Consider the following 461,373-nt stretch of genomic DNA (forward strand, 5'->3'; position numbering starts at 1 on the left):
AATCTGCTCCCGGAATGTTGAATGCCAATTTTATAACCCGTGTATTTGAAAAAGGCGGTGATTTTAGTATCGATATGCAAAGAGTGAAGTTTGCTCCTTATCAGTCATTTGTTGGGATACAAATGCCGGAATCGGAGAGAGGATGGTATTTAACGGACACAGATCATGAAATTCAAATTGCCACAGTAAATTCTGACGGAGCTCCTGTTGACCGGAAAGATTTGGAAGTGAAAGTTTACAAGATTGACTGGCGTTGGTGGTGGGATGCAGGCGAGGAAAATCTGGCTTCGTACATTAGTCGCTCATCAACCAGGATTGTTTCGCATCAAAGGGTAAGCACCAAAGGTGGAAAAGCGAAATTTAAGTTGAATATAAAATACAACGATTGGAACGATTACGGACGTTATTTAATTCGGGTGACTGATCCGGTAAGTGGACATTCAACCGGCGAAACAGCTTATTTTTCGAAATGGTATGGCCGCACTCCTGAAGGAATGCCGGGCAATGCCGCAATGCTTTCTTTTACTTCTGATAAAGACAAATACAGCGTTGGCGAAAAAGCTACGGTAACAATTCCTTCTTCAAAATCGGGAAAGGCTTTGGTAAGTATCGAAACCGGAGCAAAAGTTTTACAAGCATTTTGGATTGATACAAAAACCAATGAGTCTGAGTTTTCATTTGAGATAACTTCGGAAATGTCACCCAATGCATATGTTAGTGTAAGTTTGGTTCAGCCTCATGCTCAAACCGAGAACGATTTGCCAATTCGGATGTATGGTGTGATTCCAATTTTGGTGGAAGATCCAAATACCAGATTAAATCCGGAAATTAAAATGCCTGATGTGTTGGAGCCGGAGAAAGAATTTGAGGTGACAGTTTCGGAGAAGGATGGAAAGGCAATGACTTATACTTTAGCGGTTGTTGATGATGGTTTGCTTGATTTAACACGCTTTAAAACACCAAATCCCTGGAATACATTTTATGCCCGCGAAGCTCTTGGAGTGAAAACCTGGGATATGTATGATTTAGTGATGGGGGCATTTGGTGCCAGATTGGAAAAAGCATTCGCTATTGGAGGTGATGAAGATTTGGGTGAAAAGAAGCAAGCCAAGGCAAATCGGTTTAAACCTGTGGTAATGTTTTATGGTCCTTACACATTACACGCCGGAGATAGCAAATTGCACAAAATTTCCATGCCTAACTATGTTGGATCTGTTCGTACTATGGTAGTTGCAGGAGATAAGGGAGCTTATGGTTCTGCCGAGAAAACGACTCAGGTCCGCAAGCCTTTAATGATACTGGCAACCTTGCCTAGAGTGGTTGGTCCTGCCGAATCAGTAAAATTACCCGTTACTGTTTTTGCTATGGATCCTAAAATTAAGAACGTAAAAGTAAGAATCGAACCCAATGAATTTCTCATCAGCGAAGGCGGTCTTGAAAAGAGCGTGGTTTTTGCAAAAACGGGAGAGCAGGTAATTGATTTTGATTTGAAAGTGGCTTCTAAATTGGGTGTTGCCAAAGTAAAAGTTTTTGCGGAAAGTGGAAATGTAAAAACAACATATGATATTGAATTGGATGTGCGTAATCCGAATCCACGTGTGGTAAATGTATGTGACACTTTGTTAAAAGCGGGTGAGAGCTGGGTTAATATATTGAAACGACCCGGAATGGAAGGAACCAACAAAGGGATTTTGGAATTGTCGAATATTCCACCCATCGATTTTGGCCGTCGTTTAGAGTACCTTATCGGATATCCTCATGGATGCATTGAACAAACAACTTCGTCGGTTTTTCCTCAGTTATTTTTAGATAAAGTAGTGACTCTGGATTCAGAACAAAAAGCCCGGATTTCTAAAAACGTTCAGGCAGGATTGAATCGGTTGTTGAGTTTTCAAATGCCAAACGGCGGATTCAGTTACTGGCCGGGAGGAGATTATGAAAGTGATTGGGGAACCAGTTATGCGGGGCATTTTATGCTGAAAGCTCAGGAGATGGGCTATACTTTACCAATTGGCTTGAAATCTGCCTGGTTACGATATCAAAAATCTGCGGCTAAAAGCTGGGAGAGTTCTTCTTATCGTGGAGGTGTTTACTATTCCCGTCATGATTTACTGCAGGCATACCGCTTGTATACTCTTGCCGAAGCTGAAATGCCTGATTTAGCTTCAATGAACAGGATGAGAGAACAAACAAAACTTTCATCAGCTGCAAAATGGAGATTGGCAGCAGCTTATCGTTTAATAGGACAAACAGAAGTTGCAGAGAATCTGATTGAAAATCTGGGAACGGAAGTGGAAGCTTATCGTGAAAATTCAGGTTCTTTTGGGTCTGATACCCGTGACAGAGCGATGATTCTGGAAACTTTAAGTTTGCTTGATAAAAAAACTAAGGCTTTTCCTTTGGTTCAGAAATTATCAGCAGAATTATCAAGTAAGTCCTGGATGAGTACACAAACAACAGCATTTTGTTTGATTGGGATGGCCGAGTTTGCAGGGCGCGGAGAATCAAAGCAATTGAATATTTCCTATTCCCTAAATGGTGGTGAAATGCAGGAATTAAAGAGCAATAATCCGCTTATTCAAATTCCTTTGGATTTAAAAACAGGGAAACCAAGTGTAAAAGTCAACAACCTATCCGATGGTGTTCTTTATGCGCGGGTAAGTATGAGTGGAATTCCTGCAACAGGAGATCAGACTTCTGCCGAGGAGAATCTGAAAATGAAGATTTCTTACAAAGATATGCAGGGAAATTTGATTGATGTGAAAAACCTGCATCAGGGAACTGATTTTAAAGTAGAAGTTCGGATTGAAAATCCGGGTGTGATGGACAATTATGAACAAATGGCTTTAACTCAGATATTCCCATCGGGCTGGGAAATTGTAAATACTCGTTTCGGCGATGTTGATGAGCTTGTGAAATCTGATGTTCCCACTTATCAGGATATTCGTGATGACCGGGTGTATACCTATTTTGATTTGGATCGAAACAAGAGCAAAACTTTCTCGATTACTATGAATGCCGCTTACGTTGGAAAATATTATCTGCCAACAGTAAACTGTGAAGCTATGTACGATGATCGTATTCATGCCCGCAAGCCGGGTCAATGGGTTGAAGTTGTGAAATAGAGGTAATAAGATAACCTGTCAGAGTCTGAAAGACCTGACAGCGTTATTGTGTTGAAATACAGTAAATCCGAAAGGATATTTTCTTTGTTAAATGAAAATACCAAAAATAAAATATTGCCAATCTAAAAAATGCCGCATTTTTATGTTGGCATTTTTGTTGTTGGGGCTCGGATTTTGGTTTTCTCTGCCATCAAAATTATTTCACGATCCCACATCAACTATTCTTTATAGCAGAGAAGGAAAGTTACTTGGAGCCAGAATTGCTGCTGATGGACAATGGCGGTTTCCCGAATCGGAACAAATACCGGAAAAGTTTGAGCAATCACTTTTGGCATTCGAGGATCAGTATTTTTATTACCATCCGGGAGTGAATCCGGTTTCGTTAGGACGAGCTTTAATTCAAAATATGAAGGCTGGTCATGTAGTGAGCGGTGGAAGTACGTTAAGCATGCAGTTGGTTCGTATTTCCCGCAAAGGCAAGAGCAGAAACCTCTATCAGAAACTGGTTGAGATGATAAAATCGATTCGCTTAGAGTTGGGATATTCTAAAAAGGAGATTCTTGCCTTGTACGCTTCTCATGCTCCTTTTGGAGGAAATGTGGTTGGATTGGAAGCTGCTTCGTGGCGTTTTTTTGCACGAAATGCCAAAGATTTATCATGGGCAGAAGCTGCCACTTTAGCAGTATTGCCAAATGCTCCCTCATTAATTTATCCGGGAAGAAACAGCAGGAAACTTCGTGATAAACGAAATCGCCTTTTGGATCGGTTGGTGGAAAGAGGAATTATTGATTCCATGACTTGTAAATTGGCAAAATTAGAAGAAATACCTTCTAAAATTCATTCATTGCCAATGTTGGCTCCCCATTTATTGGATCAGGCAAATGTTGAACATACAGGCGAACGAATTACAAGCTCTTTAAACTATCGGCTTCAATTGCAGGTAAATGCGTTGGTCCGAAAATATCAGCGGAATTTAGAGGCCAATCAAATTCACAATATGGCTGTTTTGGTTTTAGATGTGGAAACCGGTCAAAGCATAGCTTATGTTGGAAATACCGCTAAATTGGATGAGGAGAATCATGGAAATCAGGTAGATGTTATTCGTGCTGCGCGAAGTACAGGTAGTGTTTTAAAACCATTTTTATTTGCCGGTATGCTGAATAGCGGAGAAATTCTTCCCAATACCCTCATTCCCGATATTCCAACTCAGATAGCAGGCTACTCGCCTAAGAATTTTAATCTTCGCTACGATGGTGCCGTTCCAGCTCAAAAGGCGCTGTCCCGGTCTTTAAATGTGCCTGCAGTTCGTATGCTTCGCGATTTCGGTGTAGAGCGGTTTCACCACCTATTGAAGATATTGGGAATGAGTACACTTAATCGTCCGGCAGGACATTATGGATTGTCTTTAATTTTGGGAGGGGCAGAAGGTACATTGTGGGATTTATGCGGGATGTATTCCGGACTGGCAAGAAGTTTAACTCATTACAATCAATACAATAAAACTTATTATACGAATGATATTCGCGAACCGGTTTACCGACTTCAGGATTCTGTGAAGAAAGGGAATCTTGAAATCCAATCAAGACTAAGTGCTGCTTCCGTTTATCAAACATTTGAAGCCTTGCTGGAAGTCAACAGACCGGATGGTGAAAATGGGTGGAAATCTTTTTCTTCATCACGTAAAGTGGCCTGGAAAACCGGAACCAGTTTTGGCTTTCGCGATGCCTGGGCCATTGGAACTACACCTGATTTTGTAGTTGGGGTTTGGGTTGGCAACGCTGATGGAGAAGGCCGGCCGGGCTTAACAGGTGTAAGTTCAGCAGCTCCTGTCATGTTCGATGTATTTAATTTACTTCCTTCAGGTTCTTGGTTTGATATCCCGTTTGAGGAGATGGAAGAGATTCCTGTATGCAGGCAAAGTGGATACAGAGCAGGAAGGTGGTGCGAGACTGTTGATACAATGTTGGTTTGTGAGACAGGTTTGAAGACCAATTCCTGTCCTTATCACAGACTTGTACATTTGGATGCAAGCAAGAGGTATCAGGTGAATTCTGAATGCGAGAAAGTGACTAATATGCAACATGTAAACTGGTTTGTTTTGCCCCCGGCAATGGAATGGTATTATAAAAAAAGAAATGCGTTGTACCGACCTTTGCCCCCCTTTCGGGATGATTGTTCCGGGACTCAGAATCATGAAGTGATGGAGCTGATTTATCCGAAGGGAAACGATCAGATTTTTGTTCCCATCGGTTTGGATGGAATTCGTGGAAAAGTTGTTTTTGAGATGGCTCATCACGATCCGGAAGCTGAGGTTTTTTGGCACCTTGATGGTGATTTTATAGGAACTACAATTCTTCTCCATCAAATGGAATTAAGTCCTGATGAGGGAGGACACCTGCTTAGTTTGGTTGATAATCATGGCAATACATTGTATAAAAAATTTACCGTGGTTGGTAAAAAGGAGAATGAAATTGATTAATACTAAAAGGAATAAATTCATTGTTAATTCAAGATGTTGAATAGTATATTGCTATTTTTTAAGCGTTAAAATTTAAGTAAATTACAAAGAGAGATTTACTTAAAAAAAACTGATTAATGCTTCTTCTTATATTTTATTTATTCCTTGCACTTGTTGTCTCCTTTCTTTGTTCTGTAATGGAATCTGTTTTGTTATCTACGCCTCTTTCATTTCTAAATGTTCGGAAAAAAAGCGGAGACAAAAGAGCGATTCCATTCATAAAACTCAAACACAATATCGATCGACCTTTGTCTGCAATTTTATCTTTAAATACAGTAGCTCATACAATTGGAGCGGCTGGTGTCGGAGCTCAGGCCACAAAATTATTTGGAGACGTTTATTTTGGAGTCATATCTGCTATCTTGACTTTACTTATTCTTATTTTTTCAGAAATAATTCCTAAAACCATAGGTGCAAGATATTGGAGGAACATAGCCATGAGTTCTGGATTGATAATGAACGCTATGGTAGTTACAACTTATCCTTTGGTTATTTTAACGGGTTACATTACGAAATTATTTTCACGAAAAGACAAGACAATGTCAGTAAGCAGAGAAGAGTTATCGGCAATGGCACATATTGGAACAAAGGAAGGTACATTTGAGGAAAATGAGAACAAGATAATTCAGAATTTAATTCGCCTTAAAACGGTTAGTGTCAACGAAATTATGACACCACGAGTTGTGGTTTGTATTGCCGATGAGGAAATGAGCCTTAGAGAATTTCTTCATCAAAAAGAGTTTTTATACTATTCAAGAATTCCTGTATTCTCTCAAAGGAATGATAACATTACGGGATACGTGTTCAGACAATCTGTTTTTGAATATCTGGCCGAAGGCAAAAGTAATTTACAATTGAAGGATATTAAGAGATCAATAGTTGTAGTTCCAAAGTTTCAAACTTTGCTTAAGGCATGGGAAAATTTATTAGATAAAAAGGAGCAAATAGCTATGGTTGTAGACGAATATGGGGGAATGGATGGTATTGTGAGCATGGAGGATATTATAGAAACACTTTTAGGATTTGAAATTGTTGACGAGCGGGATAAGATTGTTGATATGCAGCAATTCGCAAGAGAGAGGTGGAATGAGCGAAAAGCGAAATATAATATTTTTGAAGAGTCAGAAGATTCGTAAAATCCTTTCAGATAAGGTAATGAAAGAAAAGTTTATTTGCCTATCTTCCTGATGGTATTATCTTTACTGTTCGTTTTATAATTGTTGTGAAAAAACAATACAAATACTCCTGATGTCAAAACTTAAATTTGAATATAAAATTCTTATTTCATATTTATTGATAGGAGGATTATGGATCTCATTCTCTGATCAATTGGCGAAAAAGATAATCTCTGATCCCAATTATCTGACAGAAATACAAACTTATAAAGGTTGGTTTTATGTTTTGGTGACTGGTATTTTGTTTTACTTCTTACTAAAGAAGCATTTGATTAAAATTCGAAATGCAGAAAAGAAAGCCAGAGAGAGCGATCAGTTGAAAACTGCTTTTTTGCAGAACATATCGCATGAAATAAGAACACCTATGAATGGGATTGTAGGTTTTGCAGGCCTTCTAAAAGAAAACGATCTGACCAAAGATCAAAAGGAAATGTACCTTGATATCATTACTAAAAGTTCGGATCAATTGCTTAATGTAGTTAATGATGTATTGGATGTTTCATTAATAGATTCGGGAAATGTGATCATTAATAAAACTCAATTTAATCTTAATGAATTTCTGGAACAGATTCATTCAGTTCACAGCACAATTTTAAGGAAAAATATTTCTCTTCGGTTAAATAATACTCTTTACAGTTCAGATCACATTGTCTTTTCCGATAGTGTAAAGTTGGGACAAATTTTGGATAATCTGATTAGTAATGCAATAAAGTATACTCCAAAAGGAGAGGTTGAATTGGGGTGTGAGACGAAGGAAAATAAACTGCTGTTTTCTGTAAAGGATTCAGGAATTGGGATTGCTCCGGAATATCATGAGAAAATTTTTGATCGTTTTCACAGGGCAGAGATTGAAACAACAAAAACGATTGGTGGAGCGGGCTTAGGCTTAGCCATTTGCAGAGGGAATGTGAATTTATTAGGTGGTGATATTTGGGTAGAATCCAATCTTGGAATTGGTTCCAAATTCTATTTTACAATTCCTGGTGATTTCGTTGTTCAGAAACCTGCAGTAGAGGAAAAAGCAGATTCGAAGAGTGTTTTAAGGCCGGGTTGTGTGCTTGTTGCAGAGGATGAAGAATATAATTTTCTTTATATATCAAGAATATTAAACGATGCGGGAATCGATTTTTTAAGAGCGAAAAATGGACAGGAGGCAGTGGACATTTGTCGGAAGAACGCAAATTTAGGATTGATTTTGATGGATATTAAAATGCCGGTTTTAAACGGTTACGAAGTAGTTAAGATAATTAGGGAGTTTCGTAATAAAATCCCTATTATTGCTCAAACTGCTTTTGCCATTGGAAATGAAAAAAAGAAGGCTTTGGATGTTGGGTGCAATGATTACATCGCAAAGCCTTTTAAGAGAGAGGAACTGTTGAATAAGATTAGGGAAAATACAAAGGCGATTACTGACCTTTGACTAAAAAGAGGACATAATTTTCGGTTGATTGATAGCTTTTCAGCATTATTTCCAATAATAATCAATTTAAGAAAGCCGGGAATTGCATTATGGCTCTCAATCACCACAAAATATAAATTGGAAGGGAATCAGATCAAAATCCTTATTGTCTTTGTATTGCATATGGAAAATAGAGTACTGTAAACTCATTTTAATCTATTAGGATTTTACCGTTCAAAATGTAACTTTAAGCCAACTTAATAAGCTGGTTTATGGAATACCAAAAGATATTTACTGAGATTTTAAAAAAGATGGACGATTATAAGGATTCCGGGAGTCCTGCGTCTTATATTCCAGAACTTCGTGATGTTGATCCGGATAAATTTGGAGTTCATTTAATTACAAATACGAACCAAAATTATAGTTTGGGAGATTCAGAAGAAAAGTTCTCCATACAAAGTATTTCAAAAGTTTTGTCCTTGGTAATGGCATACAAGTTGGAAGATGAGGATTTATGGAAGAGAGTGGGGGTTGAACCATCGGGTACTCCTTTCAATTCCTTGGTTCAGTTAGAATACGATCAGGGAATTCCGCGTAATCCATTCATAAATGCAGGAGCGTTGGTAATTTGCGATGTTTTAGTGGAACATCTTGAAAATCCTAAGGAAGAGTTTCTTCATTTTGTGAGAACTCTATCAGGTAATTCATCTCTTGAGTATTGTTCCCGTATTGCCGAATCTGAAAAATTAACAAGTTATCGAAATGCTGCTCTAATCAATTTAATGAAGGATTTAGGGAATATCCGTAATGACATTGATACAGTTTTGGACTTTTATTTTAATTTGTGCTCCATCGAAATGACTTGTAGTGAGCTGGCAAGAACATTCCTTTTTCTGGCTTCGTATGGGAAAAATCCTATAACTAATGAGAAGTTTTTAAGTTCCAGTAAATCGAAAAGAATTAATGCTGTAATGCAATTGTGTGGTTTTTACGATGAAGCTGGTGAATTCTCGTTTAAAGTTGGTTTGCCGGGGAAAAGTGGCGTTGGTGGTGGTATTGTTGCCATTCTTCCTAATCAATACAGCATTGCAGTATGGAGTCCAAGGTTGAATAAAAAGGGAAATTCGAGTAAGGGAATGAAATTTTTGGAACTGTTTACCAGCGAAACTGAATCTTCAATTTTTTAATTCATGTTAAAAACTCAAATCAAATTGAAACCGGTAGTATCAGCCAAATGGCTTTCTCAGCATTTGCATGATCCTAATCTGCTTATTCTTGATGCTAGTCTAAAGGATAATAAGGCCGGGTTAAAATCAGAATACGAAGGTGTTCAAATTGAAAATGCGCGTTTTTTCGATTTGAAAAATACATTTTGTGATCCTGACAATCCAATTTCAAATATGATTCCAAGTCCGGATCGTTTTACCGCAGAGTGCCGTAAACTGGGAATTAATAAGAATAGTAAAATAGTTGTTTACGATAATTTAGGTACTTATTCAAGTCCAAGGGTTTGGTGGCTGTTTAAAGCAATGGGGCATGATGATGTTGCTGTTTTGAATGGTGGTTTGCCGTGTTGGAGTAAAGAAAATTTTGCCGTTGAGAGAGAGAAATCCATCGAATTGGAACCGGGCGATTTCCAAGCTGATTTTAATCTGGAATCAGTTTTGAATTCTGAACAAATTCTCGAAAATATCAATAGTGAGCAGAGCCTTGTGATTGATGTTCGTTCAGAAGATCGGTTTTTGGGCAGAGTTCCCGAACCCAGGGAAAATGTGAAAAGTGGTCACATTCCAAAATCCATTAATATTCCTTTTAGCAGCGTTTTGGCTAATGGAATGTTTCTGCCGAAAAATGAATTAAATGAGATTTTTGAACGCTTATCTGTAAAGAATAAACCCTTGGTTTTTTGCTGCGGATCGGGAGTAAGTGCTTGTATTGTTTTACTGGCCTGTGAGCTGGTGCGAACAAACAGCAAATATCTTTACGATGGTTCGTGGGCGGAATGGGGACAGTTGGAAAATTATCCGGTCGAATAATTCTTCTTTGTATTTCTGATTTGCACAGAAGAATCATTTGGCTATCTTTAGAATCATTCTAAACCATACCACTCTAAAGTGATGATTTTTTAGTGGAAAAGAAATAGCTATTGTAATCATGAATCGACTGTTACCTGTTAATTGTATTGAGGATATTTTGCCGGAATATCGACAAACACCCATTGGATTGCTGCTGGAGTTCCATAACTTAAAACGGGCTTTTGCCACTTATACCGAAGCCCAGCTTTTGGTTGGTATGTGTATGGATAATCGCAAACATCTGCATATCCCTGAAAATTTCTCTTATATTATCCGATCAGGAGGAGCCAATTTAAGATATAGTGAGTTTAAAGTTTCATATGCTATTTCTGTTGGTAAAATTAAGCACATAGCACTCATTGGCCATGATAACTGCGGCATGGTTAATCTGCATTCCCGAAAAGATGAATTTATACGTGGTTTGGTTGGTACTGCAGGTTGGACAGCAGAAAGAGCGGAAGAACATTTTACCAATTTTGCTCCCATGTTTGAAATTGGAAATGAAATAGAATTTGTAGTGACTGAAGCCAAGCGATTGCGTGTGAAATATCCGAAAATTACAGTTGCTCCTTTGTTTTATCATGTGGAAACCAACCGCTTGTCGATTGTAGAAGAGTAAAAATTTAGACAATTGGTGAACGGGTAACAATACTGTCGACTCATTGCAATGCCGCGCAAAAGATTAATGTGTGTATAATAACGCTTTTAAAGCTTGCTTTACAGTTTCGTTTTCAATTATTCAATTGCATCGAGTCAGAAATGCAATCCTGCAGAACTTCACCTGACTCCTTGAAGATTTATATTAATTTCCTTGTATCTGTAAAATACAGCTTTGGTTTTTTCCTTTATTTGCTGTTTTTTTTGTAAAATTGATGATGCTGGATAGATGAGTGTCCGGGGTGTTTTTAGTCCCATTGGTTTTTATTTGGTTTTTTGGTTCTAAAAAACATACAATTAACAGTTTGATGGTATACAAAAATGCAGGTACAGCCTGCCAAAGGAAAATTTTGCTCATCACTAATTTCAATGTGACTGGTTGTTACAATCATATAATAAACAAAACAAAATGGGAAAAATGTATCTGGTAGTTTGTTTCTGTTCGCTGAGTATATCCATAATGGCTCAGAATACAAACAGTTCCAAACAAGTAAAAATTGAGAATGGAATAATCGAAGGAGTTAAAGATCCTCAAAAAGGTCTTGGTCTGTATTTTGGAATTCCATTTGCAAAGCCACCCGTTGGTGAATTGCGATGGAAAGCTCCTCAGCCATTGGACAATTGGGACGGAATTTTAGAGACTAAAAAATTTGGAGCAAAGCCCGTTCAAACGAATGTTTACGGTGATATGAAATCCCGATCGGAGGGTATGAGTGAGGATTGTCTTTATCTTAATGTTTGGACTCCTGCCAAAAAGGGCGATGGGAAAGAATTGCCTGTTCTGGTCTATTTTTATGGGGGTGGTTTTTTGGCCGGAGATGGTTCTGAACCGAGATATGATGGTGCAGCCATGGCTCAAAAAGGAATTGTTGTAGTTACCGTAAATTACCGTTTGAATATTTTTGGTTTTTTTGCTCATCCGGAACTTAGTGAAGAGGCAGGTTATAAGGCATCTGGTAATTATGGAATGCTTGATCAGAGTGCAGCGCTCAAATGGGTGCAAAGAAATATTTCTGCATTTGGAGGCAACCCGAAAAAGGTGACCATCGCAGGAGAATCAGCAGGATCTATTTCAGTAAGTGCTCAGATGGCTTCTCCTTTATCAAATAAATTAATTGCAGGTGCAATCGGCGAAAGTGGGGCTGCAATTAATCCAACTTTATTTCCAGTACCCTTGGCAGAGGCAGAGCAAAAAGGCGTAGAGTTTACTAAAAAGGCTGGTTTAACTTCATTGGCCGAATTAAGAAAACTAACCACGGATGAACTTTTTGAAATTTGCAAACAATCGAAAATTTATAGCTTTCCAACCGTGCTTGACGGATATTTTTACTCCAAATCACTTCCTGCTGTTTTTAATGCGAAGGAACAGGCACAGGTGCCTTTATTGGTGGGATGGAATTCGGCTGAAATTCCCGGAATGGCATTTATGCAGGGACTGCCGTATACTAAGGAGAATTTTATTAAAAAGGTGAAAATTACTTATCCTGATTCTTACGATGAGGTGCTAAAACTTTATGCACATGATACTGAAAAAGAAATAGAACAGTCGGCAACGGATCTTGCGTCCGACAGGTTTATATCCTACAGTACGTGGAAATGGTTCGATTTGCACCGGAAAAATAGTTCTCAGCCTGTGTACAGATATTTTTTCAGTAGAATTCGTCCGGCCTTGGTTGATCAGGAATCCGTGTCAGGACTTGCCGGAGGTACGAAAAAGAAAGAGGATGATTCATTTAAGATGCCTGAGCCGATTGGCGCTGCTCATGCCAGTGAAATTGAATACTGCATGGGCAACCTGTATTTGGTTAACGATTATGCATGGACAGATGATGATTATACTGTATCGGAAAGCATGCTGACTTATTTTGCCAACTTTATACGAACAGGCAACCCTAATGGAGTTGGTCTTGAGAAATGGCCGGCAGCTGAGGCAATGGATCCTGCTCCGCCTGTCATGCTTATTGATGTAGAATCAAAAGTGGTTCACGCAAAGAATGATAATCGCTACTTATTTTTGGATCGTCATTATAAAAATAATCAGTAATATTTTTTGCCTCACAATCATAAAATACACCTCCATCTTTCGGGTTGGGGGTGTTGTTTTTAGGAGTGGCTGCAGGCAATTTTAAATTGGTTTTTTTTAAAGAAAAGCTTCTTCTTTTCAGATAATTAATTAATTACTGTAGTTTTGCATTTCAATTGGATGGAAGCAGAGAAAAAATGGAATTAAAACGACTAAACAAGGCAATTGCCGAAACAGGATATTGTTCACGAAGAGAGGCTGATAAGCTGATTGAGAGTGGGAGAGTGAAGGTGAACGGAACAACTGCAGATTTAGGCGTTAAGGTTACCGGCGAGGATACGATCAAGGTTAAAGGACAAATCATAAGTAAGAAAGTTGGAAATATTTATTTGGCATTTAACAAACCAGTTGGCATCACCTGCACTACAGATACTCATATCAAGGGAAATATCATAACTTACCTTAATTATCCGGAGCGGATTTTCCCAATTGGACGATTGGATAAACCGAGTGAAGGGCTTATTTTTCTGACCAATGACGGCGATATCGTGAACAAAATACTTCGCTCTCGTAACAACCACGAAAAAGAATATATTGTTCGGGTAAATAAAAGAATAACATCCGATTTTATTAAAAAAATGGGAAATGGTGTTCCTATATTAGATACCGTAACTAAGAAATGTAAAGTTTGGAGAGTTGATGATTTTACATTTAAAATAATTCTGACTCAGGGCTTAAACAGACAAATTCGCAGAATGTGCGAATATCTGGATTATAATGTGAAAACCCTGCAAAGGCTTCGGATTATGAACATCTCCTTAGGCAGCTTAAAAGTTGGAAAGTACCGCTCGTTTACTAAAACAGAATTACAAACCTTACTTAATTTGTGCGAGGATTCCGCTAAAACCTTCGATGAGATTTAAAATAGTAATATTCTGATATTTTTAATTCCTTTTTTCTTTGCTATTTATTGCAAGATCAACTAAATCAGGTAATATCGTGCCTGATTTTTTTATATTTGTAGGAAACCAGATCGAATTGCAACTATGAAACCTGCCAATTTAATTCTTCTTTTATTTTTACTCTTTCAGACGACTTTTATTTCCGCAATAGAAAAGCCGTTTGGGATTTTTGTTATTAATCACGATCGGAGTGAGTATCAGGCAATGAGCCAGAACTGGGCAGTAGCATTTGATGAGCTTGGAAGGGCTTATTTTGGGAACAGCGGCGGTGTACTTGAATACAACGGGAAAGATTGGGTTTTACATCAGCACAGATCTAAATCGGCAATTCGATCTCTGCTGTTTGATGAGCAGAGCCAGAGATTGTATTCCGGCTGCTACGAAGATTTTGGATATTGGAAGAGGGACAGCTTAGGCGTATTAAATTATTATTCATTAGCCGAAAAATTAAACGATTACAAGTTCTCCAGTGAGAGAATATGGTCCATTGTTAAGAGCGGAAAAGAAATTCTTTTTCAGTCATTCCCAACACTTTTTATATACAATACGGAAACCGAAGAGGTAAAATCTGTAGTGCCGGGAGGTGAACTGATGTTTTTAGGAAAGATAAATGGCACAGTTTATTCAAGAGTCAGCGGTCGGGGAATTTGTAAAATTGAAGCCGGGGAGATTAAAGTTATTGCTGATTCCGATTTTGCAAAAAATGCGACCATCCGTTTTTATTTGCCCAACGAGCGTGGTATTATTGTTGGCGATGGAAAATCAGGACTTCACATTTTAAAGGATGGAAAAACTAAGAAATGGAATTGTGAAGCCAATGAGGTATTGTCTTCAAAAGATGTAAATTCTGCCGTTTCCATTGGTGATACTGCATATGCAGTAGGAACCTTATTGGGTGGTTTATACATTATTAATCATGATGGTAAAATCCTTAGTCACATCGACCGGCAGTCTAAACTGGAAAACAATACTGTTTTGGGAATGGCTCTCGATCATTCGGGAGATTTATGGCTGGGAATGGATAATGGATTGTCTTATGTCGACTTAAATTCGACCATTGAGTATAAAATTGATATGGATAATGCTCCGTCGGCAATTTATTCTGTCATAAAACACAATGGATACATTTATATTGGAACAAATAACGGGGTTCTTTGCTCAAAATTTGATAAGGATTATGCAGATCTGGATTTTAGAGAATTATCCCTTTTAGAGGGGATTACCGGGCACATCTGGAAATTGGAAATTTTGAGGGGCGAACTCTTGTGTGGCAGCAATAATGGTATCTTCAAATTGGATCAGGGAGACGCTTATCCATTGTCAACAGCAATCGGAGGTACTGATTTTGAAATTATTGAAAAGAGCGGGCAGGAATGGTTAATTGAATCTACTTACTTCAAAATAAGGATGTTTAAAAGAGAAAATAACCAATGGGTTTTTTCTCATTTTGTTGATGGATTTGAAGGTGCATGTCGGTTTATTGAGGTTGATCATGCTGGTTATGTTTGGATCAGTCACGAAATAAAAGGCTTGAATCGTTTGAAGCTGTCTGATGATTTTAGAAAGGTAGTATCCAATAAGTATTTTGGTTTGGAATCAGGCTTGCCTACAGAATATCAGCTGAATGTTTTTACCGTTAATAACCGGGTGGTTGTAACAACAGGAGAGGAGATTTACACTTATGATGATCTTACTGATAGAATGTTGCCTTTTAATAAGTTGAATAATACTCTTGGCCGTTTTAAAAAGGCTGTAAATATTGTAAATGCCGATCAAGACCATTTTTGGGCTATCGCCGATAATGAGGCTGTTTATATGAAAAACACAGCAGATTCAATGAGTTTTGTAAGTGCTTTCACCTTGGATAAACAATTTTCATTTCCCGATAAGTATCAGAATATTTCAATTAACAAAGATGCCAGTGTTTTATGTTTGGAGAATGGCTTTGCTATCCTTCCCAATGAATCGAATGATGTTTACAAGCATCAGCCATTGGTCATCACTCAAGTTGTAAAGGGGAAAAAGGGTGTCGATAATAAGGGAATTTTACTGCCTTTGCATAACAACAAGGTTTTGGAACTTAAGAACAGAGATAATTCTCTGGAATTTACTATTAATTCGGTCAACTATGGCCCTAATGATGTGACCTATCAATACCGTATTGTGAATCTTTACGACGATTGGATTGAAGGTGAAACTGAAAATGTAAATACAATAAATGATATACCGCACGGAGAATATGTATATCAGGCCAGAGCTGTATTTTCCGACGGCAGCAGATCAAATGTGGTAGAATACCCATTCGTAATTTTGCCTCCTTGGTTTGCTTCAAAAACAGGCGTTGTTGTTATCATTTTATCGCTGGTGGTTTGTGTTGGTTTACTGATTGTTTTTAATAAACGCATTTTGGAGAAACAGACCTATATCATTGAGAAAAAACATACCGATCAACACAAGAAAAACGAATCGACAATAGAGCAGCTTCAGAATGATGTTTTACAGAAAGAACTGGAGAATCTGCAGGGGAAATTAACGGTTTCAGCCAACGCTCTGGTTGAGAAGGACAGATCGATAAATACAATAAAACGCGAATTGGAAGTTATGTTCCAAAAATTGGAAGGACGTTTTCCTCACCGCGATTACGATAAGATTTTGAAAGTAATAAACGGACAGCTGACTCAGAAAAAGGACATGCTCGATTTTGAGCGGCATTTTGCTGCATCTCAAAGTGGGTTTTACGATGGGTTGAGACAGAATTATCCAAATTTAACTCCTGCGGATTTACGATTGTGTTCTCTTTTGAAAATGAATATGAATTCGAAAGAAATTTCGATACTTCTGGGAATTACAGTTCGAAGTGTGGAGGTGAGCAGATACAGACTACGAAAAAAAATGGAGTTGGAACCCGATGAAAATCTCACCAAAGTGATTATGAGGTATTAATTGATTTGTCAGCTAATATTCTTACTACAATAAGCCGTCTATTCCAGAGTATGACTTGAATCTAAAAGAAACATTTTGGCATAGTTTTGTTGGTGATTTACCATTATTGCTGCAGATCTGTATGTTTCCACCATAGGAATGTAACCTGCTACCATAGGAATGTAATCTACCACTGTAGAAATGGAAGTTGCTACCGTAGGATTGTAACCTGCTACTGTAGGATTGTAACCTGCTACTGTAGGAGTGGAAGCTACTACTGTAGGAATGTAATATGCTACCATATGACTATATATTGTAATTAAATATTGGCATTTTATCATTTTATAATTGTATTTTCATACTGCTTTATTGTAATTAATTACTGAAATAAAGGAATAAATTTCCATTTAAATTTGTTTGTTATTCCAGAATGTAAATTATTATCACTATTTTTAAGCATGACTTCGAATAAAACAATCCCCATTAATGAGCTGATCTTATCAGAAATGAAAAAGCAGGAAGTGAGCATATCTGATATGGCTAAAAAGCTTGGCTTAAGTTTAAATGCCACCTACAACACCCTAAAAAAGCCAGACATTCAAACCGATCGTCTGGCTAAGATTAGTGAGATACTTCAGGTTAATTTTTTTAAGATACTCGCCGGAGAGCTCAATATTGAAAACCCAATCAATCCGCAAATAGAGAAGCTTACTACTGAAAATGAAATCCTGAAAGAGGTAATTCGCCTTTTGGGCGGCAACAAATAATACGATTAAAGATCAGGACGGCTTAAAATAGCGGCTTGTTATGCTTTTACTATAACCAAGTCTGTGATGTCAGGGTATAACTTGATTCTGAATCTAAAAGTATTTTAGATGAGTTTTAACTTGTGGGAATTTTATTTTTTGTTGGCTGTAAAGCAAAAAAAACAGCGGTACAATTTAGAAACTGTACCGCTGTAACTAATAAAACCAACTATTGATAAACTAATGCTTAAAGTTAAATGAACGTTCGTTCGATTCGTCGGATGAGCTGGTACTTACCCAAAGTTTAAAATCACCATCCTCTGCAACGAAATTCATGTTAATATCGAAGAATTTCAAATCATCTTCCGAAATTGTAAATTGTATTTCTTTACTTTCTCCCGGCTCTAATCCTACTTTTTCAAATCCTTTTAATTCTTTCACAGGACGGCTTACGCTTCCGTATAAATCCTGAACATACAGTTGCACCACTTCTTCTCCGTAAAGGCCGCCGGTATTGCTTAACGTGGCATTTACCGTTAATTGCTCTCCTGATTTAAGAGTATTGGTATTTAATTTCACATCTTTTATCGAAAATGTGGTATAACTTAAACCATATCCAAAAGGATAAAGAGGGGAGTTTTCAACATCGATATAAGTGGATTTATAATCTGCATCAGGATCATCTTTGGGAATTGGGCGGCCTGTGTTTTTCTCATTGTAATAAATTGGAACCTGCCCAACATTGCGGGGGAAAGATAAGGTTAGCTTTCCGGATGGATTGTAATCTCCTGAAATAACATCGGCAAGAGCATCTCCTGCTGTTGTTCCCAAATACCAGGCTTCCATTATCGCATCCATATTCTCATTTTCCCACGATAAATCCAACGGACGTCCGTTCATAAGGACTAAACCTGTTGGTTTATTTAGTTTTGTAAGCTCTTTTAGAAAATCCTGCTGAACGCCTGGCAGCTGAATATTTGTTCTGCAGGCAGCTTCGCCTGACCAATTGAAATCTTCTCCCATGGCAACAAGAACAAGATCAGCTTTACGCGCAATATTTAATGCCGGTTTAAATCCTGATTTATCGTTTCCTTTTAAACCGCAGGCCGAAGCATAGGTAAATTGAATATTTGAACCTTTGTATTTTTCTTGTAAACCATCGAACAAAGAAATACTTTGATTTCTATCTCCACGGCCAGCCCATTCACCATTTAAGCTGGTCTGGTTTTTAATCATCGGGCCAATTAAAGCAACGGTTTTTCGTGAAGATTTATCAATTGGAAATATGTTCTCGTTTTTCAATAAAACAACAGAACGTTTCGCAATATTTCTTGCTGATGCCAGAAATGCTGGTTTCATTCGGGTTGATTCTTGTCTGGCTTCGTCCATATATCGATAGGGATCGTCGAAAAGGCCAAGTAAAAACTTCATTTCCAGAATTCGACTTACAGCGATATCTATGCTTTCCATGCTTACTTTTCCGGCTTCAACCTGAGCTTTTAGGTTCTCCAGGTAAACACCACCTGTCATGTCCATATCGATTCCGGCATTTGCTGCCAATTCTGCCGCCTGAGCTTCGTCTTTTGCAATGCCGTGTTCAACCAATTCGTTAATTGCAGTGTAGTCGGTAACTACGAAGCCTCTGAAGTCCCATCGGTCTCTAAGAACATCTTTGTATAAATATTTGCTCGCAGTACAAGGTACGCCGCCAATTTCGTTAAAAGCAGTCATGAAGGTTGCTACACCGGCTTCTTTTGCAGCCAGAAAAGGAGGAAGATAGATTTCATTTAGAGTACGTTCCGAAACTTCAGCAGTATTGTAGTCGCGACCAGCTTCTGCCGCTCCGTATGCAGCAAAATGCTTGGCACAGGCCAGCACCGTATTGGTCGATTTTAAATCTTTCCAACCTTCACCCTGAAAACCTTTAACTCTTGCTGTGGCAACCAGTTTTCCAAGATAAACGTCTTCTCCGGCACCTTCCATTACGCGTCCCCAGCGTGCATCTCTGGCTATATCAACCATTGGTGCAAAAGTCCATGAAATGCCCTCGGCAGCAGCTTCCGTTGCAGCTATCCGGGCACTTTCTTTCATTAAATCAAGATCCCAGGAGCACGATTCTGCAAGCGACATAGGAAATATGGTTCTAAAGCCGTGAATGACGTCGTATCCGAAAAGTACAGGAATTTTTAGTCTTGATTCTGCCAGAGCAGCCTCCTGAAGTGGCCTGACTTTTTCAACAGTTGCTTCGTTAAACATACTTCCTACCAAACCTTTTTTAAGATAAGGCATTACCTCATTTTGCATTTCGGGTCCTGTAATATCACCTCTTCCAGAGAACTGAGTCATTTGTCCAATTTTCTCCTCTAATGTCATTAAAGAGAGAACAGAATCCACTTTTCGTTCAATTTCGGCATCGCCGCTATAACTTTTGTATTTCGATTTGGATGTATTGCATGAAAACATTGCAATGCATACCAATATGCTGAATAGTGTAAGCTTTGTTTTCATTTTTCTAATCATTTTCATAGTAATCTGTAATCGCTTTATTGTTTATTTGTAATTAATTATTTGCTCTTGCTAAAGAGCCACTTTATTAAATCAGGTTCTGCAAATGCCTGATCCCAGCTATTGTGATTGGCTTCCGGATAAAGCGTGTATTTTGATTCAGCATTGTATTTTTTTTGCTCATCGTAGACTAGTTTAGAATACTTTCCGGGAACAACATCATCTTTGCCCCCATGAAAAAACCAAATTGGAACGTGAGAGTATTTTGTGACCAATTTCGGGTTGTGTCCGCCGCAAATTACAGCAGCCGCCGTATACTTATCCGGCCAACGGTATAAAAATTCCAGCGTTCCTATTCCTCCCATTGATAAGCCCATGATGTAAATTCTCTTCGGGTCGATATTTTCTTCCTCTACTATTTTATTTACTAACTGATCGGCCATATAGGCTGGTTTTGTAGGGCCTGATTCCGTAGGGAATTTAAAAATCCAGTCTCCTGCTGCTGATTTTTCTTTTAATCGATGTGTCCATTTAATATCAGGGGGACACTGGGGAAAAACAACAATAGCAGGATAATTCGTTCGGTTTGTCTGATCCAGAAAAAGCTTTGCTCCGTGAGTCAGCTGCTTTTGGTTGTCAGTTCCTCTTTCACCGGAACCATGAAGAAATAATACCAATGGATATTTCTTGCCTTTTTCCATGTTTTCCGGATAAAGGATTCGATATTTTAAGGTGTCCTGTCCAAGAATAAAATTGGCCTTCTGATACAGGTTTAAGTCTTGAGCATAAGTATGCCCTAAACTCAAAAAAAGGATCAGTCCGAGACATATAGTTTTAAAATCTCTCATTTTGAATGTTTCTTAGATAATGTTTGATCACGATTTATAACTTACTGTTGAATAGTAAATTCCAGTTTGTTCAATCCTTCTTTCACTTCCGGACAGTTCATGAATAAATCCCAAAGTAAACCAGTTCTGTAGTTCTCAATCATGCATACAATTGGCCCCTGATCGATGGCTAAATAACTTCTCGGATACCAATTGTGTTCCACGCTAAAAGCATCGTATGGACCATATTTACCAAAAGTTTTGTCTCCCAAATTGAAGTATATATTCTTTGCAACCTTCATACATTCGTCTGGTGCATAAGGAAAAGAGGAAAGAGCTGCGGTAGGAGCGATGACTCCATAGTCTTTATCGGGATTATGAGCTGCATAACCCAAATAGAGATCACTTGCAATCAAATCATTTCGTTCTCTTCCTCCACCATCTTCCCATTCGCTGTACCCTTTTATGGAATAGCTGGCTGTTAATCCCCACAGATTTTCGCCGTATCCATCAAATTTTTTAGGATTTTGAATGCAATAGGCTCGGTTCATTAGGGTGTGTGCAACATTAATATCCCAATAGTTGGCATATTTATCAGAACTGATACTTGGATTAAAACCTAAGTAGGAATAGTGTGCCCAAAACAAAGGGCCGCCAGCAGATGGATTGCCATTGTGTTTTAGATTTAAAGTATATCCGTATTTTGAACTTGGCTGAACAATGTTTCCATTTCGGGCCCAGCCTTTGTGATATGAATCGGCTTTGATGGAATAGTTTGGCGATGAGGCTCCTGTGATGTAAGTAATTAAGCACTCGTTGTAACCTTCCAGAGGAAAATTCATTTCCCATGCATAATTTGGGGACCAATGCCAGTAAAGCACATCGCTGCCGTCTTTCTCATACCAATTAAATTCAATACCATGCCAAAGATTTTTAATTCTTTCGCTCAATTGTTTTTCTCTTTCCGATCCGGTTTTAAAGTATTCCTGAACACATATTAAGCCTTGCGCAAGAAAGGATGTTTCAACCAAATCGCCGCCGTCGTCTTTCTGACCAAAGGGTACAACTTTCCCTGTTTTTCCATTCATCCAATGTGGCCAGGCTCCGTGAAAACGATCTGCTTCTTCCAAAAAACCGGCAATCTTTTCAAATCGCTGCACGCCTTCTTCACGGGAAATAAATCCTCTGTCGATTCCAACAAGTACAGCCATAAGCCCGAAACCCGAACCTCCGGTTGTTACAACATGTTGATCGTTTTGCGGATAAATTCCTGATAAATTGATTCGCTCAGGAGCCAAACCCGAATTGGGTTCTGCACCATCCCAGAAATACTGAAAAGTATAATATTGAATGGTATCCAATAACATCTCATCGGATAATCCCTGATAAATTTTTGGGCCATTATTACCGGTTTCCTCTTCGGGAATATTTACCTCTTTATCTTTACCACATGATGAAAGAAGCATGAAAAGAGATAATAAAATTGTATAGTTCATAATTTTATTTTACTTCAATAACCCGAGAGGTTTTCGAAATGCCGTTTTCGTTAAATGCTTCAATTGTGATGTAGTAGGTTTTGTCAGAGTCAAGTGATTTAAGCAAATGTTCATTTTTACCATAAATCATCCATGAATTATATAGCTTGTCCGGAGCGATTCCCCAAATGATATTATATCCCTGGCAGTCTTCCATTTGTTTCCAGCTGATCTTTGCATCTCGTCGGTCTTTTAAGCGTTCAACGCTAAAGTTCTTTACTGTTGATGGTGCTTTGCCTGAAGCATTTCCAAATATTCGAATATCCGAAATTGCAAGCGATGGAGTAGGAATTTCAATATTGGTATATTTTATAAATCTGGCCTTATAGGCCTGATCCAGTTCAACGTAATCGTTGGGAGTATCTTTAAAACTATTGGATTTGTCAATCAGTGATTTCCAATTTGATCCATCAACAGAGTATTCAATCAGGTACCGATGTTTTAAATTTTTATATCTGCCGTACATATTCGATTTGTAATCGTGAAAATTGATTTGAACCGCTTTTACATCCATTGGCTTTTCGAGGTCGATTGTGAACCATTCTCCGCCTGTGTTTGTATCTGACAACCAGAATGTTTTTACATTTTCATCTGTTAGGTTTTCAATTCCTTTGGGAGATGAACTTTTAACGGGTTTATTGTATGATAAAAGCATCCATCCACGAAATTTGCCGGTTTTTTCTTTTGAATTTGGCGCATAATGTGGATAATCTCCAAATCGGGTATTGCTGTACATGAGTCCGTCTTCATCAAAGAAAACAGGATGCATGCAAAGTCTGCGCTCCCAGATTTCGTTGACAGAAAGAGCCATCGATCCGAAATGCCAGTAAGCACCGGAAGTTGTTTTTACGATGCTTCCATGCCCGGCTCCGTTCATAAATCCTCCGGGCTTGTATACAACCGGATTGTGAACTTGGTAAGTATAAGGCCCCAGTGGATTTTTAGAGGTGTAAACGCCATCGGCATAAACATTAAACTCTGTTCCCGGTGCGGCATACATCATGTAATAAGTTTCTTTGTGTTTTGTCAGCCAGGCACCTTCCATATATCCTTTAAGAATGGTATCGGAATGGTTTTCCCCAAATCGTTCCCATCCGTGAATTTCCTGGTTAAGGCTGAATAATTCAGTGGTGTTTTTTTCTGCAATAAATCTTTTGTTTTTATCTAACTTCTTGCCTCTGATTGGAAATTGATTGGAAGATCCCCAAAAGATATAAGCCTGATCATCATCATCAATAAACAGATCGGGATCTTGAAGATTATTGAGAATGGCAGGGACAATTTTCCAATCTCCTTTTTTAGGATTATCGGTATATAAAACACTCATAGAACCGGAAGGATCTCCGGTTACGTATAGAACCGAATCTTTATAGTTGTGTGTGGCAGGAGCATTGCATCCTTGAAAATACCACTTTTCGGGTTGAATAAAATCCCAGTTCAGCAAATCTGTAGAATGCCAGTAACCCAATGACCGTGTTACGAACATGTAGTATTCGCCACGAAATTCCACTACAGCAGGATCTGCTCCAGAGCGATAGGAAAGGTCGTTTTGGGAATTGTAAATCATGTAGGTGTAGTCAATATTCAGCGGATTGCAATAGGTTTCTGCTGTACGCTGAGCAAAAGCTGAAACACTTACAAAAGTTAAAAGGATGGTTAATAGTCTGAGCATTGGTTTTAATTCTGGTTGAGTAATATTGAATTCCAGAGGCTTCTGGTTGTGAGAAACCTCTGGAATTAAGAATTCTATATTGAGAGATTACTTCTCTGCATCATATATTGTTTGAATTTCTTCCTGAGAAAGAGCTGTATTAAAAAAACGTAATTCATCAAGGAAACTTGAATCGGATAAGTGATTCCAGTAACTGAAAGTTTCACCTCCGGCACCAATCGTCATCGTGGTACATCCGGTCCAATCAATACCTTTAGAAAGATCTGAGGATAACATTTCCACACCATTGAAATAAATTGTGCTTTTAGTTAGAGAAACAGTAACCGCAATTTGAATCCATTCGCCGGCAGTTGCATCAATAACACCGCCATCATTCCAAACTTCTGCTGTTTCGGTACCAACATTTAATTTTATTCTTTGTTCGGTTGCACTTCCTTCCCGAAACAATCTAAAGCCCTGGTTGCGATTTTCGGGAATGTTATTTCCAACTACAAGAATTCCAGCGCGGTCCGGATCAGGGTTTACTTTATACCAAAATACAGTACTAAACTCTTCTCCAAACAGCCCTTCGATAGGAAAAGTAAGGTAAGAATCAGTGGCTCCTGCAAAAGCATCACTTCCAAGTGCACTTTCGCCTGCAAAGCCTGTTGTACCTACTACTGTGGCTTCATTGTAGCTGATTAAATCGGTATTGTTTCCATCGAAAGGCATATAGAATGTTTCACCATATTTTGGCTGGTACGGATTGGTAACATTAATCATATCTTGAATTTCGCCTGCAGTTAACGCTTTATTGAATAAACGTAACTCATCCATTGCGCTGTTGTCCGAAAGATGATTCCAATAGCTAAATGTTTCGCCTCCGGCACCAATTGTCAATGTTTCACAGCCAGTCCAATCAACAGCAGCAGTCAAAGGGGAAGATCGCATTTCAACACCATTAAAGAATATTGTACATTGAGTTTGTGAAATAGTCATAGCAATGTGTACCCATTCTCCGGCGGCAACGTCAATAACATCGCCATCATTCCAAACTTCTGCAGTACCAATACCTACATTAAGCTTAATTCTTTGCTCGGCACCATTTCCTTCCCGGAATAATCTGAATCCCTGATTACGATTTTCAGGGGTATCATTTCCAATAACCAAAATACCTGCCCGATCCGGTGATGGATTCACCTTGTACCAGAATGCAGCAGTAAATTCAGGTGTAAGCATTGAAGCAATTGGGTAGGTTAGATAAGAATCGGTAGTTCCCGAATAAGAATCAGTTCCGATTATACTTTCCCCGGCAAAACCAGGAGATCCAACCTTAGTTGCCTGTACAATGTTAACCAATTCATAATAATCTCCATCAAATGGCATGTAGAATAATTCTCCATCGAATAATGGTGTGTAAGGAGGTTCTTTTGAGAAATTTACCGACGATGTGGTACTTTTTCCTTCCAGGTCAGTTGCGATCACAGTCATAATGTGATTTCCTGTATTTACGTTGTCATAGGTAAATTCTTCAAGAGCAATTCGATAATCCGTAAATGAACTAAAATTTGCTATTTCAGTTCCATCCATTAGCACAGATATGCTTCCAATTTCAATATCATCGGTTACTTTAATATCAATGTCAATTGATGTTACCAGATCAAGAACTTTTATGATTGTTCCTTCAGTAGGGTAGTTTATTTTGATTACGGGGGCAGTTTCATCCACTCCTGGTTTCACTGCTGTAATCGGATCAATTCCTTCGTCGCATGCCGTAGCAAATACGAGAGCAATCATTACAATTAGTATGTTTTTAAATAATTTCATATGATTATTATTTGTTTCTGTTTGCCATATGGAACTCCCCAATTACACTCATTCTCTTGTGTGTAATTTTTTTACATGGTCGTTTCATTTTCTTCATTTTAATGATCAAAATTATTAGTTGCTGCCTTTTAAGACTGGAAGTAAATCAACTTGATTTTGAGGATAGGGTAAGTAAATCAAATCAGCAGTAAAGGTTCTTCCTTCGTAGCTTAGCTCGTTGTATTTTTCAAGACGAACCATATCAAAAAAGCGTGTTCCCCATTCCATGGCTAATTCAGCAAATTTTTCATCCATAACCTGTTCGTTTGTAACTCCTGAAATTGCTGTTAAGCCAGCTCTTTCCCGAACTAAATTAACCGCAGCATCTGCAGATATTGATGAGCTTGATGCGCCTTGTGTTATGGCTTCGGCGTGCATTAACAGGATTTCAGCATAACGAATGCAGGTGAAGTTTTTGTTTGTACCGTATGTAGTACGTCCAGGTGTAAGCTGATCTGATGGTAAATAATGCTTGCCACTTGCAAAAAGGGCACGGGCATAATCATTAATTACATCTCCCGATCGGGTTGTGTTTGAAACCCATGCAGGAAGTGTTGCATAATTCGGATCTTTTTGAATTTCTGCAATGCCTCTGTCCGTAAATAATACACTGGTTTCCAAACGAACAGTTTCACCTCTGTCGAGCATGAATTTGATGTACTTTAAGCTAGGTTCCCAAAATCCCCAGCCACTGCCGGCTCCTTCAACTTTTGGAGTCCAGCTTTGAGGACCAAAGAATTCGAACAGGTAACTTTTGCTGTCGCCTGAAGCTTGTCCAAAGTCAGAATATTGCATTTCCAGTAAATTCTCATTGTTTAGCTTCCCGGGAATTTTAAACAGCTCGTAAAAATCAGCTTCCAAGCTAAATTTATTTGAACTGATAATTTGCGAAGTAGCATCAGCAACAGCCTGATAGTTTTTCAATTCCAAATTTGCAAGAGCTTTTATCGCAAGCGCGGTGTATTTAGTTACGCCGCCGCGAATATCAGTTCTTTGATTCGGATTCATATCCGGTAAGAAAGGAATTGCCTCGTCCATTTGATTAGAAATGTGCTGCATCACATCATTTTTTGATGTGATATCTGCAGCCAATAATTCTGTAGGATCTGAACTCGTTGGAACTAGAATATTTCCCCATGTTCGGGATATATTAAAGAGAATCCAGCTGCGAATTGTTTTTGCTTCTGCAATATACTGGTCTCCTAAGCTTTGATTTCCTGTTTTGTCAGCATACAATTGAATTTGTTCCATTGTACTGTGAGAGGTGATTACATCGCGGTATTCACCTTCCCAGGCGGAATTGTACATCCAAAAATCTTTGTTGTAATTGTATAGGTCAGTCTCGGCAAAATCTTGCTGATCACCTAAACCTCCTGCATTTACATCATCTCCCCGAACGGATATCAATGGATTTGCTTCCCAGCCTTTATTGTTGAATTCAGCATAAAGACCAATTAAGGGTGAAATCATATTTTCAGCAATAGAATAGTCAGTGCTGTCTGTAATGGCAATATTCTCGGCTGGTTCGTCTAATTTGTCATCGCAGGCCGTCGCAAATAGAATTGCAGCTGCTGCAAGGGTGATCTGTATAGAATATTTAAATAGTTTCATGATGAAATGTTTTTTCGAATTAAAAATTAACATTTAAGCCAAGTGTATATACTGCAGGAATAGGATAGGTTTGTGTATCAATTCCATTTTCTACTTCAGGATTAAATCCATTGTAGCTAAATACGGTTAAAGGACGATCTGCAGTGAATGAAATTCTAGCATCAGGAACTTTTACACCAAACACTACCTTTTGTCTTAGATTGTAAGCAACTTGAATGTTTTGAATTCTGAAGTAGGATCCATCTTCGACAAAATAATCACTCATCTTTTGGTTCCAGCCTTTTCTTAATCCTGCAGATGAAGGATATTTATTTGACGTTCCCTCACCATGCCAACGATTTTTTGCAAGATCAGCATCCAGGTTTCCATCATTTGTCCAGATTAACTCACCGCGTTTACGATTGAGAATTTTGTTTCCTGTCTGTCCTAAAATATTCATTGTGAATTCCCAGTTTTTGTAAGTTATACCAAGATTTGCACCGTACATGAAATTTGGAAAATAAGAGCCTAAAACAACTCTGTCGTCATCATCAATTTTTCCATCCTTGTTTTGATCTTTGTATTTTAAATCCCCGGGAGCCAACCCATTTTCCACGGCAACAGGATCAGCGGCGACTTCAGCCTCATTTTGATAAACACCAACTACTTCACGTCCGAAAAATGCCAATAATGGTTCTCCAACAATTGAACGCTGACGAAATTCTGCTTGTCCTCCGTCTATATAGGGCTGACCAAACAAATCCCTTACTTCGTTTTTAAGAGTAGAAACGTTTGCTCCAATTGAGTATTTTAAATCTTTCGTAATATTATCACTCCAATTCAAAGCCAGCTCGAATCCTGAGTTTCTGATTTCGCCAACATTTTTTCTTACAGTACCTCCTATAAGAGGATTGGTAACATCTATAACTGCATTTTTTGTGTCGCGGATATAATAATCAGCATCTACAGATAGTCTGTTAGCAAGAAGAGTTGTCGTAACACCAAAGTTTGTTTCTTCGGTAACCTCCCATTTAAGAGAAGAGTAGGTACTCGAGGTTGTTGTACCGGAAACTAAAACACCATCAATTGCAGTCGTTACAACATTGGTTGAGTTAGCACCATCGCTGGCCGCGATTTTATTATTTCCCAGTTTACCCCAACTTGCACGAAATTTTAAAAAATCAATAAATTCTACATCCTTCATGAAGTTTTCTTCTGAAATAACCCAACCAGCACCAACAGTTGGGAAATAACCCCATTTTTCCTGATACTTTGAGCTGCCATCCGCTCTCATGGTTCCGTAGAGTAAATATTTGTTGTTGAAATTATAAGACATTCTTCCAAAATAGGACATACCATACTGTTTTCTTCCGTCATCATTAACGCTATCAGATGGTTTACTCTTTGATTTACTAATGTACCAGTTTTCTTCAAGTCCGGAGGGGAAATTTAAACCGGTTGCACTAAGATAATTCCAGGTTTCATCTCTGTAAGATGATCCAGCCATAAGTGTAAAGTTGTGTCCTCCAAAGCTGTCGGTATATGTTAAAATATTATCCCAGGTTTGGTTTGTTGTAGTTTGAGAGTTTTTTTGAACAGAGTCATCAGTACGCTTAAAATTAGTGCTGACAAAATAAGCAAGATCAACAAATCGTCCTTCCTGTGAAGTGAAATCCTGACTGTAAGTTGTTTTGAAATTTAATTTTTTTGGTATAAGATCCAGTTTAGCATAGAAATTTGCAAGTACTTTTTTTGTTCTAATGCGATTTTCACTTAAATCCATCGTTGGAAATGGGTTTTTACCTCCCCGATACCCTAAGTCTTCAGCGCTCGCATATCTTGTTGGGCTTGCAGCAGTATTTAGTTCATCGTAAACAGGCATAATTGGTACCGCAAAATAAGCCACATTCCAAGCTGCCGATTCGGGTTCATATTTGGTCGAATTACTCAATATAATATTGCCACCAATTGTGAACCATTCATTTGCCTGGAAGTCAATTTTTGAACGAAGGTTAAAACGTTCATACTCATTCTTCATATTCAAAACACCTTCCTGGGTAAAGAAACTTGTTCCAATTGAGTAAGTCGTATTCTCGTTACCTCCGGATACACTTAAACTATGGTTTTGAATAGCTGCAGTGCGCATAATTTCGTCATACCAATCTGTATTTACGTTTGGTACATTTGGATTTATACGACTTCTGCCGTATCGCTGCATCGCATTTAATATGAATTGTTCATCTGCCGCCGATCCTGATTCTAAGGCCATATTCGTGTATTGTTCAGCATTCGCCATTTTCAATACATTCTGAGCCACTTGATATCCGTAATAGCCATTGTAATTAATTTGGGCTTTTTGATTTCGTTTACCGGATTTGGTTTCAATTAATACAACTCCATTTGCAGCCCGCACTCCATAAATAGCTGCCGCTGAAGCATCTTTAAGTACTGAGGTTGATTCAATATCAGCCGTATTTAAAAAATCGATGTTGTCGTAAAATACTCCATCAACAACATACAAAGGTCCTTCGTTGCCATGTCCGGGATAAGAACCAATACCACGAAGGCGTATGGTTGGCGATTCACCCGGAGCCCCGGAACTAATAACCTGAAGTCCGGCAACTTTCCCCTGTAACGATTGCATAACGTTACCAGAAGGAGTTTTAACCAAGTCTTCAGATTTTACAGTGGTTATTGATGACGTTAGATCTTTTACGCTCATCTTTCCGTATCCAATAACAACAACTTCATCCAGACCTGTGGTAGATTCAAGTAAAGACACATTAATCAAGGTTTGATTATTTACAGGAATTTCCTGAGTTTTCATACCTATAAAACTGTAAACGAGTGTAGCATTGCTTAAAGCTTCAATGCTGTAGCTCCCATCAATATCTGTTACGGTTCCAGAAGTGGTTCCTTTAACAAATACGGTAACACCAATTAATGGCATTTCAGATTGGTCTGTAACTATACCTGTAATATTAGTACTGCTTTGTGCAAATACAGATATAGAAAACAACAAAAGAATTAGGTTAGATAATAGTAATCTCATGCTCTTTTATTTTTGATTATTAATAACCTCATAAAGGTCGGCCTATATAGGTGTTTGTTCCAAATTGATTGTGTTTATTAAACCTCAACAGAAATGAAAATCAACACAACATTGCCACTACGTATGATTGTTAAGTGTCTTTTAATTAGATGTTTTATCTGTGTTAAAAAATGTGAAATATTTTGAGATGATAATGCATTTAAACGATATTTTTATATTTAGGTAGTGAGTATGTTGGGGTGATAATTTGAATTTTAGCTTGGTTAAATATATCATAATTGAATTATGAAGGGTTGAAAAGTATTATTTTACGAAATCGTTTTCGGTTTTGTGGCTGTATTTAAGGTATTGAAAAAATATGATTGTTCAGATTTATTAATTAATAAATCCAACCGCATTTTTATTTAGTCTTCATTTTAATAAAAATTAAACAAATGAGTAATTTGTTCATATCCTGTTGGTTAGGTGTTTTTTTGAAGAGCAAAGTGAATCAAGTGACAAAAAGCCAAACTTTAATCGTTAAATTTGCGTAATTAAAGTAAAAAAAATAGCCTTTCATCAAAAGGCAGACGCTTGGAGATTTGGAGTAGATGGTTTTTTAACGAAAGAGTGAATATGAAAAGATTTCTACAGCTTATTGGTGTTACGATAATTATAGGATTTAGTTATTATTCTGGAACAGCACAAATTGTACGACCAGTTAATGATACAACTATTTGTGTTGGTGAATCTGTTATTTTAGAAGCACAAACAGGTTCGTATATGTACAATTGGAGTACAGGACAACTTTCATCTGCAATTAGTGTCTCTCCGTCAGTAACAACCACATACAATCTTCGTGTCTTTGTTCCGGATACAGGAACTGAGTTAATTTCCAATGGTGAATTTGATCTTGGAAATACTGGCTTTTATAGTGAATATATCTATTGTCCGGATCCTGTTTTGTCTTCAGCAAGTCATTCCGATAATGAATCTTTGTGGATGGAGGGAAGATATGCTGTTGACAGCAATCCTCAGGCATATCACGCTAATTTTTCTCCTTGCAGCGGACATACAGGAAATAGTCCGGATAAAATGCTGATTGTTAATGGTGCTCCTGATGAAGATGTAGTTGTGTGGAGTCAGACCATTACGGTAAATCCGAATCAATATTATGCATTTTCTACTTGGGCTGCAAATGTTCATCCAACCAATCCGGCTCGATTGGAATTTAAGATTGATGGAGTTTTAATGGGGGATTATATTGAACCTAGTGCTGGATTGACTTGTAACTGGGAAGAGTTTTACTCTTTGTGGTATTCGGGTACAAAAACATCTATTGAAATATCAATTGTAAATAAAAATTTAATCCGAAGTGGTAACGATTATGCCTTAGATGGTATTTCTTTTAATCCTTTGGTTGAAGTGCCGGACAGCAGAACAGTTACAGTAATTGAACCTGCGATGATTGATGCGGGGTCAGATATTACTATATGTGGTAATGAAACTGCAGGTTTGAGTGCAAAAGTTTCCAACCAAACAGGTTTCTTGTGGTCAACTTCGGGTGATGGTACTTTTTCAAATCCTTCAAATATTAATTCTAGTTACACTCCGGGAAGTAATGATGCAGCCACTGGCAGTGTAATACTTACAGCGACAGCTAATTCGAATTCTCCTTGCGGAGCTGTCTCTGATTTTTTAACTCTTAATCTGAATCCTGTTCCAGTTATTGGTTTTGGTGATAATCAGGCATCTTGTGGTGGTGGAAATGTTATTTTAGATGCGGGGAATGCAGGTTCAATTTATTCTTGGAATACAGGGGAAACTTCCCAAACCATTGAAGTGTCAACAGCCGGAACCTATTCTGTTGAAGTGACAAATTCTTTTAATTGTGTTGAGACTGATACTGTTTATGTTGGTTTCTATGCAAATCTAACAATTGACTTGGGACCTGACCGTACAGTATGCTCAGGAAATCCAGTGGTTTTAAATGCGGGAATTTCAGGAGCAACTTATCTATGGAGTACAGGTGAAACAACACAAGAGATTATAGTGTATGGTGATGGTAATTATTCTGTTACTGTCACAAATTCATATGGTTGTAATGCAACAGATGATATTAATGTGACTTTGGTTCCTCCTCCGGTGGTTGATTTAGGACCTGATCAGGTTTTGAACGCAGGTGACGTAATTCGATTGGATGCAGGAAGTCACTTCTTCTATATTTGGGATGATGGATCAAGAAACAGATATCTGGATGTTGATAAGCCTGGTTTGTACGCTGTTCGTGTTTTTGATATGAATGGTTGTTCTGCTATGGATATGGTCAATATTACAAGTGCTGCGGGTACTGTGCCTGATGTAACTTTAAATGATACCATTATTTGTAGAGATGAGTCTGTTGAGCTTTACGCTGGAAATGACTTCTTATTTAATTGGGATGTAGATGGTCTTTCTTCCAGAGTTGTAGTTTCACCAGATTCAACAACAACATACAATTTACGTGTGTTCTATATTGATGAGACTTTGGAATTGGTTAATAATGGCGATTTTACTTTAGGGAATATAGGTTTTCAAAGTGACTACTACTATTGTTCAAGTACTTCAAGTTGGTCGTGTAGAAGCCGTTCAAGTAAATATACGGTTAGTAGTAATACTAGGGCATTTGGATCAGATAAAAGCAGTTGTACAGGTGTTACTGGAAATTCTCCCGATAATGTAATGGTTGTTGAAGGTGGATCTGTAAATAATACAGTTTGGGAACAAGATATAAATGTTGATCCGGATAGTTATTATGTCTTTACTTTAAATATTACAAATCTTAAGAATGATAGTTTTGATGATTTTGAGCTGGCTGTTAATGGTGTTGTAATCGAAAGCTTTAGTACCAATTCTCCTTGTAATTGGGATAAATATCAAAGACTGGTTTATTCCGATAGCTCAAGTTCTTTAAATGTTCAAATCAATAATACAAGCACAACGGGGGTTGATAATGCTTTTGCTTTGGATGGTATTAGTATGTATAAATTATCTGAGATTCCATTAGATGTAACGGTTGAAGTTATTCAGCATGTAGTTGCTGATGCAGGTTCAGATCTTGCCATTTGTGAATCAGGGTCAGCAAGTTTGAGCGGTGTTGTAAGCAATGAATCTTCATTTATCTGGAGAAGTCTAGGGGATGGTTTTTTTGACAATACTGGAATTTTGAATCCTACTTATACACCTGGTAGTGCTGATATCTTAAATGGATTTATTGATATAGAGCTAAGTGCGCAACCAATTGTTCCTTGTGTAAATCCTGCATTGGATACTGTGAGGGTCGATATTAATAGTAACCTGAATTTGAATTTAGGCTCTGATCAGGATATCTGTCAGGGAAATACAATTAGTTTGGATGCCGGTTATGTTGGTGCGAGTTATTTATGGAATACAGGCGAAACCACTCAGACTATTACGGTTTCAACTTCTGGGAATTATTCTGTTGTTGTAGCTGATGCCAACGGCTGTTCAGGCACTGATGATATAAATATTACCGTTCATCCAAATCCAATTGTTGATTTGGGGGCAGACCAAGAGGAGTGTAATGGAAATAACATCATGTTTGACGCAGGTCATCCAGGATCTACATATTTGTGGAGCACAGGCGAAACCTTGCAAGGAATTTTGGTGACCACTTCCGGGAATTATTCTGTTGTGATGACTGACGCCAACGGCTGTTCAGCAACAGATGATGCCAATGCAACAATACACCCGAATCCAATCGTCAATTTGGGAGCAGATCAGGAAACTTGTGCCGGAGGTACAATTACTTTTGATGCAGGCAATGCAGGTTCAACTTATTTATGGAGTACAGGCGAAACCACTCAAACCATCAGTGTTTCTACTTCAGGAAATTACAGCGTAACAGTAACTAATGCCAACGGCTGTTCAGCTACGGATGATGCCAACGCAACCATACATCCGAATCCAATCGTCAATTTGGGAGCGGATCAGGAAACCTGTGCCGGAGGCACCATTACATTTGATGCAGGCAATGCAGGATCAACTTATTTATGGAGTACCGGAGAAACCACACAGACGATTACAGTTTCAGCGAGTGGCAATTATTCAGTAGTTGTGACTGATGCCAACGGCTGTTCGGCTGCGGATGATGCCAATGCAACAATACACCCGAATCCAACAGTCAATTTGGGAGCGGATCAGCAGACTTGTGCCGGTGGAATAATTACTTTTGATGCAGGTAATGCAGGATCAACCTATTTATGGAATACAGGAGAAACCACACAGACGATTTCAGTTTCCACTTCAGGAAATTACAGTGTAACAGTAACTGATGCCAACGGCTGTTCCGCTACGGATGATGCCAATGCAACAATACACCCGAATCCAACCGTCAATTTGGGAGCGGATCAGCAGACTTGTGCCGGTGGAACAATTACTTTTGATGCAGGCAATGCAGGTTCAACTTATTTATGGAGTACAGGCGAAACCACTCAAACCATCAGTGTTTCTACTTCAGGAAATTACAGCGTAACAGTAACTAATGCCAACGGCTGTTCAGCTACGGATGATGCCAACGCAACCATACATCCGAATCCAATCGTCAATTTGGGAGCGGATCGGGAAACCTGTGCCGGAGGCACCATCACATTTGATGCAGGCAATGCAGGTTCAACTTATTTATGGTCTACCGGTGAAACCACACAGACGATTACAGTTTCCGCTTCAGGAAATTACAGCGTAACAGTAACTGATGCCAACGGCTGTTCCGCTGCGGATGATGCCGATGCAAGTATCCATGCAAATCCAGTTGTTGATTTAGGAATTGATCAGGAAACCTGTGCCGGAGGTACAATTACTTTTGATGCAGGCAATGTAGGATCAACTTATTTATGGAATACAGGCGAAACAACTCAGGCAATAACCGTTTCGGCAAGTGGAAATTACAGCGTAACGATCACTGATGCCAACGGCTGTTCTGCTTTGGATGATGCCAATGCAACAATACACCCGAATCCAACCGTCAATTTGGGAGCGGATCAGGTAACCTGTGCCGGAGGTACAATTACTTTTGATGCAGGCAATGCAGGATCAACTTATTTATGGAATACCGGTGAAACCACACAGACAATCACAGTTTCCACTTCCGGAAATTACAGCGTAACAGTAACTGATGCCAACGGCTGTTCAGCAACAGATGATGTCAATGCAACAATACACCCGAATCCAACCGTCAATTTGGGAGTCGATCAGCAGACCTGTTCAGGTGGAACAATTACTTTTGATGCAGGCAATGCAGGTTCAACTTATTTATGGAGTACAGGCGAAACAACTCAAACCATCAGTGTTTCTACTTCAGGAAACTTCAGTGTAACTGTAACAGACGCCAACGGCTGTTCCGCTACGGATGATGCCAATGTAACCATCCATGCAAATCCAGTTGTTGATTTAGGAATTGATCAGGAAACCTGTTCCGGAGGCACCATCACTTTAGATGCCGGAAATGTTGGTGCCACTTATTTATGGAATACAGGAGAAACCACACAGACGATTTCAGTTTCCACTTCAGGAAATTACAGCGTAACAATCACTGATGCCAACGGCTGTTCAGCAACAGACGATGCCAATGCAACAATACACCCGAATCCAACCGTCAATTTGGGAGCGGATCAGGTAACCTGTGCTGGAGGCACCATCACTTTTGATGCAGGCAATGTAGGATCAACTTATTTATGGAGTACCGGCGAAACAACTCAAACCATCAGTGTTTCTACTTTAGGAAATTACAGCGTTACAGTAACTGATGCCAACGGCTGTTCGTCCACAGATGATGCCAACGCAACGATTCATGCCAATCCAACTGTCAATTTGGGAGCAGGTCAGGAAACTTGTTTTGGAAACAGTATCACATTTGATGCCGGAAATATTGGTGCCACTTATTTATGGAATATAGGAGAAACCACTCAGACGATTACAGTTTCAGCGAGTGGAAATTACAGTGTAACAATCACTGATGCCAACGGCTGTTCAGCAACAGACGATGTCAATGCAACTATTCATGCCAACCCAACAGTTAATTTAGGAGCAGATCAGCAGACCTGTGCAGGTGGAACAATTACTTTTGATGCCGGAAATGTTGGTGCCACTTATTTATGGAATACAGGAGAAACCACACAGACGATTACAGTTTCAGCGAGTGGCAATTATTCAGTAGTTGTGACTGATGCCAACGGTTGTTCCGCTTCGGATGATGCCAATGCAACAATACACCCGAATCCAGTTGTTGATTTAGGAATTGATCAGGAAACCTGTGCCGGAAGCACCATTACATTTGATGCAGGCAATGCAGGATCAACTTATTTATGGAGTACGGGAGAAACCATTCAAAGTATTACAGTTTCCACTTCAGGAAATTACAGCGTAACAGTAACTAATGCCAACGGCTGTTCCGTTGCGGATGATGCCAATGCAACAATACACCCGAATCCAACCGTCAATTTGGGAGCGGATCAGGAAACCTGTGCCGGAGGTACAATTACTTTTGATGCAGGTAATGCAGGATCAACCTATTTATGGAATACAGGAGAAACCACACAGACGATTACAGTTTCAGCGAGTGGCAATTATTCAGTAGTTGTGACTGACGCCAATGGCTGTTCGGCTTCGGATGATGCCAATGCAACAATACACCCGAATCTAGTTGTTGATTTAGGAATTGATCAGGAAACCTGTGCCGGAGGTACAATTACTTTTGATGCAGGTAATGCAGGATCAACCTATTTATGGAATACAGGAGAAACCACACAGACGATTACAGTTTCAGCGAGTGGCTATTATTCAGTAGTTGTGACTGACGCCAATGGCTGTTCGGCTTCGGATGATGCCAATGCAACAATACACCCGAATCCAACCGTCAATTTGGGAGCGGATCAGGAAACCTGTGCCGGAGGTACAATTACTTTTGATGCAGGTAATGCAGGATCAACCTATTTATGGAATACAGGAGAAACCACTCAAACCATCAGTGTTTCTGCTTCAGGAAATTACAGCGTAACAGTAACTGACGCCAACGGCTGTTCGGCTTCGGATGATGCCAATGCAACAATACACCCGAATCCAACCGTCAATTTGGGAGCAGATCAGCAGACTTGCTCAGGAAATACGATCACTTTTGATGCAGGTAATGCAGGATCAACTTATTTGTGGAGTACTGGAGAAACCTCTCAGACGATTACAGTTTCAGCGGGTAGCAATTATTCAGTAGTTGTGACTGACGCCAATGGCTGTTCGGCTTCGGATGATGCCAATGCAACAATACACCCGAATCTAGTTGTTGATTTAGGAATTGATCAGGAAACCTGTGCCGGAGGTACAATTACTTTTGATGCAGGCAATGCAGGATCAACTTATTTATGGTCTACAGGAGAAACAACTCAGGCAATCACCGTTTCGACAAGTGAAAATTACAGCGTAACAGTAACTGATGCCAACGGCTGTTCCGCTGCGGATGATGCCAATGCAAGTATCCATGCCAACCCAACTGTTAATTTGGGAGCAGATCAGCAAACTTGCTCAGGAAATACGATCACATTTGATGCCGGCAACGCAGGATCAACTTATTTATGGAATACAGGAGAAACCACACAGACAATCACTGTTTCCACTTCAGGCAATTATTCAGTAACAGTAACTGACGCTAACGGCTGTTCGGCTTCGGATGATGCCAATGCAACAATACACCCGAATCCAACCGTCAATTTGGGAGTCGATCAGCAGACCTGTTCCGGAGGTACAATTACTTTTGATGCAGGCAATGCAGGTTCAACTTATTTATGGAGTACAGGTGAAAGTGCACAGACAATCACTGTTTCCACTTCAGGCAATTATTCAGTAACAGTAACTGACGCTAACGGCTGTTCCGCTACGGATGATGCCAATGCAACCATCCATACAAATCCAACATTAGATTTAGGAGCGGATCAAACACATTGCGATGGAGATTTTGTAGTTCTTGATGCGGGAACTCAAATTGGCAGTTATTTATGGTCTACCGGTGAAACTACTCAAACAATTACAGTATCTGATGCAAATAATTACTTTGTTGATTTTACAGATGCGAACGGATGTGTTGCAACAGATAGTGTTACAGTAAATTTTTACCCGGCTTTTGATTTTAATTTATCTTACTCAACAAATTTGGTTTGTTATGGAGATTCAACATATATAGAAGGTCCTGTTCAAACAGGATATTCGTATCAATGGAATAAGGATGGTTCTCAGCTAGTGGGCGAAGCAAATTATTCAATTAAGGCAGGGGATACCGGATGGTACACTCTAAATATTATAAATGAGAATGGATGTTTAGGTTCCGATAGTGTACATGTAGAAATAATTCATCTGCCAATTAATTCTCTTCCAAATCAGATTGATATGTGTTTTGGAGAATCTGTGATGTTGGATATAGGTGATGGCGAAAGCTTTTTATGGAATGATGGAATTACAACTCAGACAAGATTGGCCTACAGTAGTGGTGTTTATTCTGTTGAGGTTCGAGATTTGAATGGGTGTATTGGTTACGATTCTGTAAATGTAGTTGTTCATGATCTTCCTATAGTTGATCTGGGGCCTGACTTGTTTATTTGTGCAGGTGAAGAATTGATTATTGAAGCACCTGATGGATATCATTCAGAATGGATTCCCGGCGGACAAACAAAAGAAATTTATGTATACGAAGAGGGTGAATTTACATTGAAAGCTACTGATGATTTTGGTTGCGTGGGGAATGATGAAATTAGAATATTTGTTCACGATAATCCGAATGTTTACTTGGGGCGTGATACTACAATTGCTGAAGGAACTACTCTTTTACTAGATGCAGGCAGTGGGTATGTTCAGTATGAGTGGAACAATCAGGAAAGCTCACAATTTTTAAAAGTGGACCGAGACGGAGAGTACGCTGTGAATGTTGTAGATATGAACGGTTGCAGAGGTAATGGGAAAGTGAAAGTAGCTGTAAATCCTGTTCCAAATATAAATTTGGGGGGGAATGCCGGTATTTGTCAGGGAACCTCTCTTATGCTTGATCCAGGGCACTGGGAAAGGTATCAATGGAGTACCGGTGAAACAACAAGAACAATTAATGTGAACCAATCGGGCAATTATATCGTAAGTGTTTGGGATGTATACGGTATAATGGGTACAGATACCTTGCATGTGGAGGTTTATCCTAGTCCTGAGTTAAGTTTGGCTGCAGATACCTTAAGCTTTTACAAAGGTCAGACTGTTACGATAGATGCTGGTTCTGGTTATTCTTCTTACTATTGGAGCACAGGATCAGATTGGAGAAGTATTGAGGTTGAAGAACCCGGCGACTATTCTGTTCAGGTAATGAATGATTTTGGTTGTGTTGCACAATCAGCAGCAGCAGTGAAATTATTACAACCTAAAATGGTTGTTCCAAATGTTTTTACACCAAACGGGAAAGGCCCAAATGAGATATTTTATCCTGTTTTTAAAGGTGTGGTTACCGATTTTGAATTGTATATTTATTCACGATGGGGTGAGCAGGTTTTCGAGTTGCGAAAAGATGTCGTCAGTAATAATGAGTTGAAATACGATGGCTGGAACGGAACCTATAAAGGAGAAGAAGCCGAAATTGGCGTATATGTTTGGATGATTTTTTATGGTGGAAAAGAACGGGCTCACGGCACCGTAACCTTATTTAGATAATGAGAAACAAACTGAAAATAGTAAGTGTTATTATACTACTATTGAATTCTTTAAATCTGTTTTCACAAGATGTAGAGTTCTCTCAGTTCTATGCGAATAAAATTTATTTGAATCCGGCATTTGCGGGTTCCGATTTCGATCCCAGAATTTCATTTGGATACAGAAATCAGTGGCCTGAGTTAAACTCAGCGTACATAAGCTACAGCGTAGCTTACGACCAATATGTAAATGCGCTTGGCGGTGGTTTTGGGCTTCAGATTATGCAGGATGAACAAGGCGATGGAACAATTAGTACCACAACGGCAAGTGGGATGTACTCCTACACACTTCGGGTGTCCCGTGATTTGTTGATAAAAACAGGCTTTCAGGTTTCATTTATTCAAAGAAAGTTGGATGATACTAATTTTACTTATCCGGATCAGACTGATGAATTTTATATCAATGGCTTGATAAATCCTTTTACAGGAGAAGGGGCTATTGATCACTTAAGCAGGAATTATTTCGATTTCTCAACCGGGATGATCGCTTCCTATAAAAATTGGTTTATTGGGTTTGCTGCTCATCATATAACTGAACCAGACGAAACTTTTAAAAATGAAAGCGACTATTCTAAGTTGCCAAGAAAATACACTTTGCATTGTGGCGTTAACGTGCCGGTTTTCCGAAATGGTTTGCATCGAGCTGATTTTAGTTTAGCTCCTAATTTTTTGCTTCAACAACAAGGGACTAACAGACAGCTAAATTACGGCTTATATCTCTCAAAAGGTTCTGTTATTTACGGAATGTGGTACAGAGATAATTTGGAGTTGGAATACGATGCAATAATCCTGCAATTAGGAATTATTCGTGATTGGTGGCAGATTTCTTATAGTTACGATAAAACGGTTTCTAAATTAATACACACAAACACAGGAGCTCACGAAATTTCTTTTTTAATGAGGTTTAAAAACAGATCGTCAGGTTTTATGGAAAAAAACCTTAGGCGCCGAAGACAAATTGGTCGAATTAAGTGTCCGAAATTCTAGCCTTTTAAATCATCCTGTGGATAATTTCAATTAATTCCTGCTTGATAATTGGTTTGGTAATGAAGCCATCAAATCCCGATTTAAGAACCTGTTCTTTTTCATTGGCTAAGGCATAGGCTGTTTGAGCAATTATTTTTGTGTTTGGGCTATCTTTTTTAATTAGTTTAAATGTGTCATAGCCATTTAAATTTGGCATTTGAAGGTCTAATAGAATCAAATCAAAATGATTATTCATGCAATAATCAACGGCTATCTTTCCATTTTGAGCAATGATGAGTTCAGCTCCCGTCGTTTTAAGCATTTTTTCCAAGAGGGTGAGATTCACCTTATAATCATCCACGATCAGAATTTTTTTCCCTGCTAATTTTTTATTGAAATCAGAATCCTCATTTGATGATGAATCTACTGCAGAAGACTTTTTTTTCTGATAAGGAATACTGATGAAAAAGCTGCTTCCAACATTTACGGTAGATTCCAGCCACATTTTACCATTCAAAAGTTTTGCCAGTTTTTTTGATATGGAAAGTCCCAGGCCAGTTCCTCCATATTTTCTAGCATGGGAATCATCTGCTTGTCTAAATTGATTAAAAATAACATCTTGCTTGTCTTTAGATATTCCAATTCCAGTATCTTTTATCGAAAAGATTATTTCACCCCCATTTAATTGATACGAAACTATAACACTGCCTTTTTCGGTGAACTTTAACGAATTTTCAACGAGATTTGTAATAATTTGTTTTAAGCGAAAAGGATCAGTGTAAATAACAGATTGTTCGTCATTTAAGCCTTTTAGGAATTGAAGATCAATATGATCTTTCCCTTTGCCCGTTTTAATTTTTTCGAAAGTTTGATGCAATTCATCAAAAAGCTGATTTAAATTAAAAATAGTTCTTGAGATTTTAAGCTCCCCCGATTCAATTTTGGAAAAATCGATTATATCATTAATTAAATTTAGTAAGGAGTTTCCACTGTTTTTTATATGATTGAAAAATTGTCTTCTGGTGTCGTAAGGTATATCATCTTCTTGTAATAACTCAGAGAATCCAATAATAGCATTCATTGGAGTACGTATCTCATGAGACATGTTGGCAAGAAAGGAAGATTTTAAACGATCAGATTCCTCTGCACGTTCCTTAGCAATTTCCAATTCTTTTTCCTTCTGACTACGAATGTCAATCATCCTGTTGATTGTTTTCGACATATCCCGAAATTCCGGAAAATACAATTCATCAGGATTAATTTTAATGGATTGAGTGGATGCTTTACGGAAAAAATTATTGAATGAAACGAAGTTTCGATTCATCTTCTTTGAAATAAATTTCGAAGTGAAATAGAAGATTAGAATGGCAATTCCAATCAAAATAATAATCTGATAGATATAATTTAAAACCGTTTTCCGCAATTCAATATGAGCTGTTTGAATGTTTGCGTCAATGTCTCTTGTATATATACCTGCTCCAATTATCCAATCCCAATCTTCAATTGTTGCAATATACGAGACCTTTGTGCCTCGATTTGAATAAGGATCTTCATATTCAATAAAGCCTTCCTTTTTTAACTTTGCGTGTGATAAAAGATTTTCAACATTATTTCTGCGAAGAGCATTTTTATAGTCTCGGTAGTTTTTCCCAATACTCTCAGTATTATTATGAAGCAGACAGGTTCCATCTTTTTTATATACAAAGAAGGAATTATTATCAGCAAGGCTGATTTGACTAATTCTATTTAACGCTTCTTTTTGATTTTCATCCTGCAGGTCATCTAAAAAGGAGAAGCTTCCAAAGTACCAATTGTAAGGTATGAATTTCTTGATATATGATACCTTTGTGTAAGCATTGTATTTGTTTTTTACTTTATTCGGATTTTCATATTTAGTATAAGCTTCATCTTGAAACATCATTAAGTTGATTTCATTCTTAATGAGATAGTTTTTATTAAGATCTTGAAAATCAATTAAATTCTGTCCCTCCTTTTCTTTTGATAAAGGATATAGAATACCTTTTCCAGCCAAGGTGTTAATAAAAATATATCCTTTATTATTCGAGAAACGCATGGGGGAAATAGCTTGCTTAATTCTGCGTTTTATTTCCTGATCGGATATTTTTCCTTTGTTTTGTCTGTAAATGTTTGATGCAATAGCATGTGCTTGATTAACAAAGTTTTTAAGTCTGTTTTTAATTCTGTTTTCGGCCTGAGTATTTTGATAATTGATAAAATTAGTACACTCTTCGGTTTTGCTTATCAGCAATTTCTTTTGGTGAGCGATGGATTTAATTCTAAGTGCTTCTGATTCAATTGTGAATTTTGAGACTTCTTTATAGATCCAAATGCCTCCTATTCCAACAAGAAAGCTTACCGTTAAGACAAGAAATAGTAAAAAGTAGGCTCTACTAATACTAAGATTATTTTGTTTTTGTTTTAAAGGCCTTAAATTCATATTCTAAAATTAACTCAAATTTTGAATTGTTCTATTATTTGGTCAAAAACCGGATTAAATATTTCAAAACCGGATTGAATATCATTCTTCACATTTTCATCAATTAAGTTTTTATTAAACTCATTTGTATAAGAATATTTATTGATGATGTTTATGTCGTAACGCTTGGTTTTTTTGTTGATTATGAAATGTGGAATAGTATGATAAGCCGCTTTTATCGAAAATTGATCTTTGGTCAGGATTTCCTTTTCAAGAAGAAAATTGTACAAATCAATAAAATGGATGGATGAGTTGGAAAGATAAACCCGTAGTTCAAAATTTAAGGAAAGCGGGATTTCATAAAAAAAATTGAAATCTTTACATGTTTGATTTTTATAGTGGATTGTTATGCGGTTCATATTTATATTGACAGGACTGTATTCTATGTTCCATTCCAAATTAGTAATGGCATTTAGGTCTTTTTTTATTGCATGAAGAATTTTTAACCGTGGGAGCGTAGTAAGAACAAAATTTTGATTCTCAGAATACTCTTCGCTAAGCTTCGCTAAATTTGTTGCAGTAAAAGTATATTTCATAAAATAATTTTTCTCAATTGGTAATTAAGAGAACAAAAGAAGTGAAATTATATGAATGGTTTACAAATTCAATTTAAAATTGAGCCTTTTTATGTTTTAAAATCATAAATTAAATACGAAACAAATTGAAAATTGTTAATCTTTTGACTTTAATTCTTGTGAAATCATACTTGTAATTTGTAATTCAGAATCATCGTAAATAAGCAAACTTATGCTTTGGCTTGATTTTGATGTGGATAAAGTATCCTGAGTAGTAATTATTCAAGCATGTTTAATGCAATTTTTCAGTAAATAAGTAGTTGTTAATAACACTTGACACATTTGGCACATTTGACACATTTTTAATTTGTTCTTATTTACTATTATTGCAGAATGATTTTTATCCGAAGAGTATTATTCTTGATCATATTATTTTTTGTTGGGATGCCAATGTGTGTAAAAGCATATTTACAATCAACAAGGAACTTTTCAATTGCTGATGGACTTCTCAGTAATATTGTTTTTGATATTTTCCAAGATTCAAGAGAGCTGGTTTGGTTTGCTGCCGATGCAGTACTGTTTGAATTTATTGGTGAAGAGATTAAGTTTCGGAAAGAACTTTCAAGACTGCAGGGAGAAAGAATTAACTCAATTTGTGAAGACGAAAAAGGGAATTTATGGTTTTCGGCACAAATCCATGGTGAAGATTGGATGCCTAATAGTTCACTGGCAGATGAATGGACTAATTCACCAATTGAGTTAAATTATGGTGAGAATGATTTAGCTTTTACGTTTGGAATGGATTTTTGCCAGAATATATCAAATGTTAGGTTCAGATATTTATTAGATGGATTTGATGAGAAATGGTCAAATTGGAGTTCTTCCTCAGATGCTGTATTTTCTCATTTGCCAAGTGGTAATTACGCTTTAAAAGTGGAAGGAAAACACTTAAGCGAAGGTGTTACTATTCCTTCTTCTTTTGATATTATTGTGAAGACTCCGTGGTGGAAAATGTGGTGGTTCATCATATTGTTGAGCTTGATTTTTGGAGGACTTGTTTATGTCGCCATGTGGGGTTATGCGTATTTTATTCGAAAAAGAGAAAAGGAAAGGATTAAACAATCGAATAGGGTTATTGGGTTGAAAATGAAATCTTTGCAAAATCAGTTAGATCCGCATTTTATTTTTAATTCTTTAAATTCAATACAGAGTTATATTTTGGAAGAGAAAAAAGAGAGTGCCCTGGAATATCTTTCAGATTTTTCGAATGTGCTGCGAAAGAAGATTGAAAATGCAAATAAGGATTTTATTTCTTTATCGGATGAAATTGCTTATTTACAACTTTATTTGAAGTTGGAGCAGATGCGGTTTTCTAATAAATTTTCATATAAAATAACTGCAAATACAGCAATTAATCCTTTTAAGTCTAAATTGCCGCCAATGCTAATACAACCATTTTTGGAAAATGCAATAAGATATGGGTTTGCAGCATTGGAGACAAAGGGAAGTCTTGATGTGAATTTTGAGATTGAGCAGGATGGGTATTTAAGATGTATTATTAAAGATAATGGTGTCGGGCGAAAAAAGGCCAAAGACCTGCACGAGGATTCGAATATTAAAGTCCATCATAAAACAATGATTATTACACAGGATAGAATTAAATTATTGAATAAAGTTCTGAGTAATGGTCGGATATATGAATATTTTATTGAAGACTTGACAGATGAAAAAGGATTTCCAAGTGGAACTAAAGTGGTGATAGGATTTCCTAAGCAATAGGATATTTACTTTAAATATTCACTGATTTTAGTTCGAAGAACTTCAGATAACCTGCCAATAATTTCATGAGAGCTTGAGTAACTAATTGAATTGATTCTTTTTATTGGTAAAATCTGTAATGATGTGCCAGTTAAAAAGGCAGCCTCAAAACTTGGTAAATCATCATATTTAATGGAGTGTTTTTGAATAGGAATTTTAAGTTCTTCAGCAGCTTCAATTACTTTACTACGAATAATTCCGTGTAAAACATCTGTATCTAAAGCAGTATGTAACTCATTGTTTTTAATAAAAAAAAGATTAGATCTACTCCCTTCAGTAATGTTTCCCATAGAGTTTAGGAGCAGTACTTCAAAGATTTCAGCTTCTTTAATTAAATTATTGATTGTAGAACGAAGGGAGTGGTTGTATACTTTAGCATTTGGTTTTGGTCGGTCAGCCTGATGAACAAGAGTTCTAACACCATTTTTATACTGATCTTCGTTGGGATAATAATGCTGAATAAAATAGGCCAGAAAAGTTTTATTTTCACCGTCGATATGAAATACTAATTTGATATTGCCGTTTTGGGAATCGTTCAATGCAATTAAATTAGATATGCTTTCTTTAATTTGATTCAGGTTTAACCAAAGGTTCTGTTCAAGGCAAGTCGCTGAATTTGTTAATCGTTGAAAATGTGATTCAAGAAATAAAGCTCTCCCGGAAACGACCCGAATAACTTCATACAGGCTTATTCCCCGCAAAAAGATTTTATCATTAAAATCTTTAGCAGGTTTTGCTTTTTCATTTTTCAGAAAAATGTAATGGAAACACTCACTCATAATCAACAGCCTCTGTTCTTAATGTAGATTTACAACTACAAATAAACTTTTTTTGCTCACCAATTGCAATGATTTCAAGATTATAAAATATGTGTGTGAATTATAAATTTTGGAATGCATACTCTTGGTATTTTTAGTAATTTAGCAATCATCAAAATCTAAAATTTTAATTATGGCAAGCAAAAGAAATTTTAAAAAAGACATAAATTTCCTAACAAACGAGATATTAATGAGAGGTATCATTCATTTGAATTTTTTTGGACGTGAAAATTCGGAAGACGTGTATGTTATCATGAATGAGGCGACAGCGTCACGAAATGAATATATTGCGCGCATTAATGAAAAATTAAGTGGTAAAACAACAAAAGAAATCAAGAATCATTATAAGTCCATATACGATGATTTGTTAGATTCAACACACAATTTACTCGGTAAAATTGATAATTTAGATGTTGCAGTCTAATTTAAGATACATGAAAAGGGCTAATTAATTAGCCCTTTAATTTATCCTATGGTTTTCTAAAAGTTCCCACTCCTGTAAGAATTGCTTTGGCAAGCTGTTCTTCTTCACCACCTTCACTCTGTGACAAATGCCACATGGTGTGAATTACAGGTCCGGATTCGTCCAGTTCAAAACGACCTGTCCAACAAGCCAAAGATCCGTACTTTTCAAAATCTACCATAAATGCAATAACATTAGCATTGATTTTTCCTGTAATTTCAAATTTCTCTTCGAATTTGGGTTGCCCTATTGCAGTTTGAAATGTTCCGCTTACACGATTTTCTGTAACAGTTAGATCCATTTCTGAATTGTACTGATTTTTCCATTTTCCGTTAAGGTTTATCTTCATAGCTTAATTTTTTTTGTGTGATTGTTGACTAAGTTTAATTTAGCTTGAAATATTCATTCCGCAAAATAAATTATTCTCATTTATAGATCAATATCTCAGTTTCCCCCTTTGAATTGGAATAAGCTCTGTACATACCATCCGTATTCATTTTCATTACAATATTGCCGTTTTTATCAAGGCCGATTATTCCACCGGTTCCTCCAATTTTAGTCAATTTATCAATAACTTTGTTGCTGGCCTCTTCCAAACTAATATTTTGGTATTCCATCATCGATGAAATATCTTTAGCAACACCTAATCGAATAAAAAATTCGCCGTGACCAGTGCATGAAACTGCACAGCTTGCATTGTTGGCATAAGTACCTGCACCAATAATGGGAGAGTCTCCGATACGTCCGAAACGCTTATTCGTCATACCTCCCGTAGACGTTCCGGCCGTTAGGTTTCCATCCTTATCCAAAGCTACGCATCCAACTGTACCGTGACGATCTTCCGGAGTCATTTCTTTCTCTTTTTTAAGGATCTCCTGCAGGTGATCCCATCTGTTTTGTGTGAAAAAATAACTCTGGTCAACTATTTCCAGACCTTGTGTTTTAGCAAATTCAGAAGCACCGTGGCCGCTCAGCATTACATGTTCTGAATTTTCCATGACTTTTCTGGCTGCACTAATAGGATTTTTTATATCATCAACGCCAGCTACTGCTCCTGCGTTTAAATCTTTTCCCCACATAATTGAGGCATCAAGTTCGTTCTTTCCGGAATTGGTAAATACTGCACCTTTACCAGCATTAAACAGGGGCGAGTTTTCTAGAATGCGAATTGTTTTTTCAACCGCATCAAGGCTGCTTCCGCCATTTCTTAATATGGAATCACCAATTTGGAGAGCCTCTTGAAGTACTTTTTTATACTGTGTTTCCTTTTCAGGAGTGAAATCCTTACGCAGTATAGTTCCGGCTCCGCCATGAATTACAATTGCATAATCAGATTTGTTTTCTGCATCAGGATATAAAATAAAACTGCTTACTATTAGAGTGATGATAATAAATAATGGTAGAATTGCTTTTTTCATGGGGGGATTTTTTATTATCAAAAATAATAATGAGTGGAATCAAGCATTTGAGAGTTGGTAAAGAACATTTTAAGATAGATTCTGTGATATGATACGAAGAAGTTTACTCCCGGTATAGGGTTTTATTATGAAGTCATCAAAGCCCGATTCTGAACTTTTTTTCTCTTCATTCTGATGGTTAAATTCAGTTTGAACAATTACAGGCACATGTGGGTTTTGCAGCTTTATTTTCTTAGTAACCTCGTATCCGTCAATTTTTGGTAATTGAATGTCCATCAATACCAAGTCAAAATGATTTAATTTAAACTGCTCAACTGTTTCAGCCCCATCTTTTGTCCAGGTTACTTCTGCATTTGTTTTCCGGAGTACTTCTTTAATGTAAAGGAAATTTGATTTTTTATCTTCTGCTACTAATATTTTTTTTCCGGTAAAATCTGTTTCCTTATCGTCTTCTGAAGTTTCGGAACTTATCTTAATGGGATTTGATTGGAAAGGAAGATCCACATAAAATTGGCTTCCTACATTCGGTTTCGATGTAAACCAAATATTACCATTTAGTAATTCAACCAAACTCTTTGAAATTGTTAATCCCAGACCTGTACCTCCGTGCTCTGCAGAATTATTACTTGCCTGTCTAAATCGATCATAAATTAAAGATTGATCTTCGTACGGAATACCAATGCCTGAGTCGTTAATAAAGAAGCGTATTTTGTTTTCAATTAATTCGATGCCAAAATCAATATGACCCGATTTTGTGAATTTTAAAGCGTTTCGCAGGAGGTTTATTAGAATTTGTTTTATTCGAACCCGGTCGGAGTTAATTGTCAGATCTTTAGGTATATCATTGTAGTGAATGGTAAATTCAATATGATTCTTTTTGTCAGCATATTTAAGCTCATCGAAAATGCTTTTTAATTCTTCAAGCATTGGATAAACCTTGAAATTTGATTTTTTAATTTTCAACTGTTTTGATTCAATCATCGAAATATCCATGATATCGTTGACAAGAGTGAGTAAAATATGTCCGTTCTCATAAATAATTGAAGTGTAATGGTTTTGTTTTTTTGAAGAATTGGTCATCGTCAACAGTTTAGAAAACCCAATAATAGCATTCATTGGAGTTCTAATTTCATGAGACATATTCGCTAAAAAGGAGGATTTTAATTGATCCGATTGTTCTGCTTTTTCTTTTGCTTTAATTAATTCAATCGTCCGTATTTTTACGAGATTCTCAAGATTTCGATGATTCTCCTCTAGCTGTAATTCTGCTTTTTTTCGTACCGTAATTTCGTTGGTTAATTTCTTATTTGCCTTTTTTACAGCAAGGTAAAGTCTGTAAATTAATGTTGTTGAGAGCAGAATGAGAACTACAATTACTATTAAAAATGAATTGATAAGGGATTGTTTATTTAATTTTTCTTTTTCGATTGATTTTTCATTGGCGAAAATTTTTTCCAGAGTTACTCGTTTTTCTCTTTCGTTTTGCATCTGAATCCAACCAATTCTATTTTCCATTTGTGCATTGTACATTTGGTTGTACAAATCAAAATACAATTGGTAATAGTGCAAGGATTGTTTATAATTTTTATCGGATGAATAGATCTCTGATAAATTTTTTGCACACTCAGCCATGAGAGTTTTTCGGCCAATTTCAGAGGCTATATCAAAGCTTTTTAACAGATATTGAATTGCCAGTTTGTGGTTGTTTTTAGTCTTATATAATTCACCCAAATTATTGTAAGTCGATGCAACACCACCAATGTTATTAATACCCATATTAATAACAATTGCCTTGTTGAAAACATCCATGGCTAACGCCAAACTATCTCTTTTTACATGAATTAAACCGATATTTGTATAACAGGATGCGATTCCTTTTAAATTGCCTATTTTTCTTTGAATGGAAAGCGATTTATTATAGCTGGCAAGACTAAGAGGGTAATTTTTTTCTTGGTAATAGGTGTTCCCTATTTTGCGATAAGCATCGGCACTGCCTTTTAAATATCCGATTCGTTCGTTTATTTCTATTGATTTTTGAAACTTTTCCCGAGCCATGGTGTGATCCTTCATTTCATATAAAACCATACCAATGTTTAAGTAGCAATTCGCAATATTTTTTTGAGATCCAAGTTCTTCAAAAAGCTTTAGTGCTTTATGCAGATATTCTAAAGCTTTGTCATTCTGCATAAGGGATTGATAGACCTCGCCAATCCCCATATATGACAGTCCTATCCCATTTTTCGACAATAGTTTTTTGCTGATTTGTAACGATTCATTGTATAGATCAATGGCTGTAATTCTATTGCTTAATCTGTTGTGCAGTTTTGCCAGATGGTTTAAAGTATATGCAATATTTTTGTCGAGATGATTTTCTTTGCCAATTTCCAGCGCTTTTTCGAAATGTTTTTTTGATGATTCCAGATCATTAATTTCAAAATAAGCATTTCCCAATGCATTGTGGGTGTAGCAAATGCCTGAATTGTTCTTAAAACGTATATTTAGCTCCAATGCCTTATGGTAATTTTTTAATGCTTCATTGTACCTGCAGTTTTCTAATTTTATATTGCCAATGGCATTGTAGCTAAAACTGAAATTAATACTGTCTTGGGTTAATTTTTTTAATTCAAATCCTTTTTGATAAAACAATTCTGCGGTATCATAGTTACATGTTGAATAGTTTAAATTGCCTAAATAACCATAGCAAAAACTCATTTTCAGAGTGTCTCTCATGCTTTTCCAATATTCAAGAGAAATATTAATACAGGTTTCGGCATTTTTAAATTCTCCCTGATACAAATATATTTTCCCTAATAATTCATTCGCGATTGCGTATTGTTTCATGTTCTCAAATTCAAGTGCTTTATCAGCGGCCTGCAAGCTTAATTTTAAAGCTTCAGCATTATTTGAATTGAAGTAGGATTGGGCAATTTCGATTACGCGATCAAGATTTGCATTTTTTATTGTAAAGTCTATTCTTTCTGATTGGACGGTTGCTGTGACGTGAAAGGTGGTAATTAATGAAAATAGAAGAAGGAGTATGTTTTTCATTCTTTTTAACTTAAGAATTTGTGCAATTAACTGTTATAACTTAAAATGAAAGTTTTGTTGTTTTTATTTCTATTTAATTTAATAAAGAATTAAAAAATATCAAATTAAAAATAGACAAGGTTTTGTAATTTCTCAAAGGTAAGTAATGTTGCTCTATAAGAAGTTAAATAGATGAGGCTATTTGAGGGATTCCATAAACAAGGTCATGAATGACTTTTTTCTAAATGTAGGGAACTATTTATTTTATTCGTATTATCTTTGCACATTCGGATTATCGGGTACTTTTAGGGGCGGTTAATGCATGAAAAAGCTAGACTGGCTAAAAGACCATTTTGATCTGATAAGAGATATAGTTTGTAAATAGTTGAATTCGAAATAAAGAATTTTCAGATGAGTATTGAAAGCATTATAAAAGGTAAGGTTATAGAGGCCGTAAATAGTTGTTATGGTCATGGAATTGATAATGAAACAGTTCAGATTCAAAAAACAAGACGTGAATTTGAAGGCGATTTAACTGTAGTTGTATTTCCTTTTTTGCGCTTTTCAAAAAAATCACCGGAAGCTACAGCCAATGATCTTGGTGTTTTTCTTCAGGAAAATATTGAAGCGGTTACTGCTTTTAATGTTGTAAAAGGATTTCTGAATTTGGTTATTGACAGTTCTTATTGGATATCAGTGTTGAATACTGCTTTTCAATCGGAAAACTATGGCTTTAAAAAATTAGAGGCAGGTGCTAAAAAAGTGATGATCGAGTATTCTTCACCAAATACAAATAAGCCATTGCATTTGGGGCACATTCGTAATAATTTATTGGGGTATTCTGTTGCTCAAATTTTAAAAGCGAATGGTTACGAAGTAATCAAAGTAAATTTGGTGAACGACCGTGGCATTCATATCTGCAAATCGATGCTTGCGTGGCTACGTTTTGGCGAAGGTGAAACTCCTGAATCAACTGGTTTAAAAGGAGATCATTTGGTTGGAAAATACTATGTGAAATTCGATCAGGAATACAAAAAAGAAATTGAAGCTTTAGTAGCCAACGGAATGGATGCTGATGAAGCTAAAAAACAAGCTCCGTTGTTGTTGGAAGCTCAGGAAATGTTGGTGAAATGGGAAGCGGGCGACAAGGAAGTTGTTGCTTTGTGGAGAAAGATGAACGATTGGGTTTTAGCTGGTTTCGATGTTACTTATCAAAAAATGGGCGTTGATTTCGATAAAGTTTATTTCGAATCGGAAACCTATAAGAAAGGAAAAGCAATTGTTGAAAGAGGCTTGGAAGAAGGAGTTTTGTACCGTAAAGATACCGGTTCTGTTTGGGCTAACCTTGAGGCAGATGGATTGGATCATAAACTATTGTTACGTGATGATGGAACCTCTGTTTATATGACTCAGGATATTGGTACAGCTTACGAACGATTCAATGAATTCAGTATCGATGAACATATTTATGTTGTAGGTAATGAACAAAATTATCATTTCCAGGTGTTGTCGCTGGTTTTAGGTAAACTGGGATACGAATGGAGTAATAAAATTCAGCATCTGTCGTATGGTATGGTTGAATTGCCTGAAGGAAAAATGAAATCCCGCGAAGGAACTGTTGTTGACGCAGATGAGTTAATGGATGAAATGGTAAATACGGCCCGCGACACTTCAAATGAATTAGGTAAGCTTCAGGGATATTCAGCAGAAGAAGCTGAGGATGTGTATAATAAAGTTGCTATGGGAGCACTAAAATATTTTATTCTTAAGGTAGATCCTAAAAAGAATATGATGTTTAATCCTAAAGAATCAATTGATTTTAATGGGAATACCGGACCATTTATTCAGTACACATATGCTAGGATTCAATCGGTTTTGAAAAAGACTGTTGATGAAGGAATTGAATTTCCTGAATTCGCAAATACAGCTATTGAGATTTCTGAGAAGGAATCAAATTTAATTCAAATGATTGCCAACTATCCGGTTATCATTAAAGAAGCCGGTGATACAACAAGTCCTGCACAAATTGCAAATTACGTATATGATTTGGTGAAAGAATACAACCAATTTTATCACGATTTTCCAATTGCTAAAGAGGACAATGTTGAATTAAGAGCGTTCCGAATGGTTCTTTCTAAGCAGGTTGCACTGGTTATAAAAAGTGGAATGGAATTGTTAGGAATTGGTGTTCCTGAAAGAATGTAAAAATATATTTGTTAGTAAAGAGCGGATTTCATTTTTGGAATTCGCTCTTTTTTTATTTTAAAAGTGTTGTTTTAATACTATTTCTAACGAAAATGAAAAATCATTGATAAAATTATCGACATTTCTATCGCATAGTCTTTATCGCTAAGCAGATTTTTTTAATTTTGCAGTGAAATATAAATCTGTATAATAATGTTTGAAAATCTTAACGAACGACTTGAGCGATCCTTCCAGATATTAAAGGGGCAAGGAAAAATTACTGAAATCAATGTAGCAGAAACATTGAAAGATGTGAGACGTGCCCTTTTGGATGCCGATGTAAACTTTAGTATAGCCAAGTCCTTTACCAATACAGTAAAAGAAAAAGCATTAGGACAGAATGTACTAACCGCATTAAAACCAAATCAGTTAATGGTGAAAATAGTTCACGATGAGCTGGCTGAATTAATGGGGAGTACACAGGTTGATATAAATATTCAGGGAAAACCTGCTGTAATATTAATTGCTGGTTTGCAGGGGTCGGGTAAAACCACCTTTTCAGGTAAACTGGCAAATCTTCTAAAAACAAAACGTTCTAAGAATCCATTGTTGGTTGCTTGTGATGTATATCGTCCTGCAGCGATCGAACAGCTGAAAGTATTAGGAGAACAAATTGGAGTTCCTGTATATACGGATATTGAGAGCAAGAACCCTGTTAAGATTGCTCAGGATGCCATTAAGCAGGCAAAAGCAAACGGAAACGATTTGGTGATTGTCGATACAGCTGGTCGTTTGGCTATCGATGAGGAAATGATGAAGGAAATTGAGGCTGTTAAAAAAGCTATTGATCCTTCCGAGATTCTGTTTGTTGTCGATTCCATGACCGGTCAGGATGCGGTGAATACAGCCAAAGAATTTAACGAGCGTTTGGATTTTGATGGTGTTGTTTTAACGAAATTGGATGGTGATACACGTGGTGGAGCTGCGCTTTCAATTCGTTCAATAGTTAACAAACCAATCAAATTTGTTGGTACGGGAGAGAAAATGGAAGCTCTTGATGTTTTCCATCCCAGTCGTATGGCCGATCGTATTTTGGGTATGGGTGATATTGTTTCGCTTGTAGAACGTGCCCAGGATCAATTTGATGCTGACGAAGCTAGAAAACTTCAGAAGAAAATCGCCAAGAACCAATTTAACTTCAACGATTTCCTGTCTCAGATTTCGCAGATCAAGAAAATGGGTAATCTGAAAGATTTGGCGTCTATGATTCCTGGTGTTGGAAAAGCACTTAAGAATGTTGACATTGATGATGACGCTTTTAAAGGTGTTGAAGCAATTATATTTTCGATGACTCCGGCAGAGAGAGAAGATCCGGCACTAATTAACGGATCAAGAAGAAAGAGGATTGCCGATGGTAGTGGTTCTACCATTCAGGACGTGAATCGTTTAATCAAACAATTCGACGAAACGAGAAAATTAATGAAAATGATGACAAAAGGCGGAAACATGTCCCGAATGATGGGGAATATGGGAGGCCGAAGATAATAAACTTACAAATAGAAATGCTTGGCCACTTGGTCAGGCATTTTTTATACCGCAAAACGATACAACCATGGAATTAATCGACGGAAAAAAAATCTCAGCAGAGGTGAAGCAGGAAATTGCTGCCGAAGTAGAACTAATCAAAAAGGCTGGAGGAAAAACTCCTCATTTGGCTGCTATGATTGTTGGACACGACGGAGCCAGTGAAACTTATGTGGCTGCAAAAGTGAAAGCTTGTCATATGGTAGGTTTTAAATCTTCAGAGTTTCGTTTCGAAGAGGACATTACCGAGGAAGAATTGCTTGCAGAAATCAGAAAAGTGAATGACGACGATGATATTGACGGATTGATTGTTCAATTGCCATTGCCAAAACATATTTCAGAATCGAAAGTGATTGAAACCATACGTCCCGAAAAAGATGTTGATGGATTTCATCCTATGAATGTTGGTAAAATGGTATCGAGCCTTCCTACCTATTTGCCGGCAACTCCGGCAGGAATTGTTGAGTTGATGAAGAGATATAAAATTCAGACATCAGGTAAAAATTGCGTTGTAATTGGCCGAAGCAACATTGTAGGCACTCCAATGAGTGTTTTAATGTCGCGTAAAGCTGAGTATGGCGATTGTACAGTTACACTTTGCCACAGCAGAACTAAGAACATTGCAGAAATTACCCGTCAGGCGGATATCGTTATTGTTGCTTTGGGAATGAAAGAATTTTTAACAGGTGATATGGTAAAAGAAGGCGCTGTTATTATCGACGTTGGAATTCACCGAGTAAAATCTGATAAAACAAAGTCGGGCTGGAAGCTGTTGGGCGATGTGAAGTTTGATGAAGTTGCTCCTAAAGCATCCTTCATAACTCCTGTTCCGGGTGGCGTTGGTCCAATGACGATTGTTTCCTTATTACAGAATACTTTGCTTGCTGCTAAAAAGGCAATTTATAAATAGAACAAATATTTTTGATCAGATACATCACAGGCTTCTCTATTCGGGAAGCCTGTTGTTGTGTTGTAGTGGTAGTTTGTATTGCTCTTGTGTTTATGATTGGTTTTTACTTAATGCTTGAAAGATTTACCGGTACTGTTTTGAATATGTGTTCAATTGTAGTTAGTTTTGTTGAACGAATAGCACAATTGAATTATGGAAAATAATTTTAGAGAGTTGGTTGATTTATATCACCAAAAGAAAATAGAGGGAATGGATTTTTCCCAAATCCGTAAAGAATTAGTAGAAAAGAATATCGAAGAAGATCTGATTAAGGATATTGTCCGCGCAATTGATGATCGGATTTTAAGAGGAGAGGTGAAGAAGAAAGGGAAGTTTAAGGCTAGGGAATTGCGCCTGATAGGATGGACTCTAATGATAATTGGTGGTATAATTACTCTGGGAACCTATTTCCATTGGTTCGATATGAAGGGATATTATTTTGTGTCTTACGGACCCGTAATTGCGGGTTATTTACTAATTATTGCTGCAAGAAAAGCGCAAAGAAAAGAATTCTAGCTGGCCGTTGTAGCGAGTTGTAGGTATTTGTCTATTTTTGAGTTAGATAAATCAATTAAAAAAGGCTTTTTATTGTCATTTTTTTGGATTTATTAACCCTATAATTTCGTTAGTCAATAAAAATCCTCCGTTCCTAAATTTCACCAAAGTTTTTGAAACAAAATCCATCTAAAAATTGTAAATTAAATAGAACGAGTCTTAATAAGGAGTCCTCCTTATTTCAATTGGTTTTCTATTGTTTTCAAATTTTTAGTGGATAGTGAGATGAAAAAATTATACCTGTGGTTAGAAATGATTTTTATGTTTCTGGTACTTCCTGTCTTGTATTTTTACGAGCTTATACCGGTTCATAAAGCTGTGCCACTGGTTATTGTATTTCTCTATTGTCTCTTTATTGTTTTTAGGGATAAAAATTTTGACCGCGGTATTTTTCGAATTAAGCGTGACTATCCATGGCAGGAATTTTTATTGAAAGGATTTGTATTGCTGTTTATTACCTCAATATGGGTTTATATTTTTAGGGGAGATGTATTTTTTTACCTTCCGAGGAATAATTTTTGGATTTGGCTTGCTGTAATTTTCACTTATCCTATTTGGTCAGCATACACACAGGAATTCATTTACCGGGCATTCTTTTTTTATCGGTATAAACTTCTTTTTAGAAATCCATTATTGCTGCTGTTGATAAATGCGGTTTGTTTTTCCATGGCTCACATTATTTTTAGAAACTGGATGGCTTTGATTTTTACCTTTGCAGGCAGTCTTATTTTTTCCTTTACCTATCTTCGCAACAAATCGTTAAACGCAGTTTTTTTGGAACATTCTTTGTATGGAAATATTCTATTTACAAATGGCTTGGGTATTTACTTTTATTTACCGAATTAGCAGGTTTCGAATTCCAACTTATTTCCAGGTCCATTTGATAATGAAATCAAAACCGGAATTCGCACTCTGATTGGTCGCCTGTAAAAAAAGAGAACGGTAAAATTGATATTCCATTGAAATTTTTTCCGGTTCAATAATTTTATCCTTTTTATCGATGGCAAATGTTCGTTCGTAATTCAGGTACAAATTGTTTGTTATGTATTTACCAACCGATACACTGCCTTGCGTCCAGCCATTTTTTCCCGAAATTTCAATCACATCCAAACCAAGTGACGATTGTAAGGCATCCTTAAGTACATTCGAGAATTGGCCGATTGCAAAATCCTTGGCGATGTCCATATTACTGCTCTTCATTGATGTATTTTCTCTCGTATCAAGTTGGTTCGTGCTTTTGTTGAATATCAGATAAGAAATGGCGTCTTTTTCTTCGATGGAGGTATCGTCAAGAAAAAATTTAACTTCCGGTTCATAAATTCGTCCAGTTACATTTACGCTAAGTTTTCGCAATTGATTATCCGGATCGCGGAATTTGTAGGCAACTTTGAAATTGACAATCGGATTTAGAGTTGCTCCACCTGTTAAAGTGACTTCACCTTCTTCAAATTCAAGTCTTCGTCCGTAAATTTTATAAAATCCTCTTTTTACGTTCATAGTTCCGAAAATGTCTATCTGTTCATCTTCTTTGATCGCTTGTAGATTTCCGGCCAGTTCAAAATTCATGTTTTTGCCTTTTATCCAGGTGTTTCTGGGAATCTCGATGTCGAAATTCCCCTTCAGGTTTTTATAAATTGAAGGGAAATCTTTTTGTGCTGAATTCTTTTTTATAGTGTACTTTATTTCTTCATTTTCTGCATTTTTCCGTGCAGTAACCAAGAGTGGTTGGTTGGAATCATCATAAACACGATTGAATTCTTTTAGGAATATATCGGTATTTAGGTTTGAGTTTAGAATTGTGACTTTTCCTTTGAAGGTAGGGTTTTCAGGGGAACCGTTCAGGCTAAGATTTGTATTGATAACGGCCTTTATTAGTTCGGAGTCGAAGGCTTTGAAGTTTTCTCCTTTTACATCCAGATTAATGTTTTTTAATTCAGTATCAACCAGTGATTTCATTTCAGCCGATCCTTTCAGCTGCAATTTTCCTTTTCCGGAATTTATGAGAAGGCTGTCGAGATAAAAATAGTTGTTTGCCAGGCGACTGCGCATTTCGATATCACTGTAATTCATTCCCAGTTTTTTATATTGAAAAGCACCCTTGCCAAAATTTAGATAACCACTAATGTGAGGATTGTTAATGGTGTTATCAACATTGAGTTGTAGGCTTAGCAAACCTTTAGCTTCAATTCCTGTTGTTGGAATAAAACGATTGAATTTATTGATATCGAGTTGATCGATTTTTACAATGGCATGGATGGGATTGTCTTCCTTGGGAAGCACAAACTTTTCAGTAAATGAAAAGTGCAGAGGGAGTTCAAATTCTGCGTTGATAAGTCGTGACGAATAACCATCAAGATATGTCTCAAAACGAAGTTTTTTGTTTGTATAGTTGATATTAGATTGGAATTTGCTAAATCGCAGGCTGTCAATTTCCGGATTATCAATAGTGAGAATAGATTTAATAATTGGTTTGTTTGCTGTTCCGGAAATGTCGAGAAAAGCATTCACTTTTCCTGATATCTGATAGGGCAAAAAATGCAGTTCTGAAATGTTGATCAGGTTAAGGTTCTGAATTTCAACATGCAAATCTTCAGTTCCATTAAAAGCAAATATTCCATTTGCTTTTAATGCACTTTGCTGCGAGCTAAGTTCAAATTGGTTTATTTCAATAGAATCCTGCCTAAATTTAATGTAGTTGGCATCGTTGCCTCCCTTCCAAATCTGATTGTTTAAATTTAGTACGATACCCTGAAAGGAAATGCTGGGGTTATTGTTGATTTTAAGTTCGGATAGAATTTTACCATGTAAAGAATCGCTGGCAAAAAAGGAGAACGAATTAACTGCTTTCTGCTGATTGAACTTACTTTTAAAATGAAGTTCCTGAAGACTAAAATTCTGTATTTTAGAGTCACTCACCAAAAGGTTCATGAATCCGGAATATGTTGAATCTGCAAATTGGATTTCAGCATCAGCTGTTATTTTGTTGATGCTGATGGTATCGAGTTTCAATTCAGTTACATTCACCGAAGAGGATATTTGCAGAGAATCTGGCGGACCTTTAATTTCAGCTTTTAGTTGTCCAACAAGTTGTAATTTATCGGTTCCTAAGGCAGAGATGAGATGCTGAATGTCTGTAGTTTTGATATTTAATTCGAGCAGATTGTTCTTTTCCCAGTTTCCTTTGCCCGTTAAATCGGCGAAAGCAAAGGGCGTTTCTATATGAAATCCGTTTACCTGATATTTTCCCTTCTTATAGTTTATTTCTGCTTTAAATTTTTCAAGAGGCAAATCAAATATAGATGATCCGTTCGATTGAATTTCCAGATCAGCATTCATTGATTTGGGTTGAATCCCTTTCCCTGCTGCAACTATTTCGAAGTTCAAATCGGAACGGAGCTTTTTGTTTTTTGTGATCTTGGAAAGATCAATGTTTTTCAAATTGCTTTCTATTTTATATCCGGGAACCGAGAACAGGTTTTCGATAGAGTATTTGGTTTTCAGATTTCCTAAAACTGTGGAGGAAGTAATGTTACCACTACTGTTTTCTTGGTTTTTCTCAAAAGTTAAGTTGGTATTCGCCATATAGTACTTTTCAAATGCAATATAATCTGCACTTGCTTTTGCACTTAGATAAATGTTTTTTAAAAAGGCATTTGTACTTGTGTCTTTTTTTCCGACCGAATCCATATTTGCCAACAGTTCATCCCCCGAAAAGCGCGAATGAAGCTTAGCTTTGAAATTTTGCAAAAAGAGTGAGTCGATTCCGGCATGTGCGATATTGATATCGCTTTTAAAATCCAAAGCATTAAAAGGTCCGGATAAGTCACTTGTAATTTCCCCGTTAAAATCGACGGGTTTAAAGCCTAGCGCGATAAGCGGTGCGTTTAGGTTATTTGATTTTAGCTCTAAATGAATAAGATTGTTTTCGGCAATGTTTCCCTTTCCCGAAAGAATAGCCTTTAAGTAGGACGTTTCAAAATGGATATCATTAATTAGATATTCTTTTTTGTTGATAACAATGTTGGCATTTAAATTTGTGATTGGCTGATTGAAAAGGACTGATTTTGTTGATTCTAAATGAAGATTTGTTTGCAGGTCACCAAGGATAAAGCCTTTGCCAACTGCCTGTAAGTCGATGTTAATGTCTGATTTTAAATTCTTATTCCTGCTTAGTTTGCTCAAATCTAAATTGCGAATTTTCAGTTCGGAACTGTAAGTTGCAAATTCAGAGATGTTTTCGATGTGAATTTTGGAATCTAACTTTCCGAAAAGAGTACTTGCTTTTAAATTTGCATCGAGTTCTTTTTTGTCTTTGTCAATAAGAAGAATAAAATCATCCAATTCGTGATTCTTATATTTTAAATCGGTGAATTTAGCCTTGGCATGAATTGAGTTTTCCTCGAAATCCAATCCATTTCCATTGATCTCAAATTCACCTTTTATATTCGATTTAAGGTCTTCATTATGAGTCCAGTATTCGCCGTTTAAACTATCAATTTCTATAGTAAAATCAAAAGCCGGCAAGCTGTTAATATCTTTAATTTCTCCCAGTATTTTAAAAATCTGATTTTGTTGTTTGATAGAGAAGTCTATTTGTCTGGTATTTTCTTTTTTGAGTATTTCAAGATTTATGTTGGGTTTGCCATGAATTGAAGGGATCCATTCGTTTACATCTTCAAAATCGAAGGGATTTGCATGAAATGAAACTTCGGAACCAAGCAATTGATTGAAAGGAACCGAACCTTTTGAGTTAAGCTTTGATTTAGGAAGTTGAAGTTCAAAATTAGTCCAGCTAAATACCGAATCAATTAAACTTGCTTCAAAATGTAAGTCTTGAATCTGCAGAGATGGTTTTTGTGTGCTTATTTCAAGTTTGTGCAGATTGATATTCATAAAATCAGCTGCAAATTTGAAACTGAGAGAAGCATCAAATTTTACATGCTGCGGAATTAACTGTGTACTGTCATTCGCCACGATTTTGGCCTCAAAATTCTTCGTAGATACATCTGCCAATTCTATTTCCCATGAAAAGGGACTCGAAGGAACTTTAGCTTCAGAATTTTCTGCCTCGGGAATCAGTTTTTCAAGGTTCCATAAATCATCCTTGTCTTGTTGTAAGAAAACCGATGTTCCATTTAATTTCAGAGATGTAATTTCCAGTTTTTTTCCTGCAATCTTCCAAATGTTGTATTTTATTTCCAGTTCATCAAGAGTTATCAGCTTGCTGTTGTTTTGTTCCAAATCAATTTTCTTTACAAGAAGATGGGAGAGAGGGTTGCCTTCAATTTTTCCTATCGTAAGCTCAGTATTTAGCTGTTGATTGGCTATGTGGCACACAGTTTCCGAAATCCAATTATTGAAAAGTCCGGTAGAAAGGAGAAAAAGCAGAATCGCCAGGAGAATAATTACTCCTGCACTTGCAATACCTGCTGTTTTTAAAAATCGTTTCATTCCTTCAATCATTTAATTTCACATTAAAATGCATGCCCAATAGTAATAAAGAATTGGGTTCTGAATTTCCCCTCGAATAATGGGCTTGCAACATCCAAACGAATAGGCCCAACAGGTGTTTTCACACGTAGGCCCAAGCCTGCATCATAGTTTAGCTTGTTTAGTTTAAATTCCCATGAATTTAACCATGAATTTCCAAAATCCGTAAAGGCTGTGCCTGAAAAGATACCGTACAGTGGAAATCTTATTTCAGCACTGGCTTCCATCATGCTGTTTCCACCCAATTTGCTTCCTGCTTCGTTTTTTGGAGAGATCTGATTACGGCCCCAGCCACGCAAGGATAGTGCTCCTCCCATTAAAAAACGATCTTCGATAGGACTTTGAGAATCGCCTTGGGTTGGTTCAATAATTCCAGTTTTTATTTTTCCGGCAAAAACAACATTCTTCCACAGAGAGTGGAAATAGTCTATTTCGGTCATAATTTTATAGTAATGAAACTGAGAATTAAAACCAATTCCCATATAGGTTGCTGTTCCTTCATATTTCCATCCTTTTTCAGGAGAAAAAATGTCATTGGTGGTGTTTAGGTTGTAGCCCAATGTTACGCCTGATTTATTGCGATTTAATTTGTCGGCATCCTCAATCGATAAGGAGTCATTACTTTTCGAGATATCCACTTTATCCTTACCAAATGTATAAGAAATATAAGCGGCAGATTTTTTTGTTAATTCCTTCTGAAAAGTAACCGAAGTTCCCAGCCTGTCAACTTCATAACTGTCTTCTCTTTCGCGCGAGAAGAACGGATTTAAAATGAAATCAAGATTTTTGCTCCATACATCGGGTTGTATAAATTTACTCTCGATACTAAGCGGAGTGAAGTAGGAGTGCTGTCCTTTAATCGACAGAGTTCGTCCTCCACCTAAAAAATTTAATCGTTTGAATAGAATGGATGTCCTGATTTTATCTTCGGTTCCATATCCTACACCAATTTTAACGGACCAACGGGGAAGCTCCTTTATGTGAATGGAAATTGGCACTGAATCATGATTTACACTATCCAACATTGCACGAATGGTTACGTAACGGAATAGATTCATGTTGAACAATTCTTCCTGAGTCTTTTCAATTTTCACCTGAGAAAAGACTTCACCTTTACTAAGTTCAACATGTTTCAGGATATATGCTTTGTTGATTACAGAATTTCCTTCCAGATTAATCTCACCAAAATAACTTTTATTTCCAGGGTTTACACTGAAATTAATATTTGCAGCATGTAGTTTTTCATTTAAATGGATGCTTTTTTTCACTTTCACAAAAGGAAACCCTTCGTGATTGAATTTTTCGCGGATTAAATTTTCGGAGGCTATGATCTTTTCATCTTGAAACAGGTTTCCGGTTTTTAGGGGAAGAATCATTTTTACAGACTCTAAAATTTGCATGTTTGCTTCGGTCCCGGTTAAGGAATAGTTGATTTCACCAATTGAAATAGGAGCTCCTTTCCGGATGTGAATTAGGATGTCAAGTTTTTTGTTTCTTTTGTCTGGCAGAAGATCCGATGTAATTGATACATCTAAAAAACCATTCTTCTGATAGTATTTTTTCAGTTGAAGTAAGTCTTCATCAAATGTGAAACTGGAAAATCGGGTGGTTTTTTTCCAAAAAGTTAACTTCCCGGTAAAAGGTCTGGCTTTGGTATTCATCTGCGTAAGAAGAATTTCCTTTTGCAGCGTATCGATTCCTGTAAACCTTATTTTGTTAACTATTGCATTGTCCTGTGCTGATGCATTCAGGATAAAGCCTGTTAAAATTAAAATCTGAAGAAAAATTCTTCTAATATGCACCATATTTATCACTCAGCTTATTTTTATGAATAAAGATATAGAATTTAGAAGCAATTTTAGGTCGAAAGACATTGCAGCGACAAATTAAATTGCAGGGATGATTCTAAATAAGATAGTATCCTATTTGAGTTGATCTTGGATATTTTTAGTTATTGCAGATTCAACATCTCCAGTATGAGCCGTAGTTTTATTTTCTATCAGCATGATTTTGCATTCTTCCTTTGCGGATACCCGATGTTGAGTGCCTTTCTTAACGATGTACATATCTCCTGCATTCATAGTAAACGGTTCAGAGCCTTCAACTTCCATTAAAAGGCTGCCTTCAATGATATAGAACAGTTCATCTTCATTTTTATGATCGTGCCACGGTAGTTCGTCGCCTTTTATTTTGGCAATTTTAACGTAAGAATCGTTTACCTCTCCAATCACTTTGGGAGAGAAATATTCGTTGATTTTTTTGAAGTTTTCGAGTAGGTTTGTATGCATTTTAAGTGTTTTTTAGAAAAATAGGACTATTTGGTATGGAAACAAAGTGAGATCATAAGTCTATTTCTGTTCAAGAAGCTGTTCCAAATCCAATATTTCAGCTTTATCACCATACTTTTCTTTTAAACCTTTTAACATTCTTTCGGCAGTTATGCATCTGACATTGTTTTCGATACAATCTAAAACGTAAGCTTTGGCATTCGCGTAATTAATTCGATAATCCTCCTGCTCAATTTTATAGGCTTTGTAATATTGAGTTTTTGCATTTTTATAATGTCCAGCGTTTAACCACTTAGTTCCATCCTTTAGGAGATAAAGTATTTTATTTTCCTTTGTAAGTTCAATTTCATCAATTGCTTTTTGTTTTTTAATTGCTTCGATTCTTTTTTCTTCATGAAAATTGTCAATTCGATTTTGGACTATGAAATAGATTCCAATTAGAATTGGTATGCTTATTATAAGAACCCAAATTTTTAGTTTTCGATTTTCTTTACGGGCGCTTGCCCTTATCTTCTTCTTGATCTGCTTTAATTCGGCTTCAGATACAGTTTTGTACTCCAAATTACTTTCTTCAGAGTGCAGGTTTACATGATCTTTATTTCTTGATCGGAAGATGTTTTTTTTAGGTCTCGCATTGTTCCTTATCGAGATAATCATTGCTTGAACTGATCCGCCAAAACTCATAAATACAATCTTTTTGATAATTACAATCTATTCGTTTTTAAATTTATCAATAATATTTGATCTGTAAACTTTTAATTAAACCTTATTTTGGATAGCAACATTCTTTATTCTATAATAAAGAAAATACAGGTTAAGATCCCAGTTTAATAGTCTACCTTGTAGTTCAGCGGATTCGTTCCGCATACACATTAATTGATTCAATTGAATACAACATTTGATGATTTGGTCAGGACTTATTTAGAAAATAATGTTGGCCTGGCAGATAATTTCCTGAGTGAAACTCTGGCCTCTCAGCTTAAAAGCAATTTATTAGGATTGTTGTCGCAAAAACAGATGCTTCCTGCCGGGATTGGAAATAATACTGATTTAGTTCACAATCAATTAATTCGCAGCGATAAAATACATTGGCTCGATCGAAAACATCATGATGAACACGAAGACTGTTTTTTTGATTTGATGGATCGTTTTGTAGCCTATTTAAATCAGACTTGCTATACAGGCATTACCGGATATGAATTTCATTATGCTCTTTACGAAAAAGGAACTTTCTATAAAAAGCATCTCGATCAGTTTGTGAATAATAAGGGAAGAGCTTTCACTATGATCATGTATTTAAATCCGGATTGGAAGCCGGGTGATGGGGGCGAATTGTGTATTTATCATTCGGATCACAATCAGATTATTTCGCCGCTTAACGGCAAATGTGTATTCTTTAAGAGCAGTGAACTCGAGCATGAAGTTTTGCTCAGTAATCAGCCACGCTTAAGCATTACCGGATGGTTAAAAACCAGTTGATTGGTTTTGGGCGAATTGAAAAATAAAAACCCCAGGCTTTTTGAGCTTGGGGTTTTTATTGATCATATATTCTTTAGGCTGCTGCAGCGTCCTTTTTTGACTTTCGGTACAGGTAAGAGTTGAAAATGCTTCTTTTGGCAAAGCGATACTGCTTATCTGAATTGATGAATTTATTGAATACGTTTTTTGGAACGCCAAAATATTCATAAGTAGTTCCATCGGTGAAAGAGATTTCAAGCAACAAGCCTTTGTGTTTGTAATCAGCAATGCCCGATTCGGTAGTTGTTGAAGTATATTCTTCCAGATTTGCTTCAATTGTCTCCGGAGCAATACTTACTAAAAAGTGATAAGCATCAATAATCTCGCGGCTTTTGATTTCTGCTTCAGCAAATTTTTCGTCATCAGATTGAAATTTATCAGGATGCCACTCTTTAACCAAATTTCGATAAGTTGATTTTAATTTCTTAAGATCAGTATCCTGATCAACATTAAATAATTTTTTGTACGCATTAACTCGCTTCATACAGGCTCTTTCTAAAATTCTTAATTGATATATGTAAAGTGTTTTTTTAAGGACACTTCTTCTTGCTTTTTCGCAAAACAGTCGCAAAAGTACATATTTTAATGTTCTGATTGAGAAGTAGCTTCGCTTTTTTTATCTATTCTATTAATTCCTTGGTTTGTGAAATTTTAATAGAAGACAATTTACCCCGGTTATAAGGTCAGTATAATTTTGTAAAGACAAATTTTGACGCGATATTTTTACCAAAGAAATAGGTGCTTTTAGTCTTAATAAACTTACTTATTCATCATTTTGTCATCAATCATAGTACGAAAGTCATTTAATATTGGATTGGTATTTTTGTTGTTCCAGACAGCCCGCAAGGTTGTTCTCTGAGGTATTTTATTCAATTCGATAAATTTAATTCCCATGTCGTAGCCTAATTTCAGAGAAGTTGGTACAATTGAAACACCAAATTTATTTTCTACCAGCCGGTATATCGAACTGGCATTAACCGTGTTGTGCGAAATCAATGGTGCAAAACCACTTTCATCGAAAATTTGCATTACTTTTTCAAAATACGATTCACTGTACGAAGCATCAAAAAAGATGAACGAATCATTTTTAAATTGAGACAAATTCGTGAAGTTCGATTCGTTAATTGGGTGATCTTTAGGAAGAACTAAGGAAAATGTATCTTCGAAAACGGATTGAATGCTTAATCCTCTGGGCACTCGTTCCATTCTCACAAAACCAACATCAATTTCATGATTAAGCAGTGCCTGAATTTGTTTGTTGTTGTCCATTTCTTTTAAACTGAAAAGAACATTTGGATGGGTTTGCTTAAATTTTAATAATAGTTCAGGGATCACATCCTGCATGGCAGAACCAACATAGCCGAGATTCAAATTGCCATTCAAGCCGTCATGTAACAATTTAGCATGGTTTATAATTTCATCCAAACGTTTAAAATTATTGGTCAATTCTTTTTGCAGGTAAAGGCCAGCAATAGTAAGTTTTACTTTTCGGTTGTGGCGTTCGAACAAGCTGATTCCAAGAATTTCTTCCATTTGTTTAATCTGCCGGCTTAATCCGGGCTGCGATATAAACAAGCTTTCTGCTGCTTTTCTAAAATGCAGATCTTCGGCTAAAGCAAGGAAATATTTGTAATGTCTGAACTCAATTTGATTACTCATAGTTATTAAATGATGACAATAATAGTCTTGTTGGGTATCAAAATTACGAATAACTTTGTAATAAAAAATAAATCTACTTGAACTATGTTTAAATACGGAATTGATCGACTAAATGTTGATAAGACGATACAAATTGCTCGGGGAGAGCTAAAAGCGGGATTAACTGCAGAAGCTGTCAGTAAAGTGAATGCCTGCAGAGCCAAGGTAGAAACAATGGCGAAGTCCAATAAAGCTTATTATGGAATCAATACAGGTTTTGGCCCTTTGTGTGATACTCAGATTTCGCCGGAAGAAACCAGTAAATTGCAGGAAAACTTGCTGATAACTCATGCTGTAGGTGTTGGAAATCCTATTGGTAAAGAGCTATCTAAAATCATGATGATTTGTAAGGTACAAGCATTGGCGCAGGGTTTTTCGGGTGTTCGGTTGGAAGTGATTGAACGTATTTTATTTTTTATTGAAAATGATTTGGTTCCAGTTGTTCCGGAACAAGGTTCTGTTGGTGCTTCGGGCGATTTAGCTCCTTTGTCGCATTTATTTTTACCTCTTTTAGGAGAAGGTGAATTTTGGATCGGCAAAGATATTGTTCCTGCTAAAGAAGTATTGGCAAAGCATGGACTGAAGGCTATTCGTTTGGAAGCAAAAGAAGGTTTGGGTTTGATTAATGGAACTCAGTTTATTTTGGCTCACACCATACGTGGTTTGTATAAAATGGAATATCTTCTTGATTTGGCTGATGTTGCAGGAGCAATGAGTTTGGAGGGTTTTCAGGGAAGTGCAGCTCCTTTCAAACCGGAATTACATGCTATTCGTCCGTTTAAAGGAAATATTAAAGTGGCGGAACGCATGCGTATGCTGTTGGAAAACTCAGAAAATTTAGCGGGTCATATTGATTGTGAACGTGTTCAGGATCCATATTCGTTACGTTGTATTCCTCAGGTTCATGGTGCATCCAGAAATGCATGGTATCATTTGAATGAGCTGGCTGAAATCGAAATGAATTCGGTGACTGATAATCCAATTGTATTAAGCGATACCGAAGCTATTTCAGGCGGTAACTTCCACGGACAACCTTTGGCGATGGCTTTGGACTACTGTTCGATAGCGGCATCGGAGCTTGGTAATATTGCTGACAGAAGATGTTATTTGCTGTTGGAAGGTAAATTTGGATTGCCTCGTTTGCTGACTGCAAGTGGTGGATTAAATTCAGGATTTATGATTCCTCAATATACTACCGCCGCACTGGTTACTGAGAATAAATCACTTTGTTTTCCTCCGTCAGCAGATAGTGTTCCAACTTCATTAGGACAGGAAGATCATGTTTCGATGGGAAGTATTTCCGGACGAAAATTCAATCAGATTTTGGGAAATATCGAGAAAATATTTGCCATTGAATTGATGTATGCTGCTCAGGCATTGGAATTCAGAAGTCCAAATCATTTTTCAGATATCATGACAGAAAATTTCAAAATTATCAGAAGTAAAGTAGATAAACTGGAAGATGACCGTGTGTTGAAAGATGATATCTACGCAATGATTGATTTTGTGAAGACCAGAGCTTTTATTGTGAAATAGTAAAATCGAAAGTATGACATTTCAAGAACAAATATTGCAGGGGATTCCAGTCGAATTACCTGCAAAAAAAACATATCCGAAGGATGCGAACAGAGCTCCTAAAAGGAAAGATATTTTATCGGTAGAGGAAAAGCAGTTGGCGATTCGTAATGCCCTGCGTTATTTCCCTAAAGAATGGCACAAGGAATTAGCGCTTGAATTTGCTCAGGAATTACTCGATTTTGGACGCATTTACATGTATCGGTTTAAGCCGGAATACAAAATGTATGCCCGCTCGATTCAGGAATATCCTGCTAAATCAATACAGGCTGCAGGTATCATGCTGATGATGCAGAACAATTTAAATCCTGCAGTAGCTCAGCATCCCGAGGAGTTGATTACTTACGGCGGTAACGGAGCTGTTTTTCAGAATTGGGCGCAGTACCTGCTTACCATGAAGTATTTGGCGACCATGACCGACGAGCAGACTTTGAATCTGTATTCAGGCCATCCAATGGGATTGTTTCCTTCTTCGAAAGGAGCTCCAAGAGTGGTGGTTACCAATGGTATGGTTGTTCCTAACTACTCCAAAGCAGATGACTGGGAAAAATTTAATGCGCTGGGTGTATCTCAATACGGTCAAATGACAGCAGGATCGTTTATGTACATTGGTCCGCAGGGAATTGTTCACGGTACAACCATTACTGTGATGAATGCTTTTCGTAAAATCCTGAAAAAGGGAGAAACTCCTTCAGGAAAGATTTTTTTAACTGCCGGATTGGGTGGAATGAGTGGTGCGCAGCCAAAGGCCGGAAATATTGCCGGTTGTATTACCGTAGCGGCCGAAGTGAATCCCAAAGCAGCCAAAAAACGTCACGAGCAGGGTTGGGTTGATGTTTTGATTGATTCGATGGACGAATTGGTTGCCCGTGTAAGAAAAGCACAGGAGACCAACGAGGTGGTTTCCATTGCCTTTATTGGTAATGTAGTGGATGTTTGGGAGCGTTTCGATGCGGAGAATATCTTCATTCATATTGGTTCCGATCAAACATCATTGCACATTCCATGGACAGGTGGATATTATCCTGTTGATACTTCCTATGAAGAATCGAACAGATTGATTCGTGAAGAGCCGGAGTTGTTTAAAGAAAAAGTGCAGGCAACATTACGCCGCCATGCTGCTTCAATTAACAAACACACGGCAAAAGGAACTTATTTTTTCGATTACGGGAATGCCTTTTTGCTGGAAGCTTCCCGCGCCGGAGCAGATATCATGGCTGAAAATGGAATTGATTTTAAATACAAATCTTACGTTCAGGATATTTTAGGCCCAATGTGCTTCGATTATGGTTTTGGTCCGTTCCGTTGGGTTTGTGCTTCGGGAAGAGCTGAAGATTTAGATCAGACCGATGAAATTGCCATGAATGTATTGCAGGAAATCATGGAAAGTTCTCCGGAAGAAATTCAATTGCAGATGCAGGATAACATTACCTGGATTAAGGATGCCAAGAAGAACAAAATGGTAGTTGGTTCGCAGGCCCGTATTTTATATGCCGATGCCGAAGGACGCTCAAAAATTGCTGAAGCATTCAACAATGCAATTGCAGCCGGTAAAATAGGTCCGGTGGTTTTGGGCCGCGATCATCACGATGTGAGTGGAACAGATTCTCCTTACCGCGAAACTTCCAATATTTATGACGGCAGTAAGTTTACTGCTGATATGGCCATTCAGAATGTGATTGGTGACAGCTTTAGAGGTGCAACCTGGGTGTCGATTCACAATGGCGGCGGCGTAGGCTGGGGAGAAGTTACCAATGGTGGATTCGGGATGTTGCTTGACGGAACCCGGGAAGCTGATGCACGCCTGAAAAACATGTTGTTTTACGATGTAAACAACGGGATTGCCCGACGCAGCTGGGCAAGAAATAAGGAAGCGATGTTTGCCATTAAACGGGAAATGGAACGCACACCTGATTTAAAGGTAACCGTTCCCAATCTGGTAGATGACAACCTGCTGACTGATCTTTTTTAAAAATCGTTTTTAGATAAAAATAGAATTGGTTCAGGTATTTCCTGAACCAATTTCATATATACGAATTTGTAGTTGTGGAGAGAAGAGATAATGAATCGATAAATGCTGAATACAGGCCTGCTGAAAAAGGATACTGGGAGGGACGCAAGTCAAATCCAGACATGGGAAAACAGTATTGGCACCAGCAAATTGAATTTGTAAACTGGGATGAATTGAATCAGCAGTCTGATGATTCAAAGATCGATATTGCCATTTTGGGTTATGTTTGCGATGAAGGAGTACGACGGAACCGCGGAAGAATGGGAGCGCACGAAGGACCTAAGGCGATTCGCGACCGATTGGCCAAATTACCCATACACTTCGAGTCCAAACGCGTGATTGATGCCGGCAATATTGTCTGCAGCGATGACGATATGGAAGCTTGTCAGGCACTTTTTTCCTATGCAATCTCCGACTTAATAAAACAGAAAATATTTCCGATTGGCATTGGTGGCGGGCACGATATGTCTTACGCACATTTTATGGGAATACGCGATGCCGTTAAGGAAAATCCGAAGCGAAAAGTGGGAATTATTAATTTCGATGCGCATTTTGATCTTCGCCCGGTAGAGGGGAGAGGAAATTCCGGAACTCCTTTCAATCAGATTATTTCGGAATGCCACGAAAAGGGCGGTCTGGTAGATTATTATGCCATTGGTATTCAGCAGCAATCCAACACCAAAGAATTGTTCGATATTGCCAAAAGAGAGCACATCAACTATTCGATTAATTACGATTGTGAATCATCAGCTATGGAAATGGAAAGCCTTAAAAACAAACTGGCACCCATTATTGCCAATAACGATTACCTGTACATTACCATCGATATGGATGGCTTTTCGTCGGCCTATGCACCTGGCGTAAGTGCGCCCTCTCCATTGGGTTTCACACCTTATTTTGTGTTTAAATTGTTGAGTTTTTTATTCGCAACAAAGAAAGTCATTGCTTTTGATATTGCAGAGTTAAATCCATCGCTCGACAGGGACATGCATACGGCGAGCCTGGCTGCCAAAATTGTCGATTTTGTGGTGTTAAATTATGAATCTCCTACCTAAAATGGAGGGAATAGAGTTTTTACGGCTGTCATCAAAATATCATTCTGATTCCTTGTTTTGATCTGCTTTTTTAAACCAGTTTTTAGGGTTCAGGTAGGTTTTGTATTTGCTAAAAAGCTCTTTTCCCACCATTATTCCTCCAAGCCAAAACAGCACTTCGCCAATAATCAGAGATATGGTTGAGATTGTAATTTTGGTTGTCGCTTCCATTTCGAGGAATGGAATTATAGCTATGAAAAGAAAAAAAGGAATACAGAAAATAATCAAAAATATTCCGACTCTGATTATCCAGTTCTTTTTTTTCATATTGCTGCTATTTAGTTGTTATGCCTAAATTTTACCTTGTGTATCGGAACCGTATACGTACGGCGAAGCCTTAATGAATACCTTATTGTGAAATTATTTTGTGAATAAACCCGCTTGGTTTGTACTGAGCTTGCGAAGTTTCTGGTGGTGTGAAAGCCTCTCCCTGCTAGTTATTACTAGCGGGGCGGGCTATTCGATTGTGCATAGTTTTTATTCTTCAGGTTTTATCCAATCAGCTCCATCCACATAAAAAAGATATTGAATATAGTCAGTCGTCACTCTATTCTCATTTATTGGGATTCCTCCAAATAATTTAATCAGGCTAAAGTTATCTAATCCTCTATTTGATTGATTGTACGGTGAATTTGTGCCATCAAGCTTAAATAAATTAATTGAGTTCTTAGCCGATACACGTTTAAAATCCTCAATACCTTTTATATATCCCAAAAATATATTGCCGTTGCTGTAGGGTAATCTGGTATAAGTATTATTATCAGCTAAATAATCTGGTAATCCTTGACTTGGCACAGTAAGATGAGAATGATTATAAAGAGCAATCAACGAAACCATATTTCCACTTAAAAAGGAATTTGTCTTAATTCTTCCACCTAAGGTATTATCAATACCCTGCAAAGAATGATATAAACCAAAACATCCATATATTTTTTTAGATTCCCAATCATTTTGTTCATAATACCTAAGGAAATTATCATACATAAATTCATCTCTGGATTTAATTTTTTCAAGATTCGAACAGTTAAATTCAATATTTGATAATAATAAACTATCCTGCTTTGAGAAGGACGTAGTCCTAACTATTTGAGGTATATTAGACGAAACCCAATTAATTAAAGAATCTTTACTTTCAGGAATTTCGGCAGAATAAGTTAGAGGCAATTTTTCTTTTAAAAGTCGATTTAATAAATTAAAATCATTAAGTCTATTTAAACCATAAACTTCAAATTTCTTTGTATCATCCAATTGTTGGTAATATTTTTTGAGGTTCCCCCATTTTTTGGCTCTGTATTCAGAACTTATAGTGCCAATATAGACAACCCATTTATTAAGTATTTTTTCAAGACTTAAATCTGTGGAATCCTTTAGGTATCTGTTAATATAATAGGATTGTGGAATATCCATTTCTGCAATATAGGTTGTAATATTATTTTGCTGATTGAGATATTTAAAAGTTGCTACATCAATAATAGGTGAAGTTCCCACTTCGTGTATTTCTCCAACTAAAAACAATTGATTGTCAGAAAAAGTATTGTCGAATTTTAGCGGAATAGAATCATTAATCTGAGTCGATATTAATTTATGTTTCTTTAAGTAATCCACATACTTATTCCCTGTTAAATACTCATTTATCAGAAATCCTAAATAAACTACTCCTATCAATCCAATTATCAATAAAACAATTTTTCCTGTTATTTTTACTATTCTCCTCATTTGCAATGTCTTTCTTAATTATGCACAACGGTAAATTGTATGAGTAGTGGCAGATTGCGTGGTACTTTCCTGTCAAACCGCTACGCAGTTTGAGCGGGCTAATTGCCTTGATATTTAGTGCTTTTCCTGCCATTACTTATACAAAGTGTTGTGTGTAGTTTTTAATTTTTTGTAAATAAAAATTGCCCTCCTCCTTGTTTCAATATCATCGTTTTTTCAGAAGGATTAAATTCCATAACAATTCCTGCTTGGTCAAATTTAAACTTATCTTTTTCAGTTGCTTCAAGTGGAAATGATGATTGTCCTGTAGCTTGAGCTATTAGTGTATTGTTATTTTTCGTAACTGTTATTTTCATTGGTAGTTGTGCAGAAGAGTAAATTCCTAAATATTTATCTAAATCTTCAGATTTAACTTCAATAGTTGAAAACGTAGGGGTTTCGTAAGGTTTATTATAAACAGCGCTTAATACAGAAATCGAGATATCATTATTGGTATAGTTTGTTCCGTTTGAAATTAAGGCATAGGAAATATCTCCATCTGAGAAATGTGAAAAAACGGAAGTAAATCCATCAATGCCTCCAGTATGACCGAAACCAACTTTGTTATAAAATGGAATTTGAAACAAACCTATTCCGAAATTTTCTTTAATAGTCATCATTTTCTTTAGACTCTCACTATTTAGCAGTTGTCCGTCAAACAATGCGTTACTAAATTTTACTAAGTCTATAGGAGTTGAAACAATTCCTCCTGCTCCCATTGGAACAGAAATATCCGTTTCAGGGACTAATTTCCATCTATCTAAATATCTGTATGAATTACACTTTTTATTGGAATTATTAACAGTCTCTCCGAAATAGGTGTTTTTCAATCCGATTGGGGCAGTAATATATTCTTTTAATAATTCTCCATAGGATTTCTGATAACTCTTTTCAAGGATATAACTTAATAGAATGTAGTTTGAATTACTATATTGAGACTTACTGTTTGGTTCAAAATCACTTCCTTTGTTTGCGATAATTGTTACCATTTCTTTTTCTGTCTTGGGTTGAGTATTCCAAGTCAAATAATCTTTATCGTCAGTGAAATTATGTATGCCACTTCTGTGATAGAGCAAATCTTCAATTGTTATTTTATTGGAGTTTTCAATTGTTGGAAAATACTTATTAATTGTTTGATTTATGTCTATTCTTTTCTCTTCAACTCCTTTAAATACCAATACTGCAGTAAAAGTTTTCGATATGGAACCTATACCATATTTTGTGCTTTCGTTGGCTTTGAGCTTTTTCTCGTAATCAGAAAATCCTAATGATTTTGAATAGATAATTTCACCATTTTGTGAAACAGCAACACTGCCCATAAATTTATTATTTGACTCAAGAACATCGAAATAGTCATCCAGTTTGTCTTTATTAAAGTTTTGAGATAAAACAACTTGGCATAAAATACCCAAAGTCAGTATTACTAAAAATATTTTTTTCATTATCTATAATTATTAGTTGTAGTAGCGTTTGTTTAAATTACACACAACTTGTTAAATTGTGCACCATAGGTGCACTTATTTCTGCTATATCAGGTAAAAAGGTGCACAATACATGCCGTATGGGGGTGTATTGTGCACCTTTTTCAATTTTACAATACCAAACTTAGCAAATTATAATCAATACTTTTGTGCTGTTTAGAAATAATTTTGTGGCAATAATGTATTGAATGAAAAATCAAACTGATTGTTCTTCAGTATTCAAGCGTAAAACAGATTCGCGAGCTTATACCATTTAGCTTTATAGCTCACACTATAGCCAATTTGGTATCAAGTACTAAACCGAAACAAAGATTCAAGCTGTCAAAGTTGCCAACTTGCAGGCCTTAAGAATTATTGCATAAAAAAAGGCTTTCTGAACGGGACGGGGGACAAATAGGAGAGTTGTTTTTTCATCTGTTGCAGTTTGGCTTTAGCCCGCTGAAATTAAAATATTTCAAAGACTGATTTGTTTTTATATTTATTGAGTTTTCAAAGGATCATTTTTTGTTTTGTACTGAGTACATCGGGCAAAAACTCAAGTTTTTAAGCTTTGCACTCAAGTACATTGTGTCAAAACTCAAGTTTTCAAGTTTTGTACTCAGTGCATTGAGTCAAAACTCAAGTTTTCAGGCTTTGTATTCAGTACATTGAGTCAAAATTCAAGTTTTCGTGCATTGTACTTTGTACATTGGGCAAAAAATCAATTTTTTATGCTTTGCTACTATTAGTACGGTGCAAAAAACCAATTTTTCGGGCTTTGCTACAATTAGCATGGAGTAAAAAACCAATTTTTCATGCTTTGCTACAATTAGCATGAAGCAAAAAATCATTTTTTCATGCTTTGCTACTATTAGCACGGGGCAAAAAATCAATTTGTCAGGTTTTATCACTATTGATATTGATTGAGAGAAATTTGTCTGCAAAATTGCAGAGCGAACAATCAGATCTAAAAAAAGCCTGTTCCTATACAATCCGGAACAGGCGCTGTGGGTTCATAAATTGATACGATTTTATTCGTTTGCAGCAACCCGTTTGTTGCATTCTTATTTAAAATGATTAAAAATAATTTTATATCTTTAGTTTGCTTTAAAAACAAGGGAAACGATGAGGATTAAATTGATACGGGTAGTGCTGCTTTTATCGCTTGTGCTTGTAAAAGTAAGTCTGGCTCGTTCTCAAAATCACGATCAAACAATGAATCACACACATACAAATCATTTAATAAAGGAGAATAGTCCTTATTTACTGCAACATGCACACAATCCTGTGAATTGGTACCCGTGGGGCGCAGAGGCTTTAGCCAAAGCCAAAAACGAGAACAAACCAATATTGGTGAGCATTGGTTATGCCGCCTGTCATTGGTGTCATGTAATGGAGCGCGAGAGTTTCGAGAACGAGGAGGTTGCCAGGCTGATGAACGAATTTTTTGTCTGCATAAAAGTCGATCGCGAGGAGCGGCCCGATATCGATCAGATCTACATGGATGCCTTGCAAATGATGACCGGCAGTGGTGGCTGGCCTTTGAACTGTTTTGCCATGCCCGGTGGGAAACCGTTTTTTGGAGGCACTTACTTTCCTGCCGATAATTGGATGAATGTGCTGAAAGGAATTCAAAATGCATGGATCAATAAACAGGATAAAGTAAAGAAGGTGGCCGATCAGTTGGCCGGGGGAATCCGTGAAAACGAAATAATTGCAGTAAAAGAAGAGGTATCCCGGTTCGCTGCCGCAGATTTAGAAAAAGCCTTTCGCCAGTGGGAATCCGAATTCGATACCCGTGAAGGGGGAAACAATTGGGCGCCAAAATTCCCATTGCCCAATTCCCTTCAGTTTTTACTGCGCTACTATTATTTTACAAAAAATCAGCCGGCGCTTAATCATGTAACGCTTACGCTCGATAAAATGGCCATGGGCGGTATTTACGATCAGGTGGGCGGAGGTTTTGCCCGATATTCGGTCGATGCCATTTGGAAAGTGCCGCACTTCGAAAAAATGCTTTACGACAACGGGCAGTTGGTTAGTTTGTATGCCGAAGCCTATCAGCTCACTAAAATTCCTGAATACAAACAGGTAATTCAGCAAACTTTGGAGTTTACCGATAGGGAATTAAGTTTGCCCGAAGGTGGCTTTTATTCCTCGCTCGATGCCGACAGCGAAGGGGTGGAAGGGAAATTTTATGTGTGGGAAAAGTCTGAGGTCGATCAGCTTTTGGGTGGTCAATCCGAACTGTTTTGTGAGTATTACGGCATTACCGACCGGGCCAATTGGGAGGAAGGAAACATACTGATGATTCAGACTGATAAAAAGGCATTGGCCGATAAGTATGAAATATCCGTAAAGAAGCTGGACGAAGTTTTGGAGAAGGGGAGAAGAGCTCTTTTGGAGAGAAGAAAGGACAGGATCCGCCCTGGTTTGGACGATAAATCGTTAACCAGCTGGAATGCACTAATGCTGAAAGGATATGTAGATGCTTACACGGCTTTGGGTGATGAAAAATATTTGAACAGAGCCATTAAAAATGCTGAGTTCATTCAAAAATACCTTTGGAAAGGAAAAGCGCATTTGCATCGTAATTATAAAGATGGGAATTCGAAAATAAACGGATTTTTAGACGATTACAGTTTCACTATCGAGGCTTTTACTGCACTTTATCAGGCAACTTTTAACGAGAAATGGCTGCTGAAAGCCAACGATTTGCTCGGGCATGTTATCCTTCATTTTTCCGATGAGCAGTCGGGCATGTTTTTTTACACATCCGACGAGGATCCGGATTTAATTGCCCGTAAAATGGAATTGCTCGATAATGTAATTCCCTCATCCAATTCATCCATTGCAAAAAGTTTGTTTTTAGTAGGAAGTTATTTGGGAAACAGCCGATATGTTGAGCGTTCTGCACAGATGCTTGCCAATGTAAAACCACGTCTCGAAAAGGCAATCTCCTATCATTCCAATTGGGGACAGTTGTATTTTTGGTTGGCAAATCCACTCATCGAAATTGTTGTTGCCGGAGAAGATGCGATAGTTCAGAAACGGAAAATTGAAGAATTATTTTTACCCAATGTCTTGATTTCAGGGAGCAAAACCGAAAGCAGTTTGCCTTTGCTGCAAAATAGATATGTAAATGGGCAAACAACTTTCTATCTTTGTAAAAATCATACCTGCAAACGGCCTGTTACGAAGGTCGGTGATCTGTTAAAACAACTGGAGGCCGAGAACAGTTATTAGTAAACAGTGATTGTTTTGTTAAGCCTGAAGGGCTTTACTATTTCAGATCAGGGCAAGGCTCTGAGAATAGAATAATGGATATGAAGTGTTGAGCGAATTAATTTAATTGAAACCTGACAGCGTCGAAGACCTGTAAGCGTTGAGTTTATTGGAAATAAATTTTTGAAGAACCAATTATTAAAATCAAAATAAGAAAATGATGAAGAAAAACAGGCGTACCATTTTGCTTTCGGGTTTTTTGTTGTTTGCAATTGCATGTGCAACTGTGCCCATTACCGGAAGAAAACAAATGAATCTGTTTCCCGAAACAGAAATGATTGCTACCAGTTTAACTCAATACGATGCCTTTTTAAAGGAAAGTAAACTTTCCGATAACAAAGAGCAATCGGCAATGGTAAAAGCCTGCGGTGCCCGAATTTCTGCCGCAGTGGAAAAATTTATGAATGATAACGGCATGAGCGACCGCATTGCAAATTTTGTTTGGGAGTTCAACCTGGTTGAAGATGAAACTCCAAATGCTTGGTGTATGCCTGGCGGAAAAGTGGTGTTCTACACAGGAATTTTACCTTACACACAAACCGAAACCGGTATGGCTGTTGTTATGGGACATGAAATTGCACATGCCATTGCACGTCATGGCAACGAAAGAATGAGTCAGCAAATGGGAATTCAGGCTTTGGGTACCGGATTGTCAATGGCTTTAAACGAAAAGCCTGCCGAAACACAACAAATTTGGATGACTGCCTTTGGTGTTGGTGCCAATGTTGGGGTCATGCTTCCCTTCTCGCGTTCTCACGAAACCGAAGCAGATAAAATGGGTCTGATTTTTATGGCTATGGCCGGATATAATCCTGCTGAAGCAATCGATTTTTGGAAACGAATGGGAGAGAGCGGAGGCCAAAAACCACCGGAATTCTTATCCACTCACCCTGCCGATGCAACCCGTGTAAAAGATTTGCAAGCATACTTGCCTGAAGCAATGAAGTATTACAAGAAATAATAATCCGCACCATATAAGAAACTGTTTAAAAATTTATGGCGTTCTCACAACAGGTGAGGATGCCATTTTTTTATTCAATTTCTGAGAATATTGCGGAGGTTTTCGAAGCTATGTTCTCATCTCCTTAAAGAAGAGGAATAGGGTGAGGTCTTTTTATTTTGGTTGATTCAAATATCTTTCTTTAACCAATGAATCTGATGGGAGAAATTTAAATTCGATATTATCATTTTTGGATTTTAACCAAATAATAAATTCTTGAAAATCTTTATCCGAAAGAACAGAAGTCGTGGTTATTTTTTTGAATCTGTTTTGTTGATATTTAAAAATAGTACGGCTGGTTCCTCTGTAAGCGGAAATGTGTGTTAATTCATGTATCTCAGAGTATTTTATTTGAATTATTTTTCGGGAGAATTTATAAGTAACGGTAATGAAATTGTCTTGGAATTCAATTTTCATTAGCCTCTTAAATATCACGCAGGCAACTAATAATAGAGGAATTAGTAGTGCTGTACCAATTACCGGAAATATAATGCTATCTCTAAGAAAATAAGATAATGCACCAATAAGAATTATAGGTATCAGTATGGCTGAAAGATAATCACTAAGGTAATAATTGTTGGATGTGTAATTTTTCATCGGTTTGCATTTAATTTCCCCTCTCTCTTTCACTCCTTTAGTCTTTTTCCTTATTTTTTTTAACTGCTCATTTCCTCAACACTTCCTTATCTTCAAAATCCTCCGAATTCCAAATTTCCTCAGGAATCGAGTCATCATCTTCGGGAATAATAATTGCAGGTTTTTTCGGCCCTTGGTTTCGGTAAGCCAAGGCGTAAATCATTCCAGAGAAACCACCAAACAAATGGCCTTCCCACGAAACATCAGTTAGAATTGGGAACACGCCCCAAAATAAGCTGCCATACAGAAAAGCCACAATAAAAGAGATAGCAATTAAACGATAGTGATTGCGGATAATTCCGCTAAAAAACAGGAAAGATGCAAAAGCGTAAACCAATCCGCTGGCACCAATATGATAGGCTTCGCGTGCGCCCAGCCAAACCAGAATGTTTGTTGTAAGATAACACAGTATAAATATCTGGTACGAAAGCGGACGATAGAAATAGAAGATGCCCCAACTTAAAACAAAAAAGGGAATTGTGTTGGCCATTAAATGACTAAAATCCTTATGAATTAACGGACTGGTGAGAATCCCCAATAAACCTTTTGCGTGCAAAGGGAAAATTCCCAGATAATACAAATTAAGGTCAAGTCCCCATTCAAATATTTTAACAGCCCAAATCAAAAAAACAAAAGCGAGCGGAAAAATCAAACTGTGCTTTAGCCTCAATTTTTCAAAATCCTTATTGTATGGTCTGGTTTCTCGCAAAATTCCGCACTTAAGTAGTGAAGCCCCTTTAGGGGTTTGGGGTGTTTTCTGATGTTTTAATCCAATTCAATCTCTATTTCTTCATCGGTTTTTGGATTCGAAATTTCAACAACTTTTCCGTTGATACATTCCAGCGTACGGGCCGGAAATTTTTTCAGCAAATCGTGCTGATGTGTTGCCATCACAATAGTCCGCCCGTTTTTACTGATATCCATAAGCAATTCAGCCAATTCATCCGATGTTTCGGGGTCAAGATTACCAGTTGGCTCATCGGCTAAAATAATATCCGGAGAGTTGAGTAAGGCACGGGCAATAACGATTCGCTGCTGTTCTCCTCCCGAAAGCTCATGTGGCATTTTATATCCTTTCTTGCCCATTTTTACTTTGCTCAAAACTTCCTCTATTCTATGGTCAATCTCTTTTTTGTTTTTCCAGCCGGTAGCTTTCAAAACAAATTCCAGATTAGAATGAACATTACGATCGGTTAACAATTGAAAATCCTGAAATACGATACCAATTTTTCGTCTTAAAAAAGGAACTTGTTTGGTTTTGATGATAGGAAGATAAAATCCGGCAACCGAACCACCTCCTTCTTTTATTGGCAGATCGGCGTATAAGGTTTTCATTAAACTGGTTTTGCCGCTGCCCACTTTTCCTATGATGTAAACAAATTCTCCTTTTTCAATTTCCAAACTAACGTCTGTTAAAATAATATTATCTGCCTGGCGGATAACTGCATTTTTAAGTTCAATGATAGGAGATTCGGTCATGTATTTCGTTTTTTTAGGATTCAAATTGTGTGTTGACATACAAATCTAAAAAATTATTTCGGCAGAAGGTTTTTTATTGCTCTTTTCTTTATCAAAACAGAGTGCAATTTTTCTTTCTTTCCACCGTTTGAAATACGATAAGCTTACAGATTATTTATACCTTTAGGCCTGATTTTATGAGTTGAATCTGATTCGGAAATCAGCCACTGAAAGGCTTGGATATTCAACGTTTTTTTAACTTGTTATACCTACACACGCAACGAAGATATGAGAAATAAATATAGTTTGTGGATTTTGATTTTCCTGTTTTTTTTATGTTTGGGATTTACAGTTCAGGCCCAAAAATCATTACCCCTTAAAAGCAGTAATCAAGTTTGGCAATCGGCCATGGAAATGTTCCAAAACAAAAATTATGGCGGAGCCAGACACGAATTCGCCGATTTTATTCAAATGGAGAAGGATGCTTATTCCGATCGAGCCACCAAAGCTGATTTTTATATGGCCTGGTGTTCCATCGAACTTTTTCGTCCGGAGGCCGAAGAGGAAATGAAATCTTTTATTCAGAAACATCCGGAGAGTAATTTAAAACAGGCTGCTTATTTTCAGTTGGGAAGACAGCAGTATCGAAGTAAGAAATACAAGGATGCTTTGGAATGGTTTAAAAAGGTTGATGTTTATGCTTTAAATTCTGATCAGCGAATCGAATATCAGTTTAAAATGGGCTATTCTTATTTTGTAGAAAAGAAATATGAAGAGGCCAGACAATTCTTTTTCGATATTATCGAAGTGTCGGGAGAATATAATGCTCCGGCAAATTACTACTATGCTCACATTGCCTATTTAAACGGGAATTATCAAACCGCGCTGAATGGGTTCGAAAAGCTGATTAAGAATAAAACCTTTCAGCCGATTGTTCCTTACTACATCACGCAAATTTATTACCTGCAGGAGAAATATGCGAAGGTAATTGAATATGCTCCGCAATTTTTAGATGATGCCTCGGTAACACGAAGCGACGAAATTGCGAAGATGATCGGACTTTCTCATTACCAGTTAAAAGAATACCAAAAGGCAATTCCATTTCTGGATAAAGGAAAGAAAAGCTTTTCGCGTGAGGACAAGTTTGCTTACGGATATTGTCTTTACAAGCAAAAGAAATATGGGGAAGCAGTTGAGCAATTTGAGCGGGTTGGCGGCGAAAATGATGAGTTGCTGATGGTTGCCAATTATTGTCTGGCAGATTGTTCTCTGCAATTGGGAGATAAACAAGGAGCTAAAGTTGCTTTTGCAACTACTGCCCGAATGGATTTCGATAAAAATATGCAGCAGGATGCTTTGTTTAATTTTGCAAAATTGACTTACGAGCTTTCTTATTCGCCTTTTAACGAGACTATAAAGGCTTTCGATGAATATTTACAGAACTATCCGGACTCTGATCGTAATGATGAAGCTTACGATTATTTGGTGAAAGTGTACATGACCACTAAGAATTATGGAGATGCTTTACTTTCTATGAATAAAATTGCAAACAAAACTCCGGAGATTAAAAGAGCTTACCAAAGAGTTTCCTGGCTGCGTGGTTTAGAGTTGATGAAGCAGTTGAATTACAGCAAGGCAATTGAATCTTTTAATGCCGCTTTGCAGTACAAAATTTATAATTCCCAGATTGCTGCCGAATGCATCTACTGGAAAGCAGAAGCTTATTACAGAATGGGTGAATTTGCTAAGGCAACGACTCTTTATAACGAGTTTTTATTGTCACCGGGTTCCGGTTCTTCGGAATATTACGAGCGTGCCTATTACAATATTGCATATGCTTACTTCGAGCAGGATAACTACAGCGAAGCTTCCGATTGGTTCCGCAAGTTTGTCAATCAATCCGACAAAAAAAGCACTTTTGTTTCGGATGCCTGCAACCGCATTGGTGATTGTTTCTTTTTGAACAGAGATTATAAAAATGCGGCCGAATATTACCGAAAATCAGCAATTGCCAACAAATGGGATACAGATTATGCATTGTATCAGCAGGCTCTTTCGGTTGGATTAATGGGCAACACAAGCGAAAAGGCACAATTGCTGGAGCAGATACGTACTTCTTATCCCGATTCGGAATATTTAGATGATGCATTGTTCGAATTGGCCAATGCAAAAGTGAAGCTGGACGATCAGGTAGCTGCTGTATCTATTTATAAAGAATTGGCAGGCAAATTTCCGAATAGCAGTTATGCTCCTAAATCATTGCTGCAGTTAGGACAGCTGCATTATAACGCAAAAGAATATCAAAAAGCCATCAGCTCTTACAAAGAGGTGGTTTTAAGTTATCCGCAAAGCGAAGAAAAGAAAAGTGCTTTTATCGGATTAAAGAATGTTTATGTTGATATGAATAGTGTGAACGATTATTTTGCTTTTGCAGAGTCGTTTAAAGGAGGTGGAGCAATTCGAAGTTCAGAGAAAGATTCTCTTTCGTATATTTCAGCCGAACGATTGTACATGTCAGGCGATACCGGGCGAGGTACAAATGCATTGAATGAGTATTTATCCAATTTCCCAAATGGAATGTTTCAGTTAAATGCGCAATTCTACAAAGCAGATGCAGCTTTAAATCAGCAAAAATTCGATGAGGCACTTGCCGGATTCGAACAGGTGCTGAATCGTCCAAACAACTTGTTTACAGAAAGGGCTTTGCTGGCTTCATCGCAATTAAACTACAGAAATAAGAATTACTCTCAGGCGAAGAAACAATTTTCGAGATTGACACAAATGGCCGAGATTCCGGAGAATGTGAAATTGGCCAAAGTGGGATACATGCGATCGGTGTATAGTTTAAAGGAGTATGAAAATACCATTCAGGCGGCGAACGATGTGCTCGAGGCAGCCAAATCGAAGGAAGAGCTAATCCGGGAAGCGAAGTACAAACGAGGCAAATCTTATTTGAATTTGGGGAATACAGTCGCGGCATCGAACGATTTTAAAGAATTGGCCAAAGAAACTCAGAGTGTCGAAGGGGCAGAGTCAAAATATCTGTTGGCAAAAGTTTATTTTGAGAATGGTAAGTACGATTTGGCCGAAAAAGAAATTAACGGGTTCATAGAAATGAATTCTCCTCATCAATACTGGCTGGCAGAAAGTTTTCTTTTGCTGTCGGATGTGTTTATGAAGAAGAATGATCCATTTCAGGCTCGATATACCCTGCAAAGTATTGTTGATAATTATGCGGTAAAGAACGATGGGATTATTGAAAGAGCTCAGGCGAAACTGGATGTTCTTTTAGCCAGTGAGAAAAAGGCCGAAGAGAAAATAACCAATAATGAAGTGAAAGTTCAGTTCGAAGGAGCCGACAGTACCGAAAGCAATAAGTTATTTGAAAAATCTTCTGTAAAAACAGATTCTCTTAAATTAAATGAGGAGAGAATCATGTTAGAGAAGATGTTAAATAGATTAGATATTAAGTAATTAACCACTAATAAAAAAAAGAAATGTTCAAAAAAATCATATTCACTGTGGCGATAGCTGGCTTGGCTTGTTCAGTTTCTTATGCGCAGGAAGAAAGAGATTTAAATAAAGAAGTGAAGGTGAAAACCGCTTATCAGCCAAAAATAAATAAATCAAAGCGAATTGGTGAGTTGCCGGTGGTTCAGGATACAGCAACCTTTACTCCTTCGTTTTCCTATTTTATACAAACAAAACCTTTGGCCGTAGGATTTTCTCCTGCTTTAATCCCGGCAGCACGAATTGTTGGTGAGCCATTGCAATCAATTAACAGTCATGCCTTAACTCTTGCAGGGGGTAATTATTCAACCCTTTTCGGGGATTATCGTTTCAATAACCAACGCTCGAAAATAAGCGATTTTGGAATTCATATTCGTCATTATTCCACCAACGGAAAATTGGAGTTGGAAAATGGCCGGAAAGCAAAGCCCGATTGGAAAGAACAATTGGCTGAAGTATATGGCAGTGTGTATTTGGATGAAGGAAAGGTTTCAGGAAAGGTGTATTACGAGCACAAAGGATATGATTTTTTCGGATTCCCGGCAGAAGATGATGTTGCAGCAAATTATGTGGATTTATTTCCATATACTGAGCAGGTTCAAAATCGTTTTGGATTGAATGCAGAGTTCCTTACTGCCTTTAAAGATGAAGAGAAGTTGAATTTTGGTGTTGGTTTGCAATACGAGCACTTTACGGATGATATCTACGTTACAGAGAATGATGTATTGATTAGTGCCGAGGCTAAAATTCGTCGTGGTGATGGTTTTTGGAGTTTAAAATCATCTTTTGATTATTTTGCAACCGACGGAATTACCAGTATGGAAGAGTTAGGATCTATGTTTGAAAGGAATACTCTCGTTTGGAACTTAAATCCTCAATATTCGCTTAAAACCGGCAATTTGAATTTGAAATTAGGATTGAATGCCGTTCTTGCCATGGGCGACGATTCAGAAGCAAAACTGTATCCTGATATAGCTGTTGATTTTGAAGCAATTGATGGCATTATGACCCTGTTTGCCGGATTGGACGGGGATTTAAAAATGAATAATTACAATGATATTATTGCCGAGAATCCATACGTTTACTCAGGTTTGAATGTGGTGCCTTCCAATCAGAAATACAGATTGTTTGGTGGAGTAAAAGGCAGTTTGTCTTCTAACTCATCTTTTAAATTATTGGCAGAATACAGCTCTGTTGATGATCAGTACTTCTTTATGCAAAGAAATGCCGGTGCAGCAAATGCAGATTATTCTGGTACTACTTATTCAAATAAATTTGATGTGGTTTATGATGATATTAGTTTGCTTCGTTTAGGCGCTGAAGTAAGTATAGATTGGACCGATAAATTGGAATTGAATTCATCAGTTTGGTTTAATAAATATACTCTCGATAAGCAAGCTGAGGCCTGGCACAAGCCGGAATTTGAAATGAATGTAAATGCCACATATGCATTCACAAATGATCTTGACTTTCAGGCGGGAGTTAATATATTGGGCGAGAGACCTGTTTCTATGGGATCTACTGTAAAAACATTGGATGCCGTGTATGATCTGAGTATTGGTGCGAATTATCGTTTAAATAAGCATTTTACGGCTTTTGGGAAAGTAAATAACCTATTTGCCGACAAATACTATCAGTGGGATGGCTATCCTTCTCAGAGACTTAATTTTCTATTGGGTGTGAAAGTCGTATTTTAGGTCGCATTAAAAGCATTTTACAGAAGGGTGTTCTATTCGTAGAGCATCCTTTTTTATTTTTTGCTTATGTTTGCAAATTGTTTTTTGCACGCTTTTTGCTATTTTTAATAGTATTATCAAATCTCTATCAAAATTATGTCCTGTAAATTGATCCGTAAATCAAGATATATACTTCCGTTCGTTATTATACTTTTTTCATGTGTAAGTGAGCTTTGTGCTCAAAAAGAAGAGCGGTGGAAGCTTTCAGTCAATAATGACCAAAAGCCACTCGAAATTTTAATGGAGATGGGAATGGAGGATATGGGAGTAACCTATCTGTTTGATATCACCAGAGATACTCTTAATCTGGCTTTTGTGGCCGAAGAATCGATCGATTGGGATTCACACGGAGTTAGTGTTTTTGCAATGCCAAAAAACAGGGAGGTTCTTAAAATTAAACTCGATAATGCCGATATGGAGAATGTTCAGGTTGTTTTTTACAAGATGTGGAAAGCAATGCCTAAAAATTTTAAAAATGTAACTACAGTATTTGAACTTCACGAATACGGGCGTACTAAAACGGGAAATGATATTAATAGTTTTATTATCAGGTTTAAAATGAAAAGACCCCGCCGAAGTAATTCTATGGAATTGTAAACATAAACGGACAGATATCTCTTCTGATTGGTACTTTTAAAAACAGTTTGACAAAAACTATTAAAAAGCACGATTTTTCTAGATAAAACAGCCTGTAAACTCATCATTTTTACTATCTTTGTTTTACTTTTATTTTTAGGCTTTAGTAATGGATTAACATGCTGACAGTAAGTGTGTTTTGTCTTTCTCCTCACTACTGGTTTTTATCGGTTTAGTCAGAAAAAACTTTCCTGAGAATGAATTAATTTTTGTACAAAAAAAATATTAGAATATAAGATCATGATTTTGATCAATAATCATACGATTTATTGGTTAAATTCTTTGATTGACAACTAAAGATCTGATAAATGAGTGATTTAGAAAAGAAACCAAACGGGAATAATGAATATTCTGCTGATAGTATTCAGGTATTAGAAGGATTGGAAGCGGTTCGTAAACGCCCTTCCATGTACATTGGTGATGTAAATATTAAAGGTTTGCACCATTTGGTGTATGAGGTTGTAGATAACTCGATTGATGAGGCCTTGGGTGGATATTGTAAAAATATCGATGTGTTTATTAACGAGGACAATTCAGTTACCGTTAAGGATGATGGTCGTGGAATTCCTACTTCCCTGCATGTGAAGGAAAACAAATCGGCACTTGAAGTAGTAATGACTGTTTTGCATGCCGGTGGTAAATTCGATAAGGATTCTTATAAGGTATCCGGAGGTTTGCACGGGGTTGGTGTTTCTTGTGTTAATGCATTGTCAATACTTTTAACTGCGGAAATCCATCGTGACGGGAAAATATATCGTCAGGAATATTCTAAAGGGGTGCCATTGGCGCCGATAGAAACAATAGGTGAATCTGATTTGACAGGAACCTATATTACTTTCAAACCGGATGATTCAATTTTTCTTGTAACTGAATATAAATACGATATTTTAGCTGCACGTTTAAGAGAACTGGCATTTTTGAATAAAGAGATCCGTTTGAATCTTACAGATAAAAGAGATCTAAATGAGAATGGAGAACCTCGTTTCGAGACCTTTTATTCAAAAGAAGGATTAAAAGAATTTGTTGAATATCTTGACAGCACAAGAGAGCGGTTAATTGAGGAAACTATTCATGTTTCGATAGACAAGAATGAAGTTCCTGTTGAAATAGCACTTCAATACAATTCTTCTTATTCTGAAAATATTCACTCTTATGTGAATAATATCAATACAATAGAGGGTGGAACTCACCTAACAGGTTTCCGTCGTGGATTAACCAGAACATTAAAAGCATTTGCTGATAAGTCAGGAATGTTGTCAAAATTGAAATTTGATATTAGTGGTGATGATTTTCGGGAAGGTTTAACGGCTGTTGTTTCTGTGAAAGTTGCAGAGCCGCAGTTCGAAGGACAAACCAAAACAAAATTGGGAAACTCGGAAGTAAGTATTGCTGTTGATCAGGCCGTAAGCACAATGTTGGCTAATTATTTGGAGGAACATCCAAAAGATGCCAGAACTATTGTACAGAAGGTGATAATGGCAGCTACAGCTCGTCATGCCGCTAGAAAGGCCCGTGAATTAGTTCAGAGAAAAACAATTTTAGGTGGCTCCGGATTGCCTGGTAAATTATCCGACTGTTCAGATAAGGATCCTGTAAACTGTGAAGTATTCCTTGTCGAGGGAGATTCGGCGGGTGGAACAGCCAAGCAAGGCAGAGATCGTAAATTTCAAGCAATTCTTCCGTTAAAAGGTAAGATTTTGAATGTTGAGAAAGCCATGCAGCACAAGGTTTTCGAAAGTGAAGAAATCAAGAATATATTTACTGCCTTAGGGGTTACAATTGGAACTGAAGAGGATAGTAAAGCTGCAAATGTTGAGAAAATTCGTTACCACAAGATTGTAATCATGTGTGATGCGGATGTTGATGGTAGTCACATCGCAACTCTTATTATGACTTTCTTTTTCAGATACATGAAATCATTAATCGAAAGTGGTTACCTATATATTGCAACACCTCCATTGTATTTGATTAAAAAAGGTAAGAATGAACAATATTGTTGGAATGAAGATCAGCGTTTGCGCTTAATTGAAGAATGGGGTGGTGGAAAAGAATCTTCTTTGCACATTCAGCGTTACAAAGGTCTTGGAGAGATGAGTGCCGAACAATTGTGGTCGACAACCATGGATCCGGAAGTGAGAACATTACGCCAGATAACAATTGAAAATGCAGCTGAGGCTGATCATGTGTTTTCTATGTTGATGGGTGATGAGGTTCCTCCAAGAAGAGAATTTATTGAGAAGAATGCAACTTATGCCAATATTGATGCATAAACAGTAAAATACCATATGTTAAGCCCTTGAGTTTGTTTCTCAAGGGCTTTTTTATTATCAAATCATCAATTTTGTGGTTTTTATTTGTTGTGTAAAACAAAATTAATAATTTACCCCACGTAAATTTTAAATGTTGAAAATATGAATATTTGTGTGTTTTGTTCTTCCAGTAATTCTGTGGATGAAAAGTATTTTCTGGAAGCTAAAAACCTTGGAGCATCAATTGGTGAATCAGGATACAATTTGGTTTATGGGGGAACAAGCGTGGGGCTTATGAATCAGGTTGCAGTTTCGGTTAAAGAGGCTGGAGGAAAGGTGATTGGTGTAGTGCCAAAGCTGATTAATGATTATGGAATATCGGCTGATTTTTTGGATGAATTAGTCATCACTCCTGACATGTCGGAACGGAAAAAAATTCTGCGTGAAAAATCAGATGCATTTGTAGCTTTGCCGGGAGGTTTTGGTACGCTCGAAGAGATTCTGGAAGTAATAACCCTGAAACAGTTGGGATATCATAACTTGCCAATTGTGTTCATTAATACGGATGGGTTTTATGATTTTTTAAAAGCGCAATTTGAACTTTCTTATCAAGAGAATTTTGCAAAAGAGGATTACCGGGACTATTATTTATTTGTAAATAGTTATGATAGTGCTATAAATTACATTCAGAACTATAAAAAAGAACAGTTAAAGACAAAATGGGATTAGTTTTTTAGAAACTGCTTTTCAATAGAATCCAGTAATTTTGCTGTTTTAATTGGTTTTGAGAGATAGTCATCACATCCGGCCGCCATTACTTTTTGCTTGTATTCTTTTTGAAAGTAAGCAGTTTGGCCAATAATCGGAATTTGTGAGTTGAATGATTTAATTTCTTTCGTTGCATCGTAACCGTTCATGATTGGCATTTGTATGTCCATTAGTACAAGATCAACAGCGATTGATTGACATATTGTTACTGCTTCACTTCCATTTTTCGCCCAAAGTATTTCTGCCTTGGTTTTTACCAGACTTGCTTTAAAGAAGGAGAAATTAATCTTCTCATCATCAACAATAAGAATACTCTTGCCTTTCCAGTTGTAATTTTTTTTGTCACAAACTTCGGTTTTTTCAATCTGCAATTTCTCTCTGTTGTAGGGAAGAGTGACAAAAAAACATGTACCGATATTCTCTTTTGATTCAACTCTTATTTCTCCGCCAAGTATTTCAGCTAATCGTTTCGAAATGGTTAAGCCCAGACCTGTTCCGCTATACCGTCGGGTGTCTGATCCATCCATCTGTCTGAAGCTGTGAAAGATATTTTCCATTGATTTTTCAGCGATTCCAATGCCGGTATCTTTTACGAAGAATTCGATTTTGTTTTTTTCTTTAAGTTGATAGCCAAACTCTATAAACCCATTGTCGGTAAATTTGATTGCGTTTTCGATTAAGTTTGATAGTAATTGCTCTAACCGACCAGGATCAGTATAAATAATAGAGTCTTCATCGTTTAGAGTCTTTTGAATTTTAAGAATAAGGTGGGATTTTTTATTCTTGTTTTTGTGAATGTAATATTTTTCATATAATTCGGTAAGTACTGTATTAACAGGAATTTCCAAAGAGGAAAGCTTTATTTGTTTGCACTCTATTTTCGATAAATCAATTATGTTGTTAATGAGCTGCAGTAAATTAATACCACTTTGTTTTATCAGATCTCCGTATTCTTGCCGCTCGATTTCGTTAACTTCCTGAGCTGTAATAATTTCAGTAAATCCAAGAATGTGATTCATTGGAGTCCTTATTTCATGAGACATATTCGCAAGAAAGGCTGATTTTAATTTGTCAGATTCCTCCGCTTTGTTTTTCGCTTCGGTTAAATGTTTTTCATATATTTTTCTCTCTGTAATATCCCTGTAAATACCGAAAATAGCAATCTGCTCACCATCAACCTCAATTGGGTTTCCCATAATCGAAACGTCAATTAGTCTGCCGTCTTTGCATTTCCGGACAGTTTCAATTTCTACCATCTGGCCTTTAGCTGTGATGTAATTTAAACTATTGGCTTCACCTTGTTTTGTTTCATCGGCAAGTAAGGTATCTATTACAACTCCTTTTAAATCTTCTTTTGTATAACCAAACAGATTTGTAAATTGTTTGTTGATTTTTATACCATTACTCTCGTTGTCAGTAATTGCGATCGCCTCCGGAGAATTTTCGAAAAGTTGTTCAAAGTATGCGGTTTCAATATTAAGCTGGTGTTCAATCGATTTTCTTTTAAGAATCATTTCATTGGCATGCTCACCAAGAATTTTAAATTCCTTAAAATGTAGTTTAGATATGTCAATTATGTGTGAATTACTCGCAGCATTTTTGTAAAATTGAGTTAGAATTTCTAATCCCGACTTGCTGATTTTCACCATAAATCGGGTGAATGTAATTATAATGAAAATTGTTAATAAAAAGATTAAGCCTGCTTTAATAAAATACCCATTTACAAGAGCTTTTAGTTCATTTCTCTTATTCTGAATTGATTCTGTGAGTTGGCTGATATGAACACCGCTCCCTATTACCCACTGCCAGTCTTTGTAGGTTTTTGCATACATCAATTTTGCGATAGATTCTTGACTGCCCTTTTTGTATGGATCCGCATACCTAACGAATCCACCATCTTTATCTGTTCCTCTTGTAATCAGCTCCTGAACTATCTTTTTGCCATCTTTGTCTTTTTTATTCCAAAGATTTTGACCAATAAGATCCCTTTGTGTATGTGCTAAACACGTTCCGTTAAAATTAAATACTACAATTGAGAAGCTTTCATCAAATCGCATGTCTGTAATTTTATCCAGAATTTTATCTTGAATTTTTAATTCGTAGTTTTCCACATATTGAGTACATCCGATATACCAATTATATGGTTTGAATATTTTAACAAAGGATATTTTAGGATCGATTTTTTGCCCTTCTTCTTTTTGCCATGAATAGTTTGAATAACCCTCGCCATTATTTTGTGCAATTTTTATTTCATTTTTAATAATCGGAATACTAAAAACATCTTTAAGTGATAGTTTGTTTTGTCCTTCCCATTCCGGGTTTTCTGAATTCATTTGCACAACACCTGCCAAGCTGTTTATATAGAAAAAACCGCTTCCATCATTAAAGCGAACAGAGCGTAACGCATCTGTTATGAGTTTTTTTATCTGATCTTCCGTAAGATCATTTTTACAGCTGTTGTATATGTTTGCTGCAATGGAATGCGCTTCGTAAACTCTGCTGCTGATGTCTTTTTTTAGTGTGTTTCTTGTTTGCTCTCTCTCGTTTTCAATATAATTTATAAGAGTTTGAGTTTCGTGTTGAAGGGTTTTTTCTTGTATCTTAAAAAAGTCGTCCTGTATTTGTTTGGACTCTTGCTTAAATTTTTGCCTTGCCTGCTGTACCCAAAAAATCCCAAGAATGGAAATTAGGAGAAAGGAAGTGGCGAGAAGTGAAACCAAAAATACTTTAGAAATGCTTTTGTCTTCAATAATTTTAGCAAGAAAGAATTTCATATTAAGGTGGAAGTAGAATTCAATTATTATGTTGTGAGAGTACCATTAAAAACATGTGTTGCCGGTCCTGTCAGCCAAATATCTTCAATTTGTTTGTTACTTATTTTTCTGAAATGAACCTCAAGAAAACCACCTTTTGTCTTAATTATAAATTTGTTACTGCCCGTTTTAAAACCGGCACTTATAGCCGATGCAACAACTCCTGTTCCACATGAATAGGTTTCATCTTCAACACCTCTTTCGTAAGTGCTGACAGTAATATTTTGACCTTGAAATGATACAAAATTCACATTTGTCCCTTTTTCGGCGAACCTATTGTTGTAGCGTATTTTCTTTCCTTCAGCAAAAGTGTCGAAATTTTCATGATTGGATATGAATCTTACAAAATGAGGCGATCCGGTATTTAAAAAATAAAAATCGTCACCCATTTCAATATCTAAAACATCAATCATCTTTAGACTAACCTGAATACCATCTTCAGTATTCGTAATTTTTGCTTCATGTTCTCCATCCACAGCTATGAATTTTGTTTTTTCTGAGACAAGTCCTAAATGATAAGCAAAAGCAACAATACAACGACCACCATTTCCGCACATACTGCCTTCTTTTCCGTCCGAGTTGTAGTATCTCATTCGAAAGTCGAATCCGTCTGCATTTTCAAGTAACATTAATCCATCACCACCAATTCCAAATCTTCTGTCGCAAAGTTTTTCGATTAATGAGAAGTCATCTGGAGCAATCCTACCGTTTCTATTGTCAATTAAAACAAAATCATTTCCAGTTCCCTGATATTTTGAAAATTCAACTTTCATTTTTAAATCTTGTTAAGAAGTGTTAAATACCAATAAATTATAAACACTTGTTAAGTTTATATCGTTAAAATTGTTGTATAAATGTAGGAATCTTATTGGTATCAGTTATTTCGTCACTCAAGAAAATCAAAATTATTTGATCCATGAAATTATTTGATTTTTATTTTAGATAGAGAACGCAACATTCTGCCTTTTTTTAGGCATAGTAAGAAAAACATCCTGTTTGATTTCAAACAGGCATCATATAATTATTAATTAATAAAGTTTTTTCAGATGAAATTGAAATTATTTTTGGGAAAATTAGCAATTGCCATTTTAGGTGGAACAATTGCCGTTTTATTATTTGTGTTATTTACTGATAAAAAAGAAAGAATTATTACTGTTCCTGAAGTGCGAACGACACAACTTACAAACCATACTGTTGGTGTGCCTCAGGTTGATTTAACATACGCTGCAGAAATGTCTGTGAAATCGGTTGTTCATGTAAAAACACTTTATTCAAATGAGGAATACCAATCCAATCCCTTTTATGATTTTTTATTTGGAGAGAGAGGTAGAAGTCAGCAACCAAGAGCTAGTATAGGATCTGGTTCCGGAGTAATTATTTCTGATGATGGATATATTGTAACGAATAATCATGTTGTGCAAGGATCGAATTTAATAAATATTGTACTCTACGATAAAAGAGAATATGAAGGAAAATTAGTTGGTTTTGACCCTTATACAGATTTGGCTTTAATTAAAATAGATGAAAAAGATCTTCCGAAAATGGATTTTGGAAATTCAGATGATCTAAAACTTGGAGAGTGGGTTCTTGCAGTAGGCAATCCATTTAATCTGACATCTACAGTAACTGCTGGTATCATTAGTGCAAAGGCAAGAAATCTTGGTTTAAATGGAAATAGAATGAGTATTGAGTCATTTTTGCAGACCGATGCTGCCGTTAACCCAGGTAACAGTGGTGGGGCTTTGGTTGATACTAAAGGGAGGCTAATTGGAATTAATACTGCAATAGAATCCAGAACAGGTTCATATTCGGGTTATTCTTTTGCCATTCCGGTTACTATCGTTGAAAAAGTAATTGGCGATTTGAAGAAATACGGAGAGGTTCAAAGAGCATTTATTGGAGTGTCTATTCGAACAGTTGACGCTAATTTAGCTGATGAATTTAAAATTGATAAAATTGAAGGAGTATATGTTGCGGGTATAAATGAAGATGGTGCTGCCGAGAATGCCGGAATAAAAAAAGGAGATATTATATTGAATATAGAAGGGAAAGTTGTAAATTCTAGTGCTGAGCTTCAAGAGCAGATTAGTAAGTTCCACCCAGGTGACAAAATTAAGGTTTTAATAAAAAGAAATGAGGAAAGGAAACAAATTGAGGTAGTCTTACGTAATAGACTAGGAAATACCAACGTAATTAAATCTAAAGATCTGGCTTTTCTTGGAGCTGAATTTGAACCTATATCAACACAGGAGAAGTATCGTCTTCAAATAAACAGAGGAGTGAGGGTAAAGAATCTGCGAGATGGGAAGTTTAAGGACGAGAAGATTAAGGAGGGGTTTATTATTTATAAAATTAACGAAACACCAATCTTCAAGGTAGATGATATTAAAGATGCGCTTCAGGATGTAAAAGATGGAGGTGTGTTTATCTCTGGAATTTATCCGGATGGAAGCGTTAAGTATTACGCGTTTTCTCTAAATGATAAAGATTAGGAAATTAAATGGGAAAATAATAATAATTCGAATAAAAGAGCAATTAATTTTGACTTTAAGTATTTAAAAGTCTAATTTTGCAAAATATTTCGATGAAAAGGGACTATGAGACAATTAAAGATAACCAAATCAATTACCAATCGTGAAAGTGCTTCTTTGGATAAGTATTTACAGGAAATTGGTAAAGAAGATCTTATTACGGTAGAGGAAGAAGTTGAATTGGCGCAGCGAATAAAAAAAGGCGACCAACGAGCTTTAGAGAAATTAACAAGAGCTAACCTACGTTTTGTTGTTTCGGTTGCGAAACAATATCAAAATCAAGGGTTAAGCCTACCGGATCTTATTAACGAGGGTAATTTAGGTTTGATTAAGGCAGCTGAAAAGTTTGATGAGACACGAGGATTTAAATTCATCTCGTATGCCGTTTGGTGGATCCGTCAATCTATTCTGCAGGCTTTAGCTGAGCAATCAAGAATTGTTCGTTTGCCATTGAATCAGGTTGGTTCTTTGAATAAAATTAACAAAGCTTTTTCTAAATTTGAACAAGAGCACGAGAGAAAGCCATCTCCTGAGGAGTTAGCTGAATCTTTAGAGTTGCCTGCTGATAAAGTAGCAGATACACTTCGTGTTTCCGGTCGTCACATTTCTGTTGATGCTCCGTTTGTTGACGGGGAAGACAACAGTTTGTTGGATGTATTGGTGAATGATGATTCTCCGATAGCCGACAGAAATCTTTTGAATGAATCTCTTACTAAAGAAATTGATCGTGCACTAGCTACTCTTACTGAAAGAGAGAGTGACATTATCAAACTTTTCTTCGGTATTGGTATTCAGGAAATGACTTTGGAAGAAATTGGTGAAAAATTTGGTTTGACACGTGAGCGTGTTCGTCAGATTAAAGAAAAAGCGATTCGTCGTTTACGTCATACTTCCAGAAGTAAATTACTGAAAACTTATTTGGGATAAAACATTCCATTTACGATATGTAAAAAGCAGTTTCGAAAGAAACTGCTTTTTTTTATTTCTTTTCTTTTAATTGCGCTTCAAGCTTATACATTTCATCGCGATATTGAGCTGCTTGTAAAAAGTCCATTTCCTTAGCTGCTTTTTGCATTGCTTTTTTTGTTTGTTCAATGGTTTTTTCCAAACTACTTTTACTCATGTATTGAACAACAGGATCTGCTGCAATTTCAATTGAATCCGGACCGGAATAAGCGACAGGCTCATTGTCTTTGCCATGATTCATCATGCTTGCTTTTGAACGGGTAATTTGTGTTGGTATAATGCCGTTTTTGGTATTATAAGCCAATTGTTTTTCTCTTCTATGATCTGTTGCATCGATTGTTTCCTGCATGGATTGTGTAATTTTATCGGCATACATGATCACTTTGCCATTCACATTACGGGCAGCTCTTCCCGAGGTTTGTGTTAATGACCTGGTGGATCTCAAAAATCCTTCTTTGTCAGCATCTAAAATTGCAACGAGAGACACTTCCGGAAGATCCAATCCTTCACGCAATAAGTTTACACCAATTAAAACATCAAAAACACCATTTCTTAGATCTTCCATTATTTTCACCCGATCTAATGTAGTAACATCGGAATGAATGTACCGGCAGCGAATATTTAAGTTGGTAAAATATTCCGATAACTCTTCTGCCATTCTCTTGGTGAGTGTGGTAACCAAAACACGTTCACTAATTTGTGTGCGTTTGTCGATTTCGGCAATTAAATTGTCTATTTGATTAAGGCTTGGGCGAACTTCTATTTGCGGATCAAGTAATCCGGTTGGTCTGATCACCTGCTCCACAACAACGCCTTCGCATTTTTCCAGTTCGTAATCGGCAGGTGTCGCACTTACGTGGATTGTTTGTTTGGCAATCTGTTCGAATTCTTCGAATTTTAATGGGCGGTTATCCAGCGCCGAAGGCAAGCGGAAGCCATATTCAACCAAATTTATTTTTCGGGAGTGATCACCACCATACATGGCACGAATCTGCGGAATGGTAACATGACTCTCATCAATTACCACCAAAAAATCATCCGGGAAATAATCCATAAGGCAGAACGGACGGGTTCCTGCAGCTCTTCCATCAAAATACCGCGAGTAATTCTCAATTCCTGAACAGTGCCCCAATTCTCGGATCATTTCTAAATCGAAATTGACTTTTTCTTCCAAACGTTTTGCTTCCAGATGTTTTCCTATATCTTTTAAAAATGCAACCTGAGCTACCATATCATCCTGAATTTGATGAATGGCTTTTTGGACTCTGTCTTTACTGGTAACAAATATATTTGCAGGATAAATCGTTATTCTGTCATAGTGATCTAATTTAGCTCCGTTAATTGGGTCAAAAGAGTAAATTTCTTCAATTTCATCATCCCAGAATATAATGCGATAAGCAAAATCAGCGTATGCCGGATAGATATCAATTGTATCTCCTTTCACCCGAAAATTTCCACGGTCAAACTCTATTTCATTTCTTGAGTACAAAGCATCGACAAAGGAGTGAAGAAGTTTGGTGCGGGAAATTAATTGTCCTTTTTTAATTTCGGTGACATTGGCATGAAAATCTTCAGGGTTTCCAATACCGTAAATGCAGGAAACCGATGAAACCACAATCACATCCTTTCTTCCGGACAGAAGGGCAGAGGAAGCACTTAGTCTCAGTTTTTCAATTTCATCGTTAATGGATAAGTCTTTCTCTATATAGGTGCCCGTTACCGGCAGATATGCTTCCGGCTGATAGTAATCGTAATAGGAAACGAAATATTCAACGGCATTGTTAGGGAAGAACGTTTTGAATTCACCGTACAATTGTGCAGCAAGAGTTTTGTTGTGACTTAAAACCAAAGTAGGGCGCTGTACCTGCTCAATTACATTGGCAATGGTAAATGTTTTACCCGAACCGGTAACTCCAAGCAGAGTTTGATAAGGAGCTCCATCGTTTAAGCCTTTGCATAATTCTTCAATGGCATTTGGCTGATCACCTGTTGGTTTAAATTTTGATTCAATTTTAAATTTCATGCAACACTTTTGAATGGTTCTATGTCTGAATTGCTAAAATATAGAAACAATTTGAACCTTGATAGTTTTAGATGAAAAATCTAACTTGTTGGATCATTTTGGAAAGAAAAACAGCTGATTACCATGTTGGTAATCAGCTGTTTTTGATGTTTTATTGTATTTTTAATTGCTTAGCTGAAAGTAAACAGGGAAGTGATCGCTGTAACCTCCAAAGTATTTAGGACCGGCGTAAGTGCGGTTGGGAACCAATATACCTTTTGGTGTTTTGTGGCAAATCCAGTCAGCATTAAAGATTTTGCCTGCCTGATGATTTGTGTGCAGCCCTTTTGTATTGCTGATAAGGCTGTTGGAAACAATTAGATTGTCAAGCATGTTCCAATCACCCTTGTAGTTGTAAGTGCCTTTTCCGTTTATCTTTAAATCGTACATTAGATTGTAAAGAGCTTCAGGATTTGATGTATCCTTATTGTTGGTAGCGGCTAAAATCTCTTCAGCAGATTTGTTGTTGGGTTCATCATTAAAATCTCCCATGATAATGATTTTCGCATCGGGATTTTTTTCCTGCAATTTATCAACGGCAATTTTTAATTGCTCAGCCACAAATACGCGATTTTTCTCCGATTTTTCTGCTCCTCCTATTCTTGATGGCCAATGATTAACAAATACGTGTAATGTATCATTAGAACCTAAAATACCCTCAACATGAAGAATGTCGCGTGTTTTGTAGTTTGGTTCATCTGGAAAATGAATTCCAATTATGTCATGACTTAGGTATTTGAATTTGTTTTTTTGATACAGAAGTGCACAATCAATTCCTCTTCGATCCGGACTTTCGGTGTGGGCGATGCCATAATCCGCAGATTTTAATTTTTCCTGACTTATTAATGCTTCCAGTACAGATCGGTTTTCTACTTCACAAAGTCCGATAATAGCAGGGAAATTATTTTTATCGATAGAAGATAATACACTGGAAATATTTATCAATTTTTTCTGATATCGTTCGGCAGTGTATTCTAATTTTCCTTCAGGAGTAAAATCGTCATCCCGAGTATTTGGATCGTTAAGAGTGTCAAATAAATTTTCGACATTATAAAATGCAATTGTATACTCTTTTTTTTCCTGAGAACAGGAAAAGGCGATGAGAGCCACCATAAGAACAAACAGTAATTTTTTTAACATGAAATAGTTTTATTGATTCTAATAAAAAGGAGTGACATCGGTTACTCTCATGCCTGCAGCTTCAGCGGCCCGAAAGCCTAAGCTTGCATCTTCAAACACTTGGCAATTTTCAGGGGAAATCCCCATTAGTTCAGCACATTTTAAAAATGTATCCGGTTCCGGCTTGTGATTTTCTACATCATCAGCACTTACCAGAATAGAAATGTACTTATCTAAACCTAAAAGTTGCATGGTTTCAGAGGCAATGTTGCGTTTCCCACCAGTTCCTACTGCCATTGGTATTTTACCATGATATTTGTATACCAAATCGGTAACGGCAGTAATTTCTTTGATTTTGTGCATCTCCTTCGCGAAAAATTCTTCTTTCATATCAGAGAATTTTTGTGGATCAATAGTACGGTTGTTTTTCTCGTTTAGTAAATCAATAATTTTAGAAGAAGGCATTCCTGCACAACTTTTTAAAAAATCAACACTAAATTCCAAGTTCATGATTTTGGCTGTTTTTACCCATGCTTCATAATGTAAAGGCATGGTGTCAGCCAAGGTTCCATCTAAATCAAAAATAAATGCTTTAGTACTTGGGAATATATCTATTTTTTTCATGGTCTTTGTTTTTGTCTTTCTATTCGTAAGTTTATTGTTGCAATCCTATTATTTACCTGTGTAAGATTACATTAAAATGATTAGAAAGGGATGCCTAAATTATTAAATAATTTTTAATTAATTGCACTGAATTTTCTTTAATTGCAGATTCTTAGAATGCCGTTTTATGATCTGAATAACAGCTTATTAAATTGTGTCTTACTTGGATGTTTCGTTAAAAATATTTAAATTTCCATTGTTTTAACAACTTTTTATTTAATCAGCCGTTATTATAGCTGTTTGATTGAAGTGAAAATTAAAAATCAGTATATGAAGATTGTAGCTGGAAGTTTGATTCTACTATTTGTGATGATGAGTGTTTCTGTGAGTGCCAAAAACAATTCTTTGGCTGAAAAAAGAGCAAATCTAATTACATCCTGGATGGAGAAGAAGTTGGATTTGTCTGTGGAACAGATTACGCAGATTGAGGTTTTAAATTTGAAGTATGAAAAAGAAATTGAAAAGCTGACTATGGAGAAGGATGGATTTCCTTGTATGCAGGCAGTTCGTGATAGTTTGAAACGCAAAGAAGTAGAAATGAAAGATGTTCTGTCTGATAAACAGTTGGCAAGTTACATTGAATGTAAGTGTGAGCTGAAGGAAGAACTCAAACGGAATTGCAAAGATTTGATGTAAAAATAAATTTAAAATATAGGATCCCAATCGATTTAGGTTGGGATTTTTTTTGTCCAAATTCAGCAATGGGGATAAAGAGATGAAAAAATCCGAATTATTTACGTGTTTGTAACATCCGTTACACTTTTTGCGATCATCCTGTTGCATCTTTGTGGTATCGAAAGAGTAAATCGGATTTTTTTCAGAAATTATTTCGTTTGTTCTTTCTCAATTTTGTTACTGGAATAATCAAATTTATAACATTAAAAAATATTATTATGGCTATGTTTTGTTATCAGTGCCAAGAGGCAGCAAAAGGGACCGGATGTACAATTAAAGGTGTTTGTGGAAAAACCGATGAGGTTGCAAACATTCAGGATTTACTGATGTATGTGATGAAAGGAATCTCCGTTTTCAGTACCAAAGCCCGTGAAGCTGGTGTTGAGAATGATAAAGTGAACAACTTCATTATGACAGGTTTGTTTATGACTATTACTAACGCCAATTTTGATAAAGTAAAATTTGTAGCGGCTGTTCGTGAAGGCCTTAAGTTGCGTGAAGAAATTAAAAATCAGGCTGAAGCAGCAGGTGTTACTTTTGAAAACTTTCATCATTCCGCAACATGGTTTGCTGATAAAGAGAATGATTTTGACGCAAAAGCCCGTGTTATTGGTGTTTTGTCTACTGAAAACGAAGATCTTCGTTCATTAAGAGAATTGTTATTGTATGGTTTGAAAGGTTTTGCGGCTTACGTTGAGCATGCTTACAATTTAGGTCTTGAAAAAGTGGAAATGTATGCTTTTATGCAGAAAGCTTTGCAGGCTACTACTGATGATACATTGACCGCTGATCAATTGGTTGCTTTGGTTATGGAATGTGGAGCTAATGGTGTAACTGCTATGGCAACTCTTGATGAAGCAAACACATCTGCTTATGGCAATCCTGAAATTACTGAAGTGAATATTGGTGTAAGCGACAAGCCAGGTATCCTTATTTCAGGTCATGATTTGAAAGATATGGAAGAATTGTTGAAGCAAACTGAAGGAACTGGTGTTGATGTTTACACTCACTCTGAGATGTTGCCTGCCAATTACTACCCAGCATTCAAAAAATATGAGCACTTTGTAGGTAACTACGGAAATGCATGGTGGAAGCAGAATGAAGAGTTCGAAACATTTAACGGACCTATTTTGTTTACAACCAACTGTATTGTTCCTCCAACTGCAAAATCTACTTACCAGGATAAAGTATATACTACAGGAGCTTCTGGTTTCCCAGGATTCAAGCACATTACTGCTGGCGAAAATGGAAAGAAAGATTTCTCTGAAATTATTGAAGTAGCCAAGAATTGTGCTGCTCCAACTGAAATTGAGAACGGAACTATCGTAGGGGGTTTTGCTCACAATCAAGTAATGCAATTGGCTGATAAGGTTGTTGATGCTGTGAAAACCGGAGCTATTCGTAAGTTCTTTGTAATGGCTGGTTGTGATGGTCGTATGAAAGGTCGTGATTACTATACTGAATTTGCTGCTGCTTTACCAAAGGATACAGTAATTCTAACAGCTGGTTGTGCTAAGTATCGTTACAACAAATTAGAGTTGGGTGATATCGGAGGAATACCAAGAGTATTAGATGCAGGTCAGTGTAACGATTCATATTCGTTAGCAGTTATTGCATTGAAATTGAAAGAAGTGTTTGAACTTAACGATATCAATGATCTACCAATTGCTTACAATATTGCATGGTATGAGCAAAAAGCAGTTATTGTATTGTTAGCGCTTTTATCTTTGGGTGTTAAGAATATTCATTTAGGACCAACATTGCCGGCTTTCCTTTCTCCAAATGTTGCTAAAGTGTTGATTGATACTTTCGGAATTGCAGGAATTGGGTCTGTTGACGAAGACATGAAAATGTTTTTAAATTAAGAATAAAATTGAGGTTTTAAAAAGCGTTTCTTGGGTGAAGAAAGACAGAGGAGATTTGTGAATGGAACGTTTTTTAGTGTTTGTTATATTATAGTTTGTTAGGGTGATTAGCTGCCTAATGTAGATGATTTAAACTCTGCATTAGGCAGTTTTTTGTTTGATTTTGTTACTATTTTAGGAGCAATTTATGTAATGTTATATGCAGTTATGGATCAAGCTAAAACAATGAAATTCTTAAAGAAGTACCATAAATGGCCTTCTTTGGCATTGACTTTCTTTATTTTATTATTCGCAATTTCTGGAATTGTGATGAATCACCGGGGAGTATTTTCTTCTGTTGATGTAGATCGAAAATATTTAGGCTGTGAATATCAGTATTCAAATTGGAATAAGGCTGCGGTGAAATCGGCTGTAACAATTCAAGGAGATACAGCATTAATTTACGGCAATATCGGAATCTGGAAAACTACCGATAATTTCAAAACATTTCAGGACTTTAATTCCGGTTTTACATCTGGCGTCGACAATAGGAAAATTGAGAAAGTGATTAAAACCAGTTGGGGAGCGCTTTATGCCGGAACATTGTTTGGACTTTTCTATTACAATCCGAAAAGTGAAAATTGGGAAAACATTGACTTGCCTGTTTCTGAGGAGAGAGTTGTTGATTTGATGGAAATTAATAATCAACTATTTGTTTTGACACGTTCTCACTTGTTGAAAAAAACAGAGATTGGTTTTGAGATTGTAAATTTGCTTCCAGATCAGAATTACGACAATAAGATCAGTTTGTTTAAAACATTGTGGGAAATTCATAGTGGTGAGGCTTTTGGTATAATTGGGCAGTTGTTTGTTGATTTTATAGGCTTGGTGTTCATTCTTCTGTGTGTTAGTGGTTTGGTGTATTTTATCTATCCCAAATGGATAAAGAAGTTAAAGCAGAAAAGTAAAGATGCTAAGAGGAAGATTAAATTTCTGAAATTTAATTTGAAATGGCACAATCACTTTGGATATTGGTTAGTAATTTTTCTTGTCTTAACTACTCTAACGGGGATGTTTTTGCGCCCGCCATTGTTGATTGCTATAGTTTCGAATCGGGTTCCTAAAATTTCATTTACGCATTTAGATAACCCCAATCCATGGTTTGATCAGCTGCGCAGAATCATGTATGATGAAGAATTGGATCGGATTCTTTTGGCAACCAATGAGAGTGTATATTATTCTGATGATGATTTTACTTCTGCTCCGAAAGTTTTTGCAGTACAGCCTCCCATTTCAGTAATGGGAGTGAATGTGTTCGAAAAGGTGAATGATGGGAGTTATCTGGTTGGATCGTTTAGTGGATTATTTTATTGGATTCCTGAAAAGGGATTAGTTTTCGATTTTTTCACTAAAAAACCATATGTTCCTGTGAAAACGATGGGGCCACCAATTTCTGCCCATCCAATTGCTGGATATTTGAAAGATTCAGAGGGAAAAGAAATTTTGATTGATTACAATTTGGGCTCAGGAAATTTAAGTGATCAATCCGGTTTTACCCCAATGCCTGAAAATATTCAGCAATCGCCCATGTCACTTTGGAATTTGTGTTTGGAAACTCATACCGGTAGAATTTACCAATATATTTTTGGCAGGTTCTATATTCTTTTTATTCCATTGGCAGGAATCAGTATTTTGTGGATTTTGATAATAGGATTTGTTTTGTATCGGAAGCAAAAGAAAAGAAGAAAATAATTTTTTTATCAGCTTAGTTGAATGTGGAGTCACTTCTTTTTTTTGGGCTGCAACCAAATGTATAGTTTAGGATTATTGTAAGTCTCAGTCCGCGAATTGTGAGTTGATTCAGGGTAAACCGTGAATTTCATCTTGCTTCCCAATTCTTTTAAGCGGTTAGCCATTCATATTTTAACGGGTTACTTTAGATAAATTTACTAATTGTAAATGATAAGTTAAAAGGAAATAATTATTTACTGAAAGTCTGTATCTTTATTGCCGGATTAAAAAAAGGAAAAGCATGTTCAACTTTGAAGATATAAATTTGGACCGTATTGTGGTTCACAATGTAGGAAATAAACATCACGATGAAGATTTGAAACTTTCTAAATCGGAAATTCAATTGGAAGATGATGATGTTAAGGATATCCTGCTAAAGTATTTTTTAACAGCCTTTAATAAGGAGGAATTCTATAATTTCCAGCATGATACCGATTTGAATATGAATGAAGTGTTTTGTTATGCTTCGGAGTATTTTGAGGAGAATGTTTCCTTTTACGATCAGTCAACCAATATCGCCGTTCATTTGTATGAAAAATCGAACCATCCGAATATAAAGGGGGGCGAATTTTATTTGGTGGGCTTCTCGAATTGCGTGGTTGATGGAGAAGTTTGCGATGCGTTGGGTATTTTTAAATCAGAAAATAAAGACACTTTTTTAAAGGTGTACCAAAAGCAGGATAATTTTGAGTTGGGATGTGAAAACGGAATCAATATCAAGAAATTGGACAAAGGCTGCTTAATTTTCAACTCCGAAAAGGAAAAAGGATTCAAAGTTTGTATTGTTGATAAAACCAATTCGAACAAAGAGGCTTTGTACTGGAAAGAGGACTTTTTGAATTTGAAACTTCGCGAAGATAATTTCTATCATACCCAAAATTATTTGGATATGTGTAAAGGTTTTATTGGTGATGTGTACAACGACGAGAATGAAGTTGCCAAAGCAGATCAGATTGATTTAATGAACAAGTCAATCAAATTTTTTAAGGATAAAAAGCTGTTCAACGAGGAATTATTTAAAAAGGAAGTGATTGAACAGCCTGAGGTGGCCACAGCTTTTGATGAGTACAAAACCTATTATCAAAACGAACAGGGAACAACTGTTACACCAGAATTCACAATTAATAATGACGCTGTAAAAGGAGAGCAAAAGCACTTTAAGCACATATTAAAGCTGGATAAAAACTTTCATGTTTACATTCACGGGCAACGAAAATTTATAGAAAAGGGATACGATGCAGCTCGTGATTTAAGTTACTACAAACTGTTTTTCAGAGACGAGAATTAGGCATGACCTGACAGCGTTTTTTAACCTGACAGTGTCTGCATATTTATTTGGATTATTAAGAAGCTTTCTCAATTATGGGGAGGCTTTTTTCATTTTCTGGGAGCTTTACCCTTGTACCATCTTTCACTTTATACTCACTTTATATCCCAGTACCGGCTGGTTTTCAAAATAAATGATCAACTCATCATCGCCTTTCTTGTTTGTTGGTACAGAAAAGTTAACGATGTTCTTTTTTAGAATAGGTTTTACGAGTTGGCCAAATTTTTCACTTTTAAAATGATAAGCAATCGGAATGCCACTTGGAACATTTGCAATTGAAAAGGCAATCTCATTTCCTTTTCGGATTGATATTAATCCATTTTCCGGATTGATTATTTGGTAGCCTTTGCCGGTGAATTCATTAAAAATGGCGGGCTGAAGGGCAAATTCTTCCCGGGTAAATTCTTTATTCAGCAGTAACCATTCCTGATTGTCAGGGTAATGTTTCATGGCAAATTCCTTTGGATCGTTATCGAAATAAGCAGGAGTATATTCTTTTAGGAATTCCATTTTGGCGTAGTCAACAGAACCAGCCGCCCAGGTAATATCTGCAAGCTTCCATTTTCCATATATTTTTACAGCATTCCAGGCATGGTTCGAAGGCAACTTGTTGTTTCCTATCTCCGAAACAAATCGTTTTGCAGCGCCCGGTATTATTACACATTCTATGTTTAGTATGTGGCAGATTTCCTGAAAAAGCGTAGCGTATCCTTCACACAAGGCCTTGCGGCTCTTTATTGTTTCCAATGCCAGATCTCTTCTGAACTGATCTTTTTGTGTCTGCAAATCTTCGTCCGAAGTATACGAAAAGCGGATTTTATGAGTCTTGTTTACTCCTTTTGTTTTGTATTCAACATTCATGGCAATCCATGCAAAGGCAGCTCTGACTTTATCTTCATCCGTATTGAAATCAGTTTTTATTTTATCAGCCAATTCCTCATAAGAACTAAAATTTGCCGGGTATTTCGAAATGATTTCATCGACTTTGGTTTGAGTGAAACTTTCAAAATGAAGCAAGGTGAAAAATAGTACAAGTAGGAATTGATATCTAAAAGGAATCGCCATATGTCCGTTTATTTTTTGTTTTAAAGTAATCAGATAGAATGGGAAACGCAATTTCGATGCCATTATTTGGATTTATGGCAAAAAGATTAAATAGTAATTGTTTGATGAGGAATAGAAAAACCAGAATTTACTGCACAAAAAAGACCCACACTCACGGAAGCTTGAGCATGGGCCTTTCGAGTAATATACTTAGTAGTATATGCTTTTAATTATCTTAGGTGATTCACCACTTGATAGATTGGCTGAAGAACAGATTCTCCCAATAAAATACTCCTTTCGGGAGACCAACCATATTCAGGGTCTGGTAAATCATTATTGTCCTTGAATGGCATTTCAATTGTCAAAGATAAACATTTATATCTTTCTCCAATGTGTTTCGAGCAAATTGCTAAATTTCCAGTTCCAGGTTCGTTCTTTGGATAGCTGTGAGTGTCTTGAAAATCAGGGCATAAATCAATCCATGAACCAATGAATTTTTCCGTTAATTTTTTCAATCTTTCATCGAAGGAAGGGATGCCTTCTATCCCCGAAATAAAATTATAAGGCAAAGTTTCATCTCCGTGGATATCCAGATTTAAGTCACAGCCATACTCGTCCATTAAATTACGCACATGGAAAACTTCAGGACTGTTTTCAATCGAAGGTTCAGCCCATTCGCGGTTGTAGTTAAATCCTTTAGTGTTTACGCGTAAATTGCCAGCAATACTGCCATCAATATTCATGTTAGGCACCAAATAAAAAACAGCTTTATTTAGCAAACTTCTCGAAACCGGATCATCCTGATCCAAAAGGCGGTCAATTAAACCCTGCATAAACCATTCGGCCATGGGCTCGCCGGGATGCTGACGGGCAATTACCCAAATGCTTTTTTTCGTTTCGTCGGCTTCACCAACAATCAACATATCAATGTCTTTTCCTTCCACCGTTTTTCCAATCGAAACCAATTCACACTCCGGCGACATTTGTGCCTGATGAACTAAATTTAAATGCTGATCGTAGGTGTAAGGAGCAAAGTAAGCGTAATAAACCGAGTTATAAAGTGGCGTATGCTCAATAATCAACTCTTTGCCATCGTAATTCGATGGAACCCGAAACCAATTCTCACGATCGTAGGATGCCACAGTTTGGTAGCCTTCATATCCTTCCGGATAAGATGCTTTACCGGCATTTGTAATCCGCATTTTAACAGATTCTTCCATTGCGCCCATTAATCTGAAATGGAACCATTGAAAAAATTCAGAATTCGTATCGTTGGGGATGCTTAGCTGTATGTTTTGAGGATTGGCGGCATCAATAACTTCAATTTTACCGCCATCAAAATTCGATGAAATATTCATGTGTGTGTCGTTTTTTTTGTGATTCATTCAAAGGTAGATTTTTTGATTTTTACAGACAAGGAAACTGTTGAATTCTTATATTGCGATGCCGGAGTACTAATTCACGATTAGTAAACGTTTAAATAATCACAAATTCTTCTATTTTTGGAAGTCTGTTTATCAAGGAAATATTATTTCTTTATTTTTGCAGAGTAGTCCTGTATTTATTTTTAATTCAAACTAATGATCAATTTGTTTCGTCTGAAAGACAACCGTTCAAAAAAGTGGAAGTTTGTAGTGTTTGCTGTAATGCTTGTATTAGTTGTAACAGGATCGGTACTTTTTAAACTTTATCAGGATATTTTCTCAGCAAACATTAATTTGGGCGAAGAAGAAACCAGCTTACTGTACATACCCACCAATTCAAATCAGGCAGATGTTTTGCAAATTCTAAATGAAAAAGGCTGTCTAAAAAACAGCTCTTCCTTTCAGTGGGTTATGGAGAAGAAAAATTTCGCAAATCACATTCATCCGGGGCGTTACGAAATTAAAAATGGCATGAGCAATAATGAATTAATAAATTTATTGCGCTCAGGCATTCAAACGCCACTCAATCTTACTTTTAATAATACCCGCACTTTAGAAGATTTTGCGGGCAAAATAGCTGCTCAAATCGAGGCCGATTCAATTAGCATCCTATCGTTGTTAAAAGACGAATCTAAATTGCAGAAATACGGATTTTCACCTCATACCATTATAGGAATGTTTATCCCCAACACCTATCAGGTATATTGGAATTTAGATGCAGAAAATTTTATTGAGAGAATGCATACAGAGTATGGTAAGTTTTGGAATATTGAGCGCCTGCAAAAAGCTGAAAATATTGGTCTTTCACCTATTCAGGTGAGCACGCTGGCATCAATTGTCGATGAGGAAACCGTTAAAAACGATGAAAAGAAACGTGTTGCAGGTGTTTACATGAATCGCTTAAACCGTAAAATTAAATTGGATGCCGATCCAACTTTAAAGTTTGCTTTGGGCGATTTCACCATACGCAGGGTTCTTAACAAACACAAAACAATCGATTCTCCATACAACACCTATAAATATCGCGGACTACCTCCGGGACCAATTCGTCAGCCATCTATTTCCGGTATCGAAGCCGTTCTAAACTACGAAAAACACAAATACTACTACTTTTGTGCCAGTCCCGAATTCAATGGATATCACGTATTTGCCAAATCCTTGCGCGAACACAATCAAAATGCAAGTCGCTATCAAAGAGCGCTCAACCAAAGAGGCATCATGAAATAATTAGTACTTCTGCTTTTGTCGGTTTGTAATTTTCAGGCTTTTATTGAGAATACACTGTATGGCAAATGGCAGTGTATTCATAACGGATATCTGCTTACTTTTTAAATCTTTCTCTGGACCTTTTGATTGCCGGCATATTGGAAACCGCCCATTTCGTTAAATTATTCACATGGGGAACAAGAGATTTACCTAAGTCTGTAATTTCGTACTCAACTTTAGGAGGAATTTCCGGATAAATAGTTCGAAGAATAAATCCGTCAGCCTCTAATTTTCTTAATGTAACAGTCAGCATTTTTTGAGATATATCTGAACCAACTTCTTTATTGATTTCATTGAAGCGTAACTTCTGTTTTTCGCCTAAAATCAGTAATACAAGAATAGACCACTTATCACCAAAGCGATCTAAAACTGTTCTGACAGGACAATTTGTAATATCCCATTCACTTTTTTTAATTTTTTCCCCCATCATAGATCTTTGATTATCAACAATAGTTACCTTGAAGTTAGTTTAGAACAAGGATGTACCTTATTGGTCGTTGCTACAAACTAATATATCTTTGCTATACAAAAGTAAGTATAAAACTTTTATATAGTAAGTTTAAATAAAATATAAGATGGAAAAAATTTTAGTAACTGGCGCAACAGGACATTTGGGAAATATTGTAGTTGAAAATCTACTTAAAAAAGTTTCCGCCGGTCAAATTTCAATTTTAGTTCGGGATGAAGCCAAAGCACAGGCTTTAAAAGCAAAAGGTGTAACTGTTAATATCGGAAGTTACCAGGATATTCATTCATTAAATAATGCGATGAAGGGTATAGATAAAGTTTTGCTAATCTCATCAAGTGATTTTAATGATAGAATCGGTCAGCATAAAAATGTGGTTGATGCTGCTAAACAAGCAGGAGTGAAACATATCTTATATACAGGTGTTACATTGAAAGATATTGCAGCATCTCCTTTACAGCCATTGCTTCAGGATCATTTTCAAACAGAAGATTACATAAAAGCAAGCGGGCTTTCATTTACTTTTTTGCAAAATAGTCTGTATGCAGAGGTGATTCCAATGTTTGTAGGTGAAGATGTTTTGAAAACAGGTATTTTCTTTCCTGCAGGTGAGGGTAAAGTGCCTTTTGCTGTCAGAAAAGATCTGGGAGAAGCTATTGCAATTATTTTGGCAGGTGAAGGACACGAAAACAAAACCTATCACTTAACGGCATCAAAAACCTATTCATTTGCGGATATTGCTGCTGAACTTACCACATTGTCGGGTAAAAAAGTAAATTACACCAGTCCGGAAGATGATGCATTTGAAGATATGTTAAAGCAATTTGGTTTGCCCGAAGAAATTGTATTGATGTCCGTTTTGTTTGCCAAAGGAATTAAGAATAATGATTTTAATATGGCTGACGGTACTTTAGAGAGTATTTTGGGACGGGAACAAACGGATTTAAGAATGTTCCTTAAAGAAGCTTTCAATTTGTAATAGCACTGGCAGGTAAGTTTTTTGATTCATGAAAAATTAAAACCTCCTTCATTTTCTAAAAGCGGAAAGGAAGGGGGGGTGATTATTACAGCACTTAAGTTCACCAATCAAATTAAAACTGAACTTTTCGGACATCCTCTTTTTTTTGCTGACCGAATATTTCCGTTCCATAAACCGTGAATTCTATATCTGTAAATTCAGGATCAGTGGAAGAGGAATGCCGGAAGAGAAAGCTTTGCATAATTAAATGCAACCGGTTTGAAAAATAAGAGCTGCGTCTCACATTTTGTATCAAAGGATTTATTATCATTGCAACAAAGTAAATTGAATTGAGAGCAATGATTGGAATACAGACAAAAGGAACCATTATGGTACTTTTATCAGCAGTATTTTTCGGACTGCTGCCTTTTTTTGCCATTAAAACCTATGCCGAAGGTTTTGATGTGAGTAACCTGTTGTTGTACAGATTCAGTTTTGCATTTGTGCTGATTGGTTTGTTTTGTATCTACAAAAAGATTAGTATCCGAATCAATAAAAAACAATTTTTTCTGCTGCTGATTCTCGCATTTGTAGGAACCATGATGACCACCTACACACTTTTTTTATCCTATCAGTATATTTCGTCGGGATTGGCAAGCACACTTCATTTTGTGTACCCCATTATCACCATTGTTTTTGCAGGCATTATCTACAAAGAGAAGTTTACACTGAAAAAATTAACGGCTCTCTTCTTATCCATTATTGGCATTGCCTTGTTATCCTTAGGTGGTGGTGCAGCAATTAATGCAACAGGTGTTTTATGGGCTTTGGTGTCAGGTTTATTTTACGCCATCTATATTTTGTGCATGGACAATCCCGAATTAAGGAAAATTTCGCCCTACAGCGTTGCTTTTTGGATTTTTGGCATCTCTGCAATTTTGTTCTTTGGCAAATGCTTCTTCACAAATAATATTAATACAAATCCTGGTATTCTGTCCATATTTTATATCGTAAATCTTAGCTTTTGGTCTACTTTTTTGTCGGTTGTTTTATTCTATATGGGCATGAAACATACCGGTCCGGGGAATGCATCTCTTCTGTCAACACTTGAACCTCTTACCGGAGTTATGGTAGGAGTGTTTGTGTTTAATGATGTAATGGACTTAAAAAGTTCTTTGGCTATTCTTCTCATATTGACTTCTGTTTTTATGGTGATGCAAAACAATAAGAAACCAAACTACCGAATGCTTTTTATCAAATTAACTCCCCGCAGACTAAGGAGAGCTTAATGTTTTAATAGAAGAGCTATATCAGGTTAACATCAAAATTGATCCTGCAAAATGTTTCTTTTCAGCTATCTTCGTTAAAAAATGAAGGGAAACTCGGCTGTCCTTTATAACCGAGAATTATTCATTCATAAATTTTAAAATATGCACCATAAATGCCTTGTTTGTGAAAGAATTTCAAAAATTCTAAATCATGAAAACCCATACTTTGTGGCTGAATTGGAAACAGGTTATGTTGTTTTGGGCGATTTTCAATTCTTTAAGGGCTACGTTTTATTGCTTTGTAAACAACACAAAACTGAGCTGCATCAATTAGACGACGGGTTTAAGATGAAATTTTTAAAGGAAATGAGTGAAGTTGCCGAGGCTGTTCATCTGGCTTTTCAACCCAAAAAAATAAACTACGAAATGTTGGGAAATGCATATTCTCACCTGCACTGGCATATTATTCCCAGATACGAAGACGATCCCAACCCATTGAAACCGATTTGGACGATGGACAGCAAAATAATAAATGCAGAAGAAACCAGGCCAAACGATCAGGAGTTATCAGAACTAAAAGAAAAGCTGATGAATGCTCTGAAAACCACGGTTGGTTCCGATCGGTCGGTGATTTAAAACTTCAGTCGGAGACGGATTGCCACAAGCCTGATTACATCCTTTATAAATGATGAAAATAAAAAAAAGCGAAATTCATGCCCGTTTGTTTTGTTTGAATTTTGTAATTTGGCTTCATGGAAAAGAGAGAAGATTTAAACGAATTTTACAACAGAATAAAGTACAAGCCCGATCAGGAGCTGGTTTTAAGCAGGCCCCATATTAATGTTTTTGAACGGTCGGCCTGTACGGGACCGCTCACCTATTCAAGAAGAGATTACTATAAAATAACTTTGATATTGGGCGAAGGAAGGCTCGATTATGCAGATAAAAGCATTTACATAGACAGGCCTGCTTTATTGTTTTCGAATCCGTTGATTCCCTATAACTGGCAGAATATCTCCAAAGAGCAGACAGGATGGTTCTGTATTTTTAATGAATTCTTTGTAAAACAGCGGGATGAGCTGCTTACGGATCTTCCAATGTTTCAGCTGGGACACGATAAGGTTTATTTTCCTGATGAAAATGCCGTGAAGGAAATTGCTGATTTGTATCGGAAAATGATGGTGGAAAATGAAGGTTCGTACATTCACAAGCAGGATGTGCTTCGCAATTATCTTCATCTGATTGTTCATTATGCACTTAGGATGGAACCCGCAAAAAACTACGAGCAAACGCAGAATGCAGCCACCCGTATTACGTCACTGTTCATGGAATTGCTGGAGCGCCAGTTTCCTATTGATTCGATGCAGAATCAATTGAAACTAAAATCGGCGAATGATTATGCCTGTCAGCTTTCCGTGCACACCAACCATCTTAACAGAGCAGTAAAAGAGGTTACCGGGAAAACCACTACCGAACACATTGCAGGCCGTATTATTATCGAGGCAAGCGAATTGCTGGTTCATACCGATTGGCCTGTTGCCGAAATTGCCTATTGTCTGGGCTTTGAATATGCTGCTTATTTCAATAATTTTTTCAAAAAAGCAACCGGGATAACGCCAAAGGAAGCGAGATTGCAGATTGTTTGAATTTTATAATTTTTGGTTTGATTCCTCTTGTTTCCATTGAAACAGGATCATTAATTTTGTTGTGTAATTATTTGAACAATTGGTATGAAACATTCATGACATGCAATTGCGACACACAGGAGATGATTATATGGTAAGTTCTCCCGAAATAAGCTCGGGACAGGCTATCCGATAAAAACTTAAAATTAGAATCAGATGAAACGAGCCATGAGAAGACTTTTCTCATACATGAGGATGACTAAGTTGGTAAGTTCTATCTGACAAAAATTTAAAATTATAAACAGATGAAATACAAAACATTAGGAAAAACAGAAGAACGGCTTTCTGCCATAGGATTGGGCTGTATGGGGATGTCGCATGTTTACGGCGAAAGAAATGATGAAGAAAGTATCGCCACTTTGCACAAAGCACTGGAATTGGGGATTAATTTTTGGGACACTGCCGATTTTTATGGTGGAGGAGCGAATGAAAAACTTATTTCAAAAGTACTGAAACCAAACCGGGACAAGATATTTATAGCCACTAAATTCGGGTTTAAGTATGGCGGGGAAAATTTGCTGGCCAGTAGTTTTGACGGCTCACCCAAATATATGCGCAAGGCTGTGGAATTAAGTCTGCAGCGATTGGGCATCGAAACCATCGACTTGTATTATGCCCACCGGGTTGATCCGAACGTACCGATTGAGGAAACAGTAGGAGCAATGGCAGAACTTGTAAAGGAGGGAAAAGTGCGTTATCTGGGACTTTCAGAAGCATCCATTACCAATATCAAAAAAGCAAACGCAGTACATCCCATTTCGGCATTGCAAAGTGAATACTCACTTTTAACAAGAGATGTAGAGAAGAAAGTACTGCCCGAAATTACAGAAATGGGCATCACATTTGTTCCCTATTCACCTTTGGGAAGAGGAATGTTTACCGAGAATTTTAATGTGGATACGATTGCTTCCAGCGATATCCGTTTGAACTTACCCCGCTTTCAGGGCGAACATTTAATCAACAATCAGAATCTGATGAAGGCACTGGATGAATTCGCATACGGCAAGAGCATCAATACTGCTCAACTGGCATTGGCATGGCTGATGGCAAAAGGCGATAACATCATTCCGATTCCGGGAACAAAAAAACGCAAATACCTTGATTTAAACGCCAAGGCTGCAGATATTGAGTTTACAGCAAACGAAGTGGCCGAAATTGAAGCCATTATTGCGAAATATCCCAATACCGGCGAGCGTTATACTGAAGCAGCTATGAAATTGGTAGATAAGGATTAAGCGAAAAGCGAAGCGCTGAATGAAAATTGCAGACCGGGCATCATGCCCGGTCTTTTTTTATTGTTAATTTCGCTCAACAAGGAAGGCTTGCAGGAGTTTTAGTAATGTTTTGTAGATTTGGATTCGAAATAGCAGAAGCGTTTATTGCTGTGATATGTGGATGGACAAATATACTTCGATCTTGCGTGTCAGCTAAAAGGGATTTTATATAAATTGATAAGACGAATAACATGAACAAGAAAATATTTGTATTTCTATTTGATGGATTTTCTGATTGGGAAATTTCATATCTCACTCCGGAAATAAATAAGAGTGAACAATTTGATTTGGTTTATTTCTCGAAGAACGGAAACGCAGTTACATCGATGGGAGGTTTGCAAATTAAACCAGCAAACTCTCTTTCCGAATTGAGTTTTGAGGAGTTGGATCTGTTAATTCTGCCGGGTGGTATCGCTTGGGAAAAAGGAGAAAATGAAGAGATTACAAAATTTGTAAAAAATGCATTTGAAAATGGAAAGACAATTGCAGCCATTTGTGCAGCAACAACTTATCTCGGACAATTAGGATTCTTGAATGATATTCGGCATACCAGTAATGACCTGAATTATTTAAAAGGAATTGCTCCAATGTATTGCGGAGATGCGAATTATCAGAATTCGCCGGCTGTGACTGACAGAAATATAATTACTGCGAAAGGGATTGCTCCAATTGAGTTTGCCAGAGAAATTTTTAAGAGCATCGGATTGTACAACGACGAGAATATTGAGAAATGGTTTCAATTGTTTAAAAATGGAATTTGGAGTGAGTAAATGCCAAATACTCAATAACGATGCAGAAAGCAAAAGATTGGAATATTTTAAATCCAGTTGGCTAAAGCCAAACTGCAATGGATAATTCCTTTTTACCCTTTATTTGGAACTATTCTGAGAAATGAAATAAGTCTTTTAAATAATGTTTTGTTAATTTTAAAACCGAAAAGGTAAAAATACTTTTACATTAGTCTGAACTAAATAAGCGAATATGAAACAACTAATTCTTTTTTTTTCAATCTACTTACTGACTATAAACTGCAAAGCGCAGGATAGTATTGTTGATTATTTAAATCTTGTGAAACAAGAGTTTAGCTTACAGGAGCAATTAATTCCTGACAGTGTTGTTGAAAAATATAATATAGTTTTTATTGGTGAGACACATGGTTTTAATGATAACTATAAAGTTGCTTACAAGCTGATAAAAGAATATAAAAGCAGAACTGACTTCACTTATTTATTGGCAGAAATGGACTGGGCCACATCTCAAAAGTTGAACTCTTACTTGTTAAACGAAGATACTACAAGTTTAAAGGGATTAATAGATAAAACCAAGTCGTCACCTGCGTGGTGTAAAGAGAAATATGATTTTTACAAAAAACTCATAAACCTTAACAGGCAAAGTGAAAATAAAATTTTATACGTGGGGGTAGATATTCCTGCAGGTGGCATAAGCAATACTGTATGCAGACTTATTGAAATTAAAGAGAAGTATGGCGAAGCTGATGCTAAATTGGATTCTATCGGCAACAATATAAATTCGAATCAGGAGAATATTAGGTACATTAAAAAATTGTATGAGGAATCGAAGAATAAAAGCTACGGAAGTGAAGACTTATTTGAATACAGGTATCATTTGGAAAATATATTAAATTATAGCTCAGCAATTCATACAACATCTGATATTGGTTGGGATAAAGTAAGAGATTCCTGTATTTTTGATAATTATAAGAAATTAGAATCTCAGCTTCATTTAAAGAATCAAAAAATGATTGGAGTATGGGGCTATTCACATACACTTCAAGAACCAACCGATGGAGTTCGCTGGTTTGCTGCTAATTTAAAGGATGCATTAAAAAAGAAGGTTTATACGTATCGGATTTTTTATTTTGACAGCAAATGCATGATTTCAGAGAAATGGATACCAGGTCTTTTAAAGATTACAAAGTCTAAGAAAAAACTTTATTACAATCTGAATTTACAAAATGATGATAATTGGGTTACGGGTACGAAGGAGAAGGTTAAGGAATTAAGAAATGTAACACCCAAAAATTCAATTTTTGTTTACGACCTCACTCATAATAATTCACCTTTTAAAAGCAATCCGTTTTTGATAGTTAATAGAGACTTAGACTGGAATACAACAGATTTTTTTCAAACAGCAATTGTTGTAAGAAATTCGAAACCTACAGAGCCATTCGGAATAAACAAAAAATAACTGCCATAGCCAGGCTTATAAAATCAGTCTTCTAAATAATGTTTTGGTAATGATAACAAGAAAAGATTAGGGCGGAAGGAGTAAAAATGATGCTAAAGCAAAAGATTGAAATATTTTAAATCCAGTTGGCTAAAGCCGAACTGCAATAGATGAAATTACAAAGGATTTTTTGCTAAAAGCCAAGTATCTGTTGCAATTGCCTTCAGGCAATTGATAACAAGAAATGAAGACTATTGAAGGAGTAAAATGATGCTGAAACAAAACATTTATTGCTTTGCTTTTAAGCAACTGATAACATGAAATTTAAAAACAGGCTTTAGCCACATAAAATAGATAACTTGAGTTGCTAAGAGTATCTATTCACATGGTATTCTCTACAAAAACAAAATTATCATTGACAAGCTGTTTGAACATTTGACTTGCTCCCCCAACTTTACATTCACCAATTGCTAAAACTCCTGACAGCGCCAAAGATCTGCCAGCGTTTTAGCAATTTCTTTTTTATTCGCTATTGTTTATTTTGTTAAGTAATTATTGTTTTGTAGATTCGGATTCACAATTGGTTATGCTGTAGAATAGATATTCCGCTGAAAGCCGAAGTTAAATCAAACAATAAATAGGATGGGAAAGTTTTCACTTTACGATTTGTTAGGGCTGCTGCTGCCCGGAGTACTCTTTTTGTTTTTTTGTAATGTCATAAGTAATCTTTATGGATTTGCACCTGCATTCTTAGGAGCGCTTAATTGGCAGGTAAACATTGGCATCACATTGTGTTTAGTACTTATAATTGGAGCCACGCTTTACGCTGTAAATTTCTATTTAGTACAACAGAAATGGTACAATTGGTTTTTTGGAATGTACAAACCGGTTACTGTTCTTTATTTAAAAATGGAGTTTCTTCACAAACTGATGAATGAAACTTTAAATGGGAAAGCAAAAGAATGGTACGGAAAAAACATCTTTTTTAGTAAAGCCAATTTCGATAATCTTGCAGCATATCAACAGAAAAAAATGGATGTTTTACAGGATGAGTTTTACGACCGCATGTATTACGAATTGGAGCATCATGCTAAAATAGAACACCCTAAAACCTTTCAAAGCTTTTATTTTTTCTTTCGGCAAACAGCTCTGGCCTGCATTCTGCTTCTCTTTCTGGAGGTATTTTTGTTTGCCTTGCATTTTATTACTTCTCTCCATTTAAACAAGCCGGATATATTTACCGCACTCTGCCTGGGTGGATTATTGTTCTTTATTCTTTTTGTTTCGGCACAGCTTGCCCAATGGTATCGCAAACGAATGGTCATGAAAATGTATTGGGCTTATTTTACTCACCTAAAACAAAATTAACACCATGGAAACAATCGCAGAAAAGCATAAAGGCTTAAATGTGTACAAAACAGTGAAAAACGATCCGCAGTATTTTGGCGGCTATCTGAATATGGCACGGCACAATGTTTTTTTACTGATCAATCATCTTACAGAAGCATTTAGCAATCTTAAAAATATTGATGATGAACAATTCAGTTTGTTAAACGATGATGAAGAGATTACTTCCTCTAAACATCTTCTTTCGCAAATATTTAATCCGGAAGTAAAGAAATTCGAACAGGATAGAATAAAAGTATACAGTTATTTGATTAAAAGACATCATTTACCATTTCTTAAAATATTCGATTTAGAATCTGTAAATATTGCAGGTAAGGAAAGTAGTGGTGTCGATTTTGGAAGATTGCACAACTTTATTCTTGCATCATTCAAAATGATAAACGATTTAAGAAATTCATATTCTCATTTTTTAGCAATAGATGATAAGGGAAATAAAATTACGAAAAGGAGCAATATTGTAGATTCATTAATAATTGAGGATATAAAATTGCTGTTTAATAATGCTCCTGAATATTCGTTTTTAAGAAATAAAGAAACGCAAACCGAAGAGGATTATAAGCACTTGGATAAATATGAAATTTTGGTGCCCGATACTTGCTTATTTACAGATCAAGGTTTGTATTTTTTCATTAATCTGTTTCTTGAAAGAAACCATGCCACAAAGTTTCTGAAAAAATTCAGCGGTTTTAAAAATGAAACTACACCACCATTTCGAGCTACAATACAAGCATTTACCTCTTACGCTTTAAAGGTGCCCGATGTACGTTTGGGGAATGAGAATCCCCAATTTTCGTTGCTGATGGATATGCTGTCTGAGCTTAATAGATGTCCGAAAGAACTATTTAATCATATAACCGAAGATGCTAGGAAAGAGTTTGAACCACCACTGAATGAGGAAGGAAAACACAATGTGGCTTTAAACAGCACGAATTATGAAGATGTAACTGATGAGGAAATTGATGGTATTATAAAAGACCTTACTGCTAAAAAACGTTATAATGATAGATTCCCCTATTTTGCTCTTCGCTTTTTAGATGAAACCAATGCCTTGCCCAATATTCGTTTTCAAATTACATTAGGCAAATTAATTGTGAAACGTTACGATAAAGAAATAGCTGGTGTTGTTGGAGACAGAAGGGTAATTAAAACCATTAATGCATTTGGTAGGCTATCCGATTTTTTGGACAATGAAATAAATGTATTGGCGGAATTAAAGCAGAACTTTGCCGATGCCGATGATATTCACTTTGAGCAATTCTCACCTCACTATAATACCAACAACAATAAAATAGCATTTTGTATTTTCAATCCGAATGATGATAAAATAAAGTATCCTTCTGTTTTCGAAAATAAAGAAACTAACACAGATGCACAGAACAATCCGGATGGCTTTATTAGTGTACACGATTTGCCGAAACTACTCTTATTATCCCATTTGGCTCCGAGAGAACCGGAGAAATCAATAATTGATTTTCTGCATAATGCAAATGCTCAACTATTCGATAAATCAGAATTAGATAAAATCCGAAAGCTTGCGGACTACAGCCCCGAATTTTTCACAAAAAGAATTAATAAAGAGAACGATTTAATAAGTGCAAAAGGAGTTCAATATCTATCGAAAGAAAAAGAATATCAACTTTTAAAGGATTTGAGGTTATCAAAAAAAGAATTGGTGAGCTTGGATAAAAGATCACTCGAAAAACGAATAAGAAACAAAACAAAGATTGAGTATGCTTCCCAAATCAAATATCAATACTATCTGCAGCAGCGAATTGAGGAACTTAAAAAACACCTACCCAAAGAATTGAAATTCGATATGCTGCCTGCAAAGGTTCATGATTATCTGATGAACATTGAAGAGCTGGATAGTAAGAAAAGAATTCACAATAAAGTTAAGGCAATTAGAGATGAAGCGAAGGAGTTAAAAAAGAAGATTGAAAGTGAAATTGAGAAACAAAAAAATGAACAGCATATTAAATTAGGAGAGCTGGCCACCTTTGTTGCCCGCGATATTATTAAAATGGTAGTTTGCAAAGAGGTGAAAGACAAAATTACGACACCTTACTACAACAAGCTGCAAACTAAAATAGCCTACTTTAGTTTGAACAAAAACGAGCTGATTGCTGTTTGCGAAGAGTTACATCTTTTTGATTATAAAAAAGGGCATGTGTTTTTAAGCAAGAGGCTTATCACAAGCTCAACAGGCATTATCGATTTTACGCTAAAATATTTAACGGTAAAAGATCGCTGGATTGAGAATAATCTGTTGGAAAAAGGAAAAAAGGGTGGGTATAGATTACCCAATGGTAAAACAATTCCCTTAAGTTTTGAGAAAATAGTTAAAGACGTAAACTCTTTTGATTTTAATAGCTGGTTAAAATCAAAATCGCAAATGCCTGTCGATTTACCAAACTCAATTTTCGATGCACAGCTTGAGAAAATACTAAAAGGCAGATTATCGGCTAAAGGTACATTGTTTAATGAGGGCGATAAATTCTCTGTTCTATTATCTAAATATTTGGGTGATGACACACAGCCTTTTTATAAATACACCCGTAGTTATAATATTAATAAAAAGCCTGTCGAATTCAATTTACAAGGCAAATCAGGTAGGGAATTAAAGTCTGAATACGGAATACCTGTAGAAAAAAATGAAAAACTGATTCGTTTTATTCAGGCAAAAGACAGAATACTAAAATTGCTTTGCGATAAATTGCTTTCCCTGGATAAAACAGTTGGCTTGCAGGATGGATTCAGCTTATCCGAAATTCATCCGAATGCAGAGCGTAACCCTCTTGAACGACCTGCTGCATTTCAGCAACGAATTACAAGTAAAGGGAATGAAGTTTATTGTAATATCATTGCAAAAGATTCCGAGAATCAAATAAAGATGGTGGAAGGCCTTGATAAATTGCAAACGCCGGAAGAACGGGAAGGTTATCAGTGGACTTTTAAAGATTTCGGACGTTTTAAACGATTTATTAAGGATAGAAGAATACCCGACCTATCGCTTTATTTTCAGAACAAAGACATTCCTTTTGATTTGCTGGAATATCAAATAAGGGAGTACAATAAGTATCGGGAAGCAATATTCGAGACTTCATTTGAGTTGGAAAAGTACATTGCTCAATTTGATTTTGAGGGATTAAAACAGATTGAATTTAAGGAAGGGCACAGACCCAAAGGTTTTAATGAAGTACAATTTGAGATTTATTTGGAATGGCTGAATAATAAAAAGATTCAGTTTAATAAAGACCTGCTGACAGAATGCAGGAATAAATTTTCGCATTCAGAATTTCCGCAAATAAAAGGAATAGCTAAAATATCGAAACAACAAATGGATGATTTTGAAAGCAGCAAACACATTAAAGATTATAAAAACAGCTCAGAGCTTTCTATTCCAGCTGAAATAAGTAAACTTTATGCTGTCGAAATTAAGAGGATCATAGAAGAGATTGGTAATTTACAATGAAAAAATTGACGCCATACTAGCTATATAGTAGAAAATACTTCCGTTTTTTGTGGGCCAAAAAACGGTTTATCCTTTGCAAATAAGGCATTTATAAAACCTAGGTTGTAATTGCTCTTATTTTGAAGGGTATACACAACACCTGATACCATCTGAGCTAATTCTTTTACGTTGTAATTGCTCTTATTTTGAAGGGTATACACAACTTGCATTGTCCTATCATCTTCTTGACAGTTGTTGTAATTGCTCTTATTTTGAAGGGTATACACAACTGCTTCGCTAATTGTTGTTAATTTGTCATTGTTGTAATTGCTCTTATTTTGAAGGGTATACACAACCAACTGCCATAAAGGCAAGCATCATAAAACGTTGTAATTGCTCTTATTTTGAAGGGTATACACAACGCGTACTGTCACCGAAAACATATTTTAAATGTTGTAATTGCTCTTATTTTGAAGGGTATACACAACTCATATTTAGCATCAGGTTCAGAAATTCCAGTTGTAATTGCTCTTATTTTGAAGGGTATATACAACGCGTCGTCAGTGGCGTATAATCCCGTGATTGTTGTAATTGCTCTTATTTTGAAGGGTATACACAACTAAACAATCTATATAGCACATATAGTCGCCGTTGTAATTGCTCTTATTTTGAAGGGTATACACAACTGAGCAGCGTGACATGATTTATGAAGATTTGTTGTAATTGCTCTTATTTTGAAGGGCACACACAACACCGTATCTTAGTCGTCAATAACAAGCAGGTTGTAATTATTCTTATTTGGAAGGGTACACACAACAACTATTTGTGTCATCTTAAAGAAGTAATGTTGTAAATGCTCCTATTTTGAAGGGTATACACAACATGGATACATATTGTGTGTTTCTTTATATGTTGTAATTGCTCTTATTTTGAAGGGTATACACAACATCCATTGCCCCGTGCTTTAGCCCGGGGATTGTAAATATTTTATTTGGAAGGGGACACACAACAACTATTGAATGTTAGGAAATTCATGCAGCAGCTATTTTGAAAAGGCCAGGCCCTCAGCCCGGCCTTTTTTCTTGTCCAAACAAAAAGTTGTTGTATTTCTCAGGGAAATAAGCTGTCCAAACAAAAAGTTGCCACATTTCTCAGGGAAATAAGCCCACCAGACAAAAAGTTGTCGTATTTCTCAGGGAAATAAGCCCACCAAGCAAAAAGTTGCCGTATTTCTCTGGGAAATAAGCTGTCCAAACAAAAAGTTGCCACATTTCTCAGGGAAATAAGCTGACCAAGCAAAAAGTTGTCGTATTTCTTAGGGAAATAAGCCCACCAAACAAAAAGTTGCCGCATTTCTCAGGGAAATGAGTCGTCCAATTAAATGGATTGTATACTGTGATTTTAAATAGAGCAGATTGGATGGTTAAATACCTGTATTGTGTTTTTAGACAAGAGGAGTCAACCGATAGTAAGTTTTATTTAATTTGTTATGTGTATAAATAATTTTCGGTTTGCTTTGTTCTGCTTGATTTTACTGGTGTTTGCATTCGATATTAGGTTTTTCTTTTGTTAGTGGGTGTTTTGAAAAACTGTTAGTATCCATAATAAATTAATTATTTGTTTGTTTTATCGAATGATTGTTGATAATTTAAGGCTTCGAAAAAATAAAACAAAATAGTTATGAAAGCAATAAACGTAAAGTTGAACACAGGTGAAACTGTAGAAGCCTGTCAAGGCATAATAGAATTAAGTAAAAAATACCCCATAACAGAAGATGCATACTACAGCATCACACTCGAAAAATTAACCGGGATGTCGAACGAGTTAATTGGGAAGGTTAATGCGGGTTGGTTGAATAGTGAATTAAAGGATAAGGATGAGGCACGTGATTTGGATTTGCGCGCCATTTTTTATGAAGTAAAAGCCAAATGCATGCGCCGCCCAAGTGCTGCTCAGGAAAAGGCTTTGCATATAAATGAAATTTTGGATCGTTACGGGATAAAAATCGCCGAAGAATCGTACAGCATAGAAAGTGTTGGGGTGCGGGCCATGTTGAGCGATTTAAATGCGCCCGAATTGGAGGAACATGTTCGGGCAATACCTGATTTAAAACAATTGATGGATAATTTGGAGCAATCGCAGGCCGGTTTTGATGTTTCGGCATCCAAATTAATCGAAGACAAAAACGAACGGGAAAATACCAAATCGGCATCGGTTGTTGCCCAGGAACTGAAGAGCATTATTAACAATGAGTTGTTGGGTTATTTAGGTGCAATGGCGAAGGCAAATCCTGCAAAATACAAGCCTTTTGCCGATGTGGTAAATACATTAATTGAATCCGGAAATAACAAGCTGCGCGACCGTATGGTTGCTTTAAAGCGCAAAAAGGAAAAAGTAGATTTAAAATTGAACTAGAGAGAATTACTTGCAACTACATACAAACTGAAGCAAACCCCTTTGAACAATTGTCCGAAGGGGTTTTTTTAATGTGTTTTTAATTGGCATCTTTTTTAAAGGGCTTTCGCTTTAGTTCAAATCTTTAGTAAGACCGGGAAGCTGAGAACTTGTTCGAAGATCGCCCGGCCACACTTAGATTTGAGTTAAATAAGGAAGTTTTTTAAAAAGCAGCCTTGAATTTCTTTGCTTCGTTTCTTGTTTCAAGACAAGAAATGATGTCGGGTTTGGGCGGAAAGCCCAATTACTAAAATCAATTAGGACAAGACTGATACAATATTATATTGTTTCTCTTATTTATTGAGTTGCGGCGATCGAAAAAAAAATGCGGTATTACTTTTCATCATCACATTGGGCTGATTATACCGCATTTACTTCCATTTCCAGTTTCACACCAAATTTGTAGAGCACCGATTTTCTGATTTCGTTGGCCAATTCGAGTATTTCAGATCCTTTTGCATGTCCAAGATTCACAATCACCAGCGCCTGATCTTTGTGAACACCGGCATCGCCGATTCGTTTGCCTTTCCAGCCGCATTGTTCAATCAGCCAGCCGGCGGCCAGTTTGCTTTGTGTTTCGTTTAGCTCATAAACAGGCATGCCTTCGTGCTTTGCTTTTAGCGCATCGGCTTCAGCTTTGGCAACCACCGGATTTTTGAAAAAACTGCCTGCATTGCCCAGTACTTTTGGGTCGGGCAGTTTGCTTTCGCGGATTTTGATGATTACCTCGCGGATATTTTTCAGATTCACTTCATCGTAAGCTTCCAGTTCCCGGGCAATGGCGCCGTAATGAACTTTAAATTCGGCCTGTTTGCTGAATCGGAAGTTAACGTGGGTAATGATGAATTGATTTTTGTATTCGTTTTTAAAAACGCTGTACCGATAGTCGAATTCGCAGTGCGCATTGCTGAAAGTTACTTTTTTGTTGCTCTCAATGGATATGGCTTCCACGCTTTCAATCACGTCTTTTACCTCAACACCATAGGCTCCTATATTTTGAATAGGAGCTGCACCAACCACACCCGGAATCAGGGACAGATTTTCGATACCCGATAAATGATTTTCAACACTCCAGGCTACAAATTCATCCCAATCTTCGTTGGCACCCACCTGCACCAAAACCGAATCGTCATCTTCTTCACTAATTTTTATTCCCTTCACCTTTGGATGAATCACCAGGCCGTTAAAGTCTTCGGTAAACAGAAGGTTGCTGCCGCCGCCCAGCAGTAAATACTGAATGTTAAGAATATCATTTTTGCTTAAAAAGTCTTGAATTTCTTCGACAGTATCAAATTCGAAAAAATATCTGGCATTGGCTTCTATGCCAAATGTGTTGTAATCTTTTAAGGAAACGTTTTTACGAAGAGAGGCCATGTTATCAGTTTTCAGTGAGCAGTAATCAGTTATTGGTGAATGGAATTAAAGAGTCTGTTTAAGAAGTTTTACAAAACCAAGAATATCATCTTCGGTGGTGTCGAAAGAGCACAGCCAGCGCACTTCGCCTGCCTGTTCATCCCAAACCCAAAAAAAGTATTCTTTCTGAAGTTGTTCAATTTTATCTTTAGGGACAAGTGCCCAAATGCCGTTGGCCTGAACCTTTTGGGTAATTTTTATCTGATCTATCTTCCGAACTTCCTGTTCGAGCAGTTTGGCCATTTTGTTGGCATGACGGGCTGTTTTCAGCCACAATCCGTTGGTGAGCATGGCATCGAACTGTGCACCGATGTATCTCATTTTAGAACAAAGCTGCATGCTTTGTTTGCGAACGTATTTGGCTTCTTTCGATAGTTCCGGATTAAAAAAGATGACTGCTTCGCCCAGCATCATGCCGTTTTTGGTACCGCCAAAACTGAGTACATCAACACCGGCAAGGGTGGTAAATTCTTTTACATCAACATCCAGACTTACAACAGCGTTTGCCAGTCGTGCACCGTCCATATGAACGTACATGTTGTTGGCATGCGCCAAATCGCAGATGGCTTTCACTTCTTCGGGCGTATAAACGGTTCCCAGTTCGGTACATTGAGTAATCGAAATCATTTTTGGCTGGGAGTGATGCTCAAAACCAAATCCGTGCAAATGCGGGAGAATTAATTCGGGCGATATTTTGCCGTCGGGTGTTTCAATAGGAATAACTTTACATCCTGTAAATTTATCCGGGGCACCGCACTCGTCAACCTGAATGTGAGCCGTTGCCGGACAAATAATGGAATGATAGGATTGGGTTAATGTTGAAAGACTAATAACATTGGCTCCGGTTCCGTTGAAGGCAAAGTATACATCAATATTGTTTCCAAACAGGGTTTTGAACTTTTCAATTGCGGCAGCTGTGTACGGATCTCCGCCGTAAGCCATTACATGACCTTGGTTCGAATTCTGAATAGCCTCCATTACCTCTGGCAATATTCCTGAAAAATTATCGCTTGCAAATCCTCTTTTATTCATTTTCTATGCTTTTTTATCGAAGCATTAAAAGTAAACTTTATTCATTAAATATTTCGATAAAAAGTTTGAAAATGCTGTGCTGCCATTTAAAATATGAATGTTTTGTTTCTGCTTAATTCTCTGAGCGATTTTCCCGATGGGTGTTTCGGCAGAAAGAAAATGGGAACAAGCGTCTTGTAAATCAGTCTGATATCTCTTATCTAAAATCTGATAATCTATTGCAAAAGAATTTTTATTTTTTGAAGTAAAACAGATAGCTCTTCGGGTTTGGCTTCACCTTTGGTAAGGAACTGAATTCTACCTTCTTTATCCAAAAGGAAAAGGTAACACAGCTTTTTGTCCTGAACATCGAAGTAGTCGTAATAGCTGTCCAAAGGGCCATAATAAGTCATTACATTTTTGTGCATTGGTTTAGCAATGCCGCCGCGCATTCCATTGTCGATATAGTGCGACAGCCAAGAGTAAAAGTTACTGATCATGGGCACTTCAATAAAACGAAAATCGTTGCGGATGCTGAATTCTTTCATGAGTGGTTTGGTCCAGGTGTCAACTTGGGCTTGAGTACCTCTTTTAAATGCAATGATTAAAACGCTCACTTTTCCTTTGCAATGATCGGGAAGAGTGACCATTTTAGAGGACAACAATTCCCCTTTTATTTCGGGGAAAAGATCTCCTGATTTTAATTTATCTGGATTTTGTGCTGCTGTTTGCTGGATGATGATAATGCTAAGAAATACTGCAGTTATAATTGATCTGATCATTATGCCGTTTTAAAATCAAAATATGTAGAATGCCGATCGAACAAACAGGAAGCAATGTTGAGCATGGCGAAATGCAGCCCGCTGATTTATTCAATCGGTATTATTTATTTTCTTTATAATATTTGAGTAGAAAAGCATATGTATTCTTAGTGGTTTTCTCTCTTTCTATTAGCGTAGGTTCTTTTAACTGGGCTTTAATTAGTTTGTAAAGTTCAGCAACCAGCTCGTATTCTTTTGTATTTTTCATGAAGGTTTCCGATTGTCCGATGTAATTTCCCGGACTGCGTTCAACCAAAGGAGCCAGATTGATCCATTTATTGGTTAAGGTTAACGTGAGTTTTGCTTTCAGTCCAAGATCGGCATTTCCCAAAACGAGATCGCCGTCGTTATTTATCGACCAAAAATATTTTTCGGGGTTTTTCAGTAATTTTTCAAGCATATCTAAAAAATTTTAATTTTACCTGAATGTAATTGTAAGTTTGCAAATATAATTTATAACAATTTTAGAACTTTTGCAGATTAAAGCTTTGAATTATAAAGATAAGTAAAAATGATTTGTGATATTCAGTACGGGCGATTAATGATTGTGTCTGATTTGCATGGAAATGGATTTGATTTTCGGCAGATTTTGAACGTGTATGGAAAATTAAAAAGCGAAGGGAAAGCGGATCATCTGGTTTTTCTGGGCGATTTAATTCATGCTTATCCCGGAAAGCAAAAAGATGAATCTCTGGAAATGATTCAGGAGCTCATTAAAATGGGCGCAAACCAAAAGGGAAGCGATGTGATTTGTTTGTTGGGCAATCATGAGTTGGTTCACATCTATCATATTCCTCTGCATCGGGGCAATCTCGAGTTTACCTCCTGGTTCGAGAACCGGATTCGGAAGAACAGGGAAGAGGTGGTACGCTTTTTTATGGATATGCCCTTACTGCTGAGAACCAAAGGAGGTGTTTTGGTGAACCATACCGGTAGTTCCGATCGCTATGCGCGTACCAAAGAGTTTGATTTGAATTGGTTCAGGCAGTATTCTCACAAAGGAGAATTTACTGCACATATTGAAAGTATTCACACCTATAATCCGCAGATTAGCTCCCATTTTATGAATACTGCCGAAGGGGATTATTTGTGGGATGTATTAATGAATGGGAACGAACGGCAGTATGGAGATGAATATTTGAAAATGATTGATGATTTGCTGCAGTTTGCAAGTGCGGATCGCCAAAATTCACCAATGAGAACACTGGTCAGCGGTCACATTGGTGTTGATTACGGAGCAGAAGCCATCGGAGCCCGTAAACTGCGCTTGTGCAGCAGTGCCGGCTGCTTACGCGATTTGGAAAAGAAATACCTGCTCATCGATGCCGAAAAAACATACGCCAATTCAATGGAATTGCTTGAATATTGCCGCGATCTCTTCTGATTTTAAGATTGGAACGATTCCAGACCTTTTCCTCTTAGCTGAAGAGGTGATTTTCCGGTAGCCGATTTAAAAGTCTTGTTGAAGTAGGAGGGACAGTTGAAGCCGCATTCGTAGGCAATCTGAGCCACCGTTAACCTTCCTTCAGCAAGAAGCTTTTTTGCATAGTTGATTCGCATTTCATTCACGAATTCAGAAAAGGTTTTATTTGTTTTGCTTTTAAAGAAGCGGCAAAATGCAGTTTTACTCATGTTGGCAATTTTAGCTGCTTTGTCCAATTCTATTTTTTGCTGAAAGTTTTTACTTACGTATTCGTAAATCTGATACAGTTTTTGATTGTTTCTGTGCTGGAACGTTTCCACAAAATTATCCGAAGCCAGATACTCCAGATCATCCGATAGAGCCAAAACCTGCAATATCTGCAGCAGTACAAGAATCCGCTGGGCGAATTCCGATGAATGAAGTGTTTTTAAATGCTGAATGATCTTGTATTTTGAACTGCCTTCAATCCGCACTCCCTGAAACGATTTGGTCAGGAACTTCTTAATTCGATACATTTCAGGTAATAGAAAGAACTCTTTGCCAAAACTATCCTCTTTAAAATGAACGACCCAGGCAATGGCCCGCAAATCATTTTCTTTTCGGTAGTAAGACTCATCGTTCTTCATTACATGAGGAGTGTTGGGCCCAATAAATATCAAATCACCATCTTTAAAATTGTCAATACAGTCGCCAACCACCAAAGTACCTCTGCTTTTTTCAATGTAGATCAATTCAAATTCGGGATGATGATGCCACGGAACTTCAATGTGCGGTAAAACATCAATCTTAGACCGGAACGAATGCTCATTTTTTATCGGTATCTCTTCAAGTAGTAGCGACATAGTTGTATTATTTTAACTGCTCTGTTTAATATTTACTCAATAAAAGCTAATATATTACCGGCTGTTTTTTGTGTTAAATTCAAATTACAAATTAATATCATTAAAAGCAGTACTTGTGCATTATTGCCTTTTGCTATCGTTTGTTATTAATAAAGTGTGAATATAGTGCAATAAAATGATAAAATAGTAAAATTAATTCATAAGAAATTGATTGAGATTTGTAAACAGAAATACAAACGATTGAAAAAATATACTTATGGTCTCAATTAGTACGAATAGTAAGAGTAATTCCGGCACACAGGCGCAGGGAATGAATTACAAAGGAGCTCTGGCCCTGCTGACTTCTCTGTTTTTTATGTGGGGATTTTTAACCTGCATGAATGATATTTTAATTCCTCATTTAAAAGGATTGTTCGATTTATCAATTACGCAGGCAATGTTGGTACAGTTTACCTTTTTTGGTGCCTACTTTTTAATGTCTTTGCCGGCTGGTTGGATTATCGGAAAGATTGGTTATAAGATGGGAATTGTAACAGGATTGGGTGTTGCGGCTATGGGTGCTGCCTTGTTTTTTCCTGCAGCGGCATTCTTGTCTTACGGATTTTTTCTTTTTGCCTTGTTCGTGTTGGCGGTAGGTATAGTTGTTCTTCAGGTGGCAGCAAATCCTTTTGTTGCAGAATTAGGCACACCCGAAACGGCTTCAAGCCGCTTGAATCTTACTCAAGGATTTAATAGTTTGGGAACCACTGTAGCTCCAATTTTTGGTGCTTATTTAATATTGGATAACACAAGTATTGATAGTGCAGGCAAGGCTGAAGCGGTTCAAATGCCATATCTTGGTCTGGCAATTGCGCTGGCTGTAATTGCTGTGATTTTTGCTTTGGTGAAGTTGCCTAAAATACAGGAGGTTGAGGAAGAAAAAGCAGAAGGTTCGGTATGGAAATTCAGACATTTAATTTTGGGTGCAGTTGCCATTTTTACTTATGTGGGTGCAGAGGTTTCTATAGGAAGTGCTTTGGTAATGTATTTTGGAGACGAAGGATTGCACCTGTTTGGTGAAGCAGAAGCGGCCAGCTATGTTTCGGTATTTTGGGGTGGAGCGATGATCGGCCGGTTTATAGGATCAGCAATCATGCAAAAGGTATCAGCCTCAAAAGTGTTGGCTTTCAATTCCGTTATGGTTGTAGCATTAGTTGTTGTAAGTATGCTTACCAATGGATACGTTGCCATGTGGAGTCTTGTTTTGGTAGGATTGTTTAACTCAATCATGTTCCCGACTATTTTTACTCTTGCAATTGATGGTTTGGGCAGATACACCAGTCAGGGTTCAGGTGTTTTGTGTCTGGCGATAGTTGGAGGGGCAATAATCCCAATGATAATGGGAGTGTTAGCTGATAATTTCGGATTGCGAAATGCATTTGCTTTAACCATTATCTGTTACGGATACATTTTATTCTATGCCTTAAGAGGACACAAACACAATTAATTAATAATTTTATTTTGTTGGGATGAAGGAAGTTGCTTTAGGTATTGATATAGGTGGAACCAATACAGTTTTTGGCTGTATTGATTCGGAAGGGAATTGCTTGGTGACAGGAAGTTTGCCAACTCAAAAGCACGAGGCTATTGAGGATTATTTAGATGAATTGTTTGTTGAGGTTGAATCTGCTATGAATGGATCAGCTGATAAGATGCAGATAATTGGAGTTGGTATTGGTGCTCCAAATGCCAGTTTTTATTCGGGAACTATTGAAAATGCAGCTAATTTGCGGTGGAAGGGGAGTATCCCTTTAGCAGATTTAGTGAAAAAGAGAATAGATGTTCCGGTTATTATTACCAACGATGCCAATGCTGCTGCCATGGGCGAAAAGGTTTTTGGTGCTGCAAAAGGAATGAATAATTTCATTGTGATTACTTTGGGAACCGGATTGGGAAGTGGAATTGTAGTGAACGGCGATTTGTTATATGGTCACGATGGTTTTGCTGGTGAGGTTGGACATATGATTGTCCGCGCGAGTGGACGGGAGTGTGGCTGCGGACGTAAGGGGTGTTTAGAGACTTATGTTTCTGCAACAGGAGTGAAAAGAACTGTTTATAAGTTGTTGGCGCGCCACATGGGCGATAGTGAGCTAAGAGATGTTCCGTTTAGCAGGCTGACAGCAAAAATGGTTGCTGAAGCGGCCGGCAGAGGCGATTTAGTTGCAAAAGAAACATTTACATATACTGCAAGAATGCTGGGAGAGGTTCTTGCTAATGTTGTGGCTGTAACCAGTCCGCAGGCAATCTTTCTATTTGGAGGATTGACAAAGGCAGGAGATATTCTCTTTAATCCGGTTGCAGAAACACTCGAAAAACAACTTCTTTCCATTTACAAAGGGAAAATTAAAATATTAGCTTCAGGAATTGAGGATGACGCAGCGGTTTTAGGTGCAGCATCTTTAATCTGGAACAAAAGATAACCGATAGCTTTCAGACTTAGTTTGAAAGTTAACCCCTCGTGCCTGCATTTATGCAGGCACTTTTTGTTTGTAGAAATTGTTTCTACAAACTGTGGGAAAGATTCCACACATTTACAAACTGAAAATTGAAAAATTAGAATTGCCGGCCAGAGTGTATTGTATTGGTAATGAGTGATTAATTTGCTTTTGTGTTGTGGTTTTTAATTTGAATTTATTTCTGGCACAGATTTCTCATATTGATCTGTGAATTTGAATTGATGTAAACTTATTAAAATTAAAAATTATGAGAAAGTTAGTATTTGCACTCCTGGTATTACCTCTATTTACAGCATGTAATCAGAAAGAATTAAAGCAGTTGCGTGAGCAAAATTCTCAACTGACTCAAATGGCTCAGGAAAAAGATTCTACCATTGATGATTTTGTTGAATCGTTTGATGTTATTGCGGCTAATCTGGCAATAATTAAAGAGAAAGAAAATATTATTTCTGTTAGTGCAAGTGAGAATCCAAGTGCCGGAAAAAAAGCGCAGATCGTTACTGATTTAGGTTTGGTTCGCGATCTTTTGGAAGAAAACAAGGCAAAGCTTGAAAGTCTGGATAAAAAATTGAATAACAGCTGGTACCAAAACTCAAAACTAAAAAAATTGATTGCTGGTTTAAAAGTACAAATTGAAGAAAAGGATAAATCAATTAATGCTTTATCGGAGCAGCTTGCACAGCTTAATGTTGAAGTTGACAATTTGAATGGTCAGGTTACTGAATTGAATGGAACTGTTGTTGCATTAAGTACTGAGAATGACAGCATCAATAAGACGATTGAAGAACGAACTGCCAATTTAAACACAGCACATTACGTAATCGGCGATATTAAGGAACTGAAATTGAAGCAGGTTGTAACAAGTACTGGTGGTATTTTAGGAATCGGATCAACAAACAAGTTGAATCAGAAAATTAATCCTGAAAATTTCAACAATATTGATATTACTCAAACAACAACGATTCCTGTATCCGGAAGAAAAGTTAGTTTAGTAACATCGCACCCAAGTGATTCCTATCGATTTGAAGGAACTGATAAAGAAATTGAAGCAATCACAATTCTTGATCCTCATGAGTTCTGGAAAGCATCAAAATATTTAGTTGTTGCAGTGAAATAATAAAAACGAAAGAGCTTGGTTTTAGGCATCCCATTTTGGGGTGCTTTTTTTATTGTAGAAAGAGGGAGTCCGAAAAGCTCAATTTTATTGTCATTCTAAGCTTGTCGAAGAATCTTTGTGTTTGAATAACAGATGTTTCGTCCCGATAGCCATCGGGATCGCTCAACATGATATTTCCAAGGGGGGAGCTTTACTTTTCGGACACACTCTTTGTTCTTATGTAATTTCAAAGTGTTTACTTACCAAATACTTTACTGTTATATATTCTCGACACAATCAGTAATACAAGTGCGGTTGCAGCCATTCCAAATTGTCCGTCGGCAGCAACAAGATGAGCTCCGAGAGCTAAAACAAAATCAAAGAAAAATCCGGCGTAAGCCCATTCTTTTAAAAGTTTGGATTTGTTCGACCATATTGCCACGAGCCCCAAAATCTTGGCAATGGCTAAAGGATAAATTACGAATGTCGGAAATCCTAAAAAGGTAAACATTCCACTTACCACTTCATATTTCGTAAAATACAAACTTGCCGACATGAGCATAAGGCCCGATAATAGGCCGGTTGCAATCCAATAAATTATTTTGTTTCTTTTTTCCATCTGCTGTAATTTTTAATTTGCGGATTTTCTATGTAATAATTAAGTAATAGAAAAGTTAGTTGTTTTTCTTTAAATATCAGCATCTGTGTTTTGTAATCTGTTTCATCTGTAAATTTCCCGACCAATTTTGTTTATTCCTTTTAAAAATTTCGTTGTATGAAACAATCAATAATCCTTCTCCTTGGTTTATTAATTAGTTGAAATGTCGTAACTTATAAAGACACCTCTTGCCTCTGTTAAGTGTATTGCCTGCACTCTTTTTTTTTGATTTGTGTTGAAACGGAATAATAAAATTGATATGGATAATCTACGGGAAGGAATTCAAAATCACATTATTGAATTGCAGTTGGAAATTGATAATATTTTTGCCCGAGGCCGTAATTCAGTAGTTTCGGAAATTACTGTCGGACAAATATACGGTGGAATGCGCGGATTGGTTGCATTGGCTTGCAACACCTCTTATGTTGATCCTTATTCGGGTCTTTATATCGGAAAGTATACAACAAATGAGTTTTCGGATAAATTACCTGAGGAAATATTTTTCCTTTTGAGTACAGGAAAATTTCCGGATAAGGAATCGCTTGCCGATTTTCAGAATGATTTAAATAAACGCGCCAAGGTACCGCAATACACGTGGGATGTGTTGCGCAGTCTTCCAAAAGACACTCATCCGATGACCATGTTGAGTCTGGGTATTTTGTCGATGGAAAATGAGTCTGTATTTAAAAAGGAGTATCGGAAAGGCTTACAAAAAGCAGATTATTGGAAATACACCTTGGAGGATGCGATGAATATACTTGCAAAGTTACCAGAGCTTGCAGCAGGTATTTATCGAATTCGCTTTGGCGACGGGAATTTAATTTCTTACGATTCAAATTTGAATTGGTCGGGTAATTTGGCACACATGCTTGGTGTTAATAATGATGAGGGTTTTGCAGATTTAATGCGTCTGTATTTGGTTTTGCATTGCGACCACGAAGGAGGGAATGTGAGTGCGTTTACATCGAGAGTTGTGAATTCCGCGCTTTCAGATTTGTATTATGCTGTTTCTGCAGGACTTAACGGTTTGGCAGGTCCGCTGCACGGATTGGCGAATCAGGAATGCCTTCGTTTTATTCTAAAAATTCATGATCAATTTGGGGATGATCCGGATGAGGAAGTGTTGAGAGCATATATTCTGGATGTTTTAAATTCGGGTAAAGTGATTCCTGGTTACGGGCATGCTGTATTGCGGGTTACAGATCCCCGATTCACAGCTTTTATGAAATTTGGGGAGGCGAATTGTGCGAATAATCATTGTTTTAAGATTGCAAAGAAACTTTTCTCGGTTGTTCCGGATATATTAATGCATTACAAAGAAGGCAAAGTTGCCAATCCATGGCCAAATGTTGATGCCATGTCGGGTTCACTTCTGCATAATTACGGGTTGAATGAGTTCGATTTTTATACCGTTTTGTTTGGTGTTTCGAGAGTAATGGGTTTTTGCGCTCAGAATATCCTTGCCTTAGGATTGGGACAGCCAATTATCAGACCTAAAAGTGTGACCAATAAATGGGTAATAGATAAACTTGACGAGAATTAAAACTGAGATAAGCGACTAGTGCCAATCGGGTTCTTATTTAAATTTTAAATGTCAATCGCACAGAATTTATTTCAGATTTCCTTAAAGTGATTATCTTTGCGGCTCATTTAAATTAAAGAGATGATTAGTGTAGATGCTTTAGCGGTAGAATTTGGAGGAACCACTTTATTTAAAGACATTTCCTTTGTGATTAATGAAAAGGATAGAATTGCTTTAATGGGAAAAAACGGGGCTGGTAAATCTACTCTTTTGAAAATAATTGCAGGAGCCGAAAGTCCTTCCCGGGGAAGAGTTTCAAGTCCTAAGGATAAGGTGATTGCTTATTTGCCGCAGCATTTAATGACAGATAATACCCGTACGGTATTCGAAGAAACAGCTCAGGCTTTTGCTTCCATTTTCGAGATGGAGAAGCAGATTGAGGAAATGAATGTGGAATTGGGTACGCGAACAGATTTTGAATCGGAGAGCTATTACAAATTGATTGAGGATGTTTCTGCTTTAAGTGAAATATACTATTCGATAGAAGAAATAAACTACGATGCCGAAGTTGAGAAAACACTGTTTGGATTGGGGTTTGTACGGGAAGATTTCACAAGACCAACCAGTGAATTTAGCGGTGGTTGGAGAATGAGAATCGAATTGGCAAAAATTCTTCTGCAAAATCCCGATTTGATTCTTTTGGATGAGCCGACGAATCACCTGGATATTGAATCGATACAATGGTTAGAGGATTTTCTGATTAATTCGGGAAAAGCCGTTGTTATTATTTCTCATGACAGGGCTTTTGTTGATAAAATCACAACACGGACCATTGAAATTACAATGGGTAGAATTTACGATTACAAAGTAAATTATTCTCAATATTTAGAGCTTCGCAAGGAGCGAAGAGTTCATCAGCAAAAAGCATTTGAGGAACAGCAAAAAATGATTGCCGATAATCAGACTTTTATTGACAGGTTTAAGGGCACGTATTCCAAAACACTGGCGGTTCAGTCGCGGGTGAAAATGCTCGAAAAACTCGATATTGTTGAGGTTGATGAAGAGGATAATTCAGCACTTCGTTTAAAATTTCCGCCATCGCCTCGTTCAGGAAATTATCCTGTAATTATGGAAGATGTTGAAAAAACTTACGGTGATCATACCGTATTTTCAGGTGTGAATTTTACAATACAAAGAGGAGAGAAACTTGCCTTTGTAGGGAAAAACGGAGAAGGGAAATCTACTTTGGTAAAAGCCATTATGCAGGAAATTGAGCATGGAGGTAACTTAACGCTCGGGCACAATACAATGATTGGTTATTTTGCTCAGAATCAGGCTTCGTTGATGGATGAAAATTTAACGGTTTTTCAAACCATTGATGATATTGCCAAGGGAGATATTCGAACAAAAATTAAAGATATATTAGGCGCTTTCATGTTTGGAGGTGATAACTCTACAAAGAAGGTGAAAGTTCTGTCCGGTGGAGAAAAAACCAGGTTGGCAATGATTAAATTGTTGCTGGAACCGGTGAATTTGCTGATTCTTGATGAGCCGACCAATCATTTGGATATGAAAACCAAAGATATTTTGAAGTCCGCCTTAAAAGAATTTGACGGAACCATAATTCTGGTTTCTCACGACCGTGATTTTCTGGATGGTTTGGCCGAGAAGGTATACGAATTTGGCAACAAGAAGGTGAAGGAACATTTGGGTGATATTTACTCATTCCTGAGCAAAAAGAAAATGGAGAATTTAAACGAACTGGAACGTAAGAATTAGATCAGTCAGAACAATACAATTATATTGAAGAGACGCCATCGCGTCTCTTTTTTTGTTGAAACTCATTTATTGTTCTAACCATGAAATTACCTTTTCGCAATTTGGTTTTTCCTTTGGGAAAAGTACATCAATAAGCTTCCCATTTTCATCAATCAGGTATTTTGGGAAGTTCCATTTTATTTTCGAATCCATCACTCCATTTTTCGACTTTTGTGTCAGCCAGCTGTAAATTGGATGTATATCACTTCCCTTTACCGATATTTTCGACATCATTGGAAAGCTGACGCCGTAATTCTTTGTGCAAAATTCTTTTATTTCTTCATCAGTTCCAGGTTCCTGCCAAAGGAAGTTATTTGCAGGAAAGCCTACAATTACAAAATCTTTATCCTGATATTCCTTGTACAATGCCTCTAATAATTCGTATTGCGGAGTAAATCCACATTTAGATGCTGTATTGACAATCATGATTTTTTTGCCCTTTAAATCGGCAAAATTAAACTCTGAACCGTCAATTGAAGTAACAGTAAATTGATAGATACTCTCTTGGGCAAAGCTCATAAAAGAAGTTGAAATAAGTAAGATACAGATGGTAATTATTTTTCGCATGGCATGATTATTTACATTAACGAGTCAATTGCGTCCTAAACGTTTTTTGAGAATAAGTATTAATTACTTCTTTTATAAAAACTTACAGCTCGTGATAATCTTAAGGGGTACAATTTAAGTTAGGTATTTGATTGGCATCTTTTTTAAAGAGCTTTCGTTTTAGTTCAAACCTTTAGTAAGACCGGGAAGCTGAGAACTTGTTCGAAGATCGTCCGTACGCACTTAGGTTTGAATTAAATAAGGAAGTTTTTTAAAAAGCAGCCTTGAATTTCTTTGCTTCGTTTCTTGTTTCAAGACAAGAAATGATGTCGGGTTTGGGCGGAAAGCCCAATTGTTAAAATCAATTAGGACAATATTGTTAACGAGTCAACAATTTACCCCCTTTTTTGTTCCGAAACAAGATGAGAAATAGTAATGCATTTTTATTTTATGATGAGCTTGATTCTGTTTGTACAGTAGGCTGCAAAAAAAAGAGCAACTGCTTGGTTGCTCTTTTCTCATTTAATATTTATGGATCTTAGAATTTCTCATCGTATTTGGTCCAGATTCCATCTCCAATTTTCCATGCTTTTTCAACCACTTCGTTTCCTAGTTGAATGGTTCTGTTGGTAAGGAATTCCACTCTTTTTTTCTTGCTCAAACTTATGAATTGTTCATCAATTTTCGCCTGTTCTTCAAAATAGTTTTTTTGCAATGGAACAAACACCTTGTCAATATCGTGACGCATATCGCCCCATCGCTGAGCCGATAATGTACCCAGTCTGTTGAAAGCCCACCATGCAGAAGTGCGGGTATATCCCAATGTGCGGGCTTTTACTTTGTAGCTTTCGGCTAAATCTGTAGATCCCGAATAAACCGGAATATAAATTGAGCTTGCCACATTATCCTGCGCCAACCATACAATGCCGCCAACTTCATCGGGCAGCCAATCACGACATTGAATAATCGTAGCATACATAGTATACCAACGGGCTATGGTTCTTTCTCCCAACTCATCCCATCCGCCATTCACACGAAACAATTTGTTCATATCGTAAGGCATAAAAGGATTTGCAAAAGGAGATATCACTTCGTTTCCGTCTTTATCTGCTTGTTTGATATTCTTCACAAAGTTATATGGAGTTCCTTCGTAGTAATCTTTAAAGATCTCTACCAATTTATTCATTGTTATTTTTTCATCCGGTTTTACCGAAAAAGGATAATCTTTGTCGTTGGCATCCAAATTCAGGGAAGGAGCTGCCATTGAAAGTACCCGCCATTCTCTTCTTCGTGAAGCCAGAGACAAACGACTCTCCGGTGCATAAGCGTAATTCCAGCGGAATGTTTCGCCTTCTTTCCACCATCCGTTTTCTTTGGCAACATCAAAAATATTCGCCGATGCCATAAAATAATCCGGATTTTCTAAATCAATCTCTTTAATGGTGCTGGCGTTCGCATTTACCGAAATGTGATCGTTCGGAACTCGTTGAGCAACCCAAACGGCTCCTACTTTTCCTTTTCCCGGACCCACAACCTCAAAATGCCAAACCTCTTTTTTATCAGCAATAGTAAGACACTCACCATAATCGCGCCAGCCGTATTTTTTTAGTAAATCATCAGCCAAACTAATTGCTTCTCTGGCTGAAGAACATCTTTCCAGCATCAATTGCTGCAAACGCTGACAATCGATCAAACATTCTGTAGAGAACAATTCTTCATGACCTCCAAAAGTAGATTCACCAATGGCCAATTGTTTTTCGTTAATGCAAGGGTAGGCAGTATTCAGGAATTGGTAGGTTTTTTCAACCTGATCGATTTCTCCGATTTTTTTGTGCTGATAAGTTGGCATTGCCAAACTATCGCAGGCAGAGCGTTCAAACAACTCAAATTTATTTCCTTTGTCGTGTTTCTTAGCGGGAACAACATTCATCCATGCTCTTGTACGGTGGCTGTCATCGGTGTGAGATGTAATAACAGAGCCATCGGCAGTAGCCATTTTGCCAACCGTGATGGTGGTGCATCCTTCCGGAACACCGTTTTTCCAATCTGATTTGTCCTGAGCAACGGCAGAAAATGAAATTGACGCCATTAAAATGAACAAGCTCATTCTAAATTGTTTCTTCATAAGTTCGTGTTGTGTGTTCTTCTTTTCTATTTAGCGCCTTTCACTAAAAATATGCCCGAATCTTCAATGGTGATTAGTTTTTGTTTGTAAAGAAGACCGACCGCCTTTTTGAAGTTCTTTTTACTCATATTTAGAAGGTGATAAATATCTTCAGGTGAACTTTTGTCGTTTAAAGGAAGAAAACCATCTTCTTTCTTTAGCTGAGATAGAATTTGTTCTCCTGAATCAGGAATTTTGTTTTCGTAACCTTGTTTTTGAAGGCAAACGTCAATTTTTCCATCAGGACGAATTTTCTTAATATATGCCTTGCGCACATCTCCGCAGCGAACAGGTTCAAAAATTTCATTCTGATACAACATTCCTAATGCGTCGTTGCTAATCAATACCTGATAGCCTAAATCATTTCTTCTGCCGATCAGGATTTCTATTTCGTCGCCTTCGGTATACGAGGTTTCTACGTCTCTAAGTACGTTTTCTATTTTGGCTGTTCCAACAATCCGGCCGGATGCATTGTCCAGATAAACAAATATTAAGTAAGAATAACCAACCTGCATGTTGTCCTTTTGCTCACTAAACGGAACAAACAAATCTTTAGCGATTCCCCAGTCGAGAAATGCGCCCAAATTATTGACTGTTTTCACCTTTAAATAAGCAAATTCACCTACTGTAGCATAGGGAATAAGAGTTGTTGCAATAATTCGATTTTCCGAATCACGATAGATAAATACTTTAATAGTATCATCCAATTGGGTTTTAGGAGGCACATATCTGGTAGGTAAAAGAATTAAAGATTCATCTTCTCCCTGTAAATACACTCCAAAATCGACTATTTTAGCAACTTTTAACGATGCAAACTGACCAATCATACTCACAATATTATATTTTATCACTTTATCTGTATTGAATAAGAATCACTTACAGATGAAAGTGCGGTTTCACTACTCGAAAATTTAACACGGTAAATGTAAGCATCTTTTTACGAAATATTCGTTTGCATAGCCAATTCCCGAATTTCGAATTGAAAATGCTCTGCTCTATAAAATCTTCCTGGAAAAGAGCATTAAATCGAACTGACTTTGCAGAATGAGGCATGTTGTACAGCAGATTTGTGAAATCGAAAAAATTGATCTGGGTATTTAAGCTCAATGAATGCTTAACAGTAGTTGTTATCGGTTAAATGTATATCATTTTACAGGCTGTATTTCTGCGAGTGCCTATTTCAGTACTTTTTTTGTGATTTGTTATGTGAAGATTGCAATTTTCGTTATCGATTGCAGTTTCTACATGTTATTATTAAAGAAAAAAATCATTAATGTTCTTGGGTATAAACACCCACTAAACGGTGTATTGTACAACATACAGCGAATAATACAGAAAAATTTCTCCAATGAAAAATTGTTTTTATTTTTGATGCAGAATTAAATCGCATTGATTCGATTCCAATTTTAAGCAACTCTCTCGAGTATTAAATGGGAATAAAAAATTAACAAGTCAGGGTATGAAAAAAAGGAAGTTATTAGTTAGAGATCTTACATTAAGAGATGGTCAGCAATCTCTTTTTGCTACAAGAATGCCACAGGCAGAAATTGAAAAGGTATTACACCTGTATAAAAAAGCCAATTTCTATGCAATGGAAGTTTGGGGTGGTGCAGTTCCTGATTCAGTTATGCGATACCTTAATGAAGATCCATGGTATCGTTTGGAGTCGATTAAAGAAGTGATAGGCGATGTTTCCAAACTTACCGCTCTATCTCGTGGTCGTAACCTTTTTGGATATAGTCCTTACCCGGAATCAGTAATCGAAGATTTCAATACTCAGGCGGTTAAGTCTGGATTGGGAATCATGCGTATTTTCGATTGTTTGAATGATATCGAAAACATGAAGTCTACTATTAAGTATGTGAAAGCTGCTGGTGGTATTGCTGATTGTGCAGTATGTTTTACTGTTGATTCTAAATTTCCTACCAAAAAAGAAGATCTTGAAAGATTAACAATAAAGAACCTTCCTGATCAGATTTTTGATCTGAACTACTTTGTTGATATGGCAAAGAAGCTTGAGGCTTTAGGTGCCGATATGATTTCATTAAAAGATATGGCTGGATTGGCTTCTCCTTCGTATGCTGGTCAAATCATCCGCCGTTTTAAAGAAGAATTAAATATTCCTGTAGATTTCCATTCACATTCTACACCAGGTTACGGTCTGGCTTCTGCTCTTACTGCAATTATCAATGGCGTTGATATCATCGATACCAATATCATGAATTTTGCAGGTGGATCTGCAGCGCCGGCTTACGAATTGATCTACATTTTCTGTCAGAAATTAGGCATCGAACTGGATGGTGATGCTAAGACCGTTGTTGAGATCAACAAAATTCTGAAAGAGATTCGTATGAATGCTTTAGCTGATGTTGACAGCTACAAGCAGTTCCCTATTGAATTTGATATTACAAAAGATAAATTGCCTGCCAACATCGATCAGTTATTCGATGATGCGATTAAGTATGCCAAAGCCGATAAGGAAGAGGAACTACTTGTTGCATGTCATGCAATTGAAGCATATTTTAATTTCCCGGCTCCGAACCAAATGGTTAAGGATGCGGAAATTCCCGGAGGTATGTATACCAACATGCTTAACCAGTTGAAAGCTTTAGGTTTGGAAACCCTGTTAGAGAGAGTGCTGGAAGTGGTACCGGTGGTTCGTTTGGACGCTGGCTGTCCGCCACTGGTGACCCCTTCTTCTCAAATTGTTGGTGTTCAGGCTGTAAACTGCGTAATTGATGAGAATTCTGGACGTCCGTTCTATACCAATGTATCGAATCAGTTCTTTAATTTGGTAAAAGGAGAGTATGGAACAACTCCAATCGAGATTGCTCCTGAATTCCGTAAAAAAATTACCGGGAAAGCTGAAAAAGTAGAATACGATGTAGATGCTTATGTGTCTCCTGAAAATCCAACATTGCCGCAGTACGGAAACGTGAAGTTGGCGAAAGATAATAAAGAATTCATGTTGCTTGAGTTGTTCCCGTTGGTAGCTAAAGGTTATCTGGAAGGAAAGCGTAAAGCAGAATTCGAAGCTCAAAGAGAAGTTAACCGCAAGAAAATTGCTGCAGAAAGAGCTGCTATTAAACGTACAGGTAAACTAAAGATTCGTGATCTTACCCTTCGTGATGGTCAGCAGTCATTGTTTGCGACACGTGTACCTCAGGCTGAAATAGAGAAAGTGCTTCCGATGTATAAGGATGCCAACTTTTATGCAATGGAAGTATGGGGTGGTGCAATTCCCGATTCAGTAATGCGTTACCTGAACGAGGATCCATGGCACCGTTTGGAGTCAATCAAAGAAGTGATTGGTGATGTTTCTTATCTAACAGCTCTATCCCGCGGTAGAAACTTGTTCGGATATTCTCCATATCCTGAATCAGTAATCGAAGGTTTCAACAGAAATGCAGTGAAATCCGGTTTGGGTATCATGCGTATCTTCGACTGTTTGAATGATGTGAAGAACATGGAAACCACCATCAAATACATGAAAGAAGCCGGAGGTATTGCTGACTGTGCGGTTTGTTATACTGTTGATCCTAAATTTACAGGAAAACAAAGATGGAAAGCATTGCTGTCCGGAAAGAGATTGCCTAAGAAGATTTTCGATGTAGATTACTTCCTGAACAAGGCAAAACAGATGCAGGCTTTGGGTGCTGATATGATTACCGTGAAAGATATGGCTGGATTGATTCCACCATCATTGTCAGGGAAAATTATCAGAAGAATGAAAAATGAATTGAATGTACCAATTGATTTCCATACTCACTGTACTCCTGGTTACGGATTAGGTGCTGTTTTAATGGCAATTGTTAACGGTGTTGATATTGTAGATACCAACATCCTGAACTTTGCAGGTGGACCAGCTGCTCCGGCATTCGAAATCATTCAGATTTTTGCTGATAAGTTAGGTTTAGACACAGGTGTGAATTTAGATGCTGTTGTTAAAATAAATGCTGAACTAAAGGGAATCCGCAGTCGGATTGCAGAATTCGATTCATACAAAATGTTCCCGTTGGAATTCGATATTACAGCTGATTATCTTCCAAAAGAGATTGATGCATTGTTCGATAAAGCGATTGAATTAGCGAAAGCAGATAAAGAAGCAGAATTGTTAGACGTATGTAACGCTATCGATAAATTCTTCAACTTCCCTGCACCAAACGAAGAAGTAAAAACAGCTGAGATTCCAGGTGGTATGTATACCAATATGCTGGCTCAGTTGAAAGGTTTAGGTTTGGAAGATTTGCTGCCAACAGTACTATTGAAGGTACCCGAAGTACGTGTTGCTGCAGGTTGTCCTCCATTGGTTACTCCATCATCACAAATCATTGGTGTGCAGGCAGTAAATTATGTGTTGGATGTGAACAGCGGTAAAGCTCCTTATACAAACGTAAACAACCAATTCTTCAACCTTGTGAAAGGTGAATATGGCGAAACTCCAATCGAGATTGATCCGGAATACCGTCAGAAGATTTGCGGACAGCGTGATGCTACAGCTTTCGATGTAAGCAAATACAAATCACCAGAGAATCCTATATTGGAAGAGTTTGGTGGCGTTAAGCTTGCTGAGAACGAGAAAGAAATGTTGTTGTTGGAATTGTTCCCAACAGTTGCAGGTCCTTTCCTGAAGAATCGCAAAGCGGATGCTTACTACGCAAAAGTAGAAGCTGAAGAGAATGAAAAACAAAGAATCATCGACGAGCAAAAAGCTGCTTACAAGGCAATTCCTGCTGAGGAAAAGCGAGCAATGCTTTTGAGAGGATTATATAGCTTGGGTGGAACTTCAGAGGAGGCGACTGGTGAGATTACTCAACCGGAAGAAAAAGAGTCTCGTTTGGATCTTAAAACCAAGGAAATGCTGAACAGGATGAAACCTAAAAGCAAATTAGTAGGATAAAGTTTTCTCTTTATATACGCAACCTTAAAAAGTGCTGCTCTTCGGAGTGGCACTTTTTTTAGTTTCCGTCAAACTGTACTGTTGATGTACTACTACCAAATTAACATCAAAACATTCCTTATAAAATGTTTCTTTTCAGCTATATCTTCGTTAAAAAAGGTGCATTGTAACATGGCTATGCTTTACTTTTTTGCCTCGATACAGCTAAAAATTAATTCATTTTAATTAAAGTCTGTTTTGAAATTAAATTGGTATAATTGAAAAGGACACTTTCTCGCCCTGCCACATCTATCGAGCTGCGACTGCAATAGTCGTGCTACTACGACCACAACGGTCGTGCTACTACGACCACAACGGTCGTGCTACTACGACTACAACGGTCGTGCTATCACGACCACAATAGTCGTAAGTGAAGGACAAAAGGAGAGTGTATTGATATTTTGTTTGTGTTTGGTTCAGGTTGTTGTAAAACAGGGTGTTGTGTATTTGTTTTAAATTGGGTCAATCTTTTTAAGATTTGACAAAGGAGAATGGTTCTGGTATAGGTTTGCCAATTTCAAGATCTATTATGCATTTACATGATGGCAAAATTAGTCTTGAGTCTGTTTATGGCGAAGGCACTAAGGTATCTATTGTATTTAGGAATACTCATCGATGAATTCTTAGTGCAGAATTTCAAAATAGATTTACCTCTATGTCTTTTCAGCAATTAAAATTATTGTTTTGCAACCAGTTTAAATGAAAATAAATTGTTCGGTAAGTACATGTGATCGCTAAAATATGATAGTTTTGTGAAATGAAAGAGCAGAACACACTACGATCGAGCATATTGGAGTTGCTATATAAGGGAGAACCTGAGGCAGTAATTTTGAATGAAATTGTAAAACAGGCTCAGGATATTTCTCATGGTTCAATTTGTTCAATTCTGTGCATTGATGAGGAAGGAAAGCACTTGTTATTGGGAGCTGCACCCGACTTACCGGATTTTTATAATAAAGCAGTAAGTGGTCTTCCTATTGGAAATGGAATGGGATCATGTGGTACAGCAGCTTATACAGGCGAAAGGGTTACTGTAGAAGATATTAATACCCATCCTTATTGGAGTAGCTTCAAAAGTATTGCAAAAGATGCAAATTTAGGATCTTGTTGGTCGGAACCGATTAAAGATGCTTCGGGTAAAATTCTTGGGACTTTTGCCATTTATCATCGTACACCCAATATTCCCAAAACAAAAGATATCGAGTTAATTTCAGAATTATCGGATTTAACTGCAATTGTACTTGATCGAGGTAAAATTATTAGGCAATTAGCAGAAACTGAAAGTAAATATAAAACTTTAGCAGATGCCAGTAATGAAGCCGTTTTTATTGTTGATGAGGATAAGATTGTTGAAATAAATACTCGGGCTGAAGTAATGACTGGGTATTCTGAATTGGAATTATCGGGTGTTTCTATTTTTAGTTTTATTGAGAAAGAGCACTGGATCGTTTCGCTTGATGAAAAATCTAGAAATTTTCGTCATAAAATTCAAGCGATCGGTACTAAAAAAGATGGTTCAAAGATAGATGTGGTTGTTCGAATTAAGAATTCTACATTTAAAGGTAAGGTAATATGTTTGCTTTCCATTCGTGATGTTACCAATTATAAAAATACCAAGACTGAATTGCTTAAGTTATCCCAGTCCGTTGTACAAAGTCCGGTTTCTGTTGTAATTACAAATTGCGAGGGGAATATTGAGTATGTAAATCCAAAGTTTAATGAACTTACCGGTTATTCTTTGGAAGAAGTAATTGGACAAAATTCTCGCATCTTGAGCTCAGGAAATAATCCAACTGATTTATATGAATCGTTGTGGAAAGCAATAAGATCCGGTAAGGAGTGGAGAGGAGAGATTCAGAATAAGAAAAAAAACGGAGAATTATTTTGGGAGTTTGCAACAATATCACCCATAAAGGATGAAAGAGGGCAAATTATTAGTTTTATAGCAGTTAAGGAAGATGTTACAGAACGAAAGAGACAAGAACAAATTAAGAAGATTATATTAAATATTTCGAACGCTGTCTTTTCGCAAAATACATTGTTTGAATTTATTCAGTTTATTAGGGAAGAATTGTCTTCTATAATTGATACAACAAACTTTTTTGTTGCATTATATGATGACGAAACGGAGATGTTTAGCCTGCCTTTTCATGACGATGAACATGATTTGTTCAAGGAATTCCCTAAAGGCAAGACTATTTCCGGCTGGGTTGTTGATCATGAAACGGCACTTTTGGCAACAGCTGAAGAATTGGATGAGTTAGGAGCCAAAGGAGAAGTGGAACTTAAGGGAGAACCTTCCAAAATTTGGCTCGGAATGCCTCTTAAGGGAAAAGAAAAGGTGATTGGTGTTTTGGTGATTCAAAGTTACGAAGACGAGAATGCTTTTTCTGAAGGAGACAAGAAGATGCTTGAGTTGGTTTCGCATCAGATTAGTATTTCTATCGAGCAAAAAAGAACCGAACAGGAATTGTATAAAGCTTTACATGACGCAAAAGAATCGGATCGTTTAAAGTCGGTTTTTTTAGCCACTATGTCACATGAATTACGTACCCCCTTAAATGCGGTAATAGGGTTTTCGGGATTGGTAGATAATGAAGTTGATATTGAAACGGCAGTTGAATATTGCAAAATGATTCATAAAAGCGGACATAATCTATTAAATATTGTAGAAGATCTGTTCGATATTAGTTTAATACAATCCGGTGCGGTTAAAATTAAACATGAAGATTACAACCTCTTAAATTTGTTTTATGAAATTGATGCTGTAATTCATGTTGAGAGGAATGTGCTTGAAAAGGAACATATTGAATTGATATTAAACCTTCCTCCTAATTTTTCGGATTTTATTTTAAATACTGACCCACATCGTTTTAAGCAGGTATTTCTGAATTTATTAAAAAATGCTTTGAAGTTTACTGATAAAGGAAGTATTGAATATGGCGTTATGAACGGAGATGTGAATTCGGAAAGGGTACTTCATTTTTTTGTAAAGGATACAGGAATTGGAATTCCAGAGGAGGTACAGGAAAGTATTTTTGGCTTGTTTAGACAGGCTAATGAAAAGCTTTCGAGGAAATATAATGGAGTTGGAATCGGATTATCTATTTCAAAGAGTTTAACTGAATTATTGGGAGGTAAAATTTGGTTTGATTCAACATATGGAGAAGGATCTACTTTTTATTTTACACATCCCATTAAATGAGCTAAAACCATTCAATAACAGGATCAAAATTCTAAGGTTCTTTTATTAGTTATTTCCCGTTAAGCTTTTTTAACCAATTTTAGCAGGCAATTCGTCAAACTATCAGCCTGATAATAAAACAAATGCTTTATTAAAATCGTACCCTAGTTGATAGGGTATCATTTTATTCAACTTTAAACTTATAGCCATGACATTGCATAAATACATCCGCACAATCGGTAGGTGTTTGTTGTCGCTTGCCTTCATTTGTTTTAGTATTTTACCTGTTAAAAGTCAGGAACAACTACCTGACAAAAATGGAGAATTAATTCTGATTGATTCATTGGGAATTACACAGGAAGCTCAAAAAAATTCAATCCCAGTTGGATTATTTGCATATAATAAATGGGTTGATCTGAATGAGAACGGGCTTGTTGAAAGTAATGAGTTTTTCGGATTAGGTAAAGACTCATTTTCGAAAGGGGAAGCCATTAGTGTCTCTTTATATGATCCAAATTTGAGCGAAGGTTCAAATTTAAAACTAAGAATTTGGGATACCAGTGGTAATTTGATTCGTACAATTAAAAAGAATTATACTTCAACTCCTTTATTTACTTATTCAGGTTTCGATTCATTTCTGCCAGTTGGGAATTATATTTTTACCATTAATCCGGAGGAAACCGGAACAACCTACCAAATTCGTTTTTCATTAAAAGAGCCAAATGGAAACACTTTTGCTCAAATTCGCAAAAAACTACTTCCTGAAAATCTGTATATTTTTAGGATGTGGATAGATGAGGATGGAGATATGAAAATAGATAGCTCTGAAGTGTTTGCTTTAAATCAGAAAGAATACTTTTTAGGTGATGTAAAATTTGAAATGGGTTTAAATCTTCCTTCTGTTACCAATCAGGTTGTTTATCAGGTTTGGGATGCTCAGCATCAGTTGCTCAGCATGAATATTTCTAAATTGGATAGCTTGCAGCATTATACTATGAAAGAGGATACTCTGCATAATGGGAATGATTTTCTGAAGGTTTTAAGTGATGCTTCCGTTGGAAATTATCTGATTACAGCTTCGGTTGCAGGAGAGAAGGTGAAACAGTATCAAATTCCCATTCAGATAATAGATACAACGCAGATTGCTGATTCAGAACCAGCTGTAGAGCCCGAACCGGTTGTTGCTGAAGATACAACTTCTTCTGCACTGAAAATGAAAATGGGAACTTCTGAGAATGTGGATAATTTAGCACCTGAATTCAAAAAAGGGCAAGAGGGATTTTTTCTGTTTACAGGATTTATTGATTTGAATGAGAACAATGTTCAAGACCGGGATGAGTTTATGGGAGCCGATCAGGAATATTATTATTCTGAATCGGAAAATATATTTGTTCAATTCCATTTGAGACAATTTTTTAATACGACGTTAAAGTTGCAACTGTTGAATAGTGAGAAGCAGCTGGTTAAAGAACAAATCGGCAAATACGGCGATTCTCCATTTGTATTTAAAGTTTCAATGCCCGATGATCCATTGATTGCAGGAGATTATCAATTACTGATGATTCCCGTTGGTTCAGAAATCAAATATCGATTGGAGCTGACAATTAAGTAGTCAAAAATCCCGCTTTTGGTGTTCCAAAAAACGGGATTTTATCTAATCTAAAACCTATTGAAAAAAAATGCTGTTTATTGCTTTACTATTTTTTACTGAGTTGCGAACCATCCTCCATTTCAAATATTAAAATGTAAGTTCCTGTTGTTAGATTATTTACGTTTAAATCTGCCGATTCATTTGGCATTGTTACAGCTATGATTGCTTTTCCTGATAAATCAAAAAGCTGTAATTTATTTACTTGTTTTAGATTTTGAAGATGAAGAATATCACGAACCGGATTTGGGTACAGGCGTAATTCTTTGTTTAAAATATCATTAATGCCTGTTGTGTACCATTTGTAAATTGAACTTCCTTCCGGATCATTATTCAAATCCGTATAGGTATAACTTGCCGTTAAGGTTTCATCCTCTCTGAAAGTTCCGCTTACAGCAATGTTTGAAGCAACAGGAGCTGACTTTACATCAGGAATGGAAAGTTGTTTTGTTGTGTAAATATGATATTCCCCGGCTTTAAGATCTATAAATGCGTTAACATCAGTAACAGTAATTGCTTGCCCGGTAAAATAATCATACCATGTATCTGTTTTACTGAAATTAGGATCAATACTTCTTAGTTTAAGGTCGAAATTTCCAATTACTCTAACATCCATATCGGAATGATTGATTTCAATACGTTTTAAAACGGTATTTGTATTCAGTGTGAAATCCTCCGATTCGAAGGCAACTTCTTCTTTTTTCAGCTTGATAAGTGCCGAAAATACTTCGTACAGTCTTTTTCTGTTTGGATCATCCTGATATTCCCAATGGATAGGTTTCTTGCCAACCCGACCATTTTCATCAATCGAGACATCGTAACCCAATCCGATATCTACCACATTTTTAGATAAATATTTAAAAGTCATCACGGCGGTTGATTTTACATTCTGGATTTGTGTTGCCATTCGTTTGTAATCTGATTCTGGTCGTATTTCTAATAATTTCTATTCATTCTGAGATATGTAAACGATTGCGGGATCGTTTGCGTTATTTTTTTCTACATAATAAGGCCAATAATCTGGAATGGATTTTATGTTTATATATATTTATAATCAATAATTAATAATCTAGATTTACTTTTCTAATCTTGAATTTTAGGTTGATTGAATTACAAAATGTTGAATCCAAAATAATCCTACGTAGAAAAATAATATCCTAACCTTATGTTTTTAAAAGATAATGAACAAATTAGAATAATTCAAAATCTCTTAAAGTTGCTAAAAGTAAATATATCTACTGCAACGATTAAGCATACTCTAACAAATCATCCAAATTGGCCAAGTTTACTAAGTATTGCTGATGCTATGAATACTTGGAAATTTAAAAATGCTGCAATAAAGGTTGGTGAAGAAGATTTGGATAGAATTCCTGTCCCTTTTTTAAGTTATATCGGAAATGAAGATTATCCAATAGTCGTAACAAATGTTAATAGGACAACTGTTGAATTTTGCACAAGCTCAAGAAATACACAATCTGTCGAAATAAGCAAATTTATCACACAATGGTCTGGGGTTTGTCTATTGATAGAAAAAACCAAAAATTCAGGTGAGGTTAATTATTTGAATAATCAGATAAAATATCTTTTTCAAAGATTTATTCCTTTCATCCTATTTGTAATGATAGGTGTTATGATATTTAATAACATTTTAAGCAGATCTTTATCAGTAGAAGATTCCATATTTTTCCCAGCTATATTTCAAGTATTAGTTTTTATCTCGGGGATTTTTATTTCAATAGAATTATTAAAATATGATCTTACTGGTGAGCAAAATTTATGGAGTAAATTATGTGCTCTTGTAAAAAATGGAGATTGTAAAAGCGTGATCAAGCTAAAAGATTCAAAATTTATGAATCTATTGGGCTGGAGCGAAATTGGCTTGATCTATTTTTGTGCAGGATTGTTTACTCTGATTTATAATCAAATCCCCATAAATGAGGCATTATCATTCATCTTCATCATTAACATTATATCTCTTCCATTTATAATATATTCGCTTTATTATCAGGCATATTTGGCAAAAAAATGGTGTTTTATGTGCTTATTAACACTAATAACCTTATTGGCTGGGGGCATAAATTCTTTTATAAATTTTAGCTGGATTAAGCAAGAGTATTTAAATTCAGTATTAGCAGGGAATATTACCTTAATTTATCTCTCCACGCTAATAATATGGATTTTGATTAAACCCTATTTGGAAAGATTTATTGAACTCTTTAAAGACAATAAAGAATTACTACGATTTAAGTATAATCAAGAAGTATTTACAACACTGTTACAACAACAAAAAACCTGCGCAATGCCGAAAATAGGAGTTGGCATTCAGTTGGGGAACGAAAACTCGGAAAATACTTTAATCATTGTATCGAACCTTTTTTGTAACCATTGCAAAAGTGCCTATGATCAACTTCAGAAACTATTAATTAAAAATGATAAAATCAATGTCCGAATTATTTTTACTTCATCAACAAATAAAGACAGCAATGCATTTATTCCAACAAACCACATTCTTTCATTAATGTCTAAGTATAAAAACCAAAATGAAAGACTTAGAATATTGAACAATTGGTATCAAGACACAAGCTACAACAGATTTTCCAAAGAATTCCCACTAAAAGAGTTAGAACTAAACGGATTGAAACATCTTGATACCATGTCGGAATGGTGGCAAAATCAGAATATTCAATATACTCCAACCTATTTTTACAATGGCTACGAGCTTCCTAATGAATATGACATTGAAAATCTTCACTACTTTCTATAGTTGCAAATATTTCTAATAAAGTAAGGTAAATGAGCTTTGTACCTATATAAAACCAAAGCCAATTTAAATAATATACTATGTCAAAAACAGAAAAGATGTTAAAAATTGATGCTTTGTTGCCAAAACAAAGATTATCAAGAAATGAAATGAAAGCTATGGACGGAGGATCCTGGTATACTTGTTATTGCGATGGACAATTTATTGGCTCAGGTTCAACTTTTCAGTGGTGCTATCCTGCGTGCGATGGGCAACTAACTCTTTACGCACCGAGATAAATAAAAAGTAAAGTTTTTGGAGAGAGGCAACTCTCTCCTTTGGTTAATATTTCCAGTAGAATAATCTAAAATAACCTCCAAAATAGCAGATAATAGATATTGATTGCTTTTTAGTTTTAAACAAAAAAAATAGGATATATAATAATTCTTCATCACAGAACTTGTAAATTATTATTAACTAACATAACCAAGGGGGTTGAGAATGAAATTATATCGCTTAGCTCATTGTCAAATGTAACTTGATCCTTAATAATTCGAACTTTTTGGAAAAACCAGAAAATATTTGTCACATAAATCAACTAAAAAATATGAAAATAATACAAACCTATTGGTCATCTCCAGCAAAGTTGAATAGCCCCGATGATAAAAATGGCCGAAACAATGGTGGTTGGCTTTCAGAGTATTATCATGCTTGCAGTTGGGCACTTAGCAATTTGAAATTTAGGCAGTTTTACCCGCATATGGAATTGTATACAGATACAAATGGATATGACTGGTTGGTAAATAAGCTTGGTTTAAAGTATACGAAAGTGCATCTTAGTTTAGACAATTTTGATACCTACCACCCTACACTTTGGGCTTTGCCAAAAATACATACCTACAGCCTACAGAATGAACCATTTATTCATGTTGATGGAGATGTTTACATTTGGGAAAAATTCAATTCAGAATTGGAAAATGGACAATTGTTGGTTCAAAATTTCGAAGGAGAAACACCTTACTATAAAATGGCCATAGAACAAATTAAAGAAAACTTCAGTTATCTACCCGATTTATTAAAAGAACAAATCTATAATGACCACCCATTTACGGCTGTAAATGCAGGCATTATAGGAGGGCAGGATTACAAATTCTTTAAAGAATATGCAACTGTTGCAATGGATTTCATTGATAGAAACAAAAATCATTTATCGAAAATTGACATTGGTATGTTCAATCCCATTTTTGAACAGTTGATTTTTTTCCTTTTGGCAGAGGAGAAAAGGATAAGTATCACTCCTTTTAGCAAAGGAATTAAGAAAAATTTTGCTGAGTTTTTGACTATCAACGATGTTCCACTTTTCACAAAATATATTCACACCATTGGAGGTAATAAAAGGTTGGAATACATGTGTAATGAAATTGAGGCTCGTTTAAAATATGAATTTCCGAAGGAATATAATCATATTAAGGATATCTATCATCCCATTGGACAAGGTAACGAGCAAAATTCTCAAAAGATTGTCATAAAAGAACTTGATCTGTATCGCAATTATGATAATACTCGAAGATTACTAAAAAATAAAGGCATCTCAATTCATGATGTTCCGGTAAAAAAAATTGAAGATTATATGAATGAAATTCTGAATCAAGATAATATTGATCCAGAACATCATCTTCTGATAGATATTTACCAGATGGAAAGTGCTACCAATACAATTCTGAACAATAAAAATAACAAGACAATTCCACAACCAAATGATCTTATAAAGAAGAGATTTAACATTACATACAATAACAGCAAAAAATCTCTTTTAAAAAGAGCATATAAGCTAAATAGAGAAAACTGTATTATTTTATTTCAATATCATAATTTCGATGATGCAATTAATCAAGACTACTTAGCCCAAGTAATATCAGGCAAAAAAGATGATTTTTTAAGTCATTCTCCACAATTGATGCTTGTAAAATGGTTCAACAACAGAATCATGTATCAAGTTTTGAAAAGCTGGGACATTTTACTTTACTATTTCGAGGATTCTCCTATAACAGGAGATCATATAATTGAAATGATAAATACAGGCCAAACCCCTTGTCAATTCGAAAGCAATGACATAGATAAAGATATAATTCATTTTTTAACTAAAAATTTATTATATTTTAATCATTTGGAGATGGTAAATATTTAAAAAGAGGGAATTTGAAATTTCCTTGCAATAACTTTTTTTGTTTATATAACTGATTTATTCTCTTTTTAATGCAAAAATCATTTCCCTTTTTTAAACAAATGGATGCCATGGATTGTGGACCAACCTGTTTAAGAATGATAGCTAAATTTCATGGTCGCTCTTTTTCTCAGGAATTTTTACGAGAAAAAACTCAAATTGGAAAAGAGGGAGTTAATTTATTGGGTATTGCAGATGCTGCTGAAAGAATAGGTTTGAAATCATTAGGACTAAAAATTTCTTTTGAGCAATTATTGAATGATATCCCATTTCCTGCAATCTTATATTGGCAACCAAAACATTTTGTGGTTATTATTCCACAGTCTAAAAGGCAACGTAAAAGGAAGTATATAAAAATAGCAGACCCCAAAGTGGGAATTATAAAATTAAAAGTGGATGACTTTCTCAAATATTGGCTTTCCACTAACGAAGAAGGTATTGATAAAGGAATTGTTCTGATTCTTGAACCTACTCATCAGTTCTATGAATCCCATTTTGAAGATCAAGATAATAATTCGAAAATAGGATGGTCGACCTTAGTAAGGTATATTATTGACTTTAAATTTTATTTTTTACAAATTCTAATTGGCTCACTATTAGGATCTGTTTTGCAATTAATTTTCCCTTATCTAACACAAAGTATTGTAGATACTGGGATCAATACGCAAAATCTGAACTTTATCCAAATCATTCTGATGGCTCAAATGATGCTATTGTTTTCTCAAACAATTGTAGAGTTTATTAGAAGCCGTATTCTACTCCACATCAGTACAAGGATTAATATATCATTATTATCATCCTTTTGGGCAAAATTATTGAGGTTGCCAATGGATTTTTTTGACTGTAAGCATCCTGGTGATATTATTCAACGCATCGGTGATCACCACAGAATTGAAGGATTTCTAACTGGTTCAGCTGTAAGTACAATATTTAGTTTCTTCACATTAATTTTATATTCTTTTGTTTTATACTTCTATAATAGCTCAATATTTTTAGTTTTTGCTGTTAGTAGTACTCTTTATATATTTTGGATCAGAATATTTTTAAAATACAGGAGGAAATTAGACTACAGTAATTTTAATATCGCTTCTCGTGAAAACAATGCAACTATGCAATTGATATATGGAATGCAGGAAATAAAGCTTAACAACGCTGAAAATACATATAGATGGGCTTGGGAATCTTTACAAGCCGGCCTCTTTAAACTTAAATTTAAAAGTTTATCTCTTAATCAATATCAACAAGTAGGATCCTTTTTCATTAACCAGGGCAAGAATATTTTAATTACTTACATGGTTGCCAAACTTGTTATAGAAGGTAATTTAACCATGGGTATGATGTTGGCTATTCAATATATTTTGGGTCAACTTAATAGTCCTGTTGAAAACCTAATTTCTTTCACTCAACAAACACAAGACGCAAAAATTAGTTTAGAGCGATTAAATGATATTCATGCAGTTGAAGATGAAGAACCAGTAAACAAGGTTTTAGATCGATCATCTGATTTGAATCAGAATATCTATATGAAAAATTTATCGTTCACTTATCCAGGTGCCGGAAATGAACCTGTTCTAAGAAATATAGATTTAACAATTCCAAATGGGAAAATTACTGCAATTGTAGGTATGAGTGGTTGTGGAAAATCTACTTTAATTAAATTGCTGTTAGGATTTTATGACAAATACAAGGGCGAAATTTTAATTGGCAATACGGTTTTTAATACTGTAAGCCCCAAATATTGGAGAAGCTTGTGTGGTTCCGTCATGCAGGAAAGTTTTGTTTTCAACGACAATATACGAAAAAACATTACTGTTACAGATGACCAAATTGATCCAAATAGACTAAAAGAAGCATGTAGAATAGCAAATATAGATGAATTTGTTGAGTCTTTACCTTTAGGATATTACACAAAATTAGGAGCCGAAGGCAAAAGTATAAGTGGAGGACAAAAACAAAGAATTGCAATAGCTCGCGCCGTTTATAAAAATCCGAAATTTATATTTTTAGATGAAGCAACAAATTCTTTGGATGCAAATAATGAAAGACTGATTCTTGATAATTTGCAGTCTTTTTTTAAAGGTAGAACTGTTATTATTGTTGCTCACAGGTTAAGTACTGTGAAAAATGCAGATAAGGTTATTGTGTTAGATAATGGAAAAATTGCAGAGGAAGGAACTCATGCTGAGCTAACTCTAAAAAAAGGAAAATATTATGAACTTGTTAAAAATCAATTAGAATTGGGAAATTAATCCAGAGAATATGAAAAAATCGAACAATACTTTGATGATTGATAATAGCTCTAAATTAAGTAGTGAAATTCAGGAGGTTGTTTCATGGGGGGTTCCTTTTATTGTTCGTTGGGGAACAATAATATTATTTCTAATTTTAATTTTTATTATAGCCGTATGTTCCTTTATCAAATATCCAGATTTGATTAAGACACAGGCTCATTTAACGTGTATAAATGCACCTAAAACAGTTATGTGTAATGAAGAAGGAAAATTAGTTGAATTGAGAGTAGAAGAAAATCAATTGGTTCAAAAAGGAGAAATAATTGGATTAATCGAATCTACTGCCAGACATGAAGAGGTACTTAGATTGTTAAGCAACATTAAAGAAATGCAAGAGAAAATTGAATCCAATAGGAGTCAGGATATTCCCCTTCTGTTTGCAAACAACTATACTAAATTAGGTGAAATACAAGAGGCTTATCAACATTTTCTGCAAACTTTTCTTGTTTTTAAGAACTATCTGCCCTCTGGATTTTACTCACAAAAAGCACACATGCTTAATAAAGATATGAAATACTTAAAAGAGTTACATACTACCTATCAATATGAATTAACGCTTGAAAAGGAAGATTTGGATTTAGCTCGTAATTCGATGAAAGCATATGATATGCTGGAACAAAAACAACTTATCTCTGATGAAGTTTACCGATCAGAAAAAAGTAAATATATCAACAAGCAACTAACAATACCCAGAATGAAATCAACAATTATCAATAATCTCAATTCACAAAACAACAAATTAAAAGAATTAACTGAGTTAGAGAACACAATAAGCCATCAAAAACTTGTATTTCAACAGGAATTAAATACTCTTGAAAGTAGTATTGAAAATTGGAAAAGGAAATATCTATTGATTGCTCCAACAAGCGGAAAGATTCTATTTGCTGACTTCATTCAGGAAAACCAGCAACTACAAAGAAGCCAAACTATCTGTTACGTTACACCGGAAAAATCGGATTATTATGCTCAAATTATAATTCCGCAAAAAAATCTGGGAAAAGTGAAGTTAAATCAAACTGTTTTGTTAAAATTTAATTCATATCCTTATGAAGAGTATGGGTGTTTAATGGGCGAGATTAAATTTATCTCGTCCATTCCTGGAGAAAATGGTTATTCTTCAAAGGTAACTCTTACAAATGGCCTTATAACAAGCTTCAATAAAAAAATTATCTTTCGAAATGGGTTGACTGCTAATGCTGAAATTGTAACAAAAGATCAGCGGTTGATACAGCGGTTTTATCAAAGCATTTTGGGTGTTGTCAATTAAGAAATATTCTCTAAAAGAAAAGGTTCATTACGAAGAATATTTTATTGTAAAATAGTAATTGATTCATGCTGAAGTTCGCTTACTTATTCAACATGTATTAAAATAGAGAAATTTGGCTTCTTAAACTGTTCTTCGAACACCCTAAAAAGTGTTCGGTCGATTAATGAACTGGGTGGCTGGTATTAGTTACAATTGGCTTTTAATAATTCAACTTTTCTTTGGCATCCAGAAAGGTTGAAAAACCAATTTAAAGTTTCAATGCCCGATGATCCATTGATTGCAGGAGATTATCAATTACTGATGATTCCCGTTGGTTCAGAAATCAAATATCGATTGGAGCTGACAATTAAGTAGTCAAAAATCCCGCTTTTGGTGTTCCAAAAAACGGGATTTTATCTAATCTAAAACCTATTGAAAAAAAATGCTGTTTATTGCTTTACTATTTTTTTACTGAGTTGCGAACCATCCTCCATTTCAAATATTAAAATGTAAGTTCCTGTTGTTATATTATTTACGTTTAAATCTGCCGATTCATTTGGCATTGTTACAGCTATGATTGCTTTTCCTGATAAATCAAAAAGCTGTAATTTATTTACTTGTTTTAGATTTTGAAGATGAAGAATATCACGAACCGGATTTGGATACAGGCGTAATTCTTTGTTTAAAATATCATTAATGCCTGTTGAGTAGGTTATTTCTTCACTGTATGCACTGTAAACAATATCACCTTGCAATAATTCACCAGTTTGTGCAACAGGAGTTACCGAAAAGCGGATAAAATTACCGCGATCGGCTCTAACAAGAGTATAAGATAATTGATCGGCTCCGCTAATAACAGTTTCATTGGTTCCATTTGCATCGTCTGCTCTGTACCATTTGTAAATTGAACTTCCTTCCGGATCATTATTCAAATCCGTATAGGTATAACTTGCCGTTAAGGTTTCATCCTCTCTGAAAGTTCCGCTTATAGTAATGTTTGAAGCAACAGGTGCTGATTTTATATCAGGAATGGAAAGTTGTTTTGTTGTGTAAATATGATATTCCCCGGCTTTAAGATCTATAAATGCGTTAACATCAGTAACAGTAATTGCTTGCCCGGTAAAATAATCATACCATGTACCTGTTTTACTAAAATTAGGATCAATACTTCTTAGTTTAAGGTCGAAATTTCCAATTACTCTAACATCCATATCGGAATGATTGATTTCAATACGTTTTAAAACGGTATTTGTATTCAGTGTGAAATCCTCCGATTCGAAGGCAACTTCTTCTTTTTTCAGCTTGATAAGTGCCGAAAATACTTCGTACAGTCTTTTTCTGTTTGGATCATCCTGATATTCCCAATGGATTGGTTTTTTGCCAACCCGACCATTTTCATCAATCGAGACATCGTAACCCAATTCTTCAAATTGCCATACCATTTTTGGCCCGGGAACAGTGAAAAATAAAGTTGCTGCAGCTTCAACTCTTGAAAGGGCAGTATTTAGTTCTGTTATATCATAAGTACTTGAAGAGGCTCCATAGGTAAGATTACGATACATCATGCGCTCTTCATCATGACTCTCCATATAACTCACCAAATTTGGGCCGACCCATTGTCTCTCTTTCCATGAATACCAATTGAAATCAGAAGAATATCCCATGGAAGCTTCACTGTATTCATGATTGGCATTTCCCCAAAGCATAATTCCATGAGCAGCCAGTTCTTTTTCTTCCGCATTATCGGATAAATGTTCGAAAATCACCACAGCGTTCGATTTAACGTTCCAAATTGCAGTAGACATACGTTTTAGTATATCAATACGTTCTTGGTCGTATTGTCCTCCCCAAGGATCAGTGGTGTTGCTGTGTGGTGTGTTTGAAAATCCTTTGGTAAAATCGAAACGAAATCCATCAATGTGATATTCGTTCATCCAATAGGTATTAATCCGATCCACTAACTTTTGTGTCGCCGTACTTGTGTGATTAATATCGTATCCCCATTGGGCATCCGGATTTTCAAAATTGCTTGTAACATTGTACCATGGATTATCTGCAGTTGGTTTTGAACCATCGAAGTACATGCGTAAAAATGGGGATTGTCCGTAGGTATGATTGAGTACCATATCCATATAAACAGCTATTCCTCTGCTGTGACATTCGTCGATAAATGCTTTGTAATCATTTTTTGTGCCATAGGCTTTATCAGGAGCAAAATAAAAGGATGGATTGTATCCCCAGGAATCATTTCCTTCAAATTCGTTAAATGGCATTAGCTCAATTGCATTAACTCCAAGTCTTTCTAAATAATCTAATGTGTCTTTAACTGTTTTAATATCACCAGCTGCAGTAAAGTCACGAACATGTAATTCGTAAACGACTAAATCTTCTTTTAATGGAGGAGTAAATTGTGCATCGGACCATGTATAATTGGTTTGTGCTGTTTGGAAGACACTGGCAATTTCACTTGTTTTATCAGCAGGGTAGGGAATCAAATTTGGATAGGTTGTGCTTGAAATGTATTGGTCATTCCACGGATCTAATAATTTATCAGCGTATGGATCTGCAATTTTAATATCACCGTCGATAACATACTGGAAAATGTATTCTTTTCCTGCCGTAAGGTTGTCGAGAGTAATCCAAAAATAGTCTCCATCCTTACTCATTTGGTAGTTGTTGTCGTAATTCCAATTGTTAAAATCACCAATAACAAAAACATATTCTTTGTTTGGTGCATAAAGTGATAGGGTAACTGTGTTATCATCAATGTAATTGATACCATCTTTAATCCCGGCAGGTTTTGTTGCTGTGGGCGTATCCTCACGAAGAACTATATTTACTGTATCTCTTGCTTCCTCACCGCTTGCAGTTGCAACAGCAATTAATTGGTGATTGCCTGCAGCATTTGGAGTATAGGAATAATTCAATTGAGTTGACGAGGTGGAAGTCATGCTTACGCCATCGATTAGCAACTCTAAATTATCACTAGCTTCAGAATTTGCCGTAATCAATACTGATTCATTTTTTCCAAAAATGGCATTGTCAACTGGTTTTGCGAATTCAACATTGAGTCCGCCTTCGCTTAAGTCAACAAATATGTCTGTTCCTCCGTCTCCTTTTCCTTCTTTCGAATTGTCGGAACTCCTAAAAACGAAAGCCATTTTTAATATTTTTTCACCGTTTGTTACGCCGTAATATTCGCGAATGTCAGGTGTAATACTTAATTGCCACTTGTTATTGCCAAGTGATGTTAGTTTGTATTTTTCGCTGTTGTCACCCCAGGTCGGAGCGTATTTCCAATCACTGGTAGAAGTGCTTTGGTCAGTAATTACACCTGTATGAGCATATACATCGCCGGCGTAATCCAGTAATCCTGCTGTACCTAATGAGGCATCAAAGGTTATTGTTACAGGTTTATCTTCGGTAGGAAAGGTTGGATCTGAAATAATTATCTGTCCAATACCAATTGAAGGGATTAGCAGAAGAAAAGAAAGGAGATATGTGTATAGTTTCTTCATAGTTAGTTGTTTCTGTATCAAATTATTTATCTGTAAGTGGCATGAGTTAATTATTCTATTTTTCTTGATCTACGCCAAATATGTGTTAATAATAAGCAATTGTAAGTTGGTCGAAAACAGATGTTGTGTGAGAGTGTTTTTTGAAATAAAGACAATTTGAAAAAAGCCGCCCCCATGGGCGGCTTTTTAATTTAATTATTTCACTTATTCAAAAATTCCAGATTCTGTACTGAAGTTTAACTTAACTTTCTGACCAGTTGTAATAGGTGCACCCGCCAAATCATTTCCTGTACCTCGGTACTCAATTTTTCCAGCTAACACACTAAACTCTGCTTGCCACCAATCAACAGGATCGCTATCAGTGTTAGTCAAAGTAGTAGCTGTTACATACATTCTTGCATTATCATCAGCTACAGCGGCTGGCGAAACAAGAATCTTGGCGTCAGCAACATCCGGAGTAAATAAGAATTCACCGCCATTCCAATTTCCAAAAGCACTACCCTGAGCATAGATAACAGGATCAGTTACTTGTATAGTATTAGCTAAGAGATTTACTACAACCATTTTATAGCCAGCAGCTTCAACAGGTATGTTATCACCACCTTTATTCCATACACCATTAGCATCTGCAGTACCGCCGGTTTTCCCGAATTCAGTACCGTTCCAATCTCTAACAGAATTAAACTTTAATTCTGCACCAGAATCAAACCATGCAATTTTCCAGAAAAGATGTGGGTTACTATGAACCGGAATCATTTCCAATACAGCATCATTTGTCCAAGTCCATCCAGGAACAAAGCTTCCATTGATGTACATGGTTGTTGGGAAAGTTGAAAATAAGACTTCTGCGCCATAAGCAACACCTTCACTATTTATTGCGTAAGCTCTGGCATGATATGTAGTACTTGTTTCTAATCCGGTTAAATCAACTGTAAATTCTCCTTCGTCTCCTGTATTGGTAACTTTACCATCAGCAATTGTTGGGTTTTCAGTTTTTCCATAACAAATTCCTCGTTCAGAAATTGGTAAGCCTCCATTGTAAATAACGTTTCCTGTTACCTGAGCTGTTGTAGCTTTAGCTGATGCTGTTCCTGTTTCAACAGTTGCAATTCCAACAAGAGTGGTAAATGTAATTTGAGTACTATAAACGGTACCAATTGAATTTGTTGCATAAGCTCTGGCATAGTAAACTGTTTTAGCTTTAAGATTTGTTAAAGCACTAGTGAATTCACCCATTCCCTCACCTTCATCAGTAAATGTATTCTCTACTGTTGGATTTTCTTCGGTACTCCAACAGATTCCTTTGGCTGTAACCAATGCTTTTCCATCATAAGGAACGTTCGCTGCAATATTAGCTGTAATATCAGTAATGTCCGTTGCTTCATTTGAGATAATTATTGTTGGCTTATGAGCTAATGTTGTGAATACATCATCTTTTCCATAAAGGGTCGTTCCGCCATCAGTAATTGCATATGCTCTGTAATGATATGTAGATAAGTGTTCTAAACCATCAATAGTTACCCAGTAAACAGCTTTTTCTACATTATCAGCTACTTTTTTCGAGTCTGCTGTAGTAGGATTTTCTGTTGTTCCCCAAACAACACCATATTCCGAAATCCCGTCTCCTTCAGCAACAACAATTCCGCCTAATTCAACAGAAGTAGATGTTATTCCATCATTTTTCCAGGTTGCCATTTCGGCATCTAATTTAACCAGGTCATCCTTATTGCAACCGACAAATACTAAAAGTAAAGCGGTGAATGCAAGGCCTAATAATTTGATAAATATATTATTTTTCATACTTAAATATTTAGTACTAATATTTATTAATTTTTGAATAAACACAGTAATCATTAGGGGTGCGATATCTAAAGGCACCCCTTGATTTATTCATGTATTAATTTTTTATAATGGTTGCTACAGATCCTGTAATATTAAGTTTGATCGTGTAATTTCCTGCTCCATCAGGTACTGGAATGTTTTTTCCTCCCTGACTTAACAAAACTGTTTTATTATCTGCATTGTAATTATCGGCACTTCCGTCGGCAGTTCCATTTCCACCAAGATTCCATGCCCATCCATCATTTAATCTAAATTTAAAGTTCCCATTTGTTAAATTGATGGTAATGTCCCAGGTGCGATCTACGGAGTTATAATCCATTTTTGAATCTGGAGTATTCCATCCGTTTGGAGTCGCATCACCAACAAGACCAATGTTATATGCTTCAATAGTATAGGTTAAGTTATTGGTATTAATGGTAATATCATACCAACCAGCATCTGCAACAGTTATTGCTGTACCATCAATTGCAATTCCACTAGTTCCAGTTCCGTAAGTAATGTTATTATCAGGATCAAGTAAAGTAAAGTTATCTCCAGCTTCAAATTTTACAAAACCCTCATAAATACCATCACTACCCGGTGATTTGATTTTTTGAGCTTCTGATCCAGAAATAAGTACATCTAAACGAAGTAAACCAAAGATAGTTGCATCTCCATTTACGGTCTCTGAATAATAAACAAGGTCATCAACGCCAAGTCCGGCATCAGCTTCTAGAACGCATCTGATCCTGAAGTCAACAGATGATGTTGCATCTTCTGGAAAACCATTCAATAATATTGAATTTAGTTGGTTTACAGTTAATTCGATATTATTACAGGTTACCCCACTGTAAATTTGGGTAACCGTTTCAAAATTATTGCCAGCAGGACATGCCTCTAAAAAATAGGTTGCTGAAGCAGTAAAACCAGGATCTACCGGAGTACAGGCAAAAATTAATTTGTCTGTTCCGTTAGCTCTTACCAAAGTTAAATCTGGTAAAGTAAGAGTAGGGACAGTAACGTTATCACTCAATCTTAGTTGTTCACCGTCTTCATCACAACTCGTGAAGAAGCCTAATACCCCAACTAATGCAAATAATAATATATAATATTTTTTCATTTTTTTTGGATTTAAATGATTAATAACCATCATTTTGCTTAATGTTAGGATTCGCAGAGATTTCATCACCTGGTATTGGGAAAATATTGAAATGACTACTTGTGCTTGTTCCGTCAAATGTTCCACCTTTCCACTGCCATACATAGTCTCCACCTGTGAATTTTCCAAAACGAACTAAATCAGTACGTCTTTGTCCTTCATAGTAAAATTCTCTTGCTCTTTCATCTAAAATGAAATCAGCATCTACATCATTAACAGAGATGTTACCGCTATCATCTCCATATGCTCTTTTGCGAATCATATTAATATCAGCTACAACAGCAGCAGTAGCTCCACTTGTATTGTATAAAGCTTCCGCTCTCATTAAATAGGCATCTGCCAAACGAAATACAGGAAAATCTGTAGATGCAAAAGTAGGGCTATAATTCTCAGCTCGTGAACCGTCGTAATTTCGCGCTGTAAACTTATAAACACCTATACCAAAGTCTCCGCTTGATGAAGGAGATGGAATATTAATTGATCGTTTTTGATGTAAGAATACCCTTTTATCAGGACACTGAGCAAAAGTTGCATCAGTAGCAGGAACAGGATTGTTACCATAAACAGTTAAAGTATCAACCAAAATATTCATTAAGTTTTTTCTCGCTCTGTTACCATTCCAATTCGGATTATCAGGAAGGTCATGCAATGTTGCTGCGTCGATATAAGTTCCATCACTAGAAGATTGAATAATGAAAGTAATTCCTCCATTTCCTTGTGTGTTTATACCATCTTCGGCGAAAGCAAAAATCATTTCATTATTACCATGGCCACGATCGTTATCTGCACTAAAGTTTTGTCTGTAATTAGTAGCTAAACTATATGCAGGACTCGCAATAACTTTATCACAATAGGTTTTACATTCATCCCACTGAGCTGTTCCGGTATAAACCTCTGCATTTAAGTATGTTTTAGCAAGCAACATCCAGCAACTACCTTTATCAGCTTGTGGATAGTTAGATCCGGGTTCTCCTAAATCAGGTTCAATTGCTTTCAACTCATCTACTATAAATTTAAATAAGTCTGCACGTTGAATTTGTTCTGGGAAATATTTACCAACTCCGTCTTCTTCTGTTGTAAAAGGAGGGTTTGCAAAAAGATCCATTAACCAATAGTAGGCAAAAGCTCTTAAGTATCTTGCTTCTGCTCGATATTGGATGATGTTTGGCTCTGTACTCCCAGCTGTTACATTTAAAAAGTCGTTAGCATAAGTAACACTTAAACTTAAACGTTGGTAAACCGCTGTTAAGAAAGGATTTTGTGCACTCCAGTTTTGAGTATTCAAATCAGAAATACCAACATCACCCCAAGCACATATACCTTCATCTGTTGTAATGGTTTGTAGATTCCAAAGTGCTCTCATTGTAATAAAGAAACCAGTGTTACTAGATGTGATATCATCATCACCATCTTTTTGACCAGAAATAATAAAACTGGCATACAATTTAGCTAATGTTTGTTCCATATAGGCTGGATCGTCGCCAAGATTTCCTGCCAAAATTCTATTTGGATCAGTTGGCTTCACGTCCAAATCATCTACACAAGATGTATACACCATTGCAGTGATTAGGATACTGAATATTATATATATTTTCTTCATCTGTTGTTGTATTTTAGAACGTTAAATTTACACCCAAAGTGAATGTACGTGGTCTAGGATAAAAGTTGTTGTCAACGCCAAATCTGTCATCTTTTTCTCCAACTTCTGGATCTAATCCTGAATAATTTGTTATTGTAAATACATTCTGAACAGTAAAACTTACTCGTGCATTAATGTCTTTACCTGCAAATTTGTTAAAAGTATATCCTGCACTAATGTTATCCATCTTTAGAAAAGAAGCGTTTTCTACGAAATAATCAGAAGTAAATTGACGTTTTACAAAGTTTGTCTTGCTTAAATTGGTTGGCATGTTTTTCCAGTAACCAATTTGTTGTATTTGATCATAGGATGAGCCTGCAGCTACTTGATTTAAAACATAATTTCCTATGTTTGCACGTAAAGATGTAGACATATCAAATTGCTTGTAATTGAAACGAGCAGAGAGACCAAAGATATCTTTAGGAGTAGGACTATGGTAGACATACTTGTTTGCATTATCTCCACTAATTTTTCCACCTTTGCCAGTTATATCTTCGTACAAACCTTCTATAGGTTTGCCGTTAGAATCATAAATTTGCTTGTTTACAAAGAAAGAATGAGCTTCTTCGCCAACTCGGGTAATTTGTGTCACACCAGTCATTCCTGAACCTTCTGGAACACCAATGTAATTAGGATCATCAGTTAATAATAATTTAGTCAATTTATTATCATTGTGAGTGTAATTCATTCCAATGTTTAATGACATATCGGGAGTGGAAATTGCAACAAAGTTTAATGAAACCTCAAAACCTTTGTTTTCAAGACTTCCAACATTAGTATACAATCTGTTGGAAAAATTACTTCCACTTGGAATGGTTACATTGTTTAATAAATTTTTTGTTTCTCTAAAATAGTAATCAACCGAACCATTAATACGATTGTTTAAGAATCCAAAGTCTAAACCAATATTTTGAGTGGTTGTTTCTTCCCATTTAATGTCAGGATCGTAAGTGTTTGGTCTTAGCGTTGAAGTAAATTGCCCATTGATTGGGTAATAGTAACCTTGTTCAGAGCTTATGTATTGTGGTTGATAAGGATAATCGTTATCCGATATATCCTGCTGGCCAGTGATACCCCAGCCTAATCTAATTTTTAGGTCAGATACGGCATCTACATCTTTCAAGAATGATTCTTCATGCATTTTCCAAGCAAATGCCGCCGAAGGAAAAAATCCCCAACGATTGTCTTCGGAAAATCTTGATGAACCGTCATATCTAAATGTTCCTGTAAGTAGATATTTATTCTTTAAAGCATAATTCATACGACCAAAGAAAGAAACTAGATAATTTTCTGTTTCAGAAGCAGTATTCTTATCGACTTGCAATGGATGATCAGCATCTTCAATTGATCTGGTATAGTCAGTACTTTCTCTTTCAAAATGCTGCCATGAATATCCTCCTGTTAAATCCAGTCTGTTATCTTCATTAAACTCTTTTTTGTAGTTTAAATAGAAATCTAAAAGGTTGTTCTTATTCTTGGCAGTATAATCGCTTAATTTACCCCATGATGATACAATCGTTGATGGTGATGTAATCGGACGATTGTTATGACCATCACTTTCTGTATAGTCTGTTGCGACATTCAAATTAGCCTGCATATCACGAAGAAATGGAAGTGTGTAATTCAATTTTAAGTTAGCTACAACTCGATATACATCCGATTTGTTATTAACCTCTTTCGCTTGTTCTACTGGATTAGGTGTTCCAAGGCCAGCTCCGTACTTTTGCCATTGATAATATCCACCAAATTCTGGAGCATTAGTGTCATAAATTGGTTGAGTTGGATCCATTGATATTGCAGATCCAATTGCACCGTCATCTCCAAAGTTATTGTTGGTCATCATGAATTTAGCATTCATGTTAACCTTTAAATCATCATTAAGAAATGTTGGATTCAAATTTAAAGATCCGGTGTATCTTTGCATATCTGTATTCTCAAGAATACCAGTTTGGTCGGTATAACCTAAGGAAATTCGATATGGGACACTTTTTTTTGATCCAGAAAAGGCCAAGTTATGATCGTGGGAAATTGCTGTGCGGAAAATTTCTTTCTGCCAATCAGTATTCTCAGTTCCCAACTTGTTATAGTTTAAAGGATCGTATAAAACAGGATGATCAACGGCAATTTTTCTTAGCTGATCACCAGAATATACATCGACATAGTCAATAGCACTGGCAACAGAAATACTTCCAGTATAGTTAACTTTTAAAGGGGATCCTTTTACTCCTTTTTTGGTTGTAATAATAATAACACCATTGGAAGCTCGAGAACCATAGATCGCAGTTGAAGAAGCATCTTTCAGTACCGTAAATGTTTCAATATCATTTGGGTTGATAAATGAAAGAGCATTTGAACTACCGCTTACATTATTTCCAACACTTTCAATTGGCATTCCATCAACAATAATTAATGGATCATTTGATGCATTAAAAGAAGAACCACCACGAATACGAATTGTAGATCCGCTACCAGGAGCACCACCTGCAGATGTAATTACAACTCCGGCAGATTTACCTACCAGAAGGTCTTGTGGTGAGGTAATATTACCCTTATTAAAGTCTTTTGAAGATACACTGGTTACAGAACCTGTTTTGTCTTCTTTTTTAACTGTACCATAACCAATCACTACAATTTCGGAAAGGTTCTCGGTTTCAATACTTAAAATTACATTGATTTGAGATTGTGAGCCAACTACAATCTCTTGAGAACGATATCCAACAAAAGAGTAAATAATTGTAGCATTGGCGTCTACTGTAAGAGTGTAGTTTCCGTCAATGTCGGTAGTTGTTCCTACAGTTGTGCCTTTTACAACTACTGAAACACCAGGAATTCCCATGCCATCGTTTGCATCGGTAACTAAACCAGTAACTACTTTTTCCTGTGCATGAATCATGGTAAATGAAAATACCATAACGAGCATAAGAAGTAGTTTTCTAAGTCTACTAATGTTAAGTTCCATAAATTAGAAATTTAAGATAAATTAGTTAATTAGTTAATTAGTTAAGGTGTTTTAGATAAAAATATGAACTCGTGTTTCCGACTTGGGTTCTTCCTTTTTAAGCCTTCTAAAATTACCCTAACGTTAAGTTAGCCTTAATTCATTCTGTAATCAAAGATAAATGCGGATGTTTTTTTTTGGTAAATGATTGATAGTTAAGTGTAAATAAATCATCGCAAACGTCACCGCAAACGTTTGATATTTACATATTGATATAAGTTAATAACATCCGAACAAATTACAATCAAACCTATATGTTTGTTTAATTTTTCCTATATTTACAAAGCTTGTTTCAAGTGTGTTTGGAATGTGTAGCACATTTCTAATCATCTTGTTACATGGATTTACTTAGGGTGTTAATATCTAATTAATATACAAATTTTATATGAGAAGCGGGCAAGTAACAATTAAAGATATAGCCAAAGAATTGGGAATTTCTGCCTCTACTGTTTCAAGAGCACTTAAAGATCATCCTGATATTAGTTTTAAAACTAAGGAGGCCGTTAATGAACTTGCTAAAAAATGGCATTACAAGCCCAATGCTGTAGCTTTAAGTTTGCGAAATAGTAAAACGAATATCATTGGGGTGATTATTCCGGAAATTGTTCATCATTTTTTTTCTTCGGTAATTAGTGGAATTGAAGATATTGCCTCAAAAGCCGGATACAATGTGATGATTTTCCAATCGAATGAATCTTATGTGAGAGAAATGGCTAATGTTCAGGCTTTACTTTCAAGTCGTGTCGATGGAGTTTTGGTTTCCATGTCAAAAGAGACAAAAGATCACAGTCATTTTCAGGAATTAAGGGATAATGGAATTCCAATCGTATTTTTTGATCGTGTTTGTAATGATTTGTCATCAGATAATGTAATTGTAGATGATTTTGCAGGTGCTTTTGCAGCAGTAGAACATCTAATTAAAATAGGGTGCAGAAGAATTGCTCATTTATCGGCACCCCAGCATATGTTATTGGCTCAGAATCGTCAGAAAGGGTATCGTCAGGCAATGTTAAAACACAAAATTCCAATCGATGAAAATTTAATAGTTAAATGTGACAGTTTTGATGAGGCAATTCTAAAAACTCCTGATTTATTAGCTTTGCCGGAACCACCGGATGCGATATTTGCAGTGAATGAATTAACTGCAGCCGGTGCACTTTTGATGGTGAAAAAATTAGGATTAAAAGTTCCTGAGGATATTTCGATAGTTGGGTTTACCGATGGAGTGGTTTCGCGAATTACCGATCCTTCGCTTACTACTCTTGAACAGCATGGTTTTGAAATTGGCTTGAAAGCCGCAGAACTGATTGTGGAAAGAATTTTTGCAGGAGATATGGATTATGAGCCTGTCACAAAAGTTGTTAAAACCAATTTGATTGTAAGAGGATCAACCAGACATATATAATATTGTATACTGATGTGTAAAAAAAGTTGCCTTGTGCAGCTTTTTTTGTCTGCAGGAAGGGCTTATTTTGATGAAACAAGATTATGAATTCATCTTTTTTTGAATAAAAATGGATTTATTTTTGAATTTGTTGCAATCGTTTGTTATGGGTTGTTAAGTCTGTTTTTACTGACTGTTTGAAACTTTCAGCTTGAAGTTGTTTTGACATATTGTATTTTTTTCTCTACTTTTGACCGTGGAGGGAAACCTCTTTTCCGACTTAATTTTATATTTACTTCCTATATTAATATGATCTCGTTTCCAGATAAAATGATGGAAATTACACAGATCTATAATTTGTTTAACACTATATTGTGTTGGATAATTAAGTTAGTCCTTTGCAGCACAAATTAATGTGATTTGTATCAGGATCTATTTTTTCCAAAATTTTATTTGAAACAAGAATTGTTTATTGAATTTCTCATTGCTGAGGAATATGATCCTTATGTTTATGGGTCAAATTAAAAAGCAGTTTATGATTTTAATTAAAAACGTCAACCCATTTACAGGAAGGACATAATTAACTAACAAATGAAAAAACAGCCTAGATTAAGTTTTTGGCAAATCTGGAACGTTAGTTTCGGATTCTTAGGAATACAGATGGGATTTGCCTTGCAAGGAGCAAACGTAAGTCGTGTATTATCAAGTTTAGGAGCAGATTTGCATCATTTATCTCTATTTTGGTTGGCGGCACCTGTCATGGGATTAATTGTTCAGCCAATTGTTGGAGGTGCAAGTGATCGGACATGGAACCGTTTTGGTCGAAGAGGACCATATATTTTGGGAGGTGCAGTAGTTGCAGCTTTGGCAATGTTTTTTATGCCTAATGCTGGTATAGCAGTTAAAATTATGCCACCTCTTGTGTTTGGTGCTGTGATGTTCGCTTTAATGGATGGGTCGTTTAATATTACGATGCAACCGTTTAGAGCACTTGTTGCAGACATGACTCCTGAAGAACAAAGAAATGCAGGATATTCAATTCAAAGCTTCCTGATTAATACAGGAGCTGTTTTGGGATCTATTTTGCCATTTATTTTAACCAATGTGATAGGAGTTAGTAATGTTGATCCTGATGGAGGAGTACCTTCGTCGGTTATCTGGTCTTTTTATATTGGTGGTGGTATGTTGCTGTTGTCAGTAATTTGGACTGTTTTCCGAACAAAGGAATATCCACCACAAGAATATGCAGACTTTAAAGGTTTGGAAGTTGTTTCAAAGGAGAAAAAGGAAAAACGTACGTTACTTGGATTCTTTAAATTGTTGAAAGAAACTCCCAAAACTATGATGCAATTAGCTGTTGTTCAGTTTTTTTCATGGTTTTCTCTTTATTTGATGTGGGTATATACGACTTACGCATTGGCACAGCATTCCTGGGGATGTCCAATTGCTGATGTAAAATCAGAATCGTTTCAGGATGCAGGAGATTGGGTTGGAATTTTGTTTGCAGGCTATAGTTTGTTTGCTGCAATATTTTCAATTCTAATGTCCAGGTTGGCGAATCGATTTGGTAGGAAAACAGTGTATTCTTTAGCCTTGCTTTTAGGAGGTTTAGGTTTTTTATCAACTTACATGTTTAAAGGAGGCGATTTAATTCATTTAAATCTTTTAATAACTCAAGTTGATATACCATCGAGTGCTGCTTTGTGGATGATTCCAATGGTGGGCGTAGGAATAGCATGGGCTGCAATTCTAGCGATGCCGTATTCTATTTTATCTGACTCTTTACCTGCTGATAAAATGGGAGTTTATATGGGAATCTTCAATTTTACAATTGCAGGTCCTCAGATTGTTAGTGGAATAATTGCCGGTGAAATTTTAAGATACTTTTTTAACGGTGAGGCAATTTACATTATGGTGATCGCCGGAGTATCAATGTTGTTAGGGGCAATTTCTGTCACTTTCGTTAAGCAAAATAAAGCTGTTAATTAATAATATTTGTTTGAAATGGGAACAATTAGTGCATGTATATTTGATTTAGATGGAGTAGTGGTTGATACGGCGAAGTATCATTACATCGCATGGAAAAGTATAGCAAATGAGTTAGGCTTTGACTTTACAGAGGAGGATAACGAGAGATTGAAAGGAGTAAGCCGAATGACCTCATTGGATATTCTTCTGTCGATTGGTGGAGTTGAGCTAGATCAGGAAACTAAACTGAAATTGGCCGATAAGAAAAACAAAAACTATTTGGAGTACATATTAAGAATGACTCCTGATGAAATTCTTCCTGGAGTGAAAGAATTTATGAATGAACTCAAATCCAACGGAGTGAAGATTGCTTTGGGATCTGCAAGTAAAAATGCGATGACTATTCTCAATCAGTTAGAGCTTACAAATTATTTTGACGTGGTTGTTGATGGAACTCATGTGAGCAATGCAAAACCTGATCCGGAAGTATTTCTAAAAGGCGCGGAGCTTCTTAATGTATTACCATCGGAATGTGTGGTTTTTGAGGATGCAGAAGCAGGAATAGAAGCTGCAATTAACGGCAAAATGAAGTGTGTTGGAATTGGTTCTCCTGATGTATTGGGAAAAGCGAATATTGTGGTTCCGGGTTTTGTGGGATTTTCCATTAGCCAACTAAACTTTTAAGGGAATAGGTAGGATTATTTTTAAAAGGAAATCAACATGAATGAATATTTAAAATATGATGAGTGGTGTATTATAGAAGAAGGATTCAAACCTGAAAATCATCGCGCATCCGAAAGCATATTTAGTCTTGGTAATGGCAACATGGGACAAAGAGCCATGTTTGAAGAAACTTACTCGGGGAAAACATTACAGGGAACTTATATCGCTGGAGTTTATTATCCTGATAAAACCAGAGTGGGTTGGTGGAAAAACGGTTATCCTGAATATTTTGCGAAGGTATTGAATGCGCCAAACTGGATTGGAATTGATGTGAAAATCAATGGAGAAATGCTTGATCTTGCAAAATGTAAAGTGAGCGAATTTGTTCGCACATTAAATATGCAGGAAGGTGTTTTGATGCGTTCATTTGTTGCCGAAATGTCGAATGGAAACCAAATTAAGGTAGACACAAAACGTTTTTTAAGCATTGTAACTTCTGAAGTCGGAGCAATTCGATATTCAGTTACTGCTTTAAATTTCGATGGAAAGATTAGTTTTAATCCTTACCTGGATGCTGATGTAGCGAATGAGGATTCGAATTACGATGAGAAGTTTTGGGATGTGCTATTGTGCAAATCTGGAAAGGGTGAAGCTATTATAACGGCAAAAACCAAGAAATTGGATTTTCATGTTTGTATCGGGATGAAATATGATGTATACAAAGATGGACAGAAACAGGAACTGGTACCTTCTGTAATAGAAGAAGCTAAATACGTATCCAATACTGTAGAATCCGATATTCGAAAAGGGGAGGAGCTTACCATTTATAAATATGCTGGTGTTCTTAGTTCCTTAAATCATAACAAAGAAGAGATACAGGCTGATGCTCAGAATGTTGTTGCGGAAGCATGCAGCAAAGGATACGATGCTCTTTTAAATGAGCATGTAGCTGCATGGGCTGATAAATGGGCGAATAGTGATATTACCATTGAAGGTGATGTTGCAGCACAGCAAGCCATTCGTTTCAATATTTTCCAATTGAATCAGACCTATACAGGCGAAGATGAACGATTGAATATTGGTCCAAAAGGTTTTACTGGTGAGAAATATGGAGGATCTACCTATTGGGATACCGAAGCTTATTGTGTTCCTTTCTACCTAAGTACATCAAAACCTGAGGTGACCCGAAATCTGTTGATTTACCGCCATAAGCAATTGCAAAAGGCCATTGAAAATGCTGAAAAATTAGGTTTTACCAACGGTGCTGCTTTGTATCCAATGGTAACAATGAACGGGGAAGAGTGTCACAACGAGTGGGAGATTACTTTCGAGGAAATTCACCGTAACGGAGCCATTGCATTTGCCATTTATAATTACATCCGTCACACAGATGATAAAGATTATTTAGCGGAATTTGGCTTGGATGTACTAATTGGTATTTCAAGATTCTGGAGTCAGCGGGTTAACTATTCTGAAGCAAAGAAGAAATATGTGATGCTTGGTGTTACCGGTCCTAACGAGTACGAAAATAATATCAACAATAACTGGTATACAAGTACTATTGCGAATTGGTGTATGAAATATACTCAGGAAGCTATGGCTCATGTTAAGGAGACAAATTCCGGTCGATTTGCTGAAATTATAGAGAACCTGAAATTCGATTTCGAAAAGGAAACTGCGAAATGGAATGATATCATTGATAACATGTATTATCCGGTTGATGAGGAAACAGGAGTATTCCTGCAACAGGATGGTTATTTGGATAAAGAACAAATTCTGGCAGCCGATCTAGATCCGAAAGTACGTCCGATCAATCAACATTGGTCATGGGATAGAATTTTGCGGTCATGTTTCATCAAACAAGCTGATGTACTGCAGGGTGTTTATTTGTTCGAAGATCAGTTTGATGAGGAAACTATTAAGAAGAATTATCAATTCTACGAGCCTAGAACCTTGCATGAATCTTCACTTTCGCCATGTATTCACTCCATTCTGGCATCTAAAATTGGAGATATCGAAGGAGCTTATGATCTGTATTTAAGAACTTCCCGTTTGGATATTGATGATTACAATCATGAAGTGCACGAAGGACTGCACATTACAAGCATGGCAGGAACATGGATGTCGATTGTTGAAGGTTTTGGCGGAATGAGAGTATCGAACGGACAATTGATATTTAAGCCATTGATTCCTAAAGAATGGAAATCATATTCATTTAAGGTTCGATTCAGAGGAAATCTTTTAAATGTAAGAGTTTCTGCTGATGAAGTTGGTGTAATCAATGAAGAGGGTGAAGATATTTCCTTATTCCTGATTGATGACGAATACGTAATTGAAAAGAACAGCAGTTTGGTTATTGAGCGCGCTTAAACTACTACAAGAATAGTTCAGGATAAGGGGGGATTCCTCTTATCCTGATTTTTTATCAGCCTTAATTTTAATAGAATGAGAACTTTTTTGATTTCCTTACTGATGGGTTCAATTTTTAGTCTTTCCTCTTTTGCCGAAAAGGCGAAAATTGAAAGAGTAGAGCCAATGTTTTGGTGGGTGGATATGAAGAATCCAAATTTGCAACTTTTGGTTCATGGTGAAAATATTTCGAAATATGATGTTTCGATAAATTATCCGGGAGTTACAATTGAAAGGATGATAAAGACGGATAAACCCAATTATTTGTTTGTAAATCTGCTGATTAAAAAAGGAACGAAAGCGGGTCGCTTCAACCTTGTTTTTTCGGAGAGAGGCAAAAAGAAAGCAAGTTACCCGTATGAATTAAAAGCCAGAAAAAAAGATTCAGCAAACCGGAAGGGGTACGATGCATCGGATGTGGTGTATTTGATTATGCCGGATCGATTTGCGAATGGAGACCCAAAAAACGATTCGGTTGATGGAATGGAGGATAAATTGGATCGTGAAAATCCTGACGGTCGTCATGGTGGGGATATTCAGGGGATTATTGACCATTTGGATTATTTGCAGGAGCTTGGTGTTACTGCAATTTGGAATACGCCTCTAATGGAAGATAATGAACCAACAACATCGTACCATAATTACGCCATCTCGGATTATTACAAGATTGATGCCCGTTACGGAAGTAACGAGGATTATGCCCGATTATCAGCGGAAGCAAAAAAGCGTGGAATTAAAATTATTATGGATGTGGTAACCAACCATTGTGCTTCGGCTCATTGGTGGATGAACGACCTGCCTTCAGGCGATTGGGTTCATGTATTTCCTGAATACACCCAATCGAATCATCGCAAGAGTACTACGAATGATCCGTATGTTTCGAAAGTAGATTACGAAAAGAACTTTGATGGCTGGTTTGCCCGGTCTATGCCGGATTTAAATCAAAAAAACGATTTACTGATTAACTATTTTATTCAGAATACCATTTGGTGGATAGAATATGCCGATTTAGGCGGGATTAGAGTCGATACCTATCCGTACAACGATAAAGATGCCATGGCAGTTTATTCTGGTGCAATTATGAAAGAGTATCCAAATCTGAATATTGTTGGAGAAACCTGGTTAAGTTCGCCTGCTGAGATTGCTTACTGGCAAAAAGATGCAGTAAATCATGATGCTTACAATTCGAATTTGCCTTGCGTAATGGATTTTTCTTTGTTCGAGGCCATGACAAAGGCTTTTAATGAGAACGAAGGATGGAATACCGGATTGATTCGTTTGTACAATTCTCTTGCTTTTGATTATTTGTACCCACACACAGATAACATATTTATATTCGCGGAAAATCATGATACAGGTTACATCATGTCAACATTAGGAGGCGATATTCAGAAATTTAAACATGTAATGACTTTCCTTTTAACAACGAGAGGAATTCCGCAGTTATACACTGGAACAGAAATCTTGCTGGAAGGCAAAAAGAGCGATGGTGATGGAAAAATGCGCGTTGATTTTCCCGGAGGATGGGAAGGTGATGCAAAAAATGCTTTTACTGCTAAAGGAAGAACAGCAAAAGAAAATGAGGCTTTTAATTTCTTGAAAAAGCTATTGAATTGGAGAAAGCAAAATCCGGTAATCCATACCGGAAAACTGATGCATTACGTTCCCGAAAACGATACTTACGTTTATTTCAGAAGCAATGCTGAAAAAACAGTAATGGTCGTGATTAATAAAAACGAAAATGCACAGGAATTGAATCTAAAGCGATTTGCAGAAAGTTTGGGAACATTCACTTCTGGAAAAGATGTGATTAGTGAAAAAGAATTCGATTTGACCAAAGGAAACATTTCATTGGCTCCAAACACATCAATTATATTGGAATTAAAATAAGTGTGATCGGGTGATCACAAAAACTCTCAATCTCAGAAGATGACTAATAAGATTATTTTGCGTTTTTCGATATTTCTAATTGTTGTACTTGCTTCATTTTCGGCAATTGCACAAAACAGCCGGAGGGTTTATCAATCGCATAACGTGAATGGCAACCAATTGGTACTTGTTACCAATGATGGCAGTTATGAAATTCAGTTTTACAATCAAAACATTGTAGAAACGGCCTTTATCCCGAAAGGGGAAGCTGGAAAAGGAGAATCGACGGCTGTCGTTTTACAGCCCGAACAGACTTCTGTTACTTTGATTGAAAAAGGGAATGAATTGCAATTCCTGTCTGAGGGAATGAATGTAACAATTTCAAAATCTCCTTTTGATATCAGTTACAGCTACAAAGGCAGACAGTTGCTTTCTGAAAAAGAAGGATACGTAAAAACAGACAGCACCGAAAATATTGATTTTACAATTGATAAGGATGAAGTTTTATTTGGTGGAGGTGCACGTGTTTTGGGCATGAATCATCGCGGATACCGACTTCAATTATACAATCGGGCTCATTACGGATACGGAACTCATTCCGAATTGATGAATTACACCATGCCTTTGGTGATTTCTTCGAAAATGTATGCCGTTAATTTCGACAATGCACCCATTGGTTATTTGGACTTAGATAGTAAAAAAACAAATACCCTGCGATACGAAAGCATTAGTGGAAGAAAAGTATATCAAGTAATTGCTTCGGATACCTGGGAAGGTTTCACTTATGAATTTACAAATTTAACGGGCAGACAGCCCATGCTTCCACGTTGGAGTTTTGGTAATTTCTCAAGCCGTTTTGGATATCATTCCGAAAGGGAATGCAGAGCAACGATCGATCAGTTTTTGAAAGACTCCATTCCTGTGGATGCGATTATTCTGGATTTGTTTTGGTTTGGAAAAGAGATGAAAGGCGAGATGGGAAATTTGGCATTTGAACGTGATTCGTTTCCAACGCCAGAGAAGATGATTGTCGATTTTGCGGAAAAAGGAGTTAAAACAATTTTAATTACGGAGCCATTCATCCTGACCACCTCAAAACGATGGGACGAGGCCGTGAAGGAAGAAGTTTTGGGAACCGATTCGATTGGGAATCCTTATACATACGATTTTTATTTTGGAAATACCGGCTTGGTGGATGTCTTTAAACCCAAAGCAATAGATTGGTTTTGGAATATTTACAAAGGATTGGCGAATAAAGGAATTGCCGGTTGGTGGGGCGATTTGGGTGAGCCGGAAGTTCATCCGGCAGGATTGCAGCATGTAAACGGATCGGCTGATGAGGTGCACAATATTTACGGTCATTACTGGGCGAAATTGGTTTACGAAGGTTATCAGAAAGATTTTCCCAATCAGCGCCCGTTTATTTTGATGAGGGCAGGAGCTGTTGGTTCGCAGCGATATGGAATGGTGCCCTGGACCGGCGATGTGAGTCGCTCGTGGGATGGATTAAAGCCACAAACCGAAATCTCATTGCAAATGGGATTGCAGGGAATTGCTTACATGCATTCCGACTTGGGCGGGTTTGCAGGTGATAATTTGGATGATGAGTTGTACACGCGCTGGTTGCAGTATGGTGTTTTTCAACCGATATTCCGCCCGCATGCACAGGAAGCAGTTCCTTCCGAACCAATATTTCGTGAGGCAAAAACCAAAGCCCTGGCAAAGAAATCAATTCAATTGAGATATCAGTTGATGCCGTACAATTATACGCTTGCATTTGATAATAACCAGACTGGTTTGCCGTTGATGCGTCCACTGTTTTTCGAAGAACAAAATAACAAAGAATTACTATCTGTTTCTGATACCTATATGTGGGGAGATGCGTTTTTGGTGTCGACTATTACCGATGCTGGCTTAAAAGAGAAAGAAGTTTATATGCCTGCCAATTCTGTTTGGTTCGATTTTGTATCCGAGAAGAAATACGAAGGTGGGAAAAGCTATACGATATCAACAGAGGAAGATCATATTCCCGTATTTGTTCGCGGTGGTTCTTTCATTCCAATGATTAAAGGAATGTTGAATTCTAAAAACTATTCTCTTGAAAATATGGAATTGCATTACTATCACGATATGTCTGTTGCTGCAGGTAAAGGACATTTGTACAACGATGATGGAGAAACATGTGATGCATTTGAAAAAGGAAAATACGAGCTGTTATCATTCTGTTCAGCATTTTCAAAATCGAAATTGAAGATTACTATTGCTACAGAAAAAGGAAGCAATTACAAGTCTTTAAATAAGAATGTCAATTGGGTTATTCACAATATAGATAAGGAACCAAAAAAAATATCCTTAGGAAAAAAATCTATTGATTTTATCTGGGATAAAGAATTAAAAACACTGCGGTTTAAAGGGAATGTATCAGAAGGGAATCAATCAGTAACAATAAAGTTAAGATAAGTCATTTCCTGCATGTGTTTAGAAAATCAGGTTTAATCATAAACAATCATAAACAATCATATAAAAGCAGCGTCTAAAACTATTGAAACAATGAAGAAATTAGGATACAGCCTATTTGTAGTATTGCTTTTTTTGCTGTCGGCTTGTTCAACATCCGAAAAGCAAATTGCAGATGCCGACAAGCCATTTGTATGGGAGGGAGCTAACTTGTACTTTTTGCTGACAGATCGCTTTTGCAACGGAACTACAGACAACGATGTGAATTTTGAGCGTGAGTTGCCTACCGGAAAACTGAGAGGTTTTGAGGGGGGTGATATTAAGGGAATTACGCAGAAAATAAAAGAAGGATATTTTAATGATCTGGGAATAAACGCCATTTGGTTTACTCCGGTAACTGAGCAGATTCACGGATCGGTTGATGAGGGAACAGGCAATACGTATGGTTTTCACGGATATTGGGCGAAAGACTGGACTGCTTTGGATCCCAACTTCGGAACGATGGAAGACTTGGCTGAACTGGTAGAGACTGCTCATGCCAACGGAATTCGGATTGTTATGGATGCCGTGATTAATCACACCGGACCGGCAACAGAGACCGACCCGGCCTGGGAAAAAGAATGGGTGAGAACCGGACCAACCTGCACTTATCAGAACTTTGAAACTACCACAGAGTGTACGTTAACCAATAATCTGCCCGATATTAAAACTGAAAGCACACAAGAAGTGACTGTTCCTGCAAGTTTGGAGGAGAAATGGAAAAATGAAGGCAGGTATGAGCAGGAAATGAAAGAACTGGATGAGTTTTTTGCCCGCACGGGATATCCCCGTACCCCAAGATACTACATGATTAAATGGTTGTGCGATTACATCATTCAGTTTGGAATTGATGGTTACCGGTCCGATACAGTGAAGCATACTGATGAAACCGTTTGGGGAGATTTCCGCAAAGAGTGTGAATATGCATTTCAGCTTTGGAAGAAAAATAATCCTGAAAAAGTGATGGACAACAACGAATTTTATTCCGTTGCAGAAGTTTATGGATATGGTATCAGTAACAAATTTATTTACGATTTTGGCGATAAGCAGGTGAACTATTATGCCAATGGATTTACCGATTTAATCAATTTTGAATTCAAACACAACGCACTATCAGGCTACGAAGAATTGTTCTCGAAATATTCTGAAATATTAAATGGCGACCTAAAAGGTTATGGAGTTTTAAACTACCTGACATCTCACGATGACGGATCACCTTTCGATCAGAAACGGGAAAAAAGTTTTGAATCGGCAAATAAATTGTTGCTGTGCCCGGGAACTTCGCAAGTGTATTATGGTGATGAAACTGCCCGGCCATTGGTCATTGAAGGAACTGTTGGCGATGCAACTTTACGTTCGTTCATGAATTGGAAAGAAGTTGAAACCGATGAGCATGCACAAGCCGTATTGGCTCACTGGCAAAAGCTTGGCAAATTCCGAAGAGATCATCCGGCAGTAGGTGCAGGAGTTCATAAAATGATTTCAGAATCACCTTACCTGTTCAGCAGAACATATAACAATGCTGAATTGCAGGATCAGGTTTTTGTAGGATTGGATTTGCCAATAGGAGAAAAAGAATTGTCAATAGCAGATTTAGAGGACGGAACCAAATTGCGTGATGCTTATTCCGGGAAGAAAACAAAAGTGGAAAACGGAAAAATAAGCATCGATACCAAATACGATATTCTATTATTGGAGTTGTTGTAATTATTCATACAATCGCCCCAAACCCCTAAAGGGGCTTTTTAAAAAATGTTAATGTAACAAATTGGGTAAAGTCCCCTTTAGGGGTCCCGAAAGCTTTCGGGATAGGGGTAAGGCTATAAAGATTTGAAACTAAAACATCACACAAACTAATCATCTAAACAAAATAGCAATGAAAAAATTTAATCACATTGTTCTGGGTTTGGCTTTGCTAACAGGAATGTTGGCATCCTGCCAAAATAAGCCGGCTAAAAAAGCTGTTGCTGAAGAAGTAAAAGTTGAAAAACCCCTTGCATGGACTCGTAATGCGAACATCTATGAAGTGAACATTCGTCAGTACACGCCTGAGGGAACGATCAATGCCTTTGTTGAACACATGCCTCGTTTAAAGGAAATGGGTGTTGATATTCTTTGGGTAATGCCTGTTTTCCCTATCTCCGAAAAAAATCGTAAAGGAAGCATGGGCAGCTATTACGCTGTATCAGATTACCGGGCAGTTAATCCTGAATTTGGAACTATGGATGATTTGAAAAACATGGTAAACAAAGCTCACGAAATGGGCATGCATGTTATTTTAGACTGGGTTGCCAATCATACTGGCTGGGACAATATTCTAATGACTGAGCATCCTGATTTTTACACAAAAAATGAAGCAGGAGAAATAGTTATTCCGGAAGGAACCGATTGGTCGGATACTGCAGACTTGAACTACGACAACAATGAACTGCGTGAGTACATGATCGGTTCATTAAAATATTGGATTGAGAATGCTGACGTTGATGGATTCCGATGCGATGTAGCAGGAATGGTTCCTACTGATTTTTGGGAGAAAGCCCGTAAAGATTTAGATGCAGTTAAGCCTGTATTCATGTTGGCCGAAGATGGTGGTCACGAATTAGTAGAGAATGCATTTGATATGGGTTATGGATGGGATTTTCATCATTTGATGAATGAGATTGCCAAAGGCGAGAAAAATGCCAACGATATTGAAGCATATTTCACCAAAATAGATACTGTTTTCCCGGCAGATTCTTACATCATGAATTTTATCACCAACCACGATGAAAACTCTTGGAACGGTACCGTTAAAGAAAGAATGGGCGATGCAGGAAATACTTTTGCAGTATTAACTTTCACCATGCCTGGAATGCCGTTGATTTACAGCGGACAGGAAGCAGGAATGGACAAGCGGTTGAAATTTTTCGAAAAAGATGATATCGATTGGAGCAACAAAAGCTTATTGCCATTCTATACACAATTACTTAGCCTGAAAAGCACAAACAAAGCTCTTCAAAATGGAGTGAAAGGTGGTGAGATTGTTCGTATTCCTTCCGACAAGAACGAAGCTGTTTATGCATTTGCCCGCGAAGCTGAAGGCGATAAAGTACTGGTGGTATTGAATCTGACTGCCGACGCTCAGGAATTTACACTTGCGTCAGAAGTACTGGCAGGCGATTACAAAGACTACTTTAGCAAGGAAGAGGTGAAATTCTCAGCAAAAGAGAAAATGTCTCTTAAAGCTTGGGAATACAAAGTGTACGTAAAATAAGCAAGACCGATTTCCGATGTTTCGGAAACCAGATACCCCAGCGAAAAGCCGTTCATCTGAACGGCTTTTCCTATTTAGTGTGATTTTTAAGGCAATTCAAAAATAAGTTTGGTGGGTATCTGGCGCAAGCCAGTCAGTCAAAAAATAGTTTGGTGATCATCTGGCACAAGCCAGACAATCAAAAATAAGTTTGGCGGCCATCTGGCACAAGCCAGGTAGTCAAAAAATAGTTTGGAGCTAGGCTGGCGCAATTTAGACGATCAAAAAAATGTTTGGTGATCATCTGGCGTGATCCAGGTAGTCAAAAAAAAGTTTGGCGGTCGTCTGGCGCGGGCCAGGCAGTCAAAAATTGATACTGTCTCAGTTGATGCTGTTTTGGTTGAGTACATCCATAACCATGCTTTTGTAATTTCGGCCAATTGGGATGTATTTTTGTTCGACTTGAACAAGGCTTGAAGTGAAACTTTCAATTTTGTCGATCGCAATAATAAATGATCTGTGTATTCTTAGGAAATTTGTTTCGGGCAGCTTTTCCTCAATGTTACTAATGGTGTTAAGAGTAACAATTTCCTGTCCGTTTTCCTGATAAATACTTACATAGTTTCGCAGGCTTTCAATGTAAAGTATTTCATTTAAGAAAACTTTTACCATTTTCTTTTCGGATTTCACGAATATAAATGCTTGATCGGTGTTGCTTTGTTCCTTTTTTTCGGGAATCTGATAATCGTGTTTTTTGAGCTTGAAATATCTGTTTACAGCTTTAATAAAGCGTTCGAAAGGAATTGGTTTGATTAAATAATCCAAGGCTTCCAGATCATAACTTTCCAAGGCATATTCTGAATAAGCAGTAGTGAAAATTACTGTTGGAGGATTGGAAATATTTCGCAGCAATTGAATTCCTGTTAATCCCGGCATTTGAATGTCCAGAAAAAGCAAATCAATTTTTTTGCTGTTTAAAACAGATAAAGCCTCAACTGCACTTTTGCATCTTCCTTCCAATTGCAAATAGTCTATTCTCTTGATATATGCCTCCATTACATCCAAAGCAAGATCTTCATCATCAACTAGTAAACATTTTACTTTCATATAACTATAATTTGTTTTTGATTTGCCATATGGTCCCGAAAGCTTTCGGGATTACCATGCTGAGACAATCATCTCTCTGTCTGTCAAAATCATTTTGGCATGGACGTTTCATAGCAATTGCAAATTTAAATGGACATTGTACGATTCCTCGGTACGATTAATTTTAAGCTCATGCTTTTCAGGATAGATTAAAGATAATCTCCTTTTTACATTTTGCAAACCAATACCACCTACCACAGCATCTTGATTGGAGCTTACTTTCGGAATGCTGTTTTCAATTTTCAGAACCAGTTTATTTGCCTTACTTCCAAGCTCGATGGTGATCCATGCATTTTTATTCAATCCTTTGGTACTGTGTTTAAAGCTGTTCTCAATAAATGGCAGAATGATCATTGGAGCAATGTGATTGCTGTCTAAATCGCCCCAAATATTCAAACTTATATCAATGCGGTCTCCATATCTTATCTTTTCCAATTCCATATAACTTTTGATGCTATCCACTTCTTTGCGTAAATCAACCTGAGTAGAATTGGTTTCGTAAAGCATGTACCGCAGTAAATACGATAGTTTAAGAATCACATCAAGTGACTGATCAGACTTTTTTAATATCAGTGAATACAAACTGTTTAGAGTATTGAAAAGAAAATGAGGTTGAACCTGATTTTTTAAAAAGATTAATTCAGCCTCTAACTTTTCTTTGGCCAGAATCTGTTCGTTCTGCTGAACTTTTGCTAAATATTCCATCAGTTTTACTGTCATGGGTAAGGCAAGTACAGCTCCTAAATTAACAGCCCCCCGAACTATTTGAGTGAGAGAAAAGGTAGATTCTTTTTGCCATTCCGGAAAAAAGAAATCAACAATAATCAGGTTATCGGTTATGCGTTGAATAAAGGCGGCAAAACCGATTAGGATAAGGAAATAAAAAAGAAATTGCCAAATTTCCCCTTTGTATAAAAACCTTGGATACAAGTAGTAAATAACAGCATAAACCAAGAGTATTTTTACCGGTAGATTGATTAGTTCGACCTTTACTGTTTTGATATAATTTGCATCGAATGTGCCCCATGCGTAAGCAAAGAAAAGTACAAATATGATCCAGTAAGTAAGGTGCTGAACAAGTCTGTTGTTTACGACTTTGGAAAGCCAGCTATTCTCAGGGGTGATGATCTGCATTTTTGTAAAGATAAATATTCCGAAACTACATATGTAAGGCATTTTACAAATATTCGCTGGATATAAAGGGAGTATTGGATATAAAACCTGCTTTTTATTACCAACTACCATTTTTATGGGATGTTTGCAAACAAGAACATTATACAGTAATCCGCAGGATTAGTTATACTGTTTGCAGTATTTATTTGCATCTCATTCAGGGGATTGGTTACTTGAACTAAAATCAAATGAAACGTTCATATATAAAGCTTTCTGGATCATATAACAAAAACTTAAAATTATAAACAGATGAAAAGAATACTCATGATTTTTTTAACCGTACTGCTGATAGGAAGCAGTACGGTATATGCAAAATACAAAATTGATCATTTGGAGCCTGCGTTTTGGTGGACCGGCATGAAGAACACGAGCCTGCAACTGTTGATTCATGGCGAGAATATTGCTGATTTAAAACCTGAGGTAAATTATGCCGGTGTCAGCATTATGAAGGTAAGCAGAGTGTCGAATGAAAACTATCTGTTTGTTGATTTAAAATTGAGTGAAATCACAAAAGCCGGAAGTTTTGATATCCTTTTTAAAAAAGGAGCGAAAACCATCCTAAAATACAAGTATCAGTTGCTGGAACGAAAAGAAGGTTCTGCCGAACGTTTAAGCTACACTCCTGCGGATGTGATGTACCTGATTACGCCGGATCGGTTTGCCAATGGCAATATGGCGAACGATAATGTAGAAGGATTACCTGAAGGTTTGGATCGTGAGCAAAAAGATGGTCGTCACGGTGGAGATATTCAGGGAATTATTGATCATTTGGATTACATTTCCGATATGGGATTTACGTCCATTTGGTCGACTCCATTGCTGGAGAATAATCAAACTTCTTATTCTTATCATGGTTATGCAATAACCAACTATTATCAAATTGACCCACGCTTTGGAACAAATGAGGATTACTGTAAATTTTCGAAACAGGCAAAGAAGAAAGGAATAGGAATCATCATGGATATTGTTTTGAACCATTGCGGTTCTGAACATTGGTGGATGAAGGATCTGCCTTCAACGGATTGGATCAATAACGAAGGGGAATTTACAAGTTGTACTCACAAGCGAACTACAGTTCAGGATCAATATGCATCGAAAGAGGATTTGAAACAGTTTTCTGATGGTTGGTTTGTAGAAAGCATGCCCGATTTGAATCAGCGCAACGAGTTCATGTCAAAATACTTGATTCAAAATACCATTTGGTGGATAGAATATGCCGACTTATATGGACTCCGTGTAGATACTTATCCATATTCGGACTCTGAATTTTTGATTGAATGGACCCGTAGAATTTTGGAAGAATATCCAAACCTAAATATTGTTGGCGAGGAGTGGAGTACCAATCCAGCCGTTGTATCCTATTGGCAAAAGGGGAAAGAAAACAAGAATGGTTATGTTTCCAACCTGCCAAGTTTAATGGATTTCCCCTTGCAAAATGCACTGGTGGAAGGTTTAACTGAAGAAGATACCTGGGGGACAGGATTCATCAAATTGTACGAGATATTGGTGAATGATGTGCAATATCCAAATCCAAATAATTTGGTCATCTTTCCTGATAACCATGATATGGCCCGAGTTTTTAATCAGCTGAATAAAGATTACGATTTGTATCGAATGGCAATGACTTACGTTCTTACGATGAGAGGAATTCCTCAAATTTATTATGGTACAGAGGTTTTAGCAAACAGCGATGCTGGAGGTGATCATGGATTGCTGCGTATGGATTTCCCCGGAGGATGGGAAGGCGATGAAGTGAATGCCTTTACAGGAAAGGGCCTGAGCACACAAGAAAAAGAAGCTCAGGATTTTTTAAAGAAATTATTAAATTGGAGAAAGACCAGTACCGTTATTCATAAAGGAAAGTTGATGCATTATACCCCTGAACATGGAATATACAGCTACTTCCGGTATACCGATAAAGGAAAAGTAATGGTGATTTTGAATAAGAATACTGAATCGGTTCACTTGCAAACAGAACGATATCATGAAATACTGAATGGGAATGAGATAGCAAAAGATATTATCTCAGGCAAAATAATTCAAATGAATGAGGGCCTAGAAGTTCCGGCCCGATCGGCAATGATTTTGGAGATAAAGTAAGAGTAAATTAGAATTAGTTAATGGCCGCGGATAGTTTCCGTGGCTTTTTTGTTGCCGGTTGGTTTCGGGGTCCTAAATACCGGTTTTTATTGCGGTATAAAATAGGGTGTAGGCAAACGACCATGCAATTTGAGAGAGGAGTAAATACAGATAGCTGATTTTCCGATGCCCGTAATATTTGGTGTTTAAAAAAACACCAATAGGAATCGACAGAAGTACTGGGGTGAGGATTGCAATACCTGCCAATCCGTAATTGTTCTTTAAAACGACTAAACGTTTGTTTCTTTTGGTGAATTTTTTTTTGATTTTCTTTTTGGATTTGAACAGATCTGACCCATATACATTAAATAGTTTGATTAAACCTTTCGAAACCAGAGTAGAGATCAGAATGCCAATGAATCCGCCGATATTTGTGTACAGGATAGTCTCAGAAAAAGACATCTGAAAAACACAGACCGCAACGGGAAAGGTTGCTGCAAATTTCCAGGTACTCGAAAGAATAATCAGGAGTGCTTTCATTGGAAGATAGGAATGGTGAATCAGTTAGGTGCAAAGTATCTTAGTTTAAAGGTCAGAATAGAGAGTCGTAACTCCTACAGATTTTAAGCGGTATTTCAATTTAGAGTTAATGAATTTGCCTGTGTGCTTGGATTGTTATGCTTTGAATATCCTGCAAGTTATGAAATTAGCCAATGAAAGCGTCTTTTTTTCCGTAACTTACAAGGGATAAAGAAGGATTTTCGTTAAAAACTTACTGTTGTAATGGATAAAAAAATAAGTTTTTGGGCACCTCTTGACAATGCAGCAAAAATATTTCCAGCCATACGCTCAAAAGAACATTCTACAGTTGCACGAATTACCGCAGTTCTTAACGAGCGGGTTGCTATTAAACACCTTTTTTCGGCGATTGAACTGGCCGAAAAAAGATTCCCTTATTTTAAAGTAAGTCTTCGGAAAGGATTTTTCTGGTATTACCTGGAGCAGATTGATGATCCCGTTAAAGTGACAGGAGATACTGGTCGGCTTTGTCAGGCATTCGACAGGAAGGATTCAAATAAGCTTCTCTTTCGTATTTTGGTTCGTAAGAATGAAATCAGTGTTGAGTTTTCCCATATTCTTACCGATGGAGCTGGCCTGCTGCAATTTCTTAAGGCCATTCTGATTTATTACTTTAATGAAAAAGGAATGATTCCTGAGGAGCAGATAGATCCGTTTTATACCAGCAAAGCCAATCCCGAAGAATTTGAAGATGCTTACAACCGATACTTCAAAGAGAAAATACCACACGTAATCCGTCAGCAAAAAGCTTTTCATTTGCCTTTTGATTTGAATCCCAAACCCCGTTTTGATGTGCTTTTGGCAATGATTTCAACCAAAGAATTGAAGGAGAGAGCAAGTGAAAAATCGGTTAGTATTACCATCTTTCTGGTGGCCGTTTATCTTTTGGTGCTTCAGGATATTTTTCATGAATGTAAGGCCAAAGGAAAAGGAGTTCGTCGTAAATTGGCCAGAATTCAGGTTCCGATCAATTTGCGGAACATCTACCCAACGAAAACCATGCGGAATTTTTCTCTCTTTGTTTTACCGGAACTGGATTTTAGACTGGGGCTGTACTCCTTCGATGAAATAGTGAAGATCGTGCATCATAAAATGGAATTGGAGACTGATGAAAAGCTCATCAGTAAGATTATATCGCGTAACGTTGGCGGCGAACGAAATGTTTTTGTGAGAAGTATCCCCATTCTGTTAAAGAGTCTTGTTTTGTATGCCAAGTATTATGCCGAAGGAGCCAATCAATTTAGTGGAGTGGTAACTAATTTGGGAAATACGAAAGTACCCGATGCCATAGCCGATCAAATAAACTATTTTGTGATAACACCGCCGCCACCCAATAAAAAAGTGAAGATCAATTGCGGAGTGATTGGATACAAAGACAAACTGGTTTTGAGTTTTGGCAACATAAGCAATTCAAAGGAGTTTGAACGTCGTTTTCTGCGATTTCTTGTTGAGCAAAATGTGAAGGTTAAAATTTTAAATACATATCATGAACAGCGAGATGAATTATTGTAATAAATGTGGAGTTGAACTGGATGTCAATATGAATTTTTGTCCGTTGTGTGGTTTATCTATTGGAGAAAAATCGGGAGCGGACGAACTTTCCACATCCCAACAAAAGCTCGAAAAGGATAAGATCATTGATGATTTTGAAAAACTGACCAAAGCGCAGAGGCGTAAATTGTTTTGGGAATTATCAAACATCATTCTCTTCTCGGGCATCTTGGTTACGGTTACGCTGAATCTTTTTTTGAACAAAAGCATTACCTGGTCAAGTTATAGTACTGTGGCCTCTTTGGCTGTACTTGCCAACATCAGTGTCTTTACCTTTTGGCGGCATCGAATGCTGATAATAGTGCTTGAAAGTCTTGTTTCAACTTCGCTTCTTCTTATTTTATTGGATTTGTTTAGCACCAATGTTGGTTGGGGAATCAAACTGGGTATTCCCATTCTGTTGTCATTCTATATTTTGTTATTGCTTGTAATTTGGTTGATACGTATCTCAAAACAACGGGGTTTTAATATTTTGGCGATTATCTTTTTGGCAATTGGTCTTTTCTCAATCTGTGTTGATGGTTTTGTTTCGCTCTATTTCGTTCATCAGTTTCAGATCAGATGGAGCATTATTGTGGTAACCTCCATGATTCCAATTTCAGTACTTCTCTTTTATGTTCATTATCGATTGAAAAAAGGAGTCGATTTAAGAAGATTCTTTCACATTTAAAACCAAGCGAATAACTCACTCCAAAGATCTCTCATAAGAACAAAATAGAGCAGAAAACTTCCGATCCATCCATGGGCAATGCCTATGGCCCAAAGATTTCTCCATTTAAAGTAAGCCAGCAAAAATATGGCTTCCATTGCAAAGACGAAAATCATTAAAAAGTAATTGGTATAGTGCACCAAACCGAAAAGTGTTGAGATCAAAAAAATAAGAACATATTTATTGATGCTGGGTTTTGTCAATGAAATCAGATTATTGGTAATCAGTCCGAGCATTAAATATTGTTGAACAATTCCCCAAATGGGATACAGGCAAATAATCGGCAATATATGCCAGGTAAATGTAAGAGAATGATTGAAATGAGCATAAATCAGGGAAACCGAGATGCTAACCACAACAAGAGGAAGCAGAAAGACCATTGAGTGTTTAAAATTATTTTTGGTAAATCCCCAGTGGCTCAGAACATCCCTATTGCTTGAATATCGGAAGAGAATATAAGCACCCCAAAAAATGCAGATGCCGGCAATGTAAATGGCCCGCATCAGCAACAAGTCCATCAGGATGTATTTTAGGATGCCGGTTAGGATTACGGCAATCAATTCGATACGAGGGTAATTCGTAATTCTTAGGATTTTATTTGTCGGTCTGTTCAGTAATACGTGCATAAACAGTTTTTAATCCTCCTCTTTTGGTTTCCGTGGCAACACCTCTTCGGGAAATGGGAACAGAATGGTCGAATTCTTTTCCGAAGCAATATTGGCAAGTGTTTGGTAGAGTCGTAATTTAATAGCCGATGGCGATTGATCAATCAATTTACCTGCGGCCAATAAATTTGCAGCGGCTTGTTCTTCAGCCAATGCAAGAATAATCCGTGCTCTTCTGGAGCGTTCTGCTTCGGCCTGATTGGCCATCATGCGCCTCATGTTTTCGGGCAACTGAATGTCTTTAATTTTCACATCGATAATTACAATTCCCCATACTGCGGTTTCTTTCTCTACAATTGTTTTGATATTTTTTCCCATTTCTTCTCGTTTTGATAAGATGGTATCCAGTTCCACCTTACCACACACATCGCGCAAGGCCGCCTGTGCCAACTGAGAGATGGCAAATTTGTATTCTTCCACTTCCAAAACCGCCTTTTCGGGATCGTTGATTTGAAAAAACACAACACCATCTATACTACATGGAACATTGTCTTCGGTCATCACTTCCTGAGAGTCGATATTGATGGTGATCACACGAATGTCGACAATGTTAATGGTTTCAACAATGGGAATAATCCATCTGAAACCAGGTTGCAATATTTTAATGTATTTTCCGAATCGGAATTTTAAGGCTCTTTTGTACTCGAAAATTACACGGATTCCGGCCAACAGAAAAAAGATAACGGCGACACTAAAAACGAAGAAAAAATTCATAGCGTGTGATTTTATTTGAGGTGAAAAACGATATCCGCAACTTAATATTGGAGAGCAGGACTAAAAGAATTGTTATTCTTTGCATATGAGTGGTTTACATCAATTTACGAAAAAATAGGACGGGGGGCAAAATTAGATGACACTGAAACATACAATACTTCATGCGTCTCTCTCTCGTATGAGATATTTTTTCCGGTATGAATATCCTTTTGTTTAAAAGTGAGAAGGATTATTTCTTTTCTATTGTTTGATTCAAATCAAAATCAAATAGTTTCTGTCAAATTCTCAATGTAAGAATAACTTACTACACTTATTATGATGTTAATCTATAGATGCTGTTGTTTTATAAACTAAAATTTTCAATATGTGTTTATAAACAATGGTTTATTGGAATACCGGATAGCGTATTATTAGTAATTTTGAACTTTTCATCAAGTGATTTTAGCTATTATAGTAAATGAGAATGAATAATATTACGCAACGAATTTTGGTTTTTGTTTCCGGGCTTTTCATAATGGCTTTCGGGGTAGCATTATCAGTAAAAGCGAATCTGGGAGTCTCACCTATTTCATGTATCCCATACATTTACAGTTTAAGGTATCCGCTGACAATGGGAGAGATGACTATTATTTTCAACGTTTTTCTGATCCTATTGCAAATTCTCTTATTGCGTCGAAAATATCGTTTGTTTCAATTAATACAACTTCCAGTCGTATTTGTATTTGGTTTTTTTACTGATTTCACCCTTTATTTAGTTTCAGATCTTACTTTATCAGGATACGGTTGGCAGGGATTGTTGTGTATGCTCAGTTGTGTAGTGATTGCATTTGGTGTATTTCTGGAAGTAAAAGCGGGCATCACCTATTTGCCTGGAGAAGGTTTGGCCATGGCCATAGCCGAAACATGGAAAAAGGAGTTTGGGAAAGCTAAAATTTGGGTTGACAGTTTAATGGTTATTGCAGGAATATTAAGTTCTTTTGCATTGATTCACCATTTGCAGGGAGTGAGGGAAGGAACTATTGTTGCAGCTTTATTGGTTGGTTATTTGGCAAGACTATACAGTCGTAAACTGCCGTTTTTCGATGTTTGGCTGGGCAATAAGCCACAAGAGAAAGAAAAGTCTGTAACTCCTGTTCAAGTACCAAATAAAAAATTAATTATTACCATATCCCGGGAATATGGCAGCGGAGGACATGAGATTGGACAGTTGATTGCAAAAGAACTGGGATTTTCTTTTTACGATAAAGAGTTGATTCAATTAACTACCGAGCAAAGTGGGTTCACAACTCAATATATTGAGGAGCACGAACAGAAACTGGCGCATTCTCTGTTGTATGATCTTTATGAACAGAACTATGCTTATTTAAATGAACAGCAGCCTCCTCTCGATGTGCTGTTTTTAGCGCAAAGCAAAATAATTCGAGAAATATGTGAGAAAGAATCTTGTGTTATTGTAGGGCGGTGCGCCAACTTTGTGTTAAAGGATCATCCTGATTGTTTTACTGTATTTATACATGCAGGCAATGAATACCGAAAAAATAAAATTGTTGAGGAATATGACTTGGAGGCTCGGGTAACAGATCAATTATTAGAAAAGGCAGATCGCGAACGGGCTAACTATTGCAGCCATTTTACGGGTAAAAATTGGAACAATGCAAAAAATTATCATTTAGCTGTTAATAGCTCACATTATAGATCAGAGAAAGTTGCCCGGATGATTATTGAGGCAGTAAGAGAAAAAATTCCCAAGAAGTAGTTTATGGATCAGCTAAGTAGAATAAAAAAGAGCATTGACTCAATTGTTTCGTTAACAGATGAGGAATTATTGATATTCTCTTCTTGTCTGGAAGTGAAAGCCATCAATAAAAATGAACTCTTTTTACAGGAAGGGAAGGTGTGTGATTTTATCGGGTTTGTCAATTTTGGAATGTTGATTTATTTCAAAACCTTGGAAAATGGCAACGAACTGACAACAGATTTTGCATTTGAATGCGATTGGGTAACGATTAACGAAAGCCGTTTGAGTAATTTGCCGTCATTAATCAATATTAAGGCCATCGAAAACTCTGAATTGTTAGTGATTAAACAGCAGGATTTGTCCAGGCTATATATAAAAATTCCGAAATTGGAGCGTCTGGGCCGAATCTTAATGGAACAATCATTTGTGAAGATTGCTCAGCAGAGTATCGATTTGCAAGTGCTTTCGGCAAAGGAGCGATATGAAAGCTTATTGTGCAATCATCCTGAAATCTTTCAAAAGGTGCCGCAATACCATATTGCCAATTATTTGGGTATTGCTCCAAAGTCGTTAAGCCGAATTCGCAAAGAGTTTTTTCAGTAAATTAATTTGGTAACAATTGTGGAGGGATCTCACTTCCTTATATGCCGATATTTGTATCGTAAACAGTAACACTTTATGATATAACGAGCATAATAAATTTAGGATTCAAATTCACAAACAGGAGGCTGATTAAATTTATTTGCGAGTTCCATCTTACGAATGAAAATAAATGTAAAAGATGAAAAAGCAATCCTTTCTTTTTGTGGTAATAATAGCTTTAGCCACAACAGTTTCAGCACAATCGAAAACCGTTGAATCAACTTGCAGCAAATCAAACTTTGCTTCCCAAACCGATAGTATAACAACCAAACAAACCGTAGGTATTGCCATTGATCTGCTTCCTCCAATTATGAGTGCCACAACCGGCAATCTGGGGTATTCGGCTCAATTGTGGTATGGATACAGGAAATTTCGGGTTCGCGGAGTAATTGCAGGTTTTCAGATGCCCGATAAATTGATGGGGAATAATGATTTTAAAGATTTGAAAACAACAGCCACAGCTTTGATTTTTGATTGTTTCAAAAACAACAATTTTGAAGGTTGGTGGCTGGGAGCAGGGGCAGAAATGTGGGACAACACAATCAGCTCGAAAATTGACAACAGGAGTTATGATTTTACAAATTATGTGATTACGGCCGGTAGTGGATACATCATCAAGTTGCATAAAAACTTCTACATTGAGCCTTGGGCTGCCCTGCACTATGTGTTAAATAACGAAAAAGTATCAGTTGGTACTACAGAATACAAAACCAAAAAGATTCAGGGGGAAGTATCGTTGAAAGTGGGTTGGCATTTTTAAGTGCATCAGCTAAATAATCGTAAAACAGAAGAATTGTACGTATTTTTAAAAGTATTTGGGAGTATTATTGATTTTCAATTTTGTAATTTGAAGAATGGATTTAAGTCTCGTTAAGTTTTTGTATAATAGTGTTTTAGATTGGCTTATGAGAGGTTGTTGTCTGTGGGTAAATCAGATTGTTTTAATTTTTAAGCCTGTTTGATTTAATAGAGACAGGATGTTTTTATACCTTCGTAAAATTTTTTATTTGAACAACCATTGAATAGAACAACTATGGCTACGATTATTAATGACGTTTCGAGAACCTTTAGTGAGTATTTAATTATTCCAGGACTAACTGCGGTCAATTGCACACCTGACAAAGTTAGCTTGATGACTCCATTGGTTAAATTTAAAAAAGGAGAATCTTCCAGAATCAATCTGAAAACACCTTTTGTATCTGCAATTATGCAATCTGTTTCCGATGATGGAATGGCTATTGCCTTGGCAAAAGAGGGTGGTGTGTCGTTTATTTTCGGTTCTCAGTCAATCGAGGAGCAGGCCAAAATGGTTAAGAAAGTAAAAAAACACAAAGCTGGTTTTGTAGAGAGCCGTGCTAATATTATGCCTGAACAAACTTTACAGGATGTAATTGCTTTAAAAGAAGAAACTGGATTTTCAACAATTGGAGTAACCAGTGATGGATCCGCAAATGGAAAATTTCTAGGGATCGTTACTGGCCGCGATTATCGATTAAGTAAGGATAGTTTGGATAAGAAGGTAAAAGAGTTCATGACTCCTATAGAGAATCTTGCTGTAGGTGAATATGGAATTAGCTTGACTGAGGCAAATGATATTATCTGGGATCACAAGTTAAATACCTTGCCTGTTATCGATAAAAAACAAAACCTGAAATACTTTGTTTTTAGAAAAGACTACGATAATCACAAAGAGTATCCGAATGAATTGCTGGATGATCATAAAAGACTAATTGTAGGCGCAGGTATTAATACCCGTGATTTTGAAGAGCGCGTACCTGCTTTGGTTGAAGCTGGTGTTGATGTTTTGTGTATCGATTCATCGGATGGTTTTTCGGAATGGCAGAAAATTACCATAGAATATATAAAAGAACATTATAAGGGTAAGGTAGCTGTTGGAGCAGGAAACGTGGTTGATAAAGCTGGTTTTTTATATTTAGCCGAGGCTGGTGCCGATTTTGTTAAAGTTGGAGTAGGTGGTGGATCTATTTGCATTACCCGCGAGCAAAAAGGAATTGGCAGAGGTCAGGCAACAGCTTTAATTGAAGTAGCCGAAGCCCGCGATGAATATTTTAAGAAGACCGGTGAGTACATTCCTATTTGTTCCGATGGTGGAATTGTGATGGATTATCACATGACCCTTGCTTTGGCAATGGGTGCTGATTTTATGATGATGGGAAGATATTTTGCCCGTTTTGACGAGAGTCCGACCAGAAAACTATTAATTGGCAGTAACTATGTGAAGGAATATTGGGGCGAAGGTTCGAACAGAGCAAGAAACTGGCAGCGATATGATATGGGAGGTAAGAACAGTCTTAAGTTTGAAGAAGGTGTGGATAGTTTCGTTCCTTACGCCGGTAAATTGAAAGACAATTTAGATATTACCACAGGTAAAATTAAATCTACCATGTGTAGTTGTGGTGTTGCAACAATTTCTGCATTGCAGGCTGAAGCAAAAATTACCTTGGTTTCATCTACAAGTATTATCGAAGGTGGTGCTCATGATGTTATCGTTAAAGACACAAAGAACTAAACGATTTAACTTTAAGTATATTTCCAGACCAAGCTCTTTAGCTTGGTCTTTTTTTGTATCTGCTAATCTTTTAGTATTTTGATGAAAAGGGCGTAGAGTATATCTGCATATTTGAATGGACAACAATTGAATCAGTGATTTGGAAAGTTTTTTTTGCACAGCTTCCTTCCTGATATTACATTGAAACATCGAAGTATAAGCTTCGATTTCGGATCTCATTTTTCCTAAATTTTGCTTTTTAAAGAAATTCATTTGTTGTGAGATTCTAATTGGGTGAATATTAATGTAAATATGTACATATTCACTATCTTTAAAAGTTACCGCTAAAAAACTTCTTTATCTGGGAGGTATTATACGTATTGCTAACCTTTTAAAATATTCGTAATGAATAAAGAATTCGATGATATACAATTGGAAATTAGAAAATTTGTAGCTCCGGAATATATTTTTGGACTCGATTCAAGAGTTTACGTGGGTTTGTATTGTCAAAAGCTTGGCGGACGGAAAGTTTTGTTAGTTACCGACAACATAATTTTAAAATCACCATGGATATTGGAGGCGGAAGGTAAGTTGAAGGAAGCTGAAATTGACTATGTGATTTTCTCCAATGTTTCTCCTAATCCCAGAAATTACGAAGTAATGGAGGGAGCACAAATGTATAGCCAAAACAAGTGCAATATGATTCTGGCAATTGGAGGAGGGAGTGTTATCGACTGTGCGAAAGGAATTGGAATTATAGCTAACAACGGTGGAGATATCAGAGATTTTGAAGGAGTAGACAAAATATATAAGCCCATGCCTCCCTTAGTGTGTATTCCAACTACAGGAGGAACCTCAGCCGATGTTTCTCAGTTCGCAATCATCAATAATTACGAAGAGAAGTATAAGATGGCTATTATTAGTAAGGCAACTGTACCTGATGTGGCACTGATTGATCCCTATGTATTAACGAGTATGAATAAGCATTTAAGCGCTTGCACCGGAATTGATGCCCTTTCTCACGCCTTTGAGGCGTTTGTATCTAATGCAAATTCAGCATTTACCGATTTATACGCACTCGAGGCAATCCGATTGCTGGATAAAAATTTATTGTCATCAGTACAAGAACCAAACAATTTGCAGGCAAGAGGAAAAGTAATGTTGGCAAGTCTTTATGCAGGATTGGCATTTTCAAATGCCAGTTTGGGATGCATTCATTCAATGGCTCATAGTTTGGGCGGGTATTTAGATTTACCACATGGTGAGTGTAATGCCATATTATTGCCACACGTTGTGAACTATAACTTTGATAAAGCCTCTGACAGATATAAAAAAATCGCAGAAACTCTGCAATTATCATCGGTGGGGATTAATAATCAGGAAAACAAAAAATCTCTGATGAACTACCTTTTTCAAATGAACAAAACATTAGGCGTTGATAAAACTCTTCAGCAAAAGGGGGTAACTTTAGATATAATTTCTGTCTTGTCAGGCAAAGCAATTCAAGATCCGTGTAATGCAACAAATCCGAGACCTCCGGTAAAAAAAGATTTGGAAGTTATTTATAAAGAAGCTTTATAATATGGAAGATAAATGGATTAGCGACCGAAATAAAATAATAGGCTTAGGTGAGAATTCACATAGGAAAAGCTACTATCCAGAGCTGCAAAATAAAATTGAAGAGCTGGAAGCTTCACGGAAGAATATGGATACCATTTTAAACAGCACCAGCGATGGAATAATCATTCATGATATTTTGGGTGATATTTTATTTTTAAACAAGCCTGCTGAATTATTGTTGAATGCTGAATTGGGTGATAATTTAACGGTAATGGATATATCGGCCACCCAAAACAATATCGATAGTCTGCATGATATTTGGGACAAAGTAAGAAATGACAACCCGCAAACAATAGAATGGATTGTTTTACAAAATAAGACTAGAAAAGAAATACCCGTTCAGATTTCTATTAATAATACTTTTTGGAATGGGTTAGATGTTTTTGTAGCAGTTATTCGCGATTTTACGGTGCGCAAAGAATATGAAGAAAAGCTGTTGGAAGCTAAAAAAAAGGCAGAAGAAAGTGATCACTTAAAAACAGCTTTTTTACAGAATATGTCTCATGAAATTCGAACCCCCATGAATTCCATTATAGGGTTTTCGGCTTTACTTAACGAATCGGATTTATTACCTGAAAAACGTAAAAAATTTACATCTATAATAATTGATAATGGAAATCAGCTTCTATCAATCGTAAACGATATACTCACCATTTCTACTTTACAAACAAAGCAGGATAAGGTTTATCTGGAATCAACCGATGTTAATCAGGTTTTATCAGATTTATTGATTATTTACGAAAAACAGGCATTTTCCCGCCATTTATCAATTCAGCTTCATCGAGCACTATCCGATAAGGAATCGGTTGTATTTACTGATAAAACTAAAATAATTCAGATTTTAACTAATTTACTGAACAATGCTTTTAAATTTATTCATGAAGGTAGTATCGAGTTTGGATATCGGCTGATTGATGGGGATATAGTTTTTTATGTAACTGATAGTGGTATTGGCATATCGGAAGAGATGCAAACCATAATTTTTGAACGGTTTATGCAGGCAAGTGATTTTGTGATGTCAAATTATGGCGGGAATGGATTAGGTTTAGCCATTTCAAAAGAATTCGTCGATTTGCTGGGTGGTAAAATTTGGGTGGAATCTGATGTAAACAAAGGCTCAACATTTTATTTTAGCATTAAGTACCTTCCTGTAAATAAAGAACCATACTAACTAATAATTACAGTGAAAAGAGTTAGACTAACACAAACGGATAATACTGGTTTTTTGCAGGCTTGGGAATTGTATGGGGATGCTTTCCCTGAGGAGGAACGCCGGGAGCTTGATTTACAGAAACAGATAATAAATCATGCAAATTATCATTTTGATATTGTGATTGTTGATGAGGTTTTTTCAGGTTTTATATTGTGGTGGCAATTTGAAGGACTAAGGTACATAGAACATTTGGCAATACCGATTGAATACAGGGGTAGAGGATATGGTAAAACAGTGATTGAGCAGTTGATTTCTGAGAGTCGCGATGATATAATACTGGAGGTGGAATTGCCGGATTGTGATAGCAGTAAGCGACGAATCGATTTTTACGAACGACTCGGATTTAAACTCAATACAATTGATTACAAACAACTCCCAATGCGAAAAAATGGTATTTCGCCTGAGATGTTTCTAATGACGTATCCCGATGAGCTAACAGCAGTAAAGCTGTCTTTTTTCAAAAAGAGTTTCAAAAGAATATGTTATGCTCCATATTTTGAATAGCTTAACTACTCACAAGCTATAATAAAACTGGTAATTAAAAATTACTAAAACCAAAGCTGTCAAACGTAAATCAGAAGATCAGGTTTTTAGTTCTGACTGCTTTCTTGTCCAATTAAAAGATGACGAAAATCTCCGGGAAATAAGCTCACCAAACAAAAAGATTGCTTATATGTGGGTAGTATCTCTATTTTTGTATAATTGTTTTTAGCAGGAGAATAAGTTTGGTAAAATGCTGCATCCAATTTTCAGGCATGGGACAGCGAAAGTACAGAAGATTTTTTTTTATTGTTTATCGAGAGGTCCCCGAGAACTTTAAATTCCTATTTTTGTTTTCAAATTTACGATTCGTATGAGATATTTTTTGATGTTGTTGGCTCTTGCTGTTGGTTGTTTGTTGCCAGTTCAGGCGAGTATAAATGCAAAGTTAGGTGTGTTTTTAAAAGCGCCGCTTATGGCAGCTTTGGTTAATTTTATGGTGGGAGGTTTTGTCCTTTTACTGGTAATTTTGGGCACCCGTACTCCAAATAACTTATTACTGGCAGCAAAGGAAGCTCCAATATATGCATGGATTGGCGGAATGATGGGCTCTATATTTGTTGGTTCAGTTATTTTTCTGATTCCACGACTGGGGGCAGCCTTAAGCTTTGGATTAATTGTAGCCGGTCAGTTGGTTTTCTCACTGGTTTTGGATCATTTTGGCATGTTTGGAGTACCTGTTCAACCCATTAACTGGGGACGTATTTTAGGAGTTTTACTCATCTTCGCAGGAATATTGGTGGTACAGAAGTTCTAAATGTAAAGCAGGTTGAAAAGCTGGTACTTTTAATACCCAGCGGACACCTTTATGCCGAAGATGCGCTTTATTTTATTTCCCTTGATAAAACTTTATCTGAAAAGTTAACATTTGGAATTACTACTGCCATTCCATTTAAAAAGAAGTTTACCAATAATAGTTACGAAACAATTGGAAATCATTTTACTGAAACTGATGAAAGTAACATCGTAATGTCTGCAATTCCAATCTGGTTTAAACTTAAATATACTTTTGCTTCGGGTAAAAAAGTGAATAGAATAAATCGAACCGATGATTTTAAAGAGAACAAGTTGAAAAAAGGATTTTAGTATCGCGTTATGTGCTTATTGTTTTTGATCAGTAAGATCTTTTAAAACCCATTAAATAAGCGTATAGGTAATTCAGAAGTTTTAAAGTTCTGATCAAACTTAATAAATCAATATACCTCTGCCTGTTTTAATGCACTTTTTAGTCACCTCACTCTAGCCTCTCATGAGGGAGGTAACTGCGAAAATGCAATCAGTAAAAACTCTCCTCCTCCCCACTTCTTACTTGCCGTTTTAGGTTTATCTGTTTGAGGAATCAGTTTCGGTTTGTCGGGCATCGCACAAGTATAAACTTAGGGCGGAACGCTTCAAACTTGTGGCGGAACACTTCAGACTTACGGCGGAATGCTTCAGACTTACGCCGGAACGCTTCAAACTTAGGGCGGAATACTTCAGACTTACGCCGGAACACTTCAGACTTGTTTGATAACTGTCTTCTCCTGAAATAGCTTGACAGATTATTACTTAATTTATGATAGTAGTATTGTTTTTTAATCTATCTGCGGTTGAACAAATTTATAAAAATCTTTTTACTGCTATCTTAACGGCAAAAGATTCTTATTTCTGATCCGGCATTACAGTTTCAGAGATAAGCCTAAAATTGTAACCCAGGAGTCTCTTAATTTCTGAAAATTCATACTTTCTTCAATTTTATTCCTGATTTTTCATTACGCCTTTTTCAGGTATTCCTGAATTTTGTTTCTTGGTAAATTGTCTCTTTTTCCAATGTTTCTTAAGGCTGCCTGTCATTTGATGCGCTTGGTTTGGAAACATCATATCTACACTTCTGTGCGGTCTTTGATTGTTGTATTTGTTAATAGCTGTTTTTACTGCCTCTAAAGCAGTGTGATAATCTGTCTTCTCCTGAAATAGCTATAATTTAGGCAGTTGATTATTCCTCTTTAGAACTTGTTACTTCTTCCTTTTTTTCTCCTTTTTCCTTGGGACTTGATCCTTTTCCCTTGAAACTTGTCCTTATTCCTTCCTCAGCACCAAATCCGAAGCCTGCAGAATCTTTAATTTTAAATTCTCAGGATAATCAGGATGTTCAGCCAAAAACCGACGGGTAATATCTCCTGCTTCTTTTGATTGAAGTCCACTATAACTGGCACTTAACCAATTGGCAGGAAAGAAAATATCTCCGGTAACCTGAATCTCTTCCAGTAATTCCAAAGCCTGAGGCAAGTAGGTTAATGCTTCCTTTTCCCGCAACGGATGATTCAGATAGCTTAAGCCATCTAAAACCCAGTGCTCAATTTCTCTGTTTTCCGCTTTGTGCAGACTCGCAAAGAACCCTTCGCGAACTTGCTGATTGGCCGACAGGGCAGGAGCTGCAAATTGCAAGCGTTTTTTACGATCAGGGTTTTTAATTCGTTCGATTTGTGTGGCAACAAGCTCTTCTGCTTTTTCAGGCATTTTAATGGCCAAATTAGCAGCTAAATCAGTTGCCTTGGTTTCCGAAAGACTGAATCCGCCAATTTTGGTTTCATCTTTCCAAGCATTAAAGAGTTGTTCCAAACGCACTTTGCTTTCGGCAATACTGCTTAATGTACTGAATAAGCTCGATTTCTTGCTCATGTCCTTCTCCTCATTTAGTTGAACCCAAAGGCTGTCTTCCAAATGTTTCCCAATTTGTAACCTTTCTTCGGCACTTACATGAAGCCAATAAGCGGACTGCATATAAGATAACATGCGTTCCAAAATCAATGCGTTTTTTTCCTTTGCCAATTGTTTTTCGGCAGCAAGCACAAATTCTTTTCCGTTTATTTCTCCTTCACAAAGATTCTCATACAGGTTGATCCACGCCACTCCACGCACCAAATCATCTTTAATTTTGTGCATGTTTTCAAGAAGGAATTGCTTGGTTTTGGCATCTAGTTTAAAAAAACCATAAGCATTGCCTTTTCCATTAGGGATGATGTAGTCGGGTGTTTTTTTGCCTGTTACTTCGGGAATCGAAAGCTGTGGCTGATTAAATTTCACAGATACTACTTCACTTGTTTCTTCATAGCCTAAAAGGATGTTTAAATCCTGGTTCCAGTCACCGGCATTTCCTTTGGCATCACTTTGCGTGATTGTCAAATCAGTAATCAAACCATTTTCACTTGAAATTGATGATGTTATTGCAGGCCTTCCTGCCTTGTCAACCCAAACCTTGCTCCATTGCTTTAAATCACTCGAAGTAGTTTCGTCTAAAATCGCAATCAAATCTTCCCAGCTGGCATTGCCGTAGGCATATTTTTTTAGATAGGTTTGCAAGCCTTTTTGCAGTTCTTCTTCACCCGTAATCCGTTCCAGCATATCCATTACAATGGGCGATTTGTGATAAATAATGCTTCCGTAAACCGATCCGGCATCTTTTAGGTTGGGTAATACCTGATTAATTGCATTGGCTCCGCTTGTGCGGTCAACTGCATAGGAACTCGGGAAATGAGCCATCTTAAATTTCAGTGCATGGTTCATATCCGGAAAGCTTGGGTTGGTAATTTTATCGGCAAGGAAATTGGCAAAAACCTCTTTCAGCCAAACCTGATCGAACCATTTCATAGTCACTAAATCGCCAAACCACATGTGAGCTGTTTCGTGGGCAATTAAATTTGCCCGGTACAATCTGTCGTTTTTGCTTGCATTTTTATCCAAAAACAATTTGGAAGCATTGTACAGTGTCGCTCCCGTGTGCTCCATTCCGCCATATTGAAAGGATGGAATCACCACAATATCATACTTTCCAAAAGGATAGGGTATATCGGTATATTCTTCCAGCCAATCGAGTGATTGAAACAACAAACGAAAGATTTCATCGGTATTACCGGCCAATTTTTCGGGATCGGTTTCGCGGTGATACATGGTGTGTTGATGTCCATTATGTTTGCGCGTTATGGTTTCGAATTTACCGGCTGCAAAAGAGAACAGGTAGGTAGGCAGTTCTTTCGTGGTAAGAAATTTATAATGGCTTTTGTTTGCGTCTTCTTTAACTGATTCAATTTTACCATTGGCTATTGCCTTCCAGTTTTTTGGCACACTTAATGCCAATTGAAATTTGGCTTTTAGATTTGGCTGATCGAAGCATGGAAATACTGTTCTCGCTCTGTCCGGTACAAACAAGGTATACAGAAACTCATCGTTGCGATTCAAGGAGCTGTTTCCGGCTGTAAATTCAATTTCAATTTGATTTTTACCTTTTATCAATTCCCCTTTCGGGATAATCAAATGCTCTGATTCAAAATGGTAGCCTGAATCTTTTCCATTGCAGATTACTTGATGGAGTAAGCTGGGATCTTCACGAAAATCAATTTGAAGATCCTGATCGGTTGATTGCAATTCGAAACTGATTTTATTGCTTCCCGGAATTGTTTTATTACGATCCTCAGGGATATCAAAATTCAGCTGATATTCCAGATTGGAGATATTCGCTTTTCGGTATGCTGCCATTGTTTTGGCTATGCCTGTTTCAATGTTTAATTGTTTTGTGTTTGCGGTGCATGCCGAAAAAAGCAATGCAATAAAAAGGAATAGTATTGATGTATTTTTCATGTTGTAGGTTTAAGTTAGAGGAGGTAAAGATAAAAGTTTATGGAACAAAGAGGAATGATGAAAAGCAAAAAGCCCACTCGAAACAGATTTGTTCGGCGGGCTGATACATTGTGGTAAATTTCAACTTATTTTTCTCTAAAATTACTGCTGTCAAAAATTTTATTGGCATTGGCTGCGATAAAGCTTGAGAATAGCTGTCCGTTTTCATCCGGATAACGAATGGCAAATTCATAGAAGCATGCAGGTATTTCGTATACACCTTCTTCAAATTCAACTTTAATAATCTCGGAAAGGGTAGAGGACTGCTGCAGAAGCTTTTTAGGTGTGCCTTTAATTTCACCTCCCGAGGTGTTCATTTCAAAACCATTGTCTTTAATGAATTGATTCACCTTCTCGATGCTATTGTATTTCTGAAGTGCATTGATGCTAACCGTAAAGTGATTCACCCTAAATCCGTGAACGTAAAGCCAGGCCGCATATTCCGATTCGTTCCGCAAAGATTGATAATCGGCATAGCTTGGTTTTCCCCAAACACTTCCTTTGTGAATCAAATCGGGATCAGCATAATAGGCATTGCCCACTGAATTGAGTCTTCTTTTTATAGTCTTCTGAAATTCTTCGGAGAATTTGGAAAGTATTAATTCTGATATAAATACCCTTGGTGCATTTTCCTCACTTGGGTGTTCCAAATGAACGGCGTTCAAGTGCTTATCTTCGAATACATATTCTCCTTTAAATTCGTAGCCTGCTTTTATAAATTTCTTTGCCAAAACCTGAATGTTCATTCTTGGGTCATCGAAGGTTCGAAAAGCTACATGGTCATTAATTACCTGTTCCCCTTCTTTGGTGAATAAATCATGTATAGCCTGGGCAGAAGGATTTTGTTTTGTGTATTCCTTCCATAGCCTATGGAATATTTCTTGTTGCATAATCTGTATTTTAGTTAGTTGTACAGTAATTTATGAATTTTAATTGACTGGATTTATGTTTGAGGTCAGATTTCTTTTAAACATTTGCTCATGTACTATTGAAAATGCAAAAAAAATAACAAAAAAGGGTCTGTAGTCTTTAATTGTCAGGAAAGTATCGTCTAGAATCTGTTAGTTGATGTTTGCTTACGAAAGTAACTTGGATAGAGTCGTAAGAAGGAGTAGAAGATTTTCGACTTGATTCGCTTTTAGAGGTGTCGCAGATATATATTTCTTCTTATTTCGATTAACTAAAATATATGCCTGATTTAAATAGACCCAGAATATGAAACTGATCCCAAAAAATTTGAATGTTTTTGAAAAGATGTAAAATCAAAAAAGCCTCCGACTCAAAAGAATCGGAGGCCTTCTATTTATTTTGGCGGTCTGGACGAGACTCGAACTCGCGACCCCATGCGTGACAGGCATGTATTCTAACCAACTGAACTACCAAACCAAAATATTCTGCGATTTGCTTATTGTAAGAGCAACAAATCAAAACTCTTTATTCTGGCGGTCTGGACGAGACTCGAACTCGCGACCCCATGCGTGACAGGCATGTATTCTAACCAACTGAACTACCAAACCAAAATATTCTGTGATTTGCTTATTGTAAGAGCAACAAATCAAAACTCTTTATTCTGGCGGTCTGGACGAGACTCGAACTCGCGACCCCATGCGTGACAGGCATGTATTCTAACCAACTGAACTACCAAACCAAAACATTCTGCGATTTGTTTATTGTAAGAGCAACAAATCAAAACTCTTTATTCTGGCGGTCTGGACGAGACTCGAACTCGCGACCCCATGCGTGACAGGCATGTATTCTAACCAACTGAACTACCAAACCAAAATATATATTCAAATTTCCGAAAAAGGAAATTACAAATCAAAAATAGTACAAAGAACTTTTTCTTTTAGCGGTCTGGACGAGACTCGAACTCGCGACCCCATGCGTGACAGGCATGTATTCTAACCAACTGAACTACCAAACCTTTTTTTGATTGCGATGCAAAGATAATGCAAGTTTTCTTACTTGCAATATCTGTATGCAGTTTTTTTGACTGGAATTCTGCTTTAAGGTAGTAAAATAGCGGTTTTGAGCTTGTTACGCTGGTGAAAAAAATGCTTTTTTTTTGTAAAGATCTATTCTGATTCTTTTATCGACTTAAAGAAGCTGAAATTAACACTTCCGTAAACTCTTTTTTCAGTAAAATTTGGATGTTCAGAAAAGTCATTCGACGAACCGTGTTCAATAATTAAAAGACCATCTTCGGTGAGTAATTCCTTTTCGAAAACTAAATTGGGAATTGTTTCAAGAGATTTCATGGCGAATGGAGGATCGGCAAATATCAAATCAAATTTTTGAGGAAAATTCCGGAGAAATCTAAAAACATCCGATTTAATTACTTGAATTTGTTCAAACTTTAATTCTTTAATTGTTTTTTGAATAAAAGAAAAGTGGTTGTGATTTTTTTCCACACACATTACCTTTTCCGCTCCCCTGGAGGCAAATTCGTAACTAATACCTCCTGTACCACCAAAAAGATCTAAAACTTTTAAATCTTCAAAATCAATCACGTTATTTAATACATTGAAAAGGCTTTCTTTGGCAAAATCGGTTGTTGGCCGAGCCTTAAAATTTTTATCCGGAGATATCCTTCTTCCCTTATGAGTCCCACTTACTATTCGCACCTGGATAAATTTAAAAGATTAATGAATTGATTGTATTCCTTGTGTGGAATACTTTTATTTATTCTAAACTCCGATGGAAGTATTTTAACCTCAACCTGACCTAGGTATTTTTTTAGTAAAAGAATTACATTGCTATCTTCCTGAACGAGTCCGTCAATAATTAGCCTGCTTCTCTCATTATTTAACTTTTGTTGTTTAAAGATGTTGAGAATATAGTAGGCTAAATCAGAACTTGCGCTGTATGAGAATGTGTTTATGAAATGTTTCCCGTTTCGATCTGGTATAATTACATGAAAAAAGTAATTCTGAATGTTCAAAAAAACCTGAGGGTGATTTTCAGCAATTTTTTGATTCAAAGCCTCTTTGTAAAAGGGTAAACAATGATGATACAGCTTACTGTTTTTAAAGTGAGATTGAACAAATTCTTTAATGTTTTTAGGAAAAGAGAATACAATCCACGATTTTAATTCCGGAAGCTCATTCCATTCCAGACATTCATTTTTTTCAAGACAATGAGATAATTGAAACCCCTCATAAGCAAAGTCTTCCGAGAAAAATTCCGATGGAATAAGCAATACTTTATCTGAGATCCAAAGAAGCGAAACATCCCGAAAACTTAAATTTAAGAGTTCGTGGTTTCGAACAATTTCAATAAATGAATTTATTGGATTATTATCGCTGTTTGTTTTGAAAGGAATGAATTGATTCAACGCGATGCACTCCTTATGTCCGTTGAGTATAGAAAAAGAAAATCCATCCAGGCTTACCTGGATGGATAGGGTATATTCTTTTGTTTTGTTTTTATCAAATGATGAATCAACAAATACAAGGTCGCTCATGTATAATTTTATATTTATTCCCAGTTACCTGCGTTGTTGTTTGCTTCTTCAAGAGAACCAACCATTAAACCAGGATATTTATTTAAACGAATACGGTTTCCATTTTCTTCAAGAACTTCTTCGCGATATTCATCCATAAGATCATCAAAAATATCCATGTTGGAAACTTTTGCTTCAAAAACCTGAACTTTTACATTCGATCCGGTTACAAATACTGTTGCACCTAATTTAAATTGTTTTTGTCCTTTTGTAAATGGAACAAAACGTAAATTCTCGATTGCATATTCTTTTCCAAAAACAGTATCAAGAGCCGAAATCATTATTGTATCACGAGTGATGAATCCTTTCTTAACAGCTTCCTTTTCAGTCATACCAGCTTCAACTTGCTCATCAGTAAGAGAACCTATAGCTTTAATCAAAGGCATAGAGTCAGTTTTGATAAAATTAATTAAAGTGTCAAAACTTCCGGTATATTTACCATTAACATCTTTGTAAGCACCTTCTGCTTTACGGATATCTTTCAACTGTTCAATAATTCTAGCGTATCTTTGATCTTTGATTTTACCAAATTTAATCGGTTTCATAATGCTTTGGTAGCTTAAAAAAGCAAGAACAACAATAGCTATGGCAAGTAAGATTTGAAAGACTTTTTTCATTTTTATTCTTATTAGTTTGTAAGTTTGTCTGCAAATTTAAAAAAAAAATCTATTTGGTTATTTTTCTAGCCATTAAAATTATCAGAAATGTTAAAAAATCATGTTGCCTTACTAATTAGTGAAAGTTTGAACTTCGAACCAACCGATGATCAGCAAAGGGCAATTGACTGTTTAGCAGATTATGTAACGAAGAATGATGAAGGTGGAATTTTTCTGTTAAAAGGTTATGCCGGTACCGGAAAAACGACTTTGGTGAGTGCTTTGGTATCGGTTTTGGATAAAATGAAAATTAATTCAGTTCTTCTGGCACCAACTGGCAGGGCGGCAAAGGTTCTGTCTCATTATTCAAAAAAATCTGCCTTTACAATCCATAAAAAGATTTATCGGCAGAAGTCATTAACTGATGATCTCGGGATATTTGCTTTGGACCGAAATTTAAATAGCAACACTGTTTTTTTAGTGGATGAGGCTTCCATGATTTCCAATTATTCTGCAGAGGCATCGGTTTTTGGTTCCGGCAGATTATTGGATGATTTAATGCAATATGTTTTTTCAGGAAAAAATTGCCGTTTGATTCTAATAGGCGATACTGCACAGTTGCCTCCAATTGGATTGGATATAAGCCCGGCTCTTGATGTTCATGAGTTGGAGTCGTGTTACAATTTGCCTGTAGCAGAGATGATTTTAACTCAGGTGGTTCGTCAAAATCAGGAATCAGGCATTTTAATGAATGCTACCAATTTAAGGGGCATGCTGGCCGATGAAAAAAGTGGTTATCCTGTTTTAACAACAGAAAATTATCCGGACATAAAACGAATTGGCGGAGCCGAACTGATAGAAGAAATTTCCAATGCTCATTATAAATATGGCTTGGAGGAAACAATTGTAATCAGTCGCTCCAATAAAAGGGCGAATAAATTCAATCAGGGAATTCGAAATACAGTTCTGTACCGTGAGGAAGAAATTTCAAGCGGTGACTATTTAATGGTTGTGAAAAATAATTATTTCTGGGCTCAGGATATTAAAGAAATGGATTTTATTGCCAATGGCGATATTGTTGAAATTGTTAGGATACACAAGCATCTGGAAATGTATGGATTTCGTTATGCTGAAGTTACCATTCGATTTCCTGATTACAAAGATGTGGAATTGGATACCATGATCATGCTGGATACTTTGGATATCGAAACAGCATCACTTGGTTATGAGGAAAATAAAAAGCTGTTTTTTACCATTGCCGAAGATTATGCTGATATTCGTTCCAAGAAAAAGCGATATGAAAAAGTTCGTGATAATAAATTCTTTAATGCCTTACAAGTGAAATTTTCATATGCTGTAACCTGCCACAAAGCTCAAGGCGGACAATGGAAAACAGTATTTGTAGATCAAGGTTACCTAACCGATGAGTTATTAACAGCAGAATATTACCGTTGGCTTTATACAGCGGTAACACGTGCTACTGAAAAATTATTTCTGGTTAATTTTAAAAAAGAATTCTTTCCTAACGAGAACGAGAATTAAAGCTCAATACCAATAATTAGAATATCATCGGTTTGTTCATTGTTTTCTTTCCAACTTTCAAACCAATTAAAAATATCCGATTTTTGAAGATTAATGGATTTTGATTGAACTGTCAGTAATTTGTCGTAAAACTGCTTCTTTTTAAGCGTTTTAAGCTGTTGCCCTCCAAGTTGGTCAGTTATACCATCTGTGTACAGGAAAATCCGGTCACCGACCTGTGTTTCTACTTTTTTAATTGTGAATTCGGCAAACTCTGATTCTTTACCTATAGAATTGCGGTCACCTTGAATTTCGAATAAAGAATATTCACCACTACTGTCTTTAGCCTCAATAGTTTCGTTATTGCATTTTAAGGGGGCTGAAGTCTTTCTGATTAAAACAAGTGATCTTTTTGCTCCTACAAATTCCAATATATGTTCTTGCGGGTAAATGGAGCAAAATAATCCATCCATTCCGTCGTATTGCGTGTAGGTATCACTGGATGTATTCAGAATCCGGCTAAATTTTTGACTGAGAAGTGGAAAAACATGTTCTGCACTAATCTCGTTTCCATTTTGAGAAAGAGTATGTAACTCCATTTGCCCCATAACAGTTAACATGGCTGCAGGAACTCCGTGACCGGTACAATCAAATAAACCAATGTTCTTCTTATGGAAATTCTGCTGAATCCAATAAAAATCTCCGCTTACAACATGTTTAGGCAGATTAATGATGAAGGATTTAGAGAATAATCTTCTGAAATTTTCCGCATCGGGAAGAATCGATCTTTGAATTCTACCTGCATGAATCATACCTTGATGAATATCGTAGTAAGACTTGTATTTGGAAATTTCTTGTTTTTGTTCATTGATTTGAAATGCAATTAATACTTTGGTTTGCAGTTCTGTAAAATCAATTGGCTTTTTAACGTAGTCCTGAGCACCTAAGCTTAAGGTTGCTTTAATGGATTCCATTTCTGTTTTGGCCGAAACCATAATAACAGGAATTTCTTTCAGCCTTTCATTCAATTGGATTTTTTCAAGAACTTCGATTCCATCCATTACAGGCATCATAATGTCAAGAAGAATAACATCAGGAATGTTATCGTTTAGCCAATCAAGAGCTTGTTGACCTCCTTCTTTTGAAATGACAGTATAATCTCGTCTGAAGTATGCTTCAATTAATTTATTGTTAATTGGAGAATCGTCAACAGATAGAATGGTTCTTTTGTTATCCATAATGAGTAAAAAGTGTAGGGTAGCATAAAGCTACCCTAAAAATATCAGTTTAATTCTAAAGAGCTAATAATTCCTTGAATTTTTTTATTGGCTTTATCTTCAGTAGCGTAAAAATCTTCAATTGAAGCAAGGTTTTCACGGACTTCGAAATAATATTTAATTTTAGGTTCGGTCCCCGACGGACGAACAGAAATCTTTGTTCCGTCTTCCAAATAAAATTGAAGAACATCTGCTGTTGTTTCAAAATCTAAAGCAGTTTCTTCTCCCGTTACCGGATTTGTGGCTATTCTTGTTGAATAATCTTTAACCAAAATCAAGGTTGATCCGTTAATTTTTTTAGGACGATTGTAGCGGTAGTCGTACATTAATTTTTCAATTTCCTGTGCTCCTTCCAGTCCTTCTCGAACGATGTAAATCATTTTTTCTTTCGAGTAACCATATTCTACATAGATATCTTTAAGAATATCGAATACGTTTTTGCCTTGCTCTTTAGCCCATGCAGCAATTTCAGCCATAATACTGCAGGAAGATACTGCATCTTTATCACGGGTAAAATCACCTGGCATGTAACCAAACGATTCTTCACCGCCACCAATGTAGTTTTTATCAGGATTTTTTCTGATTACGTCAGCAATCCACTTAAATCCTGTGTAAGCGTCAAAACATTGTACTCCATTTTGCTCGGCTACATCCTTGAATAGTTCTGTTGTAACAATAGTTTTTACTACATAATCGTTACCAGTTAACAGTCCAAGTTCTTTTCTTCTTCTAATTAAGTAGTAATTAAAAATAAGAGCAGTCTGATTTCCATTTACGATTTCCCACTCACCTTTATCATTAGTTGCTGCAATACCCAAACGGTCACCATCCGGGTCACAAGCCATCACCAAATCAGCATTAACTTCTTTGGCTTTATCAACAGCCATTTTAAGAGCTTCCGGTTCTTCAGGGTTGGCTGACCAAACTGTAGGGAAGTTGCCATCCACTACATCTTGTTCCGGAATATGAATGACATTCTCGAAACCGTAATTTTTTAATGAAGCAGGAACTAGTTTTACTGTTGTTCCATGCAAAGGAGTAAAAACAATTTTTAAATCTTTTTGATTTTTAATCGCTTCCGGTGAAAGGCTTAATGTTTTAACTGTATCCAGATAAAGCTTGTCCATATCTTCTCCAAGCACTTCTATTAAAGCAGGATTACCTTCGAATTTGATTTCTTCAAGTTTTACGGCCTTAACCTCAGCAATTACATTTTTATCGTGAGGAACAACCAACTGAGAACCGTCTTCCCAATATGCTTTGTATCCATTATATTCTTTAGGATTGTGTGAGGCGGTTATAATCACACCCGATTGACAGCCCAATTGACGAATTGCAAAAGACATTTCAGGTGTTGGTCTTAAATCTTCAAAAATATATGCTTTAATGCCGTTTGCAGAGAAAATATTAGCAACAGTATCAGAGTATAATTTGCTGTTGTTACGACAATCATATCCAATACAAACAGAAAGATTATCTTGTCCGGCAAATACTTTGTTGATATAGTTTGCCAATCCTTGGGTGGCAGCTCCAACAGTATAAATATTCATTCTATTTGTTCCCGGACCCATTTTGCCTCGTAGTCCTCCGGTTCCAAATTCAAGATCTTTATAAAAAGAATCTATTAAATCAGTTTTATCTTCTTTCTCTAATAATGATTTTACAGCCTCCTTAGTTTCCTGATCGTAGTTCCCCTCAAGCCAGATTTGGGCTTTTTCATTTACTATTTCAAAAATCTCAGTTTTGTTCATCTTTGACACTATTTCTTTTGGTTAACTATTCCGTAATTCTTTTAATACAATGTTCAATTCTGCTTCTCCAGTGTGGTATTTCTATCGTAAAAATATGTTTAATTTTCGATTTATTCAAAACGCTGTAGTACGGCCTTTTTGCAAGGCATTGAAAATCCATGCTTTCAATGCTGTTAATTTTACATTTATTTTTTGACGTGTTTTGTATTTCTGTGGCAAAATCGTACCAGCTGCAAACGCCTTCATTGGAGTAATGGTAGGTTCCAAAATCATTAAATTTACTATTTTTATCAATACTCTCAATGATTCGGATAATTGCAGAGGCTAAATCATGTGCATAGGTTGGTGTTCCTATTTGATCGCTTACAACACCTAATGAATCTTTTTCTTTCCCCAGACGAAGCATGGTTTTTAGAAAATTCTTACCGAAAGGGGAGTATAGCCACGAAGTGCGTATAATGATGTGTTTTTTGCAAGTGCTTCGAACATTTTCTTCTCCCTCAAATTTTGTTCTGCCGTAAACGCCCATTGGTTTAGCCTTCTGATCTTCTGTGTAAGGTGTCGAATTATCACCGGAAAACACATAGTCTGTAGAAATGTGAATTAAAGTGATGTTATTCTGAGAAGCTGCTGTAGCCAGGTTTTTTACAGCGTCAGCATTTATCAATCTGGCAGCATCCTCATTTTCTTCTGCCTGATCAACGTTAGTATAAGCGGCGCAATTAACAATGTAGGAGATTTGTTTGTTCTTCAGGTAATTGCTTACTGCATCCAAAGAGCTAATGTCTAATTCTTCAATATCCGTAAAGAAAAACTGAAGATTGCTAAACTTTGCCGATAACTCTTTTATCTCAGTACCCAACTGCCCTTTAGAGCCTGTAATTAGGATTTTTGTCATACTCATTTGCTGTATTTAAAATTCTTTTCAGCTTCTTTGAAATTTGGATATACTTTATCCTTTGGGGATATGATAGCTTTGCCCGGCTCTATTCTCCAATTTATATTTAAGAATGGATCGTTGAAGTTAATTCCTCTTTCTGCTTCAGGATTATAAAAATTATCGCATTTGTAAATGAAGGTCGCAGATTCGCTTAAGACAGAAAATCCGTGTGCAAATCCCTTCGGAATTAAAAATTGAATTTTATTATCCGCAGACAATTCAATGCCACTCCATTGCCCGAAAGTTGGAGAATCTTTTCTTAAATCAACAGCAACATCAAACACTTTACCTTCTATTACGCGCACCAATTTTGTTTGAGAATAGGGAGCCAACTGATAATGAAGCCCTCTTATTACTCCATGTCCGGATTTTGATTCATTATTTTGAACAAATGACAAGTCAAGACCTTTTTCCCGGAAAATCTTTTCGTTGTAGCTTTCGAAAAAATATCCTCGTTCGTCTTCAAAAACTTTTGGTTTGATTATTAATAAATCGGGAATTTTGGTTTTGATAATTTCCATGTTAGCGGCACTGCTTATTAATGTTTTCATTGGCTACCATCATCAAATATTCTCCGTATTGATTTTTGAGTAATGGTTGAGCTAATTCAATTAGTTGTTCTTTGTTTATGAATCCGCTTCGGTAAGCAATCTCTTCCAAACAGGCAACTTTTAATCCTTGTCGTTGCTCTATTGTTGCAATGTAATTAGATGCCTGAAGCATGCTGTCATGCGTTCCTGTATCCAGCCAGGCAATTCCACGCCCCAAAACCTGAAGCTTAAGATTGTTTTCTTTTAAATAGATGAGGTTTAGATCTGTTATTTCGAGTTCTCCCCGTTTTGATGGTTTTAAAGACTTGGCCTTTTCAACCACAGTATTGTCGTAAAAATACAAGCCGGTTACTGCATAGTTGGATTTAGGATGTTTAGGTTTTTCTTCCAGACTTTTCACTTTGCCATTCTCATCAAAATCTGCAACACCATATCTTTCCGGATCTTTAACATGGTATCCAAAAACCAGTGCTCCTTCGGTTAATTTAGCCGAAGCGGTAAGTTGTTTGCCAAACTCATATCCGTAATACAGATTGTCGCCTAAAATCATACAGACAGGACTGTTTCCGATAAACTCTTCACCAATAATAAATGCTTGAGCTAATCCTTCTGGACATGGTTGTTCTGCATACGAAAGATCTAGGCCGAATTGGTTGCCATTTCCAAAAAGATCTTTATAAAGGGGGAGGTCTTTAGGTGTTGAAATAATTAGGATTTCCTTTATTCCTGCAAGCATCAAAACGGAAAGAGGGTAGTATATCATTGGTTTGTCGTAAACCGGAATGATTTGTTTCGAAATGCTTTTTGTAATCGGATAAAGCCTTGTGCCCGAACCTCCGGCCAGTATAATTCCTTTCATTTAGTGTGTAGGTTTGATTGATAATAAGTTATCAAAATACGAAATAGTTCGAAGTAAACCTTCATTTAATTGGATTTTTGGTTCCCAATTGTTTAATTCTTTTTTAGCAAGGCTAATGTTTGGTTGTCTTTGTGTTGGATCGTCTTTAGGTAAAGGCAAATGAATGATTTTAGAACTCGAGTTGGTTAGCTCAATTACTTTTTGAGCCAATTCTAAAATTGTAAATTCATTAGGGTTGCCAATGTTAACCGGCCCAATAAATTCCGGTCTTGAATTCATCATACGAATCATTCCTTCCAATAAATCGTCAACATACTGAAAACTTCTTGTTTGAAGACCATCGCCAAAAAGAGTAATGTCTTCACCTTTTAGTGCCTGGACAATAAAATTTGATATTACACGGCCATCATTTGGGTGCATATTAGGGCCGTATGTGTTAAATATACGGACGATTTTTATGGCAACATTATTTTGGATATGATAATCCATAAATAAAGTTTCGGCACAACGTTTTCCTTCATCGTAACAAGAACGAATACCAATTGGATTCACATTTCCCCAGTAGTCTTCTGTTTGTGGGTGTATTTCCGGATCGCCATACACTTCACTTGTTGAAGCCTGAAGAATTCGGGCATTTATTCTTTTGGCTAAACCAAGCAGGTTTATTGAGCCCATTACCGAAGTTTTGGTCGTTTTGATTGGATTGTATTGGTAGTGGACGGGTGATGCAGGACATGCTAAATTATAAATTTGATCGACTTCGGCATAGTACGGTTCAGTAATGTCGTGACGAACAAGCTCAAAATATGGGTTATCCATTAAATGGGCAATATTCCTTTTTGAGCCTGTAAAATAATTGTCTAAACAGATGACATCATTGCCTTCTTTTAATAATCTCTCACAAAGATGCGAGCCAATAAATCCAGCACCTCCGGTAATTAAAATTCTCTTCATAGTTTAAATCCTTGATCTGATTTGTTTACACAATTGATGCCTTTGTAATAACCTCTCTTCCAATAGAGTAGTAGGTGTAGTTTAGGTCTTTCATTTCATCAAGATCGTATATGTTTCTTCCGTCGAAAATTAATTTTTCTTTCATCAATTTCTCCATTACTTTAAAGTTTGGCACTCTAAATTCAGACCATTCTGTTACAATTAGTAACGCATCGGCATCAATTAGGGCTTCGTATTGGTCTTTAGCATAGCTGATTGTGTCGCCAATTTTCCGGTGGCATTCTTTTGCAGCAACAGGATCATAAGCAATTACTTCTGCTCCTTCACTTAAAAGTTTGTTGATAATAACCAATGATGGAGCTTCTCTCATATCATCGGTGTTTGGTTTGAATGATAAACCCCAAAGAGCAATTTTTTTGCCCTTTAAATCTCCATCAAAATGCGCCATCATTTTTTTGTACAGCACGCTTTTCTGGCGGTTGTTTACCAATTCAACAGATTTTAAAATTTCAAGAGGATGTCCCTTTTGTTCTGCTGTTTTAATAAGAGCCTGAACGTCTTTTGGAAAACAGGATCCGCCATATCCTGTGCCTGGATAGATAAATTTATTTCCAATACGGCTATCTGATCCAATACCACGGCGAACGTTATTTACATCAGCTCCTACAATCTCGCAAAGATTGGCAATGTCATTCATGAAAGAGATTTTTGTTGCCAGCATCGAGTTTGCAGCATATTTTGTCATTTCTGCCGAGGGAATATCCATAAAAATTACCGGATGATTATTCATTAGAAATGGCTTGTAGAGTTTGGTCATTACTGCCTGAGCTCTTTCCGATTCAGTTCCAATTACCACTCTGTCCGGTTTTAGAAAATCGTCAATTGCAGCTCCTTCTTTTAAAAATTCCGGGTTCGAAGCAACGTCAAATTGAATATCAACATTTCGGCTTGTCAGCTCATTTTTAAGGGCGGCTTTAACTTTTTCAGCAGTTCCAATTGGTACGGTACTTTTAGTAACAACTACAAGGTAGTGATCAATGTATTGTCCAATTTCTCTTGCTACACCAATTACGTATTGGAGATCTGCACTTCCATCTTCGTCTGGAGGCGTGCCAACAGCAATAAAAACTGCATCAGCATCAGAAATGCTATCTTTTAAACTATTTGAAAAAAACAATCGGCCTTTTTCCATATTACGTTTTACCATCGGCTCTAAGCCAGGCTCGTAAATTGGAATAATACCTTTATTTAAATTGTCTATTTTAGTCTGATCTACATCAACGCATGTAACAGTAATTCCCGTTTCTGAAAAGCAAGTTCCGGAAACTAAACCAACATAACCGGTACCAACAATAGTAATGTTCATTTCGTTCGTTTTAGAGTTTTATTAGGATGGTGTAAATTATGATGTAAATAAAGCGAAATTAATTCACTAATAAAATGATTTTGACGGCTGATTTTAGTGCATTGGGGCATCTAACATCACTAAAAAGAATTGTTGTGAAAAAGAGTAGGGATGCCAAATTAACAGCATCCCTACGTTATTATATATTCAACTTATTAATGCTGATCTAGTTCGATTTCTTCACGTATTTAGTTAAGATCACAATCTGCTGTCCTTCTACACGGCCTTCAATATGTTCTGCATTATCTGCTACCAGAGAAATGTTACGAACAGCAGTTCCACGTTTGGCTGTAAAACCACCACCTTTTACATTTAAATCCTTGATTAGTGTAACTGTATCACCGGTTTGCAGTTGAGCTCCGTTACTATCAATATGTTTTACTGCATCTTCGTCGTTATCGCCTTCGCCGGTTGCTTTGGCCCATTCTAAAGTTTCTTCGTCCAGATAAAGCATATCCAGTAAATCTTGTGGCCATCCTTCTGAGCGCAATCGGTTTAGCATGCGCCAAGCCATTACCTGAACAGCAGGAACTGTGCTCCACATGCTGTCGTTTAAACAACGCCAATGGTTGACATCTGCTTGTTCCGGGTTTTCAATTTGAGAATGGCAGGTGGCACAAACCAATATGTTTTTATCAGCAGTTCCATTTGTTGGAGATACTTCGTATGCTTTTAAATCTTCTTTTGCACCACACAATTCACAAAGGGAACCGCTTCTGCTATGTAATTCTTTTTCAATATTCATTTTCTTATTGTTTAATTTGTGTCTGTCAAATAAGTTTTTTTCTTAGATTGACCAGTTCGATTTACCAGAGCACAAAGTTAAACGAGTTTATTTAAAATATAAATAGTGTGCCGAAATAGTTTTTGGTTAATTGTGGTTAAAGAGCTTAATAATCATGATTATTTTAATGGATTTCCTGAAAAAATAGCTGTAACTTATACTATTACTGAGAATAAATATATACTTTTGCACCGAATTTTATATATAATGTCTAATTTATTAGTGAAAAGTAATTAAACAAATGATTGAAGAAAACAAAAAAGTAGACAATTCTGCTCCAGATGCAGAATTTGATTGGGATGCGTTCACAAGTGATGAAGGATTCGCTGGTGGAAACAGAAAAGATTTAGAAGAAATGTATGATAAAACTTTATCTACAATTTCTGAAAAAGAAGTAATTGATGGTACAGTTATTTCAATGAACAAAAGAGAAGTTGTAATCAATATTGGTTACAAATCCGACGGTATTGTCAGCTTAAACGAATTCAGATATAATACTGAATTAGCAATTGGTGATACAGTTGAAGTTTATGTTGAAAATCAAGAAGACAAAAAAGGACAGTTAGTTCTTTCACACAAAAAAGCTCGTGCATTACGTTCATGGGATCGTGTTAACGCTGCTCTTGAAAAAGACGAAATTATTAAAGGTTACATCAAATGCCGTACTAAAGGTGGTATGATCGTTGATGTATTTGGAATCGAGGCTTTCTTGCCAGGATCTCAAATTGATGTTAAGCCTATCCGCGACTACGATGTATTCGTTGGAAAAACTATGGAATTCAAAGTTGTGAAAATCAACCACGAATTCAAAAATGTTGTTGTATCTCACAAAGCTCTTATCGAAGCTGAATTGGAACAACAGAAGAAAGAAATTATTGCTAAGCTTGAAAAAGGTCAGGTTCTTGAAGGAACTGTTAAAAACATCACTTCTTACGGTGTGTTTATTGACTTAGGTGGAGTAGATGGTTTGATCCATATTACTGATCTTTCATGGGGTAGAGTAACTCACCCAAGCGAGATTGTTGAATTAGATCAGAAATTGAACGTTGTTATCCTTGATTTTGATGATGATAAAAAACGTATTGCTCTTGGTCTAAAACAATTAACTCCTCATCCATGGGATGCTCTTGATGCAGAAATGAAAGTTGGCGATAACTTGAAAGGAAAAGTTGTTGTTATGGCTGATTATGGTGCATTTGTTGAGATTGCTACAGGTGTTGAAGGATTAATTCACGTATCAGAGATGTCTTGGTCACAGCATTTGAGATCTGCTCAGGATTTCATGAAAGTTGGAGACGAGGTAGAAGCTCAGATCTTAACATTGGATCGCGACGAGAGAAAAATGTCTCTTGGTATCAAGCAATTGAAACAAGATCCTTGGGAAGGAATTGAGGCTAAATATGCAATTAACTCTAAGCACACTGCTAAAGTTCGCAACTTCACTAATTTTGGTGTATTTGTTGAAATCGAAGAAGGTGTTGACGGATTAATTCATATTTCAGATCTTTCATGGACTAAGAAAGTGAAGCATCCGGCTGAATTTACTACTATCGGTGCTGAAATTGAAGTTGTTGTTCTTGAAATAGATAAGGATAACAGAAGATTAAGTTTAGGACACAAACAATTGGAAGAAAATCCATGGGATGTATTCGAAACAATCTTTACAACTGACTCAGTTCACGAAGGAACTATAGTTGATATTTTCGAAAAAGGTGCTGTAATTGCTCTTCCTTACGGAGTAGAAGGATTTGCAACTCCACGTCACCTTGTGAAAGAAGATGGCTCTCAAGCTAAAGTTGAAGAGAAATTAACTTTCAAAGTTATTGAATTTTCAAAAGCAGCGAAAAGAATCATTCTTTCTCACTCAAGAACTTTCGAAGATGAGAAGAAAGCTGACGAGACTGCGAAGAAAAAAGAAGTAGCAAAAATCGCTAAAAAAGGAGTTAAAAAAGTGAAAGATTCACTAGAAAAGACTACCTTAGGTGATATATCAGAACTTGCTGCTTTAAAATCGCAAATGGAAAGCGACGAAGTTGGCGAGAAATAATTAAAAATTAAGTAATTATGGATTTCAAGATTGACAAGAAAGATGGTTATACCCTTGTACAGGTATTGAAAGACAAGTTGGATACCCACATTGCTCCTGCTTTAAAATCAGAATTGGTTTTAATTTCTGGAAATGGTGAGAAAAGTATCCTTTTGGATTTAACTCCTTGTACATATTGTGATTCGTCTGGTCTTAGTGCAATACTTGTAGCCAATAGGTTGTGTAAAAATGCTAATGGGACATTTGTGCTTCATGGCTTGCAGCCTGCTGTTGAACGATTAGTTTCAATTTCTCAGTTGGATTCGGTTCTAAATATTTCTTATAATATGGATGATGCTGTTTCAACGATGAAAGGTCAAATTGAATTAAACAAATAGTTAGTGAAATTTGAAGTAACAATCTTAGGCAGTAACTCTGCTTTACCAACTACCAAAAGATTCCCAACCGCTCAAGTACTCAATGTACTTGAGCGGTTTTTTTTAATAGACTGCGGAGAGGGAACACAAATTCAAATGAAGCGGTTCAGAGTTCCTATGAGTCGAATCCACCATATTCTAATTTCGCACATGCATGGCGATCATATCTTTGGATTGATTGGTTTGCTGTCTACTTTCTCGCTTCAGGGACGAAAATCGGATCTTCATATTTACGGTCATAGTAAATTGGAAAGATTCATTCAGTTTCAATTGGAACTGTTGGAGACGAAACTAGATTATCAGATTTTTTATCATACCATTTTTGGAACCGAAATTCAAACCTTATTTGAGGATGATTCTGTAATTGTACAGTCATTTCCGTTAAAACACGGTGCAATGCCTTGTGCTGGATTTCTGTTTAAAGAAAAGGAAAGACTTCGGACTTTAAAATCGGATATGCTGACTTTTTACAATATTCCTATTAAAAACAGGCATGCTATTAAGCAAGGCGAAGATTTTATTCGTGAAGATGGAGAGGTGGTTCCGAATAAAAAGTTAACAAACGATCCGCCAAAAGTAAGAAGTTATGCTTTTTGTACAGATACGGCGTATTTGCCAAAAATTGCACCAATAATTGAAGGTGTCGATTTATTGTATCATGAAGCAACATTTTTAAAGGCAGAAGAAAAGCGGGCAAAAAAAACCTACCATTCAACCACAGAACAAGCAGCGAAAATCGCTGTAGAAGCTAATGTGAAAAAATTACTAATTGGTCATTTTTCTGCTCGTTTCGAGGATTTAAAAGAACATCTAAAAGAGGCAAAAGATATTTTCCCAAATTCAGCACTGGCCGAAGATGGAAAAAAGTTTTTTGTGGAACTTGATAGGGATTAATCATCTTACAATCAAGTTTTTTTTTACTTTAGCAGTTCATAAAATTTAAAATAGACACACAAATGAAGCGATTACTATTTATTGGCTTGGCTTTTGCCTTTTGCTCATCAGCAATGGGACAGCAAAAGCAAGATAAATCGAAATTTCAGGAATACAAGCCTGGCTATTATCAAAATTCGATTCTGAAGGACATCCGTAATGTAGATGAGCAATTGGAAAGTAAAGATGTTGACAAAAAATTCTTTATGGATCAAAGCTCTTATGAATTGCCCAATAAAGTATCATTGTATAAAAACAATACGGAATGGGCACAACCAACACTTTCGCAGGGAAATACCGGAACATGCTGGTGTTTTTCTACCACTTCATTTTATGAATCGGAAGTGTATCGTTTACACAAAAAAGAAGTGAAAATTTCTGAGCTGTATACAGTGTATTGGGAGTACGTTGAAAAAGCCCGTCGTTTTATTCAGGAAAGAGGGAATTCTCATTTCGAAGAAGGTGCCGAAGGTAATTCAGTTGCTCGAATTTGGAAAAAGTACGGAGCATGCCCTGAGAGTGAGTTTACGGGATTGTTGAATGGTCGTAAATTCCATACTCATGCGAAGATGTATAAGGAAATGATGGATTTTCTGAATGGATTAAAGCAAAGTAATGCATGGAATGAGGAGGAAGCTCTTTCAACGGTCAAATCGATCATGAATCATTATTTAGGCACACCTCCTTCAAAATTTACAGTTGAAGGAAAGGAGTATACGCCACAAACTTATCTTGCTGATTATCTGAAATTAAATATGGATGATTATGTGGAAATTCTTTCGTACAAACAAGAACCATATTGGGAACAGGTTGAATACAAAGTACCTGACAATTGGTGGCATTCTAAAGAGTATTACAATGTTCCTTTAGATGATTATATGACTGCTGTGAAGAAAGCTGTTCGTAGTGGTTACACAATGAGTATTGGTGGAGATGTTTCTGAGGCCGGCTTCTTAAGAACAACGAATTGTGCTATGGTTCCATCATTTGATATTCCTTCGGAGTACATTAATGATGATGCGCGTCAGTTACGTTTTTCGAATGGTTCTACGACCGATGATCATGGAATGCATTTGGTGGGTTACTATGTTGATAAGGATGGTAAAGACTGGTATTTGATTAAAGATTCAAGTTCGGGTTCAAGAAACATTGATGAAAATTCAGCTGAATTTGGATATTATTTCTTCCATGAAGATTACGTGAAACTTAAAATGATGGGATTTACAGTTCATAAAGATGCAGTGAAAGACCTTCTGAAAAAATTTAAGTAATTTACAAACCCCTAAGATTTTCTTAGGGGTTTTGGTTTAACTGAAATAATTAATGGAAACTACCTTTGCGTCGATTTTAGGTTTTGCTGCAGCTTTCTGTACTACCGTTTCATTTATCCCTCAGGCATTACGTGTGATTAAAACGAAGCACACGAAAGATTTGTCTTTGGCAATGTATTCCATGTTTAATATCGGAATACTTATGTGGTTGATTTATGGGGTGTTGATAGATGCCTGGCCGGTTATAATTGCAAATGTTATTACTCTTGGTTTGACCTTAATAATTTTGGTGTTGAAGATAAAGTACAAATAGATTTGCAATCAGGTGTTTTTTGATTCGTGTATTCAAATAATGTAGTTTACGAGAACAAAATTTGTATATCTTTGTACGCCAAATAGGATTACTGAACAACCCCCTCAATTTATAGATTTTATGCAGGAAAAAATTCTGATTTTAGATTTTGGCTCACAATATACACAGTTGATTGCCAGACGAGTTCGTGAATTAAACGTTTATTGTGAAATTCATCCCTTTAATAATCCTCCCGTTATCGACGAATCGATTAAAGGAGTTATTCTTTCCGGAAGTCCGTTTTCTGTTCGTGACGAAAAGGCTCCGATTCCAAATTTATTAGAAATAAAAGGTAAACTTCCACTTCTGGGAGTTTGTTATGGTGCACAGCATTTGGCTCATTGTTTTGGCGGAGAAGTTATGGCTTCTAATAAACGTGAATATGGTCGTGCCAATCTAACTTCTGTAGATAACAGCAACGAATTATTGAAAGGCATTAGCTTGAATTCACAAGTGTGGATGTCGCATGGTGATACCATTGAGAAAATGCCTTCAAATTTTAAAGTAATTGCAAGTACTTCGGATGTAGAGAATGCCGCGTTTGTGATTGAAGGCGAGACAAGCTTCGGAATTCAGTTCCATCCTGAAGTGTATCACACAACAGAAGGAAGTATTCTGTTGAAGAATTTTATCGTAGATATTTGTGGTTGCCACCAGAATTGGACACCAGATGCATTTGTAGAAACTACAGTTGCTGAATTAAAAGAGAAGCTTGGAGACGAAAGTGTTATTTTAGCTTTGTCAGGAGGTGTTGATTCAACTGTAGCGGCAATGTTGTTGCACAAAGCAATTGGTAAAAATCTTTACTGTATTTTTGTTGATAATGGTTTGTTGCGTAAGAACGAATTCTCAGATGTATTAAAAAAATATGAGACCCTAGGATTGAATGTGGTTGGTGTTGATGCAAAGGAGAAATTTATTTCTGCTTTGGCTGGAGTTTCCGATCCTGAAACAAAACGAAAGATAATTGGTAATGGATTTATTGAGGTTTTTGACGAAGAATCTCATAAAATTGAAAATGCAAAATGGTTAGGTCAAGGTACTATTTATCCTGATGTTATCGAATCAATATCTGTAACAGGAGGTCCTTCTCAAACGATTAAGTCTCACCATAATGTTGGTGGATTACCTGATTTTATGAAATTGAAGGTGGTAGAACCTTTGAAGTTACTTTTTAAAGATGAAGTTCGAAGAGTCGGAAGAAGTATGGGACTGGAAGATAAATTCATTAGTCGTCATCCATTCCCAGGACCTGGTTTAGGAATTCGTATTTTAGGTGATATTACTGCTGAAAAAGTTCGTATTCTTCAGGAGGTTGATCACATCTTTATCTCAGGATTGGTAGAAGATGGATTGTACGATGAAGTTTGGCAGGCAGGAGTGATGTTGTTGCCGGTTCAGTCGGTTGGTGTTATGGGCGATGAGAGAACTTATGAAAGTGTTGTTGCCTTAAGGGCTGTTGGGTCTACAGATGGAATGACAGCAGATTGGTCACATTTGCCTTATGAATTTCTTGCAAAAATTTCGAACAAGATTATTAATGGAGTGAAAGGTGTCAACAGAGTTGTTTATGACATAAGCTCAAAACCACCGGCAACTATCGAGTGGGAATAATACTCTACAGTAAAGGCTAAAATATATATATTGCAACGCAATATCTTCGATTGAAGGTATTGCGTTTTATTTTGATTGAAATGTTAGGATTTGAATTGATCTTGGTTGTCAAGATAAAATTTGCGGGTATTCTCAATATCAGCAATTAATTGATTTAATTTTTGAACTGATAATTCCTGATCGTTATCTAAAATATGTTTTTCCAATTCGATAATAGTAGTTCTTGCTGCTTCCATAGAGAAGTTTGCCAATACTCCTTTTAGTTTATGAGCTGCATCCTTTGCAAGTTTAAATTCCCCGTTATTTAAAGGAGTTTGGATGTCATCAATTCGGGATTTCCAAATTTCAAAAAACTTTTCGATCACTGTTTGTATAAATTCACGATTGTTGTCAACCCGTTTAAAAAGATCTTTGAAATTAATAATAGCGACTTTTTGATCACCTCTTTTTATTTCTCTTGGCAGATCTATAAGTTTCAGTATCAGTGATTTTAAATTCAGATTTTCTGGAAAGAAAAGTATTTTGTTGTCTTTGCAAAGCTGCTCTTCTTCAGGATTAGTGGTAATAATAAGAAGCTTATTGTTTTTTGGAATAGTATTTGCGTAGTAGTTTTTTAAAGATTTAACAGACTGATTTAATTCAATAGCATTTTGGTCATCTAACTGATATTTTGAGATAATTAAATCAAAATTTTCATCGATGAGTAATTCAATTGCTTCCTGTCCTGTGTTACAATTTTTAAAAGCTATTTGAGTCATTGAATCAATGTTCAGTGAATTATGAAAACCAATTAAAAGTATGTTCGGTTTATGTTTCATATTTGTATTTTACAATACCTGTATTTCTTATAAAAATTGTATCTTTCGGTGACTTTTTGAAATTTAAAATCAATTTGCGCAAAATTTATTAAAAAGCATAATTTATATGAGTAGTAAGAAATTATTTTTGAGGAACGTGGTTTCTATCTGTTTAGTCGGCCTGTTTATGTATGTCGGTGGACTTAAGGCTCAATCAGTAAAGAATCAAGCGATAAAATATCAAAATTTATTGGCATTAATCGATGCATTCTATGTTGATACAGTTAGCCTTGATCGATTAACAGAGGATGCAATTGTTAAAGTGTTGTCCGAATTAGATCCACATTCGGTTTATATAAGCAAAGATGAGATTCAGGAAATGAATGAACCGTTGCAGGGAAGTTTTAGTGGAATTGGCATCCAATTTAATATTTTGAGAGATACATTAATGGTTGTAGCAACCATTCCTGGTGGACCGTCAGAAAAGGTTGGTTTACGTGCCGGCGATCGAATATTGAAAATTGATAACGAAAATGTTGCCGCTGTTGGGTTAAAAAATAATGATGTTCGTAAAAGCCTGCGGGGTGATAAAGGAACAATTGTTAGTCTTGTAGTAAAGAGAAAACGCGAAAAAGAATTGATCGATTTTGTAATAACAAGAGATAATATTCCTATCCATAGTTTGGATGCGGCTTACATGATTAATAATCAGATTGGTTACGTCAAACTTAATCGATTTGCAGCAACAACTTCGGAAGAATTCCTGGAAGCTTTAATTAAATTGAAGGCTGAAAATATGCAGGATATGATTCTCGATCTAAGAGGTAATGGCGGCGGTTATATGCAGGCTGCAATTGAAATTGTTGATCAATTATTCGAAGCTGAGCAATTAATTGTTTATACTCAGGGTTTAACAAATCCAAGAAGGGAAAATATATCTACTGCCAAAGGTATTTTTAAAAATGGGAAAGTTGTTGTGCTTCTTGATGAAGGATCTGCATCTGCATCGGAGATTGTAGCAGGGGCAATTCAGGATTGGGACAGAGGCTTAATTCTTGGACGCAGATCTTTTGGAAAAGGTTTGGTACAACGTCAGTTTCCATTGTCTGATGGATCTATGATTCGTCTTACCACAGCTCATTATTATACTCCGACAGGAAGATGTATTCAAAAGTCGTATGAAAAAGGTTTAGAGGATTATCATCTGGATATATTGAACAGATATAAATCAGGCGAAATGATAAGTGCAGATAGCATACACTTTCCTGATTCGTTAAAGTATAATACATTAGTGAAAAAGAGAATTGTTTATGGAGGAGGAGGTATTATGCCTGACATTTTTATACCTATTGATACAACGGCTAATTTTAAATATTTCAATTTATTGGTTCGGAAAAATGTAGTTTATCCTTTTGTTGTGAATTATATGGATCGGAATTTGAAGAAGTTGAGAAATAAATATGCAAACTTTGAAGATTTTGATAAAAACTTTGAAGTCAGTGAAGAGATGCTTCAAGAGATCGTTTCTATGGGAGAAAAAGAGGGGATAGAGAAAAATGAAGAAGATTATCTTGCTGTTGTTGATGATTTGAAGCTTCATGTAAAAGCACTTTTGGCTAGGGATTTATGGGAGAGTTCTGAGTATTATAAGGTCGTAAATAAGAAGAATGATTTTATATTAAAAGCGGTAGAGGTTTTGAGTAATCCTAAGATTTATCAGAAAGAATTAGCGAATGAATAAGTAATGATACTAAGCCGAAAGTTTAACTTTCGGCTTTTTTTATTAATATCTTCTCGAAAACCTATGTTTTTAAGAGCTAAAGATTAATTTTGTAGCCGAAATGCGGATCGAAAGCTTTGGTTTTTGAAATGAATAAGGAATTGTTTTTCTTGTAACCGTTATTTGAAATAATTAAGAGACATTAAAAAAAGATAGTTTTGAAAACAGACTCGGGTAAATTCAGATTAATTGCAAAAACCTTTCAAGGGTTAGAGGAAGTATTGTTTCATGAGTTGGAGCAATTAGGAGCAGAAGAGATTAGAATCTTAAAGCGAGCTGTGAGCTTTGTTGGAGATAAAAGCTTAATTTATAAAGCAAATCTTCATTTGAGAACTGCAACCCGAGTTCTTAAACCAATCCATAAATTTAATGCCAAGGATACGGATGAGTTGTACAAAGGGATTCAGGAGATAGACTGGAGCGAGTACATCACACATCGTGAAACAATTGCGATTGACAGTACTGTAAGTTCAGAAGATTTCAAACACTCTAAGTTTGTAACCTATCGTGTAAAAGATGCTATTGTTGACCAATTCTTCGACAAGATTGGAGATCGTCCAAATGTTCGGGTGGTTAATCCAACCCTAAGAATTAATATTCATATCGATAAAAATACCTGTACTGTTTCTCTTGATAGCTCTGGAGAATCATTACACAAAAGAGGGTATCGCGTTGCAGAAACAGCAGCTCCTCTTAATGAAGTTATGGCTGCAGGTATGATCTTATTATCTGATTGGGATAAAAAAATGAATTTTATTGACCCTATGTGTGGTTCGGGTACCCTTTTAATCGAAGCCGCTCTTATAGCATACAACATTCCTCCTGGATTGTATCGTAAAGAATTTGCTTTTCAAAAATGGAAAGAATATGACGAAGATATGTGGGAAGATATCTATAACGAAGAAACTGAAGTAGAGTTCGAAGGAAAAATAATGGGTTCAGACATTTCTGATAAAGCAGTGGAGATTGCCGAAGCCAACATTAGAAATGCAGGCTTGCGAAGAAAAATTGATTTGAAAATTACTCCATTCCAGCAATTTGTTCCACCTATTGAGAAAGGTTTGATGATTACAAATCCACCTTATGGTGAGAGACTGAAAATTAAGGATTTGGAAGGATTGTATTCAATGATTGGAGAGCGTTTAAAGCACAATTTTGCTGGATATGATGCATGGATATTGAGTTACTCTGAAGAGTGCTTCCATAGCATTGGATTGCGTCCTTCCCGAAAAATAACGCTGTTCAATGGCCCATTGGAATGTAAATTTCAAAAATATTCAATGTTCGACGGAAAAAAGAACGAAAGATATAAAAAGGAGTAATTAGGAAAATTGATTCCATATCTCATCAGCTCAACGATATTTTATTATATTTGTCCAGCGAGTAACAATAATTATATTATTTATGAACTTTGATCTAAACCAGTGGTATTCCGAAAAAATAGATGAAGATGCTATTTTCGACTATATGGGGCGGATTGAAGATGAGGATGTTACTGATATTTTGCAGTCGATTGAACAAATTTTGAAAGATCGAAATGAACCACCAAAACTTTTCAAGAAAGTTTTTAATGTATTGGTTGAACTGGTTCAGAATTTACATCACCATGGTGAGGTTCCTTCTGATTTAGATGTTTCCTATGAAAAATTTGGTGTTTTAATTTTGCGTGATGAAGGAAATCAATACAGAATTTGTGCAGGGAATTTTATTAAAATTGATGGATTAAGACTTATTCGAGATAGAATTGATCAAATTAATACATTGTCTTCTACAGAAACTCAAAGTTTATATAGGATTATCTTAGGAAACGACCAATTCTCTGAAAAAGGTGGCGGCGGACTAGGAATGGTTGACATTGCAAGAAAGAGTGGCAATAATATGGAGTATCAGTTTTTTCAATACAACCCTAATTTTTTGTTTCTTGCTATAGATGTAATTATTTAATAACAATCAAAAATAGATTTTCATGAATTCACTTATTATAGAAGGCAGCCCTAAAACACCAAACATAAATTTTGATGGTGATGAAGGTTCTTTTTTAATTTCCGGGCGATCAATTCCAGAGAATTCCTTAGATTTTTATAAGCCAATTATTGAGTGGCTTGATACCTACATTAGTGAACCAAAGGAATCTACGATCGTAAATATTAGACTTGAGTATTTTAATACCAGCTCTTCGAAATGCTTGCTTGATGTCTTTAAAAAGCTTGAAGTTATATTTAAGCGTGGACAAAAGGTTGGAATTAACTGGTATTATGAAGCGGATGATGAAGATATGTTGGAGGCTGGAGAAGATTATCAGTCTATTATTAAGATTCCATTTACAATGATCGAAGAAGAAGAAGAATAGTATATTTTAAGATATATAAAAACCGCAAGTGAAAACTTGCGGTTTTTTTATGAATTGGAATCAGCCTTTTTTGAATTTACAAATTGATTTATCGTTCGTATTTTTTCTTGTTAAATCTTTGGTCAAAAACACCTAATAGTTTCTTGAATAAGCTATAATACAGAATAATATATAGTGAAAATGTTGAGACCCAAATAACGATGATATTTACCCAGTACGTGTCGAAATATTGTCCAAATATCCTTTTCTGAGGAGCATAAAAGTGTGCTTTAATAAAACTTCCTTCAGGATTCCTGTAAATAGGATCAATTTTTTGGAATAATTTCCCTTTGTATTCAATAATTCGTTCGATATCGTTCGAGTTTCTAACAAACTCAGTAAGACCTTCATTTGTGTATGTTTTTTTCATGTTCACAAATGCCTGTTTGTCTAAAAATCCTTTTTGTAACTTGGTTAAGCGTTCATCCTTTTTACGATTCGAGACATTATATAAATTAATGTAGTATCGGTTCAATTTATTAAAATACTCCCGCGTCGCTTTAATAACGTCGGCGTTTAAATTTTGAGGATTGAGTTGATCTAAATTATCAAATGGAATTGCAATTTGATCAAGATCTTCTATCGAAAGTTCGTTATGAAGGAGTAATAAATTTTCGGCAAGTTCCTTCTTTTTATCTGGTAACTTAAGGTATCGTTCGCTGGTATTTAATTTGTTTTTAAGAATCGGTAACCAATAATTTTTACGATAATCAGCTTTACTCATTAACTTTTCGTAGATATAGAAATTAGCCATGTATTCGTTGTCTTTGTATTGTTTTACAGCTAAAGCTTCATAAGCCCAACGAGCAGTTATTATTTCACCATACCAAGGAATATTATTTGGTGTGGAAATGGTCGGATTAAGTTTATCGAATTTTACAATTATACCACTTAAAATTAGCTGTGGTATTAAGATAAAAGGAATTAAAATGTAAATGGTAATTACAGTTTTAAAACTGTCCGAGATGATTAAACCAAGCATATTAGCAAAGCACCAGGCACTGAAAAGAGCAAGCCAATATTCAAAATACATTCCTTTAATTTCCAGAATAGAGTTGCCTATTATCGTAAATAAAAAGGCTTGAAAGGCCGATATAGAGAACAGAATAACAATTTTTGAAAGTAGATAACTAAACTTGCTTAAGTTTAAAAACCGTTCCCTTTTAAGAATTTTTCGATCTTTAATAATTTCTTCAGCACTAAGCGTTAAGCCTATAAACAGAGCAACAATAACCGACATGAAAAGGTATACCGGAAGGTTGCTGTTGTTACTAAATGTATAACCTAAATCATTGGCAACGTCAATATTGTAAAATTTAATAATATAACTTAAAAGAAATGCTAATAGCGGCGTTTCAAATAAATTAATAAATAAGTATTGACGGTTTGCCAGTTTGGAAATTACATCCCTTTTTACAAATACACTAAATTGTTTAAATATATTTGGAATTTTGAATGTTACCGGAGGAAGCTCGGTTGTATCATCAATAGTTTTATTAACACCCACATATTCGTGATATTTTTTATACCATTGAATAGGAGATACCTTTCTAACCTGTGTAGGATTACCGTATTCATCCAATACCTCAGATTCAATAATATTAAAAATTTGGTCCGCATCAACGTTACCGCATGATGAACATTCGCTTTCTGTACGGTTTGCCCGCATTGTTTGCGATTTGAAATAGGTTATCGCATCAAGTGGATTCCCGTTAAAAATCAGATAGCCGCCAGTATCCAAAATTAACAAGCGATCGAACATCTTAAATATATCTGAAGACGGTTGATGTATTACGACAAAAATCAACTTCCCTTTTAATGCTAAATTTTTAAGAAGATCCATAATCTTTGCAGAATCTCTCGATGATAAACCTGAAGTTGGTTCATCAAGAAATAATACGGAAGGTTCACGAATCAATTCCAAAGCAATATTTAATCGCTTTCGCTGTCCTCCGCTAATTTTTTTATCCAATGGATTTCCCACTTTAAGATTCCGGGCATCGTACAACCCTAAATCTTTAAGCAAGTTCAATACAATTCTAATTAGTTGAAAAGTGCTGTATTTGTCGAAGCAAAGTTTGGCATTAAAATATAGATTTTCGAAAACGGTAAGCGATTCTATTAATAAGTCATCCTGTGAAACATGACCAACAACACCTTCCAACTGGGATTTATCGGTTACAATGTTGTATCCATTAATCTCTACAATTCCATCACTGGGATTTTCTGACCCATTTAAAACATTTAAAAGCGTTGTTTTACCAGCACCACTTGATCCGATAATACCAACCATTTTTCCTGATTCTTCCTTGAAAGAAAGATCATGAATACCAATATTATTTTCTTTAAACCGGTATTCAATATTTTTGGCTTCGAATACAACTCTTTTGTGTTCCTGATCGCGATGAAAGGTCGTGGCAATATCACTAAAATAAATCGGATTAATTTTCGGATTTCGGATGGATGAACCTTGAGTTAACAGATGTACTCGCTCTGGATTAAGATTCTGCCCGTTCATGATTAGTTCTTCAATTCCCTTGAATCGCAACACAAACATGTCTACTCGCTTAAGACGAAGAATTTTAATTTCACCTACGAAACCTTCAGCATAATAATGTTCTCCTACTTCAAATACTTTGTTCTCATTACTAACGGTAAGTAAACGTACAGATCGGGTGATTTCATCGAAATCATTTAGAACAAAATTCTTTAATCGATCATAACTTCCAAGAGGAAGGTTAAAGGTCTCTGCAACAGTTTCAACAAAGGCGAATTCTTGATCACTAATTTCTTTTTCCAATTTTAGGAATTCCAACAACTGAATGAGGACAATCACCTTTTGTCGGACAACGAGTTCTTCGTTTATTTCGGTGCATATGCGAAGCACTCTCACCGAGCTTGCTGAAGTGTATTTTTTAATTTTGGTGGTTCTTGTAGTACGCTTCTGGTTAGCCTCATAGTGTTGATCATATAAGCTAAGATATTCTTCAGCTGTTTCTTGATCAAGTTGTTGTTTGAGATATTTGGAAACCATTCTTCGCCTCTCAATTGCTGAACTTTTTGGGTGAGCAATGATTGCAAATAGCTGCATTAAAGCCTTAAGAATTCGTTCACTCATAGAATGTGAAAGTTAGTGGTGTGTTGTGAGAAGAGGTGAACGGATATTATTGTTTAAATCCGATCAGGAGAAGGACAAATCCGGATGTTACTTCTTTCTGATTTAATTTGGCTTCAATGGTACAATTTATTGAGTTGGTAAATTGAAAATCCCAATAAGGCGAGTTCTTATGATCCTTATTGGAAAAAAGCAAATGATTTTCCTCATCGTAAATTGAGAAGATTACATTTTTTTCCATTTTACCAGTGGCTCCTACAATTCGGTAATAGTTATTGGCATAAAATGTTGTGTGAAATTCAGCAACTTCACCACCCGATAGAAGGGCTTTATATTGTTGGCCATCGGATATAAATTCAGGTTCCAGATATTTTGTGCAGTTTTGCAATGTAACATCCGATTGCGCATTAGAGTGAAAGCTAAGGCCTGTAAAGAATAATATAAGAAAAAGGGTATAGAAGCGATTCATAAGTTGTTTTTTTAATTGGATTACTTGATGATGTAGTTACGAATAACACTTACTTTATCAGTAATTGAAGCTAACTGTTCTTTATTCATTACCAATTCAGATTTGCTTTTTACAATTGTAAGTTTGTTTTTAGCATCAGTAATTGGAGGAATATATGTGTATTTATCTTCTATTTCATCAAATGTGTAAGCTAAATCGATTAATCGATCAACCAGAAAATAGAAGTCTTTAGATTCATTGGAATAGGGTACTAAAAGTTTTATTAAATTCTCAAGAGGTCTTTTCTGCTCTGAAATCCGAGTCATTAATTCTTTGTTTGGACTCGTCTTGATTTGTTGGGTTAGAATATAAACAGATTCTATCCAACCACCTGCTAAGATTAAAGCTCCGGTATTTTCTCTGTCATTGACTTTTAAATAATTATCGATTTTACGATAGGTAGTACTTACAATAACGAGCAAAGAGTCTCTATTTTCAATATTTTTCTCAATACGTTCAATCGTAGGTTTATCCATCGCGTTGTATAATCCAATTTCCTGAGAAATGATTTTTAAAACCGCAAAATAACTTGCTGCATCTTGAGTTTGATGATAGATGTTAATGTATCCTAAATCAGATCCGTAAATGCCGAAATTTACAGCTTTGCTAAAATTTTCAACATAGTCGCTTGCTTTGCTTGTCGTATGCAATAAATCTTTATTGTAAGGAATTCCCGATTGCTCAAGAAGCAGTGAGATTTGATATGGAGATGGAAGACTGAAGAGAATATTATTGTATTTAAAAATATTCGCAGACTGATCTATATCTTCCATGATAGCAGCTTCTGCAGCTATCTCGTCAGTGGCAACATCATTTTTAGTCTTATTTTTACGCAAAATAAAAAATGTTACTATTGCAGCAATAGAGATTAAAATAAGAAATTTAATACTGTTTGGTATTTTGTTCTTCGGCATATTGTATAACTTAAAATTTATTAAGCCAATTTAGAAAGAATAAACTACTTCTCAAAGCTCTGTGTATGCTACACTACTGATTCGTTTTGCGAATTTACTATTGATTGAGTTTTTCGATCTTACTTTGGATTTTTTTCAAAGTAATTGGTGATTGTCTCGGTTAATTATTCTTTCATTATTACTCTATTTCTACTAAAAAGGATACATTTGGAGACGAATTTTTTAAAAAGAAATATAACAACGACAAAAAACACTATGAAAAGAGTATTCCTTCTAACCTATTTACTAATCATTTGTGCCCTTTTTACTGCTGCAGATGCTCAAACAAAGAAATTGAGTATGGAAGACGCTATTTTGGGACAATGGGGAAAGTTTTATCCTGAAAATTTATCTCAATTATCGTGGAAAGGCGAAAGTAATCTGATATCCTATGTTTCAAATAATGATATTATGGCGGCTGAACCAGATGAAGAGGCTAAAGTTATTTTTACATTATCGGATTTAAATGTGATGTTAAAATCGGCAGGAGACAAAGAATTAAGCAGATTGCCGCGGTTTTCATGGATAAGTAATGATGTGATTCAATATTACAACCAAGGTAATTTTATTCAAATTGATCTGCTCAATAAGAAGCTTGTGTCACAATTGAAAATTAGCAATAAGGCGGAAAATGCTGAATTTTGTGCAGTTAATTCATCTGTTGCATATACCATTGAGAATAATCTGTATATAAGCGGTGCAGATGGAAATGAAGTGGCTGTAACTTCGGATCAGGATAAGAATTTGGTTAACGGTCAAATAGTTAGCCGGAGTGAATATGGTATTAGTGATGGAATTTTTTGGGGACCAAAAGGAAAATGTTTGGCCTTTTATCGGAAAGATGAAAGTAATGTTACCACATTTCCATTATTAGATATTACCACACGAGTTGGTGATTTGAAGGAAATTAAATATCCGATGGCTGGCATGGGCAGCGAAACGGTGAGTTTGGGTATTTATAATCTGAAAGAGAAATCAACAGTATGGATTCAATCTGATGATTTTGGAACGGATCAATATTTGACAAATATTACTTGGGGGCCAGATGGAAAATTTATTTACATTCAGGTTTTGAATCGTTCTTCGGATCATGCTAAACTGAATAAATACGAAGCAGTAACAGGTAAATTTGTAAAAACACTTTTCGAAGAAAAGGATGATCGCTGGGTAGAACCTTCCCATGAATTGATTTTCTTAAAAAATAATACAAATCAATTTATTTATCAGACCAATAACCGGGATGGTTTTAATCATGCTTATTTGTACGATACGGATGGAAAATTAATCAAACAATTGACATCGGGAGATTGGGAAATTACAGAGATTTTGGGTTTTGATAAATCAGAGAAGAACATGTTTTTTGTATCAACGGAAGTGAGTCCTATTGAAAGACATGCATATAAATTGAATTTGAAAACTGGCAAGCGAATTCGATTAACGACAGAGGAAGGAACTCATGCAGTTAAGCCAAGTGCCGACGGTAAATTTATTATTGATAATTACAGCAGTTTAAATGTGCCGCGAAAAATCCAAGTTGCAGATACAAAAGGCAAAGTGATAAAGGAATTGGTGAATGCTGAAAATGAGCTGGCTGATTATAATTTGGGTGAAATCTCTTTGGGGACTATAAAATCGGCAGATGAAAAAACGGATTTGTATTACAGGATGGTTAAACCAGCAGATTTCGATCCAAATAAAAAATATCCGGTGGTGGTTTACGTTTACGGGGGACCGCATGCACAATTGGTAACTGATAATTGGTTGGGAGGTTCTCGTTTGTGGGAGCAGTATATGGCTCAGAATGGCTATTTAATCTATGTTTTGGATAATAGAGGTTCAGCAAATAGAGGAAAAGAGTTTGAAGCTATTATCCACCGTCAGTGTGGTCAACCCGAAATGGCTGATCAAATGAAAGGGGTAGAGTTTTTGAAATCATTACCCTATGTTGATGTTGATCGTATTGGGGTTCATGGCTGGAGTTATGGTGGTTTTATGACCATTTCCTTAATTACAAATTATCCTGATGTATTTAAAGTCGCAGTAGCCGGTGGTCCCGTAATTGACTGGAAATGGTACGAAGTGATGTACGGGGAGCGTTATATGGATACTCCGGAAGAGAATCCGGAAGGATATGCGATGACCTCCTTGCTTACAAAAGCAAAAGATTTGAAAGGAAAACTATTGATCTGTCAGGGCGCAATTGATAATACTGTGCTATGGCAGCATAGTTTGAATTTTATTCGGGAGTGTATTAAAAACAATGTTCAGGTTGATTATTTCCCTTATCCTTGTGCCGAGCACAACGTAAGAGGGCGTGATCGTATTCACTTGAAGCAAAAAGTGAGTAATTATTTTGATGATTATTTGAAATAGGAGTGGCTGGTTAGCTATAAAAATGAATAAATCGTCATCCCAATTCCGATATTTTTCGGCAATTTTGAGGTGACGATTTTTTTTGTTCCTGAAGTGTCACTCATTATGATTTTTAAGTGCGCATACATTAAATAAAATATCAAATTGAAAACACAAATCAATTACAGAAGTATCTGGAAAATAGCTTATCCTATTATTTTAGGAAGTGTAGCACAAAATATAATTGCTCTTACCGATACTGCTTTTTTGGGACACCTAAGTGAAACAGCTTTGGGGGCTGCTGCTATTGCAACAATATTTTATTTTGCGATTGTAATGCTTGCCTGGGGGGTTGGATTGGGAGCTCAAATTGTTATTGCAAGAAGAGTGGGGGAAGGAAATCTCAAACTTGTTGGTAAAACCTTCGATCATGCTTTGTATTTTTTATTGGTTTTGGCCGTATTGCTGGTCGTTTTTATGGAATTACAAGCTCCGCCTATTTTGAAGGCTATTGTGAAATCGAATGCAATATATGATGCCAGTATCGATTACATTTCTTACCGGGCGTGGGGAATCCTATTTGCTTGCGTAAATCTATTGTTCAGAGCTTTTTATATTGGAATCGCAAAAACAAAAATAATTGGCTGGAGTACCATTTTTATGGCAATTATTAATATTTTTTTCGATTACGTACTGATATTTGGGGAGTGGGGATTTCCTGAAATGGGAATAAAAGGTGCAGCCTTTGCTTCTGTAATTGCCGAGTTTTGTGTTATGCTTGTTTTTATTGTCTATACTCTAAAAAGAGTACCTGTTAAAACTTATGATTTATTTGGGTTTGCAAAAATTGATTGGGAACTTTATTCACGACTAATCAAAGTATCTTTTCCAATGATGATCCAGAATTTTTTGGCTCTGTCGTGTTGGTTTGTTTTCTTTTTAATGGTAGAAAGAATGGGGCAGAGAGAGTTGGCAATTTCAAATATTATAAGAAGTATTTATGTTTTGATGATGGTGCCGGTTTGGTCTTTTGCATCAGCGGCTAATACTTTGGTGAGCCAGGTTATTGGGGAAGGACATTCGGCTGAGGTTATGCCGGTTATTTGGCGGACAATTAAGTTATCCTTTCTTTCGGTTTTGACATTGGTGGGTATCTGTATTATTAATCCCGAATTAATAATTTCAATTTATACCGAAGAGCTGGGATTGATTGCTGATACAAAACCGGTTTTGTACGTGATTTTTGGTGCAACTTTAATTTTTCCAATTGCAGTGACTCTTTTTCATGGTGTTTCAGGAACAGGAAATACTTTTCATGCTATGTTGATCGAGATTGGAGTTTTAGTATGTTATTTGGGCGGAGTCTATCTTTTAATCGCAGTTTTAAAATTACCAATTTCAGGTGTGTGGACTTCGGAGTATTTTTATGGCGGATTTCTTGGTTTGAGTTCCTGGTTGTACCTTAAATTATTTAATTGGAAAGAAAATAAGATTTAAATTTTTAAAGGATAAGAAATTCCAAAGAACTATTCAAAAGGAATTACTTCTGGTTGAGAAACTCTAAAGTTGTTGAATTTAGGTCTTTCTTCCCCGGATAATTGATATTCAAACTGGTTAAAATCGGAGGGCGCTTTTGGATAAAAAGCAAGGCGTAGCTGTATGGTTTTAAATACCAAATTTTCGTTGCGCAAACGAATACCAAATCCTACACCGTAATAGAATTTTTCCTTAAGAATGTTCTTTTTATTACTACCTATAAATCCCATATCGGCAAAAGTGTAAAAAGCAAAACGAAAGCCCCCTAAAGTATAAGGTGTAAAGGCAACAGTTTCCAGATTAAGGACTAATTTCTGAGTGCCTATTACATCTTCTTTTGAAAAACCTCGTATTCCTGTATCAGTAATTAAGCTTATGAATTCTTCTGGAAATCTTCTTATTCCCAGTGTATATTGCAAATCTGCAAAATTACGAAGACGAAGAGATCCGAGATTACGGATGCGACTGAAGAACTTTGTTTGACCAAGCAAGACACCCTGTTCAAACCTTTCTGAATTAAAATATCCGCCAAGCGCAACACGATTAAAGAAATAAGTTCTGCTTTTTTGAAGGTAAACTGCTTTTTGGAAATCAAAACCCAAATACCTTCTATAGGAGTATTCCCGGTCTTCGTAACCCATGGTGAGCTGCGCTAAAGAACCATATGGTATATCCTCGGTTCGTCCAAAATTGTAAATTAAATTACTCTTGTAATATTGAATTTGGCTTAAGCTTAAACTAGCAAGATAGAGAATATTATTGTGGAAAAATTGATTTAGTGTAGGACCAACTTTAGGTCTTTCGAAAAATTCCCGACCGGATATTCTTCCTGTTATATATAATTTTCTTCGGGCAAATTGATTTCTTGATTTAATTTTATAAGAACGGCCAAACCAAATATTTCCATAATTAAAATCCAAAGGAATTTCGTTAATAATCGGATCATCTTTTTGAATTTCGTCCGATCTCATGGTTTGAGAGAGGGTAAAGCCTCCGGCATATTTGGTATTGTAGGTTGCGAAACTTCGGTCTAAATCTATTTGAATAACCGATTTTTCATAAGTGTTTTGGTAGGTAAAAGTTGCATCAATATATGATTTTCGGATATTTCTAATTTTATATCTCCCTGTGTAGCCATATTTCTGATCTTTGTTTGAATCAAATTCAAAACTGTTACTAAATTCATGTCCCAATCCGTAAAGATTTCGATTGTATATTTCAAAATCGGTAGAGGTTAGGGAGCCAACCTTCATATTTGCTCCCCACGAAAACTGATCTTTAACCCACAATTGAAGATCGACTAATTTACGGGAACCCAATACCGGAACCACTCTAAAGTAAGCATCTTTAATGTATGATAATTGACGGATTAGTCGTTCATTATCAGCTAGATTATATGGATCTACATCATCACCTTCTTTTATTCGTAACAGTTTGCGTAAATGATTTTTCCGACTGGTATTATGAAGTTTATTTCCGGTTGTTTCTATCCAGGTTGTTGCAACTTGAGTTGTATCATATAAAGTAGGCCCAAATGGTTTTAAAACCCGAACAGTAATGTTTCGTATTGTTTTGCCTTGATATTGCACGAAAGCGGTTTCACTGCGTTCTGTTTTTATCGTATCAGTTGGATTTAGTTTGTCGGGCGAGATAAAAAACAAATTGTATAATTCCTTGGTGAACTTACGCTTGCCGGCACCCTGCTGCAGAGAATTGTAAAATTTAGATCCATTTTTCGAATTGTTTTTAAAACGTTTTTCTCTTACGGTATCTAACAGAAAAACAATTGTATCTCTGGAAATGATATAGGTGCTGTCCTGTAATTTGGCATATTGTTTTTTTCCAGCAAGCGTATCTCTTCGCGAAATCCTTTGCCCATTTGCATGGAGAAGATTTCCTATCGAAAGAATAAGAATCAGACAATATGTACCTATTTTACGAATGAGTCCAAATTTTAATTACAAAGAGGATGATCTTTTCCCAAAGATATATAAATTGTAATTTGATTTATGCGTACCAAAGCACAAGAATCATACCTTAATAGGTCTGAAATAGTTAAGTCATTTTAATTCGTTGATAGATATCAATTTTTTGTTGAGCTGATTTATACTTTCCTCAGTCCATTTCCATTTGCCTTCTTTTCTTATTTCACCCGCTAAAAATTTTCCTTTAAAAAGTTCAATAGTCTCTACCGCACTTCCAAAACCAAATCGTTTCAATCCCATTTTAAAAACAATTTTATCGTACTTTATTTTTTCTTTTCCACGGAAAAATATTAAGTAATAGTAGAATAATCTTATTTCGGCTGTGTGATCATCGAACTCTATTTTGTAAATAATTCTGTTCCTTTTTAAAAGTAACAACAGCACGTGCATACATAGCACAGTAGTTAAATAAACCACGTTTATGCCCACAAAAAACAGGATAATAACAATTAGAAGTGCTAATAAGGAAAGTTCCTTTTTTATTCTTTTTCCCAGAGGGTATTCAATAGGGTCTAATTCAAATTTTTCCATTGCTTATTTTTTGCATAGTTAGCAAAATAGCACACAGTAATCAAGATGAAATGAATAATAATCGAATGCTCCTTACACTAATTTGTTTTATCTACTAAAGTTTTAGTAATAAAATTTGTCTACTAAAAAATTAGTACTAAGTTTGTAGTAGATTAATCTAAAAGTAAATATTGATATGAAGGAGTTGACCAAAGCAGAAGAGCAGGTGATGCAAATTGTGTGGGATTTAAAAGAAACTAATGTAAGAGATGCCATAGCTTGTTTTCCGGATCCTAAACCTGCTTATACAACGGTGGCGACTGTAATGAATGCCTTAGAGAAAAAGGGATTTGTGAATAAAATCGCTCAGGGAAAATCTCATGTGTTCTCTGTTAAGATACCAAAAGAAGATTATTCTGGATACAAGGCAGGAGCATTGGTAACGAATTATTTTAATGGTTCATTTTCGAGAATGGCTTCTTTTTTTGCCAAGGATAACAAATTAAGTATTCAGGAATTGGAAGAGATGATTGAAATTGCTAAACGTGAAATAAACAAAGAGAAGTGATATGGGATCAATGACGGATTACTTACTACAGTCATCGACTGTTCTGATTTTGTTTTATCTGATTTACATTTTGATATTGCGAAACGAACGATTCTTCGCAGAAATTCGCTTTTACCTGTTGGGAAGTGCTTTTTTAGCTCTAATTCTGCCTCTATTAAAGTTTTCTTACTCGATTACTGTTGAATCAGAATTTGTAAATAATGCGATGGGAGATGTATTTGCAGAGACAATTACCGGTGAAGCAATTATGCCTGTAAAATCCTTAATTTCCAAGGAAGAGATACTACTCTTAATTTATCTGGTTGTATGCACAATTTTATTTGTAAGAAGTGTTTTAAAAGTTCTCCAGATAAGACAATTAATAAAAGCGGGAGAGTATCAAATTGTTGATGAACAGAAGGTAATTCTATTGGATCAATCCATACCTGCTTTTACCTTTTTCGGATACATTGTAATGAACAGAGAGGAGTTTAGCGACAAGTCTTTGAATAATATATTTGCGCATGAAAAAGTACATGCTCAGCAAAAGCATTGGATCGATCTGCTGTTTGTTGAAGTGTTGACCATCGTATTATGGTTCAACCCTTTTGTATGGCTTTATCAGGTTGCGGTAAAACAAACGCATGAACTTTTGGCTGATGATGGAGTAATAGCGCGTGGCTTTAACATCGGACAATATCAGGCAATTTTAATGAACCAAATTATGGGTACTGAGGTTTTGGGTTTAGCCAATAACTTTAACTATTCCATCACTAAAAAACGTATGATTATGATGTCGAAAGAAAAAAGCCCGCTAAATAGGCGCTATAAATTATTGATTGTTATCCCGGTAGTATTTGCTGTTTTGTTATTCAATCTGCAAATAGTAGAGGTGCAGGCACAGGAAAAGAAAATTGAAAAAGTTGTGGATGCAATGCCAGTTTCAGGTAAAGCGCCAAAATTTGCAGTTAATCCTGAAAGAAAGGATACCACTTATGTTACAGTTGATCAAATGCCGGAGTATCCTGGAGGATCACTTGCTTTGCAAAAATACATTGCTGAATCGGTGAAATATCCTCAAGATGCCAAGCAAAAAGGCATTAGCGGAAGAGTATTTGTGACTTTTGTTGTAAATAAAGAGGGTGAAGTAGATCAAGCCCGTGTTGTTCGTGGAGTCGATCCTTCTTTGGATGCAGAAGCTCTTCGAGTGATGAATTCAATTCCTAAATGGACACCTGGTTATGAAAAAGGAAAAGCTGTTAATGTTACTTATACCGTGCCGATTAATTTTAGTTTAAAAGATGATAAGAAGAAAGATGAAGTAAGTGTTGATGGAAGGGTAAATAGTAGCCAAATGGATGGTGTTGCTCCTCAATTTCCAGGAGGAGATTTGGAATTACAGAAATTTATAGCAAGAACTATAAAGTATCCGGTGGAAGCTCAGGAAAAAGGCGAAACTGGTAGAGTATTTGTTACATTTATTATAAATAAATTGGGTGCTGTTGAAAATGTTTGCACTGCAAAAAGTGTCTCACCTTCTTTAGATGCTGAAGCCATTCGTGTGATTAAAACTTTACCTAATTGGATTCCAGGAAGCAAAGATGGGAAATCTGTGAATGTTACCTACACACTTCCGATTAATTTTGATTTGAAAAATAATCAAGGCCAAATTATTGTAGATATGCCTAAAAAGGAAAAGCAAAAGTACAAAGGCGAAGATGTTTACGTAATAGTAGAAAAGATGCCACAATATCCTGGTGGAGGAGAAGCATTGCAAAAACACATTGCTGCATCTGTGAAATATCCACAAGATGCCCGGCAAAAAGGTATTTCTGGACGAGTGTTTGTGACATTTATCGTAAATAAAGAAGGTGATGTTGTGCAAGCCCATGTTGTTCGTGGAGTAGATCCTTCTTTGGATGCAGAAGCTCTTCGAGTGATGAATTCAATTCCTAAGTGGACACCTGGTTATGAAAAAGGAAAAGCAGTACATGTTTCCTATACAGTTCCGATTAATTTTAGTTTAGAAGATGATAAAAAGAAAGAAGTAGAGCAAAATCTAAAAACAGATTTGGATTCAAAGATTGGGTCTAAAAAGGAAGAATTTATTTATAATGACGAGCCTGTTTTTGTTATTGTAGAGGAGATGCCGGAGTACCCGGGGGGAGCTTTGAAATTAAAAGAGTTCTTTGCTGGTGAAGTGTCTAAATTGGATACTAACTATATAATTGGCAAGAGATGTTTTATTACCTTCTTGGTAACAAAAGAAGGATTGGTTGCAAATGCTCATGTTGTAAGAGGGACAGGTGATAAAGACGTGGATGCAAAAGCATTGGAGATTGTTAATAGTTCTCCAAAATGGAAGCCAGGTAAACAAAAAGGGCAAGCAGTAAATGTATCGTATACTGTACCAATTAATTTCGGAGCATAAGTTAGCTTTTAAAAAGAATTGTCCTTGACTTCCGTCGGGGGCAATTCTTTTTACACTTCTTTGTAGCGAAAGCAATCCGTAGTATGATCGCTTACCATTCCTGTTGCCTGCATAAAAGCATAACAAATGGTTGGACCGACAAATTTGAAACCTCTCTTTTTTAAATCTTTGCTCATGGCATCCGATTCGGGTGTAGAGACAGGAACTTTAGATAGACTTGCCCAATGATTTTGAATGGTTTTACCATCCGTAAAGCTCCATATATATTTGTCGAAACTGCCGAATTCTTCTTGAACCTCAAGAAATGCCTTAGCATTTTTTATAGCAGAAATAATTTTCAGTTTGTTTCGAATAATGCCTTCATTTTGAAGTAATTCATCTACTTTATTCTGAGTATAATTCACAATAATATTTGGATCGAAATTATCGAAAGCTTTGCGGTAGTTTTCTCGCTTTCGTAAAATGGTAATCCAACTTAAACCAGCTTGTGCTCCTTCCAAAATAAGAAATTCAAACAGCATCTTATCATCGTGCAAGGGGGCTCCCCACTCGTTATCGTGATAATCGCAATAAAATGGATCGTCGCCAGCCCATTTGCATCTTGTTACAGTCATTGTTGTCAATTTTAAGTTTACCGTTAAATATATAAAAGATAGTTTAGATTTATAAGTTGCCACCAGGCTTTAGTTAGTGGCTTTCAATAATGGTAGGAATAAATAAAATGAGTAATGATTTGCCACCATAGTTTCCCATTAATTTTTCTCATGATTTTCTTTTAGGTGGATGCAAAACAAAAAGAGACACCATTATTTGGCATCTCTTTTCAACTTTATTTGTTTTTTAAAATTCTAATTCCATCGCAAAATTGACAGGAACAGCTTTTCCTCGTTGTGATCCAGGTTTCCAATTTTCCATTTCGCCTGCAATTTTTGTGGCAGCTTTTGCAGCTATATCGTTGCTTTTGGTAAGGATCTGAATATTGGTTACTTCCCCTTTTTCATTTATGGTAAAACCAACAGTTGCTTTTCCTTCAAGTTTTTTGCCCTCAAAAAAGAGTTTGTTCTTTTGTTTTTGCACGTACTTTTCTAATCCGTATAATCCTTGATTGTATTGTGGCATATCCTCTACAATAATAAAAACAGGTTCATCCGATTTTGAAAATTCTTCAGGAGCTGGTGGTGGAGGTGGAGGTACATCTCTGTCTGAAGACAATGTATTGGTGTTAATTTTAATTCCAATGACTTCTTTTTCCAGTTGAAGATTTAAAGTTTGTTCTTTCAATTGTGGATTTATTTTCATTACGGCCGTTTTGTAGCCTACATACGAAACAACAATTTCACTTTTTGCAGATTTGGGTACATTCAGTTCAAACATTCCCTTTTTATCTGCAACAGCACCTGTTGTTGTTCCTTTTATAATTACTGATGCACCTGTAAGCACAGTTCCATCTTCATTCCGAACAGATCCACGTACTTTAATGGTCTCTTTATTTATCGGAATAGCAGAAATATTTTCTGTTACAGGATCAGTTACCGTAGTTTTGTATTCTGGTTCGGCAAAAGCCACCAGAAGAATAGCCAGTACAGGAATTCCCCATACCATTCGAAACAATTTGCGTTTCGCTGTTTTCTCTTTCGTCATCATTTTAAATCGGGTTGGGCCTTGGGCAGAACTAAAGTGATTGGCTAATCCAATTACCTGAGTGCCCATTAGCTGGTTAATTAATAATGCCTGATACCTGACAGGTGAATGGCCCCGGGTTAATACACCTTCGTCAGCCAGGTATTCATGGTTTTGTTTAATTGCTCGTTCAAATAACCATATAAATGGATTGAACCAGAAAAACACTGTTAACAGCTCTATAATGAACAGATCGATCCAATGACGCTCTTGAATGTGCACTTTTTCATGAGTTAAAATGTCGTTGATTTCGTCTTGTTTAAAATATTTAGGATTGATTAATATGCGATTGAAAAATGAGAAGGGAGTATTGTAAATCTCATTCTCATAAATCAAACAATTATTGATTTTTTTAGGTGTTGACTTGGTTATAACTTGCAATGGCTTTGTGCATTGAATTACTATTCTTAGCAGCACAATTACCATTCCTGTAAAGTAAATCAGATGCAAAATACTTGAAAAAGATATGTTGTTATTCAAGTTGATATCTGAAGTTTCACTTGAGATATTGTTATTAAAAACACCACTGAATTCGTTGAATGTTTCTTTTGCCGTTGTTTGCACTGTTACCTGATATTGAATAGGTACAAGTGCAACAATAACCGAGATAATTAGGCTGATCAGTAAAAAGTAACGGTTGGCTTTAAAATGAGTTGAATTTCTCAATTGTAACCAATACAAGGTGAATAAAACTGCCATACTCACCGATGCCCGAAATAAGAATTCAAACAATGCTTCCATAATTAGTTCTCTTTTTGTTGATCTTTTTTCATCTCTTCTTCGGCCTGTTTCATGATATTTTCCAAGTCAGAAATGTCCAAATCGTTTTCTTTGGCAAAAAAACTGGCCATTTTTGGGAACGATCCACCAAAATAATTTCCAAGTAATGAACTAAATTGAAATTTGGTGTATTCTGCTTTACTTATTGCAGGTGTGAACAGTTTGGTGTTTCCAATTTTTCGGTGAGATACAAATCCTTTCTTCTCCAAAACACTAAGAACAGTTGCTACTGTAGTGTAGGCTGGTTTCGATCCGTCAAATTGTTCCACTACATCTTTAACAATAGCTTCTCGCAATTTCCAGATAATTTGCATGATTTGTTCTTCGGCTTTTGTCAATGATTTTACATCCATAGAGTCTATTGTTTTTAATTTCTACTACAAATATAGTAGTTTGATTTTTAATTCCTACTATGTTTGTAGTAATTATTACTATAAATATAGTATAAGCGTTGTGTAAATTTTCTGAAATGCCTGTAAAGTATGGTCTTTATCCTATAAATTATAATTTGTTTTAAGGATTGAAATGACATTAAGCGATACATTTTCTATGTAAGCTTACTGCAGGCTTCCATTAAAAGAATGAGTTTTTTGTCCAATAATTTAGAAACAAATTATAAATAGAAAGGGATACCTTTCGATATCCCCTTTACTATTTAATTTTACATGATTTATTTCTTCTTATCTTTTTTCTCGATTACTTCGATAAGGTTGATATCGAAAACTAGCGTTTCGTTCGGACCTATTTTTTCTCCACTTCCTCTTTCACCATATCCTAAATCTGCTGGCACATACAATTTCCATTCCGATCCTTCGGGCATTAACTGCAGTGCTTCAGTCCAACCTTTAACTACCCGGTTTACGTAGAAAGTTGTTGTGTCGCCACGTTCTTTCGAACTATCAAAAACAGTACCGTCAAGTAAAGTTCCGTGATACACACATTTAACGCGATCCGAAGCAACAGGTATTTTGCCAGTACCTTTTTTTACTATTTCGTATTGAAGTCCACTTTCGGTTGTAATTATTTCTTTACGTTTTTTATTTTCACCCAAAAATTTTTGCCCTTTTAAAAGGTTGGTTTTTTGCAGTTCTTTACGCATGGAATCTTGCACAGCCTTTTTTTCATTGAAGATTTTTCGTAGATAAAAATCCGCACTCATTTCTGAGAAATACGATTTTCCATAGGCCAGTTCGTTTAAAAACCCTTTGTAAAAAGCATCTTCGTTAATGGAATCGAATTGCTTGATTCTAAAATCAGAATAGCTTTTTGTCAATTTGGTTTTTGCAATAGCTATGGCGATATTTTTATAACCTGCCGAATCCATTTGGAACGGAATTCGTTCGAATGATTTTTTGAAATTGTTGGCTTCAATATATCCTAAAGCATAACTAAGACTGTCAGTGCTCGATTTGAAGTTAACTTTACCCGATCTCGGAACTTTTTTACAAGCACTAAGACATACAACAACAGCTAAAAAGGCAAGAATAATACTAGTACGTTTCATTTTTTGATACTTCTTTTTAAGGTTATTGATAAAATAATTTTTTGATGTGAAATTTTGTATTCGCTGTAAATTGAAGACAACAATATAATTCTCATTTCCAATGCAAGCGAAAGTACAATTTTGAGCTAAAAATTAAAATAGAAAATAAACAAGAAGGAGCTAACCTAAGTTGTTTTTAAGATATTTTAACATGAACCTATAAAGTTTATGTATTTTAAGGAGTACCGGTTTTAAGTATTTCCACCATCTTTTTCTGGATAAATATTATGGACTATTAGTGATTAATAATTAATTTAAAGATCGATTTTGATAAAATAAGAGAAGCAAATTTATGAAACTGTTTATTATTTGATGATATGACTGCAAATAAAGATGATTTGGATTTAATTGTAATTTATTCGGGAAACCCGATAGATTCAGAAATGATAAAGGATATCCTTACCGAGAATGGGATTGCTGTAAATATAAAAAACGAGCTAATGGGAACTATTGCTCCTTGGCATGTTTCTGCAGGTGGGATCAATCCTGTTGACGTTGTGATTTTTGCAAAAGATAAGGAACAGGCACTAAGAGTGATTAATGAGTTTACTAATAAACTAAACTCATGAACAGCAGAAACCAAATAATTGTCGTCGAGCAGACCTTCAATAAACCGAAAGAAGAGGTTTGGAGTACTATTACTGATCCTAACAAGATGCGCGAATGGTTCTTCGAAAATATACCCGATTTTATTCCCGAAGTGGGGTTCGAAACCAGATTTAATGTTGATGCCGGAGAAAGACAATTCATGCACATTTGGAAAATTACTGAGGTCATTCCATTTGAGAAAATTGTTTACAATTGGCGGTACGAAAATATGTATGGGAATGCTTTTGTAAGTTTTGAATTATTTGACCGGGACATTGAAACTCTTTTGCGTATCACTAATTTGGGACTGGAAACATTCCCGCAGGATATACCCGAATTTTCTAGAGAGTCATGCACTGATGGCTGGGAGTATTTTATCAATCAAAGGTTAAAGGAGTATTTGAATCAATAATGAAAGAAGTTTTAAAATGCATTTGGAGATTTCTGATCTTTGCGATCTTAACTGTTATAAGCCAGATTGGAGGAATTGTATATTTGATTAGCATTGCCGTGTCAAAAAAGATAAGATACAAAATGTACGGAAAATCAATTTTGATATTCTCAAGCTTGTATCTGCTAATTACATTTCTTATTGTTCCTCTTATCGCACCTTTGTTCGGAAGACAAAAAATCAATACTAATTCTCATTTGAGGCCAGCTGGTTATATAACAGTTTTATTAAATCGTAATTATGTGACTGGTGAAACAAATGAGTTTCTGAGAGATATTTCAAATCGGTTAATGTGCGATAAATCTGAAGTTCAAATTCGATATTTGGATGCCTGCTTTCCATTTATAAAAGGTTTTCCACTGTTACCGCATCTTAGCCACAACGATGGTTGCAAAATAGACTTTAGTTTGGTGTATGAAGATGAAAGCGGAAAGATAGTTAACAAGGGAAAGTCGCTAAGCGGTTATGGCATTTTTGAAGAAGCTCATGAAGATGAATTCAATCAATGTAAAGATTGTATGGAGAAAGGGTACTTTCAATACGATTATCCTAAATATCTGACTTTGGGAAGTATTAATCCTGATTTGCGATTTTCGGAGAAGGGAACAAAAGAATTAATCGAAGCTATCTTGAATCATAAAAAACTAAGAAAATTGTTTGTTGAGCCACATTTAAAACGTAGATTGAATCTTACTGATAAGCGTATTAGGTTTCATGGTTGTGGTGCTGTTAGGCATGATGATCATATTCACGTGCAAATAAATTGATAAATCCATGATTGAAATTCAAAGAACGAACTCCGAAAATAAAGATTTCATTGATCTTGTTAGATTTCTTGATGCCGATTTAGCAATACGGGATGGAGAGGATCATGCTTTTTATTCTCAATTCAATAAGTTGGATCAAATTAACTATGTGGTATTGGCTTATGAAGATGGCAAACCAGTTGGTTGCGGTGCCATAAAGGAATACGAACCATTAGTTATGGAAGTAAAGCGCATGTTTGTTTTACCGGAGTGCAGAGGGAAGGGGATTGCATCGAAAGTTTTACAGGAATTAGAAAACTGGGCCGGTGAGCTGGAATTTGAAAAATGCACATTGGAAACTGGAGTGAAACAACCCGAGGCAATCGGACTATATCAAAAGAATGGTTACCATTTTATCCCTAATTACGGGCAATATGAAGACGTGAAGGAAAGCGTTTGTTTTGAGAAAGTATTAGGCTAAGAATACATAGCGGATGCGGGAATGAAAAAATCCGGGTCCCCACCCGGATTTTAATCTAACCACTAATAGTAACTAATCTATGAAAAAAAACATTTGTGTGTTTTTACATTTCAAAAGTAGACAAGAGACGAGTAAACTACATTAAGATGATCTTAAGTAATTATAAACTATATGTACTCTTTTATACTTATTCAGTAGGGTTTATTTTTAACGTATTTATAAAAACAGAAAAAAGCCTGGATCCCCACCCAAGCTTTTCTACTAACCACTATTTACTAACCTAAATCTATTTTCTATGAAAAAACGTTTACCACTCGTTTACCTTACAAACATACTGCATTCTTTCGTTAAGTGGATTTAACAAAAGTTAAAGAATGCTAAAAGGTTTCTTTACAGCCGATTCTTCTTTGCTTTTAAATCAGAAATGAAAAAAGTAGCAAACAGAAAAAAGCCTGGATCCCCACCCAAGCTTTTCTACTAACCACTATTTACTAACCTAAATCTATTTTCTATGAAAAAACGTTTACCACTCGTTTACCTTACAAACATACCGCATTCTTTCGTTAAGTGGATTTAACAAAAGTTAAAGAATGCTAAAAGGTTTTTTTATAGCCGATTCTTCTTTGCTTTTAAATCAGAAATGAAAAAAGTAGCAAACAGAAAAAAGCCTGGATCCCCACCCAAGCTTTTCTACTAACCACTATTTACTAACCTAAATCTATTTTCTATGAAAAAACGTTTACCACTCGTTTACCTTACAAACATACCGCATTCTTTCGTTAAGTGGATTTAACAAAAGTTAAAGAATGCTAAAAGGTTTTTTTATAGCCGATTCTTCTTTGCTTTTAAATCAGAAATGAAAAAAGTAGCAAACAGAAAAAAGCCTGGATCCCCACCCAAGCTTTTCTACTAACCACTAATTACTAACCTAAATCTATTTTCTATGAAAAAACGTTTACCACTCGTTTACCTTACAAACATACTGCATTCTTTCGTTAAGTGGATTTAACAAAAGTTAAAGAATGCTAAAAGGGTTTTTTACAGCTGATTCTTTTTTGCTTTAAATTTAAATCAGAAATGAAAAAAACGGTGAACAGAAAAAAGCCTGGATCCCCACCCAAGCTTTTCTACTAACCACTATTTACTAACCTAAATCTACTATCTATGAAAAAAACGTTTATTATTCGTCTACCTTACAAACATACCACATTCTTTTGTTAAGTGCTTTTAACAGATGTTAATTGTTGCTAAAAATACGAAGCTCGGTAAGTTTGCTGCAACATAGGTTTCCCAAAATAAATAATTTAAAAAAAAGCCTAGGTAATCACCTAGGCTTTTTAATCTAATCAATAACCTAAATCTATTATCTATGAAAAAAACCTTTTGTATCGTCTATTATTATAAATATACGAAAATCTTTGATAAACGGTTATAAATAGATGTTAAAAATCCTTAATGTGTTTTTTTACTGTTCTGAAATAGGATAAACGGGATCTGATTTTGATTGTTTCTAAATTAATCTTAGGGAATTACCTTATGGAATTTGGGCCTTATAAAAAAGAACTTTTCCATAGCTCGGGGAATTTATCTAAATTAGGCCTTTAGCAAAAATTTAACTTCTATAATTACCCCATGAATGAGTCAGTACTAAATGCTCTAATGCAACTTTTTGCCATTATTGTGGATGAACAACAGGTTGGTTTTGAGGTCGCTGCGCGAGATGTTGTTTCAAAGTATTTAGTGAAGCGGTTTAGTAAGGAATGGCATGAAAGATATTTGGATAATTTCAATCGTTACCTAAAAGAATCATATTACACCAAAGGAAATAAGGATACAATTCAAAACAAGCACAAGCAAGTGGCAGATGTTTGTGCAAAATTAGTTGAGGAGGCAGAGCAGGAACAGAAAGTTTGGATTATGTTGCAGCTTCTTGAATTTATTGATGATTCTGAATTTACAGGTCCGGAAGAACTTGGATTTGTAAAGACTGTATCGAAAGCTTTTAAGATTCCTAAAGAAGAATTTGAATACAGTCTGCAGTTTATTTTAGGAACCGAATATTCTATTCCGTTTAATCCGTATTTATTAATTATTGATGCTAATGAAACCTTTGAACATGAGGTTGTAAAGCATATTTTTAGTCCCAGACTACGTGGTCGGTTATTTATTCTTCATCTTGAAAGTACAAATACTTTTCTGATGAAATATTTTGGTGAATACAATCTTTTTTTAAACGGTCACAATATTAAATTGGATCGTGCCTATATACTCTCGTATGGATCTGTGATTAGAAGTCATAGAATTGACCCAATTTACTATTCCCAAATTGTATCAGTATTTATTGAGCGAAAAAATCTTTCGGATATTCGCTTCGTAGCTAAAAATATTGAATTTAAGTTCCCAGGTTCTAATAATGGTGTATTCCCGGTTAATTTTCATGTAGAATCAGGACAGCTGATTGGAATAATGGGAGGCAGTGGTACAGGAAAATCTACATTGCTAAATGTGTTGAATGGGAATTTGCCTTTAAATCAGGGCGATATATATATTAATGGATATAATCTCCATAAGGATAAAGAGGAACTTGAGGGTGTTATTGGATACGTTCCTCAGGATGATTTGCTGGTTGAGGAATTAACAGTTTACCAGAATTTGTTTTTTAATGCCAAGTTATGTTTCGATAATTTGGATGAGAAAACAATTGAGAACATTATAGACGATACCATTGAAAATTTTGATTTGGTTGAAGCCAGAGATTTAAAAGTTGGAGATCCTATTAATAAGGTTTTGAGTGGCGGACAAAGAAAGCGCTTAAATATCGCATTGGAATTAATGCGGGAACCTTCGGTTTTGTTTGTGGATGAGCCTACTTCCGGATTATCGAGTATGGATTCGGAAAAGGTGATGCTGTTGCTTAAAAGACAGGTTTTAAAAGGGAAATTGGTGATGTGTAACATTCATCAGCCATCATCAGATATTTTTAAGCTGCTGGATAAGTTAATTATTATGGATCAAGGTGGAAAAGTGATCTATTTTGGAAATCCAATTGATGCAGTCGTCTATTTTAAAACTCAAAGCCAGTATGTTAAAGCAGATGAAAGCGAGTGCCTGACTTGTGGTAATGTAAATTCGGAGCAGATTCTAAGGATTGTGGAAACACGGATGATGAATGAGTACGGCAGGCAAATCCGTAAAAGAAAGAGAAGTTCCGATGAATGGTATGAATTGTACAAAGAGAATATTGAAGCAAAGAATCCGGTTAAGGTGCCAAAGCGGAAACGAATGATTCCGATCAATTATTTCAGTATTCCCAAACGAACAGAACAGTTAAAGATTTATTTGGCGCGTGATGTAAAGGCCAAAATCAGCAATAAACAGTACATTTTTATTACTCTGCTTGAAGCTCCTGTTTTAGCAGTTATATTGGGATATTTCACCAAATATATTAGTGGCACGGATGATGATCCTACGGCTTATATTTTCTCAAATAATGAAAATATCCCCTCCTTTATTTTTATGGCTGTGGTGGTATCTCTTTTTTTAGGATTGATTATTTCGGCGGAAGAAATTCTTCATGACCGGAGAATTATGAAGAGGGAATCCTTTCTAAATTTAAGCCGGTTTAGCTACTTAAACTCAAAGGTAATTGTGATGCTTGTAATTTCGGCAATTCAAACCTTGCTGTTTGTTTTAATAGCTAATACTATTCTCGAAATTAAAGGATTGACTTTAGAATATTGGTTGGTTTTGTATACGGCATCAGCCTGCGCTAATATGATTGGCTTAAATTTGTCGGCAGCCTTGAATACTGTTGTGGCGGTTTATGTTTCCATCCCTTTTATTTTGGTGCCACAGCTATTGTTTTCAGGTGTAATTGTGAACTTTACCAAATTACACCCAGCTATAACTTCGCAAAAATATGTGCCGTTTGTTGGCGATTTAATGACTTCGCGTTGGGCTTATGAAGCATTAATAGTTGAACAATTCAGAAACAACGATTTTGAGAGTCAGTTTTTTGATTATGAACAAAAAATGAGCGAGGCTTCGTTTCGGTCATCATTCTATATTCCAGAATTAAAGCAACGATACCAAAGCTGGTTGCAAACAGGTAATTTAAAACAGTTGCAGGTATTGCAGAACGAATTTGGAAAATTGGCAGACTTATATACTTTGCCAAGTGGAGTGGAACTTACCGAAAACGGATTTGTGAACTCTTCGGTTGATTTGTTGGAATGGCTAAAGAAAATTAAGCAAAACGGGTGGGCTAATTACAAAACCGAGTCAGATAAAAGAGATCAGGCTTACCTAAACTTATTGGAACAGTACGGAGGTAAAAAAGGATTGTTTGAATTCAAACAAAAACACCATAATGAAGCTATTGAACAGATTGTTTTAAATAGAAGAGAGCTAAATAAAATTGTTGAATTTAAAGGTGAATTGATTCAATTGAAAGACCCTGTTTTTCAAATTCCCGTGAACAAAATGGGAAGAGCTCAACTATTTTCATCTCAGAAACGAATTGGCAATTATCTTGTGAATACTTTTTGGTTTAATGTGATTATCATCTGGTTAACCAGCTTGTTTTTTTACTTTACACTTTATTTCGATGCTTTAAGAAGACTATTGCTTCTGATAGAAATATTATGGGTGAAAATACTCCCCGAAGGTCACATACGAATTACCAGAAAACGTCTGAAGTAATTGTGATTGATAAAATATGAAAAGGAGTTAAAATTAATGGTTTAACTCCTTTTTTGTTGGAGATGTTTTTTTGTAATTAAGCGAATAATAAAATATTACAAATGTTTTAATATTTCTTTAGCATTCGATCTGTTTTTGTAATCAGGATCATACTGCACATATTTTACGATACCATCTTTTCCAATCACATAAGTTGCTGGAACAGGAAGTGTCTGATCATCATTCCCATTTGAAACGACAAGATCAATACCATATTCCTTATATTTTTTCTGTAATTTTTCAGGTAATACAAAATCAACACCGTATTGTTTCATGATTTTGGAATCTACATCGTGCAGAATGGAATATTCTGCTTTTGTCTTATCTATGGTTTTACTAACATTCATAGTGGTTTCTGGAGTAATTGCTACCAATCGGGCACCTGCTTTTTTAAAATCTCCAACATGATCTTGTAGATGAGATAGGTGCTTATTACAGTAAGGACACCACTGTCCGCGGTAAAATACAACGATTAATTGCTCATTCTTTAAAATTTCATCGCTTGCTATTGTTTTGCCATATTGATCCATTGCCTTAAACATAGGAGCTTTTTGCCCTACCAATATGCTGCTTTGTTCCTTCTGACCAAAACTTGTAAGACTGGTCAAGAATATTGCTGTCACCAGTAAAATTTTCATATTCTATTTATTTTTTGTGAAATAAGATACAAATTAGTCTTTTATTTGTAAACAAGTAGAAGGCTGTGTTGGCGTTAATGATTTGTTAATGGCAGTAAATGCAAAAAAATCCCTTGCGCAAACAAGGGATTAGATTACTGATTTAGTTTCAGTTTATGCTTTTTGTAATTTTTCAATTTTGTATGTTGTATTTACACCTGCTTGGTGAAATAAAACACCTACAGGACACATTTTCAAAGTTTGTTGTAAGCACTTTTCAATTTTTTCATTACTAGCTTCTGAATCAATTCTTAATTCAATTTCAACATCGGTAAATGTAGGAGCGCCATCTTTTAGAGATCCGGTAGTATCTACATCAAGACCGGTAAATTCAATTCTCATTTTTTTTGCAACAACATTAAAAATTGTATTTACACAGCCAGAATAACTCATTAAGCACAATTCTAATGCAGTTGCACCAAGGTTCAGTCCATCTTTTGCTTGTGGTAAATCAAGAATTACTTCATGACCTCTATTATTTGTTACTGTAGATGTCATTTGATTAGTCCAAATTGTTGTAGCTTTCATATGTTTATAATTTGTTTTTAGTTGTCATATGGAACTTATCCTGGGGTAATAATCATCTCCCTGTAGGTGAAAATTATTTTGGCATGGATGTTTCATATTTGTTTTAAATTTCAGTTTGTAAATATATATAATTATGCAGATGTGTCGCTATTTTTTTTGTTTGTTTAACAGCATATCGGAAATGTTTTCAGGTAAGTTGTTGATAATATGTCAAATTGACTGGTTGTTTAACCTTCGTTCAGACATTTTTTCTGCAAGTTGACCAAATTATTGATTTGGCAAATGTTTTGAACGATTCGTTTTGAATGACAATTAGCCATTTTTATAATAAATGAAGTCGTAAAATCAAAAATATGAACTACAATAATTTTACAATTAAATCGCAGCAGGCAATTGAAAAGGCTTTTCAGTTAGCAGCAGGTAAACAACAGCAGGCAGTTGATACCGGACACATTTTGAAGGGTGTTTTGGTAGAAGGAGAGAATATCACCAATTTTCTATTTAAGAAGTTAGGAGTAAACTTAATAAACTTCTCGTTGGTCTTAGATAAGGTTTTAGAAAGCTACCCAAAGGTAGTTGGAGGCGATCCTTACCTTTCAAGAGAAGCCACAAGTGCTTTGCAGTTTTCAACTGAGATTTCAAATAAAATGGGCGATCAGTTTGTTTCTCTTGAGCATATTTTGTTAGGTCTTTTAAAAGGGAAGGATCAAATTTCAAATCTGCTTAAGGATAATCAAATTAATGAAAAAGACCTTACTGTGGCTATTAATGAATTACGAAAAGGAGCAAAGGTCGATTCTCAAACTGCTGAGGATACATTTAATTCTTTACGAAGATTTGCCATTGATTTAAATGAACGGGCTAGAAGCGGAAAATTAGACCCTGTAATTGGACGAGATGAGGAAATAAGAAGAATTCTTCAGATTTTATCGCGGAGAACGAAAAATAACCCGATTCTAATTGGTGAACCAGGTGTGGGAAAAACAGCTATTGCCGAAGGATTGGCTCATCGTATTGTTAAGGGTGATGTTCCGGATAATTTGAAAAACAAACAGGTTTTTTCTCTGGATATGGGGGCATTGATTGCTGGGGCAAAATACAAAGGTGAATTTGAGGAGCGGTTAAAATCAGTGGTGAAAGAGGTGGTTGAGTCGGATGGTGATATTGTTTTGTTCATTGATGAGATTCACACTTTAATTGGTGCAGGAAAAGGCGAAGGTGCTATGGATGCGGCCAATATTTTAAAACCGGCATTGGCCCGTGGTGATTTGCGGGCAATTGGTGCGACTACCTTAGATGAATATCAAAAGTATTTTGAAAAGGACAAAGCTTTAGAGAGACGTTTTCAAAAGGTTATGGTGAATGAACCGGATACCCTAAGTGCAATTTCTATCCTTCGTGGATTAAAAGAGCGATATGAAAATCATCATAAGGTTCAGATTAAAGATGAAGCAATTATAGCGGCCGTTGAGTTATCTCAAAGATATATCTCAGATCGGTTTTTGCCGGATAAGGCGATTGATTTGATTGATGAGGCTGCTGCCAAATTGCGTTTGGAAATGAATTCATTGCCCGAAGAACTGGATGAAATTGAACGAAGGATCAAACAGTTGGAAATTGAACGAATGGCAATTCAGCGGGAAGGTGATAAAAAGAAATTGGAAGATTTGTCGCGGGAAATTGCTGAGTTGAACGATGAAAGAAATCGTCTTCGGGCAAAATGGGAAGCTGAACGCGAAGTAATTGAAGGCATTCAAAAGAATAAGGAAGAATTGGAAAACCTGAAGTACGAGGCCGAAAAAGCAGAGCGTGAAGGTGATTATGCCAGAGTTGCAGAAATTCGTTACGGAAGAGTAAAAGAGGTTGAGGAAGAAATTGAGCGTTTGAATGAACAGTTGAAAATCAATCAGAATTCAGATGCCATGATTAAAGAGGAGGTTGGAAGTGAGGATATTGCTTATGTGGTATCGCGCTGGACGGGTATTCCTGTAAACAGAATGTTGAAAAGTGAAAGGCAAAAATTGCTTGGCTTGGAAACTGAACTTCATAAACGAGTAGTTGGGCAAGAGGAGGCAATTTCGGCTGTTGCTGATGCTGTTCGCAGAAGCAGAGCGGGCTTGCAGGATGCGAAAAGGCCAATTGGATCGTTCATCTTTTTAGGGACAACCGGAGTGGGGAAAACAGAATTGGCTAAAGCATTGGCCGAATTTCTGTTCGATAACGAAAATTACATGACTAGAATTGATATGTCCGAATATCAGGAACGTCATTCCGTTTCAAGATTGATTGGAGCACCTCCGGGATACGTTGGATACGATGAAGGTGGTCAGTTAACCGAAGCGGTTCGCAGAAAGCCATATTCTGTTGTTCTTCTTGACGAGATTGAGAAAGCGCATCCGGATGTTTTTAATATCCTTCTGCAGGTACTTGACGACGGGCGATTAACGGACAACAAGGGAAGAGTAGTTGATTTCAAGAATACGATTATCATCATGACTTCAAATGTGGGTTCTCACCTGATTCAGGAAAAGATTTCGAAAATGAACTCTAACAATAGGGGAGAACTAATCTGGGAAGCCCGAAATGAAGTTCTCAATTTGTTGAAAAAGACCATTCGTCCTGAGTTTTTAAATCGTATTGATGAAACCATTGTTTTTACTCCATTGGATCGGGAAGAAGTAAAACAAATTGTTCGATTACAGTTTGAGATGGTAAAATCAATGCTCCTGAAAAACGAAATTAGTATTGAGTTAAGCGAAAAGGCAGTTAGTTACCTTGGAAATGTTGGTTTTGATCCTCAATTTGGTGCCCGTCCAATAAAAAGGGTACTTCAAAGAGAGGTTCTTAACGAACTGTCAAGACAAATTTTGTCAGAAAGTATTGCTCCCAATCAAAATATTCTAATTGATGCTGAGGAAAATGGATTGGTTTTTCGCAATCTGTAAAAATATCAAACTTGATTAAATACAAAGTCTGCTTGCATTGTGAGCAGGCTTTTTTTTAGCTTAAAATTTGATAACATGAAATTGTGAATGTTGAACTTTATGTGTTATTTCAAACCATTGCGGAGATATATTTATGCTTTTCTTGGACTATTTTTATAAATTGAGATTTAATTTAATTTCTTTGCTAATTGATAAATTTAGAAACCTAGTATCTTAACTCTAAAATAGGACCAAATGTCTTCGATCGAATTAAAAACAAAATGGCTTGAAAACTACAAGACAGCATCAGCCCAATTGCAAAAAATGGGTGAAATTAATGGACTGATTAGTGCTTTTAATGCCAATGTTGATGCCGTAATTAAGGTGAACGGCAAAGGAATTCAAAACCTAATTGCTGAAAATAACCTGAACACAGATTTGATTCTTGGTGAAGGAGAGAATAACATTCGCTGCAATGAAGATGCAATTCGTGGTTTTCTGAATTGTTTTAAAAATGGAATTGCCGAAGAATGGTTGATTGAGGATGTTGAGGTTTTTGAATGGCTAAACAAAAATGTGGGTTACGATAAAATGCAAATGGGAGGCCAGGGCGGTATTGTTGCAAATGTGATGGCTGTTTGTGGTGTAAACTCGGTTTATGTTCATTGTGCATCAGCTCCAAAAGATCAATCTAAACTGTTTTTAGATCTTCCCAATTTATTAACAAATGATGAAAACGGCGAAATTAAGCAGGCATCTAAGGTCGATCGCTCTTCCGATTTAGCTTTAATTCATTGGATTATCGAATTTGATAAGGGAGATTCTATCAGTTTGAACGGTAAAACTTATGTGTGCCCGAAAGCAAATCGTTTTATTGCAACCTACGATCCATTAAATTTTAAACTGCATATCGACGGGAATTTTGCAAACAGAATGTCGCAAAACGACATCAATCCTGAATATATAATTTTATCTGGTTATCAGATGCTTCATGAGTCTCTTCGTGATGGAACCAAAGGAACCGATCGAATCGATTTTTCAAAGGCAATGATTGCAAAATGGAGAGAATCCTGTCCGGATAGCTTACTGCATTTAGAAGTTGCATCTACTCAAAACAAAGTAATACGTAAATATTTAATTGACAATTTGGTTGATTGTGTTGATAGTTTAGGTTTTAACGAACGGGAATTAATTGATATTTTAGAAGTGATTGGGGAGGACGAATTGGCGCAAAAATGTGAAGAAAATACCAATAGTTCGAACTTGTTTGAAGGAATGCTGAAGATTCGTGAGTATACCAATTGCTCTAGAATGCAGCTTCATATGTTTGGACTGTATCTTACTCTTCAGGAAAAAGGATTTAGCGTTTCTCCTCTTCAGAACCGAAATGGAATGCAATTAGCGGCTACTGTTGCTGCAGCAAAAGCAGGAACAGGCGCTATCGATAAAAAAGAAGTATTGCTTTGGGCTAAAGATCATGAAGTGTCGGAGGTTGGGTTAAATGAATTGTCAAGACTTTCGGCGACTGTAACCAATCTTTTTGGAGATAATCAGCTCTTGGAAACAGGAATATTTACAAATGAGAAATTAGAAATTATTGCAGTTCCAACCATCTTAATTGATAAACCGGTTACACTTGTTGGTATGGGAGATACAATCTCTTCGGTATCATTGGTTGGTGCTCGTTAAAGAAGAATGAAATTGAATAAAAATGGAGGTCATGAAATCAACAGATTTCATGACCTCCTTTTTTTGAAACATAGAAAAGCCCCTATATGGTACTTTCGGGGCTTACTACTGAACTACTTGTGTGGAATAGTTCTTACTAACCTAATCTAAATCACTAACTAATCTTTACTCATCGAATAGGGAACAAATTTTGGATTGCTTCCCCATGTTTTATTTGGTCTTGGTCCCATCTCCAATATTAGTTTGGCTCCGTCAATAATTTCCGAATGCTCAAAGTAGGGACCTTTTAATTCCTTACCACTCAAACTTGCCGATTGAATGTATTTATTTTTTGCAGAGCAATTGTCTGCAATAATTTGTAGTTGTTTTCCATTGCCTAAATCAATTGTAATCTCGCTAAATATCGGACTGCCAATATTGTATTCCGGAACACCTGGCGTAACCGGATAAAATCCCATGGACGAAAAAACGTAGAATGCTGATAATCCTCCGCCATCTTCATCGCCGCAAATTCCAAAAGGAGAGTTGGTGAACCACACTTCCATAAGGGAACGGATTCGTTTTTGCGTTTTCCATGGTGCTCCCGAATAGTTATACAAATAAGGTATGTGTAAACTGGGTTCATTTCCCATTACAAATTGGCCGGTTAAGCCTGTTGCATCCGGAAAAATATCCCAATAATCCCACTTCGGAATCCCGAATGGTTCTACAAATAGTTGATCCAGTTTGTTGTTAAATTTTTCATTTCCACCCATCAAATTTATTAATCCGGCAATATCATGCTGAATATCCCATGTGTAAGTCCAGGAGTTGTTTTCTGCGAAATAGGCTCTGCCACCTAAACCTCCGGATAATTTTGGATCGAATGGTCGAATCCATTTTCCATCAGATGATTTGGGAGCCATAAAACCAATTTCAGAATCAAAATTGTTTTTATAATTATTGGCTTTTTTTGAGAAAAGCTGATAGTCTTCTTTCTTGTTAAGATCCTTTGCCAATTGAGCAATGCACCAATCGTCGTAGCTATGCCCAAGTGTTAAGGCAACAGCTTGTCTTTTTTCCCAATGGTGAACTTCTTTCACCCATTCTTTTTCTCCTGGTTTTAAAGCTGGGAAAAAGCCATTGTCATGATAAAAGGTATCTAATTCTGTTGCCGGACCATTCTTCCATGGTAACATCGTAGCTTCCAATTCATTCTTTTTTAAGCCTTCAAAGGCTTTCTCGATGTTAAATCCTCTTATTCCTTTAAAATAAGCATCTGCTATAATGGAAGAGGCGTGATTTCCATTCATACAAGTATGATCGCCCGTAAACAGGGGAAAGGATGGCATCCAGCCACTTTGTTCATACATTTTAATGTAGGAATTGATTTTTTTTGATTGATTCTCCGGATCAATTAAGCACATTAATGGATGAGTCGCCCGGTATGTATCCCAAACCCAATCGTCAACGAAAAAATCAACGCCATCATCACTATGGATTTTTTGATCGTAATTACTAAAGTATTTTCCGTCTTCAGAAATATTTACCATTCTCTCATAGCAACGGTAAAGTGCCGTGTAGAAAACTGTTTTTTGATCTTCACTTCCACCTTTCACCAGTATCTTACTCAGTGTATTATTCCATATCCGTTTGTGAGATTCCTTGTATTGGTCAAAATCCCAATCAGGCATTTCGCTTTCCAAATGTTTTTTAGCTTCTTCTGCTGAAATATAAGAAACAGCTATTTTAAGTTGTAATGGATTTGAAGTATTGTCAAATCGGAAAAACGATCCGACTTTATCTCCCGAAATAGTTTTGCTGTTAGAATTTAATTTGCTTGTGTCGAAAGTGCCGTAATCAGACATGTTTTGATCAAACCTGACTGCAAAATAAACTTTTACAGGATGCTCAAGATCAATGCCGTCAACCGCTGTAATCATATCAAAACCTGTAATTGTATTTTTTTTGGGAGAAATGTTAAATGCTCCATTGTTTCTGCATTGTAAATATAAATTAGCAGGGGCGCTGTTTGTGAAGCTAAAACGTGTAAGCGAAACATGTTGACTTGCAGTCAATTCCATTTCGATATCAGAATCTTCCAATAAAACAGAATAGTAATAGGGGCTTACTGTTTCCTGGTCATGATCATAGGCAGATTCCCAGTTTTTAGGTTCTTGCGAAGTAGGATTCTGAGAAATCATGAACTTACCGACTGTTCCTTTCCTGTGAGAAACAATAGAGAAGGGAAAGTGTGTAATTTTCTCGCTTTGATAACCTTTTGGCTCTTTTGATATGCGCATCATGCTGTTGGGAAGATGCACCAATGGAATTGTTGGTTCGAGCATATGACCAATGCCTCCGATATTTGGATTCACGTAGTCGACAATTTTCTTTTGTGCAAATAGAGTCAAAGAAAAAAGTAGAGAGAATAGTAAAGTGAGCTTCTTCATTAAAAGGTATTCTGATTAATATATTTGAAGCAAAACTATATTGTGGCAATTAATTTTAATTTAATTGTGGATTAACTCCGTAAATTAAATTATTAATCAATATTTTATTTTAGATTTAGTTGGCAGTTTGTAAGGGAGTTGTGTTGCTTTTTTTTGTAATTGACATTTGTTTTAGATAGGATCTTTTTTGCATTTATCATGATAAGAGGAAAGAGAATTTCGGTTGAATTAGTTAACTCCTTACTAAATTATTTCAAGATTTATGAGTGTTTTTTTTGACTATCTGTGCTCTTTTAGTTCATTTTTCGTCCTATTTTATGAAAATTATGGTTTGTAAGTGAAAAAATCATGGAAACGTTTGCGGAAACCAATTATTTACACTTATATTGTAAATCCTTTGTGATAAAAACAAAAAATACCATTTGTAATCACATTGAATCACACTTTTTTTACTCATCAATTATTTGGTGAGACTTTACTAACCACTAACTAATCACTAACAATTAGATCCTGTTTATTCTAAATAAGCAGGATCTTTTTTTTAAGCCTTTTTTTCTTTTTGGAAAATCAGGGATCAGTTCCTAATCTATTTTTCAAGTAGAAGAATTCTGTAATACTATATTTAGTAGAAGCATTGAGCAGTGCCAATTTTTCACATATAGGTTTTTCAAGATAACCTTATTATTTCCGAAATTTTCTGTTTTTGATTTAAGATTATTCTTGTATATTGGCAAGCCATAAATTTAGTAATTAGGTGAAAATTACAGACAACCACATACTTTACACTTTAGATAACGATAAAAGCAAGGGTTTGAAATTGTTATTCGAGCGGTATTACAAACCCTTATGTGTGTTTGCAATTAAATATGTTTACGATTTAAATTTGTCGGAAGATATTGTTCAGGAAGTTTTTATAAAGGTTTGGGAAAAACAGAAATTTCACACCCAAATGAATCTTTCTGCTTATCTTTTTGCTTCCGTTAAAAATGCTTGTATTGATTATCTAAGAAAAGAGCATCCCCTATATGTTGATAGCTTTGATGACAAAATAGTTATAGAAAATTATTATGACGAGGAAGAAATTTTAGAGCGGAACAGGAGACTTATGGATAAGGTTGAGAATTTGCCGCAAAAAACCCGTGAAGTTTTTAAAGCAGTGGTTTTCTATAATCTGAAATATAAGGAAGTTGCCGAAGAGTTAAATATATCCGTTAACACCGTGAAATCAAATCTGGCTCGTGCTTATCGTCTTTTACGGGAAGTGTTGGATATATTGGTCAGCTATTTACTTTAAATTTAAGGAATATTTTAATTACTCATTAATTATTGTGTTTTTTTGTTGTAAAGATATTTCTACCAATAGCGCCTGCTGTTTTTATTGAAAATTGTTTTTTTTGGAAATAAAATAAATATTCAGACACCCATTTTTCTTTATTCTACGTTACACCGATAAATAACGATAGAAATGAATGGCATTGATATAAATATTTTATTAAAATACATCTCTAAGCAAGCGGATATTAGCGAGATTGAGTTTATTAACGAATGGTTAGAGAAATCAGAAGCCAATCGGGATGAGTTCTTAGTGCTGAAAAAAATTCATTTGTCTTATAAAGAGGTGTCAGCTATAGATGCTATTGAGGAAGGGAAATCTTGGGAAAGATTGAAGTTGAGAACAATTGATAAAAAGAAGAAACTTCGGGTACGTATTTTTTATCAAGTGGCAGCGGTTCTTTTACCCTTTCTTATTGTAATTGGTCTGTTGAAAAATAAAAATATTGAAACATCACAAGAATATCCATTCAATAAAAATCTTACCTATATTGTTTTTCCCGACGGGACAACTCACAATTTGTTAAATCATAAATATCAGGAATTCTGTCATCCAAAATATGGAACGATTTATAAAGACAGTACCAATTTATTGGCAATTAATAGTTCTGTAGGAGAAAAAGAAGCAAATGAACAGTTTGCCATTGTAACCCCGTTAGGAGCAGAATATGATTTTTTTCTTCCTGATGGCTCTAAAGTAATTCTTAATTCGATGTCGAAAATTTCATACCCAATAAATTTTAAGAATGATATTCGAGAAATTTCTTTAACAGGAGAAGCTTTTTTAGAAGTAAGTAAAGATAAAAAGAGGCCTTTTATTGTTGAAATGCAATTTGCACAAGTTAAAGTTCTGGGCACCAGTTTTAATATAAGTGCCTATGAGAGTGACGAATACAACGAGATAACATTAGTTGAAGGACATGTGAAAGTGAATAATGGCAGCAATGAAAGTTTTCTGATTCCTGGAAAACAAGCCATTTGTTCGTGTAGGGATGTAATTTCGGTAAGAGATGTTGATGTAAATATTTATACATCGTGGACACGAGGCATTTTTGAATTTAATAAGATGTCGTTGAAAAAAATAACGACTTCGTTGGAAAGATGGTACAATATTAAATTCAATTTTACAGATAATGCAATAGAAAATAAAAAATTCACAGGTGCATTTAAAAAAGGAACACCAATTGAATCAATTTTAAATTTTATTGAAGAAACTACAAATGTGAAATTTATAAAGAAAAATGATCTGGTTTATGTTGTAGAAAAATAATCGGAAAATGCTGGCACATTTTCCGATATCAATTAGATAAAGGGTATCCGTAAATACCCAAATGTATAATCCAATAATACAAAATTATGGAAAAATCTGTAATATATGCTTTTAATAGGCATATAATTAACACCCGTAAGATTTTACTGAAGATGAAATTGGTTGTTCTGCTAACATTTTTATTATCGTTTCAACTTTCTGCAAGTGTTAAATCGCAGAATAGAGTTACTTTGGAACTTAAAGGTGTTAGCTACGAGCAAGTTTTGTCTGAGTTCAAAAAACAAGCTGATATTATTATCATATATAGTAATGATGAGTTTGATTATAGTAGAAAAACCGATGTTAGTTTCAGAGATTTAGAAGTGGTTGAAGCTGTAAAAAGTTTATTGAAAGGAACCAACCTTACTTATAAGCAATCTGAGGAGTACATTATAATCAAACCAAAACAAGAAATCCAAAAAGTTTCACCTCCCCAACCAAAGGATAATAAAAAGAAAATTATTGGAAGTGTTATGGACAGTAATGGTGTACCATTGCCAGGAGTAAATATAATTGTAAAAGGAACTACAATTGGAACAATTACCAATATGAACGGGAAGTTTGTTATTGAGGTTGAAGCTGAGGCTGGAAATCTTCTGCAATATAGTTTTATAGGCTATAAAACAGTTGAGTTGCCGATAGATAATAATGATGTTTTTGATGTAGAAATGCTTGAAGATTTTTCTATGCTCGACCAGGTAATTGTTTCCGGAGTGGCAATGGGAACCGAAAAAAAGAAAATGTCGGTGTCGGTAGCTAAAGTAAGTTCAAAGGATCTAACCAATGTACCACAATCTTCGGTTTCGGCTTCACTTCAAGGAAAAATTGCAGGAGTAAGCGTTGTATCCGGAGATGGTTCTCCGGGATCCGGTTCTTCAATTATTCTTCGTGGTGCTACAAGCTTAACGGGAAGTCAGTCACCCATGATTTTGTTAGACGGAATGATCATGCAAGGTTCCTTATCTGATATTAATGTTGATGATATTGAGTCAATTGAAGTGGTAAAAGGAGCGGCGGCATCTGCTCTTTATGGTTCCAGGGCTGGTAATGGAGTCATTGTAGTTATATCCAAACGAGGAGCCAGCTTACCCGATAATACAACAAAAGTAACAGTACGAAATGAGATTGGGATTCAGAAAGTTACAAATTTATTAGATCTGGCAGAACACCATCCCTATTTATTGGCTAATGATTGGCAGGAAGTGGATACTTACACCAAATATGCTACTGTTAACTACCCTACAGATTATGTTTCAGGCTATAATCCGAACATCGAAGGAAACCGGATTTTACTTGACAATGGAATGATGACCCAGCCATTTAGATTATACAACGATGTGCAGAACGAAATGTTTGAAAGTGGAGTGAGTTATACCAATTTCATTAGTGTAGCTGCAAAATTGAATCAAACCAATTTATATTTGTCCTTCGAAAATCATAACAACGAAGGAATTTTAAAAGAAACCGGAGGTTACGATCGTCAGAGTTTTAGAATAAATGTTGATCATGCCATAAATAGCAAAATCAGGATAAAAGCAAGTAATAACCTGATTTTAACCGAAAATGACATGCCTGGAGGTGGAAATGAGGCTTTTGGCCGGGTTGTTATGATGGAGCCTGATGTAAATCTGTACCAGAACAATGCAGATGGTTCCCCTTATAATTTTGCCCCAAACCAATGGAACCAAATCGTATTCAATCCACTCTACGAACTCTACAATAAATCAAATGTTTCAGAAAAAACCAGGTTTATAGGCACTTATGAGCTGAGTTGGATACTTGCCGACTGGCTGAGTTTTAAGGCAAGTTATGGAATCGAAAGTCAGGATTACCGGAGACTTGCTTACACTCCCAAAGGAATGTATACAGGCATCGATGGAGATGGCTTCTCGGAGTCTCCCGGATATTTGGATAACTACACTTCAAAAATTAAAAATCAGAATTACAGAGCTACGTTAAGTTTTTTCGATACTTGGGGCGATATGGAATTTAATGCCCGGCTTAGTTATTTAAGTGAAGACAACCATTTTGAAACTGCAGGCGGATACGGTCGTGATTTCGATTTTGCAGGCATGCCTTCCTTTTCCATTATTTCTGATGAAAACATGTATTTTAGAGATAGTTATGAAGACATTAAAGCTGAAAACATTTTTGCGATTGCTTCTTTTACTTTTAAAGACAGATACATTCTTGATGGTTTATTTCGTCGCGATGGTTCTTCATTATTTGGTTCAGAAGAAAGATGGCATAATTATTACCGTGTTTCGGCTGCCTACAGAATCTCACAGGATGTGAAAATTCCCGGAATTGATGAGTTAAAAATTAGAGGTGCAATTGGAACTTCAGGACAAAGACCCGTTTTTTCATTACAATATGAAACCTACAGTACAGTATCAGGGGTATATCAAAAATCGACCTTGGGAAATAAGAATTTGAAACCTTCCGAATCCAGAGAGATCGAAGTAGGAATTGATATGACATTCTTAAAGCGATTTAACCTGGAGGCTACCTACTCAAACACGGAAACTTCAGATCAATTTTTGAAAGTTCCATTATTGGTTCATCAGGGCGGTTTTCCTTACCAATGGAAAAACGCAGGAACTTTGGAGACCAATACTTTTGAAGCCATGCTTCATGTCAACATCATAAATAAGAAAAACCTTAACTGGGATTTGAGATTTACATTCGACAAAACAAAATCGGAAATTACCAAACTTGATGTTCCGGCATACAGAACAGGTCCGCAAAGCAGTTTTTACATTCAGGAAGGCGAAGCATACGGAATAATGTATGGAAGAAAATTTGTGCACACTCTTGAACAAATGCAAGCTCAGATACCCGATGGAGAAAGCATTACGAATTATGCGTTGAATAATGAAGGCTTTGTCATCGAAAACGGAACAGAGGGAACCCGAAACGAATCTCCCATTCTTTTAAAAGATGAGCAAGACAATCCTATTACTCAAAAAATTGGAGACATAAACCCTGATTTTAGAATGGGGTTAACATCCAGCCTAAGTTATAAGGATTTTGGTTTCTTTATGTTGTGGAAATGGAAGCAGGGAGGAGATGTGTACAACAGTACCGCTCAGAAAATGGTTAATCACAACCGACATCCTATGATGGATCAATTTGGTAAATCTCCTGAAGCAATGAAAACCATCGATTATTATTTGGGTCTGTACAACAGCCAGTCAATTAATGAATTTTGGATTGAAGATGGAACTTACCTTCGCTTAGCTGAAGCTTCGGTTAAATACACTCTGAAAGGTGAAAAATTAGGCCGCTTGGGAAAATATGTTGAATCGGTAAAATTTGGAATCATAGGAAAGAACCTACTCACTTTTACCAATTATTCGGGTTACGACCCGGAAGTTACGTTTGATGGTTATGCTTTTGATAATACGGGATACCCGAATTTCACAACCTATTCTTTTTCTGTTAACATTGAATTTTAGCTTAATGGCCGATGAAAGTACGACAAAAGAGCTTTCAATAGTTAATTTCTTGAACAATTGCATATGTAACATCCATAAAGTAAAAATCGCAAATCAGGGCGAAACTCAATTTGTTATTTGAACTATGGATTCTAAAAATAGTTAGTATGAAAATTTTACACATAATTCCAATTTTTTGTTTAGTGTTTGTTTCCTGTGAGGATTTAGACGTTGAAAATTTGAATTCACCAGATACAGAAACAGTTTTGTCCGACTCTGATGGAATCGAATCAATTACTGCCGGCTTGTTTAAATTCTGGTTTTCGGTAGGTCATGATTCATCTTATGATTTTGGTACTGAAACCCCTGCAAGGGCAATGTGGTATATGGCAGATTGCGGAACTGTATTTTGGTCTAATTTTGGAGCTGTTGATCTGTCGATGGAGCCTCGCGAAGCATATATTAACGATGTAACCTATCCTTATCATTGGGTTGGTGAGGCATATTATAAAAACATGTATGATGTTTTAACATCATCAACCGACGTTATCAATATTTTAGACAACGGAATGCAAATTGGAGGAAATGGCGAAAATACCGATATGGTTAAAGCTGTTGCTTATTTTACCCAGGGACTTGCAAATGGTTATTTGGGTTTGATTTTTGATAAATCGGTTCTTATTTCCTCTATAGCAGACTATGAAACAATGGAGTTTAGCTCGTATAAAGATGTTGTGGCAAAAGGGATTGAACAAATTGAAAAAGCAATTGAAATATGCGAAAACTCAGAATTTATCCTGCCCACATCGTGGATTCCCGGCGACGAGTGGTCCAATGTAGAATTGGCTCGTCTTGCACACTCTTATATTGCTCGTTTATTGGTTTACTCTTCGCGAAATGCAACACAAAATAGTCAGGTGGACTGGACAAAAGTGTTGGAACATACAGAAAAAGGGATTACAAAAGATTTTGCTCCTTTAGGTGATGGGGTTGCAGATTCCTGGAAATCTTATTTTCACTTAAAAACAGTAGCTCCTGGTTGGGGGAAAATTGATATGCGAATCGTGAACATGCTCGATCCAAACATCCCCTCAACTTTTCCAGAAAGCGGACTTTATACTGATTTACCAAATAATGGGTTAGCAATCTCTGATGATCAGCGATTACATCTAGATTTTGAATACGATACAGAAAACAGCCGACCCGATAGAGGCTATTACAGGTGGTCCACCTACCGATACAAAAGACTTGACGATTATATCAACAACGATGGAATCAACAAAAGAATAATTGATTTTCGCCTGTCGGAAAATGAACTGCTAATGGCAGAGGCTAAATACAATTTGGGTGATTATGCAGGAGCCGCTACGATCATTAATAACGGAACCCGAATAACTCGTGGTGGCCTGACTACTATTGGAAATACCAAAGAAGAAGTGTGGAATGCAATTTGGTACGAACGGAATATCGAGTTAATCCTTTCGGGTATTGGCATCGAATATTTTGATATGCGTCGTTTCGATCAATTGCAAAAAGGCACAATGCTTCATTTTCCTGTTCCTGCTCAGCAATTACAACTAATTCCCGCAGAAATTTACACTTATGGAGGTGAATTTGGTGTTCCCGGTGAGGATGTTTCTATTGGCGGATGGAAATAAATGAATTTTTTAACAGATAAGTACATGAAACGAGCCATATTTTGATACAAGGAAATGATTATTATGGCGGTTTCTTGTGGCCTTTAAAAATCAAATTATAAGCACATGAAAAATCTAAATACATACCTGTTGTTGTTTGTGATTGTTGCGACATGTTTGTCGTGTAGCGACGATGACAATAGAATCGAAACACCTGTTGTTACAGGTGGGATGGTAAGCATTATTGATAGTTATGCCAACTTTAACGGAGAGAACCAGAGCTTTTACGCAACCAATAAAAGTACCGATGGTAAAAGACCATTTGATGCTTTAACTACCGACTGGACCTTCGAAACCTGGGTAAAAATGGAGGAAGGAACAAATCTAACAGAAGAACCGCTTACATCATCAATTATAATGGAGCAGCGATATGTTTTTTCATTGTATGCCACACCGGCAAATGAATCCAAACCTGAGGCTGATGTTGCAGAGGAAGTTATTGATTATAATCAACCGGGAGGAATAGGAACAAACTTGATTAAAGTTAAAGCCGATTACGAGTTGAAGTATTCAAAACTTGCCAACAACTCTACCGATGTTGAGTTAGAATCAATGAGTACTTACGATAACGAGAACATCGTTCTTTCATATGGGAAATGGGTACACATAGCAATTACCCGATCCTCTTCCGACAATACTGCACGTTTTTTTGTGAATGGACAACTGGTAGGTTCTGGGACTGATGATGTTTGGATTTCGAAGTCGTCGGTTTCAGCAGTAAATTGGAGTGGTACCTACCGCGGAGGATATTATGGTTTTGCAAAATGTGGTTTAAGAAAAGTTCGGGTATCCAATGTATCAAGATACAACGAAGATTTTATTCCTGATTTGGGTGCCGATTTTGAAGAGGATGATGAAACTTTATTCTTGCTGAATTTGATTGAAGAAGAAATGATCGATCCTTTAGATGATACACCGGAAATGGATGTGAAAGGAACTTATCCCTATTCAGTATCCTTACGCCAGAACAATTGGGATTCCGAATCTAAGATGATTTACAAATAACCTGGGATCGATTAATTAGCAGAAGAATTTATTGCAGACAGAACAAAAGGTTGTGAACTCCATAAGCTGACAACAATAGTAGAGGTATTGCACCAATGACTGTCGAAGTTCTGTACCAACAATTGTCGTGACATACAATCAACCATAAACTGGTAAGGGGATAGAATTGTTGAATAAAATGAGCAAGCAGAATTCGAATGTTAATACAAATTAGTAATCGGTATTATTAAAAAAACGAAAGGCTAATGTCTTGTTTTGATTCGGGTGTAATCTTTGTATTATCAGTGTGCTGACTTGTGTTTATTGGGTTGGCCTCACGTTAAGTTACGAACCAGGTTTCTACATTAGTTTTATCAATCTGCTACTTTGGATGATCAGTAAATTAATAACCGAACCCAGATAAAATAGAATAATCGAAATGAAAAATACATCAAAATTACTTGTGTTAATTTCATTTGTATTTCTTTCGTTAGCGGCATTTTCTCAAAAAGATACCAGTGAATACCGAAAGAAGTCCGATGAAATATTTAAAAAGCTAAACTCCGAAGATTCTAAGCTTTTAGAATGTATTCCTTTAACCGACAATAATAATATTATTGGGTATGTTTTCAATTATGCAAAAGGAGGATTTGTTATTGTTGATGCGCGAATTGATGCACCAATTATTGGCTTTTCTGATAAAGGACGGTTTGAGACTAAAAATAACCCATTTCTGCAATATCTTATTGAGGGTGTAAAAGGGCAAAAAAATGACATTGATCTGTCATCGGGAATAGAAAAAAGTGCTGTAAAAGAGTCGAAAACAGATGTGGTAATTAATCCTTTACTTACAGATGCTTGGGGAGGTGTTAATTGCATTGATGAAACAGGGCAGAACATTAATGCTACGAATTTATACACACCTCAAAACTGTTCGGCAGGTTGCGTGGCCATAAGTGCATCGCAAATTTTCAATTATTACAAATGGCCTGAAAAAGCGATGGGCAATCATGTTTATTCGGACAGTTATGATGGTTTATCCTACACTCATTCTGCTTTTTTTGATGAGGTAGAATATGACTGGACTGATATAAAAGACGAGTACTATGGAGTTGCATCGACAGTTGAAGAACGTGAGGCAGTATCCAAACTAATATACGATATCGCAGTTGCTGTTCAAATGGATTTTGGGCCAACAGGATCAAGTTCCCATATAAATAAAATTCCCTTTGTGTTGGAAAATTTCTTTCGGTATAGTGGGCATTACGAAGAAGCATCATGGAGTTCTTTCTGGAATAGAATGTATGAAAATGTTACAGATCAAATCCCTGTACAGATAGGATTAAAAGCAAGCGCAACAGGAGCCCAACATGCTGCTGTTATTGATGGTTATAAAGACATTGATAACATACCTTACTACCACATAAATTGGGGATGGTATAATAATAACGGCATAAACGGATACTATAATGTGCAGGGATGGACCAGTAGTTCTGGTGGCTACAATACAATAACTGATGCAATTTTCGATTTTTTGCCCATTCCTGAAATAACCAGTGTGGTAAGTGACGGAAGCCAGAACATCACCGTCCAATGGAAAGTTAGCAACAAAGTGAACTGGGATGCTTTTGAATTGGAAATGAAAAAAGATGAAGGCAGTTGGGAAACGGTATCGAGTACGATCACAAGCGATTCATATTCTATTACTGCCGAATCAACGGTAGCTATTTATCAGTTTAGAGTAAGAAACAAAATAAGTGATGTATTTTATTTAAACTCATGGTCCAATGAATTTGCTTATGCAAATGAAGAAAATTTAGACGGTTATATTTCCTTGGGAGGAAGCCAGTATGCCTATGCAAGACAAACTCCGGATAAGGATTTGGACTTCTCCGGTGAATATACGTTTGAGTTTTGGATCAATGTAAAGAATGGCAATCAAAACAACGATGTCATCTTGTATCAGCAATATGCCTTTACCCTTGGTATCGATAACATAACATCTACTTCGTATGCAATTGAATTTATAGCACACAACAGCAATGCATATATAAAATCTTACCATAGCGATTTATTGCTAAACGAATGGGTACATGTTGCAGTATCTCATTCAGGTAACAAAACAAAACTATTTGTAAATGGTGAAAAAGATGTTGAAAACAGCAGTTCCAATTTCAATTTATCAACAAGTAGTAAAGCCTTAAATCTGGGTGAAAAATACATAAGCAGCTATTCTAATTTTATTGTAGCAGAAATCGATCAACTTAGAATTTCGAAAATTGACAGGCATTCTGATAGTTTCACCCCATTAAGAGGAAATGCACATCAGCTTGATGATAATACTGTTGCATTGTTTGATTTTAACCAACCACATAAAGTACGTTTAAAAGATGAGGCTTTTAGGTTAAGTTTTATTGTGCAAAATGAATCTGGTGGGGTAATTTGGAAGGGAAGTAAAATTGAAAATAGCTTTGCCCCAGTAATTAGTACAAACCAATCGGCTGGTGTTACTCGCGATTCTCCAAATGGAACTTTGGTCTGCACAGTTTTGGCTACCGATGAAGATGTTTTTGCAACAGTTTTTCAGGATTGGACAATAACAGGAGGAAATACGAATAATGTTTTTGCTATTGATGAAGTAAGGGGGGAAATCACAGTTCATGATTCTGGTGCCCTGTCTAGCAGTCCTCTTACAGATTATAATTTACAATTAACGGTAAGCGATGGACAAAATACTTCCGAAATTGAAAATTTGGAGATTACAATTGATCAAACCACTTCATCAGACAATCACAATTTTGTTGATGAAAAATTGTTTGCTGTAAATATATATCCGAATCCTACAAATGATTTTGTGGAAATTCAGGTGGGGAATAATCAACAATTTAAAACGATAAAGGTATATGATTCATCCGGAATTCTAAAGAAAAAAATAAAATCAAACAATCGCATATTTCAACTTGATTTAAGTGATCTTCCCTCCGGCATTTACCTGCTAAACATTCAATATGAAGAAGAACGTTTTATTCGAAAAATAATAAAAATGTAATCAGAACTCATCAGGTACATCATGATTTTCTACGCAAGTAAATAGATGGAGAAAACTCAATGGTTCAACAACAAAATTATAACACATGAAATTATTTATAAAAATTATACTCGTATTTATTGTTTTAAATCCCATTATATCAGAAGCATGTACTACGGCAGTTGTTTCAGGGAAATACACAAAAAGTGGCAGGCCCATGATATGGAAAAACAGAGATACATGGGCAGTAAAGAATAGTGTTGCCTACTTTAAAGGAGACAAATTTGATTACATGGGCTTGATTAATTCAGCTGATACTGCAAGAAGAAACGTTTGGATTGGAATGAATTCGGCAGGATTTGCAATTATGAATTCGGCCTCGTACAATTTAAACCATGAAAGCAAAGAAGAACTAAGTGGCCTTGAAGGCAGGTTAATGAAGACAGCTCTTTCTGTTTGCGGAACTCTTGAAGACTTTGAGAACCTTTTGAATTCAATGCAAAAACCCAGCGGATTGGAGGCTAATTTTGGAGTAATTGATGCTTTTGGAGGAGCTGCTTATTATGAATTCGGACATAACGGATTTGTGAAGATAGATGTTAACGATCCTGCAATTGCTCCTTTTGGTTATGTTATAAGAGCTAATTATTCTAATACCGGTGAAATAGGCATTGGGAGTGGTTATATTCGTTACAATACTTCTTCCGATCTGTTTTATCAGAGTGCTTCTTCTGAAGGATTGTCCGCTCAGTTTATTGAACAAGATGTTGCTGAGAGTTTAAAACACTCTTTAATTAAAGAGGATTTAAAGCTAAAGTATGGTAATCTACCCGAAAATACGTCTCAATATGCTCATTTTAGAGATTTTATTCCCAGATCAGGATCAGCTTCTTCTGTAATAATAGAAGGCGTAAAAAAAGATGAAAATCCTGAATTTGCTACCATGTGGTCCAATATTGGTTTTCCATTGGCATCTGTTGTTGTACCGGTATGGTTAAAGGGCGGAAGTACTATTCCTGAAATCGTATCCTACAAGACAGCATTAAAAGATTCTCCCATTTGCAATGCCGCATTGGTTCTTAAAAAAGAAAAAATCATGAACATCAGGTGGGGAAAATCCGATAAGTATTACATAAACGTTAATGCTTTGTATAACAGCGATAAATCAGGAATTGTTCAGAAATTACGTCCATATGATAATCATATATATGAGCTTACTAACGAGTTAATTGATAAGTGGAGACAAAAAGGAAGAGTTGATAAAAAGGAAATTAGCGAGTTTTATAAATGGTTAGATCGTTTTGTGGCTAAAGCTTATAAAGATGAATTTAATATTGAAATGTAAGTTAATATGAAAAAAAAATATCAATTATTAGTAATGATTTTTTTGATCGTTACAGCATGTGGAAAACATCAGCCTGACGACAATAAAATTGTGGTAGGCGTTTTTAATGGTAATGGAGCAGGGGCGATAAGTGTTGTTGAAACCATTGAAGCTCTGAAAATTGATAAAGACATATCGCCTCTGCAAATTAGCGCAAGTGATATTCAGTCTGGCAAACTGGATGCTATTGATGCAATGATTTTTCCTGGGGGAAGTGGTAGTAATCAATTGAATAATATCGGGTTTTACGGTAAAGAGAAGATTAGGAGGTTTGTTATAGACCAAGGAAAAGGAATTGTAGGGATTTGTGCGGGTGCATTTTTAACTAGCAGCACTCCAGGTTATCCTTCCCTTGAGATTGGTAATGTTAAAGTTATAGATAGGGCTCATTATGCAAGAGGAAGAGGTTTGGTTGAATTTAAGCTTACAGGAGAAGGGAAAAAAATTTTTCCGGAATTGGATCACAACAAACTATTTTGTCAGTATTATGACGGACCAGTAATGGAGACCCTATTGCAAAAAGAAAATTATTCCGAATTAGCGTATTATGTTACCGATATTCACTCCAACGCAGGGGCTCCCAAAGAGGTGACTCCTGGGAAAATATTTTTGTATAAGCAAAAAGTAGGTAGTGGAAGATTATTCGCAATTGCAGGACATCCCGAATCTACTCCCGGAATGCGTTGGATGGTTCCCCGAATGATAAGATGGGTAACAAATAATGAACAGGTAAAATATAAAGCTAAACTGATAAAGCCTGAAAATTATACTCGTGAAATTCTATATAATAAAATGCTGAAAATAAGTGAAAAGGAAAATTGGTGGAAGCTTTTTAATACAAATCCTGACTCTGTAATAATATCTATGAATTATTTGCATTCAATTTATTCCAGACCGGCTGTAAGATGGAATATTGGGTTGTTGCGTAGTCCATTTCCAAAAGTCAGGTTACATGCTGCTGAATTACTTAAAATTTCGGAATATACTGCGGCATTGCCCGATTTGATTGTTGCTTTTGAGAATGAGAAAGATCTGGACGTTAAAGCTAAATTATCAAAAATCATAGAAGATTTGAGCGACTAAATAAGAGGAAAGAACTATTAATAAATTTTAAATAAATAATACTTGGAAGTTATTTTTTTTAGATAATCAAGGAATTAATAATTGAATTCGCGTTATTATTTCGTTGAGGTCTAACCAATCGCTAACGCTTAAAATTCTGATTCTAGAGTAATAATAGTCTGTTAAGGTTTGTAAATCGTTTGTTCTCATAATTTTTAGTAAAAATCATGGTTGTTAATGTTGAAAATACCCTGATCATTCGGTGGACCAAATTGATCTAATATCTCATACTTAAAATCTAACGATCTATTAAAATAAGCAGAATTTTTGTTTTTGCAAGCCTTTTTTAAATTTATCATATGTTTTGTGTCGAATATATTTTCTTCATAAATTCATTTTGATGTTATCAATTAATATTTTTTCAGATTAAAACAGATAAGAGATTTGGTGCTTTTGCACTTATTTCACAAAAAAGTATCTATTTAAATGTGAATAGTAAGAAATGTAAATACTTACGTTTGGTTTTAGATAAAACAAGAGTCTGATCTGCAATCGTTTCCAGTGGGTGTTTTATAACACGTAAAGATTGGGTTAAAAATACTTCAAAGTGCTTTGAATTGTATCGAAAGACCTTAAAATTTGCAGAAGCAAATTATACTAATGTATAAGACTTAATTAACAAATATTTATTAACAATGACACCCAAGTTTAAAGCGCAAGCCGGAACTTTTGAATCAAGCGATATTATGATTCTGATTGAGCCTCTTGAAAAAGATTCTGGTCGCAAAGTTGATATTTCTTCAACAGTAATACTTCAGTTCGAAGAAGATATTAAAAAAACTATAAATCAGGTACTTGATCGGCTTCAGGTTGAGGGTTTGCATCTTATTGCCAAGGACAAAGGAGCACTGACGCAGACAATCGAAGCACGAGTTGAAACAGCAGTTAAACGATCTTTAGGTATCCAGGAGGGGACAATGTAATGGTAAAGAAAAAAAGAAGGTCGATGTTGTACATTCCCGGTAATAATCCGGCAATGATTCAACAAGCAGGAGTTTATGGTTGTGATGCTGTTCTTCTTGATCTGGAAGATGCTGTAGCATTAAACCAAAAAGATGCAGCAAGAATTTTGGTTCGGAATATGCTTAAAACGGTTAATTTTTATGATACCGAAGTATGTGTGCGTGTAAATAATTTCCATACACCGTTTGGATTAACGGATTTGGAGGAAATTGTGCCGTTACAGCCTGATAATATCCGTTTCCCGAAAACAGAAACAGTAGCCGATGTTAAGGAATTCATGAAAGAAGTGCGGCGCATCGAAAAGGAGCATGGAATTAAGAATCCAACCATGACTATTCATGTGATGATTGAAACAGCCAAAGGGGTTGCGAATGTTTATGATATCGCGGCTGCCGATCCACGAATAGATGCTATTACTATTGGGGGGCAGGATTTAACTGCCGATATGGGTATTATAAAAACTCCGGATGGAGTTGGTATTGATTACGCACGTAAGAGAATTGTGATGGCTGGAAAAGCCAATGATTTAGACGTTTTAGATACTATATTTGCTGATGTGAACGACGATGAAGGTTTGCGGGAAGAAACAGAATATATTAAAAAAATTGGTTTCGCAGGTAAGGCTCTTATAAATCCACGTCAGGTTGATGTTGTTCATGATGTGTTTAACCCGACTGAAAATGAGGTGCGTAAAGCATATCGTGTTTATTCTGAGTTTATTAAAAACAAAAAAGCTGGTATTGGAGTTTTTGCAATTGATGGAAAAATGGTAGATGCTCCTGTTGTTCAAAGAGCAATTACAGTTTTGGAATATGCCAAAATAGATTTGAAAGAAATTGAAAAGAATGCTGGTTAGTTTTTAAGCTTGGATTTAAAACGTAGACAAATGAAAAATGCAATAGGAGTTGAAATTCCTGAATATATAGAAGGCCTTGGGAAACTTGAACCTTTCCAGGGAGTTTGGAAAAGTATTATTGAAGACGAAGTTCCATCAACCAATATTTCCAGAACACTTAAGGCTAAAAAACCTCATGTTTCCAAACTTTGTAAAAATCTGGAAGAGGCTGTCAAAAGATGTAAACCTTTTGATGGAATGACTGTTACTTGTCATCATCATTTAAGAGGTGGAGATGGCGTGCTGATGCAGACCATTAAAATACTTGATGAGATGGGGATTAAGGATATCACCTTGGCGTCCTCATCACTTACATCAGCTCATGATGGTTTGGTTTCTTATGTTGAAAAAGGAATGATTACCAGAATCTTTACATCAGGTATCAGAGGTGCATTGGGAGATGCAATATCGGTTGGAAAATTAAAATATCCGGCAATTATTCACTCTCACGGTGGTCGTGTACGTGATTTTTTAACAGGAAGAATTAAGCCTGATTTATCGGTTTTAGCAGCATCTGCAGCTGATGAAGAAGGAAATGCAACCGGTGCTCATGGTCCATCAGCTTTTGGATCTATGGGATACGCAGATATTGATGCCCGGTATTCTCGTAATGTAATTATTGTTACTGATAATTTGGTTGAATATCCTTGTGTACCTTGTACTGTACGTCAACATTTTATCGATTATGTGGTGAAAGTGGATAGTATTGGTGATGCAACAAAAATTGCGTCCGGAACTACCCGTATTACCAATTCACCAATGGATTTACGTATTGCCCGAATTGCAGCAACAGTAATTGAACATTCTGGTTTGTTCAAAAATGGAATGTCGTTTCAGGTAGGTGCAGGTGGAGCTTCTTTGGCGGTGGCCAAATTTCTTCGCGAAGATATGAAGCGAAAAAATATAATTGGCAGCTTCATGATTGGAGGGGTAACTTCCTATGGTGTTGATATGTTGAATGAAGGGTTATTTCATTCTATTTTTGATGTGCAGTCTTTCGATGCTGCAGTTAGTTCTTCGGTTTTGAATAATCCAAATCATATCGAAATTTCGTGTGATCAATATGCGAATCCCAATAACTGCGGATCTATGACCAATAAGTTGGATGTGGTTGTTTTGGGTGCACTCGAAGTGGATGTTGATTTCAATGTAAATGTAATTACTGGTTCTTCAGGAGAAATAAGAGGTGCATCCGGAGGACACTCTGATACCGCATCCGGAGCGAACTTAACAGTTGTTGTTTGTCCGGCATTTCGTGGTCGGTTACCCATTGTAAAAGATCGTGTTCACACTGTTGTTACTCCTGGCGAAAGTGTTGATGTAATTGTAACAGAGAGAGGTGTATGTGTTAATCCAGCGAAACCAAATTTGGCCGCGAAACTTAAAGAAGCCGGGGTGCAAGTGGTTGATATTCGAGACTTGAAAGAGGAAGTGGAGAAAATGACTGGCGTACCTGCCGAAAAGCAATTGGGAGATCAGATTGTAGGCTTGGTTGAATATCGCGACGGGACTATTATTGATGTAATTTATAATGTAAAGAATCTCTCATAAGCTGAGGCCGATTTATACAAATGAAATATGATACACCCTACTTGTTTTAAGCATTTAGGGTGTATTTGTAAACAGGAAGTAGACAAAATGGAGAAAGTTGTAAGAGAAATTTTGGAGGCTAAAGAAATCCGGTCAAAAGAGAGACAGAAGTTTGCTGAGTTAGGAGATATTTCACTAAGTCTGACTCTTAATATTCCCGGTGTTCCAAAATCGAATGATCAGATCAAATTGTTTTTCTTAGAATGTTTGTCTGATTTGAAACGATTTTTACTTTCTCATCGGATTATTATTGAGGAAAAAAGAGAAATTATTCGTCCTGATGCAGCAGGAGATTTTTATTTAGTCCCTGTTTCAGGCAATGAAATTTCAGCAGTAACGATAAAAGAGATTGCAGAGCTTTATGAAAAGGAGCACTCTTTAGGTAGACTCTTGGACGTTGATATTACTGATGAAAAAGGAAATCCGGTTTCATCGGGAAAAGCCAAGAAATGTTATTTTTGTAATGAGCACCCTGCTGTGTTTTGCATGAGAAGGCAAACTCACAAATATGGAGAGATGAGAACTGTTATCGAGAAAGATATATCCCGGTTTTTACAGGAAAGAAGGAAAATAAGGGTTTGTAAAGATTTGTCTGCATTTGCTTTAAAAGCACTTCTTCATGAAGTATCTCTTTCTCCAAAACCGGGTTTGGTCGATCGTTTTTCGAACGGATCTCATTCGGATATGGACTTTTCAACATTTTTAAATTCAAGTGCTGTCTTGTCTGTCTATTTTAAAGAAATAGCTGAATATGGTTATTCTTATTCGTCTGCAAATATAAAAGCTGCTCTGCCAAAATTGAGACAAATTGGTTTGCAAATGGAAGAGGATATGTACCGTGAAACTTGTGGGGTGAATACTCATAAAGGTGCCATTTTTTTGTTGGGATTTTCACTGTTTGTGAGTGCCAATCAAATAAAAAACCGGAATTTTTCGTATGATTCATTTGTTAATCAAATAAAGGAATTAAACGGCAGTTTAGTTGAGAATGAGTTGGGGAAGAAGCTTTATAGCAGCAAAAAAACACATGGAGAAGAGTGTTTTGAGAAGTTTGGAGATAAGGGGAAAGGAATTAGAGGCGAAATTCAATCCGGATTACCTTGTGTTTTCAATCATGCAATTCCTGTTTTGAGTTCTCATTTCGATAAAATGGATGCAGTAAAAGATGCAATTATTCATGAAGGATTAAAACAAACACTTTTAGTTTTAATTGCACACAATTACGACAGCAATATTTTATATCGTAAAGGAGAAAAAGTTCTTAATGAATTACAGGATATTTCACAACAGGCTTTTACTCTTTTTGGAACTCAATATTTTAATTCAAAGTATCAGGATTTATTGGATTATTGTAATGAAAATCGGATATCTCCGGGTGGTTCTGCCGATTTGCTTGCTGTTGCATTCTTTACATATATGGTGAATAAAAAGTACAATTGGAAAGTATTCAATACAAATTGAAAATGAATAATAAAACAACATTTGTCATGCTTGCATAGATATTGAGCACCTTTCATAACATATAAAATTAGAGGGGTATTTTCTGTGAAATGCATATTATTGAGTGCGGAAACAAAAAGAAAATATTTACACAAAACAATACTAAACAACGAATAAGGATGGGAGTTGAGAATACAGATTATAGGGAAGAGTCTTTAGATCTAAACAATCCCTTTGATATAAAGCTGGTCTCAGAATTTCTGGAGCCATTGGGTTTTGAGTTCGATTCTATAGACGTTGATTACACCATGATTCTTTATAATTTGAATCAGGAGGTAATAGGAACCGGGTCGTATAAAGGAAGAGTACTTAAATATGTTGCAGTTTCTCCTAAATTTAGAGAAGGAGCCGCTTTTGCGCAAATTGTAACACATTTAATTGAATTGGTTATTAATGAGCACAAACACATTTTTGTTTACACGAAGCCTCGTAATTTAGAGGTTTTTAAAGGATTGGGATTTACCGAAATTGCAACTGCAGAGCCATTGTTCTCTGTTTTGGAATTTGGATATGAGAATATCAAAACATATCAGGACTATTTGCGGTCAATAAAAAAGGATGTAACTTTTGGTGGCATCGCAGCCATAGTTGTAAATTGCAATCCTTTTACTAAAGGGCATAAATATCTGATCGAAAAAGCTTGTGCGGAAAATAGAGTGTTGTACCTATTTATAGTTGAAGAGGATCGTTCGTCATTTACTTTTGATGTTCGATGGCGATTGATTCAGGAAGAATTGGGGCACATTAAAAATCTGGTAATGGTGAAGGGGGGAGATTATGTAGTTTCAGGAACTATTTTTCCTTGTTATTTTTTGAAAGATGAGAAAGAATGTGACATTGCGGCTAAACAAGCCGAATTGGATGTAGTCACTTTTTTGAATTATATTGTTCCAATTTTAAATATTAATAGAAGATACGTTGGAACTGAAATGTATTCGCCGGTAACTGCGGCCTACAACGAAGCCATGATTAAATATTTACCGTCCAATGGCGTTGAAATTCTTGAGATACCAAGAATTACGCAAGGGAGTTCAGATAATTATATTTCGGCATTAAAAGTAAGAATCGCAATCCGTGAAGACAGACTGAATGAAGTCCTCGATTTTTTACCGGATTCAACAAAGAATTATCTGTTGTCGGAAGAATCTGCTGAGATTAGAGAGAAGATAAGAAATACAGTTACCAGACATTAAACAGAAAAGCCGGATGGGTATCATCCGGCTTTTTTTAACTTTACAATATTATAAACCTATTCGTTTTCGGATAATAGAAAGTGTGGTTGGTTTTGAATTGTAGGTGTATTTTGCGAATATCAGATAAAAAAGCAATAGTATATTAAATAAGTAGTTGAAGTATAGTGGTATATGGTAGTTGTTGCTGGCTACATCATCTATAAAAATATAGCATAAGGTAAAAACTTCACCCCAAAACCACAGCCATAAAAACAACTCGTTTAGGTCATCTGTTTTTTTTGTTTTAAATGTGTGGATTACTTGTGGCAGAGCACAAATTGCGAAAAGAATGCTTCCCATCCATCCAATAATTTCATTTGCTTGCATGTCGTCGTATTTTCATGCAAAAATGAACAAAACAAAGGAGAAAAATAAGAAATCCGGCTAATTTCTTTGGATTAACAACAAAGTGCGGTCATCATCAAATTTAGAGACATTGTAGATTTTGGTTAATTCCAATTCCACATCTTTAGGTTCAATAATTTCTTTTTCTTTGTTGTTGTCAAGAATGTAAAACATAGCTTCATCACCAATCATTTCACCGGTTCTGTCATTAACAGCTTCAGTGTAGCCATCGGTGTAAAAGAATAGTTTGTCTCCCTTATTAAACTCGTGAACTAAGCTTCGGTATTTGCCTTCTTTTACAACCCCCAACAGTGTGCCTACAATATTTAATTGGGATATGTTTTTTTCTACTCCATCATAAAGAAAAGGGCGAAGAGCTCCGGCCGAGGCAATACTAATTTTATTTGAAGAAGTACAAAGCGAGATGATACTTAGAGTTGTAAACACTTCTGTAAGCTGAATGTCTTTAAAAAGATACTCATTTATAATATCGAGAAATTTGCCCGGTGATTCAACAAAATCGAGTTCTTGTCGATTAACGAAAAAATTAATGGTACTTCGGATGTAGGCAATATAAGCTGGTACAAAGAACCAGGCATCCCATTTTTTACCCATTACATCACCCAAAATCAATATTTTTCTATTCTGATCCACATCGATAATCTCGTAATAATCACCTCCCGGTAATTTATCATAGGGCTGATGAAGAATTTGAATATTATAGTCACGTATTGTGTCTTGAAATTCATTTTCGAAACGAATAGGAGATCGTTTAGCTGCAGAGTTTAATGCGTTTAAGTATTTGTTTTTTAAATCATGCTCACGTTGAACATTTGAATTAATTTGGTGAATAATCAGTTTTGGATTCAGATTTTTAAATAGAAAACCGCTTATTTTGGATTGCATTAGATTTTCCAGTTTGTCCATGTCGTCAGCATCAGAGACAAGAATGTTTATTGGAATATGATTCGAGACAATTTCCGTTATTTTATCTAAGATGGAGATTGCCCAATTGGCTTTATCATCAATAATTATGCCCCAGGTATTGGTGTCCTGCAAGGCCATGAAAAAATCGGTATCGGTATAAACGGCAGTAATATTTGTTTTAAGGTGCTTCCTGGGAAGAGGAAAAGGTTTTATTCTATTGGCACAATAAATCAAATTTCCTTTTTCAAAACTGATGTCATCTTTTCTCGCACCATCAAGAATATCTTTTCTTAAATAGGCTTTCTTTAAATGGGATTTGATCTTTGAGATAAAGATCTTTTGTTTGATTGGTTTGGTGATAAAATCATCCGCACCGTCATTCAGATTTTTAATCCATGTATCTTCCTCGTTGTTTCCAGAAAGGAAAATAAAAGGAGTGTGTTGGTATTCAGGTGTCTGCCTTAGTCTTCTTACCAGTTCATTGCCATCCATTAATGGCATGTATAAATCTGAGATGATAAGATCGAAATGTTGACTTTTGGCCTGATCAATAGCCTCTTTCCCGTTTTTTGCAAGTGTTGTTTGGTAACCTAATCCTTTTAGAGTAAACTCAATGAATTTTAGGATAACTACGTCATCATCAACAACCAGTATATTTGGCGAGACTTTTGCCATATCAGTATTTTATTCAACTGATGAAAAGCTGTTAACACATGCGGTTTGGTCTTGTAAAATATCAAAGATAGAATCCAACTGCATTAATTCTATCAGCTCCATCACATCTCTGTTGATATTGCAAAGTTTTATAAAACTTTTATGTTCTTTTGATGTTTTGAGAGCTGATAAAAGTGCCCCAAAACCAGAACTGTCAATAAAGCTAATTTCTTCAAAATCAACAATTAATTTTGATTTAGGCAGAGACAAAAATTCATTCATTTTTTCTTTCGCAATATTTGCATTTAAGGCATACAAACGATTGGTTTCTCCTAATTTCATTATTGTTATAGAGTTTACCTGTTTGGTTTCAATATTCATAGCAGTAAAATATGGTTACAGTGATTAAAGTTGTCCTAAGGTTTCTTTTAATTCTTTTATGGCTAAAGGACATTGTGATAAAAATTCCTCTACTAATACAGGAATATTTACTAAATCAATGTCATTCATAGTTTCGTTTTTCACGTTAGTCCAGTTTTTTTCATCTTGAGGACTAAATTCAATCCTGTTTTCTCTCTTCAGCTGCAATTCAAACTTTAAATTTCCTTTTGAAAAATGCTCTAATTGTTCTAGACAATCACCTGAATTTTCCATTCCCATTGTTCGTACGGATGATTTTGCCTTGTGAGCAATAGCGCCTAAATCCTGCCAGTTCCGAGCTTCAAAACTTCTTGATATTTCTTCTTCAAATTCAGGGATTTGTTCTAGAAAAATATCAATCATTTCACTGATGATGTTTTTGTCATTTCCAGACATCTCCTTTAGATAGGAGAGATCTGTGATCATTTCACCTTGAGTCATTCTGTTGATATGAGCTTGTTCGATTTAACATTTGTTTGATTTTTTTTATAAATTCAGCTTTTGTTTCGATAGAAATAATGCGCTGAATTTTGAGTAAAATCTTCATTGTCGCATATGCAATAATACTAATTTATTTTCAATTTACCTATTGCTCCAGCTATTCAATTAGAGCTTAGTATCCTTGATTTTACTGATTGTTTGTTGATCGTAATTTTTTAGGTTTGCTATTGTTTGCCCGATTAATAATTAGGATTAATCTCAACAAAAGATTTTTTTTTTCGTAACACTAATTTTTATTGAATTTATCTGAACAAAATATCTAACTTAATGTTTATGATCTGGAAGTTTACTACCGCTGTTTTTCTTTTTGTTTTTTTATTATCAGGGAATTTAATTGGGCAAGAATTGTTGCCTGTGAAAAAGTCTGAATTTGTTGGGAATGAACCGAATCGAAAACAAGCTTTCACCCAAGTGAAAGAGGCATCTGAGCTGTATCAAAAAGGAATTGGATATGTGCCCCAGAGTTTAAATCTATTTTTGAGTGCCTACAATTTAAATAATAATAATCCTGAGTTAAATTACAATATTGGTCTTTGTTATTTAATAGCAGGACCAAAAGATGCAGCGCTGTCATATTTACTTGCCGCACAATCTGCTAATGCAGATGTCAGTGCAGATATTCATTTTCTGATTGGTTTGGCTTATAAATATCAAAATAATTTTTCTGATGCAATTATTCATTTTAAAATGAATAAAGAGTTAATTCAACAGAATAAGTATAAAGAGCAGAAAGAACTTCTGCCTATAAGTGATAAACACATTCAGGAGTGCCGAAGCGGCAGGTTGCTAATGAAAAATAGTCTTGATCTGGAGATACAGCCTGTTGAAGGAAATGTAAACTCAGAATTTGATGAATTTAATCCTCAAATAATTGATAGTAATTTATTTTTTAGTTCGCGAAGAGGATTAGAGAATGATAGCAGGTCACCAGAAGATCAAAAGTTTTTTGAAAAGCTTTTTAAGGCTTCAAAAAGTGAGGTGTTGGATATTGAGGTTCGTGAAGAGAAAAATAATTTAGTAGAAAATGTAAATTCTACTTTGCTGTCTAAATTTGACGATAAACAGTTTGTATTTTATAATAGTAATTCGGGAGCAGGTGATTTGTTTTTGGCTGAAAAAGAGAGAGGCAAATGGAAAATAGGAAAAGCAATTAAATTTATAAATGAAAAAGACTCAAGAGAGAGTTCTGCAAGTTTACCTCAATCGGGAAATGAAATTTATTTTGTAAGTAATCGTAAAGGAGGCTTTGGCGATTGTGATATCTATTTTTGCAAAAAAGAATCGGAGTCTAAATGGTCTAAACCAATTAATATTGGTGGCGATATTAATACTGAATATGACGAAGGTGATGTTTTTATAAGTGCGGATGGCACTAAGTTATTTTTCAGTTCAAAGGGGCACAATACCATGGGGGGATATGATATATTCAAGTCTGACCGTCGGGATGATGGAACTTGGAGTAAGCCAATAAATCTGGGATATCCAATAAATAGTACTGATAACGATATTACCTATTGTGAAGATCAGAATGGTGTTTTTTATTTTGCATCCGAGCGTAGCGGAGGCAAAGGAGGATTTGATATTTATTGTCAAAAAATACCTGAGCCGGTAATCGAAGAGGTTGCAGAGGAAGTCATAGTAGAACCAGTGACTGAGCTTCCTGAAACGAAAATAGAAGTTCCTGCTACTCTTCCGCTTGTAAGTTTTAAAAGTGAGGCCGTTGCAATAACTGAAACTCCGGTAAAACAAGAATTGGTTGAAGAGGATTTTGTTTATAGAGTTCAAATTGCTGCGGCAAGAAAAGAAATGGATCCTAAAGATCTATTTAAAAGGTATAAAGGAGGTGATGTTATAGATCATTTGTTTGTTGAAAACTGGCATAAATATACTATCGGAGGATTTTTAACATTTAAGGAGGCTGCCAAATATAGGGATGCCTGTGGAGTGAAGGATGCTTTTGTTGTATTGTTTAAAGGAGGTTATCGATTGGGAATTGCAAGAAGACCTTTTGAGGCAAACTAGTGTATTGGCACAAACGATATCTGAGAAAAATTTTTACATTTGCAAAAGATAACACAAACACGATTTAATAACTTTTTTCTCAGGTAAATCTTCAGTGAAAAAGTTTGTCTTTTTTATGATTACTTGAAGATCTTGCCCAAAATACGTAAACAAATGAAAAGAACAGCATTCACTAGCTTTCATGAAGAATTAGGTGCGAAAATGGCACCATTTGCTGGGTATAACATGCCTATTGAGTATACCGGAATTAACGATGAGCACAAATGTGTTCGTGAAAAATTAGGGGTTTTTGATGTTTCTCACATGGGTGAGTTTTGGGTGAAAGGTCCAAAAGCTTTTAGTTTTGTACAAAAATTGACTACAAATGATGTAGCTGCGCTTTCAGATGGAAAAGTTCAGTATAGTTGCTTCCCAAATGGGAAAGGCGGAATCGTTGATGATTTATTAGTATATCAAATTGATAGCGAGACGTATCTATTGGTTGTAAATGCAGCTAATATTGAGAAAGATTGGAATTGGTGTTGTAAAAATGCTGAAGAAATGGGATTGGAAGTTGGAACTGAACTTTATAATGCTTCTGATGAAATATGTCAGTTAGCTGTGCAAGGTCCTTTGGCATTGAAAGCAATGCAGAAAATTGTGGATCGTCCGATTGAAGATATGGAGTATTACACATTTCAAAAAGTGACCATTGCAGGAATCGAAAATGCTATTTTTTCGACTACCGGTTATACTGGTTCCGGTGGATGTGAAATTTACGTGTCAAACGAAGATGGAGTGAAGCTTTGGAATGCTGTAATGGAAGCAGGAAAAGAATTTGGAATCCAGCCAATTGGTTTGGCAGCTCGCGATACGCTGCGTTTGGAAGTTGGCTTCTGTTTATATGGTAATGATATTGATGATGACCATTCACCGATTGAAGCAGGTTTAGGTTGGATCACCAAGTTTGTGGAAGGAAACGATTTTATCGATCGTGAGTTTTTTGCAAAACAACAAGAAGAAAAACCAAAGCGCCGATTGAAAGGTTTTGAATTAATTGACAGAGGCATTGCTCGTCATGGATACAAGATTGAAGATGCTGAAGGAAATGAAATTGGCGAAGTAACTTCAGGAACAATGGCTCCAATGATTGGGAAATCAATTGGCCTAGGGTATGTTAAAGAAGGATTTTATAAAATTGATACCGAAATTTTCATTCGGGTTCGAAATAAAGCGGTAAAAGCTAAAATCACAAAAATTCCTTTTTACAAAGCGTAAATCGAATTTTTATTGAAATAACAAAAGGCAGTTACTCTTGATGTAGCTGCCTTTTTTTGTTTTTAATTATAGCGGTTGGGGCTTTTCAAACATAAATTCTTATATTTGGAATGGTTTTTTAAGGGAAATTAATTCTGAAAATAGAATTTAATTTTTCTTGTTACCATCTAAATTCACAAAGATTGCTTCGAACAATCCAAATATTTGGATTTTCAGGAAAAAACACCATCGTGTGAATGAATATAAGTAAAAAATTCTGCAGGTTAAGTTTCTGTTTTTCAGAACGTAAATATTAATCTATACGAAGGGGGATAAGAGGATAAATTATTTGTTATAAAACATACATTTTAACAAGTAAAACCGTCTTAAAATAAATTTTTATTTGCAATTTTGCCTCAGGATATGGAATAATACAAAAATTTAAAACGTTTGAAAAAATGAAAGTACACAACTTTTCTGCAGGTCCTTCAATTCTTCCTGATTTTACAGTTGAAAAAACAGCTGAAGCAATTAAAAATTTTGCCGGAACAAGTCTTTCTTTGATGGAAGTGTCTCACCGCAGCAAAGAATTTGTTGCAGTAATGGATGAGGCTATCTCTTTGTTTAAGGAATTATTAAGTATTCCTGAAGGTTATTCGGTTTTGTTTCTTGGTGGTGGTGCCTCAACTCAGTTTTGCATGATTCCTTACAATTTGTTAGGAAAAAAAGCAGCTTATCTGAATACAGGAGCTTGGGCAAACAAAGCTTTGAAAGAAGCAAAACTATTTGGTGAAGTAGTAGAAGTAGCATCTTCGAAAGATACTGTTTACAACTACATTCCTAAAGGATATAAAATTCCTTCTGATGTAGATTATTTTCACATCACTACCAACAACACTATCTACGGTACAGAGATTAAAGAAGATTTAGACGTTAATGTTCCTTTAGTAGCTGATATGTCATCTGATATTTTCTCTCGCCCGGTTGATGTTTCAAAGTATGCATTAATTTATGGCGGTGCTCAAAAGAATCTTGCACCGGCGGGTGTTACTTTTGTGATTGTAAAAGATGAAATTCTTGGTAAGGTAGATCGTCAGATTCCAACAATGTTGAACTACCAAACACACATCGATGGAGAGTCAATGTTCAATACTCCACCAGTTGTTCCTGTTTTTGCAGCTCTTCAAACTTTGCAGTGGATCAAAGAACAAGGTGGCGTATCTGCAATGCAGAAACGAAACGAAGATAAAGCAGCAGTGCTTTACAATGAGATTGACAGTAATCCAATGTTTAAAGGAACTGTTATTAATAAAGAAGATCGTTCATTAATGAATATCTGTTTTGTGATGAATGACGAATATAAAGAATTGGAAAAAGACTTCTACGAATTTGCAACCGCGAAAGGAATGTCAGGAATTAAAGGACACCGTTCAGTTGGAGGGTTCCGTGCTTCTACCTACAATGCTCTGCCAAAATCAAGTGTACTGGCATTAGTAGATTGTATGAAGGAATTCAAAAACATTCACGTAAAATAATTATAATAGGAAATGAGCAGGAATGGAGAAATCCATCTCCTGTTTGTTTGTCATTCAGCGCACGAGGAACGACTAAAGTAATGTAAACATTACTTCGATTTGGCTGGCGATGACATTTTATTTTTTCATAATTCAAATATCAAATAAAATGACAAAAGTATTAATTGCAACCGATAAGCCTTTTGCTCCTGCAGCTGTTGATAGTATCAGGACTGTTGTGGAAGGTGCTGGTTACGAATTGGTTTTATTGGAATCTTATACTGATAAAGCAGATTTATTAGCTGCAGTTGCCGATGTGGACGCCATGATTATTCGCAGCGATAAAGCAACACGCGAAGTAATCGAAGCTGCTAAAAACCTTAAAGTAATTGTTCGTGCAGGTGCAGGATACGATAATATCGATCTTGAGGCTTGTACTGAGAAAGGCGTTGTTGCCATGAATACTCCGGGACAGAATTCAAATGCTGTTGCTGAGTTGGTTTTTGGAATGATGGTATTTTTGGCAAGAAATGGGTTTAACGGAAGTGCTGGTGTTGAAGTACGAGGAAAGAAAATCGGAATTCATGCATATGGTAATGTGGGACGATATGTTGGAGAAATAGCTAAAGGTTTTGGAATGGAAGTATATGCTTTCGATCCATTTGTGGCTAAGGAAACAATTGAAGCTGACGGCGTAAAGGTGGTTGACTCTGTTGAGGAATTGTATAGCGCCTGCAACTATGTTTCTCTTCACATTCCGGCAAATGACAAAACAAAAAACTCAATCAACTTCGATTTGTTGAACAAGATGCCTAAAGGTGGTGTGCTTGTTAATACAGCTCGTAAAGAGGTGATTGATGAAGAAGGTTTGATTCAATTAATGGATGCCCGTAAAGATTTTGCATACATTTCGGATATTGCTCCTGACTGTAAAGAAGAAATTGAAGCTAAATTTCAAGGCAGATTCTTCTTCACTCCAAAGAAAATGGGTGCACAAACTGCTGAGGCAAATATCAATGCTGGTATTGCCGGAGCAAATCAAATTGTGAACTACATTAAAAACGGAGACGAAACATTCAGAGTAAATAAATAGTATTTGGAAAACAAGAGGAAAGTCATTTTCTTCTTGTTTTCTACCTTATATATTTGAATGCAATTAGCATTCAGATAGATTAAACAAACAAACAAACACAACAAAAACATAAAACGCGATGGCTATTTTAAAACCATTTAAGGGCTTGCGCCCACCAAAAGAGATTTCAAAAGATTTGGCTTGTTTGCCATATGATGTAATGAATTCAGAGGAGGCCGCTCAAATGGCTGAAGGTAAGGAAGTGTCTTTGCTTCATATAACTCGTGCCGAAATCGATTGCCCTGCCGGAACAGACGTTCACTCAGAAGAGGTGTATAAAAAATCTGTATCCAATTTAAAAATGTTCCAGGATAAGGGATGGTTGGTTCAGGACGAAGAAGCTAAGTTCTATATCTATGCTCAAACCATGGATGGAAGAACTCAGTATGGTATTGTTGCTAACGCAGCTTGCGAAGATTACAAGAATGGAGTAATTAAGAAACATGAATTAACCCGTCCGGATAAAGAGGAAGATCGAATGATTTTAACTCGTTATACCCAAGCGAATCTGGAGCCGGTATTCTTTTCGTACAAAGCTGTTCCTGAAATTGATGCAATTGTTGCAGATATAGTAAAGAACGAAGAAGCTGAGTATGATTTTGTTGCTGAAGACGGATTTGGTCATCATTTTTGGCCGGTAAATAATCCAGCAACAAATAAAGAGTTGGAAGAGTTGTTCGCAACAAAAGTTCCTGCTACATACGTTGCTGACGGTCATCATCGTACTGCAGCCGCAGCTCGTATTGGTGATGAATTTGCGGCTAAGAATCCTAACCACACAGGTGATGAGGAGTACAATTATTTTATGGCTGTTCATTTCCCAGATAATCAATTGGCAATTATCGATTACAATCGTGTTGTTAAGGACTTAAACGGAATGACTGAGACTGAGTTTTTGGCAAAGTTGGAACAAACATTTGAAGTGGAGTGCATGGGTGAGGAGATTTACAAGCCTGCTAAATTGCATGAATTCTCAATGTATTTGGATAATAAATGGTACAAGCTAAATGCGAAAGAAGGAACTTATGATGATAAGGATCCTATTGGAGTTTTGGATGTAACTATTTTATCAAGTCATGTATTGGATAATCTTTTAGGGGTTGAAGATCTTCGTACTACAACTCGTGTTGAGTTTGTGGGTGGAATTCGCGGATTAGGAGAGTTGAAAAAACGTGTTGATGGTGGTGATATGAAAGTTGCATTTGCTTTGTATGCAGTGTCGATGCAGCAGTTAATTGATATTGCTGATACAGGAAATATTATGCCTCCTAAAACAACATGGTTTGAACCTAAGCTTCGTTCAGGTTTGTTAATTCACAAGTTGGATTAAGCAAGTTTATATAAGAAATATGAAAGGATGCCAATTGGCATCCTTTTTTTTTTGTGCGAAAACGTACATATACGTGCTTATTCGAACAGATTTTGTTTCGTATAATTTTCTGTAGTTATCAGATATGTAGGTTTTTATGAGTGGTGGCATATGGATTGATATATAAGGGCTGTAAATCTAATCCCTAAACTATGATACAGAACTTTTTTAAGGTTGCCTTTCGGAATATGAGAAAATACAAAGGTTACACTTTTATTAATATTGTTGGTTTGGCTGTGGGGCTGGCTTGTGTATTTCTTATTTATCTGTTTGTTCAGGATGAGTTGAGTTACGATAAATTTTATCCCAAATCTAAAGATATTTATCGTGTAGCAACTAAAGTAAAAATGGGTGAGCGGAAAATGGATGGCAATACCATTTGTGCACCTTTCTCTCCCAATGCAGTTGCAGACTTTCCAGAAGTAAAATATGCAGTAAGAATTCATTTTTGGAACAATGTGTTGTTTAAATATGAGGACAAGCAATTTGTGGAAGACAAATTCTTACGCACAGATTCTACTTTTTTTGAAGTCTTCTCCCGTCCTTTCGTGTTTGGTGATTCAAGGACAGCTTTAAAGGAGAAGAATAATATTGTATTGACTCAAAGTACATCTCAAAAATATTTTGGCGATGCAAATCCTGTTGGGAAAATTTTGAAGATGAGTGAGGATAAGCTCTTTACTATAAGTGGAGTGGTGGAAGATGTACCTGAAAATTCTCATTTTCATTATGATTTAGTTGGCTTGTTAAATTTAAGTGCAGAAGAGGAAGATGCTTGGTTTAGTGACTATATGCAGGCTTATTTTTTGTTGAAGCCAGGAACGAACTACAAGGATTTAGAAGCTAAATTTCGTGATTTCACGATCAGACATATGGGACCTAAATTGATTGAAGTTCTTGGGATTGATATTGTAGCATGGGAAAAAAACGGAAATGAATTTAAGTATTATTTAGAGCCATTAGAGTCGATTTATCTTAAGACTACTACGGAAGGTCAGATAGAGCCTGTTAGTGATATAAAATACATTTATATATTTTCGGCGATTGCTTTTTTCATTCTATTACTGGCCTGTGTTAATTTCTTAAATCTAACGACAGCCAGATCGTATACCCGGGCTCGTGAGGTAGGAGTAAGAAAAGTATTTGGAAGTAATCGGAATATGCTTATGATTCAATTTTATGCAGAAACTTTCCTAATGACTTTATTGGCGACTGTTATTTCTTTCTTCCTGATTGAGTTGACCTTGCCTTATTTTAATGAAATTACCCGGAAAAATTTGATGTCGCCGTTATTATGGCAGGGGGAGTATCTTTTATTTATGGGAGGCGTAATTGCATTTGTTGTATTGTTTGCCGGGAGTTATACGGCCATTTCTTTATCAGGTTTTAAGGTGATGAGTGTACTGAAAGGTGAAGTGCAAAAAGGACGGCTGGGGAAACGAATAAGAGCTGGTCTTGTTATTTTTCAATTTGTGGTTGCCATTGGTATTTTGATATCTGCATTTATTATTAAAGAACAGGTTAATTTTATGCAGGAAAAAAAGTTGGGATTTGATAAGGAACGTGTATTGGTGGTTGATAGGGCATATTCATTAGAAGATGAACAGAGAATATCCATTAAAGAAAAGTTAAAGGAGTATTCGGGAATTGAAGACGTGTCATTTTCAGGAATGGTTCCCGGCCGGGGTACAAATGGATGGTCGATGTATCGTGAAGGAGCAAACAATGAAGATATGATCAATTTTCGATTGATGCATGTTGATGAAAACTTTATTGATTTGCTGGGACTGAAAATAATTGATGGAAGAAAATTTGATAAAAACAGGGTGTCGGATTCTTCCGTTTTTATAGCTAATGAAGCTGCGATTGCTGCATTGGGATATACCGATAATCCTGTAGGACGAAATATTTACAAGCCGGATTTTAATCAAAATGGTCGGAAGGCTATTGAGATTATTGGTGTAATTGAAGATTTTCATTTTGAATCGATGCGCGATAAAATACTTCCTATGTTATTGGTATCTGACCCGAAACTTTTTAAACGTTATATGTTGGTTAAGTTACAGCCGGATAATGTAATGGATGGAGTAAAGATGGTAAAAAAGTACTGGTCAAAAATGACAGATGGGGAGCCTTTCGAATATTTCTTTTTAGATAGTGATTTTAATAGCCTGTTTAAGGGAGAAGAAAGGGTTGCGAATATCCTTAGTTCTTTTACTATTTTGGCCTTTTTTATTGCACTTCTTGGTTTATTGGGATTGGTTTCTTTTGAAATGCAGCAAAGAGTAAAAGAGATTGGAATTCGTAAAGTACTGGGTAGTTCGGAATTTGGATTGATGATGATTTTGAGTCGTAGTCTTTGTTTGAATGTAATAATTGCAAATATTGTTGCATGGCCATTAACTTATTTTGTGATGCAGCACTGGTTATCGAATTTTGTGTACAGAATCAATTTTCCATGGTATTATTTTATTTTGGCTTTATTAATGTCGCTTATTTTGGCGGTGCTTACAGTAAGTGGTCATTCATTGAAGGTAGCAAGAGCAAATCCAATAGAATCTTTAAAATACGAATAGTTTTTTGTAAGTTTTAATACACAGTAAGAAAGTTCTCATCAGTAAATGGTGGGAGCTTTTTTTATCGGGAAATTTTATTTTAACCAAATGGTTAAAAAATGCAGATTTATTTGGAGGAATAAAAAAAAGCAAATATATTTGCATTAACCAAACGGTTAATCCGAATGGTTAATTTTTTGAGTGTGAATTAACCAACTGGTTAATAAAATAGAAATGGAAAAGAAATCAGTCGAGACCCAAGAGAATATTCTAATTGCTGCAAGAACTATTTTTGCACAAAAAGGATTGGCCGGAGCCAGAATGCAGGAGATTGCAGATTGTGCAGGAATAAATAAAGCTTTGCTTCATTACTACTATCGAAACAAAGAAAAATTATTTGAACAGGTTTTTGATGAAGCACTAAAAAAAATGCTTCGCCCCATAGTTGCGTTTTTAGCAGATGATTCTGATTTGTTTCAAAAGATCAGAAATATTTGCAGGCACTATCATGAAGTGTTAGTTGAGTATCCGTTCCTTCCTAATTTTGTAATTAATGAAATTAATTCGGATCCGACACGAATACTTAAATTGTTTGATGTTGAAGGGTTTTTGGAGGGAAGGGAAAAGACAATAATTCAAATTAACGAAGCTGTTAAGTCAGGAATGATAAGACCGATTGATCCAAGAGAATTAATTCTAAATATCATTAGTTTGTCTATTTTTCCGTTCGCAGGCCGACCTGTAATTGAGGAGATTTTATATAAAAATGAAAATATATATGAGATACTGAAAGAGCGGGCCGATCGTGTTTCTGATTTCATAATTCAATCAATAAAAATTTAATTCTTTTGAAATGACATCAATTTGTAGAAAAAGCAAATACATTCTTTTGCTGATTATTTTTTTTAAGATTCAGATAGGATGGTCTCAGGAAGAGGTTCTTAGTTTGGATCAATGTCAAAAAGAAGTTCAGGAATTTTTCCCATTAATGAAAGGAAAAGAACTTTTGAGTAAATCTTCGGATTTGAATACAGAGAATTTGAAACTTGCCTATTTACCAAAGATTTATGCCAATGGAAGCCTCAGTTATCAGTCCGATGTAACAGGTATTTCATTTCCCGGAATGAATACACCCAAAGCGCCAAAAGATAGATACTCGCTAAACTTAGATGTGGAGCAGTTGATATATGATGGCGGAAAAACTCATGACAGGGTTGAGGTGGAGAAGAAATCTTCGGAGGTTGAAATTAAAAATCTGGAGATTCAGATGTATCAACTTCGTGAACGCGTTAATATGGCCTATTTTGGAATTCTGTTGGTTCGAAAAAGTAAATTGGTAATACTTGATAAACAAAATACCATTGTTAAACGCTTACAGCAATTGAAATCAGCTGTGGAAAATGGAATGGTTCTTCCTGCTAATTTAAAAATTATGGAGTCTGAATTGCTTTTAATAGAACAGCAGGTGCTAGAGCTAAATGCTCGTGAGGAATCCTCATTTAATGTGCTTTCTCAGCTAATGGGACGCTGTTTAAGTGTGAATACAAAACTCGAAGAAACAGAATATGATCAACTATCAGTAAATGGTTTGGAATCTAAGGATAGGCCTGAATATCAATGGTACTTAAGCCGGCAATCATTGTTGGATGCTCAAAAAGAGTTATTGAAGAAAGATAGATATCCGGTGGTATCAGCTTTTGGTCAGATGGGATATGGAAATCCCGGTTACAATCAATTAATGGATGAATTTGATACTTATTACATGTTGGGAGCAAAAATTTCTTGGAATATTTTCGATTGGAAATCAAATCGCAGAAAGCAAAAAGTAATTGGAATTCAAAAAGAGTTACTGGGAACCCAGGAGTTAAGTTTTACGCAAAATCAGCGTATTAATTTGGGGAAAGAAAGCAGTGAGATCAGGAAATTCGAAATTTTACTTGAAAAGGATGATGCCATCATCGAATTGCAGGAGGATATAAGCAGAAGTTCAGCCTCGCAGTTGGATAATGGTGTGATTACTTCAAGTGATTATTTAGAGGATTTGAATAAGGAAATTCAAGCGAAATTAAATAAAGAATACCATACAATTCAATTACAGCAATCATTGGCTGAGTTCAAACGAATCAAAGGAATTTAAATATCAATAAAATGAAACGTCCATGTCAAAGCGATTTTGACACTAAAGGGGATGATTATTTTAGCATAGAATCCCGAAAGCTTTGGGAACCATATGGCAAAAACTTAAAATTATAAACACATGAAATTAACAACAATTATAGGAGCAGTTATTCTTTTCTTTGTTTTCGGCTGCAATCAAAATGAAGCCGATTCGGATGCTTTTGGAAATTTTGAGGCTACAGAGTATATGATTTCAGCTGAAAACAGCGGTAAAATACTTGTTCTTGATGTAAATGAGGGAGATGTTTTCTCAGAGGCAAAACAAGTTGGAGTTATTGATACCACTCAGTTGTATCTGCAAAGAGAGCAGTTAAAAGCACAAAAGTCCGCTGTGGCCTCAGGAGTGAAGAATATCCTTTCTCGAATCGCGGTTTATCAGGAACAGATTTCTATCCTTGAAAAAGATAAATCAAGAATTGATAAAATGTTTGCAGACGGTGCAGCAACCAGCAAAGAAGTTGATGATGTTAATGGTGGAATTTTGCTTGCTCAGAAGCAGATACAAGCGGTTAAAACTGAGAATGCCAAGGTTTTGGGAGAGTTGGAAAGTCTTGATCGAAAAATAGAATCTTTAAACGATTTAATTGAGAAAAGTAAGATATATGTGCCAGAGGCCGCTACGGTTTTGGAAAAATATCATGAAGCTTATGAAATGGTGAACACAGGAACACCACTATTTAAACTAGCCGATTTAAGTTCGCTTGATTTACGGGTTTATATTAGTGGCGATCAGCTTTCAGAAGTTAAAATCGGTCAAGAGGTGAAGGTTTTGATTGATAAGAATAAGGAGGAGAATGAAACGCTTCAGGGAAAAGTGATCTGGATATCTTCCCAATCTGAATTTACACCCAAAATTATCCAAACAAAAAAAGAGCGCGTGAAATTGGTTTATGCTGTTAAGATTAAGGTGGTAAATGACGGACGTTTGAAGATTGGAATGCCGGGTGAAATTAGATTCAAATAGCATATGAACTCTACTGTTAGCATAAATAATTTATCGAAATCTTACGGTGACGTTTCAGCTCTTAAAGAAATTAATCTGAATATTAAATCGGGAGAATTGTTCGGATTAATAGGACCGGATGGGGCAGGTAAAACAACATTGTTTCGTTTGCTTGCGACTCTCTTGCTTCCCGATTCAGGCTCAGCAGCATTGTGCGGTTTCGAGATGGTGAAGGAGTACAGGCATATTAGAAATATATTAGGTTATATGCCGGGTAAATTTTCTCTTTATCAGGATTTAACGGTTTTGGAAAATCTTAACTTCTTCGCAACAGTTTTCAATACCCGAATTGAAGACAATATGGACATGATTCGTGATATTTGGGTGCAGATTGAACCATTTAAGGACAGACCGGCGGGCAAATTATCGGGCGGAATGAAGCAAAAACTGGCTCTTTGCTGTGCGCTGATTCATCAGCCAAAAATATTGCTTTTAGATGAACCTACAACCGGTGTTGATGCTGTTTCGAGAAGTGAGTTTTGGCAAATGCTGAAAGGTTTGAAATCAAAAGGGATCACTATAGTTGTGGCCACTCCTTATATGGATGAGGCAAATTTGTGCGAGCGGGTTGCGCTTATGCAATCAGGCGAAATTCTAAGTTTGGATAGTCCATCTGGTATAATTGCCAGTTTCGAAAAAGATTTGTACTCTTTTGAGGCAAAAGATACTTATCAGCTTTTGTTGAATTTACGCGCTTATCCATTTGTTAATTCTGTTTTTTTATTTGGCCAAAGTGTTCATTATACAGATGTTCGGGATGTTGTTGTCCTTTCAGATTTGAAAGATTATTTGAAATCGAAAGGGCAGGATCATATTGAAATTAAACAAATTGCGGCAGGTATAGAGGATTGTTTTATGGCTTTGAGTCAACAAAATACTGTTCAGAAATGAATTCAGATAAAAAAGTAATATCAGTAAGAAATTTGACTAAAAAGTTTGGCTCGTTTACAGCAAATGATGATTTGTCATTTGATGTATATCAGGGTGAGATTTTTGGCTTTTTGGGTGCAAACGGAGCGGGAAAGACAACTGCAATGAAAATTTTGTGTGGTCTTTCGTATCCAACATCCGGAGAGATAATGGTTGCCGGCTTAGATGTTTACAAACAAAGGGAAGAACTGAAAAGAAATATTGGTTACATGAGTCAAAAGTTTTCATTGTACGAGGATTTAACGGTATTTGAGAATATTCGTTTCTATGCCGGTATTTATGGGATGTCATTGAAGGATATCAAGTTGAAATCGGATGATTTGTTGAAAAAACTGGATTTGGTTCATGCCCGAAATAAAAGAATTGGTGAACTGCCACTTGGTTGGAAGCAGAAACTGGCTTTTTCTGTTGCTATTTTTCACAATCCGGAAATCGTGTTTTTAGATGAGCCAACCGGAGGGGTTGATCCGGTTACCCGAAGGCAGTTTTGGGATCTGATTTACGAAGCTTCCCGAAATGGAATTACCGTTTTTGTAACCACTCACTATATGGATGAGGCAGAGTATTGTAACCGGGTTTCAATAATGGTTGACGGAAGAATTGAAGCATTGGATACACCGGAAGGGCTTAAAAATAAATTCGACGCCAAAGATATGGATGAGGTTTTTCTTCGTTTGGCAAGAAAAAGTAATTACAAAGAGTAAAAATCTGAACGGATTTACTAAAAATATAAAGAGATGAAACACCCATTTAAAAGGCTTTACACAGAGGGATATGGTTGCAATTTGGGTGTTCCATGTGACAAATAAAAATCAAATTATAAACACATGAAACGATTTATCGGTTTTCTGAAAAAAGAATTCTATCACATTTTTCGCGATAAAAGATCGATGCTGATATTATTTGGAATGCCCATTGTGCAGTTGCTGCTTTTTGGTTTTGTTATTACCAACGACCTTAAAGATGTTAAAATGGCTGTTGTTGATCATTCTAAAGATGAATATACATCTGAAATCATTAATAAAATAACCTCTTCGGGTTATTTTAAACTTGTTAAGAGTCTGGATGGTATTGCACAGGTAGATGAGCTTTTCCGAAAAGGAGAAACGAAGCTGGTTTTGGTGTTTGAGCCTGATTTCGGAAAAAACTTTATTAAAGGATCAAAAGCTTCGGTGCAAATATTGACTGATGCGTCGGAACCGAATATGGCTAGTTTAGAGGTGAATTATCTTCAGGGAATTCTTCAAAATTACAATCTGGAAATTAATAAAGGAAAGATAGTTCCCAGTCAAATAAGTCCTCAAACAAGAATGTATTTTAACCCCAACATGGAGAGTGTATACATGTTTGTTCCGGGAATTATGGCCACCATTTTAATGTTGGTTTCTGCCATGATGACTTCTATATCTATAGCACGTGAAAAAGAAATGGGAACGATGGAGATTTTGCTGGTTTCGCCATTGCGTCCTTTGCAAATCATCTTAGGGAAAGTTACGCCTTATCTGTTTTTATCGTTTATTAATGCTTTGGTAATTGTCGGAATGGGCTATTTTGTATTTGGAGTTCCTGTTTTGGGTAGTTTCGCCTTACTTATGGCAGAGAGTCTTTTGTTTATTCTGATGGCTCTTTCTTTAGGAATCTTTATTTCAACAGTTTCGGACAGTCAGCAGGTTGCTATGATGCTCTCTATGTTTGCATTAATGCTGCCGACAATTTTGCTTTCAGGTTTCATTTTCCCTTTACGGAATATGCCTGTACCTCTGCAAATCATCAGTCATATTATTCCACCACGATGGTTCATTATAATCATTAAAAATATCATGTTAAAGGGATCCGGATTTGAATTTGTTTGGAAAGAAACCTTAATTCTTATTGGAATGACTGCTGGATTCATTGGTCTTAGCGTCAAAAAGTTTAAAATCAGATTGGAGTAATACCCACCGAGATTTAAATTTATTTTTAACTGCAATGTAAATAAAAGATGTGCACTATAAAATTCATATTACAAAAAGAGTTTCTTCAGGTTTTTAGAAACAAGAGTATGTTGCCTGTAATTTTTGTTATGCCAATTATTCAGCTTTGTGTATTGGTATTTGCAGCAACTTACGAAATGAAAAACACCAATCTGTTTGTTGTTGATAAAGATCTTTCCAGCCATTCCCGTGAACTGATTTCCAAATTTAACGGTTCTCCTTTTTTTACTGTTAAGGATATCGATTTTTCGATTAATAACGCTGAAGATGAGCTTTTAAAGGACGATGTTGATGCGATTCTGGTTTTTGAAAATGGCTTTGGAAAGTTGGTGGATAAAAAAGAACCTGCAGAGGTTCAGGTGTTGGTAAATGCAATAGATGCCAGTGCTGCCGGATTATACAATGCCTATATTTTATCGGTAATACAGGAATATAATTTGCAACTCAAAGCTAAACTTCAGATTGTAGGAAAAGACAACGGAATTCATTTGGTTCAAAATACATATTCCTTTTTGTTTAATCCTGAAATGAAATACATTCCCTATATGCTGCCGGGAATTCTGGTTTTATTGGTGACTGTAATTGGCTTGTTTTTATCTGCAATGAATGTTGTGCGCGAAAAGGAAATTGGGACTATCGAACAAATTAATGTGACACCAATTAAAAAATATCAATTCCTTATAGGAAAGCTAATCCCGTTTTTAGTGATTGGTTTTTTTGAACTGGGAGTTGGTTTACTACTTGCTGCATTTGTGTTCAAAATTCCAATTTTAGGTTCGGTTTGGTTAATTTATTTAGTTGCATTTGTTTATCTGCTTACTATTTTAGGAATTGGCTTATTAATATCAACCCAAACCGATACGCAGCAACAAGCTATGTTTATTGCCTGGTTTTTCATGATTATTTTTATCATGATGAGTGGGTTGTTTACGCCCACAGATAGTATGCCCATGTGGGGACAAAAACTGAATTATTTAAATCCTGTCGCTTATTTCATTAAAATAATTAGAATGATTATGCTGAAGGGATCCGGATTTATGGATGTTGCAAAGGAGTTAGGTATTCTGGGAGTGTACGCTGTTTCAATACTAGGGATTGCTGTAAATCGGTATCGAAAGGTTGCTTAATAACGTTGGTTTTTGTCTAATTCTGAAGGAAGCTTACAAAGTCTTGACTTTGTGCGATTATAGTCTGCTTGTAAATTGGATGAGTTAACTGATCACTCTATTTTACTGAAGTTGAATGTTGAATTTATTGAAACAGGGAATTATTTACCGGTAAAAATGTGGCGTTAACCTATTTCCAATTTCATGTTTTGTCAATATAATTTTATTTTGAGATCTATTTAAATCTTCCATCATGTTTGCAGAACATTATAAATTTCATGAGCCATTACATTTGGAGTTTCTTAAAATTGAAAGGAAGCGGGCCGGCATTATTTTAGTTCTTTTCCTAATCAGCTCTGTGTTAATTCCAGTGCTGCATCATTTAAGTCCTAATTTATTGAGAGCCTCTTTGAATAACAAAAAGTTTGTTGATTCGATGCTCTTTTGGTGGATGATTTTTTTCTTGTTCGAAATTTTTGTGTTTATCCGGATGAATTGGCTCATTAGAAACAAGCGCTCCATTTCTAAGAAAGTTTTGATTCCCAATTTAATTATGGAGTTTGGATTACCTGCCGTTATTCTACTTAATGCAATAAAATATGACAACTCACTTTTGCTGTTGGAATACGATGGGCTTACTTTTTATTTTTTGCTTTTGATGCTGTCGGCAATGCATCTTGATTTTAAGATATCCCTGGGGGCCGGCATATTGGCTTGCATTGGATATTGGGGTGTTTCTTACTGGGGGATACAATTTTTGAAACCTGTTGGTGATGTTGAGCAAATGATTGAAATTTATTTGATGAGGAGTATGGGTTTATTGTCAGCAGGAATAATTGCAGGCGTGGTTGCTGCAGAAATACGAAAGAGGGTGAATAATCTGCTGAAAGCAAAAGATGATCAAAATGAAATGGAATCTCTTCTTGGTCAGCAGTTATCAACACATATAGCGAAAGAATTGATTCTGCATAAAAATGATAAGGTGGGGCAAAAAATGACAGGATCTATTATGTTCATGGATATTCGTAATTTCACATCAATGGCCGATCAGCAAAGCCCTGAAGAAACTATCGAATTTCAAAATGCAATTTTTGATCCTCTTATCCGGATTATCGAGAAGAATAATGGAATTATTCACCAAATATTGGGGGATGGATTCATGGCTTCTTTTGGTGTTGCAGTTGAAAATCCAAATCATGTGGTTGATGCATATTGTGCTGGTGTTCAAATAGTCGAAGTTATTAATCATTGCAGGAATGAAATAAACGGTGATAAAACCCGTGTTGGTATAGGTCTTCATTGTGGCGAAGTAATTACGGGGAATATAGGGAATGAAATCCGTAAACAATTTTCCATTGCGGGCAAAAATGTAATAATAGCTTCCCGGATAGAACAGTTGAATAAGCAATTCGATTCACAATTTTTAGTGAGCAAGGCAGTCGCCGATCAATTAAATGGCAATCGTAATACTTTAATTAATCTTGGAAAAATTAAGATGAAAGGAATTGATGAAAAAATTGAATTGTTTCAGGTGGTATAATTTATTAAAAATCAGCATTCCTGACATCAAGCAACTTCAGTTTTGTTTTTATCCTCGCGTATAAAACAGCTTCTATTCTGTTTTTTTTCATTTTAAATACCATTTTATTCATAATTATGCTTTTCTGATTGCTTTAAAGCAGATGATCCTACACTTTTATATATGGCTTGATTTTGTTCAGTTGACTTGTTTTGATGATTAAATAAATTATATTTGTGATAAAAATCCCTATTTTTAATATCTATAAATAGAGGCTAATTTAGAATGGTATTACGAAAAAATATAAACATTTTTGTACTCTTAATAGTAGAAAGAATGTACTGGCTTGTTGCTGAGATGAGTTGTGGTGTTGAAATATAACAAGTTGAATCAAATTACATTTAATGATTGTAAGAAGATTAGTATCAATAATTATCGTTGTCGTTCTGGTTATTCTTGACCAGACGTTAAGTTTCTCTACACAGGAATCTCCCGCTGTGCCGATCAATAACAGTATCGAAGCAGTGTCTCATAGAATTTCAAATAAATTATCTGATTGCGATCAAACTAAAAGGGCTGATAAAATACTAAATCGCTTTTTAAGGAGGTGGGAAGTAGCAGGCGCAACTGTTGCTGTTGTTAAAGATGGTAAATTGGTTTTTGCGAAAGGCTATGGTTATTCTGATGTGGATAAAGAGAAAGAGGTTGTGCCATCCAGTTTGTTTCGAATTGCGAGCGTTTCTAAATTGGTTACTGCAACAGCAATTATGAAATTGCAGGAGGAAGGTAAATTACATTTAGATGATTACGTTTTTGGGGAACATGGTATTCTGAATGATGAGGCGTATAGCAACATTAAGGATAGGCGAACCAAAAGAATTACTGTGGAGCATTTACTGCGTCATTCATCTGGATTTTCAAGCAAATACGGAGATCCAATGTTTTTGCCTTTGGCGATAGCGAAAAAAATGAATGTTGAACCACCAATCGATGCTCAAACTACGATTCAGTTTGCTTTATCAAGAAGATTAAGCTTTACACCCGGAACCAGAGGGAGTTATTCTAACCTGGGTTACGCTATTCTCGAGAAAGTAATTGAGAAACTGGCTGAAGAACCCTATGAGGCATATGTTCAAACTCATATTTTAAATCCTTCGGGAATTTTTGATATGCATTTAGGGAAAAGCCTTCAAAAGGATCACTTCCCTAATGAGGTAAATTATTACGAGCAGTCTAATGCGATTAAAATTTCTTCGTTTGACGGATCTGGAAAAACTGTTTTTAGAAGCAATGGTGGAAATAATTTGGAAGTTCTTGGAGGTGCGGGAGGTTGGATTGCATCGGGCGCTGAACTGATTAAATTTATGATGGCCATTGATGGTGATGATACTCTTCCAGACATTCTTTCCAAGAAAAGCATAAAATATATGACTACGCCAAATAAGCTTGGGCATAGCCCAATTGGCTGGAAAGGAACCCGAGGTGATGGTACATGGTGGAGAACCGGTACTTTAGCAGGAAGTTCAGCTTTGTTAAAGCACTATAAAAATGGCGTAAGCTATGTAATCATTACAAATAGTTCTACTTGGCGCGGATCCGATTTTACTAAGGATTTAAGTGTGCTGATGACTCAATTTTTAAGGTCGGTAAAGGAATGGCCGGATCATGATCTTTTTAATCATTTTGAAGCCCGCCAAGAGGTAATTGCTCTTGATAAATTGCCGTCCTATCAAGATTGGAGCTAAATTTAATTTTTCCACGTTCTCTTTTTCAGAGTAAATTTAGTTTTTGATTGCTCCCAAATTTCATTTGAGTACCCGTCGTGTTTTTTAATTGTTCATTGAAAGGTTTCGTTGTTATTTGTGTAATGTGGTTTACTTATGCGATTTAGTTGATTACTCAAATAAATTAGATCCTTTCTTTGTATTTTCAATAAAGTGGTGGGTTTTGTGATAATTTATTACTAAAAATCAAACTAATTAGATAGATTGAAGTAAAATGTCATTAAATGGTATTGAATTCTAATCAAGTTTGGTATTTTTGCATTCAAATTGAATAATACACAAACACAAACATACTTAACAAATGGAAACTCGTAGAATCTTAGCTATTAATCCTGGCTCCACATCTACTAAAATCGCTGTATTTCAAGGAGATAAATCTGTCTTTTTGAAAAATATAAAACATTCGAACGAAGAATTGGCTCAGTTTGGTAAAATTTCTGAACAGTTCGAATTTCGTAAGAATATTATTATGAAAGAGCTTGTAGATGCAGAAATTCAAATAGATTTAATCGAAGCTGTTGTTGGAAGAGGAGGATTGGTAAAACCAATTGAATCTGGAATTTACTCGGTAAATGAGCGCTTGAAAGAAGATTTAAGAATTGGTGTTCTTGGAGAGCATGCGAGTAATTTAGGTGGTTTAATAGCCGATAATATTGCTCAGGCATTACCAAGAGCGAAAGCTTATATTGCAGATCCGGTTGTTGTTGATGAAATGATTGATGTTGCCAGAATATCTGGGCATCCGGAATTTCAAAGAGTGTCTATTTTTCATGCTCTGAATCAGAAAGCAATTGGCCGGGCTTTTGCGCAGTCGGTTGATAAAAAGTATGAGGAAATTAATGTGATTGTTGCTCACTTAGGTGGCGGAATTTCTGTAGGTGCTCACTGTAAAGGACGAGTAATTGATGTAAACAATGCTTTAGATGGTGAAGGACCGTTTTCTCCTGAGAGATCGGGTACGCTTCCTGCCGGAGCATTGGCAAAACTTTGTTTTAGCGGAGACTATACCCTTGAAGATGTAAAAAAGATGATCAAAGGTGAAGGAGGTTTGGTTGCTCATTTAGGAACAAATGATGCTTATGATGTTGAGTTAAAAGCCAAAGCCGGTGATGCAAATGCAAAATTGATTCAGGATGCTATGTCCTATCAGGTTGGGAAATCTATTGGAGAAATGGCAGCAGTTTTAAAAGGTAAGGTGGATGGAATTCTTCTAACTGGTGGAATTGCTCATAATCCTGATTTGGTAAATTATATTAAAGAAATGGTTTCCTTTATTGCTCCTGTGGTTATATATCCCGGAGAAGATGAAATGAAAGCATTGGCAATGAATGGATATATGGTTCTGCGCGGCGAAATTCAGCCCCGTGAATATTGTTAATAATATAACAGTCTAATAAAGAAAGCCTTCGGTAATGCACCGAAGGCTTTTTTTGTGCTGTATGTGAAAAACTGCAGTTTAAAAGAAGTCTAAATTCAAATTAGCTATGTTTTACAGCATTGTCTGTTGAATATAAAGAAAAATTATTATATGAATTTATTTGTTAAGATATTATATTTTATAGGGTATTTGTTGATTTCGATATATTATGTGATGTTGATTTTTTCAGTAAAACGTTTAATGTGTTGTGTTAGAGTTGGTAGAATTAAATAGAGAAAAATTTCTTTATTTTTTTTATCTTCAAAGAGAAACTCTATTAATATTAACTCTTAAACCATTACTTTATGGATTTTCAAGAAAAATTAGTGCAGGATTTGGTTTCCAAACACGGGAAAGACCGCGAAAATCTGCTTCCAATATTACAAGGAGTGATTGATCAGGAGCGATTTCTTTCTGAGGAAGCAATTCTAAAAATTTCGAAGGAAATGAGTATTCCTGCTGCAGATGTTTATGGAACTGCAAGTTTTTACTCTTTTCTGGACATTGAACCACGAGGGAAGTATGTAATTCGTGTATGTAAAACCATCACGTGTGCAATGAAGGGGAAAAATCAAATTGTTCTCGCATTGGAGAATTTTTTGAAAATTAAAGTTGGTGAAACTACAATCGATAAAAAATTTACCATTCTTCAAACAAACTGTTTGGGGTGGTGCCACAAGGCTCCTGCCATGTTAATAAACGATGAGGTATATACAGAGCTAAGTCCGGAGAAAGTTGTGGATATTCTGCGTGAGTACAAGGAGAAAAATTAAACATCAAAACCTAACAAAGCAAAACTAACATCTAAATACCCTTAGGTATGACAACAACAGCAACTAAAAAACAACTTCATAGAATCGATTTGATCTTTAATAATGATGATGATTGTAAAGAGATTCTTCGAAATGCATTGTCAAGATCTGACCAGGAAATTGTGAATGAAATGGTGAATTCTGGTCTTAAAGGCAGAGGCGGGGCAGGTTTTCCAACAGGATTAAAATGGAAACTGACTGCTGAATCTAAAGAAAAAGAAAAATATGTAATCTGTAATGCAGATGAAGGAGAACCGGGAACGTTTAAAGACAGGGAAATATTAACTAGAGTACCTCATAAGGTTCTTTCTGGCATGGCTATGTGTGCCAAAATAATCGGAGCACAAAAAGGCTATATTTATTTAAGAGGAGAATATAAATTCTTAGTTCCTGATTTAAAGAAAGAGCTAAGAAAATTTCATGATATATTGGATGAGTTGGGATTGGATTTCCGGGTTGAAATTTTTTTAGGAAGCGGAGCATACATTTGTGGTGAAGAGAGTGCTTTGATTGAATCCATGGAAGGCAAAAGAGGGGAACCTAGAAATAAACCTCCATTTCCTAGTGTGAATGGCTTTAAAGGAAAACCTACAGTAGTTAATAATGTGGAAACTCTGGCACATTCGTACACAATATTAAAATTTGGAGCCAAAAAGTTTAGAGATCTTGGAGTTAAGGATTCTCGTGGTTCTAAGGTGTTTTCCGTGTCCGGAGATACTCCAATACCGGGTATTTATGAGTTGGAATTGGGGATGACAGTTCAAGACTTTGTTGATGATTTTGGCGATGGCGATTGCAAGGCCGTGCAGGTTGGTGGTGCTTCGGGTTTTTTGGTTCCGCGTAAGCGTTTTGGAAAAACGACTATTGGTTACGAGGGGAAATTAACTGGTATATCCTTGCCTACAGGAGGATCCATGATGATCTTTAATAGTTCACGATCCATGTATAATGTTCTTAATAATTATCTTGAATTTTTTGAGGAAGAATCTTGCGGACAGTGCACTCCATGCCGGGTTGGTTGTCAGCAGCTTTTAAAAGGAATTAAAGCGGTTAAACGTGGCGAAAAACCAACCTCTTATCTCGATCAACTACTTAAATTAACTGAAACCATGAAGTTGACAGCTAAATGTGGATTGGGTCAATCGGTGGCGAATTCGTTTTCGTCTATTGTAGAAAATTTCCGCGAGGAGATGATTTATTAGTAAGAAAATAACCAATCTGAATTTTGAACAATTTAAACTGAAATTGATATGTCAAACATGGTGAATTTAACAATTAATGGAATTGCTGTTAGTGTTGAGGAAAATAAGACCATACTCGAGGCAGCAAAACATCTCCATATAAAAATACCAACGCTTTGTTATCACAAAGACCTTTGTGTAGCAGGAAACTGCAGAGTCTGCGTTGTCGAGCAAGTGGGTAATCATAAATTAGTAGCTTCCTGCGCCACTCCTGTTGCAGAGGGGATGGAGATCAATACAAACACTTTAAAGGTAAGAAATTGCCGCAAGCATATTATTGAGCTTTTACTCACAGAGCATAGAGAAGAGTGTACAAAATGCTATCGTAACGGGCATTGCGAATTGCAGGCATTATCTGCAGAATATCAAATCACAAATCAGGATTTTATTGATTTGGTACCGGATAAAAATTATACTGTTGACAGGCTTTCTCCTGCAATTGAGAAGGATGACAGCAAGTGTATCCGTTGTCAGAGATGTGTTCGAACATGTGCGGAAATACAGAGTGTTGGAGCTATTGCGGTTGCTCATAAAGGATCTGAGATGAAGATTTCTACATTTTTCGATCGATCGCTTGACGAAGTTGTTTGTACCAATTGCGGTCAGTGTATTGTTCATTGTCCCACGGGCGCATTAACCGAAAAATCATATGTAGAAAAAGTATGGGATGCGCTCGCAGATCCGGATACACATGTTATTGTACAAACAGCTCCGGCCGTTCGTGTTGGATTAGGAGAGGAATTGGGTTTAGGACTGGGAACCCGAGTTACAGGCAAAATGGTTTCTGCTTTAAAAAGATTGGGTTTTGATTCCGTTCTGGATACCAATTTTACCGCTGATTTAACCATTATGGAGGAAGGAACTGAATTGCTGACCCGATTAAAGCGGGCACTTGTGGATGATGATCCTGATGTTGCCTTGCCAATGGCTACTTCTTGTTCTCCGGGGTGGGTAAAATACATAGAGCATAAGTATCCTGAGTATCTGCCTAATCTTTCTACTTGTAAATCACCGCAACAAATGTTTGGTGCTTTGGCAAAGACGTATTACGCTAAAAATGTAAATGTTGTGCCGGAGAATATCGTATCTGTTTCTATTATGCCTTGTACGGCTAAGAAATTTGAGGCAAATCGTCCTGAAATGAAAGACAGCGGTTATAAGGATGTTGATTTTGTGTTGACTACTAGGGAATTAGCTGTAATGATAAAACAGGCAGGTATCGAATTCGAAAAATTAAATGATGAAATTTTTGATTCAATAATGGGTGTCGGTTCTGGTGCAGGGGCTATTTTTGGTGCTACTGGCGGTGTTATGGAAGCTGCATTAAGAACGGCTTACGAGATAGTTACAGGCCGCGAAGTTCCATTTGATAATTTGGAGATTATTCCGGTTCGTGGCTTGGAAGGAGTAAAAGAGGCAACTGTTAAAATTGAGGGAGCTGTTGAAGAGTGGAATTTTCTGGAAGGAGCCGAATTAAAATGTGCAATAACTAATGGTCTCGAGAATGCTCATAAATTGCTGGAAGCAATTAAGAGAGGCGATAAATTCTATCATTTTATTGAGATAATGGCTTGTCCGGGCGGATGTTTGGGCGGTGGCGGTCAACCATTCCCTGTTGATAATGAAATTCGATTGCAGAGGATGAATGCTCTTTACGAAGAGGATAGAAATCTTCCAATTCGAAAATCTCATGAAAATCCTGAAATTGTTCAGATTTATAAGGAGTTTTTGGATGAGCCTCTAAGTCATAAATCACATAAACTTCTTCATACTTCTTATGTGAAGAGGGAACAGTATTAGTGTTTAATTAAAGACTAATGAGTGGTTATTGGTAAGTAAAAAAAAGATCCGGTTGTGGCCGGATCTTTTGTTTGTATTTAAAATTGATTGATCACTTTTCGAATAGCAACCAGTTTTGTTAATAAATCTTCTAAATAATCCAAATGAAGCATATTGGCTCCATCCGATTTTGCGTTTGCCGGATCAGGATGAGTTTCGATGAAGATTCCATCCACACCAACAGCAATACCTGCTTTGGCAACCGTTTCGATTAATTCAGGGCGACCGCCGGTAACTCCGCTTGTTTGGTTTGGTTGCTGTAACGAGTGAGTAATGTCCAAAACCACAGGACAATTATTTTCTTGCATCACAGGAATTCCTCTGTAATCTATAATCATATCCTGATACCCGAACATATTTCCTCGATCTGTTAAGATCACTTGGTTATTTCCCGATTCGCGCACTTTATTTACAGCAAATTTCATCGATTCAGCAGAAAGAAACTGGCCTTTTTTAATATTCACAACTTTTCCTGTTTCTGCTGCAGCAACCAGTAAATCAGTTTGGCGGCATAAAAAAGCAGGAATCTGCAAGACATCAACATAAGTTGCAGCCATTGCGGCCTCTTCAGCAGTGTGAATATCTGTAACAGTAGGTACGCCAAAAGTATCGCTTACCTTTTTCAGGATTTTCAAAGCTTTTTCATCACCAATACCTGCAAAAGAATCTAATCTGGATCGGTTTGCTTTCCGGTATGATCCCTTAAAAATGAAAGGGATTTCAAGCTTATCAGTAATCTGAACAATTCGCTCAGCAATTTTCATAGCAATTTCTTCACCTTCAATGGCACAAGGACCGGCCAAAAGAAAGAAGTTACCACTTTCTGTATGTTTTATATTTGGAATATTTTCTATCATGATGTTCTAAATTTATTTTGGGCAAAAGTAACAATTTTTGCTTGTTTAAGCAGAAATTAAAACCTGTTCTTCCACCAGCTTCTTAATCTTTCCCAAATTTTTAATTCCTGAGCATTTTGCTGTGGTATGTACAATCTTTGAGTTTTTATTTGATCCGGAAGGTATTGCTGATCCACAAAATTACCCGGATAATCGTGGGAGTATAAATAGTCTTTTTTGTAACCCAGATCTTTCATTAGTTTGGTTGGAGCATTTCGTAAATGAAGTGGCACAGGTAAATTTCCAGTTTCTCTAACCAATGCCTGAGCTCTGCTGATTGCCATGTAGGAGGCATTACTTTTGGGTGAAGTTGCCAGATAAATAGCTGTTTCGGATAAAATAATGCGTGATTCAGGCATTCCAACCAAATTAACCGATTGAAAACAGGCATTTGCAAGCAAAAGGGCATTCGGATTTGCCAGTCCAATATCTTCACTTGCGGATATTACCAGTCTTCGGGCAATGAATTTTGGTTGTTCACCTCCTTCTATCATTCGGGCCAGCCAATACACAGCAGCATCAGGATCTCCGCCACGAATTGATTTTATGAGAGCTGAAGCAATGTCGAAATGCTGTTCTCCATCCTTATCATACATCGAGGGGTTTTCCTGCAACTCTCTGGTCACCATTTCGTTGGTAATGCTTATTGATGTGGTATTTTGAGAATTCACAACCAATTCCAGAATGTTTAAAAGTTTTCGGGCATCCCCACCTGAAAATTTTAGCAGAGCATCTTTTTCAGGAGTAAGAATTTCTTTTTCTTTTAGGTAGCTGTCGTTGGCAACTGCATAATCAATCAGGGCTTCCAAATCTGCTTTCTCCTGAGCCTTTAGCACATAAACCTGGCATCTTGAAAGCAAGGGAGATATAACTTCGAAGGATGGATTTTCTGTTGTTGCTCCAATCAAAGTTACGGTTCCATTTTCAACAGCTCCTAATAATGAATCCTGCTGCGATTTACTGAATCGATGAATTTCATCAATAAATAAAATGGGATTCGGAGTATTAAAGAATTTTTGTTTTTCAGCTTTGGAAATTACTTCCCGCACATCTTTTACTCCCGAATTTACAGCCGAAAGAGTATAGAATGGCCGGTTGAGTTGTTTGGCGATGATTTTGGCCAAAGTTGTTTTACCAACACCGGGAGGTCCCCATAAAATGAATGAGGACACATTGCCTGATTCAATCATTTTACGTAAAACGGCGTTTTCCCCGACCAAATGTTTTTGACCTAGATAATTTTTCAGATCAGTGGGGCGTAATCGTTCAGCTAAGGGTTGATTGGGAGTCATGTATTTTGTATTCTGTTTGTTATGCTTGGTCTAGTCTTTATTGCAGTATCTTTTAATTACGTTGTAAGCATCAATTAAGCCCAATTCGCCGGCCTTACTTAAATCTTCGTAAGCCAGATCTTTCTGATCAAGAAATAGATAGACCAAACCTCGGTTATAGTATGCCTCAGTAAAATTAGGATCCAGTTGAATCACCCAATCGTAATCGGCAATAGCTTTTTTAAATTGTTTCGATTTGGCATATGCGTTACCTCGATTGTATATGGAAAACAAGAAGGATGGATCGAGTTGTATTGCCTTTGTGTAATCGGCAATAGCACTGCTGTAATCCACAATTGTCTCTTTTTTCTTTTTCTTTTGTTCCGGATCAAGATTAAGTAACGATTCTCCTGTTTCACCAATAGATTGAATGTAATCAGTCATAGCTGCAGATGCATTCGCACGATTGAAATAAGCAAAGCAAAAATCGCTTTTATTCTCAATTGCGATACTAAAATCCTCAATTGCCTTATTAAATTTCTTGTCTAACAGATAGTAGGTTCCACGTTGAAAGTAGCCATCGGCATTCTTTGCTTCAATCTTAGAATTGGCATTCGCAATTTGTTCGTCAATTATTTTCTTAGGGTATTTAAAATGTCTGTTATTAATTGTAAATGCCGGATTGTAATTTTGTTTTTGATTGTAATTCATTATTGCCTGATCGTAATATTGAACCTTACCGGCCCGTAAAGTATCAAGATCCAGGTGAGTAATGTGAAAATTATCTTCTAACTGTATGGTAATATATTTATCCTGAACACGACCTTTAATGATGTCCTCGGTAAAGGATTCCCTTGAATTTAAGTCGATTAGTTTTTGGAAATTCTCAGTTGTATCAACAAAGGCCGACATGGCTCCTTCATTTTTCATTTTTTTATAGCGCTCGATAATGAGCAAAGCCTGATTTCTGTCCTGAATTGAACCATCAATATTATTCAATTGTCGTTTTGCCGAAGATCTTGCCAAATATGCTTTTGCAAAATCAGGATAAATTTTAATAGCTGTTGTGTAATCTGCAATAGCCCCCTTAAAATCTCCAATGTCCATTTTAACAAATCCCCGGTTAAAATAAATAAGCATGTTATCAGGATTCATTTCCAAAACATTATTAAAATCCTCAATGGCTGAATTGTAGTCACCAATTTCAGATTTTAGTAGAGCTCTGTTGTAATAACAGTGTGCATTGTTTGGATCCAACTCCAGAACCGTATTGTAATCTTCAAGAGCTCCTTTGGGATTTTTATTTGCATAATTGGCAATCCCTCTACTCATGATTACCCGTGTGTTTTCCGGTTCTATTTTAAGAGCCCGGTCGTAATCTTTAATGGCCTCATCGTATTCCTTTTTCTTGAATTTTAAATAGCCTCTATTTCCAAATGCATCTGCCGAAAACTCGTTCAGTTGAATGGCTTTACTGCAATCTTGAATTGCCCCATCTGTATCTCCAAGATTATCGCGGACAATTGATCTGTTAAGATAGGCACCCATTAACTCAGGATCTATTTGAATGGCTTTTGAATAATTGGCATTGGCTTCGTTGAATTTTTCAAGAGCAGCTAAACTGTTCGCTTTACTGAAATAGATATTCGCATTGTTAGGTTTGAATTCCAAAGCTTTTTCAAAATCTTTTAAAGCTCCCTGGTAGTTTTTTAACTGATATTGGGCGATGCCCCGATATAGATAAGCAAAAGTGTAATTTGGATTCAATTCCAGAGCTTTTGTGTAGTCAACAATTGCACCGTTAAAATCTTCGAGCTGCGATTTTGCCAGTCCTCTAAAAAAAAACGGCTCGGGAAGGTATGGCTTAACCCGAATAATATCATTAAACTTTGTGATTGCTTCGGTATAATCATCAAACTGAATAGCACTTCTACCTTTATCGAATATATTTTCGGTGTTTAATTGTGCGCTAAGCTCAGAAGAGGTTAAACTGAATAGGAAGAGAATCAAAAGAGTTATTCTGGGCATTCTATATGTTTTTATGAGTAAAAGTTATTCGGATTACAAATTTAAGAAATAATATACTCCTTCTTTTAAATAATCACTCTATATAACAAAAAACACGCCAAATGATTTCCATTTTTTCTTAAAAAGCCTTAAATTAAGAATAGAGCTTAAACTAATTATAGGAGGTTGAAATGAATAATATTCTGTTAAAGTACATGGAGAATCGGTTTCAATCCAAAATAATTGATCCCCGAAGGGGTGTTTTTTGTGAAGGACCGGTAGTTACTATTTCACGGGAGTGTGGCTGCACCGCAATAAATATTGCAAATATAATGGCGGAAAAGCTTACCCTAAAAACGGGGAATAAGTGGACTTGCTTAACCAAGGAAATTCTTGAACAATCTGCAAAAGAATTGAATTTAGCGCCTGAGAAAATTGAATATGTTTTTAATTCGAAGGAAAAATCTACCTGGGATGAAATTTTAGCCGCTTTGTCGAGTAAATATTATCAAAGTGACCGTAAGATTAAAAAGACTATTTCGGATGTTGTTCGGGCATTAGCATCCAAAGGGAACTGCATTATAATTGGTAGAGGGGGAGTCGTTCTTACACAGAATATTGAACGGTCGTTTCATATTAAGCTTCATGCTCCATTGGAATGGAGAGCTGCACAATTGCAGGAAATTTACAAGTTGAGTATGAATGAAATGTTGTCTTATGCAAAGGAGATTGATAAGAAAAGAGAGATTTTAAGAAACTATTTTAATAAAGAACCTCTTTCCACTACCGTTTTTGATGTGATTTATAACTCGAAAAATTTATCAGATGAGATGATTGCTGAAGCGAGTATTCATATGATGGAGATGAAAGGAGTGCTTGGCAAACACATCGTAATGAGATAAAAAGGGAATAATGTAATTTTTTTGGAGAAATTAACTTTAGGTTGATTTCTCTTTTTTATGCGCTATATTTTTAATTTATAGTTAATATAACTCGTATTGATAGTATTTCATCGAAAAAATGAATGAAAACAGGCTGTTGGCTTGCTTGTAATCGTGATTTTATTACTTTTGCAACCGTTTGAAAAGAGAATATTAAAGCAAAATATGATGAAAATTAAATTCCTTAGCGTATTGCTTTTAGCTACAGGCATGTTACTGTCTACCACAGTTAAAGCAGAGAAAAAAGAAAAAGAGGAGAAGAAAGAAGGTTATGTTTTTACTGATGTTAAAAGATTACCTGCTACTTCTGTAAAAAATCAACACAGATCTGGTACCTGCTGGTCATTTTCAGGATTATCATTTATCGAATCAGAAATGATTAGAATGGGAAAACCAGAAACTGATTTGTCGGAAATGTTTGTGGTTTATAACTGTTATTCAGATAAATCGATTAAGCATGTAAGATTAAATGGCAAATTTAACTTTGGTGGCGGAGGTGCATTTCACGATGTAACTTATGTGATGAAAAATTATGGTATTGTTCCAGAGAGTGTTTACCAAGGCTTAAATTATGGTGAAGAAGGACACACACATGGAGAGTTGGATGTTGTTTTGAATGATTATGTTGAGGCGGTTATTAAAAATAAAAACAAAAAACTTACGCCGGTTTGGCACAAAGGATTTGATGGAATATTGGATGCTTATTTAGGAGAACTTCCTACCAAGTTCGATTATGAAGGAAAGGAATATACTCCAAAATCATTTGCCAAGGACTTTGTTGGTGTGAATCCTGATGATTATATCGAAATAACTTCTTATACTCACCATCCTTTTTATGAGAAATTTATTATTGAGGTGCCTGATAACTGGTTGTGGAATGAGGTATACAATGTACCAATGAATGAGATGATGGAAATCATGGAAGGTGCAATTAGGAAAGGTTACACAATTGGTTGGGCTTCTGATGTAAGTGAAAAAGGTTTTGCATACCGAAAAGGTGTTGCAATTGTTCCGGGGGTAGATACAAAGAACATGACTGATTCGGAGATTTCTAAATGGGAAAATCTTTCGAAAAAAGAAAAAGATGATAAATTATTTGATTTTGATGAGCCTGGTACTGAAAAAGTAATTACTCAGGAAATGCGTCAGGAAGCGTTCGATAATTACAACACTACTGATGATCATGGAATGCATATTGTTGGAATTGCCAAAGATCAAAAAGACAACAAATATTTCATTGTGAAGAACTCATGGGGTACTGATAATAATCCTTACGATGGGTATTTTTATGCTTCTTATCCGTTTGTTGCGTATAAAACAATGTCTTTTATGATTCATAAAGATGCATTGACGAAAGAAATGAAAAAGAAATTGGGCTTGTAATTGCCTAATAATTATAATATTTGAACCCCGGTCAATTGGCCGGGGTTTTTGTTTTTTACATCTTTGTAGACCATTTGTTTTATATGAATGCTAATATTCTTTATCTTAGTGGCTGTTTATTACTGATAAATGAAATAAAAATCCACGTTTAACGGGATTTATAATAACTTGAATGTAAAGATATTAATTATGAAAAAGATTTTTTTAGTTGCAGTAATCTGTATGTTTTCAAGCGCATTGTTCGCACAATTATCTTCGCCGGTAAATTTTGGTTTACACGCAGGATTGGTTAGCACCAAAGCTGATACTGATATGGGAGGGGTATCAGGAATTAAAGAAAAAGCCGATAACGGAATGATGCTTGGAGCATTTTTACGAATTAATTTGAATAAATGGTATGTACAGCCAGAGTTGAATTATGTGTCCAGAAAATCTCAACTTGATATTCCTGGAGAATCGTATGATATTAAAACGAAGAGTTTGGATATACCTATGTTATTGGGTTACAAAATTGTAAAATTGCCAGCATTCAAATTAAGAGCATTTGCTGGACCTGTTGCATCTTTTAAAATTGACGATAGTCTTAAAAGTAGCGTAGAAGGAAAATTAGATGGAGATTTTAAAGGTGCTGTTTGGAATGCAAAATTTGGTGCCGGTGTTGATGTTTGGAAATTAACTTTGGATGTTGATTATGAAGTTGGTTTTTCTGATGTTGCGAATGACCTAAAGCAAAATATGGTAAATGTAACTTTAGGATTTAAAATCTTCTAAATTACTTTATTAATGATATTAAAAACTGCTGATTTTGATCAGCAGTTTTTTTTTGTGCTGAATATTTTTTGTAATTGCTATATTTACGTTTCTTCTAATCTTCGTTTAAAACAAATTTCAGTCATGTTACTAAGTCCCGAAAAAAAGTTAGACCTTCTAAGAGTTCTGGATTTCCTTGCAGAACAGGATGTTGCATCTTTTCAGTTTTTAGCTGGGATTGTGGACGAAGTTAATTTTGCGAAAGGGGAAACGATATTTTCAAAAGGGGATTTGGGGGGAGCCGTATTTATTATTGCAAAAGGCTGTGTTCAGATTCATGACGAAGGGCATATTTTTATTGAGCTGAAGGAAGGGAAAAGTTTTGGTGAGTATGCATTGATAAAAACAGAAACACGTTCGGCTTCTGCAAGTGCCAAAAGCGATTCTGTACTTCTTCGAATTACCGATGATCATATTCAGTTGCTTGAAGAAGAATTTGATGTTCGGATAATTGATACCATTCTTAATCCTCTTCGGAACATTCGGAAAAGAATGGTGGTAAAAGATCTTCTTGAGGAAGAATTAACTCAACAAAAGGCTACCATTGAAAAACAACGGAAAGAATTGGAGAGTTTGAATGCTACCAAAGACAAATTTTTCTCCATTATTGCTCACGATCTAAAAAATCCATTTGCTTCACTAATTGGAGCTTCCGATTTACTGGTCGAAAATGCTGATGAATTGTCTCAGGAACAAGTAAAAACTTTCTCCGGAATTATCAACCAGTCTGCTCGTCAGGCTTTTCGTTTATTAGAAAATTTGTTAACCTGGTCGCGAATGCAGACTGGTGCCATCGCATGGAAACCGAAAGAAATAGATTTATGGGATTTGGTGAACGAGGTTGTGATTTTGCATACCGGGAGCGCAGAAAATAAGGAGATCAATATAGAAGCAGTAATTGATGAGGATTTAAGAATTCCAGCTGATCCTAACATGATAAATACCGTTGTTCGTAATTTGGTATCCAATGCCATTAAATTTACTCCAAGAGGTGGCAGTATCACCGTTTCATCACATGTTACGCCTAATAAGGTTGAGATTTGGGTGACTGATACAGGTATTGGAATTGATTCTGAGGGAAAGAAAAAACTATTTCGAATTGATGAACAATTGATGAAATCGGGTACTGAAAATGAAACAGGAACAGGATTGGGGCTGATATTGTGCAAAGAATTTATTGAAATGCACAATGGGAACATTTGGGTAGAAAGTGAACCGGGGAAAGGTAGTTCTTTTAAGTTTTCACTTCCCGTATCTTTATCTTCTTTATAATAACCTCTTAAAACATTTCACGTAACATCTGTTTGTATTCTTTATTTGAGTTGCATTGTTATACTTTAGGGCTTTCTTATTCTCTTAGTAAAGATTCTTGTATGAAGTATTTAAAGTACATCTTCTTTTTATTGTTTTTGTTTGCATCGATTAATGCTTATTCGATTGAACGAAAGAAAATTCTTGTTTTGCATTCTTATCATCAAGGCTTAAAATGGACTGAAAATGTTAATATTGGAATCCGGGAGGTGATGGATTCTTTAGGAAATAAGTTTGAACTGGACTATGAATACATGGATACCAAAAGGAATTCTTCCAAAGAGTATCTTGATAAAATAACTGAACTTTACGATTTAAAATTACAGCGCGAAAAGTACGATGCAATTATCGTTTCAGATAATAATGCTTTGTCTTTTGTGAAAGAGAATAGAGAAAAGTTCTTCAAAAATACCCCCATTGTATTTTGTGGCATTAATCATTTTAAAGACGAAATGATTGAGGGATTAAATAATATTACAGGTGTTGCCGAAGAGGTTGACTGGGATGGAGCTATTGATTTGATTCTAAGAACCCGGCCTAATACAAAACACCTTGTTGTTATTAATGATGATAAAACCACTACGGCCAGATTAAATAAGCTTGCCCTGCTCGATTTGGCGAAAAAATATGAATCGAAACTACAGTTTACTTATTTCGAGGATCAGGCAGTTGATGAGTTGGAGGAAAATGTTCGCAGCATTAAAGGAGACACGTGTATTTTACTTTTGACATTTAATAAGGATAAAAAAGGCAGGTTTATCAGTTTTCAGGATAATTTAGATTTGTTCGTTCCTCAAAGTAAAGTGCCGGTGTTTATTACCTGGGCTTTTCTGATTAACGATGGTGTTGTTGGTGGAAAGGTTGTTAGCGGACGTCTTCATGGAAAAATGGCTGCCACTATGATTGATCAGATTGTTTCGGGAATACCTGCCGACTCAATTCCTGTTTATCGTAAGCCATTGGATAAGTATGTTGTTAATTATAATGAAATTAAGCGTTTCGGGATTAGTGAGAAGCTGCTTCCTGATAAAACATTACTGGTAAATGCACCTCAGTCTTTTTATAGTGAGAATAAAGAATGGATTCATTTAATTGGTGGGATTACATTTCTGGCAGCACTTATTATTTTGGTTTTATCAAGAGCTATTTTAAGACGAATTAGGGCTGAAAAAGCTTTAATTATTGAGCAAAACCGCTTGAAAATATCCGTAAAGCATGAGCGTTTAATTGGTTTAATAGGACGTTTATTGAATGCATCCGAAGATTTTAAGAGCGTACTGGATGATGTTTTGAAATTGATGACCGACGAATTGAATGTAGCAAGAATAAGTCTTTATTCGTTAAAAGATTCAACCAATACCGGAGTTAAAATTAAAAGCAGGATCTCTTTAAAAGGGAAAAATATAAAGGATGTTAATCAGTTCTATTTTTCCGAAATTGATGAAATTATTTCACGGGTTAAAATGAATAAAAGTATTGTATCCCGCGATTTGTCAAATTTAACACAGAAAGAACAGGAATATTATAGCAGAAGAAATATTGGCGCTGTTGTTTTGCTTCCGGTAATGGTTGAAAATGAAGTGGTAGGTTTAATGGGATTTGCTCAAAATAAAGCTCATAGCTGGACCCGGGACGAGATTAGTATCTTTTTTTCGACTGTAAATATGATTGCGAATGCCTGGGAACGGAATTCTTTAATGAATGATAGAATTGAGGCAGAACAAAAGAATGTCGAAGCCTTAAGAATGCTGGAGCAGTCATCACGACTGGCTTCCATTGGTGTAATGGCTGCGGGAATAACACATGAAATTAATCAGCCCTTAAACACAATTAAAATAACTGCGGACAGTGTATTGTTTTGGCAAAAAAGAAATCCGGGACAGCTGCCTGAGATGTTTACAAGAAAAATTCAAACTATTTCTGAGGGAACATCAAGAATTGATTCCATAATTAAGCACATGCGGACTTTTTGGGAGAAGCCTCACATTTCAGAGGAAGAGATTGTTGATATGGTGGAAGGTGTAAACCGGTCTTTATCCTTGGTAAAAAGGCAGGTGTCGGATCATAGCATCGAATTAATGGATAATCTGCCAAAGAATGCAGTAAATGTGTACGCAAATTACATTCAATTTGAACAGATTGTAGTCAACCTGATTGTAAATTCAATTCACTCTTTGGATAAAATTCAGAAAGAGAATAAAAAAATTAAATTGAATGTTTATCAGGATTCTAAGCATGGAGTTTTGGAGATTCATGATAATGGAACAGGCATTGAATCAAACATTCGAGAGAAAATATATGATCCTTTGTTTACAACCAAAGGAAATGAAAGCGGCAGTGGCTTAGGGATGGCGATCGTAAAAACATTTATTGATCGATTTCAGGGAGAAATATCAGATTACAATAATGAAGATGGCGGGGCAAGTTTTATTTTACGTTTTAAATTGAAGGAAAATAGTTAAAGCTGTAGAGTGAAGATTGATTGGCGAAAGAGGAGAGTACTGTAAAAAATAAAATCAGAAAGAAAATGAAAATTCTTATTGTAGATGATGACATATCGAGTGGAACGGCAGTTGCTGAATTTATTGAGGAGCAATTGGCTTATTCTATTCATCTGTGTCATAATGGCGAAGAGGCATATAATTCTTTGAAGAATGAGGATTTTCAGATGGTTATTTCAGATCTGAGAATGCCTGGAATTTCAGGTTTGGATTTGCTGAAAAAAATAAAACTTTTACCCAAAGGGGATGAAATTGAGGTGGTAATTATGACTGGTTTTGGGGATATGGAAAGTTCCATTGAAGCATTACGAGGCGGAGCATATGATTATCTGTTAAAACCGGTTAATATTGAAGAATTAGCTATTTTAATTGAGCGGGTTGCCGAGAAAATTCAATTGAAAGGCGAGAACAAGGATCTTAAAGAAAATATAAAACAAACAATCTCTCACGTTAGGAGAGAGGAAGCCGAGCGAATTCAATATTACGAAACTACCATTCGTGAGATTACAAGCGTTGGTAAAATTGGTGTTTTTTCGGATGTTATGCGGGGAGTGGTGCGTATGGCAGAGCAATTTCATGAAGATCGTTCGGTGCCGGTTTTAATTGAAGGAGAAACAGGAACAGGGAAAGAGGTTGTTGCGCGTTTGGTTCATTTCGGAAAATCGAGCGATGTTACAAAGCCATTTATTTCGATCAATTGTTCGGCAATTTCACCTGCACTATTTGAAAGTGAATTGTTTGGGTACGACGAAGGAGCTTTTACAGGCGCTCGTAAAGAGGGAAAGCCCGGCAAGCTGGAGTTGGCACAGGGAGGAACTTTGTTTTTAGATGAAATTGGTGAAATGCCATTGGATATGCAGCCTAAATTGTTGCGCGTACTGCAACAGAGAGAAATGTATCGGGTTGGTGGAAGCAAACCTATTGAATTGGATGTTAGAGTAATTTTTGCCACCAACAGGAATTTAAAAGAAATGGTGGCCGAAAAAACATTCAGAAGTGATTTGTATTATCGTTTAAATACCGGACGATTGTATATTCCTCCTTTGCGGGAAAGAAAAGAAGCAATCTTATCTTTTTCTCAAATCTTTTTAGATCAGTACTCGAAGAAGCGGAATCGAAAGTTTAGATTCATAAGTAAGGATGCTAAAAAATTGATGCAGGATTATGCATGGCCAGGTAATATCAGGGAACTGAAAAATACAATTGAGAGGGCAACTTTACTTTATAATGATTTAGAATTAAAGCCCGAACACCTGAGGTTTTTGCAGGCTGATGATAATGAATTTGAACCTACAGAACAGCCAATTGTTTTGGGGCGCATTGTTTTACCCGATGATGAATTACGGATTGAACAATTAGAACTTGAAATTGTTAGGAAAGCATTAAAAAAGTTCGATGATAATAAATCAAAAACAGCTGAATATTTGGGAATCACCAGAAGTGCACTTCGCAGCAGAATGAATAAATTATAAGTACAGTTGAGGTTCGAATTTATCAGGTATTTTCTTTCCCTAAACAGCTCGTAATAATTCCATTTCGGGTGTGATTTTTTTCCCCATATGTGTATTTTTTTCACATGCCTTTTGATGATTAAAAGTGTTTGAAATGAGATACTTGTTCGTTTTTGAAACAGATTGTATGAAAGCTGTTCAAAATTGAACATTACTGGTGTATTTATCAATTCTGCGGATTCTTAGTAAGGAGCTTGTTGTCAGGGTATTGTGTTTTTGTGCTTATGTGATCTCTATTTTACAGTTTTTTGGCATTCCTTTTGCGTTTAAACGGCTGATGTTTCATTTAAATCTAAAAGGCATGGAAGTAAGGACTGATACACAAATTAAGAAGATCAATTTCAGGAGTGATAAGAAGAACCTTTTGGAATCATTTTTATCGGGTTCTAATGATTTAGGCCACGAACCGTTAAAAGTGGATTATAAACTTTTTATTGAAGCTGCAAATAAAAAAAACGTTCAGTTTGAATTTATTCGTTTGAAAAGTTTTAATCTGGATAAAACATCATTTGATATTAGTAATGCTCAAAATGCGTTACTCGAAGCTGATTATGCTTTGGCAGATTCAGGAATGCTGATTATAGATACCCTGGATCAGGATGTTTTATTAACCGTTTTTCTGGCAGAAGTACTTCATGTTGTGATACCGGCAAGCAAAATTCTTCATTCAATGGACGATTTTGAATTAATAAAAGGAAAGCGTGCTATTGAGCTTGGATGTGGAATTGCAAGCGTTTCAGTTTCTTCTTCCGATAAAGGACATCGGTTTTCATCGAAAGTATTACGTACAATGGTTTATGTCCTCGAAGATATCTAGAAATTTTATCGATAATATAGAGGGGTGGGGAATTCGCCCCTTTTTTTAGTTGGGGACTTTATTAAGGGAGTCTGCAAAGTTCAATTTTATTGTCATTTTGGGACTTGTCGAAGAATTTTTATCTTGAATAACATATGTTTCGTTTTCGCTCCAATAATCATAGTTTTTCATACGAATTGTTTTATTATGGGATTTCTATATCAAATTGCAGAATCCTTTCAACGAATGTAATTTAAGGATCTTTTATACAAAGAAGCATTACCTGAACTAGAAAAAATTCCTCAACAGAGTGGTATTATTCTATGGATATTGACCAATTTTAGTTTTCCTAGAAGAGAGCTGATTCCTTATCTGGATGGAAGGAATCGAAAAGGATTAATATCCAAAAATGGAAATAGAAAGAAAGTGTTTTTTTTACGTTACAACTGTTTTATAAAAAACTAAAAAAATAGAAGGTGTATTCATTTGTAGGTATGTATAACGAGAGGGTAGTAATGCCAATTGTACTATTGGCATAAATTATATTTTGGAGCTCTTATCTTTTTAAACTATAATTCTGTATATCAGTATTTATTGTAAATCAAGAGGCTATCAGTGATGTGACAGCCTCTTGATAATAATTAGTTGTTTACTCCTTTATTATTCGATATGTTGTATTGTTGATTTTGATGATATAGATTCCGTTGTCAAGATCGCTAATGTCAATAATACTATTAATAACCTTTCCATTTGAAACCATTGATCCTGTTATGTTATAAATTTTATACACTTTAGCGCAAAAGTTCTTGTCAATATTTATTAATCCGGATGTTGGGTTTGGCCATGCAGATTTAAAAGTATTAATTGTAGGGGTGATGGATGTAGTAGCATCAATCGTCAGTGTTCCATCAAAATATGAGAATGTATAGTTGTTGTCAGTACCTCCTGATACAGTAATTTGGTAGTTGCCAACGTTACTGCTTTGTTTGGCAGTACATTGAGCAGTAGGTGGCGTATCTAAGTCCGTTTCGTTGTCCGTACCCACAAATCCAGAGTAAGCAACGGTAAAGACAGGATTGGTTTCACCGTAATTCTTGACCTTGTCGTCCGCAGTGGCAGATAAAGAAGCTTTAGCCACTGCCACATTTATATTTTCGGCAACTGTATTGTAATTACTTGCATTTGTTGGGGTAAATGTCAAATCAGTACTGTAAGTTCCAGCATTAGGAGTAATGGTATTATCATCATAGGCAAAGCTTCCGGCTACAGATGCTGTACCACCATTTAATGTAGCCAATGACAGGTTTTCACCATAAGTGATTCCTGTTGCTGCAGGCCAAACGGTAACTGTTGGTGTTGCTTTAGCCACTGTCACATTTATATTTTCGGCAACCGTATTGTAATTACTTGCATTTGTTGGGGTAAATGTTAAATCAGCACTGTAAGTTCCAGCATTAGGAGTAATGGTATTATCATCATAGGCAAAGCTTCCGGCTACAGATGCTGTACCACCACTTAATGTAGCCAATGACAGGTTTTCACCATAAGTGATTCCTGTTGCTGCAGGCCAAACGGTAACTGTTGGTGTTGCTTTAGCCACTGTCACATTTATATTTTCGGCAACTGTATTGTAATTACTTGCATTTGTTGGGGTAAATGTCAAATCAGCACTGTAAGTTCCAGCATTAGGAGTAATGGTATTATCATCATAGGCAAAGCTTCCGGCTACAGATGCTGTACCACCACTTAATGTAGCCAATGACAGGTTTTCGCCATAAGTGATTCCTGTTGCTGCAGGCCAAACGGTAACTGTTGGTGTTGCTTTAGCCACTGTCACGTTTATATTTTCGGCAACCGTATTGTAATTACTTGCATTTGTTGGGGTAAATGTCAAATCAGCACTGTAAGTTCCAGCATTAGGAGTAATGGTATTATCATCATAGGCAAAGCTTCCGGCTACAGATGCTGTACCACCACTTAATGTAGCCAATGACAGGTTTTCACCATAAGTGATTCCTGTTGCTGCAGGCCAAACGGTAACTGTTGGTGTTGCTTTAGCCACTGTCACATTTATATTTTCGGCAACTGTATTGTAATTACTTGCATTTGTTGGGGTAAATGTTAAATCAGCACTGTAAGTTCCAGCATTAGGAGTAATGGTATTATCATCATAGGCAAAGCTTCCGGCTACAGATGCTGTACCACCACTTAATGTAGCCAATGACAGGTTTTCACCATAAGTGATTCCTGTTGCTGCAGGCCAAACGGTAACTGTTGGTGTTGCTTTAGCCACTGTCACATTTATATTTTCGGCAACTGTATTGTAATTACTTGCATTTGTTGGGGTAAATGTCAAATCAGCACTGTAAGTTCCAGCATTAGGAGTAATGGTATTATCATCATAGGCAAAGCTTCCGGCTACAGATGCTGTACCACCACTTAATGTAGCCAATGACAGGTTTTCACCATAAGTGATTCCTGTTGCTGCAGGCCAAACGGTAACTGTTGGTGTTGCTTTAGCCACTGTCACATTTATATTTTCGGCAACTGTATTGTAATTACTTGCATTTGTTGGGGTAAATGTCAAATCAGCACTGTAAGTTCCAGCATTAGGAGTAATGGTATTATCATCATAGGCAAAGCTTCCGGCTACAGATGCTGTACCACCACTTAATGTAGCCAATGACAGGTTTTCACCATAAGTGATTCCTGTTGCTGCAGGCCAAACGGTAACTGTTGGTGTTGCTTTAGCCACTGTCACATTTATATTTTCGGCAACTGTATTGTAATTACTTGCATTTGTTGGGGTAAATGTTAAATCAGCACTGTAAGTTCCAGCATTAGGAGTAATGGTATTATCATCATAGGCAAAGCTTCCGGCTACAGATGCTGTACCACCACTTAATGTAGCCAATGACAGGTTTTCACCATAAGTGATTCCTGTTGCTGCAGGCCAAACGGTAACTGTTGGTGTTGCTTTAGCCACTGTCACATTTATATTTTCGGCAACTGTATTGTAATTACTTGCATTTGTTGGGGTAAATGTCAAATCAGCACTGTAAGTTCCAGCATTAGGAGTAATGGTATTATCATCATAGGCAAAGCTTCCGGCTACAGATGCTGTACCACCACTTAATGTAGCCAATGACAGGTTTTCACCATAAGTGATTCCTGTTGCTGCAGGCCAAACGGTAACTGTTGGTGTTGCTTTAGCCACTGTCACATTTATATTTTCGGCAACTGTATTGTAATTACTTGCATTTGTTGGGGTAAATGTCAAATCAGCACTGTAAGTTCCAGCATTAGGAGTAATGGTATTATCATCATAGGCAAAGCTTCCGGCTACAGATGCTGTACCACCACTTAATGTAGCCAATGACAGGTTTTCGCCATAAGTGATTCCTGTTGCTGCAGGCCAAACGGTAACTGTTGGTGTTGCTTTAGCCACTGTCACGTTTATATTTTCGGCAACCGTATTGTAATTACTTGCATTTGTTGGGGTAAATGTTAAATCAGCACTGTAAGTTCCAGCATTAGGAGTAATGGTATTATCATCATAGGCAAAGCTTCCGGCTACAGATGCTGTACCACCACTTAATGTAGCCAATGACAGGTTTTCACCATAAGTGATTCCTGTTGCTGCAGGCCAAACGGTAACTGTTGGTGTTGCTTTAGCCACTGTCACATTTATATTTTCGGCAACTGTATTGTAATTACTTGCATTTGTTGGGGTAAATGTCAAATCAGCACTGTAAGTTCCAGCATTAGGAGTAATGGTATTATCATCATAGGCAAAGCTTCCGGCTACAGATGCTGTACCACCACTTAATGTAGCCAATGACAGGTTTTCACCATAAGTGATTCCTGTTGCTGCAGGCCAAACGGTAACTGTTGGTGTTGCTTTAGCCACTGTCACATTTATATTTTCGGCAACTGTATTGTAATTACTTGCATTTGTTGGGGTAAATGTCAAATCAGCACTGTAAGTTCCAGCATTAGGAGTAATGGTATTATCATCATAGGCAAAGCTTCCGGCTACAGATGCTGTACCACCACTTAATGTAGCCAATGACAGGTTTTCGCCATAAGTGATTCCTGTTGCTGCAGGCCAAACGGTAACTGTTGGTGTTGCTTTAGCCACTGTCACATTTATATTTTCGGCAACCGTATTGTAATTACTTGCATTTGTTGGGGTAAATGTCAAATCAGCACTGTAAGTTCCAGCATTAGGAGTAATGGTATTATCATCATAGGCAAAGCTTCCGGCTACAGATGCTGTACCACCGCTTAATGTAGCCAATGACAGGTTTTCACCATAAGTGATTCCTGTTGCTGCAGGCCAAACGGTAACTGTTGGTGTTGCTTTAGCCACTGTTACATTTATATTTTCGGCAACCGTATTGTAATTACTTGCATTTGTTGGGGTAAATGTTAAATCAGCACTGTAAGTTCCAGCATTAGGAGTAATGGTATTATCATCATAGGCAAAGCTTCCGGCTACAGATGCTGTACCACCGCTTAATGTAGCCAATGACAGGTTTTCGCCATAAGTGATTCCTGTTGCTGCAGGCCAAACGGTAACTGTTGGTGTTGCTTTGTTAACGGTTAGACCTTGAGAAATTTGTGTTGCAGCATTGTAAGTTGCATTCCCTGGCTGATCTGCATAAATGGTGCAGCTGCCTGCTCCTACAATATGGATTTGACCGTTTACGATAGATGCTACGCTGGTGTTTGAACTGCTGTAGGTTACCGATAATGTACTACTGGCAGTTGCACCCGGATTAACATCAGAATTCCCGTAAGTTACTGCAGAAAGTGGTGTGAAGGTGATCGTTTGAGATTGTTTTGGAGTTGTAAAATTTTTAACTCCTCCATAAGAAGTGCCTACAGAATTAATAGCATAAGCTCGTACATAATATGTTATACCGGGAGAAAGACTCGAAACGGACTGTGAAAAGATGCCAGTGCCGGAACTAATCGACACTTTGGTATCAGATAGAATTGATGGTGTGCCAGTTGTGTTGTAAACGATTCCTCTTTCAGACACGGTAGCACCGCCATCACTTGTTACCTCTCCTCCCAGGGTTGCAGAAGTTGCATCAAAAGTTGAGATAGCTGTGGTTGAAACCGTGGGTAAGCCAATCACATTTAATGTAGCGGTATATGTTGAAGAGCTATAATCTGTTCCATCATTTACATCAAAAGTAAAGGAAGAACTTATTGAAGTGGTTGTATAATATTGCAGGTTACCTGCATCTAAATCAGCTTTGCTTATTGTTCCTCCATTAGATAATTCTTCGCCATTATCATAGTCATCTCCATTATCGGCATCTACATATAAAGTTCCATTTACAGAAACGGCTGTTACCCTTATATGGTCTATAGGATCACTATCTCCATCAGCATATCCAAAATCTGATGTAGAGAATGTATATACCTGATTTTGGTAGGGGCCTGTTGAGGTTGAGAAACCGGAGGCTGTTGGTGCTGCGTTACCTGCCGGAGTACCTGAAATTCTTATGTTATCAAATGCAACTTCTTCACGTCCCTGATCAATATTTGCCATAATCCTTACTTGCAAACTAGACCCCACATTAGGAATGCTATAAGTGAACTCTGCAAAAGCAGGACTCAGTCCGACTCCGTCCGTTATACCATCCGCATCCGCATCTTCTGACATAAACGTTACATTTGGAGCAGATGCTATAAATTGTGATAAAGTTACAAACGAGCCTCCATCAAATGCATATTGTATTCTAAGGTACTCTTCCTGCTCATAATTACTATTAGTAGAGTTGTTGCCTGCCACTAATAGTTTTATTGTAAGATTAGAATATCCAGTTGTAGCGACTGAGTTCAGGGTACAATAAACAGGATCATCAATTGTTCTTTCATTATCAGTATCTTCTGCATAGAAAAAATAAGATCCCTGATATCCAGAAAGAGGATTATCTGGGGCTACTTCGCTTAATAATGCTCTTTCCCACCAGTCACTGCCAGGGATGATGCTTGTTTGTGCACCCGTAAGTGTATATCCTGTAGTGGTTTCAAAATCTACAGTTTGTAGCACCGTTTGACCTTTGGCAAAGGTTACTATTATGACCATCATAAGGGTCATAAATAGATTCCTTCTCTTTTGTAGAAAATTGCTTATTTTAAGCAATTTACCTGAGAGTAATTTTTGTTTCATATGATATAAGTTCAATAATTAAAAGTTTTTCCCTCTTTAAGTCCGGCATATAGTAGCATATAAGATAGAATATCCGGCTTCAAAGAATGTATGTAGTGATGTAAATGACTTAGCGACTTTATTAAAAGCCCATTTACATTCTGAATATGTTGAATTAAACATGCTTAATGAAAGGTGCATGATATATGGACTTACATCGGCTTTTAAAAGAGGATGCTCTCCTGAATTAAATATGATCAAAGGAGTTTTTGTTTGCTGAATAAGTGGTTTTACTACTGTAATTGAACAATATTCTAAAAAGCCAACAATGAAATTAACGTTATCATATAAAACCAATTCTTTTATCGCTTTCTGATTATCGGCAGGAATGGCAAAGTTTGTATCTTTTGGGATATATTGGCAGGCATCATCCAAAGTAAGTTTTAAACTATTATACAAATCACTACTTGTATACGAATGGTGACCAGAATTAGAGAGTAGTAAGCCAATTTTCATACTTTTATTTGATTAAATGATGCTAATTTAAGGAACAAAAGTAATACTTTCATTTCAATAAAAACTACAAATGTTAAATAAAACAAGAGGTGTTCGATTATTAATTTCGAACACCTCAAATAAGTCTTAGTTTCTAGATGGAACACCCCAACTTTACAAATAATCCAGTTAATGGTTGGATGTTTGTAATTTGAAAACCATTCTTGAATTCTGTCTTGAATTCTGGATGCCAGATTCTGAAGTGATTTTCAAATGTTATTTTTCTCCAATGAGACGTGAGTCCTTCTGTTATTTTCTTTCTATCAAAAGAATTTGCAGATTCTTCAGTTGCGTTAAACATATTTGAAGCCGTATGAGCCACGCACGTACTGTGAAAGAGGCTTTTTAGTCAAGGCAATAACCTGTCGGCAGTATCGATTAGCTTTAGTTGTTACTGTTTTTTCAGTATTTTATAGGTCTCAATTCCTTGGTATGGTTCAAAACCCAATTTTCTATAAATTGATTCTCCCATTAATGAAGCATGAAGAACACAGAAATTCATATTATTCTTTTCCGCTTCAATAAGCAATCTTTCAGTCATACTTTTTCCTATTCCATTCCCTCTTCCTTTTGAAAGAGTTCCTATCATATGCAATCCTGCATTATTATTAGAATCAAAGAATACTATTCCACAGCCTAAACATTCACTTTTTTCTTGATAGATAAATAATCGGATAGTTTCTGTGTGATTAACAATATTGTAAATCAGATTGCTGTCAACTCTATACCCAAATGATTCCGATGCTGTTCTTGCAAAATTAATCGAATTTTTTTTTGTTTTCACTCGCTTAATATTTGGGTTTGCAAATAACTCATTTGTCTTTGATTGTAAATTTAGAGCCATGTTTTTTTGTCCGAATAGAAATTTAAAGTTAGGATTACTCCTTAAATCATTGGGTTTCGTAATTGCTATTATTTCAGGCAGTTTTCCCTCCTGACTCAGCCGAAGTGCTTCCTCTAAAGCATGAGTATTGTTTTTCAAATTAAAGATTCGGTTTGGCCAATCAGAATCATCCATTGAAACAGTGGAATAATTCTCTGTCTTGGATAGTTTGTTGGTCAAATTGCCGATTTGCTCCCAAAGCTCGTATAGATTATTAATTATTTTTTCGTTCATGTTTTACTTTAAATTAGTTATTAAAATACCTGATATCATTGCTAAAATTCCTATGCTTTTTTTCAAAGTTATTGGTTCCAGTGGCAAATTCATCCATCCAAAATGACCAGCTATAGCAGCAAATATCAATTGGCCACAAAGACCAATTGAAATCATTGTTGATATTCCAAGTTTAGGGATTGTATACAAATACAGTCCAACACCTATCATACTTAAAAATCCACCTGTGAACCACAGGTAAATTGGGATTCCTTTTATTTGATCTGTTGTAGGGAAAGTTTTAGTACCTAAAAGAACGAAAACAATAGCAAAGATTGTACTTGAGAAAAACGCAATAACAGAGGCTAGTAATGGATTTTTTAAGGCTGTTCCTAACTGAGAATTTAATCCACCTTGCACTGCTAAAGCGGTTCCGCCTGTAAATGCTAATAATAAGAGTAATAATTTATTCATAATGCAAATGAAGCATCAAAAATTCTTATCCACATTTACATATGTTAATTTTGAAGTTATTTCTTTAAATTTTTTCTTATTCTGCTTAATTGGGTGGGGGTAACTCCTAAATGCGAAGCAATGTGTTGTTGTGCAATTCTCGTATCAATATTGGGATGAGTGAGACGTAACTTTTTATATCTTTCTGTGGCATCCTCAAGAATTAACGAAACTTCCTTTTGCTCTTTATCAATTACCCAGTTTTTTTCTAAGTATGCGATATAGAATTCCTTTAAATCATTCTCCTGATTAATTAATTTCCTGTAAGATTTATAATCTAATGAGATTAGAATAGTATTTTCTAAAGCTTCAAGAGTAAATTCAGATGGTTTTTCAAGCATTGAGGAGACAATGGAACCTGCAATGTCATTTTCAAGGAATATATTTTTTGTATAAATATCTCCCAAAGGGTTTGTGAAATATGCTCTAAGCACCCCTTTACATACGAAATAGATTTTTTTAGAACATTCACCATTGTTGAGTAATATGTCATTTTTTTCTAAGGAGATAAATCTTATAATTGATTTCAACAGTTCCCATGACTTTTTACTAATAAATGAATATGATTCAAATTTATTTTTTAAATCCAAAATGTATTTATCTCTATCTGTCACCATATCCTTTTTATTAATTTTTCTGAGAGCAAATGTCATTTCGCTTCAATTAAAACTGATTGCAGTTTGTCTAAAAACTCATCAAACTGCTTAATTAAGTCTTAAATATAGCGGTTTTAAGGATACATAAAAATTGAAAATGCTTAAAGCGTAGCAAGGTGAAAGCTGTGAGATGGTTAAGGCATGTCTGTAATTGTTATCCCAATCTATTTTATCAGTTGACCTAAGATTGAATTGACTGCATAATAAGAGCCGTATGAATTGAGAGATTCATGTACGGTTCTGTGAGAAGTTAGGGGTGAAATTCCCCTAGCTTACTCGACTGGCAACAGTATTTATTTAGTTTTTATAAATTCATCTATTGCTTGTGCTACAAATTCAGGATTTTCTTCTGGCCCAAAATGTGCACTGTCTGGAATTGACTTTCCTATAATGTTATTTATCCCACTTTCTTTGAATCCTTGAATGTAAGTAGCAATATCTCCATAATCTTTAGCTCCTTTGAGATATAGTAATGGAGTGTTTACAGGAAGATTTTGCGAATTCTCTTTCTCATCAGTATAAAATGTCCGATACCAACCTAATCCTGTTTTAAGGCTGTGTTTAGAATCATATGCTTCAAAATATGCTTCTTTATTTTCCTGATTTATAGCTGACTTATTGTAAGATATGGCATTATAGAAATATTCAAACAATATTGAGTGTTTTCCTTCAATAAGTGATTCTGGAAGTTCGGGAACGGAATAAAACGCAAAATGCCATATATAAGGGTTTCTTTTAACTTCTTCCCAAGGATTAACTCCTGGTATTGCTGTACAAATTATCACAGCTTTTGAAAGAAAATTTGAAAAATGCTTTACAAATGGATAGGTTATCATTCCACCGACATCGTGTCCGACTAAAACTATATTTCTCAAATCAAGGGTTTGCAATAATTTTTTTATGAAATCTGCAATTGATAACTTATCATATTTATCAATCGGAGCAGAAGCACCGATCCCGGGAAGGTCGATTGCTAAGACATAATAGTGACTCTTTAACAAGGTCATTACTTTTTCGAACTCTTTCCAGTTCTCAGGATACCCATGTAAAAATAGTATTGGTTGATTTTTATTATTCCCAGCTTCTACAACATGAGTAGGAATGCCATTTACATGTACTTCTCGGTGTCTAAATAATTGTTGCTTCATTTTTTGTTTTATTTCCAAAATTATACCTCCATACTGACAATCCTATGTCAGTAGTGTTTGCAATATTGTTGTCAACGTTGGCAACATGCGGAGTCCGGGATTTTGAAGCTCCAACTTGTCAAACCGTTACAAATTTAAGTAAGTGTACAAAAGTTTAAATTATTCACGTCCCCCGGCTTACGTATATTGCGTGTTATGGGGTCGTTCTTATCCTATCTTTATTATTAATTTACCTACGGTTCTTGATTTTTCAATGTAATCATGAGCTTTAATTATATCGTTGAGTAAAAACTCTTTGTCAATTTTTACTTGTAGCTTATCTTCTTTCATTAATTTCAAGAGGTCTTTAAGTGCTACTTGATTTGGATGCACTGATACAAATTTTGCTTGTTTATATCTTAACATTTCTTTTATCATTGTTCCTGTTGGAGTTGTTCCTATATAAACTCCTTTCGCTTTTAATAGGTGTTTAGTCTTTTTATAAGATGCATTAAAGACAACATCAAAAATAATATCGAAGGTAGATGTACTTTCTAAGAAATCTTCATCTTGATAACTAATCGTAACGTCGGCTCCCAGCTGTTTACAGAAATCTAAATTCTTGGTACTTGATATACTTGTAACCTCTGCCCCGTATGCTTTTGCTATCTGTATTGCTAAATGACCAACTCCACTACTTCCTCCATTAATTAATACTTTATCTCCCTTTTTTAGACCTCCTAATTTCAAGAGTGCCAGCCAAGCTGTTGTTCCAGCCATTGGTATTCCAGCTACCTGATTAATTGGAATGTTATCAGGGATTTTAACTACACTATCTGCTTTTACAACAATATATTCACTAAAAGAACCTCCTTCAAAATTACCTAACAATCCAGCAATTTTATCCCCTAAATCAAACTCCTGTAAATCATAGGACTTTTCTATTACTTCACCAACTACATCAAACCCTTGTTTTGTTCTTGGTTTTATTAAACCTGAGACTAGCCTAAAATCTCCCTTGCGATTTTTCCAATCAATTGCATTTAAAGAAGAGTAGTATATTTTAACAAGCAAGGAATTTTTCTTTCCAATTCGAGGTTTGTCTACTTCATCGACTTTTAATACACTACTATCTCCGTAATTACTGTATAAAACTTGTTTCATCTTTTGTTTTTTACAAATATAGATTCAAGATTTAATGTAATTCTTGGTATATACCAACTAGTCTATTATCACTTTGTTTAATAGTTTTGAGAAATTTGTTGGATTTATACCTAAAAAATTAGCAATATCTTTATGGGGTATGGAATTAATAAGGTGTGCATTATATCGCATGAAATCTTTATATTTTTCCTCGATAGAACAAGTTGACTGTTTAATAAACCTATCTGTTATATTGTTTACTAACCCCATTAGTGCTTCAATTAAAAAATCTTGGATATCTTTATACTTAGCAGTTTGATCAATAAACCGATCATATGATATTCTATAGAACTTGCTGTCCGTAATGCATTCAAAATAGTACTTCGATGGTTTTTGTGTTAGAAAAGATTCAGGAGCGCAAGTAAAATGATTGTCTTGAGTAAATGAAATAATGCATTGTTTTCCATCAACTAAATAATAGGCTTTTTGAACACCTGATATAGTAAAATATAAATATTTATCTTTTTTTTCGGGTATAGATAAAATAGATTTTTTAGCGAACGAAACAATCTCCCATTGAGCAACAAAGTCATTAAGAGCAGTAATAGACACCTTATGTGTATCTGTTATTATTTTTTTAAGTTCTTCCATATTTCAATTTCAGTTAATCGCCTCTCCGAATGCACTACAACGGCTCGAATATACGTAGTGCGGGATTACAAGACACTTCACTATCAAACCGCTACTTTGTTTATAAAATGCTTTTAAGTTTAAATTTACCAAATTGCCCCGCATTACGTATATTTATTGTTATGGCCTGGCCTTTCTATCACCAAACGTTTTTATATAGTTCAAAATTAATCTTCCACGTATTTTCTGAAACTTTTTATCATCAGGATTTAAAACTCTATCCCTTAATTTCATAAAAGGTTTCTCAATCAAAACATGTAAAGTCAATCCTCCAATTAAGGCACCTAAAAGACAAATCCAGAAAACATTTTGTTGAATAAATCCATTATCCATGTCTTTTGATATGATTTTAACGAAGTGATAAATCTGTTTGTGAGTCAAATAAATAGCGTAGGATAATGTTGCAATAACAAAAGTAAATCTAGATTTTAACTTATATATTATGCAAGTCGGACTTATTGCTCCAACTACAATAAAACCATAAGCTAATGAAATCAATGGCAATCCATAAATCATTGCTTTATATGAGATTAAGTTTTGACAAACTTGATAAGCAATCACAAATAGAATAAGCCCAAATAACAAGACTATGTTCCCATATTTCGTTAGGAAATCTTGCACTCTTGGTTTGAAATTGAAAACTGATGCAATCATAACACCAATGATTAACCCATCCATTCTGTTATGACTAGGATAATATACTTTCTCAAGAAGCCCTTGTATCATAAGTCTCCTACTACCGCTGTCAATATATGGCTGTACAAATTCATTCCAATTATGAATCCTGATTAAAATCCCAATTCCAATTAGTCCAACCATTAAATACGGTGTTAGCTTTTGCAACCGACTTTGGAACATCAAAATTATCGTAATAGGTAAAAGTAGATAAAACTGTTCTTCTACGCATAAAGACCATGCATGAGAAAATGTTTTCTGTGTTGGAGTATCTAGTCCAAAATTCTGAGTAAATGTTAAGAATCTCCATAATGGTGGTAATCCTGAACCTTCTCTTAAACTGCCGATTGAAAAATACAAAATCAGGACTGCTAAATACGCTGGAATAATCCTAAAAAATCGTTTTAGATAAAATCTCTTGAAATCAATTTCTTTTTTGTCTTTGAATTCTTTTAGTAGTTGAAATCCTATCAAGTATCCACTAAGCACAAAGAACAAATCTACACCAGTCCAACCAATCTGTTGAATTGGCTCTAACCATGAAGGAATCCCTCTACCATAATGAAAAATCATTACAAGTAGGATTGCAATTGCTCTCAAATGGTCTAATCCATGTAATCTATTGGAGTTGGAACTAAATATCTTAATCATTCAAATTTTATTGTATTGCACTTCGGCTCTAGGCTTGGGCATAACGGTCACTTGTATGTGGTCGGGCGAGATTTCGAAGAGAGATCCTGTCAGACCCGCAGGAAAGTGGACGCAAGGTCTGACTTGTCAGACCGCTAAGTCCCCCGCCTGCCATATACAATTTGTTATAGCCCGTTATTTTTATTTCATTTTTCATGTTTTAAAAACCAATCATATATTTCAGTTTCAGGATATACTAACCAATGAATCGAATGACCAACATCTTTTTCTCTTGTATATTTGATTTGGTTATTTATTTCGGATAGTTTGGTTATCAAATAATCTGTTTCTTCAACTGGAACAACATTGTCTGATTCTCCATGAAAAGCCCAAATAGGAATGTTTTTTAAATTTTCAATATTTTCAGAAATATAATCCATGTGTCTGGTGAAACCACTCATTGGGGCAATTGCAGTAAATTTGTCAGGATATTTTGTTGCGAGATACCAGGTTCCAGAACCACCAAGACTAGCTCCTGTTAAATAAACTCTGTTTGTATCAATCCTGTATTTTTTTATCAAGTCAGAATAGAAATTTTCAAACCAGTTTTCAGTCGACCAGCGAAGATGTTTTGGACATTGTGGAGCAACAACTATAAAAGGGAAATTGCGTCCTCTATAAATTTGGTCAAATGGTCCCGAACTATATAAATCAAGTGTATCTTTTCCACGAACAGAGCCTCCATGAAGAAAAATTAATAAAGGATATTCTTTAAATAAATCATTGGCATAATCGGCTGGTAAATAAGTAATGTATTTGTAAAAAACTGTTTCCGGGGATTGATTAATGCCATTTTTGAATGTTATTTCATACTCTAAATTGCCTTTCTCATTCCAATATTTACAAATACCATTTAATTGCCCATTACTCCAGTTTTTTTCAGATTCTATAATCCCAGTGTTGTACCATGAAACGGCTAATCCGTCTCTTAGTCCATTTTTATATTTGGCATCGTAAATAAGCTGTCCATTCTTTGACCACTCTTTGTAATTTCCTTGTTTTGTATTTGTTCGGTAATTACATTGAAGTTCCTCTTTTACCTTTTTATTGAAATTTGAGTAAGTTGCATCCATTTGAACCTGTCCGTTTGGATAATAATCTTGGACATGAATCAAATTGTTTTTATCCAATTTTTCAATTATTCGTTTGTAAACAACCGTATCGTATTTTGAAATCGAATATTGCAAAAGAAATGTGTCAATCGTTTGGGCTTGCAAACCAATCGAAGTCAAAATCAGGATTATTATAGTTGTTAGTTGCTTCATTTATAATGGGCTATAACGGTAAATTGTATGTTACGTAGCGGATTACGGTGCGATTGTCTGTCCGCTAGGACTGAGACAATCGGGGCGAGAATTCGCCCCACGCAAACCACAGCCACCGCTATGAAATATACAAAATGTTAGCGTGCGTTTTTATTTCTCGATTATCTAATTTCATTTGAGTAGGACACACATTAAAATCCATATTTACCATTTATTAAAAGTACTTTTATTCTTTCTTTGTCAAATTGTCCTTGTATTATGGTATAATAGTTACATATTTTATCCACGGATTTACAATCCTGACATATTCCGGTTTTTGTACACGGTGTCTTTTTGTTTAGTCTTTTTGCATCAATCGGTGCAGCGATATTTTTTATTCGCGAGATTGCTTCTTCATCATTTTGAACTATTTTATTTGTTCCACATACAAGAAACACTCGTTTGGGACCATAAATAATTGGAGCAACTCGGCTTCCGTTCCCGTCTAGATTAAAGATTTTACCTTCGAGCGTAATTGCGTTGATTCCACTCAGAAAAATATCAGCCGAAAAATTATCCCTATAGAGTTGCGACCTTTCTTCTTTGGTAATATCAGGCTGATATTTATCGAGAAAACGAATACTGCTTTGACGCAAATAGTCGAATAATCCAAGCTGTTCAATTGTCAGTGAGTCTCCGATACCCACAGTAATACCTGGTTTCAAATTGTCAATAACGAAATTGATCAGGTCGGTTTCTGATGAGAAATAGATTCCTTCAATTCTATTCTTTTTTAGTGATTTGATAAGCTGTTCTATTTTTTCTTTCTCCATTGTATTAGTCCAAGTTGCTTATGCTGTTTTAATGTCGCAGTTTAAGTGATTAATTCTGACTAACGTCAAATTTTGTTGTTTTTATCTTGTATCTCTTTATTCATAACACTTTTAGCTTTATTTGTCTCTGAAAATTTTCAAAAAAGTGCTAAAATTTTGTCGTTAGCAACAGTATTTAATAAGCACTGGAGAAATAGATAATTTGCGTTTAAATCTATTTCGGAAGTGCTTATGTGGCGAATGCATGCTAACGTTCAGTATAAGAATAGTAGCCGATTGCGTGGCACTTTCCTGTCAAGTTACAAGAAAGTTGAAGCGGGCTACAACCCTTGAATTTACTACTGTCTCGGCTATTATTTTTATACATTGTGTGTGCCTTGAATGGTAAATTTAATAAAAGTTCTTTTATAATGTTAAGTTTTATAAAAGAAAGTCCAGAGGGTGCAAGTCCCTTATGCACTGGGGTGACTCCTGGAAGCATCAGCAAGTGGCAAGGTGGTTTGGGGTGACCCATGCACTGAAGTAAGCCAACCGGCAAAAGTCTGAACTGACGAACAGGAACGGGATACGAGGCATTGTTATCCGGGTAAGTAGCCACATCACTGCAAAGCCCCACGAGTACCAAAAGGATAGCGATGTAGATTCCGCAGGATTAGATGGAAGGACATTTACCTTACCAAGGGAGATCTCATCAACCACGAGTTGGTTATGGTGAGAATTGGAGCGACGCGGAAATCGCGAATTCCCATGGAATTATTTTATGAGCAACTCAGCAGAGGCCATAGTAGCTGTAAGACCATGAGCCACAAATAGAGATTGCGGAGGACTCACAGAGCAGTGAAGGGCTGAACGTTAAGTTGTTCCAAATGTTGCAAAGAAGCTGTTTTTTTACAACTCTAGCTTTGTGTTAAGCGGAACAGGGAAAAGAAAAAGTAAACTAAAATGATTGAACAAATACTTACACGCAAGAATATGGTGCTGGCGATGCATCAAGTCCAGAAGAACCAAGGTTCAGCAGGAGTTGATCGTATGCCCGTGACTAAACTCTCAGATCTGATGTCAATTGACAAAGCGCAACAGGCTCAGGTATTGTATATGGTCCCGATCCTCGGGAGAAGAAACCCGAAAAGAAAAGGCGAAGCCTTATCCGTTTGGGCGTTCAGCAAGGACAAGCCTATGCATGGTCTCGTTCACGCAATGAGGAACGAATTCATGAATGCCCATAAAAATAAGTATTTATGAATCATGGGGGGATGGGCTACGGCGAAGCCCTCTCGAATACCTTACTATAAAATGATTTTATGAGTCATTGCTCAGAGTCCTATTTTGGTAACTACTATTACTCTTGAAAGATTGCGGAAACGTGGTTATGAATCTATGCTCGACATTTACAAACAAATCACGCCTGTTCGACGTGATTCCTTATTCCCCATAACTTAATCCCGATTCCTCGGGACCGTATACGAGACCCGCTTGGTTTATGCTGAGCTTGCGAAGTATCTGGTGGTGTGAAAGCCTCTCCCTGCTAGTGATTACTAGCGGGGCGGGCTATTCGATTGGCTACAGTTTTTCCTTAAGTAGATTCTCTTCAATAAAAAGTTTATTTGCTTTACTTTTCTTATTATCAAGCTCTTGAATAAAGTCATTTACATCATCTAAAATTGAAAAGTATTCAAGAGAGTCAAGAGAGTCAACCAAATCCTCAAAATCACCCGAAGTTAGGTTTCTAGGATTACTTTTAAACTCAGAATACAAATTATCAAAGACCTGTAACATAAGGTCTCTTGATTGCTCGCTATCATCTATATGATTGGCAAGTGATACTTTTGCACTATTATTGCCTAATTTCACAGCAACTTCTAAATACTTTATGTTTTCACTACTTCCATTTTCATATTCAAGAGCTAGGTTATATGCATTTGTATCGTTTGGTTCTTCTTCATATGCCTTAAATGTATATTCTGTAGATATTTTAGAATAACCTGCACAGTCAGCATAGTATGCTATTTTCGAATACCTTGATGGAAAGTACTTAATCGACAGTTCCATTGCTTCTTTATAGTTATTACTTTCTGCATGTATTGTAATCAAAGAGTCAACAACTTCTTTAAGGCATTCATCTTTAATTGTAAATCCTTTAGATAGCAAATTGTTAATATCCCTTTCAGTCTCTTTTACAACCCGTTTATATGGAGTAAGTACCTCATTACTGAACGGACTAAATTGCTCTATCTTGAGTTGAGTATCGTTTTTTATTACTTTAATAGTAATAATTTTGTTTTTATCAATTTCCGAAGAGATTTTTATTTTGTCAGTCTTTAAGAAACCTTCAGGTGATGTTATGGTTATTTTCTGTAACATCTTCTTATCCCCTGAGACATATAATGGCAATTCAATTATTTGTTGATTATTCCTTTGTACGGTTAGTTTTTCTGAAATTATTTTAAAATGAGGAATTTCTTCTCCTTGAGAAATTATTGGGAAATAAATATCATTTGTTAGTTTTATGGAAATTGTCTCACTTACAATTGGTGCTATAGGCGGTGTATTTAAACCATTTGCAAGAACTGAATTTATTGCTGTACCCTTTGACACCTGTGATTGAAGGTCATTTGGGATTAGAATTTTGGAATTGGTAAATTTATCTTTTATTGAATTAACTATTATTGGATTTTTACATGAACCTCCAATCAGCAAAACATTATCAATATCATCATAATCCATTTTTGCCTTTTGCAATGCTGAATCAATTATATAAAATATTGAATCACCACTATCAACTTCTGTAGTAAATCCTTGCATTACCTCAATAAATTGATTAAATGAAATTGTTTGGGCTTCAAATAGATAATCATTTCCCTTGTACTTAATTGTTATTATTTCTTCGCAAAAAATGGAAGCATCGGGTAATTTGTTACGTTTAGCTTTAACTAGTAACTTACTAATTCTATCGCAAACGCGAATTTTTAATGCTTCTGCAGAGGCCTTAAATTTAGGTTCGAAAATTTCAACATATTCAATATCAGTTATTGTATCAATGTCTATGTCGAATTCTTCACAAAACTCAGGAAGTATTACTTGTTTGGCAATTTGTTTATCGATATCATCCCCACCCAATTTCTCAAATTTCGATATAGCAATATTTTTTGAATAAAAGCCATTGTTTTTTTTACCAAATTCTAATATGGATATATCACATGTACCCGCTCCAAAATCAAAGACAAGAGTGTATTGTCTGTCATACTCTTCAATTGATATCTTATTTTCAATTTGATTTTCATAGAGAAAACTTAAGAAGGCGGCGTTTGGTTCATCAATGAAAAGATTTTCATGATATGAAAAACCTGATTCTTCAATTGCTTTTAATAATTCGTATCGTTGATTCGCCTCAAATGAAGCTGGAATACTTATACAAAGATTTAAGTTTTGGCTATATCCTTTATTCTGTATGTAGGATTCAATTATCTTTTTAAGATGTTTAAAAAATTCCTTTGTTGCATGCTTTGGATTTAAAATTGAAATATCAGAGTTAGTATCATTTAATAGAGAGTTGGTATAAATATTTCCTTCATCCTTACCCAAATGTATTTTAAAAGATGACCAATAGTTAACACCTTCAATTGTTGCTATATTATACTTTCTGTTTTTTGCTTCGAAGCCATATAGTAAATTATTTTTATTGTCATCATAATATATTACAGAGGGAAACAAATGACTCTTCTGAATCCCTAAATTGGCTAATTCGAACTCAATTGGGATGGTATTTATATCAACCCCATTTTCCTTGAAATCAACAATGCTTATTACTGTAGTAGAGGTGCCAAAATCAATACCAACAAATGTGTTATTTTCGATTATATAAGGTGGTAAAAAGTAATCAAATCCACCTAATTTAAATTCCATTTTATCGGAATATGGAAATACTGCTTCTTTTGTTCTCTTTGAGTTAATTGATTTAATAACTTCTTTTAATCCTTCTATAACATTTAAAAATGCAGCATCTTCGTTTTCCCAATTTTTACTATTAATTGGTTTAGCGTCAGTAGGTAAACATTGAAGTATTTCAAATTCTGATTGTTTCCAATCACAATATCTAAGAATAATTGGTACAACAATGGCTTTATTCTTCTTGTGTAGTTCGATAGCTTTTTTTACCTCAATCTCATAACAATACTTTGACCCCATGAAATCAGGGCTAATTAATAATAAAATTAAGTCGGATTTTAATAAATTCTCACTGATTTTTTTGTCCCATTCATCACCAGCCTTTATTAATCTGTCGTTCCAACAAGTAATATAACCTGTTCTTTTAAGCATTGACAAATGAAGTTCAAGCTTCTTTTTATAGGCTTCATCAGCATGGGAGTATGAAACAAATACGTTAATCATTTTATTATTATTTAAGTGGTCTATTGATTTGGTAATTCCTTTATTCGCAAATGGCTGTTAAATTGTATCCAACGATTGTGAATGTGTAGTTACATTTATATTTCTTTTATCGATCATAGAGTGGTGTAAGTGTATATGTGTAGTTTACGTATCCTCAATAAGGCCATCAATTGGATTCTTAAATTTAATAAAGTCTTTATTAGAAACATGGGTATATATTTCAGTTGTTTTAGAACTTCCATGACCCAACCATTCTTGAATATATCTTAAATCTGTTCCTTGTTCTAAATGATGCGTAGCAAAACTATGGCGCAAAATATGTGGGTAAACACGTTTCTTAACTCCAGCTTTTTGGGCTGCAGATTTTATAACATTTGATATACTCTTTGCACTGTAGGGTTTATTATTAGGTCCTTCAAAAACCCAGTTGCAAGGCGTATGCTTTTTATAATATTCTCTTAAGAGTAACAAAGTTGATTTAGCGAGTTGAACATATCGATCTTTTTTGCCTTTACCTGCTATTATCTTTATAAGCATTCGGTTGGAATCAATATCCTTTAACTCCATATTAATAGCCTCACATCTTCTCAATCCACAAGAATAAATTAAAGCAATTAAGCTTTTGTGTTTTATATTATTTGTAGAATTGATCATTGCTGCAATTTCATTTTTACTTAAAACATTTGGTAATGATTTTTCCTTTTTAGGTCTATCCACTGCAAAGTATAGTTTTTCCCTACCTAATACTTTCTCATAATAGAATTTTATCGCGTTAATTCTTTGATTCTGTTGGCTAACAGACATTTTTTGTTTTTCTATTAAGCCAAGAATATAATTGTTTATATCTGTAGAAGTCAGTTCGTCTAAATTTTGATCTGTAAAAGCAGATTGAAAATCCCTAAAATATTTCGAATAAGTTTTAATCGTGCTTTCACTATATCTTACCCGAATCAGTTTTTCCAGGTAATCTGCAGGCAATATTTGTTCTGTACTTTTGTCTTTTTGTTTTTGGGGCGGAATAATTATTTCTGCAATAGTTGAGAATACCTCCTTAAACTTCCTGTAATCGAAATCTTTTCGGGCTATCCACCAGCACTTTTTCGTTTGGCTCCATCGGGTAGGGAAGCTCACCTTTAATAAATTCACAATCTCTGTACTGTAGTCGAACTGAATAACTACATTTTTTTTATTGCGATGCGTATCGGCCGATGGGTGGATTTTTATGCTCATTTACATGCTCTTATTAGAGGTTCACTAAATTATAAAATGAATATTGTTTAACAAAGTAGAATCATGTTAAATAAGCAAGGAAATAAGCTGATCTTTTTCACCGGAAAAAACAAAAAAAAACATCCCAAAACTCACACTTGGGATGTTTCCTTTCTTTAGTTGTATGTAGTAATTAAAAAAAAATGATTCCAATTGCTTGAATTGGTATTGCTATGGGCCTTTTTTGTATTCCAATCGCAAATAATATACACCTATCGGATAATTTGATTGATCTATCGGTACAAAAAATCATCTATCTGGCAATTTGAATAGTCTATCGGATAATTTGATGTCCTATCGGCTAAAAAACCATCCTATCGAAAAAGAGATCAACAATCGCAGGTGTTTCAGCTACTCTTCAGTTTTTTTTGATTCATTTCTTTCCCGTCCTTTGCGCAAATAATCACTCGAATACCTCTTTTGTTTCTCTTCGTCGTTCCAGAAGGCGTACTTGCCATAGGCACGAATTTCGTCGACCAATTGCTTCAGGTAAGTGTAGGCTCGGTCGCGCATTAGTTTTTCAGGTCGGTTTTTGCTGTTTTTTACTCCGTCAACCTTGTTCATCAGGTCGAAAAGCTCGTGCGAGAGCTGTAAGGCACGCTCGGTTTTTGTTGTATCAAAAAGGATGGCTTCCAAAGGTTCAGGATGTTGTCTGGCAAAAGCGGGGTAGTCGCTCAGGTCCTGAATTAAATCCATGTGGCTGTTGCCATCAAGAATGTTTTGCAGTTTTTTCAGAATATCCGGATGGTTTCGGTAGGCAAACTGAAAATCATACTTTAATTCGCGTTGCAGCAGGCTGGCTTCCTCAATTTTTTCTTCCCACTCTTGTGTGCTGGTTAAAGCCGATTCGTAAACAGCAGTCCAAATCGATTGCTGTTCCTGCAAAAATTTAGCTCTTGGTGCAAGCTCATTAATTGTATCCTCGCTGAGTCCTTTTGCCAAAAGCTCTTCTTTGTCTTCCAGGGCATATTGGTGAAGTACTCCGGCCTCGCCAATGGCAATGGCTACTGGGATGGCAGTCGAAACAATTTTGTCTTCAGAAATTTCAAGAACCAATTCATTAATTGTTTTTGTTGCAGTTGTATCTGTCATTTTTTTAAAGTTTTAGGGGTTGAATAATCAACCTGGTTTGTATAAATAATCATTTGGGGTTCTGAAAGTAGGAAATGTATGTTAATAATAAAAATTTATGTGAAATAATTTTTAATTTATTTTATGATATTATTACAAAGCCTCTGAGTTTTAGATAGTTTAACTGTAATTTTTTATTATGGATAATTGGTGTTCTGATTTTTCTTTTTTTATAAGGAGTAATTGTGCAGATAATAAGCTGCCCAAAGCTGTAAATTCATCCATCTAAAATCAGGTCATCTTACCGTCTTAAACTGAACATCTGTTCAAAACAGCACATGTGCCAATGTTCGGGCGTGCAGAAATGAACACCTCCGAAATCGTTTTAAATCCCATTTCCTGAAAACCTTTGCGTAGGCTAATGATCAGGTATTCAAGATGTAGTCGAATAGAATGATTCTGAATAACAAGAGTGTGAAATTCTTGGCATCCCTCTTGGTTAGAGAGATTCCCAAATAGTCATCTTTTCAGACTAAAATGATTAAAACCTATAAACTAAAATATATGAAACGTCCGTGCCAAATCTATTTTTGACACACAAGGAGATGAGTATCCTTGCATGGTAAGTTCCATATGGCAAAAACTTTAAATTATAATCATATGAATAACCTGGAATTTTTTTTAGACAAATCAGCACTGGTCGGAAACGAAAATCAGATTCTGTCTTCTGAAGAATTTAAAAACCTCTTACAAAAGGAAAGCTTTGAATACATCGATGTTCCAAGTTTTAGTCAGTTAAAAGATATACAAGCCGGAGAAGCGGGAATCAAAAATGCTCTTATCGAAGTTGATTACGCAATTGCGGAAACAGGAACGGTTGTTATTGATAGCATCAACGAAAATAAACGTTTGGCAACCTGTTTGGCCGAGAAACTGTTTGTTGTGATGCCCATAAGTAAGCTGGTTGCTTCGTTAAACGATGTAGCTGATTTTATAGAAGAGAGAACTTCGGATATGGGGGGTTATGTTGCTTTTATTACGGGTGCCAGCCGAACAGCAGATATTGAGCGTGTTTTAACGGTTGGAGTGCACGGACCAAAAGAGATGGCAGTTTATATTGTAAACGATTTATAAGTAGAAGCGATGAATATACAAGATAAAATACAGGAAAAAATAAACGATGAGGTTTTGTATAAAAACCTGAAAGGTTTTGCAACAGCCTATAAGGCTTCTAAGGAAAATGCTTATAAGGGCTTGGATTTTGAAGCGCTTCGAACAAGGGTTCATGATATAAAAGACCGTGACCTAAACAAGGTAATGGAACAATTCCACCTGTTTAAAGCGAATGTTGAGAAGCACGGCTGTAAAGTGTTTCAGGCAAAAACAGGCGGGGATGCGTGCAAATACATTGCTGATGTAATGAAAAAGCACAATGCTAAATTCATGGTGAAGAGTAAATCGATGACTTCGGAAGAGATTTTACTCAACCATTATATAGAGAAGGAGGGACTGCAGCCAATCGAAACCGATTTGGGAGAGTGGATTCTGCAGTTGGCCAACGAGCATCCATCGCACATGGTAATGCCGGCCATTCATAAAACCAGACAGCAGGTTGCAAAGATATTTTCTGATTATACAGGAGAGGCGGTAGATCCTGAAGATATTAAAGCAATGGTGGAAATTGCACGCAGATTTCTTCGCGAATCTTATTTTAAAGCAGGTGTTGGAATGACAGGGGCGAATGTTGCCGTAGCCAGTACAGGTACAATTGGTTTGGTCACCAACGAAGGAAATGCCCGATTGTCGTCTACCGTGCCTCCTGTGCACATTGTTTTGGTCGGATACGAGAAATTGTGCGACGATTTTAATCAGGCTTTGGATATTGTTCGGGTATTGCCGAAAAGTGCTACCGGACAAACCATAACATCATATACTACATGGATTAAAGGGAGAGTTCCATCTCATAAAAATGAAGACGGCGTAAAGGAAACTCATTATGTGTTTTTGGATAACGGACGTTTGGCATTTTTCGAGCATCCTAAGTTTAAAGAAGCACTAAAGTGTGTGCGCTGCGGTAGTTGTGCCAACATTTGTCCGGCTTACGAAATGGTAGGCGGTCATGTTTACGGCGATCGTTATATCGGTTCAATTGGTCTGATTTTAACAGCCCTTTATCAGGGCGACGAGGCTGCCAAAGATATTCTGAAAATGTGTATCGGTTGTCGTGCCTGTTCTTTTAATTGCCCTTCGGGCATTGATTTGCAGGCTTTAATTTCTGATTTGAAATTGGTTGTCGGCAAAAAATACGGCATCAACCCTATCAAGAAAAAAGTATTTAAAAGCTTGGTTGCAAAGCCCGGTAGAATGAAGTCTGTTTTGAGTTTAGGGGCTAATTTCCAGTTTCCGTTAACGAAAACCAATCCATCAAATCAGGAAAAAATAATAGGGACTATTCCAATGCTGCCTAAAGAAATGGATTTCAGAAAATTTCCGGCTTTGGCTTCAAAAACCTTTAGCAAGCGTTTTTACAAAGATGGATACGATCAGTTTTCATCCGAAAGAAAAGTATTCTTCTATCCTGGTTGTGCTATCGAATATTTTTATCCTGAAATGGGACTGGCCATGGTCAAACTGCTTCAGAAGAGTGGATTTCAGGTTGATATTCCTAAAAAAGCAGCATGTTGCGGCATTCCTGCCATTGCATCGGGCGATCCCGAAAATGCAAAAAGCATGATTTACAATACTCTTGATAATTTACAAGAACCTAAAGACTATGAAGCTTTGTTGGTATTGTGTCCTACTTGTGGGGGAGCCATTAAGCATGAGTTTCTGGATTTCACCAAAGAAGATCCAAACCGTTACAAAAAAGCGGCTCAATTGGGCGATATGGTAACACCAATCGGGAAGTTTTTAGAAAAAAACAACATCCGCTTTAAAGTGAAAGGGAACAAGAAGGTTACCTATCATACACCTTGCCACGATTCCAGATCACTGGATTATTCTGCAGAAGCTTTCCTTTCCAAATTAATCGGAAAACAATTTATTCCATTAACCGACAGCAATGTGTGCTGTGGTTTTGGAGGAACTTACTCTCTCGACTTTGCAACCATATCGAACGGAATATTAACCAAGAAAATAGAAAATATTGAGGCAAGTAATGCTGAGATATTGGTTACCGATTGTCCGGGATGTGTAATGCAGATTAACGGAGGTTTGATGCATAAAAAAGTGCCTGTTAAAGTGCTTCATCTAACCGAATTTATTGAAAAGTATGTTGAAATCATCGGGAAATAAAAACAATGGATTATGGACTTCAATAATGATAAGGTTGATATCAATAAAAGTCTGGAAGCTCTAAAACAAAAGCTTATGGACCTCGACGTTTTGATGCGCACTAGTGCAATGAACGGAAATCTTAAAAAATTGGACAATTCAATCATCGAAAAATACAGTAGATCTAACCCGTTTACTACGATCACTAATACAATTTGTAACTAAACCTAAACTATTTTTTATGGATGCATTATTAGCTTTTTCGCCTATTTTATTAACCATCGTACTGATGGTTGGCTTCAATTGGGGAGCAAAAAAGGCTTTGCCTTTATCACTGCTGCTATCGGTGATTGTTGCTTACACAGTATGGGAAATTGATATATTCCACATCATGGGCTATTCAGTTTTTGGATTTCTGAAAGCATTGGATATTTTAATCATTATTTTTGGTGCGATTCTCATTTTAAATACCATGAAGTTGTCGGGAGCTATGGCAACGATTAATAATGGATTTAACGGAATTACCACCGACCGAAGAATTCAGGCCATTATTATAGGTTTCATGTTCGGTGCATTTATTGAAGGTGCAGCCGGATTTGGAACGCCTGCCGCCTTGGCCGGTCCTTTGTTGGTCGGACTCGGATTCCCTCCTTTGGCCGCAGCAATGGTTGCTTTAATTTACAATTCGGTTCCGGTTCCTTATGGTGCGGTTGGTACTCCAATTAGTGGAGGTGCAATGGTAACTCTAGAGCAAAATTTAACTGATATAGGTGCTAATGCCGATGTATTTAAAATGGCATTAACCAAATGGATTGCAATTCCGAATGCATTGGTTGGTATCTTTATTCCTTTGTTGGGTATCATGATTATGACCAGGTTCTTTGGAAAGGAAAAATCGATTAAGCCTGCATTGGCAGCAGCTCCGTTTGCAATTTTTGCCGGTTTGGCTTTCGCAATTCCTTACGTATTAATCGCTTCAACTCTGGGACCCGATCTTCCATCATTACTAGGTGCATTTATTGGTCTTGGAATTATCATTTTTGCGGCAAAAAGAGGTTTCCTTATGCCTAAAACGCCATGGGATTTTCCTCCAAAATCAGAGTGGGAAGAAAATTGGAAATCTAATGATTCCAATGGTGATACCGGTGAAGCAAAAATGGGATTGGTGAAAGCATGGATGCCATATGTATTAATCGCCGTTATTTTAGTGGTGACCCGTATTCCGTCTTTAGGTTTAAAAGGATGGTTGGCCTCTCAAACACTAACTCTTTCGAATCTTTTTGGTATTGATGGGTTAACGTACGTATTGAAGTGGGCTTATTTACCGGGAACAATCCCTTTTATTTTGGTAGCAGTGATCACAAATTTCATGCATAAAATGCCATTAAAACAGGTTGTTTCTTCCTGGAAAACAACTTTCAAACAAATTACCGGTGCTGCAATTGCCTTATTTGCAGGTGTTGCTATGGTTCAATTGATGTTGAAATCGGGAACGAACGGAGCCGGAATGGATAGTATGCTAACCACTATGGCTACAGCTATTGCTGATTTATCAGGAAATGCTTATCCAATAATAGCACCTATCGTTGGTGTTTTAGGATCTTTTATGTCTGGATCGGCTACGGTTTCCAATCTGCTGTTTGCTTCACTTCAGTTCGAAACGGCTACAATTTTAGGGATACCTCAGGTATTAATTGTTGCAGTTCAAACCATTGGTGCGGCATTAGGAAACATGATATGTGTAAACAATGTTGTTGCAGTTTGTGCAACCGTTGGTTGTATTGGCGCCGAAGGAACCATTATAAGAAGAAATTCAATACCAGCCTTAATTTACTATTTAATGGTAATGATAATTGTTGTTGTTTTGATTTCATCGGGCTTTAATCCACTGCCATTGTAAAATATTGGAACCAAATTTTCAAGGAATTGAAAATTTGGTTCATTTTTAAAGACTGAAAACGTACATTTGTCATACAAGTTACCAATTTAAGATTCTACTATTATTTGAATACTTGATCATAAAATCAAAAAAAGATGCTTACAGGAGAATATAAGAAGTTCTATCATGAGATTAAAGCTACAATAGAAACTTCACGTTTGTATACTGATGAAATAAGAAATTTGGCGTATGGAACTGATGCTGGTTTTTATCGATTAATCCCTCAGATTATTATTCGGGCAAAAGATGAAGCTGAAGTACAAAAGGCTGTTATTTTAGCTAACAAGTATAATTTGCCGGTTACTTTTCGTGCAGCAGGAACCAGTTTGGCAGGTCAGGCAATTACCGATTCTATTTTAATTATTGCAGGAAAACATTGGGAAGATTTTGATGTCCTTAAAAACGGCGAAGCAATTCGTATGCAGCCGGGTATGGTGGGCAGTCGTGTAAATAAGGTTTTGGCACCTTACGGAAAAAAACTCGGACCAGATCCAGCATCTATTAATTCTGCAATGATCGGAGGTATTGTTATGAATAACGCCTCGGGTATGAATTGTGGTACTCATGAGAATTCTTATAAAACAATCCTTTCAGCTCGTTTAATATTTGCCGATGGTACCATTTTAGATACCGGGGATGCTGCAAGTAAGGCTGATTTTAAAAAGACACACGGCGATTTTATCCGCCAAATTGAAGAGATACGCGATAAGGTACGTGCAAACAAAAAGTTGGCCGACCGTATTCGTTACAAATACAGTATTAAAAATACTACTGGTTTAAGCATTAATCCTTTTATCGATTATACCGATCCTTTTCAGATTATCGTGAATTTGATGGTGGGATCAGAGGGTACTTTGGCTTTTATGTCGGAATTAACCATGAAGACTGTTGTAAATCATAAATTTAAGGCCAGTGCAATGATATACTTTAGTGATATCGTTACAGCTTGTCAGTCGGTGGTGACCATAAAGCCCGGTCCGGTACACGGAGCTGAGATGTTGGATAGAGTTGCTTTGCGATCCGTTGAAAATGCCGATGGCATTCCTCCGTTTATTAAAGATTTCCCTGATGGTGTAACTGCTATTCTGGTAGAAACATTGGCCAACAGTAAAAGTGAATTGAATGCCAATATTAGTGAAATTAAATCGCTGTTGTCGGCCTACGAAACGGTTCGCCCAATCGAATTTACCGATAAACCAGAGGAGTATTCTAAATATTGGGATATCCGAAAAGGAGTATTTCCTGCGGTTGGTGGTTTAAGAGAAACAGGTACTACTTGTATTATCGAGGATGTAGCTTTTCATATCGATGATTTGCCAAAGGCAACTTTAGATTTGCAGAATTTGATTGCTAAATATGGATACAAAGATGGTGTGATTTACGGTCATGCTTTGGAAGGAAATTTTCACTTTATCTTCAATCAGAATTTTGATAAACCCGAAGAATTGGAGCAGTATAAAAGCTTTATGCACGAGGTGGATGAATTAGTGATTGACAAGTACGATGGTTCGCTGAAAGCAGAGCATGGAACGGGCAGAAATATGGCTCCGTTTGTAAAACATGAATGGGGCGAAGAGGCTTATCAGTTGATGAAAGATGTAAAGCAACTTTTCGATCCTAAGAATTTATTGAATCCGGGCGTTATTATTAACGAAGATCCGGAGTGTTATACTAAGAATTTTAAAACACTTGCGCCTGTTCACGAGTTGGTTGATAAATGTATTGAATGTGGTTTTTGCGAGGTAAACTGTTTAACTGCCGGTTTTACCCTATCTGCTCGTCAGCGTACCGTTGTACAGCGGGAACTAAAACGTCTGGAAACTACAGGAGAGGATCCGGAACGATACAAAATATTGAAGAAAGGATTTGATTATCTTGGTGAGCAGACTTGTGCCGGGGACGGCTTATGTGCAACGTCCTGCCCTGTAGGTATCGATACCGGTAAGTTCATTAAATACCTTCGGTCCTTAAATGTGGATACTCCGCGTGCTTTTAAAATCAGTCAGAAAGTTGCTGATAATTTTTCAACGGTTGGTTCTACTATTCGTGGAGGTTTAAAATTCGTGAATGGTGTTCATACGGTGATGGGTTCTACTTTACTTGGAGCTGTTGCCGGTGGTTTTAGAACCTTAAGCGGAAATAACATTCCCTTGTGGACTCCAGCTATGCCGAAAGGAGCAAATGCACCAAAACCAAAACCTATCAACAAGGAGAATCCATTACGTGTGGTTTACTTTCCATCGTGTATTGCACAAACCATGGGACCTGCAAAAGGAGATCCTTACAAGGAGCCATTGCATATGGTTACCCAAAAGTTACTTGAAAAAGCAGGTTACGAGGTAATTTTCCCTGAAGGAATGAGCAATTTATGCTGCGGTACTCCATGGGAAAGTAAGGGCTTGATCAAGCATGCCGATCAGAAATCATCTGAATTGGAAGCTGCTTTGGTAAAAGCTTCTGAAAATGGAAAATACCCTGTTTTATGCGATACTTCTCCATGTTTGTACCGAATGAGAAGAGTGATGGATAAAACATTAAAGCTTTATGAGCCGGTTGAATTTATTCATGAATTCTTAATGGACAAATTGGACTTTAAAAAGGTAAATGAGGTTATTACTATTCACTCCACTTGCACGACTACTAAGATGGGACTAACTCCGGCATTAAAAACAGTAGCCGAAGCTTGCGCACAGCACGTAGTGTTGCCCGAAGAAGTTGGATGTTGCGGTTTTGCAGGAGACAGAGGTTTTAATTTTCCGGAAGTAAATAAGTACGCTTTGCGAAAACTGCATCCAATTATTGAGAAGGAAAAGGTGATTGCAGGTTATTCCAACAGTAGAACCTGTGAGATTGGCTTGAGTACAAATGGCAGAGTACCTTACATGTCGATTATTTATTTGGTGGGCCGTGTAACAACAAGAAAAACCGAAGCAGTTAATTACAAGAAAAAGAAGGCGAAAAAACAGGTGGCTGCAATTTAATGTCCCGACCGTTATTCGTTGTAAGATTATAAAAGGATTAAATTTTTTTACAAGCTGAAAAAAAGAAAAGAAAGACTTGATTGCCATTTTCAGTTTGTAGAAAAATCCTTGGGAAGGATAGTTTAGTTCATATTTGAAAATTAAAAAAATATGCTGACAGGAGAATATAAAATTTTATATGAACGATTGCTGAAGTCAATTGATAAGAACAGAATGTTTCATGATCCTCTTCATACGCTTGCATGGGGAACCGATGCGAGTTTTTACAGACTGATACCTAAATTGGTAGTAAAGTCGAAAAGCGAGGAAGAAGTGAGTTTAATTATGCGGGAATGTCATAATTTAAACGTACCGGTTACTTATCGTGCTGCAGGAACCAGTTTATCGGGGCAGGCAATCAGCGATTCTGTTTTGGTGGTTGCGGGAGAGCATTGGAAAAAGCATACGATACTTGATAATGGAGAGAAAATTCGTCTTCAGCCAGGTATTACGGGTGCCCGTGCAAATGCTTTGTTGGCACGCTACGGTAAGAAAATCGGACCGGATCCGGCTTCTATTAATGCTGCGATGATTGGTGGTATTGCTGCCAATAATGCATCAGGAATGTGTTGCGGAACTTCTGAGAATTCCTACAAAACAATCGATTCTATCCGTGTAATCTTGCATGATGGAACCGTTCTGGATACCTCCTGTAAGGAAAGTATTGCTTCGTTTAAAAATACTCATTTTGATATGCTGAAGGGCATTAGTCAATTGGCCGCAGCTATTCGGAAGAATAAGACTTTGGATGCCCGGATTCGTGAGAAATTCAAAATGAAGAATACAACCGGTTACAGCCTGAATGCTTTGGTTGATTACAAGGATCCGATTGATATTTTAACTCACCTTATGATTGGTTCTGAGGGAACCTTAGGATTTATTTCAGAGGTGGTTTACAGAACGGTAATTGAGCACAGGCACAAAGCAAGTTCGTTAATGATTTTTCCTGATATTGAGAAAGCCTGCCGGGCGGTTTCAATTTTAAAATCGGAGCCTGTTGCTGCGGTTGAATTAATGGATAGGGCTGCATTGCGTTCGGTTGAGAATGATGCAGGAGTGCCTGCTTATTTAAAAACACTTTCGGTTGGTGCATCGGCTATTTTAGTGGAAACCAGAGCGGGCGATGCTAAAACACTAAACAAGCAGATTGAAATAATTACAAATTCAGTTCGGGATATTCAGGTGGAATTGCCCATTGAATTTACTCAAGTTCCGGCAGAATTTGCAATGCTTTGGAAAATCCGTAAAGGTTTACTCCCTACGGTTGGCGGTATGCGTAAGGTTGGTACTACTGTTATTATCGAAGATGTTTGTTTTCCGGTACCAAAGTTGGCCGAGGCAACTTTAGATCTTCAGGACTTGTTTAAAAAGTACAAGTATTCGGAAGCGGTTATTTTTGGTCACGCTTTGGAAGGTAATTTACATTTCGTATTTACTCAGGATTTTGGAACCCAACCGGAAATCGACAGGTATGCCAAATTCATGGATGAATTGGCTGAATTGGTTGTTGGCCGTTACGATGGTGCTCTAAAAGCAGAACATGGTACCGGACGAAATATGGCTCCTTATGTTGAAATGGAGTGGGGGACAGATGCTTACAACCTGATGAAGGAAATCAAGGCCATCTTCGATCCTCATTTTTTAATCAATCCGGGAGTTATCCTGAATGCCGATAAACAAGCTCATTTAAAGGATTTGAAACCTCTTCCTGCTGCTCACGAAAAAATAGATCAGTGTATGGAGTGTGGTTTTTGCGAACCATCATGTGTATCACACAACTTGACTTTAAGTCCGCGTCAAAGAATTGTCACCTACCGCGAAATTACCCGTCTGAAAGCCTCAGGAGAGACTCCTCACGAGTTAGCCGGTATGGTAAAACAATTCGATTACGAGGCCTTGCAAATGTGTGCTACCGATAGTTTGTGTGCGCTTAGTTGTCCTGTGAAAATTGATACCGGCAAACTGGTTAAGGAACTTCGGGCGGATGATGCATCACCAAAAGCAAAGAAATATGCCATGTGGTGTGCCGATAATATGGATAAAGTTCAGTCCTATGCTAAAGTGGGTCTGAATACTGTGAATTTCTTTCACTCCATACTTGGATCAGGCTTGATGGGTGGAATTGCTGGTAGTGTAAGAACTTTATCAGGAAATACAATTCCTCGCTGGACTAAGGCTTTTCCAAAAGGATCACCCAAAATTGTGCCTCCTTCAGTAAATAAGGGCAATCCTAAAAAGGTTGTGTATTTCCCATCTTGTATCAACAGAAGTATGGGCGTATCGAAAGATTACGACGAAAAGGTGGCTTTGACCATTAAGATGGAGAAGTTGATTAAAAAGGCAGGATATGAAATTATTTATCCTGAGGATTTAAACAACCATTGTTGTGGTATGGCATTTTTGAGTAAAGGCTTTAAAGAAGCTGGAATGAAAAAATCCAATAATTTGGAAGCCGCTTTGAAAAAAGCAAGCAACAACGGGGAATATCCAATTCTCTGCGACATGAGCCCTTGCTTGTATACCATGAAGGAGAATATGGAGTCGAGATTGAAACTATACGAACCAATTGAATTCATAATGGATCATTTGAAAGATCATTTGAATTTTAAACAACTTGATGAAACAGTTTCAGTATTTGCAGTATGTTCTGCTAAAAAATTAGGTGTGGAAGATAAGCTGGTTGATCTGGCTAAACTATGTGCTAAAAATGTTGTTAAGCCTGACACAAATTGCTGTGGTTTTGCCGGAGACAGAGGTTTTACTCACTCCGAATTGAATGATCATGGTTTACGGGATCTGAAAATTCAACATCCTGCCGAAGTTAAGCATGGCTATTCAACAAGCAGAACCTGCGAAATTGGTTTGACATTAAACAGCGGCGTTTCTTATCAATCAATAGTTTATTTGGTTGATAAGGCTACAACAGCAAAAAATTAAATTTAATTAATCGTTATTATTTAGATAGTTATGATCATTGTAAACTAATGATCAGGTTCTGTCTAGTGCCTAAAAATCTGAATTATGAAAAAAATATATCTATTGATTATCGGACTTCTTCCATTGGTTGGAATGGCTCAGAAAGCTGATGAAGTAAAAGTTAAGTTAAGCGGTTTTGTAACTGCAGAAGCAATATTTGATTCAAGAAAGACTGTTAATACCCGCGAAGGAGATGTAATTCTTTACCCGGCAGCAAAATCTTTTGATGCGAATGGTGACGATTTAAATGACCGGTCAGAATTGTTTATGACTACCATTCATTCACGACTAAATGTTGGTGTTACAGGTTTCGAGGCTTTTGGAGCTAAAGGATCTGCTACAATTCAAGGTGATTTCGTGGGTACTTCGAATGATAAAATTGGTTTATTTCGTTTGCGACATGCATTTGTAAAATTAGATTGGGGAAAAGATGAACTTTTGGTGGGTAAAACCTGGCATCCTATGTTTGTAACCTCTTGTTATCCTGATGTATTGCATTGGGGTGGAGGTCTGCCGTTTAATGTATTGGGAAGAGCTCCTCAGTTTAGATATACCCGCAAATTAGGAGACAAAGGTTATGCTTTTATTGCTGCATTATCCGAAATGGATTTCAAATCCAACGGACCAGATGGTGCCGATGTAAAATATGTGCAGCAGGCCAGTATTCCTGAATTTTCAGCTCAGGTTAAGTACGATTTTGCGAAAGGATTTACTTTGGGTGCAACAGCAGGTTATAAATTCTTAAAGCCTATGGTTGTGAATTCAGCAGGTTTAAAAACCGACGAAATGTTGAGCAGCTACCAAATGAATGCCTGGATGACAGTTAAAACGGATAAATTGGTTTGGAATTTGCAAACGATCTATGGGCAAAACATGTATAACTTTGTGATGATAGGTGGCTATGGTGTGAAAGGTGTTAAGGCCAATGGTGATTACGAATACACAAATGTGAAAACATCTTCAATTTGGTCTGATTTACATACAAGAACGGGTAATGTACGCTATGGACTTTTTGCAGGTTATACCAAGAACTTAGGTGCTGATGATAATTTGGCAATGAATGGAAGTAGTTTTGTGGGTTTGTATAGCCGTGGTTCAAATATTGATTATATCTATCAGTTTGGTCCCAGAGTTGAATTTCATTCGGGAAGTTTCATGATTGGAACTCAAGCATTATATACTGCAGCAGCTTACGGAACAACTCAAATTAACGGTAAGGTGGCAGATTCAAAAGAAGTGGGAAGTACTCGTGTAAGTGTACATTTTAAATATTCATTTTAAGAATATAAAATGAAATTAGGAAAGTCTGTTTTTCAATTTTAAGTGTTTAGGAAACAAGTTCGTCAAAGAATAGGTTCCTTAATTTACAATTAGCTTCGGTTTATAATCGGAGCTAATTTTTTATTATATATATTAATAATGCTGTATATGTAACTATTATACTGACTATCCAAATCATGTTAAGTTCTGAGAAACATTAAATGTGTTGATGAAATATGGTAAATTAAGTTTGAAAAATTATCTGTATGCAATATTATGAAGAGTTTGGAATTGTTTTAAAGAAAGGGAAATGTTACTAAATGTTAAAATATTTTATTTTTTTTTTATATCTTTAGTATTGGGTTCTTACTGAAAGGATAGAACTCATAAAGGTTCAGCCGTAAGGCTGGTTAGTAGGTTAATTAACCCTTTAGAATTGTTGCCCGTGATTCCCCTATATCACGGGCATTATTTTTTCAATTTGCTGAATAAAAAAAGGGAACCCCAAGAGAGTTCCCAATTATTTTAAAAGTAAAGTCTGTATTAGGCCTTAAATAAAGGATCGGCACCAATTGTACCAACTAAACTTTGTAGATATTCTTCAGATTTTACGTGTTCTAAATCTTTTTTAGCTTTCCAGAAACGTTCTTCCAAACTCAATTCGTCATTCCATTCTGCGTTTATCTTGTTGGCCATGAAAGCCTCTAAGTAAGCAATTTGCTTTTCGTAGAAATTAATGTCGATTTGCTGCTTGTTTTTCAAACGAGCCTGATACCACGATGAGTTAATCACCAATTCACGGTCGAATTGTTTACGTAACTCAGGATCACTGATTTCTTTTCCTTCATATTGACCATAGGCCATAATATTTAAAAGAATCTGCAATGGTGGAATTGCTGCTGAAACGCTGTTGTCTTTAAAGTAGTTGACAGCAACTTTTTTCTGAGCTTCTACAATATTTTTAATTCCATCAGCGTAAGCTTCCAAATCCTGAATCTCAGGTTTTAACATTCTTTCGTTAAAAACGTTTTGAGGCTCATCAAAAATGCGATTCATATAACGGAAAAGGAATTCTTCTGTAATACGATATCCTAAACGACTGGCATGAATTGTTTCACCTTCGTATTCAAAATCAGATAATTTTTCAAGAGAACCTTCTTGAATCAATAATTTAGGATCACGGTTTTCCTCTTTCAATCGACACCAAAGCTCAGGAATTAGCAATGAAACATCATGATCGAATCTGTTTTCAGTTCCAACATATCCTGCCGCCGATGAAAATCCTTGATATCCTGTTAGAATGTAGGAAAGTAAGGCATTATTTAAATCCGTAGTAGGAGATAACATGTTAAAAGGACCTTTTGTTAAAGCACCTTCGGAACCAGCACCTGTTGTTGAAGGAGATTTACCTGTTAAACTGCAAATAAAATCCATAAACAATTCAGGCAATTCCTGATAATGAATGGGGTTGTAAACACTCAATGCACGAATTCCGGCTTTTTTATCGGCAGGGTTATTTCTACGACCAGGTAAAACCGCATTTACCGGGTGATGTACCGGTTGATCCAAAGGAATTTTTCTGGCCAAACGAATACCAATTTCGGCTAAACGATCGTCAACTGGATTCACTAAATCGGGTCTTATCTGCAAATAGCGTGGATTTTGAGATGGTTTCCCGTCTACAATCCGGGTGTGAGAAGGAGAAATAAAGTAATTTGATTTTTTACTCTCTGCACCTTGACGAATAATTCCCTGAATAGGTTTTGTATACAAGTCGAAACCTATAGCATCAGCCAATAATTCTTTCCCGTCTTCTCTGGTAAGAGGTTCGTAGTTTGATGTAAAGTTGTTTCTCATGGAAAGATCAGCTTCAGCCTCCTTGTCGTATCCTCGGTGAACAGCTTCATCGGGACGCTGGAAAAAGCGCTCTTCGCAATTAGCTGTTAACTTGATACTTTTATTGTCGTAAGATTCGTTCAAATAATTGAATCGACTGGCAGGAAGTACAATAGAAGCTGTAATATCATCTTCCATTTGTATTTTGGCTGCGGCAATAAAATCCTGACGCAACTTATTTAAATACCATGATTTATCACCTGCGAATCCTACCCGTAAGTAACTGGCAACAATTTTACGATTGTTAAAGAGTAGCTCGTGACCTTTTCGTCCGTTAATAACATCAACTGAGAAGTAATCTCTCCAGTTACTGTCTGTTCTTTCCGGACGGTAGAATCTCTTTACAAATAGTACTAATGCTTTAACATGATCAGGAATAGTATTCAGGAATTCATTGTATGCAGCAGTATAATATTTCGAAGGAGTTAATAGTTTCACTACAGAACCTAATGATCGGTCAGAACTTAAAAGAGATCGTGACGGAACTGTTCTGTTTGGAGTATCTTTCCAACGTTTTGTATAATCGTGATTAATTACCTGATCAGCAAGATTAAAGTCTTTCTCCATGTCATGGATATAGAAAGAGCCGTAAATGATTGCATTTAACAGTGATTTTGAAATCTCCGATTTACCTCCACCGGAAACAGTACAAGGTTTGTGACAGAAAGTTCCCTCCGAAGCAGTACTTACTAATCTCCATGATGGAGCCGAAGGATGTTTCTCCATGTGCATTTTATAGCCGGAAGGGTGAACGTAGTAACTATTAGGTACTAAACGAATGCTTTGTTCTTTACCATTCTTTTCCCAGCTTACCTTACTTTCATAAACATCAATATTAGCGTTTTCGTTGATGTAATAGATGTCTGAATATTCTTTGTCAACAGCATAACCTTCCGGATGAACATTCATTGTTTCACCAAATTGTTTCACCATTTCATCAAAACTGTACTGTTTTTTCAATACATTATTCATGAAAAGTGCACCGCTAAAGCTGTCACCCAAATTTTTACGGGGGAATGCAATTGCACCACCCGAATGCTCTTCTTCAGATAAACCGTAAAGATTGGCAGAGTAACTGATTTGAGTTTTGATTTCCTTTTTAGAGTATCCAAAGTAGTTATCAGCAATCAATGTAATTACAATACCTTTTTCGTTGCGGCATGTTAGCTTAAATGCATTTCCGTTGTTGTAAAGCTCATTTTCATCTTTCCAGCAAACACCATCATTTCTCTGGCGTTCAGTGGCATCATCGTAATGAGGTAAACCTAATTCTTTCTTCTTAAGATTTAATAACTGCGGAGCCAGTACAATACAACCTGTATGACCTGTCCAGTGTTCAATGTCTAAACCAGCATCGTTAGCTGGAATGTTAGGATCACCGGCATTACCAAAAATTGATTCAACAAAATCAAGATTACTTACTAAGCTGCCAGGAGCAAAGAAGCGAACCTCCATCGATTTTTGACTGATTATTCCTTTTACTTCCGGACACACTATCGGACGTAGTAAAAGAGAGACCATTATCTCCGCTTTTTCTTCCTGTGTTGATGTAAATGGAAGTTGTTTTAATTCTGAGCCTGGATTGAAAGCTGCTTGTAAAAATTTACCAAACGCATACTTAGGAAGTTCAATTTTATCCAGAGGTACCGGTAAACCACCACCAACAATATGAAAGGAACCAACAGTGGTTCTTCTATCGTGTTTTGGATTGTGCAGTACTCCTTGTTTAATTCTATAAGAACTTACAAATTCAGTAATGAATTCGTCCTTGTCTGGAGCAAGGCTCAATTCTCTTGCTATTCCTGGTTGATCTAAAATAAAGGTGGAAGTAGGAAGCTTTGCAACTTCTGCGTCAACATCTTCCAGATATTCATTTAAAAAGTTTTGTATACGTTGATCGACAGGACACAAATGATCTGCCAGTAATCGCGATTGAGCACGATAATTTTTTATTAAGCTATCAGTAAGCTGAATAAATTTTGGATCAGATAATTGATTTTTTTCTCCTTCGGAATTTTCCGTAAAAATAGGCTGACCCATTGCTGCCAGCTGAAGGTTGATATAACGAATCAAATCTTTTTGATCAATTTTAACCTCCTTCGATTTAATTTCAATTTTACTTGGGTTTTTACTTTGCATATGTCTCCAATTTATTTTGCTTAGGGAATGACGGAACCAAATTTACTTATTTTTTCTCGTTGTAAAAATTCCTGCATCCCTTACTATCGTTCAGCTATATTCAATTTAACCTTACTTTTTTTTACTGGCTTAATTAGTTGGAAGCGAAAACGATTTAAGTATGATGTTTTGACTATTATTTAGAAAGATTACAAATTATACTTTTTTTTTAACTCTTAGTAAATAATTGAAGATTATTTTTTGATTTAAAGTTAGTTGATCGCTATTTGTTCTTTTATTCTACCTTGTGTATTGTTTTCATGAGTTGCAGGTTCGGTCTTCTTATGTTTTTAGTGAATACAGTCAGGTTCAGATTCAGGTTAAATTGGTGTTGTAATTTGTATCTTGTCAGCCTTTATCACGAGAAGTAACGAATAATAAAAATGCAGATGAGAAAAGTATATACCATTGGGGATTGTGTGTTGGATTTATTCTTTGAGAATGATGCTCCGGTTGAAGCAAAACCAGGTGGATCTTTCCTAAATTCAGCGGTTTCTTTAAGTCGGTTGGGGATCAATGTGTCATTGATAAGTGAGTTGGGAATTGATAGGGTTGGCAATCAAATTAAAAACTTCCTGGTTGAGAATGGTGTGGATATAAGACATATATCTTTTTTTTCAGATACCAATTCGAACCTGGCATTGGCCTTTTTAGATGAAAATAAAAATGCTGATTATGTTTTCTATAAGACTCGAAAAGGACTTCCCAACGCAATCGTGTTTCCGAACGATGTTCAAAAGGATGATATTATTCTTTTCGGATCTTTTTTGGCTGTTAAAAAGGAGTTTCGCTCTGCTTTGCATGCATTTTTAGCTGATTGCAAAAAGAAAGGAGCTTTAATTATTTACGATCCAAATTTTAGATCTCAGCATCTGCCAATGTTACCCGAAGTTTTGCCATATATTAAAGAGAATATGGCTTTGGCAAATGTGGTAAAAGCATCGAATGAAGATTTCGAACTAATTTGTAAAATGGAGAATTCGGATCAGGCTTACAACTGGATGAATGAATTTTCTGATGCGATATTGATTTATACTGCAAACAAACAGGGATTATCCATTTACAATCAGCAGAAGTATTTCTTTGAAGTTCCTGCAATAAATCCTATTAGTACTGTGGGGGCAGGAGATACAGTAAATGCTGCGATTGCATTTGTTTTTGTTCGTGATGGAATTAAAACTTCCGATTTATTTGCTCTTTCACAAGAGCAAATAAATAAGCTTGCTGCTGTTACAACAACATTTTCGCAGGATGTTTGTATGATTTATGATAATTTTTTGCCGATTGCAACCGCTAATAAATACCGGTTACGATAAAAGCACCCCCTCTACAACAAAAAAAGGGGATGCTTTTAGCTACATACATATTTCTGAATAGGAACAATGGACATCGTTCCTATCCTTTAGTTCTTATTTTAGTCAAAAGGTGACCCTCAAAAAGTACTTTTTTTAAATTTTTGTATGAATGTTAGTTTTTTGTTGATAAAATGAACTTTTTTATGGAGCAAGCCTTCTGATTTTCCATTTTTTATTGTTGAGATTGTACTCGATCCGATCATTTAATCGACTCTCCCGTCCTTGCCAAAATTCAAAAAGATCAGGAATGAGACGATATCCACCCCAAAAATCAGGCCGGGTAAATTCATCTCCATTTTTCTTCTTAAACGTTTCAACCATTTGGATTAGAGCGTTCCGGTTTTCAATTTCATTACTTTGCGGCGATACTGCGGCTGCTGTTCGGCTGCCAACAGGTCGATCTAAAAAGTACTCGTCGGAGAATTCTGGTTCTAATTTCTCAATTTTCCCTTCAATACGAATTTGTCTCTCCAGTTCAGGCCAGAAAAAAACAAGTGAACCATAAGGATTTCCTTCTATATCAGTACCTTTTCGACTATTGTAATTGGTGAAGAAGCAAAAGCCTTTCTCATTATAATCTTTCAATAGTAGAATTCGTGCAGAAGGTTTGTTGTCTGCAGAAACTGTGGCTAATGTCATGGCATTGGCATCCGGCAGTTTCATTTTTATTGCTTGCTCAAGCCATATCCGGAATTGTGTAAATGGATTTGAATTAATATCCGATTTATTCAATTCAGCCATACCGTATTCATGTCTAAGCTTTTTAAAATCCTTTTTCATTTGCTTAGTTATTTGGATTCATTAGTATGTTTGGCTGAATGCTTAGGCCAGTAAAATTGATATAGTACTGGCCGCCTTTTGTCGGATATTGCATTTCTTGTTCATCTTGGCTATCTGCATTTGCAACGCCAACGTGGGCAAATAAAATTTTAGCCTTGTGCTTATCAGCATGCTGGATAATCTCTTCGGCAGCAGATGGTGACAGTGAACCTACATCAGGATAGGTGCTGGTTTTCACCACTATAAAATGCAAAGTATCGTCTTTTTTAGCCAGAATTTGAGGATTCTTCTCAAATTCAGTATTCACAGATAAGACTTCAAACTCTTCTTTTATGTGCTTGTATACCCACTTGATTCCTAGTTCATGAAGTTCAGAACCGCTCAGTCTATTTCCTTTCATTCTATGGTTTTGTTCTAATTCAGATACGAATATCTTCTTTAATTAAAACAATTCCAAATAGAATGCTTTTGTTTGTTCCGATTTTATGGATAAAGATATGCGTGACAATCTACACAGGAGTATTCTTTCCAGTCGGTACCAATATCAACAGGATGGATAAATTCCATTTTTTGATTGGTAAAAGCCATTTGTAAAGAATCAGGTTTTCCCTGAGCAGTAATGGAGTGACAGAGATTGCAGTCTTTGGAAATTATTCTACCATCCTTTGTACTGTGATTGTTGTCGTGACAGCGGAAGCAACCTTGTGTTTCCATATGGCTTTTGTGGTTAGGATATGCATCCCAACGAACATTCATCTCAGGAAATGTATTTTGATGGTAGGCAATTTTAATGCCTTCTATCGCTTTTAATATATTAGCTTCATGCTCTGCACCTTTATCAGGATAATTTTCTTTGTAGAAATTAAGAACGGTTTGTTTGATTAATAAATCTGCACTGTCTTTAGTTGTGTAGGTCGCCTTTAACGCTTCCATAGCGGCCAGTTTTATATACGGGATTTGGGGATCAACTTCCTTCGAAGACATGGCAGCATCTACAAAATCAGGAGGAGATAAATAGCCGTGCGATGGGCGGTTGTGGCAGTCCATACAATCCATTTCATGCAATTTACCATCCGCAAAAAATGTACTGTCGGGTTCCATCATTGTATCTTCGAAAATGTGCTCTTCTCCTGTGGCTTTATTGGTATATTTAACCCACTGAATGTATTCAGATTTATTATCTGCTGACATAAACTCAATTTTCACATTTGGATTAATGTGCCAGTGAATTCCTTCGCTTAGTTTTTGTGTGTGATGGTCAGGTCCGGTTTTCATGGTAAGCTGGATGTTCCATTCAGTATTGTTTTCATCAGCTAAAAAATGCTGTTCATTTTTAATTCGGTTGGGATAGAATTTTTCGGGCCAATGGCAATGTTCACAGGTTTCTCGGGCTGGTCGTAAATTAGCCAGTGGAGTAGGGATCGGACGAGGAAAATTATTAACCGTAACAGCATATACCTGATACAAACCACTTAATTTCGAACGCATGTACCAATCGGCTCCTTCGCCAACATGACATTCTACACAGGCAACCTTGGCATGAGCAGATTTTTGGTAGGTAACATATTCCGGCTCCATAACCTCATGACATAAAGTGCCGCAAAAAGGCACTGATTCACTGTAAACAAAAGCTTCGTAACTTCCTATGGAAGAAAGAAAAAGGAATATGAAACTTATTATCACAAAAAGAGAAAAGGCGTTTCTGTGTTTTTGATCATTTAAATCTACCCGAGGCCATTTCATATCCTCAGAAATAAACATTTGTTTCTTATTTCTGCGAATTTGAATCAACATCCCAATAGGGATCAACAGCATTCCGATTACCATAAAAATGGGTAATACAATATAGATAATTAAGCCCATATAAGAACTTCCCTGATCGAACAGGACGGAAATAACAAAGAAGAAAACGATCAGAAAAAAAGCAATTACGGCTATACTTGCTCCTAAAATGGAGGTCCAATTGTACGAAGATTTAGGTAGTTTCATTTCGATCGGTTTTAGTTTGTGAAAATAATTTATAGAAAACTCTGATAATTACCTACTTGTCTTATTAATTTATAAGCTTTCTTAGTTGTGTGTTTATCAGGTGTTAGTAAATTTTTTTTGTTTTGGTTTGATCGCTGTAAAGCTTGTAAATATTGAATTCTACGTATTTTAAAAGCAGAGTAAATGCTTATAATAAAATAACATATCGACAATTATCGATATTAATACGATGAGTTCCTCTTATAGATATGGAATTCAAGTCTCAATATTTTAGTGTGTATCAGGGGTAAAAATTCATCACATATGATAATAAATCTTGATCTTAATTGGTTTATGTACTACATTGTAGAATAATATCATGTGCGGTACATTCGTTTGTAAATTATACTTCTAACAAATTTTTATATGCTGAATATTGCATTGTTTGGTCCTCCGGGTGCTGGAAAAGGCACTCAATCAGAGTTTTTGATTAACAAATACAATCTTTTTTACATCTCGACAGGTGATTTGCTGCGAAAGGAGATTGCGGACAAGAGTAAATTGGGCCTCGAAGCACAAAGCATTATTGCTTCGGGAGGTTTGGTTTCTGATGAAATCATCGTTCAGATTATTGAGAAAACCATAACAGAAAATCCTGATTCCAATGGATTCTTATTTGATGGCTTCCCCAGAACCTACATTCAGGCTTACATTTTGGAAGGATTGATGATAAAGCTGAATACCGCATTGAATTGCCTGATTAGTTTGGAAGTAGATGAAGAGGTTTCTGTTTCAAGATTACTAAACAGAGGGAAGACATCGGGCAGGGCAGATGATAATGAAGTGGTTATTCGAAACAGACTAAAAGAGTACAATGATAAAACACTTCCTGTTTTGCAGTTTTACAAAGACAAAGGCGTTTATTTTGGATTGAAAGGGGATCAGTCAATTGAGGAGGTAAATCTGAGTATACAGAAAATTATTAAAGACGAATTGAGTAAGAGTCTGTTCAACTTGGTGTTATTTGGTTATCCTGGCTCAGGAAGAGGATCGCAGGGAATTGCTTTGGCCAAAAAATATGACTTGGAATACCTTGCTACAGGTCAAATGCTCGATCAGGAAATTCAGAAAGGTACCGAAATAGGAAAACGAATTATTGATTTGTATGAAAACGGAGAATTGGTGCCCGACGAGATTGTGGTGCAATTAATTGAAAAGAAAATTGCAAACTCGAACGGAGTGAATGGATTCATTTTTAAGGGATTTCCACGAACATTGGTTCAATCGTACATTTTAGATGGTTTGTTGAAAAAACATGGTTCTGCTATTTCTCAGATTATCGAAATTGAGGTGCCAACATTGGAACTAATCAGCCGGCTGGATAAAAGAAGTAAAACCGATCGGTGCATGCCATACGATAACAACACCTCTAAAATTGTGAAACGCCTGCAGGAACATGAAATTAAAACCGTACCCGTAATTGAAAAATACAATCAGTTGCATGGTGTTTTGAAAATAGATGGCGTTGGTGAGTTCGATGAGGTCTTTGATCGGATATGTGAAAAAATAAAGAATAGTATTTAAATAATTAAACTGTGTAAAATGAAGAAAATTAGTACCCTTTTGCTCTTTTTTATAGTGTTTGGAGCTAAATCTCAAACTATTTCAGAAAAATTAGGCGCTGTGTCAACTAATTTTAAAATTACATCAGCATCGCAGCCTTTAAATGTTACAAATCAAATAATTTTAAAGCGCTATATTACAAAGCATAATAAGAAGGATGACGATAGTGAATATGGAATTTATGAAAGATATTATTTTCAATTTGTTAGTGTTAATAAACTAGTTACTTCTGATCGGAGTGATATTAAAAAGGAAGCACTGGTAAAGTCTAATCATAGCTTTTACAAATATGATTATTTTATTAGTTTTTTTGATGAAAATGATTTCCTGATTTATGAATTTACGAGGGATGCAGAAAATAGATTTAACCGGGATTACAATTTAGGTAAAGGAGGTTATTTTACTTATGAGTTTTATTTAAGCGGTTTCCCCTTAGTACTGCTTGATAAAGTAAAGCGCATTGATGTTCAGATTATCAATTAGAAAAGAAGAGTAAAACAATTTGATTCTGTTTTCGAACGAATCTCTGTTGAGCTTGACTTAGATTTAAAATACCTAAGGTTATGATTTTGTGAATAAATAATTTCATTTAAAATAAACATCATGGAAAATAGATCTGGTGGATGCGATGAAAAAAGTACGAAAGTGGTTTTTGCGTGCTCAGGTGCAGCCGATGTTGGTGAACTAACTGATTTGGTTGCGAGGAAACTTCAAAAAAAGGGAAAAGCCCAAATGAAATGCCTTGCCTTTGTGGGAGCTGGGATTACTGAGATGATAGATTCTGTTAAGGGAGCAAAAATTTTGGTGATTGATGGTTGCCCTAAGGATTGTGGGAAATTGGTGATGTGTAAAAACGGAATTACAGATTTTACGCATTTGCGTTTAACAGAATTAGGATACATCAAGGGCGAAACTCCTGCCGACACACACAATGTTGATGCTGTTTTTGAAGTGGCATGTACTTTGCTGTAAATATTAAATTTGCTTAAAGGAGCACTGTTTTAGGGGAGGTCACTCACGTTGCTTCCCTTGTTTTTGTTATCGAAAGTCTAAATTTTGTTGTAACAAGTCTAAGGTTTTCCGGCATAAGTCTGAAGTGTTCCGCCACAAGTCTAAGGTTTTCCGGCACAAGTCTGAAGTGTTCCGCCATAAGTTTAAGGTTTTCCGGCACAAGTCTGAAGCGTTCCGGCATAAGTCTAAGGTTTTCCGCCGGCGGAAAAGCTTATAAATGCTCAGGATACAGATAAATGAGTTATCCCAAAGAAAAAAGGAGCACAAGCCGAATGGAATGTGCTCCCTTATTGAATGATTTCTAAATAGGCCTGCTATTCACTTCGTAAGGAATCAACCGGATTTTGACCGGCAGCCTTCCAGGTTTGTCCGCCAACAACCAAGAGTGCAAAAAATGTAGTTAGCAAACCGGCAAATACAAATGGGAGCGGACCAATGGCAATGTGATAGGCAAATTGTTCCAGCCAGTGTTGCATCATGTAATACGAAACGGGGATTGATATGGCAAAGGCTATTGCAATCCATTTTATGAAATTAGAAAACAGCAACAATGATATTTGGCTGATACTGGCACCTGTTACTTTTCGGATTCCAATTTCCTTGGTGCGTTTTTGTACCATAAATAAAGTAAGGGAATACAATCCCAATAGAGCCAGAATGATTGAAAGTGCCGATGAGTAGCCTGTTAGTATTTGCGATCTTTCTTCCTGTTGATATCGATCGCGGCAGACATCGTCTATAAACAGATGGAAATTAACTCTTTCCGGATCAACTTTTTTGAATGTCTCTTTTATTTGGTTAAGTAAATCAGTCATGTTATTGGTTTTAACTTTGAGCAAAACAAACTGTATGTTCCGATTGTCACTGAAGCAGGTGAACATTAGAGGTGCTATTTTTTCCTGCAGCGAGGCGTAATGAAAATCTTTAACAATGCCTTGAATTTCATATTTATCCTCATGAAACCACACGATTCTCCCCAAAGGGTCATCAACATTAAGATATTTAACAGCAGCTTCATTCAGAATAATTCCTTTGCAGTTTTCAACCTGACTTTCGGTAAATGTGTTTCCTTCTACAAATTGTATCCCTAAAGTTTTAAAATAACCTGGCCTTACGCGATATTCATTATAATCTTTTGTGTTTTTAATATCGGTTCCGTAAAGCCGAAATATTTGACCGCTACCACCACCGCCAGGAAGATGAAGACTGGCACCTACAGAAGAGATTTGAGGTATTTTTAAAAGTTCTTGCCTGATAGAAGAATAGGCTTGTTTTTGTGATGTGCTTAAATTGTTGATTGCAATTACTTGTTCCGGTTCGAAACCCAAATCAGCATTTTTCATGTAGTCGATCTGTTGCTGAGAAATGATAACAGCTGAAATCAAAACAATAGAAGCTGAAAACTGAAAAATAACCAGAATTCGAGACAGCAAATTGGTGTCGTGATTGCCTGGCAACTTTCCTTTAATGATGGAAGCTGGTGTGTATCGGGTGATTGTGATGGCCGGATACAAGCCTGAAATGAGTCCAACAAATAAAGCCATAACAGGAAGACCTATAAATAGAAGGGGATTTGATAGATAATCAATAGGCAATTCTCTATTCATTAAACGACCAAAAAAGGGCATTAAAACTTCTGCTAGTATTATCCCAAATAGAAGTGCAACGGCAGCCATTAGAGTGGTTCGTCCTAAAAAATCTTTAACTAAATCGATGCGTTCTGCACCAATTGCTTTTTTAATACCAATTTGGTTTAGTTTCCCATCATATTGAACAGTAATAATATTGATGAAATTAATTATGGCGATGATCAAAATTAAAAAAGCCAGAAGAATATGTATGTAAATGGTATTGATATTCCCACCATGTTTTAAATCTTGCTGATAGTTTGATCTTAGATGAATATCGCTTAGTCTTTGGAGGTAAGCTCCTGTTTTCTCACCATATGAGCCAAAACGATCGTCAAGCATCTGGGTATATTTATCTTCAATTTTCTTAATTGTTGAATTACGATCAACTCCTTGTTTTACTAAAATATACGTGTAGTATTCCAGACTTTGATGACCAGCATGTTGTGGATAGCCCGAAAATGGCAAAAGCATGTCGAAATCGTAATGAGAGGTAAGTGGAAGGTCTTTTACAACAGCGTTTACTGTTAATAATCTGCCAAACATTTTCAATTCTTTGCCTGCAGCATTGGTAGTTCCAAATAATTTTTCTGCTGTTGAAGCATTTATGACTACACCATTAGGATTGGAAAACAGATTGGTTGATTGTCCGGAGATTGGTTCCAGTGTAAATACCTTATAAAAATTGGTATCTACGTAGTGGCAGCGAATTCCGTTGAAATGTTGATCGTTTACTTTTGCATTTTGTGTGAACCCTCTGTATAATTGAGTAATTTCTTCTATTTCTGGTATTTGAGAGGCGAAGTTTTCATTGGTTAAACGCAGGCCGATTTCATATGGGGTTAACTTTTCTCCGGCATTATTAAGTAATGAAATTAACTTGTAAATCCGTTCCTGTTTTGTGTTGAATTTATCGTAGCTCAATTCGTGCTGAACGTAAATAGAAATAAGAATTACGGCAGCCATTCCAACAGCAAGTCCAAAAATGTTGATAATGGAATTGAGTTTGTCTTTTGCCAGACTCCTGAAAGAGAGTTTAAGTTTGTACCAAAGCATATAGTCTGTTTTATTGGGCGATTAAAAGTAATAAGTTTGTTGGTTTTAGGATACTGCCGATTGAAGGGGAGGAACACTACCAAAATAGGATGTGCTCCCCCTTATTGAATGATTTCTAAATAGGCCTGCTATTCACTTCGTAAGGAATCAACCGGATTTTGATTGGCAGCCTTTCTGGTTTGTCCGCCAACAACCAAGAGTGCAAAAAATGTAGTTAGCAAACCGGCAAATACAAATGGGAGCGGACCAATAGTAATGTGATAGGCAAATTGTTCCAACCAGTTTTGCATCATATAATACGAAACGGGGATCGATATCACAAAGGCTATTGCAATCCATTTTATGAAAGTGGAAAACAGCAAGGATGTAATTTGCCATTCGCTGGCACCAGTAACTTTTCGAATGCCGATTTCTTTGGTGCGTTTTTGTACCATGAAAAGTGATAAAGCATACAAACCTAATAAGGCTAATACAAAGGACAGAATAGAAGTATAGCCCATTAATTGCATAGAATCTTCTTCGCTTTTATATTTATTGCGACAAAAATCTTCTATAATCGTATAGTCTAGCACATAACCAGGATCAAACCTGCGAATAACCTGAGTAACTTTTTTTAAAACATTTGGTAGGTTGTCTCCTTGATATCTGATTAAAATATCACTAATCATCTCAAAACTATTATGGGTAAACATTAGGGGTTTTACTTTAGAATGAAGTGATTGGTAATTGAAATCTTTAACAACACCAATTATTTCCTGAATCTCTCCCTGGTATTCTACATTGACACCAATTACATTCTTAATGTTGAGAAATCTTACGCCAGATTCGTTAATAATTATTCCTTTTTGATGAAATTCCCCAGTTTCTTTAAATGATTTGCCATCTATTAAATCAATACCTGTTGTTTTGAAATAGTCCGGTTGAATTCGATAAGAGCTAAAGGATTTTACATTATTTTCTTCCTGCCCTAATAAGGTGAAAGCTTGTCCACTTGCACCACCTCCGGGTATATGGTCAGAAGCTGAGACGTATTGAATCGTAGGAAGCTTTAGTAATTCTTCTTTTATTGAAAAGTAGGACTGATTAATTTTAGCATTTATGTTTTCTATGGCGACGACTTTCTCAGGGTTGAAACCCAAATCAGCATTCTCTATGTAAGAAACTTGTTGATTAAGGATGTATAGTGTTGAGATAAGTATCATTGAAACTGTGAACTGAAATACGACGAGAAGTTTTGTGAGAACATTTTTATCATTCATTTTTAAACCACCACCACTTAAAGCTGCAGATGGAGATGGTTTAGATATAAAAAAAGCAGGATAAACTCCTGATACGATCCCAACTATTAATGCCATTATTGGTATTCCCAGACTAAGGAAAAGATTATTAGAATAATCCAAAATTAAATTTCTGTGAATCAAATGTCTAAAATGAGGCAAAAAAATCTCAGCTAAAATGACACCAAACAGTAAGGCTATCGCTGTTAATAAAATTGAATTGCCAACAAATAATTTGATTAATTCCCAACGAGTTGCCCCTATCGCTTTCCTCATTCCAATTTCTTTAATTTTTCCCTCAAATTTCACGGTCATGATATTAATGAAATTGATCATGGCAATGAATAAGATAAGGATAGCTAAAAAGATGTAAATAAGAACAATCTCAAAATTGCCATTTGCTGTAATGCTGTGTAAATTTTTGGAATGTAAATGTACATCACTTAGTTTTTGAAAGTAAGCGCCGGTTTTATAACCATCTTCCTGAAATCCATCTATTATTTTACGATATGCTTTTAAGGTGTTGTTTAATACTGTTTTTTCATCTGCAGTTTGTTTTGTAAGTGCGTATGTATGAAATTCCAAACCAGATCCTGCATCAATGGGATAAATGGACTTTAGAGGGGCAAGTACTTCAAAATCATAGTGTGAATTGGAGGGCAGGTTTTTTGTGACACCACTTACTGTGCAATCAATCCCATTAAGCGTAACCTGCGTTCCGACTACATCAATTTTTCCAAATATGACATTTGCAGTTTTTTCACTAATGACTATACTTTTGGGATCTTCCCATGCTTTTTGAGGATTTCCTCTTAAAAAATCAATATCAAATACTTTATTAAAATTGTCATCAACAAAACGAAGTTTGAAATTGAAAAAGCGTTTTTCATTATGGATAATCTCACACTCCCAGCCTTGATAAAGTTGTGTAATTTCTTCTAAACCAGGGATGTTTTCTTTAAACTGTTTATGATTGAGGCGACAGTTAATTGCATAATCTTGCGTACTCTCCATTCCCAATTGCGAAATCAATCTGTGGATACGATTGTACTTGGAATTGAATTTATCGTAGCTCAATTCGTGCTGAACGTAAATAGAAATAAGAATTACGGCAGCCATTCCAACAGCAAGTCCAAAAATGTTGATAATGGAATTGAGTTTGTCTTTTGCCAGACTCCTGAAAGAGAATTTAAGTTTGTACCAAAGCATATAGTCGGTTTTATTGGGCGATTAAAAGTAATAAGATTGTTAGATATATTTTATAAAACTGCTGATTCGAGGATATGTGATTGCGGGTCTTTTCTGTTTTCCGAAACAATTTTTCCATCGAATAGATTGATCACGCGGTCTGCATATTCCGCATCGCTTTGCGAGTGGGTAACCATTACAATAGTAGTTCCTTCTTTGTGCAATTCTTCGAGCAATTGCATAACTTCTGTACCGTTGGTCGAATCGAGATTTCCCGTAGGTTCATCGGCCAAAATTAGTTTCGGATTCGAAACTACAGCTCTTGCTATTGCAACTCTTTGCTGTTGTCCGCCCGAAAGTTGTTGAGGAAAATGTTTTGCACGATGATCAATATTCATGCGTTTCAATACCTGCACTACTTTTTCTTTCCTCTGTGCCGATGGAACTCCCATATAGAGTAGAGGTAACTCTACATTTTCAAATACATTTAGTTCATCAATCAGGTTAAAACTCTGGAAAATAAAGCCGATGTTTCCTTTTCTGAATTTAGTTCTTTGTTTTTCACTTTTGTCAGAAATTTCTACTTGATTAAAAGTATAACTCCCAGTGCTGGGATTATCCAACAAACCAATAATATTTAAGAGTGTTGATTTTCCACAACCGGATGGTCCCATAATGGCAGCAAATTCACCGGTTTCTATATGCAAGTTTACATGCTGCAAGGCGGATGTTTCAACTTCTTCGGTTCTGAATACTTTGCTTAAGTCTTTGGTATGTATCATTTTTTTAGATTATGTGATTTAAATATTGGCAGCCAAGTATTGTGCCATTTTTAGATGATGCAGAAATACAGGCGTTTGTGTTTGTGATGTGAAATATAGTGTCGGAAAATCCAACATGCAATGTCGATATTTACAACAATATGATTATTTTAACCAAAGAATTTAAATGGATAAAAGAATGGCTGGAAAAGGAAAGCTTTTAATTATAGATGATAATGAGGAGCTATTGTTTGCTCTGCAATTATTTCTCAACTCTCATTTTGCGAAAATAGATACCATTAAGAATCCCAATCAGTTGCTATCACAGCTTGAAGTGGACGAGTATGATGTTTATTTGTTGGATATGAATTTTAAAGCAGGAATCAATTCGGGAAATGAAGGTTTGTATTGGTTAAAGCGAATATTGGAATTTGATGCAAATGCTTGTGTGGTGCTGATTACAGCTTACGGTGATGTGGAATTGGCGGTGAAAGCAATGAAAGAGGGGGCAGTTGATTTTATTCAGAAATCATGGGACGAAAATAAGATTCTTTCAACCTTGCTGTCGGCTTTAAAATTGCGGAATTCAAAGCTTGAGATAAAAGGATTGAAGGAAAAGCAGAAGCAGATCAATCATCAGATCAATAGAAACACACAATTTGTAAGAGGTACTTCGAAAGCCATGACTGAAGTGTTTCGAACCGTTGAGAAAGTGGCCGGAACCGAGGCGAATGTTTTAATTGTAGGAGAGAATGGCACAGGGAAAGAGGTAATTGCCCGTGAGCTTCATTTGTCATCGCACCGAAAAGATCAGGTATTTGTAAGTATTGATTTGGGTTCTTTAAGCGAAAACTTATTTGAAAGCGAACTATTTGGTTCTAAAAAAGGCGCATTTACTGATGCAAAAGAAGATCGTATGGGGCGATTTGAATTGGCATCGGGAGGAACACTTTTTCTGGATGAAATCGGAAATGTTCCCTTGCATCTGCAAACAAAATTATTGACAGCCATTCAAAACAAACAAATTGTTCCATTGGGTGGAAATACACCAATTGATGTGGATGTTCGCATACTGGCTGCTACCAATTGTAATTTGTTTGAAATGGTGTCTAATGGAACTTTCAGGGAAGATTTGTTGTATCGTTTGAATACTATTGAGATAGAATTACCGCCTTTGCGCGAACGGATTGAGGATATTCCTGAATTGGCTGCATTTTTTCTGCATAAATATGCCGATCAGTATCAGAAAGGAGAATGTGTTTTTGAAAAATCAGCAGTAAAGAAACTTTCACAACATTCATGGCCTGGAAATATTCGGGAATTTCAACACATTATCGAAAAATCAGTTATCTTATCCGATACAAAAAAATTAGCTGCTGTTGATGTGTTACTTGGAGAGGAATTGCAATTGCCGAAAAAAATATCAGACAGCCTTAATTTGTCTGATAACGAGAAGTTTTTAATTGAAAAAGCAATAAAGCACACGGGTGGGAATATGAGTCTTGCGGCAAAGGAGTTGGGAATAAACCGGTCTACATTATACGATAAAATTAAAAAGTATGATTTATAAAAGATTCTATGTTTGGATAGTTGTTCAAATCATTTTGTTATCGCTTACGCCTGTTTTATTTTGGTATGTATTCTCAAAAGAGTATCTGGTGGTAACTACTTATAGTCTTTTGGCTTTATGGATTTTACAAATTGTATATCTAATCTGGTATATCAATAAAACGAATCGTGATTTGTCCCGGTTTTTTGCAGCTTTTCAATATCAGGATTCAACATTGGTATTTAACCAACATAAAAACGACAAAGCTTTTCAAAATCTGCATCAAAGTTTTAATGGTATTATTAATGCATTCGGGAAGGTAAAAATTGAAAAGGAAAAAGATTTTGTTTTCTTTCAAAATACGGTAGAATTAGTGGGGGTTGGATTGTTGGCTTTCGATCACAAAGGGAATGTACGGTTGTGTAACAAAGCATTTAAGGAACTCTTTCTGGTTAAGGAATTTCAGAATATTTCAGAATTGGAATGTATTGACGGTGAGTTTCCGGATTTTTTATTTCGGGTGAAGACGGGGACTCAAAAGCTCAGGAAATATTTGGTGAAAAACCGAATTTTAAAATTGGCGGTTAAGGCTGTTGATTTTCGTTTGGAAGATGACTGTATCAAATTGATTGCTTTTCAGGATATAAAAAATGCAATTGATCAGGGGGAAATAGATGCAATGCATAAATTGATTCGTGTTTTTACACATGAAATTATGAATTCGGTGAGTCCTATTTCGATGTTGTCGGGGAGCTTAATAGATTTGTATGAGAAGAATGGAGATCAAACTTGTAAGGAGTTATTGAGCGAAGGAGCAATTTCCAATACATTAATGGGATTAAAAACCATTCGCAAAAGGAGCAAAGGTTTAATTGCTTTTGTTGATGAATACAAGAATTTAACACAGCTTCCGAAACCGCATTTTGAATTGCTTTCCGTTGAAAAATTATTTTCACATATCGATGCTTTATTTAAGGAAGAGTTTAAATCGGAAAATATTGAGTTTATGTACCATTTGCATGATTCGGAGCAAGAATTAATCGCCGATGAAAAGCTAATTTCTCAAGTCCTGATTAATTTGATTCGCAATTCGATTGAAGCGCTCAAGAGCACCGAATCCAAGTCAATTTCTATTTCAACAGGCCAGGGAAATCCGGTTAATTTCATTATTGTAAGGGATAACGGCATGGGAATCCCCGATGATGTGATTGATACTATTTTCACTCCTTTTTTTACCACGAAGGAGAAAGGATCGGGGATAGGTCTAAATCTTTCCAGACAAATTATGAGGTTGCACGGGGGAACAATATCAGCTCGTTCGAAACCAGATCGGTTAACCGAGTTTTCTCTTCAGTTTTAAGTAGTTATGTGAATGTTTTAAGTGGATTGATTTAGGAAATCTGAGATTTTATTGAAGAAAAAAAGCGGGAATTAACCCGCTATATTATTACGTCTCAATTCATCAAGGTCTATTCTGGATATTTTTTCGTCCAGTGTTTGAAGCAGCTCAATTAACTTGCTGCAAGGATACTCGGAACATTCCGCACATGTGTTGTATAATTTCTCCCGGGCACAGGCTCGAACCTGACATTCTGCACAATGTCGAAATTTCTTTCCCCAAGGTTCCAGACATCCTTTACATGTTATTTCACAAGCATCGTATTGGTTTTCTTTATCTGACCAAAGCTCTGCAATCTTAATTCGAACATTTTCTTGTCCTTTCTGCGTAGCGACGTAAGCAGGACAGGTTGAACAGTTGATTCCACAGTAAGATATTCTTTCTTTCTCCTGAATTCTTCTCATCTTAATACTGGATTATTTATTCCTATTGTAATTTAATTTCAATTCTTTAATTACAGAATTATATCTTTAAATATAAGCAAAATACAGGTGTTTTTCAAGATGTTTTTGAGCTTATTGGTTATAAATTAGGTGATGATTTTTTCTTGTTTTACTGAGAAAATAATATTTGTGTTCTCTTTTTTATGACAGCATTTAAGTTGATAAAAAAAACATTAAAAATCCCCGAAGAAAATTCTTCGGGGATGTCTCTTTTTTGTAGGTGATTTTATTTTTTTTGCTCTTCAATTTTGCAGGTGTTAATGCCGAAAAGTCCGTAAGGGGGGCAACTGCCAATAAGACTGGTCAGAAACATTATTCCTGCAAATACCAATACAACTATTCCTATTGTTCCGGTAATCATATCTGTAAAATATAGAGTCGCTAAAATAAGTGCAATAATGACTCTTAGTATCCGATCTGTTTTCCCCATATTTTTTTTCATGATATTTGATTTTTTAGTTAACAATTTCAATTTCGGTTGTTGGTGCAATAAGTATAGGTTGTTTCTCAGCAAAAGTTTTAAACCGTGACAAATTGGTTGAATCAATTTCCTGAAAAGTTTTGGTGAAAAATAAGAACAGCGATCTGGCAAATGGATTGGTTCCTTCAATAGAATACTTAGCAATTATTTTGGTGCCGTTATCCGATTTTTCGAACGTAAAATGATTGTATTTGTGCATCCATCCTGCTGTAAAATCGATTTCAAGCGTTTCGTTTTCTTTGTAGCCGGTTAAGGTTTCAATTAATTCTACAATTTTACCATCATTATCAATCATCAACTTGTATTTACTGCCAACTTTATCTTCAGTTTCTGTAATTGATTCAAAACTTTTCACTTCAGTCAACCACTCCGAAAGTCGGTTGTGATCATTGAATAATTGAAAAACCTCTTCTACCGGACGGTTAATTTCGGTTTCAAGTTGGTACTCTTGTTTGTTTAGAAAAAGACCAAGAGCAACAAAGGCAAGGAATATAATGAGGAGTAAAATACCCGACTTTTTAAGCGTTTTCATATGATTGTAATTGTGTGTGTGCCATATGGAACTTACCAAGACTTAATAATCATGCTCTTGTGTGTCAAAATTGTCTGTCATGGACGTTTCCTAAATTTATTTTTCGATGAATGATTTAAAATCTGCCATGCCTTTTTCGAAATCAGGACCAATCGCTTTATCAATATCCATAAATACCATCATCAAGGTAGTTGGAAATGTATTATTGCCTTTAAATCCCCAGGTAACTTCAGTTCCTTCATCTACTTGCCTGATAGTAAAAAAGCCGGTACTGGTTGATTCAAATGGTTTCAGAAAGCGAAGTTCAGTTTCAATATAAGAGTTAGGTTCTATTTTTGTAATTTCCTGTTCGCCTTCTCCAACTTCTTTATTTCCTATCCAATGAGTCGATGAGCCAACTTCTCCGTCAGTTCCATTGTATTCAATTATCATTTCAGGGTCTTTAGAACCCCATGGTGACCATGCTTGTTGATCTTTAAGAGAGCAAAGACTTTTGAAAACCGTGTCGATATTGGTTGAAACAACAATTTTTCGTTCAACTTGATAGGTTTTAGGAGCCATAAAATGAAGGATAGCTACAAGAAGCCCAATTCCAAGGAGAATGTAAAGCAAGATTTTCATAATGTAAATGTTTAGTTAGCAATTATTTATTTTATGTGGTAATAGATTTACTAAAGATAAGAAATTTTCATTGGGAGAGATAAAAAAAAGAGCCCCAAAAAAAGGACTCTCTTGTTAATTATAATGTTGATTTATAGGAATATAATGCCTGCTTTTTTACTGGCATCCCTTAATTCATCAGGCCAGATACTTGATTGTACTTCTCCGATATGAGCTTTTCTTAACAGAAACATGCACAAGCGTGATTGTCCGATTCCTCCTCCAATTGAATATGGAAGTTTTCCTGCCAGTAGTTTTTTGTGAAACATGAGATCTTTTCTTTTTTCTTCACCACTAATTTTTAATTGCAGCTTTAAAGCTTCTTCATCAACTCGTATTCCCATTGAAGAAATCTCGAACGATTGTTCAAGTATAGGATTCCAAAGCAAAATATCACCGTTTAAACCATGATATCCGTTTGTGCTTGGTGTTGTCCAATCATCGTAGTCGGGAGCTCTTCCATCATGTGGTTCTCCGTTTGCAAGCTCACCTCCAATGCCAATAATAAATACTGCACCAAATTCTTTGGTAACCTTTCCTTCTCTTTCTTTTGGACTAATATTTGGGTATTTCTTTAATAAATCTTCAGAATGAATAAATGTTATTTCTTCTGGTAAAAAGGGCTTAAGAGGTGAATAGTATTCGCTTAGAATGTATTCAGTTCTTTTAAGCGAAGCATAAATTTGCTTTACGGTTTTCTTTAAGAAAGTCAGATTGCGTTCGGCTTTTGCTATTGATTTTTCCCAATCCCATTGATCCACATAAATAGAGTGAATGTTGGTAAAAACTTCATCGGGGCGAAGAGCATTCATATCCGTGTAGATGCCTTTACCTACAGGAATATCAAGTTCTCCCAGCATAAAGCGTTTCCATTTTGCAAGAGAATGAACAACCTCTGCGGTTTGATCATCCAGTCCTTTAATTGGAAATGCAACAGGGCGTTCAATACCATTTAAATCATCATTAAGCCCTGTTCCTTTCATAACAATCATTGGAGCAGTTACTCTGCGCAGCTTTAATTCGGCTGCCAAGTGCAATTGAAATTGATCTTTAATAAATTTAATTGCTTTTTCGGTTGTTTCAAGATCCAATGTACTGTGGTAATCTTTTGGGATAAATAAGTTTTCCATTTGTTAAAAATTTTGATAGTGAGGATTTTCCTCTGGTTAATTTGATTCAAAAAAAAAGCCTTTCTCGTTGATGAGAAAGGCTGAAATATGCATAACAATATCCTTTCTCACCCTGGACGAGAATTATTATTGTTGTTATTATTTTTAAATTGTTTATCCATTTTTTTATAAAAAAAAGCCTTCCCGATTAGGGAAGGCTTGTAAATTGAATATTTTGATTAATTCTATAAGCTTCCCGGTTTCAATGAATGATTATTCATTGAATTGTTGAAAAGATTATTGATATTAAATTTTTGGTTCATTTTTTTGTTATTTGGAATGGCTAAAATAGGTGTTTTTTTTAAAGGAACAAAAAATGACTGTTGTTTTTAAAGAAATAGGTTTTGTTTGATTAGCGTAGGTTATGTCTTGTTATGTAGTTGCATATATTAATGTAAATTTATTTTGAAATTTTAAAAAAAATAATTTTGAGATTAATTCAAATTACGTACATTTACTTTATAATAATCTAAAATTTTTTAAGTAATGCCTACAGGTACAGTAAAATTTTTTAACGAATCCAAGGGATTTGGATTCATTAAAAACAGCGAAACAGGAGAAGACATCTTTGTTCATGTAACAGGATTAATTGACAAAATTGATCAGGATGATAAAGTGACTTTTGACGTTGTAGAGGGAAAAAAAGGGATGAATGCGGTTAATGTAAAAATTGACTAAATCAGAATAAAATATTTTTCCTTAGTTAAAGCTCAATGTAATGTTGAGCTTTTTTTGTACACTATTTTCTTCTTGATTTAGTTAATCAGGAATATTAATCAAGGAAAGATTTTCTTTGTTTTTTTTGAATAGCAGATTATATTATTTTTGTAAAATGATCAACGAAATAGATACACTTGACGTATTGAATAAGATGTGCTCAGATACTTTGATGGAGCACTTGGGTATTACTTACACCAAAGTAGGAGAAAACTATTTGGTTGCAGAAATGCCGGTAACATCAAATCATTGGCAGCCTATGAAAATTCTTCATGGCGGAGCAACACTTGCTTTGGCCGAGTCGGTTGGGAGTGCCTTATCAGTAATAAAAACTGATATGGAAAAATATGAAGTGAAAGGGATGGAGATTAATGCGAATCACATTCGAAGTATTAGAACAGGAACAGTTACCGCAAAAGCACATTTTATACATAAAGGAAGTATGACTCACATAGTTGAAGTGAATATTATAAATGAACAGGAAAAGTTGATTTCTGTGTGCCGGATAACCAATATTATTTTAAAAAAACAGAATGGTGGAAAATAGAAATGAGCTGTCTTCTTTCTTAAGCTGCTGTTTGCAGAATAACTTCCCCTTTTTCGCTTACCAGCTGCCCAAATCCGGGATGATTCAAATAGGAGTTCAAACCGATCAGGATTTGAAAGATTATCAACTTCTATCGGATTTGGAAGGGGAAAATGGTTTTGTATTTTCTCCATTCGATGCAGAAAGCAAGCATAAATCATGGTTCGTACGAAGGGATATCAATTTGCAGGCCTCCGAAATTAATTCAGATTCTATTCAATTATTGGAATCGTATTATCCCGAAAAGGGCGAAAAATTGCCGGCTGATGTGAGTTTGGAAAGTTCACATGCTTTGTATTTTAACCAGATTTCGAAAATGATTAACGACTTGAAACAATTCAAGTTGGAGAAGGTCATTTTATCCCGAATTCAAATTTTAGAGGGAATGGGAATGGATTGTGCCGTTGAATCCTTTTTAAAATTGTCAGAATCTTACGATTCTGCATTTGTATTTCTGGTGTCGATACCCAAAGTGGGAACATGGATAGGTGCAAGTCCTGAAACCTTATTGTCTTCAAAAAATAATGCTGTTGAAACTGTTGCTTTGGCAGGAACTCAAAAGCTTGCAGGTAGAATTACCGATCAGATTAAATGGGAGCAAAAAGAGGTGCATGAACAGGCTTTGGTAAGTTCGTATATTGAAAATGTTTTTAGGAATCACAATCTAACCAAATATGAACGAACAGGTCCGGTGACATCTCAGGCAGGAAATGTTGTTCATCTAAAAACAACTTATTTACTTTCCAATGGCATGGGCTTTAGTCAATTGTCGAACTTAGTTCAGGATCTTCATCCAACTCCTGCCGTTTGCGGCTTGCCAAAAAATAAGGCTTTGGAGTTAATTCGAGAAATTGAGGAACATGACAGAGAGTATTATGCCGGATATTTAGGGCCAATAGAATCGAACGGATCGATTTCACTTTTTGTAAATCTGCGAAGCATGAAAGTGCTTGAAAATCAAATGGCTCTTTTTGTTGGCGGAGGAATTACTGCTGATTCAATTCCTGAAAAAGAATGGGAGGAAACCTGTTTAAAAGCTCAAACCTTGCTGAATGTGATTCGTTCGTAAGGGAAGCCCAATAAATTATTTTAAATTTGACCAAACATACATTTGAAATGCAATTTTTGCTTTTGTGTATTCTCGTATAGAACAAGAAAAATAGAAGATATGGAGCGCAATTACTCGGATATTAAAGGGGTTAAAGAATTGATTGATATCTGCTGGGCGAAAGGAATGGAATACGTGATTGTTTCACCTGGTTCCCGTAACGCACCATTAAGTATTTCCTTTGCTAAGGATGACCGAATTAAAAGTTTGGTGATTGTTGATGAAAGAAGCGCAGGATATTTTGCATTGGGTATTGCCCAGCAAACAAGAAAACCGGTTGGCTTGGTTTGTACATCGGGTACAGCCTTACTGAACTATGGACCTGCTGTTGCCGAAGCTTTTTATCAGAGACTGCCTTTGGTGGTTATTTCGGCAGACCGGCCTGTTGAATGGATCGGACAAGATGATTCTCAGGCTTTGCCGCAAGTAAATGTTTTCGGACAATTTGTGAAAGCAAGCTATCAACTGCCTTTGGATGCAAATAATCCGGATGATTGCTGGTATTTAAACCGAATGGTGAACGAGGCTTTATCCAAAGCTCAAAGTGGAAGATTAGGACCTGTTCACATCAATTTTCCTTTGCGGGAACCACTGTATGGGGTGAAACCATATCCGAATTCGATCGAACGGGTGATTGGAAAAATCAATTCCGTTGATGAGTTAAGTGCTGATACAATTTCTTCTATTGCGGCTATCGTGAATTCCAATCAGAAAATTGTAATTCTGGCTGGATTGCTTCATCCTCAGGCCGAATTAAATGAGTTGCTTGCCGAATTGGCTCAAAATAAGAATGTAGTGATTCTTACAGAATCGGTATCGAATCTTCACAATAAGGAGTTTTTGCCTTGTATCGATCGGGTTATTTGTTCGATAAAAGACGAGGAAATAGATAATTTCAAGCCAGATCTGCTGATTAATTTTGGCGGGCCTTTGGTTTCTAAAATGATAAAATCCTTTTTAAGAAATAACAAGCCTAAAGAACATTGGTTTGTTGGGAAAGAAGATCATTTTATTGATACATTTAAAAATTTGACTTCTCATATCGATGTATCGCCATTGGCATTTTTTAAGCAATTACTGCCATTGATAAAACCATCTGACAGTTTCTTTTCAGACTGTTGGAAATGCAGGGATGCCGAGGTTTCGGAAATTCATTCGGACTATCTGAAGAATATCGAATGGAGCGACTTAAAGGTTTTCGAACAGATGTTACATGCAATTCCCGAAGGTGGAAATCTGCAGCTGGCGAATAGTTCAGTGGTGCGCTATGCTCAATTATTTAAAACATCGGTTGCACTTACTTACAATTCGAATCGCGGAACCAGCGGGATTGATGGATGTACATCAACCGCAGCAGGTGCCGCGCTGGTGAATGGGAAAACAACAACATTGATTACGGGTGACATTAGTTTTTTTTACGACTCAAATGCATTGTGGAATAAATATTTACAGCCAAATTTTAAAATTATTCTGATTAACAACGGAGGTGGAGGAATCTTCCGCTTTATTTCGGGACCTTCGGGGGTAGATGAATTGGAAGAATATTTTGAAACGGTGCAGGATTATAAAGCCGGTAAATTAGCTGAAACATTCGGTTTGGATTATTTTTATGCCGAAAATCAAGAGGAAGTGAATAGCATACTTCCTAATTTCTATGCTGTCAGTAATCGTGCTGCAATACTGGAAATAAAAACACCCAGAACGGTGAACGATCAAGTATTAATAAATTATTTTAAAACTATAAAATCAAAGGTATGACAACCAGAGCCTGGACTACCATTAAAGAATACGAAGACATTAAATTCGATTTTTTCGAAGGGATTGCAAAGATTACAATCAACCGACCAGAGGTCTATAATGCATTTCGTCCGCAAACCAATTTTGATATGTTGGATGCGATGGATATATGCCGCGAGCGCAGCGATATTGGTGTAATTGTGTTTACCGGAACCGGCGACAAAGCGTTTTGTTCTGGCGGCGACCAAAATGTAAAAGGGGTAGGTGGCTATATTGATGATCACGGTGTACCTCGTTTAAATGTACTGGATTTGCACAAAGCAATTCGTTCGATGCCCAAGCCTGTTATTGCTATGGTAAATGGGTATGCAATTGGCGGCGGACATGTATTGCACATTGTTTGCGATTTAACTATTGCTTCGGAAAATGCTAAGTTCGGACAAACCGGCCCCAAAGTAGGTAGTTTCGATGCCGGTTTTGGTTCTTCTTATTTGGCTCGTCACGTAGGTCAGAAAAAGGCCCGCGAAATTTGGTTCCTTTGCAAGCAGTACACAGCCAAAGAAGCCGAAGAAATGGGAATGGTGAACAAAGTGGTTCCCTTAGAGCAATTGGAAGATGAAACTGTAGACTGGTGTAAAACCATGCTGATGCGTAGCCCGATGGCATTGCGCATGATCAAACGCGGTTTAAATGCTGAGCTCGACGGACAGCGTGGACTGATGGAATTTGCCGGTGATGCAACCATGATGTATTACCTGATGGAAGAAGCACAAGAAGGAAAAAATGCATTCCTTGAAAAACGGGATCCTGACTTTCAGAAATTCCCTAAATTTCCAGGGTAATTCAGAAATTGAAGATATTAAAATGGCCATCGGATAATTCTGATGGTCATTTTTTTTGAAGTCCCCTTCAGGGGGACCGAAAGCTTTCGGGATAGGGGTAAGAAGAAGAGTCGTTTTAGTGATTGATAAATCTATATTTTTATTATCTTGAACATTCAAAATCAAAAAGAAACACAATGAAAATCCGCCTGGCCACAATATCAGATCTTGCTGCAATTAACGACATATACAATCAAGCTGTGCGTAAGCGTTATTGTACGGCCGATTTGGATGAAATTTCTCTGGAACAGTGCACCAAATGGTTCGAAGGACATCAACCCAATCAATACCCTGTATTTGCAGCAGTAGAAGATGATCGGGTAGTGGGATGGATTTGTTACAGTGCATACAGGGCTGGGCGCAGAGCTTTGCAATCAGCTGCAGAGGTAAGTTACTACATTCACGAAGAACATTTGCAGAAAGGAATTGGCACCCAATTAATGCAGTTTGTTATTGATGAAGCTCCCAAATATCAATTTAAAAGCCTTTTTGCTATTTTATTAGCAGAAAATCTGGCGAGCCTTAAATTGCTTGAGAAATTTGGTTTCGAACGTTGGGGTCTTATGCCTCATGTCGCTGATATTGATGGTGAGATTTGTGATCACTTGTATTACGGAAGAAAAGTCTGAGATATTTTAAACTTGTTCCGATTCTTCATGACTTCTCAAAACAATGGTAAAGCTTGAACCTTTGCCTGTTTCACTTTCTATTAAAAGTTGTCCTTTCAAAATCTCTAAATAATCAAGGACAGTAGGTAAGCCCAGTCCTGTTGTTTTTTGTCCTGATAAGCCTTCCACCCGAATAGGATTTTTTTGATAGATACTTTCAATAACTTCCTTCGACATTCCCAAACCATAATCTTTAACCTCAATATAAAACAGGTCGTTTTCAGTGTAAGATCGAATTTCAACTTTTCCTTTTTTGTAACTGTACTTAATTGCATTTTGAATAACGTTTCGGAATAAAAACTTGCAGATATTCAGATCACTGGTTATTCTTAATTCTCCGTTAAAATTTTTGTTAAAACTAACCTCGCTAAGATTTACCTGAAAAATTTCGGTCATTTCAGTTAAAACTTCATTAATGTCAAATTCTGTGAAGGTTAATTTTGGTCCTTCTTCAGCTTGAATTGTTCCCCAGTAAAATAAATCTTCAAGTAATCCATTGGTTCGGGTTACAACGTGAAATATATCCTTATTGAATTCGTTTTTTTCTTCTTCACTAATTGCAAATTCAGGCTTATTTATAAATGTAGATAAGTTTAAAATTACTCCGATGGAGCCACGTAAATCGTGAGCCAGAATGGAAAAAAATTTATTTTTATTCTGAATTACCTGTTGGAGTTCTTCATTTATTTCGTTTAGTTTTGATGTTTTCTCATGAACTAGATATTGAAGAACTTTGGCTCTGTTTTGCTTGGCTTTTAGCCATATGGTTAGTCCTAAAACAATTAATACTAATACGATAACACTGATTATGCTAATCTTAAGAATTAAACCAAAATCTTTTGGTTCATTTAGCAGGATACTATTTTTTGGTAATTGATTTTTGGAAATATTAAATGTGCGCAGTTCATTACAATCGAAAACATATGAGCTTGGCAGATAGTTGAATTGCGGGATATCATTAGCACAAGGTTCCTGTATTAATTTTAAGGCCAGCATTGCTGCTCTTTCACCTTGTTCATATCCTCTTGTAATTTTTCCGCCAAATAAGCCTTTGTCGAGATAAAAATCCCACGATCCAAATATGGGAACATGTGCAACTTCTTTAATTTGTGTGATGCCTTTTTGGTAGGATATAAATTTCCCGTTCTTATCCCGGTTAAGTACTAGTAAGTAAATTACGTAGGTGTCATCTAAATTCCTGATTGTTTGTTGTAAGCTTTCCATTGTAAATTCAGAAACCGACTCAAAATTAAGGTCTTTAAATTGATCGGTAATTCCTTTTAATTCTTTTTGAATAGCTTGTCCGGTTTCAGTATTGTCATTAATAATGAAAATGTTTTTTCGTTCTGGAAATATGCGCTTTATTGCTGAGATGGTTCCGTAATGATCAGCCTTCTCGCCATATCCAAAAAAATTAGGATAATCCTTTAGTATACTTGTATCCAGATCATTTACGCCACAATATATAATAGGAACATTTGGATAAAATTCGTTGCCATTTTTTTTAACAAAATCAAAAGCGGCATTGTCACTTGTAATTATTGCTTTAAATGGAATATGTTTTGCTTTGACTCTATAAATGTTTTGCAAAGCGTTAAGGTATTCTTCATTATAGTTACGCTTTGTGTCTAAATATTCAAAAATCAGATTAATATCCGGTCTGTCTTTAAAAACGCTGCGTATGCCGCGTGTTATACTATCCGTCCATCCTAATCCTTGATGGTAGCTGTGAAGAACCAAAACATTTGTTTCATTTTTAGATGAGTTTTGTGCAAATATTGGTGAGCTTCCAATAGATGAAATGGTAAGAAAAAAAGAGACAATACTGAAAAATAATAAACTTCGCATATTTTCATGTATTAAATTAATACTACCATTTAATGTCTTTACGATTTAATCCTTCTTTTGTTGGCTGGTTTTTTAATTTGAGATGGATAAGGATAGATCTGTTAGCTGATATTTCCTTTTAAACCCAAATCATCAGCAATTTTTTGCATGCCTTCAATACATCCCAGAATCAAGTCAGGAATTTCTATGTTGAGCATTTCAGCTCCCCGTGCTATAACAGTTCTGTCTACACCAGCAGCAAATCGTTTGTTCTTCCAATTTTTTTGTACTGATTTTACTTTTACATCCAATACCGATTTGGAAGGACGGATTAAGGCGGTAGTGGTTACCAAACCGGTTAATTCATCAATAGCATAAAGTGTTTTTTCAAGTATTGTTTGAGGTTCAACCTCTGTGCAGGTCAACCATGCATGACTCTCAACCGCTCTTATGTATTCTTCGGGCCAATTCTCAGATTCTAATATTTCTCTGGTTTTTTTGCAGTGTTCTTCAGGATATTGATCCCAATCTAAATCGTGAACTAATCCTATAATGCCCCATTTTTCTGCGTCTTCATTATTTTTTTTAGCGTAAAACCTCATTACTGCCTCTACAGCTAATCCATGCCTGATAAGGCTTTCAGATTTTGTGTGTTTTTTAAGAAGTTCGAAAGCTTCCTCACGAGTTGGGATATGCGACATATGATATGAGTTATAAATTTCTGAACTCAAATTAGTTAAAAATAGTCAGTTGGCAATTGTTCGCTTTCAAAAAACACGATTAAACATATCGAATATATCTGTATTTAAATTTTCTGTACTATTCTTTTTAAAACTAAATATAAATAGTAAATTTAAGACCTTAAAGTCTTAATTAGGATAACATGAGTAATCAAAACAGCACAAGAAGAGGATTTTTTCAGAAACTGGGGCTGACAGTGGGGGCTGCAGCATTAATTGAAACGGAAGCTTTGGCAGATATCAACTTAAACCGTTTTTCATCGAAAGAGGATCGGAAGAGTTTTTTATTGACTTATGAGACCTGGGTAAACGATTATATTGAAGTGGTTGAAAAAGAGAAGTTGTCAAAATCAGACATTTCCAATAAGCACCGAATCATGGAATTATCAGATCAAGCCAGTGGATGGCAGGAGCAGATTAAAGAATATTTGCGACATGATGATTTTAAGAACAAATACATTTCGCTTTCAAAGAAATTTGCAGAATCTATAACTCTTGAACTGGAGGCTTAAATACAGTCTTTTATATCAATTATTTTATCAGAATTAAGTAAGAGTGATGTTTGGCATCGCTCTTTTTTTATGGAGTCTGCTTACTAAGTTCAGCCACCAGAAATTTATTTTCGATGATCGTTAAGGGTTAATAAGATAGGAACAATATAAGAGCATCGAAATGTTGGGAATGGAATTCCTATTCCCCAAAATCATAAAAATTTCAAACAATCTGCTCCTAATTTTGCTAACTTTGGGTTTCAAATTTGATCATTGTTATGAATAAAACAAAAGCATGGATTCATGCATTCCGGTTACGTACATTGCCTTTGGCACTCTCAAGTATTTTTTTGGGAAGCTTTTTAGCTGCAGCGCATCATTCGTTTAGTCTTAAAATATTTATTTTAGCAACTCTTACAACTTTGTTTCTTCAGATATTATCAAATTTGGCGAATGATTTGGGTGATTCTATTTCAGGAGCGGATAATAATGAACGGGTTGGGCCGGAAAGAGCTGTGCAGAGTGGCGTTATCAGTCATAAAGAAATGAAAGGCATGCTTATCGTTTTTGTTTTACTTTCGCTATGTTCCGGATTGTGGCTTTTGTATGAAGGAATGCAGTTGATCAATCTGAAACAAGGAGTCATAATGCTGGTGATTGGTCTTTTGGCAATAGGTGCAGCAATAAATTACACAGTAGGAAAAAATCCTTACGGCTACAGTGGTTTTGGAGATTTATTTGTCTTTCTGTTTTTTGGTTTGGTTGGTGTTTTGGGCACTTACTTTCTTCACACCGGAAATATATCCTGGGGGCTGTTTTTGCCGGCAGTTTCGGTAGGATTACTTAGTGTAGGAGTTTTGAATTTAAACAACATGCGCGATATAGATAATGATGCAAGAACCGGGAAAATGACTCTTGTTGTGAAGATGGGGACTGCTAATGCGAAGAGGTATCATTTTACACTTCTTTCCACTGCCATGATTTTACCTTGCCTGTATACTATTTTTAACTGGCAGTCAGCTTTTCAGTTTTTATTCTTGTTGAGTTTTCCGTTTATTGTGCGAAATGTTTGGCACGTATTTAAAAATGAAAATGCCCGCGATTTGGATCCGGAATTAAAACGACTTGCAATATCCACCTTACTATTCAGTCTTAGTTTTGGTTTAGGATTGGTACTTTAATTATCGATTTGATAAGGTGAAATGAGATTTTTTTGACAAATCTCACATCTTTTATCTCACATCTCATATCTAATAAATATGCTTAAAGCAGATTATCAATATTACCCTCTTAAATTTAAACGGGCCAGCGGAACTTCGCGAGGTGTTTTAACACAAAAAGATTCCTGGTTCATTCGTATTTGGGATGATAAAAATCCTGATGTGAAGGGTATTGGCGAATGCTCCATTATTTCAGGATTAAGCAGCGATGATAAACCTGGCTATGAAAATAAAATCAAAGAAATTTGTGAGAGCATAGATGATTATTGGTATTATCTGGAGGATGGATTAACAGAATGGCCTTCGATTTATTTTGGATTGGAGACTGCCTTTCTGGATTTTCAGGCCAAAGGGAGTAAAGTTCTTTTTCCCTCCGATTTTACAAATGGGAAAGCCCAAATTCCTATTAACGGATTGGTTTGGATGGGTGATTCCGGCTATATGAAAGAACAAATTCAACAAAAGCTGGAAGATGGTTTTGATTGTTTGAAGCTAAAAATAGGAGCCATTGACTTTAAGGAAGAAATTAATCTTTTACAGTCTATCCGTAAAGATTTTGGATCAGATAAAATTGAGTTACGGGTTGATGCCAATGGTGCATTTTCACCTGTTGATGCGTTGAAAAAACTGAAGGTCTTATCCGAATTTCAGATTCATTCTATCGAACAGCCAATAAAAGCCGGACAATGGAAGGAGATGGCGGATTTGTGCTTGGCCAGTCCTCTGCCAATTGCTTTGGATGAGGAATTGATTGGCGTGCATACTCTGAGTTTGAAGAAGGAACTTTTGGATGCAATTAAGCCTCAATACATTATTCTGAAGCCAAGTCTTCTCGGCGGTATAAGAGGAAGTCAGGAATGGATTGATTTAGCTGAGGAAAGAAATATCCCTTGGTGGGTAACTTCAGCATTGGAATCTAATATTGGATTAAATGCTATTGCTCAATGGACTTATACGCTTAATAATTCAATGCCACAAGGATTAGGAACCGGGCAAATTTACAGCAATAATATAGTGTCACCTCTTTTTATGCACAAAGGCTTTTTGGCTTACGATATTTGTGGAAAGTGGGAAATTTAAAAGTAAGAATTTAAGCATGCGTGAACTAACGATAAATGGTATTCTGTATTCCGAAGAAGAATTGGTCAAACATTGTAATAGTCAATTATTGATCAGTGATTTTCAGTGGGAGCGGGATGTTTATTCCTTTATTTTGGAATGGTTGGATGCAAAAGAAAGCATTTCAGCGAAAACTTCCGGTTCAACAGGTAAACCCAAAGCGATGGAGTTATCGAAGGAAAGGATGCTGAATTCGGCCCAACTTACCGGAGAGTATTTTAAATTTGAAAAAGGACAAACTGCCTTACTTTGTTTATCGACTAATTTCATTGCAGGAAAAATGATGGTTGTGCGTGCTTTTTTATGGCAGTTGAACTTGATTTTAGTAAATCCAAATGGGCATCCGCTCGAAAATATGCAATCGAAAATTGACTTTGCAGCTATGGTGCCTCTTCAGGTAATTAATTGTATAAAAGAGGGGATTAATTTTGCTTTGGTTTCTAATTTGTTAATTGGAGGTGGGGCTGTGGATGTTTATTTAGAAGAACAGTTACAGGAACTGCCAACCAATTGTTTTTCAAGTTATGGCATGACAGAAACAGTTTCTCACGTGGCTATCAAGCCTCTTAACGGAGATCAAAAATCGAATTTTTACCAAGGATTGGGTAATGTAACTTTTTCTTTGGATGAAAGATCTTGCTTGCAAATTGAAGCTTCGGAAGTTCTTGCCGGGTCAATCGGCACAAATGATGTTGTAAACCTGATAGACGGGAAACATTTTATTTGGCTTGGGCGATACGATAATGTTATCAATTCAGGTGGTGTTAAATTGTTTCCTGAGCAAATAGAAGAAAAGTTAAAAGATGCCATTTCAGATCCATTTTTTATTGCCGGAGTTGCGGATCGGGTACTCGGACAAAAGCTGGTGTTGGTTATTGAAAAGGAGAATCAATCTTCGGAATATGGATCTAATTTTTTGATAAAAATAAAAGGCTTGCTCGGTAAATATGAACAAGCCCGTGATATTATTTTCTGTAAGGAATTCAAACGAACACCAAATGGCAAGCTTCAACGCGAAGCTACAATGTCCTTGCTTAAATGATTAAGATAAGTAAGTAGTTTCTCAAAGTCAGCTGGATTTTTTAAATTTAATTGGTTATTCTTTTCAAATTCATTTGCTTGCTTTATAAAATTTTTATAAAGACGAGAAAGTAAAGCACTTGGGGAATTTAATTTTTTGGGTAATTCACCCTTGTTCTGAATAAGATAATAAGATTTTGTTTTTTTTAAATCTAGTTTACTTTTGGTTGATGGAATGTAATATTTAGCATATATTTTTTGACCACAACCGTATAGCTTTTGAAGATATCCGCTCGTGGTATCTCTTTTTACCAAATATTTTTTATACTCAAAACATTTTCCGTTTATGTTGACTTCTTTTAATTTTTCAGGAGATTTAATAGTACTGTGTTGAGAACCAATTCTACATTCCATCACATCAGTTTTCACATTGTAACGAATCTTGATAGAATTTAGAACCTTGTTTTCTGTAGTTGTAAGTTTAGATAGTTCGAATTGAGGATTTTGGTAGTTGTTTTGTTCTTCAGGAACATCATCTAAAATAACTTTGTAATGCATAATTCCCAAATTTGGATAACCTTTCCAAACTGAGCTTTCTTGTGAGAATGCTGGAATTGATATAAAGTAAATTAGGAGTGGAGAAAGTAGAAGTTTAATCATTTTTAAATTTTTGGTTGAAACAGTCAATATAAAAATACAATAAAAAATGATAAGTAGTTGATTTATTGTTGAGTTGAAAACAGGATTTGACTAAGTTCTGGTTTGTACCATGTGAAAAATGCTAAACTCTAAGGGAAGATGGGGATTTATTTGGTAAACAAAAAAAATGCCACTCTAAAGTGGCATTCTAATTATTTTTGTTTCAATTTATCTTTAAAAGCCTTTTTAAACTTTTCTTGTTTTGGTTTTATTACGAAAGTACAGTAGGGCTGCTGTGAGTTATTATTAAAATAATCCTGATGATAACTTTCTGCGGGATAAAAAGTTGTAGCTGCTGATATCTCTGTAATTATTGGATTGTCCCAAGCGCCGGATTCATTTAATTTCTCTTTTAGTGTTTCTGCCAGTTCTTTTTGCTCATTATTATTGTAAAATATAACTGAGCGGTATTGCGTGCCCACATCAGCACCTTGTCGGTTCAATGTGGTTGGATCATGAACTTGCCAAAAGACTTCAAGCAATTCTTTAAAACTAATTATTGTTGGATCATATGAAATCTGACAAACTTCTGCGTGCCCGGTTTCTCCCGAGCAAACTTGTTTATAGGTTGATTTTTCCTTCCCTCCCATGTAGCCCGATACAACTTTATCAACTCCTTTTAACTCTTGGAAGATTGCTTCAACACACCAAAAACATCCTGCTCCAAATGTTGCTAATTCTAAATCTTTCTTTTTTTTTGTCATTGCGTTTTTTCCGAAAATAGTTCCGGAAAGTAGAACAAAGACTACTACTAATAACTTTTTCATTTCTTCCGGTGTTTGTTTATTTATAATCAATCTAAAGATAGCTTTTGAATTGTTAAATTCAAAGTTAAAAGACCTTAAAATCTGAAATTGTTTGGTGCATTTTCTTGATTATATTTGAGTATGGCTAAGAATAAAAAAATAGTTGGAATAGTATTATCAGGAGGGAAAAGTTCCAGAATGGGAAGTGAGAAAGGCTTGGTTGAATGGAAGGGAAAGCGCTTAATTGAATATTCTATTGAAGCTTTACAACCAATATGTGACCAACTGGTGATTAGTTCAAATATGGAATGCTATAACTACTTGGGATATCCAATTATTGAAGATGAGATTAAGGACTGTGGACCATTAGGAGGAATCTATTCCTGCATGAAGGCAGTAAAGGCTGATTATTATCTTGTTATTTCCTGTGATGTGCCAAATGTTTCTTTTCTTCTATTTGCTGATTTATTAAAAAATATTGCTGCTTTTGATGCAATTTTTCCTATTGATAAAGATGGTAGGAAACAACCTTTAATTGCCGTTTATGGATCTTCTTGTAAAAATATAATAGAGAAAGAGTTATTTCAGGGTAATTTTAAAATGATGAAATTATTGGATTTGCTGCAAACCGGAACTTTTCAAATTTCGGAAGAATTGCCATATTATAATTCAAAAATGTTGTCAAATGTTAATTCGCCCAAGGATATAAATTCATTATAATTTAATATTCCTTATTAAGGAAATAAATCGGTAATGTGAAACGATTATTTTGTAGTGAGAATATTCTCGGAACCAATAGAAAAAGAACTTTCAGTACCTATTTTAGAGTTTATTAAAGAAAATTTACAACTAATGTAATTTAGTAAAAATCTAAATAGTTATAGGTTTGTTTGTATCAGCGTCTTTGGGGATTTATCTTTTTTTAGATCAATTATAAAGTAGATTTTAATGCTTTGCAACATGTTTTCGAATTGCCTTTTTACATATGTTTACATTTATAGATGTATGTTTCTATATGTGTTTATGTGTATAAGTTTAAAGTATTCACAATATGAAAAGCAGAAGACAGTTTTTGAAAATTAGTTCCTTAAGTGCTGCCGGATTGGTTTTTGGTGGAGGATTATTGGAAACGTTTGCCGATAATCTACTGAAGAACAATCAATCTTATTTTAAAGGACCTTACGATTTCGTGCGTACTCCAACTTATTGCGAGGTGTGTTTTTGGAAGTGTGCCGGGTGGGTTCATAAGGATGAAAATGGTAGAATTAAGAAAATTATCGGAAACGATGACGATCCCAGTTGTAACGGAAGGTTTTGCCCGAGAGGTACCGGAGGTGTTGGAATGTATTTCGACAAAGATCGTTTGCAGACGCCTTTAATTAGAACTGATGAAAGAGGAAAGCAAACATTCAGGGAAGCAACCTGGGATGAAGCTTTTGATTACATTGCTTCTAAAATGAACAAAATTAAGGAGGAACATGGTCCGGAATGTACGGCTTTGTTTACTCATGGTTCCGGAGGAAAATATTTCGGTAATTTGTTAAAAGGTTTTGGATCCAATAATATCGCGGCTCCTTCTTATGCGCAATGTCGTGGTCCCCGCGAAGTAGCTTTTTTAGCTACCTTTGGACAAGGGATAAATTCTCCTGAAAATACGGATATCCGGGATACCAAATGTCTGGTGCTTATTGGATCGCACTTGGGTGAGAATATGCACAACGGACAAGTTCAGGAAATGTCTGATGCGATTGATAAAGGGACTACTATAATTACTGTTGATCCTCGGTTTTCTACAGTTGCAGGAAAATCAAAACATTGGTTACCAATTAAACCATCAACAGATATTGCACTTCTTCTTTCGTGGATGAATGTGATCATAAATGAAGAATTATTTGATAAAAAATATGTAGAGAAGTATACATTCGGTTTTGATCTGTTAAAAGCCTATGTGCAGCCATTTACCCCGGAGTGGGCCTATGGAATCACTACAATAAAACCTCAGCAGATACGTGATACCGCCCGCGAAATGGCACATGCTGCTCCTGCAGTTATTGTTCATCCTGGCAGACACGTTACTTGGTATGGAGATGATACACAAAGGATACGCGCAGTTGCAATTTTGAATGCTCTCTTAGGCAGTTGGGGACGAAGAGGTGGATTTTATAATCCAGAGAAAGCTTCTGTTCCTCATTTTCATTTACCTGATTTTCCAAAACCAAATAAGAACTGGCGTGATGCCATGGGAGGAAAATATAAGCTTGCTGATTTAGCACTCGCTTCCGGTGTATGTCAGGCAACAATACCAAGTCCGGAAATGAGTTGTTCAATAAAAGGATGGATCGTTAATGGAACCAACCTAATTAATACTTTACCCGATCAGAAGAAAACCATAGCTGCTATTCAAGCTCTGGATTTATTGGTGGTAGTTGATACTATGCCAATGGAAATTACTGGTTATGCTGATGTGGTTCTGCCAGAGTGTACTTATCTGGAAAGATATGATTCTTTAAGGATATCGCAGGGAAGAGTTCCAAGTATTGCTCTAAGAATGCCGGCAGTTGATCCTTTGTACAATACAAAACCTGCCTTTTGGATGGCTCGTGAATTGGCTAAGAAATTAGATTTACTTCAATATTTCCCATTTGAAACCTTAGAAGAAGAGATTGACTGGGAATTAAAACAAGTAGGTTCTTCATTGGAAGAAATGCAGCGCATAGGAGTGAAACTTTTAGATCGTGAAGCGGACGATTTGTATTTTGGTGAAGATGAGGATGTAGAATTCAATACCAATACAGGTAAAATAGAGTTGTACTCAACAGCTTTGGAGGAAGAAGGATTTGATCCGTTTCCTGTGTTTACTCAGCATCCGGAACCAAGCGAAGGATTTTACCGCTTAATATATGGCCGGGCACCAATGCATACTTTTAGCCGTACGGCTAATAATCCAAATCTTACTGATTTAATGGACGAAAATTCAGTTTGGGTGAATCCTAAAGTGGCTAAGGTATGGGATTTGAAAAACGATCAGTACGTTTATTTAGAAAATCAGGATGGAGTAATTTCTGACTTTAAAATAAAAGTACGAATAACCGAACGTATCCGCTGGGACTCTGTTTATATGGTTCATGGTTTCGGACATGCCGATAAACGTATGACAAGGGCCTTTGGAAAAGGAGTGAGCGATACCCAGATGATTACCAATGTAATGATTGATCCAATAATGGGAGGAACAGGAATGCGCGGGAATTTTGTGACGTTTCGATTTGATAACAAAAAAGCGGAGGTGTAAGCTATGAGATATGCAATGGCTATTGATACGAAAAAGTGTGTAGGTTGCAGCGACTGCGTAGTAGCTTGCCAAACCGAAAATGATGTCCCTATTGGTCACTGCCGTGATTGGGTGGTGGAAGTAATGGATGGAACATATCCTCAACTGGAAATGGAATTGCGCTCTGAAAGATGTAATCACTGTAAAAATTCACCTTGTGTGCGTTGTTGTCCTACTGGTGCCAGTCACTATTCCGATGGGGGTATTGTTTTGGTAACAAAAAATGAATGTATAGGCTGTAGCGCCTGCATAACATCATGTCCATATGATGCCAGATATGTTCATCCCGATGGATATGTGGATAAATGTACATTTTGTTTGCACAGAGTGAAAAAAGGAATGCAGCCTGCCTGTGTAGCAGTTTGCCCTACAAAATGCATGTATTTTGGTGATTTGGATGATCCAGGAAGTGAGGTTTCCGAAGTGTTGAAAAAACGAAAGTACAAAACCTTAATTCCTGAAGCAGGAACAAAACCTCAATTGTATTTCCTAATCTGATAAAACTAACAAAATGAGAGAAGAAATAATTGTAAGTGGAAGAAATAACCCACTCATCGATCCTCAGTTACACGTTTGGCACTGGGAAATACCAACTTATTTGTTTTTGGGTGGTTTGGCGGCAGGTGTGATGTTTTTTGCGGCCTTGTATTATCTGAGAGGCAGAGAAAATGATTACCGGACAGCCGTGAAATTAGCACCAATGATAGCTCCAATTGCTTTGGCTTTAGGTCTTATCGCTTTGTTTTTGGATCTACATCATAAACTATATTTTTGGAGATTATATACTACAATTAGATTAGAATCACCAATGTCGTGGGGAGCGTGGACTTTAATGATTGTTACACCTGTTTCGATTATTTGGAGTGCTCTTCATATTAAGGAACTATTTCCAAATTGGGATTGGAAGTTTGATTTTGCAAAAGAGCTTATTGGTTTTTTTCAGAAAAACAAGAAAGTATTAGCCTGGATCATGTTGGTTTCATCAGCGATTCTTGGAATTTATACCGGAATTCTATTTTCTGCATTTAATGCAAGACCATTATGGAATACATCTATTATGGGGCCTTTATTTTTAGCTTCAGGATTATCGGCAGGTTCGGCTGTTGTAATCTGGATGTCAAAAAATCATGCAGAACGTAAGCGGTTTGCTCAATTGGATTTAATGATTATTGGAATTGAATTATTCTTAATCATACACATGTTTATGGGATTTTTGGCTAGTACTCAAGTTCAAATTGACGCTGTAAATTTATTTTTAGGTGGCCCTTACACTGCTTCATTCTGGGGATTTGTAGTCATTTTGGGGATGATTGTTCCTGCAATACTGGAAGGTCTGGAATTAAAAGGATATAAAATACCTGTCGCCATTCCAGTTGTCTTGGTTCTGTTTGGAAGTGTAATGCTTCGATTCATTATTTCGAATGCAGGACAGGCTAGTCGTTGGCTTTATTGATTTTGAATGTTAATTTATCTGTAAAAACTATATAAACAATATAACTATGAGCGAAGTGAAAAAAACAAAATACCTAAATCCATATGTTGGTGGGGTATTGCTAGGTCTCGTACTTTTGGCCGCCAATTTTGTTTCTGGTCGCGGACTAGGTGCAAGTGGTGCAATAAAAAGTGCAGTGGTTACTACTGTAAGTTCGGTTATGCCTTCTCACGTTGAAAACTCTGCTTTTTATACTGAATACAAAGAATCTCATCCTGGCAACCCAATGAAATCATGGTTGGTTTTCGAAATGATAGGTGTTTTAATTGGAGGGTTTCTTTCAGGAGCTTTTGCAAAACGCTTAAAATTTAAGGTTGAGCATTCTCCAAAAATTACTTCTAAGCGAAGAATAATGTTTGCCGTTTTGGGAGGTATATTATTTGGTTTTGGATCTCAGTTAGGAAGAGGTTGTACCAGTGGATCAGCCTTAAGTGGTATGGCTGTGTTATCGGTAGGTGGCTTCCTTACCATGGCGTTTATTTTTGGAACAGCTTTCGCCCTAGCTTACTTTTTCCGTAAAAACTGGATTTAAATTTTAAATGTAATTAAACTTATTTGTTATGGGACCATTAATAGTTAACGAAATAATTTCACCAAACACCAATTTGCTAATTGCCATGCTAATTGGAATCGGGTTTGGTTTTGTATTGGAATCAAGTGGATTCTCATCTAGTCGTAAGTTAGCAGGAATGTTTTATGGCTACGATACCACTGTATTGAAAGTGTTTTTTACAGCGGCAATTACTGCAATGATCGGTTTGCTGTTTTTTAGTCTGTTCGGATGGATAGATTTGAGTTATGTCTATGTTAATCCAACTTACTTAACTTCAGCTATGGTTGGAGGTGCAGTAATGGGAGCTGGTTTTATTATTGGCGGATTTTGTCCCGGCACTGCTTTTTGTGCATTGTCAATAGGTAAATTGGATGCATTGGCATTTGTAGGTGGTTTAGTTCTCGGAATTATTTTCTTTACAGAAGGTTACCCTATGTGGGAGGATTTGTATAAAGCCAACTTTATGGGCACACCAACAATGAACGAATTGCTCGATATTCCTCGTGGAATATTTGCCTTGGGATTGATTTTGGCGGCTTTTGCTATGTTCTGGGTAGGCGAATGGGCTGAGAAAAAATTTCCCCGTGAGGAGTATTAATATTCTTTGGGATATCTTGACTAAAGAAAATAAATGATTTAATTTGATATATAGTCAGTTAACCTTATAAAAAACAATCGTATGAAAATGAGATTGATATTGGCATCAGTATTTATTCCATTAGGAATTATTATTGCTGCAGTGCCTGAAAATACAACCAAACCGTTTCGTTTAACTGCTGGTGAATTACTAAACGAGATACATGAAGGAACTCAATTTATAAGCACCGATCAAATCGCTGATATGTTAGTGCAGAAAGATCCTAGTCTTCAATTAATTGATGTTCGTACTCAGGCAGAGTTTGAAAAATATAGTCTTCCGGGATCTGTTAATATCCCTCTTTCTGATCTTTTATCAGAAGAATGGAATGATTTTTTGGATCAAGGAGTAAAAATGAATGTGTTTTATTCCAATGGGAATTTGAAGGCAAATGAGGCCTGGATGATTACCCGTCAGTTGGGTTTTAAGAATAATTACGTTCTTCAGGGAGGCTTAAATTATTGGGCCGAAACGATTCTTAATCCACAAGCTCCAAAATCTGTTCTTGCTGATGATGAAATTGCAAAATACGATTTCCGTAAAGGGGCAAGTGCTGCTCTTGGAGGTGGAAATGCTGTTGTTTCTAATAGTACTGAAGGTAAAACAGCAAAACCACCTATTGTAAAAAGGAAAAAGAAGAAAAAAGTCGCTGGAGGATGCTAATTTTTGCATTCTTATTAAAAAGCCTTTTCGATTAGTTTCGGAAAGGCTTTTTTTGAATTCAACCTTTAATTTTTTGACTAAATAAAGAGATATATCGATATAATTATTGGAAAAAACGGATTTCATTAATGATATACGATTGTGTTTGTATCTCCCTTATTTACATTCAGTTAAAATAATAAATTGATTGTGAGAAAAAAAAATGTAAACCACTAATATTTAGATAGTTTAAGATGTGTTAGGTTTTATATGTAGATATATGATATAAAACATATATGGATGAATATAGAGTTTGTATTTTGTTTCGGAATCCTAATTATATCAAACTAAATAAAAACAGAAAATGAAAAATACTTTTAAGATTGTTTTTTCAGCTCTAATTGTATTGGCTGGAATCTTTTCTACTCAGTCTGTTAAGGCAACAGATGGGTATTTTGGTGTTGGTTACGGCGCGCAAAATAAAGGTTTAGCTGGTGCAGGTATTGCATGGTATCAAAATTCTTTAATCAGCGGTAACCCTGCGGGTCATGTATTCTTGGGAACACAATATCAGGTTGGTGTTGGTTTTTTTAATCCTAACCGTGAATACACAGTTACAGGAAATCCTTCTGGAGCGCCAGCTTTCGGATTAACTCCTGGAAATGTGAAAAGTGACTCAAAATTATTTTTGATGCCGAGTATGGGTGCCAATTGGATGATCAATGAAAAAAGTAGTTTCTCTGCAACTCTTTTTGGTAATGGAGGGATGAATACTGATTATTCTACACAGACATTTTACGATCAGAGTTCTTTAACTACTGGTGTGGATTTAGGACAGATGTTTTTGGGTTTGACCTATTCAAGAAAAATAGCTGAGAAACACAGTTTTGGTATTACTGCTTTATTGGCTTATCAATATTTTGAGGCAAAAGGTTTATCCGCATTTAAACCAATGTCTAGTGCTCCTGACAAATTAACAGATAATGGTCAGGATAGTGGTTTTGGTTATGGAGTTAAGTTTGGATATATGGGTGAATTAGCAAAAGGATTGTATTTGGGAGCCAGTTATCAAACCATGTTGTACATGAGTGAATTTGATGATTATGCCGGTCTTTTTGCAGAGCAGGGAGATTTTAATATTCCATCTACATGGACTGTTGGTTTGGCTTATGAAATCAACGAAGATTGGGCCGTAATGGCAGATTACAAAGTAATCAATTATACTGATGTGGCTTCAGTTTCTAATAAGATGGATCCGATGGCATTTGCAACAGCTCCGCTTGGATCAGATAAAGGTGCAGGTTTTGGATGGCAAGACATAAATGTTTGGAAGTTCGGAGTTGAGTTTGCCGGTGTTGATACATGGACTTTTCGTGGAGGATACTCGCATACAGATCAGCCAGTTCCAAATTCAGAAGTAATGTTTAATATTTTGGCTCCCGGAGTTATTGAAGATCACATTACTTTAGGTTGTTCAAAGACTTTGGGTGATTCCGGTAAAGCGCTTCACTTGGCATTGGTTTATGCATTGCCATCAAGTGTTAAAGGAATGAATCCTATGGATCCTGCTCAAACAATTGAATTGGAAATGAATCAATTCGAAGTAGAGATTGCATTTACTTTTTAACACTACATACTGAAGTAAAAAGAGGTTTTCTTTCACGAAAACCTCTTTTTTTATTTTGTAAATCAGAATTTGTAAGGAAACTATTTTTTCGATTTATCAGAGAACAGATGTTTAATAAGTCCCAGTAATACATCACGAAATGGTTCTGGTTGCACTCCAAGCTTTCTGTTTTCCTGACTAATTTCAAACACCAGTTTCATGTGTTTAATGATTTCCTGATAGGCTTTAAAAAGAGAATAATCTGGATCATAAATGTGAGCAGGCTCCGAGTTTGTCCCATTTAATTCAATTATTTTGATATTATCCCCATTGTAAAGATCTTCTAAGCTGTTTACCTTAAGATCAAATCGACCATAGTAATAACCATCAAGCGGCTGAGCAATTTCGCGAAAAACGTTAACCAACCGATCGTTTATTAAACGATTTCCATCCAGAAATTTTGTGCCTCGGTTATGATTTCCAATAGGTTCCAGTTTATAGGTTATTCCCGATGGAACAATTTGATTCCACTTCGAATGGTATTTCTTTTTTAAGTAAGAAATTCTGCTTTTAGCACGAACGTTTTCAGTTACCAGTTCACTAAATCTGGATTTTCCATTTCCTGTGATTTTTAAGAACTCTTTTCTAACTATTGATGTGATTCCATCTTTTGAAGAGATTGGGAACCGATGATAAAATACACCCAATTCAATTGGAAAGTCAATAAATTCCTGAACAAGAATATCCTCATTTTGAGTTTGTAAAAACAGATTTAAATCTTGTTTGGTATCTATCTTTTCAACACCAATACCTCTTTCACCAACGTTGGGTTTGCAAACAACAGGGAAATCAAATTCGCGCTCAGCCATTTTTGCACAAACAGTCTCTGTATTTTCATCTTTTATCGATAAAAATCCCTTAGGGATGTATTTATTGTCAATAAAATCGAGCATTTTCATTTTGTCCATTCCAAAAGCACCCCCGAATTTCATGCTTGGGTTGGTAGCTGTGAAGTAGGAAAACGAACGAGCTTTTATTGCCAGATAAATTCCATATCCATATACAGGAAAGTAAAATATCCAGAAAGGCCAGAATTCAAAATGAAACCATTTTGCAAGAATAAAGGGTAGTTTTATTTTCATACACAGCAAATATTTTTTTAGTAGTACTTGTAATTAATCATACTCTTAAGAATATTTATAATTAATTGGGTAGATAAGGCATCTATTTAAGAATGAAAATACAGATTTATACAATTCATCCGACAGAGATTCATTTATAAAACTATTTTCTATGAATTATTTTCATATTTTGATATCTTTCTATAGTATTCAATAATTTACAGAAATTCATTTTTATGCAAACAGTCACTGTCTCTAAAATCATAATCAATCAGCTAATTGCTCTTTGTGAGAAACTTTCCTCAAAACAGTATTCTGCTTCTTTACAACTTTTGATGAATAATTCCATAGGAAAACACATTCGCCATATTGCAGAGTTTTACGATATTTTAAAGGATAGTTGCAACGCAGATTCTGTTCTGAGTTACGATACCAGAGAGCATTGCAGTAGAACTGAAACAGAGAAAGAAGTGGCTGTAAAAAGATTTAATGATCTCCTGAATTGGTTGAATGATATTGATGAAAATTTAGTTCTTAAATTGAATGTAAGTTACGACAAGGTTGCAAATGCAGGCTTTGATATTGATACCAGTTTGCAAAGAGAATTGGTATACAATATTGAACATGCCATTCATCATATGGCAATTATCCGAATAGCTATTGAACAGGAGTTTCCTGACATTAAATTGGATAAACACTTTGGAGTAGCTTATTCTACCATCAGATTTAGAGATGACTTATGTGCACATTAACCTACATACCTATTGGTTCTGATGATTTCTTCTTTACTACCAATAGAGATGAAAGCCCATTAAGAGAAGCTGAGTTTCCTAAAGAATATCTTATTGGAGAGTCGTTTGCACTTTATCCAAAAGATAAAATAGCTAAAGGAACATGGATAATGTGTCATGAAAATGATTTCTCACTTTGTTTATTGAATGGAGCCTTTGAAAAACACAAACATGAACCTCCTTACAAAAAGAGCAGGGGCGTTATGGTTCTCGAATTTTCAGAATTTGCATCAACCATTGATTTTATTAGAGATTACCATTTTGGTGGAATGGAACCATTTACACTACTTGTTTTAAGCTATAAATACACACGAAATTTGGAAGAGATACGTTGGGATGGAGAGACATTTCATTATCGGAAACTGGACTCCTCGAAGCCTTACATTTGGTCATCCTCTACCTTGTATACTGAAGAAGCTAGGGAAATGCGTCAGTACTGGTTTGATAATTGGCTTCGTCATTGTAATAATTTTTCGGGTAAAGAAACAATCAACTTTCACAAAACAACGGGAAGGGATGATGCTTTTAACGGATTAGTGATGAACCGGAAAGGGAAGGTGAAAACTCTTAGCATAACACAAATCAGGCGAAAGAATAGGATGGTTTCCATGTATCATGATGACTTAATAAAAGAAGAATCCCAAGATATTTATTTAACCAAAAAGAGCCTCAAATGAATGAAATGAGGCTCTTTTAAGTTTAGTTATTTTCCCGGACATTGAGAAATAATTCCTGGATCCAGATTTTGGTTACCATATGACTTATCGAAATTAGTGGAAAATTTATTTGCTAATTTTTCGGCTGTTTTTTGATATTCGTCTTGGTTTTTCCAAGTGTTAATTGGGTTAAGAATTTCGCTTGGTACATTTTCACAAGATGTTGGAATGTTCAAGTGGAATACTTTGTTCTCAATAAAGTCTACTTTATTTAATTTGCCTTTTAAAGCCGCATCAACCATCGCTCTGGTGTACTTTAACTTTATCCTTGATCCGGTGCCGTATGAGCCTCCGCTCCAACCGGTATTAATCAGGAATACGTTGGTATTGTGTTTATCCATCTTATCGCCAAGCATTTCGGCATAAATGTTAGGATTACACGGCATAAATGGCTGACCAAAAAATCTCGAAAAGGTTGCCTGTGGCTCTGTAACTCCTGTTTCAGTACCTGCCAGTTTCGAAGTATATCCCATTAAAAACCATAGCATCGCCTGCTCTTTGCTTAGTTTTGAAATTGGAGGAATTACTCCATAAGCATCAGCAGTCAAAAATAAAATCGTATTAGGATGACCGGCTTTCGAACTTTCCTTAATATTATCCAGGAAAGAAAGAGGATAGCTTGCTCTTGAGTTTGGAGTGTATCTGTCATCGAAAAAATCGATCTCACCATCAGGGTAAATCATGGCATTTTCAATTATAGCTCCATGCTTGGTGTAATCTGCCTTATGCATTACTGCTTCATAAATTTCAGGCTCATTTTCTGGTTTGATGTCAATCATTTTTGCATAACAGCCATTCTCAAAATTGAAAATGCCATCATCACTCCAACCATGCTCATCATCTCCAAGTAAGGCTCTTTCCGGATCGGCAGATAAGGTTGTTTTTCCAGTTCCTGAAAGCCCCAATAATAGTGCAGAATCTCCATTGACTCCTTCGTTAGCTGAACAATGTAAAGGCAATACTCCTTTAAAAGGAAGATAGTAATTCATTACCGTAAACATCAACTTCTTCATACTGCCCATATAAGATGAACCATAAACAATACCTATCTTCTTGTCGAAGTCCACAACTACACAGATGTCGGAAGTTTCTCCATTTGGTTGGTCACGAACCAAACCTTTGTAGCGATCTTTATCCAATTTATCTTTTGGCAGTGCAATTAAAAAGAATTGCTCATCAGCAAAGATCGATTGGTTGATGTCATCAGGAGTTGGTCTAAACATATTGTCAACAAACACTTGACTTAGTGCTTTATCGCAAATAGTTTTTACACGCAGTGCATATTTAGAATCTGCACCAATTACTCTGTCTGTTGTAAATATAGTCTTCTTCTTACCAATTGTTTTTAGGGCATCTTCAAAAATTAACGCAAACGTTTGCGGATTCATGCCGATATTGTTTGGAGAAGACCAGTCTATATTTAACTCACTTTCAGGATTTCTTACAATGTAAGTGTCCTTAGGACTTCTTCCTGTAGAATTTGAAGGAGTCCAAGTGGCCAATGCACCATTTCTGGTTAAAACGGCCTCTTTGTTATCTACTGCTAAAGATATAAGAACTTCTCTTGGTAGATTTTCCCGAATGTTGGAATGCAGTTTTAACGATTTTTTTAAATCTTCAATCATGCTAATTTCAATGGTGTTCATGTAACATTTTTTTTAGGTTTGGTATTCAAAAGTATGACTATATATAGATTAATCCTACTATGTATATATTATTTTTGCATTTTTGTTGTATTATTTTTCAATAAGATTTTGTAGTTTTACCGTGGCAAAGATTGGTTCGAACAGGTTCATTAACAGTGGGTTTCTCTAATTTTTAAATTTGTATTGTTAATTACATAAATCTTCATTATCTGAAATACAATCGTTTGCGTTGATTATATTATTATAAGTAAGACTCTTTTTTATCTTTAGAATTACGCTGGCAAACCTTTCATTAAATTAGTACAGAACTGATTTTTTTTATGAAAAAAACCTCCAAAAGTTATCTTTTGAAGGTTTTAAAAATATGTGTATCGTATTTTAACCATTACCTGTTGTCAATAATGGTTATTTTTAATACAAATTAGTCTTTTGAACGAGGATGGAAATTTTTAATAGTTTCCTTTAAGTATTCTCTATCCAAATGAGTATAGATTTCTGTAGTAAGAATAGATTCGTGTCCTAACATTTCCTGTACAGCTCTTAAGTCAGCACCACCTTCAACCAAATGCGAAGCGAAAGAGTGACGGAAAGTGTGAGGAGAAACATTTTTCTTCAATCCAACTTTTTTAGATAAATTCTTAATGATAGTAAAAATCATAACACGAGAAAGTTTGCGACCTCTGCGGTTTAAGAAAAGAATATCTTCACTATCCTTATCGATATTTAATTTTCCACGATAGCTCTTAAGATATATCTTGATTTCTTTTTTCGCTTTTTTTCCAATTGGAATTAAACGCTCTTTGTTACCTTTTCCATGAATTTTGATAAAACCCATTCTAAAATGCAGATTGGAAACACGCAGATCAATTAATTCTGATACACGTAATCCACAAGAGTAAAGTGTTTCAAGAATAGCTCTGTTTCTTTGACCTTCAGCTTTGTTCATGTCAACTGCCTTAACTAAAACATCAATTTCTTCAGTTGTTAAGGTGTCAGGCAGTTTACGGCCAATTTTTGGAGCCTCTAATAATGCAGTAGGGTTCTTTTCAATAATTTCTTCTAATAATAAGTATTTAAAAAATGCTTTAATACCAGAAATAACACGAGCTTGAGTTCTAGGACTTGTACCTGCATCATTAATCCATGCAACAAAATCTTTCAAGTGTTGAAGAATAACTTCCTCCGGAGCAACCTCCATGTTCTTTTCTCTGAAGAAGGTTGTCAGTTTTGTAATGTCATTAATATAAGCATCTACCGAGTTCTTAGAGAGGTTCTTCTCCAAAGTTAAGTAGGTCTTAAAATTTTCAATTGTTGTTGTCCATTTCATTTTATTCAGTTTTTAGTATGTAGTTTAGTTGTAAGTAATACCATTTTATTATTAGTTTTACTCAAGTACTAATAATATACGAATTCTTTATGATAAAACTTGTCTGCAATTTAAAAAAATATTACGTAAGCTGACAATTTTTTTAAGAGCTCTTTATGTTTAACCTTAAAATACTTTGACTAGATGAATTTTTTGATCATTAACGGCCCTAACCTTAATTTGCTCGGAACCCGCGAAAAATCTATATATGGCGAGATCTCGTTCGAAACTTATTTTGAACAGCTGCAGGTGTTATATAGTAAAATCAAACTTGAATATTACCAGTCTAACATAGAGGGGGAATTGATAAATGAGATACATCGTGTAGGTTTTAGTTATGATGGAATTGTTCTCAATGCAGGTGCCTATACTCATACCTCTCTCGCCCTTGCTGATGCTATATCTGCTGTAAATATACCGGTTGTAGAAGTTCACATTTCTAATGTACATAAAAGAGAGTTGGTGAGGCATTCTACTATGATTGGAAAGGCCTGTTTAGGTACTATTTCCGGTTTCGGAATGGATTCATATCGATTGGGAATTGAAGGGTTATTAAATTTTTGTGACAAAAGGTAATATTTTTTTGATAAATGATTTTTTTGTATGTTTTATATTATGGGTAAGTAGTTGATAGCTTATTAAATTGGTTTTGAGAAATTGAGTATCTTTGCAGTGCCAAAACTAAAATTGAAAGAGTTACTCGATGAAGAAGCACACGAAAATTATTGCTACTATTTCCGACAAAAAATGTGATGTCGAATTTTTGACAGAGTTGTTTGAAGAAGGAATGAACGTAGTTCGGCTAAACACGGCTCATCAGACTCATGATGATGCTATGAAGGTTATTGAGAATGTACGAAAAGTATCTGATAGGATTGCTTTGCTCGTAGATACTAAAGGCCCTGAGATTAGAACTATTGATGTTAAAGAGGAAATTCACCTTAAAAAGGGTGATTTAATTAAGATGAAAGGGAGCGACAATCTTCCCTGCACAGAGTTGTGTATAATGGTTAGTTATGAGGATTTTGTAAAAGATCTTGAAATTGGAAAGAAGATATTAATTGACGATGGTGAATTAGAATTGTTGGTAGTTGATAAGGATGAGCAATTTTTGACTGTAGAAGCACAAAATGCAGGACCCGTTAAAAACCGCAAGAGTATAAATGTTCCTGGTGTATCAATAAATTTACCATCTTTGAGTCCTAAGGATATTGAATTTATTCATTTTGCTATTGCGCAGGACATTGATTTTATTGCTCATTCGTTTGTTCGTAACAAACATGATGTTCTTCAAATTCAAGGAATTCTTGATCAGCAAAATTCGGATATTAAAATTATTGCAAAAATTGAAAATCAGGAAGGGGTTGACAATATTGATGAAATATTGGAACATGTATATGGTATCATGGTTGCCAGAGGTGATTTAGCCATTGAGATTCCTGCCCAAAAAATTCCTGTAATTCAACGAAAAATTATTCGTAAATGTATTGAGAGAAAGAAGCCTGTAATTATTGCTACGCAAATGCTTCACTCAATGATTAATAATCCAAGACCTACAAGAGCAGAAGTTAGTGATATTGCCAATGCCATTTACAATAGAACCGATGCGATCATGTTAAGCGGTGAAACTGCCTATGGAGACTATCCTGTTGATGCAGTTCGGGTAATGAAATCGGTAGCAATCGAAGTGGAGAAAGAGCTTTATCCAGATACCAAACAAAATTTTGTGAGAAGTAATCATGAACTTTCGGCTATTTTAGCCCGCTCTGCAGTAAAAGCATCTCAGTTATTGCCGGTTAAAGCAATTGTAACCGATACTCTAACCGGTAGAACCGGAAGATATTTATCTGCTTATAGAGGAACACTTCCAGTTTATGCATTGTGCTATTCGAAGCGTGTAATGAGGGAGTTAGCTCTTTCGTATGGTGTTGAAGCGAGTTATCGTAAATTGCTTGTTAGTCGTGATGAGTATGTAAAGCAAACCATGTTTTCCCTAATGGATCAGGGATGTTTTAAAAGCGAGGATATGGTTATTATTATAGGTGGTAGTTTTGGTCCTTCCAAAGGAGTATCATTTATGGAGATCAGTGTTGTTGATCAATTAACGCATAAAGTGTAAAGATATATTTAGAAAAAAATGCGAACCACAATGGTTCGCATTTTTTTTCAATATCGTAAGTAAATAAGAACAAGGGCTATACCAATGCCTATGCCCGTAATTACCAGATTAAAACTTCTTCTGTCTGTTTTAAAAACCAACATGAGTAATGATGATACAAGCAGGCTGCTGAATGAAATTAGAAAGTAGGAAACTGAAGCTCCAAGATTATATCCTGTAAATGGATAAAAAGAAAATGAGCTTCCGTAAACACTCTTATAATGTAGGTTAATTCCAATCCCCAAAATGATGCCAACTAAAGCAAAGAAATTATATCTTATTGTTGATGCAGAACTTTGACTGCTAATTAGATTTTGAATTCCCACCAGTAGAATTGAGAAGGCCAAAATCAATTTAACGGTTGTGCCGGAAAAGGTTATAATCGAAAAATTACAAAGAAGGAGCCCAACAATCGAGCCAATAATTAAGGCAAGTAAAAGAGAAAAATAGGCTTTCCAGTCTTTTATTTGAAAGGAGATTCCGAACAATGCCAAAAGAATAAAAGGTTCGAATGAAGAAAAAGAAATTAAATGATACAGCGCTGATTCAAAGCTTGATAGTATAGTGTTCATCTTTTATTTATTTCCATTTTATAACTACACGACAATTTTCAATGTCCGTGTTTTTCGTTTTGATTACAATTTTTGAGGTGTTATCACTATTTTGGTTGAATATCTCAAGAATCTGATCAAGTTTGGCCTCGTGCAAGTAATTTATCTCCAGCTCGTGAATTGTTTTATTCAATAATATTTCAGAAAGGCAAGAGTCTATTGCCCACTTTATGTATTTTACATTATTCACATGCTGATAGAAATCCAGATCACTATAGTGAATGTGCAGATCTTCTACGTAATTCCCTTGTTCAAGTTGTTGTAATTTACCTAGGCTATGTTCAAAGATAGGATCTTCAGAGTTGACTGGCATTTTAGCAACAATTTCTTGTGGTCTAATCAATCTTTTTGTTTTCGTATTAAGCACCAGCCACGAAGAGGTCGCCTGACCGATAACATCTCCTTTTATGTTATAAATCCGGTATTCCCGATTTCCAAACAAACCATCCGCTCCAATCGACCAGGTTTCAATATCAATATTATCTTTCCACTTGGGAGTTGCAAAAATTTGAACTTTTAATCTTGATAAAATCCAAGCCAAATTATTGGCTTTTAAATCATCAATGCCTTGATTGATTAAATCTACGTGATATCCGGCAATTTCCTGAAAGTAATTGCAGATACTGGTGAGTTTTGCTCTTCCATTTAGGTCTGTATCAAAAGATCCAATCCGGAAGGTTTTTCGGTATTTTCTTATGTCGGTGTTTGATATAGTCATTACAGTAAACGAGTTCTGATTTTTTTTACAATGTATAGTGATCTTAAAAGAAGAAGAACCACAAAAGGTAATATTTCATTAGGAAAAGATTGCGGTATAAATGCCCAGCTTCCTAATATCACTATGAGTATTATTGAATGCAGTAAAAAGTAATAATAAGCTAGCAAAGAGGTTTTTTTTCGGAGTAATGCAAAAACCATTGGGAAGTGAAGAGGGAAGGCCCAAATAATATTCCAATTAGGTCCGGTGGCCTGATGATCTGTAAAAAACCATAAGAAAATTATAAGCCAGCCCAGTAATCCGCAAACGCCAAATATAAAAACATCAAAAATGAACAGATCTTTGTCTTTTTTTAGATATACAAGACTTAAGATTAGTCCAATTAAAGCTAACAATCCAAAAATAAAAACTGGTCTTTGGTACCAATTAGTTATTTTGAAGTTGAGGGCCGGTTTTAGAATAACATTGGTTGATTTTACCAAGGGTTTAATTGTCTCATCCGTCCTTATTTTTGCATTTTCAAAGCCCAGCATCATGTTGTCTGGTAAGAACATATATTGGTAAGGAGTCGCCTCAGCATCACAAGGTATTCCTAGAGCTAAATGGATTCCTAAAAATATCCAGCGACTTTTTTGCATGAATGGATCTAATAGATTCCAAAAGGATTTCGGTTGATCCGAAATTGTGTCGAAAAGAATTGTGCCTGATGTGTTTTCACTAACAATATCCCGAATTCGTGTAGAGCAATTGTCAAAAAGAAAATCGTATCTGTAATATCTGTTTTCAGGTTGGTAATTTTTTAATAAAGCGGTAAACAGTTTCTGCTTCTCAATACTATCAAGATTTAGTTTCTGCTCAACAATCCCTCTTTTCTCATAAATGTATCCGTTTTTAAAACGATCAAACGTTGTGTAGGATAACATATAGTCTAATTTGCCTCTTGCGAATTTCGGATAAAAATTAGGGGTGTTGAAATTGAAAGTACCGTAACCAAAAACCAAATCTATTTTTTTTTCTTCATCTTTTATTCGTAATGCAGAATGACCAAATTGTGAGTATAGTTCATCTCCCGGAGAACAGGTGAGAAGACTGATTTCTGCATTCTTTGATAAATTTTGTCCTGATACATGATTGCCGATTGCCAATAACAAAAATATAATCAACAAGATACGAAAAGAGGCGGTTTTTAATGTCATAATAGTAAAATGTTTACCCTTCGAAGATAAGTATTTTATGAATATTACGAATGTTTTCAATTTTCTATTTTATTGTGATAAAGGAAAATTATTGTTGGAAATATTTGTTACTCTATTTCAACCGGCACCGCAATAATTTGCATGTTGTTGCTATTGCAAATTTTCACTTCTTAAAATATTGGTGAGTAGTTGTTTATCTTATGTGCTTGCCTGACTGCTTTTTTTAGTTACTTCGTCAAAAACATTACATATTGTTTATAAAATATGATATTATTTAACATCTTTATGTGGCTATTTAAACAAATCTAATCTCAACTAAATGAGAAGGCTTTTTTTCGTTATTCTTTTTGTTTCCCAATGTTTCTTTGTCTATTCGTCAAATTCAAAGCGTGATAGTCTAAAACAGCTTATTAACGTTTCCACTGATTTATTAACTTATGATGTGTTGTATCAGTTGGGAGAGGATTATATTTCTGATTATCCGGATTCAGCAATTTATTATGCGGATCAAATTCTGAAGTCTGAAAATTTATTTCTTGATTCAGTTTTTACTATGAAGGCGAACTACCTAAAAGGAAAAGCTTCTTATAGGAGTAGTGATTATTCTAATTCCATCAAATATATTGAAAAAGCAATTTCCTATTGTGTTAAAAATCATGAAAAAGAAAAAGCTGATTGTTATAATATTTTGGGTAATGCGTTAATACAAATTGATAACTATAAACTTTCTCTTAGCGCCTATTTTACAAGTTTAAACATTCGAAATGGATTAGAAGACAGCTTGCTGATTTCTTCTTCCCTAAATAATATTGGGAATGTTTATTTTCAGATGCAGGAATATTCCAAGGCACTTGATTATTATAATCAATCTTTGGTTTTAAAGGAAAATGCCAACAATTTGCAGGGTATCGCTGTAATGCGTAATAATATTGGAAACGTATACCATAAAATGAATGATAGTCTTATGGCGTTGTCGTCATATCTGAAAGCGTTGGATATCATTGAATTTGAAAGCAATGTTGATTGGAAGCCAATTTTACTCGAAAATATTGGTCAGTTGTATCTGGATTGTGGTGATATAAATAAGTGCATGGTTTACTATCACAGAGCTTTGATTGAGTCTGAGCGAAAAGGGGATAAAATTTCTATTGCAAGTGTCAAGTCGTCTTTGGCAATAGCGCATTTAAAGAATGAAGATTATAATGCATCTCTGGGGTTGTTCGAGGAGGCTTTAACAAAAGCAAAAGAAATAGGTGTTGCAAGAATTGAATTGGACTGTTATTACTACATGTCGGAATTGTATGAGAAGAAAAATAATTTTGAGAAGAGTATCCAATATTTCAAAAAGTACGATAAAATAAGAGAGAGGATTTATAGAGAGAATAATAGCAAAGAAATTGCGGAAATTCAGGCGAAATTTCGATTGGAAAAAATCGATACCGAAAATGAGGTTCTGAAACAACGGAATACAATTCAAAGGTTAGAAATAGACAAACAAAAGACCAGAGGTTTATATTTTTTTAGTTTGGGTGTTTTGATTTTATCTCTGCTTATGTATTCAATATACATTAGTCGATTCAGGAAGAAACACAATAAACTTTTAACGGAAAAAAATAAAATTATATCCGACAGAAATAAAAGTCTGACAAGTTTGAATGCTACCAAGGATAAGTTTTTATCTATTGTCGCACACGATCTGAAAAATCCGTTTAATGCAGTACTGGGGTTTACCGATTTGTTAATTGACCGATATGATGAGCTTGAGGATTCAATGAGGCAGGAGTATATTGAAATTGTTCATAAATCGGCTCTTCATGGCTCTTTATTGCTTGATACATTGCTAACATGGTCGAGATCGCAGATGGGGGTGATGGAGTATAACCCTATCACTATTAACGTAAGTCAACTAATAGAAGAAGAAATGGAAGGCCTTGAGGAAAAAGCATATGCAAAAGGCATTTCACTTGAGTTGAATGAAATTAATGCTTCACTTGTTTATGCCGATTCGGATATGATTCGAACTGTTGTGCGGAATTTAGGGAATAACTCCATTAAATTTACGGAGGAAAGAGGAAGAATCATTTTTTCGGTAAAGGCTGAAGAGGGCAAAGCAATTATAAGTGTTGAAGATAATGGAGTTGGGATCAGGCCTGAGGATAAAATAAAATTATTTAATCTTGACTCTAACTATTCAAGGCCAGGAACATCGAATGAAAAAGGAACCGGATTGGGCTTAATCTTGTGTAAAGATTTTGTGGAAAAAAATGGAGGAGAAATAGGTGTGGAAAGTAAAGAAGGAGTAGGGAGTAAATTTTGGTTCACTCTTCCTTTGCGTGTTAATAAAATAGAAAAAAAATCCTCTACCCTTGAAAGAGTAGAGGAGGAATGTATTGTTTGATAATTTATCGCATATCGTTCACTTCCACATCTGGATTTGATTTTGGATCAAAAACAAAATAAGAATCAGCAAATTTTAGGTTAGGAGTCAGCTTTTTAAGTGTAATACTTACATTATTTCCATCTTTCCCAATTGTTTTTAACGATTCAATTTGATTCTTAGCCTTATCGATTCTCAATTGTATCGAGGAGAATTCCCGTTCAGAATTTAAAGGAATGAGGTCTATTACATGGTAAGTAGAAGAATTTACTGTTTCCTCTCTGATGTATTTGTAGTTGTATCCTTTTTCATAAATGGAAAAAATTTGGGCTGGATTTAATCCTTCTTCTTCATTTTCTTCCGGCTCTGTAATGTTTACTTCATTAACATCAATGATGTGTGAAAACATGGTAGTTCCATCATAATAAGTATCAACACCCATAAGTTTAAGACGATATTTATTACCCACAAGAACTATATTTCCTTCCGATACTTCATGGATATCTTCTTCCGCATTATCCATAGAAAAAGTAAATTCTGCACTGATACTTTTAAATTCTTTATTTTTTGCAGAAACTTTATCAAGAATAGTTTTGGCTTTAATATCCTGAGCCGACAGGTTTAAACATATAGCTCCAAAAAGAAGGAAACAAAAGATTTTTTTCATTTTAGCTTATTTTATAAATATTCAAATATTCTTAATCAATAACTGTGCCACGCCGTTATTGCTACACATTACTTAATAATTTTTCCAGCGAATATTCATCTTGAATTAATACTTGTCTGGCTTTACTTCCTTCAAAAGGACCAACAATTCCAGCGGCCTCTAATTGATCCACTATTCTACCTGCTCTGTTGTAGCCGATAGAAAATCTTCTTTGAATTCCTGAAGTTGATCCCTGCTGAGATGAAACAACCAATCGGGCTGCATCTTCAAAAAGAGCATCTCTTTTTTGCAAATCGATATCCATTGCTGAATTTTCGGAAGACTCACCCACATACTCCGGCAAAAACATTGCGGTAGGGTAGGATTGCTGCTTTTGTACGAATTCTGTAACAGCTTCCACTTCCGGAGTGTCAACAAAAGCACATTGTACCCTCACCAGTTCGCTTGTCAGTGAAATAAGCATATCCCCACGACCAATTAACTGATTTGCTCCAGGACTATCAAGAATTGTTCGGGAATCAATCATAGATGCGACCTTAAAGGCAATTCGTGCCGGGAAATTAGCTTTGATAACTCCTGTAATAATATTTGTTGAAGGTCGTTGTGTTGCAATAATCATATGTATTCCAATAGCTCTGGCTAATTGGGCGATACGAGCAATTGGAGTCTCAACTTCCTTTCCCGCTGTCATAATTAAATCAGCAAACTCATCAATAATTACTACAATATAGGGTAGGTAACGATGACCGTTTTCCGGATTTAAATTACGTTTTACAAACTTGGTATTGTATTCCTTTATATTTCTGGCATGTGCCTTTTTCAACAAATCATATCTGGAATCCATTTCAATACATAAGGAGTTTAACGTTGCAATAACCTTATGGATATCAGTAATTATGGGTTCTTCTTCTCCCGGAAGTTTTGCCAGAAAATGTTTCTCGATAGTTGAGTAAATGCTTAGTTCAACCTTCTTAGGATCGATAAGGACAAATTTAAGCTGGGAAGGATGCATCTTATATAAAAGCGATGTAATAATTGCATTCAAACCAACCGATTTTCCTTGCCCTGTTGCTCCGGCCACCAATAAGTGAGGCATTTTGGTTAAATCAAGAGTATAGGTTTCATTCGATATTGTTTTTCCAAGTGCAACAGGAAGTGCATGTGTTGATTCCTGGAATTTTTTAGATGAAATAATGTTCTTCATTGACACGATTTCAGGTGTACGGTTCGGAACTTCAATACCAATAGTTCCCTTACCCGGAATCGGAGCTATAATCCTAATTCCTAAGGCGGATAGACTAAGTGCAATATCGTCTTCCAGATTCTTTATTTTGGAAATGCGTACTCCAGGAGCGGGCACAATTTCATACAGCGTAATAGTAGGACCAATTGTAGCTTTTATCTGAGTAATTTCAATTTTGTAATGACGCAGTGTCTCTACAATTTTATCTTTATTTGATTCAAGTTCTTCTTTACTTACACTCGAATTACTGGCATGATGCGCTTCTAATAATTCGATTGGAGGGTATTTGTAGTTTGAAAGATCAAGCGTAGGATCGAAATCCTCCATAGGTCTGCGCTGAATGCTTACGATTTCTTCTTGTTTGGATACTGTCTCAATCTTTAGCTCCAAATCGTCATCTGCTGTTTTAGGATTGTTTACTTCCTGTTCCAAAATAGTTTCTTCCTCAGGAAAAATCTCAGAATTAATAATTAATTCATCGTCGTCTTCACCTTCTTCATCCTTCTGTTCATCCTTTAGAGTGTGTATTACAGAAGTTAATGATTCTGTTTCATCTTCATCAGATTTGGAGAAGTCTTGGCTTTCTTTACGGTCTGTTTTAGATTTTGGACTAAATATTTTTTTGAAAAAGGAAATTGAGTTTTGAAAGGCAAAGGTAATAAAGGTTAAAAAGCTAAGAACAATTAGAAACAGAGTGCCAACATTACCTATCAAGGATACAAGCCATTCACTTATAAAGTAGCCATGAATTCCTCCCAAGAATAAAAACGAATGCGATGTTGATTGAACAAATGCAAACGACATGAAAACCGAAAACCAAATGCAGAATAGTAAGGTGTATATAATTGTTTTTCGTAATGATTGTATTTTTACTCCCCAAATTCGAAGCGAAAGGACTACGAGTAAATAAAGGAATGAGAATGATGCGATTCCAAATCCTTTGTTTATAACCAAATTGGAAATGTAAGCCCCGGTTTTCCCCGTCCAGTTTTCAACACGTACTTTTGAGTCTGTGATTAATTCGAGCCATTTAATATCTAATTTACTTTGATCAGCTCCTCCTGTAAAAAAGAAGGAGACGAATGCCAATCCAATATAAATAGTAAACAGAGAAAGTGCAATACCAAAAAGGAATTTGGTTCTTTCGTCACTAAGAAATTTTGGGGCTGAGAAGCGCGATTTAGCTTTTGTATTGTTTGTTTTTTTCTTTTTAGCCATTGACTATTTTTTCATTTTTCACAAAATTCGTATTGTGTACGAATTTATGTAAAAGTAATAAAAATGGTATTTAAAACCACAGGAAAATCAGCTTCTAAAAAGATAAGTTTGAAATCAGATGTTAATTAATTGAAATCGACAATGTATTTTTTTAATGTCTTAAGATCAGAAAGGACATATTCCTCTGGAATATTGAAATCTTCCTCACTAACAGCAATCAGATTTATTGATTGTGCTGTGAATTTTGCTTTTACTTGATTCATTGTAGTTTCAAATTCCATGAGTACCCCAGGGATTTGGTACAATGGAGTGTTACGGTTGGGGTCTTTTAGTCCAATCTCCGAAGTGTAGTAAAGACTGACTTGAGTTTTTGATTGATCGGCCATAAAAACGGTTGCTTTTTTACATTCATAACCAGCTATTAGTTTTGTAGAATCATTGTATTCTATTTTTGCCGGAGGAAGCTGACTGTATACAAATGCAACTTCATCTTTAGGAAATTCATAGTTAAGCTTATTACTCAATACCTTTAGTAATATATTACTATTTGGATTGTTGTATTTAGAAAGAAATTTTGTGCTGAAAAAACCAAGATAGCCTTCAGATATGAGGCAAATGTTATTATCCTTAAAGTGCAATTCTACTTTGTTTGGTAAAAGGGCAATTATTGGGTTATCTTTTTCCGAGGAAAAGTAACTAACACTATAGGTAATTATCCCTTCAGTAATTTTATTCTCGGTTTCGGATTTTGTTTTGCATCCCCAGACCAACAATAAAATTAGAATTATAGATAATCCTTGCTTCATAGGATAATGTTTTGGTTAGTGAATATTTATTGAAAACAGATTTGTGCTTTTAACTATAGTTAAATCTATCTGTAAATACAATAAATAGGATTTACTAAAAGTATGAAAACATTGGGGAATACAATATTATATTTTGGCATCTTACATGAAATCGCACGATATCTTTACGAAAATCACATTTTTTGCCGATTAAATTCCACTTTTAACTAATACGTAAATAATTGATAGAGGTTATGCTAAAAAAAATGACCAAGATATTTTAATTTCTTTTTTTTGCGTAAAAATCGATTTTGGGTAAAATAGTTGAACTGGAATGCTGAGTTATGAGAAAAAGTTATCATAACTACTAAAATAGATTGACCTTTGCAAACGAGTGTATTTTAAAGATTATTTGCTTTGAATTTCATGCGTTTAGAGAATTAGGTACTAAACAGTAAATTTAGAAATGTCGTAATGTGTTGAAAAACAGAGGTTGAAAAATATTATAAATGAAAAGGTATTTCATTGTTTTGTTGTTATTTTTTTTAGATTTGCATTGTAAAATGAAAAACATAAAGGAAAAAATAATGAAAAATAAATTAGCAGTTGTAGCATTAGGTGGAAATGCCTTATTGAGGGGGAGTCAAAAAGGGACTGTTGAGGAGCAGACTCAGAACACAATTGATACTCTTGAAAATCTTATTTTTCTTGTTAAAGAAGGGTATGATGTTATTATTGCTCATGGTAATGGCCCTCAGGTAGGTAATATCTTAATGAGAAACGATGCAGGTGAGCAACTTTACAATATTCCTCAAATGCCTTTGGATATTGATGTGGCTGATTCTCAAGGGGGAATTGGTTATATGATTGAGAGGAATTTGCGTAATGTATTAAAGCAAAATGGCATTGAGAAAGATGTGGTGACTTTGGTGACTCAGGTTGTTGTTGATAAGAATGATCCTGCATTTGCTGATCCCTTAAAGCGTGTGGGTAAGATTTATACCAAAGCGCAAGCAGACGAGTTACGCGCTGATAAAGGGTGGATTTTTAAGGAAGAGGTGAAAACAGAGGGAGGATGGAGACGTGTTGTGCCTTCGCCAAAACCTATTCGTGTTTTGAATGAGAAGGTTATTGAAAACCTGGCTCGTCAGGGTAATATTGTAATTACTGTTGGCGGTGGTGGTATTCCGGTTTCTGAAGATGAGAATGGGAACCTTTGCCCTGTTGAAGCTGTAATTGATAAAGATCTTGCTTCGGCATTGATTGGAGCCCGGATTAAAGCGGATGAATTTTATATTCTTACTGATGTTTCCTTTGTTTATCGTGACTTTAGAGGTCCAAATGAGAAAAAACTTGAGTTTTTGAATCATGCCGATACAATGAAATACATGGAAGACGGTACTTTCGCAGAAGGATCTATGGCTCCGAAAATCCGTGCTTGTCTAAGTTTTATTGAAAATGGCGGCGGTAAATCAGTTATTACTGAAGCAACCAAATTGGTCGATAAATCTTACGGAACCAAAATAACAATGGAATACGATAAAAACGACGTAGAGCATAATTTTTAATTAACTATTATTAATATCAGATTATAATTACTTTTGTGATTGTAATTTTTAAAAAATACATACCATGGCTTTTAATTTAAGAAACAGAAACTTTTTGAAGTTGTTGGATTTTACTCCAAAGGAAATGCAATATATGTTGGATCTTGCAAGAGATCTTAAAAGAGCAAAATATGCAGGTACAGAAGTGCAGACTATGAAGGGAAAGAATATCGCTTTGATATTTGAAAAATCTTCAACTCGTACTCGTTGTGCTTTTGAAACAGCAGCTTACGATCAAGGTGCTCACGTTACTTATTTAGGTCCTTCTGGTTCTCAGATTGGTGTTAAAGAGTCAATGGCTGATACAGCTCGTGTTTTAGGACGTATGTATGATGGTATTGAGTACCGTGGATACGGACAGGCAGTTGTAGAGGAATTAGGAAAATTTGCGGGTGTTCCTGTTTGGAATGGTTTGACAGATGAATTTCATCCAACTCAAATATTAGCTGACTTTTTAACTATGACGGAGCATTCAGATAAGCCGCTTAGTCAAATGTCATTTGCATATTTAGGCGATGCCCGTAATAATATGGCTAACTCTTTAATGGTTGGTGCTGCTAAAATGGGTATGGATGTAAGAATCGTTGGTCCTGCTAATCTTCAGCCAGAAGAAGAATTGGTGGCTCAATGTATGGAGATAGCTAAAGAAACTGGTGCTGTTATTACAATTACTGATGATGCGCAAGCAGGAGTTAAAGGATGTGATTTCCTTTATACTGATGTTTGGGTATCAATGGGAGAGCCGGATAAGGTTTGGGAAGAAAGAATTGGTATTCTTAAACCTTATCAGATTAATGCTGATTTGATGACAGTTACAGGAAACGATAAGTGTAAATTTATGCATTGTCTACCAGCGTATCACAACAGACAAACAAAAGTTGGCGAAGAAGTTTTCCAAAAATTTGGTATGGATGGTGTTGAGGTGACCGAAGAGGTTTTTGAATCTCCTGCATCTATCGTATTTGACGAAGCTGAGAACCGTTTACACACAATAAAAGCAGTAATGGTTGCTACTTTAGGAGCATAATTGGGCTTTTTAGATAAAAAGAAAAGGGTAGTCGTTTGACTACCCTTTTTATTTGTTGTTATGTTTTATTATGTGTATTATTTTTGTTTAAAACAAAGGCGTTCTGTATTTGTTAATTTTTAATATATGTAAAATTTTGGTTTTTAAGAATTGGATTTCCCGAAATGCCACGTTTTTTTAGCTCATTTTTAAAACTGCAGCCTCCACAACTGCCTCCACAACTCGATTTCTGTTTTATGAATAAACGCACAAACTGATATATAGTATATCCAGATGCGAAAATCACAATTGCATAAGTTGATATTAATTGAAAGCTCATAATTTTAAAGTATTAAATTGCCTGTTTGGTAAATGATAAAGGAAACCAGCCAAGCTAATCCTGTAGTGTAAAACACAACAAAAGCTGCCCATTTCCAATTGGCTTCTTTAACGATAGTTACGATTACTGCTATACATGGAAAATAAATCAGAATAAATATAAGGAATGATAGAGCCGATAAGCTGGAAAAAACATTCTCGCCTGTTCGATAACTGCCAGCAAATTTTTGCTCCTTCAACTTCGTTCTCAATCCTTCGCTGGTTTCACTTGCGCCTTCTCCTTCCTGATATAGAACCCCCATTGTACTTACCACAACTTCTTTGGCTGCAATACCGGTTAATATACTTACAGTCATTTTCCAATCGAAACCTAGAGGATGCAGAGCGGGTGCAACAAATTGACCGATTTGACCGATGTAAGATTTTTGTTGTTTTTCCTCCAGTTTAAGGTTTTGAATTTTTTGAATCTCTACCTCTTTTTCGGATAGCAGCTGTTTCGTATCATTTTCATTGTCTTGCTGTATGTTGTTTATCCGACTATCAAAATCTTGATTGGTTTCCAATATCATTTTATCGTAATCCTTCGAGAAATTGATCTCTCTGGGGAAATACCCTAAAGCCCAAATTAGAATAGAAGCTAAAAGAATCACACCTCCCATTTTTTGCAGGTATTGAACACCTTTATGCCACATGTGAATTATGGTTGATTTAAGAGTCGGCAAACGATATGGCGGTAATTCCATAACAAAGGGAGCATCTTTGGATTTGAAAAAGCTCGCTTTAAAAATTTTTGCAAAGAAAATCGCAAGAGCTATACCAAAAGTGTAAATTCCGAATAGAACTAATGTTGCATGTTCAGGGAAAAATGTTCCGATTATTAAAATATAAATAGGAAGCCTTGCACTGCATGACATGAATGGGGTGATCAGCATAGTTAGTATTCTGTCATTTCTGTTTTCAAGGGTTCTGGTTGCCATTAATGCAGGTACATTACACCCAAATCCCATTATTAATGGGATAAATGATTTTCCATGCAAGCCAATTTTATGCATTAGTTTATCCATAATAAAGGCGGCTCTGGCCATATATCCTGTGTCTTCCATAAAGGATATAAAGAAGAATAAAATCAGAATGTTTGGCAGGAATACAATTACACCACCAACACCACCAATTATTCCATCTATAAATAAATCTTTTAGCGGACCTTCGGGCATAAATTGTTCAATTAATCCAGCAAAAGCATTTACACCCATATCAATCCATTGCATTGGGTATTCGCCTAAATTGAAAGTGGCGTAAAACGTTAAAAACATGAACACGAAAAAAATCGGAAAACTAAACAGTTTATGAGTGATGAACGTGTCTATTATTGTGGTTTTACGTCTACGTTTAATGGGACTCTCTTTGTAAGTTTCCTTAAGTGCGCCATCAATAAACCCGTACTTCGAATCAGTAATAACAGTTTCGCACACTTCGCCAAATTCTTTTTCAATTTTTTGAATTTCGTCCTTTACGATGTTCTTTATATTGAAATGCCGGTCACTATCCTGTACAAGGTGACGAGCACTTTTGTCAGCTTCCAAAAGTTTAATAGACAGGAATCTAGGAGAGGTTTTTGTGCAGATTTTAGGATCCTTTTTTATTTCATGTTGTATTTTAGCAATCGATCTTTCAACCGATTTACCGTAATTAACATGAATGTGACGTACAATTGGATCTTTGTCTTCGTACACATTTATTACCTTATTAAAAAGTTCTTTTATGCCAGTTCCTTTTGGACTGATGGTTGGAATAATTGGAATGCCAAGCATTTTTGCAAGAGCCTTAAAATTAAGGACAGCACCTTTTTTTTCCAGTTCATCATACATGTTCAAGGCAATAATCACCTTTATATCCATGTCAATTAACTGTGTGGTCAGGTACAGGTTTCTCTCCAGGTTAGATGCATCAACAACGTTAATTACCACATCCGGTTTTTCATTCATAATGTATTTGCGAACAAATAATTCTTCGGGAGAGTAGGCTGTTAACGAGTATGTACCCGGCAGATCAGTGATGTTAAAATGGTAACCATTTTGCTTTACTTTGGCTTGTTTGGCGTCTACGGTTACTCCGCTGTAATTGCCTACGTGCTCTTTTGATCCGGAGGCATAATTGAATAGTGTAGTTTTACCCGAGTTTGGATTTCCAACCAAAGCAATATGGATTTTTTTTCCTTTTTCTTTTGCGGAAGTTTTTAGAATATCATCACTAATAGTTCCTTCAAATCCATTTATCTTAATATCCTTAGCCTCTTCTTTTGTAATTACTTCAATTAAAGATGCCTCACTTCTTCTTAGGGAAACTTCGTACCCCATTATTTGATACTCAACAGGATCTTTAAGAGGAGCATTTTTGATAACAGTGACCTTCTTGCCCTTTACAAAGCCCATTTCGGTGATTCTCTTTCGAAAGGCTCCGTGTCCCTGAACTTTTATTATAATTCCCTCTTGACTATCAGATAATTCGGAAAGCTTCATTCTTATTTATTAATAGATGATGCCGTTAGGCATCTGATAATTGCAACTTGATTGTAATTTAATTATTGTGCTTAATTTATGCTTGTCAAACGTATAGGAAAAATAGGTGACTTGCAATCCCTAATTGTAGGTATTTTAACCTTTTCAATTCATTGTGTTTAATCCGGGATGTGTAATAATTAATCAGATTGGCAAAATTAAATATAAATTTGGGCAAAAGTAAGCGTTTTAAGGAAACATAGACTTTTTGACTTGCTTTTTTATTGATATGGATTGAATAAGAACAAAAAAAAGCTGCCAGAAAGGACAGCTTTTATAAACATATATGGAATTATTATTCCGTTAAATCTTCAAATTCTACATTTGTAAAGGATTCTGAATCAAATCCTTCAATAACTGTTGCTGGTTCATGGTATTCTGAATCTGCATAAGTTTCTTCGTCAGTTTCTTTCTCCAAATTTGAAGATTTGATAAAATCAATTGCCTCTAAAAGGCCATCTGAAAATTTATCGAAATCTTCTTTATACAAAAATATTTTATGCTTTTCGAAGGTGAAATTTCCTTCTTTGTCATAACGTTTTTTACTTTCGGTGATTGTTAAGTAATAGTCGTTCTTCTTTGTTGCTTTAACATCAAAAAAATAAGTCCTTTTCCCCGCTCTTACCGCATTTGAATAAATTTCATCTCGATTATGTTTTTCAAACCCTTCCTTTTTATCGTAACCTTCCATTTGAAAATAATTTGTTATTTATTTTGATTTTATACATTCAAAAATAAAAAAATATACGTACTATTTATTATGAATATGTATTTTATTGAGGAAAATGTGGTTATTTAAAATGAGTATGCAAACCTTTTCAGGGCATAGGTGGTTTTTTTACTTGTTTTTAATATGTAAATCTATTTTGTTGGGAGGCTTAATTATTTTATCTTATTTGTTGGTTTTTTCTTGTTAACAAGTAAAAAAAGCCTACTTTTGCAACCGAATTAATGTAATTGACAAGTTCTTTAAACGTATGATTAGTAGAAGATTGCTTCGTGTTAAGGTATTGCAGATTTTGTATGCCTATTATAAAAACCAGGATCGCACAATAGCTAAGGCCGAAAAGGAATTATTTTTTAGCGTCGGAAAAGCTTACGATTTGTATCATTATTTACTTCTACTTATTGTGGATGTTGCTTTTGTTTCTGAAAAGAAAATTGAAAACTCAAGAGGCAAAATTATTCCATCTCATGAGGATTTAAATCCCAACACAAGATTTATTAATAATTCTGTAATCAGACAGTTGGCAGATAACATTCAGTTGAATAGTTATTCTAAGTCGCACACCGTAAATTGGAGCGATCAAGAGGATTACGTTCGGATTTTGCATGACAAATTGATTAATTCAGATTTGTATAATGAGTATATGGCCTTACCAGAGAGCACTTATGCTTCTGATAAGAAATTTGTAGAGAAGTTTTTTACTCATATTATTGCTGCAGATGAGGATTTTTACAGCTTAATGGAAGAGAAAAGCATCTATTGGAATGACGAAGTAGAGTTCATTATTAGCATGGTTGTGAGAACTATAAAAGGATTTTCTCAAACTGATGACACTTACGCTTCTTTAATGTCTTTGTATAAGGATCGTGATGATGAGGATTTTGTGAAAACATTGTTGCGCAAGGCCATTATCAATCATACTGATCATTTGGAATTGATTAAGGCGAATACCAAAAATTGGGATTTGGAGCGTATTGCATACATGGATATTTTGATCATGGAGCTGGCCCTTACAGAAATAAAGGAGTTTACAAGTGTTCCGGTTAAAGTGAGTTTTAACGAATATCTTGAAATTGCCAAATTCTACAGTACAGCTAACAGTAGTAATTTCATTAATGGAATTCTTGATAAAATGGTTCAGGAGTTGAAATCAAATGGAACTGTTAAAAAAGTGGGCAGAGGCTTAATAGAAGGAAAATAATTCCAAAATATATACTTTAAAATGCGCTTATCTTTCGGTAATGCGCATTTTTTATTTTATCAAGAGAAGCAAATGTACTTCCATTAAAATTCACTACATTCGGGAACCAAAATGTTTGAACAATTAATGAATAAAAATACTCATCTTCAAACCGGAAAATATCTTTTTAGTATACTGTTTGTGGTAATTTTGTTCTCATTTTTAGTACAATGCACTTCAAATAAAACAGGTAAACCTGACGGTAAATTGATTCAAGAAAAAAATTCTGAGGAGATTATTCGGTCGAATGGTTTTCCGAAGTTTGAGTTTACTAAAGAAATACATAAATTTGGGGTGATTTCAGAAGGTGAAATCGTTGTTTGTGATTTCTTTTTTAAGAACATTGGGTCGAAAGATTTAGTAATTAAGAATGTTGAAACAAGTTGTGGCTGCACTGCGGTGAAATGGGAGAGGAAGCCAGTGAAAATTGGTGAAGAATCACATATAACAGTGGAGTTTAACTCTGAAGGAAGATACGGAAAACAATACAAGGTGATTACCATTTTTTGTAATACTTTATCCGGAACAAAAGAGTTGGTGATTACAGCGCAAGTGAAATAGAATAATTAGTAATTGTATAATTAATATGGCCTTTGGCCTTAAAATTTAGGATTGAAATGGATAATTTATTGAACATCTTATTGATGACACAACCTCAAGAGGGGCAGAACCCTATCATGCAATTTGTACCTCTAATTCTAATTGTAGTGGTATTTTATTTTTTCATGATTCGTCCGCAAATGAAAAAGCAGAAGGAATTGAAAAAATTTCGTGAAGATTTGAAAAAAGGAGATAAGGTTGTAACTACAGGTGGTATTTATGGTAAAGTTCTTGAAATACAGGAGACTGTAATTATCATGGAAGTTGAAGGACAAAACCGATTGAAAATTGATAAAGCTGCAGTAGTTAAAGATATGAGCGATGTTGCTCAAAAATAATAGTTTAGACTGTGCTCATTGAGCACAGTCTTCTTCTAAATTTTTCTAGCATTGGGTATTCCAGATCTTCAAAAGATAAAGGAGCTTTTTAATACAGAAAAAATTGCTTCGAATAAAAAACTGCTTGTGTATGTTTTTTTTGTTGGGATCGCTACAATATTTTGGTTCCTAAATGCTTTAGGAAAAGAATATACAACCACAGTGCATTATCCTGTTCGGTATGTTAATTTACCGCAGAACAAAGTTCTTACCAATAAATTGCCGGAAAAATTAGCCTTAAAAGTTAATGCGTATGGTTTTGATTTAATACGTTATAAAATAAGTACGGCATTCCTTTCAAATCCTTTCGATGTTGGGTTTTATACTAATAATCGCATAGAAAACAGAACTCTTCAAACCTATTCTCTGGCTACAGCTCAAATTATGAGCCGGTTCGAAAGAGATTTGTCTTCAAATATTAAGTTAGTAAGTATATCACCGGATACAATACGTTTTGAGTTTTCTCCTATTGTAGAAAAGAAGGTTCCTATTAAGAGTAATGTGTCGAGTAGCTTTGAGCAGCAATTCATGTTAGATGAAGCAATCTCTTTGGAATTTGACAGTGTGGTTGTGAAAGGGCCTAGTTCAATTCTCGATAGTATTGATTTTGTGGAAACCGAGAAACTCGTTTTAACTAATTTGCATAAAACGGTTAAAAAGAAAGTAAGTTTAAAACAGATAGGAGGTCTTGAGTTTGATCAACGGAAAGTTGAAATAACGGTTCCAGTTGAACAATTTACTGAAGAAAAAGTTACTGTTCCTATTAAAGTGAGCAATCTTCCTGATTCTTTATTACTAAGGTTATTTCCGGGCGATGTTAAAGTATCTTATTTTGTGGGATTTAAAAAGCATGATAAGGTTTCGGTTGATTTGTTCGATGTGAGAGTGGATTATAATCAAACTTCAGATGAGGGTAGTAATAAGTTAAAGATACAGTTATTAAGCAGTCCCGGTTTCGTAACAAATGTTCGTTTTTATCCTCAGGAAGTTACTTATCTGAAAGAGAAGAAATCATTCGAATAAATCAGTATGCCTTTTATAAAAAGGAATTATAAAATATTTCAAGAATGTTGAAAATTGGCTTAACAGGAGGAATAGGATCTGGAAAATCAATTGTTGGGCGGGCATTTGAAATGATGGGGATACCTATTTATGTTGCAGATAATGAGGCGAAAAGGTTAATGGTTTCAGATGCGGAACTTCAGAACTTATTGGTTTCTCGTTTTGGGGATCAGATTTATGATTCTAATTTTAATTTAAACCGAAAATTACTTGCCGAAATTGTATTTAATGATTCGGAAGCATTAAAAGATATTAATTCGATTGTTCATCCTGCAGTTCGAAAAGATTTTATAAGGTGGTGCGAACAACATTCTCAAACGCCCTATGTAATACAAGAATCGGCTATAATTTTTGATAGTGGTTTGTACAAGAATTTTGATAAGATAATTACAGTTGCAGCAGAAGACGAGATAAGGATTCAAAGAGTCATGGAACGGGATTCGATAAGCAGGGAGCTGATTGTGGAGAGAATGAGAAGTCAACTTCCGGAATCGGTAAGAATTGAAAAAGCTGATTTTGTAATTTATAACAATACAGAGTTAATTCTTCCTCAGATTGAACGAATAGACAAACAAATCAGGTCTTTAGTCAATAAATAAATTTAAAATTTTTGTTAAACTTTGTTAATAGAATCGCTTTTTCAGAAGTGCGATTTCTAATTAAGTGATCTTTTGTTTTCTTTGTTTAAAGAAAACTGGGATTGTAAAATAATTTAGTGCCGAAAAATGGGAAAATACGGAAGATGGATTGCCGGAGGATTAGGTTGGGCTTTTTTAGGTCCAATTGGTGGAGTATTGGGATTTATGTTGGGATCGGCAATTGATACAGTTGAAATTGAGAACGGTCATGTAAGAGGAGCTACAAGGCAAGGTGATTTTGTAATGAGCTTGCTTATTTTGGTTGCTGCTGTAATGAAGGCAGATGGAAAAGTATTAAAAGTAGAATTAGATTACGTAAAAGGATATCTGGTAAAAAGTTTTGGTGTTGGCAGAGCTGGTGAAGCAATTACTGTACTTCGTGATATTCTAAAGCAAAATATACCGATTGAGGAGGTATGTCAGCAAATTCAGCACAATCTTGATTATTCCTCCAGATTACAGCTGATGCATTTTCTATTTGGAATTGCTCAGGCTGATGGAATTGTTTCTGAGTCTGAATTAAATGTTATTGATAAAATATCTTACTATTTGGGTATTCAGTCGGGTGATTACAACTCGATTAAGTCTATGTTTATTCAATCCACAGAATCAAGTTATAAGATTCTTGACTTAACACGTGATGCTTCTGACGCTGAGGTTAAAAAGGCTTATCGGAAAATGGCAGCTAAATATCATCCGGATAAAGTGAGCTACTTGGGTGAAGATGTGCAGGAGGCTGCAAAGGAGAAGTTTCAGAAGTTGAGTGAAGCCTTCGAGAAAATTAAAAAAGAAAGAGGGTTTGCGTAATCTGGATTAATTCTAAGATGTTTTTTTGCAAAATTGTTTTTTTTACTACAATTGAATTATAAATTTGTGCTTCCAAATATAAAAACGAAAATATGTTGAAAGGAATATTGGCCATAGCAGGACATTCAGGTCTTTTTAAAATGGTGTCTAACTCAAAGAATGCTTTAATTGTGGAATCTTTGATTGATAAAAAGCGTATGGCAGCTTATGCTTCTTCTAAAATTAGTGCTTTAGAAGATATTGCTATTTTTACTGATGAAGGAGATGTTCAGTTAGCAGTTGTTTTTAAAAGTATTAAGGAAAAGGAAAATGGAGGTCAGGCAATAAGTCACAAAGCTTCAGGGAATGAATTGAAAGCTTACATGACTGAAGTGTTGCCTAATTACGATGAAGATCGGGTGTATGTTTCTGATATGAAAAAAGTTTTTCAGTGGTACAATATTCTACAGGAAAATGATTTGTTGGATCTTGAAGAAGCCGTAGAAGAAATTAAAGAGGAAGAATAAAAACTTCTATATCATTTAAGAAACTGTCCATATTATGGGCAGTTTTTTTTGTGCATATTTGATTGCCAACAAAGTTTTTTTAACGTACTTGTAAGTAGAAATTGAAAATGGAGGTTTGCCATGGCAGCAGAAATTGATAAAGGGTGTATTTTATTAAGGAAATGGAAATTTGGCGACGAAGAGGATCTTGTTAAATCTGCAAGTGATTTGGATGTATCCCGTTTTTTAAAGAACAGCTTTCCATATCCATATACTCATAAGGATGCTCATCGTTGGATTCATTTTGTAAATCATGTTGCTAAGGGGTATTTTATGGCAATTGAGGTGAATAAAGAAGTGGTTGGCTGTATTGGTGTGGAACAACAGGAAGATGTTTTTTGTAAATCCGCTGAATTGGGTTATTGGATCGGGCAAAAGTATTGGAATAGAGGGATCATGACGCATGTGGTAAAGGAAACTGTAGATCATGCTTTTTTGCATATGAATATTGTGAGATTATATGCAAATGTTTTTGAAGGGAATATTGGATCAGTAAAAGTTTTAGAAAAGGCAGGTTTTGTGCAGGAAGCTGTTTTAAAGAATGCCGTTTACAAGAATGGCAATTATTTGGATCAATTGATTTTTGCTATAATTAGAAGATAAAAAAAAAGAGGCTTTGGCCTCTTTTTTTATTTCCCATCAAAAATGATGTTGTAACTTTCCCAGAAATTTTTATCGTAAGGCATATTTTCATAATATGCTCGTTTCTCAATTACTTCCGGCTTGTTGGTATTAATTTGGGTTATCAGCATTTCTGTGTTGATATCCGTTGAAGTGATTTTTTTCGTTTTTTTATCTACTACTTTGTGATGACGCTTGTAGTTCACATAGCTTAAGTAATACTTCCCTGAATGTTGCTTGTAAGTAACACTAAAATCGTATTCTATTTTTAATGGCTTCCACTTTTGCCGTTCTTCGTTAACGTAAAAACTTCTTCCCTGCGACGAATAATTACTGGCAACAACATGAGTTTCATTTTTAATCACAGCAAAATCTTTTATTTTGATGTAGATTTTACCCGAATATTCTTTGGCATAGTAATCTCCTGTATTGCTTAACATTGGTCTTTTGCTCTTGTAAGCGATCACCCAGATTGAGTCATTTTCGTACTCTGTAATTTGTTCCAGGCTTAAATCGTAAAAATCTAAATGGTTGTCGTTCAGTATATTTCCTCGACCACGTACAATGTCCATTTCCAATAATTCGTCTAAATAGGTCGACCCGTCGGCAAGCGATGAAGGCTCAAAATTCTTTCTTACCTGCAAAAACTTATAACCACGTTCTTTAAATACCTGATAAGCATCTGTCCGTTGATATCCTTTGTCGTCATAAATACGAATTGCAGCTTCTCTAAGCCGGTTTAGTTTTTTGTTTTCGAATTTTTCGGAGCGATAATAAACATCGTAATTGAAAGGAGTCTGCAGGTAATTTTCCGGAATTTTTTCAATTGCAGTTTTAATTCTCTTTTTCAGAACTAATGATTGAGCAGTTACTTCAACTTCAGCAATGCTGTAATTTTTTGGCGTTAATTTTATCATCAATGTATCTTCTTGTATGCAGTTTTTCACACTGTTTGAGAATGTGGAATAACCAACTGCTGAAGCCTGTATGGTTTTTTCAAATAAATCTCCTGATATTTTAAGTTCGAAAACTCCATCCATATTAGATGCTGCACCGATATATGATCCAAGAACTCCAATATTTGCAAAAGGAATCGGTTCATTATTGATTTCATTTGTAAGCTTCCCTACAATCCGGATTAACTTTGTTTTTTCTTCGTTGTTATCTTTCTGTGCCGTTGTTGAAAAAGACAAGGTAATGAGAGCAAGGAGAAGTATAATGTATTTTTGCATAAGTATGGGTTTGCTGATTTTTGAATAAATAAAAATTTAAGTTATAAGTAAGCTATCAATTCTCTTGCCACAAAAAGAAATTAATGCCAATATTTTTACTTATTTGTTAAAATTAAGAATTAATAATTAGTACAAAGATATGTTTATGATAGATTTTGGAAAGAAAAAGAACTGGTTTTCATGATAAAAAATGTTAATTTTTATGATATGAGTTTATTTTTTGTCGAATAAGAAATATCTTCGTTTACATTTATGCTAATATTATGACCTTGCCAATTTGGTTTTGGTATAATAAATCTATTAACAAATAGTGATCCTATGAAAAAACAATTTCTTGTCCTGTCGATGCTTCCTTTTTTTCTTCTGTCGTGTGTTGTTTCCAAGAAAAAATATGAAGAATTAGAATATGCAAAACGCCGAAGTGATGCCAAAGTTGTTGCTCTCGATAGCGAGAATTCAAAAAAAAGCACGCAGATTACTGAGCTAAACTCCAAATTGGATCAAACATTGGCTGAGTACAATGAGATGAAGAATAGCATGTCGGAGAGTAATGCTATGAAAAATACAGAAATTGATGATTTGAGTACCGAATTAATGGGACTTGCTTCCGATACCACTGAGCTTAAAGTTAAGTTGATGGAAACATTGGATAAGTACAATTCTGCTTTGAATCTAAATGAAGAAAATAATTTGAAAATCTCTGGTTTGCTAAAACAAATTGATGAGTTGAAAACAGAATCAGGTAAGTTGAGTCAAGATTTAAAGACAGCCAGTGTTGAAGCTGATTGGGAAAAGAAGAAGATCGAAACAGAAACACAAAAGAATAGAGATCTGATCTCAATGAAAGACAAGGAGATTGAAAGTCTGAAAGCGGAAATTAAAGAAAAAGATGGAAAGTTGAGTTGGTTAAGAAAAGTTAAAGATGAGAATGAAGCTGAAATTGAAAAATTGACCAATCAAGTTAAATTGTATAAAAAAGAGTACGAGAAAGCAGTTGCTAAATAGGCTTTTTAAAAATCGAATATATATGAAGGAGATGTGGGATCAGCGTTATGCTGAATCGAAATATATTTATGGCGAAAAGGCAAACTTGTTTTTTGTAACACAATTGCATCTTCTTAAGTCGGGAAGATTATTATTGCCGGGTGAAGGAGAGGGGCGAAATGCAGCCTATGCTTCTTGTGCAGGATGGAAGGTTGATGCTTTTGATTACAGTAAGAAAGCTGTGGAGAACGCTAAAAGGTTTTTTGCAGAGCAAAAGGTTGATGTGAATATTTATACTGAAAGTATATTAGACCATCCTTCAATTGAGGAAAAGTATGATGTTGCAGCTCTGCTTTATTTGCATTTGCCCTCACAAAAAAGATTTATCGCACATCGATTTGTTGCCGATTCGGTGAAGCCGGGTGGAGTAGTTCTAATGGAGGTTTTTTCGAAAAATCAGATTGGCCGTAAATCCGGTGGACCATCAAACGAGGATATGCTCTACGATCTATCAGAAATCAGAAGAGATTTTGAAGAATTTGACATCTTACTGTTGGAGGAGGTTGAAACCCATCTTTCAGAAGGCAAATTACATGATGGGAAAGCAATGGTTGTGCGATTTGTTGGAAAAAAAAGAACATCGGGATATCTTGATTAATTAACTGTGAATATTTAGCTTTGTGCTCATGGAAGTTTTATTGATAGCACTTGTGGGGATTGCGGGAATTGCATTACTAACCACCTATATAGGACAACGTTGGAAATCAAAAAACAATAAGGAAGTAGAAAGTGAAGTTTATGCAGAGCCAATAGAAGAGTGTTGCGGTGCTCACGAGATTTGTGAAACCGATTTGATTAATAGGATGTCTGAGGAAATTATATATTACGAGGACGAGGAATTAGACGCATATAAGAGCTTTGAAGAGAATGATTTTAATGACGATCAAATTGATGAATTTCGTGAGGTTCTTTATAGCTTAAAAGAGAATGAAATGGAAGGTTGGCTAAGAAGTTTAGAGCTTCGAAAAATAGAGTTGCCTTCTATAATAAAATCAGAAGTGGTTTTTATGCTTGTGAAAAATTGAAAGTAGTGTTGAAAATATTGATGGATTTATTTTTTGTAAGTTTGTGATTTTCAATGTGAAATTTATTCATACTTTCCTGTTTACCTGCTATTATTTTCTCCTGCAGGATAATACTAAAAAAGATGGCTTAGTTCATTATTAAATTCGTATCTTTGCGGCTCATAAATTTTATAGAATGAATTCATTTGAAAATCTTGGCCTTTCTGAGGCTATCCTAGGAGCTATCAAAGAGTTAGGCTTCGTAAATCCAACACCTATCCAAGAAAAGGCAATTCCAGTACTATTGGAAGGAAGATCGGATTTCGTTGGTTTGGCTCAAACTGGAACTGGGAAAACGGCGGCTTATGGTTTACCTTTGCTCGAACTAATCGAACAAGACGTAAAATTACCACAAGCTTTGATTCTATCCCCTACAAGGGAATTGGGAATCCAAATTGCAGACGATTTAAGATTATTTTCTAAAAATATTTTGAATCTTAATGTTGTAAACGTTTATGGCGGAGCCAGCATTGATGATCAAATCCGGAAATTAAGAAGAGGAGCACATGTTATTGTTGCCACTCCTGGCCGTCTACTTGATATGATTAGACGTAAAGCAGTAGATCTATCTAAAATTGAATATTTAATTCTTGATGAAGCAGATGAAATGCTTAACATGGGATTTAAAGAGGATATAGATGTAATTCTTTCTTCTACTTCTGAAGATAAGTTAACATGGTTGTTTTCTGCAACTATGCCTGCCGAAGTTCGTAGAATTTCTAAAAACTACATGACTGATCCTGTTGAGGTTACAGTAGGAAAAGCGAACACTTCCAATGTAAATATTGAGCATCAGTATTATTTAATGAATAATCGTGATCGATATAATGTTCTTAAAAGAGTAGTTGACTATTACCCTAATATATTTGGAATTATTTTTTGTCGTACCCGAAAGGAAACGCAGGAAGTAGCCGAATTATTAATGAAAGACGGATATTCTGCAGACGCTCTGCATGGTGATCTTTCGCAGGTTCAGCGTGATAAAGTGATGAGAAGCTTTAAAAATAAAACTCTTCAGCTTTTAGTTGCTACAGATGTTGCAGCCCGAGGTATTGATGTTGACGATCTTACTCATGTAATTCATTACAACTTACCTGATGAGTTGGAATTTTATACGCACAGAAGTGGTCGTACAGCAAGAGCGGGTAGATCAGGTATTTCAATTTCTTTAATTACGCCTCGTGATGAGCGAAAAGTAAGAGATCTTTCCAAGAAACTAAATGTTGAATTTGCTCAGGTAAAGGTTCCTGGTGGTGAAGAAGTTTGTGAAAGGCAATTGCTTCACTTTATGAACCGTATTAAAGAGGTAGATATTGAAGAGAATAATATCGAAACATATTTTGAAGCTATTAGCAGCGAATTAAACGAATTAAGCAGAGAAGATATCATTAAGAAATTTGTATCTCTTGAGTTTAACCGTTTTATGGATTATTACAAAAATACTCCTGATTTGAATATGAAATCATCTACTCAAAAAAGAGCTCAAAGAGCAAGTGAGAGTCGTGATAGCAATGAAGATCGTATGTTTATTAATATTGGAATAAAAGATGGAATTGATGTCCCTCGTTTATTGACTTTAATTCATAAGCAATGTGGTGTTAGAGGAAAGAATATTGGTAGAGTAGATTTAAAAGGTGTATTCTCTTTCTTTGATGTGGAAAAAGAGTTTACTAACGATATTGTAAAAGGTTTTGCCGGAGCAGTTGTAGGGGGTAGAAGCATCCGTATTGAAGTGTCCGGAGATCGCCCAACGAGTGGAGGTAGCGATAGTCATAGAAAAGGCAGACCGAGAGGTGAGAGATCTGACAGATCTGGTTCTGACAGAGGTCGAGGAGGATCTGATCGCGGAGGAAACAAAAAAGAATCTTTTAGAGATAGAAAAAGGAAAGCAAGTGATAGTCCGAGATATTCGGAAAGAAAGAAAAGGGAAGCGTAAGCTTCCTTTTTTTTTGCAGTTAATTTTGATCTGGTTTTTGTATAGTAAGAATTATAATATATATAATCTTAAGTTTAGAGTAAAAAGGTAATGTTTTGATCAAATATATATTTTATATTCTGTTGATTTTATTTATTTTTATTCTAATTGAAATGTTTTACTCAATGTATTATCTGAAAAAGAGCCAATGCAACCAAGAAGTTTTTAACCGAAAAAGGCATCGTGACTGAGCGAATTTCAGCTAAAGGTTTTGGAGAGTTGAATCCAATATCAACAAATGCTGCAGCTGAAGGAAAAGCTTTAAATAGAAGAGTACAATTTGAATTAGTAATTAAATAATCACTTAAATATATTAAAAAAATGGATTTGGATGTTGTGTATAGTAAATCGGATCAGTTGTGGACAATGGCGTTAGAGTATACTCCTAAATTATTATTAGCCTTAGTAACTTTAGTAATTGGATTGTGGATTATTAAAGCAATTGTAAAAGGTGTTTCTAAGGTGATGGATAAGAGGGATATGGATCCTACTTTGAAACCATTTGTTGTAAGTTTATTTGGGATTCTGTTGAAAGTTATGCTATTTATTACTGTAGTAGGAATGGTTGGTGTTCAGATGACCTCATTTATTGCAATTTTAGGAGCAGCAGGTTTGGCTGTAGGTATGGCTTTATCAGGAACCTTGCAGAATTTTGCAGGAGGAGTAATGATTTTAATTTTTAAGCCATTTAAGGTTGGTGATGTATTGGAAGCTCAGGGGTACGCTGGAGTTGTTCAGGAAATTCAACTTTTTAATACAATAATGCTTTCTTTTGATAATAAAACCATTATTATTCCAAACGGAGGTTTGGCAACAGGTTCTATGATAAACTATTCAACACAACCTACACGTCGGGTTGATATGAAGTTTGGAATTGGTTACTCTGATGACATTGATAAAGCAAAACAGATTTTGAATGGACTGCTGGTTAATCACGAATGTGTACTTAAGGATCCTGCGCATTTTATTGCGGTTTCTGAGTTGGGAGACAGTTCTGTTAACTTTACCGTAAGAGCATGGGTAAACGCAGCCGATTATTGGACTGTTTTCTTTTATATGCAAGAAACAGTGAAGAAAGAATTCGATAAGAACAATATTGGGATTCCTTTCCCACAACGCGATGTTCACGTTTATAATCATTAATAAACGAGGAGTGTATTTCAAGGGAGACTTTCGTCTCCCTTTTTTTTATACAGTTGCCTGAGATAAGTACAAATTGATGTATTATCAAACAATGTATTTTCTATTTTTGTTGGGTAAACTTTAAAGATATTATGATGAAACTTACCAAAGGAAAAATAATTATTGGCTCAATTGCCATTGTGCTGTTTTTTATCTTCCTAATGCTGTCTGCAATTGTTAGGTATTGGGTGAATAAGAATTCGGAAGAACTGATTGGGCGTAAGATTGAAATTTCAGAACTTCATTTTAACTATGCCAAGGTTTCGGCAAGAGTAAAAGGATTTAGATTATATGAATTAGATGGAAACAGCAATTTTGTTTCTTTCGATGAATTGTATGTGAATATTAACCCTTGGAAATTATTGGCTGGAGAGTATTCTGTTAGTGAAATTTATTTGGATGGACTAAATGTATCGGTAATAAAGAATTTAGAAGAATTTAATTTTAGTGATTTGATAAAAGAAGATAATTCGCAAGCTGTTGATAGTACTAATTTAAAAGAGGACAATGAGCTTGTGAAGTTTGAAATTCGGAATATCGAAATTAAAAACGGGCACGTTAATTACCTTGATCAGGAAAAAGATAACAATATTGATCTCAAGAATATTAATATTGAATTACCCTTAATTGCTTGGAATAATGACAAATCAGAGATGGGTGTTAATTTTTCAATGGGAAAAACGGGGAATGTTTCCATCAATGCGGATATCGATCATTCTATAAAACGATATACCATTAATTTAGGAGTTACTTCTTTGGATATTAGTCCTTTTGTGGTCTATTTGAAAGATTATATGATGGTTTCAAAAATGGAAGGCTTGTTGGATACGAAGCTTAACATTAATGGAAGTATGAATGATTTTATGGATGTTTTTGTTAAGGGAGATGCAGCTCTTCAAGAGTTCTCGATATATGATTCTGAGGAAAATCCATTTGTATCAGCGAAAGCAGCAAAAGTGGTTTTAGATTCATTGCATATTGGTTTTTCCCATTATGAAATAGGACGTGTTAGTATGGATTCGCCGGTTATTTATGCGGATTTATATTCTGATGACAGCAATTTTGAGAAGATATTTGAGCCCTACTTGAAATCAGATACACTTTCTGTTGACACTATTGCTAAAGAGGAACAGGAATCTTCATTGTTTTATCAACTGGATACAATCGTTCTTACTAAGGGAGTTGTGAAATTTACTGATCATACATTAAATCGAAAATTTGTTTACGATCTGCATGATATCAATATTAATATGGGAACTGTTAATGCAGATGTACCGAAGATCCCAGTTGCTTATTCAATGAATTTGAATGGAGGAGGGAAATCTTCCGGTTCTGCTGTTTTTAGTTTAAAAGATGCAACACAATTTAATATGCGTGGAAAGATTGAAAGGCTTGATTTGATGAGCTTTTCACCATATACGGAGTTTTATATTGCAAGACCTATTACTCAAGGAGAGCTAACTTATGATTGTAGTCTGGATATGACTTCAGTATCGCTAAAAAATATGAATAAAATAAAAGTATCGGAATTTGATTTCGGGAATAAGACCAAAGATCCCAATACTATAAAGGCTCCGGTACGTTTAGCTTTGTATCTATTAAAAGATCAAAATGATCAGATTAAATTTGACCTGCCTGTTTCTGGGAATCCAAAAGATCCGGAATTTAGAGTAGGGAAAATTATATGGAAGACATTTATGAATTTTTTGGTGAAAACAGCCAGTAAACCTTTTGGGTTATTGGGTAATTTAGTTGGATCAAATCCTGAAAGTATTGAAAAAATACCGTTTCATTTTTTACAGGATAGTTTGGATGCTGCACAAATAAATACATTGGAAACAATTGCAGATATACTTAAGAAAAAACCGGATTTAAAATTTTCATTTTCTCAGGAAACAAATATTGGTGAAGAAAGGATTTTACTCGCAGTAAGAGAATGTGCAAATCGTTTTTTTCAATCAACAGCCATGGAGGAGAAGATTATTCCGAATCTTCAATTAATGGAATGGGCAAATAACAGTCCGGAATTTAGAACCTATATTTTTAATCAGGATAAGTCGAGTGCGGAACTATCAATTCAAGACAATTGTATTGCCATAATTGGAGAACAGGAAATAAGCATTTTATTCGATAAACTTTATGAGAAAAGAAACCAGTTTGTTTCAAATCACCTGATTAATAATTTATTAGTAGATATAAGTGCATTTGAAATGAAAAGGACTGATTTAAGAAATTTGTCTGAGGAACAACGTACTCCAAATTTTCGAGTTGAGGTATCGTTACAATAATATTTAATGTGGATGATTATACTGATGCATAGTATCTTGTAAAACTAGGTGTTTTTTTATATGTTTGTTAAATCATGAATGAAGAAATAAATTTATATTTTATAACGAAGTGGAAGTCCCAATTTAAAAAGGGACTTCTTGAATATATTATTCTGCTATTGTTGCGGTCCAGGCCATGTTATGGATACGAGCTAATTAGTGAGATGAATCAATTTACATCACTCGAAATTGCTGAGGGTACTATTTATCCCTTATTGAATCGATTGAAGAAAGAAAAATTGGTTACCTCAGAATGGGCCGAAATGGATACAGGTATTCCACGAAAGTATTATAAACTTACCGAAGAAGGAACTGCTCATCTAATGGTGATGAGAGAATATGTTGATGCTTTAAACCTTTCGATTGAGAGGATCAAAGAAAGTGTTTAAATAACCAGAGAAATCATATAATTAGTAGGTGATGAAGAAGTATATTTTGTCCTTGGATCAAGGAACCTCAGTGTCGAAAGCAATAATATTTAATAAGGATGGAGAAATTGTTTCTTTGGTTCAAAAAGAATATGAACAATACTATCCTAAGCCCGGTTGGATTGAACAGGATGCCAAGGAGATTTGGTATTCTCAGGCATCAGTTGCAGAAGAAGTTTTGGAAAAAGCGGGCCTGACCGGAGCAGATATTGCAGGTATAGGTATTACGAATCAAAGGGAAACTACTATTATTTGGGATAAGGAAACTGGTCAGCCTATTTACAATGCTATTGTTTGGCAGGATAAACGTACTTCTCATATTTGTGATGAATTGAAGAAACGAGGTTACGCTTCCTTGATAAAAGCAAAGACGGGTTTAATTCTTGATGCTTTCTTTTCCGCAACAAAAATAAAATGGCTTCTTGATAATGTTGAAGGAGCAAGAGAAAAAGCAGAAAGAGGTGAGCTGGCTTTTGGTACCGTAGATAGTTGGTTAATATGGAAGCTTACCAAGGGAGAAAAGCATGTTACAGACGTGTCTAACGCAAGTCGTACAATGCTTTATAATATCCATGAATTGGAATGGGATCAGGAGATATTGGATATCATGAACATTCCCGCTTCACTGCTGCCAAAAGTATGCTCATCAAGTGAAGTGTACGGAAGTACAAAAAGATCGATGTTTGGGACTGATATACCAATCTCAGGAATTTGTGGGGATCAGCAGGCAGCTTTGTTTGGGCAGGTTTGTTTCGAGAAGGGAATGGTGAAAAACACTTACAATACGGGTTGTTTTATTTTAATGAATACTGGAGATCAGCCGGTTGAATCAAAAAACGACCTAATTACAACAATTGCCTGGAGTATTGGAGATAAGGTTACTTATGCACTTGAAGGGAGTGTATTTATTGGTGGTGCGGTGGTTCAGTGGCTCCGCGATGGTTTGGGTTTAATTCACTCCACCGAGGAAATTGAAATTCTTGCTCTTACCGAAAAGGATAATGGCGGGGTGTATATTGTACCTGCTTTTACTGGATTAGGAGCACCTTATTGGGATCAATACGCCAGAGGAACATTTTGGGGATTGAATATGGGAACTAGTATTGGTCATATTGCCCGGGCTTCATTAGAATCGATTGCTCACAGATCATCAGATGTATTGAAAGCAATGGAAGCAGACTCGGGGATGAAATTTAAACAACTTAGAGCAGGAGGGACTATGGTGAATAATACCTTACTTCAATATCAGGCTGATTTTTATGATATTCCTGTGGTTCAATCTAGAATTAAGGAGATTGCAGCATTGGGAGCAGCCTATTTGGCAGGATTGGGGGTTGGCTTCTGGAAAGATACAGATGAAATAAGAGAACATTGGAAGATAGCAAAGGAATTTAATGTTTTAATGGAAAAGGAAACTGTAGCGCACCATAAAAAATATTGGGACAAGGCAGTAAGTCGTTCCTTAAACTGGATTGATTCTGATGAATAAAAATTCTATTTTTTATAAAGGACGCCATACTTAATAAGTGTGGCGTTCTTGTTTTTAAGAGTTTATTTTTTTGTTTTTCTTAAGAAATTTAATATTTATTTAGAATCATAACTAACTCATTGTTAGTATTTTATTGATTAGCTATGGAATTTAGATTAAATAAGAATTAACAATTATAATACTACATACCTTGCAAAGCTAAGTATTTTATTTAGCTTTGTAAAGAAGGATTTATTAAAGGCTTTAGAAACATCTAAAATCTCAATAATAATCCGCAGGAAGTAATACTTCCAATTTTTTTCACAAGAAACATAGCTATACTATGTACTGTGTATACAGATTTAATTTTTAAATGAAAATTATTTAGCAATGGAAGATCAGAGATTTAATTTGGAAGTAGGCGATCGCCTTTACGACTTTTTCCTCGACATTTTGGTGCTGCAAAAAAACAACTGTGTTCGTGATGAGGAAAATGTTTATGGAAGTATTTGGGAGTTTTGGGAAAAAGAACTTTAGTAGTTCAAATTAGGAATAAACTATTTATTGAGCTGTTATGGAAAGAGATAGGATGATTAGGGAAATTGAAAAATTGGATCAGAAGTGGGATGTTATCATTGTAGGTGGTGGTGCTTCAGGTTTAGGTGCAGCTATTGAATCTGCAACAAGAGGATATAAAACCTTGCTTTTGGAACAAGATGATTTTGCTAAAGGAACATCGAGCAGGAGTACCAAGTTGGTACACGGAGGAGTTCGTTACCTGGCACAAGGAAATATTTCTCTTGTATTGGAAGCGCTTCGGGAGAGAGGTTTAATGAAACAAAATGCTCCTCATCTTGTGAAAGATCAATCATTCATTATTCCTAATTATACTTGGTGGGGAACTCCTTACTACACATTAGGACTTACCATGTATGATTTAATGGCTGGGAAATTAAGTTATGGTCGTTCTTTACCTTTTTCAAAAAAGCGTACGTTAAAATACATTCCAACCTTACAAGAGAAAAATCTTTGCGGTGGTGTTGTTTATCACGATGGTCAATTCGATGATGCTCGATTAGCGGTTAATTTGTGTCAAACATTTGTAGAAAATGGTGGCGTTGCTGTAAACTACATGAAGGTAGATGGATTAAAGAAATCCAATGGTAAAGTAAATGCTGTATTGGTAACAGATATGGAAAGCGGTTCCAAATACACCTTGGAAGCGAAGGTTATTCTAAATGCTACAGGTGTATTTGTAGATGAAATCATCAAGATGGATGAACCTAAAGCAAGAGATATAGTAAAAGTTAGTCAGGGGGTTCATTTGGTGTTGGATAAGGAGTTTGTGCCTGGTGATCATGCTATTATGATTCCAAAAACATCCGACGGACGTGTGCTTTTCGCAGTGCCTTGGCATGGTAAGGTTGTAGTTGGTACAACTGACGTACAAAAGGATTCTGCAGAATTGGAACCAAGAGCTTTGGAAGAAGAGATTAATTTTATTTTAGAAACAGCAGGAAGATTCTTAACAAAACCGCCAAAAAGATCTGATGTAAGAAGTGTATTTGCAGGCTTAAGACCTTTAGCGGCACCAAGTGGTGAGGGGAAGAAAACCAAAGAGATTTCGAGAGGACACAAAATTGTAGTTTCAAAATCAGGAATGGTTACAATTACCGGAGGTAAATGGACTACCTACCGCCAAATGGCAGAGGATGTTATTGATACTGTAGCAAAAACAGGTAAGTTGGCGGAAAAGAAATCGATTACCCGTAATTTGAAAATACATGGCTATAAGAATGGTGTTGATTTGAAAAACCCAATGTCTTTCTATGGTTCTGATGAGGAAAAAATCTTAAATCTTGCAAAAAAAGAAACCGGACTAGACCAATATTTAAGTGAGAAATTGCAGGTGATTAATGCTCAGGTAGTTTGGGGAGCAAGACACGAGATGGCCAGAACGGTTGAAGATATATTATCCCGTAGAACAAGATGTTTGCTTTTGGATGCAAAAGAAAGTGTTTTGATGGCTCCTAAAGTTGCTGAATTGTTGGCCAAAGAATTAGGATATGATAAACAGTGGGAAGAAAATCAGATTAAAGAATATAGTGAGTTAGCATCTCGATATATATTACAATAATTAGTAATTGAGGAAGTGGATTTGCGGTGAGAAGTTAGCAGTACTTCGGAAATTAAAAAGGTACTGCTGTAATTGTTAAGTATAATAATATTAATCAGTTAGTTTTTGGCACAAAATTAACTCAGAGTAAATCCACTTACATTTTACACCAGGAAGAAAGGTGATTATTTTTGTCACCTTTCTTCCATCCTCTAAAAAGAAAAACTTGCAGAGCTGTTGATATGTTGAAAAGGGAAGTTTTAAGTGGGATTTTTTTTACAATGTTGCTGCAATCGATTACAGAAATGGAAATTTACGGATAAAATGAAGAAGTGGATAAGATATTTGTTGTGCCCTACTATTTTGATTAGCAGTATTGGCGTTGGATTTTTTTGTTTTGAGTGAATAACGCAATCGATTTAATTAAATAACAAACGAACTAAATACAATATTTTAATTGAAATGAAAATCCGTATTTCTTTCTATGCGATCCTTTAAACAATACGAACTGATAGAAATCTATAAAACCGGATTGTTATCTATCGATAAGCTTACTATTAAATTGATAATTAAATAACACAATAACCCAAAATTAGAATTAATATGAAAGACAAGTTTATTTTAGCACTTGACCAAGGAACTACAAGTTCTCGTGCTATCGTTTTCAACAAGAAAGGCGAGATGATTAGTACTGCGCAAAAAGAATTTACACAAATTTTCCCTCAGCCAGGATGGGTGGAGCATGATGCAAATGAAATTTGGTTTACTCAGGCAGGTGTGGCAGCAGAAGCAATTACTCATGCAGGTGTTGATGGTAAAAGTATTGCCAGTATTGGTATTACCAACCAGAGAGAGACAACTGTCGTTTGGGATCGTGAAACCAGTGAGCCAATTTATAACGCAATTGTTTGGCAGGATAGAAGAACTTCAAAATATTGTGATGAATTAAGATCTGCCGGACATGCTGAGATGATTCAGGATAAAACAGGATTGATTATTGATTCGTATTTCTCAGGAACGAAAGTGAAATGGATTCTTGACAATGTTGAAGGTGCCCGTGAAAAAGCAGAAGCTGGTAAGTTGGCATTCGGTACTATTGATAGCTGGTTGATCTGGAAATTAACAAAAGGCAAAGTTCATGTAACCGATGTAAGTAATGCAAGTAGAACCCTGTTATATAATATTAACACTCTTAAGTGGGATACTGAAATGTTAGAGCTGTTAAATATCCCTGGAAGTATGTTGCCGGAAGTTAAGTCTTCTTCTGAAATTTACGGATATACAACTTCTACATTATTTGCGCATAAAGTACCTATCGCTGGTATCGCTGGCGACCAGCAGGCTGCAACTTTCGGTCAAATGTGTATAGAGCCGGGTTCTGTTAAGAATACTTATGGTACAGGTTGTTTCATGCTTTGTAATACAGGAAATAAGCCGGTAAAATCTAAAAATAACTTGCTTACCACTATTGGATGGAAAATTAATGGTGAAACTACTTACTGTCTGGAAGGAAGTATTTTCATGGGAGGTGCAATTGTACAGTGGTTACGCGATGGATTAGGTATTATTAAATCATCTGCAGACGTTGAAGCATTGGCTACTTCAGTAAAAGATAATGGAGGTGTATTTATGGTTCCTGCTCTTACAGGTTTAGGAGCTCCACATTGGGATCAGTATGCCAGAGGAACAATTATAGGTCTTACAAGAGGTTCAACCGCTGCTCACATTGCAAGAGCTGCTTTGGAAGGAATCGCTTTCCAGGTAATGGATGTTTTGAAATCGATGGAAGCTGATGCTGGAATCGAAATTAGAGAACTGCGTGTGGATGGAGGTGCTGCAATTAACAACTTATTAATGCAATTCCAGTCGGATGTACTTGATGCACCGGTTTATCGTCCTAAGACTCTTGAAACAACTGCTTTGGGGGCAGCTTACTTAGCTGGTTTAGCAGTAGGATATTGGGATGGTATAGATGATATTAAAAATCAATGGCAGATGGATCAGAAATTCGAACCTACAATGGCTAAAGACGAATCTAAAAGACTTATTTCCGGTTGGAATAAAGCTTTAGGACGTTCTAAGAATTGGGATATCGAAGAGTAAGCTTAAATAAAAGCTATTTGAATTAATACCAGATTTGTGATGGATAGATTGGAGGAAAAGAAACAATCTGGTATTTTCTTTTTTTAATAACAAAACCTGTTTAATATTTTATATTATGAATGAATTTATTGCAGAATTTTTAGGAACAATGCTGCTAATTTTACTAGGTAATGGTGTGGTAGCGAATGTGGTATTGAATAAAACAAAAGGAAATAACAGTGGTTGGATAGTTATCACTTTAGGTTGGGGATTAGCGGTATTTACCGGAGTTGCAGTTGCAGGTCCTGTTTCAGGAGCACATCTTAACCCTGCTGTTACTATTGGCCTTGCAGTTGCAGGTATGTTTGCATGGTCGAAGGTTGGTTTTTTTATTGCAGCACAAATGCTGGGTGCGGCTATGGGAGCATTTTTGGTTTGGTTAATGTACCGCGATTACTTTAATGCTACAGAAGATGGTGGAGCGAAATTAGCTTGTTTCTCTACGGGGCCAGCTATTAGGAACCTTACCAGCAATGCAATTAGCGAAATAATAGGAACGTTTGTATTGGTATTCGTAATCTTTTATTTAGCAGGTCCATCCTTGCAAGCTTCAGGAATAGAAGGTGCTAAAATTGGATTGGGAACTTTGGGTGCTTTACCTGTTGCCCTATTGGTTGTTGCTATAGGTCTTTCACTTGGTGGAACTACAGGATATGCAATTAATCCGGCAAGAGATTTAGGTCCAAGAATTATGCACGCAATTCTTCCAATGGATAATAAAGGAACAAGTGATTGGGGATATTCTTTGATCCCAATTGTAGCACCAGTATTGGGAGCTGTAATTGCTGCAGTACTTTTTATGTCTTTATAATAAAATTAACCACTACAAAAATTAACCTGTCTAATGAGATTTGGAATACATGGTAATCCAAATCTCATCAGAAACTAATTCAAATTAAGATGAAAAAAATTACATTCAAACTATCAGCATTATTAGTTCTGATGATAATAATGGCTTCAAACCTTACTGTTAATGCACAAGGTAAAGTAGCAGTAAGTCCATCGGTAACTACCCGTCACTACTGGAGAGGTATCATGGTAAGTAATACTGCTAACTTCGAAATGGATATGGCATATACCAATGAAAATTTTACTTTTGGAGCATGGGGTGGATATGCATTTGACAATACTTATTCAGAGTTCGATTTTCATGTAGGATATAAGTTTAGTGATCATTTTAATGTTGCAGTTTGGGATTTATTCGCAAACAGAGACAGAGCTTCTATCGACAATTACAACTATCTTGATTTGGATAAAAGCACAACAAATCACTTGATTGATGCGAGTTTCAATTTCTATGTTACTGATAACTTTCCGTTAAGTGTTAGTTGGAGTACAATGCTTTATGGTCGCGATTTGGATGCAAACGGAGATCAGAACTACTCAACCTATGTAGAGTTTGGCTATCCAGTAAAAATTGGAGGAGAGACAGTTTCTTTATTTGCAGGTCTTAATGCATTTGAAAATCAGGTTTACGGAGAGAGCTTTGGTTTTGTAAACATTGGAGCTTCTGCTACAAGAACAGTGAAGATTACCGAAAATTTTTCTTTGAATACATGGGCTAAGATCGGTATTAACCCACAGACAGAAACTGCTAACCTTATTTTAGGTATCGGTTTCTAAATTGGAACTAATTGTCAGAATATATTCTGATTAAATATAAGTTCAGAACTTAATTAACGATCAACATTGAAATCCCGCATCCTTTTGGAATGCGGGATTTTTTTGTTACCAAACAATCTCTTTGTATTCAACAGTTTCGCAGTTGATGTTTGATCCATCAGCGACTGAAGAATTTTCAAATTCATAACCAAATACACCTAGCCAATAAGTTTTTCCGGCGGTTAATTGAATATTGTATGCCCAGTTTTTTGAGTTTTGATTAAACTTATATTCTGTTGCAGATATTCGATCCGAAATATAATAAGACAATCCATCTTTCTCGGCCATTAATTTTACCACATAAGTATCGGCATGATTCAATTCATTCCACTTAATTTCGAAAATATGGCCTTCTTTAGTATAGGTAAAATCAGTAATAACCATTGGGTCAATTCTCGAATCCAAAAGTTTATCCTGAGTTTGGATTGTTTCTTGTTTTGTTGAGGTTAATTTAAATTGATAAATACCATTGGCTACATCATCAGTTGAATAATCTGCAGCATTTGGAAGTAGTCTAAACACTCTTTTATCAGCAGAATAATCACTTAAATTGTAATCCGGCACTTCGGATGCAGGACTTTCAACTGATGTTAAGGATAAATTTTCATTCGAGTAAGAATAAAATACCGGAGCATACCGGGTTTCATCACCAACTTTAATGCAACGCACAAATACATCGCCAGCACCATTAAATTGAACATCTTGAATATCGTTTGTGTCACAAGCAGACAGTAATGATATGGATATTAATAGTAGAAGGCTAATTTTTAACTTTTTCATTTTTTAATAAATATTAAATTAATATTTCTGTTGACTTACCTATTTGATGAGTAAAAATGAAATTGGTTGCTTTGAGAGGTGTTATTTTTTACATTTATTTTGAAGATCTAAGGAGTAGAGATGAGGATCAAATATTTAAAAAAAAGCGTAAATTTAACGCAACCCATTTGTAATTACTGCAACTAACAGATAAATCTGTTTTGCGCTAAACCACGAAAGAAGTTGGAAAACCATCTGTTGGATCAAATCATAAAGGATTGCATTAAGGGAAAATCGAAAGCTCAAGAATTTCTCTATGTAGAATTTGCCTCTAAAATGTTAGGGGTGAGTTTGCGCTATTCTAAAGATTTGGCCGAGGCTGAAGACACTTTGCAGGATGGGTTCATTAAAATTTTCCAGAATATTAAATCTTATCAGTTTAAAGGATCATTTGAAGGGTGGATGAGGAGAATAATAGTGAATACCGCACTCGAAAAATTTCGAAAAGCGAAGAAAATTAAAGTTGTTGAGGAGTTTATTGAGATAGAAGATGATGGTGATGAAAACTATTCAGAATTGGATATTTCTATAGATGTTTTGCTTAAAATGGTGCAGGAATTACCCGATAGGTATCGAATGGTATTTAGCTTATATGTTTTGGATGGATATCCGCACAACGAAATTGCTGAAGTGATGAATATTTCAGTTGGAACGTCAAAATCTAATTTGGCTCGGGGAAGAGCCATTTTAAAACAAAAAGTAAATGATTACTTAAGTGTGAAAGAGAATAATTTGAGAGTATGCTAAAGGACAACAAACATATGGATAGTCTTTTTGCCGATGGATTAAAAAATCTGTCAGTTCCTCCGAACCCTAAAGTGTGGGAAGGAATAAACAGCCAGCTGATGGCAGCAAAGAAGAAGAGGTTGTTCGCTATTTACATGTGGACAGGTGTTGCTGCGTCAATTCTTTTGCTCTTGGTTATAGGCAATCACTATTTTAGTGGGCAGTCAAACTACAACATGCAGTTAAATACTCTTTCTGAAAACAGTGCATCGCATCAAAATGATTCTGTGCGAAACTTCGATCAGCAAATAGACTCCAAAACGAATAGTTCAACTAAAAAGGAATTAACCAATAATGTGAATACTTCAGATGAATTGTATGTGTCTGAAAATAAGCAAGAGGAAATAATGATTGCAGATAAAGTATCTCATAAACCGAATTTAGGGGATGCAAACTCACCGGAAATATTTAACAATGGAAATACAAGCAGTCTGCTTAGTAAGTTTCCAGATTCTAATGGTACGGAAATTAGAGCATCGAAATTAAACACCGCATTTCTATCAAACAAAAAAGATTTGGCCTTTTTGGATAGCGAATTTGTGAATGGATTGATGAATCGAAAAACGAAGGAAAAGCTTTCGAATTTCGAGTACGATCTTCCTTCTCAGTTAGTTCCAAATACGAGTCAGTTAGCCAAGCAACAGGATTTAGTGCGTTTAGCGGATGAAATACAAATTCAAAAAAATATTTTGGCAATTGAGCAATTGGGACACGATAAAAATAAAGAAAACAGATGGTCAATAATAGGTCAGGTTTCGTCTAGTTATTCTTCTTATTCGGGCGATAGTAAAGGTGGTAATGCAGGTTCTGGAATTTGGAGTGTTGGAGGAGGAGCTAAGGTAAATTATGCCATGAATGAGAAATTGGCTGTGCAAACCGGAATAGTTTACAACCGCTTTGGTCAGGATATGAGTGCTCGCGGTGGAAGCCGGGATGGCCTTATGTATGCCGATCCAATTTTTGGATCTGATGAAAATTTTGTGAATAATGAAGTTGTATTAACACGAACTTATCCGGAACACACAGCAGCAGGACCAATAAAATTAAGTGGTGGTAGTAATTTACCTATGACTGCAGCATCTGGCGATAAAATTTCAAGTTCTTATTCTCCATCTTCTTCGGAAGATTTAATTCAAAGCTTTAAGTCGATCGAAATACCTCTTTTAATGCGTTACAATCTTATTCAGAAGAGAGTAGGAATGTTCGTTTCGGGTGGATTAAGTGCCAATATGATTGTTGGAAATGGTGTGTACGACCAATCACAGGGAAATAAAAAGATAGGAGAAATTGATGGCATTCGTACGACAAACTTCAGTTCTCAGTTTAGTTTTGGTTTGGAATACAGGCTGAACTCAAAACTTCAGATTGGTTTAGAACCTTCGGTAAAATATTATCTAAACTCTATTAACACAAGTAATCAGTACGATTACAAGCCATATTCAATTGGCATCTTCACTGGTATTCGTTACGATTTTTAAAGTGAAACAAAAACCACTGGAAATTCCAGTGGTTTGTAGTTTATTTTTGCAAAGTGGTTTATTCAGGAATTTGCTGACTCAAGCAATGTAAAGTTCCAAAACCCCAAATTAGATCAATAGCGCTGATGCCTATTATTTCTCTATCGGGAAAACAATCAGCTATAATCTGCAATGCAATTCGATCTTTACTGTCGTTGAATGTAGGAACAAGAACGCAACGGTTTAAAATTAAAAAGTTAGCATAACTTGCAGGGATTCTAATTCCATCGAATTCTAATTTGCCAGGCATTGGCAATTCCACAATATTGGGTTGTGTACCATCTTCCAGTCTGGCATTTTTTAATCGGGTAAGGTTATCCTGCAAAGGCAGATAATTTGCATCCTCTTTGTCCGACTCAACCACTGTAATAATGGTATTCTGGTTAACGAAACGGCACAAATCATCGATATGTCCATGTGTATCGTCTCCGCCAATTCCATTTCCCAACCAAATGGTGTTTGTGATTCCTAAATATTCTTTAAAAACAGCTTCGTAATCTGATTTGGTAAAGCCAGGGTTGCGAACCTGAATTTCAGGGTCGAGCAAACATTCCTCAGAAGTTAAAAGCGTTCCTTTGCCATTGGTGTCAATAGCTCCACCTTCCAAAACTACAGGTTTGCCTTTATACATAGCCTGTGTTACAGGAAGTTTAAGAAAGGAAGCCAATTTTTCAGGGACAGGTTTGTCCAACTGGAAATTTTTATATTTCGCCCAGCCATTAAAATTGAAGTTTAATGCTTCACGTGAATTGGTTCCATTTTTTATAATAATAGGTCCGGAATCGCGCATCCAACTCCGGTTTGTTTTGTGCAGCACATAATCGATGTTGGCAAGATTTACATGAGCCGTTGTAAGCATCCCGCTTACTTTTTGTTTTATTTTTTCATTGGCCACTACAAGCACAACTTGCTCAATGCCGGCAACTTTCTTAATAAATTCTATAAAAGCCCACTGTATGGCCTGATATTTTCCAGGCCAATCGTTCCCGTTGTGCGGGAAACAAAGAATAATGCCTTGTTGTTTTTCCCATTCAGCCGGGAATCTTCTGTTTTGTGCGCTCATATTAATCAATTGCTCTTTTGGTAATTTCTCCGAATGCATCAATTCTTCTGTCTCTGAAAAAAGGCCAGTTTTGGCGAACATTCTCTTGTAAATCCAAGTCGACTTCAGCAATTAATATTTCTTCTTTATCGTGAGAAGCCTGAGCTAATATTTCACCTTGCGGACCGGCTATAAATGAACCTCCCCAGAAGATAATTCCATTTGTGTCAGGAACATATTTTTCCAATCCTATTCGGTTTGCTGCAGCAACATAAATTCCATTTGCAACAGCATGACCTTTCATTACATTCATCCATGCGCCGTGTTGTTTTTCTCCAAACTCTTCAACTTCGTGCGGAGCCCAACCAATTGCAGTAGGATAAAATAAGATTTCAGCTCCCTTTAGTGCAGTTAATCTTGCAGCTTCGGGATACCATTGATCCCAGCAAATTAAGGTTCCTATTTTGCCCTTACTGGTATTTATGCTTTTAAAGCCTAAATCTCCCGGAGTAAAATAGAATTTTTCGTAGAAATGGGGATCATCTGGAATGTGCATTTTTCGGTACAAGCCAGCTTCAGATCCATCGGTATCAATAATGTAAGCACTGTTGTGATAGATGCCTGGCATTCTTTTTTCAAAAAACGGGACAATGATCACTACACCCAGCTCTTTTGCCAAAGCACTAAAAGCTGTAAATGAGGTACTGTACAAAGGTTCTGCTAAGGCAAAATTGTCAACATCTTCGCTTTGGCAAAAATAATGACTGCTGTATAGTTCAGGTAATGATATTACCTCTGCTCCTTGTTTTGCAGCCTCTCTCACCCAGCTTAAACATTTTTTTAGGTTGTTTTCCGGTATGTCATTTAGGTTAAGCTGAATAACCGATACTTTATATTTTCTTTTCATCGTCTTTACTATTTCGGCATAAAAATAGTTCTTTTTATAAAGGACAGGATAAAAAGGCGGCAAAAATTTAAAATTTCGCATTGTAAATAAAAAGTGAGGTGAAGAAAAATTCAGATTCTTACCAACACTTAAAGAATCAGCAAAGAGAAGCTAACTTAAGTCTGTTTGAACTCTATTGTTACTTTAAATATGTGCTTTCTGCTTCATTTCCTGATATAGCATAAGACTTTAGTACTTTGACCGCTCATTAATTGGCATTCGAATTGTTTCTTAATTATTGAAAATAATTCGGATTCTCTGAAAGTCTTAATTTTATTGGGGTTGAAAAGAGTTGTGAATATGTTTTCCCTACATAAATGTAGGATATGGCTCGGGAATGTTAACAAAAATGTAAAATCAAACCATATGTCGATAGGAAATGCAATAAAATTCATGAAAAACGTGGATCTAGATTCCAGTTTTCGGAAATCGCTTTACAAATTAAATGGAATTATGGAATTTAGAAAGTTTCAGATTGCAGAGGATTTGGAGTTTTCGGATGCCGAATTTGAAGATGCTTTTAATCATTTACATTCTGAATGCCAGTTTGCCGAGCAGGCCGACAAACTTTTTCATGTAAAACATCTATTTGAATTAATCATTTGTGACACGAAATAATATGTTTATGAGTACTATATACCGGGAATTAACAAAAATAAAGGAGTTGATTGAAGAGCTGGGATTTACAATCTCTTATCCTTATGATGATTTGTTGTTTGTAGACAGCAATGCTTTCTTGATTCAGTTTGACGATACGAATTTAAATTCTTTTTTTCTGCACTTTAATGATTGTTTGTCACAGGAAGTTCAGACTGAGTTAAAGGATAGAATTACGAGTTCTTCCACTGAAAAGGGCTTGAAAATTAATCCGAAAGGGCAGTTTCAGTTAATGCAAAAAGAAGGGAGCGACAACGAAGTAGAATTAAAATTTATTCCCTGATTCTTAAATAAACCTTACTCATCTTTGTTACTCGATTTTGTAGTATTCTTCTCAATTCGCTAGAGGAGCTATTGTTTATATGCTGCAAAAAGTCCCCTAGGGGATTTAGGGGTGAAAAATAAATGCGACATTATTATTCTCCGACTTACCAGAAGATAGTTGTCTGTTGTTTAAAAATATAAATGGCCATCTGTTGCAGATGACCATTGTTTGTTATTGCACAAATAGATATTGAATTAAGAGAATTCCAACCATGAACTTCCGTCTTGATATTCATCAACACTTGTAATTTTACAGCTGTTGTGGTAAGAATAGATTAGATTACTGATGTCTTGCTGAAGAGAAGACAAACAGTTTTCAATTAAATCTTTTCGGAATCCTTTTTCAGCAAGGTCAATTACTAATCCTGCTGATACAATTCTACCTATGGCTCTTCCCAGATCAACTAATTTACGTTGAGGTAAATCGGTGTTTAAAGAAAAATCAGTTTGCTTTTTAAAGAATTCGGATGCTTTAGTTGTTAAATCGAAATTTTTCAGAAATTGAAACAAGTTGAATTCTTTTTTCTTTTTCATTAGTTTGATTACCATTTCTGAAATTTGAGTATAGAGCATTTCATTTGCTCCTTCAAAAATTTGAAACGGGCGGCTATCCACAATTCCTCTGCCTCCAATGTGACTAAGTCGATAGCCTTTTGCGCCAGATAACTGAACCAGTGTTTGGGCAGATTCCTGCATTAAATCAGTTACGATCGTTTTTACACTATTGGCCTCAATTCCATCTGCAGAAAGATCATTTTCGATGCTGCTTTTTGTGCTGCTTCTGGAACAAAACGCCGAGCATATTGTGAAAGCGCTCTGAATTTTAGAGATTTGAAATTGGACTTGATCGTAAGAGATTAAACTTTTGCCGCCAACGATTCTATTTTTACATTGATTCAAAGCTTCATCCATCAGTCTTTTAATAAAACCAAGTCCCATACCCGGAAATTGCATTCTGCTTCGGTGCAAAATATCAAGCATCATTTTAATTCCAGTTGTTTCAGGATTTAATTTGAAGTTTTTTGGAATTTGTAAATCGAGCTTATTTTTGCCGTAAGGAATCATATACAAACCAAGATTGTCATAGTATTCTTCAACAACGACTTGTTGGTTTTTTTGAGTTACATCGCAAATGAAAAAATCAATATCTCTGCCAAGTTGTCCATCCTGTTTTTGATGACGGGATGTAATTAACCAATAATCGGCTAAACCGGTTAGTCCCTGCCAATGTTTCGTTCCTTTAATATGAAAACAATCGTCTTTCTCTGTGAATGAAGTTTGCATATTTAAAGCACCACTTCCATGATCAGGTTCAGTAATCATTAAGCCGCCCATATTTTGTTTGGTAAGGAAGCGTTGAAAAATATCTTTTTTTACGATCTCATTTGCATATTTGGCCACAGGTTCAAGAAAGAGACCTATATTAATTCCAAAGGTTAGCGATAAAGGAAGAGATTCATATGCGGCAGAGGCTAATATGCCGAGACATTCTTTTACTTTAATGCCTCTACCTCCATAATTTTCAGGAATTGCAACGGAAAGTGGGTTTCCTGACATAACTTCTCTCATTACCAAAGGAGGTAAACCTCTTTGTGAACTAAATTTGTTAATGTCATCTCGTTCGTGAAAAACAGATTTAAGAGTCTTTTCAAAAGCCTGTATGTATTCAGAAAAATTTGTACTCATGTTTTTTGTTTGGTTAATTTATTCTACTTCAAAAGGAAGTAGGTTATTTGGTTTAAATCCACAATTTGCTTGCTGTAATAGTTGTCGCTTATTTTAATTGGGATTTAGACGGAATAAAAATAAGCTAAATAAATGAATTTAAAGACTCACATGTCTTTTAATTTCGTTTTTCTAAATTGAAAAGGCAGTATTTAGGAGGAATATGTCAGTCTTTATTTCTGCAGGAGTTATTTTTTCACAGGTATTTATTAAGAGAATAATTTTAGCTATTGCTATATAATTGTGTTTTTTTAGTATATTCGTTCCGTTAACGAACACGGACTAACTTATTCTTTTTGTTTTTTTAAATTAAACGAGAATATTCCTTGGTTTAAAGCTTATTGTATGTTGTGTTGTATGTATTTGTTTTCAAAATTTAATTACAGCTGATTTTGGTTTTTTTGACTCTGGCCGTTAACGCACACAGAGTCTAGTATTTTTCGAATAATTTCTCACAAGATGAAAAAAAAGAGGTGTTTGTCTTGAGTTTTAGATTTAAATGATAGTAGGAATTAGCAATGAATAAAAAAGTAATCACTTTCGGAGAAATTATGTTGCGACTGGCAACACCTGGCTACAAACGATTTTCACAAACCAACATTTTTGCTGCCACTTTTGGTGGAGGAGAGGTGAATGTTTCTGTATCATTGGCAAATTATGGGATTCCTACTTCTTATATTACTCGTTTACCGGATAATGACATTGGTAAATTATGCAAAGAAACA

342 protein-coding genes, 5 tRNA genes, 1 pseudogene and 1 CRISPR repeat array (2 of these 349 only partly in view) are annotated in these 461,373 nt (G+C 35.9%); of the genes and pseudogenes, 209 read left to right on the forward strand and 139 right to left on the reverse strand.

The genetic code is table 11. The features are described 5' to 3' along the window. The 10 genes from ACY0M5_RS08705 to ACY0M5_RS08750 form a co-directional block, all read left to right on the forward strand. Positions 1-3,125: the 3' portion of an alpha-2-macroglobulin family protein gene (locus ACY0M5_RS08705; RefSeq protein ID WP_461631493.1), read on the forward strand. Its footprint begins 2,440 nt before the window's first position; the window shows 3,125 of its 5,565 coding nt (coding positions 2,441-5,565); the start codon falls outside the window, past its left edge; the stop codon is at positions 3,123-3,125. A gap of 142 nt (positions 3,126-3,267) precedes the next feature. Then, entirely contained in the window at positions 3,268-5,604 is a 2,337-nt protein-coding gene (gene pbpC, locus ACY0M5_RS08710) for a penicillin-binding protein 1C (protein ID WP_461631494.1), read from the forward strand. Positions 5,605-5,720: 116 nt separating this feature from the next. Then, positions 5,721-6,779, forward strand: a complete 1,059-nt coding sequence (locus ACY0M5_RS08715) for a CNNM domain-containing protein (protein ID WP_461631495.1) — start codon at positions 5,721-5,723, stop codon at positions 6,777-6,779. Positions 6,780-6,891: 112 nt separating this feature from the next. Beyond that, positions 6,892-8,238 (forward strand): hybrid sensor histidine kinase/response regulator, encoded by a 1,347-nt coding sequence (locus ACY0M5_RS08720; protein WP_461631496.1) that lies wholly within the window; start codon positions 6,892-6,894, stop codon positions 8,236-8,238. A gap of 251 nt (positions 8,239-8,489) precedes the next feature. Further along, positions 8,490-9,404 carry a glutaminase gene (locus tag ACY0M5_RS08725; RefSeq protein ID WP_156195569.1) on the forward strand — a complete coding sequence of 305 codons (915 nt, stop codon included), beginning with the start codon at positions 8,490-8,492 and terminating at the stop codon, positions 9,402-9,404. A gap of 3 nt (positions 9,405-9,407) precedes the next feature. Continuing rightward, positions 9,408-10,253: a sulfurtransferase gene (locus ACY0M5_RS08730; RefSeq protein ID WP_461631497.1), complete on the forward strand. Its 846-nt coding sequence runs from the start codon at positions 9,408-9,410 to the stop codon at positions 10,251-10,253. 118 nt (positions 10,254-10,371) lie between these two features. After that, the gene (locus ACY0M5_RS08735) at positions 10,372-10,911 is read left to right on the forward strand and encodes a carbonic anhydrase (protein WP_461631498.1); all 540 of its coding nucleotides are present in this window, start codon (positions 10,372-10,374) and stop codon (positions 10,909-10,911) included. Between the two features lie 447 nt (positions 10,912-11,358). Beyond that, on the forward strand, positions 11,359-12,993 hold the full coding sequence (locus tag ACY0M5_RS08740; RefSeq protein WP_461631499.1) for a carboxylesterase/lipase family protein: 1,635 nt from the start codon (positions 11,359-11,361) through the stop codon (positions 12,991-12,993). Positions 12,994-13,169: 176 nt separating this feature from the next. Next, entirely contained in the window at positions 13,170-13,895 is a 726-nt protein-coding gene (rluF, locus tag ACY0M5_RS08745; protein ID WP_124991794.1) for a 23S rRNA pseudouridine(2604) synthase RluF, read from the forward strand. A 123-nt stretch (positions 13,896-14,018) separates the two neighbouring features. Beyond that, positions 14,019-16,877: a helix-turn-helix and ligand-binding sensor domain-containing protein gene (locus tag ACY0M5_RS08750; RefSeq protein WP_461631500.1), complete on the forward strand. Its 2,859-nt coding sequence runs from the start codon at positions 14,019-14,021 to the stop codon at positions 16,875-16,877. A 38-nt stretch (positions 16,878-16,915) separates the two neighbouring features. Here the strand turns inward: ACY0M5_RS08750 and ACY0M5_RS08755 are convergent, their stop codons facing one another. Continuing rightward, a complete protein-coding gene (locus tag ACY0M5_RS08755) occupies positions 16,916-17,158 on the reverse strand; it encodes a hypothetical protein (protein WP_461631501.1) in 243 nt (80 codons plus the stop codon). 156 nt (positions 17,159-17,314) lie between these two features. On the opposite strand from ACY0M5_RS08755, the gene ACY0M5_RS08760 reads away from it, so the two are divergent. Then, positions 17,315-17,623, forward strand: a complete 309-nt coding sequence (locus ACY0M5_RS08760) for a helix-turn-helix domain-containing protein (RefSeq protein ID WP_124991797.1) — start codon at positions 17,315-17,317, stop codon at positions 17,621-17,623. 219 nt (positions 17,624-17,842) lie between these two features. Here ACY0M5_RS08760 and bglX read toward each other — a convergent pair whose 3' ends face one another. The 7 genes from bglX to ACY0M5_RS08795 form a co-directional block, all read right to left on the reverse strand. Continuing rightward, complete coding sequence (gene bglX / locus ACY0M5_RS08765) at positions 17,843-20,110, reverse strand: beta-glucosidase BglX (protein ID WP_461631502.1); 2,268 nt, start codon at positions 20,108-20,110, stop codon at positions 17,843-17,845. A gap of 56 nt (positions 20,111-20,166) precedes the next feature. Further along, positions 20,167-20,955 (reverse strand): carboxylesterase family protein, encoded by a 789-nt coding sequence (locus tag ACY0M5_RS08770; protein ID WP_461631503.1) that lies wholly within the window; start codon positions 20,953-20,955, stop codon positions 20,167-20,169. Positions 20,956-20,996: 41 nt separating this feature from the next. Next, positions 20,997-22,430: a glucoamylase family protein gene (locus ACY0M5_RS08775; protein WP_461631504.1), complete on the reverse strand. Its 1,434-nt coding sequence runs from the start codon at positions 22,428-22,430 to the stop codon at positions 20,997-20,999. A gap of 4 nt (positions 22,431-22,434) precedes the next feature. Then, positions 22,435-24,141 carry a family 43 glycosylhydrolase gene (locus ACY0M5_RS08780; RefSeq protein WP_461631505.1) on the reverse strand — a complete coding sequence of 569 codons (1,707 nt, stop codon included), beginning with the start codon at positions 24,139-24,141 and terminating at the stop codon, positions 22,435-22,437. A gap of 87 nt (positions 24,142-24,228) precedes the next feature. Further along, the gene (locus tag ACY0M5_RS08785) at positions 24,229-25,947 is read right to left on the reverse strand and encodes a LamG domain-containing protein (protein WP_461631506.1); all 1,719 of its coding nucleotides are present in this window, start codon (positions 25,945-25,947) and stop codon (positions 24,229-24,231) included. 114 nt (positions 25,948-26,061) lie between these two features. Further along, positions 26,062-27,597: a RagB/SusD family nutrient uptake outer membrane protein gene (locus ACY0M5_RS08790; RefSeq protein WP_461631507.1), complete on the reverse strand. Its 1,536-nt coding sequence runs from the start codon at positions 27,595-27,597 to the stop codon at positions 26,062-26,064. Positions 27,598-27,616: 19 nt separating this feature from the next. Beyond that, positions 27,617-30,628 carry a SusC/RagA family TonB-linked outer membrane protein gene (locus ACY0M5_RS08795; protein ID WP_461631508.1) on the reverse strand — a complete coding sequence of 1,004 codons (3,012 nt, stop codon included), beginning with the start codon at positions 30,626-30,628 and terminating at the stop codon, positions 27,617-27,619. A 615-nt stretch (positions 30,629-31,243) separates the two neighbouring features. Between ACY0M5_RS08795 and ACY0M5_RS08800 the strand changes: the two genes are divergently transcribed. Next, complete coding sequence (locus tag ACY0M5_RS08800) at positions 31,244-40,336, forward strand: T9SS type B sorting domain-containing protein (RefSeq protein ID WP_461631509.1); 9,093 nt, start codon at positions 31,244-31,246, stop codon at positions 40,334-40,336. Next, complete coding sequence (locus ACY0M5_RS08805; RefSeq protein ID WP_124991806.1) at positions 40,336-41,361, forward strand: PorP/SprF family type IX secretion system membrane protein; 1,026 nt, start codon at positions 40,336-40,338, stop codon at positions 41,359-41,361. Before ACY0M5_RS08800 ends, ACY0M5_RS08805 begins: the two co-directional genes overlap by 1 nt. A gap of 4 nt (positions 41,362-41,365) precedes the next feature. Here the strand turns inward: ACY0M5_RS08805 and ACY0M5_RS08810 are convergent, their stop codons facing one another. Beyond that, the gene (locus ACY0M5_RS08810; RefSeq protein WP_461631510.1) at positions 41,366-43,798 is read right to left on the reverse strand and encodes a cache domain-containing protein; all 2,433 of its coding nucleotides are present in this window, start codon (positions 43,796-43,798) and stop codon (positions 41,366-41,368) included. Positions 43,799-43,812: 14 nt separating this feature from the next. After that, positions 43,813-44,373, reverse strand: coding sequence for a hypothetical protein (locus ACY0M5_RS08815; protein WP_124991808.1), 561 nt, complete (start codon positions 44,371-44,373; stop codon positions 43,813-43,815). 399 nt (positions 44,374-44,772) lie between these two features. On the opposite strand from ACY0M5_RS08815, the gene ACY0M5_RS08820 reads away from it, so the two are divergent. After that, on the forward strand, positions 44,773-46,131 hold the full coding sequence (locus tag ACY0M5_RS08820; RefSeq protein WP_461631511.1) for a histidine kinase: 1,359 nt from the start codon (positions 44,773-44,775) through the stop codon (positions 46,129-46,131). Between the two features lie 5 nt (positions 46,132-46,136). Here the strand turns inward: ACY0M5_RS08820 and ACY0M5_RS08825 are convergent, their stop codons facing one another. Then, positions 46,137-46,949, reverse strand: a complete 813-nt coding sequence (locus ACY0M5_RS08825; RefSeq protein ID WP_461631512.1) for an aminotransferase class IV — start codon at positions 46,947-46,949, stop codon at positions 46,137-46,139. 172 nt (positions 46,950-47,121) lie between these two features. Here ACY0M5_RS08825 and ACY0M5_RS08830 point away from each other — a divergent pair, with 172 nt between their 5' ends. After that, a complete protein-coding gene (locus ACY0M5_RS08830) occupies positions 47,122-47,412 on the forward strand; it encodes a hypothetical protein (protein WP_461631513.1) in 291 nt (96 codons plus the stop codon). 46 nt (positions 47,413-47,458) lie between these two features. On the opposite strand, the gene ACY0M5_RS08835 is transcribed toward ACY0M5_RS08830, so the two are convergent. The 3 genes from ACY0M5_RS08835 to ACY0M5_RS08845 form a co-directional block, all read right to left on the reverse strand. Continuing rightward, positions 47,459-47,800: an avidin/streptavidin family protein gene (locus tag ACY0M5_RS08835; protein ID WP_124991812.1), complete on the reverse strand. Its 342-nt coding sequence runs from the start codon at positions 47,798-47,800 to the stop codon at positions 47,459-47,461. A gap of 76 nt (positions 47,801-47,876) precedes the next feature. Then, positions 47,877-48,869, reverse strand: coding sequence for an isoaspartyl peptidase/L-asparaginase family protein (locus ACY0M5_RS08840; RefSeq protein ID WP_124991813.1), 993 nt, complete (start codon positions 48,867-48,869; stop codon positions 47,877-47,879). Between the two features lie 69 nt (positions 48,870-48,938). Then, entirely contained in the window at positions 48,939-51,917 is a 2,979-nt protein-coding gene (locus ACY0M5_RS08845) for a tetratricopeptide repeat protein (RefSeq protein WP_461631514.1), read from the reverse strand. Between the two features lie 390 nt (positions 51,918-52,307). On the opposite strand from ACY0M5_RS08845, the gene argS reads away from it, so the two are divergent. From argS to ACY0M5_RS08870, 5 genes are all read left to right on the forward strand, one after another. Beyond that, positions 52,308-54,101: an arginine--tRNA ligase gene (gene argS, locus ACY0M5_RS08850; RefSeq protein ID WP_461631515.1), complete on the forward strand. Its 1,794-nt coding sequence runs from the start codon at positions 52,308-52,310 to the stop codon at positions 54,099-54,101. Between the two features lie 192 nt (positions 54,102-54,293). Further along, positions 54,294-55,625 carry a signal recognition particle protein gene (gene ffh / locus ACY0M5_RS08855; protein ID WP_101311093.1) on the forward strand — a complete coding sequence of 444 codons (1,332 nt, stop codon included), beginning with the start codon at positions 54,294-54,296 and terminating at the stop codon, positions 55,623-55,625. A gap of 67 nt (positions 55,626-55,692) precedes the next feature. Then, positions 55,693-56,574: a bifunctional 5,10-methylenetetrahydrofolate dehydrogenase/5,10-methenyltetrahydrofolate cyclohydrolase gene (locus ACY0M5_RS08860; RefSeq protein WP_124991817.1), complete on the forward strand. Its 882-nt coding sequence runs from the start codon at positions 55,693-55,695 to the stop codon at positions 56,572-56,574. 192 nt (positions 56,575-56,766) lie between these two features. Further along, complete coding sequence (locus tag ACY0M5_RS08865) at positions 56,767-57,129, forward strand: hypothetical protein (RefSeq protein ID WP_124991819.1); 363 nt, start codon at positions 56,767-56,769, stop codon at positions 57,127-57,129. Positions 57,130-57,393: 264 nt separating this feature from the next. After that, positions 57,394-58,014: a CPBP family glutamic-type intramembrane protease gene (locus ACY0M5_RS08870; protein WP_124991820.1), complete on the forward strand. Its 621-nt coding sequence runs from the start codon at positions 57,394-57,396 to the stop codon at positions 58,012-58,014. A gap of 18 nt (positions 58,015-58,032) precedes the next feature. On the opposite strand, the gene ACY0M5_RS08875 is transcribed toward ACY0M5_RS08870, so the two are convergent. From ACY0M5_RS08875 to ACY0M5_RS08890, 4 genes are all read right to left on the reverse strand, one after another. After that, entirely contained in the window at positions 58,033-62,619 is a 4,587-nt protein-coding gene (locus tag ACY0M5_RS08875; RefSeq protein ID WP_461631516.1) for a translocation/assembly module TamB domain-containing protein, read from the reverse strand. A 23-nt stretch (positions 62,620-62,642) separates the two neighbouring features. Beyond that, entirely contained in the window at positions 62,643-64,463 is a 1,821-nt protein-coding gene (bamA, locus tag ACY0M5_RS08880; protein WP_461631517.1) for an outer membrane protein assembly factor BamA, read from the reverse strand. Positions 64,464-64,580: 117 nt separating this feature from the next. Further along, entirely contained in the window at positions 64,581-64,946 is a 366-nt protein-coding gene (locus ACY0M5_RS08885; RefSeq protein ID WP_461631518.1) for a cupin domain-containing protein, read from the reverse strand. A gap of 60 nt (positions 64,947-65,006) precedes the next feature. Continuing rightward, entirely contained in the window at positions 65,007-65,630 is a 624-nt protein-coding gene (locus ACY0M5_RS08890; protein ID WP_461631519.1) for a hypothetical protein, read from the reverse strand. 201 nt (positions 65,631-65,831) lie between these two features. Between ACY0M5_RS08890 and ACY0M5_RS08895 the strand changes: the two genes are divergently transcribed. Continuing rightward, positions 65,832-66,425, forward strand: coding sequence for a 2OG-Fe(II) oxygenase (locus ACY0M5_RS08895; RefSeq protein ID WP_461631520.1), 594 nt, complete (start codon positions 65,832-65,834; stop codon positions 66,423-66,425). 73 nt (positions 66,426-66,498) lie between these two features. On the opposite strand, the gene ACY0M5_RS08900 is transcribed toward ACY0M5_RS08895, so the two are convergent. Together ACY0M5_RS08900 and ACY0M5_RS08905 are read right to left on the reverse strand one after the other, a co-directional pair. Next, a complete protein-coding gene (locus ACY0M5_RS08900) occupies positions 66,499-66,948 on the reverse strand; it encodes a KTSC domain-containing protein (RefSeq protein ID WP_124991825.1) in 450 nt (149 codons plus the stop codon). A 275-nt stretch (positions 66,949-67,223) separates the two neighbouring features. Beyond that, on the reverse strand, positions 67,224-68,123 hold the full coding sequence (locus tag ACY0M5_RS08905) for a LysR substrate-binding domain-containing protein (protein WP_156195603.1): 900 nt from the start codon (positions 68,121-68,123) through the stop codon (positions 67,224-67,226). Between the two features lie 84 nt (positions 68,124-68,207). Here ACY0M5_RS08905 and hutH point away from each other — a divergent pair, with 84 nt between their 5' ends. The 3 genes from hutH (at position 68,208) to hutG (ending at position 72,803) form a co-directional block, all read left to right on the forward strand. Next, positions 68,208-69,698, forward strand: coding sequence for a histidine ammonia-lyase (hutH, locus tag ACY0M5_RS08910; RefSeq protein WP_191991590.1), 1,491 nt, complete (start codon positions 68,208-68,210; stop codon positions 69,696-69,698). Positions 69,699-69,711: 13 nt separating this feature from the next. Next, the gene (locus ACY0M5_RS08915; RefSeq protein ID WP_461631521.1) at positions 69,712-71,709 is read left to right on the forward strand and encodes a urocanate hydratase; all 1,998 of its coding nucleotides are present in this window, start codon (positions 69,712-69,714) and stop codon (positions 71,707-71,709) included. A 74-nt stretch (positions 71,710-71,783) separates the two neighbouring features. Next, entirely contained in the window at positions 71,784-72,803 is a 1,020-nt protein-coding gene (gene hutG / locus ACY0M5_RS08920) for a formimidoylglutamase (RefSeq protein WP_461631522.1), read from the forward strand. A 39-nt stretch (positions 72,804-72,842) separates the two neighbouring features. Here hutG and ACY0M5_RS08925 read toward each other — a convergent pair whose 3' ends face one another. The 3 genes from ACY0M5_RS08925 to ACY0M5_RS08935 all read right to left on the reverse strand — a co-directional run bounded on the left by ACY0M5_RS08925 (position 72,843) and on the right by ACY0M5_RS08935 (position 76,039). After that, on the reverse strand, positions 72,843-73,109 hold the full coding sequence (locus ACY0M5_RS08925) for a transporter suffix domain-containing protein (protein WP_124991829.1): 267 nt from the start codon (positions 73,107-73,109) through the stop codon (positions 72,843-72,845). Between the two features lie 210 nt (positions 73,110-73,319). Then, complete coding sequence (locus ACY0M5_RS08930; RefSeq protein WP_461631523.1) at positions 73,320-74,564, reverse strand: hypothetical protein; 1,245 nt, start codon at positions 74,562-74,564, stop codon at positions 73,320-73,322. Between the two features lie 155 nt (positions 74,565-74,719). Continuing rightward, entirely contained in the window at positions 74,720-76,039 is a 1,320-nt protein-coding gene (locus tag ACY0M5_RS08935) for a serine hydrolase domain-containing protein (protein ID WP_124991832.1), read from the reverse strand. A gap of 1,143 nt (positions 76,040-77,182) precedes the next feature. Between ACY0M5_RS08935 and ACY0M5_RS08940 the strand changes: the two genes are divergently transcribed. Both ACY0M5_RS08940 and ACY0M5_RS08945 read left to right on the forward strand, forming a co-directional pair. Continuing rightward, complete coding sequence (locus ACY0M5_RS08940; protein ID WP_461631524.1) at positions 77,183-79,303, forward strand: thioredoxin domain-containing protein; 2,121 nt, start codon at positions 77,183-77,185, stop codon at positions 79,301-79,303. A gap of 199 nt (positions 79,304-79,502) precedes the next feature. Next, on the forward strand, positions 79,503-80,303 hold the full coding sequence (locus tag ACY0M5_RS08945) for a M48 family metallopeptidase (protein WP_156195608.1): 801 nt from the start codon (positions 79,503-79,505) through the stop codon (positions 80,301-80,303). Positions 80,304-80,456: 153 nt separating this feature from the next. Here ACY0M5_RS08945 and ACY0M5_RS08950 read toward each other — a convergent pair whose 3' ends face one another. From ACY0M5_RS08950 to ACY0M5_RS08960, 3 genes are all read right to left on the reverse strand, one after another. Beyond that, a complete protein-coding gene (locus tag ACY0M5_RS08950) occupies positions 80,457-80,939 on the reverse strand; it encodes a hypothetical protein (RefSeq protein ID WP_461631525.1) in 483 nt (160 codons plus the stop codon). Positions 80,940-81,006: 67 nt separating this feature from the next. Then, positions 81,007-81,687 (reverse strand): rhomboid family intramembrane serine protease, encoded by a 681-nt coding sequence (locus ACY0M5_RS08955; protein WP_156195610.1) that lies wholly within the window; start codon positions 81,685-81,687, stop codon positions 81,007-81,009. Positions 81,688-81,743: 56 nt separating this feature from the next. Beyond that, positions 81,744-82,457, reverse strand: a complete 714-nt coding sequence (locus ACY0M5_RS08960; RefSeq protein ID WP_461631526.1) for a cell division ATP-binding protein FtsE — start codon at positions 82,455-82,457, stop codon at positions 81,744-81,746. Positions 82,458-82,724: 267 nt separating this feature from the next. Between ACY0M5_RS08960 and ACY0M5_RS08965 the strand changes: the two genes are divergently transcribed. The 5 genes from ACY0M5_RS08965 to ACY0M5_RS08985 all read left to right on the forward strand — a co-directional run bounded on the left by ACY0M5_RS08965 (position 82,725) and on the right by ACY0M5_RS08985 (position 91,296). After that, entirely contained in the window at positions 82,725-85,910 is a 3,186-nt protein-coding gene (locus ACY0M5_RS08965) for a tetratricopeptide repeat protein (RefSeq protein WP_461631527.1), read from the forward strand. A 23-nt stretch (positions 85,911-85,933) separates the two neighbouring features. Next, positions 85,934-87,643 carry a TonB-dependent receptor gene (locus ACY0M5_RS08970; RefSeq protein ID WP_461631528.1) on the forward strand — a complete coding sequence of 570 codons (1,710 nt, stop codon included), beginning with the start codon at positions 85,934-85,936 and terminating at the stop codon, positions 87,641-87,643. Positions 87,644-87,778: 135 nt separating this feature from the next. Further along, positions 87,779-88,279 carry a hypothetical protein gene (locus ACY0M5_RS08975; RefSeq protein ID WP_124991843.1) on the forward strand — a complete coding sequence of 167 codons (501 nt, stop codon included), beginning with the start codon at positions 87,779-87,781 and terminating at the stop codon, positions 88,277-88,279. Positions 88,280-88,626: 347 nt separating this feature from the next. Then, complete coding sequence (gene gyrB, locus ACY0M5_RS08980) at positions 88,627-90,588, forward strand: DNA topoisomerase (ATP-hydrolyzing) subunit B (protein ID WP_101311073.1); 1,962 nt, start codon at positions 88,627-88,629, stop codon at positions 90,586-90,588. 141 nt (positions 90,589-90,729) lie between these two features. After that, positions 90,730-91,296, forward strand: coding sequence for an LOG family protein (locus tag ACY0M5_RS08985; protein ID WP_461631529.1), 567 nt, complete (start codon positions 90,730-90,732; stop codon positions 91,294-91,296). Here ACY0M5_RS08985 and ACY0M5_RS08990 read toward each other — a convergent pair. Together ACY0M5_RS08990 and dapF are read right to left on the reverse strand one after the other, a co-directional pair. Next, the gene (locus ACY0M5_RS08990) at positions 91,293-94,109 is read right to left on the reverse strand and encodes a cache domain-containing protein (protein WP_461631530.1); all 2,817 of its coding nucleotides are present in this window, start codon (positions 94,107-94,109) and stop codon (positions 91,293-91,295) included. The two genes, ACY0M5_RS08985 and ACY0M5_RS08990, sit on opposite strands and share 4 nt — an antisense overlap. A 26-nt stretch (positions 94,110-94,135) precedes the next feature. Further along, positions 94,136-94,921 (reverse strand): diaminopimelate epimerase, encoded by a 786-nt coding sequence (gene dapF / locus ACY0M5_RS08995; RefSeq protein ID WP_124991846.1) that lies wholly within the window; start codon positions 94,919-94,921, stop codon positions 94,136-94,138. A gap of 273 nt (positions 94,922-95,194) precedes the next feature. Here dapF and ACY0M5_RS09000 point away from each other — a divergent pair, with 273 nt between their 5' ends. Next, positions 95,195-96,640: a S1C family serine protease gene (locus tag ACY0M5_RS09000; RefSeq protein ID WP_124991847.1), complete on the forward strand. Its 1,446-nt coding sequence runs from the start codon at positions 95,195-95,197 to the stop codon at positions 96,638-96,640. 105 nt (positions 96,641-96,745) lie between these two features. After that, positions 96,746-97,606 carry a sigma-70 family RNA polymerase sigma factor gene (locus ACY0M5_RS09005; protein WP_289530848.1) on the forward strand — a complete coding sequence of 287 codons (861 nt, stop codon included), beginning with the start codon at positions 96,746-96,748 and terminating at the stop codon, positions 97,604-97,606. Positions 97,607-97,658: 52 nt separating this feature from the next. Here the strand turns inward: ACY0M5_RS09005 and uvrB are convergent, their stop codons facing one another. The 3 genes from uvrB to ACY0M5_RS09020 form a co-directional block, all read right to left on the reverse strand. Continuing rightward, positions 97,659-99,668 (reverse strand): excinuclease ABC subunit UvrB, encoded by a 2,010-nt coding sequence (gene uvrB, locus ACY0M5_RS09010; RefSeq protein ID WP_461631531.1) that lies wholly within the window; start codon positions 99,666-99,668, stop codon positions 97,659-97,661. Positions 99,669-99,830: 162 nt separating this feature from the next. Further along, the gene (locus ACY0M5_RS09015; protein WP_461631532.1) at positions 99,831-100,847 is read right to left on the reverse strand and encodes an endonuclease/exonuclease/phosphatase family protein; all 1,017 of its coding nucleotides are present in this window, start codon (positions 100,845-100,847) and stop codon (positions 99,831-99,833) included. A gap of 18 nt (positions 100,848-100,865) precedes the next feature. After that, positions 100,866-101,450 (reverse strand): HAD family hydrolase, encoded by a 585-nt coding sequence (locus ACY0M5_RS09020; RefSeq protein ID WP_101311770.1) that lies wholly within the window; start codon positions 101,448-101,450, stop codon positions 100,866-100,868. Positions 101,451-101,759: 309 nt separating this feature from the next. On the opposite strand from ACY0M5_RS09020, the gene ACY0M5_RS09025 reads away from it, so the two are divergent. The 4 genes from ACY0M5_RS09025 (at position 101,760) to ACY0M5_RS09040 (ending at position 107,087) form a co-directional block, all read left to right on the forward strand. Continuing rightward, the gene (locus ACY0M5_RS09025) at positions 101,760-102,125 is read left to right on the forward strand and encodes a hypothetical protein (protein WP_124991851.1); all 366 of its coding nucleotides are present in this window, start codon (positions 101,760-101,762) and stop codon (positions 102,123-102,125) included. Between the two features lie 257 nt (positions 102,126-102,382). Beyond that, positions 102,383-104,029, forward strand: coding sequence for a hydroxylamine reductase (hcp, locus tag ACY0M5_RS09030; protein ID WP_461631533.1), 1,647 nt, complete (start codon positions 102,383-102,385; stop codon positions 104,027-104,029). A 225-nt stretch (positions 104,030-104,254) separates the two neighbouring features. Continuing rightward, positions 104,255-105,760: a PepSY-associated TM helix domain-containing protein gene (locus ACY0M5_RS09035; RefSeq protein ID WP_461631534.1), complete on the forward strand. Its 1,506-nt coding sequence runs from the start codon at positions 104,255-104,257 to the stop codon at positions 105,758-105,760. A gap of 280 nt (positions 105,761-106,040) precedes the next feature. Beyond that, positions 106,041-107,087, forward strand: a complete 1,047-nt coding sequence (locus ACY0M5_RS09040; RefSeq protein ID WP_461631535.1) for a nucleoid-associated protein — start codon at positions 106,041-106,043, stop codon at positions 107,085-107,087. A 123-nt stretch (positions 107,088-107,210) separates the two neighbouring features. On the opposite strand, the gene ACY0M5_RS09045 is transcribed toward ACY0M5_RS09040, so the two are convergent. Further along, positions 107,211-108,254: a transglutaminase domain-containing protein gene (locus ACY0M5_RS09045; protein WP_461631536.1), complete on the reverse strand. Its 1,044-nt coding sequence runs from the start codon at positions 108,252-108,254 to the stop codon at positions 107,211-107,213. A 146-nt stretch (positions 108,255-108,400) separates the two neighbouring features. Beyond that, positions 108,401-109,555 (reverse strand): M14 family metallopeptidase, encoded by a 1,155-nt coding sequence (locus ACY0M5_RS09050; RefSeq protein WP_197092828.1) that lies wholly within the window; start codon positions 109,553-109,555, stop codon positions 108,401-108,403. Positions 109,556-109,750: 195 nt separating this feature from the next. Here ACY0M5_RS09050 and mltG point away from each other — a divergent pair, with 195 nt between their 5' ends. Next, positions 109,751-110,821 (forward strand): endolytic transglycosylase MltG, encoded by a 1,071-nt coding sequence (gene mltG / locus ACY0M5_RS09055; protein WP_461631537.1) that lies wholly within the window; start codon positions 109,751-109,753, stop codon positions 110,819-110,821. A gap of 94 nt (positions 110,822-110,915) precedes the next feature. On the opposite strand, the gene ACY0M5_RS09060 is transcribed toward mltG, so the two are convergent. Further along, positions 110,916-111,290: a winged helix-turn-helix transcriptional regulator gene (locus ACY0M5_RS09060; RefSeq protein WP_461631538.1), complete on the reverse strand. Its 375-nt coding sequence runs from the start codon at positions 111,288-111,290 to the stop codon at positions 110,916-110,918. Positions 111,291-111,435: 145 nt separating this feature from the next. Between ACY0M5_RS09060 and ACY0M5_RS09065 the strand changes: the two genes are divergently transcribed. The 10 genes from ACY0M5_RS09065 to ACY0M5_RS09110 all read left to right on the forward strand — a co-directional run bounded on the left by ACY0M5_RS09065 (position 111,436) and on the right by ACY0M5_RS09110 (position 125,971). Beyond that, positions 111,436-112,305: an SDR family oxidoreductase gene (locus tag ACY0M5_RS09065; protein ID WP_461631539.1), complete on the forward strand. Its 870-nt coding sequence runs from the start codon at positions 111,436-111,438 to the stop codon at positions 112,303-112,305. A 338-nt stretch (positions 112,306-112,643) separates the two neighbouring features. Further along, positions 112,644-113,573 (forward strand): DMT family transporter, encoded by a 930-nt coding sequence (locus tag ACY0M5_RS09070; protein WP_461631540.1) that lies wholly within the window; start codon positions 112,644-112,646, stop codon positions 113,571-113,573. A 141-nt stretch (positions 113,574-113,714) separates the two neighbouring features. After that, positions 113,715-114,188: an HIT family protein gene (locus tag ACY0M5_RS09075; protein ID WP_461631541.1), complete on the forward strand. Its 474-nt coding sequence runs from the start codon at positions 113,715-113,717 to the stop codon at positions 114,186-114,188. A 116-nt stretch (positions 114,189-114,304) separates the two neighbouring features. Beyond that, positions 114,305-115,198, forward strand: coding sequence for a helix-turn-helix domain-containing protein (locus ACY0M5_RS09080; protein ID WP_124991862.1), 894 nt, complete (start codon positions 114,305-114,307; stop codon positions 115,196-115,198). A gap of 284 nt (positions 115,199-115,482) precedes the next feature. Next, a complete protein-coding gene (locus ACY0M5_RS09085; RefSeq protein WP_461631542.1) occupies positions 115,483-116,472 on the forward strand; it encodes an aldo/keto reductase in 990 nt (329 codons plus the stop codon). Positions 116,473-116,702: 230 nt separating this feature from the next. Further along, on the forward strand, positions 116,703-117,281 hold the full coding sequence (locus ACY0M5_RS09090; protein WP_461631543.1) for a type 1 glutamine amidotransferase family protein: 579 nt from the start codon (positions 116,703-116,705) through the stop codon (positions 117,279-117,281). Positions 117,282-117,492: 211 nt separating this feature from the next. Beyond that, the gene (locus ACY0M5_RS09095) at positions 117,493-118,719 is read left to right on the forward strand and encodes a TraB/GumN family protein (RefSeq protein ID WP_461631544.1); all 1,227 of its coding nucleotides are present in this window, start codon (positions 117,493-117,495) and stop codon (positions 118,717-118,719) included. Positions 118,720-119,340: 621 nt separating this feature from the next. Then, the gene (gene csx27, locus ACY0M5_RS09100) at positions 119,341-120,066 is read left to right on the forward strand and encodes a type VI-B CRISPR accessory protein Csx27 (RefSeq protein WP_461631545.1); all 726 of its coding nucleotides are present in this window, start codon (positions 119,341-119,343) and stop codon (positions 120,064-120,066) included. A gap of 4 nt (positions 120,067-120,070) precedes the next feature. Continuing rightward, positions 120,071-123,577 (forward strand): type VI-B CRISPR-associated RNA-guided ribonuclease Cas13b, encoded by a 3,507-nt coding sequence (gene cas13b / locus ACY0M5_RS09105; RefSeq protein WP_461631546.1) that lies wholly within the window; start codon positions 120,071-120,073, stop codon positions 123,575-123,577. A gap of 101 nt (positions 123,578-123,678) precedes the next feature. Continuing rightward, positions 123,679-124,503: a CRISPR direct-repeat array (repeat unit 36 nt; unit sequence GTTGTAATTGCTCTTATTTTGAAGGGTATACACAAC). Between the two features lie 733 nt (positions 124,504-125,236). Beyond that, positions 125,237-125,971 carry a DUF6261 family protein gene (locus tag ACY0M5_RS09110; protein WP_461631547.1) on the forward strand — a complete coding sequence of 245 codons (735 nt, stop codon included), beginning with the start codon at positions 125,237-125,239 and terminating at the stop codon, positions 125,969-125,971. Positions 125,972-126,370: 399 nt separating this feature from the next. Here the strand turns inward: ACY0M5_RS09110 and murB are convergent, their stop codons facing one another. The 4 genes from murB to ACY0M5_RS09130 all read right to left on the reverse strand — a co-directional run bounded on the left by murB (position 126,371) and on the right by ACY0M5_RS09130 (position 129,655). Then, a complete protein-coding gene (murB, locus tag ACY0M5_RS09115; RefSeq protein WP_461631548.1) occupies positions 126,371-127,384 on the reverse strand; it encodes a UDP-N-acetylmuramate dehydrogenase in 1,014 nt (337 codons plus the stop codon). Positions 127,385-127,429: 45 nt separating this feature from the next. Further along, the gene (locus tag ACY0M5_RS09120; protein WP_461631549.1) at positions 127,430-128,455 is read right to left on the reverse strand and encodes a threonine aldolase family protein; all 1,026 of its coding nucleotides are present in this window, start codon (positions 128,453-128,455) and stop codon (positions 127,430-127,432) included. 215 nt (positions 128,456-128,670) lie between these two features. Then, positions 128,671-129,216: a hypothetical protein gene (locus tag ACY0M5_RS09125; protein ID WP_461631550.1), complete on the reverse strand. Its 546-nt coding sequence runs from the start codon at positions 129,214-129,216 to the stop codon at positions 128,671-128,673. 100 nt (positions 129,217-129,316) lie between these two features. Further along, entirely contained in the window at positions 129,317-129,655 is a 339-nt protein-coding gene (locus ACY0M5_RS09130) for a hypothetical protein (RefSeq protein ID WP_124991871.1), read from the reverse strand. A gap of 111 nt (positions 129,656-129,766) precedes the next feature. On the opposite strand from ACY0M5_RS09130, the gene ACY0M5_RS09135 reads away from it, so the two are divergent. Then, positions 129,767-130,639, forward strand: a complete 873-nt coding sequence (locus tag ACY0M5_RS09135; RefSeq protein WP_461631551.1) for a metallophosphoesterase family protein — start codon at positions 129,767-129,769, stop codon at positions 130,637-130,639. A 2-nt stretch (positions 130,640-130,641) separates the two neighbouring features. Here the strand turns inward: ACY0M5_RS09135 and ACY0M5_RS09140 are convergent, their stop codons facing one another. Then, complete coding sequence (locus ACY0M5_RS09140) at positions 130,642-131,520, reverse strand: AraC family transcriptional regulator (protein ID WP_124991873.1); 879 nt, start codon at positions 131,518-131,520, stop codon at positions 130,642-130,644. A 256-nt stretch (positions 131,521-131,776) separates the two neighbouring features. Between ACY0M5_RS09140 and ACY0M5_RS09145 the strand changes: the two genes are divergently transcribed. The 3 genes from ACY0M5_RS09145 (at position 131,777) to ACY0M5_RS09155 (ending at position 135,132) form a co-directional block, all read left to right on the forward strand. Then, on the forward strand, positions 131,777-133,006 hold the full coding sequence (locus ACY0M5_RS09145; RefSeq protein ID WP_124991874.1) for a sugar MFS transporter: 1,230 nt from the start codon (positions 131,777-131,779) through the stop codon (positions 133,004-133,006). Positions 133,007-133,028: 22 nt separating this feature from the next. Further along, positions 133,029-133,979: an ROK family protein gene (locus ACY0M5_RS09150; RefSeq protein WP_124991875.1), complete on the forward strand. Its 951-nt coding sequence runs from the start codon at positions 133,029-133,031 to the stop codon at positions 133,977-133,979. A gap of 283 nt (positions 133,980-134,262) precedes the next feature. After that, positions 134,263-135,132: a Cbp1 family collagen-binding glycoprotein adhesin gene (locus ACY0M5_RS09155; RefSeq protein ID WP_124991876.1), complete on the forward strand. Its 870-nt coding sequence runs from the start codon at positions 134,263-134,265 to the stop codon at positions 135,130-135,132. A 235-nt stretch (positions 135,133-135,367) separates the two neighbouring features. Here the strand turns inward: ACY0M5_RS09155 and ACY0M5_RS09160 are convergent, their stop codons facing one another. Next, on the reverse strand, positions 135,368-135,730 hold the full coding sequence (locus ACY0M5_RS09160) for a DoxX family protein (protein ID WP_156196898.1): 363 nt from the start codon (positions 135,728-135,730) through the stop codon (positions 135,368-135,370). Positions 135,731-136,028: 298 nt separating this feature from the next. Between ACY0M5_RS09160 and ACY0M5_RS09165 the strand changes: the two genes are divergently transcribed. Beyond that, the gene (locus tag ACY0M5_RS09165; RefSeq protein ID WP_461631552.1) at positions 136,029-137,312 is read left to right on the forward strand and encodes a citrate (Si)-synthase; all 1,284 of its coding nucleotides are present in this window, start codon (positions 136,029-136,031) and stop codon (positions 137,310-137,312) included. A 120-nt stretch (positions 137,313-137,432) separates the two neighbouring features. Next, the gene (locus ACY0M5_RS09170; protein WP_101310680.1) at positions 137,433-139,070 is read left to right on the forward strand and encodes an ABC-F family ATP-binding cassette domain-containing protein; all 1,638 of its coding nucleotides are present in this window, start codon (positions 137,433-137,435) and stop codon (positions 139,068-139,070) included. Positions 139,071-139,136: 66 nt separating this feature from the next. Here ACY0M5_RS09170 and ACY0M5_RS09175 read toward each other — a convergent pair whose 3' ends face one another. From ACY0M5_RS09175 to ACY0M5_RS09185, 3 genes are all read right to left on the reverse strand, one after another. Continuing rightward, a complete protein-coding gene (locus ACY0M5_RS09175; RefSeq protein ID WP_461631553.1) occupies positions 139,137-139,676 on the reverse strand; it encodes a glutathione peroxidase in 540 nt (179 codons plus the stop codon). 517 nt (positions 139,677-140,193) lie between these two features. Beyond that, positions 140,194-141,780 (reverse strand): dipeptidase, encoded by a 1,587-nt coding sequence (locus ACY0M5_RS09180; protein WP_461631554.1) that lies wholly within the window; start codon positions 141,778-141,780, stop codon positions 140,194-140,196. Between the two features lie 26 nt (positions 141,781-141,806). Continuing rightward, on the reverse strand, positions 141,807-142,670 hold the full coding sequence (locus ACY0M5_RS09185) for a CvfB family protein (RefSeq protein WP_461631555.1): 864 nt from the start codon (positions 142,668-142,670) through the stop codon (positions 141,807-141,809). Between the two features lie 608 nt (positions 142,671-143,278). Between ACY0M5_RS09185 and ACY0M5_RS09190 the strand changes: the two genes are divergently transcribed. The 4 genes from ACY0M5_RS09190 (at position 143,279) to ACY0M5_RS09205 (ending at position 151,554) form a co-directional block, all read left to right on the forward strand. Continuing rightward, positions 143,279-146,719 (forward strand): hypothetical protein, encoded by a 3,441-nt coding sequence (locus ACY0M5_RS09190; RefSeq protein WP_461631556.1) that lies wholly within the window; start codon positions 143,279-143,281, stop codon positions 146,717-146,719. Positions 146,720-147,236: 517 nt separating this feature from the next. Next, positions 147,237-147,377, forward strand: coding sequence for an ATP-binding protein (locus ACY0M5_RS09195; protein WP_156196902.1), 141 nt, complete (start codon positions 147,237-147,239; stop codon positions 147,375-147,377). A 138-nt stretch (positions 147,378-147,515) separates the two neighbouring features. After that, on the forward strand, positions 147,516-149,963 hold the full coding sequence (locus ACY0M5_RS09200; protein WP_461631557.1) for a PAS domain S-box protein: 2,448 nt from the start codon (positions 147,516-147,518) through the stop codon (positions 149,961-149,963). 187 nt (positions 149,964-150,150) lie between these two features. After that, positions 150,151-151,554, forward strand: a complete 1,404-nt coding sequence (locus ACY0M5_RS09205) for a hypothetical protein (RefSeq protein ID WP_461631558.1) — start codon at positions 150,151-150,153, stop codon at positions 151,552-151,554. Between the two features lie 85 nt (positions 151,555-151,639). Here ACY0M5_RS09205 and ACY0M5_RS09210 read toward each other — a convergent pair whose 3' ends face one another. Beyond that, positions 151,640-152,497 carry a T9SS type A sorting domain-containing protein gene (locus tag ACY0M5_RS09210; protein ID WP_461631559.1) on the reverse strand — a complete coding sequence of 286 codons (858 nt, stop codon included), beginning with the start codon at positions 152,495-152,497 and terminating at the stop codon, positions 151,640-151,642. A 258-nt stretch (positions 152,498-152,755) separates the two neighbouring features. Here ACY0M5_RS09210 and ACY0M5_RS09215 point away from each other — a divergent pair, with 258 nt between their 5' ends. The 5 genes from ACY0M5_RS09215 to ACY0M5_RS09235 all read left to right on the forward strand — a co-directional run bounded on the left by ACY0M5_RS09215 (position 152,756) and on the right by ACY0M5_RS09235 (position 160,112). After that, positions 152,756-154,354 carry a cysteine peptidase family C39 domain-containing protein gene (locus ACY0M5_RS09215; RefSeq protein WP_461631560.1) on the forward strand — a complete coding sequence of 533 codons (1,599 nt, stop codon included), beginning with the start codon at positions 152,756-152,758 and terminating at the stop codon, positions 154,352-154,354. A 77-nt stretch (positions 154,355-154,431) separates the two neighbouring features. After that, complete coding sequence (locus ACY0M5_RS09220) at positions 154,432-154,629, forward strand: hypothetical protein (RefSeq protein ID WP_461631561.1); 198 nt, start codon at positions 154,432-154,434, stop codon at positions 154,627-154,629. Between the two features lie 308 nt (positions 154,630-154,937). Then, on the forward strand, positions 154,938-156,518 hold the full coding sequence (locus ACY0M5_RS09225) for a DUF6734 family protein (protein ID WP_461631562.1): 1,581 nt from the start codon (positions 154,938-154,940) through the stop codon (positions 156,516-156,518). 68 nt (positions 156,519-156,586) lie between these two features. Then, positions 156,587-158,803 (forward strand): peptidase domain-containing ABC transporter, encoded by a 2,217-nt coding sequence (locus ACY0M5_RS09230; RefSeq protein WP_461631563.1) that lies wholly within the window; start codon positions 156,587-156,589, stop codon positions 158,801-158,803. A gap of 10 nt (positions 158,804-158,813) precedes the next feature. Then, a complete protein-coding gene (locus tag ACY0M5_RS09235) occupies positions 158,814-160,112 on the forward strand; it encodes an HlyD family secretion protein (protein WP_461631564.1) in 1,299 nt (432 codons plus the stop codon). Between the two features lie 428 nt (positions 160,113-160,540). Here the strand turns inward: ACY0M5_RS09235 and ACY0M5_RS09240 are convergent, their stop codons facing one another. The 5 genes from ACY0M5_RS09240 to ACY0M5_RS09260 form a co-directional block, all read right to left on the reverse strand. After that, positions 160,541-163,609: an alpha-amylase family glycosyl hydrolase gene (locus ACY0M5_RS09240; RefSeq protein WP_461631565.1), complete on the reverse strand. Its 3,069-nt coding sequence runs from the start codon at positions 163,607-163,609 to the stop codon at positions 160,541-160,543. Between the two features lie 204 nt (positions 163,610-163,813). Continuing rightward, entirely contained in the window at positions 163,814-165,409 is a 1,596-nt protein-coding gene (locus tag ACY0M5_RS09245; protein WP_197092832.1) for a SusF/SusE family outer membrane protein, read from the reverse strand. Between the two features lie 97 nt (positions 165,410-165,506). Beyond that, a complete protein-coding gene (locus tag ACY0M5_RS09250) occupies positions 165,507-166,550 on the reverse strand; it encodes a SusE domain-containing protein (RefSeq protein ID WP_197092833.1) in 1,044 nt (347 codons plus the stop codon). A gap of 19 nt (positions 166,551-166,569) precedes the next feature. After that, positions 166,570-168,189 carry a RagB/SusD family nutrient uptake outer membrane protein gene (locus tag ACY0M5_RS09255; protein WP_461631566.1) on the reverse strand — a complete coding sequence of 540 codons (1,620 nt, stop codon included), beginning with the start codon at positions 168,187-168,189 and terminating at the stop codon, positions 166,570-166,572. Between the two features lie 13 nt (positions 168,190-168,202). Continuing rightward, complete coding sequence (locus tag ACY0M5_RS09260) at positions 168,203-171,187, reverse strand: SusC/RagA family TonB-linked outer membrane protein (RefSeq protein ID WP_461631567.1); 2,985 nt, start codon at positions 171,185-171,187, stop codon at positions 168,203-168,205. A 409-nt stretch (positions 171,188-171,596) separates the two neighbouring features. Between ACY0M5_RS09260 and ACY0M5_RS09265 the strand changes: the two genes are divergently transcribed. The 8 genes from ACY0M5_RS09265 (at position 171,597) to ACY0M5_RS09300 (ending at position 185,268) form a co-directional block, all read left to right on the forward strand. After that, positions 171,597-172,631 carry a LacI family DNA-binding transcriptional regulator gene (locus ACY0M5_RS09265; protein ID WP_306598752.1) on the forward strand — a complete coding sequence of 345 codons (1,035 nt, stop codon included), beginning with the start codon at positions 171,597-171,599 and terminating at the stop codon, positions 172,629-172,631. Positions 172,632-173,201: 570 nt separating this feature from the next. Beyond that, the gene (locus ACY0M5_RS09270) at positions 173,202-174,599 is read left to right on the forward strand and encodes an MFS transporter (RefSeq protein ID WP_124991889.1); all 1,398 of its coding nucleotides are present in this window, start codon (positions 173,202-173,204) and stop codon (positions 174,597-174,599) included. A 15-nt stretch (positions 174,600-174,614) separates the two neighbouring features. Next, entirely contained in the window at positions 174,615-175,262 is a 648-nt protein-coding gene (pgmB, locus tag ACY0M5_RS09275; protein WP_124991890.1) for a beta-phosphoglucomutase, read from the forward strand. A gap of 36 nt (positions 175,263-175,298) precedes the next feature. Continuing rightward, positions 175,299-177,611 (forward strand): glycoside hydrolase family 65 protein, encoded by a 2,313-nt coding sequence (locus ACY0M5_RS09280; protein WP_461631568.1) that lies wholly within the window; start codon positions 175,299-175,301, stop codon positions 177,609-177,611. Positions 177,612-177,686: 75 nt separating this feature from the next. Further along, entirely contained in the window at positions 177,687-179,540 is a 1,854-nt protein-coding gene (locus ACY0M5_RS09285) for a glycoside hydrolase family 13 protein (protein ID WP_461631569.1), read from the forward strand. A 39-nt stretch (positions 179,541-179,579) separates the two neighbouring features. Then, a complete protein-coding gene (locus tag ACY0M5_RS09290; RefSeq protein ID WP_461631570.1) occupies positions 179,580-181,979 on the forward strand; it encodes a glycoside hydrolase family 31 protein in 2,400 nt (799 codons plus the stop codon). Between the two features lie 90 nt (positions 181,980-182,069). Further along, positions 182,070-183,722 carry an alpha-amylase family glycosyl hydrolase gene (locus ACY0M5_RS09295; RefSeq protein ID WP_461631571.1) on the forward strand — a complete coding sequence of 551 codons (1,653 nt, stop codon included), beginning with the start codon at positions 182,070-182,072 and terminating at the stop codon, positions 183,720-183,722. Between the two features lie 169 nt (positions 183,723-183,891). Next, a complete protein-coding gene (locus ACY0M5_RS09300; RefSeq protein ID WP_461631572.1) occupies positions 183,892-185,268 on the forward strand; it encodes an alpha-amylase family glycosyl hydrolase in 1,377 nt (458 codons plus the stop codon). A gap of 360 nt (positions 185,269-185,628) precedes the next feature. Here the strand turns inward: ACY0M5_RS09300 and ACY0M5_RS09305 are convergent, their stop codons facing one another. Together ACY0M5_RS09305 and ACY0M5_RS09310 are read right to left on the reverse strand one after the other, a co-directional pair. After that, positions 185,629-186,354 (reverse strand): LytR/AlgR family response regulator transcription factor, encoded by a 726-nt coding sequence (locus ACY0M5_RS09305; protein ID WP_124991896.1) that lies wholly within the window; start codon positions 186,352-186,354, stop codon positions 185,629-185,631. Between the two features lie 108 nt (positions 186,355-186,462). After that, a complete protein-coding gene (locus ACY0M5_RS09310; RefSeq protein WP_461631573.1) occupies positions 186,463-187,527 on the reverse strand; it encodes a sensor histidine kinase in 1,065 nt (354 codons plus the stop codon). A 288-nt stretch (positions 187,528-187,815) separates the two neighbouring features. On the opposite strand from ACY0M5_RS09310, the gene ACY0M5_RS09315 reads away from it, so the two are divergent. Beyond that, the gene (locus ACY0M5_RS09315) at positions 187,816-189,666 is read left to right on the forward strand and encodes a glycoside hydrolase family 13 protein (RefSeq protein ID WP_461631574.1); all 1,851 of its coding nucleotides are present in this window, start codon (positions 187,816-187,818) and stop codon (positions 189,664-189,666) included. 72 nt (positions 189,667-189,738) lie between these two features. Here ACY0M5_RS09315 and ACY0M5_RS09320 read toward each other — a convergent pair whose 3' ends face one another. After that, positions 189,739-190,185, reverse strand: a complete 447-nt coding sequence (locus ACY0M5_RS09320; protein WP_461631575.1) for a hypothetical protein — start codon at positions 190,183-190,185, stop codon at positions 189,739-189,741. 243 nt (positions 190,186-190,428) lie between these two features. On the opposite strand from ACY0M5_RS09320, the gene ACY0M5_RS09325 reads away from it, so the two are divergent. Continuing rightward, positions 190,429-191,736: a hypothetical protein gene (locus ACY0M5_RS09325; protein ID WP_461631576.1), complete on the forward strand. Its 1,308-nt coding sequence runs from the start codon at positions 190,429-190,431 to the stop codon at positions 191,734-191,736. Beyond that, complete coding sequence (locus ACY0M5_RS09330; RefSeq protein WP_461631577.1) at positions 191,711-192,445, forward strand: DUF6320 domain-containing protein; 735 nt, start codon at positions 191,711-191,713, stop codon at positions 192,443-192,445. Before ACY0M5_RS09325 ends, ACY0M5_RS09330 begins: the two co-directional genes overlap by 26 nt. Here the strand turns inward: ACY0M5_RS09330 and ACY0M5_RS09335 are convergent. Next, positions 192,442-193,110, reverse strand: coding sequence for a CPBP family glutamic-type intramembrane protease (locus tag ACY0M5_RS09335; protein WP_461631578.1), 669 nt, complete (start codon positions 193,108-193,110; stop codon positions 192,442-192,444). The two genes, ACY0M5_RS09330 and ACY0M5_RS09335, sit on opposite strands and share 4 nt — an antisense overlap. Before the next feature lie 9 nt (positions 193,111-193,119). Continuing rightward, positions 193,120-193,863: a slipin family protein gene (locus ACY0M5_RS09340; protein ID WP_124991903.1), complete on the reverse strand. Its 744-nt coding sequence runs from the start codon at positions 193,861-193,863 to the stop codon at positions 193,120-193,122. A gap of 463 nt (positions 193,864-194,326) precedes the next feature. On the opposite strand from ACY0M5_RS09340, the gene ACY0M5_RS09345 reads away from it, so the two are divergent. The 8 genes from ACY0M5_RS09345 (at position 194,327) to ACY0M5_RS09380 (ending at position 202,882) form a co-directional block, all read left to right on the forward strand. Continuing rightward, positions 194,327-195,619, forward strand: a complete 1,293-nt coding sequence (locus ACY0M5_RS09345; protein ID WP_461631579.1) for a DUF6198 family protein — start codon at positions 194,327-194,329, stop codon at positions 195,617-195,619. A 3-nt stretch (positions 195,620-195,622) separates the two neighbouring features. Then, complete coding sequence (locus ACY0M5_RS09350) at positions 195,623-196,204, forward strand: Crp/Fnr family transcriptional regulator (RefSeq protein ID WP_461631580.1); 582 nt, start codon at positions 195,623-195,625, stop codon at positions 196,202-196,204. Positions 196,205-196,382: 178 nt separating this feature from the next. Beyond that, a complete protein-coding gene (locus ACY0M5_RS09355) occupies positions 196,383-197,003 on the forward strand; it encodes a hypothetical protein (protein ID WP_124991906.1) in 621 nt (206 codons plus the stop codon). A 273-nt stretch (positions 197,004-197,276) separates the two neighbouring features. Further along, the gene (locus ACY0M5_RS09360) at positions 197,277-198,773 is read left to right on the forward strand and encodes an IMP dehydrogenase (RefSeq protein ID WP_461631581.1); all 1,497 of its coding nucleotides are present in this window, start codon (positions 197,277-197,279) and stop codon (positions 198,771-198,773) included. Between the two features lie 384 nt (positions 198,774-199,157). Then, on the forward strand, positions 199,158-200,333 hold the full coding sequence (gene ercA / locus ACY0M5_RS09365) for an alcohol dehydrogenase-like regulatory protein ErcA (RefSeq protein ID WP_461631582.1): 1,176 nt from the start codon (positions 199,158-199,160) through the stop codon (positions 200,331-200,333). A gap of 1 nt (position 200,334) precedes the next feature. Next, positions 200,335-201,543, forward strand: a complete 1,209-nt coding sequence (locus ACY0M5_RS09370; protein WP_461631583.1) for a PAS domain-containing sensor histidine kinase — start codon at positions 200,335-200,337, stop codon at positions 201,541-201,543. Positions 201,544-201,555: 12 nt separating this feature from the next. Further along, positions 201,556-202,089, forward strand: a complete 534-nt coding sequence (locus ACY0M5_RS09375) for a GNAT family N-acetyltransferase (RefSeq protein ID WP_461631584.1) — start codon at positions 201,556-201,558, stop codon at positions 202,087-202,089. Between the two features lie 349 nt (positions 202,090-202,438). After that, positions 202,439-202,882, forward strand: a complete 444-nt coding sequence (locus ACY0M5_RS09380; protein ID WP_124991910.1) for a DMT family transporter — start codon at positions 202,439-202,441, stop codon at positions 202,880-202,882. A 1,301-nt stretch (positions 202,883-204,183) separates the two neighbouring features. Here ACY0M5_RS09380 and ACY0M5_RS09385 read toward each other — a convergent pair. From ACY0M5_RS09385 to ACY0M5_RS09430, 10 genes are all read right to left on the reverse strand, one after another. Further along, the gene (locus ACY0M5_RS09385) at positions 204,184-206,742 is read right to left on the reverse strand and encodes a M1 family metallopeptidase (RefSeq protein WP_461631585.1); all 2,559 of its coding nucleotides are present in this window, start codon (positions 206,740-206,742) and stop codon (positions 204,184-204,186) included. Between the two features lie 125 nt (positions 206,743-206,867). Further along, on the reverse strand, positions 206,868-207,671 hold the full coding sequence (locus tag ACY0M5_RS09390) for a 2-oxoadipate dioxygenase/decarboxylase family protein (protein WP_461631586.1): 804 nt from the start codon (positions 207,669-207,671) through the stop codon (positions 206,868-206,870). 419 nt (positions 207,672-208,090) lie between these two features. After that, a tRNA-Asp gene (locus tag ACY0M5_RS09395) sits at positions 208,091-208,167 on the reverse strand. 54 nt (positions 208,168-208,221) lie between these two features. Continuing rightward, positions 208,222-208,298 (reverse strand) — tRNA-Asp (locus tag ACY0M5_RS09400). Positions 208,299-208,352: 54 nt separating this feature from the next. Continuing rightward, positions 208,353-208,429, reverse strand: a tRNA-Asp gene (locus ACY0M5_RS09405). 54 nt (positions 208,430-208,483) lie between these two features. After that, a tRNA-Asp gene (locus ACY0M5_RS09410) sits at positions 208,484-208,560 on the reverse strand. A 71-nt stretch (positions 208,561-208,631) separates the two neighbouring features. Continuing rightward, positions 208,632-208,705: transfer RNA gene (locus tag ACY0M5_RS09415), tRNA-Asp, on the reverse strand. A gap of 151 nt (positions 208,706-208,856) precedes the next feature. After that, on the reverse strand, positions 208,857-209,405 hold the full coding sequence (gene rsmD, locus ACY0M5_RS09420; RefSeq protein WP_124991913.1) for a 16S rRNA (guanine(966)-N(2))-methyltransferase RsmD: 549 nt from the start codon (positions 209,403-209,405) through the stop codon (positions 208,857-208,859). Further along, positions 209,396-210,244, reverse strand: a complete 849-nt coding sequence (locus ACY0M5_RS09425) for a DUF3822 family protein (protein ID WP_124991914.1) — start codon at positions 210,242-210,244, stop codon at positions 209,396-209,398. Before ACY0M5_RS09425 ends, rsmD begins: the two co-directional genes overlap by 10 nt. Positions 210,245-210,258: 14 nt before the next feature. Then, entirely contained in the window at positions 210,259-210,900 is a 642-nt protein-coding gene (locus ACY0M5_RS09430; RefSeq protein ID WP_124991915.1) for a hypothetical protein, read from the reverse strand. 87 nt (positions 210,901-210,987) lie between these two features. Here ACY0M5_RS09430 and ACY0M5_RS09435 point away from each other — a divergent pair, with 87 nt between their 5' ends. Then, entirely contained in the window at positions 210,988-212,421 is a 1,434-nt protein-coding gene (locus tag ACY0M5_RS09435) for an ATP-dependent DNA helicase (protein ID WP_156197283.1), read from the forward strand. Here the strand turns inward: ACY0M5_RS09435 and ACY0M5_RS09440 are convergent. The 8 genes from ACY0M5_RS09440 to ACY0M5_RS09475 form a co-directional block, all read right to left on the reverse strand. Next, positions 212,418-213,638 (reverse strand): response regulator, encoded by a 1,221-nt coding sequence (locus tag ACY0M5_RS09440; protein WP_124991917.1) that lies wholly within the window; start codon positions 213,636-213,638, stop codon positions 212,418-212,420. The genes ACY0M5_RS09435 and ACY0M5_RS09440 overlap by 4 nt on opposite strands. 44 nt (positions 213,639-213,682) lie before the next feature. Beyond that, a complete protein-coding gene (locus ACY0M5_RS09445) occupies positions 213,683-215,428 on the reverse strand; it encodes a phospho-sugar mutase (protein WP_461631587.1) in 1,746 nt (581 codons plus the stop codon). A gap of 25 nt (positions 215,429-215,453) precedes the next feature. Next, entirely contained in the window at positions 215,454-216,326 is an 873-nt protein-coding gene (gene rfbD / locus ACY0M5_RS09450) for a dTDP-4-dehydrorhamnose reductase (RefSeq protein WP_461631588.1), read from the reverse strand. Positions 216,327-216,328: 2 nt separating this feature from the next. After that, entirely contained in the window at positions 216,329-216,919 is a 591-nt protein-coding gene (rfbC, locus tag ACY0M5_RS09455) for a dTDP-4-dehydrorhamnose 3,5-epimerase (RefSeq protein WP_225441346.1), read from the reverse strand. Next, positions 216,891-217,778 (reverse strand): glucose-1-phosphate thymidylyltransferase RfbA, encoded by an 888-nt coding sequence (gene rfbA / locus ACY0M5_RS09460; RefSeq protein WP_461631589.1) that lies wholly within the window; start codon positions 217,776-217,778, stop codon positions 216,891-216,893. The genes rfbC and rfbA overlap by 29 nt, the downstream gene beginning before the upstream one ends. Further along, positions 217,779-218,732, reverse strand: coding sequence for a UDP-glucuronic acid decarboxylase family protein (locus ACY0M5_RS09465; protein WP_461631590.1), 954 nt, complete (start codon positions 218,730-218,732; stop codon positions 217,779-217,781). 25 nt (positions 218,733-218,757) lie between these two features. Then, positions 218,758-220,098, reverse strand: a complete 1,341-nt coding sequence (locus ACY0M5_RS09470; protein ID WP_461631591.1) for a UDP-glucose dehydrogenase family protein — start codon at positions 220,096-220,098, stop codon at positions 218,758-218,760. 205 nt (positions 220,099-220,303) lie between these two features. Then, on the reverse strand, positions 220,304-220,882 hold the full coding sequence (locus ACY0M5_RS09475) for a PhnA domain-containing protein (protein ID WP_124991923.1): 579 nt from the start codon (positions 220,880-220,882) through the stop codon (positions 220,304-220,306). A 280-nt stretch (positions 220,883-221,162) separates the two neighbouring features. Here ACY0M5_RS09475 and rpsA point away from each other — a divergent pair, with 280 nt between their 5' ends. From rpsA to guaA, 6 genes are all read left to right on the forward strand, one after another. Next, complete coding sequence (rpsA, locus tag ACY0M5_RS09480) at positions 221,163-222,968, forward strand: 30S ribosomal protein S1 (RefSeq protein WP_156197294.1); 1,806 nt, start codon at positions 221,163-221,165, stop codon at positions 222,966-222,968. A 17-nt stretch (positions 222,969-222,985) separates the two neighbouring features. Further along, positions 222,986-223,345: an STAS domain-containing protein gene (locus ACY0M5_RS09485; protein ID WP_101311468.1), complete on the forward strand. Its 360-nt coding sequence runs from the start codon at positions 222,986-222,988 to the stop codon at positions 223,343-223,345. 3 nt (positions 223,346-223,348) lie between these two features. Continuing rightward, positions 223,349-224,278 (forward strand): ribonuclease Z, encoded by a 930-nt coding sequence (locus ACY0M5_RS09490; RefSeq protein ID WP_124991925.1) that lies wholly within the window; start codon positions 223,349-223,351, stop codon positions 224,276-224,278. 62 nt (positions 224,279-224,340) lie between these two features. Then, the gene (locus ACY0M5_RS09495) at positions 224,341-225,588 is read left to right on the forward strand and encodes a C1 family peptidase (protein ID WP_461631592.1); all 1,248 of its coding nucleotides are present in this window, start codon (positions 224,341-224,343) and stop codon (positions 225,586-225,588) included. Between the two features lie 52 nt (positions 225,589-225,640). After that, a complete protein-coding gene (locus tag ACY0M5_RS09500) occupies positions 225,641-225,901 on the forward strand; it encodes a SemiSWEET transporter (protein WP_461631593.1) in 261 nt (86 codons plus the stop codon). Between the two features lie 120 nt (positions 225,902-226,021). Continuing rightward, positions 226,022-227,554 (forward strand): glutamine-hydrolyzing GMP synthase, encoded by a 1,533-nt coding sequence (gene guaA, locus ACY0M5_RS09505; protein WP_156197133.1) that lies wholly within the window; start codon positions 226,022-226,024, stop codon positions 227,552-227,554. A gap of 83 nt (positions 227,555-227,637) precedes the next feature. Here guaA and ACY0M5_RS09510 read toward each other — a convergent pair whose 3' ends face one another. Further along, the gene (locus tag ACY0M5_RS09510; protein ID WP_461631594.1) at positions 227,638-228,372 is read right to left on the reverse strand and encodes an Hpt domain-containing protein; all 735 of its coding nucleotides are present in this window, start codon (positions 228,370-228,372) and stop codon (positions 227,638-227,640) included. A gap of 106 nt (positions 228,373-228,478) precedes the next feature. Between ACY0M5_RS09510 and ACY0M5_RS09515 the strand changes: the two genes are divergently transcribed. The 4 genes from ACY0M5_RS09515 to ACY0M5_RS09530 all read left to right on the forward strand — a co-directional run bounded on the left by ACY0M5_RS09515 (position 228,479) and on the right by ACY0M5_RS09530 (position 232,481). Beyond that, on the forward strand, positions 228,479-230,092 hold the full coding sequence (locus ACY0M5_RS09515; RefSeq protein ID WP_101311462.1) for a S41 family peptidase: 1,614 nt from the start codon (positions 228,479-228,481) through the stop codon (positions 230,090-230,092). 197 nt (positions 230,093-230,289) lie between these two features. Further along, positions 230,290-231,453 carry a THUMP domain-containing class I SAM-dependent RNA methyltransferase gene (locus tag ACY0M5_RS09520; RefSeq protein WP_101311461.1) on the forward strand — a complete coding sequence of 388 codons (1,164 nt, stop codon included), beginning with the start codon at positions 230,290-230,292 and terminating at the stop codon, positions 231,451-231,453. Between the two features lie 82 nt (positions 231,454-231,535). Further along, positions 231,536-232,075 carry a SiaB family protein kinase gene (locus ACY0M5_RS09525; RefSeq protein WP_124991930.1) on the forward strand — a complete coding sequence of 180 codons (540 nt, stop codon included), beginning with the start codon at positions 231,536-231,538 and terminating at the stop codon, positions 232,073-232,075. A gap of 22 nt (positions 232,076-232,097) precedes the next feature. Next, positions 232,098-232,481 (forward strand): DUF1987 domain-containing protein, encoded by a 384-nt coding sequence (locus ACY0M5_RS09530; RefSeq protein WP_461631595.1) that lies wholly within the window; start codon positions 232,098-232,100, stop codon positions 232,479-232,481. Between the two features lie 88 nt (positions 232,482-232,569). On the opposite strand, the gene ACY0M5_RS09535 is transcribed toward ACY0M5_RS09530, so the two are convergent. Genes ACY0M5_RS09535 through ACY0M5_RS09545 form a run of 3 tightly spaced genes read right to left on the reverse strand, consistent with a single transcriptional unit; the run spans position 232,570 to position 237,057 of the window. After that, positions 232,570-235,638, reverse strand: coding sequence for an ATP-binding cassette domain-containing protein (locus tag ACY0M5_RS09535; protein ID WP_461631596.1), 3,069 nt, complete (start codon positions 235,636-235,638; stop codon positions 232,570-232,572). A 46-nt stretch (positions 235,639-235,684) separates the two neighbouring features. After that, positions 235,685-236,104 carry a hypothetical protein gene (locus ACY0M5_RS09540; protein WP_156197128.1) on the reverse strand — a complete coding sequence of 140 codons (420 nt, stop codon included), beginning with the start codon at positions 236,102-236,104 and terminating at the stop codon, positions 235,685-235,687. A 20-nt stretch (positions 236,105-236,124) separates the two neighbouring features. Further along, positions 236,125-237,057 (reverse strand): hypothetical protein, encoded by a 933-nt coding sequence (locus ACY0M5_RS09545; RefSeq protein WP_156197127.1) that lies wholly within the window; start codon positions 237,055-237,057, stop codon positions 236,125-236,127. A gap of 255 nt (positions 237,058-237,312) precedes the next feature. Here ACY0M5_RS09545 and ACY0M5_RS09550 point away from each other — a divergent pair, with 255 nt between their 5' ends. Both ACY0M5_RS09550 and ACY0M5_RS09555 read left to right on the forward strand, forming a co-directional pair. Next, the gene (locus tag ACY0M5_RS09550) at positions 237,313-239,469 is read left to right on the forward strand and encodes a S9 family peptidase (RefSeq protein ID WP_461631597.1); all 2,157 of its coding nucleotides are present in this window, start codon (positions 237,313-237,315) and stop codon (positions 239,467-239,469) included. A 144-nt stretch (positions 239,470-239,613) separates the two neighbouring features. Next, positions 239,614-240,945 carry an MATE family efflux transporter gene (locus ACY0M5_RS09555; RefSeq protein WP_461631598.1) on the forward strand — a complete coding sequence of 444 codons (1,332 nt, stop codon included), beginning with the start codon at positions 239,614-239,616 and terminating at the stop codon, positions 240,943-240,945. A 29-nt stretch (positions 240,946-240,974) separates the two neighbouring features. On the opposite strand, the gene ACY0M5_RS09560 is transcribed toward ACY0M5_RS09555, so the two are convergent. Beyond that, positions 240,975-242,645: a BamA/TamA family outer membrane protein gene (locus ACY0M5_RS09560; protein WP_124991937.1), complete on the reverse strand. Its 1,671-nt coding sequence runs from the start codon at positions 242,643-242,645 to the stop codon at positions 240,975-240,977. 399 nt (positions 242,646-243,044) lie between these two features. Then, positions 243,045-243,500 carry a hypothetical protein gene (locus tag ACY0M5_RS09565; protein WP_461631599.1) on the reverse strand — a complete coding sequence of 152 codons (456 nt, stop codon included), beginning with the start codon at positions 243,498-243,500 and terminating at the stop codon, positions 243,045-243,047. Between the two features lie 175 nt (positions 243,501-243,675). Between ACY0M5_RS09565 and ACY0M5_RS09570 the strand changes: the two genes are divergently transcribed. After that, entirely contained in the window at positions 243,676-244,047 is a 372-nt protein-coding gene (locus ACY0M5_RS09570; RefSeq protein WP_124991939.1) for a BlaI/MecI/CopY family transcriptional regulator, read from the forward strand. Position 244,048: 1 nt separating this feature from the next. Further along, positions 244,049-246,457, forward strand: coding sequence for a TonB family protein (locus tag ACY0M5_RS09575; RefSeq protein WP_461631600.1), 2,409 nt, complete (start codon positions 244,049-244,051; stop codon positions 246,455-246,457). A gap of 50 nt (positions 246,458-246,507) precedes the next feature. On the opposite strand, the gene ACY0M5_RS09580 is transcribed toward ACY0M5_RS09575, so the two are convergent. The 4 genes from ACY0M5_RS09580 to ACY0M5_RS09595 all read right to left on the reverse strand — a co-directional run bounded on the left by ACY0M5_RS09580 (position 246,508) and on the right by ACY0M5_RS09595 (position 250,421). Further along, positions 246,508-247,071 carry a DNA-3-methyladenine glycosylase I gene (locus ACY0M5_RS09580; RefSeq protein ID WP_461631601.1) on the reverse strand — a complete coding sequence of 188 codons (564 nt, stop codon included), beginning with the start codon at positions 247,069-247,071 and terminating at the stop codon, positions 246,508-246,510. Between the two features lie 226 nt (positions 247,072-247,297). Then, complete coding sequence (locus tag ACY0M5_RS09585) at positions 247,298-248,878, reverse strand: M56 family metallopeptidase (RefSeq protein ID WP_461631602.1); 1,581 nt, start codon at positions 248,876-248,878, stop codon at positions 247,298-247,300. Positions 248,879-248,880: 2 nt separating this feature from the next. Next, on the reverse strand, positions 248,881-249,270 hold the full coding sequence (locus ACY0M5_RS09590; protein ID WP_101310394.1) for a BlaI/MecI/CopY family transcriptional regulator: 390 nt from the start codon (positions 249,268-249,270) through the stop codon (positions 248,881-248,883). Between the two features lie 317 nt (positions 249,271-249,587). After that, a complete protein-coding gene (locus ACY0M5_RS09595; protein ID WP_461631603.1) occupies positions 249,588-250,421 on the reverse strand; it encodes an FKBP-type peptidyl-prolyl cis-trans isomerase in 834 nt (277 codons plus the stop codon). Between the two features lie 356 nt (positions 250,422-250,777). Between ACY0M5_RS09595 and ACY0M5_RS09600 the strand changes: the two genes are divergently transcribed. The 5 genes from ACY0M5_RS09600 to ACY0M5_RS09620 all read left to right on the forward strand — a co-directional run bounded on the left by ACY0M5_RS09600 (position 250,778) and on the right by ACY0M5_RS09620 (position 257,427). After that, positions 250,778-251,029 (forward strand): putative signal transducing protein, encoded by a 252-nt coding sequence (locus ACY0M5_RS09600; protein ID WP_156197117.1) that lies wholly within the window; start codon positions 250,778-250,780, stop codon positions 251,027-251,029. Further along, positions 251,026-251,460 carry an SRPBCC family protein gene (locus tag ACY0M5_RS09605; protein WP_156197116.1) on the forward strand — a complete coding sequence of 145 codons (435 nt, stop codon included), beginning with the start codon at positions 251,026-251,028 and terminating at the stop codon, positions 251,458-251,460. Before ACY0M5_RS09600 ends, ACY0M5_RS09605 begins: the two co-directional genes overlap by 4 nt. A gap of 281 nt (positions 251,461-251,741) precedes the next feature. Then, entirely contained in the window at positions 251,742-252,266 is a 525-nt protein-coding gene (locus ACY0M5_RS09610; protein ID WP_461631604.1) for a hypothetical protein, read from the forward strand. 7 nt (positions 252,267-252,273) lie between these two features. Beyond that, the gene (locus ACY0M5_RS09615; protein ID WP_156197114.1) at positions 252,274-252,726 is read left to right on the forward strand and encodes a GNAT family N-acetyltransferase; all 453 of its coding nucleotides are present in this window, start codon (positions 252,274-252,276) and stop codon (positions 252,724-252,726) included. 1,632 nt (positions 252,727-254,358) lie between these two features. Continuing rightward, complete coding sequence (locus ACY0M5_RS09620) at positions 254,359-257,427, forward strand: ATP-binding cassette domain-containing protein (protein WP_461631605.1); 3,069 nt, start codon at positions 254,359-254,361, stop codon at positions 257,425-257,427. Positions 257,428-257,522: 95 nt separating this feature from the next. On the opposite strand, the gene ACY0M5_RS09625 is transcribed toward ACY0M5_RS09620, so the two are convergent. Next, positions 257,523-258,104: a peroxiredoxin family protein gene (locus tag ACY0M5_RS09625; RefSeq protein WP_156196115.1), complete on the reverse strand. Its 582-nt coding sequence runs from the start codon at positions 258,102-258,104 to the stop codon at positions 257,523-257,525. Positions 258,105-258,257: 153 nt separating this feature from the next. Next, entirely contained in the window at positions 258,258-258,671 is a 414-nt protein-coding gene (locus ACY0M5_RS09630; RefSeq protein WP_124991950.1) for an OsmC family protein, read from the reverse strand. Between the two features lie 353 nt (positions 258,672-259,024). On the opposite strand from ACY0M5_RS09630, the gene clpB reads away from it, so the two are divergent. Beyond that, positions 259,025-261,616 (forward strand): ATP-dependent chaperone ClpB, encoded by a 2,592-nt coding sequence (gene clpB, locus ACY0M5_RS09635; protein ID WP_461631606.1) that lies wholly within the window; start codon positions 259,025-259,027, stop codon positions 261,614-261,616. Positions 261,617-261,850: 234 nt separating this feature from the next. Continuing rightward, positions 261,851-263,284 carry an ADP-dependent glucokinase/phosphofructokinase gene (locus ACY0M5_RS09640; protein ID WP_461631607.1) on the forward strand — a complete coding sequence of 478 codons (1,434 nt, stop codon included), beginning with the start codon at positions 261,851-261,853 and terminating at the stop codon, positions 263,282-263,284. 158 nt (positions 263,285-263,442) lie between these two features. On the opposite strand, the gene ACY0M5_RS09645 is transcribed toward ACY0M5_RS09640, so the two are convergent. Further along, on the reverse strand, positions 263,443-265,716 hold the full coding sequence (locus ACY0M5_RS09645; RefSeq protein ID WP_461631608.1) for a GH92 family glycosyl hydrolase: 2,274 nt from the start codon (positions 265,714-265,716) through the stop codon (positions 263,443-263,445). 811 nt (positions 265,717-266,527) lie between these two features. Here ACY0M5_RS09645 and ACY0M5_RS09650 point away from each other — a divergent pair. The 13 genes from ACY0M5_RS09650 (at position 266,528) to ACY0M5_RS09710 (ending at position 286,150) form a co-directional block, all read left to right on the forward strand. Beyond that, complete coding sequence (locus ACY0M5_RS09650) at positions 266,528-267,010, forward strand: RNA polymerase sigma-70 factor (protein ID WP_306599126.1); 483 nt, start codon at positions 266,528-266,530, stop codon at positions 267,008-267,010. Positions 267,011-267,181: 171 nt separating this feature from the next. Continuing rightward, on the forward strand, positions 267,182-268,318 hold the full coding sequence (locus tag ACY0M5_RS09655; RefSeq protein WP_461631609.1) for a FecR family protein: 1,137 nt from the start codon (positions 267,182-267,184) through the stop codon (positions 268,316-268,318). An 86-nt stretch (positions 268,319-268,404) separates the two neighbouring features. Continuing rightward, complete coding sequence (locus ACY0M5_RS09660) at positions 268,405-271,815, forward strand: SusC/RagA family TonB-linked outer membrane protein (RefSeq protein ID WP_461631610.1); 3,411 nt, start codon at positions 268,405-268,407, stop codon at positions 271,813-271,815. 146 nt (positions 271,816-271,961) lie between these two features. After that, on the forward strand, positions 271,962-273,452 hold the full coding sequence (locus ACY0M5_RS09665; protein WP_461631611.1) for a RagB/SusD family nutrient uptake outer membrane protein: 1,491 nt from the start codon (positions 271,962-271,964) through the stop codon (positions 273,450-273,452). Positions 273,453-273,557: 105 nt separating this feature from the next. Continuing rightward, positions 273,558-274,496: a hypothetical protein gene (locus tag ACY0M5_RS09670; RefSeq protein WP_461631612.1), complete on the forward strand. Its 939-nt coding sequence runs from the start codon at positions 273,558-273,560 to the stop codon at positions 274,494-274,496. A 418-nt stretch (positions 274,497-274,914) separates the two neighbouring features. Next, positions 274,915-277,524: a C10 family peptidase gene (locus tag ACY0M5_RS09675; RefSeq protein WP_461631613.1), complete on the forward strand. Its 2,610-nt coding sequence runs from the start codon at positions 274,915-274,917 to the stop codon at positions 277,522-277,524. Between the two features lie 85 nt (positions 277,525-277,609). After that, positions 277,610-278,848, forward strand: coding sequence for a C45 family peptidase (locus ACY0M5_RS09680; protein WP_461631614.1), 1,239 nt, complete (start codon positions 277,610-277,612; stop codon positions 278,846-278,848). Positions 278,849-278,854: 6 nt separating this feature from the next. Next, a complete protein-coding gene (locus ACY0M5_RS09685; protein ID WP_461631615.1) occupies positions 278,855-279,970 on the forward strand; it encodes a BPL-N domain-containing protein in 1,116 nt (371 codons plus the stop codon). A gap of 674 nt (positions 279,971-280,644) precedes the next feature. After that, positions 280,645-280,932 (forward strand): citrate lyase acyl carrier protein, encoded by a 288-nt coding sequence (gene citD, locus ACY0M5_RS09690; protein WP_124991962.1) that lies wholly within the window; start codon positions 280,645-280,647, stop codon positions 280,930-280,932. Then, entirely contained in the window at positions 280,932-281,828 is an 897-nt protein-coding gene (locus ACY0M5_RS09695; RefSeq protein ID WP_101310381.1) for an HpcH/HpaI aldolase/citrate lyase family protein, read from the forward strand. Before citD ends, ACY0M5_RS09695 begins: the two co-directional genes overlap by 1 nt. Before the next feature lie 30 nt (positions 281,829-281,858). Next, positions 281,859-283,418, forward strand: a complete 1,560-nt coding sequence (gene citF, locus ACY0M5_RS09700) for a citrate lyase subunit alpha (protein ID WP_156196119.1) — start codon at positions 281,859-281,861, stop codon at positions 283,416-283,418. A gap of 87 nt (positions 283,419-283,505) precedes the next feature. Next, positions 283,506-284,918: a triphosphoribosyl-dephospho-CoA synthase gene (locus ACY0M5_RS09705; RefSeq protein ID WP_461631616.1), complete on the forward strand. Its 1,413-nt coding sequence runs from the start codon at positions 283,506-283,508 to the stop codon at positions 284,916-284,918. A gap of 158 nt (positions 284,919-285,076) precedes the next feature. Further along, positions 285,077-286,150 (forward strand): [citrate (pro-3S)-lyase] ligase, encoded by a 1,074-nt coding sequence (locus tag ACY0M5_RS09710; RefSeq protein ID WP_461631617.1) that lies wholly within the window; start codon positions 285,077-285,079, stop codon positions 286,148-286,150. Positions 286,151-286,198: 48 nt separating this feature from the next. Here the strand turns inward: ACY0M5_RS09710 and ACY0M5_RS09715 are convergent, their stop codons facing one another. Genes ACY0M5_RS09715 through ACY0M5_RS09730 form a run of 4 tightly spaced genes read right to left on the reverse strand, consistent with a single transcriptional unit; the run spans position 286,199 to position 288,976 of the window. Next, positions 286,199-286,516, reverse strand: coding sequence for a PQ-loop domain-containing transporter (locus ACY0M5_RS09715; protein ID WP_461631618.1), 318 nt, complete (start codon positions 286,514-286,516; stop codon positions 286,199-286,201). Positions 286,517-286,573: 57 nt separating this feature from the next. Next, positions 286,574-288,136, reverse strand: a complete 1,563-nt coding sequence (locus ACY0M5_RS09720) for a response regulator (protein WP_124991967.1) — start codon at positions 288,134-288,136, stop codon at positions 286,574-286,576. 9 nt (positions 288,137-288,145) lie between these two features. After that, a complete protein-coding gene (locus ACY0M5_RS09725; RefSeq protein WP_461631619.1) occupies positions 288,146-288,496 on the reverse strand; it encodes an STAS domain-containing protein in 351 nt (116 codons plus the stop codon). A gap of 24 nt (positions 288,497-288,520) precedes the next feature. After that, positions 288,521-288,976 carry an Hpt domain-containing protein gene (locus ACY0M5_RS09730; protein ID WP_101310374.1) on the reverse strand — a complete coding sequence of 152 codons (456 nt, stop codon included), beginning with the start codon at positions 288,974-288,976 and terminating at the stop codon, positions 288,521-288,523. Between the two features lie 333 nt (positions 288,977-289,309). Here ACY0M5_RS09730 and ACY0M5_RS09735 point away from each other — a divergent pair, with 333 nt between their 5' ends. The 19 genes from ACY0M5_RS09735 to ACY0M5_RS09825 all read left to right on the forward strand — a co-directional run bounded on the left by ACY0M5_RS09735 (position 289,310) and on the right by ACY0M5_RS09825 (position 314,627). Then, positions 289,310-291,058 carry a TolB family protein gene (locus ACY0M5_RS09735; RefSeq protein WP_461631620.1) on the forward strand — a complete coding sequence of 583 codons (1,749 nt, stop codon included), beginning with the start codon at positions 289,310-289,312 and terminating at the stop codon, positions 291,056-291,058. A gap of 153 nt (positions 291,059-291,211) precedes the next feature. Beyond that, entirely contained in the window at positions 291,212-292,315 is a 1,104-nt protein-coding gene (gene gcvT / locus ACY0M5_RS09740) for a glycine cleavage system aminomethyltransferase GcvT (RefSeq protein WP_461631621.1), read from the forward strand. A gap of 437 nt (positions 292,316-292,752) precedes the next feature. Next, positions 292,753-293,829 carry a 3-phosphoserine/phosphohydroxythreonine transaminase gene (gene serC, locus ACY0M5_RS09745; protein ID WP_461631622.1) on the forward strand — a complete coding sequence of 359 codons (1,077 nt, stop codon included), beginning with the start codon at positions 292,753-292,755 and terminating at the stop codon, positions 293,827-293,829. A 148-nt stretch (positions 293,830-293,977) separates the two neighbouring features. Further along, positions 293,978-294,901: a 3-phosphoglycerate dehydrogenase gene (locus ACY0M5_RS09750; protein ID WP_461631623.1), complete on the forward strand. Its 924-nt coding sequence runs from the start codon at positions 293,978-293,980 to the stop codon at positions 294,899-294,901. A gap of 118 nt (positions 294,902-295,019) precedes the next feature. Next, positions 295,020-296,270: a DUF1015 domain-containing protein gene (locus ACY0M5_RS09755; protein WP_124991973.1), complete on the forward strand. Its 1,251-nt coding sequence runs from the start codon at positions 295,020-295,022 to the stop codon at positions 296,268-296,270. Positions 296,271-296,461: 191 nt separating this feature from the next. Next, positions 296,462-298,885 carry an ABC transporter permease gene (locus tag ACY0M5_RS09760; protein WP_461631624.1) on the forward strand — a complete coding sequence of 808 codons (2,424 nt, stop codon included), beginning with the start codon at positions 296,462-296,464 and terminating at the stop codon, positions 298,883-298,885. 213 nt (positions 298,886-299,098) lie between these two features. Continuing rightward, positions 299,099-299,707, forward strand: a complete 609-nt coding sequence (locus tag ACY0M5_RS09765; RefSeq protein WP_461631625.1) for a TetR/AcrR family transcriptional regulator — start codon at positions 299,099-299,101, stop codon at positions 299,705-299,707. A 10-nt stretch (positions 299,708-299,717) separates the two neighbouring features. Further along, entirely contained in the window at positions 299,718-301,001 is a 1,284-nt protein-coding gene (locus tag ACY0M5_RS09770) for a TolC family protein (protein WP_461631626.1), read from the forward strand. A gap of 120 nt (positions 301,002-301,121) precedes the next feature. Continuing rightward, positions 301,122-302,006 (forward strand): HlyD family secretion protein, encoded by an 885-nt coding sequence (locus ACY0M5_RS09775; protein WP_461631627.1) that lies wholly within the window; start codon positions 301,122-301,124, stop codon positions 302,004-302,006. A 3-nt stretch (positions 302,007-302,009) separates the two neighbouring features. Continuing rightward, entirely contained in the window at positions 302,010-302,936 is a 927-nt protein-coding gene (locus ACY0M5_RS09780; protein ID WP_461631628.1) for an ABC transporter ATP-binding protein, read from the forward strand. Continuing rightward, entirely contained in the window at positions 302,933-303,679 is a 747-nt protein-coding gene (locus ACY0M5_RS09785; RefSeq protein ID WP_124991979.1) for an ABC transporter ATP-binding protein, read from the forward strand. The genes ACY0M5_RS09780 and ACY0M5_RS09785 overlap by 4 nt, the downstream gene beginning before the upstream one ends. A gap of 123 nt (positions 303,680-303,802) precedes the next feature. Beyond that, a complete protein-coding gene (locus ACY0M5_RS09790) occupies positions 303,803-304,909 on the forward strand; it encodes an ABC transporter permease (RefSeq protein WP_461631629.1) in 1,107 nt (368 codons plus the stop codon). A 47-nt stretch (positions 304,910-304,956) separates the two neighbouring features. Next, positions 304,957-306,075 (forward strand): ABC transporter permease, encoded by a 1,119-nt coding sequence (locus ACY0M5_RS09795; protein ID WP_461631630.1) that lies wholly within the window; start codon positions 304,957-304,959, stop codon positions 306,073-306,075. A gap of 232 nt (positions 306,076-306,307) precedes the next feature. Next, positions 306,308-307,594 (forward strand): adenylate/guanylate cyclase domain-containing protein, encoded by a 1,287-nt coding sequence (locus tag ACY0M5_RS09800; RefSeq protein ID WP_461631631.1) that lies wholly within the window; start codon positions 306,308-306,310, stop codon positions 307,592-307,594. Positions 307,595-307,977: 383 nt separating this feature from the next. Continuing rightward, positions 307,978-309,318: a serine hydrolase domain-containing protein gene (locus ACY0M5_RS09805; RefSeq protein WP_461631632.1), complete on the forward strand. Its 1,341-nt coding sequence runs from the start codon at positions 307,978-307,980 to the stop codon at positions 309,316-309,318. Positions 309,319-309,658: 340 nt separating this feature from the next. Then, positions 309,659-310,735, forward strand: a complete 1,077-nt coding sequence (gene buk / locus ACY0M5_RS09810) for a butyrate kinase (RefSeq protein WP_461631633.1) — start codon at positions 309,659-309,661, stop codon at positions 310,733-310,735. Positions 310,736-311,079: 344 nt separating this feature from the next. Then, positions 311,080-311,547: an NADH-quinone oxidoreductase subunit NuoE gene (gene nuoE / locus ACY0M5_RS09815; protein ID WP_101310358.1), complete on the forward strand. Its 468-nt coding sequence runs from the start codon at positions 311,080-311,082 to the stop codon at positions 311,545-311,547. A gap of 47 nt (positions 311,548-311,594) precedes the next feature. Beyond that, a complete protein-coding gene (locus ACY0M5_RS09820; RefSeq protein ID WP_101310357.1) occupies positions 311,595-312,788 on the forward strand; it encodes an NADH-ubiquinone oxidoreductase-F iron-sulfur binding region domain-containing protein in 1,194 nt (397 codons plus the stop codon). A 57-nt stretch (positions 312,789-312,845) separates the two neighbouring features. Further along, positions 312,846-314,627, forward strand: coding sequence for an NADH-dependent [FeFe] hydrogenase, group A6 (locus ACY0M5_RS09825; protein ID WP_461631634.1), 1,782 nt, complete (start codon positions 312,846-312,848; stop codon positions 314,625-314,627). A 77-nt stretch (positions 314,628-314,704) separates the two neighbouring features. On the opposite strand, the gene kdsA is transcribed toward ACY0M5_RS09825, so the two are convergent. The 3 genes from kdsA to ACY0M5_RS09840 are packed head-to-tail and all read right to left on the reverse strand — an operon-like array spanning position 314,705 to position 318,861. After that, positions 314,705-315,523 carry a 3-deoxy-8-phosphooctulonate synthase gene (gene kdsA / locus ACY0M5_RS09830; RefSeq protein ID WP_461631635.1) on the reverse strand — a complete coding sequence of 273 codons (819 nt, stop codon included), beginning with the start codon at positions 315,521-315,523 and terminating at the stop codon, positions 314,705-314,707. Positions 315,524-315,579: 56 nt separating this feature from the next. Beyond that, positions 315,580-316,854: a replication-associated recombination protein A gene (locus tag ACY0M5_RS09835; protein ID WP_124991986.1), complete on the reverse strand. Its 1,275-nt coding sequence runs from the start codon at positions 316,852-316,854 to the stop codon at positions 315,580-315,582. A gap of 30 nt (positions 316,855-316,884) precedes the next feature. After that, positions 316,885-318,861: a tetratricopeptide repeat protein gene (locus tag ACY0M5_RS09840; RefSeq protein WP_461631636.1), complete on the reverse strand. Its 1,977-nt coding sequence runs from the start codon at positions 318,859-318,861 to the stop codon at positions 316,885-316,887. A 170-nt stretch (positions 318,862-319,031) separates the two neighbouring features. Between ACY0M5_RS09840 and ACY0M5_RS09845 the strand changes: the two genes are divergently transcribed. The 7 genes from ACY0M5_RS09845 (at position 319,032) to ACY0M5_RS09875 (ending at position 328,114) form a co-directional block, all read left to right on the forward strand. Beyond that, complete coding sequence (locus tag ACY0M5_RS09845) at positions 319,032-319,742, forward strand: cytidylate kinase-like family protein (protein ID WP_124991988.1); 711 nt, start codon at positions 319,032-319,034, stop codon at positions 319,740-319,742. Positions 319,743-319,949: 207 nt separating this feature from the next. After that, entirely contained in the window at positions 319,950-321,164 is a 1,215-nt protein-coding gene (locus ACY0M5_RS09850; protein WP_461631637.1) for a C1 family peptidase, read from the forward strand. Between the two features lie 189 nt (positions 321,165-321,353). Further along, on the forward strand, positions 321,354-321,935 hold the full coding sequence (locus tag ACY0M5_RS09855) for a porin family protein (protein ID WP_124991990.1): 582 nt from the start codon (positions 321,354-321,356) through the stop codon (positions 321,933-321,935). Between the two features lie 12 nt (positions 321,936-321,947). After that, positions 321,948-323,246: an ATP-binding protein gene (locus ACY0M5_RS09860; protein ID WP_461631638.1), complete on the forward strand. Its 1,299-nt coding sequence runs from the start codon at positions 321,948-321,950 to the stop codon at positions 323,244-323,246. A gap of 101 nt (positions 323,247-323,347) precedes the next feature. Further along, positions 323,348-325,747, forward strand: a complete 2,400-nt coding sequence (locus ACY0M5_RS09865; protein ID WP_461631639.1) for an ABC transporter substrate binding protein — start codon at positions 323,348-323,350, stop codon at positions 325,745-325,747. Between the two features lie 65 nt (positions 325,748-325,812). Next, positions 325,813-327,258 carry a sigma-54-dependent transcriptional regulator gene (locus ACY0M5_RS09870; RefSeq protein WP_124991993.1) on the forward strand — a complete coding sequence of 482 codons (1,446 nt, stop codon included), beginning with the start codon at positions 325,813-325,815 and terminating at the stop codon, positions 327,256-327,258. A gap of 340 nt (positions 327,259-327,598) precedes the next feature. Continuing rightward, positions 327,599-328,114 carry a hypothetical protein gene (locus tag ACY0M5_RS09875; RefSeq protein ID WP_160463422.1) on the forward strand — a complete coding sequence of 172 codons (516 nt, stop codon included), beginning with the start codon at positions 327,599-327,601 and terminating at the stop codon, positions 328,112-328,114. Between the two features lie 628 nt (positions 328,115-328,742). Here ACY0M5_RS09875 and ACY0M5_RS09880 read toward each other — a convergent pair. The 11 genes from ACY0M5_RS09880 to ACY0M5_RS09930 form a co-directional block, all read right to left on the reverse strand. After that, positions 328,743-334,163, reverse strand: a complete 5,421-nt coding sequence (locus ACY0M5_RS09880) for a beta strand repeat-containing protein (RefSeq protein ID WP_461631640.1) — start codon at positions 334,161-334,163, stop codon at positions 328,743-328,745. 156 nt (positions 334,164-334,319) lie between these two features. Beyond that, entirely contained in the window at positions 334,320-334,778 is a 459-nt protein-coding gene (locus ACY0M5_RS09885; protein WP_461631641.1) for a hypothetical protein, read from the reverse strand. 430 nt (positions 334,779-335,208) lie between these two features. Further along, positions 335,209-335,934: a GNAT family N-acetyltransferase gene (locus ACY0M5_RS09890; protein ID WP_461631642.1), complete on the reverse strand. Its 726-nt coding sequence runs from the start codon at positions 335,932-335,934 to the stop codon at positions 335,209-335,211. Between the two features lie 3 nt (positions 335,935-335,937). Then, positions 335,938-336,387 carry a DMT family transporter gene (locus ACY0M5_RS09895; protein WP_124994595.1) on the reverse strand — a complete coding sequence of 150 codons (450 nt, stop codon included), beginning with the start codon at positions 336,385-336,387 and terminating at the stop codon, positions 335,938-335,940. A 56-nt stretch (positions 336,388-336,443) separates the two neighbouring features. After that, the gene (locus ACY0M5_RS09900) at positions 336,444-337,079 is read right to left on the reverse strand and encodes a Crp/Fnr family transcriptional regulator (protein WP_197092758.1); all 636 of its coding nucleotides are present in this window, start codon (positions 337,077-337,079) and stop codon (positions 336,444-336,446) included. A 296-nt stretch (positions 337,080-337,375) separates the two neighbouring features. Beyond that, positions 337,376-338,230, reverse strand: a complete 855-nt coding sequence (locus ACY0M5_RS09905; RefSeq protein ID WP_124994594.1) for an alpha/beta fold hydrolase — start codon at positions 338,228-338,230, stop codon at positions 337,376-337,378. A gap of 207 nt (positions 338,231-338,437) precedes the next feature. Then, a complete protein-coding gene (locus ACY0M5_RS09910; RefSeq protein ID WP_124994593.1) occupies positions 338,438-339,373 on the reverse strand; it encodes an NAD(P)-dependent alcohol dehydrogenase in 936 nt (311 codons plus the stop codon). A gap of 57 nt (positions 339,374-339,430) precedes the next feature. After that, entirely contained in the window at positions 339,431-340,003 is a 573-nt protein-coding gene (locus tag ACY0M5_RS09915; protein WP_124994592.1) for a Crp/Fnr family transcriptional regulator, read from the reverse strand. Between the two features lie 159 nt (positions 340,004-340,162). Continuing rightward, on the reverse strand, positions 340,163-341,368 hold the full coding sequence (locus ACY0M5_RS09920; RefSeq protein WP_461631643.1) for an acyltransferase family protein: 1,206 nt from the start codon (positions 341,366-341,368) through the stop codon (positions 340,163-340,165). Between the two features lie 185 nt (positions 341,369-341,553). Further along, the gene (locus tag ACY0M5_RS09925; RefSeq protein WP_461631644.1) at positions 341,554-342,672 is read right to left on the reverse strand and encodes a prolyl oligopeptidase family serine peptidase; all 1,119 of its coding nucleotides are present in this window, start codon (positions 342,670-342,672) and stop codon (positions 341,554-341,556) included. Between the two features lie 191 nt (positions 342,673-342,863). Further along, a complete protein-coding gene (locus tag ACY0M5_RS09930) occupies positions 342,864-343,484 on the reverse strand; it encodes a lactate utilization protein (RefSeq protein WP_461631645.1) in 621 nt (206 codons plus the stop codon). A 942-nt stretch (positions 343,485-344,426) separates the two neighbouring features. On the opposite strand from ACY0M5_RS09930, the gene ACY0M5_RS09935 reads away from it, so the two are divergent. Further along, positions 344,427-344,726, forward strand: coding sequence for a hypothetical protein (locus tag ACY0M5_RS09935; protein WP_461631646.1), 300 nt, complete (start codon positions 344,427-344,429; stop codon positions 344,724-344,726). 318 nt (positions 344,727-345,044) lie between these two features. Here the strand turns inward: ACY0M5_RS09935 and ACY0M5_RS09940 are convergent, their stop codons facing one another. The 3 genes from ACY0M5_RS09940 to ACY0M5_RS09950 form a co-directional block, all read right to left on the reverse strand. Continuing rightward, positions 345,045-347,873, reverse strand: a complete 2,829-nt coding sequence (locus ACY0M5_RS09940; protein WP_461631647.1) for an Hsp70 family protein — start codon at positions 347,871-347,873, stop codon at positions 345,045-345,047. Positions 347,874-348,017: 144 nt separating this feature from the next. Continuing rightward, complete coding sequence (locus ACY0M5_RS09945; RefSeq protein WP_461631648.1) at positions 348,018-349,019, reverse strand: tyrosine-type recombinase/integrase; 1,002 nt, start codon at positions 349,017-349,019, stop codon at positions 348,018-348,020. A 474-nt stretch (positions 349,020-349,493) separates the two neighbouring features. Beyond that, positions 349,494-350,234: a hypothetical protein gene (locus ACY0M5_RS09950; RefSeq protein ID WP_461631649.1), complete on the reverse strand. Its 741-nt coding sequence runs from the start codon at positions 350,232-350,234 to the stop codon at positions 349,494-349,496. A 639-nt stretch (positions 350,235-350,873) separates the two neighbouring features. On the opposite strand from ACY0M5_RS09950, the gene ACY0M5_RS09955 reads away from it, so the two are divergent. The 7 genes from ACY0M5_RS09955 (at position 350,874) to ACY0M5_RS09985 (ending at position 362,702) form a co-directional block, all read left to right on the forward strand. Further along, positions 350,874-351,347 carry a LutC/YkgG family protein gene (locus ACY0M5_RS09955; protein WP_461631650.1) on the forward strand — a complete coding sequence of 158 codons (474 nt, stop codon included), beginning with the start codon at positions 350,874-350,876 and terminating at the stop codon, positions 351,345-351,347. A 9-nt stretch (positions 351,348-351,356) separates the two neighbouring features. Continuing rightward, complete coding sequence (gene ldhH / locus ACY0M5_RS09960) at positions 351,357-353,507, forward strand: L-lactate dehydrogenase (quinone) large subunit LdhH (protein ID WP_461631651.1); 2,151 nt, start codon at positions 351,357-351,359, stop codon at positions 353,505-353,507. A 12-nt stretch (positions 353,508-353,519) separates the two neighbouring features. After that, positions 353,520-353,711 (forward strand): hypothetical protein, encoded by a 192-nt coding sequence (locus tag ACY0M5_RS09965; RefSeq protein ID WP_156196185.1) that lies wholly within the window; start codon positions 353,520-353,522, stop codon positions 353,709-353,711. Positions 353,712-353,727: 16 nt separating this feature from the next. Next, positions 353,728-355,386: an L-lactate permease gene (locus tag ACY0M5_RS09970; protein ID WP_156196184.1), complete on the forward strand. Its 1,659-nt coding sequence runs from the start codon at positions 353,728-353,730 to the stop codon at positions 355,384-355,386. A 134-nt stretch (positions 355,387-355,520) separates the two neighbouring features. Further along, positions 355,521-358,406, forward strand: a complete 2,886-nt coding sequence (locus ACY0M5_RS09975; RefSeq protein ID WP_461631652.1) for an FAD-binding and (Fe-S)-binding domain-containing protein — start codon at positions 355,521-355,523, stop codon at positions 358,404-358,406. A gap of 150 nt (positions 358,407-358,556) precedes the next feature. Continuing rightward, on the forward strand, positions 358,557-361,382 hold the full coding sequence (locus ACY0M5_RS09980; protein ID WP_461631653.1) for an FAD-binding and (Fe-S)-binding domain-containing protein: 2,826 nt from the start codon (positions 358,557-358,559) through the stop codon (positions 361,380-361,382). 84 nt (positions 361,383-361,466) lie between these two features. Then, complete coding sequence (locus ACY0M5_RS09985; protein WP_461631654.1) at positions 361,467-362,702, forward strand: hypothetical protein; 1,236 nt, start codon at positions 361,467-361,469, stop codon at positions 362,700-362,702. A 522-nt stretch (positions 362,703-363,224) separates the two neighbouring features. Here ACY0M5_RS09985 and ACY0M5_RS09990 read toward each other — a convergent pair. After that, complete coding sequence (locus ACY0M5_RS09990; RefSeq protein WP_461631655.1) at positions 363,225-366,716, reverse strand: hypothetical protein; 3,492 nt, start codon at positions 366,714-366,716, stop codon at positions 363,225-363,227. Between the two features lie 428 nt (positions 366,717-367,144). Between ACY0M5_RS09990 and ACY0M5_RS09995 the strand changes: the two genes are divergently transcribed. Beyond that, positions 367,145-368,071 carry a PfkB family carbohydrate kinase gene (locus tag ACY0M5_RS09995; protein WP_461631656.1) on the forward strand — a complete coding sequence of 309 codons (927 nt, stop codon included), beginning with the start codon at positions 367,145-367,147 and terminating at the stop codon, positions 368,069-368,071. Positions 368,072-368,251: 180 nt separating this feature from the next. Here ACY0M5_RS09995 and pdxH read toward each other — a convergent pair whose 3' ends face one another. From pdxH to ACY0M5_RS10010, 3 genes are all read right to left on the reverse strand, one after another. After that, on the reverse strand, positions 368,252-368,890 hold the full coding sequence (pdxH, locus tag ACY0M5_RS10000) for a pyridoxamine 5'-phosphate oxidase (protein WP_461631657.1): 639 nt from the start codon (positions 368,888-368,890) through the stop codon (positions 368,252-368,254). A gap of 4 nt (positions 368,891-368,894) precedes the next feature. Continuing rightward, a complete protein-coding gene (locus tag ACY0M5_RS10005) occupies positions 368,895-369,290 on the reverse strand; it encodes a hypothetical protein (protein WP_124993758.1) in 396 nt (131 codons plus the stop codon). Positions 369,291-369,373: 83 nt separating this feature from the next. Continuing rightward, positions 369,374-370,879 carry a cytochrome c3 family protein gene (locus ACY0M5_RS10010; protein ID WP_461631658.1) on the reverse strand — a complete coding sequence of 502 codons (1,506 nt, stop codon included), beginning with the start codon at positions 370,877-370,879 and terminating at the stop codon, positions 369,374-369,376. Between the two features lie 405 nt (positions 370,880-371,284). Between ACY0M5_RS10010 and ACY0M5_RS10015 the strand changes: the two genes are divergently transcribed. The 3 genes from ACY0M5_RS10015 (at position 371,285) to ACY0M5_RS10025 (ending at position 373,453) form a co-directional block, all read left to right on the forward strand. After that, positions 371,285-372,442 carry an adenylate kinase gene (locus tag ACY0M5_RS10015; protein ID WP_461631659.1) on the forward strand — a complete coding sequence of 386 codons (1,158 nt, stop codon included), beginning with the start codon at positions 371,285-371,287 and terminating at the stop codon, positions 372,440-372,442. 18 nt (positions 372,443-372,460) lie between these two features. Next, complete coding sequence (locus ACY0M5_RS10020) at positions 372,461-372,964, forward strand: hypothetical protein (protein ID WP_321322261.1); 504 nt, start codon at positions 372,461-372,463, stop codon at positions 372,962-372,964. Positions 372,965-373,084: 120 nt separating this feature from the next. Beyond that, complete coding sequence (locus tag ACY0M5_RS10025) at positions 373,085-373,453, forward strand: putative zinc-binding protein (RefSeq protein ID WP_461631660.1); 369 nt, start codon at positions 373,085-373,087, stop codon at positions 373,451-373,453. Positions 373,454-373,806: 353 nt separating this feature from the next. Here ACY0M5_RS10025 and ACY0M5_RS10030 read toward each other — a convergent pair whose 3' ends face one another. The 3 genes from ACY0M5_RS10030 to ACY0M5_RS10040 form a co-directional block, all read right to left on the reverse strand. Next, the gene (locus ACY0M5_RS10030) at positions 373,807-376,176 is read right to left on the reverse strand and encodes an ABC transporter permease (protein ID WP_461631661.1); all 2,370 of its coding nucleotides are present in this window, start codon (positions 376,174-376,176) and stop codon (positions 373,807-373,809) included. 128 nt (positions 376,177-376,304) lie between these two features. Beyond that, complete coding sequence (locus ACY0M5_RS10035; protein ID WP_461631662.1) at positions 376,305-378,662, reverse strand: ABC transporter permease; 2,358 nt, start codon at positions 378,660-378,662, stop codon at positions 376,305-376,307. Positions 378,663-378,712: 50 nt separating this feature from the next. Next, the gene (locus ACY0M5_RS10040; protein WP_461631663.1) at positions 378,713-379,423 is read right to left on the reverse strand and encodes an ABC transporter ATP-binding protein; all 711 of its coding nucleotides are present in this window, start codon (positions 379,421-379,423) and stop codon (positions 378,713-378,715) included. A gap of 178 nt (positions 379,424-379,601) precedes the next feature. Here ACY0M5_RS10040 and ACY0M5_RS10045 point away from each other — a divergent pair, with 178 nt between their 5' ends. Further along, positions 379,602-380,972 (forward strand): sigma-54-dependent transcriptional regulator, encoded by a 1,371-nt coding sequence (locus ACY0M5_RS10045; RefSeq protein WP_461631664.1) that lies wholly within the window; start codon positions 379,602-379,604, stop codon positions 380,970-380,972. Next, a complete protein-coding gene (locus ACY0M5_RS10050) occupies positions 380,962-382,311 on the forward strand; it encodes a sensor histidine kinase (RefSeq protein WP_461631665.1) in 1,350 nt (449 codons plus the stop codon). Before ACY0M5_RS10045 ends, ACY0M5_RS10050 begins: the two co-directional genes overlap by 11 nt. A gap of 71 nt (positions 382,312-382,382) precedes the next feature. Here ACY0M5_RS10050 and ACY0M5_RS10055 read toward each other — a convergent pair whose 3' ends face one another. From ACY0M5_RS10055 to asnA, 5 genes are all read right to left on the reverse strand, one after another. Beyond that, positions 382,383-382,754, reverse strand: a complete 372-nt coding sequence (locus tag ACY0M5_RS10055) for a DUF3795 domain-containing protein (RefSeq protein WP_461631666.1) — start codon at positions 382,752-382,754, stop codon at positions 382,383-382,385. 265 nt (positions 382,755-383,019) lie between these two features. Continuing rightward, positions 383,020-383,235, reverse strand: coding sequence for a YgaP family membrane protein (locus ACY0M5_RS10060; protein WP_124993768.1), 216 nt, complete (start codon positions 383,233-383,235; stop codon positions 383,020-383,022). Positions 383,236-383,248: 13 nt separating this feature from the next. Beyond that, positions 383,249-383,806, reverse strand: coding sequence for an SRPBCC family protein (locus ACY0M5_RS10065; RefSeq protein WP_461631667.1), 558 nt, complete (start codon positions 383,804-383,806; stop codon positions 383,249-383,251). Between the two features lie 96 nt (positions 383,807-383,902). Beyond that, positions 383,903-384,427, reverse strand: a complete 525-nt coding sequence (locus ACY0M5_RS10070) for an SRPBCC family protein (protein WP_461631668.1) — start codon at positions 384,425-384,427, stop codon at positions 383,903-383,905. A 131-nt stretch (positions 384,428-384,558) separates the two neighbouring features. Continuing rightward, positions 384,559-385,596, reverse strand: a complete 1,038-nt coding sequence (gene asnA / locus ACY0M5_RS10075) for an aspartate--ammonia ligase (protein ID WP_461631669.1) — start codon at positions 385,594-385,596, stop codon at positions 384,559-384,561. Positions 385,597-386,121: 525 nt separating this feature from the next. On the opposite strand from asnA, the gene ACY0M5_RS10080 reads away from it, so the two are divergent. From ACY0M5_RS10080 to ACY0M5_RS10105, 6 genes are all read left to right on the forward strand, one after another. Continuing rightward, the gene (locus ACY0M5_RS10080; RefSeq protein ID WP_101310831.1) at positions 386,122-386,313 is read left to right on the forward strand and encodes a cold-shock protein; all 192 of its coding nucleotides are present in this window, start codon (positions 386,122-386,124) and stop codon (positions 386,311-386,313) included. A 154-nt stretch (positions 386,314-386,467) separates the two neighbouring features. Then, positions 386,468-386,899 carry a PaaI family thioesterase gene (locus tag ACY0M5_RS10085; protein WP_461631670.1) on the forward strand — a complete coding sequence of 144 codons (432 nt, stop codon included), beginning with the start codon at positions 386,468-386,470 and terminating at the stop codon, positions 386,897-386,899. Continuing rightward, positions 386,886-388,007, forward strand: coding sequence for an isochorismate synthase (locus tag ACY0M5_RS10090; RefSeq protein ID WP_461631671.1), 1,122 nt, complete (start codon positions 386,886-386,888; stop codon positions 388,005-388,007). Before ACY0M5_RS10085 ends, ACY0M5_RS10090 begins: the two co-directional genes overlap by 14 nt. Before the next feature lie 99 nt (positions 388,008-388,106). Beyond that, positions 388,107-389,804, forward strand: a complete 1,698-nt coding sequence (gene menD, locus ACY0M5_RS10095) for a 2-succinyl-5-enolpyruvyl-6-hydroxy-3-cyclohexene-1-carboxylic-acid synthase (RefSeq protein WP_461631672.1) — start codon at positions 388,107-388,109, stop codon at positions 389,802-389,804. Further along, positions 389,801-390,625, forward strand: coding sequence for a 1,4-dihydroxy-2-naphthoyl-CoA synthase (gene menB / locus ACY0M5_RS10100; protein WP_124993775.1), 825 nt, complete (start codon positions 389,801-389,803; stop codon positions 390,623-390,625). The genes menD and menB overlap by 4 nt, the downstream gene beginning before the upstream one ends. Positions 390,626-390,801: 176 nt before the next feature. Further along, positions 390,802-391,293, forward strand: coding sequence for a GNAT family N-acetyltransferase (locus ACY0M5_RS10105; protein ID WP_461631673.1), 492 nt, complete (start codon positions 390,802-390,804; stop codon positions 391,291-391,293). A gap of 6 nt (positions 391,294-391,299) precedes the next feature. On the opposite strand, the gene ACY0M5_RS10110 is transcribed toward ACY0M5_RS10105, so the two are convergent. After that, positions 391,300-393,180 (reverse strand): sensor histidine kinase, encoded by a 1,881-nt coding sequence (locus ACY0M5_RS10110; protein WP_461631674.1) that lies wholly within the window; start codon positions 393,178-393,180, stop codon positions 391,300-391,302. Between the two features lie 101 nt (positions 393,181-393,281). Next, complete coding sequence (locus ACY0M5_RS10115) at positions 393,282-393,860, reverse strand: HD domain-containing protein (RefSeq protein WP_461631675.1); 579 nt, start codon at positions 393,858-393,860, stop codon at positions 393,282-393,284. 182 nt (positions 393,861-394,042) lie between these two features. Here ACY0M5_RS10115 and ACY0M5_RS10120 point away from each other — a divergent pair, with 182 nt between their 5' ends. From ACY0M5_RS10120 to ACY0M5_RS10135, 4 genes are all read left to right on the forward strand, one after another. Next, on the forward strand, positions 394,043-394,411 hold the full coding sequence (locus ACY0M5_RS10120; RefSeq protein WP_461631676.1) for a hypothetical protein: 369 nt from the start codon (positions 394,043-394,045) through the stop codon (positions 394,409-394,411). 257 nt (positions 394,412-394,668) lie between these two features. Next, on the forward strand, positions 394,669-395,571 hold the full coding sequence (locus ACY0M5_RS10125) for a 1,4-dihydroxy-2-naphthoate polyprenyltransferase (protein WP_461631677.1): 903 nt from the start codon (positions 394,669-394,671) through the stop codon (positions 395,569-395,571). 78 nt (positions 395,572-395,649) lie between these two features. Continuing rightward, the gene (locus ACY0M5_RS10130; RefSeq protein WP_461631678.1) at positions 395,650-396,690 is read left to right on the forward strand and encodes an o-succinylbenzoate synthase; all 1,041 of its coding nucleotides are present in this window, start codon (positions 395,650-395,652) and stop codon (positions 396,688-396,690) included. A 16-nt stretch (positions 396,691-396,706) separates the two neighbouring features. After that, a complete protein-coding gene (locus tag ACY0M5_RS10135; RefSeq protein ID WP_461631679.1) occupies positions 396,707-397,771 on the forward strand; it encodes an AMP-binding protein in 1,065 nt (354 codons plus the stop codon). Here the strand turns inward: ACY0M5_RS10135 and ACY0M5_RS10140 are convergent. Beyond that, positions 397,738-398,409 carry a hypothetical protein gene (locus tag ACY0M5_RS10140; RefSeq protein WP_461631680.1) on the reverse strand — a complete coding sequence of 224 codons (672 nt, stop codon included), beginning with the start codon at positions 398,407-398,409 and terminating at the stop codon, positions 397,738-397,740. The genes ACY0M5_RS10135 and ACY0M5_RS10140 overlap by 34 nt on opposite strands. A 191-nt stretch (positions 398,410-398,600) precedes the next feature. Further along, complete coding sequence (gene msrA, locus ACY0M5_RS10145; RefSeq protein WP_461631681.1) at positions 398,601-399,215, reverse strand: peptide-methionine (S)-S-oxide reductase MsrA; 615 nt, start codon at positions 399,213-399,215, stop codon at positions 398,601-398,603. A 120-nt stretch (positions 399,216-399,335) separates the two neighbouring features. On the opposite strand from msrA, the gene ACY0M5_RS10150 reads away from it, so the two are divergent. The 8 genes from ACY0M5_RS10150 (at position 399,336) to ACY0M5_RS10185 (ending at position 407,473) form a co-directional block, all read left to right on the forward strand. Continuing rightward, a complete protein-coding gene (locus ACY0M5_RS10150) occupies positions 399,336-399,914 on the forward strand; it encodes a molybdenum cofactor guanylyltransferase (RefSeq protein ID WP_461631682.1) in 579 nt (192 codons plus the stop codon). A gap of 331 nt (positions 399,915-400,245) precedes the next feature. Further along, a complete protein-coding gene (locus tag ACY0M5_RS10155; protein WP_124993786.1) occupies positions 400,246-402,483 on the forward strand; it encodes a molybdopterin-containing oxidoreductase family protein in 2,238 nt (745 codons plus the stop codon). A gap of 3 nt (positions 402,484-402,486) precedes the next feature. Continuing rightward, a complete protein-coding gene (locus tag ACY0M5_RS10160) occupies positions 402,487-403,020 on the forward strand; it encodes a 4Fe-4S dicluster domain-containing protein (protein ID WP_124993787.1) in 534 nt (177 codons plus the stop codon). Between the two features lie 13 nt (positions 403,021-403,033). Further along, positions 403,034-403,975, forward strand: a complete 942-nt coding sequence (gene nrfD, locus ACY0M5_RS10165; protein WP_124993788.1) for an NrfD/PsrC family molybdoenzyme membrane anchor subunit — start codon at positions 403,034-403,036, stop codon at positions 403,973-403,975. A 46-nt stretch (positions 403,976-404,021) separates the two neighbouring features. Continuing rightward, complete coding sequence (locus ACY0M5_RS10170; protein ID WP_124993789.1) at positions 404,022-404,546, forward strand: YeeE/YedE thiosulfate transporter family protein; 525 nt, start codon at positions 404,022-404,024, stop codon at positions 404,544-404,546. A gap of 28 nt (positions 404,547-404,574) precedes the next feature. Continuing rightward, positions 404,575-405,165 (forward strand): YeeE/YedE thiosulfate transporter family protein, encoded by a 591-nt coding sequence (locus ACY0M5_RS10175; protein ID WP_124993790.1) that lies wholly within the window; start codon positions 404,575-404,577, stop codon positions 405,163-405,165. Between the two features lie 81 nt (positions 405,166-405,246). Beyond that, the gene (locus tag ACY0M5_RS10180) at positions 405,247-405,867 is read left to right on the forward strand and encodes a rhodanese-like domain-containing protein (protein ID WP_156196151.1); all 621 of its coding nucleotides are present in this window, start codon (positions 405,247-405,249) and stop codon (positions 405,865-405,867) included. 343 nt (positions 405,868-406,210) lie between these two features. Then, a complete protein-coding gene (locus ACY0M5_RS10185) occupies positions 406,211-407,473 on the forward strand; it encodes an OmpP1/FadL family transporter (protein WP_461631683.1) in 1,263 nt (420 codons plus the stop codon). An 80-nt stretch (positions 407,474-407,553) separates the two neighbouring features. On the opposite strand, the gene ACY0M5_RS10190 is transcribed toward ACY0M5_RS10185, so the two are convergent. Then, positions 407,554-408,594 carry a hypothetical protein gene (locus ACY0M5_RS10190; protein ID WP_461631684.1) on the reverse strand — a complete coding sequence of 347 codons (1,041 nt, stop codon included), beginning with the start codon at positions 408,592-408,594 and terminating at the stop codon, positions 407,554-407,556. Positions 408,595-408,809: 215 nt separating this feature from the next. On the opposite strand from ACY0M5_RS10190, the gene ACY0M5_RS10195 reads away from it, so the two are divergent. Beyond that, positions 408,810-409,325, forward strand: a complete 516-nt coding sequence (locus tag ACY0M5_RS10195) for a DinB family protein (protein WP_124993794.1) — start codon at positions 408,810-408,812, stop codon at positions 409,323-409,325. Beyond that, entirely contained in the window at positions 409,313-410,041 is a 729-nt protein-coding gene (locus tag ACY0M5_RS10200) for a hypothetical protein (protein ID WP_461631685.1), read from the forward strand. Before ACY0M5_RS10195 ends, ACY0M5_RS10200 begins: the two co-directional genes overlap by 13 nt. Before the next feature lie 26 nt (positions 410,042-410,067). Here the strand turns inward: ACY0M5_RS10200 and ACY0M5_RS10205 are convergent, their stop codons facing one another. Both ACY0M5_RS10205 and xerD read right to left on the reverse strand, forming a co-directional pair. Continuing rightward, positions 410,068-411,726, reverse strand: a complete 1,659-nt coding sequence (locus ACY0M5_RS10205; RefSeq protein WP_461631686.1) for a phosphoenolpyruvate carboxykinase — start codon at positions 411,724-411,726, stop codon at positions 410,068-410,070. 421 nt (positions 411,727-412,147) lie between these two features. Further along, the gene (gene xerD / locus ACY0M5_RS10210) at positions 412,148-413,053 is read right to left on the reverse strand and encodes a site-specific tyrosine recombinase XerD (RefSeq protein ID WP_101310857.1); all 906 of its coding nucleotides are present in this window, start codon (positions 413,051-413,053) and stop codon (positions 412,148-412,150) included. 183 nt (positions 413,054-413,236) lie between these two features. Between xerD and aroQ the strand changes: the two genes are divergently transcribed. Both aroQ and pyk read left to right on the forward strand, forming a co-directional pair. Next, positions 413,237-413,668: a type II 3-dehydroquinate dehydratase gene (gene aroQ, locus ACY0M5_RS10215; RefSeq protein ID WP_156197302.1), complete on the forward strand. Its 432-nt coding sequence runs from the start codon at positions 413,237-413,239 to the stop codon at positions 413,666-413,668. Between the two features lie 127 nt (positions 413,669-413,795). After that, a complete protein-coding gene (pyk, locus tag ACY0M5_RS10220) occupies positions 413,796-415,211 on the forward strand; it encodes a pyruvate kinase (protein WP_461631687.1) in 1,416 nt (471 codons plus the stop codon). A gap of 47 nt (positions 415,212-415,258) precedes the next feature. Here pyk and ACY0M5_RS10225 read toward each other — a convergent pair whose 3' ends face one another. The 3 genes from ACY0M5_RS10225 to ACY0M5_RS10235 are packed head-to-tail and all read right to left on the reverse strand — an operon-like array spanning position 415,259 to position 417,775. Next, on the reverse strand, positions 415,259-415,822 hold the full coding sequence (locus ACY0M5_RS10225) for a hypothetical protein (RefSeq protein WP_461631688.1): 564 nt from the start codon (positions 415,820-415,822) through the stop codon (positions 415,259-415,261). A 7-nt stretch (positions 415,823-415,829) separates the two neighbouring features. After that, entirely contained in the window at positions 415,830-416,579 is a 750-nt protein-coding gene (locus ACY0M5_RS10230; protein WP_461631689.1) for an acyl-[acyl-carrier-protein] thioesterase, read from the reverse strand. After that, the gene (locus tag ACY0M5_RS10235; protein WP_461631690.1) at positions 416,579-417,775 is read right to left on the reverse strand and encodes an Lnb N-terminal periplasmic domain-containing protein; all 1,197 of its coding nucleotides are present in this window, start codon (positions 417,773-417,775) and stop codon (positions 416,579-416,581) included. The genes ACY0M5_RS10230 and ACY0M5_RS10235 overlap by 1 nt, the downstream gene beginning before the upstream one ends. 319 nt (positions 417,776-418,094) lie before the next feature. Here ACY0M5_RS10235 and ACY0M5_RS10240 point away from each other — a divergent pair, with 319 nt between their 5' ends. Beyond that, positions 418,095-420,173, forward strand: coding sequence for a tetratricopeptide repeat-containing sensor histidine kinase (locus ACY0M5_RS10240; RefSeq protein WP_461631691.1), 2,079 nt, complete (start codon positions 418,095-418,097; stop codon positions 420,171-420,173). 4 nt (positions 420,174-420,177) lie between these two features. Here the strand turns inward: ACY0M5_RS10240 and ACY0M5_RS10245 are convergent, their stop codons facing one another. The 3 genes from ACY0M5_RS10245 to ACY0M5_RS10255 form a co-directional block, all read right to left on the reverse strand. After that, a complete protein-coding gene (locus ACY0M5_RS10245; RefSeq protein WP_156197310.1) occupies positions 420,178-420,819 on the reverse strand; it encodes a LolA family protein in 642 nt (213 codons plus the stop codon). Between the two features lie 61 nt (positions 420,820-420,880). Beyond that, positions 420,881-423,280, reverse strand: a complete 2,400-nt coding sequence (locus ACY0M5_RS10250) for an FtsK/SpoIIIE family DNA translocase (protein WP_461631692.1) — start codon at positions 423,278-423,280, stop codon at positions 420,881-420,883. Positions 423,281-423,405: 125 nt separating this feature from the next. Beyond that, positions 423,406-424,086 carry a hypothetical protein gene (locus ACY0M5_RS10255; RefSeq protein ID WP_156197312.1) on the reverse strand — a complete coding sequence of 227 codons (681 nt, stop codon included), beginning with the start codon at positions 424,084-424,086 and terminating at the stop codon, positions 423,406-423,408. Between the two features lie 566 nt (positions 424,087-424,652). Between ACY0M5_RS10255 and arcC the strand changes: the two genes are divergently transcribed. Together arcC and argF are read left to right on the forward strand one after the other, a co-directional pair. Further along, positions 424,653-425,633, forward strand: a complete 981-nt coding sequence (gene arcC, locus ACY0M5_RS10260; RefSeq protein ID WP_124993805.1) for a carbamate kinase — start codon at positions 424,653-424,655, stop codon at positions 425,631-425,633. A gap of 64 nt (positions 425,634-425,697) precedes the next feature. Beyond that, complete coding sequence (gene argF / locus ACY0M5_RS10265) at positions 425,698-426,699, forward strand: ornithine carbamoyltransferase (RefSeq protein ID WP_461629034.1); 1,002 nt, start codon at positions 425,698-425,700, stop codon at positions 426,697-426,699. Between the two features lie 112 nt (positions 426,700-426,811). On the opposite strand, the gene ACY0M5_RS10270 is transcribed toward argF, so the two are convergent. The 3 genes from ACY0M5_RS10270 to ACY0M5_RS10280 form a co-directional block, all read right to left on the reverse strand. Then, a complete protein-coding gene (locus ACY0M5_RS10270; RefSeq protein WP_101310868.1) occupies positions 426,812-427,018 on the reverse strand; it encodes a FeoB-associated Cys-rich membrane protein in 207 nt (68 codons plus the stop codon). A 4-nt stretch (positions 427,019-427,022) separates the two neighbouring features. After that, positions 427,023-429,536: a ferrous iron transport protein B gene (feoB, locus tag ACY0M5_RS10275; RefSeq protein ID WP_461629035.1), complete on the reverse strand. Its 2,514-nt coding sequence runs from the start codon at positions 429,534-429,536 to the stop codon at positions 427,023-427,025. Positions 429,537-429,870: 334 nt separating this feature from the next. Continuing rightward, on the reverse strand, positions 429,871-430,266 hold the full coding sequence (locus ACY0M5_RS10280) for a DUF3276 family protein (protein ID WP_124993808.1): 396 nt from the start codon (positions 430,264-430,266) through the stop codon (positions 429,871-429,873). 286 nt (positions 430,267-430,552) lie between these two features. Between ACY0M5_RS10280 and ACY0M5_RS10285 the strand changes: the two genes are divergently transcribed. From ACY0M5_RS10285 to ACY0M5_RS10320, 8 genes are all read left to right on the forward strand, one after another. Next, entirely contained in the window at positions 430,553-431,503 is a 951-nt protein-coding gene (locus ACY0M5_RS10285) for a transcription antitermination protein NusB (RefSeq protein ID WP_461629036.1), read from the forward strand. Positions 431,504-431,629: 126 nt separating this feature from the next. Next, positions 431,630-432,103, forward strand: coding sequence for a DUF1573 domain-containing protein (locus ACY0M5_RS10290; RefSeq protein WP_461629037.1), 474 nt, complete (start codon positions 431,630-431,632; stop codon positions 432,101-432,103). 56 nt (positions 432,104-432,159) lie between these two features. Beyond that, the gene (gene yajC / locus ACY0M5_RS10295; protein WP_191991632.1) at positions 432,160-432,480 is read left to right on the forward strand and encodes a preprotein translocase subunit YajC; all 321 of its coding nucleotides are present in this window, start codon (positions 432,160-432,162) and stop codon (positions 432,478-432,480) included. A gap of 51 nt (positions 432,481-432,531) precedes the next feature. Continuing rightward, complete coding sequence (locus ACY0M5_RS10300; RefSeq protein ID WP_461629038.1) at positions 432,532-433,542, forward strand: CdaR family protein; 1,011 nt, start codon at positions 432,532-432,534, stop codon at positions 433,540-433,542. Positions 433,543-433,586: 44 nt separating this feature from the next. Next, entirely contained in the window at positions 433,587-434,180 is a 594-nt protein-coding gene (gene coaE / locus ACY0M5_RS10305) for a dephospho-CoA kinase (RefSeq protein WP_461629039.1), read from the forward strand. 126 nt (positions 434,181-434,306) lie between these two features. Further along, a complete protein-coding gene (locus ACY0M5_RS10310; protein WP_461629040.1) occupies positions 434,307-435,026 on the forward strand; it encodes a TerB family tellurite resistance protein in 720 nt (239 codons plus the stop codon). Between the two features lie 92 nt (positions 435,027-435,118). Beyond that, positions 435,119-435,532: a DUF5606 family protein gene (locus ACY0M5_RS10315; RefSeq protein WP_124993814.1), complete on the forward strand. Its 414-nt coding sequence runs from the start codon at positions 435,119-435,121 to the stop codon at positions 435,530-435,532. Positions 435,533-435,652: 120 nt separating this feature from the next. Further along, the gene (locus ACY0M5_RS10320) at positions 435,653-436,174 is read left to right on the forward strand and encodes a GNAT family N-acetyltransferase (protein ID WP_124993815.1); all 522 of its coding nucleotides are present in this window, start codon (positions 435,653-435,655) and stop codon (positions 436,172-436,174) included. Between the two features lie 26 nt (positions 436,175-436,200). On the opposite strand, the gene ACY0M5_RS10325 is transcribed toward ACY0M5_RS10320, so the two are convergent. After that, positions 436,201-437,424, reverse strand: coding sequence for a carboxypeptidase-like regulatory domain-containing protein (locus tag ACY0M5_RS10325; protein WP_461629041.1), 1,224 nt, complete (start codon positions 437,422-437,424; stop codon positions 436,201-436,203). A gap of 318 nt (positions 437,425-437,742) precedes the next feature. Between ACY0M5_RS10325 and ACY0M5_RS10330 the strand changes: the two genes are divergently transcribed. The 14 genes and pseudogenes from ACY0M5_RS10330 to ACY0M5_RS10395 all read left to right on the forward strand — a co-directional run bounded on the left by ACY0M5_RS10330 (position 437,743) and on the right by ACY0M5_RS10395 (position 452,793). Then, positions 437,743-438,429 (forward strand): GumC domain-containing protein, encoded by a 687-nt coding sequence (locus ACY0M5_RS10330; RefSeq protein ID WP_124993817.1) that lies wholly within the window; start codon positions 437,743-437,745, stop codon positions 438,427-438,429. Positions 438,430-438,451: 22 nt separating this feature from the next. Further along, positions 438,452-439,066 (forward strand): class I SAM-dependent methyltransferase, encoded by a 615-nt coding sequence (locus ACY0M5_RS10335; protein ID WP_156195780.1) that lies wholly within the window; start codon positions 438,452-438,454, stop codon positions 439,064-439,066. Positions 439,067-439,094: 28 nt separating this feature from the next. Continuing rightward, positions 439,095-439,493: a hypothetical protein gene (locus ACY0M5_RS10340; RefSeq protein WP_156195779.1), complete on the forward strand. Its 399-nt coding sequence runs from the start codon at positions 439,095-439,097 to the stop codon at positions 439,491-439,493. Between the two features lie 175 nt (positions 439,494-439,668). Continuing rightward, positions 439,669-441,468, forward strand: a complete 1,800-nt coding sequence (locus ACY0M5_RS10345; RefSeq protein ID WP_461629042.1) for a DEAD/DEAH box helicase — start codon at positions 439,669-439,671, stop codon at positions 441,466-441,468. 189 nt (positions 441,469-441,657) lie between these two features. Then, positions 441,658-441,807 (forward strand): annotated as a pseudogene (locus ACY0M5_RS10350) (OmpA family protein); the annotation flags it as partial. A gap of 21 nt (positions 441,808-441,828) precedes the next feature. Further along, positions 441,829-442,650, forward strand: a complete 822-nt coding sequence (locus ACY0M5_RS10355) for a mechanosensitive ion channel family protein (RefSeq protein ID WP_124993822.1) — start codon at positions 441,829-441,831, stop codon at positions 442,648-442,650. A 134-nt stretch (positions 442,651-442,784) separates the two neighbouring features. Then, positions 442,785-444,977 (forward strand): DUF748 domain-containing protein, encoded by a 2,193-nt coding sequence (locus ACY0M5_RS10360; RefSeq protein WP_461629043.1) that lies wholly within the window; start codon positions 442,785-442,787, stop codon positions 444,975-444,977. A gap of 74 nt (positions 444,978-445,051) precedes the next feature. After that, complete coding sequence (locus ACY0M5_RS10365; protein WP_101311822.1) at positions 445,052-445,405, forward strand: PadR family transcriptional regulator; 354 nt, start codon at positions 445,052-445,054, stop codon at positions 445,403-445,405. Positions 445,406-445,436: 31 nt separating this feature from the next. Then, on the forward strand, positions 445,437-446,933 hold the full coding sequence (gene glpK / locus ACY0M5_RS10370) for a glycerol kinase GlpK (RefSeq protein ID WP_191991633.1): 1,497 nt from the start codon (positions 445,437-445,439) through the stop codon (positions 446,931-446,933). 369 nt (positions 446,934-447,302) lie between these two features. Beyond that, a complete protein-coding gene (locus tag ACY0M5_RS10375; RefSeq protein ID WP_154675811.1) occupies positions 447,303-447,449 on the forward strand; it encodes a hypothetical protein in 147 nt (48 codons plus the stop codon). Positions 447,450-447,486: 37 nt separating this feature from the next. After that, entirely contained in the window at positions 447,487-449,049 is a 1,563-nt protein-coding gene (locus tag ACY0M5_RS10380; RefSeq protein WP_156195774.1) for a glycerol-3-phosphate dehydrogenase/oxidase, read from the forward strand. A 582-nt stretch (positions 449,050-449,631) separates the two neighbouring features. Further along, the gene (glpK, locus tag ACY0M5_RS10385; protein WP_461629044.1) at positions 449,632-451,131 is read left to right on the forward strand and encodes a glycerol kinase GlpK; all 1,500 of its coding nucleotides are present in this window, start codon (positions 449,632-449,634) and stop codon (positions 451,129-451,131) included. Positions 451,132-451,246: 115 nt separating this feature from the next. Further along, positions 451,247-451,981 (forward strand): MIP/aquaporin family protein, encoded by a 735-nt coding sequence (locus ACY0M5_RS10390; protein WP_124993827.1) that lies wholly within the window; start codon positions 451,247-451,249, stop codon positions 451,979-451,981. Between the two features lie 89 nt (positions 451,982-452,070). Next, positions 452,071-452,793 (forward strand): hypothetical protein, encoded by a 723-nt coding sequence (locus ACY0M5_RS10395; protein WP_461629045.1) that lies wholly within the window; start codon positions 452,071-452,073, stop codon positions 452,791-452,793. Between the two features lie 105 nt (positions 452,794-452,898). Here the strand turns inward: ACY0M5_RS10395 and ACY0M5_RS10400 are convergent, their stop codons facing one another. Further along, entirely contained in the window at positions 452,899-453,612 is a 714-nt protein-coding gene (locus tag ACY0M5_RS10400; RefSeq protein ID WP_124993829.1) for a hypothetical protein, read from the reverse strand. A gap of 222 nt (positions 453,613-453,834) precedes the next feature. Between ACY0M5_RS10400 and ACY0M5_RS10405 the strand changes: the two genes are divergently transcribed. Both ACY0M5_RS10405 and ACY0M5_RS10410 read left to right on the forward strand, forming a co-directional pair. Next, positions 453,835-454,398 carry an RNA polymerase sigma factor gene (locus ACY0M5_RS10405; protein WP_225441434.1) on the forward strand — a complete coding sequence of 188 codons (564 nt, stop codon included), beginning with the start codon at positions 453,835-453,837 and terminating at the stop codon, positions 454,396-454,398. After that, entirely contained in the window at positions 454,392-455,915 is a 1,524-nt protein-coding gene (locus tag ACY0M5_RS10410; protein WP_461629046.1) for a hypothetical protein, read from the forward strand. Before ACY0M5_RS10405 ends, ACY0M5_RS10410 begins: the two co-directional genes overlap by 7 nt. 58 nt (positions 455,916-455,973) lie before the next feature. Here ACY0M5_RS10410 and ACY0M5_RS10415 read toward each other — a convergent pair whose 3' ends face one another. Continuing rightward, positions 455,974-457,017, reverse strand: a complete 1,044-nt coding sequence (locus ACY0M5_RS10415; protein WP_461629047.1) for an agmatine deiminase family protein — start codon at positions 457,015-457,017, stop codon at positions 455,974-455,976. 1 nt (position 457,018) lies between these two features. After that, positions 457,019-457,903, reverse strand: a complete 885-nt coding sequence (locus ACY0M5_RS10420; RefSeq protein ID WP_124993832.1) for a carbon-nitrogen hydrolase — start codon at positions 457,901-457,903, stop codon at positions 457,019-457,021. Positions 457,904-458,308: 405 nt separating this feature from the next. On the opposite strand from ACY0M5_RS10420, the gene ACY0M5_RS10425 reads away from it, so the two are divergent. Then, the gene (locus ACY0M5_RS10425; RefSeq protein WP_156195768.1) at positions 458,309-458,560 is read left to right on the forward strand and encodes a hypothetical protein; all 252 of its coding nucleotides are present in this window, start codon (positions 458,309-458,311) and stop codon (positions 458,558-458,560) included. 7 nt (positions 458,561-458,567) lie between these two features. Further along, entirely contained in the window at positions 458,568-458,882 is a 315-nt protein-coding gene (locus ACY0M5_RS10430; RefSeq protein WP_124993834.1) for a hypothetical protein, read from the forward strand. 236 nt (positions 458,883-459,118) lie between these two features. Here ACY0M5_RS10430 and ACY0M5_RS10435 read toward each other — a convergent pair whose 3' ends face one another. Then, positions 459,119-460,609 carry an acyl-CoA dehydrogenase family protein gene (locus ACY0M5_RS10435; RefSeq protein ID WP_124993835.1) on the reverse strand — a complete coding sequence of 497 codons (1,491 nt, stop codon included), beginning with the start codon at positions 460,607-460,609 and terminating at the stop codon, positions 459,119-459,121. A 557-nt stretch (positions 460,610-461,166) separates the two neighbouring features. Here ACY0M5_RS10435 and ACY0M5_RS10440 point away from each other — a divergent pair. Further along, positions 461,167-461,373: the 5' end (the start) of a PfkB family carbohydrate kinase gene (locus tag ACY0M5_RS10440; protein WP_461629048.1), read on the forward strand. Its footprint extends 825 nt past the window's final position; the window shows 207 of its 1,032 coding nt (coding positions 1-207); it begins with the start codon at positions 461,167-461,169; its stop codon lies off the right edge, out of view.

The organism is Labilibaculum euxinicum (assembly GCF_963678175.1).
In the GTDB taxonomy this organism is placed as follows: domain Bacteria; phylum Bacteroidota; class Bacteroidia; order Bacteroidales; family Marinifilaceae; genus Labilibaculum; species Labilibaculum euxinus.

Coding starts and splice junctions, on each gene's coding strand:
- ACY0M5_RS09820 (WP_101310357.1), top strand. CDS start 311,595: ATGACAACAACAGCAACTAAAAAACAACTTCATAGAATCGATTTGATC.
- ACY0M5_RS09140 (WP_124991873.1), bottom strand. CDS start 131,520: ATGTCGCTACTACTTGAAGAGATACCGATAAAAAATGAGCATTCGTTC.
- ACY0M5_RS10250 (WP_461631692.1), bottom strand. CDS start 423,280: ATGGCTAAAAAGAAAAAAACAAACAATACAAAAGCTAAATCGCGCTTC.
- ACY0M5_RS09380 (WP_124991910.1), top strand. CDS start 202,439: ATGAGATATTTTTTGATGTTGTTGGCTCTTGCTGTTGGTTGTTTGTTG.
- ACY0M5_RS09000 (WP_124991847.1), top strand. CDS start 95,195: ATGAAATTGAAATTATTTTTGGGAAAATTAGCAATTGCCATTTTAGGT.
- ACY0M5_RS10315 (WP_124993814.1), top strand. CDS start 435,119: ATGTTGAAAGGAATATTGGCCATAGCAGGACATTCAGGTCTTTTTAAA.
- ACY0M5_RS09630 (WP_124991950.1), bottom strand. CDS start 258,671: ATGAAAGCTACAACAATTTGGACTAATCAAATGACATCTACAGTAACA.
- ACY0M5_RS10125 (WP_461631677.1), top strand. CDS start 394,669: ATGAATAAAACAAAAGCATGGATTCATGCATTCCGGTTACGTACATTG.
- ACY0M5_RS09955 (WP_461631650.1), top strand. CDS start 350,874: ATGAATAACCTGGAATTTTTTTTAGACAAATCAGCACTGGTCGGAAAC.
- mltG (WP_461631537.1), top strand. CDS start 109,751: ATGATCAATTTGTTTCGTCTGAAAGACAACCGTTCAAAAAAGTGGAAG.
- ACY0M5_RS10195 (WP_124993794.1), top strand. CDS start 408,810: ATGCAAACAGTCACTGTCTCTAAAATCATAATCAATCAGCTAATTGCT.
- ACY0M5_RS09065 (WP_461631539.1), top strand. CDS start 111,436: ATGGAAAAAATTTTAGTAACTGGCGCAACAGGACATTTGGGAAATATT.
- hcp (WP_461631533.1), top strand. CDS start 102,383: ATGGCTATGTTTTGTTATCAGTGCCAAGAGGCAGCAAAAGGGACCGGA.
- ACY0M5_RS09720 (WP_124991967.1), bottom strand. CDS start 288,136: ATGGCAAAAGTCTCGCCAAATATACTGGTTGTTGATGATGACGTAGTT.
- ACY0M5_RS09370 (WP_461631583.1), top strand. CDS start 200,335: ATGGAAGATAAATGGATTAGCGACCGAAATAAAATAATAGGCTTAGGT.
- ACY0M5_RS08805 (WP_124991806.1), top strand. CDS start 40,336: ATGAGAAACAAACTGAAAATAGTAAGTGTTATTATACTACTATTGAAT.
- ACY0M5_RS09930 (WP_461631645.1), bottom strand. CDS start 343,484: ATGGAGAAAGAAAAAATAGAACAGCTTATCAAATCACTAAAAAAGAAT.
- ACY0M5_RS09145 (WP_124991874.1), top strand. CDS start 131,777: ATGGTCTCAATTAGTACGAATAGTAAGAGTAATTCCGGCACACAGGCG.
- ACY0M5_RS10280 (WP_124993808.1), bottom strand. CDS start 430,266: ATGGAAGGTTACGATAAAAAGGAAGGGTTTGAAAAACATAATCGAGAT.
- ACY0M5_RS09685 (WP_461631615.1), top strand. CDS start 278,855: ATGAAAAAAAAATATCAATTATTAGTAATGATTTTTTTGATCGTTACA.
- ACY0M5_RS09305 (WP_124991896.1), bottom strand. CDS start 186,354: ATGAAAGTAAAATGTTTACTAGTTGATGATGAAGATCTTGCTTTGGAT.
- ACY0M5_RS08790 (WP_461631507.1), bottom strand. CDS start 27,597: ATGAAACTATTTAAATATTCTATACAGATCACCCTTGCAGCAGCTGCA.
- ACY0M5_RS09850 (WP_461631637.1), top strand. CDS start 319,950: ATGAAAATTAAATTCCTTAGCGTATTGCTTTTAGCTACAGGCATGTTA.
- ACY0M5_RS08985 (WP_461631529.1), top strand. CDS start 90,730: ATGAATATTTGTGTGTTTTGTTCTTCCAGTAATTCTGTGGATGAAAAG.
- ACY0M5_RS08915 (WP_461631521.1), top strand. CDS start 69,712: ATGACATTTCAAGAACAAATATTGCAGGGGATTCCAGTCGAATTACCT.
- arcC (WP_124993805.1), top strand. CDS start 424,653: ATGAAAAATAAATTAGCAGTTGTAGCATTAGGTGGAAATGCCTTATTG.
- ACY0M5_RS09200 (WP_461631557.1), top strand. CDS start 147,516: ATGAAAGAGCAGAACACACTACGATCGAGCATATTGGAGTTGCTATAT.
- ACY0M5_RS10335 (WP_156195780.1), top strand. CDS start 438,452: ATGAAGGAGATGTGGGATCAGCGTTATGCTGAATCGAAATATATTTAT.
- ACY0M5_RS08725 (WP_156195569.1), top strand. CDS start 8,490: ATGGAATACCAAAAGATATTTACTGAGATTTTAAAAAAGATGGACGAT.
- ACY0M5_RS09130 (WP_124991871.1), bottom strand. CDS start 129,655: ATGCTTGAAAAATTACTGAAAAACCCCGAAAAATATTTTTGGTCGATA.
- ACY0M5_RS09775 (WP_461631627.1), top strand. CDS start 301,122: ATGAAATTAACAACAATTATAGGAGCAGTTATTCTTTTCTTTGTTTTC.
- ACY0M5_RS08890 (WP_461631519.1), bottom strand. CDS start 65,630: ATGAGTTTTGGCGGATCAGTTCAAGCAATGATTATCTCGATAAGGAAC.
- ACY0M5_RS09160 (WP_156196898.1), bottom strand. CDS start 135,730: ATGGAAAAAAGAAACAAAATAATTTATTGGATTGCAACCGGCCTATTA.
- ACY0M5_RS08750 (WP_461631500.1), top strand. CDS start 14,019: ATGAAACCTGCCAATTTAATTCTTCTTTTATTTTTACTCTTTCAGACG.
- ACY0M5_RS08715 (WP_461631495.1), top strand. CDS start 5,721: ATGCTTCTTCTTATATTTTATTTATTCCTTGCACTTGTTGTCTCCTTT.
- ACY0M5_RS08795 (WP_461631508.1), bottom strand. CDS start 30,628: ATGAGATTACTATTATCTAACCTAATTCTTTTGTTGTTTTCTATATCT.
- ACY0M5_RS08945 (WP_156195608.1), top strand. CDS start 79,503: ATGAAGAAAAACAGGCGTACCATTTTGCTTTCGGGTTTTTTGTTGTTT.
- ACY0M5_RS08845 (WP_461631514.1), bottom strand. CDS start 51,917: ATGAAAAACATACTCCTTCTTCTATTTTCATTAATTACCACCTTTCAC.
- ACY0M5_RS09430 (WP_124991915.1), bottom strand. CDS start 210,900: ATGAAAAAAGTCTTTCAAATCTTACTTGCCATAGCTATTGTTGTTCTT.
- ACY0M5_RS09655 (WP_461631609.1), top strand. CDS start 267,182: ATGAATGGCATTGATATAAATATTTTATTAAAATACATCTCTAAGCAA.
- ACY0M5_RS09585 (WP_461631602.1), bottom strand. CDS start 248,878: ATGGAAGCATTGTTTGAATTCTTATTTCGGGCATCGGTGAGTATGGCA.
- ACY0M5_RS09680 (WP_461631614.1), top strand. CDS start 277,610: ATGAAATTATTTATAAAAATTATACTCGTATTTATTGTTTTAAATCCC.
- ACY0M5_RS10005 (WP_124993758.1), bottom strand. CDS start 369,290: ATGAAAGGAAATAGACTGAGCGGTTCTGAACTTCATGAACTAGGAATC.
- ACY0M5_RS10170 (WP_124993789.1), top strand. CDS start 404,022: ATGAGCGAAGTGAAAAAAACAAAATACCTAAATCCATATGTTGGTGGG.
- ACY0M5_RS10055 (WP_461631666.1), bottom strand. CDS start 382,754: ATGAGAAGAATTCAGGAGAAAGAAAGAATATCTTACTGTGGAATCAAC.
- ACY0M5_RS10430 (WP_124993834.1), top strand. CDS start 458,568: ATGAGTACTATATACCGGGAATTAACAAAAATAAAGGAGTTGATTGAA.
- ACY0M5_RS08815 (WP_124991808.1), bottom strand. CDS start 44,373: ATGAAATATACTTTTACTGCAACAAATTTAGCGAAGCTTAGCGAAGAG.
- ACY0M5_RS10150 (WP_461631682.1), top strand. CDS start 399,336: ATGGCTAAGAATAAAAAAATAGTTGGAATAGTATTATCAGGAGGGAAA.
- ACY0M5_RS09595 (WP_461631603.1), bottom strand. CDS start 250,421: ATGAAACGTACTAGTATTATTCTTGCCTTTTTAGCTGTTGTTGTATGT.
- ACY0M5_RS09500 (WP_461631593.1), top strand. CDS start 225,641: ATGGAAACTACCTTTGCGTCGATTTTAGGTTTTGCTGCAGCTTTCTGT.
- ACY0M5_RS09440 (WP_124991917.1), bottom strand. CDS start 213,638: ATGGATAACAAAAGAACCATTCTATCTGTTGACGATTCTCCAATTAAC.
- nrfD (WP_124993788.1), top strand. CDS start 403,034: ATGAGAGAAGAAATAATTGTAAGTGGAAGAAATAACCCACTCATCGAT.
- ACY0M5_RS10240 (WP_461631691.1), top strand. CDS start 418,095: ATGAGAAGGCTTTTTTTCGTTATTCTTTTTGTTTCCCAATGTTTCTTT.
- ACY0M5_RS10045 (WP_461631664.1), top strand. CDS start 379,602: ATGGCTGGAAAAGGAAAGCTTTTAATTATAGATGATAATGAGGAGCTA.
- ACY0M5_RS09950 (WP_461631649.1), bottom strand. CDS start 350,234: ATGACAGATACAACTGCAACAAAAACAATTAATGAATTGGTTCTTGAA.
- ACY0M5_RS09995 (WP_461631656.1), top strand. CDS start 367,145: ATGAGAAAAGTATATACCATTGGGGATTGTGTGTTGGATTTATTCTTT.
- ACY0M5_RS09340 (WP_124991903.1), bottom strand. CDS start 193,863: ATGAATTTTTTCTTCGTTTTTAGTGTCGCCGTTATCTTTTTTCTGTTG.
- ACY0M5_RS10290 (WP_461629037.1), top strand. CDS start 431,630: ATGAATAAAAATACTCATCTTCAAACCGGAAAATATCTTTTTAGTATA.
- ACY0M5_RS09300 (WP_461631572.1), top strand. CDS start 183,892: ATGAAAAAATTTAATCACATTGTTCTGGGTTTGGCTTTGCTAACAGGA.
- ACY0M5_RS10400 (WP_124993829.1), bottom strand. CDS start 453,612: ATGAAAAAGTTAAAAATTAGCCTTCTACTATTAATATCCATATCATTA.
- ACY0M5_RS09250 (WP_197092833.1), bottom strand. CDS start 166,550: ATGAAAAAATATTATATATTATTATTTGCATTAGTTGGGGTATTAGGC.
- ACY0M5_RS08885 (WP_461631518.1), bottom strand. CDS start 64,946: ATGCATACAAACCTACTCGAAAACTTCAAAAAAATCAACGAATATTTC.
- ACY0M5_RS10245 (WP_156197310.1), bottom strand. CDS start 420,819: ATGAAAAAAATCTTTTGTTTCCTTCTTTTTGGAGCTATATGTTTAAAC.
- ACY0M5_RS10205 (WP_461631686.1), bottom strand. CDS start 411,726: ATGAACACCATTGAAATTAGCATGATTGAAGATTTAAAAAAATCGTTA.
- ACY0M5_RS09565 (WP_461631599.1), bottom strand. CDS start 243,500: ATGGAAAAATTTGAATTAGACCCTATTGAATACCCTCTGGGAAAAAGA.
- ACY0M5_RS10190 (WP_461631684.1), bottom strand. CDS start 408,594: ATGAAAATAAAACTACCCTTTATTCTTGCAAAATGGTTTCATTTTGAA.
- ACY0M5_RS08740 (WP_461631499.1), top strand. CDS start 11,359: ATGGGAAAAATGTATCTGGTAGTTTGTTTCTGTTCGCTGAGTATATCC.
- ACY0M5_RS10330 (WP_124993817.1), top strand. CDS start 437,743: ATGAAAAAACAATTTCTTGTCCTGTCGATGCTTCCTTTTTTTCTTCTG.
- ACY0M5_RS10345 (WP_461629042.1), top strand. CDS start 439,669: ATGAATTCATTTGAAAATCTTGGCCTTTCTGAGGCTATCCTAGGAGCT.
- ACY0M5_RS09220 (WP_461631561.1), top strand. CDS start 154,432: ATGTCAAAAACAGAAAAGATGTTAAAAATTGATGCTTTGTTGCCAAAA.
- ACY0M5_RS09725 (WP_461631619.1), bottom strand. CDS start 288,496: ATGAATATTGAAACCAAACAGGTAAACTCTATAACAATAATGAAATTA.
- bglX (WP_461631502.1), bottom strand. CDS start 20,110: ATGAAAACAAAGCTTACACTATTCAGCATATTGGTATGCATTGCAATG.
- ACY0M5_RS10355 (WP_124993822.1), top strand. CDS start 441,829: ATGGATTTGGATGTTGTGTATAGTAAATCGGATCAGTTGTGGACAATG.
- ACY0M5_RS10180 (WP_156196151.1), top strand. CDS start 405,247: ATGAAAATGAGATTGATATTGGCATCAGTATTTATTCCATTAGGAATT.
- ACY0M5_RS08785 (WP_461631506.1), bottom strand. CDS start 25,947: ATGAAATTATTTAAAAACATACTAATTGTAATGATTGCTCTCGTATTT.
- ACY0M5_RS09865 (WP_461631639.1), top strand. CDS start 323,348: ATGAAGTATTTAAAGTACATCTTCTTTTTATTGTTTTTGTTTGCATCG.
- menD (WP_461631672.1), top strand. CDS start 388,107: ATGGAGCGCAATTACTCGGATATTAAAGGGGTTAAAGAATTGATTGAT.
- ACY0M5_RS09295 (WP_461631571.1), top strand. CDS start 182,070: ATGAAGAAATTAGGATACAGCCTATTTGTAGTATTGCTTTTTTTGCTG.
- ACY0M5_RS09120 (WP_461631549.1), bottom strand. CDS start 128,455: ATGAATAAAAGAGGATTTGCAAGCGATAATTTTTCAGGAATATTGCCA.
- ACY0M5_RS08775 (WP_461631504.1), bottom strand. CDS start 22,430: ATGAACTATACAATTTTATTATCTCTTTTCATGCTTCTTTCATCATGT.
- ACY0M5_RS09905 (WP_124994594.1), bottom strand. CDS start 338,230: ATGAAGCAACAATTATTTAGACACCGAGAAGTACATGTAAATGGCATT.
- ACY0M5_RS10050 (WP_461631665.1), top strand. CDS start 380,962: ATGATTTATAAAAGATTCTATGTTTGGATAGTTGTTCAAATCATTTTG.
- ACY0M5_RS09110 (WP_461631547.1), top strand. CDS start 125,237: ATGAAAGCAATAAACGTAAAGTTGAACACAGGTGAAACTGTAGAAGCC.
- ACY0M5_RS09590 (WP_101310394.1), bottom strand. CDS start 249,270: ATGGATGTAAAATCATTGACAAAAGCCGAAGAACAAATCATGCAAATT.
- coaE (WP_461629039.1), top strand. CDS start 433,587: ATGTTGAAAATTGGCTTAACAGGAGGAATAGGATCTGGAAAATCAATT.
- ACY0M5_RS10230 (WP_461631689.1), bottom strand. CDS start 416,579: ATGACTATATCAAACACCGACATAAGAAAATACCGAAAAACCTTCCGG.
- ACY0M5_RS09545 (WP_156197127.1), bottom strand. CDS start 237,057: ATGCCGAAGAACAAAATACCAAACAGTATTAAATTTCTTATTTTAATC.
- ACY0M5_RS09900 (WP_197092758.1), bottom strand. CDS start 337,079: ATGACATTTGCTCTCAGAAAAATTAATAAAAAGGATATGGTGACAGAT.
- ACY0M5_RS10020 (WP_321322261.1), top strand. CDS start 372,461: ATGAAGAAAATTAGTACCCTTTTGCTCTTTTTTATAGTGTTTGGAGCT.
- ACY0M5_RS09445 (WP_461631587.1), bottom strand. CDS start 215,428: ATGAACAAAACTGAGATTTTTGAAATAGTAAATGAAAAAGCCCAAATC.
- ACY0M5_RS08720 (WP_461631496.1), top strand. CDS start 6,892: ATGTCAAAACTTAAATTTGAATATAAAATTCTTATTTCATATTTATTG.
- ACY0M5_RS09170 (WP_101310680.1), top strand. CDS start 137,433: ATGATTAGTGTAGATGCTTTAGCGGTAGAATTTGGAGGAACCACTTTA.
- ACY0M5_RS09485 (WP_101311468.1), top strand. CDS start 222,986: ATGGATTTCAAGATTGACAAGAAAGATGGTTATACCCTTGTACAGGTA.
- ACY0M5_RS09425 (WP_124991914.1), bottom strand. CDS start 210,244: ATGAGCGACCTTGTATTTGTTGATTCATCATTTGATAAAAACAAAACA.
- rluF (WP_124991794.1), top strand. CDS start 13,170: ATGGAATTAAAACGACTAAACAAGGCAATTGCCGAAACAGGATATTGT.
- ACY0M5_RS09795 (WP_461631630.1), top strand. CDS start 304,957: ATGTGCACTATAAAATTCATATTACAAAAAGAGTTTCTTCAGGTTTTT.
- ACY0M5_RS09135 (WP_461631551.1), top strand. CDS start 129,767: ATGATTTGTGATATTCAGTACGGGCGATTAATGATTGTGTCTGATTTG.
- ACY0M5_RS09670 (WP_461631612.1), top strand. CDS start 273,558: ATGAAAAATCTAAATACATACCTGTTGTTGTTTGTGATTGTTGCGACA.
- ACY0M5_RS09550 (WP_461631597.1), top strand. CDS start 237,313: ATGAAAAGAGTATTCCTTCTAACCTATTTACTAATCATTTGTGCCCTT.
- pdxH (WP_461631657.1), bottom strand. CDS start 368,890: ATGAAAAAGGATTTTAAAAAGCTTAGACATGAATACGGTATGGCTGAA.
- ACY0M5_RS09255 (WP_461631566.1), bottom strand. CDS start 168,189: ATGAAGAAAATATATATAATATTCAGTATCCTAATCACTGCAATGGTG.
- ACY0M5_RS09580 (WP_461631601.1), bottom strand. CDS start 247,071: ATGACTGTAACAAGATGCAAATGGGCTGGCGACGATCCATTTTATTGC.
- ACY0M5_RS08755 (WP_461631501.1), bottom strand. CDS start 17,158: ATGGTAGCATATTACATTCCTACAGTAGTAGCTTCCACTCCTACAGTA.
- rpsA (WP_156197294.1), top strand. CDS start 221,163: ATGATTGAAGAAAACAAAAAAGTAGACAATTCTGCTCCAGATGCAGAA.
- ACY0M5_RS09045 (WP_461631536.1), bottom strand. CDS start 108,254: ATGGCATCGAAATTGCGTTTCCCATTCTATCTGATTACTTTAAAACAA.
- ACY0M5_RS10360 (WP_461629043.1), top strand. CDS start 442,785: ATGAAACTTACCAAAGGAAAAATAATTATTGGCTCAATTGCCATTGTG.
- ACY0M5_RS09915 (WP_124994592.1), bottom strand. CDS start 340,003: ATGGAAGAACTTAAAAAAATAATAACAGATACACATAAGGTGTCTATT.
- msrA (WP_461631681.1), bottom strand. CDS start 399,215: ATGAAAAAGTTATTAGTAGTAGTCTTTGTTCTACTTTCCGGAACTATT.
- ACY0M5_RS09355 (WP_124991906.1), top strand. CDS start 196,383: ATGAAAAAGCAATCCTTTCTTTTTGTGGTAATAATAGCTTTAGCCACA.
- ACY0M5_RS09015 (WP_461631532.1), bottom strand. CDS start 100,847: ATGTTAAAAAAATTACTGTTTGTTCTTATGGTGGCTCTCATCGCCTTT.
- ACY0M5_RS09245 (WP_197092832.1), bottom strand. CDS start 165,409: ATGAAAAATAATATATTTATCAAATTATTAGGCCTTGCATTCACCGCT.
- citD (WP_124991962.1), top strand. CDS start 280,645: ATGACACCCAAGTTTAAAGCGCAAGCCGGAACTTTTGAATCAAGCGAT.
- ACY0M5_RS10420 (WP_124993832.1), bottom strand. CDS start 457,903: ATGAAAAGAAAATATAAAGTATCGGTTATTCAGCTTAACCTAAATGAC.
- ACY0M5_RS09990 (WP_461631655.1), bottom strand. CDS start 366,716: ATGCAAAGTAAAAACCCAAGTAAAATTGAAATTAAATCGAAGGAGGTT.
- ercA (WP_461631582.1), top strand. CDS start 199,158: ATGAATAAAGAATTCGATGATATACAATTGGAAATTAGAAAATTTGTA.
- ACY0M5_RS08830 (WP_461631513.1), top strand. CDS start 47,122: ATGGCAAGCAAAAGAAATTTTAAAAAAGACATAAATTTCCTAACAAAC.
- ACY0M5_RS08960 (WP_461631526.1), bottom strand. CDS start 82,457: ATGACCGAATCTCCTATCATTGAACTTAAAAATGCAGTTATCCGCCAG.
- ACY0M5_RS08825 (WP_461631512.1), bottom strand. CDS start 46,949: ATGAGTGAGTGTTTCCATTACATTTTTCTGAAAAATGAAAAAGCAAAA.
- ACY0M5_RS09940 (WP_461631647.1), bottom strand. CDS start 347,873: ATGATTAACGTATTTGTTTCATACTCCCATGCTGATGAAGCCTATAAA.
- ACY0M5_RS09465 (WP_461631590.1), bottom strand. CDS start 218,732: ATGAAGAGAATTTTAATTACCGGAGGTGCTGGATTTATTGGCTCGCAT.
- ACY0M5_RS08840 (WP_124991813.1), bottom strand. CDS start 48,869: ATGAAAAAAGCAATTCTACCATTATTTATTATCATCACTCTAATAGTA.
- ACY0M5_RS09770 (WP_461631626.1), top strand. CDS start 299,718: ATGACATCAATTTGTAGAAAAAGCAAATACATTCTTTTGCTGATTATT.
- nuoE (WP_101310358.1), top strand. CDS start 311,080: ATGGATTTTCAAGAAAAATTAGTGCAGGATTTGGTTTCCAAACACGGG.
- buk (WP_461631633.1), top strand. CDS start 309,659: ATGGAAACTCGTAGAATCTTAGCTATTAATCCTGGCTCCACATCTACT.
- feoB (WP_461629035.1), bottom strand. CDS start 429,536: ATGAAGCTTTCCGAATTATCTGATAGTCAAGAGGGAATTATAATAAAA.
- ACY0M5_RS09760 (WP_461631624.1), top strand. CDS start 296,462: ATGATACAGAACTTTTTTAAGGTTGCCTTTCGGAATATGAGAAAATAC.
- ACY0M5_RS08865 (WP_124991819.1), top strand. CDS start 56,767: ATGGAAAATAATTTTAGAGAGTTGGTTGATTTATATCACCAAAAGAAA.
- ldhH (WP_461631651.1), top strand. CDS start 351,357: ATGAATATACAAGATAAAATACAGGAAAAAATAAACGATGAGGTTTTG.
- ACY0M5_RS08860 (WP_124991817.1), top strand. CDS start 55,693: ATGGAATTAATCGACGGAAAAAAAATCTCAGCAGAGGTGAAGCAGGAA.
- ACY0M5_RS09895 (WP_124994595.1), bottom strand. CDS start 336,387: ATGAATAAATTATTACTCTTATTATTAGCATTTACAGGCGGAACCGCT.
- ACY0M5_RS09665 (WP_461631611.1), top strand. CDS start 271,962: ATGAAAATTTTACACATAATTCCAATTTTTTGTTTAGTGTTTGTTTCC.
- ACY0M5_RS09330 (WP_461631577.1), top strand. CDS start 191,711: ATGAACAGCGAGATGAATTATTGTAATAAATGTGGAGTTGAACTGGAT.
- ACY0M5_RS10325 (WP_461629041.1), bottom strand. CDS start 437,424: ATGCAAAAATACATTATACTTCTCCTTGCTCTCATTACCTTGTCTTTT.
- ACY0M5_RS08875 (WP_461631516.1), bottom strand. CDS start 62,619: ATGAAACGATTTTTAAAAACAGCAGGTATTGCAAGTGCAGGAGTAATT.
- ACY0M5_RS08735 (WP_461631498.1), top strand. CDS start 10,372: ATGAATCGACTGTTACCTGTTAATTGTATTGAGGATATTTTGCCGGAA.
- ACY0M5_RS10130 (WP_461631678.1), top strand. CDS start 395,650: ATGCTTAAAGCAGATTATCAATATTACCCTCTTAAATTTAAACGGGCC.
- ffh (WP_101311093.1), top strand. CDS start 54,294: ATGTTTGAAAATCTTAACGAACGACTTGAGCGATCCTTCCAGATATTA.
- argF (WP_461629034.1), top strand. CDS start 425,698: ATGGCTTTTAATTTAAGAAACAGAAACTTTTTGAAGTTGTTGGATTTT.
- ACY0M5_RS09620 (WP_461631605.1), top strand. CDS start 254,359: ATGAATGAGTCAGTACTAAATGCTCTAATGCAACTTTTTGCCATTATT.
- ACY0M5_RS09215 (WP_461631560.1), top strand. CDS start 152,756: ATGTTTTTAAAAGATAATGAACAAATTAGAATAATTCAAAATCTCTTA.
- ACY0M5_RS10015 (WP_461631659.1), top strand. CDS start 371,285: ATGCTGAATATTGCATTGTTTGGTCCTCCGGGTGCTGGAAAAGGCACT.
- csx27 (WP_461631545.1), top strand. CDS start 119,341: ATGGGAAAGTTTTCACTTTACGATTTGTTAGGGCTGCTGCTGCCCGGA.
- ACY0M5_RS09640 (WP_461631607.1), top strand. CDS start 261,851: ATGTCTTCGATCGAATTAAAAACAAAATGGCTTGAAAACTACAAGACA.
- ACY0M5_RS09780 (WP_461631628.1), top strand. CDS start 302,010: ATGAACTCTACTGTTAGCATAAATAATTTATCGAAATCTTACGGTGAC.
- ACY0M5_RS10160 (WP_124993787.1), top strand. CDS start 402,487: ATGAGATATGCAATGGCTATTGATACGAAAAAGTGTGTAGGTTGCAGC.
- ACY0M5_RS10270 (WP_101310868.1), bottom strand. CDS start 427,018: ATGAGCTTTCAATTAATATCAACTTATGCAATTGTGATTTTCGCATCT.
- ACY0M5_RS10105 (WP_461631673.1), top strand. CDS start 390,802: ATGAAAATCCGCCTGGCCACAATATCAGATCTTGCTGCAATTAACGAC.
- ACY0M5_RS09155 (WP_124991876.1), top strand. CDS start 134,263: ATGAGAAAGTTAGTATTTGCACTCCTGGTATTACCTCTATTTACAGCA.
- dapF (WP_124991846.1), bottom strand. CDS start 94,921: ATGAAAGTTGAATTTTCAAAATATCAGGGAACTGGAAATGATTTTGTT.
- ACY0M5_RS10425 (WP_156195768.1), top strand. CDS start 458,309: ATGTCGATAGGAAATGCAATAAAATTCATGAAAAACGTGGATCTAGAT.
- ACY0M5_RS08965 (WP_461631527.1), top strand. CDS start 82,725: ATGAGAAATAAATATAGTTTGTGGATTTTGATTTTCCTGTTTTTTTTA.
- ACY0M5_RS10110 (WP_461631674.1), bottom strand. CDS start 393,180: ATGCGAAGTTTATTATTTTTCAGTATTGTCTCTTTTTTTCTTACCATT.
- argS (WP_461631515.1), top strand. CDS start 52,308: ATGAGTATTGAAAGCATTATAAAAGGTAAGGTTATAGAGGCCGTAAAT.
- ACY0M5_RS09975 (WP_461631652.1), top strand. CDS start 355,521: ATGCTTACAGGAGAATATAAGAAGTTCTATCATGAGATTAAAGCTACA.
- pgmB (WP_124991890.1), top strand. CDS start 174,615: ATGGGAACAATTAGTGCATGTATATTTGATTTAGATGGAGTAGTGGTT.
- ACY0M5_RS09920 (WP_461631643.1), bottom strand. CDS start 341,368: ATGATTAAGATATTTAGTTCCAACTCCAATAGATTACATGGATTAGAC.
- kdsA (WP_461631635.1), bottom strand. CDS start 315,523: ATGATAGAAAATATTCCAAATATAAAACATACAGAAAGTGGTAACTTC.
- ACY0M5_RS10080 (WP_101310831.1), top strand. CDS start 386,122: ATGCCTACAGGTACAGTAAAATTTTTTAACGAATCCAAGGGATTTGGA.
- ACY0M5_RS10225 (WP_461631688.1), bottom strand. CDS start 415,822: ATGAACACTATACTATCAAGCTTTGAATCAGCGCTGTATCATTTAATT.
- ACY0M5_RS09970 (WP_156196184.1), top strand. CDS start 353,728: ATGGATGCATTATTAGCTTTTTCGCCTATTTTATTAACCATCGTACTG.
- ACY0M5_RS09390 (WP_461631586.1), bottom strand. CDS start 207,671: ATGCAACAAGAAATATTCCATAGGCTATGGAAGGAATACACAAAACAA.
- ACY0M5_RS09840 (WP_461631636.1), bottom strand. CDS start 318,861: ATGCCCAGAATAACTCTTTTGATTCTCTTCCTATTCAGTTTAACCTCT.
- ACY0M5_RS10010 (WP_461631658.1), bottom strand. CDS start 370,879: ATGAAACTACCTAAATCTTCGTACAATTGGACCTCCATTTTAGGAGCA.
- ACY0M5_RS08900 (WP_124991825.1), bottom strand. CDS start 66,948: ATGAAGCGAGTTAATGCGTACAAAAAATTATTTAATGTTGATCAGGAT.
- ACY0M5_RS09605 (WP_156197116.1), top strand. CDS start 251,026: ATGAACAGCAGAAACCAAATAATTGTCGTCGAGCAGACCTTCAATAAA.
- ACY0M5_RS09335 (WP_461631578.1), bottom strand. CDS start 193,110: ATGCACGTATTACTGAACAGACCGACAAATAAAATCCTAAGAATTACG.
- ACY0M5_RS09530 (WP_461631595.1), top strand. CDS start 232,098: ATGAATTCACTTATTATAGAAGGCAGCCCTAAAACACCAAACATAAAT.
- glpK (WP_461629044.1), top strand. CDS start 449,632: ATGAAAGACAAGTTTATTTTAGCACTTGACCAAGGAACTACAAGTTCT.
- ACY0M5_RS09985 (WP_461631654.1), top strand. CDS start 361,467: ATGAAAAAAATATATCTATTGATTATCGGACTTCTTCCATTGGTTGGA.
- ACY0M5_RS09645 (WP_461631608.1), bottom strand. CDS start 265,716: ATGAAGAAGCTCACTTTACTATTCTCTCTACTTTTTTCTTTGACTCTA.
- gyrB (WP_101311073.1), top strand. CDS start 88,627: ATGAGTGATTTAGAAAAGAAACCAAACGGGAATAATGAATATTCTGCT.
- ACY0M5_RS10140 (WP_461631680.1), bottom strand. CDS start 398,409: ATGATTAAACTTCTACTTTCTCCACTCCTAATTTACTTTATATCAATT.
- ACY0M5_RS09385 (WP_461631585.1), bottom strand. CDS start 206,742: ATGAAAAATACATCAATACTATTCCTTTTTATTGCATTGCTTTTTTCG.
- ACY0M5_RS09935 (WP_461631646.1), top strand. CDS start 344,427: ATGATTGAACAAATACTTACACGCAAGAATATGGTGCTGGCGATGCAT.
- ACY0M5_RS09240 (WP_461631565.1), bottom strand. CDS start 163,609: ATGAAGAAACTATACACATATCTCCTTTCTTTTCTTCTGCTAATCCCT.
- guaA (WP_156197133.1), top strand. CDS start 226,022: ATGCAGGAAAAAATTCTGATTTTAGATTTTGGCTCACAATATACACAG.
- ACY0M5_RS10255 (WP_156197312.1), bottom strand. CDS start 424,086: ATGAAGCAAGGATTATCTATAATTCTAATTTTATTGTTGGTCTGGGGA.
- ACY0M5_RS09290 (WP_461631570.1), top strand. CDS start 179,580: ATGACTAATAAGATTATTTTGCGTTTTTCGATATTTCTAATTGTTGTA.
- ACY0M5_RS09675 (WP_461631613.1), top strand. CDS start 274,915: ATGAAAAATACATCAAAATTACTTGTGTTAATTTCATTTGTATTTCTT.
- ACY0M5_RS10030 (WP_461631661.1), bottom strand. CDS start 376,176: ATGCTTTGGTACAAACTTAAACTCTCTTTCAGGAGTCTGGCAAAAGAC.
- ACY0M5_RS09270 (WP_124991889.1), top strand. CDS start 173,202: ATGAAAAAACAGCCTAGATTAAGTTTTTGGCAAATCTGGAACGTTAGT.
- ACY0M5_RS09980 (WP_461631653.1), top strand. CDS start 358,557: ATGCTGACAGGAGAATATAAAATTTTATATGAACGATTGCTGAAGTCA.
- ACY0M5_RS09210 (WP_461631559.1), bottom strand. CDS start 152,497: ATGGCAACACAAATCCAGAATGTAAAATCAACCGCCGTGATGACTTTT.
- ACY0M5_RS09180 (WP_461631554.1), bottom strand. CDS start 141,780: ATGAAGAAACAATTTAGAATGAGCTTGTTCATTTTAATGGCGTCAATT.
- ACY0M5_RS08905 (WP_156195603.1), bottom strand. CDS start 68,123: ATGAGTAATCAAATTGAGTTCAGACATTACAAATATTTCCTTGCTTTA.
- ACY0M5_RS08780 (WP_461631505.1), bottom strand. CDS start 24,141: ATGCTCAGACTATTAACCATCCTTTTAACTTTTGTAAGTGTTTCAGCT.
- ACY0M5_RS08800 (WP_461631509.1), top strand. CDS start 31,244: ATGAAAAGATTTCTACAGCTTATTGGTGTTACGATAATTATAGGATTT.
- ACY0M5_RS09625 (WP_156196115.1), bottom strand. CDS start 258,104: ATGAAAATTTTACTGGTGACAGCAATATTCTTGACCAGTCTTACAAGT.
- ACY0M5_RS09885 (WP_461631641.1), bottom strand. CDS start 334,778: ATGAAAATTGGCTTACTACTCTCTAATTCTGGTCACCATTCGTATACA.
- ACY0M5_RS09535 (WP_461631596.1), bottom strand. CDS start 235,638: ATGAGTGAACGAATTCTTAAGGCTTTAATGCAGCTATTTGCAATCATT.
- serC (WP_461631622.1), top strand. CDS start 292,753: ATGAAAGTACACAACTTTTCTGCAGGTCCTTCAATTCTTCCTGATTTT.
- ACY0M5_RS09660 (WP_461631610.1), top strand. CDS start 268,405: ATGGAAAAATCTGTAATATATGCTTTTAATAGGCATATAATTAACACC.
- ACY0M5_RS10155 (WP_124993786.1), top strand. CDS start 400,246: ATGAAAAGCAGAAGACAGTTTTTGAAAATTAGTTCCTTAAGTGCTGCC.
- ACY0M5_RS09070 (WP_461631540.1), top strand. CDS start 112,644: ATGATTGGAATACAGACAAAAGGAACCATTATGGTACTTTTATCAGCA.
- pyk (WP_461631687.1), top strand. CDS start 413,796: ATGAAGAAGCACACGAAAATTATTGCTACTATTTCCGACAAAAAATGT.
- ACY0M5_RS09755 (WP_124991973.1), top strand. CDS start 295,020: ATGGCTATTTTAAAACCATTTAAGGGCTTGCGCCCACCAAAAGAGATT.
- ACY0M5_RS09800 (WP_461631631.1), top strand. CDS start 306,308: ATGTTTGCAGAACATTATAAATTTCATGAGCCATTACATTTGGAGTTT.
- ACY0M5_RS09475 (WP_124991923.1), bottom strand. CDS start 220,882: ATGAATATTGAAAAAGAATTACATAGCAGAAGCGGTTCCCTTTGTGAA.
- ACY0M5_RS09040 (WP_461631535.1), top strand. CDS start 106,041: ATGTTCAACTTTGAAGATATAAATTTGGACCGTATTGTGGTTCACAAT.
- ACY0M5_RS09435 (WP_156197283.1), top strand. CDS start 210,988: ATGTTAAAAAATCATGTTGCCTTACTAATTAGTGAAAGTTTGAACTTC.
- ACY0M5_RS09020 (WP_101311770.1), bottom strand. CDS start 101,450: ATGAAAAAAATAGATATATTCCCAAGTACTAAAGCATTTATTTTTGAT.
- ACY0M5_RS09750 (WP_461631623.1), top strand. CDS start 293,978: ATGACAAAAGTATTAATTGCAACCGATAAGCCTTTTGCTCCTGCAGCT.
- ACY0M5_RS10320 (WP_124993815.1), top strand. CDS start 435,653: ATGGCAGCAGAAATTGATAAAGGGTGTATTTTATTAAGGAAATGGAAA.
- rfbC (WP_225441346.1), bottom strand. CDS start 216,919: ATGAAAACATTAATAAGCAGTGCCGCTAACATGGAAATTATCAAAACC.
- xerD (WP_101310857.1), bottom strand. CDS start 413,053: ATGAAATGGACAACAACAATTGAAAATTTTAAGACCTACTTAACTTTG.
- ACY0M5_RS09095 (WP_461631544.1), top strand. CDS start 117,493: ATGAAACAACTAATTCTTTTTTTTTCAATCTACTTACTGACTATAAAC.
- ACY0M5_RS09570 (WP_124991939.1), top strand. CDS start 243,676: ATGAAGGAGTTGACCAAAGCAGAAGAGCAGGTGATGCAAATTGTGTGG.
- ACY0M5_RS10390 (WP_124993827.1), top strand. CDS start 451,247: ATGAATGAATTTATTGCAGAATTTTTAGGAACAATGCTGCTAATTTTA.
- pbpC (WP_461631494.1), top strand. CDS start 3,268: ATGTTGGCATTTTTGTTGTTGGGGCTCGGATTTTGGTTTTCTCTGCCA.
- ACY0M5_RS09190 (WP_461631556.1), top strand. CDS start 143,279: ATGAAAAAAAGGAAGTTATTAGTTAGAGATCTTACATTAAGAGATGGT.
- ACY0M5_RS09345 (WP_461631579.1), top strand. CDS start 194,327: ATGAATAATATTACGCAACGAATTTTGGTTTTTGTTTCCGGGCTTTTC.
- asnA (WP_461631669.1), bottom strand. CDS start 385,596: ATGGAAAACTTATTTATCCCAAAAGATTACCACAGTACATTGGATCTT.
- ACY0M5_RS09280 (WP_461631568.1), top strand. CDS start 175,299: ATGAATGAATATTTAAAATATGATGAGTGGTGTATTATAGAAGAAGGA.
- ACY0M5_RS08810 (WP_461631510.1), bottom strand. CDS start 43,798: ATGAATTTAAGGCCTTTAAAACAAAAACAAAATAATCTTAGTATTAGT.
- citF (WP_156196119.1), top strand. CDS start 281,859: ATGAAAAATGCAATAGGAGTTGAAATTCCTGAATATATAGAAGGCCTT.
- ACY0M5_RS09730 (WP_101310374.1), bottom strand. CDS start 288,976: ATGACTCAAGGTGAAATGATCACAGATCTCTCCTATCTAAAGGAGATG.
- ACY0M5_RS09515 (WP_101311462.1), top strand. CDS start 228,479: ATGAGTAGTAAGAAATTATTTTTGAGGAACGTGGTTTCTATCTGTTTA.
- ACY0M5_RS09575 (WP_461631600.1), top strand. CDS start 244,049: ATGGGATCAATGACGGATTACTTACTACAGTCATCGACTGTTCTGATT.
- ACY0M5_RS09125 (WP_461631550.1), bottom strand. CDS start 129,216: ATGATCAGATCAATTATAACTGCAGTATTTCTTAGCATTATCATCATC.
- ACY0M5_RS08835 (WP_124991812.1), bottom strand. CDS start 47,800: ATGAAGATAAACCTTAACGGAAAATGGAAAAATCAGTACAATTCAGAA.
- ACY0M5_RS10395 (WP_461629045.1), top strand. CDS start 452,071: ATGAAAAAAATTACATTCAAACTATCAGCATTATTAGTTCTGATGATA.
- ACY0M5_RS09150 (WP_124991875.1), top strand. CDS start 133,029: ATGAAGGAAGTTGCTTTAGGTATTGATATAGGTGGAACCAATACAGTT.
- ACY0M5_RS08950 (WP_461631525.1), bottom strand. CDS start 80,939: ATGAAAAATTACACATCCAACAATTATTACCTTAGTGATTATCTTTCA.
- ACY0M5_RS09260 (WP_461631567.1), bottom strand. CDS start 171,187: ATGGAACTTAACATTAGTAGACTTAGAAAACTACTTCTTATGCTCGTT.
- bamA (WP_461631517.1), bottom strand. CDS start 64,463: ATGGTGCATATTAGAAGAATTTTTCTTCAGATTTTAATTTTAACAGGC.
- ACY0M5_RS10185 (WP_461631683.1), top strand. CDS start 406,211: ATGAAAAATACTTTTAAGATTGTTTTTTCAGCTCTAATTGTATTGGCT.
- ACY0M5_RS09705 (WP_461631616.1), top strand. CDS start 283,506: ATGGAGAAAGTTGTAAGAGAAATTTTGGAGGCTAAAGAAATCCGGTCA.
- ACY0M5_RS09910 (WP_124994593.1), bottom strand. CDS start 339,373: ATGAAACAAGTTTTATACAGTAATTACGGAGATAGTAGTGTATTAAAA.
- ACY0M5_RS10375 (WP_154675811.1), top strand. CDS start 447,303: ATGGAAGATCAGAGATTTAATTTGGAAGTAGGCGATCGCCTTTACGAC.
- ACY0M5_RS09285 (WP_461631569.1), top strand. CDS start 177,687: ATGAGAACTTTTTTGATTTCCTTACTGATGGGTTCAATTTTTAGTCTT.
- ACY0M5_RS09925 (WP_461631644.1), bottom strand. CDS start 342,672: ATGAAGCAACTAACAACTATAATAATCCTGATTTTGACTTCGATTGGT.
- ACY0M5_RS10200 (WP_461631685.1), top strand. CDS start 409,313: ATGTGCACATTAACCTACATACCTATTGGTTCTGATGATTTCTTCTTT.
- cas13b (WP_461631546.1), top strand. CDS start 120,071: ATGGAAACAATCGCAGAAAAGCATAAAGGCTTAAATGTGTACAAAACA.
- ACY0M5_RS09350 (WP_461631580.1), top strand. CDS start 195,623: ATGGATCAGCTAAGTAGAATAAAAAAGAGCATTGACTCAATTGTTTCG.
- ACY0M5_RS09860 (WP_461631638.1), top strand. CDS start 321,948: ATGATATTAAAAACTGCTGATTTTGATCAGCAGTTTTTTTTTGTGCTG.
- ACY0M5_RS10070 (WP_461631668.1), bottom strand. CDS start 384,427: ATGAAAATCTTGCTTTACATTCTCCTTGGAATTGGGCTTCTTGTAGCT.
- clpB (WP_461631606.1), top strand. CDS start 259,025: ATGAACTACAATAATTTTACAATTAAATCGCAGCAGGCAATTGAAAAG.
- ACY0M5_RS09175 (WP_461631553.1), bottom strand. CDS start 139,676: ATGCGAAAAATAATTACCATCTGTATCTTACTTATTTCAACTTCTTTT.
- ACY0M5_RS09825 (WP_461631634.1), top strand. CDS start 312,846: ATGGTGAATTTAACAATTAATGGAATTGCTGTTAGTGTTGAGGAAAAT.
- ACY0M5_RS10060 (WP_124993768.1), bottom strand. CDS start 383,235: ATGAAAAAAAATATGGGGAAAACAGATCGGATACTAAGAGTCATTATT.
- rfbD (WP_461631588.1), bottom strand. CDS start 216,326: ATGACAAAAATCCTAATTACAGGCTCTAAAGGGCAGTTGGGTACTGAG.
- ACY0M5_RS09165 (WP_461631552.1), top strand. CDS start 136,029: ATGGATAATCTACGGGAAGGAATTCAAAATCACATTATTGAATTGCAG.
- ACY0M5_RS09080 (WP_124991862.1), top strand. CDS start 114,305: ATGGAAAAGAGAGAAGATTTAAACGAATTTTACAACAGAATAAAGTAC.
- ACY0M5_RS10115 (WP_461631675.1), bottom strand. CDS start 393,860: ATGTCGCATATCCCAACTCGTGAGGAAGCTTTCGAACTTCTTAAAAAA.
- ACY0M5_RS08990 (WP_461631530.1), bottom strand. CDS start 94,109: ATGAAATTCTTTCTTGCTAAAATTATTGAAGACAAAAGCATTTCTAAA.
- ACY0M5_RS09085 (WP_461631542.1), top strand. CDS start 115,483: ATGAAATACAAAACATTAGGAAAAACAGAAGAACGGCTTTCTGCCATA.
- ACY0M5_RS09525 (WP_124991930.1), top strand. CDS start 231,536: ATGAACTTTGATCTAAACCAGTGGTATTCCGAAAAAATAGATGAAGAT.
- ACY0M5_RS10120 (WP_461631676.1), top strand. CDS start 394,043: ATGAGTAATCAAAACAGCACAAGAAGAGGATTTTTTCAGAAACTGGGG.
- ACY0M5_RS09325 (WP_461631576.1), top strand. CDS start 190,429: ATGGATAAAAAAATAAGTTTTTGGGCACCTCTTGACAATGCAGCAAAA.
- ACY0M5_RS10175 (WP_124993790.1), top strand. CDS start 404,575: ATGGGACCATTAATAGTTAACGAAATAATTTCACCAAACACCAATTTG.
- ACY0M5_RS09360 (WP_461631581.1), top strand. CDS start 197,277: ATGGCTACGATTATTAATGACGTTTCGAGAACCTTTAGTGAGTATTTA.
- ACY0M5_RS09890 (WP_461631642.1), bottom strand. CDS start 335,934: ATGAACGAAAAAATAATTAATAATCTATACGAGCTTTGGGAGCAAATC.
- gcvT (WP_461631621.1), top strand. CDS start 291,212: ATGAAAAGAACAGCATTCACTAGCTTTCATGAAGAATTAGGTGCGAAA.
- ACY0M5_RS10380 (WP_156195774.1), top strand. CDS start 447,487: ATGGAAAGAGATAGGATGATTAGGGAAATTGAAAAATTGGATCAGAAG.
- ACY0M5_RS09205 (WP_461631558.1), top strand. CDS start 150,151: ATGACATTGCATAAATACATCCGCACAATCGGTAGGTGTTTGTTGTCG.
- ACY0M5_RS09870 (WP_124991993.1), top strand. CDS start 325,813: ATGAAAATTCTTATTGTAGATGATGACATATCGAGTGGAACGGCAGTT.
- ACY0M5_RS09510 (WP_461631594.1), bottom strand. CDS start 228,372: ATGAAACATAAACCGAACATACTTTTAATTGGTTTTCATAATTCACTG.
- rfbA (WP_461631589.1), bottom strand. CDS start 217,778: ATGAAAGGAATTATACTGGCCGGAGGTTCGGGCACAAGGCTTTATCCG.
- ACY0M5_RS10310 (WP_461629040.1), top strand. CDS start 434,307: ATGGGAAAATACGGAAGATGGATTGCCGGAGGATTAGGTTGGGCTTTT.
- ACY0M5_RS10065 (WP_461631667.1), bottom strand. CDS start 383,806: ATGAAAACGCTTAAAAAGTCGGGTATTTTACTCCTCATTATATTCCTT.
- ACY0M5_RS09785 (WP_124991979.1), top strand. CDS start 302,933: ATGAATTCAGATAAAAAAGTAATATCAGTAAGAAATTTGACTAAAAAG.
- murB (WP_461631548.1), bottom strand. CDS start 127,384: ATGGCCTCTCTTCGTAAAAACGTTTCCTTAAAAGATTACAACACATTT.
- ACY0M5_RS09845 (WP_124991988.1), top strand. CDS start 319,032: ATGAATAATATTCTGTTAAAGTACATGGAGAATCGGTTTCAATCCAAA.
- hutH (WP_191991590.1), top strand. CDS start 68,208: ATGTTTAAATACGGAATTGATCGACTAAATGTTGATAAGACGATACAA.
- ACY0M5_RS09540 (WP_156197128.1), bottom strand. CDS start 236,104: ATGAATCGCTTCTATACCCTTTTTCTTATATTATTCTTTACAGGCCTT.
- ACY0M5_RS09470 (WP_461631591.1), bottom strand. CDS start 220,098: ATGAACATTACTATTGTTGGTACCGGTTATGTTGGTTTAGTTTCCGGA.
- ACY0M5_RS10090 (WP_461631671.1), top strand. CDS start 386,886: ATGGTGGAAAATAGAAATGAGCTGTCTTCTTTCTTAAGCTGCTGTTTG.
- ACY0M5_RS10285 (WP_461629036.1), top strand. CDS start 430,553: ATGATTAGTAGAAGATTGCTTCGTGTTAAGGTATTGCAGATTTTGTAT.
- ACY0M5_RS09005 (WP_289530848.1), top strand. CDS start 96,746: ATGAGACAATTAAAGATAACCAAATCAATTACCAATCGTGAAAGTGCT.
- ACY0M5_RS09735 (WP_461631620.1), top strand. CDS start 289,310: ATGATCTGGAAGTTTACTACCGCTGTTTTTCTTTTTGTTTTTTTATTA.
- ACY0M5_RS08730 (WP_461631497.1), top strand. CDS start 9,408: ATGTTAAAAACTCAAATCAAATTGAAACCGGTAGTATCAGCCAAATGG.
- ACY0M5_RS09060 (WP_461631538.1), bottom strand. CDS start 111,290: ATGATGGGGGAAAAAATTAAAAAAAGTGAATGGGATATTACAAATTGT.
- ACY0M5_RS10235 (WP_461631690.1), bottom strand. CDS start 417,775: ATGACATTAAAAACCGCCTCTTTTCGTATCTTGTTGATTATATTTTTG.
- ACY0M5_RS08925 (WP_124991829.1), bottom strand. CDS start 73,109: ATGAAAAAAAAGAACTGGATAATCAGAGTCGGAATATTTTTGATTATT.
- ACY0M5_RS09615 (WP_156197114.1), top strand. CDS start 252,274: ATGATTGAAATTCAAAGAACGAACTCCGAAAATAAAGATTTCATTGAT.
- ACY0M5_RS10135 (WP_461631679.1), top strand. CDS start 396,707: ATGCGTGAACTAACGATAAATGGTATTCTGTATTCCGAAGAAGAATTG.
- ACY0M5_RS09235 (WP_461631564.1), top strand. CDS start 158,814: ATGAAAAAATCGAACAATACTTTGATGATTGATAATAGCTCTAAATTA.
- ACY0M5_RS09035 (WP_461631534.1), top strand. CDS start 104,255: ATGAAATTCTTAAAGAAGTACCATAAATGGCCTTCTTTGGCATTGACT.
- ACY0M5_RS09715 (WP_461631618.1), bottom strand. CDS start 286,516: ATGCAAGCAAATGAAATTATTGGATGGATGGGAAGCATTCTTTTCGCA.
- ACY0M5_RS08940 (WP_461631524.1), top strand. CDS start 77,183: ATGAGGATTAAATTGATACGGGTAGTGCTGCTTTTATCGCTTGTGCTT.
- ACY0M5_RS09805 (WP_461631632.1), top strand. CDS start 307,978: ATGATTGTAAGAAGATTAGTATCAATAATTATCGTTGTCGTTCTGGTT.
- ACY0M5_RS08870 (WP_124991820.1), top strand. CDS start 57,394: ATGAAAAAATTATACCTGTGGTTAGAAATGATTTTTATGTTTCTGGTA.
- ACY0M5_RS09495 (WP_461631592.1), top strand. CDS start 224,341: ATGAAGCGATTACTATTTATTGGCTTGGCTTTTGCCTTTTGCTCATCA.
- ACY0M5_RS10085 (WP_461631670.1), top strand. CDS start 386,468: ATGATCAACGAAATAGATACACTTGACGTATTGAATAAGATGTGCTCA.
- ACY0M5_RS10410 (WP_461629046.1), top strand. CDS start 454,392: ATGCTAAAGGACAACAAACATATGGATAGTCTTTTTGCCGATGGATTA.
- ACY0M5_RS08970 (WP_461631528.1), top strand. CDS start 85,934: ATGTTCAAAAAAATCATATTCACTGTGGCGATAGCTGGCTTGGCTTGT.
- ACY0M5_RS09765 (WP_461631625.1), top strand. CDS start 299,099: ATGGAAAAGAAATCAGTCGAGACCCAAGAGAATATTCTAATTGCTGCA.
- ACY0M5_RS09710 (WP_461631617.1), top strand. CDS start 285,077: ATGGGAGTTGAGAATACAGATTATAGGGAAGAGTCTTTAGATCTAAAC.
- ACY0M5_RS10435 (WP_124993835.1), bottom strand. CDS start 460,609: ATGAGTACAAATTTTTCTGAATACATACAGGCTTTTGAAAAGACTCTT.
- yajC (WP_191991632.1), top strand. CDS start 432,160: ATGGATAATTTATTGAACATCTTATTGATGACACAACCTCAAGAGGGG.
- glpK (WP_191991633.1), top strand. CDS start 445,437: ATGAAGAAGTATATTTTGTCCTTGGATCAAGGAACCTCAGTGTCGAAA.
- ACY0M5_RS08935 (WP_124991832.1), bottom strand. CDS start 76,039: ATGAAAAAAATATTTTTAGTAATACTGACTTTGGGTATTTTATGCCAA.
- ACY0M5_RS08760 (WP_124991797.1), top strand. CDS start 17,315: ATGACTTCGAATAAAACAATCCCCATTAATGAGCTGATCTTATCAGAA.
- ACY0M5_RS09965 (WP_156196185.1), top strand. CDS start 353,520: ATGGACTTCAATAATGATAAGGTTGATATCAATAAAAGTCTGGAAGCT.
- ACY0M5_RS09310 (WP_461631573.1), bottom strand. CDS start 187,527: ATGCAGATCATCACCCCTGAGAATAGCTGGCTTTCCAAAGTCGTAAAC.
- ACY0M5_RS09320 (WP_461631575.1), bottom strand. CDS start 190,185: ATGAAAGCACTCCTGATTATTCTTTCGAGTACCTGGAAATTTGCAGCA.
- ACY0M5_RS09075 (WP_461631541.1), top strand. CDS start 113,715: ATGCACCATAAATGCCTTGTTTGTGAAAGAATTTCAAAAATTCTAAAT.
- ACY0M5_RS09025 (WP_124991851.1), top strand. CDS start 101,760: ATGAAGATTGTAGCTGGAAGTTTGATTCTACTATTTGTGATGATGAGT.
- ACY0M5_RS08975 (WP_124991843.1), top strand. CDS start 87,779: ATGTCCTGTAAATTGATCCGTAAATCAAGATATATACTTCCGTTCGTT.
- ACY0M5_RS09855 (WP_124991990.1), top strand. CDS start 321,354: ATGAAAAAGATTTTTTTAGTTGCAGTAATCTGTATGTTTTCAAGCGCA.
- ACY0M5_RS08770 (WP_461631503.1), bottom strand. CDS start 20,955: ATGAGAGATTTTAAAACTATATGTCTCGGACTGATCCTTTTTTTGAGT.
- ACY0M5_RS09875 (WP_160463422.1), top strand. CDS start 327,599: ATGGAAGTAAGGACTGATACACAAATTAAGAAGATCAATTTCAGGAGT.
- ACY0M5_RS10035 (WP_461631662.1), bottom strand. CDS start 378,662: ATGCTTTGGTACAAACTTAAATTCTCTTTCAGGAGTCTGGCAAAAGAC.
- ACY0M5_RS10340 (WP_156195779.1), top strand. CDS start 439,095: ATGGAAGTTTTATTGATAGCACTTGTGGGGATTGCGGGAATTGCATTA.
- ACY0M5_RS10415 (WP_461629047.1), bottom strand. CDS start 457,017: ATGAGCGCACAAAACAGAAGATTCCCGGCTGAATGGGAAAAACAACAA.
- ACY0M5_RS09600 (WP_156197117.1), top strand. CDS start 250,778: ATGACTGCAAATAAAGATGATTTGGATTTAATTGTAATTTATTCGGGA.
- ACY0M5_RS09790 (WP_461631629.1), top strand. CDS start 303,803: ATGAAACGATTTATCGGTTTTCTGAAAAAAGAATTCTATCACATTTTT.
- ACY0M5_RS09090 (WP_461631543.1), top strand. CDS start 116,703: ATGAACAAGAAAATATTTGTATTTCTATTTGATGGATTTTCTGATTGG.
- ACY0M5_RS10040 (WP_461631663.1), bottom strand. CDS start 379,423: ATGATACATACCAAAGACTTAAGCAAAGTATTCAGAACCGAAGAAGTT.
- ACY0M5_RS09050 (WP_197092828.1), bottom strand. CDS start 109,555: ATGAATCACAAAAAAAACGACACACACATGAATATTTCATCGAATTTT.
- aroQ (WP_156197302.1), top strand. CDS start 413,237: ATGAATTTTTTGATCATTAACGGCCCTAACCTTAATTTGCTCGGAACC.
- uvrB (WP_461631531.1), bottom strand. CDS start 99,668: ATGAAATTTAAAATTGAATCAAAATTTAAACCAACAGGTGATCAGCCA.
- ACY0M5_RS10365 (WP_101311822.1), top strand. CDS start 445,052: ATGAATGAAGAAATAAATTTATATTTTATAACGAAGTGGAAGTCCCAA.
- ACY0M5_RS10025 (WP_461631660.1), top strand. CDS start 373,085: ATGGAAAATAGATCTGGTGGATGCGATGAAAAAAGTACGAAAGTGGTT.
- ACY0M5_RS09695 (WP_101310381.1), top strand. CDS start 280,932: ATGGTAAAGAAAAAAAGAAGGTCGATGTTGTACATTCCCGGTAATAAT.
- ACY0M5_RS09835 (WP_124991986.1), bottom strand. CDS start 316,854: ATGACTCCCAATCAACCCTTAGCTGAACGATTACGCCCCACTGATCTG.
- menB (WP_124993775.1), top strand. CDS start 389,801: ATGACAACCAGAGCCTGGACTACCATTAAAGAATACGAAGACATTAAA.
- ACY0M5_RS09230 (WP_461631563.1), top strand. CDS start 156,587: ATGCAAAAATCATTTCCCTTTTTTAAACAAATGGATGCCATGGATTGT.
- ACY0M5_RS09225 (WP_461631562.1), top strand. CDS start 154,938: ATGAAAATAATACAAACCTATTGGTCATCTCCAGCAAAGTTGAATAGC.
- ACY0M5_RS09315 (WP_461631574.1), top strand. CDS start 187,816: ATGAAAAGAATACTCATGATTTTTTTAACCGTACTGCTGATAGGAAGC.